At 35.3% G+C, this 461,373-nt stretch carries 402 protein-coding genes and 2 pseudogenes (2 of these 404 running past the window's edge); 196 read left to right on the forward strand and 208 right to left on the reverse strand.

The annotated features are described in order from the left end of the window. The 9 genes and pseudogenes from AR685_RS04220 to acs all read left to right on the forward strand — a co-directional run. Positions 1–603 carry the end of an MFS transporter gene (locus AR685_RS04220; protein ID WP_059123828.1) on the forward strand. It extends 978 nt beyond the left edge of the window, so 603 of the gene's 1,581 nt are visible here — the last part of the coding sequence; its start codon lies off the left edge, out of view; the stop codon is at positions 601–603. Positions 604–647: 44 nt separating this feature from the next. Continuing rightward, a complete protein-coding gene (locus AR685_RS04225; protein ID WP_047442935.1) occupies positions 648–872 on the forward strand; it encodes a DUF6814 family protein in 225 nt (74 codons plus the stop codon). 174 nt (positions 873–1,046) lie between these two features. Then, complete coding sequence (locus AR685_RS04230) at positions 1,047–1,241, forward strand: hypothetical protein (protein ID WP_047442934.1); 195 nt, start codon at positions 1,047–1,049, stop codon at positions 1,239–1,241. Next, positions 1,234–3,954, forward strand: coding sequence for an ATP-binding protein (locus AR685_RS04235; protein ID WP_059123829.1), 2,721 nt, complete (start codon positions 1,234–1,236; stop codon positions 3,952–3,954). Before AR685_RS04230 ends, AR685_RS04235 begins: the two co-directional genes overlap by 8 nt. 288 nt (positions 3,955–4,242) lie before the next feature. After that, positions 4,243–4,685: pseudogene (tnpA, locus tag AR685_RS04245) on the forward strand (IS200/IS605 family transposase). Positions 4,686–4,822: 137 nt separating this feature from the next. Next, the gene (locus AR685_RS04250; protein ID WP_047442932.1) at positions 4,823–5,188 is read left to right on the forward strand and encodes a response regulator transcription factor; all 366 of its coding nucleotides are present in this window, start codon (positions 4,823–4,825) and stop codon (positions 5,186–5,188) included. 87 nt (positions 5,189–5,275) lie between these two features. After that, complete coding sequence (locus AR685_RS04255) at positions 5,276–7,165, forward strand: AMP-binding protein (RefSeq protein ID WP_059123831.1); 1,890 nt, start codon at positions 5,276–5,278, stop codon at positions 7,163–7,165. 11 nt (positions 7,166–7,176) lie between these two features. Further along, a complete protein-coding gene (locus AR685_RS04260; RefSeq protein ID WP_059123832.1) occupies positions 7,177–7,632 on the forward strand; it encodes a GNAT family N-acetyltransferase in 456 nt (151 codons plus the stop codon). Positions 7,633–7,801: 169 nt separating this feature from the next. Next, the gene (gene acs / locus AR685_RS04265; protein ID WP_059123833.1) at positions 7,802–9,709 is read left to right on the forward strand and encodes an acetate--CoA ligase; all 1,908 of its coding nucleotides are present in this window, start codon (positions 7,802–7,804) and stop codon (positions 9,707–9,709) included. A gap of 379 nt (positions 9,710–10,088) precedes the next feature. Here the strand turns inward: acs and AR685_RS04275 are convergent, their stop codons facing one another. Then, the gene (locus AR685_RS04275) at positions 10,089–10,439 is read right to left on the reverse strand and encodes a GLPGLI family protein (protein ID WP_082671885.1); all 351 of its coding nucleotides are present in this window, start codon (positions 10,437–10,439) and stop codon (positions 10,089–10,091) included. Between the two features lie 692 nt (positions 10,440–11,131). Between AR685_RS04275 and AR685_RS04280 the strand changes: the two genes are divergently transcribed. The 3 genes from AR685_RS04280 to nhaA all read left to right on the forward strand — a co-directional run bounded on the left by AR685_RS04280 (position 11,132) and on the right by nhaA (position 15,007). Next, positions 11,132–11,497: a hypothetical protein gene (locus tag AR685_RS04280; protein WP_047442928.1), complete on the forward strand. Its 366-nt coding sequence runs from the start codon at positions 11,132–11,134 to the stop codon at positions 11,495–11,497. A gap of 124 nt (positions 11,498–11,621) precedes the next feature. Then, on the forward strand, positions 11,622–13,826 hold the full coding sequence (locus AR685_RS04285) for a RelA/SpoT family protein (protein WP_059123836.1): 2,205 nt from the start codon (positions 11,622–11,624) through the stop codon (positions 13,824–13,826). 2 nt (positions 13,827–13,828) lie between these two features. Further along, a complete protein-coding gene (gene nhaA / locus AR685_RS04290; protein WP_059123837.1) occupies positions 13,829–15,007 on the forward strand; it encodes a Na+/H+ antiporter NhaA in 1,179 nt (392 codons plus the stop codon). On the opposite strand, the gene AR685_RS18320 is transcribed toward nhaA, so the two are convergent. From AR685_RS18320 to AR685_RS04305, 4 genes are read right to left on the reverse strand one after another with little or no spacing between them, the layout of a single operon-like run. Then, positions 15,004–15,129, reverse strand: a complete 126-nt coding sequence (locus AR685_RS18320; protein WP_262483872.1) for a hypothetical protein — start codon at positions 15,127–15,129, stop codon at positions 15,004–15,006. The genes nhaA and AR685_RS18320 overlap by 4 nt on opposite strands. 43 nt (positions 15,130–15,172) lie before the next feature. After that, on the reverse strand, positions 15,173–15,382 hold the full coding sequence (locus AR685_RS04295; RefSeq protein ID WP_059123838.1) for a hypothetical protein: 210 nt from the start codon (positions 15,380–15,382) through the stop codon (positions 15,173–15,175). Next, positions 15,379–16,398, reverse strand: coding sequence for a YihY/virulence factor BrkB family protein (locus AR685_RS04300; RefSeq protein WP_059123839.1), 1,020 nt, complete (start codon positions 16,396–16,398; stop codon positions 15,379–15,381). The genes AR685_RS04295 and AR685_RS04300 overlap by 4 nt, the downstream gene beginning before the upstream one ends. A 3-nt stretch (positions 16,399–16,401) precedes the next feature. Next, positions 16,402–17,436, reverse strand: coding sequence for a DUF4421 family protein (locus AR685_RS04305; RefSeq protein ID WP_059123840.1), 1,035 nt, complete (start codon positions 17,434–17,436; stop codon positions 16,402–16,404). 97 nt (positions 17,437–17,533) lie between these two features. Here AR685_RS04305 and AR685_RS04310 point away from each other — a divergent pair, with 97 nt between their 5' ends. Beyond that, entirely contained in the window at positions 17,534–18,007 is a 474-nt protein-coding gene (locus AR685_RS04310; protein WP_047442922.1) for a 23S rRNA (pseudouridine(1915)-N(3))-methyltransferase RlmH, read from the forward strand. 11 nt (positions 18,008–18,018) lie between these two features. Here the strand turns inward: AR685_RS04310 and AR685_RS04315 are convergent, their stop codons facing one another. From AR685_RS04315 to AR685_RS04340, 6 genes are all read right to left on the reverse strand, one after another. Further along, entirely contained in the window at positions 18,019–18,474 is a 456-nt protein-coding gene (locus AR685_RS04315) for a tRNA (cytidine(34)-2'-O)-methyltransferase (RefSeq protein ID WP_047442921.1), read from the reverse strand. 39 nt (positions 18,475–18,513) lie between these two features. Next, positions 18,514–19,329, reverse strand: a complete 816-nt coding sequence (locus AR685_RS04320) for a tetratricopeptide repeat protein (protein WP_059123841.1) — start codon at positions 19,327–19,329, stop codon at positions 18,514–18,516. Between the two features lies 1 nt (position 19,330). After that, a complete protein-coding gene (locus AR685_RS04325) occupies positions 19,331–19,891 on the reverse strand; it encodes a phosphatase PAP2 family protein (RefSeq protein WP_059123842.1) in 561 nt (186 codons plus the stop codon). Between the two features lie 2 nt (positions 19,892–19,893). After that, positions 19,894–20,226 carry a twin-arginine translocase TatA/TatE family subunit gene (locus AR685_RS04330; RefSeq protein ID WP_047442918.1) on the reverse strand — a complete coding sequence of 111 codons (333 nt, stop codon included), beginning with the start codon at positions 20,224–20,226 and terminating at the stop codon, positions 19,894–19,896. Positions 20,227–20,287: 61 nt separating this feature from the next. Then, positions 20,288–21,505 (reverse strand): TCR/Tet family MFS transporter, encoded by a 1,218-nt coding sequence (locus AR685_RS04335; protein WP_047442917.1) that lies wholly within the window; start codon positions 21,503–21,505, stop codon positions 20,288–20,290. A 301-nt stretch (positions 21,506–21,806) separates the two neighbouring features. Further along, entirely contained in the window at positions 21,807–24,716 is a 2,910-nt protein-coding gene (locus AR685_RS04340) for a protein translocase subunit SecDF (protein ID WP_059123843.1), read from the reverse strand. A gap of 214 nt (positions 24,717–24,930) precedes the next feature. Between AR685_RS04340 and AR685_RS04345 the strand changes: the two genes are divergently transcribed. Continuing rightward, on the forward strand, positions 24,931–26,298 hold the full coding sequence (locus tag AR685_RS04345; RefSeq protein WP_059123844.1) for a PQQ-dependent sugar dehydrogenase: 1,368 nt from the start codon (positions 24,931–24,933) through the stop codon (positions 26,296–26,298). A 50-nt stretch (positions 26,299–26,348) separates the two neighbouring features. On the opposite strand, the gene hemN is transcribed toward AR685_RS04345, so the two are convergent. From hemN to AR685_RS04360, 3 genes are all read right to left on the reverse strand, one after another. Further along, positions 26,349–27,707 carry an oxygen-independent coproporphyrinogen III oxidase gene (gene hemN / locus AR685_RS04350; protein WP_059123845.1) on the reverse strand — a complete coding sequence of 453 codons (1,359 nt, stop codon included), beginning with the start codon at positions 27,705–27,707 and terminating at the stop codon, positions 26,349–26,351. Positions 27,708–27,877: 170 nt separating this feature from the next. Continuing rightward, positions 27,878–28,891 carry a WD40/YVTN/BNR-like repeat-containing protein gene (locus AR685_RS04355; RefSeq protein WP_059123846.1) on the reverse strand — a complete coding sequence of 338 codons (1,014 nt, stop codon included), beginning with the start codon at positions 28,889–28,891 and terminating at the stop codon, positions 27,878–27,880. 49 nt (positions 28,892–28,940) lie between these two features. Continuing rightward, complete coding sequence (locus AR685_RS04360) at positions 28,941–30,584, reverse strand: APC family permease (RefSeq protein WP_052187700.1); 1,644 nt, start codon at positions 30,582–30,584, stop codon at positions 28,941–28,943. A gap of 165 nt (positions 30,585–30,749) precedes the next feature. Between AR685_RS04360 and pnuC the strand changes: the two genes are divergently transcribed. From pnuC to AR685_RS04385, 5 genes are all read left to right on the forward strand, one after another. Then, positions 30,750–31,421 (forward strand): nicotinamide riboside transporter PnuC, encoded by a 672-nt coding sequence (gene pnuC / locus AR685_RS04365; protein ID WP_059123847.1) that lies wholly within the window; start codon positions 30,750–30,752, stop codon positions 31,419–31,421. Between the two features lie 2 nt (positions 31,422–31,423). Next, entirely contained in the window at positions 31,424–31,993 is a 570-nt protein-coding gene (locus tag AR685_RS04370) for a hypothetical protein (protein WP_059123848.1), read from the forward strand. A 93-nt stretch (positions 31,994–32,086) separates the two neighbouring features. After that, the gene (gene dapF / locus AR685_RS04375) at positions 32,087–32,857 is read left to right on the forward strand and encodes a diaminopimelate epimerase (RefSeq protein ID WP_059123849.1); all 771 of its coding nucleotides are present in this window, start codon (positions 32,087–32,089) and stop codon (positions 32,855–32,857) included. A gap of 33 nt (positions 32,858–32,890) precedes the next feature. Continuing rightward, entirely contained in the window at positions 32,891–33,916 is a 1,026-nt protein-coding gene (gene mltG, locus AR685_RS04380; protein WP_059123850.1) for an endolytic transglycosylase MltG, read from the forward strand. A gap of 165 nt (positions 33,917–34,081) precedes the next feature. After that, positions 34,082–36,589: a TonB-dependent receptor domain-containing protein gene (locus tag AR685_RS04385; protein ID WP_059123851.1), complete on the forward strand. Its 2,508-nt coding sequence runs from the start codon at positions 34,082–34,084 to the stop codon at positions 36,587–36,589. Positions 36,590–36,653: 64 nt separating this feature from the next. On the opposite strand, the gene AR685_RS04390 is transcribed toward AR685_RS04385, so the two are convergent. The 4 genes from AR685_RS04390 to AR685_RS04405 are packed head-to-tail and all read right to left on the reverse strand — an operon-like array spanning position 36,654 to position 39,736. Then, complete coding sequence (locus AR685_RS04390) at positions 36,654–37,088, reverse strand: adenylyltransferase/cytidyltransferase family protein (RefSeq protein ID WP_047442908.1); 435 nt, start codon at positions 37,086–37,088, stop codon at positions 36,654–36,656. A 29-nt stretch (positions 37,089–37,117) separates the two neighbouring features. Beyond that, positions 37,118–38,140 carry a UDP-glucose 4-epimerase GalE gene (galE, locus tag AR685_RS04395; RefSeq protein ID WP_059123852.1) on the reverse strand — a complete coding sequence of 341 codons (1,023 nt, stop codon included), beginning with the start codon at positions 38,138–38,140 and terminating at the stop codon, positions 37,118–37,120. 39 nt (positions 38,141–38,179) lie between these two features. Further along, entirely contained in the window at positions 38,180–38,608 is a 429-nt protein-coding gene (locus tag AR685_RS04400) for a hypothetical protein (RefSeq protein WP_059123853.1), read from the reverse strand. Beyond that, entirely contained in the window at positions 38,609–39,736 is a 1,128-nt protein-coding gene (locus AR685_RS04405) for a DegT/DnrJ/EryC1/StrS family aminotransferase (protein WP_059123854.1), read from the reverse strand. Between the two features lie 167 nt (positions 39,737–39,903). Between AR685_RS04405 and AR685_RS04410 the strand changes: the two genes are divergently transcribed. Beyond that, positions 39,904–41,508, forward strand: coding sequence for a S8/S53 family peptidase (locus AR685_RS04410; protein WP_059123855.1), 1,605 nt, complete (start codon positions 39,904–39,906; stop codon positions 41,506–41,508). A 57-nt stretch (positions 41,509–41,565) separates the two neighbouring features. Here the strand turns inward: AR685_RS04410 and AR685_RS04415 are convergent, their stop codons facing one another. Next, positions 41,566–44,100 (reverse strand): phosphoenolpyruvate carboxylase, encoded by a 2,535-nt coding sequence (locus AR685_RS04415; protein WP_059123856.1) that lies wholly within the window; start codon positions 44,098–44,100, stop codon positions 41,566–41,568. Positions 44,101–44,256: 156 nt separating this feature from the next. Between AR685_RS04415 and AR685_RS04420 the strand changes: the two genes are divergently transcribed. From AR685_RS04420 to AR685_RS04455, 8 genes are all read left to right on the forward strand, one after another. Next, positions 44,257–44,514 (forward strand): hypothetical protein, encoded by a 258-nt coding sequence (locus AR685_RS04420; RefSeq protein ID WP_059123857.1) that lies wholly within the window; start codon positions 44,257–44,259, stop codon positions 44,512–44,514. A gap of 88 nt (positions 44,515–44,602) precedes the next feature. Further along, positions 44,603–45,016: a hypothetical protein gene (locus AR685_RS04425; RefSeq protein ID WP_059123858.1), complete on the forward strand. Its 414-nt coding sequence runs from the start codon at positions 44,603–44,605 to the stop codon at positions 45,014–45,016. Between the two features lie 10 nt (positions 45,017–45,026). Beyond that, on the forward strand, positions 45,027–45,284 hold the full coding sequence (locus AR685_RS04430; RefSeq protein ID WP_047442900.1) for a hypothetical protein: 258 nt from the start codon (positions 45,027–45,029) through the stop codon (positions 45,282–45,284). A 210-nt stretch (positions 45,285–45,494) separates the two neighbouring features. Next, positions 45,495–45,776, forward strand: a complete 282-nt coding sequence (locus AR685_RS04435; RefSeq protein WP_047442899.1) for a hypothetical protein — start codon at positions 45,495–45,497, stop codon at positions 45,774–45,776. 518 nt (positions 45,777–46,294) lie between these two features. After that, positions 46,295–47,458, forward strand: a complete 1,164-nt coding sequence (locus AR685_RS04440; RefSeq protein WP_059123859.1) for an iron-containing alcohol dehydrogenase — start codon at positions 46,295–46,297, stop codon at positions 47,456–47,458. Positions 47,459–47,625: 167 nt separating this feature from the next. Beyond that, the gene (locus AR685_RS04445) at positions 47,626–48,084 is read left to right on the forward strand and encodes a lipocalin family protein (RefSeq protein WP_047442897.1); all 459 of its coding nucleotides are present in this window, start codon (positions 47,626–47,628) and stop codon (positions 48,082–48,084) included. A 69-nt stretch (positions 48,085–48,153) separates the two neighbouring features. Continuing rightward, a complete protein-coding gene (locus AR685_RS04450) occupies positions 48,154–48,810 on the forward strand; it encodes a GDSL-type esterase/lipase family protein (RefSeq protein ID WP_059123860.1) in 657 nt (218 codons plus the stop codon). A 129-nt stretch (positions 48,811–48,939) separates the two neighbouring features. Then, a complete protein-coding gene (locus AR685_RS04455) occupies positions 48,940–49,527 on the forward strand; it encodes a tetratricopeptide repeat protein (RefSeq protein WP_165592798.1) in 588 nt (195 codons plus the stop codon). 173 nt (positions 49,528–49,700) lie between these two features. Here the strand turns inward: AR685_RS04455 and AR685_RS04460 are convergent, their stop codons facing one another. Beyond that, complete coding sequence (locus tag AR685_RS04460; protein WP_228376390.1) at positions 49,701–50,546, reverse strand: transposase; 846 nt, start codon at positions 50,544–50,546, stop codon at positions 49,701–49,703. Positions 50,547–50,829: 283 nt separating this feature from the next. On the opposite strand from AR685_RS04460, the gene AR685_RS04465 reads away from it, so the two are divergent. Then, positions 50,830–51,072, forward strand: a complete 243-nt coding sequence (locus tag AR685_RS04465; protein ID WP_059123863.1) for a hypothetical protein — start codon at positions 50,830–50,832, stop codon at positions 51,070–51,072. Positions 51,073–51,103: 31 nt separating this feature from the next. Here AR685_RS04465 and AR685_RS04470 read toward each other — a convergent pair whose 3' ends face one another. From AR685_RS04470 to AR685_RS04570, 21 genes are all read right to left on the reverse strand, one after another. Further along, entirely contained in the window at positions 51,104–52,456 is a 1,353-nt protein-coding gene (locus tag AR685_RS04470; protein WP_059123864.1) for a DEAD/DEAH box helicase, read from the reverse strand. 135 nt (positions 52,457–52,591) lie between these two features. Beyond that, positions 52,592–53,098, reverse strand: coding sequence for a hypothetical protein (locus AR685_RS04475; protein WP_059123865.1), 507 nt, complete (start codon positions 53,096–53,098; stop codon positions 52,592–52,594). A gap of 19 nt (positions 53,099–53,117) precedes the next feature. After that, the gene (locus tag AR685_RS04480; RefSeq protein WP_059123866.1) at positions 53,118–54,761 is read right to left on the reverse strand and encodes an ABC1 kinase family protein; all 1,644 of its coding nucleotides are present in this window, start codon (positions 54,759–54,761) and stop codon (positions 53,118–53,120) included. A gap of 83 nt (positions 54,762–54,844) precedes the next feature. After that, on the reverse strand, positions 54,845–55,681 hold the full coding sequence (gene pheA, locus AR685_RS04485; RefSeq protein WP_059123867.1) for a prephenate dehydratase: 837 nt from the start codon (positions 55,679–55,681) through the stop codon (positions 54,845–54,847). Positions 55,682–55,815: 134 nt separating this feature from the next. Beyond that, complete coding sequence (locus tag AR685_RS04490) at positions 55,816–56,643, reverse strand: GLPGLI family protein (RefSeq protein WP_059123868.1); 828 nt, start codon at positions 56,641–56,643, stop codon at positions 55,816–55,818. An 83-nt stretch (positions 56,644–56,726) separates the two neighbouring features. Continuing rightward, positions 56,727–58,256, reverse strand: a complete 1,530-nt coding sequence (guaA, locus tag AR685_RS04495) for a glutamine-hydrolyzing GMP synthase (RefSeq protein WP_059123869.1) — start codon at positions 58,254–58,256, stop codon at positions 56,727–56,729. A 253-nt stretch (positions 58,257–58,509) separates the two neighbouring features. Further along, the gene (gene purD, locus AR685_RS04500) at positions 58,510–59,748 is read right to left on the reverse strand and encodes a phosphoribosylamine--glycine ligase (RefSeq protein ID WP_059123870.1); all 1,239 of its coding nucleotides are present in this window, start codon (positions 59,746–59,748) and stop codon (positions 58,510–58,512) included. An 84-nt stretch (positions 59,749–59,832) separates the two neighbouring features. Then, the gene (gene purH / locus AR685_RS04505) at positions 59,833–61,347 is read right to left on the reverse strand and encodes a bifunctional phosphoribosylaminoimidazolecarboxamide formyltransferase/IMP cyclohydrolase (RefSeq protein WP_059124137.1); all 1,515 of its coding nucleotides are present in this window, start codon (positions 61,345–61,347) and stop codon (positions 59,833–59,835) included. 298 nt (positions 61,348–61,645) lie between these two features. Beyond that, the gene (gene purN, locus AR685_RS04510; protein ID WP_047442887.1) at positions 61,646–62,209 is read right to left on the reverse strand and encodes a phosphoribosylglycinamide formyltransferase; all 564 of its coding nucleotides are present in this window, start codon (positions 62,207–62,209) and stop codon (positions 61,646–61,648) included. A 77-nt stretch (positions 62,210–62,286) separates the two neighbouring features. After that, complete coding sequence (gene purM / locus AR685_RS04515) at positions 62,287–63,279, reverse strand: phosphoribosylformylglycinamidine cyclo-ligase (protein ID WP_047442886.1); 993 nt, start codon at positions 63,277–63,279, stop codon at positions 62,287–62,289. Between the two features lie 251 nt (positions 63,280–63,530). Then, positions 63,531–64,082, reverse strand: coding sequence for an NADPH-dependent FMN reductase (locus tag AR685_RS04520; RefSeq protein WP_059123871.1), 552 nt, complete (start codon positions 64,080–64,082; stop codon positions 63,531–63,533). Positions 64,083–64,228: 146 nt separating this feature from the next. After that, positions 64,229–64,957: a pirin family protein gene (locus AR685_RS04525; protein ID WP_047442884.1), complete on the reverse strand. Its 729-nt coding sequence runs from the start codon at positions 64,955–64,957 to the stop codon at positions 64,229–64,231. A gap of 342 nt (positions 64,958–65,299) precedes the next feature. Further along, positions 65,300–66,718 (reverse strand): MFS transporter, encoded by a 1,419-nt coding sequence (locus AR685_RS04530; RefSeq protein WP_052187698.1) that lies wholly within the window; start codon positions 66,716–66,718, stop codon positions 65,300–65,302. Further along, positions 66,718–67,230, reverse strand: a complete 513-nt coding sequence (locus AR685_RS04535) for a nuclear transport factor 2 family protein (protein ID WP_059123872.1) — start codon at positions 67,228–67,230, stop codon at positions 66,718–66,720. Before AR685_RS04535 ends, AR685_RS04530 begins: the two co-directional genes overlap by 1 nt. A gap of 100 nt (positions 67,231–67,330) precedes the next feature. Then, complete coding sequence (locus AR685_RS04540) at positions 67,331–69,187, reverse strand: glycoside hydrolase family 13 protein (protein ID WP_047442882.1); 1,857 nt, start codon at positions 69,185–69,187, stop codon at positions 67,331–67,333. Positions 69,188–69,196: 9 nt separating this feature from the next. After that, on the reverse strand, positions 69,197–70,249 hold the full coding sequence (locus AR685_RS04545) for a succinylglutamate desuccinylase/aspartoacylase family protein (protein WP_052187697.1): 1,053 nt from the start codon (positions 70,247–70,249) through the stop codon (positions 69,197–69,199). Positions 70,250–70,274: 25 nt separating this feature from the next. Then, positions 70,275–71,261, reverse strand: coding sequence for a bile acid:sodium symporter (locus AR685_RS04550; protein ID WP_059124138.1), 987 nt, complete (start codon positions 71,259–71,261; stop codon positions 70,275–70,277). Between the two features lie 256 nt (positions 71,262–71,517). Continuing rightward, positions 71,518–73,677, reverse strand: a complete 2,160-nt coding sequence (locus tag AR685_RS04555) for a glycoside hydrolase family 97 protein (RefSeq protein ID WP_059123873.1) — start codon at positions 73,675–73,677, stop codon at positions 71,518–71,520. 76 nt (positions 73,678–73,753) lie between these two features. Continuing rightward, on the reverse strand, positions 73,754–74,866 hold the full coding sequence (locus AR685_RS04560) for a SusE domain-containing protein (protein WP_059123874.1): 1,113 nt from the start codon (positions 74,864–74,866) through the stop codon (positions 73,754–73,756). 18 nt (positions 74,867–74,884) lie between these two features. After that, complete coding sequence (locus tag AR685_RS04565) at positions 74,885–76,453, reverse strand: RagB/SusD family nutrient uptake outer membrane protein (RefSeq protein ID WP_047442878.1); 1,569 nt, start codon at positions 76,451–76,453, stop codon at positions 74,885–74,887. A 9-nt stretch (positions 76,454–76,462) separates the two neighbouring features. Further along, positions 76,463–79,336 carry a SusC/RagA family TonB-linked outer membrane protein gene (locus tag AR685_RS04570; RefSeq protein ID WP_059123875.1) on the reverse strand — a complete coding sequence of 958 codons (2,874 nt, stop codon included), beginning with the start codon at positions 79,334–79,336 and terminating at the stop codon, positions 76,463–76,465. Positions 79,337–79,671: 335 nt separating this feature from the next. Between AR685_RS04570 and metG the strand changes: the two genes are divergently transcribed. Both metG and AR685_RS04580 read left to right on the forward strand, forming a co-directional pair. Further along, complete coding sequence (gene metG, locus AR685_RS04575; RefSeq protein WP_059123876.1) at positions 79,672–81,705, forward strand: methionine--tRNA ligase; 2,034 nt, start codon at positions 79,672–79,674, stop codon at positions 81,703–81,705. A gap of 56 nt (positions 81,706–81,761) precedes the next feature. Further along, positions 81,762–82,418, forward strand: a complete 657-nt coding sequence (locus tag AR685_RS04580; protein WP_059123877.1) for a hypothetical protein — start codon at positions 81,762–81,764, stop codon at positions 82,416–82,418. Between the two features lie 128 nt (positions 82,419–82,546). Here AR685_RS04580 and AR685_RS04585 read toward each other — a convergent pair whose 3' ends face one another. Next, a complete protein-coding gene (locus tag AR685_RS04585; protein WP_059123878.1) occupies positions 82,547–83,251 on the reverse strand; it encodes a class I SAM-dependent methyltransferase in 705 nt (234 codons plus the stop codon). 137 nt (positions 83,252–83,388) lie between these two features. On the opposite strand from AR685_RS04585, the gene AR685_RS04590 reads away from it, so the two are divergent. The 3 genes from AR685_RS04590 (at position 83,389) to AR685_RS04600 (ending at position 87,180) form a co-directional block, all read left to right on the forward strand. Continuing rightward, positions 83,389–83,997 carry an outer membrane beta-barrel protein gene (locus AR685_RS04590; protein ID WP_059123879.1) on the forward strand — a complete coding sequence of 203 codons (609 nt, stop codon included), beginning with the start codon at positions 83,389–83,391 and terminating at the stop codon, positions 83,995–83,997. 220 nt (positions 83,998–84,217) lie between these two features. Then, a complete protein-coding gene (locus AR685_RS04595) occupies positions 84,218–85,360 on the forward strand; it encodes a vWA domain-containing protein (RefSeq protein WP_059123880.1) in 1,143 nt (380 codons plus the stop codon). Positions 85,361–85,725: 365 nt separating this feature from the next. Further along, positions 85,726–87,180 (forward strand): sigma 54-interacting transcriptional regulator, encoded by a 1,455-nt coding sequence (locus tag AR685_RS04600; protein WP_047442870.1) that lies wholly within the window; start codon positions 85,726–85,728, stop codon positions 87,178–87,180. A gap of 94 nt (positions 87,181–87,274) precedes the next feature. Here AR685_RS04600 and AR685_RS04605 read toward each other — a convergent pair whose 3' ends face one another. The 5 genes from AR685_RS04605 to AR685_RS04625 form a co-directional block, all read right to left on the reverse strand. Then, the gene (locus AR685_RS04605) at positions 87,275–90,421 is read right to left on the reverse strand and encodes a DUF3427 domain-containing protein (RefSeq protein ID WP_059123881.1); all 3,147 of its coding nucleotides are present in this window, start codon (positions 90,419–90,421) and stop codon (positions 87,275–87,277) included. Positions 90,422–91,083: 662 nt separating this feature from the next. Then, positions 91,084–92,673: a hypothetical protein gene (locus AR685_RS04610; RefSeq protein ID WP_047442869.1), complete on the reverse strand. Its 1,590-nt coding sequence runs from the start codon at positions 92,671–92,673 to the stop codon at positions 91,084–91,086. Between the two features lie 96 nt (positions 92,674–92,769). Beyond that, a complete protein-coding gene (locus AR685_RS04615; protein ID WP_047442868.1) occupies positions 92,770–93,903 on the reverse strand; it encodes an HlyD family secretion protein in 1,134 nt (377 codons plus the stop codon). 269 nt (positions 93,904–94,172) lie between these two features. Then, positions 94,173–95,483 carry a TolC family protein gene (locus AR685_RS04620; protein ID WP_047442867.1) on the reverse strand — a complete coding sequence of 437 codons (1,311 nt, stop codon included), beginning with the start codon at positions 95,481–95,483 and terminating at the stop codon, positions 94,173–94,175. An 88-nt stretch (positions 95,484–95,571) separates the two neighbouring features. After that, positions 95,572–96,417: a helix-turn-helix domain-containing protein gene (locus AR685_RS04625; protein ID WP_047442866.1), complete on the reverse strand. Its 846-nt coding sequence runs from the start codon at positions 96,415–96,417 to the stop codon at positions 95,572–95,574. A 70-nt stretch (positions 96,418–96,487) separates the two neighbouring features. Here AR685_RS04625 and AR685_RS04630 point away from each other — a divergent pair, with 70 nt between their 5' ends. After that, positions 96,488–96,961: a DUF962 domain-containing protein gene (locus tag AR685_RS04630; RefSeq protein ID WP_047442865.1), complete on the forward strand. Its 474-nt coding sequence runs from the start codon at positions 96,488–96,490 to the stop codon at positions 96,959–96,961. A gap of 300 nt (positions 96,962–97,261) precedes the next feature. Here AR685_RS04630 and AR685_RS04635 read toward each other — a convergent pair whose 3' ends face one another. Further along, positions 97,262–98,329 (reverse strand): DUF2891 domain-containing protein, encoded by a 1,068-nt coding sequence (locus AR685_RS04635; protein ID WP_047442864.1) that lies wholly within the window; start codon positions 98,327–98,329, stop codon positions 97,262–97,264. A 144-nt stretch (positions 98,330–98,473) separates the two neighbouring features. Here AR685_RS04635 and AR685_RS04640 point away from each other — a divergent pair, with 144 nt between their 5' ends. Next, the gene (locus tag AR685_RS04640) at positions 98,474–99,373 is read left to right on the forward strand and encodes a DUF4349 domain-containing protein (RefSeq protein ID WP_047442863.1); all 900 of its coding nucleotides are present in this window, start codon (positions 98,474–98,476) and stop codon (positions 99,371–99,373) included. A 64-nt stretch (positions 99,374–99,437) separates the two neighbouring features. Here AR685_RS04640 and AR685_RS04645 read toward each other — a convergent pair whose 3' ends face one another. The 4 genes from AR685_RS04645 to dnaA form a co-directional block, all read right to left on the reverse strand. Next, positions 99,438–99,815: a hypothetical protein gene (locus AR685_RS04645; protein ID WP_047442862.1), complete on the reverse strand. Its 378-nt coding sequence runs from the start codon at positions 99,813–99,815 to the stop codon at positions 99,438–99,440. 118 nt (positions 99,816–99,933) lie between these two features. Beyond that, positions 99,934–100,632: an SAM-dependent methyltransferase gene (locus tag AR685_RS04650; protein ID WP_047442861.1), complete on the reverse strand. Its 699-nt coding sequence runs from the start codon at positions 100,630–100,632 to the stop codon at positions 99,934–99,936. 42 nt (positions 100,633–100,674) lie between these two features. Beyond that, positions 100,675–101,145 carry a low molecular weight protein-tyrosine-phosphatase gene (locus AR685_RS04655; protein WP_047442860.1) on the reverse strand — a complete coding sequence of 157 codons (471 nt, stop codon included), beginning with the start codon at positions 101,143–101,145 and terminating at the stop codon, positions 100,675–100,677. A 99-nt stretch (positions 101,146–101,244) separates the two neighbouring features. After that, the gene (gene dnaA / locus AR685_RS04660; RefSeq protein ID WP_047442859.1) at positions 101,245–102,699 is read right to left on the reverse strand and encodes a chromosomal replication initiator protein DnaA; all 1,455 of its coding nucleotides are present in this window, start codon (positions 102,697–102,699) and stop codon (positions 101,245–101,247) included. Between the two features lie 137 nt (positions 102,700–102,836). Here dnaA and AR685_RS04665 point away from each other — a divergent pair, with 137 nt between their 5' ends. The 3 genes from AR685_RS04665 (at position 102,837) to AR685_RS04675 (ending at position 106,086) form a co-directional block, all read left to right on the forward strand. Beyond that, on the forward strand, positions 102,837–103,259 hold the full coding sequence (locus AR685_RS04665) for an acyl-CoA thioesterase (RefSeq protein WP_047442858.1): 423 nt from the start codon (positions 102,837–102,839) through the stop codon (positions 103,257–103,259). A gap of 67 nt (positions 103,260–103,326) precedes the next feature. Next, the gene (locus tag AR685_RS04670) at positions 103,327–105,534 is read left to right on the forward strand and encodes a DUF2339 domain-containing protein (RefSeq protein ID WP_059123882.1); all 2,208 of its coding nucleotides are present in this window, start codon (positions 103,327–103,329) and stop codon (positions 105,532–105,534) included. A 114-nt stretch (positions 105,535–105,648) separates the two neighbouring features. Then, positions 105,649–106,086: a hypothetical protein gene (locus AR685_RS04675; RefSeq protein ID WP_047442856.1), complete on the forward strand. Its 438-nt coding sequence runs from the start codon at positions 105,649–105,651 to the stop codon at positions 106,084–106,086. A 58-nt stretch (positions 106,087–106,144) separates the two neighbouring features. Here the strand turns inward: AR685_RS04675 and AR685_RS04680 are convergent, their stop codons facing one another. Beyond that, positions 106,145–107,422 carry a replication-associated recombination protein A gene (locus tag AR685_RS04680; protein WP_047442855.1) on the reverse strand — a complete coding sequence of 426 codons (1,278 nt, stop codon included), beginning with the start codon at positions 107,420–107,422 and terminating at the stop codon, positions 106,145–106,147. A gap of 195 nt (positions 107,423–107,617) precedes the next feature. Between AR685_RS04680 and yidD the strand changes: the two genes are divergently transcribed. Both yidD and lgt read left to right on the forward strand, forming a co-directional pair. Then, positions 107,618–107,860: a membrane protein insertion efficiency factor YidD gene (gene yidD / locus AR685_RS04685; protein ID WP_047442854.1), complete on the forward strand. Its 243-nt coding sequence runs from the start codon at positions 107,618–107,620 to the stop codon at positions 107,858–107,860. Between the two features lie 430 nt (positions 107,861–108,290). Next, positions 108,291–109,160, forward strand: a complete 870-nt coding sequence (lgt, locus tag AR685_RS04690) for a prolipoprotein diacylglyceryl transferase (protein WP_228376403.1) — start codon at positions 108,291–108,293, stop codon at positions 109,158–109,160. 25 nt (positions 109,161–109,185) lie between these two features. On the opposite strand, the gene AR685_RS04695 is transcribed toward lgt, so the two are convergent. Then, entirely contained in the window at positions 109,186–110,703 is a 1,518-nt protein-coding gene (locus AR685_RS04695; RefSeq protein WP_047442853.1) for a bifunctional ADP-dependent NAD(P)H-hydrate dehydratase/NAD(P)H-hydrate epimerase, read from the reverse strand. Between the two features lie 134 nt (positions 110,704–110,837). Between AR685_RS04695 and mscL the strand changes: the two genes are divergently transcribed. Then, complete coding sequence (gene mscL / locus AR685_RS04700; RefSeq protein ID WP_047442852.1) at positions 110,838–111,227, forward strand: large conductance mechanosensitive channel protein MscL; 390 nt, start codon at positions 110,838–110,840, stop codon at positions 111,225–111,227. 55 nt (positions 111,228–111,282) lie between these two features. On the opposite strand, the gene AR685_RS04705 is transcribed toward mscL, so the two are convergent. Continuing rightward, positions 111,283–112,242 carry a D-2-hydroxyacid dehydrogenase gene (locus AR685_RS04705; protein ID WP_082671886.1) on the reverse strand — a complete coding sequence of 320 codons (960 nt, stop codon included), beginning with the start codon at positions 112,240–112,242 and terminating at the stop codon, positions 111,283–111,285. 84 nt (positions 112,243–112,326) lie between these two features. Beyond that, positions 112,327–112,728: a phosphoheptose isomerase gene (locus tag AR685_RS04710; RefSeq protein WP_047442850.1), complete on the reverse strand. Its 402-nt coding sequence runs from the start codon at positions 112,726–112,728 to the stop codon at positions 112,327–112,329. A 238-nt stretch (positions 112,729–112,966) separates the two neighbouring features. On the opposite strand from AR685_RS04710, the gene idi reads away from it, so the two are divergent. The 3 genes from idi to gcvT are packed head-to-tail and all read left to right on the forward strand — an operon-like array spanning position 112,967 to position 115,087. Beyond that, positions 112,967–113,476 (forward strand): isopentenyl-diphosphate Delta-isomerase, encoded by a 510-nt coding sequence (gene idi / locus AR685_RS04715; RefSeq protein WP_047442849.1) that lies wholly within the window; start codon positions 112,967–112,969, stop codon positions 113,474–113,476. Positions 113,477–113,484: 8 nt separating this feature from the next. Then, positions 113,485–113,961 (forward strand): hypothetical protein, encoded by a 477-nt coding sequence (locus AR685_RS04720; RefSeq protein ID WP_047442848.1) that lies wholly within the window; start codon positions 113,485–113,487, stop codon positions 113,959–113,961. Positions 113,962–114,010: 49 nt separating this feature from the next. Next, entirely contained in the window at positions 114,011–115,087 is a 1,077-nt protein-coding gene (gcvT, locus tag AR685_RS04725) for a glycine cleavage system aminomethyltransferase GcvT (RefSeq protein WP_047442847.1), read from the forward strand. Between the two features lie 160 nt (positions 115,088–115,247). On the opposite strand, the gene AR685_RS04730 is transcribed toward gcvT, so the two are convergent. Beyond that, positions 115,248–115,604, reverse strand: a complete 357-nt coding sequence (locus AR685_RS04730; protein ID WP_047442846.1) for an arsenate reductase family protein — start codon at positions 115,602–115,604, stop codon at positions 115,248–115,250. 140 nt (positions 115,605–115,744) lie between these two features. Between AR685_RS04730 and AR685_RS04735 the strand changes: the two genes are divergently transcribed. Together AR685_RS04735 and AR685_RS04740 are read left to right on the forward strand one after the other, a co-directional pair. Beyond that, the gene (locus AR685_RS04735) at positions 115,745–116,212 is read left to right on the forward strand and encodes an acyl-CoA thioesterase (protein ID WP_047442845.1); all 468 of its coding nucleotides are present in this window, start codon (positions 115,745–115,747) and stop codon (positions 116,210–116,212) included. 7 nt (positions 116,213–116,219) lie between these two features. Further along, positions 116,220–117,092: a sugar phosphate isomerase/epimerase family protein gene (locus AR685_RS04740; RefSeq protein ID WP_047442844.1), complete on the forward strand. Its 873-nt coding sequence runs from the start codon at positions 116,220–116,222 to the stop codon at positions 117,090–117,092. Positions 117,093–117,328: 236 nt separating this feature from the next. On the opposite strand, the gene rny is transcribed toward AR685_RS04740, so the two are convergent. The 6 genes from rny to AR685_RS04770 form a co-directional block, all read right to left on the reverse strand. Further along, positions 117,329–118,900, reverse strand: a complete 1,572-nt coding sequence (gene rny, locus AR685_RS04745) for a ribonuclease Y (RefSeq protein ID WP_047442843.1) — start codon at positions 118,898–118,900, stop codon at positions 117,329–117,331. 220 nt (positions 118,901–119,120) lie between these two features. Next, positions 119,121–119,408 (reverse strand): cell division protein ZapA, encoded by a 288-nt coding sequence (locus tag AR685_RS04750; protein ID WP_047442842.1) that lies wholly within the window; start codon positions 119,406–119,408, stop codon positions 119,121–119,123. Then, on the reverse strand, positions 119,408–119,710 hold the full coding sequence (locus tag AR685_RS04755) for a hypothetical protein (protein WP_059123884.1): 303 nt from the start codon (positions 119,708–119,710) through the stop codon (positions 119,408–119,410). Before AR685_RS04755 ends, AR685_RS04750 begins: the two co-directional genes overlap by 1 nt. Positions 119,711–119,848: 138 nt before the next feature. Next, positions 119,849–120,631 carry a porin family protein gene (locus tag AR685_RS04760; RefSeq protein WP_047442840.1) on the reverse strand — a complete coding sequence of 261 codons (783 nt, stop codon included), beginning with the start codon at positions 120,629–120,631 and terminating at the stop codon, positions 119,849–119,851. 3 nt (positions 120,632–120,634) lie between these two features. Beyond that, positions 120,635–121,366, reverse strand: a complete 732-nt coding sequence (gene ubiE, locus AR685_RS04765; protein WP_047442839.1) for a bifunctional demethylmenaquinone methyltransferase/2-methoxy-6-polyprenyl-1,4-benzoquinol methylase UbiE — start codon at positions 121,364–121,366, stop codon at positions 120,635–120,637. Beyond that, complete coding sequence (locus AR685_RS04770; protein ID WP_059123885.1) at positions 121,363–121,932, reverse strand: hypothetical protein; 570 nt, start codon at positions 121,930–121,932, stop codon at positions 121,363–121,365. The genes ubiE and AR685_RS04770 overlap by 4 nt, the downstream gene beginning before the upstream one ends. Before the next feature lie 98 nt (positions 121,933–122,030). Between AR685_RS04770 and AR685_RS04775 the strand changes: the two genes are divergently transcribed. From AR685_RS04775 to AR685_RS18250, 3 genes are all read left to right on the forward strand, one after another. Beyond that, positions 122,031–123,098, forward strand: coding sequence for a 3-oxoacyl-ACP synthase III family protein (locus AR685_RS04775; protein WP_059123886.1), 1,068 nt, complete (start codon positions 122,031–122,033; stop codon positions 123,096–123,098). A 71-nt stretch (positions 123,099–123,169) separates the two neighbouring features. Next, positions 123,170–124,375: a metallophosphoesterase gene (locus tag AR685_RS04780; RefSeq protein WP_059123887.1), complete on the forward strand. Its 1,206-nt coding sequence runs from the start codon at positions 123,170–123,172 to the stop codon at positions 124,373–124,375. A gap of 22 nt (positions 124,376–124,397) precedes the next feature. Then, a complete protein-coding gene (locus AR685_RS18250) occupies positions 124,398–124,688 on the forward strand; it encodes a hypothetical protein (RefSeq protein ID WP_059123888.1) in 291 nt (96 codons plus the stop codon). 8 nt (positions 124,689–124,696) lie between these two features. Here the strand turns inward: AR685_RS18250 and AR685_RS04790 are convergent, their stop codons facing one another. Beyond that, on the reverse strand, positions 124,697–125,449 hold the full coding sequence (locus AR685_RS04790; RefSeq protein ID WP_059123889.1) for a hypothetical protein: 753 nt from the start codon (positions 125,447–125,449) through the stop codon (positions 124,697–124,699). A 79-nt stretch (positions 125,450–125,528) separates the two neighbouring features. Beyond that, positions 125,529–126,497 (reverse strand): NAD-dependent epimerase/dehydratase family protein, encoded by a 969-nt coding sequence (locus AR685_RS04795; protein ID WP_059123890.1) that lies wholly within the window; start codon positions 126,495–126,497, stop codon positions 125,529–125,531. A gap of 162 nt (positions 126,498–126,659) precedes the next feature. Between AR685_RS04795 and ggt the strand changes: the two genes are divergently transcribed. Further along, entirely contained in the window at positions 126,660–128,345 is a 1,686-nt protein-coding gene (ggt, locus tag AR685_RS04800; protein ID WP_059123891.1) for a gamma-glutamyltransferase, read from the forward strand. A 196-nt stretch (positions 128,346–128,541) separates the two neighbouring features. Continuing rightward, the gene (locus tag AR685_RS04805; RefSeq protein WP_047443065.1) at positions 128,542–129,822 is read left to right on the forward strand and encodes a dicarboxylate/amino acid:cation symporter; all 1,281 of its coding nucleotides are present in this window, start codon (positions 128,542–128,544) and stop codon (positions 129,820–129,822) included. A 74-nt stretch (positions 129,823–129,896) separates the two neighbouring features. On the opposite strand, the gene AR685_RS04810 is transcribed toward AR685_RS04805, so the two are convergent. The 6 genes from AR685_RS04810 to gyrB all read right to left on the reverse strand — a co-directional run bounded on the left by AR685_RS04810 (position 129,897) and on the right by gyrB (position 139,519). Next, complete coding sequence (locus tag AR685_RS04810; RefSeq protein WP_059124139.1) at positions 129,897–130,748, reverse strand: diacylglycerol/lipid kinase family protein; 852 nt, start codon at positions 130,746–130,748, stop codon at positions 129,897–129,899. Between the two features lie 44 nt (positions 130,749–130,792). Further along, complete coding sequence (locus AR685_RS04815; protein WP_047442833.1) at positions 130,793–131,620, reverse strand: DUF3298 and DUF4163 domain-containing protein; 828 nt, start codon at positions 131,618–131,620, stop codon at positions 130,793–130,795. A gap of 82 nt (positions 131,621–131,702) precedes the next feature. Further along, entirely contained in the window at positions 131,703–133,607 is a 1,905-nt protein-coding gene (locus AR685_RS04820; RefSeq protein ID WP_047442832.1) for a DUF3857 domain-containing protein, read from the reverse strand. Between the two features lie 3 nt (positions 133,608–133,610). Next, a complete protein-coding gene (locus AR685_RS04825; RefSeq protein WP_059123892.1) occupies positions 133,611–135,548 on the reverse strand; it encodes a transglutaminase domain-containing protein in 1,938 nt (645 codons plus the stop codon). Between the two features lies 1 nt (position 135,549). Next, on the reverse strand, positions 135,550–137,445 hold the full coding sequence (locus tag AR685_RS04830) for a DUF3857 domain-containing protein (protein WP_047442830.1): 1,896 nt from the start codon (positions 137,443–137,445) through the stop codon (positions 135,550–135,552). 139 nt (positions 137,446–137,584) lie between these two features. Beyond that, a complete protein-coding gene (gyrB, locus tag AR685_RS04835; protein ID WP_047442829.1) occupies positions 137,585–139,519 on the reverse strand; it encodes a DNA topoisomerase (ATP-hydrolyzing) subunit B in 1,935 nt (644 codons plus the stop codon). A 230-nt stretch (positions 139,520–139,749) separates the two neighbouring features. Here gyrB and AR685_RS04840 point away from each other — a divergent pair, with 230 nt between their 5' ends. Both AR685_RS04840 and AR685_RS04845 read left to right on the forward strand, forming a co-directional pair. Further along, positions 139,750–141,093, forward strand: a complete 1,344-nt coding sequence (locus tag AR685_RS04840; protein WP_059123893.1) for a cytochrome ubiquinol oxidase subunit I — start codon at positions 139,750–139,752, stop codon at positions 141,091–141,093. Beyond that, a complete protein-coding gene (locus tag AR685_RS04845) occupies positions 141,090–142,103 on the forward strand; it encodes a cytochrome d ubiquinol oxidase subunit II (RefSeq protein WP_059123894.1) in 1,014 nt (337 codons plus the stop codon). Before AR685_RS04840 ends, AR685_RS04845 begins: the two co-directional genes overlap by 4 nt. A gap of 1 nt (position 142,104) precedes the next feature. Here the strand turns inward: AR685_RS04845 and AR685_RS04850 are convergent, their stop codons facing one another. The 5 genes from AR685_RS04850 to AR685_RS04870 form a co-directional block, all read right to left on the reverse strand. Beyond that, positions 142,105–142,932 carry an OmpA family protein gene (locus AR685_RS04850; RefSeq protein ID WP_047442826.1) on the reverse strand — a complete coding sequence of 276 codons (828 nt, stop codon included), beginning with the start codon at positions 142,930–142,932 and terminating at the stop codon, positions 142,105–142,107. Positions 142,933–143,053: 121 nt separating this feature from the next. Continuing rightward, entirely contained in the window at positions 143,054–144,754 is a 1,701-nt protein-coding gene (lysS, locus tag AR685_RS04855; RefSeq protein ID WP_047442825.1) for a lysine--tRNA ligase, read from the reverse strand. 615 nt (positions 144,755–145,369) lie between these two features. Further along, positions 145,370–146,293: a 23S rRNA (adenine(1618)-N(6))-methyltransferase RlmF gene (gene rlmF, locus AR685_RS04860; protein ID WP_047442824.1), complete on the reverse strand. Its 924-nt coding sequence runs from the start codon at positions 146,291–146,293 to the stop codon at positions 145,370–145,372. A gap of 3 nt (positions 146,294–146,296) precedes the next feature. Further along, on the reverse strand, positions 146,297–146,659 hold the full coding sequence (locus AR685_RS04865; RefSeq protein WP_047442823.1) for a c-type cytochrome: 363 nt from the start codon (positions 146,657–146,659) through the stop codon (positions 146,297–146,299). Continuing rightward, entirely contained in the window at positions 146,659–146,874 is a 216-nt protein-coding gene (locus AR685_RS04870) for a hypothetical protein (protein WP_047442822.1), read from the reverse strand. Before AR685_RS04870 ends, AR685_RS04865 begins: the two co-directional genes overlap by 1 nt. A gap of 195 nt (positions 146,875–147,069) precedes the next feature. Here AR685_RS04870 and AR685_RS04875 point away from each other — a divergent pair, with 195 nt between their 5' ends. The 14 genes from AR685_RS04875 (at position 147,070) to AR685_RS04940 (ending at position 158,142) form a co-directional block, all read left to right on the forward strand. Continuing rightward, positions 147,070–147,717: a hypothetical protein gene (locus AR685_RS04875; protein WP_059123895.1), complete on the forward strand. Its 648-nt coding sequence runs from the start codon at positions 147,070–147,072 to the stop codon at positions 147,715–147,717. Positions 147,718–147,929: 212 nt separating this feature from the next. Then, complete coding sequence (locus AR685_RS04880) at positions 147,930–149,348, forward strand: anthranilate synthase component I family protein (RefSeq protein ID WP_059123896.1); 1,419 nt, start codon at positions 147,930–147,932, stop codon at positions 149,346–149,348. 135 nt (positions 149,349–149,483) lie between these two features. After that, positions 149,484–150,080 carry an anthranilate synthase component II gene (locus tag AR685_RS04885; protein WP_059123897.1) on the forward strand — a complete coding sequence of 199 codons (597 nt, stop codon included), beginning with the start codon at positions 149,484–149,486 and terminating at the stop codon, positions 150,078–150,080. 17 nt (positions 150,081–150,097) lie between these two features. Continuing rightward, positions 150,098–151,084, forward strand: coding sequence for an anthranilate phosphoribosyltransferase (trpD, locus tag AR685_RS04890; protein WP_059123898.1), 987 nt, complete (start codon positions 150,098–150,100; stop codon positions 151,082–151,084). Positions 151,085–151,257: 173 nt separating this feature from the next. Beyond that, on the forward strand, positions 151,258–152,037 hold the full coding sequence (gene trpC / locus AR685_RS04895) for an indole-3-glycerol phosphate synthase TrpC (RefSeq protein ID WP_059123899.1): 780 nt from the start codon (positions 151,258–151,260) through the stop codon (positions 152,035–152,037). An 18-nt stretch (positions 152,038–152,055) separates the two neighbouring features. Next, a complete protein-coding gene (locus tag AR685_RS04900) occupies positions 152,056–152,721 on the forward strand; it encodes a phosphoribosylanthranilate isomerase (protein ID WP_059123900.1) in 666 nt (221 codons plus the stop codon). Then, the gene (locus tag AR685_RS04905; protein WP_059123901.1) at positions 152,718–153,191 is read left to right on the forward strand and encodes an OsmC family protein; all 474 of its coding nucleotides are present in this window, start codon (positions 152,718–152,720) and stop codon (positions 153,189–153,191) included. The genes AR685_RS04900 and AR685_RS04905 overlap by 4 nt, the downstream gene beginning before the upstream one ends. Beyond that, a complete protein-coding gene (gene trpB, locus AR685_RS04910; protein ID WP_047442815.1) occupies positions 153,184–154,371 on the forward strand; it encodes a tryptophan synthase subunit beta in 1,188 nt (395 codons plus the stop codon). Before AR685_RS04905 ends, trpB begins: the two co-directional genes overlap by 8 nt. Beyond that, positions 154,368–154,913: a hypothetical protein gene (locus AR685_RS04915; protein WP_052187690.1), complete on the forward strand. Its 546-nt coding sequence runs from the start codon at positions 154,368–154,370 to the stop codon at positions 154,911–154,913. The genes trpB and AR685_RS04915 overlap by 4 nt, the downstream gene beginning before the upstream one ends. Continuing rightward, a complete protein-coding gene (gene trpA, locus AR685_RS04920; RefSeq protein ID WP_047442814.1) occupies positions 154,910–155,644 on the forward strand; it encodes a tryptophan synthase subunit alpha in 735 nt (244 codons plus the stop codon). Before AR685_RS04915 ends, trpA begins: the two co-directional genes overlap by 4 nt. Before the next feature lie 31 nt (positions 155,645–155,675). Next, on the forward strand, positions 155,676–156,410 hold the full coding sequence (gene lipB, locus AR685_RS04925) for a lipoyl(octanoyl) transferase LipB (RefSeq protein ID WP_047442813.1): 735 nt from the start codon (positions 155,676–155,678) through the stop codon (positions 156,408–156,410). 211 nt (positions 156,411–156,621) lie between these two features. Next, the gene (locus AR685_RS04930; protein ID WP_059123902.1) at positions 156,622–157,254 is read left to right on the forward strand and encodes an NAD(P)H-dependent oxidoreductase; all 633 of its coding nucleotides are present in this window, start codon (positions 156,622–156,624) and stop codon (positions 157,252–157,254) included. A gap of 30 nt (positions 157,255–157,284) precedes the next feature. Next, a complete protein-coding gene (locus tag AR685_RS04935; RefSeq protein ID WP_059123903.1) occupies positions 157,285–157,719 on the forward strand; it encodes a MarR family winged helix-turn-helix transcriptional regulator in 435 nt (144 codons plus the stop codon). Continuing rightward, positions 157,720–158,142: an organic hydroperoxide resistance protein gene (locus AR685_RS04940; protein ID WP_047442810.1), complete on the forward strand. Its 423-nt coding sequence runs from the start codon at positions 157,720–157,722 to the stop codon at positions 158,140–158,142. A gap of 508 nt (positions 158,143–158,650) precedes the next feature. Here the strand turns inward: AR685_RS04940 and def are convergent. The 9 genes from def to AR685_RS04990 form a co-directional block, all read right to left on the reverse strand. Continuing rightward, positions 158,651–159,283 (reverse strand): peptide deformylase, encoded by a 633-nt coding sequence (gene def, locus AR685_RS04950; protein ID WP_059123904.1) that lies wholly within the window; start codon positions 159,281–159,283, stop codon positions 158,651–158,653. Positions 159,284–159,511: 228 nt separating this feature from the next. After that, positions 159,512–160,384, reverse strand: a complete 873-nt coding sequence (locus AR685_RS04955) for a ChaN family lipoprotein (protein WP_059123905.1) — start codon at positions 160,382–160,384, stop codon at positions 159,512–159,514. Between the two features lie 192 nt (positions 160,385–160,576). Next, positions 160,577–161,605 carry a hemin-degrading factor gene (locus tag AR685_RS04960; RefSeq protein ID WP_047442806.1) on the reverse strand — a complete coding sequence of 343 codons (1,029 nt, stop codon included), beginning with the start codon at positions 161,603–161,605 and terminating at the stop codon, positions 160,577–160,579. A gap of 4 nt (positions 161,606–161,609) precedes the next feature. Next, positions 161,610–162,260 (reverse strand): class I SAM-dependent methyltransferase, encoded by a 651-nt coding sequence (locus AR685_RS04965; RefSeq protein ID WP_047442805.1) that lies wholly within the window; start codon positions 162,258–162,260, stop codon positions 161,610–161,612. Between the two features lie 2 nt (positions 162,261–162,262). Then, positions 162,263–163,036 carry a heme ABC transporter ATP-binding protein gene (locus tag AR685_RS04970; RefSeq protein ID WP_047442804.1) on the reverse strand — a complete coding sequence of 258 codons (774 nt, stop codon included), beginning with the start codon at positions 163,034–163,036 and terminating at the stop codon, positions 162,263–162,265. Beyond that, entirely contained in the window at positions 163,036–164,076 is a 1,041-nt protein-coding gene (locus AR685_RS04975; RefSeq protein ID WP_059123906.1) for a FecCD family ABC transporter permease, read from the reverse strand. The genes AR685_RS04970 and AR685_RS04975 overlap by 1 nt, the downstream gene beginning before the upstream one ends. Then, positions 164,060–164,938, reverse strand: coding sequence for a hemin ABC transporter substrate-binding protein (locus AR685_RS04980; protein ID WP_047442802.1), 879 nt, complete (start codon positions 164,936–164,938; stop codon positions 164,060–164,062). The genes AR685_RS04975 and AR685_RS04980 overlap by 17 nt, the downstream gene beginning before the upstream one ends. Before the next feature lie 25 nt (positions 164,939–164,963). After that, positions 164,964–166,064, reverse strand: coding sequence for an HmuY family protein (locus AR685_RS04985; protein WP_047442801.1), 1,101 nt, complete (start codon positions 166,062–166,064; stop codon positions 164,964–164,966). Between the two features lie 11 nt (positions 166,065–166,075). Further along, a complete protein-coding gene (locus AR685_RS04990) occupies positions 166,076–168,211 on the reverse strand; it encodes a TonB-dependent receptor plug domain-containing protein (RefSeq protein WP_047442800.1) in 2,136 nt (711 codons plus the stop codon). A gap of 92 nt (positions 168,212–168,303) precedes the next feature. On the opposite strand from AR685_RS04990, the gene AR685_RS04995 reads away from it, so the two are divergent. Further along, positions 168,304–169,137: a T9SS type A sorting domain-containing protein gene (locus tag AR685_RS04995; protein ID WP_059123907.1), complete on the forward strand. Its 834-nt coding sequence runs from the start codon at positions 168,304–168,306 to the stop codon at positions 169,135–169,137. 310 nt (positions 169,138–169,447) lie between these two features. Here AR685_RS04995 and AR685_RS05000 read toward each other — a convergent pair whose 3' ends face one another. The 6 genes from AR685_RS05000 to AR685_RS05025 all read right to left on the reverse strand — a co-directional run bounded on the left by AR685_RS05000 (position 169,448) and on the right by AR685_RS05025 (position 174,225). Continuing rightward, positions 169,448–169,738, reverse strand: a complete 291-nt coding sequence (locus tag AR685_RS05000) for a putative quinol monooxygenase (RefSeq protein WP_047442798.1) — start codon at positions 169,736–169,738, stop codon at positions 169,448–169,450. A gap of 90 nt (positions 169,739–169,828) precedes the next feature. After that, entirely contained in the window at positions 169,829–170,713 is an 885-nt protein-coding gene (locus tag AR685_RS05005) for a sulfite exporter TauE/SafE family protein (RefSeq protein WP_047442797.1), read from the reverse strand. A gap of 1 nt (position 170,714) precedes the next feature. Next, on the reverse strand, positions 170,715–171,956 hold the full coding sequence (locus AR685_RS05010) for a sulfate adenylyltransferase subunit 1 (RefSeq protein WP_047442796.1): 1,242 nt from the start codon (positions 171,954–171,956) through the stop codon (positions 170,715–170,717). Positions 171,957–172,105: 149 nt separating this feature from the next. Beyond that, positions 172,106–173,014: a sulfate adenylyltransferase subunit CysD gene (gene cysD / locus AR685_RS05015; protein ID WP_047442795.1), complete on the reverse strand. Its 909-nt coding sequence runs from the start codon at positions 173,012–173,014 to the stop codon at positions 172,106–172,108. A gap of 21 nt (positions 173,015–173,035) precedes the next feature. Further along, positions 173,036–173,728 (reverse strand): phosphoadenylyl-sulfate reductase, encoded by a 693-nt coding sequence (locus AR685_RS05020; protein WP_059123908.1) that lies wholly within the window; start codon positions 173,726–173,728, stop codon positions 173,036–173,038. Positions 173,729–173,817: 89 nt separating this feature from the next. Next, entirely contained in the window at positions 173,818–174,225 is a 408-nt protein-coding gene (locus AR685_RS05025) for an RrF2 family transcriptional regulator (RefSeq protein WP_047442793.1), read from the reverse strand. A gap of 181 nt (positions 174,226–174,406) precedes the next feature. Here AR685_RS05025 and AR685_RS05030 point away from each other — a divergent pair, with 181 nt between their 5' ends. The 7 genes from AR685_RS05030 (at position 174,407) to AR685_RS05060 (ending at position 179,904) form a co-directional block, all read left to right on the forward strand. Beyond that, entirely contained in the window at positions 174,407–174,835 is a 429-nt protein-coding gene (locus AR685_RS05030; protein ID WP_047442792.1) for a DUF4268 domain-containing protein, read from the forward strand. A 2-nt stretch (positions 174,836–174,837) separates the two neighbouring features. Continuing rightward, positions 174,838–175,143, forward strand: a complete 306-nt coding sequence (locus AR685_RS05035) for a hypothetical protein (protein ID WP_059123909.1) — start codon at positions 174,838–174,840, stop codon at positions 175,141–175,143. A gap of 78 nt (positions 175,144–175,221) precedes the next feature. Beyond that, positions 175,222–176,031 (forward strand): DUF2314 domain-containing protein, encoded by an 810-nt coding sequence (locus tag AR685_RS05040; protein ID WP_047442790.1) that lies wholly within the window; start codon positions 175,222–175,224, stop codon positions 176,029–176,031. A 276-nt stretch (positions 176,032–176,307) separates the two neighbouring features. After that, positions 176,308–176,880 carry a Crp/Fnr family transcriptional regulator gene (locus AR685_RS05045; protein WP_059123910.1) on the forward strand — a complete coding sequence of 191 codons (573 nt, stop codon included), beginning with the start codon at positions 176,308–176,310 and terminating at the stop codon, positions 176,878–176,880. Positions 176,881–177,061: 181 nt separating this feature from the next. Continuing rightward, entirely contained in the window at positions 177,062–177,799 is a 738-nt protein-coding gene (locus AR685_RS05050) for an SDR family oxidoreductase (RefSeq protein ID WP_059123911.1), read from the forward strand. A 157-nt stretch (positions 177,800–177,956) separates the two neighbouring features. Continuing rightward, positions 177,957–178,715 carry a helix-turn-helix domain-containing protein gene (locus AR685_RS05055; protein ID WP_047442787.1) on the forward strand — a complete coding sequence of 253 codons (759 nt, stop codon included), beginning with the start codon at positions 177,957–177,959 and terminating at the stop codon, positions 178,713–178,715. 28 nt (positions 178,716–178,743) lie between these two features. After that, positions 178,744–179,904 carry an FAD-dependent oxidoreductase gene (locus tag AR685_RS05060; RefSeq protein WP_047442786.1) on the forward strand — a complete coding sequence of 387 codons (1,161 nt, stop codon included), beginning with the start codon at positions 178,744–178,746 and terminating at the stop codon, positions 179,902–179,904. Positions 179,905–180,099: 195 nt separating this feature from the next. Here AR685_RS05060 and AR685_RS05065 read toward each other — a convergent pair whose 3' ends face one another. Continuing rightward, positions 180,100–180,777: a YceI family protein gene (locus AR685_RS05065; RefSeq protein WP_047442785.1), complete on the reverse strand. Its 678-nt coding sequence runs from the start codon at positions 180,775–180,777 to the stop codon at positions 180,100–180,102. Between the two features lie 331 nt (positions 180,778–181,108). On the opposite strand from AR685_RS05065, the gene AR685_RS05070 reads away from it, so the two are divergent. Both AR685_RS05070 and AR685_RS05075 read left to right on the forward strand, forming a co-directional pair. Next, on the forward strand, positions 181,109–182,203 hold the full coding sequence (locus AR685_RS05070; RefSeq protein ID WP_047442784.1) for a TlpA disulfide reductase family protein: 1,095 nt from the start codon (positions 181,109–181,111) through the stop codon (positions 182,201–182,203). 51 nt (positions 182,204–182,254) lie between these two features. After that, positions 182,255–184,573, forward strand: coding sequence for an outer membrane beta-barrel family protein (locus AR685_RS05075; RefSeq protein WP_059123912.1), 2,319 nt, complete (start codon positions 182,255–182,257; stop codon positions 184,571–184,573). A 593-nt stretch (positions 184,574–185,166) separates the two neighbouring features. On the opposite strand, the gene gldG is transcribed toward AR685_RS05075, so the two are convergent. The 16 genes from gldG to AR685_RS05155 all read right to left on the reverse strand — a co-directional run bounded on the left by gldG (position 185,167) and on the right by AR685_RS05155 (position 206,116). Next, on the reverse strand, positions 185,167–186,834 hold the full coding sequence (gene gldG / locus AR685_RS05080; protein ID WP_047442781.1) for a gliding motility-associated ABC transporter substrate-binding protein GldG: 1,668 nt from the start codon (positions 186,832–186,834) through the stop codon (positions 185,167–185,169). A gap of 4 nt (positions 186,835–186,838) precedes the next feature. Continuing rightward, entirely contained in the window at positions 186,839–187,567 is a 729-nt protein-coding gene (locus tag AR685_RS05085; RefSeq protein ID WP_047442780.1) for an ABC transporter permease subunit, read from the reverse strand. A gap of 78 nt (positions 187,568–187,645) precedes the next feature. Continuing rightward, positions 187,646–188,197 carry a CopD family protein gene (locus AR685_RS05090; protein WP_047442779.1) on the reverse strand — a complete coding sequence of 184 codons (552 nt, stop codon included), beginning with the start codon at positions 188,195–188,197 and terminating at the stop codon, positions 187,646–187,648. Between the two features lies 1 nt (position 188,198). Continuing rightward, positions 188,199–188,663: a hypothetical protein gene (locus AR685_RS05095; protein WP_047442778.1), complete on the reverse strand. Its 465-nt coding sequence runs from the start codon at positions 188,661–188,663 to the stop codon at positions 188,199–188,201. Between the two features lie 385 nt (positions 188,664–189,048). Next, on the reverse strand, positions 189,049–189,342 hold the full coding sequence (locus AR685_RS05100; RefSeq protein WP_047442777.1) for a hypothetical protein: 294 nt from the start codon (positions 189,340–189,342) through the stop codon (positions 189,049–189,051). Positions 189,343–189,494: 152 nt separating this feature from the next. Further along, positions 189,495–189,938, reverse strand: a complete 444-nt coding sequence (locus AR685_RS05105) for a hypothetical protein (protein WP_052187688.1) — start codon at positions 189,936–189,938, stop codon at positions 189,495–189,497. Positions 189,939–190,116: 178 nt separating this feature from the next. Next, positions 190,117–190,764 carry a hypothetical protein gene (locus AR685_RS05110; protein ID WP_047442776.1) on the reverse strand — a complete coding sequence of 216 codons (648 nt, stop codon included), beginning with the start codon at positions 190,762–190,764 and terminating at the stop codon, positions 190,117–190,119. Positions 190,765–190,776: 12 nt separating this feature from the next. Beyond that, entirely contained in the window at positions 190,777–191,973 is a 1,197-nt protein-coding gene (gene kbl, locus AR685_RS05115) for a glycine C-acetyltransferase (RefSeq protein ID WP_047442775.1), read from the reverse strand. Positions 191,974–192,178: 205 nt separating this feature from the next. Continuing rightward, positions 192,179–194,095, reverse strand: a complete 1,917-nt coding sequence (locus tag AR685_RS05120) for a M1 family aminopeptidase (RefSeq protein ID WP_059124140.1) — start codon at positions 194,093–194,095, stop codon at positions 192,179–192,181. A 142-nt stretch (positions 194,096–194,237) separates the two neighbouring features. Then, entirely contained in the window at positions 194,238–195,707 is a 1,470-nt protein-coding gene (gene dacB / locus AR685_RS05125) for a D-alanyl-D-alanine carboxypeptidase/D-alanyl-D-alanine-endopeptidase (protein ID WP_052187686.1), read from the reverse strand. Between the two features lie 160 nt (positions 195,708–195,867). Next, positions 195,868–198,315, reverse strand: coding sequence for a primosomal protein N' (priA, locus tag AR685_RS05130; protein ID WP_059123913.1), 2,448 nt, complete (start codon positions 198,313–198,315; stop codon positions 195,868–195,870). 207 nt (positions 198,316–198,522) lie between these two features. After that, positions 198,523–199,431, reverse strand: a complete 909-nt coding sequence (locus tag AR685_RS05135) for an AEC family transporter (RefSeq protein WP_059123914.1) — start codon at positions 199,429–199,431, stop codon at positions 198,523–198,525. Between the two features lie 60 nt (positions 199,432–199,491). Further along, a complete protein-coding gene (locus AR685_RS05140; protein WP_059123915.1) occupies positions 199,492–201,975 on the reverse strand; it encodes a beta-mannosidase in 2,484 nt (827 codons plus the stop codon). A 9-nt stretch (positions 201,976–201,984) separates the two neighbouring features. Beyond that, positions 201,985–202,647, reverse strand: a complete 663-nt coding sequence (locus tag AR685_RS05145) for a copper homeostasis protein CutC (protein WP_059123916.1) — start codon at positions 202,645–202,647, stop codon at positions 201,985–201,987. A 163-nt stretch (positions 202,648–202,810) separates the two neighbouring features. Then, positions 202,811–203,806 carry an isoaspartyl peptidase/L-asparaginase family protein gene (locus AR685_RS05150; protein ID WP_059123917.1) on the reverse strand — a complete coding sequence of 332 codons (996 nt, stop codon included), beginning with the start codon at positions 203,804–203,806 and terminating at the stop codon, positions 202,811–202,813. A gap of 63 nt (positions 203,807–203,869) precedes the next feature. Continuing rightward, positions 203,870–206,116 (reverse strand): family 20 glycosylhydrolase, encoded by a 2,247-nt coding sequence (locus AR685_RS05155; protein WP_059123918.1) that lies wholly within the window; start codon positions 206,114–206,116, stop codon positions 203,870–203,872. Between the two features lie 107 nt (positions 206,117–206,223). Here AR685_RS05155 and AR685_RS05160 point away from each other — a divergent pair, with 107 nt between their 5' ends. Then, on the forward strand, positions 206,224–207,030 hold the full coding sequence (locus AR685_RS05160) for a DUF4197 domain-containing protein (RefSeq protein ID WP_059124141.1): 807 nt from the start codon (positions 206,224–206,226) through the stop codon (positions 207,028–207,030). A gap of 265 nt (positions 207,031–207,295) precedes the next feature. Here AR685_RS05160 and AR685_RS05165 read toward each other — a convergent pair whose 3' ends face one another. Beyond that, positions 207,296–207,949 carry a CoA transferase subunit B gene (locus AR685_RS05165; RefSeq protein ID WP_047442767.1) on the reverse strand — a complete coding sequence of 218 codons (654 nt, stop codon included), beginning with the start codon at positions 207,947–207,949 and terminating at the stop codon, positions 207,296–207,298. Between the two features lie 197 nt (positions 207,950–208,146). Between AR685_RS05165 and AR685_RS05170 the strand changes: the two genes are divergently transcribed. Continuing rightward, entirely contained in the window at positions 208,147–208,821 is a 675-nt protein-coding gene (locus AR685_RS05170; protein WP_059123919.1) for a DUF3575 domain-containing protein, read from the forward strand. Between the two features lie 122 nt (positions 208,822–208,943). Here AR685_RS05170 and AR685_RS05175 read toward each other — a convergent pair whose 3' ends face one another. Further along, positions 208,944–209,645 carry a CoA transferase subunit A gene (locus AR685_RS05175; protein ID WP_059123920.1) on the reverse strand — a complete coding sequence of 234 codons (702 nt, stop codon included), beginning with the start codon at positions 209,643–209,645 and terminating at the stop codon, positions 208,944–208,946. 418 nt (positions 209,646–210,063) lie between these two features. Between AR685_RS05175 and rplS the strand changes: the two genes are divergently transcribed. Continuing rightward, positions 210,064–210,420, forward strand: coding sequence for a 50S ribosomal protein L19 (rplS, locus tag AR685_RS05180; RefSeq protein WP_007846341.1), 357 nt, complete (start codon positions 210,064–210,066; stop codon positions 210,418–210,420). A gap of 257 nt (positions 210,421–210,677) precedes the next feature. Here rplS and AR685_RS05185 read toward each other — a convergent pair whose 3' ends face one another. From AR685_RS05185 to AR685_RS05225, 9 genes are all read right to left on the reverse strand, one after another. Next, positions 210,678–211,673: an alpha/beta fold hydrolase gene (locus tag AR685_RS05185; RefSeq protein ID WP_082671888.1), complete on the reverse strand. Its 996-nt coding sequence runs from the start codon at positions 211,671–211,673 to the stop codon at positions 210,678–210,680. 137 nt (positions 211,674–211,810) lie between these two features. Continuing rightward, positions 211,811–212,791, reverse strand: a complete 981-nt coding sequence (locus AR685_RS05190; RefSeq protein WP_059123921.1) for an EamA family transporter — start codon at positions 212,789–212,791, stop codon at positions 211,811–211,813. A 114-nt stretch (positions 212,792–212,905) separates the two neighbouring features. Continuing rightward, the gene (locus AR685_RS05195) at positions 212,906–215,503 is read right to left on the reverse strand and encodes a T9SS-dependent M36 family metallopeptidase (protein WP_228376391.1); all 2,598 of its coding nucleotides are present in this window, start codon (positions 215,501–215,503) and stop codon (positions 212,906–212,908) included. Between the two features lie 246 nt (positions 215,504–215,749). Then, positions 215,750–217,558: a 30S ribosomal protein S1 gene (gene rpsA / locus AR685_RS05200; protein WP_059123923.1), complete on the reverse strand. Its 1,809-nt coding sequence runs from the start codon at positions 217,556–217,558 to the stop codon at positions 215,750–215,752. 308 nt (positions 217,559–217,866) lie between these two features. Then, entirely contained in the window at positions 217,867–218,589 is a 723-nt protein-coding gene (gene rluF / locus AR685_RS05205; RefSeq protein WP_059123924.1) for a 23S rRNA pseudouridine(2604) synthase RluF, read from the reverse strand. 63 nt (positions 218,590–218,652) lie between these two features. Then, positions 218,653–219,351: a tRNA pseudouridine(55) synthase TruB gene (truB, locus tag AR685_RS05210; protein WP_059123925.1), complete on the reverse strand. Its 699-nt coding sequence runs from the start codon at positions 219,349–219,351 to the stop codon at positions 218,653–218,655. A 198-nt stretch (positions 219,352–219,549) separates the two neighbouring features. After that, positions 219,550–220,368 carry an undecaprenyl-diphosphate phosphatase gene (locus AR685_RS05215; protein ID WP_047442759.1) on the reverse strand — a complete coding sequence of 273 codons (819 nt, stop codon included), beginning with the start codon at positions 220,366–220,368 and terminating at the stop codon, positions 219,550–219,552. 140 nt (positions 220,369–220,508) lie between these two features. Then, the gene (locus AR685_RS05220) at positions 220,509–220,808 is read right to left on the reverse strand and encodes a DUF3098 domain-containing protein (protein ID WP_047443056.1); all 300 of its coding nucleotides are present in this window, start codon (positions 220,806–220,808) and stop codon (positions 220,509–220,511) included. A 4-nt stretch (positions 220,809–220,812) separates the two neighbouring features. Then, positions 220,813–221,709, reverse strand: a complete 897-nt coding sequence (locus tag AR685_RS05225; protein WP_047442758.1) for a cell division protein FtsX — start codon at positions 221,707–221,709, stop codon at positions 220,813–220,815. 92 nt (positions 221,710–221,801) lie between these two features. Here AR685_RS05225 and rsmA point away from each other — a divergent pair, with 92 nt between their 5' ends. After that, complete coding sequence (rsmA, locus tag AR685_RS05230; protein WP_047442757.1) at positions 221,802–222,572, forward strand: 16S rRNA (adenine(1518)-N(6)/adenine(1519)-N(6))-dimethyltransferase RsmA; 771 nt, start codon at positions 221,802–221,804, stop codon at positions 222,570–222,572. Positions 222,573–222,645: 73 nt separating this feature from the next. On the opposite strand, the gene AR685_RS05235 is transcribed toward rsmA, so the two are convergent. The 8 genes from AR685_RS05235 to AR685_RS05275 form a co-directional block, all read right to left on the reverse strand. Continuing rightward, a complete protein-coding gene (locus AR685_RS05235) occupies positions 222,646–225,006 on the reverse strand; it encodes a choice-of-anchor L domain-containing protein (RefSeq protein ID WP_059123926.1) in 2,361 nt (786 codons plus the stop codon). 225 nt (positions 225,007–225,231) lie between these two features. After that, positions 225,232–228,837, reverse strand: a complete 3,606-nt coding sequence (locus AR685_RS05240; protein ID WP_059123927.1) for a choice-of-anchor L domain-containing protein — start codon at positions 228,835–228,837, stop codon at positions 225,232–225,234. Positions 228,838–229,010: 173 nt separating this feature from the next. Beyond that, complete coding sequence (locus AR685_RS05245; protein WP_059123928.1) at positions 229,011–231,374, reverse strand: choice-of-anchor L domain-containing protein; 2,364 nt, start codon at positions 231,372–231,374, stop codon at positions 229,011–229,013. Between the two features lie 129 nt (positions 231,375–231,503). Then, positions 231,504–232,034, reverse strand: coding sequence for a DUF1003 domain-containing protein (locus AR685_RS05250; protein WP_047442753.1), 531 nt, complete (start codon positions 232,032–232,034; stop codon positions 231,504–231,506). Between the two features lie 10 nt (positions 232,035–232,044). Further along, the gene (locus AR685_RS05255; protein WP_059123929.1) at positions 232,045–232,815 is read right to left on the reverse strand and encodes a TIGR02757 family protein; all 771 of its coding nucleotides are present in this window, start codon (positions 232,813–232,815) and stop codon (positions 232,045–232,047) included. 6 nt (positions 232,816–232,821) lie between these two features. Beyond that, positions 232,822–233,736 (reverse strand): ribonuclease Z, encoded by a 915-nt coding sequence (locus AR685_RS05260; RefSeq protein ID WP_059123930.1) that lies wholly within the window; start codon positions 233,734–233,736, stop codon positions 232,822–232,824. A gap of 124 nt (positions 233,737–233,860) precedes the next feature. Beyond that, positions 233,861–234,436 (reverse strand): RdgB/HAM1 family non-canonical purine NTP pyrophosphatase, encoded by a 576-nt coding sequence (gene rdgB / locus AR685_RS05265; protein ID WP_059123931.1) that lies wholly within the window; start codon positions 234,434–234,436, stop codon positions 233,861–233,863. Positions 234,437–234,964: 528 nt separating this feature from the next. Continuing rightward, positions 234,965–235,795, reverse strand: coding sequence for a CPBP family intramembrane glutamic endopeptidase (locus AR685_RS05275; protein WP_047443055.1), 831 nt, complete (start codon positions 235,793–235,795; stop codon positions 234,965–234,967). Between the two features lie 170 nt (positions 235,796–235,965). Here AR685_RS05275 and AR685_RS05280 point away from each other — a divergent pair, with 170 nt between their 5' ends. After that, positions 235,966–237,156 carry an MFS transporter gene (locus AR685_RS05280; RefSeq protein WP_059123933.1) on the forward strand — a complete coding sequence of 397 codons (1,191 nt, stop codon included), beginning with the start codon at positions 235,966–235,968 and terminating at the stop codon, positions 237,154–237,156. Positions 237,157–237,212: 56 nt separating this feature from the next. After that, entirely contained in the window at positions 237,213–238,808 is a 1,596-nt protein-coding gene (locus tag AR685_RS05285) for a peptide chain release factor 3 (protein WP_059123934.1), read from the forward strand. A gap of 66 nt (positions 238,809–238,874) precedes the next feature. Here AR685_RS05285 and AR685_RS05290 read toward each other — a convergent pair whose 3' ends face one another. Continuing rightward, a complete protein-coding gene (locus AR685_RS05290; protein WP_082671889.1) occupies positions 238,875–241,235 on the reverse strand; it encodes a zinc-dependent metalloprotease in 2,361 nt (786 codons plus the stop codon). 476 nt (positions 241,236–241,711) lie between these two features. Between AR685_RS05290 and AR685_RS05295 the strand changes: the two genes are divergently transcribed. Beyond that, complete coding sequence (locus AR685_RS05295) at positions 241,712–242,647, forward strand: DUF4349 domain-containing protein (RefSeq protein WP_059123935.1); 936 nt, start codon at positions 241,712–241,714, stop codon at positions 242,645–242,647. A 218-nt stretch (positions 242,648–242,865) separates the two neighbouring features. Here AR685_RS05295 and AR685_RS05300 read toward each other — a convergent pair whose 3' ends face one another. Together AR685_RS05300 and AR685_RS05305 are read right to left on the reverse strand one after the other, a co-directional pair. Next, a complete protein-coding gene (locus tag AR685_RS05300; protein ID WP_047442745.1) occupies positions 242,866–243,231 on the reverse strand; it encodes a hypothetical protein in 366 nt (121 codons plus the stop codon). Between the two features lie 33 nt (positions 243,232–243,264). Further along, complete coding sequence (locus tag AR685_RS05305; protein WP_059123936.1) at positions 243,265–244,404, reverse strand: acyl-CoA dehydrogenase; 1,140 nt, start codon at positions 244,402–244,404, stop codon at positions 243,265–243,267. A 240-nt stretch (positions 244,405–244,644) separates the two neighbouring features. Here AR685_RS05305 and AR685_RS05310 point away from each other — a divergent pair, with 240 nt between their 5' ends. Further along, complete coding sequence (locus tag AR685_RS05310; RefSeq protein WP_047442743.1) at positions 244,645–246,423, forward strand: AMP-dependent synthetase/ligase; 1,779 nt, start codon at positions 244,645–244,647, stop codon at positions 246,421–246,423. A 243-nt stretch (positions 246,424–246,666) separates the two neighbouring features. On the opposite strand, the gene AR685_RS05315 is transcribed toward AR685_RS05310, so the two are convergent. Continuing rightward, positions 246,667–247,443 (reverse strand): zinc ribbon domain-containing protein, encoded by a 777-nt coding sequence (locus AR685_RS05315; RefSeq protein ID WP_047442742.1) that lies wholly within the window; start codon positions 247,441–247,443, stop codon positions 246,667–246,669. 2 nt (positions 247,444–247,445) lie between these two features. Beyond that, entirely contained in the window at positions 247,446–248,543 is a 1,098-nt protein-coding gene (locus AR685_RS05320) for a Nif3-like dinuclear metal center hexameric protein (protein ID WP_059123937.1), read from the reverse strand. A 64-nt stretch (positions 248,544–248,607) separates the two neighbouring features. Between AR685_RS05320 and AR685_RS05325 the strand changes: the two genes are divergently transcribed. After that, entirely contained in the window at positions 248,608–249,435 is an 828-nt protein-coding gene (locus tag AR685_RS05325) for an ion transporter (protein ID WP_047442740.1), read from the forward strand. Positions 249,436–249,479: 44 nt separating this feature from the next. Then, entirely contained in the window at positions 249,480–249,641 is a 162-nt protein-coding gene (locus AR685_RS18075; RefSeq protein ID WP_156122476.1) for a hypothetical protein, read from the forward strand. A 514-nt stretch (positions 249,642–250,155) separates the two neighbouring features. Here AR685_RS18075 and AR685_RS05330 read toward each other — a convergent pair. Together AR685_RS05330 and dnaE are read right to left on the reverse strand one after the other, a co-directional pair. Continuing rightward, the gene (locus AR685_RS05330) at positions 250,156–252,777 is read right to left on the reverse strand and encodes a GEVED domain-containing protein (RefSeq protein WP_059123938.1); all 2,622 of its coding nucleotides are present in this window, start codon (positions 252,775–252,777) and stop codon (positions 250,156–250,158) included. 368 nt (positions 252,778–253,145) lie between these two features. After that, a complete protein-coding gene (gene dnaE / locus AR685_RS05335; RefSeq protein ID WP_059123939.1) occupies positions 253,146–257,816 on the reverse strand; it encodes a DNA polymerase III subunit alpha in 4,671 nt (1,556 codons plus the stop codon). Between the two features lie 260 nt (positions 257,817–258,076). Between dnaE and AR685_RS05340 the strand changes: the two genes are divergently transcribed. After that, entirely contained in the window at positions 258,077–260,149 is a 2,073-nt protein-coding gene (locus tag AR685_RS05340) for a thiamine pyrophosphate-dependent enzyme (RefSeq protein ID WP_059123940.1), read from the forward strand. A gap of 78 nt (positions 260,150–260,227) precedes the next feature. Further along, on the forward strand, positions 260,228–261,253 hold the full coding sequence (locus tag AR685_RS05345) for a bestrophin family protein (RefSeq protein ID WP_059123941.1): 1,026 nt from the start codon (positions 260,228–260,230) through the stop codon (positions 261,251–261,253). A 5-nt stretch (positions 261,254–261,258) separates the two neighbouring features. On the opposite strand, the gene AR685_RS05350 is transcribed toward AR685_RS05345, so the two are convergent. Further along, entirely contained in the window at positions 261,259–261,717 is a 459-nt protein-coding gene (locus AR685_RS05350) for an Lrp/AsnC family transcriptional regulator (RefSeq protein ID WP_059124143.1), read from the reverse strand. Positions 261,718–261,861: 144 nt separating this feature from the next. Between AR685_RS05350 and AR685_RS05355 the strand changes: the two genes are divergently transcribed. Continuing rightward, positions 261,862–263,088 (forward strand): aminotransferase class I/II-fold pyridoxal phosphate-dependent enzyme, encoded by a 1,227-nt coding sequence (locus AR685_RS05355; RefSeq protein ID WP_059123942.1) that lies wholly within the window; start codon positions 261,862–261,864, stop codon positions 263,086–263,088. Positions 263,089–263,146: 58 nt separating this feature from the next. Here the strand turns inward: AR685_RS05355 and AR685_RS05360 are convergent, their stop codons facing one another. Genes AR685_RS05360 through AR685_RS05370 form a run of 3 tightly spaced genes read right to left on the reverse strand, consistent with a single transcriptional unit; the run spans position 263,147 to position 265,738 of the window. After that, positions 263,147–264,151, reverse strand: a complete 1,005-nt coding sequence (locus tag AR685_RS05360; protein ID WP_059123943.1) for a glycosyltransferase — start codon at positions 264,149–264,151, stop codon at positions 263,147–263,149. A gap of 12 nt (positions 264,152–264,163) precedes the next feature. Then, on the reverse strand, positions 264,164–264,565 hold the full coding sequence (locus tag AR685_RS05365) for a hypothetical protein (RefSeq protein WP_059123944.1): 402 nt from the start codon (positions 264,563–264,565) through the stop codon (positions 264,164–264,166). Positions 264,566–264,571: 6 nt separating this feature from the next. After that, entirely contained in the window at positions 264,572–265,738 is a 1,167-nt protein-coding gene (locus tag AR685_RS05370; RefSeq protein WP_059123945.1) for a class I SAM-dependent RNA methyltransferase, read from the reverse strand. A gap of 136 nt (positions 265,739–265,874) precedes the next feature. Here AR685_RS05370 and AR685_RS05375 point away from each other — a divergent pair, with 136 nt between their 5' ends. Further along, positions 265,875–266,600 carry a class I SAM-dependent DNA methyltransferase gene (locus AR685_RS05375; RefSeq protein WP_059123946.1) on the forward strand — a complete coding sequence of 242 codons (726 nt, stop codon included), beginning with the start codon at positions 265,875–265,877 and terminating at the stop codon, positions 266,598–266,600. A gap of 260 nt (positions 266,601–266,860) precedes the next feature. Next, positions 266,861–267,580: a ZIP family metal transporter gene (locus AR685_RS05385; protein WP_047442728.1), complete on the forward strand. Its 720-nt coding sequence runs from the start codon at positions 266,861–266,863 to the stop codon at positions 267,578–267,580. Positions 267,581–267,744: 164 nt separating this feature from the next. On the opposite strand, the gene AR685_RS05390 is transcribed toward AR685_RS05385, so the two are convergent. After that, the gene (locus AR685_RS05390; RefSeq protein WP_228376392.1) at positions 267,745–269,151 is read right to left on the reverse strand and encodes an OmpP1/FadL family transporter; all 1,407 of its coding nucleotides are present in this window, start codon (positions 269,149–269,151) and stop codon (positions 267,745–267,747) included. A 56-nt stretch (positions 269,152–269,207) separates the two neighbouring features. Beyond that, the gene (locus AR685_RS05395) at positions 269,208–270,254 is read right to left on the reverse strand and encodes a hypothetical protein (RefSeq protein WP_059123949.1); all 1,047 of its coding nucleotides are present in this window, start codon (positions 270,252–270,254) and stop codon (positions 269,208–269,210) included. Between the two features lie 147 nt (positions 270,255–270,401). Between AR685_RS05395 and proS the strand changes: the two genes are divergently transcribed. From proS to AR685_RS05435, 8 genes are all read left to right on the forward strand, one after another. Further along, positions 270,402–271,877: a proline--tRNA ligase gene (gene proS, locus AR685_RS05400; protein ID WP_047442725.1), complete on the forward strand. Its 1,476-nt coding sequence runs from the start codon at positions 270,402–270,404 to the stop codon at positions 271,875–271,877. A 126-nt stretch (positions 271,878–272,003) separates the two neighbouring features. After that, positions 272,004–273,332 carry an OmpA family protein gene (locus AR685_RS05405; RefSeq protein WP_047442724.1) on the forward strand — a complete coding sequence of 443 codons (1,329 nt, stop codon included), beginning with the start codon at positions 272,004–272,006 and terminating at the stop codon, positions 273,330–273,332. Between the two features lie 122 nt (positions 273,333–273,454). Continuing rightward, positions 273,455–274,777, forward strand: a complete 1,323-nt coding sequence (locus AR685_RS05410; RefSeq protein ID WP_047442723.1) for an Nramp family divalent metal transporter — start codon at positions 273,455–273,457, stop codon at positions 274,775–274,777. Between the two features lie 105 nt (positions 274,778–274,882). Continuing rightward, positions 274,883–275,356 carry a hypothetical protein gene (locus AR685_RS05415; protein WP_059123950.1) on the forward strand — a complete coding sequence of 158 codons (474 nt, stop codon included), beginning with the start codon at positions 274,883–274,885 and terminating at the stop codon, positions 275,354–275,356. A 357-nt stretch (positions 275,357–275,713) separates the two neighbouring features. Then, entirely contained in the window at positions 275,714–276,250 is a 537-nt protein-coding gene (locus AR685_RS05420) for a nucleotide exchange factor GrpE (RefSeq protein ID WP_047442721.1), read from the forward strand. A 62-nt stretch (positions 276,251–276,312) separates the two neighbouring features. Continuing rightward, positions 276,313–277,434, forward strand: a complete 1,122-nt coding sequence (gene dnaJ / locus AR685_RS05425; RefSeq protein WP_047442720.1) for a molecular chaperone DnaJ — start codon at positions 276,313–276,315, stop codon at positions 277,432–277,434. 91 nt (positions 277,435–277,525) lie between these two features. Beyond that, positions 277,526–277,876: a hypothetical protein gene (locus AR685_RS05430; protein WP_047442719.1), complete on the forward strand. Its 351-nt coding sequence runs from the start codon at positions 277,526–277,528 to the stop codon at positions 277,874–277,876. Positions 277,877–277,919: 43 nt separating this feature from the next. Beyond that, on the forward strand, positions 277,920–278,933 hold the full coding sequence (locus AR685_RS05435) for a glycoside hydrolase family 43 protein (protein WP_052187679.1): 1,014 nt from the start codon (positions 277,920–277,922) through the stop codon (positions 278,931–278,933). Between the two features lie 2 nt (positions 278,934–278,935). Here AR685_RS05435 and AR685_RS05440 read toward each other — a convergent pair whose 3' ends face one another. Both AR685_RS05440 and AR685_RS05445 read right to left on the reverse strand, forming a co-directional pair. Next, positions 278,936–279,856: an acyltransferase family protein gene (locus AR685_RS05440; RefSeq protein WP_059123951.1), complete on the reverse strand. Its 921-nt coding sequence runs from the start codon at positions 279,854–279,856 to the stop codon at positions 278,936–278,938. Positions 279,857–279,956: 100 nt separating this feature from the next. After that, on the reverse strand, positions 279,957–280,862 hold the full coding sequence (locus AR685_RS05445) for a DUF808 family protein (protein ID WP_059123952.1): 906 nt from the start codon (positions 280,860–280,862) through the stop codon (positions 279,957–279,959). A gap of 164 nt (positions 280,863–281,026) precedes the next feature. Between AR685_RS05445 and AR685_RS18005 the strand changes: the two genes are divergently transcribed. From AR685_RS18005 to AR685_RS05455, 3 genes are read left to right on the forward strand one after another with little or no spacing between them, the layout of a single operon-like run. Then, entirely contained in the window at positions 281,027–281,215 is a 189-nt protein-coding gene (locus AR685_RS18005) for a hypothetical protein (protein ID WP_131777595.1), read from the forward strand. After that, positions 281,193–281,558, forward strand: a complete 366-nt coding sequence (locus tag AR685_RS05450; protein ID WP_059123953.1) for a hypothetical protein — start codon at positions 281,193–281,195, stop codon at positions 281,556–281,558. Before AR685_RS18005 ends, AR685_RS05450 begins: the two co-directional genes overlap by 23 nt. Before the next feature lie 34 nt (positions 281,559–281,592). Next, entirely contained in the window at positions 281,593–282,453 is an 861-nt protein-coding gene (locus AR685_RS05455) for an alpha/beta hydrolase (RefSeq protein ID WP_059123954.1), read from the forward strand. Between the two features lie 41 nt (positions 282,454–282,494). Here the strand turns inward: AR685_RS05455 and AR685_RS05460 are convergent, their stop codons facing one another. The 4 genes from AR685_RS05460 to AR685_RS05475 all read right to left on the reverse strand — a co-directional run bounded on the left by AR685_RS05460 (position 282,495) and on the right by AR685_RS05475 (position 286,436). After that, positions 282,495–283,211 carry a DedA family protein gene (locus AR685_RS05460; protein WP_047442714.1) on the reverse strand — a complete coding sequence of 239 codons (717 nt, stop codon included), beginning with the start codon at positions 283,209–283,211 and terminating at the stop codon, positions 282,495–282,497. A gap of 87 nt (positions 283,212–283,298) precedes the next feature. Further along, positions 283,299–284,411, reverse strand: coding sequence for a peptide chain release factor 2 (gene prfB / locus AR685_RS05465; protein ID WP_059124144.1), 1,113 nt, complete (start codon positions 284,409–284,411; stop codon positions 283,299–283,301). A gap of 87 nt (positions 284,412–284,498) precedes the next feature. Next, positions 284,499–285,029 (reverse strand): hypothetical protein, encoded by a 531-nt coding sequence (locus AR685_RS05470; RefSeq protein WP_059123955.1) that lies wholly within the window; start codon positions 285,027–285,029, stop codon positions 284,499–284,501. Positions 285,030–285,086: 57 nt separating this feature from the next. Next, on the reverse strand, positions 285,087–286,436 hold the full coding sequence (locus AR685_RS05475; protein ID WP_059123956.1) for an AAA family ATPase: 1,350 nt from the start codon (positions 286,434–286,436) through the stop codon (positions 285,087–285,089). A 231-nt stretch (positions 286,437–286,667) separates the two neighbouring features. On the opposite strand from AR685_RS05475, the gene AR685_RS05480 reads away from it, so the two are divergent. From AR685_RS05480 to AR685_RS18080, 3 genes are all read left to right on the forward strand, one after another. Then, positions 286,668–287,570 carry an ABC transporter ATP-binding protein gene (locus tag AR685_RS05480; protein ID WP_059123957.1) on the forward strand — a complete coding sequence of 301 codons (903 nt, stop codon included), beginning with the start codon at positions 286,668–286,670 and terminating at the stop codon, positions 287,568–287,570. 2 nt (positions 287,571–287,572) lie between these two features. Further along, complete coding sequence (locus AR685_RS05485) at positions 287,573–288,418, forward strand: ABC transporter permease subunit (RefSeq protein WP_059123958.1); 846 nt, start codon at positions 287,573–287,575, stop codon at positions 288,416–288,418. 81 nt (positions 288,419–288,499) lie between these two features. Next, the gene (locus tag AR685_RS18080) at positions 288,500–289,138 is read left to right on the forward strand and encodes a hypothetical protein (RefSeq protein WP_059123959.1); all 639 of its coding nucleotides are present in this window, start codon (positions 288,500–288,502) and stop codon (positions 289,136–289,138) included. A gap of 30 nt (positions 289,139–289,168) precedes the next feature. Here AR685_RS18080 and msrA read toward each other — a convergent pair whose 3' ends face one another. Continuing rightward, positions 289,169–289,819: a peptide-methionine (S)-S-oxide reductase MsrA gene (gene msrA / locus AR685_RS05495; RefSeq protein WP_082671902.1), complete on the reverse strand. Its 651-nt coding sequence runs from the start codon at positions 289,817–289,819 to the stop codon at positions 289,169–289,171. A gap of 399 nt (positions 289,820–290,218) precedes the next feature. On the opposite strand from msrA, the gene alaS reads away from it, so the two are divergent. The 7 genes from alaS to AR685_RS05530 all read left to right on the forward strand — a co-directional run bounded on the left by alaS (position 290,219) and on the right by AR685_RS05530 (position 302,950). Beyond that, positions 290,219–292,822 carry an alanine--tRNA ligase gene (alaS, locus tag AR685_RS05500; RefSeq protein ID WP_059123960.1) on the forward strand — a complete coding sequence of 868 codons (2,604 nt, stop codon included), beginning with the start codon at positions 290,219–290,221 and terminating at the stop codon, positions 292,820–292,822. A 327-nt stretch (positions 292,823–293,149) separates the two neighbouring features. Beyond that, the gene (locus AR685_RS05505; protein ID WP_131777596.1) at positions 293,150–293,896 is read left to right on the forward strand and encodes a hypothetical protein; all 747 of its coding nucleotides are present in this window, start codon (positions 293,150–293,152) and stop codon (positions 293,894–293,896) included. A 194-nt stretch (positions 293,897–294,090) separates the two neighbouring features. After that, positions 294,091–295,566 (forward strand): hypothetical protein, encoded by a 1,476-nt coding sequence (locus AR685_RS05510; RefSeq protein WP_047442705.1) that lies wholly within the window; start codon positions 294,091–294,093, stop codon positions 295,564–295,566. A 66-nt stretch (positions 295,567–295,632) separates the two neighbouring features. Continuing rightward, the gene (locus tag AR685_RS05515) at positions 295,633–297,444 is read left to right on the forward strand and encodes a cytochrome-c peroxidase (protein ID WP_059123961.1); all 1,812 of its coding nucleotides are present in this window, start codon (positions 295,633–295,635) and stop codon (positions 297,442–297,444) included. Between the two features lie 223 nt (positions 297,445–297,667). Next, complete coding sequence (locus AR685_RS05520; protein ID WP_059123962.1) at positions 297,668–300,082, forward strand: hypothetical protein; 2,415 nt, start codon at positions 297,668–297,670, stop codon at positions 300,080–300,082. A 35-nt stretch (positions 300,083–300,117) separates the two neighbouring features. Then, positions 300,118–300,354 carry a hypothetical protein gene (locus AR685_RS05525; RefSeq protein ID WP_059123963.1) on the forward strand — a complete coding sequence of 79 codons (237 nt, stop codon included), beginning with the start codon at positions 300,118–300,120 and terminating at the stop codon, positions 300,352–300,354. A gap of 142 nt (positions 300,355–300,496) precedes the next feature. After that, positions 300,497–302,950, forward strand: coding sequence for a DUF5686 family protein (locus tag AR685_RS05530; protein WP_059123964.1), 2,454 nt, complete (start codon positions 300,497–300,499; stop codon positions 302,948–302,950). A 91-nt stretch (positions 302,951–303,041) separates the two neighbouring features. On the opposite strand, the gene folP is transcribed toward AR685_RS05530, so the two are convergent. Continuing rightward, positions 303,042–303,911: a dihydropteroate synthase gene (gene folP, locus AR685_RS05535; RefSeq protein ID WP_052187674.1), complete on the reverse strand. Its 870-nt coding sequence runs from the start codon at positions 303,909–303,911 to the stop codon at positions 303,042–303,044. A gap of 188 nt (positions 303,912–304,099) precedes the next feature. Here folP and AR685_RS05540 point away from each other — a divergent pair, with 188 nt between their 5' ends. From AR685_RS05540 to tpiA, 4 genes are all read left to right on the forward strand, one after another. Next, positions 304,100–304,666: a DUF1599 domain-containing protein gene (locus AR685_RS05540; protein WP_047442700.1), complete on the forward strand. Its 567-nt coding sequence runs from the start codon at positions 304,100–304,102 to the stop codon at positions 304,664–304,666. Position 304,667: 1 nt separating this feature from the next. After that, entirely contained in the window at positions 304,668–305,777 is a 1,110-nt protein-coding gene (locus AR685_RS05545; RefSeq protein WP_059123965.1) for a BT_3928 family protein, read from the forward strand. 97 nt (positions 305,778–305,874) lie between these two features. After that, positions 305,875–306,222 (forward strand): TerB family tellurite resistance protein, encoded by a 348-nt coding sequence (locus AR685_RS05550; protein ID WP_047442698.1) that lies wholly within the window; start codon positions 305,875–305,877, stop codon positions 306,220–306,222. Positions 306,223–306,300: 78 nt separating this feature from the next. Next, a complete protein-coding gene (gene tpiA / locus AR685_RS05555; protein WP_047442697.1) occupies positions 306,301–307,059 on the forward strand; it encodes a triose-phosphate isomerase in 759 nt (252 codons plus the stop codon). Positions 307,060–307,179: 120 nt separating this feature from the next. Here tpiA and clpP read toward each other — a convergent pair whose 3' ends face one another. Both clpP and dnaG read right to left on the reverse strand, forming a co-directional pair. Continuing rightward, a complete protein-coding gene (clpP, locus tag AR685_RS05560) occupies positions 307,180–307,869 on the reverse strand; it encodes an ATP-dependent Clp endopeptidase proteolytic subunit ClpP (RefSeq protein WP_047442696.1) in 690 nt (229 codons plus the stop codon). Positions 307,870–308,155: 286 nt separating this feature from the next. Continuing rightward, positions 308,156–310,126: a DNA primase gene (gene dnaG / locus AR685_RS05565; protein WP_059123966.1), complete on the reverse strand. Its 1,971-nt coding sequence runs from the start codon at positions 310,124–310,126 to the stop codon at positions 308,156–308,158. A gap of 260 nt (positions 310,127–310,386) precedes the next feature. On the opposite strand from dnaG, the gene AR685_RS05570 reads away from it, so the two are divergent. From AR685_RS05570 to AR685_RS05630, 13 genes are all read left to right on the forward strand, one after another. Continuing rightward, complete coding sequence (locus AR685_RS05570; RefSeq protein ID WP_059123967.1) at positions 310,387–310,992, forward strand: transglycosylase domain-containing protein; 606 nt, start codon at positions 310,387–310,389, stop codon at positions 310,990–310,992. Continuing rightward, on the forward strand, positions 310,989–311,396 hold the full coding sequence (tsaE, locus tag AR685_RS05575) for a tRNA (adenosine(37)-N6)-threonylcarbamoyltransferase complex ATPase subunit type 1 TsaE (protein ID WP_059123968.1): 408 nt from the start codon (positions 310,989–310,991) through the stop codon (positions 311,394–311,396). Before AR685_RS05570 ends, tsaE begins: the two co-directional genes overlap by 4 nt. Before the next feature lie 70 nt (positions 311,397–311,466). Next, positions 311,467–312,660 (forward strand): alanine dehydrogenase, encoded by a 1,194-nt coding sequence (locus AR685_RS05580; protein WP_059123969.1) that lies wholly within the window; start codon positions 311,467–311,469, stop codon positions 312,658–312,660. Then, positions 312,660–313,031 carry a hypothetical protein gene (locus tag AR685_RS05585; protein WP_047442691.1) on the forward strand — a complete coding sequence of 124 codons (372 nt, stop codon included), beginning with the start codon at positions 312,660–312,662 and terminating at the stop codon, positions 313,029–313,031. Before AR685_RS05580 ends, AR685_RS05585 begins: the two co-directional genes overlap by 1 nt. A gap of 9 nt (positions 313,032–313,040) precedes the next feature. Next, positions 313,041–313,811 (forward strand): histidine kinase, encoded by a 771-nt coding sequence (locus AR685_RS05590; protein WP_082002073.1) that lies wholly within the window; start codon positions 313,041–313,043, stop codon positions 313,809–313,811. Beyond that, positions 313,789–314,499: a LytR/AlgR family response regulator transcription factor gene (locus tag AR685_RS05595; protein ID WP_047442690.1), complete on the forward strand. Its 711-nt coding sequence runs from the start codon at positions 313,789–313,791 to the stop codon at positions 314,497–314,499. Before AR685_RS05590 ends, AR685_RS05595 begins: the two co-directional genes overlap by 23 nt. Positions 314,500–314,608: 109 nt before the next feature. Beyond that, positions 314,609–314,998, forward strand: a complete 390-nt coding sequence (locus AR685_RS05600; RefSeq protein ID WP_059123970.1) for a hypothetical protein — start codon at positions 314,609–314,611, stop codon at positions 314,996–314,998. Positions 314,999–315,101: 103 nt separating this feature from the next. Continuing rightward, the gene (locus tag AR685_RS05605; RefSeq protein WP_059123971.1) at positions 315,102–317,384 is read left to right on the forward strand and encodes a cation:proton antiporter; all 2,283 of its coding nucleotides are present in this window, start codon (positions 315,102–315,104) and stop codon (positions 317,382–317,384) included. 243 nt (positions 317,385–317,627) lie between these two features. After that, positions 317,628–318,473: a prephenate dehydrogenase gene (locus AR685_RS05610; RefSeq protein ID WP_059123972.1), complete on the forward strand. Its 846-nt coding sequence runs from the start codon at positions 317,628–317,630 to the stop codon at positions 318,471–318,473. Between the two features lie 131 nt (positions 318,474–318,604). Then, a complete protein-coding gene (locus AR685_RS05615; RefSeq protein ID WP_047442687.1) occupies positions 318,605–318,877 on the forward strand; it encodes a DUF2089 family protein in 273 nt (90 codons plus the stop codon). A 6-nt stretch (positions 318,878–318,883) separates the two neighbouring features. Continuing rightward, positions 318,884–319,288: a PH domain-containing protein gene (locus AR685_RS05620; RefSeq protein ID WP_047442686.1), complete on the forward strand. Its 405-nt coding sequence runs from the start codon at positions 318,884–318,886 to the stop codon at positions 319,286–319,288. Positions 319,289–319,290: 2 nt separating this feature from the next. Then, on the forward strand, positions 319,291–319,860 hold the full coding sequence (locus AR685_RS05625; RefSeq protein WP_059123973.1) for a YIP1 family protein: 570 nt from the start codon (positions 319,291–319,293) through the stop codon (positions 319,858–319,860). An 8-nt stretch (positions 319,861–319,868) separates the two neighbouring features. Then, the gene (locus AR685_RS05630; protein ID WP_059123974.1) at positions 319,869–321,257 is read left to right on the forward strand and encodes a serine hydrolase domain-containing protein; all 1,389 of its coding nucleotides are present in this window, start codon (positions 319,869–319,871) and stop codon (positions 321,255–321,257) included. A 93-nt stretch (positions 321,258–321,350) separates the two neighbouring features. On the opposite strand, the gene AR685_RS05635 is transcribed toward AR685_RS05630, so the two are convergent. The 7 genes from AR685_RS05635 to AR685_RS05665 form a co-directional block, all read right to left on the reverse strand. Continuing rightward, positions 321,351–322,769, reverse strand: a complete 1,419-nt coding sequence (locus AR685_RS05635) for an L-serine ammonia-lyase (RefSeq protein WP_059123975.1) — start codon at positions 322,767–322,769, stop codon at positions 321,351–321,353. Positions 322,770–323,014: 245 nt separating this feature from the next. Continuing rightward, entirely contained in the window at positions 323,015–324,361 is a 1,347-nt protein-coding gene (locus tag AR685_RS05640) for an ammonium transporter (RefSeq protein WP_047443048.1), read from the reverse strand. A gap of 142 nt (positions 324,362–324,503) precedes the next feature. Further along, entirely contained in the window at positions 324,504–325,145 is a 642-nt protein-coding gene (locus tag AR685_RS05645) for an alpha/beta hydrolase (RefSeq protein WP_059123976.1), read from the reverse strand. Positions 325,146–325,431: 286 nt separating this feature from the next. Beyond that, positions 325,432–326,043, reverse strand: coding sequence for a YceI family protein (locus tag AR685_RS05650; protein ID WP_047442681.1), 612 nt, complete (start codon positions 326,041–326,043; stop codon positions 325,432–325,434). Between the two features lie 78 nt (positions 326,044–326,121). After that, complete coding sequence (locus AR685_RS05655; RefSeq protein ID WP_047442680.1) at positions 326,122–326,688, reverse strand: YceI family protein; 567 nt, start codon at positions 326,686–326,688, stop codon at positions 326,122–326,124. Positions 326,689–326,831: 143 nt separating this feature from the next. Then, positions 326,832–327,887, reverse strand: coding sequence for a glucokinase (locus tag AR685_RS05660; RefSeq protein WP_047442679.1), 1,056 nt, complete (start codon positions 327,885–327,887; stop codon positions 326,832–326,834). A gap of 113 nt (positions 327,888–328,000) precedes the next feature. Further along, a complete protein-coding gene (locus AR685_RS05665; RefSeq protein ID WP_047442678.1) occupies positions 328,001–328,564 on the reverse strand; it encodes a membrane protein in 564 nt (187 codons plus the stop codon). 240 nt (positions 328,565–328,804) lie between these two features. Here AR685_RS05665 and AR685_RS05670 point away from each other — a divergent pair, with 240 nt between their 5' ends. Further along, entirely contained in the window at positions 328,805–330,178 is a 1,374-nt protein-coding gene (locus tag AR685_RS05670) for a DUF1800 family protein (RefSeq protein WP_059123977.1), read from the forward strand. Between the two features lie 34 nt (positions 330,179–330,212). Continuing rightward, positions 330,213–331,403, forward strand: coding sequence for a DUF1501 domain-containing protein (locus AR685_RS05675; protein WP_059123978.1), 1,191 nt, complete (start codon positions 330,213–330,215; stop codon positions 331,401–331,403). Between the two features lie 50 nt (positions 331,404–331,453). Here the strand turns inward: AR685_RS05675 and AR685_RS18325 are convergent, their stop codons facing one another. From AR685_RS18325 to AR685_RS05690, 4 genes are all read right to left on the reverse strand, one after another. Continuing rightward, the gene (locus AR685_RS18325; RefSeq protein ID WP_262483873.1) at positions 331,454–331,585 is read right to left on the reverse strand and encodes a hypothetical protein; all 132 of its coding nucleotides are present in this window, start codon (positions 331,583–331,585) and stop codon (positions 331,454–331,456) included. Positions 331,586–331,643: 58 nt separating this feature from the next. After that, the gene (locus AR685_RS05680; protein ID WP_059123979.1) at positions 331,644–332,666 is read right to left on the reverse strand and encodes a helix-turn-helix transcriptional regulator; all 1,023 of its coding nucleotides are present in this window, start codon (positions 332,664–332,666) and stop codon (positions 331,644–331,646) included. Positions 332,667–332,836: 170 nt separating this feature from the next. Beyond that, positions 332,837–333,097, reverse strand: a complete 261-nt coding sequence (locus AR685_RS05685; protein WP_228376393.1) for a hypothetical protein — start codon at positions 333,095–333,097, stop codon at positions 332,837–332,839. Between the two features lie 117 nt (positions 333,098–333,214). Further along, the gene (locus AR685_RS05690; protein ID WP_047442673.1) at positions 333,215–333,547 is read right to left on the reverse strand and encodes a HopJ type III effector protein; all 333 of its coding nucleotides are present in this window, start codon (positions 333,545–333,547) and stop codon (positions 333,215–333,217) included. Positions 333,548–333,816: 269 nt separating this feature from the next. Between AR685_RS05690 and AR685_RS05695 the strand changes: the two genes are divergently transcribed. Together AR685_RS05695 and AR685_RS18220 are read left to right on the forward strand one after the other, a co-directional pair. Then, positions 333,817–335,211 (forward strand): RtcB family protein, encoded by a 1,395-nt coding sequence (locus AR685_RS05695; protein ID WP_047442672.1) that lies wholly within the window; start codon positions 333,817–333,819, stop codon positions 335,209–335,211. Positions 335,212–335,546: 335 nt separating this feature from the next. Beyond that, positions 335,547–335,684, forward strand: a pseudogene (locus tag AR685_RS18220) (DNA polymerase beta superfamily protein); the annotation flags it as partial. Between the two features lie 391 nt (positions 335,685–336,075). Here the strand turns inward: AR685_RS18220 and AR685_RS05705 are convergent. Beyond that, positions 336,076–336,510, reverse strand: a complete 435-nt coding sequence (locus tag AR685_RS05705) for a cold-shock protein (protein ID WP_047442671.1) — start codon at positions 336,508–336,510, stop codon at positions 336,076–336,078. A 591-nt stretch (positions 336,511–337,101) separates the two neighbouring features. On the opposite strand from AR685_RS05705, the gene AR685_RS05710 reads away from it, so the two are divergent. The 4 genes from AR685_RS05710 (at position 337,102) to AR685_RS05725 (ending at position 341,970) form a co-directional block, all read left to right on the forward strand. Further along, positions 337,102–337,542 (forward strand): MarR family winged helix-turn-helix transcriptional regulator, encoded by a 441-nt coding sequence (locus AR685_RS05710; RefSeq protein WP_052187670.1) that lies wholly within the window; start codon positions 337,102–337,104, stop codon positions 337,540–337,542. A 5-nt stretch (positions 337,543–337,547) separates the two neighbouring features. Next, complete coding sequence (locus AR685_RS05715; protein ID WP_082671890.1) at positions 337,548–339,971, forward strand: TonB-dependent receptor; 2,424 nt, start codon at positions 337,548–337,550, stop codon at positions 339,969–339,971. Positions 339,972–340,372: 401 nt separating this feature from the next. Next, positions 340,373–340,783, forward strand: a complete 411-nt coding sequence (locus tag AR685_RS05720) for a 5-fold beta-flower protein (RefSeq protein WP_047442669.1) — start codon at positions 340,373–340,375, stop codon at positions 340,781–340,783. Between the two features lie 155 nt (positions 340,784–340,938). Beyond that, on the forward strand, positions 340,939–341,970 hold the full coding sequence (locus tag AR685_RS05725; protein ID WP_059123981.1) for an alpha/beta fold hydrolase: 1,032 nt from the start codon (positions 340,939–340,941) through the stop codon (positions 341,968–341,970). 40 nt (positions 341,971–342,010) lie between these two features. Here AR685_RS05725 and AR685_RS05730 read toward each other — a convergent pair whose 3' ends face one another. The 4 genes from AR685_RS05730 to rpsO all read right to left on the reverse strand — a co-directional run bounded on the left by AR685_RS05730 (position 342,011) and on the right by rpsO (position 346,983). Continuing rightward, positions 342,011–342,694, reverse strand: coding sequence for a hypothetical protein (locus AR685_RS05730; RefSeq protein WP_047442667.1), 684 nt, complete (start codon positions 342,692–342,694; stop codon positions 342,011–342,013). Positions 342,695–343,023: 329 nt separating this feature from the next. Next, positions 343,024–345,231 (reverse strand): polyribonucleotide nucleotidyltransferase, encoded by a 2,208-nt coding sequence (locus tag AR685_RS05735; protein WP_047442666.1) that lies wholly within the window; start codon positions 345,229–345,231, stop codon positions 343,024–343,026. Between the two features lie 145 nt (positions 345,232–345,376). Next, positions 345,377–346,564 (reverse strand): acyloxyacyl hydrolase, encoded by a 1,188-nt coding sequence (locus AR685_RS05740; protein WP_131777597.1) that lies wholly within the window; start codon positions 346,562–346,564, stop codon positions 345,377–345,379. A gap of 149 nt (positions 346,565–346,713) precedes the next feature. Then, positions 346,714–346,983 (reverse strand): 30S ribosomal protein S15, encoded by a 270-nt coding sequence (gene rpsO, locus AR685_RS05745; RefSeq protein ID WP_047442664.1) that lies wholly within the window; start codon positions 346,981–346,983, stop codon positions 346,714–346,716. Between the two features lie 172 nt (positions 346,984–347,155). On the opposite strand from rpsO, the gene AR685_RS05750 reads away from it, so the two are divergent. The 4 genes from AR685_RS05750 to AR685_RS05765 all read left to right on the forward strand — a co-directional run bounded on the left by AR685_RS05750 (position 347,156) and on the right by AR685_RS05765 (position 350,922). Next, a complete protein-coding gene (locus AR685_RS05750) occupies positions 347,156–347,713 on the forward strand; it encodes a hypothetical protein (RefSeq protein ID WP_059123983.1) in 558 nt (185 codons plus the stop codon). Positions 347,714–347,798: 85 nt separating this feature from the next. Then, on the forward strand, positions 347,799–349,121 hold the full coding sequence (gene mgtE / locus AR685_RS05755; RefSeq protein ID WP_047443045.1) for a magnesium transporter: 1,323 nt from the start codon (positions 347,799–347,801) through the stop codon (positions 349,119–349,121). 23 nt (positions 349,122–349,144) lie between these two features. After that, positions 349,145–349,891, forward strand: a complete 747-nt coding sequence (locus AR685_RS05760; RefSeq protein ID WP_059123984.1) for an ABC transporter substrate-binding protein — start codon at positions 349,145–349,147, stop codon at positions 349,889–349,891. 332 nt (positions 349,892–350,223) lie between these two features. Next, a complete protein-coding gene (locus AR685_RS05765; protein WP_059123985.1) occupies positions 350,224–350,922 on the forward strand; it encodes a hypothetical protein in 699 nt (232 codons plus the stop codon). A 117-nt stretch (positions 350,923–351,039) separates the two neighbouring features. Here the strand turns inward: AR685_RS05765 and AR685_RS05770 are convergent, their stop codons facing one another. Together AR685_RS05770 and AR685_RS05775 are read right to left on the reverse strand one after the other, a co-directional pair. Beyond that, entirely contained in the window at positions 351,040–352,497 is a 1,458-nt protein-coding gene (locus AR685_RS05770) for a serine hydrolase domain-containing protein (RefSeq protein WP_059123986.1), read from the reverse strand. A 139-nt stretch (positions 352,498–352,636) separates the two neighbouring features. Further along, positions 352,637–353,767, reverse strand: coding sequence for a helix-turn-helix domain-containing protein (locus tag AR685_RS05775; RefSeq protein ID WP_047442660.1), 1,131 nt, complete (start codon positions 353,765–353,767; stop codon positions 352,637–352,639). A gap of 468 nt (positions 353,768–354,235) precedes the next feature. Between AR685_RS05775 and AR685_RS05780 the strand changes: the two genes are divergently transcribed. From AR685_RS05780 to AR685_RS05800, 5 genes are all read left to right on the forward strand, one after another. After that, on the forward strand, positions 354,236–354,724 hold the full coding sequence (locus tag AR685_RS05780; protein WP_052187667.1) for an RNA polymerase sigma factor: 489 nt from the start codon (positions 354,236–354,238) through the stop codon (positions 354,722–354,724). Positions 354,725–354,807: 83 nt separating this feature from the next. Continuing rightward, positions 354,808–355,638: a FecR family protein gene (locus AR685_RS05785; protein WP_059123987.1), complete on the forward strand. Its 831-nt coding sequence runs from the start codon at positions 354,808–354,810 to the stop codon at positions 355,636–355,638. A gap of 87 nt (positions 355,639–355,725) precedes the next feature. Continuing rightward, entirely contained in the window at positions 355,726–358,851 is a 3,126-nt protein-coding gene (locus tag AR685_RS05790; protein ID WP_059123988.1) for a SusC/RagA family TonB-linked outer membrane protein, read from the forward strand. A gap of 10 nt (positions 358,852–358,861) precedes the next feature. Further along, on the forward strand, positions 358,862–360,595 hold the full coding sequence (locus AR685_RS05795; protein ID WP_059124145.1) for a RagB/SusD family nutrient uptake outer membrane protein: 1,734 nt from the start codon (positions 358,862–358,864) through the stop codon (positions 360,593–360,595). An 11-nt stretch (positions 360,596–360,606) separates the two neighbouring features. Further along, entirely contained in the window at positions 360,607–361,710 is a 1,104-nt protein-coding gene (locus tag AR685_RS05800; RefSeq protein WP_059123989.1) for a metallophosphoesterase, read from the forward strand. 351 nt (positions 361,711–362,061) lie between these two features. Here the strand turns inward: AR685_RS05800 and AR685_RS05805 are convergent, their stop codons facing one another. Further along, a complete protein-coding gene (locus tag AR685_RS05805; protein WP_059123990.1) occupies positions 362,062–362,412 on the reverse strand; it encodes an RNA polymerase sigma factor in 351 nt (116 codons plus the stop codon). A gap of 579 nt (positions 362,413–362,991) precedes the next feature. Between AR685_RS05805 and AR685_RS05810 the strand changes: the two genes are divergently transcribed. Further along, the gene (locus AR685_RS05810) at positions 362,992–363,363 is read left to right on the forward strand and encodes a response regulator transcription factor (protein ID WP_047442657.1); all 372 of its coding nucleotides are present in this window, start codon (positions 362,992–362,994) and stop codon (positions 363,361–363,363) included. A gap of 95 nt (positions 363,364–363,458) precedes the next feature. Continuing rightward, complete coding sequence (locus AR685_RS05815) at positions 363,459–364,067, forward strand: hypothetical protein (protein ID WP_047442656.1); 609 nt, start codon at positions 363,459–363,461, stop codon at positions 364,065–364,067. A 271-nt stretch (positions 364,068–364,338) separates the two neighbouring features. Here the strand turns inward: AR685_RS05815 and AR685_RS05820 are convergent, their stop codons facing one another. The 11 genes from AR685_RS05820 to AR685_RS05870 all read right to left on the reverse strand — a co-directional run bounded on the left by AR685_RS05820 (position 364,339) and on the right by AR685_RS05870 (position 382,417). Further along, on the reverse strand, positions 364,339–366,192 hold the full coding sequence (locus AR685_RS05820; RefSeq protein ID WP_059123991.1) for an alkaline phosphatase family protein: 1,854 nt from the start codon (positions 366,190–366,192) through the stop codon (positions 364,339–364,341). Positions 366,193–366,335: 143 nt separating this feature from the next. Beyond that, entirely contained in the window at positions 366,336–367,007 is a 672-nt protein-coding gene (locus tag AR685_RS05825; protein WP_059123992.1) for a phosphonatase-like hydrolase, read from the reverse strand. A 3-nt stretch (positions 367,008–367,010) separates the two neighbouring features. Beyond that, positions 367,011–368,165, reverse strand: a complete 1,155-nt coding sequence (locus AR685_RS05830) for a TIGR03364 family FAD-dependent oxidoreductase (protein WP_059123993.1) — start codon at positions 368,163–368,165, stop codon at positions 367,011–367,013. 10 nt (positions 368,166–368,175) lie between these two features. Then, the gene (locus AR685_RS05835; protein ID WP_228376394.1) at positions 368,176–369,492 is read right to left on the reverse strand and encodes a DUF5690 family protein; all 1,317 of its coding nucleotides are present in this window, start codon (positions 369,490–369,492) and stop codon (positions 368,176–368,178) included. Positions 369,493–369,496: 4 nt separating this feature from the next. Next, positions 369,497–372,322, reverse strand: coding sequence for a TonB-dependent receptor (locus AR685_RS05840; RefSeq protein ID WP_059123995.1), 2,826 nt, complete (start codon positions 372,320–372,322; stop codon positions 369,497–369,499). Between the two features lie 338 nt (positions 372,323–372,660). Beyond that, positions 372,661–373,236, reverse strand: coding sequence for a helix-turn-helix domain-containing protein (locus AR685_RS05845; RefSeq protein WP_047442651.1), 576 nt, complete (start codon positions 373,234–373,236; stop codon positions 372,661–372,663). Positions 373,237–373,777: 541 nt separating this feature from the next. Further along, on the reverse strand, positions 373,778–374,296 hold the full coding sequence (locus tag AR685_RS05850; RefSeq protein WP_047443038.1) for a DUF2911 domain-containing protein: 519 nt from the start codon (positions 374,294–374,296) through the stop codon (positions 373,778–373,780). Positions 374,297–374,324: 28 nt separating this feature from the next. Then, on the reverse strand, positions 374,325–376,016 hold the full coding sequence (locus AR685_RS05855) for a sodium:solute symporter (RefSeq protein ID WP_047442650.1): 1,692 nt from the start codon (positions 376,014–376,016) through the stop codon (positions 374,325–374,327). A gap of 100 nt (positions 376,017–376,116) precedes the next feature. Next, the gene (locus tag AR685_RS05860) at positions 376,117–378,621 is read right to left on the reverse strand and encodes a PIG-L family deacetylase (RefSeq protein ID WP_059123996.1); all 2,505 of its coding nucleotides are present in this window, start codon (positions 378,619–378,621) and stop codon (positions 376,117–376,119) included. Positions 378,622–379,072: 451 nt separating this feature from the next. Beyond that, positions 379,073–380,458, reverse strand: coding sequence for a tRNA uridine-5-carboxymethylaminomethyl(34) synthesis GTPase MnmE (gene mnmE, locus AR685_RS05865; RefSeq protein ID WP_059123997.1), 1,386 nt, complete (start codon positions 380,456–380,458; stop codon positions 379,073–379,075). A gap of 189 nt (positions 380,459–380,647) precedes the next feature. After that, positions 380,648–382,417: an aminopeptidase P family protein gene (locus AR685_RS05870; RefSeq protein ID WP_059123998.1), complete on the reverse strand. Its 1,770-nt coding sequence runs from the start codon at positions 382,415–382,417 to the stop codon at positions 380,648–380,650. A gap of 312 nt (positions 382,418–382,729) precedes the next feature. On the opposite strand from AR685_RS05870, the gene AR685_RS05875 reads away from it, so the two are divergent. The 7 genes from AR685_RS05875 to AR685_RS05900 all read left to right on the forward strand — a co-directional run bounded on the left by AR685_RS05875 (position 382,730) and on the right by AR685_RS05900 (position 388,784). Then, positions 382,730–383,167: a DUF6526 family protein gene (locus tag AR685_RS05875; protein WP_059123999.1), complete on the forward strand. Its 438-nt coding sequence runs from the start codon at positions 382,730–382,732 to the stop codon at positions 383,165–383,167. Between the two features lie 27 nt (positions 383,168–383,194). Further along, positions 383,195–383,362, forward strand: coding sequence for a phosphatidate cytidylyltransferase (locus AR685_RS17845; RefSeq protein WP_082002070.1), 168 nt, complete (start codon positions 383,195–383,197; stop codon positions 383,360–383,362). A gap of 10 nt (positions 383,363–383,372) precedes the next feature. Continuing rightward, positions 383,373–384,476 carry a DNA topoisomerase IB gene (locus tag AR685_RS05880; protein WP_047442645.1) on the forward strand — a complete coding sequence of 368 codons (1,104 nt, stop codon included), beginning with the start codon at positions 383,373–383,375 and terminating at the stop codon, positions 384,474–384,476. A gap of 626 nt (positions 384,477–385,102) precedes the next feature. After that, positions 385,103–386,728: an L-glutamate gamma-semialdehyde dehydrogenase gene (gene pruA / locus AR685_RS05885; RefSeq protein WP_059124000.1), complete on the forward strand. Its 1,626-nt coding sequence runs from the start codon at positions 385,103–385,105 to the stop codon at positions 386,726–386,728. Positions 386,729–386,913: 185 nt separating this feature from the next. Further along, positions 386,914–387,117 (forward strand): hypothetical protein, encoded by a 204-nt coding sequence (locus AR685_RS05890; RefSeq protein WP_059124001.1) that lies wholly within the window; start codon positions 386,914–386,916, stop codon positions 387,115–387,117. A gap of 87 nt (positions 387,118–387,204) precedes the next feature. Continuing rightward, complete coding sequence (locus AR685_RS05895) at positions 387,205–387,462, forward strand: hypothetical protein (protein ID WP_117584623.1); 258 nt, start codon at positions 387,205–387,207, stop codon at positions 387,460–387,462. A gap of 161 nt (positions 387,463–387,623) precedes the next feature. Further along, positions 387,624–388,784: a thioredoxin family protein gene (locus tag AR685_RS05900; RefSeq protein ID WP_059124002.1), complete on the forward strand. Its 1,161-nt coding sequence runs from the start codon at positions 387,624–387,626 to the stop codon at positions 388,782–388,784. Between the two features lie 195 nt (positions 388,785–388,979). On the opposite strand, the gene AR685_RS05905 is transcribed toward AR685_RS05900, so the two are convergent. Continuing rightward, positions 388,980–390,002: a 3-oxoacyl-ACP synthase III family protein gene (locus AR685_RS05905; protein ID WP_059124003.1), complete on the reverse strand. Its 1,023-nt coding sequence runs from the start codon at positions 390,000–390,002 to the stop codon at positions 388,980–388,982. 78 nt (positions 390,003–390,080) lie between these two features. Here AR685_RS05905 and AR685_RS05910 point away from each other — a divergent pair, with 78 nt between their 5' ends. The 5 genes from AR685_RS05910 to AR685_RS05930 all read left to right on the forward strand — a co-directional run bounded on the left by AR685_RS05910 (position 390,081) and on the right by AR685_RS05930 (position 394,922). After that, complete coding sequence (locus AR685_RS05910) at positions 390,081–390,980, forward strand: CorA family divalent cation transporter (protein WP_047442640.1); 900 nt, start codon at positions 390,081–390,083, stop codon at positions 390,978–390,980. 147 nt (positions 390,981–391,127) lie between these two features. Further along, positions 391,128–392,714: a patatin-like phospholipase family protein gene (locus AR685_RS05915; RefSeq protein WP_059124146.1), complete on the forward strand. Its 1,587-nt coding sequence runs from the start codon at positions 391,128–391,130 to the stop codon at positions 392,712–392,714. Positions 392,715–392,754: 40 nt separating this feature from the next. Further along, complete coding sequence (locus tag AR685_RS05920) at positions 392,755–394,224, forward strand: FAD-dependent oxidoreductase (RefSeq protein ID WP_059124004.1); 1,470 nt, start codon at positions 392,755–392,757, stop codon at positions 394,222–394,224. A gap of 75 nt (positions 394,225–394,299) precedes the next feature. Continuing rightward, positions 394,300–394,665: a hypothetical protein gene (locus tag AR685_RS05925; protein WP_059124005.1), complete on the forward strand. Its 366-nt coding sequence runs from the start codon at positions 394,300–394,302 to the stop codon at positions 394,663–394,665. A 17-nt stretch (positions 394,666–394,682) separates the two neighbouring features. Beyond that, positions 394,683–394,922 (forward strand): hypothetical protein, encoded by a 240-nt coding sequence (locus AR685_RS05930; protein ID WP_059124006.1) that lies wholly within the window; start codon positions 394,683–394,685, stop codon positions 394,920–394,922. Between the two features lie 28 nt (positions 394,923–394,950). On the opposite strand, the gene AR685_RS05935 is transcribed toward AR685_RS05930, so the two are convergent. Further along, positions 394,951–395,505: a DNA-3-methyladenine glycosylase I gene (locus tag AR685_RS05935; protein ID WP_059124007.1), complete on the reverse strand. Its 555-nt coding sequence runs from the start codon at positions 395,503–395,505 to the stop codon at positions 394,951–394,953. Further along, positions 395,502–395,822 (reverse strand): hypothetical protein, encoded by a 321-nt coding sequence (locus tag AR685_RS05940; protein ID WP_059124008.1) that lies wholly within the window; start codon positions 395,820–395,822, stop codon positions 395,502–395,504. Before AR685_RS05940 ends, AR685_RS05935 begins: the two co-directional genes overlap by 4 nt. Positions 395,823–396,119: 297 nt before the next feature. Here AR685_RS05940 and AR685_RS05945 point away from each other — a divergent pair, with 297 nt between their 5' ends. Together AR685_RS05945 and AR685_RS18390 are read left to right on the forward strand one after the other, a co-directional pair. Beyond that, complete coding sequence (locus tag AR685_RS05945; RefSeq protein ID WP_059124009.1) at positions 396,120–397,346, forward strand: hypothetical protein; 1,227 nt, start codon at positions 396,120–396,122, stop codon at positions 397,344–397,346. After that, positions 397,343–397,498 carry a T9SS type A sorting domain-containing protein gene (locus AR685_RS18390; RefSeq protein ID WP_410492910.1) on the forward strand — a complete coding sequence of 52 codons (156 nt, stop codon included), beginning with the start codon at positions 397,343–397,345 and terminating at the stop codon, positions 397,496–397,498. The genes AR685_RS05945 and AR685_RS18390 overlap by 4 nt, the downstream gene beginning before the upstream one ends. Positions 397,499–397,561: 63 nt before the next feature. On the opposite strand, the gene AR685_RS05950 is transcribed toward AR685_RS18390, so the two are convergent. Then, positions 397,562–398,461, reverse strand: a complete 900-nt coding sequence (locus AR685_RS05950) for an EamA family transporter (protein WP_047442632.1) — start codon at positions 398,459–398,461, stop codon at positions 397,562–397,564. A gap of 138 nt (positions 398,462–398,599) precedes the next feature. Here AR685_RS05950 and AR685_RS05955 point away from each other — a divergent pair, with 138 nt between their 5' ends. Then, positions 398,600–398,977, forward strand: coding sequence for a hypothetical protein (locus tag AR685_RS05955; RefSeq protein ID WP_047442631.1), 378 nt, complete (start codon positions 398,600–398,602; stop codon positions 398,975–398,977). Between the two features lie 47 nt (positions 398,978–399,024). Beyond that, positions 399,025–400,038 (forward strand): TQO small subunit DoxD, encoded by a 1,014-nt coding sequence (locus tag AR685_RS05960; RefSeq protein WP_117584624.1) that lies wholly within the window; start codon positions 399,025–399,027, stop codon positions 400,036–400,038. A gap of 70 nt (positions 400,039–400,108) precedes the next feature. Here the strand turns inward: AR685_RS05960 and AR685_RS05965 are convergent, their stop codons facing one another. Further along, the gene (locus AR685_RS05965) at positions 400,109–400,639 is read right to left on the reverse strand and encodes an NAD(P)H-dependent oxidoreductase (protein WP_047442629.1); all 531 of its coding nucleotides are present in this window, start codon (positions 400,637–400,639) and stop codon (positions 400,109–400,111) included. Between the two features lie 90 nt (positions 400,640–400,729). Between AR685_RS05965 and AR685_RS05970 the strand changes: the two genes are divergently transcribed. Together AR685_RS05970 and AR685_RS18085 are read left to right on the forward strand one after the other, a co-directional pair. After that, on the forward strand, positions 400,730–401,092 hold the full coding sequence (locus AR685_RS05970; RefSeq protein ID WP_059124011.1) for a winged helix-turn-helix transcriptional regulator: 363 nt from the start codon (positions 400,730–400,732) through the stop codon (positions 401,090–401,092). Positions 401,093–401,104: 12 nt separating this feature from the next. After that, positions 401,105–401,245, forward strand: coding sequence for a hypothetical protein (locus AR685_RS18085; protein WP_165592800.1), 141 nt, complete (start codon positions 401,105–401,107; stop codon positions 401,243–401,245). A 94-nt stretch (positions 401,246–401,339) separates the two neighbouring features. Here AR685_RS18085 and AR685_RS05975 read toward each other — a convergent pair whose 3' ends face one another. The 5 genes from AR685_RS05975 to AR685_RS05995 all read right to left on the reverse strand — a co-directional run bounded on the left by AR685_RS05975 (position 401,340) and on the right by AR685_RS05995 (position 407,637). Continuing rightward, complete coding sequence (locus tag AR685_RS05975; RefSeq protein ID WP_047442626.1) at positions 401,340–402,914, reverse strand: DHA2 family efflux MFS transporter permease subunit; 1,575 nt, start codon at positions 402,912–402,914, stop codon at positions 401,340–401,342. Positions 402,915–403,193: 279 nt separating this feature from the next. Continuing rightward, on the reverse strand, positions 403,194–404,297 hold the full coding sequence (locus tag AR685_RS05980) for an HlyD family secretion protein (RefSeq protein ID WP_047442624.1): 1,104 nt from the start codon (positions 404,295–404,297) through the stop codon (positions 403,194–403,196). A gap of 19 nt (positions 404,298–404,316) precedes the next feature. After that, positions 404,317–405,630, reverse strand: coding sequence for a TolC family protein (locus AR685_RS05985; protein ID WP_047442622.1), 1,314 nt, complete (start codon positions 405,628–405,630; stop codon positions 404,317–404,319). Further along, positions 405,614–406,240, reverse strand: coding sequence for a TetR/AcrR family transcriptional regulator (locus tag AR685_RS05990; RefSeq protein WP_059124012.1), 627 nt, complete (start codon positions 406,238–406,240; stop codon positions 405,614–405,616). Before AR685_RS05990 ends, AR685_RS05985 begins: the two co-directional genes overlap by 17 nt. A 278-nt stretch (positions 406,241–406,518) precedes the next feature. After that, positions 406,519–407,637: an ATP-binding protein gene (locus AR685_RS05995; protein WP_059124013.1), complete on the reverse strand. Its 1,119-nt coding sequence runs from the start codon at positions 407,635–407,637 to the stop codon at positions 406,519–406,521. A gap of 221 nt (positions 407,638–407,858) precedes the next feature. On the opposite strand from AR685_RS05995, the gene AR685_RS06000 reads away from it, so the two are divergent. The 3 genes from AR685_RS06000 to AR685_RS06010 are packed head-to-tail and all read left to right on the forward strand — an operon-like array spanning position 407,859 to position 410,789. After that, positions 407,859–409,136, forward strand: coding sequence for a membrane protein (locus tag AR685_RS06000; protein WP_047442618.1), 1,278 nt, complete (start codon positions 407,859–407,861; stop codon positions 409,134–409,136). A gap of 1 nt (position 409,137) precedes the next feature. Continuing rightward, entirely contained in the window at positions 409,138–409,731 is a 594-nt protein-coding gene (lptC, locus tag AR685_RS06005; protein ID WP_059124014.1) for an LPS export ABC transporter periplasmic protein LptC, read from the forward strand. 11 nt (positions 409,732–409,742) lie between these two features. Then, positions 409,743–410,789, forward strand: a complete 1,047-nt coding sequence (locus tag AR685_RS06010; RefSeq protein ID WP_059124015.1) for an anhydro-N-acetylmuramic acid kinase — start codon at positions 409,743–409,745, stop codon at positions 410,787–410,789. 29 nt (positions 410,790–410,818) lie between these two features. Here AR685_RS06010 and AR685_RS06015 read toward each other — a convergent pair whose 3' ends face one another. Beyond that, positions 410,819–411,208 (reverse strand): hypothetical protein, encoded by a 390-nt coding sequence (locus AR685_RS06015; RefSeq protein ID WP_047442614.1) that lies wholly within the window; start codon positions 411,206–411,208, stop codon positions 410,819–410,821. A gap of 31 nt (positions 411,209–411,239) precedes the next feature. Here AR685_RS06015 and AR685_RS06020 point away from each other — a divergent pair, with 31 nt between their 5' ends. Further along, positions 411,240–411,851, forward strand: a complete 612-nt coding sequence (locus AR685_RS06020; protein ID WP_047442613.1) for an NUDIX hydrolase — start codon at positions 411,240–411,242, stop codon at positions 411,849–411,851. Here AR685_RS06020 and AR685_RS06025 read toward each other — a convergent pair. Both AR685_RS06025 and gldJ read right to left on the reverse strand, forming a co-directional pair. Next, positions 411,844–413,115 (reverse strand): UDP-N-acetylmuramoyl-tripeptide--D-alanyl-D-alanine ligase, encoded by a 1,272-nt coding sequence (locus tag AR685_RS06025; protein ID WP_059124016.1) that lies wholly within the window; start codon positions 413,113–413,115, stop codon positions 411,844–411,846. The two genes, AR685_RS06020 and AR685_RS06025, sit on opposite strands and share 8 nt — an antisense overlap. A gap of 61 nt (positions 413,116–413,176) precedes the next feature. After that, positions 413,177–414,778 carry a gliding motility lipoprotein GldJ gene (gene gldJ, locus AR685_RS06030; RefSeq protein WP_047442610.1) on the reverse strand — a complete coding sequence of 534 codons (1,602 nt, stop codon included), beginning with the start codon at positions 414,776–414,778 and terminating at the stop codon, positions 413,177–413,179. 164 nt (positions 414,779–414,942) lie between these two features. Between gldJ and porU the strand changes: the two genes are divergently transcribed. The 3 genes from porU to AR685_RS06045 all read left to right on the forward strand — a co-directional run bounded on the left by porU (position 414,943) and on the right by AR685_RS06045 (position 422,479). Continuing rightward, a complete protein-coding gene (gene porU / locus AR685_RS06035) occupies positions 414,943–418,827 on the forward strand; it encodes a type IX secretion system sortase PorU (RefSeq protein ID WP_059124017.1) in 3,885 nt (1,294 codons plus the stop codon). A 57-nt stretch (positions 418,828–418,884) separates the two neighbouring features. Continuing rightward, positions 418,885–420,048, forward strand: coding sequence for a type IX secretion system outer membrane channel protein PorV (porV, locus tag AR685_RS06040; protein WP_059124018.1), 1,164 nt, complete (start codon positions 418,885–418,887; stop codon positions 420,046–420,048). A 169-nt stretch (positions 420,049–420,217) separates the two neighbouring features. Continuing rightward, positions 420,218–422,479 carry an FUSC family protein gene (locus tag AR685_RS06045; RefSeq protein ID WP_047442607.1) on the forward strand — a complete coding sequence of 754 codons (2,262 nt, stop codon included), beginning with the start codon at positions 420,218–420,220 and terminating at the stop codon, positions 422,477–422,479. On the opposite strand, the gene AR685_RS06050 is transcribed toward AR685_RS06045, so the two are convergent. The 4 genes from AR685_RS06050 to AR685_RS06065 form a co-directional block, all read right to left on the reverse strand. Then, positions 422,460–423,074, reverse strand: coding sequence for a 4'-phosphopantetheinyl transferase family protein (locus tag AR685_RS06050; RefSeq protein WP_047442605.1), 615 nt, complete (start codon positions 423,072–423,074; stop codon positions 422,460–422,462). The genes AR685_RS06045 and AR685_RS06050 overlap by 20 nt on opposite strands. A 187-nt stretch (positions 423,075–423,261) precedes the next feature. Continuing rightward, the gene (locus tag AR685_RS06055) at positions 423,262–424,314 is read right to left on the reverse strand and encodes an agmatine/peptidylarginine deiminase (protein ID WP_047442603.1); all 1,053 of its coding nucleotides are present in this window, start codon (positions 424,312–424,314) and stop codon (positions 423,262–423,264) included. After that, entirely contained in the window at positions 424,314–425,189 is an 876-nt protein-coding gene (locus AR685_RS06060; RefSeq protein ID WP_047442601.1) for a carbon-nitrogen hydrolase, read from the reverse strand. The genes AR685_RS06055 and AR685_RS06060 overlap by 1 nt, the downstream gene beginning before the upstream one ends. A gap of 241 nt (positions 425,190–425,430) precedes the next feature. Continuing rightward, positions 425,431–425,961, reverse strand: coding sequence for a HugZ family protein (locus AR685_RS06065; RefSeq protein ID WP_047442600.1), 531 nt, complete (start codon positions 425,959–425,961; stop codon positions 425,431–425,433). Positions 425,962–426,203: 242 nt separating this feature from the next. Between AR685_RS06065 and AR685_RS06070 the strand changes: the two genes are divergently transcribed. The 9 genes from AR685_RS06070 to AR685_RS06110 all read left to right on the forward strand — a co-directional run bounded on the left by AR685_RS06070 (position 426,204) and on the right by AR685_RS06110 (position 438,059). Then, the gene (locus AR685_RS06070) at positions 426,204–427,007 is read left to right on the forward strand and encodes a hypothetical protein (protein WP_047442599.1); all 804 of its coding nucleotides are present in this window, start codon (positions 426,204–426,206) and stop codon (positions 427,005–427,007) included. Positions 427,008–427,173: 166 nt separating this feature from the next. Further along, positions 427,174–428,490: an adenosylhomocysteinase gene (ahcY, locus tag AR685_RS06075; protein ID WP_047442598.1), complete on the forward strand. Its 1,317-nt coding sequence runs from the start codon at positions 427,174–427,176 to the stop codon at positions 428,488–428,490. 114 nt (positions 428,491–428,604) lie between these two features. Continuing rightward, positions 428,605–429,228 carry a hypothetical protein gene (locus AR685_RS06080; RefSeq protein ID WP_059124019.1) on the forward strand — a complete coding sequence of 208 codons (624 nt, stop codon included), beginning with the start codon at positions 428,605–428,607 and terminating at the stop codon, positions 429,226–429,228. Between the two features lie 345 nt (positions 429,229–429,573). Then, on the forward strand, positions 429,574–429,966 hold the full coding sequence (gene yiaA / locus AR685_RS06085) for an inner membrane protein YiaA (RefSeq protein WP_047442595.1): 393 nt from the start codon (positions 429,574–429,576) through the stop codon (positions 429,964–429,966). Positions 429,967–430,187: 221 nt separating this feature from the next. Continuing rightward, a complete protein-coding gene (locus tag AR685_RS06090; RefSeq protein ID WP_052187659.1) occupies positions 430,188–431,738 on the forward strand; it encodes a BspA family leucine-rich repeat surface protein in 1,551 nt (516 codons plus the stop codon). A 36-nt stretch (positions 431,739–431,774) separates the two neighbouring features. Beyond that, positions 431,775–433,100 (forward strand): BspA family leucine-rich repeat surface protein, encoded by a 1,326-nt coding sequence (locus tag AR685_RS06095; protein ID WP_082002069.1) that lies wholly within the window; start codon positions 431,775–431,777, stop codon positions 433,098–433,100. 39 nt (positions 433,101–433,139) lie between these two features. Next, positions 433,140–434,813, forward strand: coding sequence for a BspA family leucine-rich repeat surface protein (locus tag AR685_RS06100; RefSeq protein ID WP_165592801.1), 1,674 nt, complete (start codon positions 433,140–433,142; stop codon positions 434,811–434,813). Positions 434,814–434,865: 52 nt separating this feature from the next. Further along, the gene (locus AR685_RS06105; protein WP_082671893.1) at positions 434,866–436,410 is read left to right on the forward strand and encodes a BspA family leucine-rich repeat surface protein; all 1,545 of its coding nucleotides are present in this window, start codon (positions 434,866–434,868) and stop codon (positions 436,408–436,410) included. A gap of 47 nt (positions 436,411–436,457) precedes the next feature. Further along, complete coding sequence (locus AR685_RS06110) at positions 436,458–438,059, forward strand: BspA family leucine-rich repeat surface protein (protein ID WP_059124021.1); 1,602 nt, start codon at positions 436,458–436,460, stop codon at positions 438,057–438,059. A gap of 51 nt (positions 438,060–438,110) precedes the next feature. On the opposite strand, the gene purE is transcribed toward AR685_RS06110, so the two are convergent. Further along, positions 438,111–438,614 carry a 5-(carboxyamino)imidazole ribonucleotide mutase gene (gene purE / locus AR685_RS06115; RefSeq protein WP_047443030.1) on the reverse strand — a complete coding sequence of 168 codons (504 nt, stop codon included), beginning with the start codon at positions 438,612–438,614 and terminating at the stop codon, positions 438,111–438,113. Between the two features lie 363 nt (positions 438,615–438,977). Here purE and AR685_RS06120 point away from each other — a divergent pair, with 363 nt between their 5' ends. The 7 genes from AR685_RS06120 to AR685_RS06150 all read left to right on the forward strand — a co-directional run bounded on the left by AR685_RS06120 (position 438,978) and on the right by AR685_RS06150 (position 445,265). Further along, complete coding sequence (locus AR685_RS06120) at positions 438,978–439,886, forward strand: DMT family transporter (RefSeq protein ID WP_059124022.1); 909 nt, start codon at positions 438,978–438,980, stop codon at positions 439,884–439,886. Between the two features lie 152 nt (positions 439,887–440,038). Beyond that, the gene (locus tag AR685_RS06125) at positions 440,039–440,566 is read left to right on the forward strand and encodes a hypothetical protein (protein WP_228376395.1); all 528 of its coding nucleotides are present in this window, start codon (positions 440,039–440,041) and stop codon (positions 440,564–440,566) included. A 6-nt stretch (positions 440,567–440,572) separates the two neighbouring features. Further along, positions 440,573–442,693: a cation:proton antiporter gene (locus tag AR685_RS06130; RefSeq protein WP_059124024.1), complete on the forward strand. Its 2,121-nt coding sequence runs from the start codon at positions 440,573–440,575 to the stop codon at positions 442,691–442,693. A gap of 56 nt (positions 442,694–442,749) precedes the next feature. Further along, positions 442,750–443,568 (forward strand): hypothetical protein, encoded by an 819-nt coding sequence (locus tag AR685_RS06135; RefSeq protein WP_131777598.1) that lies wholly within the window; start codon positions 442,750–442,752, stop codon positions 443,566–443,568. A 6-nt stretch (positions 443,569–443,574) separates the two neighbouring features. Continuing rightward, complete coding sequence (locus AR685_RS06140; protein WP_059124026.1) at positions 443,575–444,261, forward strand: hypothetical protein; 687 nt, start codon at positions 443,575–443,577, stop codon at positions 444,259–444,261. Positions 444,262–444,306: 45 nt separating this feature from the next. Beyond that, on the forward strand, positions 444,307–444,894 hold the full coding sequence (locus tag AR685_RS06145) for a hypothetical protein (protein ID WP_059124027.1): 588 nt from the start codon (positions 444,307–444,309) through the stop codon (positions 444,892–444,894). An 11-nt stretch (positions 444,895–444,905) separates the two neighbouring features. Then, the gene (locus tag AR685_RS06150; protein ID WP_059124028.1) at positions 444,906–445,265 is read left to right on the forward strand and encodes a hypothetical protein; all 360 of its coding nucleotides are present in this window, start codon (positions 444,906–444,908) and stop codon (positions 445,263–445,265) included. 45 nt (positions 445,266–445,310) lie between these two features. Here AR685_RS06150 and AR685_RS06155 read toward each other — a convergent pair whose 3' ends face one another. Both AR685_RS06155 and AR685_RS06160 read right to left on the reverse strand, forming a co-directional pair. Beyond that, positions 445,311–446,420 (reverse strand): 5-(carboxyamino)imidazole ribonucleotide synthase, encoded by a 1,110-nt coding sequence (locus AR685_RS06155; RefSeq protein ID WP_059124029.1) that lies wholly within the window; start codon positions 446,418–446,420, stop codon positions 445,311–445,313. Positions 446,421–446,542: 122 nt separating this feature from the next. Next, positions 446,543–447,091 carry a DUF1543 domain-containing protein gene (locus AR685_RS06160; RefSeq protein WP_059124030.1) on the reverse strand — a complete coding sequence of 183 codons (549 nt, stop codon included), beginning with the start codon at positions 447,089–447,091 and terminating at the stop codon, positions 446,543–446,545. A 226-nt stretch (positions 447,092–447,317) separates the two neighbouring features. On the opposite strand from AR685_RS06160, the gene AR685_RS06165 reads away from it, so the two are divergent. From AR685_RS06165 to AR685_RS06180, 4 genes are all read left to right on the forward strand, one after another. Beyond that, a complete protein-coding gene (locus AR685_RS06165) occupies positions 447,318–448,088 on the forward strand; it encodes a hypothetical protein (RefSeq protein WP_131777599.1) in 771 nt (256 codons plus the stop codon). A 104-nt stretch (positions 448,089–448,192) separates the two neighbouring features. Continuing rightward, complete coding sequence (locus AR685_RS06170; protein ID WP_047442584.1) at positions 448,193–449,023, forward strand: sulfite exporter TauE/SafE family protein; 831 nt, start codon at positions 448,193–448,195, stop codon at positions 449,021–449,023. Then, complete coding sequence (locus AR685_RS06175) at positions 449,020–449,403, forward strand: DUF1634 domain-containing protein (RefSeq protein ID WP_047442583.1); 384 nt, start codon at positions 449,020–449,022, stop codon at positions 449,401–449,403. Before AR685_RS06170 ends, AR685_RS06175 begins: the two co-directional genes overlap by 4 nt. Before the next feature lie 73 nt (positions 449,404–449,476). Next, entirely contained in the window at positions 449,477–449,863 is a 387-nt protein-coding gene (locus tag AR685_RS06180; protein WP_131777600.1) for a hypothetical protein, read from the forward strand. Between the two features lie 3 nt (positions 449,864–449,866). Here the strand turns inward: AR685_RS06180 and AR685_RS06185 are convergent, their stop codons facing one another. Together AR685_RS06185 and AR685_RS06190 are read right to left on the reverse strand one after the other, a co-directional pair. Next, on the reverse strand, positions 449,867–450,244 hold the full coding sequence (locus AR685_RS06185; RefSeq protein WP_059124033.1) for a VOC family protein: 378 nt from the start codon (positions 450,242–450,244) through the stop codon (positions 449,867–449,869). 6 nt (positions 450,245–450,250) lie between these two features. Continuing rightward, positions 450,251–450,688 (reverse strand): nuclear transport factor 2 family protein, encoded by a 438-nt coding sequence (locus AR685_RS06190; protein WP_047442580.1) that lies wholly within the window; start codon positions 450,686–450,688, stop codon positions 450,251–450,253. Between the two features lie 127 nt (positions 450,689–450,815). Here AR685_RS06190 and AR685_RS06195 point away from each other — a divergent pair, with 127 nt between their 5' ends. Next, the gene (locus AR685_RS06195; RefSeq protein ID WP_059124034.1) at positions 450,816–451,898 is read left to right on the forward strand and encodes an endonuclease/exonuclease/phosphatase family protein; all 1,083 of its coding nucleotides are present in this window, start codon (positions 450,816–450,818) and stop codon (positions 451,896–451,898) included. Positions 451,899–452,041: 143 nt separating this feature from the next. On the opposite strand, the gene AR685_RS06200 is transcribed toward AR685_RS06195, so the two are convergent. The 6 genes from AR685_RS06200 to AR685_RS06225 form a co-directional block, all read right to left on the reverse strand. After that, positions 452,042–453,100: a diphosphomevalonate/mevalonate 3,5-bisphosphate decarboxylase family protein gene (locus AR685_RS06200; protein WP_059124035.1), complete on the reverse strand. Its 1,059-nt coding sequence runs from the start codon at positions 453,098–453,100 to the stop codon at positions 452,042–452,044. 123 nt (positions 453,101–453,223) lie between these two features. Further along, positions 453,224–454,984, reverse strand: a complete 1,761-nt coding sequence (locus AR685_RS06205) for an AMP-dependent synthetase/ligase (protein WP_059124036.1) — start codon at positions 454,982–454,984, stop codon at positions 453,224–453,226. Beyond that, positions 454,984–456,000 carry an NAD-dependent epimerase/dehydratase family protein gene (locus tag AR685_RS06210; protein WP_059124037.1) on the reverse strand — a complete coding sequence of 339 codons (1,017 nt, stop codon included), beginning with the start codon at positions 455,998–456,000 and terminating at the stop codon, positions 454,984–454,986. The genes AR685_RS06205 and AR685_RS06210 overlap by 1 nt, the downstream gene beginning before the upstream one ends. A 70-nt stretch (positions 456,001–456,070) precedes the next feature. Next, positions 456,071–457,105: a phytase gene (locus tag AR685_RS06215; protein WP_059124038.1), complete on the reverse strand. Its 1,035-nt coding sequence runs from the start codon at positions 457,103–457,105 to the stop codon at positions 456,071–456,073. 2 nt (positions 457,106–457,107) lie between these two features. After that, on the reverse strand, positions 457,108–459,933 hold the full coding sequence (locus AR685_RS06220; RefSeq protein ID WP_059124039.1) for a TonB-dependent receptor: 2,826 nt from the start codon (positions 459,931–459,933) through the stop codon (positions 457,108–457,110). Between the two features lie 286 nt (positions 459,934–460,219). Further along, positions 460,220–461,373: the 3' portion of a peptidase domain-containing ABC transporter gene (locus AR685_RS06225; RefSeq protein ID WP_059124040.1), read on the reverse strand. The gene runs 1,003 nt beyond the window's last position; only the last 1,154 of its 2,157 coding nucleotides appear in the window; the start codon falls outside the window, past its right edge; its stop codon occupies positions 460,220–460,222.

The following is a 461,373-nucleotide window of genomic DNA, read 5'->3' on the forward strand; positions in this document are numbered from 1 at the left end:
GCAATCTTAGCCTATCGACCAATTTATGACGCAATGTACAAAAGCGTGAATATAGAAGCGAAAACTGTGGCAAGTGAGGGTATTAAAGAAACACGAGTTGCAGCCATTCACAAAACGATTGCAACAGACAGTTTAGTGACATTCCACAAAGAAACGACTTACACAGACGGAACTTTAATTAAAAAAGACAGTATCGTTCACTGGTCAGCAGCCGGTCCGGTAATGAAAGACGGAAAAGCTGAAGAGCCAAAAGTTTCAACGTCGATTACGTTAAACGACGACACGAGATGGTATTTGGTCTTCCTTGTATTTATTCAGGTGATTTTTGTGACGATGGTTTACGGTCCGATTGCCGCATTTTTAGTTGAAATGTTCCCGGTGAGAATCCGTTACACTTCGATGTCGTTGCCGTATCATATTGGTAATGGGGTTTTTGGAGGATTGCTTCCCGCAGTAGCGACCTATCTCGTAACTTCCGGAAAAGATGCAGGACATGCGACGTGGTATCTTGAAGGACTTTGGTATCCGATCGGAGTTGCCGCAGTCTGTTTAGTCATCGGATTAATTTATCTGAAAAATAAGAACAACAATATCCACGATTAATAGGGATAATCACTCAAAAATTTATTAATTTTAAATCTACTAAAATGAACGGATTAAAAAAAATATTAGGCATTGTATGGATTTTAGCCGCCCTAATTGTCGCCTATTTTGGAATAACGGTGATGGGCATCCCTAAAATCACATCAGAAAAGCAGGAAGACCTTGTGTTCGGCATTATTATACTTTTTGTATTGGTTCCGATCGTCACAGGCGGATTGGCCATCTTTGGATATTATTCATTGACTGGAGAATATTCTGACGAGAAATAAATTATAAATGATAGATGATAATTGATGAATGATTTCGGTCTGTTCATCAATTATCGTTTTTAATAGAAGTTTTCATCCTCTTACGGCTGGGAAAAGAAAACTTCTATTTAAATCTCATTCGAAATCAATAATATTAAAAGATTCAAATCATTCACAAATCATCAATAATAACTTATGAAAAAGCGTCACGAGCAAAAACTGATTATACTGAGCGTAGGTCTTTTGATTGCGTTCAGCATTCCGATTTCATTGCTTTTCAACAGTGAAAGGGAGGTTTTTGGGTACCCGATGATTCTTGTTTATTTCTTCGCAGTCTGGATGATTTCCATCATTATTTCTTTTGTAATCGTAAAAAAATATGATGAGTAGTTTCGCATTATTTATCGTTGTCCTTATTTACCTCGCACTTTTGTTCTTAGTTGCCCATTTGGCAGAGAAGAAAAAGAGTAAGATCTGGATTAATAACCCTTACATCTATGCGCTATCGCTTGCTGTGTACTGCACCGCCTGGACGTATTATGGAAGTATCGGCGTGGCAGCGACCAGCGGACTCAATTATTTACCGATTTACATTGGCCCGATCATGGTAATTCCGGCCTGGATTTACATTAATACCCGGATTGTCCGCATTTCGAGAGTCAACAAAATCAGCAGTTTGGCCGATTTCATTTCATTAAGATATGGGAACAGCCGAAGTTTCAGCGCAATCATCACTCTGGTTTGTCTGTTTGCAATTATTCCGTACATCGGATTGCAGATCAAAGCGATTTCCGAGACTTTTCATCTGGTTACAGAAACTAAATTTTCTCAAAATATTTTAACAGACAGCGGAACTTTTGTTGTTATACTAATCGCAGTTTTCTCATCGTATTACGGAACAAAATACGTTGACGCTTCTGAAAAGCGTTTGGGAATTATCTCAGCCATTGCTTTGGAAAGTTTTCTGAAATTATTCTTTATTATTATTTTAGGTTTATTCGTAATATATTATGCATTTGACGGATTTTCAGACCTGTATCAGAAGGCGAGTAAATTTCCTGATTTTAAAGCTAAAAATACATTTAACGGAATCGAAGGCGCGATGAATTGGATGGTTCTCTGTATGATTTCCGGAACAGCAATCTGTATTTTACCGAGACAGTTTCACACCGCAATCGTTGAAAACAGACAGGAAAAACATATTAAAACGGCAATTTGGTTTTTCCCTCTTTATCTTTTGATATTTACCATTTTCATCTTCCCGATTGCCTGGGGCGGAAGATTGATTTTCAACGGACAAAACGTGAATCCTGAGTTCTACTCTATTTTGATTCCGCAACATTTTGACAATACTTTGATTACGGTTTTGGTGTTTCTGGGAGGTTTGAGTTCGTGTATTTCAATGATTATTATTTCGGCGATTACTTTATCGATTATGCTATCAAACAATTTAATTATTCCCTACGGTTTATTGGGGAAATTTAAAGCTGAAAATGAAGTTCAAAATACTAGAAACATTACGAACATCCGTAAATTCTCAATTTTCGGGTTGATTATCGTAGCTTTTGCTTTTTATAAATATTTTATTTTAAAAACCTCTTTAGATTCTGTCGGACTGATTTCATTTGTCATTATTGCTCAGTTGGCACCTGCATTTTTTGGAGCAATATTCTGGCGAAGGGGCAGTTACCAGGGTGCAGTGACTGGACTTTTAGCTGGATTAATTATCTGCTATTTCGGATTGATTATTCCGCAGTATTATTTTTCCTACAATTCTGAATTGAAGGGAGTTTTAAGAGATTTGTATAATGCTTTTCAGTTTTTTGACATTTCGTTTTTAACCCGAATTCCTGAAATTTTCTTTTGGTCGATTTTGGTTAACACTGCCCTATTTACGATACTTTCCGTAAGCATGAAAGGAAATTACCGTGAGAGAAATTTCGCGGAACTATATGTTGACATTGATAAATACATTCAAAATCATGAAAACGCATTTATTTGGCGTGGAACAGCCTATGTTTCTGATATTCAAAATATTCTCGAGCGTTTTTTAGGCAAAAAGAAAACAGAACAGGCAATGCGGATTTTCAATATTAAGTACAATATTGATTCACAAACCGAAACAGCTGATTCCAGATTTATTAAGTTTTCTGAGAACCTTTTGGCTGGAAGAATCGGGACGGCTTCTGCAAAAATCCTGATTGAAGGCGTAACCAAGGAAGATAAAATTTCGTTGAAGGAAGTTTTAAATATTTTGGAAGAATCAAAAGAAAATATCACGCTAAATAAAAAACTGACCGAGAAATCTGAAGAACTGAAACAGCTTTCCAACGACCTCAGTGCCGCAAACGAAAATCTTATCGTCAAAGACCGTCAGAAGGATGATTTTCTGGATTCTGTTGCGCATGAATTGAGGACGCCGATTACAGCAATACGTTCGGCAGGAGAAATTTTAGCGGATGATGACGATATTCCGTTAGATATTAAAAAAGAATTTTTAAGTAATATCATCACAGAGTCTGACCGTTTGAGCGAAATCATTAATGACATTTTGTATCTGGATAAACTTCAGCACGGAGAAATTGCTTTACACATTCAGGAAAATAATATTATTGAAACCTATAAAAAAGCCTTAAATCCTATTCTGCATTTGATCCATCAGAAATTCATTCATGTAAGCGAAGTTGATTTGCTTAATAATTATATTTTTGAGTATGATGAACCCAGATTTATTCAGCTGTTCCAGAATATTTTAGGAAATGCGCTTAAATTTACCGAAGATCAAGGTACAATTCAAACTAAATTTTCAGCAAAAGATAATTTTTTAATCATCAAAATATTCAATACCGGAAAGCATATTCCCGAAGAAGATTTGGACATGATTTTTGATAAATTTTATCAGGCTAAAAATCAAAACATAAGAAAACCTACGGGAAGCGGCCTTGGATTGGCCATTTCAAAAAGAATCATAGAAGCCCACAGCGGAACCATAAAAGCAGAAAACAGTGGATTGGGTGTGACGTTTACCATCATGTTACCCGTCATAAAAATGACAGATAATGACGCAGAACCCGAAGGGTTCAACAAAAGTAGCCCTGGATGAAATCAAGGCACGAGATTCGGCTAAGCCAAACCCGATATTGGAAGCAGCGGATAAGAATCCGAAGGGTTCAATATCAATAGCCGTGGGCGAAACCCATGGAAATGGAAAAACGCAAAATACCGAACCCGAAAGGGTTCAACAACAATAGCAGTGGGTGGAAATCCATGGAAATTGAAAAACACAAATTACGAACCCGACAGAGTTCAACAACCATAGACCTGGGTGGAAACCCATGCATATGGAAAAACACAAATAATGAACCCGACAGGGTTCAACAACAGAGCACAAATGGGAACATACAAACAAGTATTCTATCATATTGTTTTCGGAACAAAACATAGAAGACAAACGATTAATGAAGAAAATGAAACCGAACTGTACAAATATATTTGGGGTATTTTAAACAATAAAAATGTAAATTATACAGAATTAATGGTATGCCTGACCATATTCATCTTTTATGTGACTTACATACAAATTTAAATCTCAGCAGTTTGGTAAAGGATATTAAAGTAGCATCAAACTTGTGGATGAAAGAATCTGGATTATTTGATGAGTTCGAAGGATGGCAGGAAGGCTATGGAGCATTTACAATATCGGTGAGAGAAAAGGAAACTCTTATAAATTATATTAAAAATCAAAAAGAACATCACAAGAAAGAGACGTTTATGAATGAATTTAAAAGATTATTGAAAGAGAATGGGATCAAATTTGAAGGTGAAATTATTTAAAATTCAACCCTATCGGGTTGTCTTGATGCGAATGATGATTCATATTCCATAGGTTTCACCTACGGCTATTAAAATTGAACCCTTCGGGTTCCCCAACATAAAAAAACAATGAAGTTGAATCATAAAGAAAATACACAATGAAAAAGATCTTAATCGCCGACGACGAACACAAGATATTAATGTCTCTGGAATACAGTTTCCGGAAAATCGGTTACGAAGTTTTTATCGCCAGAGACGGAACCGAGGTTTTGGAGTTTTTAAAAACCATCGTTCCAGACGTGATTTTACTCGACATTATGATGCCGAATCTTGACGGCTACAGCACTTTGGAAGAAATTAAAAAGAATGAAAATTTAAACAATACAAAAGTTCTGTTCCTCAGCGCTAAAAACAATCCGAAAGATATTGAGAAGGGCCTAGAAATGGGAGCTGACGCGTATGTAACGAAACCATATTCAATAAAAAAACTGATTTCTCAGATTGAGGAACTGTTTGATATGTAAATACGATTGCACAAATAACATAAATAAATTCGTGTTACTCGTGAAAAAAATTCGTTCAAAAGACGTTCAAAACCAAACACAAAAAATATGAATGCAGACGATTTATTTAAACAAAGCATAGAAAACAGAGAGCAGTTCTGGAAAGAGCAGGCTCAGGAGATTTCGTGGTTTGAATTTCCAGAAACAATTATTTCAAAGGACGGAAATGATTACACCCAATGGTTTGCGGACGGAAAACTCAACATGTCTTATCTCTGCATCGACAAACATATTGAAGACGGTTTTGGAGAAGAAACAGCGATTATCTACGATTCTCCTGTTACCAATCAGAAAATAAAATACACCTTTAATCAGGCTAAAAAAGAAATTTCAAAATTAGCTGGTGGACTGGTTTCTTTAGGTTTAAAAAAGGGCGATACTGCAGTCATTTATATGCCGATGATTTCGCAGACGCTTTTTGCGATGTTGGCCTGTGCAAGAATCGGCGTGATTCACAATGTAGTTTTTGGAGGTTTTGCACCGCACGAATTAGTGGTCAGAATCGATGACTGCAAGCCAAAAGCACTAATTACAGCCACTGCGGGAATTGAAATTGCCAAGAGAATTCCTTATCTGCCATTGGTTGAAAAAGCAATCGAACTTGCGCAGGATAAAGTCGAAAACATCATTGTTTTTAACAGAAAATTGGTCGACAATCAGCATGAAATTTTTGAAGGAATCATCGATTATGAAGAATTGGTTGAAAAGTCTGAGCCTGCAGATTGTATTTCTGTGGAATCAAATCATCCGCTTTATCTTTTATACACTTCCGGAACTACCGGAAAACCGAAAGGAATCACGAGAGATACCGGCGGTTATGCAACTGCCTTAAAATTTTCCATGAAATATATCTATGGAATTGAACAGGGTGAAACGTTTTGGGCGGCTTCCGATTTTGGCTGGGCAGTGGGTCACAGCTACAGCGTTTATGGACCTTTAATCAACAGAAGCACAACGATCATTTTCGAAGGAAAACCAATTATGACTCCCGATGCAGGAACTTTTTGGAGAATTATTTCTGAGTACAAAGTTTCCGCAATGTTCACGGCTCCTACAGCAATCAGAGCAATTAAAAAAGAAGATCCGAATGGAGAACTGGTTAAAAAATACGATTTAAGCCATTTCAAAAAGCAGTTTTTGGCAGGCGAAAGATGCGATGTTGCAACTTTGGATTGGTTTGAAAAGCACATCGGTGTTCCCGCCATCGACCATTGGTGGCAGACAGAATCAGGTTCGCCGATGTTAGGCTTACTAACTTTTGATGATAATTATAAAATTAAAAGAGCTTCAGCAGGTAAGCCGATTCCAGGATATGATATCAAAATTTTTGATGAAAATGGATATGAAGTGGATGAGCATAAAGAAGGATATTTAGTTATCAAACTTCCGCTTCCGCCCGGTGCAATGCTGGGAATCTGGAATGATTACGAACGTTTCGAGAAAAGTTATTTATCTCAGTATAAAGGTTATTATTTTTCCGGAGACGGTGCCATTAAAGATGAAGATGGCTACATTTTTATCACAGGAAGAGTGGATGATGTCATTAACGTAGCCGGTCACCGACTTTCAACTTCTGAAATGGAAGAAATCGTTTCCTCTCATCCCGATGTTGCCGAATGTGCTGTGGTCGGAATTGATGATGACTTGCGTGGGCAGATTCCTTTTGCGACAGTCGTTTTAAAAAATGGGTCAGAAATTTCTGAAGAAGTGGTTGAAAAAGAAATTATTCTGAAAGTCAGAGAAAAAATCGGTGCAGTGGCTTTTCTAAAATCTGTGATGGTCGTAAAAAGGCTTCCAAAAACCCGTTCAGGAAAGATTTTAAGAAAATTAATCAGAACGATTATTGATGGTAAAGAATTTCAGATTCCGTCGACGATTGATGATGAAATGATTATTGACGAATTAAAGGAGAAGCTTCTGCAGTACAGAAATTCATAAACTTAAGTGTGATGACAGAAATTATAAAAGCAAATGCCGACGACGCCAAGATTTTAACCGAGATCACAAAAAGATCAAAGGCTTACTGGGGATATTCCGATGAACAAATGAAGGAATGGTCAGATTTGCTAACCATTACTTCAGAATACATCCAAAACAATGAAGTTTATAAATTAATTGTCAACCAATCGACTGTTGCTTATTATTCTTATTTCGACATTGAAAATAACAGCGTGAGGCTGGACAACCTGTTCGTTTCACCAGAAAATATCAGTAAAGGTTATGGTAAATTATTAATGAATGATTTCATTTTAAAAATAAAACAGAGTCAAAGATCAAGAATAATTCTTGATGCCGACCCGAACGCTCAAAAATTTTATGAAAGCTTCGGGTTTAAAAAAATTGGACAAATTGAAACATCCATAAAAGACAGATTTTTACCAATTATGGAACTCAAATTGGATTAAATTTTTGAAAATTCATTTGAATAGACACTACTATACTTATGTAAGTGAAACGGCTTTGTGAAACTTATAGTAGTGTACGTAAAAATGCTTTGTGAACTCTGTGTTCAAATGTAAAGCATGAGAAATTAATTTAAACATTAAAAAATAAATAATTCTAAAAAGAAAAAGTATGAGAAATTACGTGATAGAAGATTTACCGCACTACTTTGAAGAGTACAAAAAATCAATCAGGAACCCGAAAAAATTCTGGGATAAAGTAGCAGACCAAAATTTTGTATGGTACCAAAGATGGAGCAAAGTGGTAAAGTATGATATGAATGAAGCGAAAATCACATGGTTTAAAGATGCTAAATTAAATATCACTAAAAACTGCCTCGACAGACACTTGTCAGTAAGAGGGGAGAAAACAGCGATCATTTGGGAGCCCAACGACCCGAAAGAAGAAGCACACCACATTTCCTACAACGAACTGTACGAAAGGGTCAACAAAACAGCCAATGTATTGAAAGATATGGGCATTGAAAAAGGCGACAGAGTCTGCATCTATCTTCCGATGATTCCTGAATTAGCTGTCACTATGTTGGCTTGTGCAAAAATAGGAGCAGTTCATTCTGTGATTTTCGCCGGATTTTCAGCTTCTGCTGTAGTTTCCAGAGTGAATGACTGCGGAGCAAAAATGGTGATTACTTCAGACGGAAGTTATAGAGGAAGTAAGGTTTTAGATTTAAAATCAATTATTGATGAAGCTTTGGAAAAATGCCCGACTGTCGAGAAAACTTTGGTGGTCAAAAGAACCAACAACGAGATAAAAATGAAGGAAGGCAGAGATTTCTGGATGGCCGATTTATACGAAAAAGCATCTGCCGATTTCGTAACGATCATTATGGATGCAGAAGATCCTTTGTTTATTCTGTACACTTCTGGTTCAACCGGCAAACCAAAAGGAATGCTTCACACTTCTGCAGGCTACATGGTTTACTCGGCATATACATTTAAAAATGTTTTTAATTATCAGGAAAACGATATCTATTGGTGTACTGCAGATATCGGCTGGATCACGGGACATTCCTACATTCTTTATGGCCCCCTTTTAAATGGTGCAACAACTGTTATTTTCGAAGGAGTACCAACCTATCCTGAACCGGACAGATTTTGGGAAGTGATTGAAAAACATAAAGTTACTCAATTTTACACCGCACCAACTGCCATCCGCTCTTTGGCTAAAGAAAGTGCTGACTGGGTAGACAAACATGATTTAAGTTCATTGAGAGTCATCGGTTCTGTAGGAGAACCTATTAACGATGAAGCATGGCATTGGTTTAATGATCATGTGGGGAGAAAAAAATGTCCTATTGTCGATACTTGGTGGCAGACAGAAACTGGTGGAATTATGATCTCCCCAATCCCATTTGTTACACCAACAAAACCGACCTATGCAACGCTTCCATTACCGGGAATTCAACCTGTTTTAATGGATGACAAACGCAACGAAATTACAGGAAATCAGGTAACTGGAAATCTCTGCATCCGCTTTCCGTGGCCGGGAATTGCGAGAACCATTTGGGGCGACCATCAAAGATATAAGGAAACTTATTTCTCAGCGTTTCCGGGGAAATATTTCACGGGTGACGGCGCTTTGAGAGACGAAGTAGGTTATTACAGAATTACAGGTCGTGTGGATGATGTTGTAATTGTTTCCGGACATAATTTGGGAACTGCTCCTATTGAAGACAGCATCAACGAACATCCGGCGGTGGCAGAATCTGCGATTGTAGGCTTTCCGCATGATATCAAAGGAAGTGCTCTGTATGGTTTTGTCATTTTAAAAGACAGTGGAGCCGGCCGTCAGAAAGAAAACCTGAAAAAAGAAATCAATCAGCTGATCTCAGATCAGATCGGCCCGATTGCAAAGCTTGATAAAATTCAGTTTGTTTCCGGGCTGCCGAAAACCCGTTCCGGCAAGATTATGCGTAGAATTTTAAGAAAAATTGCAGAGGGTGACTTCTCTAATTTTGGAGATACTTCTACTCTATTGAATCCTGAAATCGTGGAGGAGATTAAAAATGAGAGAATTTAAAAAATTTCTTAAATAATCTATTTGTTCATTTTCTAAACAAAAACCTTCTTTTTAATAAAGAAGGTTTTTTGTTTTCTTATAGCTCAACTTCTAAATGATTATTATTATTTTTCAAATCATTTTTTATTTGCCTTATCCTTTCCTCAGTTACACTTTCTGAAAAAGAACCATTTTTTATACGACTGATAATTCCTTCTCTGTAATTTTTTTTAGCTTTGAAAAATTTCTCTCTGGATGTAGAAACTAATTTTCTTGTTCTAAACGATGGGATTTTTAAAGATACATTATTATTGGTTTTTAAATGTTTTACAAAAGAAAACACAAAATACTTCCTATCGTCAGAAACTTCAATAATAAGCCCTGGTAATCCTCGGAATTTTTATGATCCATCGTTTATAGGTATTTCACGAGTAAACCAAGCAGTAAAATCTCTGCCAAATGCGTTGACTATTGCTTTTTGACAAGAAAATTCAGCTATTTTTTTAGTCTCATTGGATATATTCCATTGTAAATCTGTATTATCAGAGTATTCATAATTACCCGTTCCAATTTTATCAATTACTCTTGTAGGTTCGTTTGGTTTTGACAATTCTCTTATTATATAATACTTAAATTTTGATTTAGGAATTCCACCAAAATCAATACTTGAGCTTTTTGTTCTTGAATAATTTTCCCAAACTTTCACTTCTAAAGAATCAGCTTTAATGTTAATCAAACTCGTAAAGACTATACTATCATTTTTTTTTTAGAGAACAAAAGGATGATTATTTCTTGAATGAACCTCTAGTGAATCTGATTGAAATGTTAGATTATAATAAAATTCTGAGCAGGAGATACACTCCTGTCCAAATGATGAAATCGAGATAATTATACTAATTAATAATATTACTCTTTTAATCATCATATCCATAAAATATCTCATTCAAATTTTGTCTCATATCAACAGTTACCTAATGATGCAGCCCCCCATAAGAGTTCGCTTCTCCACACACTAAACCAGCTTCTCCGCAGTCAGAATGAACGAACACGCATTTGTATCTTTATGAAGTTCAGAACTATTATCTTTTGCACTTACTAAACCGGCCGATCCTAGAGCAGCTACAAATAATATTTTTTTCATAATGGTAAATATTCTGTTATTTAACAGGGCTAATAGATATGTAATTATGGAATCACAAAGCTTCTGACATACAAATATCCCTATGTAAAGAAATAAAAAACATTTAATTATTATTAACTAAAACGTTATACTACTTTTTTCTTAAAAATAAATTAGACACTATTACATTCATTGGAAAAATAGACAATATCTTAAATTTTCACAAATAATTATAGATAAAATAAAATATTTAAATTTTTATTAAATTTTTATCAATTATTTAAAAAATAGTTCTATCTTTAAGTACCAAAAACAAGATTACTATGTCACACATTTTAGCAGGACTATTTGAACGCCACAGTGATTATAAACGATTGGAAAATGAACTGGAAACTTCTGGATTTGAAAACTCCGATTACATAGTTTATCTCACCGAAGATCATCACCATTCTCAGTATATGGCGAGTGTTGAAGTAAAAGATAAAGAACAAACACAAAAAGCGCATGATATATTTCATCAGAATTCTGTTCTGAAAACATATTTATTTGAAAACATGAGCATTGGTGACGCTTCTTACAATAATGTAAAGAAGTATATTGACGCCCGAAGTAAGGCAGAAATCCACACCAGCCCTGACGTGAGAAAAAAAGCACAGCATAATGGAATGGACTCTGAAGTGAAATTCTAAAAATTAAAACTAAAAACTCATAACCAGAATCCGTAGAATTTTTTTTCTACGGATTTTTTAGTTTCAGGAATTGACCAATCCCTTAATTTTTCGTATTTTCGTTTAAACAAAGCCTTTTACACGAATGAGTTACGATTTAGAGCAAGAAAATAAAGAAATCTTAGCAAGGTATAAAGACCTGATTTCTAACACATACAGAACTTTGGATGAAGAGAACAATAAACTCATCCGAAAGGCTTTTGATATCGCATTAGATGCCCACAAAGACCAGCGAAGAAAGACTGGCGAACCTTACATTTACCATCCTATTGCTGTAGCCAAAATTGTTGCCACAGAAATTGGTTTGGGAGCAACGTCTATCGCATGCGCCCTACTGCACGATGTGATTGAAGATTCAGATTACAGTTATGAAGATCTTAAGAAAATTTTTGGAGAAAGAATCGCTGGTATTGTCAATGGGCTGACCAAGATCTCAATCATGAATCATCAGAATATTTCTGTACAGTCTGAAAACTACAGAAAACTCCTGTTAACTCTTTCTGAAGATTTCCGTGTGATTTTGATCAAAATTGCAGACCGTCTCCATAACATGAGAACATTACAGAGCATGGCGCCCGACAAGCAGAAGAAAATTGCTTCTGAAACAGTATATATTTATGCTCCAATGGCTCACCGTTTAGGTTTATATAATATAAAATCTGAACTAGAAGATCTTTCTTTAAAATACAACAACCCAGACATTTATACAGAAATTACTCAAAAACTCGAACTTGCGAAAGAAAGCAGAGAGCGATATATTGAGGAATTTAAAAAAGAAGTCTCTGAAAGATTGAAAGAAGAAGGTCTTAATGTCACCATTAAAGGCCGTGCAAAAGCAATCTCGTCTATTTACCGGAAAATGTTGAAGCAGGGCGTTTCCTTCGAAGAAGTATTCGACAACTACGCCATAAGAATTATTTATAAATCTGATGCTAAAAACGAAAAATTTCTAGCTTGGAAAATATACTCCATTGTAACGGATGTTTATCACAGTAATCCTTCGAGAATGCGTGATTGGATTACCCAGCCGCGTTCTACCGGATATGAAAGTTTACATTTAACAGTTCTCGGTCCTGATAAAAAATGGATTGAAGTACAGATCCGTTCAGAGAGAATGGATGATATCGCTGAAAAAGGGGTTGCAGCCCACTACAAATACAAAGAAGGATACAAACAGACCAACGACGACAGAAATTTCGAAAACTGGGTAACTGAAATAAGGGAGGTTCTGGAGCAGCAACAGAATCTATCAACTTCTGAACTTTTAGATAATATTAAACTCAATTTATATTCTAAAGAAGTTTTCGTCTTTACGCCAAAAGGAGAAATAAAAATATTGCCGACCAACGCAACTGCTCTGGATTTTGCATTTTCGGTACATTCAGATTTAGGAATGAAATGCTTAGGTGCAAAAATCAATGGTAAATTGGTTCCTATTTCTTACGTTTTGCAAAACGGGGATCAGGTGGATATTCTTTCGTCTCAAAATCAAAAACCGAAGTTTGACTGGTTAGATTTTGTGGTGACTTCCAAAGCAAAATCAAAAATCAAAGGCTATCTTAATTCTGAGAAAAACTCTCTGGTAGAAGAAGGAAAAGAAATCTTACAGAGAAAACTGAGACATGCTAAAATTAATTTTAATGATGAAGAAATCAATAAGCTTCAGAAATTTTTTAATCTTAAAACATCCCAGGAATTATTTTTAAAATTCCAGACCAATGAACTGGATGCAAGCAGTTTAAGAAGATATATCGAAAGTAAAAACGTCTTTAACAACCTACTTTCCAGATTCAGAAAATCGCCTACTAAAAACCAGCATTATATCGAGCCTAAAGAGATCAATTTAGATATGATTGTTTTCGGGAAAGATGAGGAAAAACTGAATTACAGTTATGCAAAATGCTGTACCGTGATTCCGGGAGACAAAATTTTTGGATTTATCACGATTTCAGAAGGAATAAAAGTTCACAGCGACAACTGTCCGAATGCCATTAATCTTAGGGCTCAATATGATTACCGTGTCATTCCTGCAAAATGGGTAAATGAAGAAAGCTTTAAAAACCGTATCAAAATTACGATTGAAGGTCTTGACAGAATGGGAATGATCAATGATATTACAACTGTTATCAGTGGTGCAATGGGTATGGATATGAAAAGTATGTCGATAGAATCTAATGATGGTGTTTTTACAGGTAATATAAACCTTGAAGTAAAAAACAGAAGCCAACTTGATGAAACATTTAAAAAGCTAAAAGATATCGACGGTGTTTCTAAGGTGGCAAGAATTTAAGCATGAAACTAAGCATTTACTTTAAGAAATTTGTTAAAAGCAGTCAGTCATCAGGAATTTTATTGATTTTTTGTGTCGCAATTGCATTGGGAATTGCAAATTCTTCATTGGCTGAAAATTTCCAGCGTTTTTTAGACAAAGAAATTGGAATCAATCTTTTCCATCTTAAATATCCTGTAAGCATTTGGATTAATGATGGTTTGATGGCAATTTTTTTTCTTTTAGTAGGTCTTGAAATAAAAAGAGAGGTTGTAGAAGGCGAACTTTCGTCTTTTAAAAATGCTTCTCTTCCAATATTTGCTGCTGTTGGTGGAATGCTTGTTCCTGCTATTATTTATACCCTTTTCAACTCCGGAACAGAATACAGAAACGGTTGGGGAATTCCCATGGCAACAGATATCGCTTTTTCATTAGCAATTATTTCTATGCTTGGAAATAAAGTTCCTAATTCAATTAAAATATTTTTGGCTGCTCTGGCAATTGTAGATGATTTGGGAGCAATTTTGGTAATTGCGATTTTTTATACAGAACAGATTCACTGGATGTATATTTTCCTTTCTTTGGGAGCCTCAGTTTTACTTTTTTTACTGAATTATTTTAAAGTTAAAACAATTATTGTATATCTGATTCCAGGAATTTTTCTTTGGTACTTTCTACATCATTCAGGTATTCATGCGACAATAGCTGGTGTTGTTTTGGCTTTTTCGATTCCAACGAACATTTCACGCACAGAAATTTCACCTTTAGAAAAGCTCGAACATCAGCTTCATCTTCCGGTAAGCTTTTTCATAATGCCAATTTTCGCTTTGACTAACACCAATATTACTTTTACAAACGGGATGGTAGATGGTTTATTCAGTGGTTTAGGATTGGGAATTATTTGCGGTTTGGTTTTAGGAAAAGTTATAGGGATTAATTTATTCTCATTACTTGCAATAAAATTCAAGATCAGCTCGCTTCCTCAAAACGCTTCATGGATACAGATGTTGGGAGTTGGGCTTTTAGCAGGAATTGGTTTTACCATGTCAATTTTCATTGCACTACTTTCCTTTAAAGATGAAATTCAGATTCAGGATGAAGCCAAATTTGCCATTCTGATCGCTTCATTTATTGCCGCAGTAACCGGATATGTTATTTTAAACTTACGTACTGTTAAGACTGTAGAAATGAAGGAAGCTTAGTTTTTGGTCAAACTCCAGGTTCCTTTAAGATTACCCATTTCCCATGTTCCTTTTTTAGTTTGCATATTACCATATAGGATAAAACCTTCTGGTGACTTTGTCGTTGTGTTGAAAGATGACATAATCAAATGTGTATAATAGGAATCTGGATTCCCTGTTGTTCCTCTAATTACTTCTACACTTGCATCTTTTCACATTAACCGTCAGGGAGCCGCTCATCCCACCGGTATAATTTCCAGAATAGTAGCCCATAAATTCTGAAGTAAAGTTTTCCTGTGCCCGCTGTTCTTCTGCCTGATCAAGAATATGCTGACAAGACTGCATGCTTAATAAGATGCAGAAAAGAAAAATCTTCAATGCATATTTTTTTATCATTTTTTTCCGTTTTTGTCAATTATTAAACTGCGAGTATGTTCTTCATCACTTTCCAGATTAGGCTCTTCAGTCTTTGAGTGATAATCTAAAGCTTCTTTTTTGAGCTCATCTGCCAAAAGTTTTTCAACCCTTAGTTTCCTTAAGGCCATATTAAGCTCATTACCGAAAAGCAGAAGATAAACATTCACATTTACCCAAATCATCAGTAAAATCATACTTCCGATCGACCCGTACAATACGTTGTATCTTGCTACATTTTTTACGTAAAGGGTAAAGAGATAAGTCGTTAAAATAAATAAAACCGTCGTAAGAATCGCTCCCGGAATTGCCTGCCTGAACCTGATAATTTTAACGGTTCCCAACCAGTAAAACATAGTCAGCAACAAGAAAAAGAACAGAGGAAATGAGACGAAACCAATGATTTTGGAAAGGTTGTTAACCAGCCACGAAATATTGTACTTTGGTGTAAAAAGCTTAAGAACCACCTCAGAATAGTAAACTCCGAAAAGTGCTAAAAATACTATGGTAACAAAGCCAATTGTAATAAAAAAAGATAAAATAAATTCTTTTACGTCAGGAAGTTTCTCTTTAGAATTTTCATTAAAACCGTTGATAATAGAAAACGTTCCGTTGGTGGCAAATACAAGAGCAATAAGGATCGTTAAATTACTGATTCCCTTCATATTAGGAATAATACTGCTTTCAATATAGCTTCTTACATCGCCTTCAATATTCGAGGGAAAGATATTGTGCATCAATACCTCAAAAATATAAAACTGCAGTTTGTCATACAAAGGCATGTGTGGCAAAACAGAAAGCAAAAACAGAATAAAAGGAAAAAGGCTTAACGTAAAACTCCATGAAATTGCTGCAGCCTTCTTCCCTATCTTATCTTTGAAAACCCCCGCAAAATAGATTTGAAACAACTGCCAGAGCGATATTCCCAAAAGCGGAATATGGATATCATCTAGAAAATCTTGAACTTTCAAAAGAAAACCCGGAACTTTTATTGCCATTTCTTATTTTAAAATTTGATCAATCTTGTCAAACTGTTGATTGACAAATTTAGGGGAATTTATTCTAAAACCCAATCCGAAACGAAATAACCAGTTCGTTGTTGAGTAAAAATTCTCGTTCGTACTGTTAATCCAGTTGAGTTGAGCGCCGCCACCAAAAAACCATTTTCCATTATCAAAACCAATTCTGGAGTAAGAATTTACCCCAAAATTAAATTCGTTATAATTCTCATCAATCAGATATCCGTAGTGAATCTGCGGATGTAGTTCCACAATTGCATACCAGTTTTTACCTATTAAACGTTGAATTCCACCGCCGGTTTTCAGCGTTACTCTGACATCTTTTGTTACAGAATTATCTTCAGAAAGATCCGATATTTCCATGCCTTGATACTTTACACGATCAGTATCTTTCATTACATTGTACTGATAAACCAAACCTGTCAGCAATACAAAATCATCTTTCAAAGGTCTGTGCGTCATATTGGTATATGTTCTGTAATTATCTTTTTTTCCAAGCCAGAGATAACTTGTTTCACCTGTGAATGATTGAAATTTTGCATCCGGAAACTGCATGAGATCATTGCTTAAATCTGCGGTAAATTCATTACCCAAAACAGTTTCCAAAAATCGCTTGGTATCTTCCAAATACAGACCTTTCACCTGGTTAAAGTTGACAGACTGTCGCACTTTCGGACCGAGGAAAAAAGCAAACCCAAGATTGAAGTATTTGGTTCTTCCTTTTACATCATCGTCATTATTGATTCTTACAAACTTTGGGGCAAAAGATAGACTTGCGTCAAGCCATCGGTAACGGAGAAAAAACTCTGTGTAGAAAGAATCGTTGGGCTTCAGAAGAAAAGTCTGACCTTCATAGAACAGTCCGAAAGAATTATTTACATAGCTCACACCACCTACAAGCGATATTTTTTTCCGGTCTTCCTCAAGATATTTTTTTTCATCAGTATCGATAACCTCCTGACCGAAAGTTATTCCTGATAAGCATAAAAAAATAAATTTAAAGAGAGAAGATTTCATCTTAGCTGTGATGGTGTGGTAAAAATACAGATTTTAAAATAATTCGTCAATTTTTTAATTATAAGTATCTTTGAACTTTCTTTTTTAAAGCTAAAAAATGCGCATCAATCTATTATGTATTGGGAAAACTGACGATAAAGAAATTACTTCTTTAATCAGCTATTACCTCACCCGACTTCCCAAGCACTGGAATTTCGAAATTATTGAAATCCCTGATATTAAAAATGCTAAAAATCTTTCGCCTGACTTGCTAAAAAAAGAAGAAGCAAAATTATTTCAAAACCATATCGACAAAAGCGATTGGGTTGCTATTTTAGATGAAAAAGGGAAGCAGTTTACAAGCCGAGAATTTGCCCAGAAAATAGACAACTGGATGAATTCTTCTGTTAAAAAAATTCATATTTTGATTGGAGGCGCTTATGGTTTTTCAGATGAAATTTACAACAGAGCCAACGAAAAAATGTCACTTTCTAAAATGACATTTACACACCAGATGATCCGGTTATTTATCGTTGAACAGGTTTATCGTGCTGATCAGATTTTACAGGGAAAACCCTATCATAATGATTAATAAAATGTAAACTAAACTTTTAGATTGATCTGTCTTTTCGCCTCACCCACTACGAATGCAACCGAATTTGCGATGTTAAAACTCCTGATCAGTTTAGACATTGGAATGGTTAAGTGATTATCAAATAAGCTTAAGACATCTTTGCTTAAACCTACACTCTCCTTTCCGAAAACCAGCCAGTCACCATCCTGAAAATCAATTTCCAGATAAGATTTCTCAGCATGAGAACTCATCATGAAAACTCTGGAAGTATCTGGTATGACTTTCATCCATTCGTCTACATTTGCATATTCTGTTACATCAAGATGCACCCAGTAATCTAAACCTGAACGCTTGAGGTTTTTATCATCAATTAAAAATCCTAAAGGATGAATGAGATGCAGTCTACTTTCGGTTCCTACGCAAAGCCTTCCGATATTACCTGTGTTGTTGGGAATTTCGGGTTCGACAAGAACAATGTTTAACATGTATGAATTTAAATTTATTTAAAAAGAAAAATTATATATCTATTTTTTTGCACATTTAGCATACTGATCTATCAAAGCTCCTTTTTCATATCCTGTGGCAACCGCTTTTTCTAGGGCGGCACAAGCTTCTTTATCTTTTGCGGTATCAAATAAAATCGATGCTTTGGTAACATAAGACTGAGCAAACTTTGGGTCGATAGAAATTGCTTTATTTACATCAGTAAGTGCTTCTTTATACTTTTTAAGCTTTAGATAAACATCCGCTCTACCATTATAAAGCAGAGATTCAGGTTTTTCTGAAAGCAGCTGATTATAATCTTTTAATGAACCTTCGAGGTCACCGTTTCTCTTTTTCAGATTGGCTAAACCGGTTCGTGCAAAAATATTATCAGGAGCAAAACTTAGAATCTGATTGAAGTCCTTTTCGGCTAATTCTTTTTTACCTAAATTCTCATACACTTTAGCTCGAGTTAGATACATCTCGGCATTCTGATCATCAATCTTTAAACCACTGTTCAGATAATCAAGTGCTTTTGTTTTACTCCCTTTTTGATTGTGTAACGAACCCAGATTTGAATAAACAGAAGCTGACATCGGATTTGATTTTAATGCAGATTCGTAAGATCTAAACGCTGCGGGAATTTTCCCAAGACGACGTTGAGCTGTTCCTAAATTATTGTAATAATCAGACTGAAATTTCTGAATCTGTTCTTTTTCTGCCAGTTTTGCGTACTGCTCCTCCGCGCATTTAAAATCGGCTTTTTTCATACATTCTTCGGCGATTTTTTTGTCTTGAGCTGACAAAACCTGCAGCGAAGAATATGCGAGAGTTAGTAGTAATAGATGTTTTTTCATTTTATATAGTTTGTTTGTTGATGACTTTTTTTGCGAGCATAGAAAATATAACTCCCAATAAAATTCCAACAAACGCCCCCACCAAAATATCTATCGGGAAATGCACTCCTAAATAAATGCGGCTGTACGATACTACTACCGCCCAGGTAACTATAATATAAGGAAACCATCTGAGCTTATCTTTTAGCAGAAAACTTAGATAACTGGCTAAAAAGAAAGTGTTCGACGCATGAGCAGAATAAAAACCAAACTGTCCGCCACATTTTACAATTCTCATATAAGACTGCACACTTGGGTCATGGCAAGGTCTTAACCTGGCCACTCCGTATTTGAAAACACCGGCCAGCTGATCTGAAACCGTTACCCCGATTGCAACGAAAAGAAGGATGTACAGTAAAGATTTAAGCTTAAAATTTTTATAAAGAAAATAACAGAAAATAATGTAAAGCGGAACCCAGATCCACGTTCCGGAAACCATCAGCCAAAACTGGTCAAATGGCGCATCTCCCAAATTATTAAGGTACAGAAATACCTTTTTGTCTTCAAGAATAATCTCCTCCATGATTATCTGCTTACGGGGCCTTCATACATATCGTCATCTGAAGGTTTTAATTTTGGAGTTTCGTTAGCCATAGGCTCACCAATAATATCTTTCTGAATATTTTTTGTAGGATCAAAATCTTTGGCAGCATCTTTTACTTTTTCAATCTCACGCTTGATTTCAGAAACAGGATTATCCGTTTCTTTCATGATTTCAGTCTTGATATCTTCTACTGCGCCACGCATTTTTCTTACTCCGGATCCTAGATCACGGGCAATTTGAGGCAGCTTATCCGGACCGAATAAAACTACAATCGCAATGGCGATTAATGCCATTTCTCCAATGCTTAATTCCATGATGCTAAATTACAAAAGATTATAGATAAATGATGTTTTGTGGTCTAATTTTAAACAAATTTTAAGATTTCTTTTTCTGAAAAGCATAATAGGTCACCATTACACTTACCGTCATCAAAATAAATGCTAAGAAGAAGGGCGCTCCTGAAAATTTAAAAGGAGCATCTTTATGGGTAAAGTAGAAAAATAACTGCGTCATCATCGGCGGACCTATAATTGAAGTTGCACTCATTAAACTTGTTAGCGCTCCCTGAAGCTCTCCCTGTTCGTTTGAAGGAACACTTTTGGTAATCACCGACTGCAATGCGGGTCCACAAATTCCACCCAAACAATAGGGAATGAGAAAGACAAACATCATCCAGCCTTCTGATGCGAAAGAGAATAATAGCATTCCTAATGCGTATAAAGCCAAGCCATAATAAATACTTTTCTGCTCGCCAAATTTTGGAGTCGTCCATCGAATCAAAATCCCTTGAACTAAGCCTACTAAAAGCCCTACGACCCCTAAAGAAATCCCAACCATTCTTTCTGTCCAGTCAAATTCATACATGGTGAAGAAACTCCAGTTGCTTTGAACGGCATGACCCGCAATGTAGATTAAAATTAATGCGACAATCAAACCTGAAATTTCAGGATGCTTGCCTAAAAACTTAAATGAACCAACCGGATTTGCACGCTTCCAACTGAATTCTCTTCTTTTGTCTTTATCTAGACTTTCAGGAAGAATAAAATATCCGTACAAGAAATTTAATAAACATAAAACTGCCGCCGCATAAAATGGAACCCGCGCACCGTAATGGCCTAAAACACCACCAATCACAGGGCCAATAATAAATCCTAATCCAAAAGCAGCACCAATCAAACCAAAGTTTTTAGCTCGGTCTTCATCTGTAGAAATATCAGCAATATAAGCACTTGCCGTAGTCACACTTGCTCCGGTAATTCCGGCAATAATTCTACCCGCAAAAAGCCAGATAATGGTGGGCGACAATGCCAAAAGAATATAATCAACAGCAAAGCCAAAAAGAGAAATCAGAATAATGGGTCTTCTTCCGAACTTATCACTCAGGTTTCCAACAATAGGCGAAAAAATAAATTGGGTAAATGCATACGCAAACCCTAGCCAGCCACCATATTTGGCAGCTTCACTGATGTCAGCATGAATCAATTCTTTGATCAGCGCCGGAACTACCGGAATGATTATTCCCCACCCTGTAATATCGATTAGCAGTGTGATGAAAATAAAGCTCATGGCTGCTTTCTTTTTCGACTTTTCCATAATGGTGCAAAAGTAAGGAAATATTGGTAAAAGGTATATCTTGGTTGTAAATGTTAATATTCCCAGTAAGCTTTAGTTTTTAAATTTAATCCATTGTCGATTAGTAAACTCCGAATATCATTTAAGATAGTGTACTGTGAAAGCAGTGTAAGAAATTTATTCCTTTAGATCAAGCATATCTGTGCAGATTTTTCCAAGAAAAACAAAAAACTCATTGAAAATGAAAACCACTCTCTTTTTTCCTATTACAAAAAAGAGCCTTTCGTGTGAAAGGCTCTTTTATATTTAATGTAGTTTAAATTTATTTTGAAGCAAGAACTTCTTTGGTTGTAGAAGTTTTACCGTGTACTTCTTCTTCTTTTCCTGTTTTCAGGAAGTCGTAAGCAATCGCCGACGCAATGAAGATGGATGAGTACGTACCGAAGGCAATACCTATTAACATCGCAAACATAAATCCTCTAAGGTTATCCCCACCAAAGATGAAAATGGCCAAGATTACAAGGATGGTAGTGAATGAAGTGTTAAACGTTCTACCCAATGTACTTGAGATTGAATCATCAAATAAACCAGATAATGTTAATGCTTTCTTCTCTCTCAAATATTCTCTAATTCTATCGAAGATAATTACTGTATCGTTAATTGAATAACCCAATACCGTAAGAATTGCCGCAATAAAATCCTGATTGATCTCCATGTTGAATGGCATCACCGTGTGGAATAATGAGAAGGCTCCCAAGATAATGATTGCATCATGCAATAACGCTGCAACCGCACCTAAAGAGAACTGCCATTTTCTAAATCTTACCAAAATATAGATGAAGATACCTGCCAATGCAGCAACTACCGCCAAAGTACCATGCAACTGAATATCATCAGCTACTGTAGGTCCTACTTTTTCAGAAGATACAATACCTGCATGATCTTTATCTGCAGATTTGAAATCCTCAAGAGTGATACCTGAAGGTAAGTTTTGTTTTAGACCGTCAAATAATTTCTGCTCGATAGTCTGGTCAGCTTTTAAAGATTCGTCATCAATAAGATAATCTGTTGAAATCTTCAATTGTCTGTCGTTACCGAAAGTTTTAGCTTCAACAGAAGAGTTTTTACCGTCTGCAGTACTGAAAACTTTGATTAGGCTATGCTCAATATCCTCAGCATTTACGTCTTTATCAAATCTTACGACATAGTTTCTACCACCTGTAAAGTCGATTCCGTATTTGAATCCGTTGATAAACATTGATCCTACACAGATGATGGTAAGAATCGTAGAGAAGATGTAAGAATATTTTCTTTTTCCGATAAAATCGATCCAAGTATTTCTAAATAGATTTTTTGTAGGAGGCGTCCAAACTGAAAGACCTTTACCTTTATTCAATCTATGGAAAATCATTACTCTTGAAAGTAAGATTGAAGTAAACAACGTCATTACTGCACCAATCAATAGCGTTAATGCAAATCCTTTAATAGGACCTGTTCCGAAGAAGAACAACACCACTGCCGTTAAAATCATCGTCAAGTGACCATCGATAATTGCATTTAAAGCGTGTTTGAAACCATCTTTGTACGCTTCAAGAATACCTTTTCCTGCAAACAATTCTTCTTTTGTCCTTTCGTAAATAATTACGTTGGTATCCACCGCCATCGCCATTGAAAGTACAATACCTGCAATCCCCGGAAGCGTAAGTGTAAAGTCTCCGGAATCCATAATCCCGAAAATATAGAATAAGTTGATAATCATTGCGATTACAGCGTAAACTCCTGCCCCACCGTAATAGAAAATGATGTATGCAATAATAATTAAGAATGCTATCGAGAATGAAATAACTCCCGCGTCGATAGATTCCTGACCTAATGAAGGCCCTACTTGTGTAGCCTGAACTACTTTTGCACCTGCAGGTAATTTACCAGCTCCTAAAACGTCAACCAATTCTTTAGCTTCTTCCTGAGAGAAGTTACCTGAGATTTGAGTTCTACCGTTTGGAATAGCACCTACAACATTTGGTGCTGTATATACTCTGTTATCTAAAGTTACAGCAACTGGTCTTCCAACATTTCTCTCTGTTAGAGTTTTCCATTCTTTAGCACCTTTAGAATCCATTTGCATATCAACAACCACTCTGCTCAAATCATCATATCCGATACTTGCAGTTTCTACTGCACCATCTACCGGAGCCTTTTGATTGATATTTCCTTTGATTGCGTATAAAACCAAGCTGTTAGTATCCGTAGATTCTGGCTTGTATCCCCACATGAATTGGGTATATTTAATATTTGCAGGACGTAATGATTTAGCAATCTTGCTGTTTATAATTTTGTTAACCTTCGCAGTATCAGATAATTTTACATTGGCAACGCCATTTGATTGCAATTTATCTAACTGAAGAAGACTTAGGAAATTGATGTTTTTTGCAATTCCGATAGAATCTCCTTTGGTTGAAACGGCAGTGGTAAGAGTCTGGAAATACGAAGCCACCTCAGGAACTTGCTGTACTTCCCAAAACTGAAGTTTCGCAGAAGTCTGAAGCATTTTTTTCACCTTGTCAATGTCTTTCATTCCCGGCATTTCAACAGAAATTCTTGCTGTACCCGGAACTCTCTGAACATTTGGCTGCACAGCACCCATTTTATCGATTCTGGTTCTGATTACTTCAAAAGCAGTACCTACCGAAAGGTCAATTCTCCTTTTGATGATACTTTCAACCTGCTCATCTGTCGTGTTAAATTTAATCTCAGAAAGATTCGTGTTACCGAAAATTTCAGGATCTGCAAGTTTCAGGTTTGCACCTTTTGCTTTGTTTACAGCATCAAACTCAACAAAGAAATTGTCGATATAAGATTTTGTTGAATTTTTCTGAACTTCGTCAGTCTTGTTCAAAGCTTCGATCAGAATAGGGTTTGTAGAATAATTGGTTAAATCATTCACAAGATCTCTCTGATTGATCTCCAAAAGAACGTTGATTCCACCTTTAAGATCCAGACCAAGCTTCATTTCTTTGTCTTTTGCTTTGGTGTAATAAAGCTCTGTAAAACCTAGATTCAGTGTATCCTTAGAAAGTCTCGCGATTTCTTTTTGATACTTTTCCGGATTGTCTCCTGCAATAGCAGTTGCCTGCTTTTCAATCTTGCTGGCGTACCATGTTGGTAATAGCTCATTTAAGCAAATTAACCCTAGTACAATAGCAACAATTGTAATAAGTCCTTTTCCTTGCATTTTGTTATAACTACGTTAAATTAAGTCGGCAAATATAATGATTTTCTTGATATTTTATGAATTTTTAAGGACAGAAATGGTTTATTTTCAGATATATCGGCATTAGCCTTCAATTAAAGATTGATCAATTCATCTTATATTTTTTAGTTAAATTTTCAACACCCTTTTGGTATGAAATTTTCATTTAACATAATACACTAAATATCAAAATATTATGAAAAAATTATTACTTTCAGCAGCCCTCTTATCTGCCATGTATTTCAATGCTCAAAGTTTTGCACTGCAGGAATTTGCAACGGGATTCACAAGCCCTGTTGAGATTGCACATGCCAACGACAGCCGCTTGTTTGTAGTTCAGCAAAACGGAATTATTAAAATAGTTCTGCCAACCGGAACTGTTAACGCAGCTGATTTTATTAATCTTAGCTCTAAAATAACCTATGGTGGAGAGCGTGGACTTCTAGGGCTCGCTTTTCATCCACAATATGCAACCAACGGTTACTTTTTTGTGTATTACAATAACACTGCAGGAAATATAGTCGTTGCACGGTACACAAGAAATGCCACCAATCCCAATATCGCAGATATTGGCACTGAAAAAATTATTTTAAACATCCCAAAACCTTTTGATAATCATAACGGCGGAAGCATTCATTTCGCGCCGGATGGTAATTTGTGGATTGTTACCGGTGACGGAGGAAGCGGCGGCGACCCAAATAATAATGGACAAAATAAAAATGCTCTATTGGGTAAAATGCTGAGAATTGATATTAACTCTACCGGAGCTTACAATATTCCATCCGGAAATCCATTTATCGGAGCAGGAGTAGACGGCGCAGATGAAGTGTGGTCTTATGGGCTGAGAAACGCTTGGAAGTTTTCATTTGATCTTACGACAGGAAATGCAGTAATTGCAGATGTAGGTCAGGGAGCAATCGAAGAAATCAATAAAATGCCGATCTCAACTGCAGGACTTAATTATGGATGGCGATGTTATGAGGGAAACAATACCTACAATAATGCAGGGTGCGCCGCTTCTACAACGATGACATTTCCAGTTGCTGTGTATGATCATTCGGGAGGAAAATGCTCTATAACCGGCGGATACGTTTACAGAGGTACAGCTTCACCTGGTCTGCAGGGCAAATATTTTTTTGCAGATTACTGTTCACAGCAGATCGGAACTTTAGACACGAACAATACTATTACATGGACTACCCCATTTGCGGGAAACAATTTCTCAACATTTGGAGAAGATTATTTGAAAGAACTATATGTTGCTGCCGTCAATAACGGAAAGATTTACAAGATCACAACAGCGACTTTAGGCATTCAGGAAGAGAATATATTGACGGTAAGAATTCATCCGAATCCGGCGCACGAAAGAGTATTTGTAGAGGGAATAAAGTCTGACAATGTAAGGATCGGATTAATCAGCGAGGAAGGAAAAAAAGTTCTGGAAAACATTAAACTCGATAGCGAAAAAAGTTTTGACATTACAGGAATTACTCCGGGAGTTTATTATCTCAATATAAAATCCGGAGATTTAAAAGAGTACAGTCAAAAATTAATAATAAAATAGCTCATGACTTATGCAGAAAAAAAAGCGATTCAAAATTGAATCGCTTTTTTTTATATTGTCATTGAGAATATTCTGGTTTCCGGTTTGTTTCTCATCATTCTAAGATCAAATACCATCGCAACATTTCGTGTGAATGCTCTACCCTTTTCAGTAATTTTTATTTGACTACCATGAATTTCAACCAGTTCATCACTTTCCATTTCTTTCAACATTCCAAAGGCATTTTCAAGCTCAGGGAAAGAGTTTTGAATATCGAAAGTCGTCTCAAGCTGACACATAAGATTTAAAATATGCCTTCTTACAGTAAGATCTTCATTGCTTAGAATATGACCTTTCACAACAGGAATTACCCCTTCTTCCACAATTTTCTGATATTCTTCCACAGTTTTTACATTCTGTGCAAATGCATACCATGAATCTGAAATCGCAGACATTCCCAAACCAACCATCAATTGGGTTTTGCTTGATGTATATCCCATGAAATTCCGATGAAGCTTCTTCTGAATCAAAGACTGGTACAAATCATCATGTTCTAAAGAAAAATGATCCATTCCCACTTCAATATACCCCAGTTCCTCCAGCAACTGTTTTCCTTCTTCGTAGAGACGGCGTTTTTCTTCACCACTTGGAAGATCATTTTCATCGAAACCACGCTGGCCAACTCCTTTTACCCACGGCACGTGAGCATACGAATAAAACGCCAAACGGTCTGGTTTCAGTTCCATCGTTTTGCGAATGGTATGTTCCATTGCTTCCCAGGTTTGGTGTGGAAGTCCGAAAACCAAATCATGACTGATTCCTGTATAACCGATTTCCCTTGCTATTTCGGTAACCTCTTTTACCTTCTCGAAAGGTTGAATTCTGTTGATTGCTTTCTGTACTTTCAAATCGTAATCCTGAACGCCAAAACTTGCTCTTCGGAATCCTAAATCATACAAAGTCTGCAGATGTTCGCGCGTCGTGTTGTTCGGATGTCCTTCAAAAGAAAACTCAGGATGTTCAGCAATTTCAACGGTTGAAAAAATACCTTCCAATAAAGTTTTTAAATTCTGTGGAGAAAAAAAAGTGGGAGTTCCACCACCTAAGTGAAGTTCCTTTAATTTTGGTTTTTCACTGAAGAGTTCAAGATATAATTTCCACTCTTTTAAAACACTTTCAAGATATGGAATTTCAACACTGTGCTGCTTGGTAATACGTTTGTGACATGCACAGAACGTACATAAAGCCTCGCAGAATGGAAGGTGAATATAAATAGAAATTCCTTCTTTAGCATTGGTTTCATTAAATGACCTGATGACCGTTTCTTTCCATTTTTCTGGTGAAAAAGTGCTTTCGTCCCAATAAGGAACGGTGGGATAAGACGTGTAACGAGGTCCTGGAATATTATATTTATCGATTAAAGAGTTCATTCTGAAATTTTAAATAAGATTAAATCCTTCAAGGATTTTCACATTGCAAAATTAACCATTACAGATGACTTTTTGGCTATGAATTATATTAGGTCTTATTTTATAATCAATCTAAATACTTTGTCGTCAAAGTGTTTTCCGAGATCAATATATCCTTCATTCTCACAATACTAATCCATTTTCATTTTAACAATTCTGTCTTTTCCTGCAAACACCACTGTATTTTTATCAACCCATTCACAAACAAAAAACCCTTTCTCATCGGAAATTTTCTTCCATGTTTTCCCGAAATCTGAGGAATAACTGATGTGCTGATCACCAACCGTGATGATTTCTTTGCCTTTTGATCCTGGTTTTATTTTAACACAAGTCATGTAACCCGCATTTTGTCCCGAAGCCTGAATCTGCCAAGTTACTCCACCGTCATGAGTTGTCGCAATATTGTTGATATTAGCGTCTTGTTTGGTATAATCACCACCGACTGCGATCCCGAATTGATCATCTAAGAAGTCTATGGAATAAATACCCTGTGATGAAATCCCCTGAACGAAAGGTGTATCGTAGGCTTCTAATTTATCATTTTTAAGATTTAATCTCAAAATTCTTGAAGAATTCCCTCCGGTGCCAGTCCAAAGATAATTTTGTCCTACGGCAATATTGGTATTACTTGCTGCGAACGCTGCCTCACCAGCATTCAATTTTAAATGCGAATAGTTTTTAATTTCGAATTTTTCTTTATTTAAACTGAATTGCAACAGTTTTAGCTTTAAATCTGTTGAAGGATCTGAGAAAGCATAAAATTTATTCTTATCAAAATATAAAGCATCATAAAAGGCAGTTTTCACAGTATCGGTAAATACAATTTTATGCGTGAGATTTTTCTTATCAATTTTAAAAAAGTAAGCAGGACTTTCAATACTAATAGCATAAAACGATTTTTTATCCTGCGCCAGAGTTCTGAACTGTAATTTCTTTTCAGACAATCTGATTTGTTTTTGATTTTTAGGATTTTTTAAATCTACATATCCGAATTTTGAATCAGTGCCGCTGTACCAGACTTTTCCGTCCCAGATCTCTAATGCTCTGATGCTGATTTTGTCATTCAATAACGTTTCAAAACTTACATTTTGAGCAAAGATAAAAGTTCCAAAGAATAGAAATAATGTGGGGAATAATTTTTTCATAACACTCAAATTTAGTCAAAAAAAATTCCGCATAAAGCGGAATTTAAATTTATTCTTTATTGTCAATATTGATGTTGACATCTTCTAAAGGTTTTTGTTCTGCCTTAAAGGTTTCTCCATAACCGCCATTCTGCAGTTTTGAATTTCTCTTACTGTAAAGGAAATAAATAATAAATCCGATAATTAACCAACCGAAAGAGTACATCTGTGCTTCTTTACTAAGGTTGAAAATCAGGTATACATTGATTGCAATTCCTAAACAAGCAATTACCGGCAATGCAGGAACTCTGAAGCTTCTTACCAAATTCGGTTCTTTCACTCTTAGAACCCATACAGCAACACAAACCATTGTAAAGGCAAATAAAGTTCCGAAACTTGTCATGTGTGCCAACTCGTTAATTGGTGTCAGTGATGCCACTATCGCAATAACTGTCCCCAAAATCATTAAGTTCTTCCTAGGAACTCCTGATGTCGGATTTACTTTTGAAAATGTAGCAGGAATCAATCCATCCTTAGACATTCCTAAGAAAATTCTGGATTGACCCATAATCATTACCATCAATACAGAAATCAAACCTACGGTTGCTGCAATCGTAATGATGTAACCAGCCCAAGCCTGACCTGCAATATCAAACGCATAAGCTACAGGAGCTTTAATCGCATCAGGATATTTACCTAAAGGATTAAAATCTGTATAATGCATCATCCCCGTAAGAACCAATGATACCAAAATATATAAAATTGTACAAATTACTAACGAAGTAATGATAGCAAATGGAACATCTTTTTTAGGATTAATTGCTTCACCAGCCTGTGTAGAAACCGCATCAAAACCTACATAAGCAAAGAAGATCGCAGAAGCACCGGCAATAATTCCGCCATAGCCATATGCCTTATGAGAGATTCCGTTTTCTGTAATGGTTGTTGCTTCAGGGATAAAAGGTGTCCAGTTAGCAGTATCGATGAAAAATAAACCTGCAATAATTACAAATATAATCGCAGAAACTTTTAAAATTACAATAAAGTTGTTGGCTTTAGCAGCACCTTTTGTACCTCTCAATAAAATCCAGATTACAAATAAAACGATCAGTAAAGCAGGAAGATTCAGAAAAAGTTTAAAATCTAATAATTCAGGAGCAGCATTGAAATTATTAATAGTTTCCTGAAAACCTAATAATTTATCAGCAGGAAGTTTTCCGTCTGCGATCTGTTTTGTAGCTTCTCCGAACGCTTTATGAGCAGTTCCGGGATCTGTGGTCATCCAATAGGGTAAATGCAGACCAAACATTTTGAGAAGTTTACCAAAATAACCCGACCACGAAACGGCAACCGTCATCGATCCCATGGCATATTCTAATATCAAACCCCAACCGATAATCCATGCAAAAATTTCACCTACCGTTCCGTATGCATAAGCATAAGCAGAACCCTCTACGGGAAGTATTGATGCAAACTCAGCATAACACAGAGCTGCAAACACACAGGCAATACCCGCTACCACAAAAGACAGTGCTAATGCAGGACCTGCGTTGTAATAGGCACCAGTACCTGTAAGTACAAAAATTCCTCCTCCGATAATAGCTCCAATTCCGATAGCAGTAAGGCTCCATTTTCCTAAAACACGTTTTAGTTCGCTTTTCTGTATATCGGCTTCGTAAGCACTCATTGGCTTTTTAGCCCAAATTTTCGACATATTTTTTTTATTTATTAAAGATTTACGAAAATATAAAAAATTTAACGATATTAACATTTATTAATAAAATTTCATGATTTAATTTACATTAAAAAATATAAAAAACTGATTTACACTTGTTTTAGACATTTTAAACTAGATGTTTTTTTGTTTATTTTTGATCTCATGAATGTATATGATCTCTTTGTAAAACCGTATGAAACCTATACAGAATTGCAAATTTTGCTGGAAGGTACCGGAACTTTGTTCGGAATTTTAAGCGTCTACTTTTCCATTAAAAAAAATATATGGGTCTATCCTACCGGGATTATTTCTACAGTTATTTATGTTTACCTCCTTTTTATTGCAGGTCTTTTGGGGGACTGTATGATCAACGTTTATTATACAGTAATGAGTCTGTACGGCTGGGTTCTCTGGCATCAGAATTCCGAAGACAACATTCACGTTGAAGTTTCTTGGGCTACAAAGAAAGAATGGATTATTTCGGCAGTGCTTTTTTTGCTGAGTGTTTTCTTGGTGATGGTGATTTATTATTACAAACCTTTGCTTGATAACAATTTTGTTTCAGAAAATCTGCAGTATGGTTTTCATCATCTGGATTGGGCAAATTGGATGGATATTTTTACAACATCCGTATTTTTAGTCGGAATGTGGCTGATGGCAAAAAGACGTATCGATAATTGGATTTTCTGGATTTTGGGAGACCTTATTTCTATCCCAATGTATATTTATAAAGGATACGGAATTACTTCGGTACAGTATTTGGTTTTTACTGTTATGGCTACCATTGGCTACATTCAGTGGAGGAAAAATTTTAAACAAAACAACCCATATTAGAGATGAAAAATTTAATAAAAATAGCATTCGCAGCAGTCATTGCATGTAGTTTATCTTCATGTATGTCTTACAACAGCGGATACGCGGATACATACGGTGATCCTTATTATAACAATGGATATTATTACGCACCGCAAGCTTATTACAATACAGGTGGATATTATGCCAACGATGGCTATTATTACAGAGATGATATGAGATATTACTATGATAATGGGGTTCCTTATTATTATGGTAATAACAGAACCAAAGTGTATGTTGAAAAACGATCATCAACAAACCGACCTGCTCCAAGTTTCAGAGATACACCCAACAATAATAACGGAACCTATACCAATCCGAGAAACAGCAACGGTAACGTGGGTACCCCAAGAAGAAACAGCGGATTCAGAAACTCCGGAAATAACAACGGACAAAGACCGCAGCAGCAAAGTACACCGAGATCCAACAGAAACAGTGGTTTCAGAAATAATACAAACAGTACAAGAAGCACACAAAATGCCACACCTGCTGCAACTCAAAATAACAGCCAGGAGAAATCAAATAGATCAGGAGGCGGATTCAGAAAATAATCATTCTAAATAAGAAAACGGACAGCAGCAGCTGTTCGTTTTTTCGTTTTAATTATAGTAATTTTGTACGTTGGTTTTTAGACAAAATAAAGTATGGAATTTTATAAATATCAGGGAACAGGAAATGACTTTGTCATGCTAGACAACCGTTCAGGAAAATGGGACAATCTAAATATTGAAAGTATCCAGAAACTTTGTGACCGCCGTTTCGGAATAGGTGCAGATGGTTTAATCAAAATAAATAATGCTGAGGATGTCGACTTCGAAGTTGACTACTACAATTCTGACGGTTCAAAAAGTTTTTGTGGGAATGGTGCCCGCTGTTCGGTCGCTTTTGCAAATTTCCTTTCTATTTTTAAAAACAACAAGACAGTATTTACAGCAATTGACGGACTTCATGAAGCTGAAATCGATGGTGATATTGTAAAACTAAAAATGGGGGATGTTGATGCAATCAATAATGACGGAGATGATTCAGTTTTAGATACCGGTTCTCCCCATTATGTAAAATACGTACGAGACATTTCAAATTTCAACGTTTTTGCAGAAGGAAACAGCATCAGAAACTCTGAAAATTATCAGGAAAAAGGCATCAATGTAAATTTTGTTGAAAATATTTCTGACGATGAAATTTTCGTAAGAACCTATGAACGAGGCGTTGAGGACGAAACTTATAGTTGCGGAACCGGAGTTACAGCTTCTGCTTTAACTTTTCTTCAAAAAAGCAATCTAACTTCCATAAAAGTTAAAACGCTGGGTGGCGACCTTAAAGTTTATGCTGAAAAAAACGGAGATTCTTTCCGCGAAATTTGGCTTGAAGGTCCGGCAAAGCAGGTTTTCTCAGGTAAGGTAGATCTTATTTAAATAAAGCAAAAACTTTTAATCAATTCATCCATAATGAAAAAAGCTATTCTCATTATCGTACTCCTTATTCTTGCTGTTGCAGGATTTTTTGGTTTTAAATTTTATAAAAAATATTACGGAAACAATGTGCAGAAAGACGGGTACGTTTTGATTCCTCATGGGGCAGACTATAAGCAAATTTTAGATTCTGTTGCTCCATATATTGATAATAAAGAATCTTTTAATGATGTAGCGAAAGACAAGAAAATGGATCAACATTTCAAACCGGGGCGTTACCATTTCAATAAAGGAGCAAGTAACACAAGTCTTGTGAACATGATTAAAGCGGGAAATCAAACCGAAAACTCCTTCAGAATCGGTGATTTCGGAGATATTTATCAGATGGTTGGGAAAGTTTCAAAAAAAACTGAACTTGATTCTTTGACATTTGTGAATGATTTAAATAAAATTGCGACAGAAAAAGGATACAGCAGCGCTGAAGATTTAAAAAAATATTTTTTCATTGATACGTACAATTTCTTCTGGACGGTAACTCCAAAAGAATTCTTCAAAAAATTTGAAGATCAGTACAATGAATTCTGGACCGCTGAAAAAAAAGAGAAAGAAGAAAAATCTGGACTATCCAGAGAACAGATTTATTCGTTGGCATCTATTGTTTATAAAGAATCAGGAGGAAAACCTGACGAGATGAAAACTATTGCAGGATTATATTTAAACCGTTTTCGAAAAGGCATGAAACTCCAATCTGATCCTACGGTAATCTACGCGATCAATAAACAAACTAATTTTAAGAATCCTATAAAAAGGGTATTTTATAAGCATTTAACCACACCTTCTCCTTACAATACTTATGCGAATGCAGGAATTCCTCCGGGTCCGATTTGTGTGGTTGATAAAAATGCTGTGAATGCTGTTTTGGATGCCGAAAACAACTCATATATTTTTATGTGCGCAGACCCTGCAAGGCTTGGTTACCACAAATTTACAGCCAATGCAGAGGAGCATGTAAAAAATGCAAAAGCTTATCAGGATTGGCTTAATTCTAAAAATATCAAATAGAAAATATATTTAACTAAAATTTAACAATTTAGCAATTAACAAATCGCCTTCAAATGCGACCAATCTATTAAAAATAATAAACGAAACTTGAAAATCTGAACATTCGGCGTTTAATAATTTGATAATATTAAATGTATTTTTCATGATTTCATTTAAAGAATACTTATGAATCAGACGGAAATAATCAGCATGATTACAAAGAAAACCTTAGGGCTTACTTTTGTATTATCGGCAGCGGCTTTTGCCTTTGGACAGGAAAAAGTAGGTGTTACAGGAACTATTGTAGACAAGAGCAACCAGCCTGTACCTTATGCTTCTGTTACCTTTAGTCACAAAGAAAATAAACTCTTCAGTGATGCTACTTTAACAGACGAAAAAGGTCAGTACAACTTAGAATTAACACCTGGAAATTATGATATCTCAATAGAGGCAATCGATTTCAAAAAAAGTGTCGTCAATAAGCAGATTGCCGCAGCGGGAAATATTGGTGCTTTATCAATTGAAGCTGAAGGTTCTGCTACCAATTTAAAAACTCAGGATATTCAGGGCGTAACGATTACAGTTGCTCAAAAACCTTATAAAGTAGAATTAGATAAAAGAACATACGACCCATCTCAGGATATCGTAAGTAAAGGAGGAAACCTTCAGGATGTACTTTCAAATGTACCATCAGTTTCTGTGGATACAGACGGTACAGTATCAATGAGAGGAAGCTCAAATGTGAGATTCTTAATCAACGGAAAACCTTCTGCCCTTCTTGGAATTGACGATGGTGCCAACGCTTTACAAAGTATTCCGGCTGATCAGATCGAAAGAATTGAGGTCATCACCAACCCTTCTTCAAAATTCGAAGCAAGCGGAACGGCTGGTATTTTAAATATTATTTTAAAGAAATCTAAGAAAACAGGTTTCAACGGAAGTGTAATCGGAACTTTAGGGTATTTACCTCAAACGAATTTAAACACCAACTTGAGCTGGAGAAAAGGAAATTTAACTTGGTTCTTGAATGGCGGCGGCGGATATCGTGAATCTAAGAATACGAATAGAAATAATGCAACATTTTTTAATGCTGCCTTAGACAGTGATCGAACTTTCACAGGTCAGGAATCAATTACAAACAGCAGCAACAATAATTACAATGCATCATCAGGTATCGTTTATGATATTTCTGATAAAACATCTGTTAATGCTTCTGCTACAGTAAGAACTTTTGAAAGCGAAAATGTTGGTAATGTGAATTATGAATACCGCTTCTTTAAAGATCCTGGCATGTTTGTAAATAGAATGAATACGGGTTCTAACAATAATCTTGCGTTTCAGGCAGATTTAGGTTTAGATCACAAATTTGATGACAAGGGACAAAACTTATCATTATCTGCAAGCTTACAGAGCAACAGATCATACAATGATACTGACGTAAACCAAACCCAGAACAACGTCTTTGAACTGCAGAACGTAATTAATCAGACAACTAAAAATAAAACATTGGTAGGTAAAGCTGATTATGAACTGCCTATTGGTGAAAATTCAAAAATTGAGGCCGGCTACAGGTTAGATATTAATCAAAACGTATATGACAACGATGTTTTGGAAAGAACTGTCAACAATCCTGATTTTCATTTTCTGAATAATTTCACCTACAATGCGTATTACAGAGAAATTTTCAATGCCGGTTATGTACAGTTCAGAAGTAAAATTGGTAAGTTGGGTTATCAGTTGGGACTTAGGAATGAGTATTCTCAGGTTGATATCAAGTATTCAAATTTAGATTTCTATACTGATAATATTAACAGTAAGAAGACTTATAATAACTTATTCCCTTCGGTATTCTTAAGCTACGAAATTGCAAAAGACAATCAGTTTTTGGTCAACTACTCAAGAAGGATTGACAGACCGAGATCTTTCTTTTTGATTCCAAATCCTAGTTATACTGATAATCAGAATATTTTTGACGGAAATATTGATTTAAATCCCTCTTATGTAGATTCGTATGAATTTGGATACAGTATTTCTAAAGGTAAATTCACGATCAACCCCACACTTTATTACAGGCATTCAACAGATGATGTAAAAATGTTGGTGTACTCTGATTTATCAGGAGCCTTCCACACGAAACCTATCAACTTAGGAAGTGACGACCGTTATGGTTTAGACTTAAACTTCAACTGGGACGCTACAAAATGGTTGAAATTCTTAGGAAACGTGGATTTATTTGGCTATAAAACAACAGGAATTTCTAATGCTCCAGAGTTATTAGGCAAACCGCTATCTTTTGAAGGGTCAGGTTTTTCTACAAGAGCCAGATTGACCTCAACTTTTAAGATTGATAAAACATTCAGCTTCCAGCTGCAAGGTTTCTACAGAGGAGCTCAGAAAACAGAAAACCAAACTAGAAATGATATGTATGCTTTAAATTTAGGGGCATCGAAAACCATTTGGGATGGTAACGGAACAGTGAGTTTCAACATTCAGGATATATTCAATACTCGTGCAATGAGAAGTACTACCAATACGGCAGAATTTAGCAGAGATTCTTATATGCAATGGCAGCCAAGACAGTTTGCAGTATCATTGACTTACAGATTCAAGCAAGGTGAAAAAATCGAGCAGCCAAAAAGAAAGAAAGATGTGAATTCTAATGCTACAGGAGACGAACAACAAGGTCCGATGTAATAATGGAATTTAGAAAAGTCCTATAAATAAAAAAATTCCCGAAAAATAATTTTCGGGAATTTTTTTATTTCAATTTTGCCATTTCGGCTTCGTAGATTCTTTTCCTAAGATCGCTTGATGAAAAACGGTGATCTCTTTTATTATAAAAAATTTCTATACCCTTTTCCTCGCAGTAATTTTTTCCCGTGAAGTCTCTATCCATATAATCATCTCCGATAATCCTTACATCGATTACAAAAGATTTCAAAATATCTTCCAAATCCTCTTCGGTATAATACGGGATAATTTCGTCCACTGCACTTACAGCTTTGAGCTGTATGTATCTTTCTACGATAGTCTGAGTTGGTTTATTCTTCGTTGGTCTGTCATGTGATGGATCAATCTGCAATCCCACAATCAGGTAATCACATACTGTTTTAGCTTCTTCCAGCATTTTGATATGCCCTGCGTGAAGTAAATCAAATGATGAAAATGTAATTCCTATTCTTTCGGTTTTCATATAAATTCTTGGTGTAATATGAGTTAAAATTAATTTTCTCTAGATTCTAAATACTTCTGCCAATCCCATACCGTTTTTAATGTTTCTTCCAAAGTAGTTTCAGATTTCCAATTCAGTTCCATTTCTGCTTTATCTGCGTTGGCGTAAGCAATTGTGATATCCCCTTCTCTCCTATCGCAAATCTGATATGGAACAACAACATTATTAGCCTTTTCGAAAGCCTGCACAACCTCTAGAACCGAAGAACCTTTTCCAGTGCCCAAATTGTAAATATCGATCACCGTTTCATCAGAATTTTTATTGATTAAGTTTTTCAGAGCAGCAACGTGAGCTTTTGCCAAATCTACAACATAAATATAATCACGGATTGCTGTACCGTCTTCAGTCTGATAATCATTTCCCCAAACGCTTAGTTTCTCACGAATTCCCGCAGCAGTCTGCATCACATAAGATACAAGATTGTAAGGAACTCCGATTGGTAATTCTCCCAATAATGCTGATGGATGAGCTCCGATTGGATTAAAGTATCTCAACAATGAGATTTTACTTTTATAAACTTTAGCAAAATCTTTTAAGATTTCTTCGCCCATCTGTTTTGTTTTTCCGTAAACGCTTTCCGGCATTTTCAACGGAGTATTTTCGTCGATTGGCATTTCGTCAGCTTGTCCGTAAACGGTACAAGATGAACTGAAAATAAAGTTTGAAATATTTCTTTCTTTAAACTCCTGAAGAACATTGATTACTGAAAACAAATTATTTTCATAATAATCAACCGGTTTTTTCTGGCTCTCACCCACTGCTTTGAAAGCAGCAAAATTGATACAGCCTTCAATATTATGTGCATCAAAAACCTGATGCAAGAGTTCTTTTCTTTTTAAATCGAAAGGATAAAAAATAGGTCGCTTACCTGTAATCTCCTCAATATTATTTAAAATAAATTTCTCCGAATTGGATAAGTCATCCACAATAACAACCTCAAAGTTATTATTGATCAGTTCTACCACGGTGTGAGAACCGATGTATCCAAGTCCGCCTGTTACAAGTATTGCCATTTTTTTATAAGTAATATTTAATTGGTAGTGTGTAATTTTTCATTCTTCCTTTTGTCCTATCTGATTTATTTCTAATTGAAAATAGTCAACTTTAGATTTGTACTTTATAATTAAAAAAAGTAAACCCAATAATACAAAATAAACAATTGGAGGCATAATATAATCAATTGAGTCACCTCCAAAACTTCCCTCAAGAATTGATTTAATAATACTGAATGTGATTGTTGAAGAAATTAAAATCAATAATATTGAAAAAGTTAAAATTGATAATTTATTTTTCTTAATTAATAATATGAAAGATAGAGCTGAAAGCACTGTAATTATAAATATTATTAGTGAGTATAGATCAAAAACGGAATTAAGAACTACTCTATTATAAATCCCATATCCGAATGATATAAAAAAAATCACATTGACTAAAAGAGCAAGCCAATAAACAAATTTATATCTGAAAACCTTTTTTTTCATCTATTTTCCCATAAACTCCAACACAGCATCCGTAATATACTTCAACTGTTCTTCATCTAATTCTGTATGCATCGGAAGCGAAATCACCTGATCCAAAAGCTTGTCTGTGTTCACAAAATCTGCATCATTGCTTTCCTGATAATAGGCTTTCTGTTTTCTTAAAGCTACCGGATAATAAATCATTGCAGGAACTTCTTTTTCTGTTAAGAATTTCTGCAATTCGTTACGTTTTCCGTTTAAAATCCTTAAAGTATATTGATGAAAGACGTGCGTGGAATTTTCAGCTCTTTTTGGAGTCAGAATATTCTCGTTTCCTGCAAAAGCTTCGTCATAATAATCAGCTGCTTTTCTTCTTGCGTCGTTGTAAGAATCTAAATTTGGAAGTTTTTTTCTTAAAATGGCTGCTTGAATACTGTCTAATCTTGAGTTCACGCCTACTTCGTCGTGATAATATCTTTCGTACATTCCGTGGTTGACGATTCCTCTTAAACGGTGAGCCAATTCGTCATTGTTGGTGAAGATTGCTCCACCATCACCATAACAACCTAAATTTTTAGATGGAAAAAAAGAAGTAGTCCCTACGGTTGACATTGTTCCTGCATGTCGTACAGTTCCGTCTGAAAATGTAAACTGAGAACCAATAGCCTGTGCATTGTCTTCAATTACGAATAGATTATGTTCTTCAGCAATTTTTAAAATCTCCTCCATATTCGCACATTGTCCGAAAATATGAACCGGAATGATTGCCTTAGTTTTTGGAGTGATCGCTTTTCTAATCTGCTCAGTCGAGATTGTAAATGTATCGTAATCTACATCTACCAATACAGATTTTAATTTAAGCAAATGAATCACTTCTACTGTCGCTGCAAAGGTAAAATCAGCAGTAATCACCTCATCGCCTTCCTGTAAATCTAACCCCATCAAAGCTATTTGCAAAGCATCTGTACCGTTTGCACAAGGAATAACGTGCTTTACATCAAGATAAGTTTCCATTTCGTTCTGGAATGATTTTACTTCAGGGCCGTTGATGAAAGCCGCAGAATCCAACACATTAAGTACCGCATTATCTACATCATTTTTTATTTTGTAATACTGACTTTGCAAGTCAACCATCTGTATTTTTTTCATACTTCAATTTATTTTTCTAAGTTAAATGAAATCACTTTACTATTATTATTCTTTAACACAAATGTTGCGCAGCGATTTCACTAACAAATATTTTCGTAAAAATAAGGATTTTAAAATCCTTTCAAAAATTTTATTGAATTTGTTTTATCTTTATCCAAAATAAATAGATGAAAAAAATTTTATTATTTTGTTTTTTAGCAGGTTACAGTTTATCACAGGCTCAGAGCGAATTGGTTTTTGTATATTTTAATGACAAGCCCAACAAAGCAACATTTTATGCAAATCCATTATCAGAATTAACTCAAAAATCACTTAACAGGCGAACATCTTTAGGAATTCCTCTCAATGACCAGGATGCTCCTATCGAGCCATCTTTTATTCAAAATTTACAGAACTTAGGATTTACCATCATTGACTCTTCAAAATGGTTGAATGGTGTCGCTCTTACGGCCAATCAGGCTCAGGTCAATTTAATAAAAGCTCAATCTTTCGTGCAGTCAGTAGAAAGTTTTGCAAAAAACTCTTCGTTAGTTTTAAAAACTGAAACGGTCAATAAGTGGAAAAGTTTTGAACACGCTCAAAAAAATTTAACAGTCTTTAATTACGGTTCAGGATTAGACCAGATTGATCAGATTAACCTGAAGCCACTTCACCTAGCCGGATTTACTGGAACAGGCGTTACAATCGCCGTCATCGATACAGGTTTCCCTACCGTCAATACAGGTTCTGCCTTTTCAAGATTATGGACAAATAACAGCATTAAAGGAGGCTACGATTTCGTCACCAAAACGACCAATATTTATGATACGACTTTAAACGCACACGGAACTGTGGTTTTAGGTGCAATCGGTGGATATATACAAAACACCTTTGTAGGTTCTGCCCCTGATTCCGACTTTTACTTATATCGAAGTGAAAACGCTGCAGCAGAAGTTCCTGAAGAAGAATTATATTGGATTGAGGCTGCTGAGGAAGCCGACAGAAAAGGTGTTGATTTGATTACAACCTCTTTAGGTTACTCCACATTTGATGATCCGAAATATAGCTATACCTACGCCAACATGAACGGTACGACCTCTTTCATCGCACGAGGAAGCCAGATTGCAGTGAGTAAAGGAATCTTTGTTTTAGTAGCTGCAGGAAATTCGGGAGCGCAAACCTGGCATTACATTACTACTCCAGCAGATAACGCGCAGGTTTTTACCATCGGTTCTGTGGATTCTGCAGGAATCTCTTCGACCTTTTCTTCATTTGGACCTAATTCATCTGGAGCCGTAAAACCAGATGCGAGTGCAAGAGGAACTGCGTCTACAACAGTTAATAACAATATTACCACAACTGTTTCGGGAACATCAATTGCCACACCAATTGCAGCAGGCGGAGTTGCATGTTTGATACAAGCTTTTCCGAGCATGAATAGAAATACGATGCGAACACAACTAAGACAGACAGCATCACTCTTCCCAAACCATACCGATCAAATGGGCTATGGAATTTTAAATTTTGGAAGTTTATATAATTCGGTTTTGAATACTTCAGAATTGGTGAAAAGAGAAAAGATTTCAATTTTTCCCAATCCTGTACAATCTATTTTGAATATTGCCACTGAAGGAGAAGTTTTGTCTCTTGAAGTCTATGATAATCTCGGAAGATTGGTTTTAAAATCAAAAAATCAAAAATCTATTAATGTTCAGGATTTTTCTCATGGAACCTATTATCTGAAAATTCAGGTTAAGGATAGGGTTTATTATGAGAAATTTCTGAAAGATTAAATAAAAAAAGCCTTCCGATTTGGAGGGCTTTTTTATTTCAAGTTTTAAGTAAATAATTTACGCAGAATTTCTACTTGCATTAATATTACCAAACAGCGATCTTGTCACCAGCTTTTCATACGCAGCTTTATTACCTTCGCCTTTCTGAATTTTCATCAAAGCATACTGTTGAATACTCAATAGCGGAAGCACTATTTTCTCACGGATTTTTACAGACTTTCTTGATAACGGATCTTCTTCCTGCAGCATTTTAAAACCTGTAAGTTCAAGCATGATATCTTTTGAAAGATTGTATTCGCTGAAAAGTACATTCCAGAATTCACCGAATTTAGGGTTGTCTTTAATATAATAAGTCAAAGGGAAATATGACTTGTTCATGCTCATCATCGAGTTCAAAACTAAAGTTTTAAAGAAATCTGAACCTTTATATAATTCTCTTACTTCATCAAACCTACCGTCTTCTTTCAACTGCTGCATCGCAAAACCAAATCCGAAGAAACCAGGAACATTCTGTTTCAACTGCGACCATGATCCCACAAACGGAATGGCTCTCAAATCTTCAAATTTCAATTCGTTTCCGCCACCACGTTTCGAAGGTCGACTTCCGATATTGGTTTTCCCGTAATATTCGAGCGTACTCATCTCCTGAAGATAAGGTACAAACATAGGATGCGCCTTTAAATCTGAATATTTTTTATAACTGATATTCGCCAATTCAAGAATTAGCGCTCTTTCTTTTTCCGTTAAATCTTTTTTAGAATTTTTAAAGACGTCATTCTCAACTCCGGCAGTCAACAACTGTTCAAAATTATATTTTGCCTGCTCCTTGTTTCCGAAAATACTGGTAATCGTCTGCCCCTGAATCGTCAATTCAATTTTATTATTGGCAATTGTCTTTCCTTGCGATGCATAGAAATCATGTGTTTTTCCTCCACCTCTAGCCGGCGGACCACCTCTACCGTCAAAAAAGACTACTTTAATACCATTTTCTTCTGACAATTTGGTAAGAACTTCTTTCGCTTTGTAAATTTCCCAGTTAGCCTTCAGATAGCCACCATCCTTTGTTCCGTCAGAGAAACCAAGCATGATTGTCTGTTGATTTCCTCTTCGCTCCAAGTGCTGTTGATAAACAGGATTTTCATACAAATCTCTCATTACACTTTCAGCGTTATCAAGACCTTCCATCGTTTCAAAAAGCGGAACGATATCCATATTTATTTCTTCATCTTTATAACCTGTAATTTTGAAAAATGCATACACATTCATTACATCTTTTACAGCGTCAGAATTTGAAATAATATATCGGTTCATCCCACGATCTCCATTCACAAATTGTATCTCTTTCACCTGATTGACATTGATTAAGGTATCCTTTACAATATCTTCAAAATCGTCAACATTTATTTTTTCTGATAAATGAATAAGCTGATTAAATTTTTCATCATTGCTAACTTCAGCTTCACCAAATTTAGCTTTGTAGACATCATCAATTACCTGCTGATGGATTCTGCTGTCTTGTCTGATATCTAAAGTCGCAAAGTGAGTTCCAAATATTTTCACACGATCTTTGAAGTTTTCAAGTAGATCTAAGAACAAAGAATTATGCTCCTCAACCAATATCTTTTCTGCTTCATCTAATCTTTTCAGAATATCTTGGGCGGTGATTCTTTCGTTTCTAAAGATTGCAGTATATAATTCAGCGCTCAGCTGTCCCAAAACTTCTGAAACACCTCTAAAGCTCAATCTTCTTCTTACATCTTTTAAATTACCATAATACGATTTTAAAATAGCAGAGCGCAGTTCTTCAGAAACTCTTTTCGTAACATCTGCCGTCACAAAAGGATTTCCATCTCTATCTCCTCCCGGCCAGAAACCAAGCTGAATCAAATCTTCATGCAAATGAAAATGTCCGTTACCGAAAGTTTTTTTGATTTTGGTAAAAAGTTCTCCAATCGTATCATAATATACATATCTTAAATAGTGAATAATACTTAAAGCTTCATCAATCGGAGTGGGTTTTTCTTTATTAACAAAAGGTGTTTTGCCCAGCTGCTGCAAAAGCATATCAATACTGGTAATCGAATCGTCAGTGATTGATTTTCTCAAATCATGGAGAATTCGCTGAACCGAACTCGGATAAAACTGAGTCGGGTGAGCTGTAAAAACTACCTTAACTGTAAAATCTCTTAACTTCTCACGTACTTTTTCAAGCTTATGATCCTGCTGAGAACGCTCGAAAAGATTGGTCACCGTTCCGCTGTCACTTTCAGAATGTAAATTGGGAAAAGCCGCATCTTCGATACTGTCAAACAATACCACCTGTCTTTCTATGTATTGAATGATTTTAAAAAGTAATTCAAGTTTCTGATCTTCAGTCTGTAAATCTGTATGATTGGCAAAGAATTCTTCTACAATCTGTTCAGGATTCTTCCCTGCCTGATAACCTTCTTTGCTTTCTTCATAAAGAAAAGGAAGAAGCATTCCGATATTGGTCATTTTATCATAAGGCAGGCTCATAAATAATGAATTGTAGATCTGGAATTTATTTTCTACAATCTGCCTGAATTTTTCTGCGCGCTGGTCGTGTCTCATACAACAAATGTAGTAGATTTTAAATTTAATTGCGAGAGATTAAGTTTAAAAAAGTATGAAATTTTGATTTATTTAACAAAACAATTTTGTTATAAATACGTTCTTTCAAATAATTAAGCTTATTTTTATCTAATTAATGGCATACAATCACGTATTATGAATGAGAAACCCTTAAAAGAGCAAAGCATTGATGAGTTGTATCGTAATGAAGAAAAAACCAGTAGGGATTTTATAAGAAATTCAATTTTAATGATTTGTATTGTCGGAATTTCCATATTCATCACTTCAGAAAAAGGTGTAGGCTTTTTCACTTTCTTTCCTGTATTTTTCAGTTACTCTATTTTGTCGTGTTATTTTAGATTAAAAGAAATCAGAAAAGAAATCAGATCAAGAATATTACATTTAAAAGGCTAACCCAACTATTTTTTTTCAACATCTAGGGAATTCCGCTTCGGTCTTAAACATATTTTCTGTATTTTTGCTCAGCCAAAACAAGATATTTATGTTTAAGAAAATACTGACCCTATTTTCAATTATCAGTCTTCTCATTTCCTGCAAAGAAGAATGCTACACCAACCCGGAACCTGTTGTTTTTGAATTTATAAATTCTCAGGGTGAAAACCTGATACAAAATGGTTCTCTACCCACATTTGCCATTCAGGAAGAGCCAGTAAATGGAATATCAACAGGAGTTGAGCTTACAAAAACCGCAGATTTCAAAATCAAATTAGAAGGCGTGGGATCCTTCAGTGGTACCAAAAAATATCGATTCTTTTCAACGATAAAATTATTTAATTTTTCCATACGTTCATCTGCAGTAACAACAGAATGCGAAGGTTTCAAAATCGACCAGATAGAGTTTGATAGCATCAGCTCCACTAAAGAAATTAACTATTATAAAATTATTTTAGATTAAAAATACGATCATGAAAAAAAATAGTTTGTCTGATCTCGGCTCAGAACAATTGGTAACAAAAAAGAAATCCATTACAAACGCAATCTTTGGGTTCGGCACAGTGTTGCTGCTTTCGTTTTTGATATTGCTCTATTTTGCCATCGCAAATAAAAACTTTAAGCTAATTCCCATTGGTGTTGGATGTCTTCTAACACTAATTCCTCTATTCATAGCACGAAATCAGGTAAATACAGAAATAAAATCAAGAGAATCTGAATATGTTAAGTAATAAGAGGACAATGATACTATCCAATATTCTGAAAGAATCTTTAAAACTCTTTTTTATTTGAATTTATTAGCCAGTAACCAGCTCAATATAAACAATTCATTAACAGTCCGTTACACAACAAACAAATTATTTTAATCATCCAGAAGGGAATTTTACTTGACTGATAATGCTATTTTTATTTAATTTTGTCCTTTAAACCAAATTTACAATATGCAAAAGAAAATACTTTCAGATCAAAGTCTTGAAGAATTGAAACGTACTGAAAAAAAGTATAAATCAATTATCAAATTCCATATTATTTCTTTTATCATACTTATTGGGATTGCTGTTTACATGACTCTTGAGAATGATATTAGTATGTATACTGCTTTACCACTTTTATTTACTCCTATCTACATTTATTCGCTTTTAAACTTGAAAAAAGTAAAGGATGAAATCAGAGTAAGAACTGCTCACATTTTTCTTCAAAAAAGAATGCAGGAAGGTAAATAAATATTAAGAATAAATCGTGTGAATAAAAATTTTGGCTTACTGTTTCATTTTTTATTTGCCGTGGTTAATTTTGCAATCGGTATCTACTTTCTAAAAACTGTTGTTTTTTTTTCTTTTATTTTTTTCATTGCTACAGTAATTCATATCTGGTTTCTGTACAAAGAATATGATTTACGAAATCATCTGCTAGTTAACGAAAATTCACCGAGATTAGAAGAAGAACTAGAAGTTAAAAATTCTAAGTCTATCTCCTCTGTTATTATATTAACGTACTTTCTATTTTAAAGGTGAAAGAATTGAAACCGCAATTGATGATCTTGACATTACTGATGTTGAATTAAGTCAATACCTGAAATTATATCGTGAATATTTCATTAACGAGATTCAGAATCATATTGACATATTAGACAAAACAAACCCATAGTTTTAATTAAACTCAATCATATACATTTTAAGATTTCATTAATCGATATTTCGTCTGTCATTTTGTAAATTTGGTCTACAGTAAATTTATAACAATGCTTAATTTCGAGTTAAAAAATCCAACAAAAATACTTTTCGGAAAAGGAGAGATCGCTAAAATTTCAAAAGAAGTTCCTCAAGATGCCAAAGTCTTGATGATTTATGGCGGTGGAAGTATCAAAAGCAACGGCGTTTACGATCAGGTAAAAGATGCTTTAAAAAATCATGATGTTCAGGAATTCGGTGGTGTTCCTGCAAATCCGGAATACGAGGTTCTGGTGAAGGCTTTACAGTTCATTAAAGAAAACAATATTACGTATCTGCTTGCGGTGGGTGGTGGTTCTGTAATTGACGGTGTGAAATTTCTTTCTGCAGCAGCCAATTACGATGGTGAGCCATGGGAAATATTGAAACAATCTGTCAGAACTTTTGAAGGTGAAGGAATGCCTTTCGGAACTATTTTGACTTTACCGGCAACCGGCTCAGAAATGAATTCTGGCTACGTCATATCGAGAAGAGAAACTAACGAAAAACTGTCTTCAGGAGGTCCTGGATTGTTTCCTCAATTTTCGGTTTTAGACCCAGAGGTCATCAAATCTATTCCCAAAAAGCAAATTGCCAACGGAATTGCTGACGCGTATACACATGTACTAGAACAATACATGACATCACCCTCTTCAGCTGATCTTCAGGAAAGAATTGCAGAAAGTATCTTGATCAGCTTACAGGAAACCGCTCCAAAGGTAATGGCTGAAAATTTTGATTATGATGCTGCAGGAAATTTTATGTGGTGTTGTACAATGGCTTTAAACGGACTTATTCAAAAAGGAGTCATCACAGATTGGGCAGTGCATGCAATGGGACACGAGCTGACTGCTTATTATGGAATTGATCATGCAAGAACACTTGCCGTAATCGCTCCGTCGCACTACCGTTATAATTTTGAATCTAAAAAAGAAAAACTAGCTCAGTACGCAGAAAGAGTCTGGAAAATTACAGAAGGAAGTTTAGAGCAAAAAGCGGAAGCAGCCATCAAAAAATTAGAAGAGTTTTTTCACAGTCTTGAAATTAAGACTAAACTTTCAGATTATACTGAAGACTATCAAAATACTGCAGAACGTATTGAGAAGGCCTTTACAGAACGAAATTGGCTTGGCTTAGGTGAATACAAAAAGCTTACGCCACATGATGCATACAAGATCGTGGAGATGAGTTATTAGAAGCTCTAAAGTAATCATTTAAAAATTTTTTGGCAGATTAACCTTGAAATAGTAAACCTTCAGCTTTCAAAATTATATTTTTTACAAACATTAGTTTAAAAAAGCTTAAATTCATTACAAATATTACAAATTTATTTATATTTTAGCACATTGTTAAATTTGTGAAAATGAAAAAATACTTACTTTTATTTGCCTTTTCGGCCTTAGCTCTTAGTTCATGTGAAGATGATGATATTCAAAACTTTGAATTGGATATGTTAAAAGGTGAATGGAAAGAAACTAAAGAAGAAATAATCTCCGGAAAGGATAATAAAACTGTTATTAGTTCGATCGTTCCTACAGGTTGTAGCGCAAAGAGCACCACAGAATTCAGAATTGATTACTATGCAGCATATACTGCAGTGACAGGGATCGGTGCTACATGTACAAGCAGCAAAACGGAAGGTACTTATACTTACGATACAGAAACGAAAGTATTGGTTATAAAATATAATAATGATAACGAAAGACCATATAAAGTGGAAATCTTAAGTAGCAGCGAATTACGATTGATGGAAATGTTCGACAGTATCGATTACAACGGAGATCAGGTCATCGATTACGTTTATAGAAGTTATAAAAGATAAAACAACTTAACTCCCGAAAATTTCGGGAGTTTTTTATTATATTTATTTCCAATAAAAATTCAGACAACAATGAAGAAGATTTTTGCAGCATTTCTATTGCTGACCTTTACACTTATTTTTTCACAGGAAAAAAAACCAATGTTCTGGGAAGACATTCAGAATTTTAAAACATTAGATCAGCAGTCTGCTCCTCCCAGTAACGCAATTCTTTTAGTAGGAAGCTCATCTTTCACAAAATGGCAAAATGTTTCAGACTATTTCCCAGGAAAAATAATCATCAATAGAGGTTTTGGCGGCTCTAGATTGACAGATTTAAATTCCTATTCTGAAGATTTGCTTAATCCTTATCAACCAAAACAAATTATTATTTATTGTGGCGAAAATGATTTTGCTGATGATGCTCAATTGAAAGCTGATGTTGTCGTTGACAGATTGAAAGTATTTTACAAAAAAATACGTGAAAAGTTTCCGAATATTCAGGTTGATTTTATTTCTATTAAATATTCACCAAGCAGAGAAAAGCTTTGGCCCCAAATGAAAGAAGCCAATAAAAAAATTGCAAAATTCATGAAGAAAGAAAAAAATGCAGAATTCATCGACATCACAAAAATTATGAATGACGCAAACGGCAATGTAAGAAAAGATCTTTTTGTGGAAGATATGCTGCACATGACTCCGGAAGGTTATCAACTTTGGACAAAGGTCATGAATCCTTTTATGAAATAATTTTTAACCATGATAAAAAAACGACTAACCATTTTAATCATTTGTCTAATTTCTTTTTTAGGATTTGCACAAAAAAACGAAGACAAAAAAAAATTAACTCAGGAACTATCTGAGAACGCCTGTAAATGCGTGGACTCAATAGAAATATTTAACCGAAATAAATCGGATGTCATAAAAGATATTCACGGTTGTATTGACAAATATACAGGAGCGTTACAATTAGGATCACTTCTTTCAACCGTTGATGAATTATCAAAAACAGCACCTGAAGTTAATGGTAAAAAACAAGTAAATCTTAATTTTAATACTGATAAAGATTCTAAGCAGTATACAGAAAGCTATAATGAGATGGAACGGTACATGATGAAAAATTGCCCCAGCCTAAAAAAAGCAGTAAACGTCGCAGAAAGTAAAATAGAAAAGGTCACTAAAAATGAAGAAGCTTTAGACTTTTATCACAAAGCAATTGAAGCATCAAAAAAAGAAGATTGGATAGAAGCAATAAAAAATTACGAAAAAGCAGTTAAAAAAGATCCATCCTACACCTATGCATGGGACAATTTGGGAATTTGTTATAGAAGAGTAGGAGAATTTGACAAAGCTATTGATGCTTACAAGAAATCACTAAAGATAGATCCTAAAGGAAAAATGCCTTTACAGAACATCCCTATTGCATATATTTACAAAAAAGGTAATGTGGTCAAAAATAGTTGGTGATTTTGACAAAAATAATTCGTAATATTTGGCCGTTGATTAGAAGAGGAAGTAAGCAATGCTGAGGAGCAACTTACCAGCAATACAATCAGCGCTGTAAACAATAGTTTAGAGGATGGTTTTTGCCATCCTTTTTTGTAAATTATTGGAACAGCTCTATGGCTAAGAAAAACCTTTTACGCCTCTAGATTTTTATAAAAAAGATACCACTGAATAAACTTTTTTCTCCGACTTATGGTAAGTCCCCGATGAATATTAAGATTACCTTTCAGATGGCCGAAAAAAGATTCTATTCCGTTTGTTGTTTTCGGGATTTTATGATTTTGCAGGAAGATAAACATATTAGGCAAAGCCTTTCTGATAACCGAAAAACACCTTCTCACCAGTTTGTGGGTGTACCAATATCTTCCGGTTTCCTGACTGTATGATTTTTCATTCAAAAATTCCTTATGCTTTTCAGACCAGTCCAAAAATTCTTTGATCCAATATTGTTTTTTGACTTCATTATCAATAAAATGAAGTTTGCAGACAATTTCACGCAACTCAAAACCAGCTACAGACTTTGGATAGGCGGAAAGCCATATTTTGCACATCCTCTGAATATGAACAAGACATCTTTGAACAGGAACTTTCGGGCAAACTTTACGGATGGCTTTCAGTAAAGATTTGTCACCATCACAGGTTATGCCGCCAATTTTCATTCCCAAATTAAGAATGTTTTCCAAATCCTCTTTCAGTTCTTCATAATGCTCTCCGTCTATAATTCTGTAAAGTTGGGTTTGTTTAAAAACATTGTCTCTGTAAACCACCAGGCAGATTTCATTGGAGAAATAAGTGCCGTCGATGAGCAGATAAACCTCCTTGTTCTGGCTGTAACTGAGCTTTGGAGCTTTCCTAAGCATAACATTAAAATACCGCTGAAGAGTACTGACCGAATATCCGGATTCTGCTGAAATTTGCTCATAAGTTTGTTTTCCGATAATCCATTTTTTAAACCAAATTTCTTTGTTTTTCAAGCTCACAGATTTATTCTCTGCAGTAAAATAAATGCCACAATTTTTACATTTAAAACGACGCTTACCGTTTTGTTTTCCCCAGGAAATTACATCCAGGCTTTTGCAACTCCAACAACGATTTTTTTTGAATTTTCAGCCATAAAAAAAGTTTATTGAAACAAAGTTCAATAAACTTTCTGTATCATCAGTAACAATCGGTATTACAATGAATTTCACCAACTATTTTTGACTATTAAACCACAAAAAAGAATACACCAAAGCTATCGACGCCTATTTAGATTTAGATAAAGTGTATCCTAATGATGCTGAAGTTTATTACGGAATTGGTCAGGTATACTATGATCATCTTAAAGACAATGAAAAAGCATTGGATTATATTGCCAAAGCCTATACGATTTATACAACTCAAAAATCACCTTACAGATCAGATGCCGAAGCAATTATCGGATATGTTTATAAAAAAATGAAAGATGAAGGCAAAACGGATAAATTTAAAGAGATTCTGAAAAAGAACAACATACAGTTCGATTAAAAAACAAAAAACTCCCAAATCGGGAGTTTTTTTATTTCTTTCTCTTTGATTTCGAGATTGATTTCTGTTGCGCTCTGTTGGCTCCGAATTTTTTAGGAGCTTTTCTTTTGGAAGGACCACCCCAGTTTTCTTTTTTGTTTTTGTCTTTCTTCTCATGAAAGGCTCCACCACCATCAAACAGTTTTGTCTGAGCCGGATTTTTCATCAGAATAACATCCTCTTCCGAAACAATTTTCTTAGGATTGATCTTCACTTCTTCAGGGAAACCGATATACTTCAGTTCTTTATCCATCAGTAATTCGATATCTAAAACTAAAGTTTCTTCTTTTTTGGCTACAAAAGTAATGGCTTTACCATCTTTATCTGCTCGACCAGTTCTACCAATTCTGTGAATATACTGTTCAGGAACTTCAGGAGTTTCAAAATTGATAACATGCGTAATATTGGAGATATCAAGCCCTCTCGCCATAACGTCTGTTGTGATCAAACCTCTTATTTCTTCCTTCTCAAAGCTTTTCATAGCCTTCAATCTGTAGTTCTGAGATTTGTTGGAGTGAATCACATCAAATTCTTCAGGAAAAAGTTCATTGATTTTTGTAAATAATAAGTCTGAATGTTTTTTATTATTGGCAAAAATCAAAACCTTAGACATATCTTCATTGTTTTTCAACAAATGCTCCAGCAAATTGATTTTCGTATTAAAGTTTTCAACTTTATAAGCCGTCTGCTCAATTTTCTCAAGTGGAGTTCCTGATTTTGCCAATGAAATTTCAATCGGACCTGCAAAATACTGGTCCAACATTTCGTCCACAGCTTCTGTCATCGTTGCAGAGAAAAGAATATTCTGTCTTTTTTCTCTCATCATTTCGAAAATGTGAGTTAACTGCGGTCTGAAACCTAAATTAAGCATCTCATCAAACTCATCAATAATCAGCTTTTGAACCTCTCTTAATGAAATGGCATTATCAATGGCTAAATCCATGATTCTACCCGGAGTTCCAACCAAAATATCACAACCGTCATTAAATAAAAGCTTTTGCGTATTGATGTTCTTCCCACCATATATTCCGATTACTCTTGCAGTAATATTTTCTGTCAGTTTTTCGACAATTTCAGTTACCTGAACCACCAATTCTCTAGTAGGAACCAAAACAACAACCGTTGGATTTCCTGTCTTATTATATTTCCAGGTCTTCAAAACCGGAAGAAGATACGCTAAAGTTTTTCCTGTACCCGTCTGTGCAATTCCCATTACGTCTCTTCCTGAAAGGATCGGACCGATACTCTTCTCCTGAATTGGAGTAGGCTCAAATAAGTTTAAATCTGCTAAAACATCAAGAACTTTTACCGGAAGGTCAAAGTCTGCAAAAGTGAGTTTTTCCATTTTGCAAAGATAGTCAATTATTTCCATTGTTAATTTGGCTCAAAAACAACAATATAATTATCAAAAATTAAATCTAGTTTTTTAAATTAAATGAGTGAAATTTATCAAATATCAATGTTCTTATTCTCAAGGAAATTATTGAATCTTTATGCTTCTACTGACTATTTTAATATCATCGTCCACAAACTCACTTGTTGTAACAATTACAAATCCTTTCTTCTTTGCATCTTTTTTAATTGGAAACTGATCACTCTCCCATTGCGAACAGTGAGTCGAAATAGGTTCTACCAAAGGAGTCCAATCTGTCTTATTTAAGGTGTAAACATAAAAAGGATGCCAACAACTTGTACACCAATCGGGATAAAACCCTATATCATCTTTTCCGTCGTTGTTTAAATCTTGAAGGTTATGGAGTGTTCCACCTTTTGCAGGAGAAATAGTAAATGATTTTAATTTTTTATCACTAAAATAAATTAGAGATTCACATATTCCATCACATTCCTCACCGCAATCATTAATTTTGATGTATGCATATTCTTTGATTCCATTTCCGTCAAAATCTCCTAAAATACCTTCGTCAGGTTCTTTTTGAGCATGTAAACATAAACTTAAAAAGGTACATAACAAAACTAATTTTTTCATCAAAATTAAATCAAATTTGCTATTTTCTTGTAATCCTCAACAAAAGAATCACAACCAATAAACTAGAAAAAACAAACCCTAAACACCCTACCAAAGACATCTCCCCAATTCTTGGTCCTGATTCTGATACAAAAACAATTGCCGTTGCAATAATATTTGCACCTAGAATCATAGCTAAAATTAAATTGATAATACTTGATTTTATCAGCTGGTTCGTTTTCTCTATATTTTTAATCTCACTTGATATCGTAAACTTATTATCATCCAGTTTCTGTAAAACAGAACGCAGCTCTTTAGGAATTTCGTCCACATTATCCGTGAAATTCATCATTTTATCCATTCCGGATTTGAAGAGTTTTTTCGGACTGATCTTTCTGGTCAATATTTTTTTGGTGTAAGGATGTAAACTTTTTACAATATCCAAATCGGGATTGATGGTTCTGCCTACACCTTCTATTAAGCCAATTCCTTTGAATAAAAGGTAAAAATAGTCCGGCATGTAGAGCTGATTGTCTTTCAACACATCTTTCATCTTGTTGATGATGATATGCGGATCGATATCTTTGAGTGAAGTACTGTGAACGAAATTCAAAACTTCCTCCACATCATTTTCAAATCTTCTTTCATCAGGAATTTCATAGCTAACCGCCATCTTTTTGAGATACCTAACAATTTTACCGGAATTTTTAGCGACAAAAGCGACAATCAGACTTTCAAGAATTTCTTTGTCATTAGGTTGAATTTTTCCGACGGCTCCAAAATCGATGAAGACAACTTTCCCATCTCTTTTTACCAAGATATTTCCGGCATGAGGATCGGCATGGAAAAATCCGTAATCTAAAATCTGAGAAACAAAAAGTCTTAAACCAACTTCAGAAACGACAACAGGATCAATTTGATTTTTTAAAAGTTCTGTTTTATCGGTTACTTTTATTCCGTCAATGAATTCCATGCAAAGGACATTATTGTTCGAAAATTCGTCATATATAATCGGAACGTAAGTTTCTTTATTGTTTTTAAAATTTAAAGCAAACTGTTTGATATTATTTCTTTCATTAACTAGTGAAACTTCTTCCAATAAAGACTTTTCGAAAGTTGCGATGGCTTGTTTTAAATTAAGTTTTGAGCCAATTTCAGAATAAGTCGAAATCAACTTCACCAAATCTTTAATGAGCAGCAAATCATCTTCAATGACGCTGAGAACGTCAGGTTTCTTGATTTTTAAAATGACTTCTTCTCCCGAAATTAAAGTAGCTCTGTACACCTGAGCGATAGAAGCTGTAGCCAAAGGTTTTGCAATAATTTCCGAGAAATGCTCATTGACAACTATATTGAATTCATTTTCCAGAATTTCGTCGACATTCATTTCGACCACTTCTACCCGATCCTGAAGTTTTTGCAACTCCTGAATCAATTCTGGTGGAAGCAGATCTTCACGGTTGCTGAATGTCTGTCCCAGTTTTACAAAGGTAGGACCGAGTTCTTCTAAAACAAGACGGATTCTTTCGTAAACGGTTCCTTTAGAAATAATTTCATCAGACGGCGCAGAACTTTCTTCCGGTTTTTTGCCCATTCTGGCAATCATATCTTTGAAGCCGTATTTGCTTAAAACGGAGATTAAACGAGCGGATCTTTTCAGCTTTCGCTGTTGTTTGTCAAACATAATTTTGAGGATGAATTGAATTGCAAAGTAAGTTCAAAAATTATTCCTATTGGATTGTAATTTAAAAATGAAATTTCATTAAACTATTCAACAAAAACATATTCATCATAATGTCCTAGAAATTTCACATTACAGCCTAAAGCAATTATTTCATCAATTGCATTTTGAGACAGAACATTATGCCACTCACTGGCGACATTGATAAAGAAAAAGTAATTTCCCAAGCCCGTTTTCAGTGTTCGGCTTTCGATTTTGGAAAGATTCATTTTTCGCCATGCAAAAACGGAAAGCACCTGATGAAGACCTCCGGCATGATCTTCGGGAAGCGTAATAAGCAGAGACGTTTTTTCTGAAGTTTTTGGTAAATCGATCTGTAAATTTTCCTTATTTTTTGAAATTACAATAAATTTGGTGTGATTCTGCTCAAAATCCTGAATGTTTTCATGGACGATTTTTAAACCATACAATTTTGCTGAATATCGATTGGCCACTGCTGCCCATTTTTCGTTTGGATTTTCAGAAACCAATTTTGCGGCTGCAGCTGTTGAACTGTAATCCTGTGAATGAATATTTTTATAATGATCATGTCTGAAATGAAAAGTCTGCGCCAAGGCCTGAGGATGCGAAATGATTTTATCAAAAGTCTCGTTATCAGGATGAATCATCAGATGATGCGCAATTGGCATCACCAATTCAGTTTCAATAAAAACTTCAAAATCATAGAGATAATCGAGTGTCATAGAAACGGTGCCTTCAATAGAATTTTCTAAAGGAACGACGGCTTTATCGACTTCATTATTTTTCACGGCATTGAAGCAATCTAAAATACTCGATTGTGGAATTAATTCTTCTTCAGCGAAAATCTGTGAGGCTGCCAGCTGCGTGAAACTGGCGTGTGGGCCAAGGAATGCTATCTTCATGAGACAAATGTAGAAAATATTGAGGAAGCTGCTCTAAATATTACAATAATTATAATACATGTTCATTCATCTTTAAAACTAACAATAAATCCCACCAAATGGCAGGATTTAAATTGACTCGATATTCTTTTTTTTTACTTTTCCTTCAATTCTATGGGATTATTAGTTCTCTTAACCGATTTTTCAAGTTCTTTCTCAACATTTTTAGTATTTCTGTTGAGTTGAATAACATTTCCATCTTTCATCACGAATCCAATTGAATTGCTTTGAACAAACATTTGTCCGATATTTGAATTTATATTTTTAGCACGGTCGTCAAATAATTGATTCAGTTGTTTTTGGGAAATTTCTTTTTCATTTTTATAATCATCATCTAATTTTGGATTAGTAATATTTTTAATTTGGGTAAGCTCAAAAGAATGATTTTTCTCTGTATCTTCAATTTGTATGATTAAACCGGGAAGATTATTAAACTTATAGGGTCCATCTTGAATGGTAATTTCAGGACTAAACCAGGCAATCCACTTTCTACCATATAAATCCGTAGTTGCTTTTTGACATTTCAAATTATTGATGGTTCTCGTTTCCTTAGAAATATTCCATTTGATTGGTTTAGCTTCAGTTAATTTAAATTTAATCCCGCTGTCTTTGATATGATAGACTACTGAATTTTTAGAATAGTTTTTTGTAACGGTGTAGATGAGATTTGGATTGTAATAAGGATAGCTTACCTTAATTGATTTATTACTTAATAATTCTTGTCGTAAAGAGTCTGAAACATTTTTAAATGAACTATAAAACACTGAATTTTTCATATCTGAATCTAAATTCATATAATCTGTAAGCACCGAATCTTTTTTTGTAACATCCGGAACAAATTTATATTCGTAAACAAATCTTTTCTGTGAATAGGTTGTAACGAAGGTTAGGCAAATCAGCAGTGCAAGAATTTTATTTTTCATAGAATTGTGATAAAAAATATTTCTGAAATATACAAAAAAATCCCGCCAACAGGCAGGATTATATTTAAAATTCAAGTCAAGATTTACTCCCACTCAATCGTTGCTGGTGGTTTGCTTGAAATATCGTAAGCTACTCTGTTGATTCCTCTTACTTCGTTGATAATTCTGCTTGACACCGTATCTAAAAACTCGTAAGGAAGTCTGCTCCACGTTGCCGTCATAAAGTCGATGGTGTTGGCAGAACGAACTACTGCTGTGTATTCATACGTTCTTTCGTCACCCATTACTCCTACAGATTTTACCGGAAGGAGAACTACAAATGCCTGAGAAACTTTCTCATACAAATCATTTTTGTATAATTCTTCGATGAAAATATCATCAGCTTCTTGCAAGATTTTCACTTTTTCAGCATCTACAGCACCTAAAATTCTGATTCCTAAACCAGGACCAGGGAAAGGATGTCGGTGTACCAAATGATGAGGAATTCCTAATTCTTCACCGACTTTTCTTACTTCGTCTTTGAACAGTTCTCTTAAAGGTTCCAGCAATTCAAATTCCATTTCTTCTGGAAGTCCGCCCACATTGTGGTGAGACTTGATCACTGCTGAAGGACCGTTCACCGACTGACTTTCGATCACGTCTGGATAAATGGTTCCTTGCGCTAAGAATTTTGCCCCTTCGATTTTATGAGATTCTTCGTCGAAAACATGGATAAATTCATTTCCGATGATCTTTCTCTTGGTTTCCGGATCATCTACTCCTGCTAATTTTGATAAGAATCTTTCTGAAGCGTCTACCAATTTGATGTTCATATTAAAATGCTCACCATAATTTTCCATTACCTTAACGTCTTCGTCCTTTCTTAAAAGTCCGGTATCTACGAATATGCACTGCAATTGATCACCGATTGCTTTGTGAATCAAAACTGCAGCAACAGAAGAATCCACACCTCCTGAAAGTCCAAGGATCACTTTGTTGTCTCCTACTCTTTCTTTGATTTCTTCAACTGTTTTGTCGATATAATTCGTCAGTTTCCAGTTTTTCTCTGAGTCACAGATTGCAAATACGAAGTTCTCCAACATTTTTTCACCTTCTTCTGTGTGAGAAACTTCTGGGTGGAACTGCACGCAGTAGATTTTCTTTTCTTCATTAGAAATAGAAGCAATTACACCAGATTTTGCGTTCAAATCAAAACCTGCAGGCAACATTCCCACTTCGTCGAAGTGACTCATCCATACGACAGAATTATCTGTCACTCCTTTCAAGAGAGAAGATTCTTTTACAATTTCTAGATGTGCTTTTCCGTACTCACCTTTTACACCTTTATGTACTTTTCCGCCCAAAAGGTGTGCGGTAAGCTGCATTCCGTAGCATATTCCCAATACAGGAATTCCCTGTTCATACAATTCTTTTTCAACCAAATGAGCGTTTTCTGCATTTACAGAGCTCGGACCACCTGAAAGTATGATTCCTTTTGGCTGTTTTTCTAAGATTGTTGCTAATGGTGTATTGAATGGTAAAATTTCGGAGTACACGCCCATCTCACGGATTCTTCTTCCGATAAGCTGGTTGTACTGAGATCCGAAATCTAATATGATAATACCGTTGTTCATTTTCTATAATGTTGGATGTTGGATGATAGATGTTTGATGCCATTCAAACTTATCACATAACTTTAAACTTAATTCTTTTTACTTTTAACTTGTTTCTTCCTAGCCCTGATGGTAGCGGCATCCTTTTTTGTTATTGTGATTGCGAAATAGTTTAATAAATTACTTCAAGTCCCTTGCAATGACAAAAAAGATACAGTGGACAGCAGGTTCCCGGCTTCTAATAAAAAAAGCCCCGAAAAATCAGGGCATTATATTAAAATTTACCGATGTCTTCTCTGTAGAAACTATAATCAAAGTGAACATGAAGTGCGTCTTCATATACTTTCTTTCTGGCTTCGTCGTACGTAGCTCCGGTAGCAACTACGTTCATTACTCTACCTCCGTTAGAAACAATTTTGTCCCCTTTCTTGATAGCTCCTGCACACAACACCTGGCTGTGTTTTGCTTTTTCTATTCCTGTGATTTCAAAGCCAGTTTCGATGTTTCCAGGGTAACCACCAGAACACATTACCAGACAAACTGCTTTTTCGTCTTTGAATTTAAGATCCAGATCTTTTCCGTTCATACAGTCGTTGATTACGTCTAACAGATTGTTTTCCATCAACGCCATCAAAACCTGAGTTTCAGGATCTCCGAATCTCATGTTGTATTCTAACAGATAAGTTCCGTTTTTAGTCACCATCAATCCGAAGAAAATGATTCCTTTGAAACTGAAACCTTCAGCTTTAAGACCTTTCAATGTTGGCTCTAAAATATTTTTTTCAAAATCTGCAGTATGCTCTGCTGTAAATTCAGGACTTGGCGCCACAGAACCCATACCTCCTGTGTTTGGACCTTTATCACCGTTTCCTGCTTTCTTATAATCTTTAGCAGCAATACAAGGGAATATTTTTTCACCGTTTGAGAATGCAATAATTGATGCCTCAAAACCTTGTAAAAATTCTTCAATCACCAAACGGATACCAGCATCTCCATAGATTCTTCTGATCATGAAATCATGGATGGTAGCTTCAGCTTCTTCAACTGTATCACATATTACAACTCCTTTTCCACCAGCTAAACCACTAGCCTTAATTACCAAAGGATATTCCTGAGTCTGTACATATGCTTTCGCCTCATTGTATGAATCAAACACTACCGCTTTTGCTGTTTTGATATCATAGGTCTGCATAAATTTCTTAGAGAAAGCTTTACTTCCTTCAAGACTTGCCACTTTCTGGTTAGGACCGAAAACTTTAAGATCATGTTTCTTAAATTCATCCTTCAAACCAGCGACCAAAGGAGCTTCAGGACCTACAATCGTAAGATCTACTTTTTCTTTTATCGCAAAATCTCTCAATTCTTTGATTTCTGACATATGAACATTTTGCCCGATTGCATCTGTAGACGCGTTTCCGTTGGCAAAAAACATTTTAGTAACTCTATTGTCCTTTTGAAGTTTTGCTGCCAGTGCAGATTCTCTTCCACCTTCACCTATGATTAATATTCTCATACTTTATTTATTTCTAGTCTAGTTTACAAATATATAATTTTGAATGCTATAAATACAATCTCCAATTACTATTTTAATTCAATTTTAATGAAAGAAATGTCTTACACCCGTGAACATCATTGGGATTTTGTGTTCGTTGGCAGCATCAATACTTTCCTGATCTTTTACACTTCCACCAGGTTGAATAATTGCTGTAATACCTTCCTGAGCGCAGAAATCTACCACATCACGGAAAGGGAAAAATGCATCAGAAGCTAAAACCAATTCTCCTGTGAATTTTTCTTTTGCTCTTTCGATGGCCTGCTGCGTTGCCCAGATTCTGTTCACCTGTCCGCCTCCGATTCCGAAAGCCTGGATTCCGTTTGATACAACTATTGCGTTTGATTTTACATATTTAACCACTCTCTGAGAGAACAACAAGGCTTTTTTCTGCTCTTCTGTTGGTTGAGTTTCAGTAACCACTTTAATATCATCAGAGAAAATACTGTCGTTATCCTGAACCAAGATTCCACCGTCAACTTTTACCCAAGTCTGCTTGTCTGAAACCGGATTAACGATTTTTATAATTCTTAAATTTTTCTTTTTTCTTAAAACTTCCAACGCGTCCTCGTCAAAATCAGGAGCCATTACGATTTCAAGGAATGTTTTGTTTAATTCTTCAGCCGTTGCAGCATCAATTTTGAAGTTGGCAGCAACAATTCCACCAAAAATAGAAACCGGATCACATTCGAAAGTCTTCTTGTATGTTTCTAAAGCTGAAGTTCCGATTGCTACTCCACAAGGTGTAGAATGCTTCACTGCACAACAAGCCATTTCGTCTTTAAATTCAGTGACCACTTTCCAGCAAAGATCCATATCACGAAGGTTATTGAATGATAATTCTTTACCTCCCAACTGTTCGAAATCTTTCATCGCACCGTTTTCAAAAGTAGAAACGTAGTATGCTGCAGTCTGGTGTGGGTTTTCTCCGTATCTTAAGTCTGAAACTTTCTTGTATGAAGCGCTTAAATAAGTCGGGTAATCTTCGTCTAAAAGCATTCTTGAGATGGCCGCGTCATAAGCTGAAGTCAGATTAAATACTTTTCCGGCTAATTTTTTACGGGTTTCAATGAAGGTGTCACCGTTTTGCTCCATTTCGATTTTTACTTTTCCATAATCTTCAACGTCAGTAATAACGGTTACAGAATCGAAATTTTTAGCAGCCGAACGAAGCATTGAAGGACCTCCAATGTCAATGAATTCTACTTTTTCGTGTAATGAAATGTTTTTGTTTACATTTTCAAAAAACGGATACAAATTCACAATCACCATGTCGATCAAACCGATATTGTGCTCCTGAACAGTTTTCATGTGCTCTTCGTTTGAACGAACAGCCAATAAACCACCGTGAACTTTCGGGTGTAAAGTTTTCACTCTTCCGTCTAACATTTCAGGAAAATCGGTTACCTCATCAATCTGAATCGGATTTAAACCAGCGTCTTTTAAATGTTTGAATGTACCTCCTGTAGAGATCAACTCATAATTTTGAGATTCTAAAAACTGTGCGAATTCTGTTAATCCACTTTTGTCAGAAACACTGATCAAAACTCTCTTGCTCATAGATTTTTCATTTTTTGAAGCGAAAATCGCAGGATTGCGATTTTCACTCATTTTTACTTTTGCCCTTTTCAGGACTCTTTCAACTTTTACTTTTTACAGTTATTTCAAACTGTAGACCGGTTCTTTCACCTCCGATCTTACTTTTACTTAGATTTTTAACTTTTTCGAAATATTCTTTTTTATCTAAGTGTGTCTTTTATTTTATTAAGAGATGCTTCGACAAGCTCAGCATGACATCTCTAATACTAACTGTATTTTTTCGCCTTTATCAGGTTGAGCATATCGAAGCCTTTTACTACTAATTTCCCAGTACTTTATTAATCGCTAAAGGAAAGATTTCATATTCAATTTTATGAACTTTTTCTGCCAAGGTTTCGGGAGTGTCGTTTTCTGTGACTTCGAATGATTTTTGAAGAATTGCTTCTCCTTCATCGATTCCAACGGTTACAAAATGAACGGTTGCTCCGCTTTCTTTTTCTTTAGCTTCGATTACAGCGTTATGAACGTGATGTCCCCACATTCCCTTTCCACCGTACTTCGGAAGTAAGGCCGGGTGAATGTTTATAATTTTTCCTGCCCAATTTTCCACAAACTCTGGTTTGAGAATGGATAAAAATCCTGCCAAAATGATTAGGTCTGTATTTTCAGGAATAATTTCACCCAAATCACTGCTGAAGTTTTTCCCTCTCGGAATCAACACCGTTTCAATGTTATGTTTTTTTGCTCTTTCAAGTCCGTAACATTCTCTGTCGGCAACAACTAAAGATACTTGTGCATTCTGGATTTCTCCGCTGTCAATGGTATCAACAATTCTCTGAAGATTGGTTCCTGAACCCGAAACGAGTATAACTAAGTTTTTCATTAATTTAGATAATAGATTTCAGATACCAGATTTCAGATTAAAAGCCTGTCGTCTGATATCTAACTTCTGATGTCTTTTTAGAATTTCAAATCTATCTTTTCAGCTCCTTCTGTGATTTCTCCGATTTCGTAAGCGTCGTCTAAAAGGTGAAGCACTTTTTCAGCATGCTCAGGATCAACGACTACAATCATTCCGACACCCATATTGAAGGTTCCGAACATTTCTTCACGAGCAATATTTCCTCTTTTTTCAAGCTCTAACATTACGCTAGGAATCTGGATTTTTGAGGCATCGATTGAAGCACATAATCCTTCACCGATAATTCTTGGGATATTTTCATACAAACCGCCACCTGTAATGTGAGCAATTCCTGAAACTTCCACTTCTTCGATTACGCTGTGAATATCTTTGAAATATAATCTTGTAGGAACCAAAAGTGTTTCATATAAAGGTTTTCCTTCAAATTCTTCTTCAAAATCAGGGAAGATTTTTCTTACCAAAGAAAATCCGTTTGAGTGGAATCCTGAACTTGGCAATGCTATAATTTTATCTCCAGTTTTGATTTTAGAACCATCAATAATCTGGTCTTTTTCTACAATTCCTACGCAAAATCCTGCAACATCATAATCTCCTGGCTGATACATTCCCGGCATTTCGGCAGTTTCACCACCAATCAATGCACAGTTATTGTCTTTACAAGCTTTAACCATTCCTAAAACGATTTCTGCAGCGATTTCAGAATCTAATTTTCCACAAGCTAAATAATCAAGGAAAAATAAGGGTTTTGCACCGTGACAAAGGATGTCGTTGGCACACATTGCAAAACAGTCTACACCAATAGAATCGTATCTTTTTGAATCTAAAGCGACTTTAAGTTTCGTTCCTACTCCATCAGTTCCAGAAACTAAAACAGGGTTTTTGTATCCTCCAATTTCGTAAAAAGCACCGAAGCTTCCCAAATGATTCAATACATTGGAATTGTGAGTTTCACCCACCGCTTTTTTGATTTTATCAACGGTTTTGTAACCTTCTTCTTTGTCTACACCTGCAGATTTGTACGTATTGCTCATTATTATTTCGATTTTTAGATGCTAGATTTCAGATTACAGACTGACATCTTTTATCTTTTTATATTAACTTTTAATTTGATTTAAAGAAAATAAAAAGCCGACAATCTTGGTAGATTATCGGCTGATGTTTTATCTGAGAGTTTCAGAGTCCACAGTTTTTCCATTAAGGGAAAAACATTCTTTGAAAGTGGACTGAATCTTCATCTTTTTTCTTTTTGCAAAGATATTAATTTTAAGTTAATATTCAAATGCTATTTTTCTAAGATTATTTCAACTGCCGAAATCTTCTTTACAATATCACGTAACTCGCTGTTTTTTTCGTCATTAGAGATCTTCTGAGCTACCTTATCGAATTGATCATTAAAGAAAGGAAGTGTGAAAGTACCAATGATATTTCCACCATGTAAAGGAAAACGCTTTTCAGCAGCTTCTAAAACACCTAAACCACCTCTTCCACCCGGAGCTGTTGCCATTAGCAACATAGGCTTTTCGTTCCAGACTGCTCTCTGTTTAATTCTAGACGTCCAGTCGAAAACGTTTTTAAAGGCCGTTGAATAAGTTCCGTTATGCTCGGCTAAAGAAACCAAAAGTACATCAGCACCGTCGATTTTTGAAGCAAAATCAACTGCCTCCTGCGGAACTCCGCTTTCTACTTCTCTTTGATGTTTGTAGATAGGCATTTCAAAATCGTTCATGTCGACGATTTCTATTTCTGCGTTTTCAAATAAAGTGGTAGCGTATGTTACAAGCTGTCTGTTGATTGATGTGTCGGAATTGCTTCCTGCGATGGCTAGGATTTTCATTGTTAATTATATTGGTTTAAAATTTATTTTAAAAGAAATAACCACCTCGTCAAAAATTCATTCTTAATTTTCGCCACCCCACCAAAGGAGGGGAATTGAGTTGATAATTTTTATACTAAAAAATTGGTTTGCGAAAATATGATTATTTATTTTAGATACGCCGGTAAATCCATAGGAACTTCCATTAAAAGAATTTCGGTATCTTCTACTGCTTCGATGTTGAAACTTTGGGTGTCCCAGATTCCTAATCCGTCTTTTTCTTTTAAGATTCTGTCGCCTACTTTTGCGCTTCCTTTTAATACAAATGCATACACTCCGTTTCCTTTTTTATTAATCGTGTAGTTTTTACCGTTTCCTTGTGTGAAATTGGCTAAATTAAACCAGGCATCCTGATGAATCCAAACACCATCATCGTTTTTATTTGGAGATAATATTTGTTGAAAACCATTAATTTTCTCTCCGTCTTTGATACTTTTCTGATCGTATCTTGGCTCTACATTTTCTTCTCTCGGGAAAACCCAGATCTGTAAGAATTTTACTGCTTCATCTTTATTTTGATTGTATTCGCTGTGCATTACACCAGTTCCGGCACTCATCACCTGAATTTCTCCTTTTTTGATAACAGCTGTGGTTCCCATAGAATCTTTATGCTCTAAGTTTCCTTCCAACGGAATTGAAATGATTTCCATGTTTTTGTGAGGATGCGTTCCGAAGCCCATTCCCTGAGAAACCGTGTCATCATTTAAAACTCTCAACACTCCGAAGTTTGATCTTTCTTTGTTCTGATAGCCTGCAAAACTGAAAGTATGGTAAGAATTTAACCAACCGTGATCTGCGTGACCTCTTGAATCTGCTTTGTGATATACTGTTTTCATATTGTAGATATTTTTTTGATTATTTATAGTACAAATGTACAGTTAGTGTATTCGGAAAATATTGATGTAAGGTAAGAAGTGATTTTATGTGAATTGTGAATGGTCAATTTTCTTCGAAGTGAATTTTAGAGCCTGGATTATTTTTTGTGAATAGTAAGTTTTAGCTAAAGCCCATCCCAGCTATGTAATGAAAAAGCGGACTAAAGTCCGCTCCTGTTGATATTTTTATGTAAATTTTTTATTTAAATCAAATTCTTAATTCTAATTTTCAATATTGAATCTTAATATTGAATTTCAAATTCTGAATTGCAAATTTCAAATCTCAAATTCCAAATCTCAAATTTAAAAATGTACCTGCTGAATTTCCTCTTCGATTTCCTGAGGATTTGCGTCATCCGATTTAATAAAAATCATTGTTAAGACTGCGCCGAGAAGCATACAGATTCCACCAACGACAACATAGCCTATTGCGTAATTTCCAAAGGCACCTTTTACAATCGGGCCACCAAAGACACCGTTGATGATTTGTGGAATAACGATGAAGAAATTGAAAATTCCCATAAAAACGCCCATTTTTCTTTGCGGAATTGCGTCTATCAGCATTGCGTATGGCATTGCCAAAATACTTGCCCACGCAAAACCAAGTCCGATCATCGAAATCCAGAGCAGTGAAGTATCTTTAATGAAATACATTGAAATCAGTCCTAAACCTCCACAAAATAACGCTAATGCATGCGTTTGTTTTTTACCGATCCATTTCGCAATCGGAGTTAATAGAAATGCAAACGGGATTGCCCAGAGATTGTACATTCCAAATAATTTACCTGTAAGATCACCGGCTTTGTTGAATTCAACAGAATGCGTATCCTCAGGAGACAATCCGAAATGATGCGTGGCTAAAGCACTTGTCGTGAAAACCCACATGGTAAACAGTGCAAACCAAGAGAAAAACTGAACTATTCCTAACTTTTTCATTAAGGTTGGAATTTTCGCAAAGTCACTGAAAATATCTGATAGTTTTGACGGCTGTTCTACTATTTCACTTTGTCCTTCAAATTCAGCAAATTCTTTCGGAGAGTATTCTTTTGTAGTAACAATTGTATAAATAATGGTTAATAAAAGTATTCCTGCACCGCAGTAAAAGGCATAGATCACATTATCGGCAACGAAACCCTCTTTAGCGACATTCGAGATGCCTAATTTGGTCAGCCAATCCGGCAGATAAGATCCGATCACGGCACCAATCCCAATCAAAATGGTCTGCACTGAAAACCCTAAAGTTCCCTGATGTTTTGGAAGCATATCTCCTACCAGCGCACGGAACGGCTCCATCGCAATATTAATGGAAGCGTCCATCATTGCTAAGAAAATAACAGCCAAAAGTAAAACGTTGGCCGCCATCATCTGTGTTGCTGAAGCTGCGTTGGGAAGTAAAACCAAACCGATGGCACAGAGAATCGCTCCGATCAGAAAATAGGGCTTCCTTCTCCCCAAAGGACTCCAAGTATTGTCGCCCATATGACCAATAATCGGCTGAACAATCAAACCTGTGATGGGCGCAACCAACCAAAACCAAGAAAGCTCATGTACATCAGCACCGAAATTTCCAAGAATACGGCTTGCATTTCCGTTCTGAAGGCCAAAAGCCATCTGAATTCCTAAAAATCCCATGCTGATATTGATGATCTGGGCCATTGAAAGATTCGGTTTTTTTACTCTTCCAAATTTACCCGCATCATGTTTTCCTACCATCTCTGCCATTATTGCTTCAGTTTTTGGATTAATACATCTTCGATTGCTGTTTTTTCGACCACAACTTTATCCGACACATCATTTGGAATTGTCATTGAAAGTACATATTGTTTCACTTTCCATTGTCCGTTGATTTTTTCTACTACTCCCGAACCACGGCAGATTTTCATCTGAGTATTCAATAATTCATCAAACCAAGCCAGTTTTCCGTCTTTGCTGAAGTAGACATTTCTTTTTAATGAACTAAAATTCCAGGTTCTCTTTTTATAGAAATATGGTTTTGCCCAAACCATAAATTCCTTTTTACTCCAAACCTCTGTTGCATCGGTACCGATGAAAGTAGATTCTTCAGCGAAAAAATCAAAATACGTTTTGTAATCTGCTTTTGCAGCAGCAATATTGAAAGCATCGAGCATTGTAGCAATGTCCTTTTTGTCTTTCTCAAATTTCGCTTGTGCTGAAATTGTTGTAAAGCTCCCGACTAATAGGAAAACTGTTATGAATAATATTATTTTTTTCATTTTAATTTATTTTCTTTTTCTACTCACTAAATAGCGCTAATTTTTTTCACGAATGAAACTCATGATTTTGAAATTTTGGAACTATTTATATAATTCGTACTTATTTCAATTCAATGACCATCGAAGTTCTGGCAGGAACAGTAAGATTATTCTGGAGTGACAATTCTTTTTCTGAGATTATATCCTTTCCTTTAGATGAAGATTTTATAGCTTCTGAAAATCTTTTTAAATCCACAACTTCTTCTTTTTCATTAGCATTCACTACCACCATTACCGTTTCTTTTTCGTTGTATCTAAAGTAAACAAAAACATTATTCTGAGGAACGAAATTTTTAGTTTTCCCAGTGTGGATGACATCTTTTCCTTTTCTCCAGTTTAATAGTTTCTGTGTAAAACTATGAAATTCCTTCTGTTCTTCGGTTTGAGAAGCCGTATTGAAAGCATTTTGCCTGTCTGATTTCCAGCCTCCAGGAAAATCTCTTCGGATGTCTGCGTCGCCACCTTTATTTTTATCGCCACGCATTCCGATTTCGGTTCCGTAGTAGATTTGAGGAATTCCGCGAACGGTCGATATGATCGTCATTGCCATTTTGTAAGCCTTTGGATCATTATTAAACATTTCATTCCACCTTTCGGTATCGTGATTTTCAAAAAAAACGAGAAGATTGTTGATGTCCGGATACAGGAAATCATTCGTGAAACTATTATAAAGTCTATTCATTCCGTTGTTCCAGCCTTCTTTTTCCTTAATGGCTTTCGGAAGTTCATCATACAGAGGAAAATCCATTACCGATGGTAAATTTGAATTGTAATTGACGGCTTCTCCTGTTTTAGAGTCCTTCTGCCAAGCAGAAATTTGTCCGGCAGAGCTCAACCATGTTTCTCCTACAATATTGAATTTCGGATATTCATTGGTGATAGCTTTTGCCCATTTCGCCATTGCTTCCTTGTCGTTGTACGGATAGGTATCGACACGAAAACCTCCTAGTTCAGCATATTCAATCCACCAGATCGCATTTTGAGTCAAGTATTTTAAAACCAAAGGATTGCTTTGATTAATATCGGGCATCGAAGTATCAAACCAACCATCCAGCGCTACTTTTTTGTCTGCTTCGGAAGCATTCGGATCAAACTGAGACGTGATTTTGTAATTGGAACGTTTGAAACCTTTATCTCCATCATCAAACCAGTGAATCCAGTCTTTTGTTGGTAAATCCTTAATGAGCCAGTGCGAAATTCCCCAGTGATTGGTCACATAATCCATCACCAGCATCATATTTCTTTTGTTGAGCTTTTGAGAAAGTTCTCTGTACTCTTCGTTGGTTCCGTATCTTCCGTCGATTTTGTAAAGGTCAGTTTGTGCATAACCGTGATAAGAATATCCTTTTTCGTTGTCTTCGTTTACCGGTGTCAGCCAGATTGCAGTCGCTCCTAAGTTTTGAAGATAGTCAATATTATTGATGATCCCACGCAGATCTCCACCATGGCGGCCGCTGGGAAGACTTCGGTCTGCTTTTTCAGTAAGGTTGGGCTGAGAGTCATTTTTTTCGTCGCCATTCGCAAAACGGTCGGGCATGATGAGATACATCAGATCTTTTGAGGTGTAAGAATTTCTGTTGGCAGAATTTGGATTCCTATCTTTTAATTCATAGGTATATGAACCGACGTTTTTCTTTCCGTTTTTAACGTTGATTTTAAACTTTGAAACATTGATTTCATTCGTATTTAAAGTTACAAAAACGTAATTTGGGTTTTCGACTTTCTGAATGTCTTTTGCTTTGATCTCATCTGAAATTTCAATCTCGTTTTTAGCAATGTCTTTTCCGTAAATAAGGAGCTGAACTTCAGGATTCTTCATTCCTTTCCACCAGAATGCAGGTTCCACTTTTTCTAAAGGCTTTTGAGAAAAGGCTAAGACTGCTGCAGAAATAGCAATTACTGAATATATTTTTTTCATTTAATTATTTTATTTTTTAGATGAATACCCGATACAAAATAATGTCTCTCCCTTATTCACGGGTGGTGTTCCTACTTTATATAAAATTACTCCGTCTGTTTTTGAAAGAATCTCCTGTTTCTTTTTACCAAATACATCGGTGATGTAGCCTAACACCTGACTCACATGAACAGATTCTCCACTTTTCAGATGGCTGTAAAAAATTCCGTCCTCAGGAACACGGATATAATCCTGCCGATTGAGAACTTTTGCTTTTTTTTCTGTCGTTTTAAATCCCACTCTATGATAATTTCCGGAATATTCAAGCATATTATAGACAGCATTTTTGATCATGTCAATGTTTTCTTTCTGAACGGTTCCTAATTTTCCGGCTTCAATACTCAAGGCAGTAATTCCCTGTTGAGTTGCCTGTTTAAACGCATACTTTGCGTGGTCAGTCTGTGTTAAATTATAAGGATAAGAAACAATTGGACTCATTTGAGACCTAGAAGCTAAATTTTGGGCCAACTTTGTGTTGTCCGGAGTATCTTTTCTGTCATAATAACATACAAAAGGCAACAGATCCTCATTCGCATCACCACCATGAATATCTAAAAATATTTCAGAATTAGAGATAATTTCTTTGGTAATAATGTCGGCAATCTGATCAGTTGCCGTTCCGTTTGATGAGCCCGGAAAAGCGTTATTTAAATTTTTTTGATCCAAAGGATTAATGAAAGGAGTACGCTTTTGAAAAGCCTCAACATTCGCAACAGGCACGATGATTATAGTTCCTCTAAGGTTTTCAGGTTTGATATCATTTAGTAATTCCTGAACAGCAATAATCGGTGGGTACTCGTAACCGTGAATTCCTGCTACAATACTGAAAACCGGACCATTCTGAGCACCTTTGATAACCGTAACAGGAACAAACGTTTCCTGTTGTGAAGCTGTTTTAACTGAGAATCTCAAATCTTTTCTAAATGAGCCTTTCTCATTCAAAACAGTGGCTACACTTTGTGCACTGACTGCCGCTACAAAGAACAGTACCGACGTGAAAATAGCTTTCGAAATAAAATTCATAGATTTAAAGATAATCAAATATATTTTACACTCTGGCATCGATGTTTTTTTTTGCAATTTTATTGGCGAGCCAGCTTACATAAAACAGCTGAAAGCTGTGATAAATCATCACAGGAAGAAGAAAAAGCACTTTATGATTGTCCGGAATTCCCAAAACCAACAAGAAAAGACTTCCATGCACAAGAGATTTTTTTGAGCCACAAAATGTTGTCGTAATAATATCTTTTGGTTTAAATTTTAATTTTGTAGAAATGAATTGCAAAATATGATAGACCGAAAAAAATAAAAATACGACACTGAAGGCCAAAACAAGAAAAACAATAGACGGAACAGATACAAAAATATTTTCTACAAACGCTGTAGAGAAACTTTCGTACACAATCAAAAGTATAATGAGTCTGTCGAATTCTGCGATAACATTTGAATATTTGGTGACCCATTTTTTAAAGAAGGGATTTAGTACAACTCCCAAAATAATCGGCAGTAAAACTTTGATTAATAACTGCTGAATAATCTCACCTTGATTTCCTGCTTCTGCATTTGGTTTCAGGAAAAAGCTCATGAAAAGAGGTGTTATGATAATTCCAATTAATCCCGAAATGGAAGCGTTGAAAATTGCTGAAGTTACATTGCCTTTTGCAATAGAAACCATGACCACCGAAGATGAAACCGTTGATGGCAGACTCGCCAAAAAAAATACTGAGAGCCAAATGCTGTAGTACTCCGAATCTTTGACCAAAGGGTAAAAAATGAAAACCAGTAGAGGAAAAATAAGAAACGTTCCTGATTGAATCAGAAGATGTAATTTCCAGTTTGAAACGTCTTTAACAACTTCTTTTAAATTTAATTTCAGTCCATACAGGAGGAAAATACCTGCAATTCCCCAATCAATAAAACCGGAGAGATTAACGTACTGATTATAAGATTCGTGAAAGGGAAATAATTTTGCTATCAAAACCATTACAATCAACAGAAGCAGAAAAATATTCTGTTTGTTGAATATGGTTGTCATCAACTTCATTGCTAAGAATTTTGAACATTCAATTTACAAAAAAAAACCTTGTCAGAGCTTTTAGCCCCTGACAAAGTTTTTATAAAAGTAGACTTTCCTAGCCCTGATCGCAGCGGCATCCTTTTTTGGTATTGCGATTGCGAAAAAGTTCAACAGATTGCTTCACTTTATTCGCAGTAACAAAAAAGATATAGTGAAGAGCAGGAAACAGCTTCTTAAAAAAGAACTACCTGAACCTGTTATGCTGCGTTCACTTTTATTTCACAGGTTTAATCGAGATTGCAAAACCTCCACTTCTCACCATTTTGAAAGGAATTTTCGACTTGCTCGTAATCTGCTTTTTGTAAATATTGTAGCTTTGAGGATTGTCGATATAATCTGCGTCTTTTCCATCTTCATAGATTGTCGCTTCGTATTTTTTGCCTTTATCAAGGAAAGAAAAATCAACTGTATATTCACGCTTGTTTTCGTCGGTAATTCCTCCTACGAACCAATTTTCTGTACCTTTTGCTTTCCTTGCCGTAATTACATAATCTCCAGGCTCCGCCGATAAAATTTTGGTATCATCCCAGTCTGCAGCCACGTCTTTGATAAACTGGAAGGCATCCATGTGCTTTTTGTAGTTTTCAGGTAAGTCTGCAGCCATCTGAAGTGGCATATACATCGTTACATACAATGCTAACTGTTTTGCCAATGTTGTTTTTACAAAACGCTTGTCTCCAGGGAAATAGTAATCTAACTTGGTCTGGAAGATTCCAGGTGTATAATCCATAGAACCTCCCATCCATCTTGTGAAAGGAAGAATCGTCTGGTGATCAGGATTATTTCCTCCAAATGCTTCGTATTCTGTTCCACGAGCTGCTTCAGCAGAAATATAGTTTGGATACGTACGGCTTTCACCTGTCGGACGAACTGATTCGTGAGAATTTACCATCACTTTGTACTCATTCGCCTTTTCAGCGATTCTGTAATAATGGTTGATCATCCATTGTGAATAATGATGTTCTCCTCTAGGAATAACATCGCCTACATAACCTGTTTTCACCGCATCATACCCATATTTGTTCATCAATTGGAATGCTTTATCAGCCCATCTTTCGTAGTTCGTTGCAGAACCTGAAGTCTCGTGGTGCATAATCAGCTTAATTCCTTTTGAATGAGCATACTCATTTAACATTTTGATATCAAAATCCGGATAAGGCGTAATAAAATCAAAAACATATTCTTTTGAACGGCCGAACCAGTCTTCCCAACCGACATTCCAGCCTTCAATCAGAAGTCCCTGAAAACCGTTTTCTGCAGCGAAATCGATATAATCTTTTACCTTTGTATTGTTGGCACCATGATTTCCATTCGGTGTCAGTTTGGAAAAATCAGTTTCGCCTAAACGTACATTTGATTCAGGCTGTCCATATGCCCACTGAGATTTTCCGATGATCATTTCCCACCAAACGCCCATGTATTTTGTAGGGTGAATGTAAGAAGTGTCAGTATATTTTGTCGGTTCGTTTAGATTAAAAATCATTTTAGAAGCCATTACATCCTCCGCTTTCGGAGCTACAATAATAGTTCTCCAAGGTGTCACCATCGGAGTCTGCATGTATCCTTTAGCACCCTGTCTGTCGGCTGTAAGATGAGTTTTGAATTTAAAATTCTGTGCATCTACTTCAAGATGAGAAGCCGGATAGTCTAAAACAGCTGCCTCTGCGACGTTGATATATAAAGGAGTTTTTCCTTCTACTTTCAACATCAATGGAGACTGCACTGCATTTTTGATTAGCGTCTGAGAAGCGTTGGCATCCGCAGCTTTTGCCCATCTACCCGGGATTTCAGAAACTTTTGTTTCCTGATATTGATATTCCTGAGAGTCATAATCTGCAACCATCCACCATGCTTTCATGTCTGATGGAAAATCGATTTCAGAATCTTCTTCACGGATCACGAAATAATTTAAATTTTTCTGCTGAGGAAATTCATATCTGAATCCTAATCCGTCATTGAACAATCTGAATTTTACGATAATGCTTCTGTCAGTACTTGTTTGATTAAGTGTAACCGCCAATTCGTTGTAGTGGTTGATATAATTTTTCTTCTCTCCTAATACCGGTTGCCAGGTTTCGTTTTTTGAATCAGTTTTTTCTGCTGTTTTTGTAAATCCACTATTCAAATCAAATTTAGCATCTTCAGGTTTTGCAATTTCTGAAGCAAACTTAATAGAAGATTCTTTAAAGATTCTCAGTCCTAATTTTGAATCTTCAACTACGGTTTTACCTTCAAATTTAAGATTGTAATACGGCACGCCATTCTTCAACTGGAAATCCATTTCAAATTTTCCGTCCGGCGATTTTATAGACTGTGCATTCGCAATTCCAAACATCATTGAGAGCAAAACTGCCCCGATTGTCATTTTCTTCATATTGATTATTATAAACTTTAAAAATAGAAAAAGTGCTGCCTTACAGCAACACTTTGCTATGAAAATTAGATATATTTTACAATTTTGTAACAGTGATCTTATAAAAAGCTGAATTATGTAAATCTAATTCGATTTTATAATTTCCTGATGTTGCTACTTTATAACTAGGGTCACCTGTCACAGTATCTTCTGCACTTAAGTACGTTTGAACTCCTGTTCCGGATGCCAACGTCTGGTCAGTACTTGAAGGCTGTATTTTCACTGCCCATGCATCATTGGCACGTAATTTAAATACACCTGTATTGGTTAATGCAATCGAATTGATAACATAGGTTTTTGTTGTAGGATTGTACACGAAATCTGTATCTGAGGCATAACCTGTCGGAGTTGCATCACCAATCACACCAAAATTAAGAAGTGTCGTCGAATAGGTATTTGCCGTCCAGTCAACTTTAAGATAATATGTTCCTGCTATCAAAGCTTTTATATTTTGCTCACCGGTTTCAACTAGTTTTCCTGTCAAGGTACCGTCATCACCCTTATCTCCTGCCCAATCTTGATTGATAGTAAATTTATACTCACTATTTGGCGTACTAACATAAATAAACCCTCTATACTGACTGTTTTTGCCAGGAGAAAATAAATTCGGAGTATTGGACGGAGTCCAATCTGCATATCCAGCTGCTCCCGCATATCCGCCAGGAACATTAATTTTAGGAAAAATTAAATCTGGGTTTGGAATATAGCCAGTAATATTTATTGTTAATACATTCGAATAAAATGAAGTAACATTATTTACACTTGACTTTAATCTAACCTCTATTGCCTTTGCAGAATTCGGTGCTACATTTAATGTTGCTAAAACATTGTTTAATTCAAGATGGGTTACGGAAAGTGTATTTTTATCCATAGAAACTTCCTTAGTAGCACTTGGATTAAAATTGGTTCCTGCAACAGCAAATTCTAAAGCGTTTGTAAACTGTACAGCTGGACTGAAAGTCGGATTTTTATATGTAAAATCAAGCGCCGCCTGCTCTGCAATAGTTTCATCTAAAACGATAGATGTTTTAGTGACAGATAAATTACTTGAAGAAGTATTATTAAGCGTTACTTTATCTTCATCACCTTCACAAGAAATAAACAAAGAAGATACTATTCCTAAAAGAAATATTTTAAATATGTTTTTCATTCTAAATAATTTTAGTAATTAATATCCTGTATTTTGTGTCAAATTGGGGTTGGATTGAAGCGCTGTTGCCGGAATAGGAAAAACCTTATAGTTATCAGAAATTGATGCGCCATCTTTAGCACCTCCTTTCCATGGCCACAAATATGAACCTCCTGTAAATTTACCAAATCTTATTAAATCCTGTCTTCTCATACCTTCTAAATTAAGCTCTCTTCCTCTTTCATCTAATATATTTTGAAGTGACAACGTTAAATTTCCAGCATTTGCTCTGTTTCTTACCTGATTAAAATACGTTTGAGCTAATCCCATATCTGCTCCAGCAGCACCTCTCATTGCACATTCTGCATACATTAAATAAGCATCACTTAATCTGAACAGAGGAAAATCTGTAGATACAAAGACTGAAGGAGTTCCTGTTCCTGAACTATTTACATTTTGGAATTTTATAGAAGGATATCCGTCTTTCCATACTTTGTAATCAGTCATTTCGTAGCTATGCCCTGTAGTATAAAAAAGTTTTGCCCTCTGATCTGTACTTGCATCAAGAGCTGCCGCAGAGTTTCCAAACAAACCGTACCAACCTTTACTAGCTCTGTGCCCAGCCCACGCTCCTGCGTCCGGTCCTACTGACCCATAGGTTTGTGGTGTCATTGTTTCTATACTAAGACTGCCTTGTATAATGTAAGTTGTATTTCCAAAACTCTGACTTGAAATTGCATCTGCTATTAAAGGAAATATAATTTCATTTGAAGTATTATTATCTGTTCTAAAGTTTTTGGAAAAATTACTTTCAAGACTATAACCCGCTGCGATAACTTTGTTTAGATAAGGTACCGCACTACTATATCTGTTTGCACCTGTATATACTTCTGCATTAAGGTATAATTTAGCTAATAGAAACTGTACAGTAGCTTTATTTGCTCTTCCATAAGAATTAGTAACTGGCAATGCTGTTTCGGCTTCAATTAGCTGGCTTTCAACATAGTTGAATAATTCTGTTCTGGAAGATTGTGGAAGAGGAGCTGTTGTTCCAAAATTAGTATCTGTAACCAATGCCCCTTTACCGAATAAATCAATGATATAATAATAAGATAAAGCTCTTAGGAATTTTAATTCTCCGATTGCCTCTGTTTTCTTTGCATAGTTTACATCATCTTTATTAAGAATCAGAATAAGATTAGTGGCTTGAGGTATGATATAATATAATCTATCATAAACATATCTGAAGAACTTATTGCTATCTGTCCAGTTTGAGGTCGTCGTTAACTGGTCTAGACCATTATCTCCCCATCTGTTTTTCATTCCGTCTGCTGTAAAGTCTTCAAGATTTATCAGTCCTCTGATAAAAGGTGACTCACCAGGGTCTGCACCAGCAACATCAGATTCACCCGATCCCCTAACACTTGATAATGCGTAGCTAGCATATAGTCTTGAAAGCAATCCTTCTACTGCATTTGGATCTTGCGCAATAAGTTGCTCTAAGGTATAATCATATTTTGGTTCTGTATCCAAATCCCCAATACAAGAACTCGTCGCTAACAAAAATACTGTACCTAAAGCAAGCAATTTAAATTTTATATTTTTCATTATTTGTAATTAAAAGTTAAGATTAAAACCTATAGTATACACTCGCGGTCTTGGGTAAAAATTATTGTCGACACCATTAAAGTTTTCTGGATCCATGCCTTTGTACTTAGTAATTACAAATGCATTATTCACAGAAGCATAAACTCTGATATTGGTATTTTTAAAGGCATTTTCAACTAAATATCCAATCGTTGCATTATCCATTCTTAAAAAAGAAGCATCTTCTAAAAAGAAATCCGAATAAATTACTGCATCCGTAATATTATCAAAAGGTGATGTAGCAGCATAGGAATTAGCATTATTAACTGATAAACCATTTTGTGGCACAGAACTTTGTCTGTAGCCTTGCGACAATTTTCTTGCATTGAAGACCTTTCCTCCTATTTGACCTCTCAAACTTGTACTGAAATCAAATTTTTTATAATTGAAAGATGTACTGAAGCCGTACGTCCAGTTTGGTCTTATCGCTGTAAAATACTTATCTTCTGTATTAATAATTCCATCATTATTTCTGTCTACCACAACACCCGCTAAAGGATTGCCGTTAGCATCATAAACTTGCTCGTAAACATTTGCTGAAAAAGGCTGATAACCTACTGCATTATATGCTAAGATATTACCTGTACCCACCGGTAAACCACCGTCTTGCCCCTGAATCAATTCTAACTGATCAAGATTTTTAACTTTACCTTTATTATAACCCATATTCCCGGAAATACTCCAGATAACATGATCTGTTTTTATTGCATTTAAAGTTAAGTTTAGTTCTACCCCACTGTTTTCGGTACTTCCAATATTTCTCACAAATTCATTTGTTAAAAACTGCCCTGCCGGATACGGTACTTTAGCTAACAGATCACTTGTTTCCGTATGATATACATCTAAGCTTCCAGTGATAAGATTATTCTTAAATAAAGAGAAATCTAATCCGGCATTCATGGTAGTAGCTTTTTCCCAAGTAAGTTCATCATTGAAAGGTATTGCGCTGTAAGTTCCGATTCCCGGAAAATATTGTGATCCTGCATTTCCTTCTTGAAATAAAGCTCTTGATGGATAATAACCTGCAATTTGCGTGATATCCTGCTGACCAGTTTGTCCCCATCCTAATCTTAGTTTCAACTCTTTTACACTTTTAGAATCTTTCAGGAAATTTTCTTCAGTAATCTTCCATGCAAAAGCAACTGATGGAAAGTATCCCCATCTGATGTCTTTTCTAAATAATGAGGAAGCATCTGCTCTCAACGTAGCAGTAAACAAGTACTTATTCACCAAATCAATATTTGTTCTTCCAATGAAAGACTGAAGATTAGTTAAATTATAATAGTTGTTGTTCGGATTTAATAACGGAAACTGTACAAAACTCTCTCTTAAACCACTCTCATTATTGTATCTGAACTGATCTTTATGTCCTTCATTTCTAAAGCTTTGATAAGAGTATCCTCCTTGAATCAAAAAATGAGAAATAAAACCTGAAAAATTCTTTTCGTAAACTAAATATGAATCCAAGGTTTTGTTTAATATATTTTGTCTTTCTCTATAGTCTACCCCAGGATTAAAAACATAGTCATTTGGTGTCACTGCTTTATTAATAAGCCTGTAGGTTTGGATAGCATTATCACCATACACTGTTTCAAGATTAGATTCTGACGTTTCAATTCCTAAATTTACAACCGCTCTTAATTCCGGTAAAAAATGCATTTTGTAATCAAGTTCTACATTCCCAAGTAATTTTTTTATTTTCTGAGGAGAGTTTCGTTGAAGTAGAACAGCCAAAGGATTTGACTGTCCAATGGTTGTATACTGATTACTTACTAAAGCAGTATTCTGATAAAAACCTCCAAATCTATTGTAAGGATTTCCGTTTAAACCCGTTTCAGAAACATAAATTGGTTTGGTAGGATCCATCGATATTGCTCCACCTATCGCCGCATCCTGATCAACAGCATTTAAATCTGAAATAATACCTTTGGCATTAACATCAATTTTTAAATGCTTATCAAATAACGTTGGTGTTACTCGTAATGCTCCAGAAAACCTTTCATAATCACTCGTTTTAACAACACCTTCTGTCCTGTTATAACCTAATGATAATCTTACCGGTAACTTTTTATCAAATAGTGCTCCAGACAAACTTACATTATTATCGGTAGATACGGATGTTCTGTAAATAGCATCTTGCCAATTGGTATCGTAAATTGTACCTGTTGTAGTGGGTGAACTTGCTAATCCTGCCACACCAAGTTTCCACCTGCTTTGTGGGAAGTATTTACTTACATAATCAACAAACTCAGAAGAATTCATTACATCGGCAAATTTTGTAACCTCACCAACAGACATGTTGGTACTGAAATTAACCTTCAATTTACCTCCTCCTTTTTTCGTAGTTATTATGATTACACCATTTGATGCTCTAGACCCATATATAGCTGTTGCTGAAGCATCTTTTAATATGGAAAAAGACTCAATATCATTTGGGTTAACTAAATTTAGAGGATTTGCAGAACCTGCAGCAGTCACAAAATCTAATGGTACTCCATCAATTACAATTAAAGGATTATTTTGTGCAGAAATAGAAGAACCTCCTCTTATTCTAATATTTGGAGCAGAATCTGGTGAGCCACCACTATTTGTGATCCTGACTCCAGGTGCCTTTCCATTAATTAATTGATCTGCAGAAACAATCGCTCCCTTATTAAATTCTTTTTCAGTAACTGAAGTAATTGCCCCAGTCAAATCAGATTTTTTCTGCTTTCCATACCCAATCAATACAACCTCCTCAATTGCTTTCTCCTTAGTTGTAGAGTCTTGTGTCTGCGCGTGCATCATGGAACTTGCCAATAAAAATGCAGGTGCAATTTTTAATACCGTTGTAAAATTTTTCACAAATATTATTTTTATATAGTTTCTTTTTGTCTGAAAATAACTGCCACAGCAGTCTTGCAATTTAGAAAAAAATTATAATTATCTTAATTTTATATTAATTTTCGTTAATATGTTGTAAATTAAACCATCTATTTTACTTAAAACACTCAAATACAAATACTTAAATACAATTATTCATCGCATAACATCATCCTAGAAGCTTTAAAAAATTAAACAAATGTTTAACTATTTAATCTATCATTTTGAGATGATACCAGAATTTGGCACATAAACCATTTATAAAACAGGTATTCCCAAATTATCTTTATCTTTGCAGACTTAAAACTATACTATAAATGTCAAACAGAAAGATGATTACGGCGGCTTTGCCATATGCAAACGGACCGGTTCATATTGGGCATTTGGCGGGAGTTTACATTCCTGCAGATGTTTATGCAAGATTTCAAAGAAGATCGGGAAAAGATGTTGCTTTTATCTGTGGATCAGATGAGCACGGAATTCCTATCACCATAAGAGCTAAGAAAGAAGGAGTTACTCCACAGGACATTGTCGATAAATACCACGAAATCATCAAAAAATCTTTTGCAGATTTAGGGATTTCATTTGACGAATATTCGAGAACGACATCGACTAATCACCGTGAAACAAGTCAGGATTTCTTCAAAGTACTTTACGAAAAAGGGAAATTTACAGAAGAAATGTCTGAGCAGTATTTTGATGAGCAAGCCAATGAATTTTTAGCAGACCGCTACATTGTAGGAACTTGTCCGAACTGTGGTAACGAAAATGCTTACGGAGATCAGTGTGAGAGATGTGGCTCTACCCTTTCGCCATCAGAATTGATCAATCCAAAATCAATGCTGAGCGGAAATGTTCCTATTTTAAAAGAAACTAAAAACTGGTATTTACCATTAAACGATTACGAAGATTTCTTAAACGAATGGATCATTGAAGGTCACAAAGACGACTGGAAACCCAACGTTTACGGACAGGTAAAATCATGGTTAACCGATGGCTTGAAACCTCGTGCGATGACCAGAGATTTGAACTGGGGCGTTCCTGTTCCTCTTCCTAATGCAGACGGAAAAGTGTTGTATGTTTGGTTTGACGCACCGATCGGATATATTTCTTTCACCAAAGAATGGGCAGCGAAAAACGGAAAAGACTGGAAAGATTACTGGCAAAGTGAAGAATCTGATTTAGTTCACTTTATCGGAAAAGATAATATTGTGTTCCATTGTATTATTTTCCCTGCAATGATGAAAGCTCATGGAGATTTTATTATGCCTAAAAATGTTCCTGCTTTTGAATTTTTGAATCTTGAAAACGATAAGATTTCAACTTCAAGAAACTGGGCGGTTTGGGCACACGAATATGTGGAAGAATTCCCGGGACAGCAGGATGTTTTGCGTTACGCATTGCTTTCTTCAGCTCCTGAAACAAAGGATAACAACTTTACATGGAAAGATTTCCAGGCAAAAAATAATTTTGAGCTAGTAAATAAATTCGGAAACTTCATTAATAGAGTAATTTCTTTCACTAACAAAAATTTCGAAGGAAAGGTTCCGTATGGTACTTTAGATGATGAAAGCAAAAATGCTATCAAAATTGGAATAGATGAAGTAAGTAATCATTTAGAAAAGTATGAGTTTAGAAATGCTTTAAGTGCATTTATGAGACTTGTTGATTATGGTAATTTGTATCTTCAAAATGCTGAACCATGGAAAACTATTAATAATAATCCAAACGCAGCTGGGCAAACCATGTTTGTTGGTGCACAAATTGCAGCAGTTGTTGCACAATTATGTGAACCATTTATGCCTTTCAGTGCAGAAAAATTATTTGGATATTTTAATATTGAAAAGAAGAATTGGGAGGACTTAAAAAATTCTGAAATTCAAATTGAAGTTGGGCATAAAATTGAGGAGGCTCCTTTATTATTCACCAAGATTGAAGACAAAGTTATCGAAGCTCAAATCCAGAAATTAGAAAATACAAAACAAAGCAATAAAAAAACAAACCCTAACGCCAATCCAATGAAAGACGAAATACAGTTTGATGATTTCACAAAAATCGACTTGAGAACAGCAACCATTCTTGAAGCTGAAAAAGTAGAAAAAGCAGATAAATTATTAAAACTGACTGTTGACACAGGTGTTGATGTAAGAACAGTTGTTTCAGGAATTGCAGAAAGCTTTACCGCTGAAGAAGTAATCGGAAAACAGGTGATGATTTTATTAAATCTTGCTCCAAGAAAAATCAGAGGAATTGAATCTCAGGGAATGTTGTTATTGACAACAAAAGCTGACGGAAAATTATCTTTTGTGAGACCTGATGAAACAGTGGAAAACGGAATCGAGATCGGATAATTTCTAAATATTAAATATATCAATGGGCATTTTCTGATGCCCATTTTTTCTGAATAATGGTCAAAAAAAATGTTTTAAGTAAACTCTCCAATAAGGAACTGGAAAATTATTTAAACCCCGAAAACCGCTTCGTTCCTGAAGCTGTTCAGATAGCGTTTGAAATTCTTGAAGAAAGGGGACGGATTTTCAATGAATCAGAAAAAATCAACATTCAAAATATTATTCAGCAAAAAATAGAAACTGAAGCAGCAAAAAAGCACGAAGAAACAGAAAACTGGAAAGATCATATCACAACTGATCTATCCGCTGTCAAACTATATTCAAGAACATTGATTTTAGTTTCAAGCTTTTTTTTGGGAACATTTTTTGGAGCAGTTTTATTAAGTTTAAATTTCTTAAAATTAAAAAAATACATTCCTGCAGTTTTCACATTTCTGTTTGGAACGATCTATCTGACTTTACAACATTACGCTTACAATTTTTTGGTCGAAAACCATTTAGTAACCACATCAAAATACAGCTTAAGAACTTTACCAATTATTGTAGGTCCGATAATTTTAATTCTAATTTGGGTAACTGCGATGCCTAAGAAAATCGTGTACAGATCCCAATCTTACTTACTTCCTATTCTGTTTGCAGTCATCATGTTGTTTCTGATTGTCAACAATTATTACGGGTTATTTTCAAGCTACTTTTTAATGAGATTTTCTTAATAAAATTTATTTACAATTTAATCCAACTTAAAATGCAGTTAAACTTAACTTTTCTTAAATCCTTAATAGACCTTATTGGTTAAAAAAAGCATTGAAATTGCTTTGCTATTCTCGCAATGACAAGGGTTTTATTTTTTAGTCAATTTAGCCAAATAAGAATCTTCATCCTGCAAAATCATTTCAATTTTAAAACCATTATTTACTGCTGCATTTTGTAAAGTATTAAAATCAAGATATAGCCATTTGATCGGGTCTTCAGACTCGTTTTTATAGTGAACCACATAATCTAGTTCTCCATAATATCCGTTTGCCGGAATCAAAAAACCACCATCTTCATCGGTGTCAAACATATACAAAATATCGGTGCTGTCGATCAAGATTTGTCCGTTTTTATTTAATAAAGAATGAAGTTTTTTGAGGTAAATATCAATCACGTTCAGACTTTGAAAAATTCCAGTTCCATTCATTAGCAAAAGAATAGTATCGAAAGTTCCACCAGAAAATTCGAGCATATTCTGAGCAACGGCTTTCTGAATTCCTCTCAATTGGCAAACTTCAATCGACTTTGGCGAAATATCCAATGCAGTAACATCTAAATTTCTTTCATTCTGAAGATACAACGAATGCGAACCCGCTCCTGCTCCGATGTCAAGAATTTTCCCCTGAGCTAATTTCAAAGCTTTTTGTTCGATTTTGTTCATCTCTTCAAAATCTCTGAAAAGATAGTCTACCGGAAGCTCATCAAGTTCGGAAATTGAAGTTTCAGTCTGCATATCTTCAGGATTTTCGTTTTTGAAATAATCCCAGATTGCACGTCCCATTAAGTCTTTCATAACAACATTTAAAGCTGTAAAGATAGAAGTTTAAGCAGAAAAAATTTAGATGAGACTTAAAATTTAAAATTATACACTTTCATGAGAATTAAGTTTATTTATATTTGCCAACAAAATTATGTCTAAATTTAAACTATATGATGAAAATTAAATTAGCTGTTTTACTCTTAACAGTCAATGCATTATCTTATTCTCAATCTTTAGAATTCGGATTTAACGTCGGAACAGGAGCAACTTATCTGGTGGAAAATTCTGATGAAAATGTGAATATTAATTACAAAACTCCTGCAACAATTTCGACCGATCTAAAATTCACACCGGAAAATTCAAATTTCGGAGTTGTTGTAAGATATCAATTCACGGGTACTTCTGTTGACGGAAATAAATGGTTTGATCTTTCAGAATCATATTTTAAAGCGCGTGTGAATGACAACACATTTCTTCTTTTGCTGGAATATCTAAAAAGAAATGAGAAAAAATTAAACTTTGGAGCAAATTTCGGAATGGGATACACAAAACAGATCATTAATTTTGAAAATGAAGATTTGCCGACTAATAATAGTTTTCCGAGTATACAAATTGGCGGTTTAATAAATTATAAACTCAACAATAAGCTTTCTCTGAAACTACAGCCAAGCTTCCAATTCTTTGACCCGATAAATGGTTTAAGCAATAATAAATTAAATTTAGCAAAAGAAGATATTCATTTTCTGATGCAATTAGGTATTTCTTATCAATTAAAGTAGATTTAAATTGTTTCTTTAACGTCTAATTTTAAATAAATTTTTGTCATTCTTTGGAAATCTAAATAAAAACCTTTCAAGTGATTGGTTAAGATTTCAGAATGACAATTTATTTGGGCAAGATCCTTATTCCTATCACTGTCATAAGTATTTTCTATTTCCAGTATATAGTATTGGTACAAAATTTCCCTAACTTGTCTTTTCTAAAAACGAGATTCATCTCATGACAGATAAACAATTTAATTTTCAACAGGGTTTTACATTCAGCAAACACGTTCCGGAAGAAATATCACATTTTGACCGGGTTTTTGATGTGTTCAAAGATTTGTTGACACACACTTCCGGCGATATTGAAGAAGCTTTTGAGTGGCTCGATATGCTCGATAAAGAATACGATATTTTCACCAATGAATATACGCTTGAAGATTTTGAAGAAGACCTTAGAAAGCGAGGCTACATCAAAAAAGAAGATGATTCCGAAGATGGAAATACCGGACCAGGGAAAGGTAAAAATATTCTGACCGCCAAACTGGAAGCAGCTTTGCGCGAATATGCTTTAGACCAAATTTTCGGTAAGCTTAAAAAAAGCGGTATCGGAAATCACAGAACCAACAAAGCCGGAGTCGGCGACGAACGTGATGGTGAAAACAGAAACTTCCAATACGGCGACGATTTATCGACAGTCAATATGACCGAAAGTCTGAAAAACGCCCAAATCAACAACGGAATTTCTGACCTTCGAATGACCGAAGACGACCTCATCGTAGAAGAAACCAAGCACAAAGCGCAGATGAGCACGGTTTTGATGATCGACATCAGTCACTCGATGATTTTGTACGGCGAAGACAGAATCACACCAGCCAAAAAAGTGGCGATGGCTTTGGTGGAATTGATCAAGCGAAAATATCCGAAAGATTCCATCGACATTATTGTTTTCGGAAATGAAGCTTGGCCTATTAAAATCAAAGACCTTCCCTATTTGCAGGTCGGTCCGTATCACACAAATACCGTTGCAGGATTGGAATTGGCAATGGATATTCTCCGCAGAAAAAGAAATACCAACAAGCAGATTTTCATGATTACCGACGGAAAACCGAGCTGTCTGAAACTTCCGAATGGAGAATATTACATGAACAGTGTCGGACTCGACCAGAGAATCGTGACCGAATGTCTCAATAAAGCGGCTCAGGCAAGGAAACTGAAAATTCCAATCACCACCTTTATGATTGCCCAGGATTCTTATCTCAGACAGTTTGTGAATGCTTTTACCGCACAAAATAAAGGAAAAGCTTTCCTCACAGGACTTTCAGGTTTGGGACAGATGATTTTTGAGGATTATGAGAAGAATAGAATAAAAAGGATTTGATTATGCTCTTTTGTCTTGAAACAAAAGAACCAAAAGTTCAAGACTGGAAACTCCGGCTAAAATTTTAAATAATTTCCTAAAATTTCCAAAACTCGCGCGATAGAAAATTAGTTTTATGATTTAAAATTTTTGCGCGCTCAAACAGTGGAAATTTTTTAACGGAAATTCTTTAAAATTTCTTAACGCCTCCGCTTCCTAGGTCATTTTTAATTAGTCAAAAAAAACATTCCTTTAAATAATTAAAATTTCCTTTGCTAAGTGAAACGCCTTTGCGAACGAAAAATAAAACAGTTAGTAGTAAAAAAATCTTTGCGCACTTTGCGTTAAAATATTTTACTTTCAATTAAAAATTACATCATTAAAAAATGAAAAACGATACAACATTTAAAGATTTAAAACAATCAGGATATACCGATAAAACCATTAATGAGGAAATTCAGGCGAACTTAATTGCTAAGATCAAAGGAAAAGAACCTGTATTTGAAGGACTTTGGGGTTATGAAGACTCTGTAGTTCCGCAATTGAAAAAGGCAATTTTGGCGGGACATCACATCAATTTATTAGGTTTGCGCGGACAGGCAAAAACGAGAATCGCAAGAAGCATGGTCAATCTTTTGGATGAATATATGCCTATTGTAAAAGGTTCGGAAATCAATGACAGTCCGTTTCAGCCGATTTCTAAATTTGCAAGAGATCTGATTGCTGAACTGGGGGAGGAAACTCCGATTTCTTGGGTTCATCGTTCAAACCGTTTCTTTGAAAAACTGGCAACTCCGGATGTAAATGTTGCGGATTTGATTGGAGACATCGACCCGATTAAAGCAGCCACTTTAAAACTTCCCTACTCTGACGAAAGGGTTTTGCATTACGGAATGATTCCGAGAGCGAACCGTTCGATTTTTGTATTGAATGAATTACCCGATTTGCAGGCAAGAATTCAGGTTTCTCTGTTTAATATTTTACAGGAAGGAGACATTCAGATTCGTGGATTTCAGCTGAGAATGCCTTTGGATATTCAGTTTGTGTTTACCGCAAACCCTGAAGATTATACCAATCGTGGCAGCATCGTAACACCTTTGAAAGACAGAATCGGGTCACAGATTTTCACGCATTATCCGAAAACAATCGAATTGGCAAAACATATTACCGAACAGGAGGCACAAGTTTCCGCGGAAGATAAAGCCCAAATTCAAATTCCTGATTTGGCAAAAAACCTATTGGAAGAAGTAGCTTTTGCAGCCCGTGACAGCGAATATGTAGATGCAAAAAGTGGCGTCAGTGCGAGATTGACGATCAGTGCGATGGAAAACCTAGTTGCTGCAGCGAAATTACGTTTAATAGAAACAGATGCATCAAAAACCACTGTTCGTTTGCTAGATTTTATGTCGATCATTCCATCGATTACCGGGAAAATTGAATTGGTGTATGAAGGCGAACAGGAAGGTGCAGATTATGTTGCGAAAATATTAATCGATAAAGCCGTAATGGTACAGTTTGAAAGTATTTTCCCAAGAATTTCTAAACTGGAAAAAGAAGGAATAAAAACGCCTTACACCGATTTAATAAAGTGGTTCAACAAAAATCATTTGGAGCTGAATTACACCGATACCGACGAAGAATTCTACAACAAACTTAACAGCATTACTCCTTTGGCAACGGTCATTGAAGAAAATGCTTCTGAACTAAGTGAAGAAGACAAAAACTTCTGCAAAGAATTGGTGTTATGGGCATTGACGATCAGCAAGAAATTAGATAAGTCTGAAAATTCTAATGCGTATACTTTTGATTCTGCGGATATTGGACAGTATTTGAGAAATTAGAAAAATTGAATTAAAATAATCAATCCCCGGAATGAATTCTGGGGATTTTAGTTTTAACCTTACTGCTCTAAATAAAATACTTCATTTTACATATTTAATCGATTGACATTTTTGCAGATTCCTTCCATAAGTAATTAGGTATCGGTTCATTAAGTTCCCATTTTATGTTCATTGGTTTTGAGCCATCACTATCAATAAAACTACCTTCTCCAACGAAAACATAACCATTTGTATTTTTGAATTCGTTTGTTGATTTTTCTCTTATAAATAAAAGTATTATTTTACCTAACTTTTCATGATTGATATATGTAAGTCCTTTACCAATATCATTTCTTGTTTGATTTTGTGATTGCCAATGAAATAATGTTTCACTGATAGCATAATCATCATATAAAGTTGTTGGTGAGTAATCTTCTTCGGATTTTATTAGATCAATAAATAATAACTCTGTATTAAGATCTTTATTTTCAGCAACACCTACACCAATTGCATTAGACGATTTTTTTTCAAATGTTGACATTTTAAATGCAACTAAAATTTGATCTCTGGTATATCGCGAATGTAACTTTAAAGGTTGGTGATAAGGCAAATCAACATCGAGTTCCTTGAAACCAATCTTATCAATTAAAATTTCCAGCACTTCTATAATTTCATTTATCAAAGTCTGATTTTTTCCTATTTCTCTTATACTTTCTTCTAAACTTCCGAAACCTCCTGCTTTTTGCCAAATGTCGTAATGAAGCATTAAAAGCATTGTTTTTTCATTCTCAGTAAAATCCTCAATTCGTATATCGAAGGACCGTTTGGCAATTTCTAAAATAAAATTAAAGTAACTCACAGAATTGGTTGATAACCATTTCTTGCTAATTGCTGAGTAGATTTGTCTCTCATCGTTATCCTCAAAATCTTCGATGACAACAGCTCTTTGGCAGAGTCTATACCAACTTCCTTTTTTATAAATAACTTCAAGCGGAATATGATACAGTTCTGTAAAGTTCCTAAGTGTCAATGGCAAAGTAGTCTGATACTGAAAATTTATTATTTTGGCAATTATTTGATTAACATTGAGAGAAGTGGCTTTCCTGATATTTGTAAGAATCACTTCTTTCGTTTTTTTCTCTAAAACTATTGAGCAACCTAAGGGCAAATGTGGGAAATCGTCTTCAATTTCCTTTTGTACAGAAGTTGTGGTCTTCCCTATCAAAGCCCGGAATTTACTTTCAAAATCATATTCAGGTCTTGCATTTCCAACAAAATCTAATACTGTTAAACAATCTTTTCCTTCTGCTAAGCGAAGACCACGACCTAACTGCTGAAGAAAAACAGTTAAGCTTTCAGTAGGTCTCAAAAACAAAACGGTATCAATTTCCGGAATATCAACACCTTCATTGAATATATCAACGACAAACAAGTAGTTGAACTCTTTTTTTCTAAATCTTTCTCTAAGTACATCTCTGTCGCTAGCATTCTTAGAGGTTAGAAATTCAGCTTTAAGATCAGCTTGATTGAATTTTTGAGACATATACTCAGCATGATTAATATTTACACAAAAACCTATTGCCTGAACATCCTTCAAATCTGTTGTATACTTCTGAAGATTATTAATGATTTCACCTACTCGCGCTTCATTTTTTATATACAAGCCAGCGAGCTCATTTACTGCATATTTTCCTTTTTCCCATTTCACATTTGTTAAATCAATACTGTCTGTAATACCAAAATATTGAAAAGGAGTTAACAATTTTTTATTCAGAGCTTCGGGAAGTCTAATTTCCGCTGCCACACGGTTACAAAAATCTTCAAGAATATTTTCATTATCCATTCTCTCTGGTGTAGCTGTCAATCCAAGCAAGACTTTGGGCTGGAAGTAATTTAAAAATGGCCTGTAACTGGAAGCCGGTCCATGATGTGCTTCATCTAATATGATAAAATCAAAATAATCCTTTGAAAGATTTAGATCTTTTAACCTATTATTCAAAGTCTGTACAGAAACAAATAAATACTCATGCGATCTTGGCTCGAGTCCGTCAACCCACAAATCGCCAAAATTATTATCCCTCAACACTCCTTGAAAAGTTGCTCTCGCCTGTTGCAAGATTTCTTTTCGATGTGCAACAAAAAGCAATTTTGCCGATGTATTATTGTTTCTGAAGTTTTTGTAATCAAATGCCGAAATAACAGTTTTTCCAGTACCTGTTGCAGCAACTAACAAATTTCTGTCTCTGTTATGTACAGTACGTTCAACCTCCAGCTTTTCAAGTATTTCACTTTGATAATGAAAAGGTTTAATATTGAAATATGAAGTTGCAAAATTATATTCTTTTGAAAATTTTCCGTGCTTCAATGCATCAACTAATTTTATAAAATGAGTTTCTTGTTGATAAGACTCAAACTCTGAATTCTGCCAATATGCTTCAAAAGTCTTTCTAAATTTATCGATGATATGGCTAACTTCTCTGGTTGTAATTTTTAAGTTCCACTCCAAGCCATCAGTTAATGCTGAGCGCGAAAAATTAGATGAGCCGATGTAGCCTGTATGAAAACCTGTATTGCGTTGAAACAAATAAGCTTTCGCGTGCAATCTTTCATTTCCCGTATTGTAAGAAACTTTGACTTCTGTATTTTTTAACGATGAAAGGAATTCTACTGCCTTTGCATCTGTTGCTCCTATATAAGTTGTAGTAATGACTCTCAAGATTCCACCTCTGTCAGTAAACTCTCTCAACTCACGCTCAAGAATTCTTATACCTTTCCATTTTATGAATGAAACTAAAAGATCAATTTTATTCGACGATAGTATTTCTTTTCGTAGCTCACTTTCCAAAGTTGTGCCTGAGTTTCCGCCAGTAAAAAGTTCGCTGTGAATTAATCTGGTATACGGAGTAATTGTTTTTAAATGAAGATCTAAGTCTGTAAAATGAGCATCAACGTTTGTAAAGACTGCTTTCAGTATCTTACCTTCAGTTTCAATTAAATCATCTTCAAACTCTTCTTTTTTCAGTTCTTCTTTTAAAAATAGAATGATTTTGTTTGCAATCTCAATTTGAATTTCTAGAATGTCTTCGCCTTTTATCAAATTAAAGGCCTGTTTAATTGTTTTACCAATATGCTGAGATAATAAGTGAGCTGCCTCTGCTTTGTCAATCGAAATTTTCTTCACCTGAAAATGATCTTTCTCAAGCGCATTTAATTTTTTGCTGATGAGTTGCGTCACTAACTCCTCATAAAGTCCTTGATTCATAGTTTTTATTTACATTTAAATCTCCCATTCATAAATAGATAAAAGGATCTAATAGAATGCAATATAGAAAACTTTCAGGCATTTTGCCAATTTATTAATCTAATGAATGCTATACGGGTCTACAATCAAAATTTTTGATTTAACTTTAAAGTAATGCAAACCAAAACGATTTTAAAAAGTGTAATTGTATACTATTTTTCCAGAAAGTTTATAACTAGGATACGACAGACTTTCCTGAGTGGCTTTTCAAATTTTCTGCTATTAGTTATCTTTTGATAATATCAACCCTTCATCTCTGTTAAAATCTCTATTATAATAACCAAATATTTCAGGCTTAATAGAACAGAACAATATCGATTTCACGAAGTCTGAATAGACCATTTTCGCAATGACAAAAGATCGTCATTTTATTTAGATTTTGAAAAAGTAATATCGAGAAATTTTTGATTCAGGGACTATCTATTGTTCATAAGTTCTCGATACATTTTTCTTCGCTTTGCGTCGAAAAGCACTCGAACTGACGAATGACGGACAGTACAACAAAAATCATCTAGATCTTCAAATCCCACGCGACATCTTGGATCAAATGTCTAGAATACATATAAAGTAAAGCCCCGCTTTGAAAAACAAAACGAGACTTTACGGGTAAAAACAAGGTTTCTTTATAAGGCCGGACCGGTGGCGCCTTTGAGGTCTTCTTCTAATTTTTTTCTTTCACGGGCTCTGCGTCTGGCGATAACCGATTTTCCGTTGAGGATTCTGATGACTTTTAAATATTCTGTACGTTTTCCGAAATGATGGGTAATTACATAGAGCATTACGCCGAAACCGGCAACGATAATGTATCCGAATATCTTTTTGTTGGCAGAGATGATGGCGTTGAGCTGAATGGTTTTCATATTGGTGGCAACCGTTTGTGGCGTGATGGTCATTCCGTCCATATAGACTGCCAAATCTCCCAAACTGACGATTTGAAACTGATACTGAAACCACGAAAACAGGGCTGAGAAAAATCCTACTGCAAGGAAGGTTCGCCATACCAAAACCAGTCCGATGGCGGCAAGCATTTCGTTGAGTTCCAATTTGTCTAAGGTGTAATACCAGACCGAGATGAAGAGCGAGCACATTCCATAGCCTTTCAGGAACATCGGTAAGTACCAGTTTTCGTAATTGAATTCCAGCACCATTGAAAAGTACATAATGATGGAGTAAGCCGTCATTGAAGCGAAGCCTGAAAAGATGAACATTTTGAGCGGTCGCTCTTTTTTAAACCAAAATACGGCGATCGCTCCGGCTAAGAATATTCCGGGTGTCATCATCACATTCAGTTTGGCATTGGTTAATTGGTCGTAGCCCAAAACTCCGACGGAATAGATGTTTTGAATTGACGTTGTTCCCAAAAACATTCCCAGCCACAGGAGCATAAACAGTCCGTTCAGCACGTTGCTTTTGGTGAAAATATGAAATGAAATATAAGGTCTTTTCAAAGTCAGCTGACGGATGGCCAACAAAGCAAAACTCACAAATGCGGCGATGCTGGCGTTAATAATGTTTTTGGAATTGAGCCAATCCAGCTGTTTCCCAAACGAAAAGACATACGCCGAAAACATAAACGTTGACACAAAAAGAATGATGCTCAGCCAATCGATGTAATGCAACGGAACTTTTAAAGCAAAGTATTTGTCGTGCATCAAAACCCAACACAACAATGCCAGGACAAAGCATAACACCGCTGCCAAAATAAAGAACTGCTGAAAGTTGTACAGTATCGAAACATCCACTGCATAATACGCAGAGACCTGATTTAATATCAAAACAAATGTGTAGAAGACGCCGTAAAAAATTCCACGTCCGCCCAGCATTGCCATTAACGGAAGGAATAATTCGATGGTAATCATCATTTTTAAAAATCCGATAACCAAAGAGGTCATTACAATAACCATCGGTTCAAAAGTGGTGGCGTTGATATAACTTAATGCACCGAGAAGCACCAATAACATCACCAATTTATCACGGACCTTGAACCGCATTTTCATTCTTAAAACCACAGGCATACACGCTCCCATCCCAATGGTGGTGGCGTAGTTTGCCCACAGAAAATATTCCTGCATCACGCCGGTTCCGCCCACCATAAAACTGATGTTTCCGGTGTAAACTCCTCCTAACGGCATCACCACGATAAGCAGTAAAACCATCATCAGAAGCTGTATGGGTTTCGGAACCCAATCGCTGAAAAGACCTTTGTTGTACATAATTTTTTTTAAAGACTAAGAGATAATAGACCGATAGATAATAGATAAGATTCTTAAAAACTTTGTTTTTAAGAATCTTATCTATTCGTCTATTCTCTATCTGTCTGCATTTAAAGAAACATTCATATTCATTCCCGCACTCAGTTTCGCCACATCTTCTTTTTTATTGGCATCTGTAAACTCGATTCTTACGGGAATTCTCTGTTGTACTTTGATGAAGTTGCCGGTTGAGTTGTCGGTTGGAATACTTGAATATCTTGAACCGGTTGCGGCTGAAACTGCGGTGACTTTTCCTTCAAACTGTTTTCCGCCTAAAGCATCGGCAGTCATCATCAGTTTTTCACCTATTTTAATATTCGGCATCTGGCTCTCAAGGAAATTGGCGGTCACCCATTTTTGATTGTTCAGAACGATGGTGGCAACTTGCTGCCCCGGCTGAATTAACTGTCCTTCAGAAATCGTTCTTCTTCCCATCACGCCGTCGTAAGGCGCAGTAATTACGGTATATGAAAGATTGATTTTCGCCATATCCAATGCGGCTTTTGTTCTTTTGATTTCAGCATCGTTGATGCCTAACTTACTTTTAACTTCTGTTGTAGAAAGGTTGGCCGACTGTTTCTGATTGACCAAGGTTTCGTAGGCTGCTTTTTGCGCATCGTATTCTGTTTTGGCCTGGTCAAATTGTTGTCTTGTCACCGCTTCTGCTGCCAAAAGGTTTTTGTATCGTCCTAAATTTTGTTCGGCATTCCACAATCTTGCTTTTGCACCAGCAATATTGGATTCCATCACGCTGACGTTGTTGGAAACTGTATTGATTGAAGAACCTGTAGCTGACCGTTGCGCCAAAGCATTTTGATATGCCGCTTCCGCCTGTCCGAGTTGTGTGATAATTTCACGGTCATCCAAAATGGCCAACGTATCGCCTTTTTTCACCTGCTGATGTTCGATAAATTTTATTTCTTTAATGTAAGCCGAAACCCTTGTGTTGATTGGATTGATAAATTCCTCCACCTGAGCCGCTTCCGTATAGGTTTTGTCGCCGATGTGAAAGTACTGACGAATCAGCCAAAACAATCCGAAACCAATCACCGCAAAAACGATAACGTTTGAAACGATGGCTCTGATTTTATTTTTTCTGTTTTGTTTTTTTTTGGCTTCAGCACTTGAAACCACAGGTTTTACCGGTGCTTGTGGTTGTGTATCTTGAGTATTTTGCTCCTTGTTTTCCATTTTTTTTGTTTTATATCTTTTTCGAACACGAAGTTCTCGGAGTTTTTTTTAATTAATGCTTCTATAGTTTCACAAAGCCGTTTGACTTCGTCGAATTTTTACTTTCACTTATAAAAGACATTTTGAACTAACTACTTTAAGTCATTTAAAAATTGTTCAAAATTATTTCCCCAGCCCTAAAGGGTGTAATTTTGAATAATTTTCAAGAGAATTTTTCCTCCCTTTAGGGTTGTGGCAAAGAAAAATGCTCTTGAAATTCACACGCGAAATCAAAGCGTCCCAGTAGATTTCAATAAGTTGTAGTATTGATACAGCACATTGATTTCTGCATTCGCATAGTCCAGTTCAGATTGTAGTTTCTGGTTTTGCGCATCAATCATTTCTGCCTGCACCGCCAACTGATTAAGGTATTTTGCTTCTGTGATTTTATAGTTTTCTTCCGCCAGCCTTTTCGCATCATTTAAAATATCGGCCTGCTGAATTGCTTCCTGATATTTGACGTAAGAAGCATTCACGTTCATATCAATATTCTGCTGTGTCAAAGTTAAAGCGTCATTAGCCTGCGTTTTCTGCAGTTCGCCCAACTTTACTTTTTCCTTGGTTTTATACAGATTATCGATATTATAGCTTAAAGAAATTCCCGTTTGCCATCCGTTACCATACATATCAACCACTGGATTTCTGTTGGTTATCGGTCTTTGAACCGTATAACCTCCAAAACCTGAAAGCGTCGGCATTCTGTCAGTTTTGATGATTTCAATATTTTTGTCAGCAACACCGATGTTGGTTTGCGCAGATTTTAATTGTGGATTGCTGTCGTGAGCGAGATTTAAATAATAATCCATCCCAATTCCTGATTCTTTATTGTCTAAATTTTCAACCGGAATAATTTCTGTATTGGCAGGCAATCCTAAACCAATATTTAAATTATAATTGAGGATTTTTCTGTTGTTGGCTAAAGTCAGAATGCTTTGGTCAAGATTCTTAATCGCAAGTTCTCCACGGATAACTTCATTTCTCGTTACCATTCCCTGTTTGTAGAAATCATTGATATTCTTCAGTCGTTGTTGAGCTAATTTTTTGTTGTTTTCAAAAACCGATTGTTGGTTGATAATTTTATAAACATCCAGATAATTTGAAATCACTAAAAATTTCACATCCTGCTGATTCTTCTCTAAATCCAATTCAGAAAGCTGTTCACGAAGACCTGCCAATTCAATCGATTTATTGACCAATCCGCCTTTGAAAATCAGTTGAGTAGCCTGCACACCGTACGTACTTCCGTAATGAGGCATCTGAATGGTTGTAGAATTGGAGAAATCTTTGTCGATTGCTACTACGTTTCCCAAATAAAATTGAGTTGTTGAAGCTGTGATTGAAGGAAGTTTCTGAAGTTTTGTAATATCCGTCTGCTGTTTGGCAATATTGATATTCTGTGCCGAAACTTTTAATTGGTAGTGGTTTTGAAGCGCCAGTTCGGCGACTTCATTCGCTGTCATCTGTTTTATTTCTTGTGAAAAAAACAGCGCAGGAAAAATAGCTATCACGAGTGATAGTGCTGTTTTTATGTTCTTTGTCATTTTACCTTGTTTTACGAAGCAAAGTTACGACTGATGTAATCTCAAACAAATGTTTGAGATTTGGAAAAAGATGTTCAAATGTAGGATTCTAACCTTCGAACTGATTTCGGTATTGAGAAGGACTTACTTCCAAATGTTTCTTAAAAAAGTGAGAAAACGAATACTGGTCGCTGAAACCAAGAATTGTAGAAATCTCTGAAACTGGCTTTTTAGAAGAGTTTAATAAAACTTTTGCTTCATTGATTACAATTAAAGCAATAATCTGACTCGCCGACTTTCCGGTAATGGCCTTAACGACTGACGAAAGATGTCTGGTTGTAATCGACTGGCGTTCGGCGTAGAACTCTACCGTTCTGTTATTATGATGATGAGAAGCCAAATCATTGAGAAAAACGAAAACAATTTCCTCCTGTCTCGACATCTGATTCATCGAATTGCTGTCTTCGTTGGATATAATCCCAGCCATTTGGTAACAGAAAACCGAGAAAAGGTGCTCCACCATTTCCTTTTTATACTTCATCTCTGTCTGAGAATCGAGAATATATTTTAAAAAATTGACACTTTTCCAAACTACATCCATATCATCCTGATGAAAAGGAACGCCCACATTCATCTGCTGACGGAAATATCGGTATGTTATTAAACGATTGAATTTCAATGACAAAGCTGAAATAAATTCTCTCTTATAAGAAACCATTCTCGATTGGAAATCGTCACTTACGGAAATGAGTTCGTAAACAGTCTGCGGGTCGGTCACCATAAACATATTGGCAGACAGCTCGAGGTCGCTGAAATGCTGTCGAAGTTTGATTGAACCGCTTCTGATAAAGATAAAAGCAGGATTATCGGGACGGAAAGGTTTGTCGGCAGAGATTCTTTCAAAGATATTGTGTTGCGTAAAAATCTCCACCCCGAATTTTTCTAAAGCAGACATAAGGCAAATGTAAACATTCTCTTTTCCGATTGCAAAAATTTATTATTTTAGTACACCCAATTTCAAAGCTATGAGAAAGATTGATTTACTTTTCGCTGAATATGCCGAAAGTCACAGAAACTCCACCAACAAGTTGATTCACTGGATCTGCGTTCCGCTGATATTCTGGACGATTTTAGGATTTATCTCTTTGATTCCTTCCCCGCATTTTTGTGCACCATACTTTGGGTGTATCAGTTTGGTGAGTTTAATTGCTGTGATTCTAGTAACTTTATTTTATCTCAGACTCTCTGTTTTGATTGGATTCATCATGATTTTTGCGATGCTTTTAATGGAACATTTGGCGTATGCAATTAATATTCATTTTGGAAATAAATCCTGGATAGTTTTTCTTGCAGTGTTTATTATCACATGGATTATGCAGTTCGTGGGTCATAAGATTGAAGGTAAGAAACCGTCATTTTTGAAAGACTTACAGTTTCTTTTAATTGGACCTATTTGGTTGTTGAGTTTTGTTTTGAAGAAACTGGGGATTAGATATTAATTTCTATCATTGTTTGATATTTAAATCCTTTACTTTATTTTTTTACCACAAGGATGACAAAGGTTTTTCACAAGGTTTATCAAGCGTTGTGTTCTCTGAAATTCTTAGTGAATGTCAGGATATAAATCTTATCAGGAAAAAAACACCAATTAAGCGATATTTAAGTTTGTTCTAAACGCAAGGTCAGACAATATTTCTTTAAAACTTTGCGCTTATTTTAAGGTAAACAGAGGCGTTTCACTTAGTGAAGAAATACCAAGATTAAAAATAATTACACGTATTAAAATTTAATAAGAAAAATCAATCTTCCAAAGCATACACTGCAAAGCTCGCCAACCAATGATCACCACCATAATTTCCTTGAAACAATAACGGAAGTCCATTGTTTAAAAAGATGGTTGCCGTTTTCTGAAATTCTTTTTTCAACGGATGATTTTCAGGAAGGGATTTTGCAATTCCTTTCATGCACCAGGCTTTTGTAAATGACAAACCAACCAAATGAACTGTTTGGTAATCACTCAAATCACTTACAACAGGAATCTTTTCGATATTTTCTAAACTTCTTTTTTCATAAAAGTTATCCAGCCATTTTATAAATTCTTTCTGTGGCAGAATTCTACGCATTAAATCTGCAATTTCAAGACTTGGCGAAAAGAAATCGGAACCGTCCGGTTCGAGATATGCAGGCGTTTTTGTATTGTTTAAATAAAAATATTTTGCTTTTTCAGTCAGTTGATTTTCAAAATCTTTATCTTTTGCAGCTCGTGCCCAATCAAGTGCAAAAACCATTGCGAATGCAGTGTTGGGATGAACTCCGGTTCTGTTGGGATAAGTTTGTTTAGGAAGATAAGTTTTCCATGAAGCAAGAATTTTATCGGTGAGAGGTTTTAAATTCTCATGCCAGATTTTTGCTTTAGGATGATTCCAAGTCATCAATTCTTCGTCTAACTTGAGGAGCCAAGCCCAACCGTAGGTACGCTCGAAAGTTGTTGTCAGCTGATATTTAGTGAAATAATCTGCCTCAACCTGCAAATTTTCTTTTTTAAATGAATTGTCTAAGATATTTTCAATGTCTTTGGCAACCGACAGATTAGGTTTTGTCTTTAACAAACGAACCAACATCCAATGTCCGTGAACAGAGGAATGCCAATCGAAACAGCCGTAAAAACTTGGGTGTAAATCTTTCGGACTCAATGGAACCTCATTCGCAGCATTGATGATGTGTGCTGTTTTATTCGGATATTCCTGATTGATGCAGTGAAGTGGTTTTTCTGAGAGCTTTACGGCCATTTCATCTGTCAGTTTTGGAGATTCCTGAGCAAAAAATAGAAATGGAGAAAAGACAATTGCTAAAAGACTTTTTTTCATTTCATAAAAATATTAATTTTTAATTTAATAAAACTCATTTGCATATATTTAAGCAATCACTCTAATACTTGAAATATATTTGAGATATTTACAAAATAATAAACTTTAAGCACGTTTCTTGATGCCTCATTGAAAAATTCATTTATGAAAAAGATAATTTTGCCTTTATTTTGTCTGATCCTTTTTAATTGTAACAAAGCTGAAAATCAACATGAAGTAAATGCGGATTTAGTGGAGATCATCGAAGACGACAAAGCAACAAGTGCGTCAATGGCTATGATGGCTCCGCCTCCGCCACCAAAAGAAGAAGTTCAAAGAAATTCCGTTTCGGAAAAAGCCGTAAATTCAGCACCAAATATTTCAGCACCACAAAATAATAGTATAGCCAAGAAAATCATTAAAAATGGTGAAATTGAAATTCACGTTGGAGATTTAAAAAAAGCTCATCAACAGGTAAATGAAATTATAAAAAACAATAACTCATACATCCAAGCTGAACGTTTTAACAATACTGATATTGATGAAAAACAATTTTTCACAATCCGTGTTCCGCATAAAAATTTTGATGCATTAATCAATTCTTTTTCTAATGGCGTTGGTTCTGTTGTATCTAAAAATATTTCTTCTGATGACGTGACCGAAGAATATACAGACGTTTCCATCAAGTTAGATAACAAGAAGATTTATCTTGAAAAATATCGCAACATGTTGCGAAGTGCAAAAACCACAAAAGATATGTTGGAAATTCAGGAAAACATTCGGGAATTGGAAGATGAAATTGATGTTTCGGAAGGAAGACTTCGTTTTATTGACGACAGAGTCAACTACAGTACTTTGGAATTAATGCTGTATAAAGAAAAAGCAAGAAGTTCGGCAACCTCACAAATTGGTTTCGGAAGTCGCTTTGGAGATTCTATTACAGAAGGCTGGAATAGTTTCATAGCTTTCTTCTTAGGTATTATTTCTTTCTGGCCTTTCTTGCTATTCATTCCAATAGTCATTTTTGTTTGGAAAAAGTGGAGGAAAACCAGAGTTAAAAAATGAAACCATAAAAAAAACATCCGAATACTTTTGGTACTCGGATGTTTTATTGCAATAAACAATTTATTTAAGCATTAAAATGCGTTTTTACAGTTTCTAAAACCTGTTCATCAGACATTTGTTGCGAAGTTTCTAAAGTGATTTTTAAATCTTTAAACTGAGCGGTGTCATGCAGATACTTTTTTAACTCCTCTTGGATTGTTCCTGGACCAGTAATCAAAACTTCTTCAGAATTTGTCAGAAGATGCTCCACCTCTTTGAAAAATTTCACTTTATTGGTTTGTTCAGCGTTATTTCCTGCATTCTCACTTGAGTTCCCGTGCTGGATAATTGCTTTTACAGGACTACAAAGAAAGAATTTGAATGCATTCTGAGCATCATGATTTTTTACAACTACGGCTTTCTGCGTATCGATCCAAAGACCTGCTAATTTTTTGTCTGACATATAATATTTTTTAATGTTATATATGTATTGACAAGAATGATGCTAAAGGTCTGTTAATGGCTGTTAAATTATATTTTAAGTAATTTTCTCAATACTACTCTAAGAAAAAACATTCAATTTATTTTCCCAAAACGAATACTGCAGGAACTTTATGCAATTCAGGTTTTTGCTTCTGCCAATCTTTGATGCTTAAAGTTTTAATGAATTCATGTTCTGCATCATTAATATTTGCGGCAATACATAGCTTCGTGTTAGGAGAAAGAAATTTACACAAATCTTCAAAAAGTGCATTGTTTCGGTATGGCGTTTCCATGAAAATCTGGGTGTAACCGGTTTTCTGAAGTTCAGTTTCCAAATGTTGTATTCTCTTTTTCTTTTCACCTTTTTCTATCGGAAGATAACCGTTAAAAGTAAACTCCTGTCCATTAAATCCACTTGAAATCAAAGCTAAAATAATTGAAGAAGGGCCAGAAATAGGAATCACTCTTATTTTTTTCTCATGACACCATTTTACAATGAGATTTCCTGGGTCTGCAATGCATGGAAGTCCGGCTTCTGATAATAATCCGAAATCCTGGCCGTTCAGCATTCTATCCTGAGCCTCCTTGATGTCAGCATTTTCTGTGTATTTATCTAAAAGAAATAACTTTAAATCTGCCTGCTTTTTCTCAGGAGCGAAAAACTTAATCACTTTTCTAGCCGTTTTTTCGTTTTCAACAAAGAAAAAGTCTGTCTGCATGATATAATCTTTGATCACGGGAGAAAAATGAGTGATTGGGGTATTTTCTGAAAGATAAGCCGGAATTAAAAAAAGCATTGTTGTAAATTATATGTTGAAATTTAATGAAAAATATAGATTCTAATTTTTATTGGTCAGAACATGTTGTTGCAATTGATGTGAAATTTTATTACAAGCGTCATCAAGTAACTGAAATACATTTTCAAAATCATTCATGTCACCCCAATATGGATCTGGAACCTCAGAATTCTGATGATTTCCTGCTTCTTTCAAAAACAGATGAACTTTTTGGCGCTGTTCTTCATTTTTAGTCATCGAAATTACATCTTCCAGATTCTTCAAATCCATACAGTAGATTTTATCAAACGTGTCTAAATCTGAAATCAAAAGAGGTCTGGATCTTTGTTTTGAAATATCAATACCATGGCGAGCTGCAGTTTTCACGGCTCTTTTATCAGGTGTTTCACCTTCATGCATGGAAATTGTTCCTACAGAATCAATCAGAAAACTGTCAGGAAGTTTAGATCGTAAAATTCCTTGAGCAAGCGGACTTCTGCAGATATTCCCAAGACAAACCATCAGTATTTTCATTGAAATGTAATTTAAAATTAAATATTTTCAGCTGACAAAATTAAATAAAAAATGGAGAACAAAATTTATTCTCCATTTTCCTTATGATTTGATGACAGATTAATGCTTGATTTTCTCTGTCAGTTCTTTTACGTATTTTTTAACTTCTTTGTCGATTTTAGAAACATCTTTAATTGTGTCACAAGCATACATTACTGTAGAGTGATCTTTACCTCCCATTTCTTCACCAATTTTTGTAAAAGTTGCATTGGTAAATTCTTTTGCAAAATACATCGCCAACTGTCTTGGTAAAGCGATTTCTCTTTTTCTGGTCTTAGATAAAAGCTGCTCTCTTTTGATTCCGAAATATTCACAAACAACTTCCTGAATGTAAGGGATATTGATGATTTTTTTCTGATTCGCAGCAATCTTATTGATGGTTTCTTTTAGTAATTCAAGACTTAGATCTGATTTATAAATCGTAGAGTAAGCAATCACTGAATTGATGACACCAATTAATTCTCTAACGTTGGTTTTTGCCTCAGCTGCCAAGAAATCCAACATATCATCCGTAAGAACAATTCCGTCTCTACTGAGCTTATCAACGATAATTTTTCTTCTGGTATCCAAATCCGGAGATTTGATCTCTGCAGAAAGTCCCCATTTAAAACGAGAAACAATTCTATCCTGAATATCCATGATATCAACAGGAGCCTTATCTGAAGTTAAGATAATCTGCTTTCCGTTTTGATGCAAATAATCAAAAATATGGAAGAAACTATCCTGTGTTGCCGACTTACCTGACAGGAACTGAATATCATCGATAATCAGAACGTCTACCATTTGGTAAAAATTGGCAAATTCTGTTTGTTTATGTGCTTTAGCAGCAGAAATAAACTGCTGGATAAATTTTTCTGACGATAGATAAAGAACCACTTTATCAGGAAACTGGCTTTTCACCTCCAGACCAACAGCCTGACCAAGGTGAGTTTTGCCTACTCCATAACCTCCATATAAAAACAATGGGTTAAAAGCTGTTGCACCAGGTCTTTTAGCGATAGATCTCGCTACTGTAGATGCAAATTTATTACTCTCTCCTTCCACATAATTATCAAAAGAAAAATCAGCTTTCAGATTAGAGTCAATATTTACTTTTTTGATTCCCGGAACAACAAAAGGATTAACAATATTGGATGAAAAACCTTGAGGCATTGTTTCCTGCATTTTAGGTGTAGGAACGGTTTTACCCTTCATATTCATTGTAACGGGTTTTTCTAAGCCGCTCGGCTTATTTTCCATTACCGAATACCAAAGTTTCACGCCTTTACCGATGTTTTTCTTCAGGGCAGCAGAAAGCAACGACAAATAATTATCTTCAATATATTCTTTGTAAAAATCACTGGGAACCATCAATGTAAGATTGTTGTCAACCAATGAAATTGGCTGCACTTTATCAAACAGTAAGTCGAAAGATTTTTCAAGCTTTTTAAGATCAGAATTGTCTTCAGCTGCGTTTAAATTATCTCGCATAAACTGAAGGCACTTCTGCCATATCATCATTAAATTTTCATCCATTTTTTATGCCCTGATTAATTCTTTGGTTATTTTGTTTTTATTGGGAAGACAAAGGTCACATATTTTAACTTTAAAAAAAAATATTGCAAGTATTGATTATTAAAAAATATATTTGTATGTATAATTTGAATCCTAAGATGATACACACAACTCACACAATACGAGTACGTTACGCAGAAACAGACCCTATGAAATATGTATATTACGGCAACTATGCCACATATTTTGAACTGGGGAGAGTAGAACTTTTCAGAAGCATTGGAATATCATATGATGAGATCGAAAAGCTTGGAATCTGGCTACCGGTTTCTGATTACAATATTAAGTATTTAAAACCAGCTTTATACGATCAAAAATTAGAAATTCACACTTACGTTAAAAAAATTCCGGGAGTAAGAATTGAATTTGAATACGAAATCTACAACGAAGAAAAAATAAAAATTACAGAGGCCCGCACTACTCTTTTTTTTCTTGATGCTGCAAGCAATAAAATCATCAAATGCCCCGATTTTTTAATGGAATTGATTAAAGAAAATTGGAAAGAAGACTTACTCTCATAATTAAAACATTGGGATAAATTTTTAAGACCTAATTTCCAAATCCTTATATTTGACACAAATATAATCTATGAGTTCTGTTTTTGCTATAGTTGTCATATTGATTGTGATTCTGATATTGGTTTATCATAAATTGAGTAAGCGAATTGATATGCTGGAAAAGCAGATCTCTGATTTGTCCCAAAAAGCAATTTCTCATGCTGACCACGCAACAGACAAAGAAAGTATTACGATACCTATTATTTCACACAGTGCGAAAATTCAGGTTCAGAATTCCAATTTAACGACAAACGAACTACAGGAAACTGAACCTAAAAAAGACTGGCTCGCTCCGGTTTTTGATTTTCTGAAACAAAATGCTCTCACTATCATCGGGATTTTCACTCTGGTTTTGGGAATTGGATATTTTGTAAAATATGCCATCGACAAAAACTGGATTGGAGAAACGTCAAGAGCCGCAATCGGATTCATCGTTGGTATCGCCATTATAGCAGTAGGACATTTCCTGAGAAAAAACTACACGGTTTTTTCATCAATCATTACTGGCGGCGGTGTTGCTGTACTGTATTTTACGACCACAATTGCTTTTCGTGAGTATCATATCTTTTCGCAAAGTACCGGCTTTTTGATGACCTGTTTAATCACCATCTCATCTATTGCTCTCTCCTATTATTATAAAAGTGAAATTTTAATCCTTTTTTCTCTATTTGGCGGATTTTTAGCACCATTAATGATCAGTACCGGACAAAGCAATTATCTTTTCCTGTTCAGTTATTTATCTGTTTTAAATGCAGGAATGCTCATCATAGCTTATCTCAAGCAGTGGAAAAGTATTGGCTGGATTTCATTTATTTTCACTGCAATATATCTGTTCTTCTGGACTATGGAGAAAGCAGAAATCACTGCCGTTCTCTTTTATATCATTACCTATCTTATTTTCTATGCATTTGCACTGCAGCATTATTTCAAAAAAAATACTGTAGAACAGCTTGATATCTTAATGCTTATTTTAATTAATTTTTCAAGCGTGGCTGGTTTAGTTTTTATCGTCAACGAATTACAACTGCTGCCTGTATCGGTTTTCCCAGTTATTTTCGCGCTCATCAATGCAGTTGCTTGGTATAAAGAATATCAGAAGAAAAATTTCGGAATCAACTATTCAGTTTTTGCAAGTATCACAATCAGTCTCATCACTCTTGCTTTTGCACTTGAATTAAAAACCCATCTCATCACCAGTATTTGGGCTATAGAGGCGAGCCTTCTTCTTTATATCTGGAAAAAAACCAATCATAAGATTTTTAAAATTTTCTTTTATATTTTGTTTCCGATGGTCATATTATCTCAGATGATGACCTGGGCAAGGTATTTTGATGCAGTAACACTGCATATTGTCTTTAATCCGGTTTTCATCACAAGTTTAGTTGTGATTGGCAGCTGTTTTATGAATCTACATTTTCTGAAAAAAGATTCTGAAGAAGAAAAATACAACCTTGAATTTTATGAAAATATATTTAAAATACTATGTATTTCAGTAATCTATTTTTCTTTCTTATTTGAAATCATTTATCATATTTCTGATCAGAGTTGGGTTTTTATGTTGACCATTGGTTTCTTGTTTACCCAATTCTATTTATTTGTATTAATTCTTTTCAACAAAGAAATCAGCATCAGCAAAGATTTTCAAACGTGGATGATTTATCTATTTCTGCTGTTGCTTTTTATTCATATCTTAACTTCACAAGTAGCCACTGAAACTATCAGCACAAAAATCAATTCGGCTTTTTTCTTTGTTCACCTGCTGTATGTTCCTCTTTTCATTTATTTAATTATAAAAATATTTCCTAAATCGGAGTTTATTAAAGTGCACATCTCATATTGGGCGATTTCTCTGATTATTATCTTGGCTGTTAGTTTTGAATTCTATCGATCGTACTTATTATTATATGCTGACAATCGGGATCAGATTTATCAGCTTCAAAAACATTTTAACATGTTATATCTACCCATAATTTGGGCAATTTTGTCTTGCATTTTTATTTATTTTGGTTTAAAAAAACAACTTCCGGAATTCAATAAAATTGGTTTTACTCTGCTCGGAATTATGATTTTTAAATTGTATGCTTTCGATGTCTGGCAAATGGATAACGTATCTAGAATCATTGCTTTTATCATTTTAGGAATTATCTTGCTCTTGAGTTCATTTATGTTCCAAAGATTGAAAAATTTAATTAAAAATCTGGTCGATAAAAGGGAAGAATTTTCAGACAAAAATTTTTAGAAGCACCATTAAATTCTATTATTTGCAATTATTTTTAAATTATATTGATTTTTTATTGATTATTTGTAAAAAATAAGTATATTTATCACGTTTTTAATACTTATATTTTTGACTATGAAAAAAATTCTCTACTCTCTATTAATCTTCGCATCGGCAACATTATTTGCTCAAAAAAATCCAAACGTGAAATTTGCAATCTGTAATGACGCTGTGGGTACTGTAGCAATGTTTGATGCGAGAAAAGAATTTGTTCAAAGCGTAAATGTTTTTAAAGCTAAAGCAAATCTTCCACAAAATCTGAAAAAATTTGATTACTTAGCTGATAACGGATTGGCTGAAGTAAAATTCAAAAAAGATTTCGGAACATTAGACTTTATGACTCTGGGAGAGTTCAACATTCAAAATGGACTTCCACAAAACGCTTCTGTTTTCATCGAAGGATATGAGTTTAAAAATCCTGAGACTAAAATTTTCGCTGATATGATTACTGACACTAAAGTTGAAACTGTAGACGGTAAAAAAGCTTTGGTGATCAAAACCATGAAAAAATAATCATATACCTTTACAATATCAAAACGGATACTCAACATTGAATATCCGTTTTTTATTTTTAATATTTACTATCCCATTTTTTCTTCAGTTCATCACGAATTTTCTTTTCTGTGGCATTATTTCCAGGCTCATAAAATTTCACATCTGTTATTTCTTCCGGTAAAAAATCCTGGTCTACGAAATTCCCCTCATAAGAATGCGCATATTTATATTCTTTACCATAATCCAAATCTTTCATTAATTTGGTAGGAGCGTTTCTTAAATGTAAAGGTACAGGCAGATTCCCGGTCTTTTTCACAAAAGCTAGAGCATCATTAATTGCCATATATGCAGAATTACTTTTAGGAGAAACTGCAAGATAAATTGCCGTCTCACTTAATAAAATTCTGGCCTCAGGATTTCCGATTACATTAATTGCCTGAAAGCAGCTGTTTGCAATCACTAAAGCATTTGGATTTGCCAAACCAATATCTTCTGACGCCAAAATAAGCATTCTTCTAGCGATAAATTTAATATCTTCTCCGCCTGCAATCATTCTTGCAAGCCAATAAACCGCTCCATTAGGATCACTTCCCCGCATTGATTTTATAAAGGCTGAGATGATATCATAGTGCTGCTCTCCATTTTTATCATATAACGCCATGGTTTCCTGAAGAACTTCCATCACGTTATCATTTGAAATTTCTTTTGTGTTTGAGTTGATAAACTGGCTCAGAACCAGCTCAACAGAATTAATCAGTTTTCTACCGTCACCTCCTGAATACTGGATAAATGCATGTTTTTCTTTAATCGTGAAATCAGTTTTTTCATCTTTATTAAATCTTTCACGCGCAATATCAATCAGTTCTTCCAGTTTTTCATGGGTCAACGCTTTCAAAACATAAACCTGGCTTCTCGAAAGTAAAGCCGAAACAACTTCAAAACTCGGATTTTCCGTCGTTGCACCGATTAAAACAATCCAGCCTTTTTCAACAGCGTGAAGTAATGAATCCTGTTGTGACTTATTAAATCTGTGGATTTCATCAATAAAAAGAATCGGAGATTTCCCTGAAAAAAGATTCTGTTTTTTTGCTTCTTCAATTACATCACGTACATCTTTCACACCTGATGAAACGGCAGAAAGTTTAAAAAACTTACGTCCTGATTTTTCTGAAATGATTTCTGCTAATGTAGTTTTTCCTGTTCCGGGCGGCCCCCAAAGTATGAGAGAATTCAGAGTATCATTCTCCAGCATTTTCCGTATCGTTCCCTTTTCTCCGGTAAGATGTTCCTGCCCCAAAACTTCATCCAGATTTTTAGGTCGCATTCTTTCGGCTAAAGGTGTATTTTGACTCAAAATTGTATGATTTGATTTAAATTTAGTTTTCTTCTGATAAACAACAGAGCAGGTGTATTATTAGTTCTTGTACTAAATGAAATAATTAAAATCATTTACCACTTCGAATAATACAGTGAAGTACCACTTTAAGACTCTGAAACTTCTAACAAATTTAAACTAATTTTCAATTTTTTACCCTATTTTTGCATTGTTTTGAAACTTACATTCAATAAAATCATAACATCACCTTTGGTAATTTTAATTAGATTTTACCAGTGGTTTATCTCGCCTTTACTTCCAAAAAACTGTCGATTTGAGCCTACCTGTTCACATTATATGGTAGAATCTCTCCAGGTTCACGGTATTTTCAAAGGATTTTGGTTTGGTATAAAAAGAATTGCAAAGTGTCATCCATGGGGAGGAAGCGGTTACGATCCTGTACCACCAAAAAAATAAATTACATTCACACGAACTATAAAAAATAGAAATGAGCAATATTTTTTTCAGAATTTACCTTTTCATTTTCGCAATAACTACACAATGTTTTTTTGCACAAAACGTACAGGACAGTTTATCAAATGCAACTTTAAAAATAAATTCGACAGAAATTCCTGTAAAAATATATACCAACTCTGAAGTGGGAAACCTGAGTAATTTTGCTGATCTCAAGACCAACACTAATACTTTGGTGATCCTAAATAAATCTAACTTAGAAACTTCGCATTTCGAATACAGCTTAATTGTATTAAGTAAACTAAAAAATGGAAGCTATCAGTTTTTTGATAAGGATTTTAAATTACTTACAAACTTCAATATTACCAGAGAAAATATTGAAACTGTAAAATACGCTGTAAAAGCTACAAGCCCGATAAGAACTACCGATAAAGTGGAACTAGAAACTCCTTTTAAAATCTGGGATCCTTCAACAGGAATTCATTTGGGACCGGTTACTTTACATTATTACAGTTTAATGTTCATTTTCGCTTTTGGAATCGGATATTTTCTGATGATAAAAATGTACTCTATCGATGGTGTTGATACAAAATATGTGGAACCATTTTTCACATGGACATTGATAGGAACTATTTTAGGAGCCAGATTAGGGCATGTTATTTTTTACCAGCCTGAATTATTCAAAGAAGATTTTTGGAGTGTATTTTTACCGATCAGCACCAAAAACGGAATAAAATTCACAGGATTCGCAGGATTGGCAAGTCACGGAGCGACACTGGCAGTCATTGCGACAACACTTTATTATTCTTATAAAATCGTAAAAAAGAATCCACTTTGGGTTTTTGACCGATTGGGAATTGTGGTGGCTATTGGTGGAGCATTTGTAAGAATGGGTAACTTTTTCAATTCTGAAATTATCGGCAAACCGGTTGATCCAACTTCCCCTTTTGCATTACTTTTCCCTCAACAAAGTAGCGAATACGGTGTTACAGTACCTCGTTACCCTACTCAATTGTTTGAAGCTGCAGGTTATGTAACATTATTTGTAATTCTATGGGTTTTATATAGAAAAACGGACAAAAAATATCAGCAGGGATGGCTATTCGGATTGTTCTTCTTCCTTCTTTGGGCAATCAGATTCTTTGTAGAATTCCTTAAAATGCCTCAAGGTAAAGAAGTTATCTCTTTTGCAGGATTGAATACGGGACAAATTTTATCAATACCTTTTATGATCGCTGGATTGGTCATTATGTTCTATTCTAAAAATAACAGAATCTCTCCCGAAGCAGAAAAAACTGTTTAAGAAAGATGTATATATCTTTAAAAAGTCACAACTCTGTTGTGACTTTTTTGTTGAGATAAAGAAAAACATTTCCCAGCTCGCCGATTACATGAGTAGGAAGCATTGCTTCTTTTGAGAATTTTTCAGCAGCCAAATCAGCAGCTTTTCCGTGCAACCAGACTCCCAAAATGCAGGAGTTTTCCGGAGAATATTTTTGTGCTAAAAGTGAGGTAATGATTCCAGTAAGGATATCACCACTTCCTCCTTTTGCAAGACCAGAGTTGCCTGTGATGTTATAAAAAACCTTTCCATCGGGATTAATAATCTGTGTATGATGATCTTTCAAAACAATAAAGATTTGCAATTCGTTTGCTTTAGTTCTCGCCAACTCTAATCTCTGGAAAGAATCTTGTGTTGCACCGAAAAGTCTTTCAAACTCCTTTGGATGTGGTGTGATAACAGAGTTTTTGGGAATTAAATTGAGATTCTCCTGATTTTTAGAAATAATATTCAATGCATCTGCATCTAAAAGCACAGGATTTTCAGCGCGTTTCAAAAACTCTAAAATAGCTATCTCTGTTAAAGAGTCTGTACCCAAACCCGGCCCTATTCCATACACCGTCTCTTTCTGAATTTCAATTTTTTCAATGAATTTTTCTCCCCCTGAAATAAACATGGCTTCAGGACAGCTGGTTTGGAGGATTTCATATCCACATTTTGGTGCAATCGTAAAGGTGAGCCCCACTCCGGTTTTTAAGGCTGATTTTGTTGCTAAAACTGCTGCACCTACTTTACCATAAGTTCCTGCAACGATAATGGCTTTACCATAAGTTCCTTTATGCGCAAAATCATTTCTTGGTTTGAAAATTTCCTTTATAAACTCATCATCAATTACAAAATAATCAGTCTCAGTTTCGTTAATATATTGTTTGCTTAAGTTTATATCTAAAATGACAATCTTTCCTGCAAATTTTCCGGTTTCAGGATGAAGAAAGCTTCGTTTCCAAAATTGAAAACTTAATGTATAATCTGTTTGAAAAACAGTTTGCATTTCTTCCGAAATCTTATCTGAAAAAAGTCCGGAAGGAACATCAACAGAGATTTTAATCTGACTTAATTGATTAAGCTTGTCAATTAATTTCGCATAAACTCCATCTAATTTTCGTGATAATCCTGTTCCGAAAAGTGCATCTACTATAATCGTTTGATGATCAAATCGAACAGAATCAATAGCTTTAAAATCATGAATCAAAATTCCGGAAATTTCTTTTAATCTTTTATAATTAATTTGAGCGTCATTAGAAAATTTCTCGTTTGACAAATCAATGAAAACATCCACATCAAAACCTTTGAGATACAGCATTCTTGCAATAGCAAATCCGTCTCCGCCATTATTTCCGTTCCCACAAAAGATTGCAAATTTAGAATGGTTTTTACAATGCAGAAAAATCCATTCTGCACATTGAGAAGCCGCTCTTTCCATTAATAAAATTGAAGAGATTGGCTCATTTGCAATAGTAAATTTGTCCGCTGTTCTTATTTCTTCTGCTGCAAAAATTTTCATTGAACATTGTTTTACATAAATTTAATCATTAAAATTTAAAAATATTGGGTTTGTCAACTTAAAAATCTGATAAATTTAACAAGATTACTATTTTAAAATTATAATTTTGGTTAAACATTAAAAAAATATAAATTATGGGATTTATTAAAGATTTTAAAGATTTTGCTTTTAAAGGCAATGTTGTTGATCTTGCAGTCGGTGTAATTATTGGTGCTGCATTCAGTGCAATTGTAAAATCATTTGTGGATGATATTATCACTCCTTTATTACTGAACCCTGCATTGGAAAAGGCAAACGTAAAAAACATTGCAGAACTTTCCTGGAGTGGAGTAAAATATGGAAATTTCTTATCATCAGTCATTAGTTTCTTAATTGTCGCGTTTGTCTTATTTTTATTAATTAAAGGAATTGCAAGCTTAAGCAAAAAAGAAGATACGGTTGTAGAGGCTCCGGCAGGACCTACTGAAGATCAAAAACTATTAATGGAAATCAGAGACTTGTTGAAAAGTAAAAACAACATTTAAAAATAAACTCGCCGCAAATTGATTTACGGCGAGTTTATTTTATAAAGAATTATTCTTAATGAATCTGTAGAATACTTGAAATTTGTTCAGCTAAAGAAAGACCGATTCTGTCCTGAGCTTCTAACGTTGATGCACCAGTGTGAGGTGTCAAAGAAATTTTAGAATGATTTAAAATCTGTTTTGACGGTGTCGGTTCGTTGATGAAAACATCAAGACCAGCAAATTTTACTTTTCCAGCATCTAGGGCATCAATCAGAGCAGCTTCGTCAATCACACCACCTCTTGAGCAGTTTACGATGGCTACTCCGTCTTTCATGATTTCAAACTCATTTTTGCCAATCATAAAACCTTCTTTCTGAGCTGGAACGTGAAGCGTGATAAAATCCGAATGTTTCAACACCTCCTGCAATGGTTCAGTTTCAATATCAACATTAATGAACTGATTATTATAGAATGTTACTTTAATGCTCGCTTTACCAATCATATTATCAGCAGCAATCACACGCATACCAAGACCTAGAGCAATTTTCGCTACTTCCTGGCCAATTCTTCCCATCCCAACGATTCCGATGGTTTTCCCTTTCAATTCAATTCCAGCAGCATACGCTTTTTTAAGTGAAGCAAATTCTGTATCCCCTACAAGAGGCATTTTTCTATTTGAATCCTGCAAAAATCTTGCGCCTGAGAACAAATGGGCAAAAACCAATTCAGCAACAGATTCTGAAGAAGCTGATGGTGTATTGATTACATGAATACCTTTTCCTCTTGCATACTCTACGTCAATATTATCCATTCCTACTCCACCTCTACCAATGATTTCGATCGATGGGCAACTGTCAATCAATTCTTTTCTCACCTGCGTTGCACTTCTCACCAAAATCGTACGGATTTTATGTTCATTAATATAATCAATCAAAAACTCCTGTGGAACTTTCGTAGTGATTACTTCAAAACCTTTCTCCGTCAATGCATCAATCCCAGACTGATCTAGGCCATCGTTTGCTAAAACTTTCATAATACTATTTATATATTAAAAATGAAAGATTTAAAAATTAAAATACAATCCTGTAAATTCAATTTTTAAATCTTCTATTAGATGTTAATCTTTAAAAACTTCAATGGTCACTTGTTTCTCTATCAAATCAGTGAATTTCCCTTTGTATCTTGTAGCTCGCACTAAGTGATTGTCGATCCAGTGGTAATTTCCTCCTCTTGGTTTTCCGCATAAAACACTGTGATATTTAAAACCGTGTTTGTCTAACCAATCAATGGTAATCTGTTTAAGGTTTTCTGTTCTAGAAGTAAAAAAACAGATTTGGTGACCTTCATCGTACCATTTGTTTACCGTAGCCAAAGCATCCGGATAAGGCAGACAAGTTACCATTCTCTCAGGCTCTTCATTGGGAACGTCATCCGTGACAGTTCCGTCAATATCAATTAAATAATTTTTAACTCCGTCTTTCAGAATCGGACTAATATGCTCAATATAATCTAGCTCCATCGTTGAAATTTTTAAAGCGCAAAGTTAATCATTAATGATTAAACACTGGTGTTAATATTCGTTTATGTTAAAATTTTAACACAATAAATATGTTTAACTTATTAAAACCATCATTCCATTGCTTTTTTAATAAAATTAAGATGTTATTTTTATTTAAAAAAAAGCCAATATTTCATAAATATTAAAAATCTTGCACAATTATTTTACGAAATCATGATTAAAACTTAAATTTGTAGGAATGGAAGAATATGTTGTTTTAGTAAATTCTGAAGATAAAGTTTTAGGTTTGATGGAAAAGCAGCAGGCACATATCAATGGTCTGCTTCATCGTGCGTTTTCAGTTTTTTTATTTAATAACCAAGGTGAAATGCTTCTGCAGAAGCGTGCATCAGAGAAATATCATTCTCCTAATCAATGGACCAATGCGGTATGTTCTCATCCTCGTGATGGTGAAACTTATTTAGAGGGAGCCAAAAGGCGAGTAAATGAGGAGCTGGGAATTGAAACTGAACTTTCAGAAAAATTTAATTTCATTTACAAAGCGGACGTTGGAGGCGGACTTTGGGAACATGAACTCGATCACGTTTTTACAGGAACCTACGATGACAAATTTAGTTTGAATCAAAATGAGGTTGAAGAAGTTCGCTATATTTCTATGGCCGATCTTGACCGTGAAATTTCAGAACATCCTGAATATTTTACAGAATGGTTTAAAATCATTCTTGAAGAATATAAACACCATTTTTAAATTTAAAGATGAAAAAAATAATATTTCTTTTCGTTTTCTTATTTCACTTTTGCGGTTTTGCTCAAAAAACTGACACTCAAGTGTATGAAAGCGAAAATTATTCAATCACAATGCCCAATACATGGAAAGCGACCAATGATGAGGGAATCGTAAACATTTTCCCGACCAATCAAATTGGTGCAGTTACCATTTCAGAGTATCATGATCTTGCACTTCCGAAAACAGAAATAAAGAAATTTATTCTGGCACTTCACGATTCGTCAGATGATGAGGATAAAATTAAAAGCAGCGGAGGAAAAAAAGGTTTTAACCAGTATGTATATGAATATTTTGATGAGAAAGAGAATCTATTCTGGCTTACAAAAGTATTTCAAAAAGATAAAGAATTATATATCGTCAGCATCAATTGCCAACAGAAATACTGGAACGGAAATTATATGAAAGTATTCAACGAAACATTTGACAGTTTTAAAATTAAAAAATAAAAATCTGATTGTAAGATTTTCACATTTCAAACTATAAATAATAATAAAAATGAAGAAAACAGCCTTGTACGATAAACACGTTTCTTTGGGAGCGAAAATAGTACCTTTTGCAGGATTTGATATGCCTGTACAATATTCCGGAGTGACGGAAGAGCACTTTGCAGTAAGAGAAAAAGCAGGATTATTTGACGTATCTCACATGGGACAGTTCTTCATTGAAGGTGCAGGCTCAAAAGATCTTTTGCAATTTGTTACGACCAACAATGTAGACGCCCTTGAAAATGGGAAAGCTCAATACTCTTGCCTTCCGAACGAATATGGAGGAATCGTGGATGACCTTATCGTTTACAAAATGGAGGATAATAAATATTTTGTGGTTGTTAACGCTTCAAACATTGAAAAAGACTGGAATCACATTTCAAAATACAATAGTTTTGGAGCAAAGATGACGAATGCTTCAGACGAAATGTCTTTATTGGCAGTTCAAGGTCCGAAAGCTACAGAAATTCTTCAGAAAATAACTGAAACCAATCTATCTGACATTCCTTACTATCATTTTACAGTGGGTGCTGTAGCTGGAGTAAGCGATGTGATTATTTCAAACACAGGCTATACAGGAAGTGGAGGTTTTGAAATTTATTTTAAAAATGAAAATGCAGAACAGCTTTGGGATGCCATCATTGAAGCTGGAACAGACGAAGGAATTATCCCTTGCGGATTGGCTGCCAGAGACACTTTAAGATTAGAAAAAGGTTTCTGTTTGTACGGAATGGACATCGATGACACAACCTCTCCTATTGAAGCAGGTTTAGGCTGGATCACAAAGTTTGATAAAGATTTTGTCTCTAAAGAAATTTTTGCAAAACAGAAAGAAGAAGGCGTTACAAGAAAATTAGTTGGTTTTGAACTTACTGACAAAGGAGTTCCAAGACACGATTATCCTGTTGTAGATGCAGAAGGAAACCTGATTGGAAAAGTAACTTCAGGAACTCAGTCGCCAATGAAAAAAATCGGTTTGGGTATCGCTTATGTTGACAAACCTCATTTCAAATTGGGTACAGAAATTTTCATTCAGGTAAGAAATAAAAACATTCCCGCGAAAGTGGTAAAAATGCCTTTCGTGTAATAATTGTTTTAAAAAAATTCAATTAAAATCAATGCTAAAAGGTTATCATCTTAATTAAATTGTATAGCAATTTCTTCTTTTAAGATCGGTATCAAGATTACTTTTAGATAAAAAAACCACAGATTGCTCTGTGGTTTTTTTACTTTTTTGACAGATTTTTTTAATTATTTCCGTTAAAATGAGCTCTTAAATTCTCAATGTTTTTCTTGTCATTCCCTATGAAAATCTCAGTGTCAGTAAGGAAAACCGGACGCTTTAAGAACGTATAATGATCTAATAGCAATTCTTTAAAATCATCTTCACCCATTGTTTTCAAATCGAGTTCTCTCAATTTGATCTGAGTAGATTTTTTACTGAACAAATCCTCGTAAGAATTGGTGATTTTATACATTGCTTCCACTTCTTCCTGTGTGATAGGCTCTTTTTTTATTTCGCGCATCTCCCAGTCTCTCAGATCAAATTTTGCTAAAATTTTTCTGCATGTGTCGCAACTATTAAGATAAAATACTTTCTTCATCTATATATTAATTAATTATTTTTTAAAAATTTCACTCCAAATTGGATATTATTACAAGATACCACTTTAATATGGAAAAAGACCTATTTAATTTCACTTTGTGATATTTAATGAATATCTTTATTAAAATTTAAATTAAGATGGATAATAAACCTGTTACTTTTCAGTTTATTTCTGAGCCTTCGGATGTCAATTATGGGGGAAATGTGCATGGTGGAAGCGTTATGAAATGGATTGACCAGGCAGGTTACGCCTGCGCTACTACCTGGAGCGGAAATTATTCGGTAACAGTGTACGTAGGCGGAATTCGCTTTTATGAGCCGATAAAAATTGGGGAAATCGTGAAAGTTGAGGCTCAAGTGATTTATACGGGCTCATCAAGTATGCACATTTCGATTAATGTCTTCTCTAGAAACCTAAAACAGCCTATTTTCGACAAAAAAACACACTGCATCATTGTGTTCGTAGCTGTGGATGAAAATGGTAAAAAATTACCTGTTCCAAAATGGATTCCGGAAACTAATGAAGAGAAACAACAGGAGATGTACGCCAAAAGACTGATGGAACTAAGAACACAGATTGAAGACGAAATGAAACCTTTTCTATAAATGAGTCATGAGAAGGATTGATTTTTTAAAGTTATCATCTTTAGGTTTTGTTGGGTTATATTCTTGCGGAATCTCAAATTCTTTTAAACAAAATAAAAGCTTGGCAATACAGCTCTATACTATTAGAGGAGCTATTTCTGAGAATGTAGAAAAAGCTTTAGAAAGAATTGCGGCTTTGGGTTTTAAAGATTTGGAAATCTATGGTTATAACGGAACTTTTTTTGGAAAGAACAGAAGTGAATTTCAATCTATTTTAAAAAATACAGGTTTAAAAGTTATTAGCTCTCATCACCGTACAGGAATCACCGATAAAGAAAACGGAACACTGCTGAAAAACTGGGAAACAACTTTAGAGGATTTGAATTACATCGGTGCAAAATACGCGGTCTGTTCTTATCTTCCCGAAGCCGAAAGAAGTCTTGAAAATTATCTAAAACTTCCGGAAGTTTTAGATAATGCCGGTAACACTTCAAAGCAGAATAATATTCAACTAGCATATCACAATCACGATTTTGAATTTATAAAAATGGATGATAAGAAGAATTTCTATGACTTTATTTTAGAAAATACGTCTCCTGATTTGGTAAAGATGGAACTCGATTTATATTGGATCACAAAAGCAGGAATTGACCCACTCACCTATTTTGAAAACCACCCAGGAAGATTCCCGCTGTGGCATGTGAAAGACATGGAGAAAGGCACCAAAAATTTCGCAGAAATTGGCAGCGGAACCATTGATTTCAAAAGTATTTTTGAAGCAAGAAAAAAAGCTGGATTAAAGCATTGGTTTGTGGAGCAGGATTCTAGTAACAAAGATATTTTTGAAAGTATTTCGATGAGTAAAAAATACATCGATAATCATGCTTTTTTCTTTAAATAAACCATGTAAATATTTCATGTACCTGATCTCTTCACAAAAGCATTTTTTTAAAATTAAAGATAAAATAATCTTACGTACTTTCCCATGTCCTAGCTCTTTAAAGAGATGACAGTTCTGCAATTCTCTTCGGAATTTCTTTGATCATGTAAACATAGTAAAAAATGCTATCTAGACCATTTCTCAAAAAAAATCCTTTCAAATTTCTCTGAAAGGATTTAGTATGTATAAGCTTCAACTTATCTCGCAATGTTTACAGCTCTTGTTTCTCTGATTACGGTCACTCTTACCTGTCCCGGATACGTTAATTCATTCTGAATTTTTTCTGAGATGTCATAAGAGAGTTGAGAAGCGATTTCGTCATTTACTTTTCCGCTTTCCACCATTACTCTCAATTCTCTACCTGCCTGAATTGCGTAAGCACTAGAAACTCCTTCAAAGCTTAAAGCAGCAGCTTCAAGATCTTTCAGTCTCTGGATGTAAGATTCTAAAACCTGACGTCTTGCTCCCGGTCTTGCTCCCGAAATAGCATCTGCAACCTGAATAATCGGAGATAATAATGATGTCATTTCCACTTCGTCATGGTGAGCACCAATAGCATTGATTACCTCAGGATTTTCGCCATATTTCTCAGCCCACTGCATCCCTAATAACGCGTGAGGAAGTTCAGATTCCTGCTCAGGAACTTTTCCTATATCGTGTAAAAGACCTGCTCTTTTGGCCATTTTTACATTCAATCCTAATTCAGCAGCCATTGTTGCAGCGATATTTGCTACTTCTCTCGAGTGCTGTAATAGGTTTTGTCCGTAAGATGAACGATATTTCATTCTACCTACTATTTTTACCAATTCTGGGTGCAAACCGTGGATTCCAAGATCAATGATGGTTCTCTTACCAACTTCAATGATCTCTTCTTCTATCATTTTTTTTGTTTTCTCAACCACTTCTTCAATTCTTGCCGGGTGAATTCTACCGTCTGTTACCAATCTGTGAAGTGACAATCTTGCGATCTCTCTTCTTACAGGATCGAAACATGAAAGAAGAATCGCTTCCGGAGTATCATCTACGATAATTTCAACACCTGTCATCGCTTCTAAAGCACGAATATTTCTACCCTCTCTACCGATAATTCTACCTTTTACCTCGTCAGACTCAATGTTAAAAACAGACACTGAATTTTCAATAGCCTGCTCAGTACCAATTCTCTGAATGGTTTGAATAACGATTTTTCTCGCCTCGCTTTTTGCATTCAGCTGAGCTTCTTCCATAATACTCTGAACATGCGCCTGAGCTCTTGTTTTAGCTTCAGCTTTCATCGTTTCTACCAATTCAGATTTTGCTTCCTCAGCAGTATAGTTTGAAATTTTCTCCAGCATTTCAACTTTTTTCGAAGTCGCTGAGTCTAATTCCTGTTGCTTTCTTTCTAAAACTTCTGTTTTCTTAGCGTAGTCAGCAATTTGTCTGTCAAGATCTTTTTCAAGTTTCCCAGCTTTACTAAGCTCGTCGTTAAGTTTGTTTTCTTTGTCCTTAATTCTTTTTTCACCCTCCTGCATTTTTCTTTCTCGTTGCTGAATATCTGCATCATGTTGAGATTTCAGCTCAAGAAACTTTTCCTTTGCCTGAAGATTTTTTTCTTTTTTTATCGATTCAGCCTGTACGTTAGCTTTTTCTATAAGGTTTTCTGCATTTTTGGTCGCATCGTCTATAATAAATTTACCTTTAGCATTAAGGGAACTTTTAGAAAATATCATTCCTAAAACAGCACCTATCACTAAGCAAATAACGCCTATAATAATAGCGGTTGTTGTCATATATATATTGAGTTTTAATTGTCTAAATTTAAAATAAAAAAACCTACAATAATCCAGTGATTTAGAGTAAACTCCTGATCTCCACGATTTGATCTGATTTCTTCTCTCTGTAATCTGCGTAATGCAGCACGCCATTGAAAAGACTTTCGAACATTAATTGTTTAGTGTTGAGTTTACCTTAATGTGTTAGAATTACTGTAGGCAGTTTTTGTGGAAAAATTTATTTTCCAACTTCATTCAGCGTCTGATTAATTTTAGCTAATCTTTCGTTGGTTGAATGTATATTTTTTTCGTAGTTCATAGATACCACTTCTGCATTAGTTCCCAATTTAAGGGCACACATTGCCAAAGCATCTTGTTTATCTCTCACATCGAAATTTTGTTCAAAATCCTTAATCATATTTTCAATCTGCTTCCCCACTTTGCGTAGAGTTTCTTCCTCTGCTGCGGGTACATTCAGCGGATATACTCTTCCTGCAATGTTGATGGTTATTCTCCTTACCTCCATTATAGTCCACTGTTTTGAAGCTGTGCAATACAAAAGTCTACTTCTTTTACCAATCTGTTGATGTGGTTTTTCATGAGTCTGTTGTGTTCAGGATTGCCTGATATTGCTGAATACAATTTTATATTTTTCTGTTCTTCTGCTAATACCTGATTTTTCTTTCTCTCTTCATCATATTTCTTCTTCAAGTCTTCATGCTCTTTATTCAATTCTGATAACTTTTCAGAAAGATTTTGATGACTTTTATGAAGATTCAAAATCTTTTTTTCCAGTTCTGAAAAATTGTTTTCTAATTCTTGAAGCATTTCAGGTTTCTAAATATTCTAACTAATAGCAAAAATATGAAAATAAAAAGACTAACAAAAATAAAAGTCTCTATATTTTGACTAAAAACAAAAAGGAGATGCCAAAGCACCTCCTTTCTATATTAATTTTTTGTTTTATTACTCAAACTTCAGAACAAACATTACAGCTCTCGTCTGTAAAGTAGAAACTGCAGCAGACCAGTAAGGCGGTGTAGTTGCATTATCTGCTACCATTTCGTTATTCATAAAGAATGTACCTCTGATTGCAGGAGTAAGTTTAAATTTATTAAAATAGAACTGCACTCCCATCTCTGCAGACCAAGCAAAGTTGTGCGTTGTTGATCTAAAAACCTGCTGCTGGTTATCATCTTGAGAATCGGAGTTAGACTGTAAATTAACGATGTAATTTACCCCTGCTGCGATATAAGGTCTTGAGTTATACCATCTTTCACCATGCAGTTCCAGTAGCACAGGAACATCTACCAAAGTAGACTTAATTTCTCTTACTCTATCTTTCTCTCCCAGTGTAATAGGCGTAAATGCAGGGTTTTGAGGGTTACCATTTTGGTAAATATCATTAGATTGTGTATTGAAGATCAATTGTCTTTGTGCAAACTGCAAACCCGGCTCTACTCTTACATCTAAATAATCATTTAATCTGAACTTTGTGATAAGACCAGCACCAAAACTGATACTTTCTTTTGAAGTAACAAGATTCTGGTTTTCGTTCATCCCGTATCTCGGATGAAGAACGATGCGATAGTCTAGTCTATTTCCGTTTAAAAAGAAACCCCAACTGAATTTCTGCTGGTCAAAGTCTTCCAGCTTATCCATCCTGTTACGAGTTCTAAATTGAGCATCTGCAAAAGTTGCAATACTAACTGAGGCTAAAACCAGAGCTTTTAATAGAAATTTATTCATAGGTTATTTTGTTGCTTTATAAATTGTGGCTATACCTAAACTTAATTTTTTATATTCTACTTTTTTGAATCCTGTATCTAAAAGTATTTGTCTCATTTTTTCTCCAAATGGAAAAGCATTCACAGAATCCGGAAGATATGTATACGCCCTATTGTCTTTAGAAACCAATCTACCGATTGCCGGTAATATATTTTTGAAATAAAACATATAAAACGGTCCCAAAAAACCCTCTACTTTTGAAAACTCAAGAATATATACACTCTTGTTTTCTTTCACTACTCTTCTCAGCTCTGCCAAACCTTTTGTGAGATTTTCAAAGTTTCTCACTCCAAATGCAACGGAAACAGCATCAAATCTATTGTCCTCGAAAGGTAAATTTTCTGCATCTCCTTTCTGCATAGAAATTTTGCCGTCTAATTTAAGTTTTTTTATTTTAATAACGCCAACATTTAACATTTGTTGCGATAAATCCAAACCAACAACTTTCGCATTGGTTCCTTTTTCTACTGCAATTGCCAAATCACCGGTTCCAGTCGCTACATCAAGAACTTCCTGAGGTGCATCTTCTTTCATCATGCGAACCAGTTTATTTCTCCACAGGACATCTATCTTCATAGATAATGCATGATTCAATAAATCATACTTTGGCGCTATATTGTCGAACATATCCTCTACCTGGCTTTTTTTTGTAGCCTCAGAGTTGTAGGGAGTTACTTTGTTGATATCGTTTGTCAAAACTTGTAATATTCTTTATAATAATTAAGGTAATCTTGCTTTCTGAAGATCTTTGATCGGGATTCTACTTTATCAATATTCTTTATCAGCTTATCATAATCTTCATCCACATTATAATAAAAGTCCTCTGTATACAGCTTATTGAAGTGTTTAGCACCACCAAAGTAAGGTTTTCCGTCTATGATCGTTTTATCCAACGCCAAAAGTAATGAATCTTTTTTAAGATTGTATCCATAATATTGACGATTAACATAATAATCCTCATGCGCAATGTTGATAAGACCTCTTATCTTACTTACTTCAAAGGCTGAATCGTACAATAATTTCTTATTCTGATCAAAAACTTTTATAGAATTTTTACCATCTTTCAAATCAACTTTCACATACTGGCCAGCCGAAATAATTCCTTCAGAACCATTATTAATCTTATAAAAATACGTATTGGGAGTAGGATTATCTACGAGGTAATAATTTTTTTTTGCTAAAAAGAAGAAGTAAATACCAAATGCAAATATAAACACTACCGATGCAATCAGTAAACCTTTTAAAGACGGATTGTTTTTCATAGATTGTTAAGAACAATTTTTGCAAATTTAATAATATTTTTAATTCTTTCTTATTAATATTAATTATTAACTTTGCATCTTTAAAATTATTTGAACGAATGCCGAATACGATCATTATTGGTTCTGGATCTTACATTCCTAACAGAGTTATTGGTAGAGATTATTTTCTAAATTCTGAATTCTATACCGATGAGGGCGAAAAAATTGACAAGCCAACAGAAGAAATCATCTCAAAATTTGTAGAAATTACAGAAATTGAAAACAGAAGATACATTGAAGACGACACTTCAAATTCAAAAATAGGGTACGAAGCTTCAAAAGTTGCGCTTGAGAATGCAAATATTAATGGTGAAGATCTCGATTACATCATTTACGCCAGTAATTTCGGAGAAGTAGGAACCAATGGTGCCGCAAGCTTTATGCCGAATATGGCAGGAAGAGTGAAAAACCATTTAGGCATCAAAAACAGAAAATGTATCACCTATGATATGATTTTTGGCTGTCCGGGTTGGGTCGAAGCGATGATTTTGGCAGACAACCTTATCAAAGCAGGCGTTGCTAAAACTATTTTGGTAGTCGGTGCAGAAACTTTAAGTCGGGTAACAGATCCTTACGACAGAAATAAAATGATTTTTGCTGACGGTGCTGGAGCTGTTGTTGTACAGGCAACCGATGAAGAGAATGTAGGAATCATCTCTCACAATACAATTTGTGACAACGGTCCTGAACTAGAATATTTGAGAAACGGGGCTTCTATCAATAAAGAATTTGACGATCAGAAACTGTACATCAGAATGATGGGCAGAAAAATCTATGAATACGCACTCAAAAACGTACCTACTGCCATCAAAGAAACCATCGATGATGCCGGACTTTCTATAGAAGACATCGACAAAATTTTAATTCACCAAGCTAATGCAAAGATGGATTACGCAATGATTGAGAGACTTCACAAGCTATATGATATAAAAGATTATGACCACTCCATCTCTCCAATGACGATTCAGGAGTTTGGAAATTCTTCCGTTGCCACCATTCCTACCATGTTTGATTTAATAATTAAAGGAAAAATGAATGGTCATACGTTTAAAGAAAAAGGGAACATTGTGATGACTTCGGTAGGTGCCGGAATGAACATCAATGCGATCGTTTATAAATTTCCTTAATACTAAATTAATTTAAAAAAATAGTAAAAGCACAGAGGAGATTTCTTTTGTGCTTTTTTTAAAACTCAGTTATGCAAAGAAATTTTTTAATAATAGCTGCCATATTCTTATTCCTAGAGATTTATATTTACCAGGCTATAAGAACTTTAACTGATAATTTTTGGGTGAAACTGGGATACGTGGTTATGTCTTTGTCTGTATACGGATTCTTTGCGTATGAAGTTTCTCATTTTCAAAGATCAGACAGAAGTACGATGAGAGCTCAAATTATGATTTCATTGTTTTTAGTTTTTATTCTACCTAAAATCTTCATCGTTTTATTTTTATTGATCGACGATATTTTCAGAACGGGAGGTTACTTAATAGGCTTAACAAGACCAACAGAAAACTTCTTCCCAGAAAGACGGAAGTTTCTGAGCATTATGGGACTCGGCCTGGGCGGCGTGCTTTCGGCATTGTTTATAGACGGGATTACCTTTGGTAAATACAGACATAAAGTCAGAAAGGTTAAAGTGAAAATAAAAAATCTTCCGAACACTTTTAAAGGATATAAAATCATTCAGATTTCGGACGTTCACAGTGGAAGTTTCTCTGACCCAAGCAAACTACAACATGCTATTGATTTAATAAATGAACAAAACGCAGACTTGGTTTTATTTACCGGAGATATGGTGAATAATGTTTCTGAAGAGTTCAAACCATTTATTCCTCTTTTTTCTAAAATTAAAGCGAAAGACGGCAAGTTTGCAGTGTTGGGAAATCACGATTATGGCGATTACGTAACTTGGGATTCTCCTAATGCAAAAAAAGTAAATCTCGAAGCCCTGATTGAATACGAAAGACAGGCAGGTTTCGAAATGTTGATGAATGAAAACCGCGCCATCGACAGAAATGGAGAAAAACTTTATATTTTAGGAGTAGAAAACTGGGGACTGAAGCCATTTCCACAATTTGGAAAAATTGATAAAGCATTAGAAAACGTACCGCAAAATGCTGCAAAAATATTGATGAGTCACGACCCTACCCATTTTGATTATGTAGTTAAAAAACACCCTGCAGACATTAGTTTAACGCTTTCAGGTCATACACACGGAATGCAGTTTGGCCTGGATCTGAAAAATATCAAATGGTCACCTGTACAATACCGTTACCCAAAATGGGCTGATTTGTACGAAAGCGAAGGTAAATTACTATATGTGAACCGCGGTTTCGGAGTTTTAGGCTATCCCGGAAGAGTTGGGGTTTTACCGGAGATTACTTTATTGGAGCTTTTTTAGAAATTAATTATCTAAAAGAACTATGAAAATAATTGATTTTGAATCTAAATCCTGGTTCTTTCTAAATCACGAAAACGACTACTACATTGACGTCAGCTGCAATTTTTCATTCGTTGGCTTTAATATGCTAATTCAATTAAACAAATCTGAACTTCATGAATATCAAAATAACGGGAAAGACTACCTGATTTTTCTCGTAAAAGACATTCAGCAGTATGCTCTTTCCACTTACAAAGACAGAAATATAAAAGGAGATATAGAAAGGATAGCGAACGATTCTATCATCAACTTCTTAGAGAAAAGTAACAATTAATATTTTACTTAAAATATATAATCCTTCATCCTCGAAGTTGCCAGTTCTTTCTCATTAATCCAAACTAGAAAAGCTTCCAGTTTATCTTCCATTTTTTTTCCAGAGTTGTAATTTCTATAAAACGGAACTTTAAACTTGTATTTTTTCACATCGGTGAATTGCCATGAATCAAGATAAACTAAAACAAAATCATCGTTTTTTAAGGTCTCAAAAACCATATTCTGATAATATTTCATCGGTAAAACTTGGAATATAAAATCATTATAGGGCAGCTGGCTGTATGGAGAAATACTTTCCGGCACAATACTGATACCGTTTTCTTCAGTAATCTCAGAATCCCTCTTCAAACGTTTAAAAGGAAACAAAATATCTGCGTTATCAATATTCGAGATATAATTGAATCCCATTAATTTCAAATCATTTTCGCTTATTTTAAATTCCTTTTGACGGATTCCTTTAATCTGTTTTTCAAGAAAATCTTCTGCCCATTTTTTAGTTTCTTCGATTTGTGAGCCCGAAGAATTTTTATTGTAAAAAGCAATTTCATGCCCTTGAGCAGAAATTGCTTTCATTAGATTTTTGAGTTTTTCCACAATCGAAATCTCAATAAAGAAACTTGCTTTAATCTCATGAATATGTAAAATTCTTAGAACAGATTGTGCATTCGATTCTGTGATTTGCAACCTATCATTATAAGAGATATGAAACCCATTTTTAGTTTCAGATTCGATATTTACAATATTAAAGGTCAATAATATCACTTAAATTAAAATTAAGATAGAGAATGTAACAAATTAGCAGTCAATAGTTAAAATTACTTTTACTTAAAGCATAACTTAACTACTGATTCTTATTTAATTTTACTTTTAGATTTTTAATCATATCCTTAGACATTTCAGAAATTCCGAAATCATACGAAAGATTCCAATCTTTTTTAGCAATAGAATCATCAATAGATGATGGCCATGAATCTGCAATTGCTTGTCTGAAATCTGGCTTGTAATCAATCTCAAATTCTGGAATTTCCTTTTTAATTTCAGCAGCCAATTCTTTTGGAGTGAAAGACATTCCACCTAAATTATAAGATGAACGTACCGTCAAACTTTCCTTAGGAGCTTCCATTAATTTCAAAGTTGCGTTGATGGCATCATCCATGTACAACATAGGCATTGCGGTGTCTTCAGAAATAAAACTTGTATATTTAGCCTCCTCCACAGCTTCATAAAAAATCTCCACTGCATAATCTGTAGTTCCACCACCTGCTGGAGTTTTCCATGAAATCAAACCCGGATATCTGATACTTCTTACATCAACACCATATTTATCAAAATAATATTCGCACCATTTTTCACCTGCCATTTTAGAAATTCCGTAAACCGTTGTAGGATTTAAAACAACATCCTGTGCAACGTCATTTTTAGGAATCCCTTTACCAAATACAGCAATCGAGCTAGGCCAAAAAATCTTTTTTAACAAACCTTCTTTTGCCAGCTCGCAAAAATGAAGAAGAGGCTCAAGATTCAGTTTCCACGCAAAAATAGGCTGCTTTTCAGAAGTTCCCGATAGAAGTGAAGCTAGATGATAAACTGTTGTGATATCGTAATCTTTAATGACCTGTCTTACCAATTGGGTATTGGTAACATCCATTCTTTCATAATATCCTGCAGAAGTAATGCCTTTTTGCCATCTGTCCAGTCCAGAAGCGACTACATTTTCGGCTCCGTGAATTTCTACAAGCCTATTGGTAAGCTCTGTGCCAATTTGACCTAAAGCACCAGTGATAAGAATTTTTTCCGTGAAAGATTCCATTGTTATTTTTTTATTAGATGAGTAAAAGCAAAAATAGAGATTTTGAATACTATAAGAAAACAAAATTGTAAATTCGGATATAATATTTATCATGCAAAAGTTGACATCAGCGTCACAACTAATTAAACACAGGATTAAATACCCCAAAAACCACAAATAAGAATGAAAAAAATATTGTTCACCATACTACTGTCATCATCTTTTATTAATGCTCAATTCACTGATATCAATATTGTAAAAGAAGTCAAGGTAAAGAAAAAAGGTGTGGTGGTTTCTGCTCACCCTCTTGCCAGCGAAGCTGGTGCGAAGGTTCTAAAAATAGGCGGAAATGCTTACGATGCAATTGTAGCAACACAATATGCTTTGGCTGTCGTATATCCTCAAGCCGGAAATATTGGTGGTGGCGGATTTTTGGTTGGAGTTAAAAAAAATGGAGAAAAATTCACTATAGACTATCGCGAAACAGCTCCTCAAAAAGCTTCAAAAGAAATGTATCTCGATCAAAAAGGTAACGCAAATACAGATTTATCGCAAAACGGAAGATTAGCGGTAGGAATTCCCGGAAGTGTTGCCGGATTTTTCGCAACCTTAAAACATTGCCAACTTCCTATGAATCAAATCATTCAACCAGCAATTGATTTAGCCGAGAAAGGATTTGCCATTACTGAACAGGAAGCAGGTTTACTAAATTCCAGCAAGAAATATTTCGAGAAATACAACAAGACCTCAAACGCTTTTGTTAAAAATGAGAATTGGAAATCAGGAGATATTTTGATTCAGAAAGAATTGGCAGAAACTTTGAAATTAATCCAAAAATTTGGTTTAAAAGGTTTTTATGAAGGAAAAACTGCAGAACTTATGATTGATGAGTTGAAAAAAGACAAAGGAATCATCACTTTGGAAGACCTTAAAAATTATAAAGTGGTCGAAAGAAAAGTTTTGGAATTTGATTATAAAGGGACACAGATCATATCTATGCCATTGCCATCAAGCGGCGGAATTCTATTGGCTCAGATGCTTAAAATGTCAGGTTTTGAAAATTTAGAAAAATATCAACAAAATTCTACTCACGCAGTTCAGGTTATGGTGGAAGCTGAAAGACGAGCTTTTGCAGACAGAGCTGAATACATGGGTGATCCAGATTTTATTCAGGATAAAACTTCTTACTTGATTTCTGATGAATATTTAAAAAACAGATGGAAAAGTTTCAATTTTAAAAAAGCAACCGCAAGTTCGGAAGTCGGAAAAATCATCAATCAACCCAAAGAATCTACAGAAACCACTCATATTTCAGTAATCGATAAAGAAGGAAACGCAGCAGCAGTTACAACCACCCTAAACGGTCTTTACGGAAGCAAAGTTATAGTTTCCGGAGCAGGTTTTTTTCTTAATAATGAAATGGACGATTTTTCTATAAAGCCCGGCGTTCCGAATATGTTTGGAGCAGTAGGCGGAGAAGCCAATGCCATTCAACCAAATAAAAGAATGCTTTCTTCAATGACTCCGACGATTGTTTTAAAAAACGGTAAACCATATATGATTGTCGGAACTCCCGGTGGCACTACGATTCCGACGTCTGTTTATCAGTCTATTGTGAATGTTGTTGATTTTAAACTAAATGCTAATATTTGTGTTAACAGTCCAAAGTTTCATCATCAGTGGTTGCCTGAAAGTGTTGCTTTTGAGAAAAACTTTCCTGAGACTACCATTAAGGACTTGGAAAACTTAGGCTACAAAGCCGAAAGATGGGGACAACTAGGTAGGACGGAAATGATTCTTATTGATGATAACGGAAATATTCATGCCGTTGCAGATGGTCGTGGTGACGATTCCGTTTCGGTGGAATGATTAAGATTTCTTTTCATTTTGAATGAAACGAAAGTAATGAAGAATCTATTTCTGTTGCTGAGATCTTCCTTTCAGAATGATAAGCGAATTAAAAATTAGTTTCGGCGGGGCTTTCAGCCCCGCCGAAACTTCTCATCTCATCCCTCCTCTTTTCCCAAGTAATTTCCTTACTTTTCCACCTTTAAATACATACGCTTTGAAAGCAAAAAAAATCTACCAGCAACTTTACTTTCAGGTAATTGTTGCAATCATAGCCGGAATTCTTTTAGGTAAATTTTATCCTGAACTAGGAGAAAAAATGAAACCTTTGGGAGATGGATTCATCAAATTGGTGAAAATGATTATTGCTCCGGTAATTTTCATTACGCTTACTTTAGGAATTGCCCACATGACTGACCTGAAAAAAGTTGGAAGAATTGCTTTAAAAGCAATGATCTACTTTTTTACATTTTCTACGCTGGCTTTAATCATCGGATTAATTGTAGGGAATCTATTACATCCTGGATCAGGTTTAAACATTGATCCGGCAAGTCTTTCCGGAGATGTTTCACAATACCAACAAAAAGCTCATGACACAACACTTACAGGTTTTATCATGAACATTATTCCTGAAACTTTATTCAGTCCATTAGTAGGTGATAATATTCTTCAGGTACTTCTGGTGGCAATCCTGATGGGTATTGCTTTGGTTTTGACAAAAGAAAAAAGTCAAAAGGTTACTGATTTTTTACAGGATTTGGCGACACCGGTTTTCAAAATTGTCCATATGCTGATGAAACTGGCTCCGATTGGAGCATTTGGAGCGATGGCATTCACAATCGGAAAATACGGACTTTCGTCGGTTTTGAATTTAATTTTCCTTGTAGGAACATTCTACATCACCTCGGCTCTCTTTGTTGTGCTTATTTTAGGATCAGTTGCCTGGTACAATGGCTTCAATATATTCAAATTAATGTATTATCTGAAAGAAGAATTGCTACTCGTTTTAGGAACCAGTTCATCAGAATCTGCACTTCCGGGAATTATGGATAAATTGGAGAAAGCAGGATGCTCAAAAGCAATTGTAGGACTGGTTGTTCCGACAGGATATTCTTTTAATCTCGACGGAACCAATATTTATATGACTTTAGCCTCATTATTTATTGCTCAGGCTTTAAATGTTGATCTTTCAATTGAAAAACAATTGATTCTTCTTCTTGTAGCAATGTTAAGTTCTAAAGGTGCCGCAGGAGTTACCGGGGCAGGATTTGTAACTTTAGCTGCAACATTAGCCGTAGTTCCTGAAATTCCTATTGCCGGAATGACTTTGATTTTAGGAATTGATAAATTTATGAGCGAATGCAGAGCTTTGACGAATGTGATTGGAAATTCTGTAGCGACTGTAGTCGTAGCGAATTGGGAAAAACAGTTGGATAAAGATCAGTTACAATATTGTCTGGATCATCCGAATGAGGTAGAGAAGAAGTTGGAAGTTTAACTCTTACTTCGATAAAGCACATTAAATTGTCAGATATGATTCGATGTAATTAAAGAAAAAGCTCCTGAAAAAAATTAAATCAAAATCGTAAGACTTGCAGGCTGAACTTTTATATGAATAGGAGATTTAATCTTGTTGAACTCGCCGTCGAGATGCCAGTTTTTGGTATTGACTTTAAATTCCACTTCTGAAACTGGTAGATACGTGATGTAATCATCTTCTTTGAGTTTTTTGGTAAACATTCTGAAAGCAAACAGAGGCGAATAAGTCAGTGGAAATTTTTTAACCAAAACCATATCAACCAAACCGTCACTTTTGCTCGCCATTGGAGCAATATAAGCGTTATTCCCAAACTGGCGTGTGTTTGCAATGTTCACCATCAGATATTTTCCGTTGTGCTGCTGATATCTTTCATCGAAAAACTTGAGCTTGATAGGTTTGTAATTGAAAAAAGTTTTGAGCGAAACTTTGATATAATTTTTAAATCCACGGTCAGTTTTTTCAAATTCCTTCACCACTTTTCCATCAAAACCTGTTCCCGAGACGTTGATTGATAGTCTACCATTAACAGTGAAAGTATCTATTTTTCTAGATTTTCTATCTTTTAATTTTTCTAAAAGGCCATCTAAATTTTTACTGAATTGCGTTTCATTCGAAAAACCATTTCCTGAACCCGCCGGAAAGATAGCGAGAATTTTATTGGTATTAATCAGATTTTTCGCTACCGTAGAAATCGTACCGTCTCCTCCAATCGCAACAAAAATATCGGTATCCGGAAAATGTTTCTGAATAAATTCTTCTGTTCCCTGAATAGACTCTGAGATATAATATAACGGATTTTTGACTTTCTTCGTCAGCTCATCGAGAAATGGCTGATAATTCTTTTTTGCCGAAAAAGGATTGATAATAAAAGCTACTTTTTCCATTGACACAAAAATAAAAAATGCTTCGCGATTTGGAAGCATTAATATTAGTTTATTTTAATTCTTTCTTTAAATTGTGGAGTAAGCGTACTTTTAAGTTCTTCCCAAGATACAGGAATTACGATATCTCCAGCAGCATAGGCAGCAATTTCATAAGGACTGTAATGAAAATACAGATTTTTGTCATCAAAATAAAAATTTTCATTTGCTGGAATGGCTTCAATCAGAAGCATATCTGAATTTTTTACGGCTCCCTGAGAATCTGTAGTTCCGCTTGGAATTTTGTTGATATTTTTCGTCAAAAGAGCTTCTAATCTAGCTTTAGGCATGGTAGTAATATCTTTCAATTCTACTTTCTTGTTGGTTTTCAGGTCAAAAACTCTTTCTGCAAAACCATAATTTCCGTGAGCTCCTCCTTCATAGGATGAATAAAAATATTCAATCTGTAAAAAATTATTGGTATTTGATTTCAATTTCATAAAAGATCCTGTTTCCCAAGTCTGAGCACGTGCTACATCATTGATCCAGCTGTTGTCTTTTCCTTTTACAGAGTTAAAATATTCATTTTTATCTTTATCTAAGAAAGTCTGTAAACCCTGTTTTGAAAAATCAACAATTCCTTTTTTGTCATAATAAATACTGTCTAAAAGAGACTTATCTTTAATCGAAGGAAAGACCAGCATTTTAGCTTCATATTTCAAAGAAAGCAGATTGTTAATCTTTGTAGAATCACTGAAGTTGACAGAATCGATAACAAATTTTTCTGGTGCCTTAACTTCTTCTGCATTAATCTGTGCATTCTGAGAATCTGTTTTCTTACAAGAAGTAACCGCAAGTACTGCGGATATTGTGAAAATGGCAATGGAATTTTTCATAAATTTATTATTTTGTTTCTCAATGCAAAAACCATTCAAAAGATGAATGGTTTTTTTATTTTTTACTTAAAATTTGTACATTTTATTTTTTAATAAGGCTCATTACTTGATTCTCACTATCTGAAATTACTTTCCAGATTTTTTTGAATATAGGATAATACTCTTTCACGTATGTTGGGCTGGCTACCTCAACTTTTGAGATTACCGTTATCTTATCATTTACTATATTGACGGTATAATTGTAAATAATTTCTTTATCATCTGTACTGATTTTCTTCGGTTTTGGAACTTCAGAAATTTCGTAACCTTCAGGGATGGTAATCTCTACTTTTTTCTCTCTTGTAAAGGCAGAAATAAAATCAATCTGATTTTTTCTTTCCTCAATTTGATCAAATATTTCATTTTCAGAATTTAGAAATAATAATGGATTTATAATAATTTTTTTGCCTACCATGTCAAGTGCAGCAGTACTTGAGAATCTCATTTTCGATTCAAAATCACCGTTACTAAGAATTTTTGAGTCGACATCCTTCATATCTGAATTAAATTCTGTTTTGAATGATTGATTGTATTTATCTTTATTTATATCGTAAGAATCATAAGATTCAATAGCATACAAACCAGTCTCTTTTTTTGCGAAACTCCCTTCTACAGATGAATTTACCACATCAATGACCGCTTCAATTTCAAAATTCTTCTTGCTTACGTTTGTATTAGAGAGTGACACATCTGTAGCTTTTTTACCTTCAAACAGAATCCCGAAGTCATTCCAATCTCTTTCAGGAAGCATATTCACTTTAGAATTAAACGATGTTGCATCATATAAATAAAGGATGTTGTCTATTTTTACACAGGCAATAACAAAATTCAAAGAATTAACATTCGGTGAAAAAATGTTTAGAATCCCATTATCAACCGTCGAAATTAAAAAAGGATTCGCATTAAGTCCTGCATTTCTAAAAAGTGATACTAATAATAAATTAATGTCTGCTGCATTTCCCGATCGGCTCTTAATGAGTTGTTTTACACTTTGGCTGGCAATAAACCCTGGATACTTATTCCATTTGTATTCAAATTTTACAAAATCAAAAATTTTATTCGCTCTTTCAAGGGGATTGTAGAATGTTCTGATGTTCTCCGGAACAACATCTTTGACGTTTCCCTTCAAAAAACCTCCGAATTTTTCATTATCATTAAATCTTTCAGCGACTTTATTCCAATTTTCAGCCATCTCAATGTTCAGAAACTTTTTCAATTCAGGCTTTACTTTGGATCTGTATCGATCAATATTTTTTACGTACTTTTCATTTTGAGTGGATTTCATATTATCAAATCCAAACCTGTAAATTTTATAATTTACCCGTAACCTATCCTCATTTGTTGAAATGTAATATTTGGGATTTAAAATACTTCCCGTACTGTCAAACAAATACGTTAAAGCCTCTGGAGCTTCAAGGCTATATTCCTGATAAATAACAGGAATACTGTATTGCAAATAGTAAGTCAGATTGGTAATTCCTGTTGTTAATTTATAAGAATATTCTATTACAGAACCATCAACAATATTTGGAATCGCCAACTTGTAAAATTTCAAACCTTTTATAAAATTTTCTTTAAGCTGCTCTTTTTGCTTTATGGATATCTTGTCAACTTGACCGTTAATGTAATTATAAACATTAACTTCAAAATCATCAAGTTTCTCCCCTTCCAAAACGGGAATTTGAATATTGAGCCATTCCTCTGATCTCTTCTTATCAAAAATTTTAATTTTGGAAAAAAAAGTTTTCTCAGCAGAAAGCCCCTTAATGTTGTAACGTACGCTGTTATAAATTATTTCTGCGGGAGCGTTTTTTTCAATGGCAGAATATTCTTTTTTTAAATCTTTTTCATCAAAAGATGGCCGAATCAAAAACTTATTATTCTGGGATATAAGAAGATTTTGAGCAAAAATACAAAGTACTAATGTTGCGATAGTTTTTACTGTCATTTCCTATTTTTTAATTAAACTCATCACTTGGTTTTCGCTATCTGAAATTACTTTCCAAATTTGCTTGAATGCTGGATAATATTCTTTCGGATAATCTGCACTAGCGATTTTGTATTCTGAAACGGTAATAATCTTATTGCCCTTCTTCTCAACAATGTATGAGTAAGTAATTTCTTTATCTTCAGTAACTATTTTTTTATTTTTTGGTAAATCTGCCACGTCAAATCCTTCAGGTATTTCAATTTCAACAATCTTTTTTTTGCTGATGGGAGAAATAAAGTCAATCATATACTTTCTCACTTCTTCCTGGTCGAAATCGTTGGTATTTTGATGCAAAAATAGTAGTGGGTTTATGATTTTTCGTTTCCCAAGATTATCAATCATATTATTGGAGGTGAATTTCATCGTTGACTGAAAATTACCATCATCCAACACTTTTGAATTGATATCTGAAAAATCGACTGAAAAATTCTCTTTATACTGTTTTGTATATTTATCGGGATTTTCGTCAAAACTTTCTTTCGCATTTAAAGCCAGTAATCCTTCATCCTGATCCTGATAAATGCCAAATACCGTACCATCAGGGTTTATTTTCGCTTTTGTTGTATGACTGTTATGGCTGCTTTTAATATTATTTATCGAAATAACTTCAGCCTTATCATCTTTTAGTAAAAGCCCGTTGTTATTCCATACTCTTGCAGGCAGAATTCCTTCTCTCGATTGCTTAGATGTGGCATCAAAAAGATGCATGTTTTTGTTGATTTCAACCGCGGCAATCACATAATTGAAGTTTCCAATGTTTGGAAAAGTAAGATTTACAGAGCCATTTCTGACTGTCGATATTAAAATAGGATACGTTTTCAAACCTGCATTCCTCATCAAATTGATCAGCATTAAGTTCAGATCACCCGCGTTTCCAGTCTTTGTTTTGATAAGCTCTTTAAGCCCAACTTCCGTATAGAAGCTATTGGTTTCGTTCCAGGTGTAGGTATTTTTAACAAAATCTAAAACTGCATTGGCCTTTTTCATCTCATCTGTTTCATCGGAAACAGTTTTAGGAAGTAGATCTTTAACCAATCTGTCTTTTCTGTATTGATTCCCGAAATCTTCATGATCCCAAAGCATCTTTCGGATATCTTCCCACGTTGATGTGTATGTTTTTAATCCGTTATTAAAGTAAGTTGAGTGAAGTTCTGCCCGCAGCTTTGTTCGGTAGTTATCATTGTTTTTTACAAACTTTTCCATCTTAAAACTTTTTACATTTTCATAGGCAAATCTATATGTCTTAGAATCTGTTCCATACAAAAACTCTTCTCCTACTTTCTGATACTTTGGCTTTAAGCCTCCAGTAAGATCTATATGATAAGACATATTTGTCGGCGAATCTAAAACATACTCGGTATATAATGAAGGCGTATCCAATTCAATATATATCAATGGAATTTCATACATAAATGGTGAAGCAACCTCATACTGATACTCTATAACAGAGCCATTCTTGATATTTGGAAAAGCAAATTTATTTACCGTAACATATTTGTTTTCCTTTGACTTAAATTTCGAACTTTTATCAACTTTTGTTTCTGCAATTTTATCATCTTCAAGGTTGTAAACATATGCTTTTACAGAATTTAAAGTTTCACGGCTTCCTGCGTTATTTTCCTGCAAAGAGATATCGAGATTTAACCAATCTTCAGATTTGTCTTTGTCGTAAATTTTCACTCTGTACGCATATTTTTTTATCAATGTTCCACTATATGGGTCAACCCTGTAGTGTATAGACCGGTAGAGTATTTCCGCCGGAGCCTTTTCATCAATATCGGATTTTGTTTTCTTTAAATCTTCAATGGTGAATTTTGGCATTTTTAGAAACTGATGCTTTTGTGCCACAAGCGTCAAATTCATAGCACTTACACAGAAGATTAAAACAAGTTTTTTCATCTTATGATTTTTTGGAAATTAGGATTTTTGAGTTGTCGGCATTCATTATCTTTTTTCTGAAACCGACATAATCGTTGTATTTTTCTTTAGAATAAATTCCTTTTTTAATATTCACATTTCTTTTTACAATAATTTTATCATCTTTTTTCTCAAAAGAAATAAGATAAGTACCGAAATCTGAAGTAAGAAGACCGTTTTCCGGCATCTCTTCTACCACATAATTTGCAGGAATCTGATAAACGATTTCATACTCATCTTCATAAGAAAATCTGTTTTCAAATGGCAATTGACGGTTCTCATCAGTATGATAAAATCCCGTAGAATAAATAGGTACAGCTCTGAAAATAAAACTATCACCCATCATTTTAGAATAATTGGTTGCTTTAAAATTGACATCAAAATCTATCGAAGCTAAATCTCTGTTGTTGACAAAATTATTCATCTCCACATTTTCGAAGTTAAGACTTGAAAACTTTGATTTTAATGCTTCATTTTTATCTTTCTGAGAGAGTGAGACATAAGATAAATTAAAGTCATATTGATTTCCTGTATAAGAAAACTTGCCCTTCCCCGAAATGGTTTTATCCGGATTGATCTGAATATTCAAAATCTGCTTCTCCTTACTTTGCTGAGCCGTATAGGAAGGAGTTTCCATAATATCTATTCCAGTAGATTTTACTGCTAAAACATTACGATCAGTTGTACTGTAACTCAAATGGTTGTAGGCAATATCCTGCGAAGTATTCTCGAGCCAAATGTTCCCTTTTTCAGTCGGAATAACCAGAATCACATGATTACCAGCCATTTTAGGAAAATCAACATCAAAACTCACAGGTGAAGAATTTGAATTGATAATGGCATAGTAAGAATTAATTCCAGCCTCATCTAAAAGTATTTTCATGTAATTGGTAAGTCCTTTACAATCTCCATAACCCTTTTTCTGAACTTCTTCAGGCATCATCGGCTGCCAACCTCCTATTCCCAATGCCACAGAAATATATCTTGTTTTACTCTGCATGTACTGAAATATTTTTTTCACTTTATCTTCTGTACTTCCTGATAAATTGAGCGTAGCAATTTCAGCTTTGATTTGTGGTGTGGAAACAGATACAGGAGTCAAAAGATTATTGTGATACCAAAGTCCGAAGTCTTTCCATGAAGTGATATTTCCTTTTTTACCCACTAAATTGAATTGATCGAGAGAAAAGCTCACTTTCGGCAAAATTTTCTGCGGGTTGGGAATCAATTCGACATTATCAATTGCCGGAACGTTCTGATAGGTATAGATTTTCTCGGTTCCGTTGTCCTGAAGGGCTACAGAAGTATATTTGAATGGTGAATCGTAAATTTTGGAGCGGAGATTAATTCCTGATTTATTAATGATCTTAAAGCTACTTTTATCCAAAGAAATATTAAAAGAATTAAATGGCGTAAAATCCGGAATAAAAATAGTATTCTGATCTTTCTGATCGTAACTAAATTCTACTGTGTATGGAAATGTAGAAGGCGTGTAAGGAAGAATCATCGCTCTGCTGTCTGAATAAAATGTTCCTTGAGAGTTGGCCGCCATATCTGTAAAGTCACTCTTTGAAAAACTTTTTAGCTTTACTCCCTTTTCATCATAGACGTTAACTTTCACATTTGAAATTACATCTCCTTTTTCGTAATAAATTTTAGGGACAGAAAAACTAATGGCATCTTTGTTTAAAATTGTGATTACTGATAGATTTCTATAAATAATTTCATCAATTTTATTGATTTCAACTACAGTATTTTCATTTCGTATGACAGCACTTGCATTTTTCTTTAAATTATCAGTGATTTCTGAAACGGGATAACCTTGTGCATAGTAAACAGATGCCAATGAAACGACACCTAGACAAAGAAATTTCATCATGGTTATTAATTTTTCCAAAAATATAAAAAATCTTAATAAAATGTTAAAAAAATCTCATAAATACGAGAATTATCATCTTTTTAAGAAAAAAAAAGACTCCATAAAATGGAGTCTTTGAAAATAATATTTTAAAAGATGTTTAAACATCAATCTTCGCATATTTTGCATTCTTTTCGATGAATTCTCTTCTTGGTGGTACTTCATCCCCCATCAACATAGAGAAAACAGAGTCTGCTTCTACAGCATTATCAATAGTTACCTGCTTCAGAATTCTGTGATCTGGATTCAATGTTGTTTCCCAAAGCTGCTCAGGGTTCATTTCCCCAAGACCTTTATAACGCTGAACTTCAACACCTTTTCCATCCGGAGCCATTTCTAAAGTCAACTCTTCACGCTCTTTTTCGTTGTAGGCATATATTTTTTTGTTCCCTTTCTTTAATAAATATAAAGGAGGTTGTGCAATATAAATATACCCGTTCTCGATCATTTCTTTCATGAATCTAAAGAAGAACGTAAGAATCAAAGTAGAAATGTGAGAACCATCGATGTCAGCATCGGTCATGATCACCACTTTATGATATCTTAACTTAGCCATATTTAAGGCTTTGCTATCTTCTTCAGTTCCTACAGAGACTCCAAGCGCTGTATAAATATTCTTAATTTCTTCATTATCGTAAACTTTATGAAGCATTGATTTCTCAACATTCAGAATCTTACCTCTTAACGGAAGAATAGCCTGGAAATGTCTGTCTCTACCCTGCTTTGCTGTTCCACCTGCCGAGTCTCCCTCAACTAAAAATAATTCAGATTCTGCAGGATCTTTTGATGAACAGTCAGATAATTTCCCAGGTAAACCTGAACCTCCCATCGGAGATTTTCTCTGAACCATTTCACGAGCTTTTTTCGCCGCCTGTCTTGCTTTCGCCGCCAAAACAACTTTCTGAACGATGATTTTAGCCTCGTTAGGATTTTCTTCCAAGAAGTTCGTCAACATTTCCCCTACGATTTTATCCACCGCACCAGAAACTTCAGAATTTCCTAATTTAGTCTTAGTCTGTCCCTCAAACTGAGGTTCCATTACTTTTACCGAAATTACAGCAGTCAAACCTTCACGGAAATCATCTCCGGTAATTTCTACTTTTTCTTTAGCAGGAATCCCCAAATCATCTGCATATTTCTTCAATGTTCTCGTCAAAGCACGTCTGAAACCTGCTAAGTGAGTTCCACCTTCATGGGTGTTGATATTATTAACATAAGAGTGAAGATTTTCGCTGAAAGAAGTATTGTAACGCATTGCAACTTCCACAGGAATATCATCTCTTTCACCTTCCATGAAAATTACGTTTTCCATGATTGCTTCACGGTTTCCGTCAATAAATTCTACAAATTCTCTCAAACCACCTTCAGAATGGAAAACTTCAAAAGCAAAAGATCCGTCTTCATTTGGTTCTCTCTCGTCAACCAAAGTAATAGTAATTCCTCTGTTCAGAAAAGAAAGCTCACGCATTCTCGCTGCTAGAGTGTCATAATTATAAACCAATTCCTGAAATATAGTACCATCTGGCTGAAAGAATACTTCAGTTCCTCTTTCGTCTGTTGTACCAATCTCAGCCACATCAGCTAATGCTTTTCCTTCAGAATATTTTTGCTGATATAATTTACCATCACGGCTTACTGTAGCAATCAATAATGTAGAGAGTGCATTCACACAAGAAACTCCGACACCGTGAAGACCTCCTGAAACTTTGTAAGAATCTTTATCAAATTTTCCACCCGCTCCAATTTTGGTCATTACAACCTCCAATGCAGATTTTTGTTCTTTTTCGTGGAAATCTACAGGAATCCCTCTACCATTATCTTTTACAGAAATACTTTCTCCTTTATGTATTGTAACTAAAATCGTATCACAATGCCCCGCAAGAGCTTCGTCAATCGAGTTATCTACTACCTCATAAACCAAATGATGAAGACCTCTCACTCCTACATCTCCAATGTACATAGATGGTCTTAGACGAACGTGCTCCATGCCTTCTAATGCCTGGATACTACTAGCTGTATATTGTTTTTGACTCATATTAAAATTGAAATATTTGCTTAATGCAAAGACCTACAAATATCGTGATTTTTTTCGACTTATGAAAGTAATTTACCTCTTAAAATATCAGAATTTATGCTAAAGTTTAACTGCCTAATCTGAGGAAAAAACCAATAAAGTTACGATGCAGATTTGAATTGATTGCAATGTTTTAAATCATATTAATTTGCGCGATTTTATCCGTAACTTTAAACTGAAAAATTGACATTATGGATGATTTCATTGCTGCAAGAGCACAGATGGCACTCTCATTAGGCTTTCATATTATATTTGCCTGCGTAGGGATGGTAATGCCTTTTCTGATGGCGTTCGCCCACTGGAAATATCTAAAAACCGGAAATGAAATCTACAAAGGTCTTACCAAAGCCTGGAGCAAAGGAGTTGCCATTTTATTTGCTACAGGTGCCGTTTCAGGAACAATGCTTTCGTTCGAACTGGGATTGCTCTGGCCAGGTTTTATGAAACATGCCGGACCGATTTTCGGAATGCCATTTTCTCTCGAAGGAACAGCATTTTTTATTGAGGCTATCGCTATAGGATTTTTTCTTTACGGTTGGGATAAATTCAACAAATGGTTTCATTGGTTTTGCGGATTTTTGGTTGGTTTAAGCGGATTAGCATCAGGAATCTTGGTAGTTGCTGCCAATGCGTGGATGAATTCACCTACCGGATTTGATTATATTAATGGAGAATACGTTAATATTGACCCTATAAAAGCAATGTTTAATGAAGCCTGGTTTCCGCAGGCTTTACACATGACAGTTGCTGCTTTTTGTGCAACCGGATTTGCTGTTGCGGGAGTCCATGCTTTTTTAATCATGAGAAAAAAGAATGTTGAATTTCACACCAAAGCATTTCGAATCGCTGCTGCTTTTGCGATGATCGGGGCCTTCGGCGCTCCTCTGAGTGGTGATATTGCTGCAAAATCTGTTGCAGAAAGACAACCAATAAAATTAGCTGCGATGGAAGCGCATTTTGAAACTGAAAAAGGGGCAGCTTTCGTGATTGGCGGAATTCCTGATGAAGAAAAAGGTGAAATTAATTATGCTTTAAAAATTCCAAAAGTTTTAAGCTTTTTAGCCACTAATGATTTTAATTCAGAAATAAAAGGTTTAAATGATTTTCCAAAAGACGAATGGCCACCTGTCGCCGTTGTACATTATGCTTTTCAGATGATGATTTTCTTTGGCGTGGTGATGATTTCCATTGGAAGTCTGTATCTCTACGCTTTCTTTTTCAAAAAAGATTGGCTTAATAAAAACTGGCTGCTGAAAACCTTTCTTTTCGCAACACCTTTCGGATATATTGCTTTGGAAGCAGGCTGGACAGTCACTGAGGTCGGAAGACAACCCTGGATTATTTACGGAATCATGAGAACTGCAGACGCAGTAACCCCAATGCCGGGGATTCAATATTCATTTTACTTCTTTACGGCTATTTTTATTTCATTATCATTAATTATCATTTTTCTTTTGAGAAGACAAATACAGATGGTTCCTAAACTATATGACCCAACTGACGCGCAGTTTAACTCTAAAAACAAACAATCATGATCTACGTTGTAATTGGTTTTCTATGGCTTTCCGTATGTCTGTATGTGATTTTAGGCGGTGCTGATTTCGGAGCAGGAATTGTAGAACTCATGACCAAAAAGAAAAACAGAAAATATACCGAAAAAATAATGTATGAGTCAATCGCTCCAGTCTGGGAAGCCAATCACATGTGGCTGATTATTGCGATTGTCATTCTTTTTGTCGGGTTCCCTGAAATCTATACGACGATGTCGACTTATCTTCACATTCCTTTGGTGATGATGTTGGTAGGAATTATTGCCAGAGGAACAGCATTTACTTTCAGACATTACGACGCAGTGGAAGACCGTTGGCAGATTATTTATACGCAGATCTTCTATTATGCAAGTCTTTTAACGCCATTTTTTTTAGGCTTAATTGCTGCTGCGACTGTTTCCCAATCGATCAACCCTGATGCCAATAACTTTTTAGGTCTGTATGTTTTCAGCTGGCTCAATTGGTTTGGTGTTGCGGTAGGTTTGTTTACCGTTTCTCTCTGTGCATATTTAGCTTCCATTTTTTCTTTACGGGAAACTAGTGACCAGTTAGAATTAGGCTTAATGATTAAAAAAGCACATCAAACCATGATTTTTGTGGTGATCACAGGACTATTGGTTTTTCTTGCGGCTTATCTTTCCGGAATTCCTTTAACTAAATGGATTTTTTCCAAACCTTTGGGTGTGATGTCAATTTCATTTGCAACGGTTTCTTTAGGATTAATTTTAAGAGCGATGCATAATAGAAAACTGCTTCCGGTAAGGGCTTTAGCAGGATTTCAGATCATTATGATTTTGATAGCAGCAACGTATCAGCACAATCCAGATATTATCTTGTTAGATAACGGCGAACATCTTTCTTTATTGAAGCATATTGCAGCTCCGAAGACCATTTCCGCTTTAGGATGGGCTTTAGTTTTAGGATCACTATTTATTTTACCGTTCTTATTTTATTTGATGTTTTCTTTTACTAAGGCTAAAAATAACAGATTATAAATTATTTTTTTAACAAAACCAACTCTACTCTTCTGTTCTTAACCCTGTCTGCTTCGGTGATTTCCGGATATACAACCGGATTAAGGTGTCCCAATCCAATAACCTTTATTCTTGCGGATGCTATGCCTTGTTTTAAAAGATATTCTTTGATAGCATTTGCTCTCGTCCAAGAAAGATTGAACGTTCCTAAATCTGCATCTTCACCATCAAAATTTTCATAGTCACAACAAATGTGGCCTTGAAGTTCAACCTCTAAGTCAGGATTTTCTTTCAGAATTTTATATAATCGAAATAAATTTGTATTCGCATTTGGAAGCCAGACATGTCGTCCTCCAAAAAAATTTACATTAGGCAGTGAAAAAGTATCTTTCACTTTCATTGTTGTGGTTTTTGAATCAAGAAAACTTGGAGGTGCTTTCCTTGAAATCTTCTCTCCTTTATTAAATAATCGCTCAATAAAAATATCTACTCTCCTGTTTTTTGCACGCAGATCTTCTGTACTGTTATCGTTGATCTGCTTTGTAATTCCTAATCCAACTGAGGTCGAAAGCTTTATATTTTTGCCGACTCGCATTTGCAAATAGTCGCTGACTGCGTTCGCCCGTTGTTCAGAAAGTTTCTTATTTAAATCTTCATTTCCAAGCGGATTGGAATTGCCGAAAATTCTAAAAGTAAAATTCGATTTTAACTGAGAGAGACTGTCTAATTTCTGTTTTGATTCTGAATCTAAATCGAAAGAATTATTTTTAAAATAAATTGATGTAAGCGTCTGTGCATCGATTTTAAAACAAAAAAGAAGAATAAAAAGTGTCACAAAGTATTTCATCATTATTTGATTTTATAATAAACGGAAAAATACTGATTTATTGTTTACGACAGAAAAATTCACTTAAAAATGAAAAGAGCAGACTTTTCAGTCCGCTCTTAATTAATTTATATTTTACTTGTTTTTATGCCAATTTCATCAAAACATTCTCATCAATCTTCTCGACCTTCACCAAACCTCCTTTAGTCAAAGTTTTAGAAGCCTTATCCCATTTTTTTCCTGATAACTGACTTCTTTCTTTTACTTCAGCTAAAGAAAACACCTCTTCACGAGAATTTAAAATCTCCAGAATCACTTTCTCATCTTCTCCCAATTCAACTTGAGGAACGGTTTTCTCAGGCTTCATTTGTGGGAAGAACAATACTTCCTGAATGGATGCATTATTCGTTAAAAACATAATTAATCTGTCCATTCCAATTCCCATTCCTGAAGTTGGCGGCATTCCGTATTCCAAAGCTCTCAGGAAATCTTCGTCAATAAATTGTCCTGCTTCATCATCTCCTTTTTCAGCTAATTTTAACTGATCTTCAAAACGCTCTCTCTGATCGATTGGGTCATTTAATTCTGAATATGCATTGGCAATTTCTTTACCGCAAACCATCAATTCAAAACGCTCGGTAAGACCTTCCTGACTTCTGTGTTTCTTGGTTAAAGGTGACATTTCTACAGGATAATCAGTAATAAACGTCGGCTGAATGAAGTTACCTTCACATTTTTCACCAAAAATTTCGTCAATTAATTTTCCTTTACCCATCGTTTCATTCACCTCAATTCCGATAGATTTGGCAAAATCAAACAATTCCTGCTCAGATTTTCCGGTAATGTCGAAACCAGTATATTTTTGAATCGCTTCCGTCATTGAAACTCTTGCATATGGTGCCTTGAAATCAATTTCCTGATCTCCAAACTTTGCTTTTGTAGTTCCGTTTACCGCGATGGCGCAATGTTCTATCATTCTCTCAGTGAAATCCATCATCCAGTAGTAATCTTTGTAGGCAACGTAGATTTCCATTACTGTAAACTCTGGGTTGTGCGTTCTGTCCATCCCTTCATTTCTGAAGTTTTTAGAGAATTCATACACTCCGTCAAAACCACCAACGATCAATCTTTTCAGATATAATTCATTAGCAATTCTCATATATAAAGGAATATCCAAAGCATTGTGATGCGTGATAAACGGTCTAGCAGCCGCTCCTCCTGGAATCGCCTGCAAAACCGGAGTTTCAACCTCGATATACCCTGCATCATTGAAAAACTGACGCATTGCGGTGTACATTTTTGTTCTCTTCACGAAAGTTTCCTTAACCTGAGGATTTACAATTAAATCTACATAACGCTGTCTGTATCTTAATTCAGGATCGTTGAAAGCATCGTGCACTACTCCGTTCTCATCAGTTTTTGCCTGAGGAAGTGGTCTTAAAGTTTTCGTTAAAAGTGTAAAGTTTTTCACTAAAACCGTCATTTCTCCAACCTGAGTCGTGAACAGTTCTCCTTCGATTCCGATGATATCACCGATGTCTAAAAGATGTTTGTAAACATCGTTGTATAAAGTTTTATCTTCTCCCGTACAGATTTCGTCTCTGTTGAAGTACACCTGAATTTTCCCTGTAGAATCCTGCAATTCAGCAAAAGAAGCTTTACCCTGAATACGGCGAGACATCAATCTGCCCGCAATCTTCACCTGTTTACTTTCAGAAAAATCCTGTTTTATAGATTCTGTAGTATCTGTAACCGTGTATTCTTCTGCAGGGAATGCGTTGATTCCCATGTCAACAAGCTTATTCAGCTTTTCTCTTCTAATGATTTCTTGTTCTGATAATTGCATTATAATTCAATTTTTTCGAATTGCAAAAATAAGGAAATTTAAGCGTTTATGAAACTGGAATTTTACTTAAACCACAAAAGTCACAAAAGTTTCGTATTAGATTGAAGATGTGATGATTTTCGGTATAATGTTCAAAAATTTTGGTTTTTAATTATTAAACCGAATCAACTTTAACAATACTGATTATCAATCTATTGAAAAACAATCAATAGCGTCGGGCTTTAGCTCGATGTATATTTACAGAATCAAAGGGCTTTAGCCAAAACTTCACAGTAGGTTTAGGCTAAAGCCAGTTTCAAAATATTCATTAGAAAACCGGTTAAAACCCGTTCCTATTGATAATTGAAAAATAATTTACTAACATAACTCAGGTTCTTAAATCAAAATACTTCAACAAAAAATGTTTCAAGATTTCGATTTCGATTTTGAACGGAAGTGTTTCCATTAGATTTTGCAAAAGTAGTATGCTGAGTCTCTGATAAAATTTAGTTGATTGCTACAAAATCGCAGCCCGACTTGAGTGGAGCTCTTTTTGTGAGAAGGAACGACGAGCAAAAAAGAGGGAACCCCTTCGACAAGCTCAGGATAAACTACTGGCGAAAAAGAAAATTACACTCAAAAACTATTTCTCCTGTTTTTAGGAATAAAAGTCCAGGCTAAAATTCTGCTGACCTTCTGGCCCTGAGCCATATCAATCGTTTTTACTTCGAGAGCGCCTATTTTCTTTAAAAGTGAATTTAATTTAAATAAATTCTCCTTTTTTGAAACCAAGCAGGTAAACCAAAGAATTTGAGAAGAGTACAAAACGCTTTCCTCAATCATTTTTGAGACGAAAGCCAGTTCGCCACCTTCGCACCAAAGTTCAGCCTGTTGCCCGCTGAAATTGAGACTTGGTTTTTGAACTTTTGAATTTTTAAGATTTTTTGTTTTTCTCAGGTTACCTTTTAACGCAGATTCCTCAGAATCATGAAATGGCGGATTGCACATGGAGAAAGTAAACTTATCTTTAGAAGTAAGAATATTTTTAAAGATAAAATTTGAATCCGGCTGAAATTTCAATTGAATATTTTCAGAAAAGTCCGGATTTTCATCCAAAATATTTTGGGCATTGTCTAAAGATTTTTGATTGATATCTGTTCCTAACATTTCCCAGCCATAAGACTGATGTGCAAGCAGCGGATAAACCAAATTGGCTCCTGTTCCGATGTCCAGACCTTTTACAGATAAACCTTTCGGGACTTCTTTAGAATTTCCTGCCAGTAAATCAGCGATATAATGAATGTAATCTGCACGTCCCGGAATGGGCGGACAAAGATTTTCGTCTGGAATATTCCAGTTTTTAATCTGATAAAAATGCTGTAACAAAGCTTTGTTAAGCAATTTTACTGCTTTGGGAATACTGAAATTGATAGTTAAATTCCCGTAAGCACTGGCAAAAACATAATGTTTCAGTTCCGGCACACAGGAAATCAACTGTTCAAAATCGTAAGGATTTCGGTGGAGATTTCTTGTGTGCAGTACTGATTTTTCGGTGGCCATGAATTATTTTTTCTGTGAAAGAATATATTCCACCATTTTTTTAGCATCTTCTTTTGACACTTGAGGATGAGGCTGCATCGGAACACTTCCCCAAACTCCGCTTCCACCTTCAATAATTTTTGAAGCCAGCAATTCAATATCCTTTTGAGAATATTTTGCTGCGATTTCTTTGTATGAAGGTCCTATCAGTCTTTCTTCAGCATTATGACAAGCCATACAGTCAGATGTCTCTATTAAACTCTGTCCCGAAATATTGGTCGCGATAGGTGTAGAAGCATCTGATGATGGTTGTATCTCTGAATTTTCTTTTTTAGAACAAGAAATAATAAGCAAACTTACTACTCCTGTTAAAAATAGTTTTTTCATTATTTAGCTGATGCCGTAGAATCTGTAGACGGTGATGGAGCAGGAATTGCAGTTGCCGGAGCAGTTTCTGTTTTGGCAGTTGAATCAGTTACTACGGTAGCAGCTTCCGGTTCTGGTAACATGGTATTGCTGTCCTGTAATGATTTATCAGTTTTCTTTGAACAGCTTACTGCGAACAAACTTCCGATAAATGCGATTGCTAATACTTTTTTCATAGGTATATTTTAATTATTATTTTTTGCAATTAAAAATCGAATGATTCATTCACCGATTTATGATTTTATTTGAAGGCAAAAGTATAAAAATAAAGTTTGAAATAAGAGAACTGCGGGCTTTTTTAAATCATATTTGTACAATATTATATTAATTAATAATGATTACATTTAAGTATCATTATTTAAATAGAGTTTATGATTATTTTGTCCAAAATTTTATACTTTTTAAGTCACCATGGTTTCTCTTCTGTGCTGATTTTTATTTTGTTTTTTGGACTTTTATCCATTGTCACCAAAAAATTCTGGCTGCTGATTTTTATTATACCACTATCTATCGCAAACGGGTTAGCCAGCCAGTTTCTTAACGCATGGTTCCTCAACACATATGGTGTGCAAAGCACCGCAATTGTGACTTCAGATATTGAAACCAATTCAACGTTGAATAATAAGTATATCCACGAGTATGAAGCTATTGTTAAGAAGCAAAATGGTCAATATGTTGAAACCAATTTTTCGACGATGTCTGCCGCTATTTATCCCATTGAAAATGCGATTAAAATACCCGATGCAGATCAAGAATTTCCTGTAAAATTTATTCCCGGATATGAAAAAAACATCGTCATTCTGTATCAGCAATCTGATGAAGGAAAAAAACTTCAACAGTACAAACTACAGGAACCGATTAATTCCGCAAAAATAAAATACGAAGCCGATCCTACTAATAAAGAATTCATTGAAGAATACATCTCTGCATTGGAAGATTATTTGAAATTACATGACAATGTGGAGTATAGAACTAAAATTAATCACTTAAAAAAAGAAGCACAAGCCTTAAAAAAATAAATTCTTTTTTTTGTTTGTGATATTAAAAAATTATCTACATTTGCCATATGTTTAATACAACTAACAATTTTTGGTGGTGGCACTCAAACTCTTCGTCGGGTCTGATGCTATTATCTTGTTGTTAATTTACGACTAGAATATTATAGAAAAATATATAGACTTTGACGATTTCGTTGAAGTCTTTTTTTTTGTCAAAATTTAAAATTATCAAAATGTTTAGCAACAAAATTCATATAAAAACAACATCTCGAAAGTCATTAGGTGATCTTCAGACACCGATGAATATCTATCTTCAGATTCGCGACAAGTTCAGAGATACAATCTTGCTTGAAAGTTCGGATATTAAAAGTACAGACAATAACTTTTCATTTATTGCCATCAATGCAATTGCAGGAATTGAAATTAAAAATCTTCATGAGTTTGAAATCAAATTTCCGAATGAAAGTCCTGAAAAAAAACCTTTAGAAAACATCAAAGTGACTGATTTGCTTAATGATTTTTCCAAAGTTTTTGTATGTGAAAAAACCAATGAAAAAATAGAAGAAATCGCTCAGAGCCTTTTTGGGTACACAAGTTTTGATGCTGTTCCGCTTTTTGAGAAAATTGATTTTAAACCCCAAACAAAAGAAGTTGAAATTCCAATCCTTCGTTACAGATTGTATCAGTATGTGATTGCTATCAATCATTACAATGACGAGATGCATTTAATAGAAAACGAAATCAGTGGCGTAAAATCTGAGGTGTACACTTTGGAAAATTTAATCAAAAATAAAAACTCTGTTGTTTTTCCTTTTGAAAAAACAGATGAAGAAACATCAAATCTTACAGATGAAGAATATCTTGAATTGGTCAAGCTTGCCCAAAAACACTGCATGAGAGGCGATGTTTTTCAATTGGTTTTAAGCAGAAGATTTGAGCAGAAATTTAAAGGAGATGAATTTAATGTCTATCGTGCTTTGAGAAATATCAATCCTTCACCTTATCTTTTCTTTTTTGATTACGGAAATTACAAATTATTCGGATCAAGTCCTGAAAGTCAGTTGATTATTAAAGATAACAAAGCCATTATTCATCCAATTGCAGGAACTTTTAAAAGAACAAATGATTTTGAAACCGATTTAAAATCTGCTGAGGCCTTAAAAAAAGACTCGAAAGAAAATGCAGAACATACAATGTTAGTTGATTTAGCACGAAATGATCTGGGAAAACTTGGGAAAAATGTAACTGTAACCAAACTGAAAGAAATCCAGCTTTTTTCTCACGTGATTCATATGGTCAGCGAAGTGACTGCTGATTTAGAAGAAAATACCAATCCGTTTGAAGTGGTTTCTGCCACATTTCCGCAGGGAACTTTAAGCGGAGCGCCAAAATATAAAGCCCTTGAACTTATCAATGAATATGAAAAAGATTCTCGAGGCTATTACGGAGGCTGCATTGGGATGATTGGTTTAAATGGCGATTGTAATCAGGCCATTATGATCAGAACCTTTTTAAGCAAAAACAACACTTTGTTTTATCAGGCCGGAGCAGGATTAGTAGCGAAATCAGTTCCCAAAAATGAACTGGAAGAAGTTAACAATAAGCTGAATGCATTGAAACGAGCTGTTGAAAAAGCTGAAAAATTGGTTTAGAACTTTCATGGCGACAATTTCCGTCTTCCGCTCCCACTCTTTTGCTTCGCAAAAGGAGTTCCGCTCAAGCCAGGTCGCATATTTGACCTCAGTTCAGCATCTGATAACAATTAAAAATTTAGTAAAAAAATAACGATGACAACAGAAATAAATAAACCATCAACAAAAATATTGGTCTTCGACAATTACGACAGCTTTACTTATAATCTCGTCCAGATGATCGAAAAAATCACAAATGATAAAGTTGATGTCTACCGGAATGATGAAATTTCATTGGACGACATCGAAAAATATGACAAAATCATTCTATCGCCAGGTCCCGGAATCCCTGAAGAAGCGGGAATTTTATTGGATTTAATTAAAAAATATGCTCCAACAAAAAGTATTTTAGGTGTTTGTCTCGGTCAGCAGGCAATCGCCGAAGCGTTTGGTGGAAACCTGATTAATCTTTCAGAGATTTTTCACGGTGTGGCAACAACTTCTAAAACAATTAAAGAGAATACTAAACTTTTCAAAAACTTATCTGAAGAAATCGAGGTTGGGAGATACCACAGCTGGGCTGTAAATAATAAAAATTTCCCTGACGAACTAGAAATAACGGCAATCGATAATGACGGAATGATCATGGCGTTACAACATAAAACCTATGATGTTCACGGAGTTCAGTTTCATCCTGAAAGCATTTTAACACCTGAAGGAGAAGCAATTATGAAAAATTTTCTTTTAAATTAATCTCCAATCTCACCATTATGAAAGAAATCCTAGAATATCTATTCAACCATCACACTTTGTCCAAATCTGAGGCAAAAGCGATTATGATTGAGATTGCTCAAAATAAATTCAATACTGCAGAAGTAACTGCATTCATCACCGTTTTTTTGATGCGAAATATCACCTTAAATGAGTTGGAAGGTTTCAGACAGGCGTTGCTACAAATGGCCGTTTCCGTTGACATTGACTCAAGCGACGCTCTGGATATTGTAGGAACAGGCGGTGACGGAAAAAATACGATCAACATTTCTACATTAGCAAGTTTTGTGATTGCAGGAGCCGGACAGAAAGTGACCAAACATGGCAACTATGGCGCTTCAGCAATTACTGGTTCATCGAATGTATTGGAAGCGTTAGGCTATCAGTTCAAGAAAACTTCAGAAGAACTCAATTACGATCTGGAAAATGCCAACATCTGTTTTCTGCATGCTCCGTATTTTCATCCGGCATTGCAGTCGGTGGTAGCTTTGCGGAAATCTCTAGGTTTACGCACGTTTTTCAATTTACTCGGACCTTTGGTTAATCCTGTAAAACCACAGTTTTCGGTGATTGGTGTTTACAATCTTGAGATTGCAAGAATATATCAATATTTACTGCAAAAAGACGATCGTGAATTCATCATAGTGCATGGATTAGATGGTTATGACGAAATAAGTTTAACCAGTGACAGCAAAATGATCACAAAAAACAGCGAAGAAATTTATTCAACGAAAGATTTAGGTTTTAACACCTTACTGCCCGAAAGCATACAGGCTGGTGAAACAGCATATGAATCAGCAAAAATTTTCAGAAATATTCTGGAAGGAAACGGAACTTTTGAGCAGAATGCAGTTGTACTTGCGAATGCAGCGGTTGCCCTTCATCATACCGACAAATTCGGAACCTATGAAGACTGCCTTCTTCTTGCACAGGAAAGTTTAGAAAGCGGAAAAGCCCTGAGAAGCTTGAATAATTTGATACGATGAATTTTTTATGGCGACAATTTCCGTCTACCACTCCCACTCTTTTGCTTCGCAAAAGGAGTTCCGCTCAAGACGGATCGCAATTTCTCCATGACAAGAAATCTTCGTTAAAAAACAAAGAGAGCTAACGAAGGATAGGATAAAATTTTCAAATAATTCCACGCAAAAAAGGAAAAATGAACATCTTAGATAAAATTATAGAAAGAAAGAAACAGGAAATTGAAGATTTAAAATCTACAATTTCTCTGCAGCAACTGAAAGATTCAGAATTTTTCGGCAGAAAAACTTTATCCTTAAAAGAGACTTTGAAATCAAAATCAGGAATAATCGCCGAATTTAAAAGACAATCTCCATCTAAAGGAACAATTAATAATCAGGCTTTGCCGATAGAAGTTGTTTCAGCCTATGAAAACTTCGGAGCTAGTGCGGTTTCTATTTTGACTGATCAAATTTTTTTCGGAGGTTTATTTGAAGATATTTTAAATGTTAGAAATCACATCAGCATTCCGATTCTAAGAAAAGATTTCATGATTGATGAATATCAATTTTATGAAGCAAAGTCTTTGGGAGCAGACATTATTTTATTGATTGCAGCTTGTCTTTCACCCTCCCAGGTTTTGGAATTTACTGAGCTTGCTCAGGAATTGGATCTGGAAGTTTTATTGGAGATTCACTCAGAAGATGAGTTAAAACACATCAATAAAAATATAGATTTTGTAGGTATCAACAACAGAAATTTAAAAGATTTCAAAGTGAATTTGCAACATTCTGTCAATTTAAAAAATCAGCTTCCAGAAGAAGTTTTATCCATCGCAGAAAGTGGAATTTACAGTGAACAGGATTTCAAATTTTTAAAAGGAAAAGGCTTCGACGGATTTTTAATGGGAGAATATTTTATGAAAAATGAAAATCCGGGGAAGAAATTCTGTGAATTTATTTCTAATGTAACAACGTAACAGTTTATCAATTTACCAATGACAGAGAGCCAAAAGCAAGACACCAAAAGCCAATCGCAACTTAAAGTTTGTGGACTGACACAACTCGGCCAAATTCGTGAATTAGTGGAAATAAAAATCAATTTTTTAGGTTTTATTTTTTATGAGAAATCACCAAGATATGTTTTGAATCATTTGAGTTTAGATGAAATTTCAAAAATAAATCACGGAAGAAAAGTCGGTGTTTTTGTGAATGATACGGTAAATAAAATAATAGAAATTTCAGAGAAAGCAGGTTTAAATTTAATACAGCTTCACGGCGACGAAAATGAAGATTATATTTCATGTTTAAGATTACAACTGAATCCCAAAATTGAAATTATACAAGTGATCAGAGTTGGAAATCAGAATGCAGAACAATTACAAGAAATGATCAATCATCAGCCGACAACCGTCAACTACCTACTTTTCGACACCAATTCAAAAGCTTTCGGCGGAACTGGTAAAACCTTTGATTGGAATATACTAAACGAAATAAAAATTCCGTGTTCTTACTTTTTAAGCGGCGGAATTTCAGAGATAAACATCGAAAATATTGACAAATTAAATCAAAAACCTTTTGCCCTCGACATCAATTCAAAATTTGAAACTGAACCCGGAGTTAAAGATCTGGAAAAAATAAAAAATCTCATACACAATCAATGAAAAACCACAACTACAAATTAAAAACAGAATGGACAGGTAATGTTGGAGAATCAACCAAAAGCTACCGTTCATACGAAAGAAGCTATACCATTTCGGTTGATGGCAAAGCAGAAATAAATGGTTCTTCTGATCCTGCATTTTTAGGAAATTCTAAACTTCACAATCCCGAAGATTTATTGTTAGCTTCAGTTTCATCTTGTCATTTGTTATGGTATCTGCACTTCTGTGCTGTTCATAAAATTCTTGTTTTAGAATATACAGATTGTGCAGAAGGAACAATGATAGAAAGTGAAAATGGAAGCGGAAAATTTATTGAGATAATTCTGAAACCCAAAATTGTAGTTGCAGAAAAAGAAATGATTGAAAAAGCAATACAGCTCCATCACAAAGCAAATGAATACTGTTTCATCGCGAATTCATTAAATTTTGAAGTGAAACATCATCCTGAAATAACGTATAAAAATGATTAAGTCAAATTATAAAAATCCAGACGGGAACGGATATTACGGAGAATTCGGCGGCGCATTCATCCCCGAAATGTTGTATCCCAATGTTGAAGAACTACAAAAGAATTATCTTAAAATTATTAATTCCGAAGAGTTTCAAAATGAATATCAGGATTTATTAAAAAATTATGTGGGTCGCGCTACTCCACTTTATTTTTCTAAAAATTTAAGCGAAAAATACAATACCAAGATTTATCTTAAAAGAGAAGATCTCAATCACACCGGAGCTCACAAAATCAACAATGCTCTTGGTCAGGTTTTATTAGCAAAACGTTTGGGTAAACACCGAATTATCGCAGAAACAGGAGCCGGACAACACGGTGTGGCAACCGCTACAGCTTGCGCCATGCTTGGTTTGGAATGTATCGTGTACATGGGCGAGGTTGACATTGCAAGACAGGCTCCGAATGTTGGAAGAATGAAAATGTTGGGAGCAACTGTAATTCCTGCAACTTCTGGCTCGAAAACTTTGAAAGATGCCGTCAATGAAGCATTAAGAGATTGGATTAATAACTCAACCACAACACATTACGTAATCGGAAGCGTTGTTGGTCCGCATCCGTTTCCGGATTTGGTGGCGAGATTTCAGAGTGTGATTTCAAAAGAAATTAAAGAACAGCTTCACGAGCAAATCGGAAGAGAAAATCCTGATTATGTGATTGCCTGTGTTGGTGGTGGAAGTAATGCTGCAGGAACTTTTTATCATTTTGTAGATGAAGAAAATGTAAAAATCATTGCGGCAGAAGCGGGAGGTTTCGGCGTCGAATCAGGAAAATCTGCGGCGACTACTTTTTTAGGAACTTTAGGCGTTTTGCATGGAAGTAAAAGTTTGGTAATGCAAACCAATGATGGACAGGTAATTGAGCCACACTCTATTTCTGCAGGGTTGGATTATCCGGGAATCGGGCCTTTTCATGCGCATTTATTTACGGAAAACCGTGCAGAATTTTTCAGTATTAATGATGATGAATCGTTACAATCTGCATTTGAACTGACAAAACTGGAAGGAATTATTCCCGCTCTGGAAAGTGCTCACGCTTTGGCCGTTTTAAATAAAAAGAAATTTAATGAAAATGATATTGTTGTCATCTGTTTAAGCGGTCGTGGTGATAAGGATATGGAAACGTATTTGAAAAATCTATGATTAAGATATCAAAACTTGAAATTTTCAATATTTTCGAGTGGCTTGCTGTCGGAATTGTATCCATACAAATGATTATTTATGGGCTTGCAAAACCAGTACAATTTGATGAAATTTCATCGTATACAGAACCTATCAATGCCATGAAACCTATGACTTTGATGTGGGCTTTTTACTCATTTTCAAAAACTTATGCGATAATCATTGGGATTTTTGAAACTATGGGAGCGATTTTATTTTTGATTCCTAGAACAAGATTATTTGGTGGAGTTATACTCAGCTGCATTCTCATCAACATTATTTTGCAGGATTATTTCTTCGAAGTAAATGTGGGAGCTTTAGGCAATGCTGTTTTATTCCAGCTTTTGATTTTGATTGTTTTCTTTAAACATCGTGATAAAATTATCAATTCATTCCGTGCACTTCAGTGTCAGTTTAATTATAAAATAAGATTAATATATATTCCAGTTGCTGTTTTGATTATTGTCGGTATTGAAATATTGCTATTAATTATCAACAACTTATTAAAATACTTACATCTATGAAAAAATTAAATATCTATTTTACAGCGGGAATTCCACAACTTGAAGACACTCCCGATATCATACAACTCATTCAAAATTCCGGAGCAGACATGCTGGAAATTGGAATGCCCTATTCTGATCCTGTTGCCGATGGACCCATAATTCAAAAAGCACACGAACTGGCTTTAAAAAACGGAATGACGATTGAAAAACTCTTTTCTCAATTAAAATCAATTAAAAATGAAATTAAAATTCCGATTATTTTGATGGGTTATATCAATCCGGTTTTAAGTTTTGGGTTTGAAAATTTCTGCAGAGAATGTTCTGAAAGTGGCGTTGCCGGGCTAATCATTCCCGATTTACCACCCATCGAATTCGAAAAGAATTATCAGAAAACTTTAGAAAAATACAATCTGAACTTTACATTTCTGATAACTCCTGAAACTTCAGATGCAAGAATTTTGTACTTGGATTCTTTAAGTTCTGGATTTTTGTATGCGGTAAGTTCTTCCTCCACGACAGGAAACGAAAATGCCGTTTTAAAAAATGTATACTACCTTTCCAGGGTAGCTTCTCTTCCATTAAAAAATCCGGTAATGATCGGTTTTGGAATTAAATCTAAAGATGATTTTGAAAATGTCACAGAAAAAGCAGATGGCGGAATCATCGGAACAGCATTCGTCAATATTTTGCTGAACGATAAAGATTGGAAGATAAATGCCATAGATTTTATTCATTCCATAAAAAATTAAAATTCACTAAATTTGTCTGTTAATAAAAGGCATGAACACACATCAAAATAAAGTCGTAGCATTTGAAGATTTGGGCGTAAAAGATTATCAGTCTTCCTGGGATTATCAGGAAAGTCTAATGAAAGAAATCATTGATACCAAAATCAAAAATCGTGACTTACCAACCGAAGAACGTCTTACTACCTCCAACCATTTACTCTTGGTGGAACATCCGCATGTGTACACATTGGGGAAAAGCGGCCATGAAGAAAATATGCTAGCAGGAATTGATAAATTAAAAGAAATCGAGGCCACTTTTGTAAAGGTAAATCGGGGTGGAGACATTACTTATCACGGTTTCGGACAGATTGTGGGTTACCCGATTTTAGATCTTGAAAATTTCTTCACCGATATTCATTTATACATGCGAAATCTTGAAGAGGTGATTATCAGAACGATGGCTGAATTTGGCTTAAAAGGTGAACGTTCACCGGGAGAAACCGGAGTTTGGCTGGATGTCGGAAAACCTTACGCCAGAAAAATCTGTGCAATGGGGGTCAAAGCTTCCCGTTGGGTGACTTTGCATGGTTTTGCGTTTAATGTCAACACAGATATGCGTTATTTTGAATACATTATCCCTTGTGGAATTAAAGATAAACAGGTAACTTCTTTGAAAAGAGAACTGGAAAGAGAACTGACTGCGGAAGAAGTTGAAGATATTAAAATCAAGATTAGAAAGCATTTTACAGATGTTTTTGAAGCGGAATTGGTTAATAACAAAAATTAAACGGCATTATTCTTTATCAGATTAAATTAGTTCATCGTCTGTTTTCAATGGATTATCTTTAGCTTAAAATTAGAAATACAAACATCATAGATTTCATCTAAAATTCATTTTACAAAATTAAATTGCACACAATTTAATTGTTCCGTATATTTGTATTGTTATTTGATTCAGACAATTTTCAGAATCAAATTTTTAATTAAAATATTAAACAATGTCATTAATAGAAGACTTAAAATGGAGACATGCTGTAAAAGCATATGACTCAACAAAAAAAGTATCGGAAGAAGATTTAAATACAATTTTAGAAGCTGCGAGATTGGCTCCTACTTCATCAGGATTACAACCTTTCCGTGTGATTGTTGTAGAAAATCAGGAATTAAAAGAGAAAATGGTAAAAGGTGCATTAAATCCTGAAGTAATGAGAGATTCTTCTCACGTGTTGGTTTTTGCAGCATGGGACAGCTATTCTAATGAAAAAATTGATAAAGTGTACGATCACCATACCGATGTGAGAGATTTACCAAGAGGTAGATTCAGCAGCTACACCGATAAAATTAAAGAACTGTATGGAGCTCAGACTCCTGAAGAACATTTTGCACACACTGCAAGACAGACTTACATCGCATTAGGTTTGGCAATGGCACAGGCTGCCGAATTAAAAATAGATTCTACTCCTGCCGAAGGCTTCAGCAACGAAGTGGTTGATGAAATTCTTGGACTAAAAGAATTAGGTCTGAAGAGTGTAAGCCTATTATATCTAGGTTATAAAGATATCGAGAATGACTACCTTTCTCATATGAAAAAAGTAAGAATTCCGATGGAGGAATTTATCATCAGAAAATAATATTTTCAACTTATTTTTCGTCGATACATTATGGAAAAGTACAACCCACCCCAATTAGGAAGCCAACTATGTTTCCCGCTATACGTCATGGCAAAAGAAATCACCGGTTTATACCGTCCGTTTCTGGATGAGCTTGATATTACCTATCCGCAATATCTTGTGATGATGGTGCTTTGGGAGAAGGATGGATTGACCGTTAATCAGATTGGCGAAAAACTGTATCTCGACAGCGGAACTTTAACTCCACTTCTGAAAAGGTTGGAAGCCAAAGGTTTCGTCATCAGAAAAAGAAAAAAGGAAGATGAACGAGTGGTTGAAGTTTTTTTAGATCAGGCAGGTAAAGACTTGCAGCAGAAAGCCTGCGAGATTCCGGCAAAAATGCAGGAGAAACTCAATCTGACAACAGAAGATTTATTCGAGCTGAAGGAAACCATTCAGAAAATTTTAAGTAAAATTCAAAAATAAATGAAAACATTATATACAACAAACGTTACCGCAAAAGGCGGAAGAAACGGACAGGTAAAAAGCGATAACGGAGTTTTGGATCTTGAAGTGAGAATGCCCAAAGGATTAGGCGGAGCCAATGACGATTACACCAACCCTGAAATGCTTTTCGCAGCAGGATATGCAGCGTGTTTTGACAGCGCATTGAATTTGATCATCAGCAAATCTAAAATTCAAACCGGAGAAACTTCTGTAGCCGCAAAAGTAAGCATCGGACAGAATGAAGATGGTGGTTTTGGCCTGGCTGCGGAATTAGATGTGAATATTCCAGGAGTTTCTTTGGAAGAAGCTCAAGAATTGACTGAAAAAGCACATCAGATTTGCCCATATTCTAATGCGACAAGAAATAATATGGAAGTGAAACTTTCGGTGACGAATAACTAAGATTTTCCTCTTTAAATTATATGAATCTGCTTCCTTGGGAGCAGATTTTTTATTCTATCTGAACTTATTGATTTATCTACTTTTGTAAAAGGTTTCGATCAAAAAGCTTATTCATGATAAGAAAAATAAAATTTTGCATTTTAATAATAGTAATATCATACACTATCGTATATTTTGACTATAAAATCGCTGAAGGTGATCCAAACTTTCATTATGGGAAAGATGGAGGAATAATACTTATAATTGAATCAATTTTAATTTTGGGCTCGCTATTTTTTCTAGTGATGGCTAAAACTAAAAGATTTCTTTTTTTTATTTTAGGTTTTTTCACAAGTCTGATTGGCAGTATATTAATTTATCTAATACTTGGATTTTGCAATATATTTGAAAATTCACCCTTTCATATCATTTCCTGTATATCATTCATTATTATTTTCTTCTGTTTTGAAAAACTAATTAATAAGAATACAATTGTCGAAAAATAGGAAAGTATATCTTTAAATTCAAATTATCCCCTTCCCACAGAATCACTTCTCTTATAAGCATCCACTTTTATATACTCATCATTCAGTTCTTTTTCTTTTTTATCTGAAATTAAAACTCCAAAAAGGTGGTCGATTTCGTGTTGGAAAATCACTGCCGTAAATCCTTCAACAATTTCTGTAAATTTTTGTCCTTTTAAATCTACATATTGAAGCTGAATCACTTTGCTTCTGTAAAACTGTCCACGGAATTCTGGAATCGACAGATCACCTTCCGGACCAAGATTTTGAAGTTCAGATTTCCATGTAATGACCGGATTGATAAAATATTCTAATGGTTCTCCCTGCTTGTCAAAACGCTGAACCCAGATTACTTTTCTGTTGATGCCGACTTGTGGTGCGGCAATTCCTACTCCACCGTCGGTTGACAAAAGAGATTCTTTCATTCTTGAAACCAAAGTTGCAGTGTTCGGATCGCTAGGATCGATTTCTTTTGACTGATCTAATAAAGTCGTGTGCTGATGAGAATCGGTTATTTGAAAAATAGGCAAAGCGGTTTTGATGTCGCCTTGATTGATTAAAGAAATTTCGGTTGAGGTCAGTTTTTGTGCATTAATGAAACTGATGAAAAATATGAGGAGTAAAGAGATTTTTTTCATTTTTGTTGGAATCTTAAACAAATATAAAGATGTTTTTATGTTTTGGCTAAAGCCGATTGAATTCATTTCCATTAAATAATAGGCTAAAGCCTGTTCCTATTGAACTTTCCATCGTAGATTTTTTCAGCATTATCATTTGTGAAAAACAATGAAATCTTTAAGACATTTTACCACAAAAATATTTAACACATTAGTCACATCAGAGCTTTATCATTTCCATTTACTCTTCTAATAAGTCTTGGTCATATCTGCGGGAATAATCAGATTAAAATCTGTCGGAATATATTCTTTTTCAGGAATTTTTAATTCAGGATCTTCGGATTCGAAAACGGAGATGACGGCCATTTTAAGGTTCGGATTTTTCTGTTTGATATACCAGTAAATTCCACCAAATTCTTTGCTGTGGAAGTTTCCGTTGTAGTGAATGAATGTTTTTCCGGTTTCAAAATTTTTCAGAATAGATTCTGCCATTGTCGCATCTTTTATTGCCTGCGCAGAAATAAAATTCATCACTTTGGTACCTTCAGCATGTTCACCCATCATGGTTTTCATTTCGGGATAACCGGGAGTGTCTAAGGTAACTTTGATGGGAAGCTGAGTCATATAGCTTTTTTCTGTCTCACTCAATTTATTTAATGATTCCAGACCTTCTTTTGCGGTTTGAGACGCGTACTTTCTCGGAATGTTAGTGGCTATGAACTTGAGTTTTTTATCTTTCGCAAAATCAACCAAAGGTTTGTAATCTGTGGTGAAATTATTCCAAAGGCGGGCTGAATCTTTAAATGTTTTAGCATCAAATTTTCCGCTTAAATAATTATCCAGCTGGGATTGATTATCTCTTTCAAACATTTCTGCTCCCAAAATGATCTGTTCATTTTTCTTTACAAATAAAGCTTCTGTGATTTTCAGTTGAAGCCAATGATTGATTGAATTGTTATGATTTTCTCCAAAGAAAACAACGTCATACTCAGCCAATTCTTTGACTAGTTTATCTGTCTTTATTTCCTTTCCTTTTTGATTGTAAAACTGAAAAGCTTTAAGGTTTTGTGCATTTACATAACAAAAACTAATCAAAAATATGGTGATTAAACTATTTTTCATTTCTAAAATTTTATTTTCTAAACACGAATGTCACGAATATTTTTCACAAATATCACAAATAAATATTACATCTAAATATTTAAATTTATACTGTTCATGAAAAAATATTTGCACGATTTTTATTTTCATCAAAACAAAAAAGACCGCTTTGAATTACAAAAACAAAACGGTCTTCAACAAATCAATTATCAATTATTTTTCTAAATCTGCTACAAGATCTTTCCACTCCTGCAATTCAGGGATTCCCGGTTTTCTTTTACCGAAAAACTGAACGATAAAATCACCTTCTTTGTTGAATACTTCAATAGCAGTTACTTCTCCGTCTTCTGTTGGTTTTTTCACGATCCATGCTTCTGCGATTTTAGTTACATCTAGATGCAGGTTAAAATCAGGATCCATTACGTTGAACCACTGTTGGTGCCACATTGTTTTCTTCACCTCGCCTGTATGAATCTGGATAATTCCTCTGTTACCAACGAAAATCATGATGGGTAAATTCTTTTCAGATGCATCTTCCAGAACATTTACCACTTTTGAAGTTTCGATTTTTTTAGCATACCCTTCAGGAGCCAATCTCAAAGCCTGAGTTCTTGAAACTCCGAATTTTCTGGTCATCATAAAGAAATCGTGGGTATCTTTCAATTCAGTCCATGCTTTTTTGAAACCTTCAGCATCAATTTCTGCATCTTCTTTTTCAGTAGCTTTTAGCACCACTGCTTCGAATTCAAAAATTTCAGTTTGATTTTCAGCAGTAAATTGAGTAACAATTGTATCAAAAGCTTCGGCGTTGCTGTCTTTTGTTACATAAATTTTATGAAGTGCCAAACCGTCTTTTCCAAAGAACTGAAGACTCTTTCTATCACCTTCTACAACGGCAAATGCAAATTTCCAATGATTCTGAAAGATTCTCAAATCGATATCTTCACCTACAAAAAGCTGTGCATGAGGACTAGTGAAATCACCGTTTAAATACGTCCCCTTTCTCTCATGTACGCACTCGTCGTTTCTTGTTAAAGCCATTACTTTACCTAATTTTTCAACCTCTGTTAAGATGTTGGCAAATTCAGGTCTAAGAACGGTAACACCTTCACCTACGTTTGTCAGTAATAATTCTGCTTCGCTTACATCCAGCTGTTCTGCGGCATTTCTTATTCTCAAATGTGGGTTTTCTGCTTTCAGAGCTTCCCATCTTTCTTTCAGCTCGTTAACTAATGTGCTCATTATTTTATTTTTTTATGGTTAAAACTGTGTAAATTCTTTTAATTAATTCGTCTCCCGTTTTGCTTTTTATTGCTTCTTCTTTTTCCGATATTTTCATTCTTTTAAAATGACTTTTAGAAACCAATTCCTCCATCTCATCATTGCTGTACAGTTTAAAATTGTATTCTGTGAAAGGTAAAGTTTGCATAAATTCTCTCTGACCGAAAGTAAGAACAAAGGTTCCGTTATCATCTAGAACCCTGTAAATTTCATTTAAATAAGCTACAGGCTCTTTCCAGAAATAAACCGTGTTGACGGTGAATATTTTATCGAAAACTTCATCTTCAAAAGGAAGTTTTTCGCCTTCATACAATACAAAATCAGCCTGATCTTTAAATTCAATATTTAAATTTCCAGCCTCGTTGTGCATGGTTTCAGAGATGTCAATTCCTGTGTATTTCAAATCTTTGGCAATTTTTAAAAGACTTTTCAGATGGCCTGCATTTCCGTGACCTATTTCGAGAATATGATTACTGTCTTCGATGATTAAAGCATGAATACTTTCCATCGTCATTCCGATGTTTGTGGCATGCATCATCTCGCCGATTTCAATCCCTTTTGCTCCCTGAGGGTTTGCTAAATTTTCTGCTAATATTTTTAGTTGATCTTTTTCCATATTTATCCAAAAATAATCATTGGGTTTGCGTTGACAGGATGCGGACAGATCGTGCAAGGAAAATTGTAGGCATGAGTTATATTTTCCGAAGTAAAAACCTCTTCCGGAGTGCCGTATGCTGAAACTTTCCCTGATTTCATTAACAAAATCTTGTCTGCAAACTGCGCAGCCAAATTCAGATCATGCAAAACAACAATGGCTGAATTTTGCTTCTGTGTAAATTTTTTAATGATTTCCAAAGCTTTATACTGGTGCTTCACGTCCAAATTATTCAGAGGTTCGTCAAAGAAAATCAGTTTTTTTTCAATCTCATTTTCAACCTGAGTCATTACTCGGGAAAGATGTACCCTCTGTTTTTCTCCACCGGACAATGTATTATAGTCTCTGTCTTTCAAATGGTAAACGTCGCTTTCGTAAAGATGCTTATTCATGGCTTCAAAATCTTCTTTCCCGGGCTGTGAATTGAAGTAAGGATAACGCCCCATCATCACCACATCTTTTACCTGAAGCGGAATCTCGTTGGAATTATGCTGAGAAAACTTTGCTTTATGCATTGACAGTTCGCGAACTTCCCAATCAGAAATTTCTTTCTTTTTAAATAGTACACTCTGCATTCCCTGCTTCACTTCATTGGCTAAAACACTCAGCAAACTCGATTTCCCTGCTCCGTTGGGACCCACAATTGCCAAAAATTCTCCGTAGCCTAAAGAGACATCAACCTCATCAAGAATAAAAAATTCTTTGTGCTTATAATTGATCTGATTCGCCTTTAACATTAGAGTGATTTTTTAAATTTAATTAAGATAGCGATGAAAATCGGACCGCCAATTAATGATGTTAAAATTCCGATCGGTAGTTCTGACGGTGCAACTATACTTCTGCTGATGGTGTCTGCAATTAAAAGTAAAATACTTCCCAACACCGCCGACAGAGGTAAGATGAATGTATAATTTGATTTAAATAAAAGTCTCAAAATATACGGTACAATAAGACCTACAAAACCAATCGTTCCTGAAAATGCCACGCAGGTTCCCACCATTAATGAAGTGATAATCACAATCTGCTTTTTTAATCCTTCCACGTTAATACCTAAATGCCGTGCATCTCTTTCCCCTAACATCATAGCATTCAATGCTTTTCCTTTCGGTAGTAAAACGGTGTAGGATATTGCAATAACTATTGCAAGAACGATGTTTTTTGTCCATGTTGCAGCGGCAAGACTCCCCATATTCCAAAAGGTAAGATCTCTCAATTGCTCATCTTTAGATATATAAATCAGAAATCCTGTAATTGAAAAACCGATTGAGGTAATGGCTACACCGCTCAACAACATCATGACGACGTTTGTTTTCCCTGCACTTGTAGAGATTCTGTACACCAGCATCATGGCCAATAAAGCTCCGATAAAAGCTGAAATACCTGTCAGTGAAAACTGAACCATCTCAGGAAGATACTGTTTGAAATGTCCTCCTAAAACAATTGCAATTGCTGCAAGTAAAGTCGCTCCTGAAGTGAGACCGATTGCTTCACCGGTTGCCAAAGGATTTTTAAATAAACCCTGCAGACTCGTTCCCGATACAGCAAGCATACTTCCTATCAGAACTGACATGATAATTCGGGCCGCACGAACATCCCAAATGACATATTTGTCATTTAATGCCAAATTAGGATCGCCTGTAATAAACTGTATTAAAACTCTAAATGGTGAAACGCCATTGAAGTCATAGACTCCGATGAAAAGTGCCCCAATTGCCAGAATAACCAGCAAAAGGGCACTTGTAATAAGATAAAAATATAGTTTATTTTGTGTTTTCAACTAATAACTTATTTAATGCAACTGCTGCCTCACCTAATCTCGGACCGAACCCTGAAACCAAACCTCCGTCCATTGCAATAATCTTCTTATTTTTTCCGGCATTGGTCTGAGAAACACCCGGCATTTTAAGAGCTCCTTCGTTTCCTCCTGAACCCTCTAATCCGCTTGTAAAGAAGAATAAAACATCAGGATTTGCTTTTACTACCGCTTCCGGAGTTAAAGGTTTGAAATCTTCAAAATCATTGATTGCATTTTCACCACCTGCAAGACCAATTAAGGCAGCCATTGGAGTATTTTTCCCGGAAACCATCATCATATTTCCTCTCGCATAGATGAAAAGTACTTTTGGTTTTTTAGCAATCGGCTGTATGTTCTTTAAATCCGCATCAATTTTATCATTTAACTTCTGATAATTTTTGTTTCCAATAGCTTTTGCAACATCAGAAATTAATTTTTTGGTTCCTTCAACAGAAAATTCCTGTTTGAACAATTCAGTTTTAATCCCTGAAGTCTTGATTTTTCCTAATAAATCCGGATTGATATCTTTGTCTGAAGCTAAAATTAAAGTTGGACTTACTGCCATAATCGGCTCGATCGTCATAGATCTTACGTGACCTAAATCTTTAGCGGTAGCTTTTAAAGTTTCAGGATAAGTACTGGTAACGTCTGTTGCTACAATTTCTCTCTCATGTCCTAAAGCCGCTACAATTTCTGTAATACCACCACTGATGGAAACTATTTTATTATTGGTTTTCGGGGTTTCAGAAGAAACTTCCGTTGTATTTTCAGTTGGTTTTGAAGTTTCTTTTTTGCAAGAATACACTGCTGCAAGAACAGAAACTGCAAGGATGAATTTTTTCATATTTTACTAATTATTTTAGATTATTCTATAATGGTTTGTATTCGAAAGACGGGAAGCCTCGTTCGCCGGCCTGACCTTCACTGTCTGTAGTGGCTTTTGTAAGTCTGGTGAATCTCAGTTTAAAATAATATCCGTCTGAATCTTTAATTACATAGAAACGGTCACCATACACTTCAGCACCACTGGCTGTACCTCTCCAGTTGGAACCGATAATTCTGTGATCGTCTATAACAAATTGAGACTGATCTATGTCTGACGCTTTAAACTTGTTGTAAGCATCTACTCCCGTTGTAGGAGCTGTCACTTTTACTTCATAAGCAGCTACACCACCTACATTATTATTGTTAACGAAATCAGCATATGCATAGCTCCCTGCACCCGGAATTGTGTTTGTAAATACAGAAAAACATAGGTCCCATTTTTTCCTTTCTGGCTGAATGAAAACCTCTTTGTTATTTTTCAGACTGACAAAATTATAATTGTAGCTGGCATTTTTAGTAACCGTAATTTCTTTGTGAGCCGTTGCATCGATCTCGGCATATTTCACTTTGTACCCATCAGAAGTTCTTGTAATCTGTACTTTCATCCATCCTCTGGAATCACCACTATAAGTAACTGCACCTATCGCTACAGTACCCTGATAGACATCTTTACCCATGTTGACAAGATAGATTCCGTTGTCTGCCTCCACGGCTTTTACTTCTCCAATTGCCGTATACCCTGAAGGAAAATTTCCTTTTACATCATCAATATAAATTTCATTAGCCGGATTAAAATTGGCTACCTGAACCTGAGCCTGAAGAGCTACAACACTTGCAGAAGTCACTGCATCAATATTGGTAGCATTAGGAATTTTTGTAGCTCCCATCATGATTGATGAATTTAAAACCACTTTAAAAGCAGTTCCTGAATAAAATGCGAGATCCCAGTCTGTTCTTTTGGTCAACACTCTTTTATTTTCACTTAGGTCAAACCATACCTGATTGGGCTGAGTTGCTCCTCCTACACTTACATTGACCGAGGCACCGTCAACAGGAGCAACAGCTACTAAATCTTCATTATCACTGATACATGACTGAGAAACCAAAGAAGTTCCTATTAATAAGCTCACTAATATTTTTTTCATTATCGAATACTTTAAAAGTTATAATTTAGTCTTGCAAAATAGCTTCTGCCATAGAAAAGGTTCTGATCTCCTGCAGCAGCAGTGTGTGCGTCGCCCTGCAATACGGTATTTCTGATCGTACCTACATCAAAAATATTTTTAACACCTGCGCTGATTTCAAAATGATTGTTGAAGAATGGCTGAGAAACAGTGAAGTTAAACATATTAAAGCTTCCCACTTCTCCAAGAATGTAAACGGGTTCAGCAGAAACATTCCCGTTTTCTTCCAAAGTAAACTGCTTTCTGGTACCAGTGTATTTGTAATAAAGAGCAAATAAAGTTTTTGTCGCAGGAACCGTATAGTTCGCAGCTAAATTTGCCTCCGTGTAAAAATTATAATCATCTGGAGAAGTGACGTTACCGGAAATAAGCTCCTGAGAAATTCCCAGTACAGAAACACCTGCATTTAGTGAAAAATTGTTGTGCTTTGCTGTAAATCCACCTCCAAACAATAATGAATTGTATTGATTGACATTGAGATAAGTATATCTTAAAGGGCTATTGCTGATCACCACATTTTCTATTCTGTCTTTTACATCCAGATACATTCCTGAAAGATTGACATCAAACTTCCACGCATTATTATCTTGTGATTTAAAATCATAAAAAACTCCTACAGAATATCCGGTTTCGGGCGTCAGATTTTCATTTCCTCTGATATCGTGGTTAGCATCTACTACATATGTATAAAGCTCTTCATACGTTGGAAATCTGTTGGATGAACCAAAGACAGCACGAAGATCAGATTTTTGAGAAAGACTGTATCTTGCCGTTAGAGAGTAATTTTGCTGAGAATCAAACCTGTCACTCAATGCAAGGCGATAACCCGGTCTTAGTGAGAAGTCATCAGAAAATTTCCATTCAGCTGAAATAAAATTGGCATAGCTGAAGATTGCCCGATTGATATTATCAATATTTGCAGTATTATTGGTAACAGTAGCTGCTGTTGCATAACCACTGGTTCTATCTAATTCATACCCCAGCTGAAAGTTGAATTTTTCACTGTCTAAAAAATTACTGAACATTCCACGCGAATACAAAACTTTAGAATCATAGTAAGCATCCTTTGCTCCTCTTGAAATCTCTGTTCTATTGGGAACATCATATTCATAGTTCTGGCTTTCTCTTTTTTGTGTCTGATAAGAGAAATCACCCATATAATTTATTCTACCAAGCTTTGTCTGAATATTAAACTGATGAATCCAGCGGTTGGTAAAATAATCTGTATCGTCTGCTACATATGTTCTGTTTCCGCCAGTCAAAGGAAGTTCTTGCACAACCTGGTTTCGGAAATTGATATCTTCTTTAAGATAATTTATTTTATAAAATAATGTGGTATTATTCTTTGCATATCGCACGGTGGCGTTCGTAGACAAAAGATCTTTCGGAAGCCATTCATACCCTCTCAAACCGTCGTTGGCCTGAGAAAAATATTTGTAACCGTTGTACCTTCCCTGGTAGCCCTGAAAATCGTTATGATTAATATCAGCAGCTACCGTCCAATTGTCATTGATTTTATATCCTAAATTTAATGACTGAATGTGTCTTCCGTTTCCTTTTTTGAACCAATCGTAGTCTTTACCCACCGTTTCTTCCTGAAGAGAAAGATTGATATTGACCTTTTTACTGTAGTTTTTCTTAGTGATAATATTGATTACACCGGTCACGGCATTGTTTCCGTACTCGACTCCCATGGCACCCTTTACAACCTCAATGCGCTCAATATTATTGACATTGATTTTGCTGAGATCCATTTGGTTACCGCTTCCCCTGTCTGTCACTACTGGGATATTATCAATCAGTATCTTGGTGTAAGCTCCACCGAGACCCATAATGTTCGCCTGCGAACTTCCGTCTCCGGCATCCGGTACAATAAGGATATTTAGATTTTGATTAAGAACTTCTGCAACCGTGGTTACCGCCATATTTTTTATCTGCTCTGCATCTATTACCTCAACCTTATAGATTGACTTGTTAATCGATTGCTGCATATATTGCCCAGTGATGACCACCTCTTCTATTTTCTTCTGATTGAGAGAATCTCTATCCTGCGCATGCATCCAAAAACCAGCAGATAACGTTATCACAGAAAGCACTTTCTTCTTCATAAACTCAAAATTTTTGACAAATATATGCTTTATTTAGAATAGTTAAAAATAATTTATTACTTTTGTAGAATAATTCTAAATAAAAAAATGCTATGAAAGTAAAAATACTTTTCGGGACTTTAATGCTATCAGTCATCACGACAAACGCTCAAGTTGCCACTCTGGATGAAAATTTCGAAAGCGCAATCGTATCAACACCAGCTAATTACAATAATCTGGTTAACGGATGGACTAAAAAGACCACAGCATCTGCACCGCACAGCGTATATATCGACCAGGCAAGCGGAAACAAATATGCTCAGTTTTATGCAGCAGGATCTACGAGCACTGACGTTTTTCTGGTATCTCCTCAAATTGCAGCACCCGATGGATCTAAACAAATAACATTTACAGCCACACCAACCGGAGGAGCTACTTTAGAAGTTGCTTTAATAGATAATCCCGCAAGTCTTATTGCAAATAACGGCGTACCTGCATCTTATCAGGTTATTCAGACTTACGTGTTTTCTGCAACAAACACTCCAACAATCACACCTGTAACCGTACCTGCTTCTACTAAACAGTTTATCGTATTTAGATTTCATAGTCCACAACTTATGGGCCCTCCAGGAAGCACGGTATCTCATTCAGCTTTATCGATTGACAATGTGAAGTATAATACTGCAACAGTATTATCAACTGGAGATATCAAAAAAGCAAACGACCAGATCAGATTTGCAGTTAACACAGAAAACACGGCGCTTCAGTTTACAGGAAAATCACAGCCTAAAACCATAGACATTTACTCTCCTGCGGGACAAAAAGTTGCTTCTGGTAAAGTAAAAGATTCAAGATTCGAAATCAACACATTACAATCCGGAATTTATTATATTCTGCTTGAAACTACAGAAGGAAAAGCTGTAAAATCAAAGTTTATTAAAAGATAACCACATCTCAATTAAAATATAAAATGCTGACTACAAATAGTAATCAGCATTTTTTTATTGCCCTATCGAAATACAGTGCATTAAAATAAAAAAAGCAAATAAATATAAATTTATTTAGACTTATTAAAAATAAATAACTAATTTTATAGAATAATTCTAAATAGCAATTTCATCTAGTGAAAAAACATTTTGAAGTTTTATTATCTTAAAAAATTTGTCGCAATTTTCAATACTTTCTATTTTTTCTATAAAAAGGCAGTTTCAAAATGATGAAACTGCCTTTTGCATTTTTTTTAAGATTTACTTGTAATTAATAAACTTTAAATCCTTTATAAACCTGAGTGCTGCTTGTCATGATTTTTGATGCATCTCTTCTGAAATTCAGCAAATGATCGCTACCATTATGATGATTGTGATGTTCTGCACTTTCCCATAGTTCCATCAGAAAAAAAGTTCCTTTCTGCTCGTTATCCTCAATGAGATCATACTGAAGACAACCTTCTTCTTTTCTTGTTTCTCTCACCAATGTCTGGAAAAGTTCAACCGCCTCCATCAGATAGCTTTCGTTAAACTTGAAAAGTGCAACAATGTGTAAATTCATGCTTTATTTTTAGAATGTAAATGTAAAATAATTTCGCTTTTTATTTTAAGTTTAAATCCTAAAGTTTTTTTTTATAAGATCAAGTTTTAATTAAAACACAGATTTATAAATCGTTACAGAACTCATGATGATCACCAAAATTCCTATGACAATAAACATCCCTTTTACATGTAATTTTGAAGTTAACATCGCCGAAAACGGAGCGGTTACGATACCTCCAGCCAAAAGTCCCAAAATGATATTCCAGTGCTGAATTCCCAATGTGAAAATAAAAGTGATTGCAGCAGTAAGGGTTAGAATAAATTTAGCTACGGTGGAACTGCCAACCGCAAATCTTGGTGTAAAAGAATTTTTTATTAAAGTTCCCGTTACCAAGGGTCCCCATCCTCCACCGGCAAACGAATCTATAAAACCACCTATCAACCCTAGTCTTGTGAGATTTGTTGTCTTCTTTAATGACTTTTTCCGTTTCGGTTTAAAAGCATTCGACAAGATCTGAAAACCCAGATACAAGGTGTAAAAAGCAATAATTGTTTTGGTGATTTTAGAGTAATACTCTCCGACATAGGTAAGACATAACGCACCAATGATTGCACCGATGATTGCCGGAACCGCCAATTTTTTGACCAAACTTTTACTTACATTTTTCAGTTTAATATGGCTTATACTCCCTGCGGCTGTTGTAAAGCTTTCTGCCGAATGAATACTCGCACTGACAATATGGGGTGGAATATTCAGGAATAGCAGTGTGGTTGTGCAAATAACGCCATATCCCATTCCCATTGATCCTGCAACGATTTCCGCTAAAAAACCTACCAGCATCATCCAATAAAAAATATAATTGTCTTTTGCTAACACATTTAAAAGCTCATCCAGATACCCCAAATTATAAAGTGAAAAAACCACGATACAAACTATGGCCACTGTGATTAACAAAACATTTAATCTGAGCTGAACTTTTCGTGTGATTACCATATTATAAAATCATTACAGCTCCCACTGTAGAATTACTGGTTTCATCAATAAGAATGGCATTTCCGGTAGACTTACTGTCTTCAAAACTGTCAAAAACCAACGGTGAAGCGGTTTTAAATCGAACTTTCACCACTTCATTCAGTTTAATACTGTTGCTGAGCGATATTTTCTCTAGAGTATTGACATCAATTTTATATTCAATTTCTTTGACGATTGCTTTTAAAGTTTTGCTTTTATGTTGAATAAAATATTTATTTCCTTCATTCAGTTCTTTTTTATCAAGCCAGCAAACCACTGCTTCAAACTCATTGTCTACTTTGGGCTGTCTATCTGTTTTGACGATAAAATCGCCACGACTGATATCAATATCATCCTCAATATGTAAAACGGCAGGTTGATTGGTAAAAACAAAATCGACTTCTTTCCCGCCGGTTTCTATTTTTGATATTTTTGTTTGAATATTCTGTGGAAGAATAGTCACATCATCTCCTTTTTTATAAATTCCAGAAATAACTTCTCCTGCATAACCTCTGTAATCATGAAACTCGTCAGTTTGCGGACGGATCACATATTGCACCTGAAATCTAGGATTTTCAACATGTGTATTTTCATCAATCTCTACCGTTTCAAGGAAATCTAAAAGTGTAGAACCTTTATACCAATCTGTTCTCGATGATTGATCAACAATATTATCACCATAAAAAGCAGAAATCGGAAAGTAGTTGACATTTTCTAATCCTAATTTCTGTGCAACCAAATCATACTGAGCTTTAATATCATTGTAAACTTCCTCAGAATAATCAACTAAATCCATTTTATTGATTGCTACCACAACATTTTTCATTTTCAGTAATGAAGCGATGATTGAATGTCTTCTGGTCTGCTCAATCACACCCTGTCTCGCATCAATTAAAATCACAATCACTTGCGAATTGGAAGCACCTGTAATCATATTTCTGGTATACTGAATATGTCCCGGAGCATCTGCAATGATAAATTTTCTTTTAGGTGTAGAAAAATAGCGGTATGCAACGTCAATGGTAATCCCCTGCTCTCTTTCGGCTCTCAACCCATCAGTAAGAATCGCCAGATCAACACCATTTTCGTTTTTATTTTTTGATTGTTTTTCTAAAGCTTCAAGCTGATCAATCAATATGTTTTTACTGTCATATAGGAGTCTTCCGATCAGGGTACTTTTCCCGTCGTCTACACTTCCAGCAGTGATAAATCTTAATATGTCCACGTTTGTTATATTAGTAATGAATAAATGACAATGAGTAATCTTATAAAATTGCTCATTTCTTTATATTTTGTGATTTTTATTCAATTTAAGCTATGAGTAAATAAGCAGTAACTTTCAAATTACTTATAATCAATTACTCATCACCCATATTAAAAGTAACCTCCTTTTTTTCTGTCTTCCATTGCCGCCTCTGTTACTTTATCATCAATTCGGGTTTCTCCTCTTTCGGAAATTTTTGAAGCGGTGATTTCTGTAATAACTTCATCCAAAGTTTCGGCTGCACTTTCCACTGCTGCAGTACAAGTCATATCGCCAACAGTTCTGTAACGAACTTTCTTATTCAAAATCTCATCATTTTCATCAATCTGAATAAAATCTGAAACTGCAATCAGCTGTTCATCATACTTTATTACATCTCGGTTATGAGCAAAGTAAATGGATGGTAACTGAATGTTTTCTTTTTTAATATAATTCCAGACGTCAAGTTCAGTCCAGTTTGAAATCGGAAAAACTCTAATGTTTTCACCTTTGTTGATTCTTCCGTTGTAGATATTCCACAATTCCGGTCGCTGTAATTTTGGATCCCACTGACCAAACTCATCACGAACAGAGAAAAAACGTTCTTTTGCTCTTGCTTTTTCTTCGTCTCGTCTCGCACCACCAATACAGGCATCAAACTGAAATTCTTCAATGGTCTCTAGTAAGGTATGCGTCTGCAGCCAGTTTCTTGAGGCAAATTTCCCTTTTGGTTCTGTTAAATTTTTAGTTTTAATAGTATCCTCAACCTTTCTGACAATCAGTTCTGCACTGATGCTTTCAGCATAATAATCTCTGAACTGTAATGCTTCAGGGAAATTGTGTCCCGTATCGATATGGACCAAGGGAAAAGGAATTTTCATCGGAGCAAAAGCTTTTTTAGCCAAATGTACCAATGTAATCGAATCTTTTCCACCACTGAAAAGCAAAGCCGGTTTTTCAAACTGCGCCGCAATTTCACGCATGATGTAAATGCTCTCGGCTTCCAGCTGTTCCAGATAGTCTAATTTATGTGTAATCATTTTTATTTCTGAAAATTTGAATTAATGTGTATGCAGACCGCATTCTTTTTGTGAATTCTCCCACCACCAACGGCCGGCACGCGGATTTTCACCTTCTTCAATCGCTCTTGTGCATGGTTGACAACCTACGCTGATGAATCCTTTTCTATGCAAAGAGAGTTCCTGAACATTATGCTGTTCAAGATAATTAAGAACGTCCTGATAAGACCAGCCGATTAAAGGGTTATACTTAAATAATTTTCGGTCATCATCCCATTCAATGATCGGCATATTTTCACGATTTTCGGATTGCTCGGAGCGAAGTCCGGTAATCCATACTTGTGCACCTTCCAAAGCGCGGTTGAGAGGTTTTACTTTTCTGATGAAACAACATTCTTTTCTGTTTTCTACGGAATGATAAAAAGCGTTGATGCCTTTTTCATTCACATATTTTTCTACATCAGAAGCTTCCGGAAAATAAACTTCGGTTTTGGTTTTGTATCTCGAATTGTTTTTTGAAAGTAAATCGTAATGCTCATAAAAAAGTCTGCCCGTATCTAATGTAAAAACTTTTACAGGAAGCCCTTGCTTGAAAATCATGTCTGTAACTATCTGATCTTCCTGACCTAGCGATGTGGAAAAGACAACTCCTTCTGAGAATTTTTCTGAAATTAATTTCAATCCGTCTTCTGCGGAAAGTTGTTTTAGTATATCTGCATCTTCTTTAGAAATCATCGTTTATGCATTTGAAGTAATGCAAATATCAGATAAAATTATTATCCTACCAAATAGGTGGACTAATAATTTTAAAAAAGTGAAGAAGATCAGTCGATCAGATCAAGCAATGTTTTTTCATCTAAAATTTTCAGGGATGCATCACGTACTTCTATTAAAACATCGTGCAGACCACAGTGATCTTCATTACAGTCATCACATTTTTCATAGAAATTCAAACTTACGCAAGGCAGCATTGCAATCGGTCCATTGACGATACGGATAATTTTCGCCAGTGTTACCTTTTCGGGAAGATCTCTTAAGAAATACCCGCCTCCTTTTCCTTTTTTGCTGTCGAGAATATCAGATTTTTTTAATTGAAGTAAAATATTTTCAAGAAACTTCAAAGGAATCTTTTTGTGCTCAGCAATTTCTGAAATAAGAACAGGTCCTTCATTTCTCTTTTCTACGAGATATGAAAGTGCCTTAAACGCATATTGAGATTTTTTTGACAGCATTGTAAAACAAAAGTAAGAAAAAACTTAGAATATTATGGTTGCAAGTTTGAAGCACAATGATCGAAGTAAATATTTTTTAAAGAAGGAAGCTTTCAGTTTAATAATAATTTTTTGTGATGAGAAACATTTGACTTCCATCTTCTACCATTCCGTTTCCCGCTAAAAATTTTATCTTTGTCAAATGTTCAGTAAACAGGAAGCACAACAACTCAAAAAAGAATTTTGGACGGCTTTCGGAAAGTCGTTTCCGAGAAAATGGATTTTGTATGATACCAAAGTCAAAGATTTTTCATTTAAATTTAATGCTGACAACAAAAAAGCAGAAGTTTCTTTAGACATCGAAATGAAAGATGAAGTCTACCGAGATGCGTATTATAATAAAATCTGGTCGTTGGAAGATATTCTGAAAGATTACATTGGTGATTTTCACAAGGAAGAATTCTACACTTTGGAAAACGGAAAAGTCATCAGCAGAATTTGGATAGAGAAAGACGGAGTTTCTGTTTTGAATAAAAATTCATGGCAGCAGATTTTCGAGTTTTTTGTGGAAAAAATGGATGGTTTTGAGAGGTTTTATTATGAGTATGAGGATTTTATAAAGGATGTTTAGATATGAAAATCAGGTATTGCTGGAGATGCAGAATGGACATCCCAATGCTTGATTCCGAAGAAGGAAAAATTGCATCAAAATTATTATCCGAAGGATTTCAAGAAGCTAGAAAATTAAGAAAGGCTCCGAACTTCAGTAAACTACTTGATTATTATAAAGAGGTAACGGGTTTTGAAGAAACAAATCCAAATGCAATAATGCATCACTTCATTGATATGTATGGACCTGATTGTAAAAACTGTGGAAAACCTTACAGAACAGAAACTGCAACCTTATGTGTAAAATGTGGTAACAAAAGAGTGATATAATTTCATGTAAATTTTAAACCATTGTTTAATGTTTTTTGTATTTTAGTTTTAAATTAAATCACAAAATTCTTAAATACAATGGAAGACAATTCATTTATCTTCACAGACGGAACCGACCCCAAAATGATTGAAGCTTATAAAAAAGCGCAGGAAACTTTTAAATATTTCTGGAGAGAGCAATCTTGGGAATATCGTAGAATCATTCCGGGACTGAATCTGGCTTGCGTAAAAGTGGCTTTCTCACAAGAAGATCCCGAAACCGGTGAAAATATAGTCGAACACATGTGGATTAATGACATAGATTTTGACGGAGATTCTGTAAAAGGCTACCTCATCAATGAGCCGAACGAGCTGACCAATATACAACCCGGCGATTATTTTGAAATTCCATTAAACGAAATCAGCGACTGGCTTTTTGCAATGACTCAGCCAGAGAAAAAATCGAAACTTTCTAAATTATTCTCTTCATCTTCTACTCCACTTCCAAAAGCTTATGGTGGATTTACCATTCAGAAAATGCGTGCAGATATGTCACCATCCGAAAGAAAAGATCATGACGATGCTTGGCAGCTTGATTTCGGAGATTTTAATGAAATAGAAGTTGTGTACGAACAAAAAGAAAAGCCTGAAAATCTTATTGAACACCCGATGAGCAGAAATATGAAAGAAGATTTTGTAAAATTTCTGAATGACTATCCTGCAGAGCTCACCAATGTTGATGATAACGGATTTACACTTTTACACCGCGAAACCATCGCTGGAAACCTAAGTTCCGTTGAAGTGATTTTGCAATCCGGAGGTGATAAAAACATCAAAACCAATCACGGAAAAACGGCTTTGGATTATGCTAAGCAATTGAATTGGGAGCATCTGATTCCGGTTTTGTAAAAGAATTAAATTGCTCATATACAAGGCTTAATGATTTAAAAGCGATAATAACAAAACATACGATCATTGCTAGAGAAAGACAAAAGTTTTAAAAGGTCTTTAAAAAGCCCAAGAAAAAATGCTAGATCTCAAAAGAAAAAGTAGTGAATGCTTCTAGATCAGAGCAAGAAAATTATTAAGAGTAAATTCAGAAAATGAGAGAGACTTTCGAGTTTCTCTTATTATTTTTTTACCAAATGACAAATCCCACAAAAATTGCTTTGCCTAAATTGCACCATGAAAGAATTGTTTGATTTTATTTTGAGATTCGGGATCCTCAACCAGCAGCAGATTGATTTTATCACCAGCAAGGCAAAAGAAATTACCATTGTAAAGGATGAGTATTTCTCTGAAGCCGGAAAAATCGCCAGACAGGTTGGCTTCATTCATGAAGGAATTCTTCGGGTGTGTTACTACGACAACAAAGGAGAAGAAATCACGAAATATTTTATCGAAGAAAATAATCTGGTAGTAGATCTTGAAAGTTTTGACAACGAACTTCCATCAGTTGCCTATGTACAGGCTATTACCGACTGTAAACTTATTGTTTTTCAGAGAAAAGACTGGCTCGAGCTTCTACAGACGATTGTGGGTTTTGATGCAATTGTTCGTAAAATAATTTCCAGAGCATTGATGCAGAAAGTGGAAAGAAGAAGTCCGCTGGTTTCTGAAGATGCAAAAACACGATATCTAAAGTTTCTGGAAATCTATCCGAATGTTGTCAATCGCATTCCGCTTTCTTATATTGCTTCATACTTAGGGATTACTCAGTCTTCTTTAAGCAGAATCAGGAAGAGTATTAGTTTATAGGGAAGTGAAGTTGGGTGATGGATGCTGGAAGTTTATGGATTCGCTGTTTAATTTTATTTTTAAATTCTAAATAACTTCAAAAACCGTAATTTTTTAATCATAAAATCGCTTTTTGCCAAATGGCAAATGATATCATCCTTAAACTTGGCAAATTTGTACTGTTCAATTAAAAAAAAGAAAAATGACAACAGTATTGATAACAGGAGCCAACAGAAGTATTGGTTTAGAAACTACCAAGCAGCTTTCAAAGAAGGGCCTATTCGTTTATTTGGGAAGCCGTGATCTTGCAAAAGGTGAAGCTATTGTAAAAGAACTTTCTCAGCAGGGATTTGAAAACATTAAAGCGATTGAAATAGATGTGACGAATATTGAATCAATTTTTGCAGCGAAAAACATTGTAGAAAAAGAACAGGGAAAACTGGATATCCTTATCAACAATGCAGGAATTCTGGGTATAAATCCTCAAACAGCCACCGAAACCGCTGTGGATGATATTAAGGAAGTGTTTGAAACCAATTTCTTTGGAGTCATCAGTGTAACACAGGCATTTTTAGACTTGTTAAAAAAATCTGACAGCCCGAGAATTAGCAATATTACTTCAGGATTAGGTTCATTAACCTTAAACAGCGATCCAAATTGGAAATATTATCAGGTAAAAGCGGCAGCTTATGGTCCTTCAAAAACTGCTTTGAACGCTTACACCATCGTGTTGGCTTACGAACTGAAAGATTTACCTTTCAAAGTAAATGTTATCGATCCGGGTTATACTGCGACAGATTTCAATCATCACAGCGGTCCGGGCTCTGTAGAAAGTGCAGCCAATTTTATCATCAAACATACACTGACAGATGAAGATGCACCAACCGGACAGTTTTTCAGCAATGACATTGAGGATGAAACCGGAATCAGTCCGTGGTAGATTTTTTTTGTAAATGTATAAAAGTATAATGTATGTTTATATTGTTAAAGAGAGACTTTCGGGTTTCTCTTTTTTATTTTCTGCAATATTGTTAGATTTGATCCTTATTCAGAATTAAAAATCACATTTCATATCTGAAGATTTACTTCAACTAACAATGACCAACGGCATCTATTATAAAAAAATCAAACCAGATGAGTCACTTTCAGACTTTGTGGAAAGTTTTTGGGTGCTGCACAATGATTCAGAAAACGATAAGGAAACGGTAGGATTACCTGATGGAAGGATAGATTTATTTCTTATACAATCAGATGACCAACCCTTCAGAATTGTACTTCTCGGTTTAGGTACGCAATATCATGATGAAGGTTTAATACCTGCGAAAAGTCTGAGATTTGCAGTGAGTTTCAAACCGCTTGCCGTAGAATATGTCTTTCATGAAACCATTTCAGATATTGTTGATAAAGGAAAAATATTATCTGATGATTTTTGGGATTTTAATCTTCAAGATCTCAACAATTTTGAAAGCTTTTGCGAAAAGGCATCACAAAAAATAAGATCTCTCATCCCAAAAGAAATTGACCTTCGCAAAAAGAAATTATTTGATCTCATCTACAACACGCACGGTTCTATTACCGTAAAAGATCTTTCCGAAAAAGTTGGCTGGAGCAGTCGACAGATAAACCGGTATTTTAATCAGCAATTTGGTATTTCTTTAAAATCATTTTGCAACATACTCCGTTTTCGGGCTTCACTCGAACATATTGCGAAGGGAAAACTTTTCCCGGAGCTTAATTTTACAGATCAAACCCATTTTATCAAAGAAATAAAAAAGTTTTCCGGGGTAGTTCCCAAAGAACTTTTTAAAAATAAAAACGACCGATTTATACTATTATCTTCCTTCAAGACAGAATAATTTTGCATCATTCAAAACGAGAAAGAATATGCAAATCAGTAATAAAAAAATCGCAATTATCGGCGGTGGTCCCGGTGGACTGACTTTAGCCAGACTTTTACAGCTTAAAGGAGCCGATGTGAAAGTGTACGAAAGAGATGTCAATAAGGATGCACGTGTACAAGGCTCACCACTCGATATGCATGAAGAATCGGGAATGGCAGCTTTAATCAAGGCTGATCTTTTAACCGAGTTTAAAAATAATTTCATGCCGGGTGCAGACAAAACATTGATCTTAAACGATCAGGCGAAAATCCTTTTCACTGATCATGAAAACAATATCGAAGAAGATTTCGGCAACGAACATTTTCGTCCTGAAATTGACCGCGGTGTCTTAAGAAAGATATTATTAGAGTCTTTGGAGCCCGAAACTATTGTCTGGAACAGTCATTTTATTTCTATGGAACCGCAAAACGAAGGCTGGATGATGCATTTTAAAGACGGTCTGTCGATTTATGCAGATCTCGTCATTGGTTCTGATGGTGCAAATTCTAAAATCCGACCTTACATCACAGATATTAAACCTTTTTATTCTGGAGTGACCATGCTGGAAGGCAATGTTTATGATTCAGAAAAAGCGGTTCCGCAAATGCATTCATTAATTAACGGTGGGAAAATCATGGCTTTCGGAAACAAAAAAAATATTCTGATGGGACAAAAAGGCGGTGGTGATCTTGGATTCTATGTAAGTTTTAAAACCAATGAAAACTGGGCAATAGAAAGCGGAATTGATTTCTCAGCTCGAACTGAGATTCTGAATTGGTTTAAAAAAGAATATTCTGACTGGAGCAATATCTGGTATGAATTAATTGAGAAAGCTGCAACTCCGTTTATTCCACGTCCGATTTACTGTGCGCCTTTAGACCAAACCTGGAAAACTCTTCCGAATCTGACCATTATTGGTGATGCTGCTCACGTAATGCCGCCATTTGCAGGAGAAGGTGCAAATATGGCGATGCTTGATGCTCTTGAACTTAGTGAATGTCTGACTTCTGATGAGTACAGTTCTCTGCAGGAAGCTATTTTAGGTTATGAAACAAAAATGCGCAAGAGAGCAGCAAATGCAGCGCAGGACTCGCTTGAGAATGGTGAGAAAATGCACTCGGAAAATGCATTAAATACAATGCTGGAGTTTTTTAATCCCCATTAATATTGTTGTTTTTAATATCTAAAATTCATTTACACGCAAAGTCAGTAAAGTTTTTTGACCACTGACCGCTTTTAAGTTAGACCAAGGCGTTCTACTTAATAAGAACCCAAAGTTTTAAATTATTAAATTTTAATTGTATAAAAAAAAGACATCCGCAAAATGCGGATGTCTTTTCAAATATTTTTGAGAAAAAAATTATTTTTTTGCAGCTTTCACATCGATAGCAATTTCGATGTCTTTGCTGATCATCCATTCTGCAGGATCTGCTTCAGAAGTTCCGAATTTGATTCCCCAGTCTGCACGGTTTACTGTAAATTTAGCAGCAACATTCGCTGACTTATCTACAACGTCAACCTTCGCAGGGAAAGTAACATTCATTGTTTTACCCATTAAAGTTAGGTTTCCACTTACTGTTTTGTTAGCTCCGGCTACAGCGTCTGCTCCAGGAGTTGCCAAATCTTCAACTTTAGTGATTTTAAAATCAGCAGTCGGGAATTTTTCAACATTGAAGAAATCTTCATTCTTCAAGTGACCTTCAAGATCAGTATATTTTTTGTCTTTTTCTGTAACAGAAGCCGGATCTACTTTGATTGATTTCATATCAATTACAAATTCTCCAGAAGCCAATTGGTTATCAGCAACAGATAATTCACCTGACGTGATCGCAAGAGTTCCCCAACGTGGTGCCATTCCTCCTTTGTGGAAAGCTTTCCAGTTTACTTTAGATGCTGCCACATCAACTGCTAAAACATCACCTTTCTTTTCAGCAACAGTTTGCTCTTGACCTGCAGTTGCAGTCTCTGTTTTTTTGTCTCCACAAGAAGCCAATAAAAGACCCATTCCTGCTAAAGCGATTACACTGATTTTTTTCATTTTTTTAAAATTTAATATTGTTATTGATTAAGTATTGCTTTACTAAACAGCAAAAATACCGTTTTATTATTTTTAACTGTGCAAACCTCGGAAAAATTTATGATTTGTGTCATTAACATAGGATAAGAAAATGAAAAAATTTTCATTTTGGCATTTTTGATTAATGAAAGAAAAATTCCTGCATAACAAATTATCAAAATTTGATTTCTTTATTACAGGTTCATTTCCTTTGTGTGTGATTTTTTATTAGATTACTCTATATTTGAGTTTTACAGTTTGTACTAATGCACAAAAACTGGCTGAAAATACAATATCATAAATTATAAATCATATGAAAACAAAATTTCTTATTTATTCTGCTATTATCTTCACGTTTATTTCTTGTGAAAAAAACTCAACAAAAATTTCAGGAGATATCCCGAATCTACCTGATGGAAAATTGGTATTATTCGAAGAGGTATGGTCTAATAAACTTGATAGTGTAGAAGTGAAAGATGGAAAATTTGATATTGAGCTTATATTCGATGATAAAATCCCTCACTACATCGGTATGGATCTTTTTGCGAAAAATGGTGATAAAATTTGTTTCCAATTTCCTACAGATTCTTATTTTAATAAACAAAAAGATAAATGGAGCTCTTCGCTATTTCTTTCAGACAAAAAGATTTATCTAAAAGATTCTATAGAATATATTGATTTCGGTAAAAACTCATTCTTTCCTGATAATATTAAACCTGTCAATGTCATTATTTTAGAAGCCGGGGAACAAACTTATGCATTACAAAAAACCAATTATGATTTATTCAGTAGAAAAAGCAATACCCAAAATTCTGAAATTCAAAATTTAATTAAAAGATACCCTAAGTCCTTTCATCTATTAGCTGAAATGGTGAAAAATAAATACACATTTTCTTCAGTAGATGTTGGCGATTTTTTAAAGCTATTTGACAAGTCTGTGCAAGCATATCCACATTTCAAAGAGCTTCAAAAGTATGTCGTCGATTCGAAAAAAAACATAAATACCAAGCTATTGAAATTGAAAAATTCAGATAATCAAGTGAATGAAATTTTAGACAAAAGATACAATAAACATTTAATTATCCTTTGGGCAAGTTGGTGTATGCCCTGTAGACAAGAGATTCCTATTCTGAAAAAAATTGTATCTGAGAATAAGCTTAGCGATACCGAAATAATATCTATCTCAATAGATGAAAAGGAATCTGACTGGCAAAAAGCGCTTGCTGCAGAAAAAATGAACTGGAAACAGTTTATTCTATCAGAAAAGGAAAGTGAAAAATTTAAGATAATTCTAAAGTATGGCGGAGCTATTCCTTACTCAGTTCTAGTTAATAGTGACTTAAAAATTTTGTCAAGTTCAACCGGTCTGTATGACGAATCAGAAATGTTGAAAATGTTAAAGAAATAGATCTTAGATGTAATATCCAACCTCCTCCAATTGTTCTATCTAAAAACCAACATGAAATTTAACTTCTTTTTTCTCTTATTCTTTCCTTTCATCTACTCTTTTGCTCAACAAAATTTAAGTATCAACGGAACAATTATCAATCATAATCAGCAAAAAATGACCTCACCCATTGTGGTTTATTTATTTGATCATGAAAATCATTTGATAAAATCTACGATTACTCACGATGCAAAATTCGAGTTTCATCAGTTACAGTCAAACAATTATTATCTTCAAATTTCTTCGGATGAAACTGTTCAGAAAGAAAAACCATTTTATTTAGAGAAAAATTTAGATTTAAAAATTATTTACAACCCAAAAGTTCAACAGATTGAGGAAGTTAATCTCGTCGGAAAGAAAAATAATTTCAAAGTTGAAAATGGAAATATCACTTTGGAGGTCGCCAACTCTCAGCTCAATAAACTACCAACCTCTACCGAATTATTATCAAAATTACCTTTTGTAATGATGGATGCCAACGGTGAGGGACTTTCGTTTGTTGGAAAAGGCGTTCCGTTATTGTATATTGATAACCAAAGAGTAGATTTCGCGACCTTATCAGGCATTGCCGTAGATGACATTAAATCTGTAGAAATTATCCGAAATCCCTCCGTAAAATATGAGTCTGAAGGGAAAGCTGTCATTAAAATCAATCTCAAAAAAAGTAGAAAAGACGGTGCTCAGCTAAGTATTTCAGAAACGGCGACGTTTCAGAAACGTTTTAGAAATCATTTAACCGCCAATTATCAGCAGAAAAAGAATAAAACCGAATGGAAACTCAATGCTGCATACAATCAGATTAATCATTGGGAAAGCAATGGGTTTGAATATTTGGTTCCCAGCAAAAACATTTATTCTGATTATGTGATCACCTCGATTACCAAACGTCCGCAAACGATTTTTGGAGGAAGTTTATATCATGAATTAAACGATGGCGATTATATTACTTTAACGGTCAACAGTAATTTGAGACCGGATAAAGGTGATAATAATACCAACACATTGTACTCTGAAAATGAAAATTCTTCTTACATCAGAACATTGAATCAGCAGGACAGTAAACGATCAACTATTAATTCCATCTTTAATTACAATAAAAAATTAACGAATTGGAATGCCAACATTTTTACCGGATTGCAATACACTAGAGAAAGTAATTATGTCGACTATATTTTTTACAACGATATTAATAATTCAGGATATGAATTCAGTCAATTTCGTCGTCGACTGTACTCCGGAAACGTGTATTCCGGGAGAATTGATTTTGAAAAGAAATTTAATGAAAAACATATTTTAGAATTGGGAGGAAGCTACACAAGTGCCGAAACCAATACAGACAATACCACCGATTACCGGAATAATCAGGCAATTGAATACTATAAATATCAATTTAAAGAAAGTAATTTAGCATCTTATGCCAACTTTGGTTTGGATATCAATAAATGGAACCTCAAAGGTGGAATAAGAATGGAAACCACTTCTACAAAAGGTTTTGAACCGATTATTAATGAAACCAAAATCGAAAGAGATTATCTGGACTGGTTTCCCAATGCTGAAGTAAATTTTAAGCAAAATGAAAATTACACGTATACTTTAAATTTCAGAAAAAGCATTTCAAGACCCAACTATGGAAATCTTGCTGCCGGCGGATTATACGGAAGTCCGTATGTAGAATATGTAGGAAATCCTGATTTGGTTCCTACTTATACAAATACAGTTTCTTTTACAACGAATCTTAAAAAATGGTCTTTAAATGCATCTTTTTACACCAATAAAAATCCGATTGGTTACACTTTGGTTTATGATGAAAGCAGAAATATTTCAAAGTTCACGATGGTTAATTTCGATAAAGAACTCGGCGCCAACATTGGCTTAGATTTCCCAATTGAATGGAAAAAATGGACTTCACAAAACAGTTTGTCTTTAAATTATGATAAGACCGAAGATTCTTTAGCCGTCATCAAAAAATCGACACCTTACCTTTACTTCTCCACCAACAATACGTTTACTTTGTTGAAGCATTTATCTTTTCTGCTTGACGGCTCTTACATCACACAACGCACAGCAGGATTGTATGAGGTGAATGATATGTGTCTGGTGAACCTCGGTCTCACTTCTTCCGTTTCCAATTTTGATTTTACGCTTCGCTACAATGATATTTTTAATCAAATGAACTACGTCCAGAAAATGAGTTACAATCAAATGACTTCCAAAGGAACTTTTTTTGGGAACACACCTACTCTATCATTTGCAGTAAAATATAATTTCGGAAAGTTGCTCCAATCAAATTACAAGCAGAATACGGTGAATGAAACTGCTGACAGACTATAGTTTTTAAATTTAAAATGCTGATGATTTACAAAGAACTTTTCTTTTGCTTGTGATATTTTATAAACATTTTATAAATTTGGATTGACATGAGCATTTGAACAAAAACGAATAACAAAATGAATTTGGCTCCTTTAAGATATGTTCTGAACGAAAATACTTCTTACAGAAAAATATGGATTGCCAACCCAGCTGCGAAGAGCCGTTTGTAAGGCTGAGCCTGTTTATGATTTAGATAAGTAAGGAGCTTGTTATATAAAATTAATAGAATATGAAAAATAAAAATCCATTAACTTTTCCATTTAGCATTATAGCAATCATATTAGGAGTGATATTGTTTAAGCAATTCGATTTTAAAACGCTAACATTCGAGAAACCTATTCTGGCAGGAGTTTACTTTATTATTTTTCTATTCTCAATCTTTTTTCTCATAAAAAATGCAAACAAACGAGTTGAAAAATAAATACTATGACGATGGAAATCTTTAATCTTCCAATAACGGAAAACAAAAGCCTGTAGATTGTTATCTGATATCAGGACAAAAAATTGACTAAAAATTATAAGAAAAGAGAAACCTAAGTTTCTCTTTTCTATTTCTATCCAAATTTCTTTTTTCTTAACCAGAAGAATAACCCTCCTAAAAGTCCTATAATTGCTAAAGGAAGTAGTAAATTAAACCACTGCCAATTAGTTTTTTCTTCGCTGATTCTGTGGCGGTCCAGAAGACGTTCTTCAATGTTTCTGTTTCTTAGTTCCATCAGATTGCTGTCATCGAGAAGGTAATCTAATGCATTTCTTAGGAACTGCTCATTACCAAACTGCTCGTCAGTTAAACGGTCTACACCCAGCGGTAAAGGCTCACCCTTATGGGTTTTATTTCTGCCGACATCACCGTCTGCAATAACGATCATTTTATTTTCCGGACTTGTCGCTTTAAAGCCAGGATAATTTTGTCTTTCAATTCTTGATGCATAAGCTGATGAGAATTTTCCTTCCAGAGCAACGGCGAAAATTTTCGGTGTGCTTGGTTTTTCCATTTGTCCGAGGCTGTCGACACTCGCAATCTCTTCCAACTGTACATAATTCGGAACCTGCTTTAATAAAGTTCTCTCACTCGATTCAAAAAGAACATTGGTTTTAAATTTCTTTCCGCCCAACGTATCGATTGATGTTGGAAATTCAAACTTTACCGGATTAATATTTTTAGTGATCGGATTATTGTTTTCAGCAATTCCCAATGGGAAGTAAGGCCAAGGAAGACTCGTATACTGAGGATTCCCTCCTACATCACCGGTTACCAATTTCAGCAGAGCAAATTTCTTTACATCTTTTACCAAAGCAGGATTGATTCTCAAACCATAATTAAAAAAGAAATCGGTCATATTGATGTCAACCGGAAACGGCATTACTTTTTTAGATCTTGTCAGCGTATCCATTTCAGCATTCACGGCATCGATCATCCAAAGAGTTTTTCCACCATTCATGATGTACTGATCCAAAATTACTTTTTCACCGTCTGTAAATGCTTTCCTAGGTTTTGCGATGACCAAAGCACTCATTTGCTTTAACAGAGGTAAATCTGCCAAAGTCAGCTCCACATTATTTTTCGGAATCACCGGACCTGCATCATAACTTTCTAAAGCCAAATTCATAAAACCTTGAAACTCTTCAGGTCTTAGCTCATCCTGATTCACCAAAACTCCCACCTTTTTTCTTTGATTGGTAGATACTGCTTTGATATTGGAGACTAAATTATATTCCAAATTCTCAATCGATTTTCTCAGCTGTTCATCTGCATTGATATTAGCCTGCTGTACAACCAATGGAATAGAAGCTCCATTCTGCCCATGTTTTACGACCGCATACGGAAATAAGTAAATCTGTGTAATCTTTCCATCTTTATTATCCGGAAGCACAGAAGGCTGCATTCCCATTGCCATCAATGTGTCCTGAGACATTTTTGTCTTGATGGGATCGATGAATTTAAAGTCAATTTTAGGATTGATCTTTCTAAATTCTTCAAGCATAAATCTGGTTTCGCTCTGTAACTGTTTAAAGCTTGCTGGGAAATCTCCTTCAAGATAAACATCTACAGTAACCGGTTTTTTAATCGATTCTAAAATCTTTACAGTGCTTTCAGAAAGCGTGTATCTTTTTTCTTTAGTTAAATCCAACCGAATTCCTGAGAACATCAAAATGATGCTTAATGGCAAAATGACAAACAGTAAAATTCCGAATGGAGATTTAAGGGATATCTTCTTCATGTTTTTACTTCTTTTTATTGATAAAATGATTGGACAATGCTAACGTAAGACCGATGATGAATACAAAATAAGCAACATCTTTAAAATCAATCAAACCTCTGGTGAAACCCAAGAAATGCTGATAAAACCCAACATTCTGAAGGATAAAATCTGCTCCACCTAATAATTTGTAACTCGCCAACTGCTCGATCCCAAAATACATGATGAAACACATGAAGACACCCAACAAATAAGCCATGATTTGATTTTGTGAAAGCGAAGATGCTAAAATCCCCACGCCGGCAAATGCTGCAATCAGGATCATTAATCCGAAATAACTTCCGAAGGTCATTCCCAAATCAATATTTCCTTCCGGAACTCCCAAAACATATACGGTGTATAAATAAATCAACGACGGAATGAGACACAAAATACCAACTACCCACACCGACAGAAACTTCCCAAAAACCAATTCTGAAACTTTCAGAGGTTGAGAAAACAGCCAGTTTAAGGTGCCGGTTTGCTGTTCTTCCGCAAAAGTTTTCATAGATAATGCTGGAATGATAAACATTAAAAGCCAAGGTACCAAAACAAAGTAGCTTTGTAAAGAAGCCAAACCGATGTCAAAAATGTTAGACTCGTTCTCGAAAAAAAACAAAAACAAGGTCGTTATCAGACTGAATGCCGCGATAATCACCCACGCGCTCCAGTTTCCGAAATAACTCCAAAGTTCTTTTTTAAAAATTGCAATCATGTTTTTTAGTTATGAGTTATAGGTTATTAGTTATGAGCAATTACTGAATTTACAATTCATCACACTTAACGGATAACTTTATTTATTTTTTTTACTCTTATTCACCATCTTCACCGTCATCATGATTAAAAATACCAAAACGAAAAATCCGGTAATTAATTGCCACCAGTATTCGATTACGGAAGATTTTAAAATTACTGTAAATACGACCAGAAATAAAATGAAAGTAGCAATTTCGTTAGCTTGTCTTAGTTTTATATTGGCTATACTTAAAGTCTTTCCGTTAAGATTTTTTAATTGATTTACCTTTTTCCAGCACCAGTAATGATAAATTGCCAACCCGATGAGGAAAGTAAGCTTTAAATGGAACCATGGGCTTTTCATCAGTCCTGTATTCAGAAAAATCAGAATTAAACCGCATACTGCCATAATAATTCCTGCCGGAACTGTAATAATATTCCATAGCCTGCGAGCCATAAAGGTATATTGTTCTCTTAGGATTCTCTTTTTATCTTCCTCAAAAGCATCGGTATCTTTATAATACACAAAAATTCTAACGAGATAAAAAATTCCTGCGAAATAACTAACCATAAAAATAATATGCAACGCCTTGATGATAGTATATAGCATTTTAAATCGATTTAGTTTTTGGAACTATTTCACAATGAGCATCTATCATTTTCAAATACTTAAAAAATTCTTGCTTACCATTTCTAGAGCTCCTGTAATTAGAAAATATAGAAAATGAAATAGAAGCAAAACATGCAATATAGATGGAAAATTCAGCTTTTTGATTATTTAAATTAACAAATAACAAGACTGCTAAAGAAAATAATAAAATCAATAGATTAAAAAGTTTTAGCCCTATTGACAGTTCAACATATTCTTTATTGAATTTGTTTCCAGTAAAACGCCCTTTAAAGCTTGGAAAATCTTTGCCCATTAATTCTAGAGTGAAACCATTTTCAAAAACTTTTCCTTTAAAATATTTCCCACTATAATTCGGAAAAGTATCAAATATACTTTTTTCAATCCTTTGTAAAACCTCTTCTTTAGGCAACGAAAATTCTAAACTGTATTTTGAATTAACAAACATGTGCTTTGAAAATAAGCGCAAATATAATGATTTTGTACTTGAATTCTGCTATATTAAAAGCGATAAACAAGCTTCAAATCTGCACGTACACTTACATCGTAAATACTGCCTTTCTGTAAAAGCAGAATTAGTAGGATCTAGAAAAAAACCTTCATTATCGTCAGTGTAATTCCTTATTTGCACATTGGTTGGGTTTGAATATTGTACGTTTCTTCTTAAAACCGCTAATCCTGTTTTAAACATAAGACCAAATCTTTTGTCTATTGGAAAAAATGCGTTGAAATTAATATTCGAACCGTACTTTCTTCTTCTATAATCTGCTCTTTCAGCAATATAAACCTCGAAATAATCTGATTCTGATTTTACAGGAGTAACTCTATATTATCTAAGTTCTGTTGGTGATAAACCTAAAAAAACTCCCCCCGCTCACGAACATTAGAATCTTTTTACTATCTGGATTGAGCTGAAAATATAATTCTGGAGCAATCTCAATGCGCTGATAATCTCTTACTTCACCACCATGATTCATTTCTTTCAAAAGTGGGAAAATATTGAGATTGCTAAAACCGATCCCTAATTCGGCACCAATTAAAAATCTTTTATTTAATCTGTAATTGTAGCCACCTTGCCATCGCGGCGCAATCGAAACTACTTGTTTAAAAGGGCTGAAAGTCACCATATAATTGAACTTCTGAGCGCTTAAATTTTGGATTCTTAAAAAAAGATAAGAAGAAGTAAAAGTTTTTCATAAAATATTTCAACAGGTGAATCTGATAAAAATAGTACAATTTTGTAGACCTAAGGAAAAATTATATAAAACTATAAAAGCAATCAATTTTGAAAAGAAATACTATCGATTTTCTTGCCGTTAGCATATTTCTTAATGTATTTTAATTTTCCTTTTTCATCATAATATTTCCAGTCACCGAAGTAATACCAATGCCTCTGTACGTCGGAAACATCTAGTTTAGACTGACCTTTTTCCATTATTTTACCATTAAGATGATAAAGTTTTGTCTTGGTTACACTCTTTCTAATTTTATCTTTTTGATACAAGTTACCACCAAAAGTGGTTTTCCACACTCCTACTTTCTCACCCATCTTGTATTTTCCAACCGCCGTTAAAGTTCCCTGATCAGATGAATATTCTTCTCTCCATTTTCCGTGGCGTTTTTGCCACTTGTTTTCAACTTTTACATATTGATTGATTTCCTTTATTTTACAGGAAGTAGAGACAAAAAATATAAGACTTGCAAGTAAGAGATTTTTAATCATAAAAAAACAGAATTTCAGTAAATATAGAAATTCTGTTTTTACTCTACAATTGTAGAACTCTTTATTTTTTTTAAGAAAGAATATCTGCTTTCTTCAATTTATGAATATTTATAGTACGTAACTTTACGTAATCTCACAAAATCTTTCTCAAGAAATTGGTTCAATTTAATAATGCTATTTAAAATCTATAGACAATTTTAAAATCAAGATTAAAATCTCCCACAACACCGTTTCTTTCTGTCGATCCAAAATAACCGAAAGAAAACCAATCGTCACTTCTATCCGATGTTTCCTGCCTGTTAATTACATTGCTATATTGAACATTTGAATTCGATAATCCAACTCCAATTTTTGGCATGAAATAAAATGATGTAGACTTTCCAAAAGGAATCATTGGAGCATAACTTACAGTAAACCCTTTTTTATTTCTCATGTAATCAGCTCTGTCGAAGGTAAAATCTCCATCATCCGACGTATATTCATCATACGTCTTCACTTGAGTTTTTTCAATGTAAAAAAGAGAAAATGAAATAAAATGCTTAATTCTTTCACTTGCTTTCGTATCATAATAAAACTCCGGACGAATTTCAAAACCTCTGTACCCATTTTTTGTACGTTCGTCTAGTCTGGTTCCATCAGAACCATAGCCAGCTTCAATACCCAACCAGGACCTTTCTGTAAGCTGATGAACGTAGCCAATTGCAACTCTAGGTGCAAAAGAAAGAAAAGGCTTGGTTACACTAAAAGTAGCAAAAGACTTTTTCTCTTCCTGAGCGTAAAAATACTGACCTAGCAAAATCAGAAAAACGATTATCGGTTTTTTCATCGGTATGTAAAATTAAGAAATCACCCCTAGTTCTTTTCCTACTTTTTCAAAAGCAACGATAGCTTTATCTAAATGTTCTCTTGTGTGAGCTGCAGAAAGCTGCACTCTGATTCTCGCTTTTTCTTTCGGCACTACCGGATAAAAGAACCCAATTACATAAATTCCCTCATCCATCAACTTTTCAGCCATCTTCTGAGCCAGTTTTGCATCGTACAACATCACAGGCACAATCGCAGCATCGCCTTCCGGAATATCAAAACCTTTCGCTTTCATTTCTGTTCTAAAATATTCTGCATTTTCCATCACCTGATCACGAAGTGAAGTGTCATCAGAAATCATCTCCAAAACTTTCAATGCAGCACCTACAATTCCGGGAGCTAATGAGTTTGAAAATAAATAGGGACGAGAACGCTGTCTCAACATATCGATGATTTCTTTTTTACCAGAAGTAAATCCACCCAAAGCACCACCTAAAGCCTTTCCAAGAGTCGAAGTAATAATATCTACTCTACCCATCACTTCGTTAGCTTCGTGAGTTCCACGACCCGTTTTACCAATAAAACCGGTTGCGTGAGAATCATCAACCATTACCAAAGCATTGTATTTGTCTGCTAAATCACAAACTCCCTTTAGGTCAGCTACAATTCCGTCCATTGAGAAAACACCGTCAGTAACGATGATTTTAAATCGATGATTTTTCTCTGAAGCTGCAATCAGCTGTGCTTCAAGATCTGCCATATTGTTGTTTTTATAACGGTACCTTGCCGCTTTACAAAGACGAACCCCGTCAATAATCGACGCGTGATTGAGTTCATCTGAAATAATTGCATCTTCTTCGGTAAATAATGGTTCGAAAACACCTCCATTCGCATCAAAACACGCTGCGTATAAAATCGTGTCTTCAAGACCTAAAAACTGAGCGATTTTCTCTTCCAACTGCTTGTGAATATCCTGAGTTCCACAGATAAAACGTACCGAAGACATTCCGTAACCATGAGATTCAATCATATCCTGAGAAGCTTTCATTACTTCCGGATTGTTTGATAGTCCCAGATAATTGTTAGCGCAGAAATTCAGCAGTTTCATTCCGTTGGCTTCAATTTCAGCACTTTGTTGTGACGTGATGATTCTTTCTTTTTTAAAAAGACCATCGTTTTCGATATTTTTAAGTTCGTTCTGTAGATTTTCAAGATACTTTTCAGAGATCATTATAATAATTTTTTAGGTTCGCTAATTTAATAAAAAGCCTTTAAAGTATCTGCTTTTTCATTTATAATTCTAAATTTTGATTGCGATGTTTAATTTGAGTGAAATATTTTACAATAGAATCCATTGATAAAACTAAAACATAAAAGAAAGCCTCCAAAACTGAAGGCTTTCTGTATTTAAAAGTTTATTTAATTAATCTGAAAGTTTATTCTTTTACAAATTTAAATTTAGCCTGCTCAATATCAATAAAATAAACTCCTGAAGACAAAGTAGAAACATCAATCTTTTTCTCTGTTTTCCCTTTTTTCACCAACCTTCCATCTGATGTGTATATGGAGTATTCAGTCTGTCTTTTTAAACCTGATACAAATAACTCATCTTTTGCAGGATTGGGATAAATAGCAAACTGATCCAATTTGATATCATATGTACTTAGGGTATTATCCTGTGTCACCGTAGAGTTTTTCTCCAAAATCTGATATTCATAATTAAACTCTACACTTGCTATTGGAAACGCAACTGTCTCTGTAAAATATTGATTGTTCAATGTATTATTTAGAGCAAAATAAGCAACCTGCCCTCCTGTTCCGTTGACTTTGATTGGTAAAGGCATCTCAAAAAAACTTACCGATGCATGACTTTGAGTTTGAGCAGCTTTGAAAGTTAATGTATTTCCGGTTTGCTTCCATCGGATATCGTAGGTAGGATATCCCTGACCGTAAATCCAATCAGCAAAAAAAACCGTAAAATCTTTCCCTGTAGATTGCAGTAATGATGAGGTCAAATCTGAAGTTTTCACATAATTGTATGCTAAATTTGGTCTTGCATGATAATCTTTCAGAGCCTGATAAAATACGGTTTCACCTAAAATCCACTTGATCATTCTTACTACATAACCACCTTTAGAATAAGACAGTCTTCCATTAAAAATCATTCCAACACTGCCTAAATTGGCATCAGTAACATAAACACTTCCACCTGGCTGACTTGTTATAAAATTCTTCTGATCAAGCAAATAGCTCAAAAACTGCGGATTGGTTAGTAATAACTTCTCATTGGCAACATGCTCCCCGAAGGTCGCAAATCCTTCATTCAGCCAGATGTCATTCCATGCTCCGCAGGTTACTTTATCACCAAACCACTGATGAGCGAGTTCATGTGCAATTAATTGTCTGCTCCATGCGCCCATCGAAGACATGGTCTGATGCTCCATACCGCCGCCAGCAGTGAATTCCATATGACCGTACTTTTCGTTTCTGAAAGGATAAGGTCCGAAGAAAGTCTCAAAAGTATTCATCACCGTTTTTGTCCATTCTATATTGGCCATACTTGTCGTATTGGTAGACGTTCCCGGATAAATATAATTAACAAAAGGAAAAGGCGGCGTTCCCATTGTATCACTCAGTTTGACAAAATTTGTTATTGATAGCGCTATCAAATAGGCAGCCGTAGGATATTGAGTTCTCCAGAAGGTTAATTTCTGTCCGCTTCCAAGAATTGTTTCACTCATCAACTTTCCATTAGAAGCAACGCTGTACTGTGGCGGAGTGGTAACCTTTATATCGAACCGATCAATTTTATCATTTAAACTTTGTTTTGTAGGAAACCAATCTTGCGCTCCGTACGGTTCATTTAAAGTAGAGAGCACAGGATTTCCTCCTCCCTGAGTATTGGTAAAAAAAGCATTGTTATTAGTAGGAGGAGCTCCGTTGTATTCAATGGTCAATGAATCTAAAACGTTTGCAGGAAGAGCGGATGTAAAATCGATTTTGACTTCTTTTGTAGCCAACTGCTGAAAAACTAAGGGTTGCCCGTGAAAAGTAACCTGTGAGACAGTCAACTGATTAGTTAAATCAAAATAAATACTGCTCATTGCCTGATTTGGTTTGAAATGAGAAGTCACAGAGCCAGAAATCTGATAAACAGAAGGATTGATAGACACATCCATTCTTTGGTACTGTAGGTCGTAATTAAGAGTATTAGGATTGGTATTTCCTGTGCTCATTTTGGCAGCATAAGATTTCATCTCCTTTGCCATCAATCCTTTCATTTCAATATTTTCCTGAGCGAAGACTGTTTGAGATACTAAAACACTTAAAAAAAGAAGGTAAAATTTTTTCATATCCATTAAATATACGATTGTCTAAATGAAATAGCTTTTGATTGAAATAGAATCAAATTCATTATCAACAAATAAAAGTTTAAAGATAAAAAAAACCTTTCAATCTGAGACTAAAAGGTTTATCATATGATTTAATATTTTTCTAAAGGTCTAAAGCAGGCTGAAGAATTTTTTCAATTCTGTTTTTCACCATATCTACAGATCCTGAATAATTGTTAACTAAGATAGAAAAAACCAGCGTTCTTCCTGTATTTGTTTTCATGTAACCGGTCAATGCTTTTACTTTATTTAAAGTTCCGGTTTTAGCGAAAATCTGTCCGTTTCCTTGACCGATGAACATTCTTTTTAAAGTTCCCGTCTGTCCTGCAATCGGTAGAGAATCAAAATACGTTTTGTAGTACTTCTGATTCATCAATGATGTCAAAAACTTCACCTGAGAAATCGGAGTTACATGATTGCTTCTTGATAAGCCGCTTCCGTCCATATAATTTAAACCTTCTACATCAAAAGCGACATCTTTTAAGTGTTCGTTTACTACAATTCTTCCCGATTCTGTTGTCTGGTCGCCCATTTTCTGGAAACCAACTGTTTTTAACAAAGCTTCTGCCAATCCGTTATCACTACGCTGATTGGTATAGTACACAATATCGGAAAGTGTTGGAGATTTGTACGCAGAAATCATTTTTCTAACTTCAGGAGTTCCATCAGTCGTTTTCGGACTTACTTTTCCGGTTACACCAACTCCACTTTTCACCAAAGTAGCCCTGAAGCTATTGGCTAAAAATGCGGGTGCATCAGGAAGTTTAGTTGTTAAAATTCCATCACCATCATACTTTTCAGCATATACCATTTGATTGGCATAAGGTGAAACATAGAAATATTTTTTGTCCGAAGCTAGATTATTCCCTTTCTTAACGATCAGTTTTTCGTTCGCAGGATTGATCTCACGTGTTGTACCAACCGGCAGATAGTAATTATTGTTTTCTAGCCACACAACATTTTCCGGAAGTCTCGAAATGTTACCTTTGAAAAGCGCTGTCTGAATAATAATATCACCATTTACCTTTTTGATTCCCTCACGAGATATTCCACTCAAGAAGTCTGAAACGATTTCTTTGTAAGACCAGGCTCCCGCTTTGTTGGTCCCCAAAGATGGATCACCACTTCCTACAATGTAAAGATTTCCGTTTAAAACTCCATTCTCATCGATTTCTCCTGAATATTCTAGCTGTGTCATCCAACGGTAATTTTCTCCCAACAGATGTAAAGCAGTTTCTGTGGTCAACAATTTTGTGGTAGAAGCAGGAACAAGCGGAGTAGTTTCGTTGTACGAAGAGATTACTTTCTTCGTTTTCGGATCAAAGATTACAAATCCCCAAGTTGCATTTTTCAGCACAGGATCCGTCATCATTGTGTTTAGGTTTACGTCTACAAGTTCTTTGGGAGACAAAAAAGCTTTTTCAATCGCTGTTGCGGGAGAAGGTAAGTTTAATCCGCTTTTTTGACTGTCGAAATTAGGAGAATAAAGAACCGTAGATACAGTAGATTGAGCAAGGAAAAAACCAGTGGCCAAAACCGTAATACCTGAAATATACTTTCTGTAATTTATCATCAATTTTTTCTTTTGTTCTATTTTGGATGAGATAAAAAACGATTAGTTAAATCACTTCTTAGAGTCCAAAAACACATAATAAACGTTCAAATGTAGATATTATTGTGACAAACCAACCTATGAAAGTATGATAAAAGCATATAAAGTTTGTTAAAGAGTGTTAAAAATCCACAAAAACCTCTTTTTTAATGCTTTGATACGCAGTGATTTCGTCAAATTCTTTCAAACTTAATAATACAAGACTTTTAAATTTTTCATAGTTCTTACCTCGCGGTAGCTTCAACAAGATCTGAAACTGATACAGATTATTCAATCGAGCAATCTGCGCTCTTTCCGGACCAAGAATACAGTCTTCAGGCAAATATTTCCTTAAAATTGAACCTAAAAACTGGGAAGCACGGTTGACTTTATCATCTTTGATGTGCTTCAGCTCAATCATTATTAATTTGGTGAAAGGCGGATAATGAAATTTTTGTCTCTCGGTGAGAAAATATTTATAAATTTTCATCACATTATTCATTTTAATCAACTGAAAAACAGAATGATCCGGATTGTAGGTCTGAATTAAAACTTTCCCGTTGCCAGAAACTCTCCCCGCGCGACCTGAAACCTGGGTAATCAATTGATAGGCACGTTCCTCTGCCCTGAAATCCTGAACATATAACATAGAATCAGCCTTTGGAATGGCGACCAGTTCAATATGATCAAAATCCAGGCCCTTGGAAATCATCTGTGTTCCAACGATAATATCAGTTTCTCGATCTTCTATCTTCTCATATAATTTTTCGTAGGCAAATTTTTTCCGCATCGAATCAACATCCATCCTGTCGACTTCATTTTCAGGGAAAACCTTTGAAATCTCTTCATGAATTTGCTCTACACCCACACCTCTTTCATTCAAATTTTCGGAATGACATTTTGGGCATGCTCTCGGTTTTGAAGCTCGCTGTCCACAATAATGGCATTTCATTTCATTGGCCGCTTTGTGATAGGTTAAAACAACATCACAGTTTGAACAGTAATTAACATAACCGCAAGTCTCACATTCTATCACACTTGCATAACCACGTCTGTTATGAAGAATGATCGTTTGATTTTTTTCGTCTAATGTTTTCTTAATTTCATCAATCAGCTGCAAAGAAAAGTTACCTGAAACTTTTTTCGAATCCTGGGCTTCTTTAAAATTAATGAGTTCAAATTCAGGCAACTTCACATTCCCGAATCTTTCGTTTAAGAAAATATAGTGTAATTTTTCTTTTCTGGCCAAATAATAACTTTCCACGGAAGGTGTAGCCGAACCTAAAATCACTCTCGCATCGTAAAATCCTGCTAGAACCAAAGCTGCATCTTTCGCATTAAAAAATGGAGAAACTTCTCTCGGTCTGTACGCTGAATCATGTTCTTCATCCACGATGACCAAACCTAAATTCTGATAAGGCAGAAACAAAGCATTTCTTGTGGCAATAAGAATTTTGATATCGTTATTTTTGATTCTTCTCCAAACCTCCACTTTTTCAAAATCTGTCAATTTCTGATGATAAAAACCAAGTTGGCGTCCATATTTTTTTTCTAAACGTTGGGTGATTTGTTTGGTTAAAGAAATCTCGGGAAGTAAAAACAAAACATTTTTGCCTTCGTTTACCGATTCTTCAATTTTCTCTAAATACAAATGCGTTTTTCCAGAAGATGTAACACCGTGAATCAGAACATTTTTCTTTTCATTAAAAGCTTCATCAATTTCTGTTTTTGCTTCTTTCTGCGCCTCAGACAATTCTTCAATTTCCTCTATCTCTCCTTCATAGCTTTCGATTCTGTCTTTTTGAAGGTAGTATTCTTCCACCAGATTTTTATCTGCCAATGCTTTGAAATGCGAACTGCCAAAGTATCCGTCCTCAAATAATTCCGATTTTTTGATGTGCGCGTCAGGATTTTCAGTTTGTTTTTCAGTGATATTCAGGAAAAGTTCTTTCTGCTTTTTAGCTCTGTTGAGTTGCAAAAGAATTTCGGTCAGATTATGATTTTCCAAAACCTCATCTTTCACTTTTACATAGGCAACTTCTTTGGCTTTATATTTTTCAGCAACTTTTTCATCAATCTCAATATATTGCAAATCAATTAATGAGTTAATCGTTTTGATGATTTCCTTTTTGGGAATAAACGCTTCAATATCGGTCAGATTAATCAACTGACGAACTTCCAAGGCCTGAATGAGATACATCTCGTTGACATCCAGATTTTCAAATTCAATGACTGCGTGGGGCTTCAGCTTTAAATAGGTTTCACTTTCCAGTTTCAGAGAAGACGGAAAAGCAAAGCGGTAAATTTCGCCCAAATTGCAGAGATAATAACCAGAAAGCCAGTTCCAAAATTTGATTTGCTCCGTAGTAACAATTGGATACTCATCTAAAATGCTGATAACTTCTTTGGCAACAAAATTTTCCGGTGTCTGATCGTGAAGTTCAAAAACAATTCCTGTATAAATTTTTTTTCCACCAAACGGTACAAGGACACGCATTCCGTTTTCAATTTTGAAAGCGAGTTCTTCGGGAACTTTGTAGGTAAAAGTTCCTTTTAAATTAAGCGGCAAAATGATCTGGGCGTACTGCAAGGGAAAAATTAAAATGTAAAATTAAATGTTTCTGAAGACAACTGCAATTTTTTTGTTCGTGATATGATTTTGATTTGCTACCGAATCATTAATAGCCCTGATCGCAACGGCATCCTTTTTTGTGGCTGAAAAATCCTTGAAATACCGAAAGGAAGTGGTTACAAAAAAGATATAGTGGAGAGCAGGAAAAGCTCCTAAAAAAGTCTTTTAAAAAATAAATTCGAGAATCTGGTACCAAACCGCTGTAGTAAAAAAGCCCAGAATTATACTGAACCCAATGGTGAGATTGGTCAGTTTGGTATTGAGTCTGAATTGTTCGGCAATAATGCTGGAAGTTACAACGGTCGGCATTGCGGATTCAAAAATGGTAATTTTGGCAACGTTGCCCGTGATTCCAAATAGAAAAACCAATCCCAGACTGATTATCGGAGCCAAAATCAATTTATAAAACATAGACGCAGACATCTGTGGAATCAACTTTTTCCAGCCGTTGAATTTCAACTGCAAGCCGACGGAAAATAATGCAAGCGGACTTAAAGTTGCGGCCAGTTTGTCAAAAAGCGGTTCTGCAAAAGTAAAATCAATAAATGGAGACAAAACCAATGCAGCAATACAACCTAGGAGCGGTGGAAAGGTGATCAATCTTTTAAAAATAAACTTCGCACTCACTGCGCCTGATTTTCCGCCACCTCGAATCGCTGTGATAATTCCCAAAGTGGAAAGCGAAAAAAACATCGTCTGGTCGCAAATGATGGCGATGCTTAAAAGACTTTCCCCGTAAAATGCGCTGATTAAAGGAAAACCTATGAAAGAAGTATTGCTGTAACCGCTGACTAATTCTAAAGTACTTCGTGATCTTTCGGAATATCCTTTCGCTTTACAGTACATTTTCATAAAAACGAAGGCAAAAACTGCAGTCAGAAACGTTGCGAAAATCGGGAAAAGCATCTCCAGAGACCACTGAACTTTGGGCAAATATTTGAATGAAACAGCGGGCAATGCGAGATAAAGAATCCAAGTATTGATGCCTTTGTGAGCGTCGGGATGGATGGATTTTGTTTCTTTGAGGATCATTCCCGCAAGAATGCAGACGCCGATTAAAACAAAATTTACCATAATTCTAAAAAGTATTCTGCAAATTTAGTGATATTGCTCAAAAAAGCTTCAAGGTTAAAATTAATTCATCGTGTCCCACAAAGTCATTACCTCAACATTTTTTACAGGTTTTGACAACTTAATTCTCCTTGACGTTTTCGGCAGCAGATCAAAAAAGTTGTCAGAGAAATGGGTGTCGCCCATTAAATAAACATCTTTTGCCAGAACATCGGTGGAGATTTCGATTACTGTAGGAGATATTTTTTTGATTTTGATGTTGGATTTTGTGAGTTTTAAGTCTTTTGGTTTTGCGAAGAAATGAAGATTTTCTGCAATGATTTTTTTATTGACATCTTTTAAAATCAATTTTAAAAAAACTTCATTTTTATTGGAATATTTAATTAAATTTTTAATTTCTACATGATCGATCTTCGCGATTCCCTCCAATGTTTTTCCATTCTGAACCGTCGTTAAATCATTTAAAATTTTACCATTAAAATCAATAACCTGAATTTCTACTTTTATATCTTCAAACTTTTTTAATTCATCATTAACGGCGTAAAAGTTCAAAAAACCGTCGATTTCTTCCGTTAAAATCACCTGATTTTCAAAACTTCTTTTGACCTGATAATGCAAAGCTTTCCAATTTCCTAAATAATCAATCGACGACCACGAAATTACAGGCCAGCAATCATTCAACTGCCAATACAGCGTTCCCATATTGTAAGGTTTTGCGCGGCGGTGAGCTTCTATGGCAATCTGCATTCCACGAGCCTGAAGCAGCTGGGAAACGTAATTGTATTTCACAAAATCTTTCGGAACCACATAATCCCGCTTCATATATTCGTTGATGATATAAAAACCACGTGCATTTTTTTCGTGCGCTTTGATCGTTGAATTTTCTAAACTTAAATCTGGTTCTCCAGAAAACATGGATTTAACAGCCTCTAAACTCGGCATTCCCTGAAAACCGTATTCAGAAGCAAAGCGAGGCACTTTTTCGTTATAAATTTCAAACGGAAATTCGCCCCACCAAACACCCCAGTAATGAGAATCGCCTTCGGTTAAACTTTCTTTGTGTCCCCAACCGATTGACGGTGATGTCGGCCAGTAGATATTTTTTTCTGAGGTTAAATTTTCCTTCAAAGCATATGGTATTATCTCATGGAAAACCTTTTTATAATCTTTCCAGACCTGAAGAGAATCTTCTTTTGAATATTTGAACTGTTTCTGATAACCCCAGTTGACAATCGCTTCGTCAATTTCATTATTTCCGCACCACAAAGCGATGGACGGATGATTTTGAAGCCGGTTGACCTGATCTCTGACTTCCTCTTTTACGTTATTTAAAAAATCTTCATCTGACGGATAAAAACTTCCGGCAAACATAAAATCCTGCCACACGAGAATTCCGTTTTCATCGCAGGCCTTGTAGAATTCATCATCTTCATAAATTCCGCCACCCCAGACACGAATCATATTCATGTTGGCATCTTTGCAGTCTTTGATGAGTTTTCGATATTTTTCTTTGGTAATTCTCGGCGTAAAGCTGTCAGATGGAATCCAGTTGGTTCCTTTTGCATACATTGGTTTTCCGTTCACTTTAAAATAGAATGATTTTCCTTTTCCGTCTTTTTCCTGATTTAATTCGATGGTTCTCAATCCAATCGTCTTATCTTTTTGGTCAATAATTTGAGCATCCTTTTTCAGAGCAAATTTTAAAACATAAGTCATTGCTTTTCCCCATCCATTCGGTTGCCAGAAATGTGGATTTTCAATTTTAAATGGAACTGAAATTTTGTTTAAACCTTTTTTTAGAACAATATCATGATTTGCTTTATCCGTTGTAAAAATATATTTGCCTTCATTCTCCGCAAAAATTTCGGCATGAATTATTAAATCTGCCTTTTGCTTGGTTAAAGATTTCTGTTCGATTTTTACATTTTCAAGTTTTGCATGATTCCAGAAATTCAATTTGACATCTTTCCAGATTCCGGCAGTGACTAATCTTGGTCCCCAATCCCAACCAAACTGATATTGCGCTTTTCTTACAAAACTTCGCGGCGTTTCCGGCATGGTGAACGGAACTTCTTTGGCTAATTCTTTTCCGACATTGACTGAAGATTTAAATTTAATCTGCAACGTATTATTTCCAACTTTCAATTCATTTTTCACCGGAATTTTCCATGTTCTGAACATGTTGTTTGTTTTCTTCAGCAGTTTTCCATTCAAATAAATTTCAGAAAAAGTATCTAGTCCATGAAAAATCAAATTGGCATTTTGGTTTTTTAATTCTTCAGATGAAATTTTAAAAACCGTCTGATAATCCCAGTTTTCATTTTCTACCCACTGTACTTTTTTCTCGTTTTCATCTTTATACGGATCGGGAATTACTTTATTGTCCATCAAATCCAAATGAACGGTTCCCGGGACCGTGGCGGTAAGCCAAGAATTTTCTTTTGCATTTTTAAACTGCCACTTTTCTGGCGAAAGATTTCGCTCTGAAGATTGTGAAAATGAAACTACATAAAGTACAGTTAAAATGAATGAAATCAGATTTTTCAAAGTGAAAATTTAAATATTAGACTTTAGCTTTTTAATCTCCTCAGCATTGGCAAAAGATTCATACGGCAGCACCGCCGAAGAATGAAAATATCTCCCGTCCGTCACATTTTCCAACTCTGATATATTATTCGAACGTACTCCGCCACCGATTAAGATTTTAATATCATCACCACAATTCTCAATAAGTTTTTTTAAAATTTCTTTTCCTTCCATCGCAGAATTTTCGCCGCCGGAAGTGAGAATTTCTTTGAAACCTAATTCAATCAGTTTTTCCGTAGATTCAAAAATATTTTTAGTTCGGTCGATTGCGCGGTGAAAAACGCAGGGTTTACCGTTGGCCAGATCAACCAAGAGTCTGTTTTTTTCATAATCGATTTCCTGATTTTCATCTAGAATGCCGAAAACAAAACCATCAGCCTTCGCCTTTGAAAATTCAATAATATCTCTCTGCATCCGCATAAATTCTGAATCACTGTACATAAAACCGCCACCTACAGGGCGGATCATCACATGAATCGGTTTTGAATATTTATCTTTTAAGTATCTTAATTCTTCAAGGTCTGGAGTGATTCCTCCTGAATTGATGTCGGCACAGAATTCAATTCTGTCTGCAACGGAATTTAAGGCTATTTCAGCGGAAGTGATATCAAAAGTGGCTATTTCTAAAAACATAGTTTTGTTGGATGTTTGATGATGGGGGATGGATGTCTTTTCGAAGAGAAACGAAGAAGCAATCTTTTCGACTTGTGGAAATATGCTCAACAGATCGCTTCGTTCGGAGTGACTTTTCACTTGGCTCTTCTCACATTTTACTTTTTACCTGGCTCTTTTAAAACTATTTCAAAGCAAAATCAGGTTTTTCAAGGCGGTTTCCTTTCTGGTCGTAAACAGCAAAATTAAATCCGTCCTGAATACAGTATGAACCATATTCCCCTTTTTTATTAATGGCAATAAAGCCCACCTGAATATCTTTTAAATTTTTATTTCTTCGTTGAGTAATTTTCACAATCCTTTCAACTGCTTCTTTACAAGCCTGTTGCGGATTTCTTCCCTGTCGCATCAGTTCGACAACAAGATGAGTTCCGACTGTCCTGATGACTTCTTCACCATGACCGGTTGCCGTTGCAGCACCAACTTCATTATCGACGAACAAACCTGCACCGATAATCGGCGAATCACCTACTCTGCCATGCATTTTAAAAGCCATTCCGCTCGTTGTACACGCTCCTGAGAGATTTCCCTGAGCATCCAAAGCGATCATTCCAATCGTGTCGTGATTTTCGATGTTAACAATTGGCTTGTATTTGCTGTCTTTCAGCCACTCTTTCCATTCTTTTTCGGATTCTGCTGTGAGAATATTTTCTTTTTTAAAACCTTGTGAAATGGCAAACTGAAAAGCTCCGTCGCCTACCAACATCACGTGAGGTGTCTTTTCCATAACCATTCTCGCTACAGAAATCGGATTTTTAATATTTTCCAAGCACGCTACCGAACCGATGTTGTAATTTTCATCCATAATGCAGGCATCCAGCGTCACTCTTCCGTCTCTGTCGGGGCGTCCGCCGTAGCCAACACTTCTTTCGTTCGGGTCATTTTCAACCAAACGCACGCCTTTTTCAACCGCATCCAAAGCTCTTCCACCTTTTCCTAAAATCTTCCACGCTTCTTTGTTGGCTTTTAAACCAAAATCCCAGGTTGAAAGAACGATGGGTTTACTGACCAACGTATTTTCATTTTCAGGAAGTTCTTTAGCTATTAAATCTAATGGATTCAGCAACAATGCGGATGATAATAGACCTGTTGTCTTTAAAAATTTTCTTCTTGAATTCATATTTTTAGGTTGAGGCTTTTAAGGTTAATCTTGAATAGTAAATTTTAAATCTTGAATCTTGAATCATTTTGCTCCGATTTCATCGACAAAAAGCCATGCTTTTGAATCTGCTCCGGGATTTCCTGCGGGAATAATTCCTGCGTTTTCTATTTTTACTTTTATAAATTTTGCTTGTTGACTTCCGAATTTAAGACTGATTTTTCCTTTTGCTGAAAGAATATCCGCTTTCCCTATCTCTTTGATGGCTTTGAAAGTTTTGCCGTCATCCGATATGGAAACAGCCGCTGATTTTGCCAGATGAATCCAGCTTCCTTTATTGTCTAATGTATTGAAATAAACTTCCGAGAAATTTGTTTTCTCGCCTAAATCAATCGTTGCCACAACATCATTTCCCTGAAAACCAAGCCATGTTTTTCCTAATTGTTTTACATTTCCGATAATTCCGTCAACCAACGTAAAAGCACCGCCGAAAGAATAATTTTCACTCGGCTGATTCTCCAAAGCGATTTTTTTTCCTGTCGTTTTTGAGGTAGAAAAATTCTGAGAAGAAACCGCAGATTTTAATTCATCATTTTCAAAATAAGCAGATTTAATGGTCATCGCTTTTGAAACCGGAATCGGATTCTGATAGCTTGAAGAACTTGATGTTGGCTCACTTCCATCTGTCGTAAATTTAATTCCGCTTGGATTTTGTGAAGTTGAAAGTTCGTAAGAAACACCTTTGCTATCAGGAATTACCTTTCCTGAAATGTTGTAAATACTTTTTGCATAGTTGATGTTCATTTTATCTAAAATCTTAAAATGCTCCACCACTCTGTTTTCAAATTCCTTGTAATTTTCCAACTTAGAAGTTCCCCAACCAACTTCGGAAAGTGCAAATAATCTTGGGAAAATCATGTATTGAACCTGCTTGAAATCTAAAATATATTCCGTCCATAAATTTGCCTGAACTCCCAAAATGTATTTCGACTGCTCCGCATTCAACTCAACAGGAATCGGATTGTAAGAATACACTTTATCTAAAGGCGTAAAACCTCCGAACGCATTCGGTTCGGTCTGAGGATCGCCCTGATAATGATCAAAATAACAATATGCTCCCGGTGTCATCACTGCAAAATGATTGGTTTTTGCGGCTTCAATTCCTCCCTTAATGCCTGTCCAGCTCATCACCGCAGCATTTGGTGCCAGTCCACCTTCCAGAATCTCGTCCCAGCCGATGATTTTTCGACCCTTTGAGTTGACATATTTTTCAATTCTCTGGATGAAATAACTTTGTAAGCCGTGCTCATCTTTAAGATTGTGTTTTTTAATTAAAGCCTGACAGTGTGCACATTCCTTCCATCTTGTTTTCGGACATTCGTCACCACCGATGTGAATATATTGCGAAGGAAAAAGCTGAATCACTTCATCCAAAACATTTTCCAAAAAAGTAAACGTTTCATCTTTCGGACAGAAAACATCATCAAAAACGCCCCATTTTGTCGCTGATTCGAAAGGTCCTTTGGTACAAGCCAGTTCAGGATACGCAGAAAGAGCGGCAAGAGCGTGACCAGGCATTTCAATTTCAGGAACGACCGTAATGTGTCGGTCCTGAGCGTATTTTACGACATCTTTAATTTGCTCCTGAGTATAAAAATAGGGACCGTAAGGTTTTCCGTCAAAAGTATCATCAACGTAAGCTCCAATCATCGATTCTTTACGTTTTGAACCGACTTGAGTAAGTTTCGGATATTTTTTAATTTCAATTCTCCAGCCCTGATCGTCGGTTAAGTGCCAGTGAAATGTATTCAATTTATACATGGCCAGATAATCGATGTATTGCTTTACTTCTTCTACAGTAAAGAAATGTCGGCAAACATCAAGGTGCATTCCGCGCCAGGCGAATTTGGGTTGATCTTCGATTTTTAGTGCAGGAATTTTGCTGTTTTGAGAAGTTTGAATAAGTTGAAGTAAAGTTTGAATACCCTGAAATAATCCTGATCTATCTTTTCCTGTGACAGAAATAAAATCTGCTACTATTTGAATTTCGTATTCATTATTTAATTCTTTTTTAAGATTTAAAAAAATGACATTAGTTCCACTTTTTTGATTGTTTTTTGATAAATCAAAACCTTTAATTTTATTTAGAGATTTTAAAAAAAATTGGTATTCAAAAGATTTTTCATCACCTTTTACAGCCGTGTCAAAATTTAATGAAAATTCTCCTTTGTGATACTCCACTTTTTGAGGATAAGGAATTAAATTCAGTTTGTTCTGAGAAAAAAATAAACTTGAAAATAAAAAAGGTAAGATCAGTAAAAAACGATGCATTTTTTGGTGGAATTAGATTTTAGCGAATATAATTCTTTTCTGAAAAATTCAGTCTATCATTTAACTATTTCAGCTTCGAAACATCTAATTTTGTATAAAATTAAATGATGAAAAAAACTTTTCTTTTGGCTGCCGGATTATTATTTTCGGTTTCTGCGCAGGCACAGATTTTAGATATAATTAAATCTACAGTTAAAAATCAAACAGGCGTTGATCTGAATAATCCTAAAACGACGACAAGTACGCCTACAACAACTCAGCAAACACCAACAAAAAACAATTCTTCAGTCAATTTGGGAAGTCTGACTTCAACCCAAATCTCATCAGGTTTAAAAGAAGCTCTAAATTTAGGAGTTACTGAAGGTGTGAAAAAACTGGGCGTTACTGATGGTTTCCTAAAAAATGAAGCTGTGAAAATTTTAATGCCCGAAAAATTAAGAGTTATCGATACCAAACTCCGCGCTATCGGACTAGGAAGTTTAGCTGATCAGGGCGTGAAATTATTGAACAGAGCTGCCGAAGATGCAGTTACACAATCTGCTCCGATTTTCACAAAAGCCATTACCTCAATGACAATTACCGATGCTAAAAATATTTTGTTGGGAGGTGATAATTCTGCGACAAACTATTTACAGAGTAAAACTCAATCTCAATTATTTACTGCTTTCCAGCCTAAAGTAAAGGCTTCTTTAGGGAAAGTCGGCGCAGATAAAGTCTGGACTCAATTAATTTCAAAATATAATACCTTAACTGGAAATGCTGTTTCCACTGATCTTAATGAATACGTTACCAACGAAACCATTAACGGTGTTTTTAAAATGGTAGCGGAGAAGGAAAGTGGCATCAGAAATAATTCGGTAATGAGAACGACGAGTATTTTGCAGAAAGTTTTTGGAGCGCAGGATGGTAAGTAGTTCTTTTGTCTTGAAACAAAAGAACCAAAAATTCAAGACTTGGAAACTTCAACTAAAAATCTTCAGTAATTCCTAAAAAATCTAAACTTGCGCAGATTCAAAATTGATTTTATTAAGATTAAGACCACCTGCGCTTCGAACAATAGATTTTTCTTAACGGAATTTCTAAAGATTTTTTTAACGCCTCAGTTTCCTATGTCGATTTAATTGAAATAAATATTTACAATAAAAAAACCTTGTCAGTGTGACAAGGTTTTTGCTTTATTTAGAATTGCATTTCCGGAATTTCTCCTTCGATGATTAAATCTGCTTCTGTAGATTTTATAATATGTTCTACCGAAACTCCGGGAGCCCTTTCAACAAGCTTGAATCCGGCTGGAGTTACATCTAAAACAGCTAACTCTGTTACCACTTTCTTAACGCAGTTGATTCCGGTTAAAGGAAGTGTACATTTTTTCAGGATTTTACTTTCTCCGGCTTTGTTGACGTGCATCATCGCTACAATAATATTCTCTGCGGAAGCGACCAAATCCATTGCTCCGCCCATTCCTTTAACCATTTTTCCGGGAATTTTCCAATTTGCAATGTCACCTTTTTCTGAAACTTCCATTGCACCAAGAATCGTCAAATCTACTTTTTGACTTCTTATCATCCCGAAACTAAATGCAGAATCGAAAAAAGAACCACCTTCTAAAATAGTAATCGTCTGCTTTCCGGCATTGATAACATCGGCGTCTTCTTCGCCCTCAAAGGGAAAAGGTCCCATTCCTAAAACTCCATTTTCGCTTTGAAACTCTACCGAAAGATTGTCGGGAACATAATTGGCCACCAATGTTGGGATCCCGATTCCTAAGTTTACATAATATCCGTCTTTTACTTCTTTTGAAATTCTCTTTGCAATTTGTTCTTTCGTTAGCATAACATAATCTTATCCCGCCAAATTAGCCATTTTTTCAGAATTATGAAATTTTTTCTTTTTTAAGTTTATCATAAATTTTATCGGTCGATTTTTTAATCTGTGGGTTTAATCCCTTAGAAATGAAATTTTTATTACATTAGGCTTTTATTTAAACCTAGTAAAAAAACAATAATACCTATTAAAACTACTTATAGAAGATGAAAGGAATACTATCTGTTATCATTTTGATGTTCTCAACTATCATTTTTGCACAGGAATTAAAAGATAGTAAATGGATATTAAAGTTAAATGCTGCGCAATTAGTTGATGTAGTCTCCTATCCCACTTTACAAATTTCAGCTGAGAGAAAAATAAATCCCTACTTCAGTGTCAATGCCGAATTTGGATACCAACTGTATGATTTTAATAAAGCAGATACAATCTTGTTAAAATCTAAAGGTTTTAAAGTAAATCTTGAAGGTCGTCTGTACTTATTTAAGTTACTTAAATCCAGAACTCAATCTAAAACAAGCGAATTATATGTCGGACTACAACTTTTCCATCGGAAAAACCAAGATACCTATAATTTAAAATTTATATCAAGTGACAACAACACTTTATACAGTGATGATTTTGGAGCAAAGAAGACAGCACATGGTTTTAATATTATTATAGGTAATCAAATTTCAGTATCAAAAAAACTTGTTTTGGAACCTTTTATCGGTATTGGTTCGCTTTATATCAAAACCCGAAATAGTGATTTGGAATATGATGAGGCAAAGCATGTGATTGACATCGATGGATTAAGTAGTATAAACTCGAGATTAGAAAGTAATACGGGTAACTTCACTAATTTCTGTTGGGGTTTCAGAATTGGTTACAGATTGCAGTGAGACTTGATGATAAAAGTTTTCGTGATTGCGGATAAAGATTCTTCTGTATGCTTTGAACTGAAGAAAAAAATACCCCGAAAGTTGATTTCGGGGCATTATTTTTTAAGAAACTGATTAGAAAATTACTCTTTTATTCTAACCGTTCGTTGCTCAATTCTTTTTTCAAATTTTTCGCCCTGGAAAATTCTCTGGATCATAATTCCGGGAATGTGAATCTGGTTGGGATCTAATTCGCCAGGTGCTACCAGCTCCTCTACTTCGGCGATGGTAATTTTTCCCGCTCCAGCCATAGGATGGTTGAAATTACGGGCTGAACCTTTGAAAATTAAATTTCCTGCATGGTCACCTTTCCATGCTTTTACGATGGAATAATCTGCGTCGTAGGCATGCTCTAAAATATGAGGTTTGCCGTTAAAATCTTTTACTTCCTTCCCTTCTGCAACCTCAGTTCCAAAACCTGCGGGTGTGTAGAATGCGGGAATTCCTGCCTGGGCGGCTCTGCATTTTTCTGCTAAAGTTCCCTGTGGAGTCAATTCAACTTCGAGCTCGCCCGATAACATCTGTCTTTCAAATTCTGCGTTTTCGCCCACGTAAGATGAAATCATTTTTTTGATCTGTCTTTTGTGAAGCAATAATCCCAATCCGAAATCGTCTACTCCGGCGTTGTTTGAAATGCAGGTTAAATCTTTTACGTCGCTTTCCACCAATGCATTAATTGAATTTTCAGGAATTCCACACAATCCAAAACCGCCCAACATTAAAGTCATTCCGTCTTTGACTCCTTCTATCGCTTCATTAGCATTTTTTACTCTCTTATCTATCATTGTACTGCTTAAAATTTGTGGTCTTAAATTACAATTTTTTTGTGAATTTTCTCAATTTTGTAATCTTTTGATTTGAAAGGCTGTATTTTGCGTGAGGGATGGAAGCGACATCCTTTTTGGGAGTTGCGGCGGCAAAGCCGCCGCAACTCCCAAAAAGATACAGCGGACAGCCCGACCTGAGTGAGGAAATGGAGCGCAGCGGAATGACAGAGTGAAGGACACGCCATGACTGGTTGGAGAGTTGAGGGTTGGAGGGGTTTTCTTTAATAAAGATAGGTTATATGATTGAAATAAATTAAAAATTGTTTTATAAAGTGTTGGCTAACAGAAAAATTTATTTTATTTTTGCAGTCTGTTATTCAACCTCTGACGAAGTCCGTGTAAGTTGCTTAGCGTAACACATTTTATTTTATTAATAATGGATTTATTAAAGTACGTACAAGACAAGTACATTACAAAAAAAGAATTCCCTGAATTCAAAGCTGGTGATACAATCACTGTGTATTACGAGATTAAGGAAGGTCAAAAAACTAGAACTCAGTTCTTCAAAGGAACTGTAATCCAATTGAGAGGAACAGGTTCTACAAAGACTTTTACAATCAGAAAAATGAGTGGTGATGTAGGTGTTGAGAGAGTTTTCCCTATCAACATGCCAGCTCTTCAAAAAATCGAAGTTGACAGAAGAGGTAAAGTTAGAAGATCTAGAATTTACTACTTCAGAGACCTTAGAGGTAAAAAAGCGAGAATTAAAGACGCTGCTTACAAGAAGAAATAATTCAGACAACAACACATACGAAAAGAGACTGCTAATTTTAGCGGTCTCTTTTTATTTTGAAGAATATTTTTTTCAAGAAGCTATTTCCCGCTTTCCGTTGCAATCTTTTTTTTGCAAAAAAGGATTTCCACTGCAATCGGGGCTAAGAAAAGAAAACATTCAAAACCAACCCCGGCAAAAATTCTTTGAATCTTTGCCACCCTTAATTTTTAAAGTTTATTCTCAATTTTGTAACCTTCCCGCATCCACCTTCTATCCTACTTAATAAAGTCGTATAGAGCATTCCAGAATTTGTCGTAAACTTCAATATGAGGAAGATGTCCTACGTTTTCTAATTCGACAAGTTTTGAGCCTGCAATTTGTCGCTGTGTTTTCTTTCCCAGCTCCTGATACTGCCCCATGGTTGGCTGAATTTCCTTTGGAGCACGATCCTTACCAATAGCAGTTCGGTCTCTTGTTCCGATAATCAGTAACGTTGGTGTTTTGATGTTCTTGAATTCATAAACAACAGGCTGGTTGAAAATAATATCACTGGTCAAAGCTGCATTCCAAGCGACTTGCGGGTAGTCTTTGTGTAAAGTCCAGCCTGCTATTAAATCTAGCCATGGTTGATATTCTGATTTCCATTTGTTGTCATAATAGAATTTAAGCTGATAATTTTTATAAGATTCTGCTGTGTTTTTTAATTCTGATTGATAAGCTTCGTCAACTGTTTGATACTTTGCCAACGCTTTATAATCTTCCAAACCGATTGGGTTTTCGAGAACTAATTTTTCAACGGTTTCGGGATACATTAAAGTGAATCTTGTAGCGACCATCCCTCCCATGGAATGTCCGAGAACAATGATTTTATCTATTTTTAAATCATCTAAAACTGCTTTGGTATTACTTGCTAACTGCGCAAATGAAAACTGATAACTTTGAGGTTTCGAAGATTTCCCAAAGCCAATCTGATCAGGAATGATTACCCTGAAACCTTTAGCTGATAAATCTTTTGCCGTTTGTTCCCAGTACGCACCATTAAAGTTTTTCCCATGAAGAAGCATAACGGTTTTCCCGTTCAATTTTTGGGGTTTCACATCCATATACGCCATTTTCAGATTCTGTTTTTGAGAATTCAAATCTTTAAAATAAACTTCAAAAGGATATTGGTAATTTGAAAGCGTCGCGTCTAAAGGTTTTATTTGAGAAAACCCAGAAACTGATGCTAATGAAAACAACATGACAACGGCAACATTTTTAAAATATTTCATGAAAAATCGATTTTAGATCTAATTTAAAAAAAACGCTTCAAAAGAAACGGTTTTTGGTATTATTTATCATTTAATTATGAATATCTGCCCCTATTATATACTTACTGATATCGTAAACATAGCAGTAGATTATAATTTTAAAAGAGTTGTTCTGCAGGTTTTTCTTTTTTTGCAGGTAAATTCATCAAAACAATTGCAAAAAGAATTAAAATGATTCCAATCCATTGAATGAGGATTACTTTTTCGCTTAGTAAAACGAATGCCATTGTTACAGAAACCGGAAGTTCCAATGATGAAATAATACTTCCTAATCCCAAGCCAGTATTTGGAAAGCCTAGATTAAATAAAATTGGTGGAATAATCGTTCCGAAAAGTGCCAAAATGAATCCATATTTCCAAAAAATAGAGTAATCAAATGGTCGAATATGCTGTGTGTTTTCTGTGAAATTTAGATAAAATGATTTTAAACCCTCAAAATGAAGAGGCCCGATTTGTGCAAAAAATAAAAATAGAAGGATAACAACCGCACCGCCAGAAAGCATGATTATGCTTTTTCTAAGAACTGGCAAACCTGTTACTAATGTATTTGAGGTGAACATCGTCATCGTAAATGAAGCTGCTGCCAACAACCCCCAAAAGATACCGTGCCAGTCAATTTTCACATCAAGATTGATCAGATTGGTTGCGAGGACTGTTCCTAATAAAACAATACCAACAGAAATAACTTTTCTGAGCGTTGGTAATTTTTTAGTTACAAAACTTTCTACTACAACGCTAAACCAAACAGACTGCATCAAAAGTACAATCGCAATAGAAACATTAATATATTGAACTGACAAATAGTAAAATAAACTCGTACATCCCAAAGATGTACCTGCCAACATCAGTATTCTAAAGTCTTTTGCACTCGGTGATGCTAATTTTTTTTTCGACGTAATGGTTTGAATGAAATTTAAAATTAGTAACCCAATAAATCCCATCACAAATTGCGCGCTTGTCACCTCAGAAGTTGTAAAACCTTCATTATATGACATCTTCACAAAAGTTGCCAACATCCCATAAATACTAGCACCAATCCCAACAAACAACACTCCCTTTAAAATATTCTTCTTCTCCATATCACTTTTACAGCCGGCAAAGATACAATATAAAGCGTAGTTATATAAAACTCTATTTAAAATAAAATCACCCCAGAAAATTCTGGGGTGATAGATTATAGAAAATTCTTAGTTCTATTTTTTGATCAAAAGTTTTGATGTCGCATCAATACCAAGACCATTCACTTTTACTAAATAAGTTCCGTTCACAAGATTACTTGTAGAAATTGCTTTTTTAGAATCAGGAGAAACTTTATTTTCTGTAGAAACTAATTTCCCTGACATATCATAAATTTCAACATTTACTTTTCCTAAAGTATTTTTTGGGAAGTTGATGAAGAATTCATTTTTAGCAGGATTTGGATAAATTGAAATAGCATTATCTTTTACTGAGGTAGTTTCGTTAGTAGATAGTACACAATCGGCAGGAACTGCGAAACTTTCAACTTGATCATTGATATCTGTTTTAACTCCAGCAGAAGCGCCTGACCCTAAGCCTCTTTTTGCAAAAGCTCTCCAGATCATACATCTGTCTGCCCCTGCTGTTGTCGCCAATTCTGCAGCCAAAATAGCATCTCTACCGTTAACAAATGTTGGGTTGCATACTTGAAGTTTAAGAGCGTTTGTTACTAATTGCAAAACACGTGCACTACCACTAGTAGTATTCGCAGTAACATCAGATGCATAACCATATTTAGTTACATAATCCCAATGAAGATCCCAAAGCATTGTTGCCCATACAAAACCGATTGAATGAACATCTGGAACGAAAAATAGTCCTTGTCCATCCGGATCGTACTCCATACCGTTAGTATCACCATACGTAAAATCATTTACCGCGAAATCTGGAGTATATTTAGCCGGTCTAATTCCACCTCCCGTTACTAATTGACCGGCCGGATAAGTCCCTATACCTCTTGCAACAGTTGCATTATCCCCAGGTTTATTTGTAAGCATCAAAGCAAAGAAATCGGACCAACCTTCTCCCATTTGTTCGTAACTACTATCTGTAGATAAACAAGTAAAGCCATTCCCAGTATTTCTATTTGATATTCCATGTCCATATTCATGAGTTACAATACCGTTGTCAAAACTTCCGTCGTATCTAACATCTCTTTTCAAAGTAACATTAACTGCTGTATTGGCAGCTAATTTAGCTTTGATAAAATCTCCTTCAGCAGTATCTACAATAACAGAAGGTATTGTAATTGTAGCATCAACACCAGTCATTCCTCCTACTGCAGCAGCTCCAGCATTATTATATATAATAACAGCCTTAGCACCTGCCGTTTGTGCATTTTTCACCTTTATTGTAAAAGCACAAGTCCCTCTTTCGATAAGTGTAATCATATTAGTCATCGATCCTGCAGGTAAAGCAGTACAAGCATCAAGAACTAACGAAAGTTTTACATCACCCGTTACTCCTACATCATCTAATTGAGCACCGAAATCAGCTGTTCCAGCTACAGGAGTTCTAGGAACTGCATCGGTAGGTGCATTATAGAAAAAACGTCTATTAGAAGCTTGCCACAGATACATCTGCATTCTTGGTTTAGATCCATCGCTAGGTGTAGAGAAATTCGCATTATTATAGGAACCTCTATCCTGTGATTCCGCATTTACAGCATCATTACCAAGACCTGGGTTTCCAAAATTACTTTGCTGAAAATTTCTAGCAGCTTCATTAAATCCAAATTTGTAAAATATATCGTGTATTTTATTGCTTATGTAAAACAAATTAGTGGTAGATGCATTAAGACTATTAAATGGAGTTTGTGTCGCATCATAAGGAAAATTAAAATTTCTTGTAGCTCCACCATCAGGAGACGCACCAGCAATATTATTAAAATCTCTATCTTCGTAAGCGTATACATTATTTCCCCTTGTAATAGTAAAGTGAGTTGTTCCGTCATAATGCCATCCTTCTGGCGACGATGCAAGAATCCATGGATTGTTTACGATACTTCTAGATCCAAAAGTAGGAGCTTCAATAGGTAATGCAAAAATATTATATGAAGCGTTGTCTGGAACTAACAAAGAAAAATTATTATTTTGAGCTTCAAATTGAGGACCAACGAATAGAGTCTCTTTGTAATTAGTGTGATCATGCGAATAAGCACCGTCAGCAAAAGTACATGATAAGTTCAAATTTACTTTACTGATTATAGCACCTGTATGAGCATCAATGAGGTAGTTCCAAAAGTGTGGAGATTTTGGTTCTTGAACATTATATTCATATGCTAATTTTAAAGTAGATTTATCATTAGCATACACTAATCTTTGTTTTGCTGCTTTACCATCATTAGGTTCAACATCTGAAAAATCCAGAATAAGGTAAGAATTTATTTCATCTATTCCTAAATCTGAAGCAATCTTAGAAAGTGCTCCCGCTTTATTAATAGAAGGAGTATTGTTATTAGCTGAGCTATAGTCTTTTACCAAACCATCACTATAATATGTAATCTTCCTGTCTTTAATAAGAACAGTACCTACAGCATTATAAATAGGAAATCCATTGTAAGTTTGCTGAAATTTCACAACGTCCCCATTCAAAGACTTTGATGGATCAACGTTATCAATTGTAAAATTCATCAAATCAGACTTTTTATAATCTCTGAGATGATTTGTTTGAATATAATTATTAATTAAACTTTGATTATCTTGAGCTGCAAGCTTTGAAGATGGAAAAATTGCAAATACTGCAAATAAAAGAGGTAGAGTTATCTTTTTCATATTGATTATTAAAGCTCCAAATTTACAAATATTATTCAATCAAAAAATATATTTCTTGAATTTTTAGCAAATAAATTTAAATCAACTAAAAATTTGAGTATCAGTTCACTAGTAAGTGTTTTCTTTTTAGTAAATCATATAAAATTTCACCCTTTTTTTTCACCAAAAGAGGTTGCTAAAAAGTGTTTTCTAAGCAAAAAAAAAGCCACTCATAAGAGTGGCTTCATATTATAAAATAGTTTGAGATTATTTACCTCCTTCCATTTTCTTTTTCAATTCAGCTAATACATCAATATCACCTAGAGTTGATCTTTCTTCGTTGTTTGAAGAAGAAGAAGTGTTACTGTTGTTATTAGATCTGTTGCTAGATGCTTCTCTTGCATTCTTTTTCTCTTCGTCTCTGAAGATTCCTGTATGAGAAACTACTACTCTTTTGAATTCTTTGTTGAATTCGATAACTTTGAATTGAGCATCTTCACCTTTTTTGATTTTAGATCCATCTTCTTTCTCTAATAATCTTGAAGGGCAGAAAGCTTCTACTTCAGCATCTTCGAATTGTACAGAAGCACCTTTATCGTGTACTTCTACAGCTTTACCAGCGTGTACAGTTCCTTCAGCATATTTAGTTTCAAATTTATCCCATGGGTTTTCTGTCAATTGCTTGTGACCTAAAGATAATCTTCTAGCTTGGATGTCAAGTTCAAGAACGATAACATTCAATTTATCACCTACTGCACAGAATTCTGATGGATGCTTGATTTTCTTAGTCCAAGAAAGGTCTGAAATATAGATCAATCCGTCGATACCTTCTTCCAATTCTACGAAAACACCGAAGTTTGTAAAGTTTCTTACAGTTCCAACGTGCTCTGAACCTACCGGATATTTAGCTTCGATATTTTCCCAAGGATCTTTAGACAATTGTTTCATACCTAGAGAGATTTTTCTATCTTCTCTATCTAAAGTAAGTACTTCAGCTTCCACTTCGTCACCTACTTTTACGAAATCTCCTGCGCTTCTCAAATGAGTAGACCAAGACATTTCAGAAACGTGAATTAATCCTTCTACACCTGGAGCGATCTCAACGAATGCACCATAGTCAGCAAGAACTACTACTTTTCCTTTTACTTTATCACCAACTTTCATGTCAGCAGAAAGAGCATCCCAAGGATGAGCTTCTAATTGCTTCATACCCAACTGGATTCTTGTTTTCTCGTCATCAAAGTCAAGGATAACCACTTTCACAGTTTGTCCGTCTTCTAAGATTTCAGATGGATGGTTCACTCTAGACCAAGAAAGGTCTGTAATGTGGATCAATCCGTCTACACCACCAAGATCTACGAATACACCGTAAGAAGTAATATTCTTAACAGTACCTTCAAGAACCTGACCTTTTTCAAGCTGTGCGATGATTTCTTTTTTCTGACCTTCAATATCTGCTTCGATCAATGCTTTGTGTGATACTACTACGTTTTTGAACTCAGGGTTGATTTTCACAACTTTGAACTCCATAGTTTTACCTACGAACTGATCGTAATCTTTAATTGGCTTAACATCGATTTGAGAACCTGGTAAGAATGCTTCTATACCGTGTACGTCAACGATCATACCTCCTTTAGTTCTAGACTTAACAAAACCGTTAACGATCTCTCCAGTTTCGTGAAGTTCGTTTACTCTATCCCAAGCTTTAAGTGTTCTAGCTTTTCTGTGAGATAATTGTAATTGGCCAGTTTTGTCTTCTCTTCTATCTACCATTACTTCAACATCATCACCTACTTTTAGGCCTGGGTTGTAACGGAATTCATTAAGAGAAATAACACCTTCAGATTTGAAATCGATGTCTACGATAGCTTCTTTGTCAGTCAATCTTACAACTTTACCTACGATTACATCGTTGTCGTTTAAGCTGCTAAGAGATCCGTTATAGATTTCTTCAAGATCGCTTTTTTCTTTTCTCGCATCTGCATCAAGACCTGATTCGAAAGAATCCCAATCAAATTGTTCTGGTGCTACGTTTTGGTTAAGAATAACCTCTGCTGAATTTGTCTCTTTTGACATTTTCTTTTAAAATTTGTATTCCTATTCTTACAGACTTTGGCTTTGCTGTGAATCCTGAAAAATATGGAAGTTGTTAATTGCTAATGTTTTACTTCGCCAAAAGTACGTTCACAAAAGTGACTGCAAAAGTACAACTTTTTTTAATTACAACAATACATTTTATATCAAAATTAAAAATACCTACCTCACTGTTTTACAAATTGTTGCCCGCAAGTATTTTAATAAAATCAAAATACTTCTACATCAAGAATTAACGTTTTAACTGTAATCAATAGACTTTGAATTAACACAAAATAAAAACCTTTGATTTATTCAAAGGTTTTTGATGAGCCATCAAGCTGAGCATTCAGTTCAGAAAGTTCGTTGGGCGTAAGATCTCTCCATTTTCCCAAGGGAAGGTCGAGTTTGATATTCATGATTCTTATACGCTTTAATTTTTTAACCTCATACCCCAGAAACTCACACATTCTTCTGATCTGTCTATTTAGTCCCTGAGTCAATACAATACGGAAAGTCATATCATCAATTCTCTCAACTTCACACTTTTTGGTAACAGTATCCAAAATCGGAACACCATTTCTCATTTTTTCCAAAAACTTCGTGTTCAGAGGTTTATCAACTCTTACCAAATATTCTTTTTCGTGGTTATTTTTTCCTCTTAGGATTTTATTTACAATATCGCCGTCATTAGTCAGTAAAATCAAACCTTCACTTGGCTTATCTAATCTTCCGATCGGGAAAATTCTCTTAGGATGGTTAATGTATTCGATGATATTATCAATCTCACGTTTGGTATCTGTAGTACACACAATTCCTACCGGCTTGTTGAAGGCAATATAAATTGGCTGATCCTCAGATTCACGAATGGGTTTCCCGTCAACTTCTACTATATCTTCATCTGAAACTTTAGTTCCCAATTCTGGAATTTTACCATTGATTTTTATTCTTCCCTCTTCCAAAAGCTTATCAGCAGCTCTTCTTGAACAAAAACCAACTTCCGAAAGGTATTTATTGATACGTGTTTTTTCCATTAGTTTATTCTTTCTATGATGTAATTTTCATTACAGAAAACAACATTTCCGTAAATAAATTTATTAAAAATTTTCAAATCTGTAATCGTTGTCTAAAAAGTTTGCAGTAGCGTTTTCAACAGTATAATCTCCAATTTTCGTTCGTCTCAGTTGTGTAAGATATGCACCAACTCTTAATTCCTGACCGATATCGTGCGCCAAACTGCGAATATATGTCCCTTTCGAACAACCAACCGTAAAACTAACTAATGGAAAATTGATTTCTACATCTTTAATATAATTGATAGTAGTTTTTCTTGATTTCATCTCAACCTCCTGTCCTGCTCTCGCCATATCATAAGCTCTTTTTCCATCAATTTTAATGGCAGAGAAAATAGGTGGAGTCTGTTCGATTTCACCTAAAAATTTTTCTAAAACTTCTTTTACATTCTCTTCACTGATATGCGAAATATCCTGTTGAAGAATTTCAGGTTTTTCTGTGTCGTAAGATTCTGTCTGCACTCCTATCTTTATCTCTGTCCAGTATTCTTTTGGGGCATCCTGTATTTCGGGAATTTTCTTTGTAAATTTTCCTGTGCAAACAATGAGCAAACCTGTCGCTTTGGGATCTAAAGTTCCCGCATGACCTATTTTAAATTTTTTCGGAAGGCCAAACTCACTTTTGAGTTTGTATTTCATTTTATTAACCGCCTGAAAAGAAGTCCAGTCCAGAGGTTTGTCCAAAAGAAAGACGTAGCCTTCTAGAAGTTTTTCTGCTGTCATAAATCTGATAACTAATAAGTAATTGGTAAGGAGTAATATTTTATCTATGCTGAGTCTTCTGCAGCTCGACCTGATGACATTTATCTATTTTAAATTTTGAATAGTCAAACGATTTCGTCAGGTTTGAACAGAGTTCTTGTTGTTGTGGTAAAGCTCAAGCAAAATAGCGGGAACGTTAGGCCAATAGCTGTCCCGAAATTATTTAAACCAATAAAAATAAATCAACAGTGCAATTCCTACGATAATCCTGTACCAGCCCCAAGGTTTAAATCCGTATTTATTCAGAACACCAATGAATGCTTTGATTGCAATAAGTGCCGTAATGAATGCTACAACATTCCCAACAATAAATATCGTGATATGATCCTGAGATTCAAGAATCATCTCATATCCTTTCATCGGATTTCCAGTTGCTTTGCCCCAAGTTTTAACAAAAACCGAATAAACGGTAACTGCTAACATCGTGGGAACTGCAAGAAAGAATGAGAATTCTGCGGCAGCTTTTCTTGTCAACCCCTGAGTCATCCCACCGATAATTGAAGCTGCACTTCTACTTGTTCCGGGCATCATTGCTAAGCATTGCCAAAATCCTATAATTACGGCTTTCTTTATTGATAGTTCTTTTTCGTCATGAATAACAGGATTTTTGAACCACTTGTCTGCAAACAAAAGAACGATACCTCCAAGAACTAAAACTGATGAAATAGCAATCTGATTTCCTAAAACTGCTTCAATTTTATCGTCAAAAATATATCCTAAAGCCAAGGCAGGAATGACCGCAAAACCCATTTTGAAATAAAACTGAAGATTTTTTAAATCAAAAAACTTTTTCCAATAGGCAACGACAACCGATAAAATTGCTCCAAACTGAATGGAAACCTGAAACATTTTAAGAAACTCAGTATCATCTAAACCCATCAGATTGGCTGCAAAGCCCATATGAGCCGTTGATGAAATAGGTAAATATTCTGTAAGTCCTTCTACAATCGCTATGATGATTGCTTTGATTAAATCCATAATTTGCAGTGGCTTCCGGCGAATAGCTTTCAGCCTAATTTTTAAATTTTAAATAAAAAGTCAATTGTTGAACAACCGACTTTTCTTTTTATAAGAACCTTTTATGGCTCTTGTTATTTTTTACCTTTGGAGTGTATCTTCTACTTTTTCCTTTTAAGGATTGCATATATTTCAATCACAAATCCAATAACAATCAATAAAGGTGCAATTCTGATTCTTCTAATTGAGAAAATGTCATCATTCCAAGAATTCGGATCTAATTTACCATCAACAGTGTTGGCATCAGGACCCATCATTAAAAGAAATCCGACAACGATACAAGCTAAACCAATCAGCATCCATTTGTAATTTTCCTTTCCGAAGTAGAATGTCTGCTCTTTTGAAACTTCTGTTTCCGTGCCAAAGTCTGATGCGGAAAATTTATGTGTTTTTTTGCCCATTTTTTTAAGAATAATATAAATCGTCAACATTTGATCTTAAGAATCTCCATGTTGCAACGATAGTACTTAATACTGTGATGAAAATACCTACTCCGAAAACCAGAAGTACTAGCCAGAAATACTGGTTGGTCTCTTGTACGAAAGGGGTTTTGATCGTGGTGGTAAAATAATACCAAAGTCCTGATAATGCTAACAGAGCTAATACGGCTCCTAACACACCAAGAATTAAAGCTTCTTTGATAAACGGTGTCAAGATAAATCTTCTCTTTGCTCCCACCAACTGCATTGTTTTGATGATGAATCTTTTTGAGAAAACTTTTAGCCTTATCGAATTATTAATTAAAACAATTGCCAAAACTAAAAACAGAACACAAAATGCCAAAATCCACTTTAGGATCTTATTTAATTTGTCGTAAATCTTTTGCGAATCTGAATCGTTTTTTACGTCAACAATTCCAGGAACTGATTTGATCTGAGTTAAAACAGCACCGATTTTAGTAGAATCGGTATATTCAGGTTTTAGGGCAATTTCTACAGAAGCTGGGAAAATATCGTCTTCAAAAAGTGCTTCACTGTTGACACCCAAACTTTTTTTAGCTTCTGCTGAAGCCATTTTTTTTGAGATATACGTTGTACGTTTTACAGATTCCAGTTTTTGAATTTGCTCGACTGCCTCCGCCTCCTGCTTCACGATTTTCACAGAATCTTTAACGTCATAATTTTCATCAAAGTATGCATTTACAACCAGTTGCTCTTTAAGATAATCAGAATATTTCTGTGCATTGATCAAAATTAAGCCCATTAACCCCAACAAAAATAACACAAGGGCAATACTTATTACAACAGTAATATTGCTAGACCGAAGCCTTTTCTTATTAAACTCTTCTACAGATTTCGCCATTAATATTAAAATTTTTGGCTAAAATAGAAAAATTCTACCGAAATTTGGAACGAATAAGAGAAAATCATTGTTAACGAAATCATAAATAAACTTTGAGTGTAAGAGCAAAAAAACATCTGGGTCAACACTTTTTGACCGATGAAAACATCGCAAAAAATATTGTAGAAGGCTTAAGCTACGAAAACTACAACAACGTCATGGAAGTAGGTCCCGGAATGGGTGTACTCACAAAATACCTTCTTGAAAAGGATCAAACTATTTATCTGGCTGAAATTGATACCGAATCTATTGATTATCTTAAAAAAAACTATCCTAAAACTAGCGAAGAAACCTTTGTTGGTGATTTTCTGAAACAGGATTTTAATTTCATCAATACTGAGCAAATTGCCATCATTGGTAATTTCCCGTACAATATTTCGTCGCAGATTTTATTTAAAATTATTGATTACTATCAGATTATTCCGGAAATGGTAGGAATGTTTCAGAAAGAAGTTGCTGAAAGAACTGCAGCGGTTCCGAGAACAAAAGATTACGGAATTCTTTCAGTTTTGGTACAGGCCTATTACGATGTGACATATCTTTTCACGGTGCATGAAAATGTATTTAATCCGCCACCAAAAGTAAAATCAGGAGTCATCAGACTGTCGAGAAATCCTAAAGCGGGTCTTGCCGGAAATGAAGTTCTTTTTAAACAAATCGTGAAAGCCGGATTTGGTCAGAGAAGAAAAAAACTATCCAATTCCTGGAAAGTTCTCAATATTCCTGAAGCATTAAAAACTCACGAATTTTTAGATAAAAGAGCTGAAGAATTAAGTGTTGAAGATTTTATTCATTTTACCCAACTGTGGAAAGAGAATATGTAACAATCTAATGAATCAAAAAAAAATAGCCTTTCAAAATTGAAAGGCTATTTATATTTATATATATACTGTAAGATTATTCTCTGTTCTTCAACATAATCCATCCAGCTCTACTCATTTGTATTTTAGTCTTCTTGTAGTCGAAGCCGAATTTATACCAATAAGTTGCCGTTGGCAATCTTTTTCCTGATACTGTTCCGTCCCAGATTGGTTTCTCTTTTGAGAATCTGAAAATTTCAACTCCATATCTGTCGTAGATTGATCCATGGAAATTATTAAAGTCTTTTAGATTAGTAAGATCCAACACATCATTCACACCATCCTGATTTGGAGTAATAACATTGTTAATTTCTAGTGTAAAGAATTCAACTGCACCTACACAGCTTGTGCCTTTTATTCTTACCTGAACATTGTATGTCATGTTATCTGTAAGATTGGTAAAGACATTTGAATCTTGCCAGTTATTTCCGTCTACAGAATACTCTAAGGTCCCATAAATATTATTAATCGAAGGATTAGTCGCAATAGCTGTTAGTGTATTGTTTTCATAACTAATATTTGTAAAGAACGGCGATGATGCACCATGTACTTTAACAGTAAATAATTTTTGACAAATACCATTACTAATGGTTACAGTGTATACTCCTAATTGGTCTGCAACAATGGTTTGCGTTTCTGCACCCGTATTCCAAACATAAGAATAATTAGTTCCTGCTCCTGCATCTAAAACGATTTTATCACCAATACACATCTCAACATCCATTAAAGGAGAAGTGATCGAAGGAACTACTTCTACTACTACTTTCGCAGGTAATAGAGATTTACATCCTTGTGCCCCGATTGCATAAACAGTGAATGTTGTGGTCTGAAAAACAGGAATCGTTTGAGTATTACCATTTCCTGTAAAATTATCCCATAAATACGTTACACCTCCGGTTGCAGTAAGTGTTACCGATTCACCAGGACAAACTCTAATTCTGGTTGATGACACTTGAGCGATAGGTGTTACTTCTCTAGCCAAAGTCAATTTGATCATTTTACTACAGAAATTTCCGTCTGAAACTACTACATATAAGATCTGTCCATTTGCTCCGTTATAATTGGCAACATTCTGAATGAAACTCCCATTTTGTGCTGTCGCATCTGCCTGATTTTCATAAAATCTAAATACCGCATTAGGTGTAGGACTTATGAGTGGTTTAGCATTATTTAAATCAAAAGTTGTAATATCTGGCGTACTACATAGTAGGAAATTAGCATCTTGTGCTAATGGTGTTGTTCCACCATTGATCTTAATTGACGCTTTTCCAGGACAAGGATTCCCTGGAACACTTACTTCAATCATATAATTACCTGGTTGTACAGCAGTAACGACATTAGTAGTCGCTCCCGGAATAACTGATCCATTAAAATACCACTGATATGATAAATTAGGATCACTTACAGATGCTGTAATTAATTGAGGTTCATTATCACAAACATTAATTTCTTCGGGTAATTGTGCTCCAGAAGGATCTAACAGTTCTACACCAATATTAAAAGAACCCCCTTCTAAGAAAACTGCAGAATCATAACTTCTATCTGTTGCATCTGCAATTGCCATTTTAAAATGATAAGCTTGCCCAGGTACTACTGTTGCTGTTGCTGTAAGCGGTATTGTACGGCCTCCAAAGTTCGTTTCAATAGCTGCAGGATTATATCCTGCAAAAAATGCGGCATTCGCTGCACCACAAGTAAGAGGATTTCCGTTATCCTGATTAGCAGGGTGAATGTTGGTAACACTCACTGGTCCTGCACCAGCTGGTAGAACTGCCATATTTACATAAGGAGCAGTACTTCCTACAGGTCTTAGTAATAAAGCAAATGCGTCAGAAAAACTACATGGGAAACCTCCAGTATATTCTTCAGATGCAAATAGATAATTAAATTTAATCTGACTTGTAGTAGGTACAAAATCAAACTCTAAAAGAACAGCATCATTCAATGTACCCTGTGGGTTTGTTGCCGCAACCAAATCAGGATCACTACCCGATGTTAACGCATCACTTAAATTACCATTAGCGGTATTTCCTGCCTTATTTACAAATCCTGTAGACAAAACAATACCATCCTTAAATGGAAAGTTTGTAGTACCTCTATGAAAATAACCCCATGATCTGTTTGTATTTGTAATTGGTAGATTAGGACTTACTGTAACATTTGAAACTTGAGGAACCAAACACGTATTTGTTCCTGATGATATTAAAACATCTTTCACTAATTGTAAAGGTGTAAAAGATGATGCTGGATAAGCTGCAGCATTAACGTCAATAAACACACCTGCCTTTTTAGACTGAGCAGAAATTACTTCCTTCTGAGGAACTCTAGGCTTTACATTTTGTGAATAAATGTTTAAAGAGGCTGAAAATAACGAAAACAATAGTAGATATCTCTTCATAATAATTTTGTTTCAACAAATTTAGTATTTTTTTAAATAAACAGCACAATTATCTCAAAATTTTAAGATCAATAATATCAATATTTTAAAGGTTTTAAAAAAAATATAAAACAAATTAATGGAGATTTTCTTGTTTCATCTATGTTTTTAGTTGAGACCTGCTAAGCTTTGTAAAAAAAATAATCTTTCTAAAAAAATAAGGTCTCCCAGTAGGAGACCTTATTTTTAATTTCTGTTTTTAAGTAAAATCCAACCTGATTTCAGCTCTAGTTTTTTACTTGCTGGGTTTTCCCACTGAACTCTATACCAATAAGTTGCTGTAGGCAGATTAATACCCTTTAAAGAACCATTCCACATGACATTTGATTTATCTGCTTTAAACAACTCTGCTCCATATCGGTCAAAAATTGATGCAGCAAAATTTTTGTAATTGCTGATTCCCGTAAAGTCAATATAATCATTCACACCATCACTATTTGGTGTAATGGCATTACTTATAACAAACGTGAAGTACTGCAAAGAATTGCCACATTTAGCATCTTTAACTTTCACCAATATATTGTAATTAGTATTATTTAAAACATTATAAAATATATTCGACGACTGCCAAGTAACGCCGCCATCAATTGAATATTCCAAAGCGCCGTTGGTAGGATTTGTTGCAGTTACCGTTAATACATTATTTTCGTACACCACATTTGTAAACTGAGGAAGATCAGGATTAATCAATTGGGCGGTAAATAATTTTGAACAAGTTCCATTGCTGATTGTTACAGAATATGATCCCGGAATATTTGTTGAAATCGTTTGAGTAGTAGCACCTGTGCTCCACAAATATGTGTAGTTTGGTCCTGCTCCGGCATCTAAGATTCCTTGATCTCCTGCACAAGCATATACATCTTGTAATGTAGAGACAATGGCCGGAACCACTTCAATAGTAATTGTTGCTGGGGTATTAGACACACATCCGTTTCCGCCTAATGCAAATACAGAATAAGTTGTGGTAACAGAAGGTGTAACAACTTGAGAATTTCCGTTTCCAGAAAGACCTACCCAATTGTATGTAAATCCTCCACTCGCGGTGAGAGTAACAGATTCGCCTGCGCAAATTTTACTTTTTGAAGCAGCAATTACTGCTGTAGGTGGTCCCACAACAATTGAGATAGTTGCTGGATTAGCAGAAATACATCCATTGGCTCCCACTGCAAAAACCGTGTATGTTGTATTGTTTGCTGGAGAGACTACTTGTGTAGCGCCATTTCCTGGAAGACCATTCCCCCAATTGTATGTAGCACCCCCCGAAGCTGTTAAAGTAACAGATTCTCCCGGACAAATTTGTTGGAATGTAGAAGTTAAATTGGCCACTGGTAAAACTTTGTCCTCAACAACTGTTACCGTTGAAGTAAAAGAGCAAGTTAAGTTTCCTGGCTGCGTTATATTAGTTATGGTTAAGGTATAGGTTCCCGCAGCATTAACTACAGGATTTAATGTGTTTGCTCCTGATACGATGTTTCCGCCAGTAGTTGTCCAAAGTATTGTAGAACCTGCCGGTACTACAGATGATGAAGCATTCAAAGTTACTTGAGCTGTTGTACAAGTTATCGTTTGAGGTGCGGCTATCGTTAACGTTGTTGCTGCAGTAGTCAGTAACTGAAGATTTACAACATATTTACATCCACCATTGCTTACCAGAACATAAATAGTCTGATTTCCGGGACTTTGAAATGTTGTTGGTGCAGTAATATTATTGGTATTTCCTGCATTCGCATCGGCCTGATTAACGTAATAAGTAAAAGTTATTCCTGTACTTGAAGTCGTAATCTGACTTTGAGCAGACGTAAGATCGTACGTAATATTTCCTTGCTGATAACATTTTAAAAGGCTTGCATTTTGAGCGGTAAAAGGTTGAGAAACCTGAACCGTCACCGTTGCTGGAGTCGTTGAAACACATCCGTTTGCGCCGACAGCGGTTACTGTATATGTTGTATTGGTGGTAGGCGTGACGGTTTGTGTTGGCCCATTCCCAGTAAGTCCTACCCAATTGTATGTGGTACCACCAGTTGCAGTTAAAGTTACTGTTTCACCTAGACAAATGATTAATTTACTTGCAGTCAATCCTGTAGCAGGCGGAGCGCTATCTCCAACTACTGTAACAGTAGCTGTTCCTGTACAGGTTACATTCCCTGCAAAAGTATTAGAAATAGTCAGCACATAAGTTCCAGCAGCATTTACCACTGGATTTAAAGTTGTTGCTCCCGAAACAATATTGCCTCCAGTAGTTGTCCATGCAAATGTAGCCCCTGTAGGATAAACTGAAGCTGAAGCATTCAATGTAATCTGTGCATTCGTACAGGTTAAAGCTGCGGGTACTGCTATAGTTGCAGTAATTTCGGCAGCTTTCACCAATTGCAGCTGGGCCACTTTAGAGCAGAAACCACTTTTAACCAATACATAAACGGTCTGATTTCCTGCACTTGAAAATGCGGTAGGTGCAGCTATTGTATTAGTATTACCAGCATTGGCATCTGCCTGATTTAAATAAAAGGAAAAAGTAGCTCCCGGAGTGGTACTGATTGACCCCTGAGCTGATGTTAAATTAAATATCGCATTACCTGAAGTGTAACAACTTGTTAAGGTAGCATTTTGAACCGTTGGTGAAGTTCCGCCAACAATGGTGATCGTAGCCTTACCGGGACAAGAATTGCCTGGAATTGTAACCTCGACAGAATAAACGCCTGGTTGCGTTGCAGTATATGATGGTGTAGTTGCACCAGGTATTGCTGTTGTACCTAAAAACCACTGATAGGTTGCATTAGGAATCTGTGCTGATGCAGTGAAGGTTTGCGGAGCATTATCACAAACATTAATTGAAGCTGGAAGCTGAACACCATTTGGACCTAAAATCTGAACACCAATATCAAAAGATCCAGCTTCTAAAAAAACACCGGAATCGAAAGCTGCATCCTGAAAATCTGCCAAAACCATTTTAAAATGATAAGTTTGGCCAGGAATTACAGTTGCTTTTGCTGTCAGAGGTACTGTACGTCCACTAAAATTAGTTTCAATTGCAGCATTATTATAGCCTCCAAAATAAGATGCATTAATTGCACCACAAGTAAGTGGTGAACCATCAAATTCTGTGGATGGACGAATGTTAGTTACACTCACTGGACCCGCACCACCAGGCAACACAGCTAAATTGGTATATGTAGGATCCCCCACTTTTTTCAGCAACAGGGCAAAGCCATCACCAATATTACAAGGGAAATTACCCTCATATTCTTCTGACGCAAACAAATATCTGAAAGTGACCTCAGTTGCGGTAGGAATAAAATCAAATTCTATATAAGTTGCATCTTTCAAATTACCTGGAACAACATTCAAAGCTGTAGCCAAATCTGCGTCTCCCTGTGTAGGAACACCATCACTTAATTCTGTCGCTTGAAATACATTCCCTGCCTTTCTTGCATGTCCTGTTGTTAAAATAATACCTTTTGCAAAAGGGAAATTCGTTGTTCCTTTATTGAAAAAGCCCCATGTTCTCGTCTGATTGCTCACTGCTAAATCAGGTGAAACCACTACGTTACTTACATTGGCTGTAGAACAGGCGGATCCACCTGCAATTAGAACATTTTGCACTAACTGAGTTATGCTGTAAGAAGATTCTACGTAGTTAGCAGTATTGACATCTATAAAAGCCCCTGCTTTCATTGTTTGAGAAGAAGCCTTCTTCGTACTTTTACCTCTTTCTCTAGTCTGAGAAAATGTAAAATTTCCAATTAGAACTAAAAATAAAGCCAAAAATAAACTTCCTGCACTTTTATTTAACATTTTGTATTATTTTTAACAAAAATACTATTTTTTTTGATTTAAATTTAATTCAAAAATATTTATATTATTATTAACACAAAAATCGCAGACAATTCCCTATTATCTTATTTTAAACTATCATTTATAAAAAAAGACCGATTTAAAAATCGGTCTTTTTCAGTTATATAGAAATTTTATTCAAAATTCTTAAGTAAAATCCATCCTGTTTTTACAGTTAATTTTTTAGTGGCAGGATCTTCAAATGTTACCTGATACCAATAAGATGAAGTTGGTAATTTTTTACCTTGGAAGAAACCATCCCAGAAAGGTCTTATTTTCTCAGCTTTAAATACGGCTTTACCATATCTATCTGAAATCACTGCCTGGAAATCTTTAAGATCACTGATACCTCTGAAATCAATCATATCATTTACATTATCACCGTTCGGAGTAATTACGTTCTTCATAACAAATGTGAAATATTCTAAGAATCCTACACAACTTGTATTTTTGACCTTAACTCTGATAGAGACTAATGTATTATTGGGAACATTAGTAAATACATTTGATGATTGCCATGTAACACCGTTATCGTTAGAATATTCTAATTGTCCGTTACTAGGATTACTTACGGTGACAACCATTGTCCCACTTTCATTATAATCAACTTTTATGATCTGAGGGATAATTGCCTGGAAAACCTGAGTAGAAAAAACCTTAGAGCATACACCGTTACTGATCGTAACAGAATATATTCCCGGTAATTCTGCAGCAACTGTTTGTGCCGTTTCACCGTTATTCCATTGGTAAGTATAATTAGGCCCTGCGCCTGCATCCAAAGTTATTCTATCACCTACACAAATATAACCTCCTGTAAGATTTGAAGTAATTGCTGGAACCACTTCTACAATAACTGAAACCGGCTGTAAAGATTTACATCCCTGAGCACCGATCGCATAAACAGTATAAGTGGTATCTTGTGTAGGAGAAACCGTACGTACCGCACCTGTTCCTGAAAAACCTTCCCATTGGTAAGTAACACCACCTGAAGCGGTTAAAGTCACTGATTCACCAGAACAAATTTTCAATTTCGTTGCCGTAAGAACAGCTATCGGTGTAGCCTCCTTTCTTAATGTTAAAGTAACCAACTTACTACAGAAACCACCATTAGAAACCACAACGTATAAAACCTGCCCGTCGTTTCCGTTAAAAAGTGCAGGTGTGGAAATGAAATTCCCATTTTGAGCTGCTGCATCTGCTTGGTTTATATAAAATTTAAACACAGCTCCTGGAGTAGTGCTTATAGAAGGTTTTGCTGAATTAAGATCAAAAGTAGAAACACTTGGTGTAGTACAGAGCTTTAAAATCGCATTTTGTGCAACCGGGCTAGTACCTCCTACTATTGTAATTGTTGCAGATGCGGGACAAGTTCCACCTGGTACCGCAACCTGTACCATATAGACACCTGGTGAAGTAGCCGTATAATTAATATTAGTAGCTCCAGGAATAGCCACGTTGTCTTTAAACCATTGAAATGTCATACCTGGCATTGCTGCTATCTGAGCATGTAAAACCTGCGGTATATTATCACAAATATTAAGAGTTTCCGGTAAGGGATTTCCTGCACCGTCAACAATACTTATTCCTATATCAAAAGATCCGGCTTCTAAGAAAACAGCTGAATCATGAGATCCGTCATTATCATCAGCCATTACCATTTTTATGTGGTAAGATTGTCCTGGGATAACAGTTGCAGAAGCTGTTAACGGAACAGTTCTCCCAAAAAGGTTTGTCTGATTATTGGGTGACGCTGCCTCATAATACTGTGCGTTAATCGGCCCGCAAGAAAAACTTGCAGGTACAATATTCGTGGCGGTTACAAGACCTGCACCTCCAGGTAATACAGCCAGATTGGTATAAGTACTTCCCGGCGTATTAGGTTTTAGAAGCAGAGCAAAAGCATCCTCATATCCTGAGCAAGGAAATCCCCCCTCATACTCCTCCGAAGCAAAAATATAATTAAATGTCATTTGTGAACTCGATGGCACAAAATCAAACTCCAAAACAACAGCATCTTCCAAATCAAGTGTACTACCTGCTAAAGCGGTTTCCAAATCGGCATCAGTACCTGTGGTAAGATCAACTCCAAGCTGCGGTTCAGGATCATTTCCTGCAAGACGTGCTGTACCTGTAGTCAATACTATACCTTCATTAAAAGGAAAATTAGAAGTGGCTTTGTGAAAATATCCCCAAAATCTCTCCGTATCAGTTACTGGTTGACTAGGTGAAATTGTAACATTAGAAATATTTGGTGCTCCACAGCCAGCTGAATTTCCAACCAATACATTGGTAACCAGTTGCGTAGGAGTGAAATTAGATGCCGGATAAGGAGTGACATTGACATCTATCAAATCACCAGCCTTGGCTGTTGACGGAATTAAATTTTTTGTTGATGCTACCCTTCTTAGTTTCTTTGTCTGTGCGTACGAGAAGGTACCGATGAGAAATAACAAAAAGAAACTTAATTTAAAGTAGTTTTTCAATCTATAATTTAGCATTTTATAATTGTTTCGTCAAAAATAACAAAAAATTCTCAAAATCCTCAGCAGTTTATAAAATCATTGCAATATTGATAAAAAATTTATTATTGAATACTAAATCATAACTATTACACGAAAAAAAATGCATCAACTTTTCTTAAGATCATCAATCATATTCTGAAGTTCCTGGATTTTATCTTTCAAAACTTTAATCTCATTTTTGTTTGAGTTGACATTACTCTTTAAAATTGCTTTTTTAGCTCTTTCAATATGATCATCATCATCTTCATCTTCGTTAATCTCCTCAATGTCTTCCTGGATATCTTCAATATCTTCGGTAATTTCTTCAATATCTTCGCTAATCTCCTCTAGATCTTCCTGAATATCTTCAATATCCTCGCTGATTTCTTCAATATCTTCCTGAATATCTTCAATTTTCTCATGACTTTTATTCACCGACATTTGAATAAGAATTGATAGATAAATAGCTTCCAAAGAAAGTACTGTCGTCAATACCAGCAACATTTTATCGAAATCAACAACACCAAAAAACGGTAATAAAAACGATGTGATAAAAAGTATTGTATGAATAATGAGAGACGGTACAGAGCCAATCCAAGATGTGATACCATCTGCCAGTTTCTCAAGAGACTCTCTTCTTTCGTGTGATGTTTTCATTATTTTTTATTTAAAATAATTCTTTTGTTACTCCAAGACCAAATAGTGCGAAATCATATTTTGCAGGATCTTCAGAATCAAATTTTCTAATTATATAATCTAATTCCAAAACAGTTTTCCAATCATTTTGAGTTCTGGAAATCAAACCTAATTTTCTCGAAATATTTCCTGTATGAACGTCTAACGGTATCGATAAATGTCTTGATTCAATATGATCCCATATTCCAAAATCTACTCCACGATGATCATTCCTAACCATCCAACGTAGAAACATGATAATCCTTTTGGATGATGAATTTTTGTAAGGTGAGCTGACATGTTTGTGACTTCTGTGCTTGTCAGTTTGAAGAAAATCTTTTCTAAATCTTTCAATGGCGTGATAGAAATTAATTTCAGAATCCCTGATAATGAATAAATTTTCCAGACTCTCATGTTCACTGTATATCCTCTTGAACTGCTTGATAAAGTAAGTAAAATCTTCACCGTTAAAGGTTCTGTGAATACTTTTTTGTTCAATGGATTTCAAATCGTTCTCCGAATGATTTATCACAAAATCATAAGGTGAATTACCCATGACATCAAGCATTTTTTCCGCAGACTTAATGATCGATTTTCTGTTTCCCCAAGAAATAGTTGCAGCCAAAAAGCCCGCAATCTCTACATCCTGCTTCAAAGAAAAGCGATGTGGAATCTGTATAGGATCGTCTTGAATAAATTCAGAATTGTTGTATACATCCGCCTTTTCATTCAGGAAATCTCTTAATTCTTCAAAATTCAACATAGAAATTTAGATTTTTACAACTTCTAAAGCTTTGGGCAAAAATGCATTTGGAAAAACAGTTCTTGCTTCATCTGTAAACACTGTAAGATCACCATACCTGTTTGAAAAATGACCTAAAATGAGTTTACCCACATCCGCTTGTCTTGCAATTCTAGCTGCCTCAAGCGCTGTAGTATGCCCAGTGTAATCTGCCATTTCTTTTAAATCATGCAAAAAAGTAGACTCGTGATACAAAACTGTCACATTTTTAATAATCGGAATGACCGACTCTAAATACCTGGTATCACTGCAGAATGCGTAGGAAACCGGGGGTGTTGGCTCTGTGGTTAAAATTTCATTTTTAAGGATGTATCCATCACTTAATTCAAAATCTTTTCCTGCTTTCAGGTTGTGATAGTCACACGTTTCAATTTCACTATACTTTGAAATTTCCTGCATATTCAGATGCCTCTCTTTCATCTTTTCTTTAAAAAGATAGCCATTACAATAAATCCTGTGATCCAGAGGAATAGTGTAGACTTCCACCCTATTGTCTTCATAGATTTTTTCGGAGTAATCTTTTTCCAGCTCGTGATAAATAATTTCAAAACCTCGGTGGGTTTCCGTAATGGTAAAAATTGTTTCCAACATCTTTTTAATCCCTTTCGGACCGTAAACATGCAGTGGAATATCTCGTCCCAACAAACGAAAAGACGCAATCAGTCCTGGCAATCCAAAACAATGATCGCCATGAAGATGCGAAATAAATATATGATTGATTTTTGAAAATCTTGCTTTTGCTTTTCTCAGCTGCACCTGCGTTCCTTCGCCACAATCGATTAAGAAACATCTCTCCTCCATTTCAAGAAGTTGAGACGTCGGCGATGTGTTGACAGTTGGAATTGCTGAATTAAAGCCTAAAATGGTTAAATAAGTACTCAAATCAATAGTTTATTGGGGTAAATGTACGATAAAAGTTTGAGGTTAAGATTGAGATTAAGGTCAGGTTTACGCTAAAAACCAATGCTATTTAACAGCATCATGTTAACCTGAGCTCATCACCTGACTATCGTTTGACTTTCAAAAAATGTAAAAATAAATCTAATGCCTGTTTTCTGTGGCTGATCTGGTTTTTATCTTCCGGATTCATCTCTGCAAAAGTCATTTCATATCCTTCCGGAACGAAAATCGGGTCATAGCCAAAACCTTTGTGACCTTTATTTTCATTGAGCAAATTTCCGTGAGCTCTGCCGTCAAAATACTGAGCACCGTTTTCATCATAGTAACATAAAACTGTAATGAAATAAGCTTTTCTATTATCAACACCTTCCATTTCGCTTAACACTTTTGCAATATTTTTGGCAAAATCGTGATCTCCAGCGTAACGAGCTGAGAAAATTCCCGGTCTTCCGTCTAAAGATTCTACAACCAAACCGCTGTCGTCGCCCAAACTTGGAATTCCTGTTTTTTCGAAACAGTATCTAGCTTTAATCAAAGCATTGGCGTTGAAAGAATCACCGTCTTCAATTATTTCTTCGTGAATATGGTAATCTGTAAGACTTTTAACGGTAAATTGATCTCCTAAGATCTGCTGAATTTCTTCTTTTTTATGTACGTTGTGGGTAGCAACTAATAATTCCATGATATTTTTAAAATTTTATTTCTTTAGAAAGAAACTTATTATTAATGTAATAAACGATAAGAATAAACAGATTATTGAAATGATATAGAATAATATAATCCTTGAATTCACATGTTCATCTTTTAATATGGTCACTTCTTTTATATGATTATTTTTTGAGTATGATTTAAGAAAATATTTTCCTTCGTGACTAATATTAAATTCTGAATAAGATGTGTATTTTTTATCCTTAATTCTAATAATATCTGTCGTGGATATCCATTTTGGATTCAGTGAGTCGGGAAATTTTCTGACTATTCTATTTTGCACATCTTTCAATTCAAAAAAATAATTTTGATAGTTAGACTCTTTATAATTGTCATTCATAAGATAAACAGTATATGCGCCCTTATCAAGATTAATTTCAGATTTTCCAGGAATTTTTACTTCAATAAAATTAAATTTAAAAAAAGTAAAAGTTAGCAAGAAAACAAGTATTGACGTGAGAAAAAAAATGCATGCAATTATTCTGAATTTCTTTTTCATAAATTAAATTTCCGAATAATGCACTTTATATTTCTTTATAAACAAATAATAAAAGAGAGAAAAAAGTACTGTTCCAACTCCTAATATGATCCATTCTGAAACTTTGAAAGCTTCAGCAAAGCTTTCATTTTTGGTATAAAGTATTAAAATTGATGAGCAAAGATTATTAAAACCATGCAAAAGCATTGGTAAAAGGAGAGATTTCGTTTTATAATAAACCAAACCTAAAACACAACCCAACAAAACCGCACCTACAAACTGCCAAGGATTTCCGTGTACTAACCCGAAAATAACTGAAGCAAGGACAATCGCTTTCCAGGGATGCATACCATTATTAATCATTCCTTTCTGAATGATTCCTCTGAAAATAATTTCTTCAAAAATCGGCGCCATAATCACTGCTGTCAAAATCATTATCACAGGATTATCAGTCAATTGGCTCATTAAATCTGTAAAAAAATCATAGTACTTTCCAAAAAACGGTCCTGTAATCGGAATTTGTGATGTTACAAACTCACCGATAAACATCATTCCCAGCATCATAGGGAAAATGAGCAGATAAGTATAGAAATTGGTCGGAGAAAAGTTGAAATTTAACTTTTGTTTTGTTTGCAATCTCACGACAAAAAAATCAAAAAACGCAATCGAGGTTAAAAATACCAATGCATTTGAGGCCATCAAAAACCAATCTTTGTACTGCAGATTTTCTTTAAAAATCATCATCCAGAAAACGTTGAAAAATCCGACAGCTAAAGATCCTACCACAAAACCTGCGAATAATATCAAACCTCCAAGCCAGGTAAATTTAAATTTCGGGTATCTGCTGTTTTCCATTTTTTTAATTTGAAAAACAAAGATAATTGATTTTATGAAAACACAGGAGATAAAGCTGCTATAAGCACCTCTCATTTATTTAAAAAACGATTTATCTTATCTATTTAAAATTTATAACCCGTTTTAAATTATTTTTCTGAAGTATCTTTGCGCCTTAAATTTTTATGAATATGGATCATGCTGTCGCTCAACAAAAAAATGTAAATTTACCTTTATTAACATACGTTGGCTTTACATTTTTAGGATACTTTATTATAGGTTTATCACTTTCTGTTCTGCCAATTTTCATCACTAAAAACCTGGGTTTCAGCCTGGTTATTGCCGGGCTCGTTATCAGTCTGCAATATGTCGCCACATTTTTCCTGAGAGCTTACTCCGGAAAAATCATTGACGGGAAAGGTCCGAAACCAGCTGTTTTATCAAGCATGTTAGGATTTTCTCTCACAGGAATTTTCCTTATTGTGGCTTACTATTTTAAATTTTCACCACTACTAAGTTTAAGCTTTCTTATTATTACTCGTTTGCTTACCGGCTGCGGTGAAGGGATGATTGGTGCAAGTCCGATTAATTGGGCGATTATGGCTCTTGGTGAGAAACATACTGCGAAAATCATTTCTTACAACGGTGTTGCATGCTACGGAGCATTGGCGATCGGAGCCTCACTGGGAGTACTAATCGAACATCAATTTGGTCTTTATGGCATTGGAGTTCTTTCTATTTTAATTGGAATGATCGGTTTTCTTTTTGCTAAAACTAAGAGAAACTACACCAATTCTCATACTCAGGAATCTCAATCTTTCTGGAAGGTTTTAGGAAAAGTCTCTCCTTTCGGAATCTGTCTCGCTTTGGGAGGAATTGGTTTTGCAAGTATTTCTACTTTTATTACACTTTACTATAATTTTTTCCATTGGAATAATGGTGCGCTTTGCCTTACCGTTTTTGGAGGATTGTTTGTTGCAGGACGGTTAGTTTTCAGCAACGTCATCAATAATTATGGTGGAATCAGAGTTGCAATCGCTTGTCTTTTAGTAGAAACAATCGGACTTTTAATCATATCATTGGCTACGAATTCTGAGATGGCACTTTTTGGAGCGGGAGTTACAGGATTAGGATTTTCATTAATTTTTCCTGCACTTGGTGTTGTTGCTATAAAAAGTGTTTCTCCGTCAAGTCAGGGCTCTGCATTGGCAGGTTACGGACTTTTCATTGATCTTTCTCTCGGTGTTGCAGGTCCCCTAATAGGTGGTGTTGCTGATATTTGGGGAATGAAATACATCTTTCCTTTCAGTGCTTTGATGGTTTTCATCGGTTTAGGAGTTGCTTATTTTCTTAAAACAAAATTGGGTTTCAAAAAGTCTTAAAATACGATTTTCAGAATCCGATAAAAATCACGATTTTTGCAAATTCAAAATACACTATGTCAGACTTAATCAAAGAAATAGAGAAAAGAAAAACATTCGGAATTATTTCTCACCCCGATGCCGGAAAAACCACGCTTACAGAAAAGTTACTTCTATTCGGAGGCGCAATTCAGGAAGCGGGAGCCGTAAAATCGAACAAAATTAAAAAAGGAGCAACCTCCGACTTTATGGAAATCGAAAGACAGAGAGGAATCTCAGTTGCGACTTCCGTATTGGCGTTTGAATATAAAGGCTATAAAATCAATATTTTAGATACACCAGGTCACAAAGATTTTGCTGAAGATACGTACAGAACGCTGACTGCAGTAGACTCTGTAATCGTCGTGATTGACGTTGCAAAAGGGGTTGAGGAACAGACCGAAAAATTAGTGAAGGTTTGTAGAATGAGAAACATCCCGATGCTGGTTTTCATTAATAAATTAGACCGTGAAGGTAAAGATGCTTTCGATTTATTGGATGAAGTTGAGCAAAAATTAGGTTTACGAGTTGTTCCGCTTTCTCTTCCGATTGGGATGGGCGCAGATTTCCAGGGAATTTATAATATCTGGGAAAACAACATTCAGTTATTTTTAGAAGAAAAGAAACAGAAAGTTGGTGAAGCTATCAAATTTGACGATATCAACGATTCTTCTATAGACGAGGTTATCGGAACAAAAGCTGCCAAGAATCTGAGAGATGAATTAGAATTAATTCAATCCGTTTATCCTGAATTCAGCCGTGAAGATTATATGAATGGTGATTTGCAGCCAGTTTTCTTCGGTTCAGCTTTAAATAATTTTGGTGTTCGTGAATTATTGGATGCTTTCATCGAAATTGCTCCAATGCCGCAACCTAAAGAAAGCGAAACCCGCATGGTAAAACCTGAGGAATCAGCATTTACGGGCTTTGTTTTTAAAATTCACGCCAACATGGATCCTAAGCACAGAGACCGTTTGGCCTTCGTAAAAATCGTTTCAGGAACCTTTAAAAGAAACGAAAACTATCTATTGGTAAGAGAAGGTAAAAAGATGAAATTCTCCTCTCCCAATGCATTCTTTGCAGATAAAAAAGAGGTAGTGGACGAAAGTTTCCCTGGAGATATCGTAGGACTTCATGATACTGGAAGTTTCAGAATTGGTGATACTTTGACGGGAGGTGAAAAAATCAGCTTTAAAGGAATTCCTAGTTTCTCGCCTGAACATTTCAGATATATTAATAATAATGATCCTTTAAAGGCCAAACAATTGGCAAAAGGTATCGATCAGTTAATGGATGAAGGTGTTGCACAGTTGTTTACTTTAGAGATGAACAACAGGAAAATCATTGGAACAGTGGGCGCACTTCAGTACGAAGTTATCCAATACCGTTTGGAGCATGAATATGGTGCAAAATGTACATATGAACCACTTTCTATGCACAAAGCATGCTGGGTAGAAGCTGATGAAAAATCGGAAGAATTCAGAGAATTTGCTAGATTAAAGCAACGATTTTTGGCAAGAGACAAATACAATCAACTGGTATTTTTAGCCGACTCGTCATTTACGATTCATATGACGCAGGAGAAATTTCCGAATGTGAAACTGCATTTTATCAGTGAATTCAGACAGAATTAAATTTCATTTTTTAAACATAAAAAAACCGTTCAAATGAACGGTTTTTTTTATCATATTATTGATGAATTACTTATGTAACATCAATAGTTTTTTAACGATTTTTTCGTCATCTACTGTTACATGAATCATGTATGCTTCCGTAGGAAGATCTCTTAAATCAATTTTCTCATCTGCTCTGTTATCAACAGTTCTTGAGAAAATGTGACGGGTCTTTTTAGGTACAATTAACTTTCCGTCCATTGAGTAAATTTCATAAGTTACTTTATATGGAGTCGGAAGTCTGTTGGCATCGTATTTTGGAGGAAAATCAGTTTTGATATACACATATCCGTCATTAGAAGGAACTGGATAAATCATCATTCCCTGGAATATTGGTGACTGAGCTCCTGCACCTCCAGAACCAGGATTACCTCCTCCTGGGTTACCTCCACCTCCTGGAGGAATGATTACCGCTGAAGAATTGATAGTAAAGTTCTGTGAATTTACATTTAAAAACACATTATTAACCCCTTTAACCATAATTCTTGCATTATTGGTAATGGTTCCAAGACCACCTGGAACAGTATAACTATATGTACCTGTATTAGGTGTACTGGCAACTAACACTGTAGGGAAAGTAAGACCGCCATCTTTTGATAATAGGATGGTTACATTTGGTGTGCTTACAGGAGCAGCTGTTGTTCCTGCGACATTCCAAGTGATTGTCTGTGCCTGACCTTCATTCCATACTACTCCTGCTGTATTCTGAGAAGTAACAATAAAAGGTCCTGCAGTAGCATTCACTGTTACTACCATGTCATCAGAATTATTTCCAGAACCTCCCGCTCTGTTGTCACGAGTTGTAAACCTGAAATTATAAGTTCTTGCTACATTAGATAAAGCTTCAACATTAATTTCTGTACCAGCGGTAGTGGTAGCTCCTGCAACAATTCTGTCTAATTTTGGAAAATATCTAAAAGCAACTGTTTCCGGCTTCCAAGATCTGAAAGTTGGCCCCGAAGCTTTTGTTGCGGTAGCTGCAGAATTCATCCCAGTCTGACCAGTAACAGCATTATCCATTTGCTCCCAAATATAAGTTAGTGCATCTCCGTTTGCATCGGTACCTGTTCCTGTAAGTACAAATGGAGTTCCTTTTGGAATGATATAATCTAAACCTGCATCCGCTGTTGGAATAGCATTTCCTGTGTTTGTCGTTACAGGGCAAGTTTTTGTTTTTATATTATTAGTAATCTGCTGAATGCTTACTGCATGAAAAAATGCATCCGAATGTGGCTGTACGTCCTGAGCGGTAATACCTGCATACCCCATAATTGTAGATCCTGATCCTGGCTCCATATTTACTCCCGTCCCTTCAAGGTTCATTGAGAAAGTATGGTTTCCTCCAAACTGATGACCCAATTCGTGTGCTACATAATCAATATCGAAATTATCACCAGACGGAATACCATCTGCAGGAGATGTATATCCTCTTCCTTTCGTTCCATTAGTACAAACGCAACCAATACAGCCAGCGTTTCCACCACCGCCAGTTGCACCGAATAAGTGACCTACATCATAGTTTGTTTCGCCAATCACTGTAGTTAAGTTGGATTGTAATTCTGCATTCCAGTTGTTCATCTGAGCAGAAGGAGAATAAGGATCGGTAGTTGCATTGGTATAAATAATTGTATTGTTATTTGCAATAAGTATCATTCTTGCGGCAAAATCCTTCTCAAAAACACCGTTCACACGAGTCATTGTGTTATTCATTGCTGCTAATGCATTCGCTACAGTTCCACCAAAGTATGTAGTGTATTCTCCTGTACAAGATAGTGCGAGTCTGAAAGTTCTTAGTTTTCCATCATCGGCATTTGGTCTTGCAGTAAGGTCTGTATGATCAATTCCTTTTTGAGCTACATCAATCACAGTACACTCAAATTTATCTAAATTATCTTTTTTGTCTGATTTTTTATAGACAACATAAGTTGAAAGATCTTTTGTGTACGGTTCAATAAAAACAGCTGATTTATCTCCGTAAATCTCCATTGAAGATAAACCCAGCGATGAAATGCCAAAATAAACGGTAGAGCTTGAATCTTCAAGACCCTCACCTACATAAGATTTTATATCCGGATATTTTGCTGCCAATTCCGGAGCAAAGTTAGAATTTTCTCTGACCTTAAAATTTTCAATCTGACCATCAGCATTTGGAAACGATATGATAATATCTGATTTACCACTCCCTGAGAATCTTTTGGGAGCTTTTGCAAGAGCAGTCTTCAAACCTTCAAAATCAAGATTATAAATTTTTGGGTGAAGAATACTGGCTTTATTTTCAAATATTTCCGATGTATTTTTTTGAGAAACTTGCTTCCAAAGTCGGCTTGTTTGTGCTGAAAAAATATGGGAAATAAAAAATACTCCCATCACTAGTAGTTGTTTTTTCATGTAAATTCTATTTTGATTACGAAATGTCAAAATTAATGAAATTTATGACATTAAAAACAAAATTATTTAAGAAACTTTTAGAGATATTAAGAAATATTTCATAAAAATTAAAGATTTTACTTTTTTATACTTTATAGATAGGTACTAAGACAGTCATAAAAGTATGCTTGTATTGAGTACCACAGCAGAATATGGGCAACAGGACCAAGTTGCTGCATAACTTAAATTAAAAATATTTCGTTGCTTATTATTGCTCTGTAAGAATAATACTTAATCTTTCACATCAAATTGTGGATATAATTGTAATTAAAATAGCTTCCCATTCTTTCTCAGACGAATAAAAACTTTGTAAAACGGGTTAAATAAATTTACAAAACACTGATATTCAAAATAATAAAACTTTACTAAACTCATACATTTCATTTACAAACTGCAGTGTCAATTACCTGCTAATTTTACTTCAACAAAAAAATTTTATGAAAAAGTATATTTTATTATTAGCCGTAGCAAACTGTTTAACCATGTGTAAGAAAGGTGAAGCTATACAATCTGAATTGGAAAACACCATTGATTCAGCAAGCAGTAAAGCAACAAACGTAAAAAATGAAATTGAAAAAGTAAGCAATAATGCTGAAGCTATCTATGACTCAGCAAACATTAAAATTAAAGATTTTGAAAAAGCGAAAAGTGACGTTACTGAGAAAATAGAATCAACTTCAAAAAGCATTGATTCTCTCTCCGACATAATATCTGATATGAAACTGGTGTCTAAACTAGAGAAAAAAGACTCTGCCAAAAAAACATCAGAAAAAATAATAGTTAATGTTCCTGCACCAAAAATCATTAAAGAAACTAAAATCATCTATAAAGACAAGCCTAAAAGCAATAGTGAAACCTTAGCAGTTTCTAAAAACAAAATACTCAAATCAGGAATCCTTGAACTGAATGTAAATGACGCAGAAACGGCAAAAGAGATCGTAAAAGAACAAGTAAAAAAATATGATGGATTTATAAGAAGCGAGAACATTTCTTTAAATAACGACGATAGAAAAATCGCATATCTGAAGGTGAAGGTGCCTATTCAAAAATTTGACTATCTGATGGAAGATCTGAGCTATAATATTGGTGAAATTGAAAATAAGGGAATTGATGTTTCCGGACAGGATTTTGTAAACAATACTTTATGTGATATAGAAATTACTTTATACGGAACAGGAAATAATGAATTAATCCAAGCATCTAAACCCGAAACTTTCGGAGCAAAATCTCTTGCTGCAGTTTCGTCAGGCTGGAATGTTATCACTTCAATATTCCTGTTTATCCTTCCGCTTTGGCCTATATTTTTACTTGCCGGAATCGGATATTATTTTTACAAAAAGAAAAATTCTTCGGAAAATAATTCAAACTCTTAAAAAGAAATTTCAATCTAATTTTAAGTACAATTTTCAATCAGAACAGAAAACCCTTATAGATTTGTAGTACAGAAAACTATTAATTTTGCACTAAAGAACAGAAGTCAATTTAACCTCAAGGTATATTTTGAATCAAAAAGTAAACAATTAGAATTTTCATATTAATGTTTGTGATTTGGTGTAAAGTAAAAGGCTCTCAATTTGAGAGCCTTTTATGATTATTTCATATTCACTATTTTATCTACAACAAACTTTGTATTTCCCCTCCAAGGCAGAGTTCCGTTGTATTCTTTGTAATGAAGATCAAAGGTTTTACCACTGTTGAGTTCCAGTTGTTTGAAGATTTCAGGATCTTTTACAGAAAATTCAAACTCATAACTAGTTACCGTTCCTGTTTTTCCTCTTCCAAAACCTTCCTGGATCAGTTTACCCTCGTAAGTTTTAAAAATATAGCCTTTATTGATGGCATAATTCAGATATCCGGATTTCACACCTTCTCCAAAAACGAAGAAAAACTTATACCAGATAAAAACTCCTACAAGAAGTAAAACAACTCCCAAAGTGAGCAACCAAGATTTTTTCATACAGAATATTTAGTGTTTTTACATTTACTTTGATTATTTTGAAATACTTCTCGAAATCACAATTTTCTGAATTTCAGAAGTCCCTTCATAAATCTGAGTAATTTTCGCATCTCTCATCAATCTTTCTACGTGGTATTCTTTTACGTAACCATAGCCTCCGTGAATTTGTACTGCTTCGATGGTAGTATCCATTGCAACCTGAGAAGAATACAATTTAGCCATTGCTCCAATTTCAGAAATATCTTTTCCAGCATCTTTCTCTACAGCAGCTTTAAAGCAAAGCATTCTCGCAGCAGTAATCTGAGTTGCCATATCTGCCAATTTAAAAGCAATTGCCTGATGATTGATGATTTCAGTTTTAAATGCTTTTCTTGTTTTGGCATATTTCAGAGCCATTTCGTAAGCTCCTGAAGCGATTCCTAAAGCCTGTGAAGCAATCCCGATTCTACCACCATTTAAAACAGCCATTGCAAAATTGAAACCGAAACCGTCTTCCCCGATTCTGTTTTCTTTAGGTACTTTTACGTTATTGAAAAGTAAAGAATGGGTATCACTTCCTCTGATTCCCAATTTATCTTCTTTTGGTCCTATCTCAAAACCTTCCCATCCTTTTTCTACGATGAAAGCGTTGATCCCTTTATGCTTTTTCTCAGGATCAGTCTGTGCAATAACAATATAATAAGAAGCTGTTCCTCCGTTGGTGATCCAGTTTTTCACACCGTTTAAAAGATAATAATCTCCTTTGTCTTCTGCAGTTGTTTTCTGAGAAGTTGCATCAGAACCAGCTTCTGGCTCAGACAAAGCAAATGCTCCGATTACCTGACCACTTGCCAATGGCGTAAGATATTTTACTTTCTGCTCTTCAGAAGCATATTTTTCAAGACCTGCACAAACCAATGAGTTATTTACAGACATCACAACTGCTGCAGAAGCATCAATTTTTGCAATTTCTTCCATGGCCAAAACGTAAGAAACGCTATCCATCCCGGCCCCGCCATATTTAGGATCAACCATCATCCCCAAAAGTCCCATTTCTCCCATTTTCTTCACCTGCTCAGTAGGAAATTTCTGGTCACGGTCTCTTTCTATTACTCCCGGTAAGAGCTCGTTTTGTGCAAAATCTCTTGCTGCCTGCTGAATCATCAGCTGTTCTTCTGATAAATTAAAGTCCATAAAATTATAATTAGATGGTCGTAAATTTACACTTTTTAACCAAATCTGAAAACACTAACGGGATTAAGTGGTATGAACTTGCAATTTTCCTTTATTCATAAGGTTTTACGAAGGAAACAAATACTAAAAACATCGTTACAGTTGTGCTCTTTTTGTACTTAATTATTTATTTGAAAATTCTCAATTTATAATTAAAAAAAATGCTTATATTTAAATTCTTTACTAAATATATAATAAATTATGTCAATTAAAAGATTATTCGATATACCACACCTTGCTCTGGAAAAATTTCCTAATGATGTCATGTTTGCCACAAAACATCAGGGAGAATGGCAAAAAACATCTACACAGGAATTTATCAATCAGGGAAATAAGATTTCCAGAGGTCTTTTGAAGCTCGGTATAAAACCAGGTGATAAAATAGCATTAATTACGACCAATTCGCGTACAGAATGGGCAGTTATGGATCTTGGCCTTTCGCAGATTGGTGTTGTATCTGTTCCCGTCTACCCTAGTATTTCGCCGGAAGACTATGAATTCATCTTTAATAATGCAGAAATAAAATACTGTTTCGTTTCAGATAAGGAGCTTCTTGCCAAAGTGATGAAAATTAAACATAATGTAGCATCACTACAAGGTGTTTTTACATTTGACAACGTTACAGGTGCAGCAAACTGGAAAGAAATTTTAGATTTGGGAGACGATGATTCTACACAAATTGAAGTTGAAGATCTTTCAAAAGCTATAAATACTCAAGATTTAGCCACTTTAATATATACTTCCGGAACCACAGGAAAACCGAAAGGGGTGATGTTGACTCATGAAAATATTGTATCGAATGTTTTAGGCTCAATCCCCCGAATCCCAAAAAGAAAAAGTTTAGATTATAAGGATACAAGAGTCCTCAGCTTTTTGCCGATCTGCCATATTTTTGAAAGAATGCTTTTCTATCTTTTCCAATACAATGGTTTTTCAATCTATTTCGCTGAAAGCATCGAAAAAATGGGCGAAAATGTAAAAGAAGTAAAACCTCATTACATGAGTGTAGTTCCACGATTGGTAGAGAAAGTTTATGACAAAATTTACAATACCGGTTCATCGGCCGGTGGTCTAAAACAGAAAATATTCTTTTGGGCCTTAAACTTAATTCAGAAAAAGAAAGAGGTAACAAAGCCTTCGGGTCTCTCTGAAATTATTGCTGACAAACTGGTCTTCAAAAAATGGAGAGAAGGTCTAGGAGGTGAAATTATCACTTTAGTTTCAGGTTCTGCTGCCTTGTCAACAAGATTAAATTTAATGTTCCAAAACGCAGGAATTCCAATTCTTGAGGGGTATGGTTTAACGGAAACTTCACCTGTAATCTCAGTAAACTCATTCGGCAGAATGAAAGTGGGAACTGTAGGACATCCGTTGGACAATTTAACTGTAAAAATTCAGGAAGATGGTGAAATTACGGTAAAAGGACCATCTGTATTTAAAAGTTATTTTAAAAACGAAGAACAAACCAAAGAAACTTTCACAGAAGACGGATTTTTCAAAACAGGAGACATCGGGCACATCGACAGCGAAGGATTTTTACAGATTACCGACCGTAAAAAGGAAATGTTTAAAACTTCGGGCGGAAAATACATTGCTCCTCAAACCATTGAAAATTTAGCCAAAGCTTCTAAGTTTATTGAGCAGGTAATGGTGGTTGGTGACGGTGAAAAAATGCCTTGTGCATTTGTACAGCCGGATTTTGAATTTGCTAAAAACTGGGCAATGAGAAATAACCTCAGCATCGGTTCTACTCCACAGGAAATTGCTAAGAGTCCAGAACTAAAAGAAAGAATTGAAAAAGAAATTGACAACATCAACGAGCATTTAGGAAACTGGGAACAGATCAAAAAAATCGAGCTCACTCCTGAAGTCTGGAGCATTGAAGCCGGACTTCTGACTCCTACTCTTAAACTGAAAAGAAAGGCGGTGAAAGAGAAGTTCAAAGACCTTTATGATAAAATGTATGGTCACCACGACTAAAATAAAAAACCGTTTCAGTTTCGAAGCGGTTTTTTTTATCAACATTAATTGCAAAAATAGTTTTGTCAGAAATAAAAATCAACTCTAATAAGATTAATAATAATAAAGATTAGTCAATATATAAAATAAAATCGTCTCTCAAAAATATGGAGTGATAATAATATCGTCAGCCATAAAGTTTAAAACAATAAAAAACGGCTTCAAAAATTTGAAGCCGTTTTTTATGTTTATAAGAAGTCTGTATTAGAATTTAATCACAGCATTCATTTTTTCAGTTTCTTCGTTTACCAACTCATCGTCCACAAGAATTTTTCCAGAATGCTCATCGATGATGATTTTCTTTCTCTGAGCAATTTCCATCTGCTTTTGTGGTGGAATAGTGAAGAAAGATCCTTTTGGAGCACCTCTCTCAAGACCTACAACTGCAAGACCTGTAGAAGAGTTTGTTCTGATTCTGTGGTAAGAAGCCAATAATCTTTCGTCAATTTTAGAAGCAAATTCTTCAGATTTTGTAATCAGATAATCTTCCTCTTTCTGCGTTTCAGAGATTAAACCTTCCAATTCTTCTTTTTTGAATTTAAGGTGATTTTTTAAATCTTCAATTTTAGAGTTCAGTTCATTCAAAGTTTCCTCTTTATGACCGATTTTAGCTCCGAATTCTTTGATTCTTTTGTCAGAAAGCTGAATCTCAAGTTCCTGATATTCGATTTCCTTTCCTAAAGCTTCAAATTCTTTATTGTTCCTTACGTTGTCCTGTTGAGATTTGTATTTATCGATCAAAGTTTTAGCATGATTGATCACTTCATTTTTGGTGCTGATCTGATCATTTTGTTCTTTAATCTCTGCGTGAAATTTTTCCGCTCTTTTTTCTAGGCCTTCAATCTCAATTTCAAGATCTTCAACCTCGATTGGCAATTCTCCTCTTGTATTTCGGATCTCATCCAATCTTGAATCGATGATTTGCAAATCGTATAAAGCTCTTAATTTTTCTTCAACTGAAATTTCGGTGATTTTTGCCATATCTATAGGAAATAATTTACTGGGTTTGTTTTTTCACTAGATTTTAAGACTGCAAATGTACTAAATTTTTGTGACAAAATTTCAAATAATTGTTGACTTACCAATTGCTCAGATTCGTAATGTCCTATATCACAAATCAGCATTTTAGATTCTGCCAGAAAATAATCATGGTATTTAAGATCTCCGGTGAGATAGGCGTCGCATTTTTTTGAAACCGCAGCTTTTATTCCGCTTGCGCCCGAACCTCCCAAAACGCCGACCTTTTTAATTTTTTTATTATTTAGATCTGAATGTTTAATGATATTTAAACTAAATTGATCTTTTACAAAACTCAGAAAATCTTTTTCATCCATTTCAGTTTCAAATTCACCATACATTCCTAAACCAGAATAATGATTTTCATTTTCCAGCTGATAAATCTGATGTGCCACCTCTTCGTAAGGATGAGCTGCTTTCATTGCTGCAACAATCTGGTTTTGTTTAAAAGATTCAAAAATAACAGAAATCATATCCTCATCTGCATTTTCACGAATATTTTGCTGCCCTGAAAAAGGATTCGAACCTACAGTAGGTCTGAAAGTTCCCTTACCTTCAATTTTAAAACTGCATTCATCATAAAAACCAATGTTTCCAGCTCCTGCAGAGAAAAGCGCCTCTTTTACATTTTCAGAATATTCTCTGGGAACAAAAACGGTCAGCTGTTTCAAATTATTTTTTTTAGGCTGAAGAATTTTTAGATTTTTCAAACCTAAAAGATTGCAGATTCCTGCATTTACTCCACGAAAATCATTATCAAAAGCGGTATGAATGGCATAAATTGCCACTTTATTCTCAATAGCCTTCAAAACTGCTCGTTCTACATAATTTTTACCTGTAAGAGATTTTAAACCAGAAAAAATGATCGGATGAAAACAAACAATCAAATTACAATTTCTTTGAACAGCTTCATCAACCACACTTTCCAAAGCATCGTGACATACTAAAATTCCGGAAACATTACGTTCAGAGAGACCACATAGAAGTCCTACATTATCAAAGTCTTCTGCTTGTGGCATTGCGATATGCTTTTCAATCTCTGCAATTACTTTTTGTATTGTCATTTTATTCTGTAAGTTTGTTTACGAAAATAGGGATAATTTGCTAAATTTAAAAAAAACTCTGATCATGGAGAAAGAACATAATCTTGTACCGGGAGATAAACTCTGGAAAAGATTCCTGTACCGTGTAATTTACCGGTCAGACACTAAGTTGGGCAAATTGTTTGACGTTGCACTCCTCTCTCTGATTCTGGTAAGTACTTCGATCATCATGATGGAGAGCATACCGAAACTCGACAAAAAATTCCACGTTTATTTCATCATCTGTGAATGGATTATTTCTGTAATTTTCACGGCAGAATACTGGATGAGAATAGCAGTCGTTAAAAATAAAAAACATTACATCTTTAGTTTTTTTGGAATCATAGATTTTCTTTCTCTTGTTCCGTTTTATCTGAGTTTCTTTTTTCCTGTCACCAAATATTTTCTGATTTTCAGAATGCTGAGAATGTTGAGAGTTTTTAGGATTTTTAATTTGCTGGATTTTATGAACGATGGTTTTGTCATTGTGAGAGCTTTGAAAAACAGTTCACGGAAAATTTACATTTTCCTTTTATTTTTAATCATATTCTCGGTTATCGTTGGTTCTCTAATGTTTATGGTAGAAGGTGGAAGACCGGGATTTGAGACGATTCCGCAATCGATTTACTGGGCAGTGGTTACAGTGACAACAGTAGGATACGGCGATGTCTCTCCTATTACCCCGATGGGTAAATTCTTTGCTGTGATTTTGATGTTGGCAGGGTATTCTATCATCGCAGTCCCTACCGGAATTGTAACTGCCGAAATGAGAAACAAAAGACAAAACCTTGAATTGATCTGCGAACGATGTGGAAATGAAGATATTGACGATGATGCGAGATATTGCAAGCAGTGTGGCAAGAAATTAGCATAGTATTTTTTATCAAATTAATCTATTAATCTAATACCTCAAAAATCATGGAACCACAAAAGAAAAACAGACCCAACAGTTTAGTGATTATCTTATTCGCTTTAATCATATTGATGATCATCATCTATTTTATACTCGTGATGTTTTTCCCGACTGTTTTTGACCTGATGAATACTGGAGATATACAACCAGTTCCACAAACTGAATAAACACTCTTTTTTATTTAAGAACGCTTTTAAATCTTTGCAAATAATCCTGCAACCGGAAAGAATGTAATTTATAAGGAAAACTGCGCCGCCATTATTGACCGATGGCGGCGCAGTTTTTCTGTACAGATATTAAAACTCTTATCAATTCCTGCTTAAGCATAACAATAAATACTAAAAGCACATGTGATCATTATTGAATGTCATAACCAACACAATCTGATTGAAGGAAATTCCACAAGGAATTACAGTCGTTACAAACTTAGAGAGATATCAACATTTAGATTTTCATTGTAAAATACCGCAGGTAATTATGAAATTGTTGTTCCTTACATATTACCAAGATTAAAGAATTTATAAAATGTACATTTGGATTTATCTAAAATTTCAACTTTGTCATATTCCCTAGTACAGAAGGAATTGATTTTGTTTTTCCTGATAATTTACCGAATATCTATAACAACAGTAATGACGACTAAAAAGTCGCCATTACTAAATTTGATATGTAATTAAATAATTATTTTTTAATCGCCTTCAAAGTTTGCTTGGAACCGTCATTCATCGTAAGAACCACTAAATACATTCCTGCATTTAATTCGCGCAGCTGAAGATCAGAGCTTGGTTTCTCGAATGTTTTAACAACTCTACCTGCGATATCTACTACTGAAATTGATCTAACATTTTTCACATCTGAGATGTTTAAAACATCAGTAAATGGATTAGGATATGCCTTTATGTTATTTTTAGTTAAAGTATTCTCTACTGTAGATAAAGCAGACTGCGTAACTAAGAAATTATCAACAAAGAAATCAATATCCGCTGAATCATCTATTGTGCCTTCGGTAGCGAAAATCGCAAATTTCATTTGGTTAGTTCCGCCCGATACAGTATATGTAAACTGAGTAGAGGTATTCGAGATAACTGTAGATGAATTCCATGTCTGAATAACCGTCCAGGTTGCTCCATTGTTATTTGACATTAAAACTTGTATCACATCGTCTGATCCCAAAGTTGACGCATTGGTTGTATTCCACTCTGTCATTCCATAATCAAATTTCAAGTCATAAGATGCTCCTGACAAATTGAAAGTCGGTGATAATAACCAACCAGTTTTACTATCAGAATACAAATTAATTTTAGCTGCTCCGGTTGAACCATTATTAAGAAATCCGTCTTCAACCCAGTACTCAGTATTACCTGTTGATCCGCCAGTTGCAGAACCTCCTGATGCCTGCCCCCAACAAGAAGCGGCAATGCTTGTGAAGTCATTTGTATAATTTGGAGTAATCGCTGCACATGCGGTTGTAAAGCTTCTTACAGAACAAGAATTTGAGATAACACCTGCGCCATAAGCATTAATAGTATAAAAATACTCAGTACTATTAGCTAACGGAACAGTAAAAGTATATGAAGTCACATTTCCTACATCAATGTTATTAAGAACATTCGAACCTCCTGATGTAGTTCCTACTGTAATTCTATACCCTGTAGCTCCAGCCATAGTTGTCCAATTGATCGTAGGAGTTACAGGCATATTGATAAGGCCATCTGCAGGGCTCGTGACAACCGGACAGAAAGATTCAGTTGTGAAAGTAGCAACTGAAGACCAGGCACTTTTATCTGTAGAAGTACATACTGATCGTACCCATACATAGTATGTAGTAGACGCCAATAGTGATGCGAGATTTACAGTGGCACTGCTAGCAGATCCTGTAGCAACCGTTGTTGCAGATGGAACCGTATTGCTTGTTGATCGATAATATTCATATCCAATAGATGGTACCGGAGTTGGAGCAGCCCATGATACTGTAGCAGTAAATGCAGTAACTGCTGTCACTGATAATGCATTTGGCTCAGCACAAGAAGGATTAACTTCAACAAGAATATCATCAACATATAAGTTATACATATTAGCATCTGAATACACATTAAATCCAAAATAATACACACCACTGGTAGCTGGAGTCAATGCATAAAAATCAGTTACTGGAGTTTGTACATCAATAATATTGGTATAATCATGTAAAACTGTAGTCTGTGCAGCCGGAGTTGCGTCAGTACCGTAGGTAACTTTCATTTTTTCAGAGTAGCTAGCACTATTGTTACCATATTTATATTTGATTCTATAAGTAGTTCCACCAACTAAATTGATCCCTTGCGTGAAAAACCATGCGTTGGCCGGGTTTTGAGAATCGTAATAATAGGTTAATGTTTTGTTGGTAAAACCATTTCCTGGATCGTCACTGATTACCCAATTATTAGCAGATCCACCATTTGTAGCAAGCGTACATATTGGCATTGCAGGAGCTGTCGCATTTTCAAAATCTAAGAAATAAGGAATAGTTGCCGTAGCACAAGCAGTGACAAAACAAGTATTTACCCAAACACTTGCATCAGTAGTAGTACATTTTGCTCTCACCCAAACACAGTAGTTGCTACCTGGTGCCAATTGGTTTATTGTAGCACTAGTTGTAGTAGAATTAAGATTTGGTACTGTTGTAGCTGTAGGAACAACTCCTGTATTACTGTAAAAGATATCGTATCCTAAGCTTGGCAAGGTAGCAGGTGCAGTCCATGCAAGATTAATAGTGCTTGTTGTAATATTGGAAACTACCAAAGCCGATGGAGCAATACATGTTGGAGGTGCAGTCACAATAAGTTTATAGTCGTGTGCTTCACCGTAACCACCTACATCACATGGTATAGGATCAATATTCCATCGGTCGGCAACTCTAACCCTGTAAGTTCCTGGTGTAGCCGAAGCAGGTAATGTTACAGTCCCATTGGTTGTCGTTGTACTACCGCTAGAGCCGGAACCAAGTAATTCAGTAGTTTCATCAAAGGTACCATCATTATTAAAATCTGCCCAAATTTTCACATACTGACTGGAATAATTATGAGTTACAGAAAATGAATAGGTAATTGTGGGCGACAATGTAATCGTGTGTGTTGCATAGTAATCTCCATAGGTTCCAACGGAGCATCCCGTATCTAGATGACTAAATCCCGCAGTGGAGATTGTGAAATCATCTATTTGATCACCACCGTCACATCCACTTGGATAATTCGGAGTACAATAAGTTTGCGCACTTAACCTGATCATTGTCAGGAAAAGTACCAAAAAATAAGCTTTTTTCATTTAATATCTATTTTAACTATTATTAAATAAAAGTAAATATTTTTTTTACGATTGACAACACTAAAAACGTTTTATTACGCAAAACATAAACTATTTTAAGATATTAACACATTTCTTATAACAATTAATTCACTCAACGTTCACAGACACTATCTATTCCAGAAAATGTTTATTGTTTTTTTTAATTGTAACCTATAAACACCGTAAGTAATCATTAAATGAAACAAAAAAATCATCAATTTGTGATTAGGTGAAAGAAAAAAGACAGTCAAACTGACTGTCTCTCATAAATTTTATATAGAAATAGTGTTTCCTATCTTTCTTGTCAAAAGTAAAACACTCAAAAATATGGGGTATAAAAATGAAACTTAGTTTAAATAAAACTCATATTTATTCAACAGTTGAATCTCTTTAATTAAATCACCATTTAAATCAACAGAATATCTCATAGACTGCAGTTCCATATCAGAATTTTCATCAGAATTTTTAATTAAAACTTTAAATTTTTGATTTCCTTTATTCTGATCGAGAACATTTCTAAAAAATTCCAGATCTTCTCTTCTAAAATCCATCACATCCATCACCAATGAAATACTTTTTGCATACTTTTCAAATGCTTCCTGTAGCTCAATAACATCAACTACATTCACGAAGACACGTCCATCTTTCACTTGAGCAAATTTTATCTTTAATATAACAAAACGCTGAACTTCTAACTTTTCTTTCAATCTCATATAATCTCGGTCTCCTAATCTGAAAGAATAGGAACCGGAGTAATCTTCCACAGTTAAGAATGCTACTTTTTCACCACTTTTAAAACCGTCCTTTACTACATATTCCGTTATCAATCCCGCAACGGTATATTCTTTTCCACCACCACCGTTTTCTCTTTCCTTCTGCAGCGTTTTCCAATCTTTCTTTTTTTCTTCAAACAATTCTGCAGGCTTGTTTGCAAAAGCCTGTTCCTTATATGCATCAACTTCATCAAGATTCAAAAATCCAAAATTGCCTTTTGGTTCAGCTTTTTTGACGGTTTCTTCGATAATTTCTTCTTCACCTGCAGCGATATCATCAGAAATAATTTCTGCAATATCTACTGCTTCATCTTTATCATCAGCTTCTAAAATCGGAACCACATCATCGATTACCGCTTTTACCTCATCTTCTTTTTCTAAAACGGCTTTTTTCGAAAGTTTACCCTGCATAAACTGGTAATGATATTTAAATTCATCCAACGGATGTGCAGAAAGATAAAATCCTATGATTTCTTTTTCTTTATTTAATTTATGCATGTTTGGCCATTCCGGACAGGGTAGTAATTTGGGTTGCTCAATCTGAACTTCCTCTGCAAAATCTGCAAAAAGAGAATTCTCCATCTCATTTTTACTTTCCTGAAAACTCTGTCCGTACCTGATCAGTCGTTCCAAATTTGTTTTGCCTGTCATATCAATATCAAAATACTGACCTCTGTGATAAGCAGTAAATCCATCAAAAGCACCGGCTAAAACCAAACTTTCCGCTACCCTCTTATTCATTTGTGATGGCAGAATCCTTTCAAAGAAATCATAAATATTTTTAAATCTTCCGTTGGCTCTCTCTTTGGTAATTCCTTCACTTGGCCCTTCCCCAATTCCTTTAATTGCTCCCAAACCAAAGCGAATTTGACCTTTTTCATTTACAGAAAACTTATATTGAGATTCATTGACGTCAGGTCCTAAAACATCTACACCAATACTTTTGCAGTCTTCCATAAACATAGTAATAGAATCTGTATTGTTGATGTTGTTACTCATCACGCTCGCCATATATTCTGCTGGATAATTAGCTTTTAAATATGCCGTTTGGTAGGCAATTAGTGCATAGCAGGTGGAGTGAGATTTGTTGAAAGCATACTCTGCAAAGGCTTTCCAGTCATTCCATATTTTTTCTAAAGGGCCTTCATCCAAATTATTTTTTCTTCCGCCTTCAATAAACTTCGGATACATTTTGTTCAGGACTTCAATTTGCTTTTTACCCATCGCCTTTCTCAAAGTATCTGCCTCACCTTTTGTAAAATTGGCTAATTTTTGAGACAAAAGCATTACCTGCTCCTGATAAACAGTGATCCCATAGGTTTCTTTTAAATACTCCTCAGTTTCAGGTAAATCATAAATAATTTCTTCAATTCCGTGCTTTCTGTTGATAAAGTTTGGAATATATTTAATCGGTCCCGGACGATACAAAGCGTTCATGGCAATCAAATCAGCAAAAACGGTTGGTTTCAGCTCACGCATATACTTCTGCATTCCCGGACTTTCATACTGGAAAATCCCGACCGTACGACCTTCTTTAAATAACTGATAGGTTTTACTGTCGTCCAGAGGAATCATATCGGGATCAATATCTACATTATGTCTCTGTTTTACTAATTTTAAAGCATCTTTAATAATCGTTAACGTCCGCAGACCCAGGAAGTCCATTTTCAGAAGCCCTGCGCTTTCTGCAACCGAGTTGTCAAACTGAGAAACCAAGATATCCGCATCTTTTGCCGCAATCGTTACCGGAACCAAATTACTTACATCTTCGGGTGTAATAATGACTCCACACGCGTGAATTCCTGTATTTCTGATACAGCCTTCCATCTTTTTGGCACTTGCAAGAACACCGTGGCGCGCATCATCTGGTGTATTGAGAACGTACTTCATCTCGTCAACAAGCTGCTGCTCTTCAGGTTTCAGCTTATCATATTTAGCTAACGCTTTGGCAATATTCATTCCCGGACTTGGCGGAATCAACTTTGCAATATTATTCGTATCGGGAATTGGCAAGTCTAAAACCCTTCCGGCATCTTTAATCGCCGATTTTCCTCCCAAAACTGAGTAAGTAATAATCTGCGCTACCTGATTCTTACCATACTTCTCAACTACCCACTTGATAATCTTATCACGACCTTCATCATCAAAATCAATATCAATATCGGGCATTGAAATCCTTTCAGGATTTAGGAATCTCTCAAAAAGCAAATCGTATTTAATGGGGTCAACGTTGGTAATCCCTGTACAGTAGGCAACTACAGAACCTGCAGCAGAACCACGACCGGGACCAACCCAAACTCCCATGTTCCTTGCTTCGTTACAAAAATCCTGCACAATCAAAAAGTACCCTGGGTAACCTGTATTGGCTACGACCTCCAGCTCAAAATCAAGACGCTCTTTAATTTCATCGGTGATTCCTGTTTCCACATAGCGCTTTCTTGCTCCTTCGTAAGTTAAATGCGTCAAGTACGCCATCTCACCACGTTTTCCTCCATCAACTTCATCTTCTGCATGAAGAAACTCTTCAGGAATATCAAATTTAGGCAAGAGAACATCTCTCTTTAAAGTATAAGGACTGAATTTTGCCGTAAACTCCTCGTAAGCATCAAATGCATCAGGGTAATTCAGAAAAGTCTCTTTGATTTCATGGGCATTTTTGATGTAATATTCTCCGCCCGCTAAACCCCTTCTCTTTCCGAAGCCTTTTCCAACAGGTGTTGTAAGCTTTTCGCCATCTTTGATACAGCTTACAATATCCTGAATATTGGAATCGTCTTTTTCTGTATAGTACGTTTGATTCTGCGCTAAAAGTTTAACACCATATTTATCTGCAAAGTGTAATAAAACATCATTCAAATGCTCTTCCTCTGGCAGTTTATGATTTTGAATCTGTACATAAAAATCATCTTCAAAAGTTTCTTTCCACCACTTAAAAAGCTCCTCCCCTTTTTGTTCACCCGTATTTAAGATCGCATCAGGTACATCTCCATTAATACCCGATGTCAAAGCAATTAATCCTTCTTTATATTCAGCAATCAATTCACGGCTAATCCTTGGAACTCCAAAATAGAATCCTTTCAAGAAACCTATACTTGACAGTTTTGCTAAATTTTTATATCCGTTGAAATCTTTCGCCAATAAAACAACCTGCGTCCTTCTATCAGGATCATCTTTAGTAAATTGTTTCTGTTCGTAACGGTCTGAAATGTAAAATTCACAACCAACGACAGGAATTAAAGGCTCAGAAATAGGTTCAGTTTCATTGAACTCAGTTTTATTTTCTTCAGCTTCCTGCTTTTTGGCTAAATATTCTTTATGTTTTTTTGAACGGTCCGAGTTGGCAGACTCTACAGCAGAAACGAATTTAAAAGCACCCATCATATTTCCCAAATCGACCATTCCTACGGCAGGAAAATTCTCTTCGGTGGCCTTTTTTATTAAATCGTTTATGCTCGATGTCGCAGTCAATGTTGAAAAAACACTTTTATTATCGAAATTGAAATATCTACCTAAATCAATATCATCAATACTCCCTACATCAGATTGTTTTTTCTTATTATTAAAATCTGCAACCTGTCTTCTGATAACAATATCGAAAGGTTTTATAGGATTCGGATGAAGCGTTTTAAAATATGCCAACTGATCTTCTGAAGTTTTCAAAACCTCAGAAGGAATAATTCCGATACGCATCATTTCGAAGAAAACCTGAGCCGTTGCATTTACGTCAGCTGCAGCATTATGTGCTTCGTCAAACTTGTGACCGTATAATTTTTCATACAACTCTTCAAGTTTCGGAGATTTGTATCTTCCGCCTCTCCCCCCGCCAAGCTGACAGTAATCTGTTCCCAGAATCATGGTATCAGCTTTTGGCTTTTCCTGAAGGTTATCCTGAATATTTTTTCTGAAAAATTCTGCTCCGACAATATTGTAATCGAACTCCACATTGTGTCCAGAAACAACTCTTACTCTTTCTAAAACTTGGGCAAATTCATTTAAAATCTCCTCCAGATCACGACCTTCTTCATTGGCAATTTTTGTTGTAATACCGTGAATTCTTGCGGCATTAAATGGTATGTCGTAACCTTCCGGTTTAATTATATAATCCTGGTTTTCAATTAACTGCCCGTTATCATCATGCAACTGCCATGCAATCTGAACCATTCTCGGCCAGTTGTCTGAATCTGAAAGCGGTGCATTGAAATTTTTTGGTAAACCTGTCGTTTCTGTGTCAAAAACTAAATACATAAATTCTGTCTGACTTTTAATTAAAAAAAGAATGTAAAGTTAGTTTAAATTTTGCTCTTTATCATAATTTCAGGCTTGGGAATCTGTTGAGATATTCTAAAAAAAAATACAAAATTTAATATGTTAGCACACATACGTTTTGAGCTATTTACTTTATTCACATTGGTTTCATTTAAAGTTTTTACGCAAAAAACAATTTTACCTATCAATTGTTAGGTAATTATTTTCAAAAATCCAAAATATGTTTATCTTTGCTTTCTATGGAAAATACACTTCACGAAAAAGTTTCACAGGATATTTTACTTAAAGCTTACAACCACATGATGCTTGCCAAAGCAATGGCAGATATCTATGAGGAGAACAGAAATGTTTGCAAATATGTACACAGTACTTCGAGAGGCCATGAAGCAATTCAGTTGGCAACAGCTTATCAGTTGAAAAAAGAAGACTGGGTTTCTCCTTATTACAGAGATGAAAGTATTTTGTTGGGAATTGGTTTCGAGCCTTATCAGCTGATGCTTCAGTTGTTAGCAAAAGCTGACGATCCTTTTTCGGGTGGAAGATCATATTATTCTCACCCTTCGAGCAGAAACGAAAATATGCCGAAGATGATCCACCAGAGTTCAGCAACAGGAATGCAGACGATTCCTACGACAGGAGTTGCTCAGGGAATCAAATATATTGAAGATTTTGAATTAGAAAAATTTGAAAACAATCCTGTTGTCATCTGTAGTTTGGGAGACAATTCTGTAACGGAAGGTGAAGTGAGTGAGGCGTTTCAGTTTGCGGCTTTGCACCAACTTCCCATCATTTTCTTAGTTCAGGATAATGAATGGGGAATTTCTGTGACCAAAGAAGAAGCGAGAACTGTAGATGCTTATGATTTTGTGGCTGGTTTTGAAGGTTTGGGAAGAATGAGAGTAGACGGAACTAATTTCGCGGAAAGTTTTGAGGTAATGAAAAAAGCGGTTGATTTTGTAAGAACCGAAAGAAAACCATTGGTTGTCTGTGCAAAAACAGTTTTGATTGGTCACCACACTTCGGGAGTAAGAAGAGAATTTTATAGAGACGAAGAAGATTTAACAAAACACAGAGCAAAAGATCCGGGAGAAATCCTGCGAAATCAATTGCTGGAGTCTGGTACCGATGAAGAATTATTAAAGCAAATCACCAAAAAGGCAAGACTGGAAGCTGAAGAAGCATTTGAAAGAGCTCAAAAAGCCGAAGACCCGAAGCCTGAAACCGTGATGCAACATATTTTTGCACCGACTCCGATTACAGAAGAAGTGGGAACCCGCGAACCAGAAGGAGGCGAAAAAATAGTGATGGTTGATGCAGCTATTCATGCCATTCAGGAATTGATGTGGAAACATCCTGAAGCCTTACTCTACGGGCAGGATGTTGGTGAAAGAATCGGAGGAGTTTTTCGTGAGACGGTAACGTTAGGGAAGAAATTCGGCAGCAAAAGAGTTTTCAATACAGCCATTCAAGAAGCTTATATCATTGGTTCTACGACTGGAATGAGTGCAGTTGGTTTAAAACCGATTGTTGAAGTTCAGTTTGCCGATTATATTTATCCGGGAATTAACCAGTTGATTACCGAAATTTCAAAATCAAATTATTTAAGCAACGGGAAATTTCCTGTAAGCAATATCATCAGAGTTCCGATTGGAGCTTACGGCGGCGGCGGACCTTACCACAGTGGAAGTGTTGAAAGTATTTTAGCGAATATTAAAGGAATTAAAATTGCTTATCCAAGCAATGCAGCCGATTTTAAAGGTTTATTGAAAGCAGCTTATTATGACCCGAATCCTGTAGTGATGCTGGAGCATAAAGGTTTGTACTGGAGTAAAGTTCCGGGAACTGAAGATGCAAAAACCATCGAACCTGCAGAAGATTACATTTTACCTTTCGGAAAAGGAAAAGTAGTGATTGAGGCTGATGAAAATGAAATTAAAAAAGGAAATACCGTTGTCGTAATCACTTACGGAATGGGAGTTTACTGGGCAAAAGAAGCCGTGAAAAACTTCGGTGGAAAAGTGGAAGTAATCGATTTAAGAACCATCATTCCTCTGGATGAAGAACTGGTTTTTGAAAGAGTAAAAGCCCACGGAAAATGTATTGTTTTAACAGAAGAACAACTGAATAATTCATTTGCCGAAGCTTTTGCACACAGGATTTCTAAAAACTGTTTTAAATATCTTGATGCTCCTGTAGAAACGATGGGTTCATTAGACACCCCGGCAGTTCCTATTAATTTAATTTTAGAAAAAGAAATGCTTCCAAATGCTGAAAAGCTCTCGAAGAAAATCGACGAAATGTTGAAATATTAAAAATTAAAACCTCTAAATTATTTTTAGAGGTTTTTTTGTACGGTTTTTGTTAACTTGGAGTAATAATCTATTTTTAAAATGATCACAACAAAATATTTCAACTATAAACAAATTGCCAATCTTGCAGGGATCCATCTTATCTGGCTAACTGCATGGAGCACTTTTGTAGCAGCTATCTATTACTTTTTCGAATGGCAGTGGATGACGATTCCGTTAGTTCCATTGACGTTGGTGGGTACAGCAGTTGCATTCTTCGTAGGTTTTAAAAGCAATCAGGCTTACGACCGACTTTGGGAAGCCAGAAAAATTTGGGGAGCCATCGTCAATTCTAGCCGATCATTTACATCGATGCTTTGTGCATTTGACACAGAAAAAGGCGAAATGCATTACATTAAAGACTTTAAGAAACAGCTCGTTTACCGTCATATTGCATGGCTTTACACATTGAGGGAGCAGCTTTTGATTCCTACAGAATGGGAACATATGAGTCTTGACAGACATTTCGGAGAGATCAATACAAAAAGAAACCGATTGATTAAAGCCGGATTTCCGGATTATGTAAGAACACACCTTTTCCAACAAAAATATCTTTCGGAAGACGAATTTGAACTGCAGGAAGACTATAAAAATTTCGCTACATACCTCAATTCAAAACAGGCAAAAGATTTAAACTATTTAAAGAATAAAAAAGTCATTACTGATTTTGATCAGATGCAACTTCAGAATTGCCTGAATGATTTTTATGATTATCAGGGACAGGCAGAAAGAATTAAAAAATTCCCCTCACCACGACAGTTTGCCAACTCTGGATTTATTTTCATCGTCATCTTCATTATTCTTTTACCATTAGGTTTGGTGAGCGAATTCAGCAAATTAGGCGATTGGGGAATCTGGACCTGTATTCCTTTCTGTGTGATTGTAGGCTGGATTTATATCATCATGGAACTGGTGGGTGATTATTCTGAAAATCCTTTTGGCGGATTAATGTTTGACATTCCCATGCTATCTATCTGCCGAACAATTGAGATCGACCTTCTTCAAATGATTGGAGAGCATGATGATCTTCCGGAACCTATCGCTTCTAAGAATGGGGTTTTGGTTTAAATAAATTACAAAATTAATTCGGTCGTATTTTTCACTTCAGAAATGGTGAATGAACTTTGTGTACTCGCAATATGTTGAATTGTGGTAAGCTTGCTCAACATAAAATTTCGGTAATCTTCCATGTCTTTTACACAGATTTTCAGAATATAATCATAGTCACCACTTACATGGAAGCATTCTGTCACCTCATCTAAAGTCATCACTTCTTTTTCAAACCGAAGCACATATTCTTTTTTATGCTGAGTCAATTTTACATGACAGAGAATAATAAAATTTTTATCAATCTTAGTTTTGTCCAAAATGGACACGTACTTTGAAATTACGCCATTATTTTCAAGCTTTCTTACTCGTTCATAGACTGCAGTAATTGACAAACCGAGTTTATAAGACAACTCTTTGGTGGTTTGCTTACAGTCTTGTTGTAGAAAAAGCAGCAGTTTTTTATCGATTTCGTCAAATTGCATAGAAAATTTTTTGGCTAAATTTATTAAATTTAAATTAAATAGACTTTTTATCATTAAAATTTAAATTTAATAGATTTAAAATCTAAATATTGAATATTCTGTTGTAATAAAACATAAAATGATTCACTTTTAAAACAAAAAAATATGGATCATTTTAATGCAGCAAACGAAATTCAGGATTTGCAATATTTTGGCGAATTTGGCGGAGTAAACCCATCGATTTCAGACAGTTCAACCTATACTTTTCTGTCTGCAAAAACTATGTTTGATACTTTTGAAGGAAATGCAGATGGCTGTTATTTATATTCAAGGCATTCTTCCCCGATGAATTTGTATCTTTCTCAGGCATTGGCCAAAATGGAAAATACAGAAACAGCTAACGTGACTGCTTCCGGAATGGGAGCGATTACTTCGGTTTTGATGCAGATTTGCAAAAGTGGTGATCATATTATTTCCAGCAGAACCATCTATGGTGGGACGTATGCCTTTTTAAAGAACTTCCTTCCACCATTGAATATTGATACTACTTTCTTAGATATCATTGATTTTGAGTCAATTGAAAATGCGATTCAGCCCAACACAAAAATAATCTATTGCGAAAGTGTGAGCAATCCTCTGTTGGAGGTTGCTGACCTTAGAAAACTTTCCTCAATTTGCAAGAAACATAAATTAAAACTTATAGTAGACAATACTTTTTCTCCGCTTTCCATTTCACCAAGTCTTTTAGGTGCTGATATTGTCATTCACAGTTTAACTAAATTTATTAATGGTAGCAGTGATACGGTAGGCGGAGTTTATTGCGGTACTCAGGAATTTGTTAATGACACAAAAAATGTAAATAACGGAGCCTGTATGCTTCTTGGTCCTACGATGGACAGCTTCAGGTCTGCAAGTATTCTTAAAAATCTGAGAACGCTTCACATCCGAATGAAACAGCACAGCCACAATGCAATGTATCTCGCTGAAAGATTTGAAAATGATGGATTGAAAGTTTCTTATCCAGGTTTACCATCTCACAAAAATCATGAGCTGATGAAGAGCATGATGCAGAAAGAATATGGTTTTGGTGGCCTTCTCACCGTAGACGCCGGAACGACTGAAAAGGCAAACGAACTGATGGAAATGATGCAGCACGAAAATCTTGGATATCTTGCCGTGAGTTTAGGATTTTACAAAACATTATTCTCGTGCTCAGGAAGCTCAACTTCATCTGAAATACCTGAAGACGAAAGAGAAGAAATGGGAATTTCAGACGGACTTATACGATTCTCTATAGGCCTAGACCACGATATTGAGCGTACTTATAAAAAAATGAAAGAATGCATGTTCAAAACTGGCGTTCTACACCATGAAACTATTTATACATCTTGATTAAAAAATGCTGTTGAACTTTCAACAGCATTTTTTTATTTTAATAAGTTAGCTTACATTAATTTTTATGAAAATGTTTCGGGAAAGCTTCTTCAGGTTTCATTCTGAAAACATTCAGCAAAATCCACGATTTTAAAAAACCGTAGCCATAAGAGAACATTTGAATGTAAGTCGAAATAACAGCCATTCCGGCGATTGCAATGTTCTTTGTCACAATCATAGCGTGAATTAAAACCATGAAAGTATAAAGACCGTAAAACGCCAAAATAATTCCTCGTCCAAGAATAAAATATTCAATAAAACCTAAAACATATCCCAGTAGAAACAAAGTTGGAAATGCAAAAGAGATCTTTACATATTTCGGATGTCTCTGATTTAAAATTGGCCTTGCACACCCAAACTGATATACCTGTTTTGAAAACTTACCAAAATCTACACGACGTTTGTGATAAACAGCGATATTATCGAAAAAAGCAGTGGTAAAACCGTTTTCCCAAAGCGTCATCGACAAATCTGGATCTTCACCGATTCTCATTTCAGAAAAACCTCCTACTTTCTCAAACACTTCTTTCTTCACTCCCATATTGAAACTTCTAGGTTGAAATTTTGAAACTGCCTTTTTATTCCCTCTTATTCCACCCGTTGTAAAAACGGAAGTCATAGAGTAAGAAATCGCTTTCTGCATCAGATTAAAACCTTTATGCGCCTTATCTGCACCACCAAAAGCATCACAAGGAATCATGAGAGTATCTTTTTTAATATTTTGAATATAATCTTTCTCCACAATCACATCGCTGTCTACAAAAACAAGCCATTCATTTGCAGCTCTTTTTGAACCATAATTTCTCGACAAACCAGGACCTGAATTGTCTTTTCTGAAATATTTAATATCTAAAATTCCATCAAAATTACCAATGGTAGGTTTCAGATCAATCAAAGAACCATCATCAACAATAATGATTTCAAAAGCTTTATCTGTTTGAAAGGTTAATGAATTGAGAAGTTCGAAAAGCTCGTCTTTTCGGTTAAAAATAGCAACAACGATGGAAATGGTTGGTTTCAAAGTGATAAAAATTTAATTAAAAAACAAACTTGATTTAAAATAGATACACAAAACAATCGAAATTGAAAATGCAATGACCGAACCACTCAGAAACAGTAATTTAGAAAGACTTTTAAAATAGTAGAGCCCTAAATGATACAGCACAAAAAACACAACAAAGGAAACTACCAGTCCAATTATTGGACAAACAATAAAAGTCTGTACAAAATTTTCCATCGGTAGCGGATCTTTAAAAACGATAAAATAGAAAATGGAAGATACAATTAGCAGGCTTCCACTCCACAATTCTACTCTATATTTTGATCTTTTCTTTGGATTTTTATTTTCATCAAAGGATTTTGAATCTGAAAAACTCCCGAAGAAACTCAACAAATCACCAATAAATCCTAAACCGTCAAAAAAATCAAAAGGCATCTCCTATTAGTCTTTATTCTCCAGTTTATGCAACTTCTTCGTTCCCTCATACATTTCATACTGCAAAAATCTGGTTTCCAGTTTTCCGTTGAACAATTTAATTTTTCTTGAAGGTCGCAATCCTATTTTCTTTGGTGCATCAAGATCAGAAGAAATCAGCCACGCCAAAGTGTTAGGGTAACTTGTTTTAAATGTATCTCCAATCTTCTTGTAGAAATCGTCATCATTAATTGAAATTCTCTCGTCATAAGGCGGGTTGAAAACCATCAACAATGGGAACATATCTTTTTTGGTATCAAAGAAATTTTCTCTTCTTACTTCGATAACGTCTTCCATTTCTGCAGACTCTACATTGGTTCTTGCAGCATCCAGCATTCTTCCGTCGATATCGTAACCCACTATTTTTCCGTGGAATTCTCTGATTCTGTCAACACGGTGTTGCTTGATGGTTGCAAACAAATCATCATCATAATTTTTCCAGTTTTGGAAGGCAAATCTTCTTCTGTAAAGCTGTGCTGGCAAATCCATCGCAATCATCGCAGCCTCAATCAAAAGCGTTCCGGAACCGCACATCGGGTCAAGGAAATTTCCTTTTCCGTCCCAACCTGCCAATTGCAACATACCGCTTGCTAACACTTCGTTGATTGGTGCTTCACCCTGCTCTCTTCTGTAACCTCTTTTAAATAAAGCATCACCCGAAGAATCCAAAGAAATTGTTACCAATTCTCTGTCGATATGAAGGTGGAATTTAATATCCGGAGACTTCGTTTCAATACTCGGCCTTCTTCCGTATTTATTCTGGAAATAATCTACAATCGCATCTTTCATTTTGAAAGTCATGAACTGAGAATGACTGAATCTTTCAGAATTCACTGTAGAATCTATGGCAAAAGTCTGGTTGACATCCATAAACTCATCCCATTCAAATTTGAAAAGTCTGTCGTAGTATTTTGTTTCGTTGTATGCTTTAAATTCATCAATCGGCACAAGAATTTTCAAAGCCGTTCTTGCCGAGTAATTGATTTTATAAAGAAAACCTAAATCTCCCTCACAATTGACTGCACGATTTTTAAGTTCAACGTTTCTTCCACCCAGTTTTTTGATTTCTTCACCCAAAACTGTTTCTAATCCGAAGAATGTTTTTATCTGAATTTTAATATTTTCTGTATCCATAAGTTATAATTAAAAGATTTAACCATTTAAAAATCAAAGAATTATCATCTAAATTTATTACTAAATTGAATTTTTCAATACCTTAATGTTTAAAATACTTTTCTTTTAACACCGCAAATTTAGTTATTTTTGCATTATGGAATGGTTTGAATCTTGGTTTGATACGCCTTATTATCATTTGCTTTACAGTAACAGAGACTACACGGAAGCAGAAAACTTTATCACAAAACTCACTCAGGAGCTTCAGCTGCCTCAATCTTCAAAAATAATTGACCTCGCGTGCGGAAAAGGAAGACACTCGGTTTTTCTTAATAAATTAGGCTATGATGTGCTTGGTTTAGACCTTTCTCAACAAAGTATTGAATTTGACAAGCAGTTTGAGAACGAAAGTCTGGCTTTCAAAGTTCATGATATGAGAAATCCTATTGACTCTGAACCTGTACGTGCAGTTTTCAATCTTTTTACCAGTTTTGGATATTTTGATAATGAGACGGATGACAGAAATGTTTTCCAATCGGTTTACAATGTCCTAAAACCGGAAGGTTTTTTTGTTTTAGATTATCTGAATGAAGAATTTGTAACAAGAACTTTAGTACCAGAAACAACGATTCACAGAGAAGGAATTGATTTTCATATCTCTAAAAAAATTGAGGGCCGACATATCATTAAAGACATTCGTTTTGAGATTAATGGAGAAGCTAAACATTTTTTTGAAAAAGTAAAACTTCATACCTTAGAAACGATTGAAAACTACGCTTCAGAATGTGGATTTGAAAGAGTGAAAATTTGGGGAGATTATCAGCTTAATGATTTTGAAAAGGAAATTTCACCACGTTGCATTAATTTATTTAAGAAAAAATAAATCAAACTTTGCAGTGAAGATAAATATAGTTTTCATCATTCTGACTTTAAGCTCTTTATTTTTTGGATTAAAATTTGGTTTTACTGGTAGTCATACACCTCCTTTGCCATTTGTTGTTTCGGGCCTGTTATTAATTGTTGGAACTATTTTAATTTTTCTAAAGAACATTTTTAAAGATAAATATAGCTATCAAGTCCATATAGCTTTTACAGGTTTAAATCTATTGATTGTTCTCTATTGTTTACTATTACCATTTTGAAATGATTATAATATTATTAATTTTAAGCGTTATTGCCGGTGTTTTCCTAGGAAAACTCTTTGGTAAAAAAGAACAGTTTGCAAAAAATCTATTGATTTTAAGTGCCGGTTTTCTGATTACCATTTGCCTGAATGAAGTTTTCCCACAAGTTTACACTTCTGATGTCAGTGAAAATCTGGGAATTTTTGTGATTGGCGGCGTTTTGCTTCAAATGATTCTAGAGGCATTAACGAAAGGTTTTGAGCACGGGCATTTTCATCATCATAATGAAAGCAGCAATATTTTACCTGTCGCATTGATGGTCGGATTGTTTATTCATGCATTTATCGAAGGAATTCCTTTGGCTAATGAAACCAATCCACTATCACCCTATCTTTTAGGAATTTTGTTTCACAACCTACCGATTTCGTTTATTTTGGGAGCATTTTTATTTAACAGATCCGGTTCAAAAGCGTCATATCCATCTTTATTGATTGTTGCTTTATTCGCTTTAGCATCACCTATGGGAATGTTGCTTGGAAATTACTTCAATCCTGAATGGCAACCTTATTTCTTGGCAATTGTAGGCGGTATTTTTCTTCACATTTCATCGGTTATTATTTTCGAAAGCAATAAAAATCATAACATCAACTGGTCGAAGATTGGTTTGGTTATTTTAGGTGTTTCTTTGGCTTTGTTGATGCACTTATTTCATACACATCCGCATGGTCATCATCATTAAAGAGTTTTTTGTTTCACTTAAAAAATAATAATTAAAGACATTCAGTTATTTATAATCTGTGAGAAAAATCTTTAAAGTAAATCAAAATAATTTTAGTTTAAATAAACAAGAAAGGCTCCGAAATCAATCGAAGCCTTTCTTGTTTATTTAAAGAAAATGTCTGATTAGAATTTCCAACCTACAGTAAGGAAGAAATTATTTCTCACATTTTTCACATCAGATACTACTGAGTTTGGTGATGTAACATCAAAATCTCCTGAGTAATATCCTGTATTGTAATTATCAAATTCATATCCTGCCAAAAACGGATTTTTATATTCTGAAGTAATATTCTGATAAGCAGCATCGATATAGAATTTACCAAAATCATATCCGATACCGGCACCAATTGTATTTCTGTCTCCTAAAATAAAGTTGCTGTAATTATTGTTTCCTACACTCCCTGCATTAGAAAAAGCACTTACAGTCATCGTATCAAACGGACTAGATGCATAAGAATAACCTCCTCTCAATCGTAAAGCTTTGATTCTGTATTCTGCACCTACTTTTATCTCAGATAAGTTTTTGTAGTTGTCGCTGAAAAAAGAGTTTAGTTCAGTTTCCGCATCACCTTGCACTTTATATCTTGGTTTCGTAAGACCTAAAGTATAATCAACATTGATTGCGAAATTTTTATTAGGTACAAAGGCACCACTCAAAGTTGCTTTCATTGGTGATCTGAATGTTCTGTCTTCAACAAAATTATCATAGTAAATTCCGTCTCCGCCATCATAATAATCTCTGTAGGCTCTGTCAATCGACCACCATGTAGGAGTTTCTATAGAAGCACCTAATCTTAACTGGTTGCTTACTTTACCAATAACTCCTAAAGTCCCGGATACTCCACTTGATTTTTCAGAATACGGCGTATATTGCTTATCAAAAGTAGTTACAGAATTATCCAAATCTAAACCGAAAACAGCACTGTCATACTGTTCCATGTCAACCCCGTGCATATTCAAACTTGCTCCGAAATACAAGGCATTGTTGTAATTGGCCCCGACACCCACATTAAATTTAGTCTGAGTCCCATATCGGTTGTATGCGTGCCCCAGATAAGACATATTTCCTACAACATTGTTTCCATCTTGATCTACAAGATTTTTAGCGATAGAAACATCTGAGTTTCCAGGTGATTCTATGTAATCTTCAATAGAAGTGGTTGAAATATTGGCTGCCACATTAATAAACTTCCACGGAGTCTCTGTCATTAGCTGGAAAGTTGCCACACCATTCACATTACCTATATTAACCTTATTAATATTATAGTTAACAGAAGAGCCGGCCAATGATGCAGTATTCTTATTATTAGTTATTGATAATGTTCCTGAAATATCTCCAGCTATCGCAACACCGATACCTGCCGGGTTGGTCATCAAAGAAGTACCGTCTCCACCTAGGGCTCCATTTGAACCCACCATTGCATTAAATTTCGAAGAACCTACCATTGGCGTATTTGAATATACATCAATCGAGTTTCTAATCACTGAAATATCCTGAGCCTGCAGAAAAAATGCTGCAGAAACACTCATTATGATTAAAGATTTTTTTAACATTATTTTATTAATAGTTATTGAGTTTTAAAATATTATCTACCGCCGGATCTGAAACCGCCGCCTCCGCCGCCGGATCTCATCCCACCGCCTCCAGAAGAACCACCGGATCTAAATCCACCGCCACCGCTGCTTCCAGAGTTAAAACCTCCGGATCTGAAGCCGCCGTTGTCGCTTGGTCTAGTGCCACTATCATTTCTATATCGAGGTTGAGACTGTTGTTGATTGTAATTTGGTCTTGTCTGATAGTTCGGTCTTGTTTGATAAGGATTTCTTGTACCAGATTGATTTCTGAAACCTCCATTAGATGTTCCTTGTCTGAAACCTCCTGTATTATTTCTAAAACCACCTTGCCCCTGGCCGTTTCTCATTCCGGACCCGTTGTTTCCATTTCTGAAACCAGAACCGTTACCGTTATATTTATTAATACCTACCGTATTATTGGTAAATCCTCTGCCATTTGCTGCGCTTCGTCTGTATGTAGGTCTGTAATAGTTTCCTCCCCAATATCCTGCACCATACCAGCCGCTATATCCGCCATAACCCCAGTAAGGATTATACATTCCCCACATACCCCAATAAGGGTTATAACCACCCCAGCCCCAAGAATTGCCCCAGCCGAATGACATTCCCATGCCCCAGCCAGATCCCCAGTAAGGGCTGTAGCCTCCGTACCATCCCCAAGGTGAACCAAATCCCATTCCCCAACCCCATGAGTTGTCGTAAATATTGGTTTCATTCCCTGCAAAATTACCCCAGTCAGAATCTGTAGCATTACCATTGTTAGTATTACTCCAAGTATCAAATCTGTTGTCGTATTCAGAGGCATTGATTTGAGAATTTTCTACAATACTAGATTCAGAATAGTAATCGTAATAATCTCCTACTCTGTTTCCCTGATCACCGTTGATGATTACTCCCTCAGGAAGTGTATCTTTATTGGGATCATAATATACTCCGTCTGTTTCACTATAACCTCCTACCTGAGCTCCGCAAGACATTAATAGCAAACCACTCGAAATGGCTAAAACCCCTTTAGATTTTAGTATCCCAAGTAAATTTTTATGTATATTTCTTTTCATGATAATGGAAAAATTTTTAATTTAAATTATATTTGCAATCTGTACCAAAAATATACCAAATCTTTGGTAACAAATATCTATCAAAAATAGATTTTTATTTTTAGATTACAATAATAGAGAATAGTTAAAAATATTAAAATAAAATTAATGGCAAAATTAACCTCAAGAAGCGAAGATTACAGCAAATGGTATAATGAGTTGGTTGTAAAGGCAGATTTAGCTGAAAACTCCGGCGTGCGAGGATCGATGGTTATTAAACCTTACGGGTATGCGATCTGGGAGAAAATGCGCGACGAAATGGATAAAAGATTCAAAGAAACAGGTCACGTCAATGCATACTTTCCTCTTTTCGTTCCCAAAAGTTTATTTGAAGCTGAGGAAAAAAACGCTGAAGGTTTTGCCAAAGAATGTGCAATTGTAACCCATTACCGTTTAAAAAATGATCCGGATAATCCAGGAAAACTAATTGTTGATCCTGAAGCAAAATTGGAGGAGGAGCTGATTGTTCGCCCGACTTCTGAAGCTATCATCTGGAATACCTATAAAGGTTGGATTCAATCTTACAGAGATTTACCAATCTTGATCAATCAGTGGGCTAATGTTGTCCGTTGGGAAATGAGAACCCGTTTGTTTCTAAGAACTTCAGAATTTCTTTGGCAGGAAGGCCACACCGCTCATGCAACAAAAGTTGAAGCTTTGGAAGAAGCAGAAAAGATGAATAATGTCTATGCAGATTTTGCAGAAAAATTCATGGCAATGCCTGTTGTAATGGGTGTGAAAACTCCTTCAGAAAGATTTGCAGGAGCTGATGACACCTATTGTATCGAAGCATTGATGCAGGATGGAAAAGCACTGCAGGCGGGAACTTCTCACTTCTTAGGACAGAATTTCGCCAAAGCATTTGATGTGAAATTCACCAACAAGGAAGGGAAAATAGAGCACGCATGGGCAACATCTTGGGGAACTTCTACCCGTTTGATGGGTGCCTTGATTATGACGCATTCTGATGATTTCGGTTTGGTTTTACCTCCAACATTGGCGCCGATCCAAGTGGTAATTGTTCCTATTTTCAAAGGAGAAGAGCAATTAAATCAGATCAGCGAAGTCGCTTTGGAAATTCAGAATAAATTAAAATTAAAAGGGATTTCTGTGAAATTTGATGACGACACACAGAACAAACCGGGCTGGAAATTTGCTGAATACGAATTGAAAGGCGTGCCTTTGAGAATTGCAATGGGCCAAAGAGATTTAGAAAACAAATCAGTAGAAATTGCAAGAAGAGACACACTTACAAAAGAAACACGACCGTTGGAAGGTTTAGATTCTTATATTGAAGATCTTTTGAAAACTATTCAGGAAGACATGTATACTAAAGCTTTAAACTTCAGAAAAGATAACATCACGAAAGTGGACACCTACGAAGAGTTTAAAAAAGTTTTAGAAGAGAAAGCTGGTTTCATCTATGCACACTGGGACGGAACGGATGAAGAGGAAGCGCAGATCAAAGAGGAAACCAAAGCTACCATCAGATGTATACCTTTGGACGACGATATTGAGGAAGGTGTTTCTCTTATCTCAGGAAAACCTTCTGCAAGAAGAGTTTTATTTGCGAAAGCATATTAAATTTAAATATTATATAATTAGGAAATCTTTAAAAATCGTTGAGATTTTTAAAGATTTTTTTTTCAAATCACCATTTGGATAGATTTTTGATTAATTTTATAATACATTAATCTCAAATAATTTATTATGTCATTAAACATTATCGATTTAATTAAAGGTCAGCTTGGTTCCGCATTGGTAACGCAGGCTGCATCGCAGTTGGGCGAAAGCGAATCCGGTATTTCAAAAGCTATCGGAGGATTATTACCCGCAGTGGTGGGAGGTCTGGCAAACAATTCAGACAACCCCTCGGTTCTAGATGCAATCAAAACAGCTCCTTCTCAAGGGGTTTTGGGCAATTTGTTAGGACTTGCTTCAGACAATACATGGGTACAAGGTTTATTAACATCAATTTTTGGTGATAAACTGAGTGGCTTGGTTAATTCCATTGCAACTTATGCAGGAATAAGCAATAACTCATCGGCTTCGTTACTTAATCTGGTAACCGGAGCAACCGTTGGTTCTGTGGGAAAATATGCAGCCGATAACAATCTTGATGAGTCGGGGATTTCTAGTTTACTGAATGACCAGAAAGGAATTGTTTCCTCACTATTGCCTGCAGGTCTCTCTTTAGCATCTTTAAATGTTGGAGACTGGGCAAAAGGATACAAATTCGACAATGACAACGATACCATACATACTCCACCCACAACTCCTATTTCTACTCCAACTTCACACGACGAACCAAAGATAGAAGTGACGAAAAGTGTTGCAGATGGCGGAACTTTCCCAGACAGACCTACAACAACTTCAGACGGAGGATCTATCTGGAAATGGTTGCTACCATTACTACTACTTGTTGCGGCAGCATATTTTATATGGAAGCAATGTGAGAAAAAAGAAACCACAGCTACAACAACGGTAGTTGGTGATTCGTTAAGTACAACAACTGATACTGCATCAATGCAGAATGACACAGCATCTGCAATAACAACTGCTAAAGTTGACGAAAACATCGATTTAAACGGTACAGTATTGAAAGGCTACAGAGGTGGAATGGAAGACAATATGATTACCTTCCTAAAAAGCGGATCGTATGCTAGTGCAGCTGATGATGCAGCTTTAAAAGATCAGTGGTACGATTTTGACCATGTCAATTTCAAAATGGGAAGTGCAACCGAATTGGAAGCAGGTTCTCAAGGTCAATTAGAAAATTTAGTTGCTATCTTGAAGGCATATCCTGAAGCTAAAATCAAAATTGGCGGATACACCGATAAAGTGGGTAACGAAGCTGCTAATGTAAAACTTTCCGGTGAAAGAGCTACTTACATTAAAGATTGGTTGGCTAAACAAGGTGTGGGAGCTCAGGTCTTAGGAGCAGAAGGTTACGGTGGAAAATTTGCTACTGTTGACGCAAGTGCTTCTGACGCAGAAAGAGCTGTAGACAGAAAAATGTCTGTACGATTTGCAAAATAATCATCTTAAAATAATAAAAAAATCCTGAAAGTATATTTTCAGGATTTTTTTATGTGAACCTCACTTTCATTTCATTTATTTAATTAAATTTGTTAGTCATTTCTAACAAATGAAACTTCAGTATGAAAAACGCCTGGCGAAAAGATAAAACATCAGACTCATTACCAGAGGTATTTTCCTCTATTTCTATACCTAAAGGCTCAGGTTTTTGGAGGAAGTATTTGGCATTTGCCGGTCCCGGATTAATGGTAGCAGTAGGTTATATGGATCCCGGAAACTGGGCAACCGATATTGCAGGAGGTTCCCAATTTGGTTATACTCTACTTTCTGTAATTCTTATTTCTAATATTTTCGCAATGGTTCTGCAACATTTATCGGTAAAACTGGGTGTAGTTGCAGAAAGAGATTTAGCTCAGGCCTGTAGAGATCATTTCAAACCAACTACTAATTTTATTCTTTGGATATTTTGTGAAATTGCCATTGCCGCCTGCGACCTGGCAGAAGTCATCGGTTCTGCAATTGCCTTAAATTTACTTTTTGGAATTCCACTGACATGGGGGATTGTAATTACAACGATTGATGTTTTGATTATTTTATTGCTTCAGGCAAAAGGTTTCCGTTGGATCGAAAGTATCGTTGCAGGATTAATGTTTATTATTCTTGTTTGTTTTGGATATGAAATTATCATTTCTAAGCCTGAAATTAACGCTATCTTGGGTGGATTGATTCCTCAAAAGGAAATCATTACTAACCCAGCAATGCTCTATATTGGTATTGGAATTCTGGGAGCTACCGTGATGCCACACAACCTATATCTTCACAGCAGCATCGTCCAGACGAGAGATTACACAAGAGACACTAAAGGAAAAAAAGAAGCCATAAAATTCGCAACTTTAGACAGTACAGTCTCCTTATTATTAGCGTTTTTCATTAATGCAGCCATTTTAATTTTAGCAGCAGCAACTTTTCACACAACAGGAAATGAACACATCGCTGATATTCACGATGCTTATAAAATGTTGACTCCGATTTTGGGAGCATCGATGGCGAGCATAGCTTTTGCGATTGCCCTTTTAGCCTCTGGACAAAACTCTACACTGACAGGAACTCTTGCCGGACAAATTGTGATGGAAGGTTTTCTTAATATCAGATTAAAACCCTGGTTGCGAAGACTCATTACAAGGCTCATCGCCGTAATACCTGCATTGATTGTGACGATTATTTACGGAGAAAAAGGAACGACCGATCTTTTGGTTCTAAGTCAGGTAATTTTATCGATGCAATTGAGTTTTGCAGTTGTTCCTTTGGTTATATTCACCAACGATAAAGCAAAAATGGGTGATTTTGTGAATAAACCCTTTCTAAAAATCTGTGTCTGGATTATTACTGCCGTAATAGTCATTTTAAACTTATACCTTCTGTATCAAACTTTTTTTGGAGTTTAGGAAAAGAGGTATAGATAGAAGGTGAATTTTTACACTGAACTCTTGCTGTTTCAAAAAACTAGATAGAGAACCTATTATAGGTACTGTCAACATTCAATTAAAAAGATGAAGAACAAATCATTACTCAATTTGAATCTTATTCTATTCTTTTTCATCAGTTGTGATTCTGTTTTTTTGAAGCCACTTCAATTTGAAAATGAGTTTAAAAAGCATACTTTAAATAGTGATTCAATTTTGTGCGATGATGATTTTTTACATCCCAGCTATGCTTTTTTGAAAAATGGGAAAATTATAGGTGTTGAATTTAATGGGAATCCAGAGTGTGGAAAATACACCCGAAGATATTTTTTAGATGGAAACGAAAAACTCACCAAAATAGTAGTTGAAAAAGATTATTTCAGTGATCATTGCGGAAAACCATTTGATTCAGTTTATGTCATTCAATTACCTTCAAAGCAGGTAAAGATTTATACCCAATCAACAGATGGAAAAATAACTCGGGATCGAAAAATTATTGAAAACGTAAACATTAACATCGACGAATATAAAGATAAGATTAAAGAATGGCGTCGCCAATAAAATTAATCTTACAATAGGGTTTGTCATAACATGAGTATTTTATCAGATATTTACTTAGAAAATAACAATACCTAAAAATCTATTATTTATTGATTACATCATTATTGAAATGTACACATATCCTTTCTAGCCCGGATAGAAGCGGTTACCCCACAGCAGATGATGACTTTGCGGCCGCGCGAGGAGTATGAGCGGAAGCCGGATCAGCTCCTGAAAATAATGGTAAATTTTATATTAAAAATAGTGTTCACAACATTGACACCTTTATTCGTGATTCAATACATATCTGCCTAAATGTCCAGATTTTTTCTTTGGCAAAATCTTTGACAAACATGGAGTATAAAAAGTTATTGAAACATGGAAAATCAGGATATCAACGAAGAAAATATCAATAATCAGGAAGAAATTACTCCTCAAACGGAAACAACAACAGAAGAAAATGTGACAGAAACGCCTACTGCGGAAGAACTTTTGGCAGAAGAAAAAGATCGTTACATCAGATTGTATGCAGAGTTTGAAAACTATAAAAAAAGAACTTCAAAAGAAAAGATGGAATTCTTTACCTACGCTAACCAGGAAATGATGGTTTCTATGCTGGGTGTTTTGGATGATTTTGAAAGAGCTTTGAAAGAAATTGCTAAAAACGGTAATGAAGCCGATCTACAGGGAGTAGAATTGATTTACAACAAGTTTAAAAACAAACTGACAGAAAAAGGTTTAAAGATTATGGAGGTAAGAGCAGGAGACAACTTCAATGTTGACTATCATGAAGCGATTACACAAATCCCTTCTCCTTCTGAAGATTTGAAAGGTAAAATTGTAGATGTGATTGAAACCGGATATACTTTGGGTGACAAAGTGATTCGTTTTGCAAAAGTAGTAACAGGAAATTAATTATCAGCAGTGGGTAATAAGTAATCAATAATTGCTTATCACTGCTCATTACTTATAAATATATGTCAAAGAGAGATTATTACGAGGTTCTTGAAGTCAGCAAATCTGCGAGTGCCGACGAAATAAAGAAAGCATACCGAAAGATGGCGATCAAATATCACCCAGATAAAAATCCGGGAGATAAAGATGCTGAAGAAAAATTTAAAGAAGCTGCAGAAGCTTACGAAGTACTGAGCGACGACAATAAAAAAGCCCGCTATGACCAATATGGTCATGCAGGAGTTGGTGGCGCAGGAGGCTTCGGTGGTGGAGGCTTTGGTGGAGGTATGAACATGGAAGATATCTTCAGCCAGTTTGGTGATATTTTCGGTGGCGGAGGTTTCGGCGGATTTGGCGGTGGCGGCGGAGGTCGTCAGCAGGTGAAAGGTTCGAATTTACGAATCAGAATCAAACTGAATCTTGAAGAGATGGTAAACGGAACCCAAAAAACTCTTAAAGTAAAAAAGATGAAGATGGCAGAAGGTGCCACTTCAAAAACATGTCCTACATGTAACGGAGCCGGAGTTCAGATGAAGGTGATGAACACTATGTTCGGACAAATGCAGACACAAACTACTTGCGGAACCTGTCAGGGAATTGGTAAAGTTGCTGATAAAATTCCAGCCGGAGCCAATGCACAAGGTTTGATAAAAGATGAAGAAGAAATTGCCATCAACATTCCTGCAGGAGCAAGAGACGGCATCCAGCTGAATGTACGAGGAAAAGGTAATGACGCACCATTTGGTGGAGTACCTGGAGATCTTTTGGTAATTGTAGAAGAGGAAGTAGATAAAACGATCAAAAGAGAAGGGGACAATCTTCATCAGGAACTGTATGTTTCTTTTGCAGAAGCAGCTTTAGGAACTAAAAAAGAAATTCCTACTGTTGGTGGAAAAGTAAAGATCACTGTTGATGCAGGAACTCAATCCGGAAAAATTCTGAGATTAGCCGGGAAAGGTTTGCCTAGTATTGACAGCTACGGAAAAGGAGATATGTTTATCCACATCAATGTATGGACGCCTCAGACGCTGAACAAGGAACAAAAAGATTTCTTTGAGAAGCAAATGTCCAGTGGTGACATGGTTGCAGAGCCTTCAGGAAAGGAAAAAACATTTTTTGACAAAGTGAAAGATTTATTCAACTAAATATGAAGAGAGACTTTTTAGGAAGTCTCTTTTTTCACTTCCATTCAACCCTATATTTAATTACTTACCTGTTTAACGGTAGAAACTCAATATGAATTACAAACTTCAACTTCGTACGCCAGATTCCAACGGTAATCTTGTTTTTAATACCATCATTTTCGATGCATTCAAAGTAAATATTGTAGAAAGATACTATGGCCTTGTCCCGAAATCATGCGATGTTCTATTCAAGGTAAGAACTTTAGATGACCAACTGATCAAAAGAAAAGACGGACATGTGAAAATAAGAATTAAAGATCAGGATTATGAAACCTACAAAAACTTGATAAAAGTTTTCAGCACTTACGAATATAAAAACAAGCTTATCAGCAGAAATGATGCGCAACAAGACTTTGTGCACTTTATTTTGAGGCTGGTAATTATGAATTATAATTTAAACTAAAAATTTTCTCTATTTTCGTAAAGCAATACGGAAAATAAATTCTATGAGAAAAATTCTAATTCTACTTTTTACTAGTGCAATCGGTTACGCACAGGAAAGTCCAAGATATTTATTTGATGATTTATACTTTGCAGATCCTTCCGTTCATGTATTCAAAGACAAAATTTACATCTACCCTTCACACGATATTCAGACCGATGTAAAAGATGCGGCCAACGGAGCACATTTCAACATGAAAGATTATCATGTTCTTACTTTAGACAACATTAATGGGAAAGCTGAAGATCAAGGAATTGCACTGAAACTCGAAGATGTTTCCTGGGCAAAACAACAGCTTTGGGCACCTGATGTTGCTGCAAAAGGAAATAAATACTATCTCTACTTTCCGGCAAAAGATAAAAATGATTTATTTAAAATTGGTGTAGCTTCAGGCAAAAGCCCGATAGGACCATTTAAAGCAGAGAAAAATCCTATTTCCGGCACTTACAGCATTGATCCGACAGTCCTTAATGTTGATGGAAAATATTATATTTATTTTGGTGGTTTAAAAGGCGGACAACTTCAGGAGTATAGAAACAATAAGCATTCTAAAAATTACCCAGAACTCCAAAAAGAGGAAAATGCTTTATTACCCAAGATTGCACTGCTGAAAGACAACATGAAAGAACTGGCTGAAGAGCCCAAAGATGTTTTAATTTTAGATGAAAATGGGAACCAGCTGAAATCAGCTGACCAGCACAGACGTTTTTTTGAAGGAGTCTGGATTCATCAGTACAATAACAAATACTATCTTTCCTACTCTACCGGAGAAACCCACAAACTCGTTTATGCCATCGGTGATAATCCTTACGGACCATTTACCTTTAAAGGTGAAATTCTGACACCTGTTGTGGGCTGGACAACTCATCACAGTATCCTGGAAATTGATAAAAAGTGGTACCTATTTTATCATGACAGCAAAAATTCCGGAGGAAAAAGCTATTTAAGAAGCTTAAAGGTTCGTGAACTGAAATATGACGTTAACGGGCTGATAGAAACGATGAACGGTCAGGATTAAATTTAAAGCAGATATTTCAATTTTTTGTTGACATAGACCAAAGCAAAACTTACCGGAATTAAAATCGCTAAAAAAATCAGAATTTTGTATGGTGATTGAATTTCTGTATAAAAGGTCGATTTCATAATCAGAGGATGTACAACGTATATAGCCGTAGAAAGATTAGCTAGTATTTTAGAATTGGTTTTAATGTACAGATTTTTAAAAAACAAAAACACAAGCGGACAAGTAAAAATTAGTGAAAATAAAATATCTGTACTTTCTGAGCTTATCCAAAAATAATTGACAAAACCTTCTGAAATGACACAGCATACCGCCAGAATCAGTAAAATAGACGTCTGACCGTATTCTGACAAAGCAGTATGATGCTTACTGATCAAAAAACCAATCGTAAGAAACGGAAAACAAACGAAAAGAAAATTTCTGTATAGCAGATACATATTCAAAACTGAATCCTGCTCTTTTTCAAAATAATGAAGATTTCCCAGAATCTGCACTGCATAACCAACTGCAAATAAAAATATTGAAAGAAAAATCAGTAATAATGAACTCTGTTTGCGCAAAAGAAAGAGAATCACTCCTGAAAAAGATGTCCCGATGAGATACCATAAATGATGATATCCGAAAACAACAGTCAATATAATCTGCTCATCGTCTTTCCAATATGAAATGTAGATTGACATCCAGATTGCATACAGAAGAAAGGTTCTGAACAGCCACTTTTTCAGTTTCTTCAAATGATCAATGTGTAAAAAATAAAAGCCTGTAATTACTAAAAAAACAGGAACTGCAATTCTAAACAAGCCGTTGACCAATACATAACTTATCGTAGGGTATGAATCTTTTAAAAAATTCATGTGCAGAAACACGACAAAAAAAGCCAATACAATTTTTAATATATCAATCGTTAGATTTCTGCCCATAGCATCCTGTTTGCCAAACTGTTATAATAGTAAAAATTTCCCTGATAACAAAAATCCTGCTTCAGAAAACTGATGCAGGATTTTTGTTAAGCTACATAATTTATTTCTTTGTAACCACTGTGTAAATTTTCTTTCCACCAGAAATTAAAAACAGTGCCATCAATCCCCCAACAATACCAAAAACAACTTGTTTCAGTGTCTCATGCCATGAAGGTAATGAATGATGAAGATAATCGATATTATGGTCAAAGATTCCACCAGCAACCAAAATTAGTGCGAGAGTACCAACCACGCCCAAAATTTTTATAACCCAAGGAAGAGCTTTCACAAGAAGGTGTCCTAATTTTCCAAAAAAACCTTTATCGTTGCTTTTTTTAATTAATTTGAAACCCGCATCATCCATTCTCACAATAAGCGCAACAATTCCGTAAACGCCGACAGTTGCGATAATCGACACAATAGAAACAGTAACAATTTCTACAAGCAGAGGGTTAAACTGCGACTTTAAAGCTATATAGCCATCCTTTGCTGCTGCCAATGCGATAATGACGATTTCTAGAGATAAAATAAAATCGGTGGTCACCGCAGATTTCACTTTCGCAGCCTCAGCAACTTCACCTTCTTCAATGACTTCATCAGATTCTTCAATAACTTCGTGCCCCTTCTTCTCTCTGTGAAACAAAAATTCAACTATTTTTTCTACGCCTTCATAAGCCAGATAAAATCCACCAATAATTAATATAATTTTGATTGCCGGAGAATACAGCCATTCGAGAAGAAAAACAAAGGGTACAATAATCAATTTATTGATAAAAGAACCTTTCATAATTTTCAGTAAGACAGGAATTTCCCTTGAAGAAAGAAAACCTGTGGCTTTTTCTGCGTTTACCGCCAAATCGTCGCCCAAGATACCTGCTGTTTTTTGGGTTGCAATTTTACTTGTTACAGCAACATCATCCATCAAAGCAGCGATATCATCTAAAATCGCAAAAAAACCAGACGCCATAGTATTTTAATATTTTTTTAATAAGTGTTAAGTCTTACAAAAATATAGATTTTAATTGGGATTATTACCGCTTTTAATAAAGATTAATCAATAGGATTATTAATTGAAATACTTCTGATTTTAAATTCATATATTTAAAATACAATATAATTTTTAACTCTCAGATGAAAACTAAAATGACTTTAGAGAACTTAAGTGAATTTTCAATTCCACTTTCGGATCACCCTCTAAAATGGAAATTTGAAAGCGAAGATATTGATGAATTATTTAATGAATTTGAAGATCAAATTATTGCTTTAAATTCTGAAGCATCAAAATTTTTATGGAACTTTGGATTTAGAAAAATACTTTAATCAATACAGTGAACTATCTTTCAAAGAAAATGAAAATAAGAAAGTTAAAAAATGGCTCTACCACAAAGATATTCGATTTAATCAGAAAGTATTTTGGTCACATCAACCTGACACTGCATTCATTTTAACTTGGAAAATGGTCATTAAATTTTCTGAAAATTTATTTTTTTCAAGTGATGAAATAATTTGGGACAAGACATTAAATTGGGTATTAATTTGTGATCATAATGATATTATTTATTTCGCACAAAACAGAATTTTTAATGCCGACAAGCATAGTGAAGAAAAAATACAAATAAAAAATGCGATTGATGAAATTAATAAGAAGAATGCTAATCATTAAGTTTATTAAAAAATTATTTTATTAATTTTACTCTATGAAAAAGCTTATTCTCAATTACCATTACTTTGTTTTAGGATTGATAGGCTTTGTATTAAATTCTTGTAATTCTAAATTTCGGGTTTGGGTGGGAAAAGACAGTCAGAAAATTTATAACTTGAATTACGGTGACCACAAACGCCAGAAAATGGATGTTTTTCTTCCCGCACAATATCCCCGGGATGCACCAGTTGTCCTTATTATACATGGTGGTGCATGGAAATACGGCAGAAAAGAACATATGATTAAAATTCAGAAAATGCTTTTTGAAAATAATATCCCAAGCATTAATATGAATTACCGTTTGGTTTCTAAGCACCTGACTTACAAAGAGCAGCTTGCTGACATTCATGCTGTAATTGAAAAATTCAATGAATTAGCAGAAAAGTCTGAATTACAGCCCAACAATTACATTCTTTTGGGTGAAAGTGCAGGCGGACATTTAGCACTGCTTTATGGCTATCAGAATTCAGATAAAATTAAAAAAATTATTTCATTAAGTGGTCCCACAGATTTTTATTCAAAGGAATATTTAAATTCGTTTTATTCTAAATATACTTCGGGAACAGTTCAGAAAATGGTTGGAAGCAAATTTGACCGAAAAAATCTATCTGAAGACTTTCAAAGTGCAAGTCCGATTGCCAACATCACCAATGTTCCGACACTTCTGTTTCAGGGAAACCAAGATTTTCTAGTTAACCAAAGACAAGGTTTGGCTTTAGATTCCGCATTGACAGCAATGAATGTTCCCCATAAATTGATTTTTATGAAAAATACCGGTCATGCTCCCAGATTTTTCAGTAAAAAGAAAAGAGACAGCATTATATACCCCAATATTTTGGAATGGATAAAAAAATAACCCGCTCAGCAAGCAGGTTATTTTTTTATGTTTTAAATTGATTATTTTTCTTTGTCAATCAGATCGTCCAAAGTTTCATCTTCCAATTTCGGATTTTCTTTGGGTGCTCCCAGCATAAATTTGAGAATTACCGGAAGTGTTGTAATCAATACAATGACGATGATAATATATTCTAATTTTTGCTTCAGATCAATGCCGAATTGCACAGCAAATAATTCATTCAGATAATGTCCTGCAAAAATCAAAAGAAAAGACCATAAAATACCTCCTATAATATTGTCTCTCAAGAAATCTTTTTTATCCATTTTTACTATCCCTGCAATAATTGGTGTAAAAGTTCTTACAACAGGTAAAAATCTTGCCATGATAATCGCTAATGCACCATTTTTTTCAAAAAAATCATGTGCTTGGAACAAGTATTTCTTTTTAAACAAAAAAGTATCTTTTTTCTTATATAAAGCAGGTCCTGTTTTGTTTCCAAACCAATATCCCACCTGATTACCGATAATTGCAGCGAAAGCTACGGCAGTTGCAAGTATTGTTGTATCTAAAAGCTCACTACCTGTTGACCCGAAGGTCTCTTTGATAATTTCTACGGCATAAATTCCGGAAACAAACAACAGCGAATCCCCCGGAAGGAAAAACCCCACAAACAACCCTGTCTCGGCAAAAATAATAAACAAAATAAGCCAAAACCCACCCATTTTAATATAAAATTCAGGGTTTAATAAATCTCTCCAGCTATTGAAATCTTCCATAAGTAATGATGATGAACAAAAATAAGCTTAATAAAATTATGCTGAAAATATATTAGCATATTTTAACAGAAATGTAAACATGATATTTTATAGGTCTAGATCATCGTCTGAAACAGCAGTTCCATCTGCCATCAGAAATGCTTTGAGGAAAGGCGTAAGGTTTCCGTTCATGACTCCCTCAACATCTGACGTTTCGTGACCCGAACGTACATCTTTTATCAGTTTGTAAGGATGCATAACGTAATTCCTAATCTGGCTTCCCCACTCGATTTTCATTTTACCGGCTTCGATTTCGTTACGTGCCTTAAGACGTTCTTCCAATTCCATTTCGTACAACCTCGATTTCAAAAGCTGCATGGCTTTTTCCTTATTCTGAAGCTGAGAACGTGACTCGGAATTCTCGATAATAATTCCCGTTGGTGCGTGACGAAGACGAACAGCTGTTTCTACTTTGTTCACGTTTTGTCCACCCGCTCCCGAGCTTCGCATAGTTTCAAATGAAATATCTGCCGGATTAATATTGATTTCAATTGTATCGTCCACCAATGGATAAACATACACAGAAACGAAACTCGTGTGACGTTTTGCATTAGAATCAAAAGGAGAAATTCTTACCAGTCTGTGAACACCATTTTCCCCCTTCAGATAACCGAAAGCGTATTCGCCATCAATTTCCAGTGTTACGGTTTTTACGCCAGCAACTTCACCTTCCTGATAGTTAAGTTCTTTGATTTTATAAGTCTGCTTTTCTGCCCACATGGTGTACATCCTCATCAGCATGGCAGCCCAATCACAACTTTCGGTTCCACCTGCTCCTGCTGTGATCTGAATAACTGCGGAAAGCTCATCACCTTCGTTGGAAAGCATATTTTTGAACTCGATATTTTCAATTTTCTCCATCAAAAGCGGAAAGCTTTCGTCAAGTTCTTTTTCAGAATCGGGATCTTCTTTGGCAAATTCCATTAAAACCTGCAGATCTTCAAACTGAGTATTTATTTCTTCATAATCTTCTACCCACTTTTTCTTTGAACGAAGTTGTTTTAGGAAAACCTCAGCAGTTTTAGGATTATCCCAAAATTCGGGAGCTGCGGTTTTTTCATCATCATTGGAGATTTCTATCTTCTTTTTGTCGATTTGAAGATATTTATGAAGGTCTTCAATTCTTGATTGAATTTCTTTTATCTGGTCGTTGTTGATCACGAATATTTCTTTTTTGCAAAAATAAGATTTAAAGTTGAGAGTTTGTAATTTCTGAAATTTTGGTTTAAAGAAATTCATTATGCATTTTTAATCAAAATTCGAGATTTTTTTCTGAACTGATGTTATAGAATCTTTTTTGAAAATAATTAAAAAATGCTCACCAGTTGTCATTAAATATTCTGTTAATGGATTTCCTAAAATATCTGCTCGTAAAGAATCATTTTTAATTTCCGAAAAATAAATATATTTCAAAGGCCCGTGAAAACATCTAACCTCTTCAGGTTTGAGAACTCTGAAATCTTGGTCTCTTCTCCATTTTGAGTTTGTATATTTTTTTGAAAGCTTCAAGATTTCATTTGATTGATAAGAGTTTTTAACTTTAAAATATTCATTACCATAAATTGAATACTTTTTTAATTTAAAAACCCATGGAATAATTTTCACACTTGAAGCGTCGGAGTTGTATTCTTCTAAGAAAGGCTGTAATTTATTTTCTTCTTTTGCTAACGCATTATAAGCAAGCTCATACTTTAAAAAATTTGAGTTCGATTTTTTCTCAAATTTTGTATTGGAAAAACAAGAAACACCCAAAACAAGTACCACTAAAAGATTCTTCATTCATTTACATTAAAAACTGAACTAATTAATCACCAAACTCGCACCTCTAACAACAACTTAGACCTCAGCCTCTCCATTATGTTGAAAGCCAATCTCTCTTCTTGGTATTTCAACAGCTTTGTAAGATTCTAATTCGGATTTTAGAGAATGAATTCTCATCTGGAAATCATCTAAATTATTGACGATAACATCACTCAAAAACTGAGCAATCTGATTGAGATATTCTTCAGTTAACTTTGCACTGGCATCACGCAGCGCACCGTTCAGCAAAGTTTCGTCTATAAGCAGTTTTTCATTTTTTGTTTTCTGATAACGGTTTTTAATACGTTTTTTTAGACTTTGGGTAAAATCAATCAGCATTGTATTGCTGAACACTTTCATTCTAGAAGCAACCGTGCTCCAAAAAGGAATTTTATCAGCCTTATTATTTTTAAGAATTTTAAAAAGCAGTGAATCTTTATCTAAATTTTTGGTCATTGAGTACAAAATGATCTCTGATCTTTCTGCAGCATTAGGAGGAAAAACAGGAATGACCACATCAAATCTTCCGGGAGCAAGAATCTCTTCATCAATGTCTGCCACCGTAGTGGCCGAGCCTACCATCAAAACACCTTCGTTTTCAAATTTCGAGATATGATGCAGAATCACTTCCTGAGATTCAAGATCGCAGGATGCAACGTTGTTCTCTGCACTTCTGGCCATCATAATTTCGTCAAAATCTTCGAGAAAAAGCAAAACTTTATCTTCTTTCATCATATTCAGAAGAAAATCATTGAAGTTGGTTTGATTTCCATCGACAAATGAAGTCCCTAGATAGTGTTTTTTGACTTCTTTAAATTTATAATTAATAATTTCAGCAATCTTGTTTGCCCAAAAAATCTTTCCGCTGCCCGGTGGCCCGTACAGAATAATGCCGACAGGTTTATTGATGCCCCAGTCTTTGATTTGCTGCGGATTTAAAAAAGGTTCTAAAACTTCTGAAATATAAAAAAATAAATCTCTGTAGCCTATAAAATCTCTCTGTTGAAGTTTGGTTTTGTTTCCGAAATAATTGTAGACAAATTGATAATTTCCACCTAATTTATTGTCTATTCCATAGCTTGAAACTGAAGAACGGAAAAATCCGTTGTCATAAATATTGGTTTGATCATCCTGAATGGCTTTTTCAATCTTTTCTTTCGGCTGATTGATGGTTTCAGCGATTTGCTCAACCGTTTTATGTTCATCTAAATCTATCTCATACTGCTTTAAAAAATCTACATTTTCACGGGCAAATTTTTCAAAATCCTCTTTCACTTCAAATTGGGTCGAAATACAGTCGATTAAATCAAGATCAAAATCCTGAATAAACTGTTTAATAGCCTCTGCAGAAACATTAAGTTCCCTTGCAAGTTCGATTAACTTCATAAAATCATCTTTAAATCAAATTTAATGAAAATTTTGCGAAGATGCATGTTTGTTGGATGTTGGATACAGGATGTTAATTGCTAAATAATAGAAGCTGATTACTGGAAGTTGAAAGTTTATGAAGAAGTACTTTATACTTTCCCTTGGCTCTTACCGCTTTTTACCTATATTTCGAATCATTTGTAACATTTCACGAAAAAGAGAAACCTATTACACATACAATCAAATTACATGGAAAAAGTTTTATCGGTCAAAAACCTGACTAAAAAATTCAAAAGAGTCGTTGTCAACAACATTTCCTTTGATGTGGAAAGAGGCAATGTTTACGGACTTCTTGGTCCAAACGGAAGCGGAAAATCAACGACCTTCGGGATGCTTCTATCAACAATTAATCCCACAAGCGGCGACTGGTTCTGGTTTGGCAAAAAAGGAACAGATTCTGAAACCCTTAAGAAAATCGGGGCAATCATCGAACAGCCGAATTTTTATCCCTATTTAAGTGCAGAAACCAATCTTAAAATTGTTGCCGAGATCAAAGGAACACCATACTCAAGAATTAATGAAGTTCTAACTACAGTTGGTCTTTTAGAAAGAAAAAAAGATACTTTTAAAACATTTTCTTTGGGAATGAAACAGCGTTTAGCGATTGCTTCATCTTTGCTTAATAATCCCGAAGTCTTAATTCTGGACGAACCAACGAATGGTTTAGATCCTGAAGGAATCATTCAGATCAGAGAAATCATCGGGACGATTGCAAAACAAGGCATCACGATCATCATTGCAAGCCACCTTTTGGATGAGATTGAAAAAATATGCAGCCATGTGATTGTTTTGAAAGAAGGAAACGCCATCTACTCAGGAAGCGTAGACGGAATGACCACCAATACCGGATTTTTTGAATTGAAAGCTGACAATAATACTTTACTTCTGAGCGCTTTAGAAGAACTTCAGTGGTTTACATCGGTGAAAATTGATGGTGAAATCATTAAAGCACAGATTCGTGATGATGCTTCGATTTCTGCATCCGGATTAAACCAAAAATTGGCTGAGAAAGGTATTTTCTTATCCCATTTAGCTAAGAAAAAACAATCGCTTGAAACTCAATTCCTTGAACTTGTAAAAAACACTCATTAATCATGCTGAAATTATTAAAACTCGAATATTACAAAAACCTGAATTACAGACCATTTAAGGTTTTCACTATACTTTATTTTGCCATTTTGATTGCTCTTCTTTTTATTGGTTTAGCAGAATTTACAATATTTGGTAGTACCATTAATTTTAAAGAACAAGGTATGTATGATTTTCCTGCAATCTGGAATTTCACAACATGGACAGTTGCTTTACTAAAGATATTCTTAGGACTGATCATTGTATTTTCAATCTCACAGGAATTTAGCAACAGAATGTTTAAACAAAATACGATTGACGGTTTGAGCAGAGAAGAATTTATTGGTTCAAAATTAATTACCATTACTATTTTCACGGTGATTTCAACCATAGTTGTTTCGGCAATTACTATGTATTTAGGATTTCAATATTCAAAAACTACAGAATCTGCGCAAGTGTATGCAGAAATATTTTTTATTGGAAATTATTTTTTAAAACTTTTCACTTTTTTCTGTTTCTTTATGTTTCTTTCAATTTTGCTAAGAAAATCAATCTTTGTATTCCTTGCTTTCTTTGCACTTTGGGTCGTCGAGTTAATTGTTGGAGGTATAGAAACCTTTGCAAAAGTAAGCGGAATGCAAGGACCTCAGAGAAACGAGATTCTTCAAAATGATTTTTTCTTCAGTAGATTATTACCATTAGAAAGCATGTCAAGCTTAATTCCTAGTCCAGTAATAAGATTAAATATGGCAAAAGCGATGGGTTTAAAATATGAATTCACCTATCCTACAGAAAGCCTTATCGCTTGTCTGGTTTGGTGCGCCATTTTCATCGTTGGTTCTTACTGGATTTTAAAGAAAAGAGATTGGTAATTTTTTAGTTATCAGATATAAATTATTCAAATACGAAAGTGATTCATGATTGAGTCACTTTTTTTATTTAAATTTAAACCAATGATTTCAGGAAAGAAAATATACTATGTTCCGGGATTGATAAGTGCATTATTGATTCCTGTTTTATTTTGGTATTTTGGGAATCAGAAACTAAATGAGCCTATTAACAATATCATGGATTTTGGGTTGCCTGCAAAATACAATCCTGATATTCCTTTAAAAGAACACGACAAGACTTTCGAGCAAGTAAGAAATTGGAAGTATCAGAAAATAACCGTTCAGCCAAATTCCGCAAAAAACAATTCTCAATTTTATGTTTCAAAAATTAAGGAACTTCAAAAGAGAAATGAAAAAGAAACCGGTATCGAATTTATTTTAGATGACAACAATACTTATGGCGATTTCGCTTCTTTGCTTAATGATATGGCCATTTCTAAACAGGAAACTTACGGCTTAGATTTAGATAAAACAGGACATCTTTTTGCTACCGTTAATTATCAGGACCCAAATGCAAAAGAAATTGAATATGATGGTTTACTTTATAATGACACGATCTATAATGAATATAAGCCCACCTTTTTCGATAATACTCAATTTTTTATAAAGCAACTTCCAAAAGAAACCTTTTATTTATTTTTCGGCTTCTTAATTTTCCTAAATATCTCCATGTTCAGCATCAAAGAAAGATTTTCAAACTAAAAAAAGTTGCCTTCCGACAACTTTTTTGTTTTATTTTTTCGCCTTTGGCGGGTTTGCATTCTTAGCTTCTTCAAATAATCCCGGTTCAATATGACAGTACCCTCCCGGATTTGCGTTCAGATAATCCTGATGAAAATCTTCTGCTCTATAGAAATTCTTTAAAGTTTCGACTTCTACAACAACCGGCTTAGAATAATTTTTAGCTAATTTTTCCACTTCAGCTTTTACGATTGCTTCCGTATTTTTATCCGTGAAATAAATTCCGCTTCGGTAATTATCTCCCACATCATTTCCCTGTCTGTTCAAAGTGGTCGGATCAATTGATTTAAAATAAAGTTCAATCAGAAGTTTCAAATCTACCTCATCAGCATCGTATTTAACTTTCACCGCTTCCGTAAAACCTGTAGTGTGACTCACTACTTCTTCATACGTTGGGTTTTTAGTTTTCCCGTTGGCATAGCCGACTTCAGTTCCTACTACACCTCTCACCTGCTGAAATAAATGTTCGGTTCCCCAAAAACATCCGCCTGCAAAATAAACTTCTTTTACATTTCCTGCTTCCATATTTTTTTTATTTTCTTCTTTAGTTTCTGTTGGTTTTGCTTTTTTGGAATCTCCGCAGCTTGCTGCAAAAACAGCGATTCCAAGAAACATTCCGAGTACTATGAATATATTTTTCATTTTTTGTTGGTTATACTTAATCATTTTGTTGATATCATTTTAGAACACTTTAGTTAGATGCAAATTTCACGCTAAAATTAAATTTGATTGAATTTTAATTTTCAACAATCATTCTTTGATCGTATATACGAAAAAACGAATCAGAACGGTTTTAATTTAAAAGTTAATTGAAAAATTTCACTCTTTTTTTCAAAGTTTGTCGTTTCGGAGGAATCTAAACATTTGAATCTCAGTGGCGATATTCCTGTGGAATGGCAAAGATACCGCTGAACAACTAACTTAACTTTAGTAAAAACAATTCAGAACATCTATAAATTCCCAATAACAATATCTTACAATCACTTAAAAATATTAAATTTGCATTCTTATCAATTTTTTTGATATTTAAAGCTATAAAAAATGACTTCACAGGAAATAAGACAACAGTTTTTAGACTTTTTTCAATCTAAGCAACACCTCATCGTTCCATCTGCACCTATTGTGTTGAAAGATGACCCTACCTTGATGTTTTCCAACTCGGGAATGACGCAGTTCAAAGATTTTTTCTTAGGATACAAAACACCTACCGCGCCACGAATTGCCGATACTCAAAAGTGTCTGAGAGTTTCAGGGAAGCACAATGATTTGGATGATGTGGGTCGTGATACGTATCACCATACTATGTTTGAAATGTTGGGGAACTGGTCATTTGGCGACTATTTCAAAAAAGAAGCTATTACCTGGGCTTGGGAATTGCTGACAGAAGTCTACGGAATTCCGAAAGAAAACCTTTACGTAACCATTTTTGAAGGCGACGCTAAAGAAAATCTGGAAAGAGATACTGAAGCTTATGATCTGTGGAAACAATTCGTTTCTGAAGACCGTATCATCAACGGAAATAAGAAAGATAATTTCTGGGAAATGGGAGCAAGCGGACCTTGCGGACCGTGTTCAGAGATTCATGTAGATTTAAGAACTCCCGAAGAAAAAGCTAAAGTTTCAGGTTTGGAGTTGGTGAACAACGATCATCCTCAGGTTGTGGAAATCTGGAATCTCGTTTTCATGCAGTTCAACAGAAAAGCGGACGGTTCTCTTGAAAACCTTCCTGCAAGACACATCGATACCGGAATGGGATTCGAACGTCTTTGTATGGCTTTACAGCAAAAAGAATCCAATTATGATACTGATGTTTTCACACCGCTGATTGCGAAGGTGGAAGAACTTTCAGGTAAAAAATATACAGGAATTTTAACGGACGAAAAAGACATCGCCATCCGCGTTGTGGTTGACCACATCAGAGCGGTTTCGTTTGCCATTGCAGACGGACAGTTGCCATCTAACGGAGGTGCAGGTTATGTGATCAGAAGAATTTTAAGAAGAGGAATTTCTTACGCTTATCGATTTTTAGACAGAAAAGAACCATTCCTTTTTGAATTGGTGGCCGTTCTTCAAAATCAGATGGGAAAATTCTTCCCTGAACTGGAAAAACAAGGCAAACTGGTTACTGAAGTGATCAAAAGTGAGGAAGAATCTTTTCTAAAAACCATTGAAAGTGGTTTGGTTCGTGTTGAAAAATTAATTCAACAAACAATTGCTGAAGGTTCTAAAGTTTTACCGAGTATAGAAGTTTTTGAACTGTATGATACGTACGGTTTCCCGGATGATTTAACGAGAATTATCGCAGAGGAAAAAGGTTTGACGATTGATGAAGCCGGTTTCGAAGCTGAAATGGCAAAGCAAAAACAGCGTTCTAAAAAAGACTCAGCCTCTAAAGTGTACGACTGGGTTGTTTTGGAAGAAAAGCCTGAAACTTTTGTGGGTTACGACCAAATTGAAGCGGAAACGTACATTACAAGATACAGAAAAGTAGAAAATAAAGACGGCGAATTTTATCAGGTGGTGTTGAGTAACTCACCATTCTATCCAGAAGGTGGTGGACAAATCGGTGATAAAGGTGTCTTAGAAAATGCGGTTGAAAGTCTGGAAGTTTTAGAAACTAAAAAGGAAAACGGACTGATCATTTCGTTGATCAATGGACTTCCGAAGGATGCCGGAGCTGTTTTCTATGCTAAAGTCAACGCTACCGAAAGAAAAAATTCTCAGGCGAATCACTCAGTAACGCATTTGTTGCACGAGGCTTTGAGAGAAGTTTTGGGAACTCATGTTGAACAGAAAGGTTCATTTGTGGGTCCTGATTATCTGCGTTTTGACTTCTCGCATTTCAGTAAAATGACTGAGGAAGAATTGGCTTTGATTGAAGAAAAAGTCAATGCTAAGATTAAAGAAAATATTGCACTGCAGGAGTTTAGAAATATTCCGATTCAGGAGGCGATTGACAAAGGGGCTATGGCATTATTTGGCGAAAAATACGGCGACAGCGTGAGAATGATCCAGTTTGGAAGTTCAAAAGAACTGTGTGGTGGAACTCACGTAAAAAATACCAGCGAAATCGGTCATTTTAAAATCAATTCTGAAAGTTCTGTTGCGGCAGGAATCAGAAGGATTGAAGCGATTTCAGGAGATAAATCTGAAGAATATTTCAGGAGCTTAGAAAAACAGGTGGTTGAGTTGTCTCAATTGCTGAAATCTAAAGACCTTGTCAAATCGATTGAGAAATTGATCGAAGAAAATTCAACTTTAAAATCTGAAGTTGAATCACTTAAAAAAGAAAAAGCAAAAGGCGAAATCGGCGACTGGAAAACTTCTTACGAACACAAAGGCGACAAACAGCTTTTGGTAAAGAAAACTTCTCTGGATGCAGGTTCGGTAAAAGATATCGTATTCCAACTGAAGAAAGAAATCCCCACTTCTGTGACGATCGTGTTATCAGATTACGATGGAAAACCAATGATTACTGTTGGAATTTCTGATGACTTGGCGTCAAGCTATCAGGCAGGAACCATTGTAAAAGATTTAGCAAAAGAAATCCAGGGCGGTGGCGGCGGAAATCCAGGCTTCGCAACAGCAGGAGGAAAAAATCTTGATGGTCTGGAGAATGCATACCAGAAGGCTTTGAATATTTAATGAATTCTAATTCCGTGTAGCGGTTTTTTATAACAAACAATCCCTTTCAGTTTTGAAAGGGATTGTTTGTTTTTAATGACATCTCACTTATCCCGTCCTGACACCGTCACTACAAGTGGATTTTGAAGAAACCGTATCGAGAAGTTTTTTGATTCATCCGCTGTCTGTGGTTGACAGGTTCTCGTCGATACATTTTTCTAAACTGACGGGGCGACTGATGTGTCATTCTCTCTAATTTGCGGGAAAATGAAGTCTAGAAGTATAATTTAACCAATCAGAAACTTAGAGTTTCTGTTTTTTTCATTATCTTTTCCTAAAATATTATTTATGAAAAAACTACTTTTTATTTTAATGGCTTCGATGCTGTTCATGTCTTGTAAGAGCGAAAAAGACAAGACTCAGGAATTTGTGGATATGTATAACCGTTCTTCGGGGATGATTGCCAACAACAAAATTAAATCAACCAAAGCCACCACACCAAATCCGGATCAGATTGATATTTCCGTAGAAACCGATTATGAAGGCAATGGTATCGAAAGCGACTTGGTAACAGCTGCACTCCCCGATCTTATAGGCCAGGCAATAAGAAGCGAAAAATTGGGACAGGAACTTTTCGACAGAGGAGTGAAGTTTAATCTTAAAGTATATGGGTTAAATTCTAAAGTGATTTTAGATAAAACCATCGACAACAAAACCTTAGCGAAAGATGTCGATTTTAAATCAATCGCTGCAGGAGACAAACCCAACAATGCGCAACTGAACAGTATTCTTGAATCATTCAACAAAAATCTACCTATTGAAGACCCTTCAACAGGGACAAAAATTACAAGTATCAAAGCAGATGCAGAAAACAATCTGGTATATACCTGTGAAGTTCCTGACAGTTTCAAAAAAGCACTGGCAATAGCAGGAACAGAAAAAGCAATGAAAGATGCCATGCTGCAATCCGGACAGATCAAGCAGGTTTTTACTCAGACTTCTGTGTTGGGAATTAAACACATCAAATATCTGTACACGGACAAAACAGGAAAGGTGTTGAAAGAAATCACCATCACTAAAGAAGAAGCGATGTAAGACCGCTTTTTGTATAAAAACATAAGAATCCCGAAGTTTCGGGATTTTTTTATTTTGACTGATTCTAATTATTGAAGTTCCCGTAACAATGTAAACTAAATCCTACATGAAAGTTAATTTTTTTGTGTTCTCACCGTAAACTTAAGTTCATACTAGACTCATAGTTTTGTCCTAACTAAACTATAGAAAGTATTATGAAAATTTCTCAATCTATTGCAGCATTATTTTTATCAACTGCGTTATTCACGAGTTGTAATGATGACAAAGACAACACAGAAAATCCGGTAAACGAAAACATTAAATTTGAAAATCTTTCAAAAGAACCTGCTTTTGCATTCGGAATGCCCGGTTTTGAAGATATGAAAATCACTACATTGATCTCAAGTTCTGATGTTTTGGCGGGAAGTCCAAACTTTGTATTTGCAGGTCAGCCAGACGGAATGGGAATTATGAAAGATCCTGCATCAGACGGATATTTGATGTTGACAAACCATGAAATCACACAGTCGGTTTCAAGAGTATATTTAGACAAGACATTCAAGCCTGTAAAAGGAGAATATATTTTAAACGGTATCGGTGGAATGACAAGATTGTGCTCTGCAACTTTGGCAACCCCTGAAGAACACGGTTTCAGTGCCTTCTTAACGGCAGGAGAATCTGGTGAGGAAAGTATGGTTCACGCCATCAATCCAATGGCAGCAGCTTCACAGGCCTCCGACCAAACAAGGGTGAAACCTGCATTGGGAAAAGCTTCTATGGAAAACGCAGTTCCACTTCCCAGAGATATCTCTAACGGAAAATCTTATATCTTAATTGGTGAAGATCAATCCTACTCTACAGCTCACCAATCTGCAGGTCAGTTGATCATGTATGTTGCCAATACTCAAGGTGATCTTGAAAACGGGAAACTGTATTCTTTAAAAAGAACCAACAACAACACCACTGAAACCAATATGACGAAAGGTTCTCAGTATGATGTAGAATTTGTGGAAATTCCAAATGCGAAAAGTCTCACTGGAGCTCAGATCAATCAGAAAAATTTAGATCTTAATGCGATCCGTTTTTCCAGAGTTGAAGATGTAGATTACAGAAAGGGTGCAGGAAAGGGAAGAGAAATTTACTTTACAGCAACCGGCGAATCTTCAGACGGTGTAAACCCAAAACCGGGATTAACAATGTGGGGAAGAGTGTACAAGTTGGTTTTAAATGAAAACAATATGCTGACTGGAAAACTGGAAGTGGTGGCTGAAGGAGATTCTAACCCTGGAAATAACCTGATCAATCCAGACAACCTTTGTGTAACTGAAAATTTCGTGTACATTCAGGAAGACGGTGATTCTTATTACCCTGCTGCTGCGCACGATTCTTACATCTGGCAGCTGAATATCAGCACAAAGCAGTACAAACCGTGGTTAAATATGAAGCATAATAGAAATGATGCGGCATGGCAGACTGCGTACAACCAATCCGGAACTTTAAACAAATTCGGTTCTTGGGAATACGGAGCAATGATCGATGTTTCTGATATTATCGGGGTTCCAAATACTTTTGCAGTGAATATTCACTCTCACACATGGCAGAAAGACGGTTTCAAAAATGCTGACGGCGCAGGAGTAAATACCAACAAAGAAGGCGGACAGATCATTCTGATCAGAAACGTTCAAAAATAATTTTTATAACCCTTAATTAAGCAAAGTATCAGTAGAGTTTTCTCTATTGATGCTTTTTTATAAGCAATGAAATTGATTCTAAAATATCCTCTCGCCCTTTTTTTGATCATCACATTTATCTTTTTTGGAATTTTACAGTGTCAGACCGATCAAAAACCAATCGTTAATGACCTGACTGCCGTGAAAAAGGAAATCTTTAAAAATAATGTTGAATTTCTCAGGCAGACCAATGAACTGATGGATTTGGTTTCAAAAGATTCTGAAAGCAAAATTCTTCAGGAAAAATTTCAACTGTTGAGAAAAACCTACAAAAAAATGGAATGGGCGGTAGAATATTTTCTTCCCAACACGGCCAGATTTATGAACGGTCCGGCTCTTCCTGAAATTGAAATGGAAGAACACACCGAAATTGAACCAGAAGGTCTTCAGGTAATTGAGGAAATGATTTATCCTTATGAAAAGCAGAACAAAGACGAACTGATTAGAATTTTAAAAAAGCTTACCAATAAAAGCAATACCATCAAAGCGAACTTTCTGGTGATTACCATTAGCAAAGATCAGGTTTTTGACGCTTTGAGACAGCAGGTTTTCAGGATTTCAAGTTTGGGAATTGCCGGTTTTGACACTCCGATTTCAGGAACATTTTTAGAAGAAATACCCTTTGCTTTGGAAGGTGTACAATGGACTTTAGAACAAATTTCGACAGAACAATCTCAACAGAAATCCTTAAAACAAATCGTCAGTGAAATCGTTACTGCCAATGGCATTTTAAAGAAAAACTCAGATAAAAACACATTCGACTATATCAATTTTATTCCTAACCAATTAAATAAAATATCAACTTTGCTTCTTCAGTTTAAAAAAGAAGAAAATATCCCGGACGTTGAAGTGACTTCAGCTTTAAATAAAAATGCATCGACTTTCTTTTCTAAGGAAGCCTTCAATCCCAACGCATTTGTTCCCGGAAAGGATTATGAAATGTCACCTAAAAAAGTAAGTCTTGGCCAACAGCTTTTCAGTGATAAAATTCTTTCCAACAGCAATTCCAGGAGCTGTGCGACCTGCCATATCGCTGAGAAAGCATTCACCGACGGTATGGAAAAATCGATGTCACTGGAGAATGTGGCTCTGCAGAGAAATACACCATCGTTGAACTACTCCGCTTTTCAGCACGGTCAGTTTTGGGATATGAGAAAAGATGATCTTGAAGGACAAAGTTCTGACGTGATCACGAATAAAGAGGAAATGCACGGCGATATGAATGCAATTATTGCCAAGATAAATCTGGATAAAAAATACCAAAAAGGTTTCAAGAAGATTTACAAAACAAAAAAGACCGAAGTTTGGCAGCTGCAGAATGTTTTGGCAAGCTATATTCGTTCATTGGCAACATTCAATTCAGATTTTGATGATTACATGCGCGGAAACCCATCTGCGATGACCGAAAAACAGAAAAAAGGTTTCAATCTTTTTGTAGGAAAAGCACAGTGTGCGATCTGTCATTTTGTTCCTTTGTTCAATGGTACCGTTCCTCCTAATTTTAATAAAACCGAGCAGGAAGTTTTGGGGGTTGCTGAAAATGCCTCAAACAGCAAGATGGACCGAGATCTAGGCAGGGGGAAATTTCATGAAACAGTAGCTTTTCTTCATAATTCATTTAAAACTCCGACACTTAGAAACATCAGTAAAACCGCTCCATACATGCACAACGGCGGATATAAAACGTTGAAAGAAGTCATGAATTTTTATAACAAAGGCGGCGGAAATGGTTTAGGATTAAAAGTGGAAAATCAAACCCTATCAGATACAAAACTGAATTTAACCGAAAAAGAAATTGATGAAATTATTGATTTCATGAGTGCTTTAGATGATAAATAAAACTTTTTTGAACATAAAAGATTCAAAGAAATTTCAGAGAGATATGAAAGAGAGAATTACAAAAGCTAGCTTTTGAACAGCTAATTTACTCTTAAAATTTTTTGTTGCTTTTGCAGTTGAAAAATAATTACACATCGATTTTTGCACTGAATTGAATTAAAAAACTTCATTTTAAAAACTTTCTTACCCAAATAAATCAGTAATTTTGCGGTAGATTTTTTTCATGAAAAAAGGCCTTATTTTTTTGTTAATGTGGATGTTTGTTTTTGGTTTTTCACAATCAAAACTCACCGTAATTAATGAAGCAAAAGGAACCCCAATAGCTAATGCCATTATTTCATGCAACGACAAAATCATTGGAAAAACAAACGACAACGGATTTGTAGAATTCAGTTCAAAATGCAAAAGCATTCAGATTACGGCAACCAATTACTATAAGGAAAGCGCACTGGTAGAAGATGAAATGACCGTTACGCTGATTAACACATCTGCCAAAACACAATCGATAGAGACCGTCATTCTTGAAGATAGAAGTGATCCTCAGGCCTTGGAAATTTTACGCAGAACAGACCAGCTTTTTAAAAGCAATTCACCACAAAGTTTGGATTCTTACGCCTATAAATCCTATGAAAAAGTTTCTTTAGACATTGATCAGGACAGTATATCTGCCTACAATGAAATTTTTAATGACAATTTTAATCTTTTTAAAAAGCAGAAGACCAAAGATTCTATTAATGATGTTTCGGCTCGGAAAATATTTTCGAAAAGTAAATTATTTCTCTGGGAAAGGGCTCAGGAATACCTTTACTCAAAAAAATTCGGGGAGAAAGTCAATATTTTAGACAACCGTATTTCAGGACTGAAACAGCCGATCTACGAAATGATTGCCCTTCAGGGAAACCGAGATAAAATTCCTGACCAGATCAAACCTGAAAACCGTGGTCTATACAGATTTTACCTCACCGATACTATTGAAGTGGATGGAAGAAAAAACTTTGTCATCCGCTTTCGTGAAGTGAGTTATAAGAAGTCTGCCAAAAGGAGAAAATTCAGCGGATATTTATACATTGATACCGATACCTACGGCATCAAAAAAATAGAAAGCATCAGCAAAGATAAAAATGACGGTAACATCTCCAGTACCTGGACATTCTTTAACCACAAATGGTTTTTATCTGAAGAAAGTGTAAAACTGAGAATGAGCAGAATGATGATGACCAATACAGAATCACCTGAAAATTCTGAACATCATCCAAAAAATCATAAAAAAAGTTTCGGAACGTATGCATATCTGAGCTCAAAATATTTTGATTACGAATCCCCAATTGAAGAAAATCCCGAAGATTTTAAAGGGTACACTTTCACCGTCAAAAACGCCGACGGAAAAACACTTCAGAAATACCGAACACAACCTTTATCAGATCGTGAAAAAAACACCTACTTCGTCATCGACAGTTTGGGTAAAAAATATAATGTAGACCGCAAAGCAAGGATCTTAACCGGTTTAATCAACGGACAGGTGCGTGTAGGAAGTTTCGATTTCGACATCGGTGAAATTATTAATTACAACTTGTATGAAGGATTCAGATTGGGTTTAAAAGGAAAGCTAAATGAAAATTTCAATCCGTACTTCTCTCCGGATTATTATTTTGCGTACGGATTGGGAGATGATAAATTGAAATACGGAATTGGTCTCGACATCAAAACAAGACTCAACAAAAATTCATTTTTCAGAATTGAGTACTATGATGATGTGAATTCTTCTGGAGAATTTTACCGCAGACTGTGGACGTTCAGAATGCGTATGATGAACTACGGAAATAACATCAACAACGACAAATACTACCGTTACGAAGGTGCTTCTATATCTTATTTAAATGACATCACCAATGGTTTGACAATGGCATTTGCCGCAAGAAGAAATACCGAGGAAGCAAAATTCGATTATAATTTCAGAAACGGCGGTGCAACATTTGAAAATTTCAATACGTTAGTAACATTGAAATACTCTCCGAATTCTACCAATATCATGACGCCTCAAGGAAAATCTCTGATTGAACAGAAATATCCAGAGCTTTATTTTAATTTTGAGCAAAGTTTTAAAACCTTGGGCGGAGATTTCAATTATACCCGTTTTGATGCTTTGTTTGTCCAAAATTTTAAAACGCGCTTGGGAACAACAGGCGTAAGGTTGTATGGCGGATTGGTCTTAGGTGAAGCCCCTATCTGGAAGCATTTTACCATGAATGGACTGGCGTCGCCAAGCCGTGATATCAATTTCAACCTTACTTCTTACTTGGGATTTGCCACACTGGAAGGCGGAAAATTTTATAATGACAGGTTTGTCGCCTACTATTTAACGCATCAACTTCCTTGGTATTTCAAAAGTATCGGGCAGAATGTTTCGAGTTTTGATTTTGTGTTAAGAGGAACAATCGGTGATATGAAACATCCCGAATATCACAATTTCAGGTTCAGGAAATTAGATCATCTGTATCAGGAAGTTGGAGTGGAGTGGAATAATTTCCTTTCTTCATATTTTAATCTCGGGATTTTTTACAGAGTCGGATATTATACAACGTACAGTTTTAAACAGAATTTTGCCCTTCAGTTTAAATTAAAACTACTGGAGTTTTAATTGGGTAACGATTAATAAATAATGAAAACAAATCAATGAAAAAAATAGAAATAAAAGCAGAACAGTTTTTCGAATTATTGAGACTAAAAGACACATCAATGTGGGCGATTTTTTCACAAATGATCGATGGTGAAGAAAAAGAAATGATTTTCTTAGATAATGAAGATAAAATTTTATTCAATTATATCTTGCCCAATAATCAGGAACAACTGGAAGAAGACAGAATAAAATTCTCTAAAGAATTTGCAGAAAAACAGGCCAATCTGAATTGATTAAAAAAAACATTAAGAATTTTTAACATCTGCGGCACTTTATTTGCCATAGCTGCTATGATTTTACATGATTTTCAATTTGAAACAAATGGAAAAGTAAATTCATACTCAGCCAATCAAATCTAATTGTTAGAAATTCTTTATGAAAAAATTGTATATCCTGCTGCTATCATTCGGCTACATCAGCATTTTCTCACAGTCGAAAATTATCGTTAAAAGTTCGTCAGATCAATCGCCGATCTCTAATGTCTCGGTAGTTTGCAACGATAAATTGATAGGGAAAACCGATGCTTCCGGAACTCTTAACTTTAGAACAAAATGTAAAAAAGTAGAGGTTTCTGCAAAAGGTTTTTTTGAAGACGATGTGGTGGTTGATAAGGTAATGGAAGTTTTCTTATCAAAAGCTGATCCTAAAACTCAGAATATCCAAATTGTCATTCTTGAAGACAAAAGTGATCCTCGGGCCCTAGAAATTCTGAGAAAAATTAATGATAATTACAAGCAGAATTCTCCGCTGAGTCTAGATTCGTATTCATTTAAATCCTACGAAAAAATTTCTTTAGACTTTGATGAAGACAGCATTATTGCATACAACGCATATATTGCCAACAGAATTGATTCGCTGAAAAATCTTCCACAGCAGCCAATGAAAGCTCAGGAAAGAAAAGATTCTTTAGAATCTGTTAACCTCATGAAATTGGTTGGGAAAAGCAAGATGTTTCTTTGGGAAAGAGCCTCACAAAGTTTATACTCAAAAAAATACGGTGAAAAAACCAATATTTTAGATAATAAAATTGCAGGTTTGAAAGAGCCTATCTATGAGTTGATGGCTTTCCGTTCAAACAGAAATGTGATTCCTAAAGAAATCCGTGAAGAAAACCGAAATCTGTACCGATTTTTTCTGACTGATTCTATTGAAATTGATGGAAGACAAAATTACGTGATCAGATTCCGACAGGTCGGCTATAAAACAACAGCCGATAGCAGAAAATTTAACGGATATATCTACGTAGACAAAGAAAGCTACGCTCTGAAAAAAATTGAAAGCAACAGTAAAATCAGAAGCGAGGGCAGTATTACCAGCATTTGGAAGCCCATTGAAAACAAATGGTTCTTAGTAAAGGAAAACTACAAACTCAAAATGGGATCTACCACTTTCGAGAGTGATGACAAATCTGATAAAAAGAAAACCAAGGAAGAAAAAGAAGCAGAAAAAAGTGCCAAAAAGAAATTCGGCAGTTATGCATTTGCAACTGCAGATTACTTCGATTTTAAAACTTCAATTGAAGAAAAACCACAGGATTTTAAAGGTTATACGATCGACGTAAAAAATTCGGATGGAAATCTGATCGATCAATATCGTACTGAAAATCTGACTGACCGTGAAGTTGCTACTTATTCTAAAATAGACAGTCTGAGCAGCAAATATAAATTAGATCAAAAAGCAAAAGCATTGACAGGTCTACTGAAAGGGAAAATCCGTGTAGGAATTGTTGATTTTGATTTAGCGAGATTGATTGGCTATAATAAATATGAGCATTTCCGTTTTGGAGCAGGAGCCAAACTGAATGAGAAATTCAATAAATACATTTCGCCTGAAGCTTATTTTGCCTACGGAATCTATGATAAAGACTTTAAGTATGGAGCGGGAGTTGATATCCGCACTACTTTAAATAAAAATTCATTTTTCCGCGTGGAATATTTTAATGATGTTATGGCGGCAGGTCGTTTCTCAGAAAATCTATGGAATTTCAGAATGAAAATCATGAATTCCGGAGTTGCCCTAAACAATGGAGTTTTCTACGGTTATGAAGGCTTTAAACTAAGCTATGAAAATGACATCACTAACGGATTATCGCTGAATGTTTCAGCAAAAAAAACGCAGGAAGAATCTAAATTTGCTTATAACTTCAAAGGTTTAGGGAGTCAGTTTGACATCGCTTCATCAACAATCACGTTAAAATATTCTCCGAAGTCTAAAAATATTATGACGCCAACCGGAAAATATACGTATGAACAAAACCTTCCGGAAGTCTACTTAAACTACGAACAAGGATTTAAAACACTGGACGGAGATTTTAATTTCAGCAGATTCGATGCACTTTTCGTTCACAATTTTAAAACAAAACTAGGAGTTACCGGAATCAGAGCGTACGGTGGCGTAATCATCGGCGACGCACCCATATGGAAAAACTTCACCATGAACGGTTTAGGGAACGGTCATGGTGGTCTGAATTTCAACCTGACCTCTTACCTCGGTTTCGCAACGATGGAAGGTGGTAAATATTTCAATGATAAATTTGTTGGAGCCTATCTGACACACAGACTGCCTTGGTATTTTAAAAGTTTCGGGAAGAACGTTTCAAGCTTTGATTTTATCTACAGAGGAACCATAGGCGATATGAAAAATCCGGAATTCCATCAGTTCGAATTTAAGAAACTTGATCATCTGTATAATGAATTAGGTTTGGAATGGAATAATTTCCTTTCATCTCAATTCAATTTAGGATTCTTCTACAGAGTGGGACATTACAATACACCGAAATTTAAAGATAACTTTGCCATCCAGTTTAAATTAAAATTATTAGGATTTTAATTCTGGTAATAAGTAATCAAAAGTCATTTTAAATAAATTATCATAGAAAACCTCTCAAGTTTAATCTTGGGAGGTTTTCTATGATAAAATTTTAATTATTTAAAAACTCGTCAACCGTTTTTTTTGCTTCAGCCACATCATGCACACGAAGAATTTTCGCTCCTTGCCGTAAAACCTTCATATGCAGCTTTTGCGTTTCTTCATTAATATCCAAAGCAGATTTACCTAAAGGTTTGTAAATAAATGATTTTCTTGAAATTCCGATCAGCAAAGGGAAATTTCCAAAGCCGAAAAATTCAACTTCATTAATCATTTTCATCTGATCTTCGACCGTTTTCCCAAAGCCAAAACCTGGGTCAAGAATAATGTCATTAATTCCTTTTTTTAATAACTCATCGGTTTTCTTCGAAAAATATTGGTTGACCGTTAAAGTAATATCAGCAAACGAAGTTTTTTCATGCATGGTTTGATATGATGGATTCACGTGCATCAAGATGTACGGAAGTTTTGTTTCAGCAACCGCATTAAGCATTTCGACATCAAACTGGCCGCCTGAAATATCATTAACCATATCGATTCCTTCATTAAAACCAAACTTTACCGTTTCAGCATAAAAAGTATCTAATGAAATTAAAGCTTCTGGGAATTCTTTTTTAATCAGAGAAATTACGTTTCCAATTCTTCTGATTTCTTCTCCACTATTCAAAAATTCAGCATTCGGGCGTGTAGATTGCGGACCGATATCAATCATCGAAGCACCATCTTTTAAGAACTTTTCAGCCTGTTGCAATGCTGATTTTTCATTATTAAATTTTCCTCCATCCGAAAAAGAATCAGGGGTAAGATTAAGAATTCCCATCAATTGTGGTGAACTTAAATCTACCAATCTACCGTTACAGTGTATCGAGTGGAAGTTTTGAGAACTATTGAAGGGCGAAAGATTTACAGTGTTTGTAGACATCCGGATGCATCAGATTTATTCCTACAAAAATAAACTAAAACTTTAAAAAAATTTTAGAAATTAGATTTTATAAATAATAAACTAAAATACTACAACCACATTAACCTAGTTTCCACACCTCAAAAACACTCTGCGATATTCCTGCTACCTAAAACCTAATTCGTATATTTGGGCTATTAAGAGAATGTATGTTAAAAACTTCAATACAATTCGAGAAAATCATCAGCGAGTGTCGTGATCTTTTCAGCAAAAAATTACAGGATTACGGTGCTGCTTGGCGGGTTTTAAGACCAAGTTCAATCACCGATCAGATTTATATTAAAGTCAATAGAATCCGCACATTACAGATGACGGATGTGAAAATGATTGACGAAAGCGAAGAAGGCGAATTCATAGCTGTGGTCAACTATTCGATCATTGGTTTGATTCAGCTGGAAAAGGGTTTCTCTAATGATTTTAACGAAAATAAAGAGGAAATTTTAAGTCTTTATGACAAATATGCTCAGGAAGCCAAAGCCTTGATGGAAAGAAAAAACCACGATTACGGTGAAGCATGGAGAGATATGAGAATTTCGTCAATTACCGATCTGATTTACCAAAAGGTATTAAGAACAAAGCAAATAGAAGATAACCAAGGTGTTACCATCGTATCTGAAGGTTTAGATGCCAATTATTTTGACATGCTGAATTACGCAGTGTTTTGCCTGATCAAATTCTCAGAAAAAGAAAACAATTTAGAACATCAAATTATTTAATATGATTAAAGGTTTATTACGTTGCATCGTTGCTGTCATTTTCATTCTTTCAGGATTTGTAAAAGCAGTAGATTTAGTCGGATTTTCGTTTAAAATGGAAGAATATTTTGAACCTTCAGTTTTCAATATGCCGTTTTTTGCAAAATTCGCTTTGCTTTTTTCAGTGATTGTAGTGGTTTTAGAATTATGGTTAGGCTTTATGCTTTTGCTTAAATTTAAACTGAAATTCACGCTTTCTGCACTGATTGCCTTGTGTATTTTCTTTGGATTTCTTACGTTTTATTCAGCCTATTTCAATGTAGTGACAGATTGCGGATGTTTTGGAGATGCGATTAAATTCACACCTTGGCAAAGCTTTGTAAAAGATATTGTTCTTCTTATTGGGCTTCTGATTCTGTTTGTACTGTACAGAAAAGAATGGAGCCGTAAAGATGATTACTCAAGTTCAACTCAATCGAAAAACAATAAATTTTCCTCAATTGCGTTCGGACTTTTCTCAGGAATTATGATTTTCATTATGGGTCAGGGATTAATCAATGAACCGATTATCGATTTCCGTGATTATAAAATCGGAACAGATCTGAAAGCTGAAAAAGTAAAAATTAATAAAAACCCTTCAGAATACAAAACATTTTACTCGCTTAAAAACTCCAAAACCGGAGAAGTTTTAAAAGTAAATCAGGACGATTATATCAACCAGACAAAATATTGGGAAGAAGGTACACCGTGGAAGATTGAAGAAGGTAAAAATGAGTCTAAACTTATCAAGGAAGGATACAAATCTGAAATCGTAAAATTCAAAATCGAAGATCCTACTGGTGTTGATTTAACGGATGAAATCATCAATGCTCCTAAAGCCATTTTGGTTTTTTCTTATCACCCGCAAGATGTTCGGGCAGATTTACTTAAAAAAGTGGAAGCGAAAGTAAACACCGAAAAAACGGCAGTCGTTTACGGCGTTTCAATCATCCCGACAACCTTTAAAACAATTAAAAATGCAATGATGGATGCTACTGCCATCAAAACAATTGCAAGAAGCAATCCTTTTGTACTAACTCTGCAAAACGGTAAAATCATTGACAAACAACCTGCTAAAAACTATGTGGATTAGTTAAGGTACTATGAGCAGCAATTTTTTTCCCCCAACCCTAAAGGGCGGAAAATTCTTTAAACATTAAATTAAGAATTTTAAACTTTAATATCATTCAATGCAAAAATCAAATAAATCAATCGCCGGTTATCACTTGTTGATGATCCTTTCATCTGTAGACGGCGAATTTGCTCCGGAAGAAGGTATGCTTGTTCAGCAATATCTGGCTGATGAATTTCCTTTTAAAATGAATTTAGATAACGAATTGGAAACAATTGCACTTCTTAAACCGGAAGAATGGAAAGATCATTTTGAATTTCACGGACGCTGTTTTCTTGAAGATTCTACGGAAGAGGAGCGTTTAAGTTTCATTCAGTTCGCTAAAACACTGATCAAAGCTGATGATGTCGTTACTGATGAGGAGCATACTTTTTATGTACTTTTGAAAAATCTTTGGAATATTTAATAATAAACTAATAGTGGAGCTAGGTTTACATTTTATAAAATTTAAAACTAACTCTAAATTCTTTAAAAAAATCGGACTATGAGAAGAAAAATAGTTGCAGGAAACTGGAAAATGAACAAAAATGTAATTGAAGCACAGCAGTTAATGATTCAATTATTAGGTTATAAAAATGAAAATAATACCAACTGTGAAGTGTGGATTGCTCCTCCGTCTTTATATTTAATGATGGCAAAAGACATCTTTGAAAAAGACGAAATCGGAGTTTTTTCTCAGGACATGAGCGAGTTTGAAAGCGGTGCTTACACAGGTGAACTTTCTGCAGATATGCTTGAATCAATCGATGCAACAGGTTCTTTAATCGGTCACTCTGAGAGAAGACAATATCACGGTGAGAACGACGAAAGCTGCAATAAAAAAGTAAAATTAGCTTTAGACAAGGGTTTAATTCCTGTTTACTGTAATGGTGAAACGCTTGAACAGAGAAAAGCTGGGCAACATTTAGATATTGTAAAAACTCAGACAGAAACAGCGCTTTTCACTCTTTCGGCTGAAGAAATCAAAAAGGTAGTGATTGCATACGAGCCGGTTTGGGCAATCGGAACCGGTGAAACGGCTAGTCCGGCACAGGCTCAGGAAATTCATGCGCACATCAGAGGAATTATTGCTGAAAAATATGGGCAGGAAGTTGCTGACGAAGTATCAATTCTCTACGGTGGTTCTGTAAAACCAGATAATGCCAAAGAAATTTTCTCTCAACCAGATATTGATGGAGGTTTGATTGGTGGAGCTGCATTGAAGCTGGAAGATTTTTCTAAAATTATTGAGGGTTTTAATTAATTTGAAAATTTGTCAATAAGCTAATTTGAAAATAAAAAAGGGACGTAAAATAAAATTACATCCCTTTTTTATCTTTTGGCTAATTTTCAAATTAACAAATCTTCAAACTAGCAAGTTATACTACAATTTTTCTTTCTTAGCTCTCTGTAAAACTTCATCTACCATTCCGTACTCTTTTGCTTCGGTAGAAGTCATCCAGTAATCTCTGTCAGACGCTTTTTCTACCCACTCATAAGTTTGTCCAGAATGTTCAGAGATGATGTCATACAATTCTTTTTTCAGTTTCAACATTTCTCTCAAGTTGATTTCCATATCAGATGCTACACCTTGTGCGCCACCTGAAGGTTGGTGAATCATCACTCGAGAATGTTTCAATGCAGAACGTTTTCCTTTTTCACCTGCTACCAATAAAACAGCTCCCATAGAAGCGGCAATACCTGTACAGATAGTTGCAACATCAGGTTTGATAATTTGCATTGTGTCATAAATTCCCAGACCTGCGTAAACGCTACCACCCGGAGAGTTGATGTAAATTTGAATATCTTTTGAAGGATCAGCACTTTCCAAGAATAAAAGTTGAGCTGTTACGATGTTAGCAACCTGATCATCAATTCCTGTCCCCAAGAAAATAATCCTGTCCATCATCAGACGAGAAAAAACATCCATTTGAGCAACGTTCATTCTTCTTTCTTCCATGATGTAAGGTGTAAGGTTTGAAGGCCCATACATTCCCATATACTGATCGGTAACAAGACCGCTATTTCCTAAGTGTTTTACAGAAAAATCTCTGAATTCTTTTTTAATGTCCATATTTCTATTGGTATTTTTTAAAATTTAATTAAGATGTAATTTACAATTTTTATTCCTAAAATTTAATAGGACTTTTTGGCAGAAATCAACTCAGGATTTTCGCTTCAAAAGCATCAAAGGAGGTAAACGAATATTCACATTTTCAAAGCTTTCACCATTGGAAGTCAAAGACGTCTTCTATTTTGCCAACTTTTCATCATTTTTTCTTTTGTTAGCATTGTGGTAAATTCAGTTTATCGTGTAAGTGCAAGATACTATTGCAACTGAGTATGATGGCAAAAGCCTGCTACCTTTTTACATAAATTCCTTTGATAGGAGAATATCCCAAAATCTCTGAAAGCTTCATCGAAGCCTGCTTCAGCAAAGTTATTTTTCTGATAGAATCATAATACTGCGATTCGTTATTGATCTGATTCGGAAGATCTTCACCGATCGTTTTTATTAAATAATCGATGTATCGAAATTTGTGAATAAGAATATCACCTTCTACCTGAGTATTGATTTTGTCACCATAGTTTGGCGGGAAAATATTTCTCGAAGCCCAGTTTTCGAGATCGTTTAACGGCATAATGGCATCAACAACTTTTGAGGTAATATTTTCATCCATAAAACTGACAAAAAAATCTCCTTTTCGCAGTTCATCATTCTGAATACCTTCTTTAATACTGTCGATTAAAATTTTATTCAATTCAACCTGAAATTCATAATTTTCTTCTTCAAAATGATGAAGAATTTCTTCAATGACAGTGATTTCATATTTTTCATTCGCTTCATTTTCTCTGTGAAGCACGACATCGCCGAAATTAAGCATCAGATTGACCAAATTATTTTCCTGATTGAGAAGATCAAATATAATCGGATCTACCTGTTCAACATTATCAGAAACTATTTCCAGTTTTGGCTGAATATTTTCCTTGGGCTGGCTTTTGGGCGCTTGATTTTGAGTAATCTGCTTCTGAATATCCAATTCATTAAACAAACTCTGTTCAGAAAGTCCGAATTTGGTAGAAACTTCTTTCAGGTAAACTTCTCTTTTTAAGCCATTTTGAACGAAACCGACAGATTTCACGATATTTCTAATCGCTTCCGCCTTTTTTATTGGATCGTTTCCGGCTTCTTTTAAAAGAATTTCAGCTTTAAAATCGATGAAGTCCATCGCTTCATTTTCTATGAACTTTTCAACATATTCCTGAGGATGTTTTCTGGCAAACGAATCGGGATCATCGCCTTCCGGGAAAAGCAGAACACGAATGTTCATACCTTCTGTCAGCAACATATCAATGCTTCGGAAACTGGCTTTAATGCCGGCATTATCACCATCAAAAAGAATGGTAACATTCTCGGTAAGCCTTTTAATTAACTTGATTTGCTCGGTCGTAAGTGAAGTTCCTGAACTCGCTACAACATTTTCAATTCCTGAAAGATGAAGTGAAATAACATCCATGTATCCTTCTACCAAAAGACAGATATTTTTTCTCGAAATCGCCTGCTTGCTTTGGTTTAAACCATATAAAACATTTGATTTATGGTAAATTTCCGTTTCGGGAGAATTAAGATACTTGGCAGTTTTAATATTGCTCCGAAGAATTCTAGCTCCAAAACCTAAAACTCTTCCCGAAAAACTGTGAATCGGGAACATCACTCTTTCACGGAAACGGTCGATTCCAGCCGGAGAATTTTCAGGAAAAATTGACAGTCCGGATTTTTCTAAAATTTCTTTGGAATATCCTTTATTTAAAGCAAATTCTGTAAATGCATTTTTCTTTTCAGGAGAATATCCCAGCTGAAATTTTTTGATGATATCATCTTTCAGCTCACGTTCCCGAAAATAAGACAAACCAATTGATCTGCCTTCTTCATTTTCCCATAAAATATTTTGGAAATATTCGTTGGCAATTTCATGAATCTTATAAAGAATATCTCTTTCAGACTGTGCATTTTTGGCCTCTTCCGAAAACTCGCGCTGATCTTCTTCAATTTCAATTGCGTATTTTTTAGCAGCATGGCGAAGTGCTTCAGGATAGGTGAAATTTTCAATTTCCATCAAAAAAGAAATCGCAGTTCCTCCTTTTCCTGTCGAAAAATCTTTCCAGATCTGCTTGCTTGGAGAAACTACAAAACTTGGCGACTTTTCATCATGAAATGGACTAAGACCTTTAAAGTTGGATCCCGCTCTCTTCAACTGCACATATTCGCCAACAATCTCTTCAACTCGGATTGTGGAAAATATCTTGTCTATTGTCTGCTTGGAAATCATCTTGCAAAAATACAAATTTCAATATTGGTTCGGAGTAATTTTATAATGCTCTAAAATTTTATTTTTCGAAATATCATTAATCTTTACTGCCAAACCTTTGTAATTAAATCTCCAGAACAGCAATCCTTAATCCGCATACAAAGTATCCTTTTCGCTTCGACATGTGAACTGGAAATTGCCAATTACGGCAAGACACAGCAATCAAAATAACAAAGTAAAAGATTTAACTTTTTTCATAATTTTGAATTATATTTTTGATTATGAAATATTTGAAACGGACGTTAATATTCGCATTTCTTCTATTGATCATTTTTTTAACTTATGTAGAATTTGGAGGCAGATATATCTTAAGCCATGATGACAGAAGAGTAATTACTGTTACAATTAGAAGTACTCCCGAATTACCTCAAAACTTTACCAGTTTTTACAGTATAATCTACAAAAATTCTTTAACTAAAAACTCCTGGAATTACAATCTAAAAGTTTTATTAGGACAAAATAATATTTCTGAATGTCCCTGCAGAGAAATGGCATTCAGAATATTTCCTTCTATGGATATTAAAAATAAAAATTCTTTAGATTATTTCTTAGTAACAAGATATCTTGAGCAGAATTACAATCAGACAGATTGTTTAAATTTTAATTTCAGTAATTTTGACTTTTTAGAAAATAGAAAAGGGATTGAAAAAGTTTCAAAATCACTTTTTGATAAGGATATAAAAGATTTGACTTCTTTAGAAATTGCAGAAGTAATAGCTTTGTACGAAAATCCTGTTAAGAATAATCGAATCAGATATCCTGACAGAGCCTTGGCAAGAACAAAATATTTTCATGAATTATATTTGAAAAATTTAAATAAAAAATGAATTTCAATATCACCAAATTAGAAGATTGGCAAGACGTTGTTGAAGAAATCCTTCCCAAAATTCAACACCCCATTTTATTATTAAAAGGAAATTTAGGAGCCGGGAAAACTACATTTACTCAGTTTTTGCTTAAAAATTTAGGCAGTGAAGACGAGGTAAATTCACCCACCTACTCTATTGTAAACGAATACAATACATCTAACGGAAAAGTCTATCATTTTGATTTGTATCGATTAAAAAATATTGAAGAAGTTTTTGATATCGGTATCGAAGAATATCTAGACAACGCCTATTTGTGCATCATTGAATGGCCTGAAGTTTATGAAGAAGAACTCTACGGACTAAACTACCACACGATGAGAATCCACAATAACGGTAAAAGCAGAGAAATCAGTTTCGACTAAATATTATGTATCTTTGTTCTAAGAAATCGATTGAATTATTAATTTTCTGTAAGTCATAATTGAATTTAAAATGAGTACAACAAATATTTTTACTCCTTTTTCCGAGGAAGAACTGATGCCAAAGGAGGAAAAGTTGGAAGTTATTAAAAAAGGCAAGCAATTCAGCATAGGAATTCCTAAAGAAACCTGTCTCAACGAAAGACGAACTTGTATAACACCCGACGCCGTGCAGGTTTTGGTACAGCATGGTCACGAGATTATTGTGGAATCTGGTGCAGGACAAGGATCTTTTTTTACCGACCTTCAGTACTCAGAATCCGGAGCAATTATCACAAAAGATCCTAAAGAAGCATTCAGCCAGGATTTGATTTTAAAAGTCAATCCACCCACAGAAGAAGAAATCGAGTATTTTAAACCAAATACCTATTTGGTTTCTGCCTTACAAATCAATTTACGAGATAAAGATTATTTCCTAAAGTTAGCAGAAAAAAAAGTCAATGCGATTGCCTTTGAATTTATTGCTGATGAGTATAAACAATTGACCTTAGTAAGATTAATAGGCGAAATTGCAGGTACAGTTTCTATTTTATATGCTTCAGAATTATTGGCGCTATCAAATGGATTAATGCTTGGAGGAATTACAGGTGTAAGACCGACCGAAGTGGTGGTTTTAGGAGCAGGAATCGTTGGCGAATTTGCTACGAAAGCAGCCATTGGTTTGGGTGCAAGTGTAAAAGTTTTTGACAATTCACTTTCAAAGCTTAGAAGACTTCACACATTGGTGGACAGCAGAGTTCCCACTTCAATTATAGACCCGAAAGAACTAAGCAAAAGTCTGAGACGTGCAGATGTTGTCATAGGAGCCCTCCCAAGATTAAACATGCAGCCAATTGTAACCGAAGAAATGGTTTGCAAAATGAAGAAAGGCAGCGTCATCATCGATATTGTTATTGATAACGGTAAAGTTATTGAAACTTCAGAATTGACCACGATGGACGATCCGTATATCATTAAACACGGTGTTATACATTGCGGACTACCGAATCTGACCTCAAAAATGCCAAGAACAACAACAAAAGCAATATCAAACTTTTTCCTTTCTTATATCTTGAATTATGATACAGAAGGTGGTTTTGAAAATATGCTGCTTCGCAAAAACGAAATGAAACAGAGCCTGTACATGTACAAAGGCAGACATACAAAAAAAGTAATCTGCGACCGTTTCGGACTTACTTATCATGACATCAATCTTTTAATTTTCTAATGAAAAAAATAAAATTCTTTTTAATCGGTCTCGTTCCTGGATTGGTTATTGTATTTTTTGTTCTTAATAAAAAAGGTGTAAGCTGCAGCGGATATTTACCCAACAGCCGTGTGATCGCCGAAACTTTGTCTAAAGATTTTAAATATTCTGAAAACTTTAAAGCTGAAATGATCGCTTTAAAAGTTGATGATAAATTTTTAAAAGACAGCATCATCACCGAAGGAAAAGTAGATTTCGAAAGAAGCCATGCTCAGAAAAAACCTTGTCCGGATTACTTAATCTCTTATCCGAAAGACAATCCTCGCTATGAAGTTACATTTGAGAAATGTGCAGAAGCTGCTCAGTTGTTAAGTTTAAAAAAAATAAAATAATTTACTGAGATGGATGGCAATTACTACATGATTCACGATTATCTGATTTTCGTTGGAGTTTTTGCTATTTTCTTTTTTCTCACAGTAAGTATTTATCTATTCAGCCAAAATCAAATCTTCAGAAAGAAAAACACCAAACTTTCAGAAAGCAATAAACTGATTGAGCAACGACTAAATGAAGTTCAGCTTGAGCACATCGGTACGAAACTGAATCCTCACCTGTTTAAAAATATTCTGAATTCGGTACAGTCGCATGCATATCAAACGTATATGTCTTTGGATAAACTGGCAAATGTTCTGGATTATATTTTATACGAAAGCAACAACAAATTTGTAAGTCCAAAAGAAGAGTTCAGTTTTGCTTTGAGTTTGATTGAAATTAATAAAATTAAAATCAATCCGCTTTTTGATTTCAGAATTAAGTCTAAAATTGACAAGTCTGATGAAGTTTATGAAGAAAAAGTTTTCGCACCTCTTATTTCTGTAGACTTGATTGAAAATGCTTTTAAGCATACTGATTTTCTGGCTCAGGATTCTTTTATCGCGATTCACCTTGAGTTGGAAAATAGAATTTTCAGAATGAAGGTCAGCAACAAAGCTTCCTTAAAAAATGTTTTGGAAAAAGAGCACAGCGGTTTTGGAAGCCAGTCTTTGGATCAGCGTTTAAAGATGATTTACCATAATTTTTATTCTCTTCAAAAAAGCTCAAAAAACGGTATCTTCACTGCCGAATTAACAATCAACTTAGGCGAATTCCATGATAAAATGCGTTATTCTTGATGATGAGCTGCTTGCAATCAGTTATTTAAAACTTTTGTGCGAACAGATTGATAATGTAGAAGTTGTAAAAGCTTTTAACGATCCTAAAATCTTCCTGAGCGAAATCAATTCTATCGATTGCAACCTCTGTATCCTGGATATTGAGATGCCGGGAATGACCGGACTTCAAGTAGCTGAATTAATCTCCGATTCAAAGAAAATCATCTTCACCACAGCTTACAAGGAATATGCTGCCGAAGCATTTGATTTGAATGTAGTTGATTACGTAAGAAAACCGATAAAAAAGGAAAGACTGATTCAGGCATTCGAAAAAGCCGCAGATCTCTTCAGCCATCTTCCACAAAAAGAATCTATCGAGTGGAACAGCAATATCGGAAAGTCAACAATATTTACAGAGCAGATTGCGTACATCAAAACCTCAGAAATTGATAGTCGCGACAAAGATATAATCCTGAAAGACGGAACAACGATTGTTCTGAAAAATCTTAATTTCAAGTCTCTTTTAGAGATGTTACCTTTTAAAGATTTTGCGCAGGTCAACAAAAAAGAAATTATCGCTCTATCGTCTGTAAAAGTATTGTCGACGAGTGAAATTATTACAACAATCCTTACTGAAAATGATCACTTTTTAAAATTACAGATTGGGGAAACCTATAAAAATTCACTAATGGAAAGATTCGGGAAATAAGATTTTTCAGACTTTCCAACTTTCATTGCAGAATTCCGCTGTTTCATTACATTGAGTTTTAACAAGTGTTTAATCAAACTATTTTTGCATCCTGATTAAATAATTTACAATGAAAAAATGTCTTTTCGGTTTTGGAATTCTCATTTCTAACTGGTGCTTCTCTCAGGAAAACGATTCAAAAGTAAAAGTTTCTCTTTTTGATGGAATTGCAGTCGCTGGATATGTAGACCATGGTGCATTCATCAATTTCACTGGACCGAATGTTAATTTCAAACATAAGAGCACAAAAATGATGATTGGAATGTTGCCTTCAGTCAGAATAAAAGAAGATCATTCTAACGGAACCAAAAACTCACCGATAATGCCAACCTTAGGCGTTGGTTTCGCACTGGTATACAGAAAATTAGCTTTACAGATCCCGTTTTATTATAATACAAAGACAGCCACAGAAAATGGCGCGTGGAAAATGGGACTCGGCTTGGGTTACAGCTTCAAATAGTTTTCATTACATTATTCTACGCATTTGTTACATTTCAAAAAAAACAACTTTTAACATCCGTTTATTCTTTAGAAATTAGCGCTCTAATAAATGATTAATGATTATGGGGAAATATAAAAATATCATCTTTTACATCAGTACAATCGCATTCTTTTCATGCCTTATGTATTGGTTTTTTATTGAAGGAAAAACATTAGAAATAGGAGAAAATATTGCGCCAAGTAAAGCTACTGGTTCTACCATGTGGGAGAATTTTACAGATTCTTTCATGACAAATCTTCATCATCCTCTAGCGCTTTTACTGGCACAGATTGTAACGATCATCCTTGTAGCAAAACTCTTTGGCTGGATTTGCGTTAAACTGAAGCAACCTTCTGTAATTGGTGAAATGATTGCCGGTATAGTGTTGGGTCCCTCACTTTTCGGACTTTATTTCCCAGAACTTTCAGCATTTATTTTTCCTAAAGAATCTCTAGGAAATTTACAGTTCCTCAGTCAGATTGGTTTAATACTTTTCATGTACATCGTTGGGATGGAATTGGATTTGAGTGTGTTGAGAAAAAAAGCACACGACGCTGTAGTCATAAGCCATGCAAGTATTATTTTCCCTTTTGCTTTAGGAGTTGGTCTTTCTTATTTTATCTATAAAGAATTTGCTCCGGAAGGTATTCAGTTCAGTTCATTTGCTTTATTCATCGCCATTGCGATGAGTATTACTGCATTTCCCGTTTTGGCGAGAATCGTTCAGGAAAGAAATCTTCATAAGACAAAAATCGGTACCGTTGTAATCACCTGCGCTGCTGCCGACGATATTACAGCGTGGTGTATTTTGGCAGCCGTAATTGCCGTTGTAAAAGCAGGATCATTTTCAGGTTCTGTATTCGTTATTTTAATGGCGATTTTATATGTTTTCATTATGATCAAAGCGGTACGGCCATTTCTGGCACGAATCGCTGAATCCCAAAAAGGCAAAGGTTTTATCAGCAAACCACTGGTTGCGGTATTTTTTCTGATCTTAATTATTTCATCCTATGCAACAGAAGTTATCGGAATTCATGCACTTTTCGGAGCATTTATGGCGGGTGCCATTATGCCGGAAAATGTAAAATTCAGAAATCTTTTCATTGAAAAAATTGAAGATGTGGCATTGGTTTTATTGCTTCCATTATTCTTTGTATTCACAGGATTACGTACTCAGATTGGTTTACTAAACGATCCACACCTTTGGAAAATCGGGGGATTCATTATTTTAACCGCTGTCACCGGAAAATTTGTCGGAAGCGCACTGACTTCGAAGTTCCTCAAAATGAGCTGGAAAGACAGTCTCACTATTGGCGCACTGATGAATACAAGAGGGTTAACAGAATTAATTGTATTGAACATTGGTTATGATTTAGGAGTTTTAGGTCCCGAACTATTTGCCATGCTTGTTATTATGGCGTTATTCACCACTTTCATGACCGGTCCTTGTCTTGATCTCATCAATTATCTTTTTAAAGGAAAGAAGACGGCAATGGATGATGAAGAACAGGAAAATGATGACGCAAAATATAAGGTTTTACTTTCTTTTGAAACGGCAGAATCCGGAAGTACATTATTGAAACTGGCAGACAATTTTACGCACAAAATGAACGGAAATAAAAGCGTAACTGCTATGAATATCGCTCCTATTGACGAATTGCATGCTTTTGATATTGAAAATTTCGAACAGGAACAGTTTAAAAAAGTTATACAAACCTCTGATGATCTTCAACTACAGGTTACCACGCTTTTTAAAGCTTCAACCGATATTGAAAGTGATTTGACCAGCATTTCAAACAAAGGAAATTACGATTTACTTTTAATCATGTTGGGTAAATCGATGTACGAAGGCAGTTTATTGGGAAGACTATTGGGCTTCACTACAAAAATTATCAATCCTGAAAAACTACTGAATACCGTAAAAGGTAAAAGTTATATTTTCAACAACTCACCTTTTGACGATTTTACATTGCAGATTTTAGATAAAACAAACATTCCGGTGGGGGTTTTAGTTGAAAAAGGATTTACCTCAGCCGAAAAAGTATTTATTCCGATTTTCAATTTAAGCGATTTTTATTTGCTTGAATATGCGAAAAGACTGATCAACAATAACAACTCGCAGATTATTATTCTTGATGTTGCTGGACAAATCAGAAGTAATATTGAGGTAAAAGAACTCATTAGAAGTATCGAACAGGTGGCACCCAATCATATCACTTTATATAACGAGAAAAAAATTGAGAAAGAATTTCTGAACGGTCAGGATCTGATGCTGATCAGTAAGAAAAGCTGGGGTGAATTGATTGATTCAAAAAGCCTTTGGCTTTCAGACATTCCTTCGACATTGATTATCTCTAATCCGTAATGTTTTTAACTAATCATCAATTAGTACTTATACATTAAACGATTAAATTTTTCAAAGATCAAACCTAAAAGTTTGGTCTTTTTTATTTCCGAGAAACAAAAAATTACTATCTTCGCTTTGTGATTAATAAAAACAGAACATATTATTATAGAATTTTCAGCTCAGATTTGGGGTAGAGATTCTTGTTATATAACATAAAACCTCGTCCTCGGACGGGGTTTTTTATTTTAAAATTGAAAGAAAATGAAAATAGGTATCATTGGTGTCGGATTGATTGGTGGCTCAATTGCATTAAAATTAAAAGAAAAAAAAGCTGTCGATTTCATTTACGGAATGGATCACAATATAGATAATCTTAAAGAAGCTTTGGCTTTAAACATTATCGACGAACAAGCTGATTTTGAATATGGAATTAAAAATTCAGATCTAATCATCATTGCAATTCCTGTAGATGCAGCTAGAAAAATCCTGCCAAAAGTTTTAGATATAATTGACTCCTCACAGACAGTAATGGATGTAGGTTCTACTAAAGCTGGAATTGTAAACGCTGTAAAAGATTATCCAAACAGATCCAGATTTGTTGCTTTTCACCCCATGTGGGGAACGGAAAATCATGGTCCGAAATCAGCCGTTGCGGAAAGTTTCGCAGGGAAAGCCGGAGTCATTTGTGATCGTGAAGATTCCTCAACAGACGCCTTGCAATTGGTTCAAAATATTGTTGAGAATTTAGACATGCATTTGATTTATATGAATGCTGAAGATCACGATCTGCATACCGCATACATTTCTCACATATCTCACATTACCTCATATGCACTGGCCAATACGGTTTTGGAAAAAGAAAAAGAAGAAGAAACTATTTTTCAGCTGGCAAGTTCGGGTTTTTCAAGTACGGTACGTCTGGCAAAATCTCATCCGGAAATGTGGGTTCCTATTTTTAAACAAAATAAAGAGAATGTATTGGATGTTTTAAATGAACATATTTCACAACTAAGAAAGTTCAAATCTGCCTTGGAAAAAGAGAATTTTGAGTATTTGGGCGAACTTATAGAAAATGCCAATAAAATACGGGGAATTTTAGATAAATAAATCTTATTTCAACTCAATTAAACTTCTTTCGGGAAGTTTTTTTTATGTCAAACCTTTCATGTAATTTAACTTTATTAAAATAAATTTTAACTTTATTAAAAATATTATTACTTTTACAAAAATAAAACTGAATGAAGTTACCTATAATTTGTCCAAGTTGCGATCACACTCTTCAGGTCAGCCAAATGAAATGTCCTGATTGTAAAACTGAAGTCAACGGCAATTACGAGCTTCCTGTGCTTCTGAAATTAGCGCGTGACGAGCAGGATTTCATTCTCAATTTTTTTCTTTCCAGCGGGAGCATCAAAGAAATGGCCAAACAAGCCGAGCTTTCCTACCCGACAATGAGAAATAAAATGGATGATCTGATTGAAAAAATAAAAAGATTAAACGACAAATCTTAACCAGTAATGAAAAATATACCTGCAAGAATTGGTTGGGAACTGATACTTCCTATTTTTCTGATTATTTTGTTACCGATGTCTTTAGAAGCTAAAAACGGAAGCTGGGAGATCATATTGGTACCATGTGCAATTTTTGCAGCGATAATCATGATGATGCTAACCATTCGATACAAGATTGATGCAGAGTTTTTGTATGTGAAGAATTCGATTTTCGGAACCACAAAAATTGAAGTAAATGACATCTACAAAATAGAAAAAACCGGTAATATAATGTCTGCGCCGGCTCCCAGCATTATTGGTCGAGTAGAAATTTATTTCACAAACGGTAGTATCATTATTTCACCCAAAAACTTCAATGACTTCGAAAATGAATTGCTTAAACTAAATCCCAATATTACTGTAAAAAAATAAATATGAACTGGAAAACTATTTTTAATCCCTTTTTAAGATTTGATGATAAGAGTTTGCTTTTTGCAGGTCTTGCTTCTGTAACAGTTGTTTTTCTGATAGCGTATTTTTTCGGCTACCAGACAGACAGTTTATTCCATTTTAGATTTATCAGTCCCGAAGACGCTTTATGGAAGATTATTTTAGAAACGTTAGCTATTTACGTTCTAAATATTGTGGTATTTTTTATTTTCGGGAAAATTATCAACAAAAGAACCAGACTCATTGATATTATAAATCCCATTTTCATATCACAAATCACCGTTATCTTTCTTCTGCTTCTATCCGAAATTCCGCTGATTAAAAATGCGCAGAAACAAATTCTTGATTCTGTGGGAAATCAAACGTATGAAATAGAACCAATCACACTTCTAATAATCACTGTAAATTCCTTCTTTTCACTAGCAATTTCTGCTTATGGATTAGCTATCCTTTATAATGGTTTCAAAACCGCTACAAATCTCAAAAACTGGCCCCACATCGTGATCTTTGTTATATTGCTGATCACCATGATGCTAACTCTGCAACTTTTATAACTGACAATATGAAAAACAAAGTTTTACTTTTCCTGAGCTTATTTATTTTTAACTCAGTTTTTTCGCAGCAAATCGTTGGCTCATGGATGGGAGAACTGGAAATTCAGGGCACCAAACTACCATTAATAATAAATGTTAAACATGAAAATAATGTTTACAGTTCAACTTTAGACAGTCCGTTACAGGGTGCTGCAGGAATTCCGATTGATAAAACAACGTTCGTGAATAATGAATTGAGTTTTGAAAATTCAGCAATGAACGCTAAATTTAAAGGAACACTGAAAGATTCTGAAATCATTGGTACCTTCAATCAAAATGGCATGGTTTTACCTTTGACTCTAAAGCCGTTTGACAAATCAAAAAATAAAGACAAAAATCTTGAGATATTGAAACTTTCAAATCTTGCAGAAAGTTTATTAAAGATTGAAGATTTTCTTTCTTACCTAGAAAAAAATAATGCAGAAGCTGGCGAAATATCAATATTTAAAGACGGAAAAGAGATTTACAAACGAAACTTCGGTGAAAAAAATCTTCCTGATTTCAAAAGTATCAAGAAGACATTTCAGATCGGGTCTATTACCAAAACGATGACGGCAATTATGATTTTTAATCTGATTGAGAATAAACAACTGAATATCGACGATAAACTTTCAAAATTCTTCCCGCAAATTCCTAATTCAGATCAAATTACAATTTCACAGATGCTCAACCACAGCTCGGGACTTAGCGACTATGTTCAGGGGAAAAACGAAGTGAGATGGCTCGAAAAAAAGACAACCGATCAACAGATTATCAAGAGAATTATTGAACAAGGTTCTCAATTTACGCCGGATACCAATCAGCAATATTCAAATTCCGGATATTATTTGTTAGCAAAAATTTTAGAAAAGATTACCAATAAATCGTACGAAGAAAATTTAGATCAATCCATCATAAAACCATTACAATTAAAGCAATTTTACACTGCATCTAAAAAACCCAGCAATGTTTATCAATCATTTTCTTATGACAAAAATTGGATCCCCATTACAGATTTTGAATTCAGCAATATTGTGGGTGTTGGTGATATCGCTACGACACCGTATAATTTAAATCTTATCATCAATGCTATTTTTAACCGTAAACTAGTTTCAGAAACATCATTACAATCCATGATGCCCGATGGTAAAAGATTTGGAAAAGGACTTGCAGTGGTTCCTTTTCACAGTAAAATTTTTGTAGGTCACAGCGGCGGAACTTACGGAACAAATTCTCTTATGATTTATAATGGTGAAGATGGCCTTTCAATATCGTATTCACTGAATGCTGATCGAATCGGTATTGCAGGAAACGAATTTGCGATTGCAATTCTCAGTTTTTTATATGGAGTCGACTATGAATTTGCGAAAATCAAGTAAGCAAAGATTACCGTTACTATCATCAACATTTCACTAAAAAATATGCGGACGTTTCAATGAAACGTCCGCATATTTTTTAATAAATTTTTTATTTTAACACTCTGGAACATTCACGGCAATAGCTAAACCACCTTCAGAAGTTTCCTTAAAACGGTCATTCATCGACAAGGCAGTTTCCCACATTGTCTGAATCACCTGATCGAGGCTCACCTTCGCTTTGGCAGGATCACTTTCCAGTGCAATATTCGCAGCAGTAATCGCTTTCATCGCACCCATTGTATTTCTTTCGATACAAGGAATCTGCACCAGCCCTCTGATCGGATCACAGGTTAAGCCTAAATGATGTTCCATGGCAATTTCTGCTGCCATCAAGACCTGACCTACGCTACCGCCAAGAATTTCTGTTAAGCCTGCTGCAGCCATTGCTGAAGAAACTCCAACCTCTGCCTGACAACCACCCATCGCTGCTGAAATTGTTGCATTTTTCTTAAATAAAGTTCCGATTTCTCCCGCAACCAATAAAAATCTCGTAATATCATCATCACTTGTATAGGGTGTGAAAGCCTGTGCATACATCAGAACCGCAGGAATCACTCCACTTGCGCCGTTGGTGGGCGCAGTAATGATTCGTCCGAAACTGGCATTCTCTTCATTCACAGCGAGTGCAAAACAGGCAATCCATTTGTTGATATTCGTGAAGTTTTCTTCGGCATCAACGACTTGCTGAAACCACTGATCTTTGTTTTTATAAATCTCAGTACCCAGAAGTTTTCTGTTGATTCCGGCAGCTCTTCTTGTCACATTGAGTCCTCCAGGCAATACCCCTTCTTTGTTAACACCTTTGTAGATACATTCTTTGATATTTTCCCATATATTGAGAGCTTCTTTTCTCGTTTCTTCCTTTGTCCTCCAGCTTTCTTCATTGATAAAAACTAAATCTGACATTTTATCAAGACCTAATTTATCGCAATATTTGACGATATCCGAACCGTGATGACAGGGGTACAAAGTACGGACGCAATGTTTCTCGATAGAATTTTTTTCCTGACTTGCGATGAAACCTCCACCTACAGAATAAAAATCCTGCATGAGTTCTGTTCCGTCTTCAAAGACGGCTTTAAAAATCATTCCGTTAGGATGAAAGTCTAAAGATTTGGACATATTGAGCACTAGATGATGCCCGTAAACGAAAGGGATTTGTTTTTCTCCACCTAAATTAAGAATCTGAGTGATCTTAATTTGATCTACTATTTCGTCAATCTTCGAGGTATTGATGGTTTTAAAATCTTCTCCATTTAAACCAAGCATCCCAGCAATGTCAGTACCATGACCAATTCCTGTTTTTGCCAGTGAACCGAAGAATTCCAGGAAAACTTCTTTTACCTCGGCGATTGATCTTTCTCTTTTTATAATTCTGATGAACGCTGATGCGGCATTCCAAGGTCCCATTGTATGCGAACTGGAAGGCCCAATTCCTACTTTAATAATTTCAAAAACCGATATAGATTCCATACGTGATTTTCATTTTCATGAAAAGCAAATATACACGATAAATTCTAAAGAAATGAAATGTTAAAAATGGTTTACAACTAAATCTAACACAAACAATTTTCAGTTTTCGTAAACCTCTCCTGAACTCTGGACAAATTTCGCAGCCCGACTTGAACGGAGCTCTTTTTGCTGCAGCGAAGCGGAAGCAAAAAAGCGGGAGTGGAAGGCGGTTAAAAGCTGCCCGAATGAAAATAAGTAAAACCCAATTACCATTTCAGGCTTTCCTCATGCTGAGACATATCCAATCCTATATTTTCAGATTCCTCAGAAACCCTCAGTGTGATGATTCTATTAGTGATTTTATATAATAAAAGCGAACCAAAAAAAGTAAAAACCGAAACCAGCAGCAGCGCAGTCATGTGATGGGCAAAAACACCAATTCCACCATGAAGAAGACTTGCATTCTCACCGTGCGCAAAAATCGCCGTAAGAATCATTCCCATAATCCCTCCTACTCCATGACAGGCAAAAACATCCAAAGTATCATCAATTTTCTTCAAAGCTTTCCAGTTCAGCATCAAATTAGATACAATTGCTGAAATAAAACCTATAAATAGACTCTCCTGAATCGAAACAAAGCCACAACCGGGAGTAATAGCAACCAGACCGACAACTGCTCCGATACAGGCACCTAGAGCAGACACCTTTCTACCGTTTATTCTGTCAAAAAAAATCCACGTCATCATCGCAGAAGCTGAGGCAATGGTTGTCGTACCGAACGCAATAGCTGCTGTTGCATTAGCACTTAAAGCCGAACCGGCATTAAAGCCAAACCAACCGAACCAAAGCATTCCGGTTCCGAGAATTACATAAGGAATATTAGAAGGTTCGTGATGCGGATTTTTTCTATTTCCCAAAACAATCGCGCCTGCTAACGCTGCAAAACCTGCACTCATGTGAACAACTGTTCCTCCTGCAAAATCTTTGACTCCGAAAAATTTATTTAAAAGACCCTCAGGATGCCAAACCATATGACAAAGAGGTGTATAGATAAAGAGGCTGAAAAGCACCATGAATAACAGGTAAGAAATAAAACGGACTCTTTCCGCAAAAGAACCCGTAATCAAAGCAGGAGTGATCACTGCAAATTTCATCTGAAACAAAGCAAATAAGATGAAAGGAATCGTAGAAGCCATGGTTTTATGAGGATAAACGCTCACGTGGTTGAAAAATGGGTAGGTAAAAGGATTTCCTATAATTCCATAATGCTCGCCGTCAATTTCAAATCCTAAAGAATCTCCAAAAGACAGAGAAAACCCAACTACAATCCACAAAATAGAAATTACTCCTAAAGCAATAAAGCTTTGCAGCATGGTAGAAATCATATTCTTTTTGCCTACCATTCCGCCGTAAAAAAATGAAAGTCCGGGAGTCATTAGGAGAACGAGTCCAGCTGCAGCCAAAATCCATGCTACATCAGAACCTACAATATTTTCCTGACCTAAAAAATCTCCGGTATTTGGAAAATCAACACTAGGCTTCCAAAATAGACCGCCAATGGCTACTAAAGCAATAATGATAAATGAGACTTTCCATTTTAAGCCAACTTTCATATTTTTATATTTAAGATTATAAGAGATATCAAAACTAAAATCAGTTAAATTTACAATAACCCCCACAAAATTAAATATAAATTTTCAAAATACATCAATTAAAATAAAACAACCCCATTAAATTGGTATTCAATTTGAAAAATCAAACGAAAATATCATTCAATAAGTTTGACACCTCTCTGTATTTTGTTGCTGGAAAAAGATGAGTTCCTCCTTTGATTACATAATTGGGTTTTGAGTTTTTTATGGGAAAAACAATATCTCGATCGCCCAAAATCTGAATAACATTAGGGTTTTCTTCAAATTTCCATTCTGAAATTCTTTCGACAGACCATTTTAGATAGTACGGATCACGTACTCTAAAATACTGTGTTATTCGTGGATTTTTAGGATCAAACATTTTTCTTACTACAGAATAGAAAGTTGTAGTGCGGTCACTGAAAAAGCTGACAGGCATTATTTTGGGAAGCCTTGTAATTTCTCCAGCCCGTATCAATCGGGATTTTTCTTTATCAGATTTTATACTTCCCATGATAACTACCTTTTCCGCTGGCTTCAGTTTATTTAATTCCTGTACGATAATTCCACCAAAAGAATAGCCCAACAAATAAAAAGGTTCTGCAGCATCTATTTTCTCAGCCATTCTGCCGACATAATCTGCAAAATTTTCATTCACGCTGGGAATCATCCAGTCAATGAAGACGATTTCATGCTGTTCAGGAAATTTTAATTTTTCTAAAACTTTAAAATCAGCTCCGAGACCACTTACTACATATATTTTCATCTGTACTTTTAAATTTTTTTATTGAAACCAAAATATTTTCTTTTAAGGTGAAATTCGCTAAAAATTTCTCATTCTTAGTCCTTCTAAGTTCGTCCGTGAAATTCGCCACACCTGTACATTAAATAAAAATAATTGGTAAAGGCGATTACGAACAAAGTCTACAAAGTTTTTAGAGCAGTTGTTATTTTTAACATCCTTTTTATTACAAATCGATTAAGTAGTACTAAAATAAAAAAATGCACAGCTTAAGGAAAGCTGTGCATGATGATTTATGAAAATTTTAACCTTATAAAGGTCTTGCATTATCAATTTTCTGAGTAGAAACCTTAAATTGGATATCCATCTCATCTTTGATAAAATAGTCTTTTAGAGAATTTTGATAGAAAATTCTGAAGTCTTTTCTGTTCAATGAGAATACCGAAGACTCAATTTCCACCGTAAACTGCGTAATATGAGCGTTTGCAGGGAACGAAATTGTTTTTCTGATCCCTTTGATTGTAATATCTCCTACAATCGTAGAATTGTACTCGCTGTTAGCCAAAGGAATAATCTTTTTCAAATGGAATTTTGCAGTAGGGAATTTTTTAACTTCAAAGAAATTGGTTCCTTTCAATTCATTGGTCAATTTTACCTGATCTGCACCAGAAAGATCTGCTACCACCAAACTTCTCATGTCGATTACAAATTCACCGTCAACAAGGACAGTTTTATCAAAATTAAATTTCCCACTTTTCAGTTTCAGACTTCCATAATGAGAAGAAGCTTTGGTTTTTACAACCTTGTGTCCCCACCATTTGATCTCAGAGGTGATTACTTTAGAAATTTTATCTCCTTTTTTTTGAGCAAATACAAACGATATGCTCGCACACATCATCACAAACAATAATAATCTTTTCATTCTTTTTTATTTACAATTCAACAAAAATAAAAAAAAGTGTAGAACTTCTACACTTTTAATAATATTTTTTTGATTAAATTATTTTGCGGTCACTTTTACCAGCATATCTATATCATCTTTCACAAAAACATCTTTCATTGAAGATTTGTAAGCAACATCAAATTTTTGTCTGTCGAAAGAGAATTTATTTGACTCTAAACTCACTACTCCATTTGCGACATTTACCTTCGCAGGGAAAGAAACAGCACTTGTTTTTCCTTTTACGGTAAGATTTCCTGTAACAAGTTTATTGTATACTTTATCACTGTTTTTCTTTACTGAAGTAATTTTGAAACTTGCCGTCGGGAATTTTTCAACTTCGAAGAAATCTCCGTTTTTAAGGTGGCCATTCAACTTACCTTGGTATTCTCCTGAAAGATCTGTAGCATTGATAGAATTCATATCTAAAACGAAATCACCACCTACAAGTTCTTTTCCTTTTACGATCATGTTACCAGATTTCACTTTAACCGTTCCATCGTGAGAACTAGATTCAGTTTTAGCAACTTTATACCCCCACCAGTGAACATCAGATGACACTACTTTTTTAGACTGCCCGAAAGCCAAACCACTAGCTAAAACTGCTAATAAAAATATTTTTTTCATGAATAAAAATTGTTTAATAATTTACTGCTGCAAATGTAATTATCTTAATTGGTAGTTTTCATTGATATACATCAATTCCTAAAAATATTTTCATGACTAAAATCATCCATAAAAAAACTCCGAATTTCTTCGGAGCTGTATTTTTAGTCTTTATAATAAGCGGTGTAAAGTGCAGCACCATCAATACTTGTGCTATCTGTATTAATAAGATAAATGGGAATGTTCTTTAACATATCTTCCATCTTATCACTGATTTTAAATTTCTCGTAGAATTTATCTTTATTGATATATTGTTTGATAACGTGCGGAATATCTCCTGTGATCAACAAACCTCCTGTCGCTTTTAACTTTAAGGTAAGATTGTTTGCCTCTCTTGCCAAAAACTCTACGAATGTATCTAAAGCAATTTTGCAGATCATTACATCTTCTTCAACAGCAGCTTTGAAAATCTCTTCAGTAAAGTTTCCGTTGGCATTTGTCAATCTATCTGATAACCATTCCGGTTCCGGATGTCTTTTTACATCTCTTAAGAATCTGTAGATATTAAACAAACCTGTTTTAGATAAAACATTTTCCCAACTTACAATTCCGTAGATATTATTTAAAAACTGATAAAACTCTACTTCCACATTTGTACGAGGAGAAAATTCTGAGTGACCACCTTCCGTTGCGAAAGGTCTCAGGTATTTTCCGTCAAAGAAATATCCTGCTTCACCCAAACCGTTTCCAGGTGCTAAAATAGCAACATTTCCTTTCTCCAAATGACCACTGCTGTAAATTGCATCAAGATCACTATCCTCAAGCAACGCAATACCATAGGCAGATGCTTCCTGATCGTTAAGCATCGTTACATCTTCAAATCCAAATGAATTTTTATATTCTTCAATATCTAAGCTCCATCCCAGTCTTGCAGGAGCACTTTTACCGTTCAAAACCGGTCCCGGTACAGATATACCTAAACGTTTTACATTTTCTAGCTGCTCTTCCTGAATAAACTGGGTAAGAATTTCAGAAAATGCAGAATATTCTTTAGTAGGATAATTTTTTTGAATTTTAGTTTCAATTCCACCATCACCCGAAATATAATAAGCGATCGTAGTAACATCTTCGCGTAGGTTGGCACCAATGATCGAAATATTATCGTTACTGCTGTTTTTTACTCCTGGCAAAAAAAGTGGAAATTTTGGATTTAAGTTCATAATCGCTAATTTTATCAAATATAATAATTGTTTTGGTAATTCTCGCTAGGTAAAAGAAAACCTTTTCAAAAACTCGAAAAGGTTTGGTTTACAATCAATTAAAATCCCTTTAATTATTTCCCTAAAGGAATGTTGTAAGAAAATCCGGCTCCGATGCTTCCCACATTATAGTCTTGATCGACTACATCTCCCGTACTTCCAGAGAATACCTTCTGATATTGCAGGAAAAAATTCCAATTTCTATTGTGGTATCCAATCTCAGGTTTTAGGTAGAAACCTCCGTCTGGTCGGTCTGCTGTAGAGTTTGAAGCAACTTTATCGTCACCCACTAAAAACCCATAACCAAGGTCAGCTCCGAAATAGAAACCAGTCTGTTTAGGATAAATTCTGAATAGCGCCGCTACAGGAACTACCCCAACATCATTATTATCATACCCGTTGTTGTCTTTTCCAAAATAGTGAGTATACCCAGTGGCGATACCTAAACCGAATCCTGGAGTAATTAAATTCTGATATGCTACATCTACACCTGCTGCTGCAGAAACGTTATCTGAAGGAACCGCAATACCTCCAGTTACTCCCACTTTAATCATATTGTTCATCTGAGCACTTTGTGCACTTACTAAACCTGCTGTCAATATTCCAGCACCTAATATGGCTTGTTTAAACATTTTCATAACTCTGATTTTTATAATTTTACTGAGGTGTGAGATGTAAAAATCATGCCAAGTAATTCATTTATATAAATATCAAGCCTTATGAATACTACAAAATCATGCAAATCAATCACTTAAATTCACTAAAAATTAAATTGATGTTTAACTTTACATAACGAGGGACAATAAATAATCGTTACAAATTGTTTATATGTTTTAACCTCTTCTGTCTTTACTCATCAAAAAAATAAAATCACGACTATGGCTGCTTCTTTCATCAATAACAAACATCTTTTATGGCGTGCCGGTTTTGGACCGAGAATCGATCAGGTAGATAGCCTTAAAGATGACAACGTTAAGACCATTTTGAAAGAAGTTTTCAGCGAAGAAAGCTTCTCACCTATTGCCTACGAAACCTCTGATATAGAACCTTTAGAATATACTGATCCAACAGCGACGGCCAAGCAAAAAAGGGAAATCCAAAAAGTGAATCAAAGGCAGAATAATGAGCTTAATTTGAATTTTCTGAAAAAAATGACCACCAGCAAAGAGCAGCTTAGAGAGAAAATGGCGTTTTTCTGGCACGGACATTTCGCAACGAGAATCAATAATCCCAAATTCAATCAGCAGCTTCTTAATGTTATTCGTGAAAAATCTTTAGGCAATTTCAAAGAGCTGCTTTTCGAAGTGAGCCGCTCTCCTGCAATGCTAAATTTCCTTAATAATCAACAGAATAAAAAAGATCATCCCAACGAAAATTTTGCCCGAGAAGTCATGGAGCTTTTCACAATGGGAAGAGGAAATTACACAGAATCTGATATTCGTGAAGCCGCAAGAGCATTTACAGGTTGGGGTTATGATAAAGAAGGAAATTTTAACGAAAGAAAGAAACTTCACGACACCGGCTCAAAAACTTTTCTCGGGAAAACCGGAAATTTCACCGGAGACGATATTTTGAATATCATTTTGGAGCAGAAAGCTACAGCAGAATTTATTACGACCAAGATTTATACTTTCTTCGTTAATGAAAAGCCTGATTTAAAAATCATCAAAAACCTTAGTGAAAACTTTTATGAAGCAGGATATGATATCAAAAAACTAATGACCGAGATCTTTTCAAGTTCATGGTTCTACGATAAAAAAAATATCGGAAACAGAATAAAATCACCTACCGAGCTTTTTGCAGGAATGATGAGAATGCTGCCGATGGACATTCAAAATCCCGAAAACATTATTGTTTATCAAAAGCTTTTGGGGCAAATGCTGCTTTATCCACCCAACGTATCAGGCTGGCCCAACGGAAAATCCTGGATTGACAGTTCGACCTTGATGCTGCGACTGCAGATTCCGCAAATTTGGTCGGGATTGAGACCGATGGAATATTCTGCAAAGGAAGACGATGATATGGATATGGGAATGAAATCCCGGGAAGCTTTAAATAAAAGTTTTAAAAATCCGAATACAACAATCGATTGGAGCAAAGTTGACAAAGCTCTATCTCAGAAAAAAGCGGAAGATTATCTGATCGTCAATTCAGAATCTTTAGATATGAATACCGTGAAACAATTTTCAGATCAGAGTATCAAAATGAATGTGATCAACCTGATGTCGACACCAGAGTATCAGTTGATGTGAGAATTTAGTTTTATTAAATCCAAGCAAAGAAATTATGATCATCAAAAGAAGAGACTTTTTAAAGATAAGTTCGTTGGCAACAGCTTCATTGTTTGTTCCCAATTTTCTGAAGTCAATGACTTTAGATAATGCATTAAATCCAAATCAGAGAATACTGATCGTCCTTCAGTTCACAGGTGGAAATGACGGTTTAAACACGATCATCCCAACAAAAAATGATATTTATTTTAAAGAAAGAAACAATATTGCGATCAATGATTCTTTAGCTTTAAATGACGAAACCGGCATCAATCCTGCGCTATCTTATTTTAAAGAATTATTTGACAGTGGTGAGCTTTCCGTGATGAATAATGTAGGCTATCCCAATCCAGACAAATCCCATTTCAGAAGCATGGACATCTGGCATTCGGCAAGCAAAAGTGACGAGTTTCTCGAAACAGGATGGCTCGGAAGATTTTTGGATGAAGAATGTTATCAATGTGAGCATCCGACTCAGGCTTTGGAAGTTGATGACATGTTGAGTTTGGCATTAAAAGGCGAAAACAATAAAGCTTTTGCCTTTAAAGATCCAAAAAAACTCTACCAGACAAGCCAGGAAAAATATTTCAAATCACTGTATGAAAGTGACCACCACCATGATGACGAAACGGTTTCTTACTTATACAAAACTTTAGGATCAACGATCAACAACGCCGATTACATTTTCGAAAAAAGTAAAGCAAAAAAATCAACTCAAGAATACCCCAATTCAAAACTTGGAAAAGATTTCAAAACCGTTGCCTCACTGATTAAGTCTGACATCAATACGCAGGTTTACTATCTTTCAATAGGAAGTTTTGACACGCACGTCAATCAAAATGAAAGGCAGCAAAAACTGTTCGGAGAAATCAACGAGGCAGTAAAATCTTTTGTGGCAGATATGAAAGCCAATGGACTGTTTAATGATATTTTATTAATGACATTCTCTGAATTCGGTCGTCGTGTGGCTCAAAATGCCAGCAAAGGAACCGATCACGGAACTGCCAATCAGATGTTTTTCATCAGCGGTGGTTTAAAAAAGAAAGGAATTCTTAATGCTCTACCTGACCTGCAAAATCTGAATGAAGGAGATTTAATTTACACCGAAGATTTCAGAAAAGTCTACGCAACTATTCTCAAAAACTGGCTCAATGCAGACTCATCAAAAGTTCTTAGCTGGAAAAATGGTGTGTATGATTTTGTATAAAAAAAGCCTTACAATTCGTCTGTAAGGCTCAAGGTTTAATCGGTTAATTATTAGTGTGGCGAAGGAATCTGTCTATTAGGATCCTTCACTTCTTCTTTCTTTTCTGTAAATTTCTTAATAACATATTCAATGACAATGGGAACAACCATTGCTAGTACTGCTTTTAATATTCTTGATTTCATAAAATTTTTATTTCAAAAACAATTACAAGTTTCAAGCCAATTTTCTAATGACCTCCAATTACGATCCTTCAGTCATTGAATTTTGATCCTGATAATTGGAGTAAGCAATTCTGATGCTTCTCGCAATTCTCTTTTTCAGTTTTCGTGGCGCAAGCACAGTCAGAAACTCCCCCATTCCCAGAATCGTTCTTTCCAGTTCAAAATTCAGCTGCACACAGATTTTAAAAGTCGTTCCATTTTGGTCTTCGCTTATAATCTCCTGAGAATGATGAAAAGGTTTGGTCTTTACATAAGGCGCATGCTCGGTAGTCACGATAAAAATCACATTCTGCGGTCGCTGAGTTTCAGAAACGGTCGCTCCGATCACTTCAGCAAAATAACGGTCCGCGTCAAAATCCTTGTCAATGTATTCTGTTTGGTCATCAATTTCTATTTCTTCCATTCGGTCTAAAGCCAAATTGTAAATCGCTTTTTTGTGCCAGCAGATCAAAAACCAGCGGTTATTATATTCCTTAAGCAATTGCGGATGAACGGTAATAATATTCGATTCCCTTGCCTTAAAACTTTTATAGCAAATCTTTAAAACCTTTTTATTTAAAATACTTTCATACAAAATATCAATATGCACCAGACCTTTCAGTTGCTCGTTTTTATCGAGATGAATAATCGATTTCTGACTGGTTGAATGAATAGAATCTTCCAGTTTCTGAATCACCCCATTCATCTCCTTAAACATCGAAAAATCTTTAAACTGCTTTAAAATCTGCACCGCATTATTCATCGCTTTGAGGTCATTTTCATTCACAGAAATTTGATGAATACTGTAATCAGGATCACTGTAGCGGTAATATTTTCTGTCATAAACTTCAATCGGCGCTTCATACCCAAACTTTTCACTCCGCATATTCTGCAGATCGAGTTGCACCGTCCTCTTGCTCACAAAAGCTTCTTTCCCTTCAAACTCAAACAAAGCTTCAGAACATTCGTCCATCAGATCTTCCAGCGTATATTTTTTATACTTATTCTTCAAACATTTATCTAAAGTTTTGTAACGGATCAAAGCGTTTTTATTCGATGACATACAGTAAAGTTTTCATTAAGGTAAAGGTTGAAGCTGAGATTAATGTTAAAATAATATCGCGTGAAAATTCCCCTCCTCTGGAGGGGTTGCAAAAAATCTGATATTTTTTTTAACGGGGTCGTTACACGAATCATTCAAGAAAATTGTACTGCTACAATCTCCTATCATCACTATTTCCACTCTTCCCCCGTAATCGTTTTGAAAAAAACATCCGTAGAGTACGTTTCATTTTCATACACAAAGCTTTTTAAAAATGGATGTATTTCAACTGCATAATATTTCGAGCCATCCGGATAAATTCTGAACTTTATCTTCAAAACTTCTCCGTCAACCTCTTCAATATCATCGAGATTAAAAGTCGTAATCACAGGAATAATTTCCTCACCTGTCAATGCGTTTTCCAGTCCGAAACCGTTAATCCATAATGACATTCTGAATTCATTTAAATCTGTAATAAGTTTAAAGTTCCTATTACAGAACAATTTTTCTTTTCTGTACTGCATGATTACTGTTTAGTTTTCATTCTGAAAAGCAGGCAAAATCTCAATCTACTTTCTCTTCAAAGCATTCCCTTCAAAAGAAACCCCATCCCAGCCATACTCGATAAAATTTCTGATATTCTGATGATCCGTCCCTTCTGGGCTTTTCAAAACATCTTCTCTGTAGAAAGCACCGAAAAGAGCAAGTGTATCTTCCTTCGGCAAATCATTCAGCTTCGCAAAACTGAACACTTTACATGAACCATTGTTCTGCCCCGCTTCATTGACAGTACTGCCATTGGTAAACTTTGTAGGAGTAAAATCATAATGCTCATCAATAAATGCAATAACATCATTAAACTGAATCTCCCCTGCCGATTTTTCTAATTGTTCGAATAACATAATTTTTTATTTTAATATTAAAATTGAAAAGACTTAAAAACCACATGAGATTCTTAAGTAAATGTTTGACTATAAAAAATTTAATCAAAATCATTTCCCCGACCCTAAAGGAAGTGATTTAGATTAAATTTTAAGCAATTTTTCCTCCCTTTAGGGTTGGGGTAAAGAAAAATTGTTTAAAAATTTCTCAAAAATAATGAAAATAATTTCATCTACGCAAAAACATTGCGCAATTACCCGATTACTTTGCATTATCAAATAACAAACACATGAATACATTCAGCACCATCAACGGAAACCACTTAATCGAATTAGGCTTCAGACCATCAAAATGGTTCAACGAGGCCATCCAACATATCAATGAAAATCAACTCAATGAAAACGAGATGAAAATCTACCTTGAAAAGTTCAGATCTCCGGATCCCATTCCTTTGCACGCTGAGCCGAAAGATTTTATCATCAACATCCGCCCGGAACATGCCAACGAAACCGACAACGTGGAAAAAGTCATCAACACTATGAAAGTGCTAATGAAAACGCCAACCTTAATCAGTGGAGCCATTATGCCCGATGCCTGTCCGACAGGTCCTGAAGGTCAGATTCCCGTTGGTGGAGTTGTTGTGGCGAAAAATGCGATTCATCCCGGATTTCACTCTGCAGATATCTGCTGTTCGGTAATGCTGACCGACTTTGGAAAGGCTGATCCTAAAGAGGTCCTAGACGCTGCCCACTCGATCACCCATTTCGGATACGGCGGAAGACCGAGAGGAGAACAGATGCCCATGTCTCAGGAATTGATGGATGCTTTCAGAGAAAATTCCTTCCTGAACGACGAAAAACTGATCAGCATTGCCCGTTCACACATGGGAACTCAGGGCGACGGAAACCATTTCCTTTTTGTAGGGACTTCCAAAAACACCGGAAACACAATGATGGTTACCCATCACGGTTCAAGAGCACCGGGAGCCGCTTTATACGATAAAGGAATGAAAGTAGCCAACCGTTTCAGAATGGAAATCTCACCAGAAACCCTGAAGGAAAACTCATGGATTCCCTACGAAACTGAAGAAGGACAATCCTACTGGGAAGCGTTGCAGCTGATCAGAGCATGGACAAAAGAAAACCACGAAGCCATTCATAATGCCGTGTTGGAGAAACTTAATACCGAAAAACAAAAAAGATACTGGAACGAACATAACTTCGTGTTCAAAGACGGAGATTTATTTTACCATGCAAAAGGAGCTACTCCGTTGGACGATAAATTCATGCCTGATATTACAGGACCAAGACTGATCCCGCTGAATATGGCAGAGCCTGTTTTAATTGTTCAGGGAAAAACCAATGAGAGAAACCTTGGTTTTGCACCCCACGGAGCAGGAAGAAATTTCAGCAGAACGCAGCATAAAAAATCACTGGCTCATAAGACCATTGAAGATGTTTTTGAAGAAGAAACTAAAGGATTAGATATCCGATTCTTCTCGAATGAAATTGATATTTCTGAACTTCCGACTGCTTATAAAAGCGCCAAAAACGTGAGAGCTCAGATCGAAGAATACGGATTGTGTGAAGTGCTGGACGAAGTGATGCCTTATGGATGTATTATGGCGGGTGATGTGCAGAAAAATGCGCCGTGGAAAAGGAAGAAGAAGTTTAGAAAAGCATAATTATTTCTTTTGTCTTAATACAAAAGAAACAAAAAATCAAGACTTGGAAACTTCCGCTAAAAATTAAAATTTAATCCTAAAATTCCCAAACTTGCGAATTCAAGATGAGTTCTTCGGTTCAAGATGTTGGTTGCTCTTCAAACAGTGGGAATTTTTTAACGGTTTAATTTTTAATTTTCTTAACGCTTCATTTTCCTATGTTATATTAATAAGTTAAGAAATCAAACTCACCAATTTACAGACAACTCATTTTATCGAGGATGAAATTTTTGCGACTTATAGTTTGAAGACTTTAAAAAATTGCGCATTGACGCTTAACCAAATAAAAAACGACAATGACACCAAAAATACTAGAAAAATTAAAAGAAATAGAAGCAAAAAGAAACATAGAAATACTTCTTGCCGTAGAATCTGGAAGCCGGCCTTGGGGTTTTGCATCTCCTGACAGCGATTATGACATACGTTTCATATATTGGAGATGGGTTTCGGAGCGAAACGAAGACCGGTACAACGTCAACCAAAACCACGGACAAAACTACGACAGCAAAAACATGATGCACACGATTCGATTGCTGCAGTCGTGCGAACAGATTTTTAAAACCAATTCTTTAAATATCCGTGTAGAAAACCGTGATGAATTATTAGATATCAAAGCAGGAAACTGGTCGTACGATAATGTAATGAAAAAAGCCGAAGGATTGATTCAGTCGATTGAATATTACCATTCAAAATCATCTCTTCCTGAATATCCCAATTTAGAAAAATCGACGGAAATTTTAGTAGAAATAAGAGAAAATCTTTATGCATAAAAAGAAAACCGCCTCATTACTGAAGCGGTTTTGTTTTATATATAGTTTAAAAAAACTATCTGATGATTTTGATATTGATTGCAGAGAAACCTTTTGGTGATCTTTCTTTTTCGAAAGATACTTTGTTCCCTTTCTTAATGATATCCACACAGTTGTTGCTGTGGAAGAATACATTTTCTTTAGAATTATCTTCTGTGATAAATCCGTATCCTTTGTCGCTGAAAAATGTAACGATACCAGATTTGATTGGATCTTCTTCCTGAATAGGAGCTGCACCCAACTGAATATTATCCAAATCGATTACACTTGCATTGCTGTTATCGGGAGGTGTACTTGTCAACTGACCGTTTGCATCTACATACATAATCATATCATCAAGACTTTTCCCTTTGTCATTGCTGTTTTTTCGGTCTTCGCGACGAATCGCTTTTTCCTTTTGCTTCTGTAATTTTTTCTTAAAGTTTTCTTTTTTTGAGAAAGAATCCGCCATATATTATTGTATATTAATTGTTATTCTTGAATTTAAATTTTGATGATTTATTATAATTTCATCAAAGGGTATTGTTTATCATCACTGAAGATTTCTGTTGAATTCTTCTAATGATTCCGCTGCATTAAGATAATAAATTTTTTAGAATTTACGATCGTTACCAGAAAGTTTTTTGATTTTGTAACCACTTCAGCTCTCTGAAAGAATTAAAAGGAGTCTGAATAAATTGTCAGTATTGGTGATTCATTTTGCCGGCACAGCTATTCATTTAGAAAAAATAAAAGTGAAAAGACGGCAGTCAGAATAAAGAAAACTGAGGGATAAAGAGTATTCTCAACTGTAAAAGTTGAAGAAAAGCAGAAACCTTCTTCTTAATTATAATGCAAATATACGACAATTCCACGGATTTTGAAGACTATTATTTAAATAATTGAATTTCAGTTTATTTCTATTGATAAAATGCATACTCAGGTTTTTACAGTTCATTATATTGAACTTATTTTTTTAAAAATCATCCGTAACAAAATAAAAACACTGACAACTAATTAATTGATATATCAATTATTGATTAATCATTTAACCAAAAATTTCATGGAAAAATTAAACTCAATCATTTTTTACAATATCGATAAAGCCATCAGATCATATAGAAGCTACGCTCAAAGACAGCTGAGAGCTCATGGCTTTAAGATCACAATAGATCAATGGCTTATTATCAAAGCATTGCTGGAAAATCCGGGGATTACACAAAACGAAATTGGAGATCTTGTTTTTAAAGACAATGCTTCTGTCACAAGAATTATAGATCTGCTGGTGAAATCAGAGTTTATCACGAGAGATACCCATCTTACAGACCGCAGAAAAACCAATCTTAAAGTGACCGGTTCCGGAAAGAAAATCATCACCGAAGTGCAGACTTTAGTAGAAAGCAACAGAAAAATAGCATTGGCAAATATTTCAGATAGTGAACTTGCAATCACGAATGCTGTATTGGCTAAAATCTCAGAAAACTGTAATAACCTCAAAAAATAAATCCCATGGCAAGAATTATTCTATTCATTTTTGTCCTGCTGATGTCCTTATTCGTTGACAATCTTTCAGCACAGACTACAACAGAGAAATTTTCACTTTCAGGTATCATTAAATCTGATCAAATGAATCAGCTTGAAATCAATCTTTTTAATGCTGACAACAAATTGGTAAAAACAGAGATTGCCGATGAAAACGGAGGCTACTCTTTTGGTGATCTAGTTTCAGGAAATTATTATGTCACAATCAATAAAAATGGAACTGAAACATATAAATCTGAACTACTTTCCCTAACAGGAAATAATGCCCTGCCAATTATTCAACTCAACGAAAAAGCCATAGAAGGCGTTGTCATCACCAAAACCAAACCGTATATCGAGCGACAGGAAGGCAAAATGATTCTGAATGTAGAAAATAGTATTGCTGCAACAGGAAATTCGGCTTTTGAGGTTCTTGAAAAAGCACCGGGAGTGAATATTGATGCAAGTGATAATATCAGCCTGCGAGGAAAAGGAAATTTACTGGTTCAGATTGACGGGAAAAATACCCCGATGACCGGAACTGATCTTGCCAATTACCTACGCGGAATTCCTGCTTCAAGTGTAGAAAAGGTGGAATTCATTACCAATCCTTCATCTAAATATGATGCAGCAGGAACATCAATCATTAATATCAAATTAAAAAAAGATCAGAGAAAAGGCACTAACGGAAGCGCTTCCGTAGCTTTGGGTACAGGTAAATTCATTAAAAACAATAATAATTTCAGCATCAATCACAGAAACAAGAAAGTCAATCTTTTTGCAAACTATGGTTATGCATACAGAGAATTTTACAATCATCTTGTGTTAGACAGAAAGTTTTATGATGAAAGCCAAAATCTTGAAAAGACTTACTTACAGGATAATTTTTTAAAATTTAATTTCAGAAATCACATCGCAAAAGCCGGGATGGATTATTATCTGAATGACAAGAACGTTATTGGATTTTCTGTAGGTTTTGTAAGCAATAAATTTGATCCTAAAGGTGATAATGCCACCACAATTCTAGGAAGTAACAGTCTGCCTGAAAATACATTCACCTCTCAAAACCGTTCGCATGACCACTGGAAAAACGCTTCATTTAATGTAAATCATAAATACACGATAGATTCTCTGGGTTCCGAAATAATGACAGATTTTGATTATATTAATTATGCTAACACGTCACTTCAGAATTTTGACACGAGAACTTATAACCTAGACGGAAGTTTAAAAAATTCAGATATTTTAAAAGGCGACATCAGTGGAAAATTGAATATATTTTCGCTAAAATCTGATCTTACAAAAGTCTTTTCTAATAAATGGAAGTTGGAAAGCGGTGTAAAGACAAGTTTTGTAAAAGCCGACAATGATATGCAGTTTTTTAATGCAAATTCGGGAACAAACATTTTAGATCCCAATAAAACCAATCATTTTATTTATGAAGAAAACATCAATGCCGTTTATGGAAATGTTTCGAAAAAATGGAACAAATTCAGCACTACTTTCGGTTTGAGAGTGGAAAACACCAATGTAACGGGAACACAGTTGACCACCAATGAAATTAACAAAAAAAATTACACTCAATTGTTCCCGAGCGCGGTATTTTCTTATGATTTGAACGAAAAAAATAATGTTGAATTAAATTTCAGCAGAAGAATTACGAGACCCAGCTACAATCAGCTGAATCCTTTTAAATTCTATCTAGATCCTACAACTTACAAAGCGGGAAACCCTGAGCTTAATCCGCAGACAACGATGAATTATGAATTCACGTACAGTCTCAATAATAAATATTTTGCAACGATAAGCTATAGTAAAACGTCTGACAACATCACAGATGTTCTTAAACCTACCGTTGAAAATGGAAACATCGTTGTAGTACAAACCAATGACAACCTGAGTTCTGCATCTTACTTCGGACTTTATTTGATTGTGCCCGTAAAAGTTACAAAATGGTGGGATATGAACAACAGCGCAAATTTCTACTATGGAAGTTACACAGGAAATATCGCTGACACCTCTATTAAAAATCAGGGTAATTTCACCTTTAATGTAAACAGCATCAATTCATTCAAACTTGGAAATGGCTTTACGGGAGAGATTACAGGAAATTACAGAGCCAGAGAAGTTTATGCGTACATGAATCTGAAACCGAACTGGTATCTGAACATTGGCGCACAAAAGAAATTTAAAAATAACAGTACACTCAAACTGGCCATCAACGATATCTTCTTTACAAGCAATCCCGAAGCCAGTAATATCTACTCAAATTATGTAGAAAACTTTGTTGTACGAAGAGAAACACGAGTGGCGACGATTTCTTACACCTATAATTTTGGCTCATCTAAAAACGGACAACCAAGAAAAACAGGCGGTGCCGATGATTTAAAACAGAGAATCGGAAACGGATAGCCTTATTTCTTCTTTTACAAATCAATGCCACTGCAATTCCGGTGGCATTTTATTTTTACTAAAAAACAAAGAGTTAGCATCAGAAAAATGCTACGTGGAAACACTATTTTCAGATTAAGTAAAACTACTTATGTCGTTTTTCGTCTCTCAAAAGTAAAAATACAGCTTTTACATTTTGGTATTTTTCACTCTGCCAACTCCTGATTTTCAGGCGTTTCTTTGCCCTGTTCATTAAGAGAAGCTTCCAAATTGTCCCTCTTTTTTATAAGATCAACCATATTGAAATTTAAGTGGGGCTGTTTGTTTTTAAAAACAGACATTAGTTTTTTTAATACTTTTGTCTTCTCTACCTTTTTACAGTTAAGAATTATATTTGTAGTTAGCGTTATAGTTAAAAAACCATGAAAAAATATATCCTGATTTCTTCTCTTCTCATCAACCTCTCCCTTTTAACCGCACAAACCATTGAATCAGGAAGTCGCAGTACTATAGGCTACATCAGTAGCGATGGAACAATAGAAAACAGCAGTCATTCTACAGTAGGTTATATTAAAAACGACGGAACGATTGAGAACAAAAGCCGCAGCACGATTGGATATATTAAAAGCGATGGCACTATCGAAAATCAAAGTCGTTCTACTGTTGGTTACATTAAAGAAGACGGAACGGTAGAAAACAGCAGTCGTTCAACAATCGGCTACATTAAAGATGATGGAACCGTGGAAAGCAGTAGTCACAGTACAATTGGATATGCAAAGGGTATTAAGAAAGAATGGGCTGCTGTCGTTTATTTCTTTTTTAAATTTGATTAGTGAGAAGTGTTGTAAAAATTATATAATCAATACTATAATGCTTAAAGTTGGAGGCTTTGCACAGCGGGAAAAGATTTGAAATTTTAGATGATTTTACTTGTTTTAGCTTAATCTTTCCGCGAATAAAATTTAGTTACTCTCCAAAAACGATTTATATGAAATTATTTTTAAAAATATTAAAGTTTATCGGTAAACTATTAGCAGGAATTTTAATATTATTATTGTTCTCAGGCTTGTGCTACCGACTATTTAGTACAAAACCAATTGCACCGGGCAAATTAGTAAATGTCAATGGCATCGATGTTCACGTAAGAGCAGAAGGTGAAAAGACATCTTTGCCAACCGTTATTATTGAAGCTGGCGCACACAGTAATACAGATATGTTACATTGGTTAGCAGAAGGCTTGAAAGATAAAACGAGAGTGATACGCTATGATAGAGATGGAAAATGGTTTAGCGCATCAAGTAACAGCGATTCAATAAATCCTGAATTTTATGCACATCAGCTTCATGATTTGTTAGAAAAAACTGGCGAAAAACCACCTTACATTTTAGTAGGTCATTCTATGGGAGGACCTTACACTAGGATATTCAGGGATCTTTATCCAAATGAAGTGGAAGGAATGGTTTTCATTGATTCAAGTCATCCTGAACAGTGGAAGAGATTGGCTCAAAAAGAACTTGTTCCCAAAGCACAGGAAAGTATTTTAAAAATAGGATCTGCACTTGCAGATTTAGGTATTTTAGGTCTTTATAACAGTACAGTCAGCAAGCCAGTGCATCAAGGTGATGGTTTACCTAAAGAAGTACATGAGCGCTCAAGATTATTAAGTTCCAATTCTGGCGAAGTTTATCGTATGTTTTTAAGAGAGAATGAAGTAACTAATCAAGTTCTGATGAGGGCGGGTAAAGCAAAGAATTTAGAGTCATTACCTGTCTTGGTATTTACAGCTACAGAACAGTATCAAGAATCCCAAAAAGAGAAGTATAGAAAAAATGGAATTGACCCTGAAAAACAGGTTCTATTATGGTTTGTTATGCAAAAAGAACTAAAAGAGCTCTCTTCCAACGGAAAACAAATGATTATGGATGCAAGTCATGGTACCATTATAACAAAAAAAGAAAATGCTGATGTAATTAATCAGGAAATTCTTTCGCTGGCAGAAAAGATTAAAAATAATAAATAAGCCTTTAACTTCAATATTGGAGGAATTCTTTCGTTTTTGCTTAACGAGTTATTTCAAGCTTATTCACATACGCCAGTTTTATGTGACCCGCACTATAAAACTCCGAATGGTTGAGATCAATCTCATCTTCTGTTTTTAAATTTTCATAAAACTTTATAATTTTGCTTTTAGAATCGCTGTTTTTGATGTAGTTATTAAAAAATACTTCAGCGGTTTCTTTATTTGAACAGCACAATAAAAAATCAATCGGACCTAAAGAATCTTCAGCATACTGATTAAAATTCGTTCCCCTCTTCCTAAGAAATTCAATGGCATCTTCTTTAGAATTGAACAGTTCAAAAATAGGGAACACATATTTTTGTAGATTTTTTACAATTTCATTCACTGATTTTTCAAAATTCAGTCCTGCCAAATTCCATTTTTTCCAGGTTTGATGAGGGGTAATGTAGCCGAGGTGACTTCCATAAATCAATCCACTACAGAACTCATTTTTCAGATGTTCTTTTTGCCATTTTTTCAATACTTTAGAATAAACAGCAATATTCGGAGTCATCATAACATGAGATGAGGCATTCATATAACTGGTTTCAAAAGTGATTTCAAAGAAAATATCTTTTTCTAAGGAGTTTTTCTTGAGTCTTTGTCCTTTTTTATAAATTTCAAAACCGTTCAGTTGAGCCGCTATTTTATTACAGGCTTCTAAAAATATTGTCTTACTATCCATTAAATTTTATGAATGTTTCGGTGCTTAAACAAATATAAGTCAAAATTTACGGCTAAATAAAAATATACTTAAAAATCAACTCGTCCATTACACAAACTCTCTTGGATTTGGGCAGTAATTTTAAAATAAAAATTAACGAATCCGTTTTCATTATCATAATTAAATTCAACAATAAATCTCCTGACCGGATATTAAGTCAGAATATTTTATATTCCTGTTCCCGAAATTATATTTTTGCTCTTGCATTCAATAATCTGCAATTTTCAACTTTAAACTCCACAAAAAAACCACCGAAAATTCGGTGGTTTGATATATGATTTAAAAAAATCTTAAGCTTCATTCAAAGGTTTGTGCTCACCCGGTTGGTCTCTACCTTCAGGATTTACGTTACCTTCATTTCTAGGTTTTGGAGCCGGTCTTTCTGGTCTTGGCAACAAAACTTTTCTTGAAAGTTTCATTTTTTTACGGTCATCATAACCCATAAATTTCACCTCAACTTCGTCACCTTCTTTGTAAGGCACTTTATCCAGACGAGCCCATTCGATTTCAGAGATATGTAGAAGACCTTCAGTACCTTTAGCAATCGCTACGAATGCTCCGAAATCCATTACTTTTACTACTTTACCTTGGTAAACTTCTCCTACAGTAGGTACAAAAGTAATCTCATTGATTCTTGCAATCGCCTCGTTGATTTTCTCTCTGCTAACCCCAGAAATTTCGATTCTACCGATTTCGCCAACTTCTTCAATGGCAATAACGGTATCTGTATCTTTCTGCATTTGCTGAATGATTTTCCCACCAGGTCCGATTACTGCACCGATGAAATCTTTAGAGATTTCAAGCATAACCATTTTCGGAGCGTGAGGTTTCACGTCTTCTCTTGGAGCAGAAATTGTTTCATTCAATTTATCAAGAATATGTAATCTTCCGTCTCTAGCCTGAAGAAGAGCTTTCTCCATAATGTCCATAGAAAGACCCTGGATTTTGATATCCATCTGGCAAGCAGTGATTCCATCTGCAGTTCCTGTTACTTTAAAGTCCATATCTCCTAAGTGATCTTCATCTCCTAAGATATCAGAAAGTACAGTGAATTTTCCTGTTTTAATATCCGTTACCAATCCCATTGCAATACCTGAAACCGGCTTCTTGATTTGAACACCTGCATCCATCAATGCTAAAGTTCCTGCACAGACAGTTGCCATAGAAGATGAACCGTTTGATTCTAAAATATCAGAAACGATACGGATTGTGTAAGGATTTTCTTCCGGGATCATGTTTGCTAAAGCTCTCTGAGCTAAGTTACCGTGACCAACTTCTCTTCTTGAAGTTCCTCTCAAAGGACGTGCTTCACCAGTTGAGAACGGTGGGAAGTTATAATGTAAGAAGAATCTTTCGTCATAGTTGACCATTACGCTGTCTACCATGTTTGCATCTTTTACAGAACCTAAAGTTACAGCCGTTAAAGACTGAGTTTCACCTCTTGTAAAAATTGCAGAACCATGAGCTCCCGGTAAATAATCAATTTCAGACCAGATTGGACGAATCGTTTGAGGATCACGACCATCAAGACGAATTTTATCATTGATAATCATCTGACGCATCGCCTCTTTTTCCACATCGTGGAAATATACTTTAGCGAAAGGAGTTACTCTTTCCAATTCTTCAGCATGCTCTACATATTGAGCTAAGAATTCAGCCAATACAGCTTTGAATTTATCACCTCTTTCCTCTTTCCCTGAAGGAATTTTTGCTACTTCGTATACTTTATCGTATGTTTCTTTCCACACCTTCTCACGGATGGCTTCGTCGTGATTTTCGTGGCTGTATTCTCTTTTTGGGAATGATTTACCTACTTTTTCAGCTAATCTTTCCTGAGCTTCAACTTGTTTTTTGATCTCTTCGTGAGCAAAAGTAATCGCTTCAAGCATTTCTGCTTCTGTAATTTCTTTCATCTCACCTTCCACCATTACGATAGAATCTTTAGTTGCACCCACCATGATATCAAGGTCAGCCAGTTTAAGATCTTCATAATTAGGATTTACAGCTAATTTACCATCAATTCTCACTACTCTTACTTCAGACATTGGTCCGTTGAAAGGAATATCGGTAATCGCAATAGCTGCAGACGCAGCTAAACCTGCTAAATCGTCAGGAATTGACTGTCCGTCATAAGAAATTAGTGAAATCATCACCTGAACTTCCGCGTGGAAATCTTCAGGAAACAATGGTCTTAAAACTCTGTCTACCAAACGCATTGTCAGGATTTCCTGATCAGATGGTCTCGCTTCTCTTCTGAAAAAGTTTCCAGGAATTTTTCCACCTGCGTAGAATTTTTCTCTGTAATCTACTGTCAATGGTAAGAAATCTACACCATCTTTTGCTTCTTTGCTGGCTACAACAGTTGCTAAAAGCATTGTTCCGCCGATTTTTACGACTACAGAACCATCAGCCTGTTTTGCTAATTTTCCTGTTTCGATTGTGATCTCTCTGCCGTCTGCAAGAATGATCGTTTCTGTAATTGCTTGAGGTATACTCATAAATTGTTTTGTGTTGCACTCCGTATTGAGCGCTTTAATTATTGATATTTCGTCTAAATTTCGTTTGCAAATTTAGTGTTTTTGTTTTAAACAGAACGTTTAAAGTTATACTTGATAGCTTTTACATTTTATTTTTAAACAATTACTAATTTTTTCTACTGAAAATTCTGTATCCTAGCCTCCATTCGATATAATCAGCTTTATGAAAATCATAAGCCCTCAACCCTATTCCTATCAACAAGCGATCGGCAACGGTATATTGAAATCCTACTCTTTGGTAAAATATAGATTTATCGTAACGCCTTTCTATTGCTTTTTTAAATATATAGAATCCCGGCTGAATATGAATGGCAAATTTCGAAATCGAAAGACGATAAGAAGGAAAAATATTCAACAGAAGATTATCCTTATTAAATCTTTTTTCGAACTGAATATCACCGTTTTTATCCTGAAAAAATTTGGTATTATAATCTTCATCATACAAAACGCCAATTCCCAGTCCTAAAGACGATTTATAGGTTATCTGTCTGTGGTACACTGTTTCCAGACCCCAGTTTTGACTGTATGTACCTTTGTATTTCTGACCTAAATCGACATCTGAATATTCAAAACCTTCGTCCTTCCCTAAAAAAATCGAGTGCCGTACGCCTCCAAAAAAATTAACATCCAACGTAGAATATTTATCGAATGCAGATAAAGAATCTGTTGGGTGATATTGTCTTTCATTTAAATGATAAACCAAAGATAATTTAGGAGAAAAAGCATTCATGCCTTTGTTGGGAAGCCTTAATGCTCCATTTGAAAAATGATTAAAGTTCATTCCTAAACCCAAATCAAAATGTTTCCCAAGATAATATTTGTAATTGACTCCAAAATTAACGTAAATACTTACTGAAGAACCCAAAGTAGGATTCAAATATCCTTTCTCATAGTTGTACCGATTCCAGTTAAATGCAAAACCACCGCTTGTTTCGTAATTCCAAGAATGGGTTTTTGTTTCCGTTATTGCGCCACCAAATGTACCATAAACAGCAAATGGGTTTCCCATATCCTGATGGTTGGGAAAGCTCATAGCTAAAATTCCGCCTCCGTAATAAGGTCTGCCAAATCTTTTATGCCATTCTTTACTTCCATCTGTCTGCACTGTTATTTCAGCCGAGCCTGTAATAAAATTTCTCTTTGTAAGTGTTTTCAGATAATCATTTGTTCCTAAAAATTTCCCTAGCTGCAAACTGACAGTTGCCTGCAGATTTGTTTTGGAAATGGTATCTGAATCCTGACAAAAAAACAATGTGGATATCAATGAGAATAAGTAACAGTAGATAGTTTTCAAATCTTTCAATTAAATTTAAAAAATGCAAATGTAAATATTCTGGTGCAAAAACAGGTCAAATTTAGTAAGCTATTGAAAATTAATGGTTATCAGTACATAAAAAAAGCAACCTCTTTCGAAGTTGCTTTTATTTTTGGAAATCGGATCGATTATTTTCTTAGACCAAGTTCAGCAATAATTGCTCTGTATCTTGCAATATCTTTTTTCTTAAGATAATCTAATAAGCTTTTTCTTTTACCTACCAATTTCACCAAAGATCTCTCAGTGTTGAAATCATGACGATTAGCCTTTAAGTGCTGAGATAAGTGGTTGATTCTGTAAGTGAATAATGCTACCTGTCCTTCAGCGCTTCCTGTGTCTTGTGCAGATTTTCCATGTTTTGCGAAAATTTCTGACTTTTTTTCTGTTGTTAAGTACATTCCAATATTGTTTAATGATTATTATGTAACGGGTGCAAAACTACAACTATTTTTTCTTCTGCCAAAACATTATCGATACTATATATTAAATTGAATAGAAAAATATGTTAAAAATATCTTAAAAAAATTATGCCATCCCATTAAAAGACAGTAATTTTGCATACGTCAAAAGATGAAAAAAAAATTATTTTATACGATCATTTCCGCTGTTTTTGTCATCAGTACTTCGTCTGTAAAAGCACAGAAGACCAGTACGCGTGATAAGATAAAAAAAATACTGTACTTCAATCCTGAAGTAGAGCCCGATCTGGAAGAAATTACAGAACCTACCAATCATGCTTTTTTTAGTGCCATCTCCGATAAAGTAAGTGGATTCAGAAAAAATAAAATGCTGAGATCAGATGTGAGAGTATCTTATGACAGTATCGACTCTAAAACCATATTGGAATACAGCAAAAACAATGATGCTGATTTCGTTATTGTTCCTAAAGTAAAATATTTCAAAGTAGGTTTGGGGAAATATGTATTTTCTAACCAGGTTGTTGTAAGTATGAAACTTTTTGACGCAGAGGGAAACTTTATAGCTTCTTCTCACTATGATACCTACCGAAAAAATATGCGTCTTTTGGGTTCTGCAGAAAACTCAATAAAAATAGGAACCAATGGCGCAATGAAGAGTATTCTAAAAGAATTGAAAAAACAGAAACCTTCCTCTGAAGCCGGTTTTTAAGCTTTAATAAATCCTTAATTTTACATTATCGTTCTTCGTTTGTTGAAAATTTGAATTATTTTTGCATATCCAAAAAAATTCAGGTTTGAATTACACAGACGAACTTATCTTCAATCCAGCCGATATTGCCGAAAGACTTAGCGAACTTCCCGCTGATGAACGACTACTCGCATTTCTGAAAGTTCCGAAAGAATACAAAGCTGATGTTTTTTCGCATTTGGATCCTGATTTTCAGGAAGAAACCATCAGAAGTATTGGCAGCGATGAAGTTTCAGAGATTCTGAATGCGATGACTCCCGATGACAGAACTTCGCTTTTTGAAGATTTTCCGGATGAGCTTATTAAATATTCAATCAACCACCTCAACCCTCAGGAAAGAAGAATTGCACTAAAACTTTTGGGTTATGATTCTGACTCTATCGCCCGTCTTATGACGCCATACTACATCCAGATCAGAAAAGAATGGACGATCAAGAGATGTCTTCAGCAGATTAAAAAAGTCGGAAAACGGGTGGAAACCATGAATCATCTTTATGTAGTTGATGAGAGAAACCGCCTGATTGACGATATTGCCTTGGGAAGTTTACTTTTAAACGAAGAAGAAACTTTAATTTCAGAAATTACAGACAATCAATTTGTTGCAATCACCACCACAACGACCAAAGAAGATGCGGTAACGTATTTCGAAAAATACGACCGAACAGCACTTCCCATCATAACCGAAGCTGGCGTTTTGGTCGGAATTGTAACGATTGATGATATTTTAGATCAAATTGAATCACAAAACACCGAAGACATCCAAAAATTTGGGGGTGTAGAAGCTTTGGATGATCCTTATATCCAGACTCATTGGTTCGAAATGATTAAAAAAAGAGGTCTTTGGCTTATTGTTTTATTCTTTCTTCAGCTGATCACAGCTTCTGTAATGGGTTATTATGAAAACGAAATTGAAAAAGCTGTTGTATTGGCACTTTTCATACCTTTAATTATATCAAGTGGCGGAAATTCAGGATCACAAGCTGCAACGCTGATTATCCGCGCCATGGCACTTCAGGAAATCACCATCAAAGACTGGTGGATCGTGATGAAAAAAGAACTTCTTACAGGGATCATTTTAGGAACATTCCTTGGTGTGATTGGGTTTTTCAGAATTATGATCTGGCACAAAATGGGCTGGTTTGATTATGGTGATTATTGGTTTTTCATTGCACTCAGCGCAGGAATGTCACTCTCGATGATTGTACTTTGGGGAACTTTATCAGGATCTATGGTACCTTTTATCCTTAAAAAATTCAATCTCGACCCTGCTACTTCTTCTGCCCCATTTGTAGCAACATTGGTAGACGTTACCGGACTCATTATTTATTTTACTATTGCCGGACTTTTCTTAACCGGAAAACTTTTGTAATTTTAGGCAAAGTCTAAATTTTTATGAAAATCGTTTCTTTAGTACCTTCTATTACTGAAGCTTTATTTGATTTGGGATTAACAGAAAACGAAGTCATCGGAAGAACAAAATTCTGTATTCATCCTTCAGAAAAAGTAAAAAACATCGAAATTATCGGCGGAACAAAAAATCTGAATATTGAAAAAATCAGAAGTCTTCAGCCAGATTTAATTTTAGCGAACATAGAGGAAAATATCAAGGAACAGGTTGAAATTTTAATGGAAGATTTCAAAGTGATTGTCTACAATACTGAAACGGTTGAAGACAATTATTATTTAGTTAAAAATTTAGGCTTGCTCTTTAATAAAGAAGAGAGAGCACAGATTTTCAATATGAAAATTTACGAAGTCCTTACTGAGGCAAAAATTAATTCAAAAGTAAAAGCTGCATATCTGATTTGGAAAAAACCTTACATGACGGTAGGTTCTGATACTTTTATTCACAATATTTTATCTGAGATTGGTTTTGAAAATCTTTTTAAGAATCAAACACGTTATCCCGAAATTAAGGTGGAAGATTTGGCTGAAGCAAACGTCATCATGCTTTCTTCTGAACCATTTCCTTTCAAAGAAAAACATATTACAGAACTGAAAGATTTTTATCCTGATAAAAAAATTATGATTGTTGATGGGGAAGCTTTTTCTTGGTACGGAACGCATATTGCGAAGTGTGAGGACTATTTTAAAGCATTAATTGATGAAATTAATCATGACTTTTCAGACACCCATTAATTTCACCAGTTTGAAGTTGTTTTGAAAAACAATCCAGTTTAGTTCAATTGTATAACTGAGCAGTAAGAGTCTTTATAAATTTCGTCAAAAGCAATTCCGTATACACTTTCCTTCAACTAGCTCAGGATAACACGAGTGTAGTTTCTCTGAAATTTTAGATAATTCCCCTATTTTAGATTGGGAAAAAAATTGTGAAAATTTGATTGTCAATCATTTTTATAAAAGCTTAAACATCATCAATTCAATATATCTTATCATTTTTTTCATCTTTATCTTCCATTAGTTGACTATTTTTGCATGGATTAAGCATCGATAAAAACTTTAGAACGTACATGAAGAATCCAATTTCTGACAATAACCAAATTCAGATCGTCAATACTTTTTCTGAACTTGTACATATCAATTTTCAGGGAGTTACCAATGCAATTTGCTGGAAGAGAAATCTGACAGGAGATTTTAAAGAAATTGTGTCTAAACTTCGATTAAAAGAAAATATAACGGAAATATACGCTGAAGATCTTTTGACGCTGAAACTATCAGAAAACGGTATTATTGCAAGGGAAATTATTTTAAATGATTTACAGTTATTAACTGATTTCGGAGCATCTCCATCGCTTAACTTACTAAGAAATTACGAGCGCGATGAGGAATTTGAAATCATATCAACAGATGTGTATTCTTACCATGTCGACCGGTCACCTATCGGTACCCATACTTTTCTATGTACTTATCACGGTGCAGCAAGTGACATTTTGCCCAATGAGCAGGCTATACAAAAAATCTTAATTCCTGAAGTCCGTGAGAAGCTTAAAGAATTACATAACGGCTCTGAAGAAGAATTTGAGGCCTTTTTGAAAGAAAACTATTTTGATCTGCACTATCACCCATTATCCAATTCCCAACCCATTAATTTAGGGTCAGGAAATCTTTGGAAATTAGCAGTAGATCATCCTGAGCAGCAGGTTCTACCCTGCATCCATCGTGCTCCATTGGAAAATGACGGTGAACATAGGCTGCTTCTTATCTGCTAAAATTGTTCATATATCAAGGCAACCTCAGATCGCTAGCTTTTATCAAGTCATATTCTTATCTATAAGAATCGCATCAATCGGACGAGTGACATAGAAATAATATTTGTTTAAGAATATCTATTTCGGTATTATTGATGTTTGAACTGTATTTTCAAGATCATCCCTCCTGATTATTACAGTATTAACTTCGCCATCAATGAATTCAAATTTTAAAAGATTCGGATAATCGATAACTCTAAACATTCCATTTTTCAAATACACCAATTCATTGTCTTTTTTGCTTCTAAAATGGTCCAAAAGCATAGATTCCACGTAAAGACGGTTGCCCCTTTCCACAATTTTTGTTTCGACTTCTTGTCCGTAAAGGAAATCGTTGTACGTTCCGATGAGTTTTTCTTTTAGATTTAAAGGAATTTCTTGCGATTCATCACTTTGGAAATTTCCTTTCCAATTCATCAATCTTAGAATTGTTCTCTGCGTGTTTCCCATTACCGGAAAACGATTCGGTTTTTCACCATTAGCAAGATAAGCGTACCCATTCCCATCTTTCATGGTTCCCATCAAATTTCCGCCAACTCCGGTGTTGGAACCGTTGCAGGCAAACCAATCGTAATTATTGTAAGCAAAAGATTTTTGCCAACCATTGCTCCATCCGCCCACTGCATTTTTGAGAACTGAAACTTCGGTCATTTTTATTGCAACATCGTGAGAAATCACATTATTGTTTTTGTTGCGCAGCGCATTTTGAATCTCAATTGCGATGATTGCCAATTCTGTTGGAGTAGACCACAATCCGGAAGGACCAACCTGTGGCGTGATTGGCAAACCGGTTTTGATGACTTTTCCGTCTTTGTCGTGAACTAAAGCAACATTCATAAGAAATCCTTTTTCATTCGGTTGAATCATTGTTGTGTTTTTTAATCCAAGCGGAGCGAAAATATGCTCTTTTGCCAATTCAGCAATCGAGGTTTTGAATCGATCTTCCAAAGCCATTTGAATGATTGTGTAACCGCCACCGCTGTATTGCCATCTTGTTCCCGGTTCAAAGAAAAATTCAATTTCTTTATCATATCTCGGGATTTTACCTTGCAGGCTTTCCACTAAAGTTGGGATTTTTTCACCTTCATAATGATCTTCAAAACCTTCCTGAGTAGTTCCTGCAGTGTGATTCAGGAATTGTTTCCAAGTCGGGCTTTTGTTTTCTGTGAATTTGCTTTTTGGCAAATGCCATCTTTTCAACGATTGGTCAATCGGGTCATCAAGATTCAGCAAACCTTTTTCTTCCAAGATATAACAAAGAAGTGCGGTAATGGGTTTTGCAATTGAGGCTGTCGAAAAAGCCGTGTTTTCATTAATCTTTTCAGGCGAATTCATTGACTTAACTCCAAATTGTTTCGAATAGACAATCTTGTAATTTTCAAAAACAACCACGCTGAATCCGGGAAGTTTGTACTTTTTTAATTGTTCTTCAATTTTCAGACTGTCTGTCAGAAAGCGGTAATTTTTTTTCTGTCCAAAGATTGTGGCACTTGTCATTAATAATAAAAAAAAGCTGGCGTAAAAAATAGTTTTCATTGTATCGTAATTTATAGGTTGATTATTATTTCGATACAAAGATGTGGTAGCGTGAAATCTTATGCGACCGAGTAAAAGCATTCGGCCTTATTTTGTGAAAAGAATTGGTAGGAATAATTAAACTGAGAGGTACGAGTAATTACAAAGTATTCATTTGTAGTGATTTGCGATATTCGGTCGGCGTAGTTCCCGTATGCTTTTTAAAAGCAGTATTGAAAGAAGATTTAGAATTAAAACCAACTTCATAAAGAATTTCAAGAATCGTCACCTTGGATTTTGAGGGATCTCTCAGGATTTGCATTGCTGTTTCGATGCGATAAGTATTCACAAAATCATAAAAATGCTGTCCTAAATCGTGGTTGATCAAAACGGATAATTCACGAAACGGAACATTAATTTCCTTTGAAATATCCTGAATGGTCAATGCTGGATTCAAAAATGGCTTTTCGTCAAACATATATTTTTTAAGTTTCAACAAGTCTTCATTCAAAGTTTCAGGCTCGATTTTGTTCTCCTCTAAAATCAAATCGGAAACAAGTTTCAACCTCGAGTCGATATTCCTAAAAAGTCCTGGATTATTCAGCGCTTTGTACAGATACCAGCAAATGATGAAAAGTTGCGACACCAAAATCCCAATTTTAATCCAATCGGAAACATACGCATAATCGGAAAATTTGAAAATATTTTTGAGAATGACAATGAGGTAAAAAACAGTCAGTACACTCGTAAACTGAAACAGCCAATGATAAGAATTAAGACTTTCTCCCGAATTATTTTCCAGATAAAGTTTCTTCGCCTTTCTCAGCAGTAGAAAAACCGCAGTAAAATAAAATATAATTTGAAAATGAAACAGCCAATGTGTAAACTGCAACTCCATCATATCCTTACGATTGACAATAAAATTAAGCTTCGATGCCAAATCGACAGTATAAAAACGAGGCATCAAAATAACATTCACAACAAAAAACGGAGTTAGATGTAGAAAATATTTAGGCTTCCATTTAAAATCCGAATAACAAACCGATAATACATAAAGATAAAAAACAGGAATCTGCAGAAAAGACATCGTATTTCGTAACATCCCAAGATTCGAAGGACCATCAGAAATTAGACTGATCAGAGGCTCACTTATATCAATCGCTGTAATGATGAGGAAAAAAGCAAATAGTTGATTACTGGTCTTATATGCAGTTTTGACGGTCAACAGAAAAAACGCAAGGAAAAACGAAACAAAAAGTGAGACGACCGTTACAATACCTAACAAATCCATTTTATATAATCATATTAATTGTTTCGCATTCTGCGCCACTTATTTTTCGTAAAGATAAATAATTATCAAGACTACTTTATTTCAGTTATTGAAAAACAAAATTAAAATGCACTGCTCAACAAAAGAGAATTATTAAGAAATACTGCGTACACCTGTGGGATTATCACTTCATACAATTTTTTCTTTTGCGGAAATACTGCGATGAAGAGTGCTGAAATGAGAAAGATATAAGTTTTACGTCCGTAGATCAGGAAGAACAAGGGTAGAGTCTGGTTGATTTCATACTAAATGTGATATACAGCAACTCTCTAATTTTTTTGATATGAAAACCTCACAAAAAACAATAATGATGAATAATTATTTGGTTATAGAGTGAATAACTCAGTATTAAATTTAATATATACTTGATATTGGGGCAACCCGAATTGACTACTTTTGCCAATCATTGAAACAGTCTGATTCTTTATAATGGAGTATTTTGAAAAAATATATTTAGATTACAAACATCAGGTATACTTTTTTGTCAAAAAGTTTATTTCAAATATGGAAGATGTAGAAGATGTTGTACAAGAGGTTTTTGTACATCTCTGGAAACATTCATCAGCTCTTAAAAACCCTCAGACTTTAGAAGCTATTATTTTCAAGACTGCACATCAGGAAATCTCAAATTTTTACAGAAAAAATAAAATGCTCTTTTCTTTTTCAGATGAAAGTCTGATAAAAGACGAAGCCGATCCTGAAAAAATAGACACCGAATTTAAAGAAGATCAATTGCAAAAAATACATAATCTTCTTGAAAAAGTACCCGAAAGAAGCAAATCCTTTTTCTACAAAAACAAATTGGAGAAAATAAGCTATTCCCAAATCGCAAAAGAAAATAACATCTCAAAAACAGCGGTAGAAAAACAAGTCAGTAAAGTCATCCGACACATCAAGTCGAACCTCAATCTGTTTTAACGAAGTATTAACCAGTTTAAACAAATTATTAAATCCATCTCTTCGGGGTGGATATTTTTATTTTGCTGCGTAATTATAATGGTATGAAAGATTCTCAAAAACATTTTAAAAAAATTTGGACAAAGGTTTCCGAAGAAAAACAGGAAATGGATTCTGCAACAGACTCCAGAATCTGGAAAGGAATCAACGGGAGAATTAAGCAAAACAGTAAACATAAATATTATTTGACTGCCGTCGCAGCAGTTTTAGTGCCTTTATTCGGGATTTTCTTTTTTTATAAAGATATTAAGTCAAAAGAAACGAAAAACAGTTTGTCGGCAATCATACTGCAAACCAACGAAGTTCCTAAAACATTCAGATTATCTGATCAAAGTGTGATCACTCTGGAACCTTATAGTCAATTGTCCTTCACTAATGATTTTGGAAAGAAATACAGAAATGTGAAATTTCAAGGGAAAGGCTTTTTCTCGATTGCAAAAGATCGATCTAAACCTTTTATTGTAGATGCAGGCGGTTTCAGTGTTGAAGTTTTGGGAACAAAATTTTCGGTTGATCAGAAATCAGAAGAAAAAAAAGTGAAATTATTTGAGGGAAAAGTGAAAGTCAATCACAACGGCAAACTGACCTATCTCCTGCCGAATGAAAATTGGAGCACTTCTCCTGCTAAAAAAGATTATCATTATTGTGCGGTAAGTGCTGTAAAAACTTTCACGTTTGAAAAGACAACGTTTGAGAATGCTATCACTGAAATAGATAATACATACGGAACTAAAATAACCTATCCTAAAAACATTGCTAAAAACCTGGTATCGGGTTCATTCTCAGGAAATCTGAAAGAAATCCTTTCCATCATCAATTATCCATTTAATCTGAAAACTACCGTTAAAAATGAAAATGAAATAACTCTATATTAAATAAAACAGCACCAATAATGTGGCGTTATCAGTGCTTGTAATTAATTCGAAACTCGCTTAAGAATAATAAATTAACTCATCAAATTTATGAAAAAAACTGCAATTTCTATTGCTTTACTCGTCGCTATGGGATTACCTGTGCAAAATTATGCACAAACCCAGACTAAAATAGCTGTCACCAGTATTCAGTGGCAGGCTTCATTAATCAAAATACTCAAAAAATTAGAGAAATCTACCAAGACCAAATTCTTTTATTCTGCCTCCGATTTTAAAAATATTTGGTTGGATGAAAGCAAAATCAATTACTCATCATTACAGCAGAGTTTAAACTATCTGAAAAAAAGTGTTCCATTAGATTATCTGATCCAGAATAACACTGTAAGTCTTAGAAAATTAGCTTCTACAAATCCTTCTTTTGCTGAAAATGAATTAGAACCTAAAAAAGATACTTTAAACAATCAGGAAAAACAAATAGAAGAAGTTGTAGTGGTCGGTTACGGTACACAAAAGAAGTCTATTATCACAGGTTCCGTTTCCGTTGTGAAAGGTTCAACAGCTGAAGGACAACCCGTACTTTCAGCCGGTAATTCGTTACAAGGTCTTGCATCAGGTGTTACAGTGACTACACAAACAGGTGCACCGGGAGGTGATGCAGGAAATATCAGAATCAGAGGGATCAACAGTTTTGGAGGTTCAGACAGCAATCCACTTGTGATTATTGATGGTGTTGCAGGAAACATCAATGATGTTGATATGAACATGATCGAATCTATTTCTGTACTGAAAGATGCTGCTTCTGCTGCAATATACGGTTCCAGAGCAGCGGGTGGAGTTATTCTTGTTACTACAAAACGTGCTAAAGGAAACAAGCTGACTGCTCAGTACAGAATGTATACTGGATGGCAACGAGCTACTGCTATACCAAAAGTCACTGATGGTCTTACTTACATGAAAGTATTCAACGATGCAAGCATGAATGACAATGGCACAAAGATCTACAGTGACGAAGCCATCAATGATTTTAAAAATGATTACAATAAAAACCCAAGCAATTACGACTGGCAGAAAGCAATTCTTCAGGGAAGCGGTTTTTTGCAGGATCATTATCTTTCTTTATCCGCAAAATCCGGAATTATAAGTGTATCGCCTTCCTTTGGGTATTCAAAACAGGAAGGGATTATTAAAAATACCGATTTTACGAGATTTGTTTTCCGTAATAATATGGATATCAACCCAAATGATCAGTGGAATATCAGACTAGATATGTCATTCTTAAACAAAGACAGAACACAGATTGCCGATGAAGGAACGGTCTGGAATTATCTTGGCAGAATGCCCACCAATATTCCCATTTATTATGGCCAAAACTATTCTGATGGATGGGTAAAAATCAATCCGGTCGGTTATATCGAAAATGGTGGAAACCGTAAGCAGAATAATCTTGAGTTTATAGGAAATATGAATATTTCTTACAAACCTACCGATTGGTTAACATTAAAAGGTATGATAGCTCCACGTTATCTTACGACCAACATTCATCTTTTCAGAAAAAGTGTGCCTACCTATTTTGAAGACGGAACTGAAGCAGGTTCTGCAAACACTTTTACTGAACTTACAGAATCTGCAAGACGTCAGTTTTACGGAACCTATCAGTTTCAGGCAGATGCAAAAAAAGAATTTGACAAGCACAGTTTTGAGCTTCTTGCCGGAGCTTCGAGAGAAACATATAACGAAAAAATATTATCCGGATACAGACGAGATTTTCTGTATGATAATTACGAAGTGATTGACGCCGGTGCAGATAATGAGACCAAAGATAACGGAGGTGCAGAATATGAGTGGCTGTTAGTTTCTGCTTTTGGAAGATTCAATTATAATTACAATCAAAAATATCTGTTTGAAGCTAATGTGAGATATGACGGTACATCAAGGTTCATCGGTAAAAACCGTTGGGCAGTTTTTCCATCATTTTCTGCTGGTTGGGTCGTTTCGAGAGAAAACTTTTTCGAAGGTTTGAGAGGAACGATCAGCCAATTGAAATTCAGAGGATCTTGGGGTAAATTAGGAAATCAGAATATCAGTTCTTCATATTATCCATTTTCAGAACCTTTAGCGTTGGGAAGTACTTCTATGAACGGAGTTGTATATCAAACAATCCAGCAGTTAATCATGTCTAATCCTGATCTGAAATGGGAAGAAACTACAATGTCAGGTCTTGGTGTCGATTTATCTCTGTGGAGAAAATTAGACCTTACTTTTGATATTTATAATAAAAAAACTGACGGAATTCTTTTACGATTAAATACTTCTCAACTTACAGGTTTAGAAGCACCCGTTCAAAATGCGGCAACGGTAAGCAACAAAGGTTGGGAGATCGGTGCACAGTACAATGAAAGATGGGGAGATTTTAAAATAAATATTGGCTTTAATCTTTCTGATGTTAAAAACGAAATTGTTGACATGAAGGGTCAGTCTTCAGGAACACTTCTCCGTCAGCAGGTTGGTTCTTCGGTGAATTCTATTTATGGTTTTATCGCTGACGGACTTTATCAAAGTCAGGTAGAAATTGATGCAGGTCCTACACAATTCGGAACTTTAAAGCCTGGGGATATCAGATATAAAGATATTGCCGGAGCCTTCGATTCAAACGGTAATCCCATTGGTGACGGAAAAATTACTGATGCTGACAGAACCATTATCGGAAGCACTGTTCCAAGATATACTTACGGGTTTAATATGGGTTTATTTTATAAAGGATTCAAATTATCTGCATTGATACAAGGTGTTGGAAAAGTTGACGGTTATCTGGATTCGCATTATGTCATTCCTGCTGTCAACTCAAGTGCAGTGAAACCTTGGCAACTCGATTATTGGACCCCTGAAAATACCGATGCTGAATTCCCTCGTGTTTCCCTTACCTCTACAAATAATACACAGAACTCAACCAAGTGGATGAGAAGTGCAGCGTACATGCGCCTTAAAAATGTACAGGTCGGCTATGAACTACCTAAATCATTTACGGATAACACATTTCTGCAAAGCATCTACCTCTATCTCAATGGACAGAACCTTCTGACGGTCACTGATTTTTATGAAGGCTATGACCCAGAGATCAATTACAATCTAGGAAGTTCCGATGGTGTTGCGCTGGGAGGAGGAAATTATTATCCACAGGTAAAAACAATCTCTTTCGGTATTGATGTTAAATTTTAATGATAAAAAAATGAAAAACTTTTTGAAAATATCTCTTCTCGCTATAATCACTTCGTGCTCAAGTGCCGATATGGATTTAGAACCACTTAACGGACCAACCTCCGGAACTTTCCCAGCCTCCTATGATGAAGGAAAAATGGGACTTTTTGCAGCATATAGAAATTTAAGTACTATTGATGCTGCGAGTACTCCGATTTGGCATGTGATGGATAATATTACCGACATAGGGTATGCAAGACCGGGAACCAATTACACTTCACCGATCACAAGTTCTATTACTACTACCAATGCATTAACCATAAAACCTTGGGAAATTCATTACAAAACCATTGCAAGATGTCACGCAGTTCTTGATAAATTGGAGGGAATTCCGGGACTAACCACTGCACAAAAAGCAGAGCTTGGATCGGAACTGAGATTTATCCGTGCTTACGCCTATTCTCAACTGATCGAACTCTACGGTGATGTCCCATTAATAAAATCAGCAGTTACCCTAAACAATGCTAATGTGGCAAGAACTCCTGTTGCAGAAATTCAGCAGTTTATCATTGCAGAACTTGGAGCTGTAGCACCTCAACTTCCGATATCACAATCACAGTTTGGAAATGTACGCGCTTCCAGAATCGCAGCTTTAATGCTAAAAGCCAGAGTTGAACTTTATTCTCAGCAATACGCAGCGGCGACGGTTACTTCAAAACAGGCTTTAGACGCCTCAGCAGGTGTTTACAGTTTGACACCCTTCAATGCTTCAGTAAATTATGTTGGTAAAGATCATACCGTTGGTGAGCCTGATCCAAGTAATATTTTTGGTCATAATGGTTTTTCATCCAGTAAAGAATGGATTTGGGTAGCTGAATTCAACATGAATGTTCCAGGATATCTTCACAATCAGCAATACTATGCAGCCTCTCGTTTGGGTAAAGGAGTTTGCTATTGGGGACCCACCCAAAATCTTATCGATTCTTATGAAATGACAGATGGTCTTTCTATTCTAGATTCCCCTCTTTATGATAATGCAAATCCATTTAAAAACAGGGATCCACGCTTGGATATGTATGCAGTTCGTCCTCATTCCAGATATTTAGGATACCAATTTGAGCCGAATTCATCTTTCGCAAAAGTAAATAACTATTGGTCAGCCGGAGCACCAACTCAGGTTACAAATGCCGATGCAATCAATGCTTATCGTTCTTTCAGTGGTTATCTTTGGAGAAAAGTGGTGGATATTGCTGATTTTAATTCTACGTCAGTAAGTGGAAATTCAGATTTAAATGTCGGAATTTTCAGATTATCTGAATTAATGCTGATTCATGCGGAAGCAAAAATTGAGTCAAATCAGTTGGATAATTCTGTTTATGACATGATTAACCAGATCAGAACTCGCGCAAAAATGCCTGCTCTACAAACAGGAATGTCACAAGCAGAATTGAGAAAAGCACTTCGCTACGAAAGAAAAGTGGAATTGGCCAATGACGGACTAAGATGGTATGACATCCGACGTTGGGGAATTGCAAGTAAAGTGATGAACGGATATTTATATCTGAACCGTAACGCAAACAACTGGAACAAATCTGTGCTTACAGGCTTTGATGAAAGTGCAAACCCAATCTATAATCATTCACAGGCTTCAGCAGCTTTTTCAACTCAACAGGTGGTTTACACCATCAATAAAGATGAATTTTGGCCGATACCGCAGTCTGAAATGGATGCAAACCCTCTGTTGAAACAAAATCCCGGATATTAATTTTAAAAATTATGAAGAAGAATATATCGATACTGGTATTACTGCTTTCTGCAGTAGTTTTCGGACAGGAAAAATCTCAGGCTCCAAAATTAGACGATAAAAAATCGTGGAGTATTATCCTCATTCCGGATACCCAAAACTATGTAAAATGGAACAGAAATCAACCGGTTTTGGATCTGATGGTACGGTGGATTGAAGATAATATTTCTCCCTTAAATATTAAAATGGTTTGCCAAGTTGGCGATCTGGTGGAACACAACAATATTCTGAATCAGGGATATGACGGAGACCAAAGTGCCGATGACCAATGGAAATCGGTACAGTCGATCCTGGGAAGACTTAATGGAAAAGTTCCTTATGTAGCCGCAACAGGAAATCATGATTTCAGTATTAATGAGGACGGAAGGAGATTTTCTCGTTATAATGAGTTTTTTCCTTCTAATTTTAATTATTTAAATCAGAAACATTTAGCTCAGAACTTTTATAATGATGCGGGAGCTCCAAGCATGGAAAACTCAGTTTTGGAATTGAAAGGATTAAATGGCCAGGACTATTTATTTCTAAGTCTTGAATTTGCCCCGAGAAACAAAGTGCTGGAATGGGCTAAAAAAGTATTGGATATGACTCAATACAAAAACCATAAATCGATTTTAATTACGCATGCCTTTTTAAATGATAAAGACAAGAGAACAGATAAAGCTAATTCATGGTTCATGTACGAGCCTTTCCTGATAAACAATGTTCCGCAAAAGTCTAAAACTATCGTGCTTCCGGAATCAAATAACGGAGAACAGATCTGGAAAAAACTCATAGAGCCTTCCCAAAATCTCCAGTTGGTATTAAGCGGCCATATCTCTGGTGAGGGTTTCCGCGTTGACTCTAATAGTTATGGTAAAAACGTAAATCAGATGCTTTTTGATATGCAGAGTGAAGGAGGCGGCCATCGTGATGGGAATGGTGGTGACGGTTGGCTCAGAATTATCGAGTTTTACCCAGATAATAAAACGGTAAAAGTGAAAACATACTCTCCTCTTTTTGGAATCTCACCAACTACTCAAAAAAACGCATATAAAAAAGATTCTAGAAATGAATTTATTTTCAAACTTTCAGAATAAAATTAAACAAAACAAAACGGGAATCATATCAAAACAATAAATTCAGTTTTCACGAAAATCCCCGAAACTTCTGTTGGGGGATTTTTATCTTTTACCTTAAAAATTATATTTTAAGCTGCAAGCATTTAATCATAATTAAGGAATAGGATTTTTCCAAAAATACTGATGTAAAATATGAATATAGTCACTAGGATAAAACAGGAAGTGTTTTAATGATTTTTAAACCCGTAATATTTGGAATTTAATGAAAGGCAGAGAAAAGATTTCTAAGGATATGATACAGAAGAATATAGAAATTCTGATTATTTTTGAAGAGTGAAAAACTATTTGAGAATATTTTAACTCTTAGTTTTATTTTTCATTTATGATTTTCTTAAGCTTAGGAAAACCATCCTTATCTGTAAAATAGTCAATCATTTTTATATCTAAAAAATCCGTTATGACATCGATATGTAGCTGAACCATCCAAACAAGAGAAGAACAATTCTGCGAATGAAACTCTTCAATGCCATTCCAAACTTTTAAGAAGGTCAGCTGAACAATCTCCTCAGCATATTCAACGCACTCAACAGATTTTAACGCTATGCCATAAAGTATACCGCAATACTGATTATAAAGATTGTTATAAGCATCTCTATCTTTTTTCGCAACTATTGAAAATAAATTTTCATGTGATATTTGGTGTTGATTTTTTTTTGCCATCACTCAAGTCTTTTTTAAATAATATATGGTCTTTATTAAAAAAAACACTGACAATAAAAATCTGTAATAAAAATCTTTCCCATATGAATTAAATATTTTGATCTCTACTATTTTTGAGAAAATTATGAACATTTTCCAATAAACAAATAGTATGCTATAAATAACAAATATCGTTCTCGAAGTTTAAAATAATCACACGAACATTTGATTGATATTGAATTTCGTTTCATAAAACAATGTAAAAATGATAACTTTGTTTGGTTTGGGCCAACAATAATTAATCTCTTTTTGAATCATTTAACAACTATCTCTAAACTTTAGGTACTGTAGCAATTCTAGGAATACTTAGCCAATCAGTGAGTTGATATTTTTTTGATGAGACACTCCATTTACCTGTTGAAAATGTATGGGATAAGGGCCAAATTTATATAACTCAAAGCAGTTATGTTATTTTGGAAAATGATGATTCAGGCAATAATTTGTAAAGCAATAATTTACAAAAGAACTTAGAAGTACTATTTATTTCAGATAAGTTTAAAAAATAAATTCTTTGGTTCTAAAGTTGCATCATAAAAAAGTATGAGAACAATATTTATGGTCGAAGATGATCAGGCAATCAGAGAAATATTGGAAATTTTTCTAATTTCAGAAAATTATATTGTAAAGTCTTTCGGCACAGTACGAGAATTTTTATCAAGAGACCTTTCGATAAATCCTGATTTGTATTTGTTGGACGTGATGCTTCCTGACGGTTCTGGGATTGAACTCTGCGAACAAATTAAGAATGATGATCTTCAAGTACACATTCCTGTAATGATTATGAGCGCTCACGCTCAGCTTTACCAAATGAGCAATTGCTGTGCTCCAGATGATTTTGTCACTAAGCCGTTTGATATCGACAACTTACTTCTAAGGATAAAAAAGGTGATAGGAGAAGACTCACTAATTTAATGAGTATATCAAAACTGCTGACTAAACGTGTTCATCGTATATGAAACGTAATTTGTAATTTTGGTTGTTATCTAAAAACATCACGAAATTGACTTATGACAGACGAAATTAAAATATTAGTCGAATTTGCAGAAGGAGTGTTATCCGGTAAAGACTTCGAGCAGGAAATTTACAGCAACAAAAAATTAGAAATTTTACTTTCAAATGAAAAAATCGATTGGTCGGGAACTTATCTTGATCAATCCAGTCTTTTTCTTTTTTTAGCAGAACAAAATTATAGTAACGCGGAAGGACTTCTAAATGCACAAGGAGCATTAAAATTGTTTTTACAAAAAATGAATATTGAGGTCAGTTCGACAGATAGATATTCCGAAGACTATGCTCTATTAATTTCTGGAACTCCAAAATACCTTGACATCGACCCAGAATTTTTTGAAAAATTTATTTTACCTACTGATCAATCTTTATCCAAAACAGACAAAAAACAAATCATCAAGAAAACTGTTGAGCAACTTTTCAAATATCAGACAAAACCGCCAAAATGGATACAGAATCCGGAATGGTTAATCAAAAATAACAAACCATTGTATTTTTTAGGACAGATTGATATTAAAAACAGTAATTTTTTCCATGACGATGGAGGTGTTTATCTGTTTATTGATACTGAAACAGGAAATATAGAAACCGTGAAACAATTTTATTAAATCGCCTATCATCAACCTAGGTCAGATGGATAAAATCCAAATCCGTGTCTTAATAATCTAAACAAAACATGAAATTACCAAACAGTTATACACTCAAAAAAGTTGTAATCTATATTAGAAGCAACTTTTGCGACAGCAATCCGTCTCAATAGTTTTGAATTCCTAAAAGCATTGAGGGCAGATCAACCATTAAAGCAAAACAACGCCAATAGATTTTTGTGGCGTTGTTTGTTATCATTAGATGATAGTATTTTAAAAACTCAAACTCTATTTATCTTTTAATAAAAGATTTTGACAAAGATGTTTTGCCACCTTTTATCTTAACGAAATAAACTCCGGAAGGTAATGTTTCAGTATTGATTTTCTGAGTGCGTTGAGAATTTGAAGATCCTAATTCCTGAGTTACAAGAGAACTTCCTTTTACATCAATGATACTTACAGTCAGTTTTTGGTCGGGAGAATTAAATTCTAAATTGATTTCATCATTCACAGGGTTTGGGTAAATAATCAATTCATTCTGTTTTTTCTCAATGTCTTTTACTGAAAGAACCGCTGTATCACATGCAGGAATTCTGTTTATACCATCAATTCCCCAAGAAGATTGCACAGGTATACACAACCAGCTGAATACCGTTGGTAAATGATCGGTTTCTCTTGTGGTTGATAGATAATCATAAATAGTGAAAGTGGTATTGGTATCTAAATTTCTTGTAGGAGTTCCTGTGATTGTTGCATGGTTGTTATTGCTGCTGAAATCTGTCAAAGTGTTCCCTGACGCTTCATTCATTTTATAATTGGCCAGTAACTGAGAGTAGAAAGGATGAGATGCTGTGATATCTTGGTTTGCCCAATTGACAATCACGTTGGCAGGCAATGCAGAATTCCATATTCTGATGTCTTTGTAGGAAGCTGCAAGATTAAGTCCGTAGGTATTTGTTCCGTCTTGATTGATTGTTAAAGGAAGTCCGGAATTGATATTTCCGATGTTCTGCATTTTGGCAAAGGTGACCACAACACCATCTTCGTACAAAGTAACCAATCCGTCTCTGTCAAAAGTCACAGCAATATGTTTCCAATGGTTGGTCGTCAGTTTTCCACCATTTAAATCGATTCTGTTCGTTCCGTCACCAATGTTAACTCTGTAGGTCTGTCCTGAATATCCTGAGATGTTGAAGCCTTTATTGTAGCCGTTGTTCCAATTTTTGTTGCTGATCATTACAGGATCGCTTGTGTAACTTACATTTGGCTTCACCCAAAATTCAACAGTAAAATCCTGCGCAGCTCCGAAGTTAAAAAGAGCTTGGCTATTAGGTTTTGCAAATGTTCCGGCAGATAAATTTAACTGATTAAATGTTTTAGGTGTTTGATTTACAGTTTTGCTGATTTGTGTGGGTGTGAAATCAGGATTAGAAAATATCGTGAAAATATTTCTTTCTGAAAGATTTGGGCCACCGTGAGATGTATTTGTGGCTCCGTGATCCGTTGTGACAACAACTAACCAGTCTTCATTATTGTACGTCGGTCTGTTCTTCATTGCATTCAAAATTTCACCAATATATTGATCTGTTGTTTGAATTGCAGCAACATACTGAGGTACGGAAGACGAAAAACCATACGAATGTCCTTCATGATCAACATCATCAAAATCTACGAATAAAATATCTGGATTATCGCTCTGAAGTGCTGTCAGCGCAGCATTTTTTACAGCAAGATCAGTTGAGAAGTTTGTTTTTACATCTGCATTGCTGATGATGGTATTGTTGATCGGTGACCAGTGAGCCAATGAGATTGTTTTAAGATTAGGATTATAAGTTTCCGCTCTTGTCAGGAAATCCGGATAGGAAGTGAAGTTGGGCGCCGTAAAATTATTGTCCTGCACATTATGTTTGGTATGCCAAACTCCAGTAAGCATCGTGCTCCAGCCGTTTCCGCTCCAAGTAGTTGAGGCGCAAAGGCCATCCAGCGAATAAATAGATTGGGAAATTAAACTCTGGATATTGGGTGTGTTGGATGACATCATGACATCGGCTCTGCATCCGTCGATTCCAATAAAAAGAACTTTCTTTGTTTGGGCATTGAAAAGACTTACCGTTAACAATGTTATCGCAAATAGTTTTGTTTTCATAAAATGATTAAGTTTACAAATAGTAATTAATTTAATTCTAAAACAAAAATAGTTTACTATTTGTAAACTAAAGTAAATTTAAAGTTAATTAAAAAAGAAAAAACTGCTCAGAGAAATTCCCTAAACAGTTCTTATTGAAAGTATTAAAAAAGTATATTTTCAGCATCCGAAATACGTTCAAATATGTAATCGGGTTTTGCTTTTTCCAATTCGCTTCTGTTTTGGGCTCCGCTAAGTACTCCAATAATCATTCCGCAGCCTGCATTTTTACCTTCCTCTATATCGATTGCAGAATCGCCTGCTTTTAAGACTTTTTTAGCATCACTAATCCCAAATTGTTTCATTGCAAGAAAAATCATATCCGGGTTTGGTCGGCTTACTGTAACATCGTCAGCAGTAATCATAGCATCAAAATGCACATTTACTTTCCAATCTAATTTTTTAATGAGTTGCTGAGCTATTTCAGATGAATAGCCTGTATTTAAAACCACTTTTTTACCTGAAGTTCTTACTTTAAGTAAAAAATCTTCGACCCCTTTTATAGGTTTTACTTCTAAATTTTGATAAGCCAATCTTAGTTCCTCTGAAAAATTTTTAAAGATCGCTTCTGCATCTTCTTTTTTTCCATTAAGTTCTTCCAGCAAGGTTTCTATAGCGTCAAATTTTTCTTTTCCTGCACAGCTTGCTAATACTTCATCTAAACTCACCTTATATCCTTGATTATTAACAGCCTGCATTAAAGTTTTATACACCACATTGTCTTCATCTATTGTTGTTCCTGCCATATCAAGAACCAGTAATTCTATCATATTCATTTTTTAAGAATAAATTGTATCAATATTAAATTTTGTGAATCCGCCACTTCCGGTCATTCCTTTTCCACCGATGCCTGTTATTATATGAATGTTGGGCGAAACGTTGTATTCGAAAATATCTTTGGTTTTGCATTGCGAATAAATTCCGAACCATCTTCGCTGAATTTCATAGGTAGGAAGATCGATGATCTTTTTGGCTTCATTAATCATAAATTCATCAATGTCCATATTTAAATCATAACTAAGATCATCTGCATTTTTTGCATCCGCATATTCGTGAGAATCACCAATAATTACAGAACCATCCAAAGCCTGTTTGAATAAAATATGAATTCCGAATTTCTTTTCGAATGAGCTTTTATCTTCACTTTCTTTAATTTTTTGAAAAGATGCGCATTCGGTAAATGACTCATATCTTCTGATGGAAAGTCCGGTGAGAATATTTCCCGGCAGTGAATAAATACCCTGCGGTTTGGTCTGAAGCATCTGCAGTTTGCTTACTTCGATATCACTTTCATTAAAAACTTCTGGATACAGTGTTTTAAACTCATGTCCGCCACAGATAATGATTTTTGATGAACTGATTTTCTTTCCGTCAGCAGTTACGGCAGTACACTGCAAATTATTTTCATTAGCCTCTACCACCGTTGTGTTGTAGAAAATATCAAGACCTTCCTGACTTTTCAGGTATTTATGAAGCTTAACAATCATCTCACTCGAATCTACTGAGATTTCCTGTGGGAAAAACAGTCCGCCTTTGCAGTAATCAGATCTCAGGCCGTCAAACTTCTGAATACATTCACTTTTAGACAGAATGACAGACTCGTAATCATTGTTTTTGTTAATCTGAGCCAGTTCTTCGATTAGCTGCAGTTCTTCATCGTTGGAGGCGATATAGACTGAGCCGTTCTGTCTTACGGTAAGATCAGTCTCAGACTGCAGATTTTTATAAATCTTTAAACTTTCCTTTCCGAAATTCTGCCATTTAATGTCCATTCCTGATGGAACGACCTGTCCGAAATTTCTTACAGTTGCGCCCTGGGGAACAGAGTTTCTTTCCAGAATGGCTACTTTGAGGTTTTTCTGTAATGCGTGGTAAGCATGGAATGTTCCTAGAATTCCACCACCCACAACGATTAGATCATATTGAGTATTCATATGTATTATTTTAAATTTTAAAAGCATCGAAACGAATCGGCTGTGATGTTTCTCTGTTGTCTGCACCGGATTTTGATCCTGATTTCTTTTGAAATGCCATAAATGCAATCACCGAAAATATGAGAACAACCGCAACGATGATATAATTAAGATGAATGTAAAACTGAAGCCAAGAGCGGTCCTGTGAACCTAAGTTTTTGAGAAAGAGTACTGAAACACTTCCTAAATATCCGAAGGCATCGACGAAATAGATGAAGAATCCTACATTTCCTTTAATTTTAAAAGCAGCAATCATCCGGTCGAAATAAATTCCGTTAAATGGAATATAACAGAGATACATCCCGAAACCCGATACCGTCATCCATAAAAACGGTGAAATAATGTTGACCTGAAATAAAACGGTAGATAATGCAACCAGACTAATTCCGCCAAAAAGAATGTAATGATAGTATGCAAATGCTTTTCTGTTATTTTTAACTTTCACCATCAATCCGAGGATCAGTAAAACCATTATGGAAATAGGAATTTCAGTGAGTGTGAAAACCGAACTGTCTGCGGCACCACTCATTTCGTCCCAGATCTCCCGGCTGAAATTATCACGGAAATCCCTTAAAACTGTCAGACAGATGTACAGAATAGTAATGCTTACCAACGGAAGGAAAAACTTCTTTACCAATGAACTTCTTTCTTCTTCGCTCAAAGGTTTTCTTTCTTTTTTTAAGATTATATCTTCTTCATCCGGTGCCGGAATTTTATTCAATAAAACCGCAAAAATAATCAGAGGAATTATAAACAGTAAGCCTGTAGCAAACGGCATCCAGAATTCTGTAATCCCAAAACTGTCCATTAAAAATTTTCCGGCAGATTTTACGACTCCTGAAGAAACTACAAAGCTCGAACAGAGAAACAAACCGATAATTTCTGTGGTTTTCCTTCCTTCAATGTAGGAGAAAACGATTCCCCAGATCATTCCCAAAGGAATTCCATTGATGAACATGAACAGAATATTGTATGGCGCGGGTCCGACTGCAAATCCAAGCAATGCAAGCTCTGCGATTCCAATGAAAGCAAGTAGGAAAAGGATTCTTTTTTGTGGTTTCAGTTCAGAGATAAATTTAATCCCGATAAATTTTGAAATAAAATATCCGACGGCCTGCGCAATGATGATTAAAATTTTATAATCAAAACCAAAGAATTCCAGGTTACTGAAAGAGGCCACCGCAAAAGGTTTTCTGAAAGCATACATGCAGAAGTAAACCCCGAAAGCAGCGATGGCCGCTTTTAGAGTTACACTCAGTGTGTTGTTTTTTGACTGATAGGTCATCATGGTCTTAGAAATTAAGTTTAACTCCGATATTTCCTCTTACTCCGTAATATTCTACCTGCTCCGGTCTTTGCTCATCTTTGCCGAAATGGTAGATCAAAGGTTTGTTCAGAATATTGTTAACATCAGCAAAAACCGTGATGTGATTATTGATTTGGTATGAGGTTCCAAAGTCAAGATTGCTGTATTTTCCGTAGTAGGAATCGTAAAGATCTTCTTCAGCATACTCCACTGCAAACTTCCCTTTGTGGTTGTATGCCAGTCTTGCATTGAACCCTTTTTTCTCGAAGAACAGTTGAATATTGTACAGTTCTTTCGCCTGATAAGGAAGTTTTACCATTCTGCCACTTGGTTTTTCCATTTCAGAAGTCATGAAGGTTGCATTCAGCTGCGTTCCGAAATACTGCAGAAAGCCTGGAAGAAAGTCGAATCTTCTGTTGATTCCCAGTTCGATTCCGCCGAGCCATGCTGCTTTTCCGTTGTTGGGAGCACTGAACTGTACGCCATTGATTCCATTATAATTTCCAATAAAAGAATCCTGAAAAATTGGGTCTGTGATCGATTTATAGAAAACACCACCACTCAAAATCCCTACATTGGAAAAATAATATTCACCCATTAAATCAAGGTTGACAGAATATGTCGGGTTCAGGTTTGGATTTCCGCCTTTAAACTCATTGTCCGCTTCAATGTAAGTTCCGCCAGGAGTTAAATCACCAAAATTTGGTCTTGAGAACGTACGTGTTGCAGCAAATCGCAGATTGGTTTTGTCGCTGATCATGTATTTCAAATGCAGCATCGGTAACACCGCAAGATAGTTTTTGGTATTTTCCACGGGAGTCAGAACATCTTCAATAACATTATAACCTTTTACTTTGGTGTGCGTGTTGGAAAATCTCAAACCGCCCAAAATGGTTATTCTGTCATTGATTTTGTAGGTTCCCATTCCGTAGGCATCCGCATGTTTTTCAAAAACGTCGAAATTTCTTCCCAATGCTTTATTGTATTCCAGTGCTTCAGAATCGGTTTTATTGATGGTTAAATTTCCCTGATTCTGGAACCAGAACTGATCCATTCCTCCAGTGGAAAGTACGGGACCGAAAGTGTTTCCGATATTTGTATTCATCTCGCTCAGATAATTCGCACCTCCAGGTTGAGTGGTGATATGCTGACCAAAATCTGATAACAATGGAGCCGTTCCGTTTGACCAATTGTAGAAAATATCAGAAAAGCGTGCGTTACGTTCTTTATCGCGGTATTTTAATCCGTATTTTAAAGTTAATTTATCTGAGGCTGTGATTTCATGATTGAAACCTGCAACGATTTTATCTTTTTCCTGAACGTAGACTTTGTAGAATTCCAAATCGGTGAATCTCATTTGTCCGGCATCCATTTTAAAGTTCGGATCACTGTAAAAACCAAATAATGCATCAGGATCCTTTAAATCTAATTTTCCGCCATCTGCCTTCCAATAGGCTCTTGGGCCATTTCCTTGATCTGCAATATAATTCGGATTAATACCTACACCGTTTTGAGTATATTTAATGACATAATAAGAATTATTCTGCTTGTCGGGAACATTTCCATATTTGAAAAGGTTGTTGTAATACGAAAGATCCCAGTCGACTTTACTTTTACTGAACTGATGAACTCCGCCTAAAGAAACTGAAGTGAGTTCTGTAATCAACAAATTATGAATATTCTGAAGTTCAACTCTCGCCGTGTTGTTTGCAGCACTGAATTTATCGAATCGCACTCTGTGTTTATAATGCGTTTCATCGTCAGAAAGAGTTCCGTACATTCCTTTCAGATATAATGTGCTTTTCGGAGACAACACATATTCCAAAGCAGCGTTGGCTCCTGTGGTTTTTCTTACCCCGTTGTAATCGCGGAGTTCCATTCTGAAAACCCCTTCATCACCACTTCTTCGTGCTTCAAAATTATCCGTTGACCAGTTTCTGATAAAGTGCGAAAAGTTAACAAGATATCCGAATTTTTTATCCTTTGTTCTTCCTCCGTAAAGCAATCCCAAATTGTAAACTCCTTTATCCGACTTCGCATTGTATCCGGTTCCTAAAGTTCCTCTGAACTCAGTTTTCATCGGTGGTGTTTTTGTAATGAAATTAACACCACCGCCAATTCCATCTGCTTCCATATCAGGAGTGAAAGATTTGTTGACATGTACGTAAGAAATCAGTTCAGTCGGGAAAAAGTCGAATGCGGTAGCTCTTGAAGTGGTTTCTTCTTCAGCGGTCGGAAGTCTGTTTCCATTAATGGTTGTGGAAGCCCAAAATGGCGGAAGTCCTCTCAAAGAAACAAATCTTCCCTCTCCCTGATCACGTTCGATGGAAACACCCTGAACTCTCTGTACAGTTTCCGCAGCATTTCTGTCTGGTAGTTTTCCGATACCGTCTGAAGCGATAACGTTTGAAATATTGATCGCATTTTTCTGCATATTCAAAGCTCGGGCTTCACTGTTTTTCAAAGAACCTGTAACAATTACCTCATCAATATTCTTTTGTTTCTGAAACATTGAGATGATTCCCAAATCAAGGGACTGATCTGAGCTCAAATCAATCATCATATTTTGAGGCTCATAACCGATGTATGAAAATTGCAGATCGTAGTGACCAGGCTTAAGGTCATTGACTGAGAATTTTCCATCAACATCTGTAATGACGATTTTTGAGCTGCCCTTAATCTTAACCGTTGCACCCGGCAGTGGCTGACTGCTATCTGAAACTGTTCCGGTGACAATCTGCTTTTGTGCTGAGACAAATATCGTACAGCAGGCAAAGAGAGGAAATAAAGATTTTTTTATAATCGCTTCCATTGTTTACATATATTAAATTTCTATTGCAAAACAACTCAATAATTTTAATATATGTAAATTTATAATATTAATTTATATTTAATAAATGTTGGATGATTGTTAACTTAATCTTACAGAATTATAATTATATTTCTTTCACAAATACCAACTTGAGAGAATGTAAAACACTGATGAACAAAGCATTAATTGCTTAAATGCAAAATGAACTGCCAAGGGACAGTTCATTTTATATGATATTACAGAATGGAATTTAGATTAACAGATTTAAATATTCAAACTGTATAATTTTACTATTTGTAAACTTATGCCAACTTGAGAATAAGATTTCGATGATTTTTTTAATTCTTATCAGAATAAAAGTACAGCACCAACATCACACAGTCTTCGTCGGAAATACTGACCGGAACGTGTGGTAATTTACCGTTGAAATAAAGCGAGTCACCCTCCTGAAGTTCAATTTCCTCATTGTCAATGATGTACTTTACTTTTCCTTTTAAAATGTATTTAAATTCCCAGGCGTCGGTAATTACTTTATCTCTTTTTGAATTAGGTTTCAAGGTTAATAAAACTGCTTCAAATCCTAATGAGTGTAGGCTTTTGCTGAAAATATGCATGTACTTAAAACCTTCAGCTTCCACTTCTTTTTCAATGACCTGTTGATTTTCCTTCGGAACAAAAATGAATTTAGCATTAGATTTTTTCTCAACGCCTTCAAAAAAATAACTGGCATCAATATCCAAAGACTGTATCAATTCCAGCAAAACCGGCAATGAGGGAATTGTCCTTCCATTCTCTATCCTAGAAACCAAACCGTTGCTGACATGGGCTTTCGTAGCAAGATCGTTGATGGTAAGATTATTTTTCTTTCTTATGTCTTTTAATCTTTTTCCGATTCCTATTAAAAAATCACTCATTATTTAATGTTTCAAACTTTGTATTTATTGTGACTGTAAAAATAGCAAATAAATAAAGTGCTCTAGTAAATAAATGTTACAAATAGTAAATATTTTAATTACTATACTTATTCCTTATAAATTAATTACTTCGAACTAGGTATACAGAATTTTTAACACTTTTAGACGATAAGAATAATGCTGCGAGTCGCTTCATTGATATGATGATAAAGCATAAGTCAGTTCGTCCTTCGTTCATGTTGGATGACTTCATGCATTGTTGAATATTAAAATAGGTATCCTGCAGTCAAAAAATCATTTGAACATTGCTATTACAAAGGGACATGGAAATTATTCTACAGCTTAAACTACTGTAATTTTTCTGATCTTTTCATACACTTAAAGTTAACTACCAAACAAAGTTAATAACTCCAATAGAACTGTTGTATTAACACTTGTCAATATAACTGGAATTTCAGGCGGGAAATTCTGAAAATATATCAAAGTTTAAAGCGAAAAAAAATCCCGTAATAAACGGGATTTGAACTTCTTAAATTAAGAATTATTTTATTTCAACCGGAACCGATATTTTATCCCAATCCATTGTGAATCCATTGCTGTTTACTTTATAAACCAAAGATTCCTGTTTTGCCTGTAAAGGTTTTGTTTTAACATCAACACGCAAAGCATCTTTAGATTCTTCGTATTTATAAGCGCCCCACTGTTTTGACTCTTTATTAAAAACTGCAGTCCACGTTCCTGATTCTTTAGGTACTAAGAAAAAGCTGTATTTACCTGCAGGCAGTTTTTTACCTTGAACGGTAATATCTTTATCGGTTTCGAAAGTAGTTGCTTCATTGGCACCAGCACGCCATACTTTGTTGTAAGCTACTAAATCACCCCAGATTTTACGGTCTTTAACAGATGGACTCGCATAAGCGATCGTAATGTTAGCATCTTTAATTTTTCCGGTTGCAGTAGCCGCAGGGCTTGCAGGTTTTTTAGCTTCCTGTGCAAAAGCATTCACTGAAACCGTCATTGTTGCCAAAACAACTGCAACAGTTTTAATCATTGTTTTCATATTATTTTTGAATTGATTGTTCATTTATTTACGAAGTTACATCTTTCGGCTTATAAAACAGTAATCCAACTGCCGAAAATATAATCACTGCAGCTGCCCCAATGACGTTAAGCCAAAGGAAAGAAACGATATCGAACTGATAAACGGCTATCACCGCTATTTCTGCTAAAATTGCTGAAACAAACACATTCGCCCCGTTGATTTTTTTAAAGTAAAAGGCAACCAGAAAAATCCCCAATATCGGTCCGTAGAAAAGAGATCCCAAAACATTCACCGCTTCAATCAGTGAACCCATCTGAGTGGCAAACATGGCGACGCCGATCGAGAATATTCCCCATGCTAAAGTGTGCAGGCGGCTGTACTTCAATTCGGTTGCATCATCAGGAATTTCTTTTTTGAAGATTAAATGGACATCTTTCAATGAGCAGGCAGCCAAAGAATTCAGCGCTGCAGAGATCGAGCCCCAACTTGCCAGAAATATAACGGCAAACAGTAAACCGATCATTCCTACGGGCAAAGTGTTTTTGACGAAATACAGGAAAATGTAATTGGTATCCGTTTTCTCCGCATTGTAATTTGAATGATTAATTGCTTCCTCTACTCTGCCGTGAAGTTCCTTTACTTCGGTTTGCGTATTTTTAAAATGCTGAATAGTTTTGTTAAGTTGTGGAGATTGAGTTTCTTTCAACCTCAGAATTTCTTTTGATTCTGCATTAAATTTTGTCTGCAAATCCTGATGCTCCTTTTCAAATACCGCAGCCTGTTCAGGTTTTGTATCCTTTAAAAACTGATAAGACCTTTCATTAAAATAAACCGGAGCGGGTTTCAGGGAAAAGAAAGCAAAAAGTAAAGCTCCGATCAAAAGAATAGCAAACTGCATCGGAATTTTAACCAAACCGTTCAACAGCAAACCCATTTTTGCATTCGTATTGTCTTTCGCAGTAATATATCTTCCGACCTGACTCTGGTCGGTTCCGAAGTAAGAAAGTGCCAGAAAAAAACCGCCAATCAATCCGCTCCAGATATTGTATTTATCTTTCCAGTCAAATTCTGTGGTGATCACATTCAGCTTTCCGGATTTCCCTGCCAGATAAAGGGCATCGCTGAAACCAATTCCATTCGGCATATTTTGGATGAGCAGATAACCTGCGAAAGCCATGGTTCCCAAAATAATCAGAAATTGTAATTTTTGGGTATGAGCGATCGCTTTGGCACCACCAACATAGGTATAAATCAAAAGAATTCCACCGGTTAAAACATTCGTCAAATAAATATTCCAATTTAAGACACTTGACAGAATGATACTTGGAGCGTAGATACTGATTCCTGTCGATAAACCTCTGGAAAAGAGAAAAAGCATCGAAGTGAGCACCCTTGTTTTTTTATCAAAACGGTTTTCCAGATATTCGTAAGCGGTATAAACATTTAAGCGCTGAAAAATCGGAATGAAAGTAATGCAGATCACAATCATCGCCAAAGGAAGACCAAAATAATACTGAACGAAACGCATCCCGTCTGTATACGCCTGACCCGGTGCTGAAAGGAAAGTAATGGCACTTGCCTGTGTAGCCATAATACCGATGAGCACAATATACCATGGCATTTTATTATCTGCTTTCAGGTAAGATTCGTTGCTTTTTTGGCCACGGCCGATAAACACACCGTAAACTACCACCGCAACCAGTGTGAAAATAAGAACGGACCAGTCTATATTGCTCATGCCCAGAATTTAGTAAAGAGATAATAAAATACGATTTGAACTACAAGTGCGGCAGCCAGTAATATGTACCAGGTGTTCCAGTTTTTAAGTTGATTGTTCATCAGTTTTTCTGTGCAGATAAAAAATTTAAAAATAAACGTGCGGCTCCTACATTTCCGGCAGGCAGCTGTCTGAAAAATGCCAACGGTGTATAAATAAAATTCCCCTTTCCGTACTTGGTATATAAAGTTGAACCCTGCAAAGGGTCTTCACCGCTGTCGTGCATTTCAAAAAGCGGTTCATACCCCGCATCCCATTGATCTGGGAAATAGGCGCCACGCTCCTGTACCCAGCCGTTAAAATCATCCGCAGTAATTTTGTTCGGGTAGTTCAGTAATTTATGATTTGGATTTAAAAATTTAACCGCAGCATTCTCTTCCGTCACCCGCTTATTGGCAATGCTGAAATTATACATTCCCAGTTGATTAACCGTTGTATCCTGATTGGTATTGTACTGCATTACGAGATTACCACCGGCTTTTACATAAGACCATAAAAATGGCATCCAGCGACCCAGTTTTTTCTCTTTGTTATTGGCGCGAACGCCCAATACAATCGCATCGTATTGCGAAAGTTTGTTGAGACTTGAGTTTCCTCCAGATCCATCAGGATTGCCATAAAAATCTTCGTCTTTCAAGACATCTACCCTAATATCCGCAATGCGCAGAAACTCAGGAATAAAATCGCCAGCACCTTCTACGTAAGCTACTTTTCTAATCCTGGACTGAATATCTCCTTTCATCACGGCAACCGTTGCAGTTTCAAAATATTGTAACGATGGTAAATGTGGATATTGAATTAATACCTGCTTTTTATTGTAAGTTATTCCATCTGCAACAAAATTGGCATCCAATTGCAAACGATTAGAACTGATTGAGGCAAGCTTGGTTTTTGGAATAACATAATCAACTGTAAATTCTTTACCATTGATAGATTTTAAATCCCCGCCACCTAATCGTTCTCCGTTAAACATTAGATTGACTTTTCCATTACTGAACTGTTTATTTGAATTAACCTTAAAATTTAAGCTTAAATTCAAATCTTTATTTTCTTTAATTAAATATAATGGCTGAGCAAATTTCAGTTCTAAGGCAGGAATAATACGCAAGGCTTCCACCACATCACCCCGCACCGGATCTAATTTTTTGAATGACAGAGGAAGTTTGACCTGAAACTTTTCTGCACCGATTTTTAAGTCAATCAATACATTCAGTGGTGATTCTGTTTCCGGCAAACCGATTGATGTTTCATTCGGAACAGAGAAAGTGGCTGCGTCCGTGGCAGGTTTTGCCAACCAATACGGTTCTGTAAGTGCTGCATCAACAGGAATCTGAATTTTATGTTCGATGGTGATTAAAGAATCTTTTGACAGTTTTCTGGTAAAGCTTTCAGACTGATTCAACCATTTTACATTTTCCAAAACGACAGAATTTTCAGCTCTTGAAATCAAATTTAATCTGAAATTGTACTGATCTCCGGCAACCGCTTCAGCCTGATTGGTCACTACCTCACCCATAAATCCCACGCAACTTAAAATGATTTGATCAAGAGATTTATTTTTATCCTTTTTTAGGTCTGAGTCTTGCAGCGCCATGACCTTTTTTCGTAAGGCAAGCAAAGCAGGCAAACTCAAATCAGGTTGATTGAAATTAAAGGCAGAAATAATTTTATCCAAAGACTGGTCAATATCAGCGTTTCCTTTGGCCGTCCAGTTTTTTATTACGCCATCAAAAAGTGTAGATTTTGCGGGCTCACCGGCAACGTGACTGAAATATTCAGTTTTGATTCCGGCTACAGATTGCGTTCCTGCTCCCTGACTTTTATGCAGACTTCTGCTTAGTCCTGCCAGTTCACCATAGCCCATTCCCAGTTGCGCATCATATTGCCCAACGGTAATTTTCAGTTGATTTTCAGCAGTTGTATTGACTGCTCCAAATCGGAAAGTATTCCACAATACCCGTTTTGGTTGCCATACATTGACGTATTTCAGTTGATTAGGGAAAGCATTTTTATCGCCTGCCAGTTTAAAAGCTTTTTCAGCAACCACAGCCGAAGCCGCATGTTGTCCGTGGCCTGCCGCAGCGGTAGGCGGAAAACGACAGATGATCACATCGGGACGGAATTTACGGATGACCCAAACTACATCAGCGATAATCATGTCCTCATTCCACTGTTTAAAAGTATCGGTCGTATTTTTAGAAAACCCGAAATCAATCGCGCGGGTAAAAAACTGCTGAGCGCCGTCTAACTTTCTTGCCTCCAAAAGCTCATGCGTTCTGATCAAACCCAAAGCAGCACCCTGCTCTGTTCCCAGTAAATTCTGACCGCCATCACCTCTGGTTAACGATAGGTAGCCTGTTTCCACATTTTGCTCGTTGATTAACCAAGAGAGCAATCCAGTATTTTCATCATCGGGATGAGCCGCCAGATATAAAACTTTAGGAATATTTTTGAGCGTTTTGAGTTCGCGGTAAATTTCAGATGATTTTGAAGGACGAACCTGCTGACCCAAACAAAAAACCGAATAAAAGCCAAGAATAAATACAGTGATTACTTTTCTGAACATTTGAATTTGCTTTGCAAGGCAAATATAAGTAAATCGTTTTTCTTTCGACCTTAAAAGAAAAAGTACCTAGCAAATCTAAACATTCTGTTATTTTCTTAGTAAAATCTTCATTTTAGTATAAAACTAAAGTCTAACTATGTCAACTTCGACTGTCTTAAATGAGTAAAATTAGATTACAAAAAAATTTAGCCGGTAAGAAAACTACAGGATGAAAATGAGCTTTGCAGCAGTTACTTAATTTGGTTGAGACTATTTATGGATGATTAAGGTACATAAAGTTAGGTAATATCTGCCTTGTTAATAAAAATTAATTATTATTAACTTGAGTGACAAATTGGGACAAATTTTACAAAAACTAATTGAAATATGACAAATCAAAACAATATCAATTCCGAATAATCATTTAATAATCAGTCATTTAAATTATTTGAGTTTGATTGAATTTGTGCGTCTACTTTCCGATACAAAACTTAGAAAAAATATTCCCTAGCACCTCATCATTTGTAACTTCTCCCGAAATTTCTCCCAGATGTTCCAGAGCATTTCTTAGTTCATAAGCCAATAGTTCGGTGGAAATTTGAGTGGTGATAGCATCCTTTACTTTATCTACCGCCTCTAATGATTTTCCTAAGGCCTCATAGTGACGTTGGTTCGTGATCACCACATTGCCTTCTTCAGACTGTAATTGCTCAACGTAAGACGATAATTCGTCTTTCAAATCCTGAATGTTTTGATTCTCTACGGCTGAGATGGTTATGAAATCAAATTCCTGAGAAATTTCAGACCTGAAAATGTTTTCAACAAGTTCATATTGATGTGGCAGGACTTCATCAATTTTTGTAGCGCAGATAATGAGTTTCAAATCTTCTCTCTGTAACGACTTTATCATTTCAATGTCTTCCGAAAAGTCTTCTGTGGCTGCATCGGTCAGATATACCAGAATATTTGCATTTTCTACTTTTTCCTTCGCTTTTTTTACACCAATCGCTTCAATTTCATCCATTGTTTCACGTAATCCTGCCGTATCTATCAGACGGAAAGCATGCCCCTTAATATGAAGAATTTCTTCAATTGTATCTCTGGTTGTTCCTGCAATATTGCTGACAATGGCTCGCTCTTCCTTTAGTAAAGCGTTTAACAGCGTAGATTTTCCAGCGTTAGGTTTCCCGATAATAGCAACTGCGGTTCCGTTTTTGATTGCATTTCCGTATTGGAAACTTTCAATAAGAGAAGTTAATTTAGATTCAATTTTATCGAGCAATTGATTCAAAGCGCTTCTGTCAGCAAATTCTACATCTTCCTCCGCAAAATCCAACTCCAGTTCAATCAGAGAAACAAAATTTAACAAATCTGTTCTTAAAAATGAAATTTCATTGGTAATGCCACCTTTTAACTGATTCAATGCTACTTTTCTTGACGCTTCATTTTCTGAAGCAATCAAATCTGCAATTGATTCTGCCTGACTCAGATCTATTCTTCCATTCATGAAAGCACGCATTGTAAACTCACCGGCTTTTGCCATTCTCGCTCCGTTTTTAATCAGAACTTCAAGAATTTTCTTAGCAATATGCGGTGAACCGTGAAACGAAATTTCCACAGAATCTTCCGCAGTAAATGTTTTTGGAGCTTTAAAAACAGAAATCATCACCTCATCAATGACCTCTTCAGCATCCTTTATAAAACCATAATGAACCGTATGTGAATCTGCTTTTTCCAGATTTTTACCCTGAAAAACTCTGTTAACAATTTCAAAAGACTGATCGCCGGAAATTCTGATAATTCCGATGGCTCCGATTCCGTTTGCAGTAGCAAGTGCGCAGATTGTGTCGTGGTTCATGCTGCAAAATTACGCAAATTTAGCAGGTTAAAAAATTCAAAACAATCAAAGTTCAATGTATTTTTTGAGGAGCAGGAAACCTGTTCTCCGCCATATCTTAACATCCTAATACTGTCACAGCAAACCGCCGTCACCTGAAAAAAAAGCCCTGCGTCATCTGATGCAGGGCTTTCTTATTATATTTTTATCTTACAGAGGTTTTACCATATCTAAGAACCAGTTTTTCACTTCACCTTCCAAATGAGGAGCCAGTTTTTCTTGACAGGTTCTGTGATAATCGTTCAACCAGTTGATTTCTTCAACAGATAAAATTTCTTTTGCAATCGTATCTTTAAAGAACGGACAGAACGTCAATGTTTCAAATTCATAAAAAGTACCGGAACTTGTAGTTTCAGATTCTCTTACGGCAATCAGATTCTCATGACGGATTCCGTATTCACCTTCTACGTAGTATCCAGGTTCATTTGAGCATACCATTCCTACTAGTAATTCCTGAGGATTCAGATCTTTTCTGATGTTTTGCGGACCTTCATGTACATTCATAAAACTTCCCACACCGTGACCCGTTCCGTGATTAAAATCTTTAGCATTCATCCATAAAGGCAACCTTGCAATGGCATCCAGCTGTACACCTCTTGTACCTTTTGGAAATCTCACCATCGAAAGACGGATTAATCCCTGTAGAACCAAAGTAGAATTTGTTTTAAACTCTTCAGAAGCCTTTCCTAGGGCAAAAGTTCTCGTAATATCAGTAGTTCCTTCCAAATACTGACCTCCTGAATCCACTAAAATTGTTGATTCATTCGTTACTTCTTTACTACCTTCTTTCTTCGCAGAATAGTGCATGATGGCACCATTATCTTTATAACCGACAATGCTTCCAAAACTTTCCCCTACGAAATTTTCTCCCTCAGCACGGAAACCTTTCAGTTTTTGCCCGATTGAATACTCATTCATCGCTTCTTTTCCTGCTGTATGTGTTAACCAGTAAAGAAATTTCACCATTGCAACACCATCTCTCACCATTACTTTTCTGAAACCTTCCAATTCAGTATCATTTTTCTGAGCTTTCATCAGATTTCCAGGAACTGCAGCTTTTATAAACTTATTACCTACCTTTAGAGCTTCAAAAATAGACTGATTACTGTTTGGTGAGATTAAGACTTTTTCGTTTTTGATGGTTCTTAGGTGATTATAGAATTCTTCATAAGGCATCATCTTCACCCACGCTTCATCCATTTGCTTTCTCGCATCAACCTCCATTTTTTCAAGACCTGTGAACAATATTGCATCATTTTTAGTAATTATAATGTATCCTAAAAATACAGGATTGCTTTCCACGTCACTTCCTCTCAAATTCAGGGTCCAAGCAACATCATCAAGACTGGAAATCACATGAACCGTCACTTCCTGACTTTCCATTTTTTGACGGATAGCCGCAATTTTATCAGTCACAGATTTCCCTGCTCTTTCAACAGGATGGGTATAGATAGGATTTTTTGAAGCTTCCCCTCTTTCTTTCCAAACATATTTCAACAATGGATTGTCTACCAGTGTAATGTTTTTCGCATTCAGTTTTCCAAAAAGCAGTTCCCAATTAGCGTGAGAGGTTGCTAAAGCATTCACAGCCACCTTGCCGTTCGCAGGAATTTCAGAAATAATCCAGTCGATATAATTTGGAGTTCCTTCCATTCCGTCTTTGAAAAGGTCAATTCCTGAACCAGCCAGTTCGATAGGAGCCTGTGTAAAATACCTCCCATCTGTCCAAAGTCCGGCCTTATCTTTTGTAATCACTACAAAACCTGCAGAGCCTAAAAACCCTGACAGCCAAGCTCTTTCCTGCCATTCTTCAGGTAGATATTCGCTCATGTGTGGGTCTGCAGAATATATGATAAATGCATCAACATTATTTTTTTGCATCTCCTCACGGAGCGCAGCTACTTTTTCGCTTGAAGTCATTTTTATAAATTTTAAAGACCGAAAGTTACAAAAAAATCAAGTGCGCTAATTAGATTTAGGGATGTTTTCAGTAAGGAACTCTTCTTTTTTCAGGAGCTTCATCCGGCTATCCGCTCATACTCCTCACGCCATCGCCTTTTCGTCTGTAACGAAAGCCCGCCGCTCGCTCCGCGGTAACCGCTGCTATCCGGGCTAGGTTGAAGTCACTGAATAACTGTATGTTATCTGTATTGCAATTTTTTTCAGGTACCATACCTCCGAATCATTATTAATTTCATAATATTTTGGAAAGGTTCTTGCTATTCATTAAAAATGAAAACACAGAATTACCAAAATCACAGGAAATTTTATCCACCTAATCACTTCATTTTACTTCCATTGCTGATAATTTTAGAAGCTTATGGAATCTATAAAATTTGGGACGACGAAGCAAATCAACTGGTATGGATTTTATTTTCCACAGTTATATTTCTGATTTTCTATCTGGCGTTTATGACCAGACAGCATTATGCGATCGGACTTCAAAACCGAATCGTAAGATTAGAGTTCAGACAGAGGTATTTTGAGATTTTCAATACAAGGTCGGATGATGTTTCTGAAAAACTGAGTTTCGGACAAATTGCAGCTCTGAGATTCGCCTATGATGAAGAGTTTAAAGAGCTTTTATACCAAGCTTTAAACGAAAATATTTCAGGAGACGAAATCAAAAAATCTATCAAAAACTGGCGTCCCGATAACGAAAGAATTTAATTATATAATCACTAAAAATAAATTATTATGAAAAAGTTATCTTTATACAGTATGAGTCTTTTTGCCATTCTGTTATTGACAAGTTGTGAAGCAGTAGAAACAATCTTCAAAGCCGGAATGTGGTGGGGAATAATTGTAGTTGTTGGCATCGTCGCCTTATTATTATGGCTGTTTTCTAGGGGTAAAAACTCTTAACCAAATTTTTATGAATCAATCAGACCAAGAGATCATTTCTCACTTAAAGCCGTCAAAGATTGTTAAGATTATGAAGGATCCGGTAGCTTCTGCAAAGGCAGTGAATCTTATTTACACTTCCGATGCAGAGACGGCCGGTATAATCCGTAGAAAGAGAGGTAAAAAATACCTGTATTTCAAAGACGGTGAGAAAATCAAAGACAAAGAAGAGATTAAACGAATCAACGGTTTGGTTATTCCTCCGGCATGGGAAAATGTCTGGATATGCGCCATCGATAATGGCCATCTTCAGGCAACGGGTCTTGATGCGAGAAAAAGAAAACAATACCGATATCACTCGCTCTGGAGCGCATTGAGAAATCATACAAAATTCTACAGAATGCTTCAGTTCGGATACGCTTTGCCTGAGATTCGTCTGCAACTGGAAAAAGACTTAGCCTTAAGAAATTTCGAGAAAAGAAAAATTCTTGCATTAATTGTGAGTTTAATGCAGCGTACCAATATCAGAATTGGTAACAGCATTTACGAAAAACTTTACGGGTCTTTTGGACTCACTACTTTGAAAGGAAAGCATGTAAAAGTGGAAGGACAGAAAATCAACTTTGCTTTTAAAGGGAAAAAAGGAGTGATGCATGATGTGAATCTGAAAAGCAAGAGGCTGGCAAAAATGATCACCAAATGCAAAGAGATTCCGGGAAAAGAACTTTTCCAGTATTATGACAGTGAAGGAAACCGCCACAATATTGATTCCGGAATGGTGAATGATTACATTAAAGAATTAAGCGGGGAAGATTTTACGGCAAAAGATTTCAGAACCTGGTCAGGAACGGTGAATGCGCTGATTGCATTCAAAGAAATCGGGTATGCCGAAAACAATACTCAATACAAAAAGAAAGTAAAAGCCGCATTGGATATCGTTGCTGAACATTTAGGAAATACCAGCACGGTATGTAGAAAATACTACGTTCATCCCCTTGTTATTAATTTATACGAAAACAATTCCATCAGAAAATATTTGGATGCTCTAGAGGTAATTGAAGAAAATGATGGTAAAGCAGGACTAACACAAGAAGAAAAATTAGTTTTAAAGATTTTGGAGACCGAAAAAATGTGAGGTCTACAATGATACAGTAGATTTTTTTTCTAAAAAGTGTCATTACTATTTCTTTGAAAATAAAAAGCATTGAGTATTTTAGCATAAATTAAATAATTTATAATTTGTCAAATATAAATATTGGTAAGCCTAAATTACTTTCTGTAACATTATTTTTGCTCAGCATTTCTACATTTACGACTTTTACTTACATACCTTCTGAGTTTAAAACTGGAGGCGGTTCATGCTATCAAGGAATTTCTGTTCTCATGACAAACGCGGTCATGATATTTTGTCTAGGTCTATTCTCGCTATCATTTGTTTTAACATTTCTGAGGAAACATGAAATTTCTGTCTTAATTTCTGTTATTTCAGTTATTTTTTGACTGTTGTGGGCTATTGCCAACTCAGTGAATCAACTTATTGATGGATTGCTATATTTTTCCTTTTTTGCTGTTGCAGGATTTTTTAATGTATACTATCATATACAAGTAAGGAAAATCAGAATTTTCAGCAATCTCTAAGAATTTTATAACATCTAATTACGGTAATAAAATTCACATTTCACTTGGGAAGCAAATTCACGCTTGACATTAAATAAAAGTTGTAAATTTGTAAAAAGCAAAAATTAAACAATACAACGTAATATGTCAAAAGCAATTTCGCAAGTACCATTTGCAGTAAACGAACCGGTAAATTCTTACGAACCGGGTTCTCCGGAAGTAAAATCTCTGATTGCTCAGTACAAAAAGATGTGGGCGCAAAAGATCGAGATTCCAATGATTATCAATGGTAAAGAAGTAAAAACTGACGATAAAGTTCAGCTTCAGTCTCCTCAGGATCACGCTCACGATTTCGGGTTCTATCACAGAGGGACTATGCAGCATGTAGATGATGCCATCAATTCTGCTTTAGCTGCAAAGAAAAAATGGAACGAATTGGGTTGGGAACACCGCGCTGCGATTTTCTTAAAAGCTGCTGATCTTTTGGCAGGACCTTACAGAGATGTGATCAATGCTGCAACGATGATCGGACAATCTAAAAATGTTCATCAGGCAGAAATTGACGCAGCTTGTGAGTTCATTGATTTCTTGAGATTCAATGTAGAATTTATGACAGAAATGTATTCTGAGCAGCCGGTTTCCGATGCAGGAATCTGGAATCGTTTAGAATACAGACCGTTAGAAGGATTCGTCTTTGCGGTAACTCCGTTCAACTTTACAGCAATTTCAGGAAACTTGCCGGCTTGTATGGCAATGCTTGGAAACGTTGTGGTTTGGAAACCTTCAGACAAACAAATCTATTCTGCAAAAGTAATCATGGATGTTTTAACAGAAGCAGGTTTACCAGCAGGTGTAATCAATATGATTTTCACAGACGGAAAAGAAACTGCTGAGAAAGTTTTGGCACACAGAGATTTTGCAGGACTTCACTTTACAGGATCTACAAAAGTTTTCCAGGGAATGTGGAAGATGATTGGCGACAATATTCACAACTACAGAACCTACCCAAGAATCGTTGGAGAAACTGGTGGAAAAGATTTCGTAATCGCTCACCCTTCTGCAAATGTAGAAGCTGTAGCTACAGGTTTAGTAAGAGGTTCTTTTGAATACCAAGGACAAAAATGTTCTGCGGCTTCAAGAGCATATATCCCAAGATCAATTTGGGCAGATGTGAAGAAAGTAATGGAAACTCAGATCGGTTCAATTAAAATTGGTTCGCCTGAAGATCCTTCGAACTTCGTGAATGCAGTAATCGACAAAAACTCATTCGAAAAATGCAAAGGGTATATTGACAGAGCTGAAGCGTCAAGCAATGCCAATGTGATCATCGGTGGTAAATGTGATGATTCTAAAGGATGGTTCGTGAGTCCTACAGTAATCGAGACTACAGATCCTCAGTATGAAAGTATGGTAGAAGAAATCTTCGGACCGATCTTATCAGTGTACGTTTATGAAGACAAAGATTGGTCAGAAACACTTAAAATTGTTGATTCTTCTTCTCCTTATTCGTTAACAGGTTCTGTATTTTCACAAGACAGATATGCTACTGACGAAGCTTTCAAAGCGTTGGAAAATGCTTCTGGAAACTTCTACATCAATGATAAACCAACTGGTGCAGTTGTAGGTCAACAACCTTTCGGTGGAGGTAGAGCTTCAGGAACAAACGATAAAGCAGGTTCTAAAATGAATCTTTTGAGATGGACATCTGTACGAAGCATTAAAGAAACTTTCGTTTCTCCGAAAGATTATAAATATCCTTATTTAGGATAAGTAATCATTAATGTTTATAAATACTTGTTTATCAATTAATAATAAAGCTCCGGAATTTTCATTTCGGAGCTTTTATTTAGAATTAACAATAATTTAATATTTTTTATTATTTAATTAGCAATAAACAGACTTTTACGGAATAGTTATTGAATACAAGACAGTACACCATAAAAGATATAATTATTATGAAAAATTTAGTTTTATTAACCTTAGGGATCGGATTTTTAGCAGCGAGCTGTGGAACAAAAGAAAAGCAAATGTCATCAAGTAACACAGATTCTACATCTGTCGAAGCAGCGCAAGCCGCACCGATAGTAGCAGATACTGTGACAACAGTTCCAATGGATTCTACGAAAGTAGATTCAGCTACTACTCCTGCAACCAGATAAAAATCCTAAAGTAAAAATGGAAAATCCGCAGACGAAAATTCTGCGGATTTTTTTTATATTTGAATAACAAACATTAAAAAATTTACTATGAAAAAATTATGGATAACAGCGGTCTTAGGAATATTAGTTTTCGCAAGCTGTGCTGATAAAAAAGAAAACAGAGAAGAGTTCAAAGCAGATCACAATAAAGATTCTACTCGAAATGATCTCGGAGACTCTGCGGTTGCCAATTCAGAACAAAACGTTGCTGATACTACAAATCTGGCGAATGATACGGTGAAGAAGCCAACAGATTACAAGAGCAAAGAATCACGACCAAACACCGAAGTGGGAGGATCTAGATAATAAAAGTAAATCCACGGAAGTCTCTGTGGATTTTTTATTTTAAAACATTTTCGTACCTATTATCTCTAAATATTTTAACTAAATTTTATGAATTGAATTATTGATAATTATAAAGCCTTATATTAACATAATTATTACATTTGTATCCAATAAAATATTTCATGAAAAAAACAGCAATATTATCACTTCTTTTTTTTGCAGTGATCGCTTTCGGACAAGGAATCAAATTTGAAGAAGGCAATTTTAAAAGTCTTTTAGCAAAAGCTAAAAAAGAAAACAAACTTATTTTTATAGACGCTTACGCAGTTTGGTGCGGACCGTGTAAACTGATGGTTAAAAACATTTTCCCTCTGAAACCCGTTGGTGATTACTACAATGCCAATTTCATCAATGCTAAAATTGATATGGAAAAAGGTGAAGGTATTGATTTGGCAAAAAAATACAATGTAAAAGCTTTCCCTACTTATTTATTCATCAATGGTGATGGCGAAGAAGTTCACAGAACTTTAGGGTATGTTGAGGAAAAAGATTTCATTCAGTTTGCGATGGATGCAGGAGATCCGAACAAAAGACTGACTTCATTGAAACAAAAATTTGAAAAGGGAGAAAAAGATCCTGAATTTTTGAAAAACCTTGCCGGTCTTACCATTTATAATGATGCAGATTTTGCTGGAAAAGTTCTAAACCGTTATTTCAGTGCAAAAACTACTTTAGATAAAGATGATGTTCAGATGCTTCTTTCAGGAACTCAAAGTACAGAAAGTCCTCTGTATAAAATTTTCCAGGACAAAAAACAAGAAATCATCAAGGTAATGCTTGCTGACCGTTACGAAATGTTTGAAAAAAACATCAAGCTGAATACGATCATGAAAAAGACATACAGTGCTGATACAAAAAAATGGAATGACGCTTATTTCTATACTGAGACTCAGAAATTCATGACAAAAGAAGAATCTGAAAAACTTTTAAAAAGGGCAAAATCAAACAGAGCTTTAAAAGAAAAAGATTTTGCAACCTATGAGAAAATGACTTTAGATCTTTACAAAGATTACTCTGCTGCAAATTCAGAAGAATTGAATTCAATCGCATGGAATTTCTTTGAAAATGTAAGTACAAAATCATCTCTTGAAACTGCAGTACAATGGGCTCAGGAATCTGTAAAGAAAAATGAAAATTATGCTAATACAGATACACTTGCCAATCTTTACAACAAAGTGGGTGACAAGAAAAATGCTAAACTTTGGGCTGAAAAGTCTATTGCATTAGGAAAAGCAGCAGGTGAAGATACTGCAGATACCGAAAAAATATTGAAGAGCTTATAAACTTTAATTTAACTAATAGAAAATCCGCTGAAATTTATTTCAGCGGATTTTCTATTAGTTATAGGTCATCGTCAGTTCGAGTAGCGAAGCGTATCGAGAACTTTTTGTTATACTTAATGAAAATTTCCCGATACGGTTTTCTTCAAAAACCTAGTCGAAATGACGTAGCTCTTAAAATATTCAGCAAAATATTTATTAATATTGAAACAACACACTTCCCCAAGTAAATCCGCTACCAAAAGCTGAAAGAAGAACTAGATCTCCTCTTTTGATTTTACCCAATTCTATAGCTTCGCTCAAAGCAATTGGAATAGAAGCCGCGGTTGTATTTCCGTATTTTTGGATGTTATTATGGATCTTTTCATCAGGTAAACCAAATTTCTGCTGCACAAACTGAGCAATTCTCAGATTCGCCTGATGTGGAATAAACATATCCAAATCTTCAACCGTCTTTCCTGCTTTATCTAAAGCTTCCTGCATGGTTTCAGGGAATCTTGTAACAGCATGCTTGAAAACAAAGTTTCCGTTCATGATTGGGTACACTTCCTTGTCGGTTACATTTTCAGGCTCTTTTCTCATTCTGTCGCTCCAGCCATATTTTGAACCAGGAAACTGCGTACACAATTCGTCTGCATATTTTCCTTCAGAATGCATATTCATGGCTAAAATATCTCCAGCATTTTCATCTTCAGTTGCTGAAAGCACAATCGCCCCTGCTCCATCTCCGAAAATAACAGAAACACCTCTTCCTTCATCTGAAAAATCAAGCCCGAAAGAATGAACTTCCGCGCCTACAACCAAAATATTTTTATACGTTCCGGATTTAATAAAAGCATTGGCGACACTCATCGCATATACAAACCCTGAACACTGATTCCTCACATCCAAAGCACCGATGGTATCGCAACCCAACATCTCCTGAAGCAGAACACCACAACCAGGGAAATAATAATCAGGTGAAAGCGTTGCAAAAACAATGTAATCAATATCTTTTGCTGTTAAGCCAGCATGCTGAAGAGCTTTTTCAGAAGCTTTAAAACCAAGGAATGCAGTTGTTTCCTGTGCATCATTTCTGTTGATTCTGTGTCTTCGCTCCTTAATGCCAGTTCGCTCGGTAATCCACTCATCATTGGTGGTCATTAATTTTGCTAAATCATCATTGGTGACAACATGATCCGGAACGTGAAATCCAATCCCTTTTATTGTACTTTTAATCATATAGTTTGTTTAATTTTGGTAAAGATAAAACTTTATTTTACACATAGATTTTTTTAAAATTTATAGTATTTTTACTTTATGCCTATCAATACAATTTACAGAGATTCAGGATGCGAATGGATAGACGTAGAAGCACCTACGGACGAAGATATGAAGTATCTGCACGAGAGATATGAGATTAATAATCTCCTTTTGGAAGACACTTTAGACCCTAATCATTTGCCCAAATATGAAGAAGATGGAAATGTGAAATTTTTTCTTCTCCGTGAAAGCACAGAGCTCGAACGCAAAAACCTCAACACCATCAGCGATATAAGCACCAAGATTGGAATTTTTCTTTTAGAAAAGACCATTATTACGGTGCACAGAATGAAGGCAAAAAGCATTACCGATACCAAGAAAGAAGTGATGGAAAGTCAAGATCCGGTACACACTCATAAAATAGCACTAATGATTTCTTTGGTGATTATGAAAAGTTTTGATGACGAAGCGATCAGCCTTTTTGAAACCATGGATAATATTGAAAATGAAATTTTTCTTAAAAATACAAATCACACCAATCAAATAAGACGTCTGTATAAACTGAAAAGAAAATCCGGACTAAACTCAAGAGTTTTAACAATTTCAAACGATGCGATTGATAAGTTTAAATTGCTGAAGTTAGAAGATTCTGAAGTCGTCGATTTAAAGGATAAGCAAAAGGATGTTGTTGCCGATTTTGATCACTTGAATATTCAGATTACCAACTTAATTTCAATGTTTCTAGCGTTGTCTGATCAGAAAGCTAATCAGGTAATGAAAGTCTTGGCAATTTATTCAGTCTACTTTTTGCCGATTACATTTATTGCCGGTTTATATGGAATGAACTTTGACAATATGCCAGAACTTCACACAAAGCATGGATATTTTTATACATTGGGATTAATGGCAGTGATTGTGATTTGTACGTTTATCTATGCGAGGAGAAAACAGTGGTAATTCAATTAAAAACAAAAAAAATCACCAATACTTTTTTCATTCCGCAGGAATCTAAACTTAATTATCTACCGCTGATTTAGCAGAATAACAAAGAAAAAAATGCTAAATCACTTAAATCAGCAAGAGAAAAAACACCAAACCAAAATCATGAAAACCGAAATCCTTCAAAAAATTCTTGAGGACGACGTACTTTCTCAGGAATCAAAAGAAAAGCTCAGCGCTTTACATGAAAACATTTCCACTAAAGAATTTTCAGACATTCTCGATGCAGAAGGCAATCAGTATATCGAGTTTGTACAGGAAGGAGGTGGCGTTTGGGGAAGTGCATTGGTCGGATATCTTTATGCTTTAGAAATCTTCGGAATCCGTTTTCTGAAAGTTGCAGGAACCAGTGCAGGAGCTATCAACACGATGCTTATCGCCGCCTGTAAAACCAAAGAAGAAGCAAAAAGTGACGTCATTAAAGACATCCTTTTCAACTGGGATTTTGCAGATTTTATGGATGGCAAACCGTATGTGAGAACCACCATTCATGCGATGCTCAACAATAAAAATTTCATTAAAATCAATTTGATTATCATTTCTGTAGTCATGTTGATTCTTATTGCGTTGCCATTTATTATTTCATCTGAAACAATTCTTAATGCTAAACTTTTATTTTTAGTTCCATTAATACCCATTATCATTGGGTTTATCTGTTTTAAAAAATTTTACAATGATTTCAGGAAAAGCAACAGCGGACTGAATCCTGGAAATGTTTTTCTAAAACAAATGACCGATGTGATGAACGGATTTGAGATCAAAACCGTTGCCGAACTGAATAAAAAATTCATTCAGAAAGAAGATCAAATGAATCTCAATTACCGGTACGGAAACGGAATGGAGTTTTACACCAACGCTCTGAACGGAATTGAAGATATTAAAATGAATAATCTCGAACACATCGATGAGACGCGTTACCGAATATTCTTCGAAAGTGCTGAAAACAATGATTACTACAAAAAGAATCCGTTTTATCAGCTTCAAACCGAATATATCGTCATCACCACAGATATTAATGCAAAGATAAAAGTCGAATTACCGACAATGGCGAATCTTTATTGGTCTGAGGAAGAACTGAAACACATCAGTCCGGCTGAGTTTGTGCGGGCTTCCATGTCTGTGCCTTTCTTTTTTGAACCTATGCAAAAGCTCATCAATAAAGACGACGATTCAGTGAAATACGCTTGGAAATTCTGGATGAATACTCAAAAAGAAGACATCTATCCTGTCGGAATTTTCATTGACGGCGGTACTCTTTCCAATTTCCCGATTGATCTTTTTCACATGAATGATATTTTTTATCCGAGACTTCCCTTGTTTGGAGTACAACTCACCAGCGACTCTGAAATCTTGGGGGAAAAAGGAAAAACAAGCGAACAAATCATGAAAACTCCCCTCTCCTACGCCGGAAATATTATCGGAACTTTAAAAGGCTTCAACGATAAAACATTTCTGACCAAATACTCTTTCTATAATCTGTACAGCATCAAAACCGTGAATTGTGGTACGAGCAGCTGGCTTAATTTCTTTATGAAAAGAGATGAAAAAGAACAGCTCTTCAACGCCGGATTTCTCGCAGCCTTAGATTTTCTGAATCAATTTGACTGGGCACAGTATAAGTGCGAAAGAATGATGGTCGCAATGAAAGAGAAAAAGATTTTGAAGGAGGAGGATACGAAGACGGTGGGGTAAGAAATTTTAAGTATTTTCGTATGATATTACTCTACAAAAGATGAAAAGAAAGTATTTTGTGATCATTGGAATTCTAATAATCATTGCATTGATAGCTTTTCCCGTAATCCATATCTTAAAAACAAAATGGAATGAATCTGATGAGAAAATTATCAATCCAAATGGTTACGCCAATGATGCGAGTCAATTGAATTTAACGAAAATCGATACATTAATAAAAGTTCCGAATAGTAAAACTAAAATCGTAAATCAACTGAAACAGGTATTGAAATATGCCAATGAAAAAAATCTGAAAATTTCGATTGCAGGAGCTCAACATAGTATGGGTGGACATTCTATTTATCCCAATGGAATCCTCCTGAATATGCTTCCTTATAAACATATAGAGCTCGATCAAGAAAATAATATTTTGACAATTGGCTCCGGTGCGTTGTGGCAAGACGCAATCAATTATTTAGACAAATATGGCAAATCTGTTGCGGTAATGCAGGCTTTCAGTTCGTTTTCCGTGGGCGGTTCGATGAGTGTGAATGGGCATGGATGGCAAAAAAATCTGCCTCCCGTTTCTTCGAGTGTTATGTCATTTACTTTAATGAACTACAATGGCGAAATTATTAATTGCAGCCGAGAAGAAAATCCCGAATTATTTAGATTGGTGATTGGTGGGTATGGACTTTTCGGGATTATTCTTGATGTGAAATTGAAAGTTGTAGATAATTTGGCTTTAAAATACAAGTCGGTCAGTATGAATTCTGACGAATATCTTTCTTATTACAAAAAATTCATCACAGATAATCAAAACGTAAATCTTGTCTTTGGTAGATTGCGAATTTCAGATAAAAAATTCTTAGATGAAGCCACCATTATTTATTTTGAAAAATCTAACGAAAAGCCACTCTCACTTGAAAATCAACGCACAAAAAATAAAGAGATAAGGCGTATCGTTTTCAGAAGTACGGTTGACAGCGAATACGGAAAAAGACTTCGTTGGGATTTAGAAAAAGGCATGAATAAAGTATTAAATAACACCGTTTTTACCCGCAACGAACTACTCAACGGCAATGTTTCTCTTATTGAAAATAAAGATCCTAATTCTACCGATTTGCTTCATGAATATTTTATTCCTGAAAGAAATTTTAACCAATTTATAAAAGATATTAAGCCCATTCTCAAAGATTCTGAAATTGATCTTCTCAACATAACGCTTCGTGCAGTCAATAAAGATGAAGACAGTTTTATGAATTATGCCAGACAAAATGTTTTCGGTTTTGTATTATTGTTTAACCAAAAGAAAACCGAAAAGCAGGAAAGTGAAATGAAAATTCTCACCAATAAACTCGTTGATGTAACGGTTAAAAACGAGGGAACTTTTTATCTTCCCTATCGTCTTCATATAGATAAAATGAAAATGAGAAAAGTGTACCCACAAGCCGATTCTTTTTTTGTATTTAAAAGAAAATACGATCCTCAGGAAATTTTTGAAAATAAATTTTATATGCATTATAAATAATAATAAAATTGAATATATATACTTGATACTCGTTCTTAAATCAAGTTACGAACAACAATTTATCCAACAAATTCCATGACCACAAAAATAAACCTCAGAGAATCTTTCAATCTTCCCAATTCTGAAACAACCACACCTGCCGAAATTTTTCAAAACCAAACCCTGCGCCCAATTCTGAAATTGCAGAACGATTTGTACATTTCACTGTTTACCAATTATGCCATCCGTCAGAATTCAGATTTTAATGCGCTGTCTTCCGCGAAAAAAGCAGTGATGATCGAGCAAAGCCTACAAAAGGATAATGTTTTGAAAAATACTTTCATCGGAATAACCATTGGAATGCTTACCGATGAAGAAATGGAAGTTTACATTTCGGATAGCAAAGAATTTAACAAAAGAATCATCACGATGTTGATTAAAAGATTAAACAGCCAAATCTGATAACAAATCTATATACTATGAAAGCAAAATTACTTAACAGATATTTTTTCTTTGCAGGATTGTCATTGATGATTTTATCTTTTTTGATGCTTACCTTCACCGTAAAAATGTTTTCAGCAACTGGTGATTTTCCAAAATTTATTATAAAATTAGGAGAATTTTGTCTTGTCTTTTGGTTGCCTTTTTTAATATTGGGGATTATTTTCTTGCTCGTAGGAATCATCGTAACGGTTTACAAAGCCAAAAAAACATCTTAATATGATTTATATTAAAGTCTGAAATAATTTACTTACCCTTCATCCACATCGGAGCATACTTCAAAATCTTCTCATTCACCACACAATCTTCTGCATGCGCACCTTTCAGAAAACCTATACTCATCAGAAACTCATTTACAATTTCTCCGCCTGTGAATTTGAACGTTTTTTTGAAGAGTTTCATCCATTCCTGTAAATCTTTTGGATGATGATGTTCCAGCCACTTTTCAAACGAACCGAATTCTTCTTGCAGTTTGATAATAGTTTTTGCATTTTCGATAGCAGCATTGACTTTCAGTTTATTTCTGATAATTCCGGGATCAGCGAGTAATCTTTCACGGTCTTCATCAGTGTAGGCAGCAACTTTTTTAATACTGAAATTGTCATACGCTTTTCTGAAACTTTCTTCTTTTTTCAGAATGGTTTCCCAGCTCAGACCAGCCTGGTTGATTTCCATAACCAATCTTCCAAACAATTCGTTATCATCATGAATCGGGAAACCATAATGATTGTCGTGGTACTTTTTGTGCAGTTCTTTTCTGCTTTCGGGCTGCATTCTTTCAATGGCTGAACAGTAACTCATGAGAATATATTTTCTGTTTTGGTTAAAAATTGATCTAAAGCTTCTTTGATGTCGATTCCGGTGCGGTCGGCGAGCACAATCAGCCACCAGATATTTTCGCCTAATTTATGTTCTAATTCTTCAGCAGCATTCTTTTTTGACCATGTTTTTTCGTTTGACATCACATTTCTGCCAACTAATCCGGCATCAGTAAGATAAGCCAAAGCATCCTGTTCCGCCCTCCATTCACTTCCATTCTGCTGAATTTCTAATTGATGATATTTTTCTCTGATCGCCAGGGAGCGTTCTATGATTTTGTCGAAATTATTTTGATCCATTTCTATATTTTAAACAAAGATAATGAACCGTCATGACAACTGTTTGTCAGTATTAATTGGAATATAAGAGAAATTAAGAATCTACAGATCATTTTATTCATTTGAATTATAAAATATTTATCACTCAAAAATGATTCATATATTTATAAAATAATTACCTTCTTCAAAAATAAAGTAAAGAAACAACTGAATACTGTTGAAAAATCAAACTATTTTGTAATTACAATGTAGTAAATTGACTTCAGTAATGCAGCTTCCTTTGTAAAGATTATTACCCACCAAATAAAATTATAAAAAATGAAAAAAAAATTACTTTTTAAAACAATAATTCTTCTTCTAACTTTTTCATTTTCATCTACGCTTTACAGCCAGTCTACGACTTGGCAATCTGTAGGACCAGACGGTGTTTCCCAGCCTTCATTCGGAACTTCAGATGTAACTAGCTTAGCAATGGCACCAGATGGAACTCTATATTATGCTTATAGAGATTACAACGACAGCCACAAAGCCACAGTAAAGAAATTTAATGGAACCAACTGGATAACAGTAGGATTACCCGCATTTTCAGCCGGAATATTATCCTACACGAGCCTTAGTATTGCACCAGATGGCACACCCTATCTCTCTTATATGGATTATACAGCTGCTGGCAAACTAACCGTGATGAAGTTCAATGGTAGTAGCTGGGTGAATGTTGGGCCACCAGGTTTTACACCCGCAAGTGCAAGTGATAATAGTTTAGTGATTGCATCAGATGGCACTCCTTACATATCTTATCGGGACAATTTTTATTCTGGTAAAGTCACAGTAAAAAAATTTAATGGCACCAATTGGGTAACTGTGGGTACAGAAGCCTTTTCACCTGATGAAGTATATTACACCAATCTCGCTTTTGCTCCGGACGGTACTTTATACATCGTGTATAGAGATTATGGAGCAAACGGCAAAGCAACTGTAAAAAAATTTAACGGTACCAGCTGGGTTACCGTCGGTATACCTGGTTTTTCTGTAGATTATTCATCATTTTTTACCAGTATTGCCATTGCTCCAGATGGAACTCCTTACGTTGCATACTCCGAATTTATGACAGTTGCCAAAGCGACTGTTATGAAATTTAATGGTACTAATTGGGTCACTGTAGGTGCACCCTTATTTTCAGCAGGATTGGCGGCCTACACAAAAATAGCCATTGGTTTCGACGGAGTGCCCTATATTGCGTATTATGATGGCGCTTACAACGGTAAAACAACAGTGAAAAGATTTAACGGCAGCATTTGGGAAACGCTGGGAACTGAGGGCTTTTCTGCAGCAGGTGTTAACTACAATGTTGATCTATTGATATCTCCCAATAACAGTAAAATCTATATAGGTTACAGCCTCAATACGACACTTGGTATTTTTGTAAAATCATACAACCTATCCCACATAGAGCTAAGTACATCGGAAACAGTAACGAATAATGATACTCATATTACCCAAATCCTACGCAAGGAAAACTCACTGTATCTACAACTAAAAAAATAAAAGCATATTCTGTATCAGATATGTCTGGGAAATTGGTTTTAAAATCTGATTCTAAGGCAGTTGATATTTCAGATTTCCCTAGTGCTACCTATATCATAACCGTGGAGCATGAAGACGGAAGTTTTTTTTCTAAAAAGGTAATAAAAAAATAGGGTTCTGCTCAGTCTATTGATGCTGGTTTCATTTTTTCAAAGTAAAAAACTCGCCATATTTCTCTAAACCGCTTCTGCAGATTTCAACCTGAAAATTTCTTTCGCGTTAAAAATAATTACTGCTAAAAAAATAATAGAATAAGACACCATCTGCAAACCTCCCAGTGCTTCATTGTAAACTGCACCGGCAAGAATAAAGGCGATAATGGGATTGATATTCAAGATCATTCCCACTTTGGAAGACGCAATTCCTGACAGGGCATATAAGTTTAAAAGCAACGGCACGATGGTGTACATCACCGCAATGATTTCAATATAGAAATAAAACTTAAAATCCGTCGGCACCGGTCCTGAGTATGAAGGGAAAAACGGAAGCAGGATCAGAGCTGATAAAATCATGTGGAAATTAAGCACCAGAAATTTATCAAATTTAGAATTTACAGACTGGATAATAAGGTAACAGGCATATGTTGAACCAATCAGTGTGCTGTAAACCATGTCCAGAAGATTAGAATATGACAAAAGAAGGCAGCCAATACCACTCAGAAAAACAGAAATCCATTGCAGTTTTGTGAGCTTTTCTCTTAGGATAAAAAACGCAAGAATCGTCGTAATAATGGGACACACCAAATACGCAACTGAAGTCGCTCTTACACTGATGTGATTCATGACATAGATAAAAGAAAACCAGTTTCCGGTAAGTAAAATACTGCTCAAAATATTTAAACCAACAATCTTTTTCTTGCTATTTTGGGAAAGATTTTTAAAATATTTTAAATTATCTTTCAGCTTCAGTCTTCTGAAAAGCACCGTCACCACAGTCATAATAATAGCACAGCTAAAAACTCTGTAAAACAAAATATCAAGTGAAGCATACGAATGCAACGGTTTTAAAACCAGACTGAAAGTTCCCCACAGTGTGAAGGCAATGATAGCGGCTAAATAATATTTAAGATGGTTCAAGTGCGGCAGAATTTTTATGTTTTAAACTGACGCAAAGATAATAAATATGTGAGCTGAGTTAATCCGCTTGTAGGTCAGATTTCGCATTAAATTTCTAGACTTCCCTCCGTTAAATTAGAAAACCGTAGTTTTGTCCAGATGTCAAATCTAAAACTCCACTTACCCATTTACAAAGCAATCGTACTGATGCTCGTTGTGGCGTTTTCACTATCTCCCTGCTCATTGAAGAGAGATGTGTTAGGAATTTTTGATATTCAGCATATTTCTACAGTCAACAAAGTTAAAACAACGACGCCAACCTTTTCAAGCTGTCAAAGTTTTAGCTCCAATTCGAAAGTTTCAGTTTTTAAGGCTGATTCTAAATTTAAAGACGATTTCTTTTCTGCTCTTTTAAATTCATGTAATTACAGTTCTGAAAAGAAAACTCACCGTCTTAAAAACTACTCCGGAAACACTTCCGGAAACAGTCCACCAAAATATATTTTATTTAAAAGATTAAAGATAGATATGGTTTAGAATTATTTCTAAATCAATTGTACAAACAATCTTTTAAATATATTTCTATGACAAACAAAATAACAAATCAGACCTCTGATGGAGCTGGTCTATATACCTTATCAATCCGTCTCGTAATTGGCTGGACTTACTTTTCAGCATTCTGGCGCAGGCTAATTCTCGAAAACAAATTGACTCCCGATGAAGCAGGATATATCGGAGAAAAATTCAATCATTTTTTACCCAATGCTTTAGGAATAAAACCGATTATCGAATATTTGGTTACCCATCCTAATGCACTGCAAACCTCTATGATTACTTTTACCATTATTGAAGGACTCGTAGGATTGTTTATTATTTTCGGGCTGTTCACCCGATTAATGGCTTTAGGAGTTTTCAGTTTAGCCATGGGAATACTTTTGGGATCAGGATGGATAGGAACAACCTGCTTAGACGAGTGGCAGATAGGCGTTTTGGGAATTGCTTGCGGATTTACCCTGTTTCTCACGGGAAGCAGTACTTATTCACTAGATCAACATCTAAGAAACAAGTATCATTTTACTGAGAAAAAATGGTTTAAATGGACAGCCTCTGGTGTTTTTCCTTTATTAAATCGTAAGAGTTTTAATTTAACAGGATCATTGCTGATTCTTTCACTTACGCTATTTACCAATCAGTATTTTCATGGTGGTGTTTTTGGAACCTTACACAATAAATCGGTGAAACCTAAAGTTGAAATATCAAATATTAAAACAAATCAGTCACAGATACAGTTTGAAATTTACAGAACAGAAGGTGTGGATGTTTACGGATCATTTCTTATCGGAATTGATTTAATTAACGAAAAAGGAGAAACCATTCACTCCTTAAATAGTGCCGAACTTTCGAAATTCCCAAAGAACAACATTCAAAATCATTATGTATCAAAGATAAAACCTGGAAAACACAGTTTAATTATTCCGCTGGGTGCAAAGGCTGATTTAACAATCGATTTAAAAGAAGTTCCTCTACAAAGCAAAAATATTTCTGTGATCAAACTGACCGATATCAGCGGTACAGAATGGATTGCGAAAACAGAATAAGTTTAAACTAGTAAAGAATATATATATTCTGACAGCAAAAAACCTCTGAAAAATTCAGAGGTTTTTTCATTTATAAGCGGTCAATAAAATCCAGATAAAGCGGAACACTTCTTTCAATCCATTCTTTAGAAACATTATGCTCTAAACCATAGTAAACAAAAGGTTTTTGATAATCTGCTTTAATGTACTCGAAACTGAGCTCGAAAGGTCTTGTGAATTCAATGACAGTATGTCTGTATTTTCCATCAGCTCTGAAATCTTCATCATCAACACCTGCAGATATGGCCAGCGCAACCTTTTTTCCACCAACTTTATATCCGCTTTTGCTTCCGTATGCCCAACCGTGCAACAACACTCCATCAAACCATTTTTTCAAGAGAGACGGACTGCTGAACCAATAAAATGGAAACTGAAAAATAATCTTGTCGTACGCTTCCACCAGTTCCTGTTCTTTTTTTATATCTAATATTTCATCCGGATAAGATTTGTACAGTTCGTGAACCACATACTTTTCGGGAAATTTATTCAGTTCTTCCACCCATCTTTTGTTGATTAAAGATTCGTCCATAGTAGGATGAGTTACTATTACTAATGTTTTCATATTTTAAAATTTCTTCTACAAAAATAATAAGTGTAACTTACAATTCGGATAGTAGCCACCAATTGTACGGTACTATAAAAAATGTAAGTAATGACTAAAATAAAGGAAACCTCGACCAATTTCGCCAACAAAAAAGCTCTTGTAGAAGAGTGTCCGGAGCTCTACGCTTCGAAACTGATTGGCGGACAATGGTCACTGGCGATCTGCAGCTATTTAATTAATGGAAAACTGAGATTCGGGGAACTGAGAAAAAGCCTTGGAAATATTACCGAACGCATGCTTACGCTTCAACTTAGAAAACTGGAGGAGGATAAAATTGTGACAAGAACCGTGTTTGCCGAAGTTCCGCCAAGAGTTGAATATGAACTGACTGAAATTGGCTATCAGCTAAAACCTGTTATCGTAGAACTGGATAAATGGGGAACAATGCATAAGTCAAGCATTGAGAATTAAGCATATTATAAAATGTCACATCGGTCAAAATCTGTTTCGGGGGAAGCTTTCCCAAATTGGGACGGTAAGAAACTGTTTCAGGGGAGACAAAACACGCGTCATATTTCGTTGCCCTGGTTTGGAGGGAGACTTTCCCAAGTTGGGAAAGTTTAAACCATTATCGGTTAGGCAAAGATACATCCGTGACAGCCTGTCCCTTTATGAATTCAACAAAAAAAACCTCTGAAATGATCAGAGGTTTTTTTTTTTAGTGTACGCCACTTAAATCTATCTTTTCTTTGCTTTTCCGTTCTCTGATAAACAGGATAAACGGGATACAAACCAGGAAGGCTATTCCCAAATATAGAAACACATCCATATAAGACAGCACGGTTGCCTGTTTGGTGACGGTCATATCCAAGACTTTGTAAGCGGCATTCATAGCAGCATCGGGAGTCATTCCTTTAGCAATAAAATTGGCTTTTAAACCTGCCAGTCGCTGCTGAACATCGAGACTGTCGCCATCGAGATGGGATATTAAATTCACCCTGTACTTTTGGCTGGCGTTGGCAATAAATGTTGTGATCGCAGCGATTCCGAAAGAACCACCCAACTGTCGCATCATTCCTGTAAAGGCTGCCCCCTGCCCGATTTCCTGACCTTTCAATGTACTTAATGAAAGCGAAGTAATCGGAATAAACAGTAAACCAAGTCCCATTCCTCTTACAATCAGCATCCAGAAAAATGCTTCTTTACTGGTGTCAGGCGTTAATATTTTGTAACCCCAGAAACTGTATACGAAGAAAATGAATAATCCCAATGAAACCAAAATCTGCTGTTTTGCGCCTTTAGAAAGTAACCTTCCGATAATCGGCATCATAAATGCTGTCGTTAAAGCTGCGGGAATCATTAGGGCTCCGGACTGAAGTGCCGTCCAGCCTAAAATACTCTGCGTATATAAAGGAACAATAAACGTTGAACCATACAGACCAAATCCTAACACGAAAGACATCACGGTTCCGATTCTTAAATTTCCATTCTTTAAAACCCGGAGTTCCACAATCGGATATTTAAAGGTCAGTTCTCGCCACAAGAATAAGATAAATCCTAAAACAGCTGTCGTGGTAAAGGTTACAATCATTCCGCTTTCAAACCAGTCTTCTTCATGACCTCTTTCCAGAATAAACTGTAAAGAACCTACCGTTAATGCCAAAAGCATAATCCCTAACCAGTCAACATCTGAAGCTTTACGTTTTTCAGAGAATTTTGGACTTTTTACAAACTGTAATGTCATCAAAGTCGCTGCAATCCCGATTGGAATATTAATATAAAAAATATACGGCCAGCTGTAATTATCAACAATATATCCTCCCAATGGCGGACCCAATGTTGGACCGATAATTACTCCCAAACCGTAGATAGCCTGAGCCATGCTTCGTTTTTCAACGGGATAGGATTCTGTGATGATTGTTTGTGAGGTCACGAGCAAAGCTCCACCTCCAATTCCCTGGCAAAGTCTGAAAAATACGAGTTCCCAGATATTATCGGCATTTCCGCATAAGAATGAGAAAATAGTAAAGATAATAATGGAAGCGGCAAAATAATTTCTTCTTCCAAACTGTTGTGAAAGCCAGCTCGTCATCGGTACCACAATCACGTTACCAATTGCATAAGCTGTAATCACCCAGCCCACTTCAGAAAGCGTGGCTCCCATGTTCCCCTTCATCTCGTTCAGGGCAACGTTCACAATCGTGGAATCCACAATTTCAAGCAAAGCACAAAGAATCGCTGTGATCGTGATGATCACTCTTCGGGCTCCATATTCTACTAATGAATCTTGCATAGTTTTTTTTACGATGTAAAAAAGTGAATTGTCAATAGTCAATCAACTCCGTGGTCAATTTTCCTTCTTCATTTCCAAATAGCATCAATCCTACTGCATTCTCAATTCATAATTGACTTGCCTCTGCAAAATTGACAATTCACTGATATACTTTTATAGATGTGAATGGTAAATTTGTTTCGTCAATCGATAGCGAATTTTAAAGCAGTCAGTTTAAATTGACAGCGAAGCAAATTCACTATTGACAACAAAGTTTATTGACCTTTCACTATTTCAATATTATTTCAAAGAAACTTCTGCTTTCACATTCATTCCTGTTCTCAGTCTTTTGGCAATGTTCGGATCCAATTTTACAAAATCGATTTTAATTGGAAGTCTCTGAACCACTTTCACAAAGTTTCCACTTGCGTTATCCGGAGGCAAAATGGAGAATGTAGAACCTGTTGCAGGAGAGAATGAACTCACCACACCTTCAAAATCGGTATCTGGAAAAGCATCGATCTCGATTTTCACTTTCTGTCCTTCCACCATTTTAGCAACCTGAGTTTCTTTAAAATTGGCAATTACCCATTTCTGATCATTTTTAACCAAACTGAATAACTGAGAACCCGCCTGCAAAAACTGTCCTGCCTGAATAGGAACTTTTCCTACAAAACCATCTTCAGGAGCTGTAATTACGGTGTAAGAAAGATTTAATCTCGCACTTTCCACATCCACTTCTCTCTGTTTCGCTACCGAACCGGCCACTGAAATCTGCTGAGAACTAGCCTCAGTTTGAGAAGAAGCAATTCCGGTTTGCTGTGCAATCTGATTTCTTGTATCAACCAAAACCTGCAACTGCTTATCTGCAGACTGTTTTGCAGCCAAAGCCTGCTCATATTGCTGTTCTGTAATTGAATGGTCTTTTACCAAAACTGAATATCTTTTTAAATCCTGAGAAGTTTTCCAGACGTTTACTTTTGCAGCTTCAATCTGTGCATTCGCTGTTGCTACTGCGGCTTGCGAACTGCTGATATTCTTTGAAGTAGCGTTGGTAGAAGACTGAGCAGAAGAAATATTGCTTTTCGCTGTCGATAAAGCTGCCTGAGCCTGTTCCAAAGCCATTCTCTGGTCTTTATTATCTAAAATAACCAAAGTATCACCCTTTTTTACAAACTGATTGTCTTTCACTTTTACTTCTGCCACGTAACCCGAAATTTTAGAAATTACAGGATTCATGTTAGATGCAATCTGAGCGTCATCTGTTTCTTCATGAACCTGACCGTAAGAATAAGTTCTGTAACCGTAAATTCCACCTACAACGATGATGACGGCTAAAATGATGGGGAAAACTAAACTTTTTTTCTTTTTAGGTTCAGCTGCTTGAGTATTGTTATTTTCCATTTTGGATATCGTTCTGTTTTTATTTGATTGTTAAAGTTCCTGTAGTCTGTAATAGTTTTCTGTACGCCAGGGCCGCATCCGCTTTTGCATTGATCACTCCGACGTTGGCAGCAATTTGCGCTGCATCAGCATCCAAGAGTTCTGTCATTGTTGCTAAACCGTTATCGTATTTATTTTTTGTAATTCTGTAATTTTCATTGGCCTGAACCGCAGCTTTTTCAAAAACAGCAATTCTCTTTTTAGAATAATCTGAATTCTGATATTCTCTGTTGACTTCTAACTTAATATTGTCATTCATCATTTCATTGGTTGCCGACAACTGCATTTCTCTCGCTTTAGACTGCTTCAAAGCAGAGTTTTCTTTCCAGAGATTTGATAAATTGTAAGAAACGCCTACTCCAACATTCACTGCATTGTAAATCGTTAAGAATTTAGGAATATCTGCTGCAACATAACCACTTGTAAACGCTATCGAAGGCAGATTCTCTGCTTTCGCTGATTTCGTTCCTAACTCTGCTGCTTTTCGCTGCTGATCTAAAGCCTGCAGATCTTTACGGTTTTCTCTGGCTTCATTTAAATAAAAATCAACCGTCTTCACATCATCTGCTTCAGTAATATATTGTTGATCAACTTCAATTTCGGTATTCTCAGGAAGTCCTAACAAGAGATCCATATTGATATTGGCAATGTTGTAATTGTTTTGTGCTTCTAATAACTGTAATTCAATGTTCGAAGTCTGAAGATTTGCCTTTAAACGGTCATTTCTTGCAATTACTCCGTTGTTCTCAAGCTTAAGAAAAGTTTCATCTCTTTTTTGAGAAGCACTTAAATTTTCTTCTAATACTTTAATCGACTGATTAGCTTTGAATAAATTATTGTAAGCCTGAGCCACATTGTAAGCAATCGCAACTTTGTCATTTTCCGTGCTTAATTTTGATGCTTCCACCAGATATTTTGCAGATTGAATACCGTATTTGATTCTTCCACCGCTATAAATCGGAATACTTAAGTTTGCTGATCCATAAGCAACTTGATGAACTTCCGGTCCCCCTGCACCTGATACACCGGGAAGTCTGATGTCAACATTAGGTTTCAATGGTAAGTAAAGATAACTTGCAGAGACTTTTAGTTCGGGAAGCTGTCTGTTTTTTGCTTCCAAAAGATCAGCGGTTGCTTCTTCTATTTTGGCAGCATCTATTTTTAAACTTTTACTGTTCTGGATTCCCAACTGTACGGCTTCATCAAGGCTGAGCTGTTTTTTCTCCTGAGCGTGTGTGTACATCATTCCTGCAAGAAGGGACAGTACAAGAACTGAGTTATTTATTCTCTTCATAACCTAAAAGGTCTTTTAAAATATGTTTTATATGTTGTGTAAGCTCGTTGAAATACGTTTCTTCAAAAACCATTTCGTCTTCCTCATTTTTAAGAAAATCTTTGTACATCTGCTTGGCATTCGAAGCATAAAATAATGTTCCGCTCACGGTAGAATGCAGTAAATAGATCGGTGGATTTTTAGTGAAAATTCCTTTTTCTAAACCACTTTCCAGAATCTTAGAGTACATGGCGATGAAACTGAGTTTGGTCTCTTTCAGAAATTTAACAATCTGCGGATTGTCGCTGTACAGCTGCTCTCTCTGCATAATCCTGAAGAACATTTTATGGTTGCGCACTCTTCCTGCAAACTGATCAACGATTCTCTCTATCTTTTCCCACTCGTTGATATCTGTACGTTCTAAAATTTCATTTGAAAAATACTGGCCTTCTTTCATTCTGTACTCAACTAATTTCTCGTACAATTTTTCTTTTGAACCGAAATAATAGGAGATCATCGAAATATTAACGTTCGCTGCTTTAGAAATTTCCCTAGTCGAAGTTCCAGGAAAACCCTTTTCTGCAAAGAGATTCTCGGCCGCAAACAATATATTTTCTTCTTTTGAAATCATTATATGTTATTTTTTCGGATGCAAATGTACATCGAATTTTAACAAAAATCAAACGTTTGATTGATTTTTAATTTAGATTTTGAGTATCGGATAAATAGATTTTGGTTATCGAAATGGTCATTGAAGATTGTAGAATACCTAACCTAGCCTCTTAGATCAGTCTAAATGAAGCCGATTGATAAACATCAAATGTGTCTGATGAGTAAAATTTTCGAGCATAACTGCATGCTAGAAATTTTTATTTTAAAAAGAAAAAATTCAGACCGAAGTCTGAATTTCTATGAGTTTTTATGAATGTACCTTGATAACTTTATTCCTAAATCTGTCCATACAATTTTAGGGTTTCCGTTTCGGGTTAAATGTAGATCTGCTGCATTGATTTCATCTAAAATACTGATAATATTTGCACCACTGATAAATTTAGAAAACCCAGCCCAATTGAATCCGTTGGCATCAATTTTTTTGTAAACCAACTCTTCTGACTGATAATTTTGCAGTAAAGCCAATCTGAAAATTTCGGAAGCATAATTCAGGAAATTTTTCTGTTTCTCTCTGTTCCACCCGGCTATTTCTCGAGCCCAAAGAATGATATTCTTAAGAAACTCAGGCTTCTTCTTCACCATAAATGCATCACGAACCCATTGCACGAAAAGTTTTTCAAACTCAGGATTCTTGATTTCTGAATGTAGCAGTTTTACAGCTTCATTTAAATCCCCCTGGGCTTCGTAAGTAATGGCTTTAGCCTGATCATCTGAAGAAGAAAGTTTATTTTTCAGATAAATATTTAAATCAGCATCTGCAATTCTCGGAACTTCTACTATCTGTGTACGAGAAAGTATCGTTGGTAAAATATCGTCAGCGCTTTCTGCTGTCAAAAGAATAATGGTTTTGGCTGGCGGCTCTTCCAAAAACTTTAAAAATTTATTGGAGGCGGCAACATTCATTTTATCTGCTCGCCACACAATGAGAATTTTGGTTCCGCCTTCAAAACTTTTGAGAGCAAATTTTTGATTCTGATCATCAATTTCATCTGCTGAAATAAACAACTGTTTGTTTTCTGATTCCAAAAAAGCCGTCCAGTCATCATAACTGGCGTAAGGCGATTCGAGAATCATCTCTCTGAACTGATCAAATTTATTTTTACTTAAAGAGTTTTTGTTATCGGTAAAAACAGGAAAACAGAAATGAAGATCTAAGTGATTCAGATGTTCAACCTTTGACGCAGCGTGTTCGTTTTCACCTTTTAAAATTTCTTTAGCGTAGGCTAAAACAAGTGGCATCGTTCCGTAACCTTCTTTTCCAATGAAAAGCTGAGCATGGCTTACTCTGTTTTCGGTAATGCTGTCCTGAAGAAGTTTCTTAAGATTTTCCTGTCCGGCGATGTTTTCCCAATTCATGTTTCAAAGATAAAAGATTTTTATGGAAAAGGAAATTGGTGAAATGTGAATTTTGCTGCACCAATGAATTGTGAATTTATTATGATTGATAAAAAACTATTAGCAAATCCAATTCATGATTGATAACTCACCATAAAAACCCCTTAACAAACTTTAACCTCAGTAAATTTTTACAATTCATTAATATTTAAGATATTTGCGCATTATTTTAAAAATCTAGAATGAAAAAAATTTTTGTACTATCATTCATTTCGGTTGGGTATTTCCTTAACGCGCAGAGTCTGAGCAATTCACCCTATGCAACTTATGGAATTGGTGATGTAAAATATGATAATACGATTGAAACTACCTCAATGGGAGGTATTTCGACTGCCTTTATAAGTGATTTCACAAGTAACTTCAATTTCGGAAACCCTGCTAACAACAGCAATTTTGATTTAACAAGTATTAAACTTGAAGCTACTAACGAAAATAATTACTTCAAAACCGACTATAATAATACAAAGTCTACAAAACATTCTACGTATTTATCTAATATCTCGTTGGCATTTCCTATTTCTTCAAAAATAAAAATGGGACTTTTGTATCAGCCATACAGTTCTAAGAGCTATGATATTATTAACTCTGAAACATTGGCAGACGGAACGGTTTACGGAAACCGTTTTACAGGGAGTGGTACTTTGAATACTGCACAGTTAGCACTTTCTTATAAAATAAATTCAGAATTTGCTGTTGGAGCCCGTGCTAATTTGTATTTTGGTAGTTTATACGACACCAATGAATTTACTACTTCTACCGCTGAGCTTATTAATGGGTACGAAACCAAGAATAAAATCAAAAATTTAAATTTCACTTTAGGTACAAGCTACCAAAAACTGAATACAAGTACAGATCGTAAGTTTACTTTGGGGGCTACAGCTACCTTTGGGAACACCAGCGATATGTCTACAGAATATCTAAACAGTACTTATTACTATAGCAACGGTGAAGTAAAAGAAGGACAGACAACGATCGAATCTAAAACGACAAGTTCTAAAAACCTTTTACCTCTTCAAGCATCTTTTGGAGCGGGTTATGGAAGCGAAAACCAATGGTTTGTATCTGCACAGTTAGATTACAAAAAAGGTGAAACAATCAGTTACTTCGGAAACACTTTTGATTTCAAAGATTCTTACAGAGTTTCTGCGGGTGGTTGGTATCTTCCGAACTATAATAACTTTAGAAGTTATTTTTCAAGAATCGTGTACCGCTATGGGGCATTCTATGAAAAAGGAAATTTGGAAATTGCCGGAAATAATATCAATAAATTTGGAGTTTCTGCAGGGGTGATGCTTCCATTCAAAACCAGCAGTATTACACGAATGAGCGGTCTTGAGATTGGCGTTGAACTGGGTAAAAGAGGAACTGTAAAAGACAATCTGATCAATCAGAATTTTATCAACCTAAGAGTAGGATTCAATTTTGCAGACAGATGGTTTAGAAAATCTCTTTATAACTAAAATGAAATTGAATTTCAATAAATATAAAAATATAGCATACCTTTTTAGTTGTGCTATATTTTTTATATTCACATCCTGCGAAGAAGATTTGACCAAACAGAACGGAAATCAGAATAAAAATTTCCCATCGCAGATCATCAACAATGCTAAAATCGTTCAGAGAGATTCAGGATTTGTTTCACTACGAGCAACGGCTCCCATCATTGAAAAATATGAATTGATCGACAGCCCGTACACAATTGCCAGAAAAGGAATGAAAATAGAATTCTTTGATAAAAAGAAACCTAAAAACCCTGGAAATATTACTGCAAAATATGCCAAAATCTACGATTACAAAAAGTTTTTTGAAGCCAGAGGAAATGTGAAAATTTTAACGAGCGACGGACAACGGTTTGCAACACAGAGTGTTTTTTGGGATCAGAAAAATAAAAGAATTTATACGAGAGACACCGTATATGCAACCATGGAAGACGGCTCTACGCTGGTTCATGCCAATGGAATGACCGCCAAAGACGACTTCTCAGAATATACTTTCTACAACAATTCTGGTGATCTTGATATCAGCAAGACTAAAATCGCGGAATCTAAAAAATAAATTTTAACATCATGGTTTTTCAGGCAATTGGATTGATGTCGGGAACAAGCTTAGACGGCTTGGATATTTGTTTTGCAAAGTTTGAAAAACAAAATTCTGGTTGGAAATTTCAAATCTTGAAGGCCGAAACAATTTCTTACGATAAAGATTTAGAAAATCAACTTAGAAATTCAATTCATTTATCAGCCGAAAAACTTCTTGAACTTCATTCTGAGTACGGATTCTACTTAGGAAAAGCTGTAAAAAATTTCATTGAAAAATACAAGGTGGAGAATATTGATGTCATTTCCTCGCACGGCCATACTGTTTTTCATCAGCCTCAAAAAAAATTCACTTTACAGATCGGCGACGGTCGTACCATCAAAATAACAACAGGTTTACCTGTGGTGTACGATTTTCGCTCCCAGGATGTCTTAATGGGTGGAAACGGAGCTCCACTCGTTCCTATTGGGGATGAACTGCTCTTTTCAGAATATGACGCCTGTCTGAACCTTGGAGGATTTTCTAATATTTCATTGCAGTTCAACGATAAAAGAATTGCTTTTGATATTGCTCCGGTAAATATTGTTTTGAATAAGTTAGCCCAAAACTTTAATCAGAATTTCGACAAAGACGGAGGTTTAGCAAGAGAAGGGAAAATAAATGCGGAATTATTCAATAGATTAAATTCATTATTGTTTTACAGCCAATCTCATCCGAAATCATTGGGAATTGAATGGTGTAACGAAAATATTTTTCCTCTTTTTACAAATTTAGATTCAAATGATATTTTGGCAACATTTACCGAACATGCTGCCGAACAGATTTCAAGAGTATTTAATCAATATCAATTAAAAAAAATACTTTTCACAGGTGGAGGAACTTACAATTCTTATTTGATTGAAAAAATAAAAGAAAAAACCCAGTCTGAAATTATTATTCCTGCAAAAGAAATTATAGACTTTAAAGAAGCTTTGATTTTTGCTTTTATGGGAGTCTTAAGAATTAACAGCGAAATCAATGTACTTTCTTCTGCAACAGGCAGCAGTCACGATCACAGTTCAGGAATTATTGCATAAAAAAAACCTCCATTTCTGAAGGTTTCATTTTATTTATAAGCTTCAATCTTATCAGTTAAAGTATTTATGAAGTTCTGCAGTGGTTTCTCTACCATCATTTTAATAAAAGGATTAAATTTTCCTTCAAAAAGCATCTGAACTTCAGTCTGATTTTCACTGAGAGGCTTTAGAGTTGCGGTAAGAGCAAAGTCTAAACTTGAACTTGCAGACTTTAAAACTGCCTTTTCTTCGGTCACTTCATCGATTTTTAAAGCAATTTCGGGCATGCCCTGAAGTCCGAATTTGAACCCATCTTCTCTGCTTTCAAACTTCTGAAGACCGTCTGGCATAAAATCTTTGTAATTTTCCGGCGTTTTTAATAACTCAGATAACTCTTTAGATGATTTATTGACAACAATTTTTCGTCCTTCTAAATTCATTTTTTTTATTTTTGTATTTAAATTCCTACAAATGTATAAAGTTTTTGTGAACGAAAAAAAATTATTACTCTCTAAGCAGCCTGAAGCCTTAGAAAAAACTCTGAAATATGATGGTTTCACAACTTTAGAGATTGCGCTTGATCTTCTTCAGAATACTTCGGTAAAAGAACTGAACGTATATGGAGAGCAGATTGACGAAATTTGGGGAGAATTTAAAAAGCTTTTCAGAATCATTGAAGCAGCAGGTGGCATCGTCAAGAGAACAAACGGAGATATTCTTTTCATCAAAAGATTAGGGAAATGGGATCTGCCAAAAGGAAAAATGGAAAAAGGCGAATCCAGAGAAGAATCTGCGGTGCGTGAAATTGAGGAAGAAACCAATTTACAAAATGTTGAACTTCTAGATTTCATCAATACTACTTACCATATCTATATCGAGAGAAACGGCGACAGAGTTCTAAAGTACACGCATTGGTTTGAAATGAATTTCGATGGTGAAGATACCTCAAAACCTCAATTGGAAGAAGGTATCACAGAAGTTGCCTGGAAAAACACTCCACAGATTGAAGCGGAAGTCTTTCCAAGCACATTCAAAAATATTAAATTGATTATTACAGAATTTTGGGAAACGAAAACTAAATAAAGTCAATCGCTTTTTCTAAAGAAATTCCACGTGATGCCTTTAACAAAACATTTTCTGATTGAATTTTGTTTAAACTAAGGTATTCTATTAACTCAGCTGTATTTTCAAAAGATTTAGATGAATTATTGACTGCTTTAAAATGTTTTCCCACGGTGATAATTTCGTTAAATCCTAAATCATGGGCCGTTTTGAGAATATTGATATGCTCTACAACACTTTCTTCACCCAACTCTAGCATATCACCTATAACAATCGTTTTTGTCCCTTCAAAAGTGATGAAATTATGAAGGGAAGCAGTCATAGAACTCGGGTTGGCATTGTAAGTATCTAAAACTAAAGTTTTATCATTCTTTTTCACCACCTGAGAACGCATATTGGTTGGTATATAGCTCTCAATGGCTTTTTTGATCTCATCTATTGAAACTCCAAAATGAAGTCCGAAACTCGCTGCTGCACAAAGATTGGTGAAATTATAATCTCCTGTTAGCTGGGACAGTGCTTTTGTTTCCTGATAATCCAATCCAACAAAATGTTCATTAGAAAATATTTCGAAAAAATAATCTGAACTTCTTTTGCCAAAAGTTATTTTCGTCTTGTAATCGGTAGTTTTTTCTACCTGAATTTGATCATTTTCGTTAACTAAAATAGTTTGTTGATTATGTTTAAGGTAATCATAGAGTTCAGATTTCCCTTTTATAACACCCTCATAACCGCCAAAACCTTCTAAATGAGCTTTCCCAAAATTGGTAATGTATCCGAAGTTTGGTTGGGCTAAGGCACATAATAATTCAATCTCCTTCTGATGATTGGCTCCCATTTCAATAACCGCCATTTCATGTTCAGGTTTGATCGATAAAATTGTAAGCGGAACACCGATATGGTTATTTAAATTTCCAAAAGTATATTGAACATTATGTTTTCGAGATAGCACTGCATGAATAAGTTCCTTTGTAGTCGTTTTACCATTACTTCCCGTAAGCCCGATAATAGGAATCTGCAATTGATTTCTGTGATGTACAGCCAAGTTCTGAAGAAATTCTAAAGTTGATGGTACAAAGAATATATTCTTTTCTGCATTTTCAAAACTCTTATCTTCAACAATTGCTGCTAAAGCTCCATCATTCATTGCTTTTTCAGCTAAAATTGCCGCATTGAAATTATCTCCTGAGAAGGCGAAGAAAATGTCATTCGTGTTGATTTTTCGGCTGTCAATCGTTACTTTTTCAGCTTTTAGAAATAACGGATAAAACTGTTCTACATTCATACATCAAAAATAAAAAAACCTCTCGAAAATTCGGGAGGTTTTTTATAAGTATTTTGAAATATTATCTTCTTGTTCTAGCTTTGTCGCTAACTCTTGCATCCTGAGCTACACGGAAACCAATCCAACCATAACCAGAAGCCTGATTTTTGTATCTTCTTTGTCCCGGGTCTAGCCAGTAAGCTGAATCTTGCCAAGAACCACCTTTGATAACTCTGATGTCATTTGTCATCGCTGATGTTCTCTCTTTAGTATCTTTCTGCATGATTACTTTTCCACTTCCATCAACTACAAATCTTGTTGTAGGAGCATTGTACATATTGTAAGAAGCTGAAGAATCACTTGCATTTCTATAATCTAATGAAGACATTCTGTCACCATCTCTATAGTTTCTGTAATCACCGATAGTTTCTCTTTCAAACTGACCAGGTAAATTTTTGTATACCAATCTTCCGTCAGCTAAAGTGTCATATTTAATACTACCTTCATCAACCATCTTGTAAGTTCCGTCACCGTTTCTTACGATAGCCTGAGGCATATTTCCTCTATAATAATTAAAGTCTGTAAAGTCTTCGTCAATGATAGGTCTGTAAACATCACCAGTCCATTCTGCAACGTTACCGAACATACCATAGATACCGATATCGTTTGAAGGAAACTGTCTAACATCTGAAGTCTGAGCAGCACCGTCATTTTTCCAACCTGCAGGACCTGAATAATCTCCTCTACCTTGCTTAAAGTTAGCTAAAATCATTCCTCTGTCTTTACCCTTAGTACCTCTAAGTTTATCGATTTGTGGTTTCTTTTCAGTATAGCTGTTATATTCTCTGCTTTTCTCCATACCAAGAGCTGCATACTCCCATTCTACTTCTGAAGGAAGTCTGAATTTGGTAACCATCGCTGAGCTAGGAGATCTGTTAGCAGCTAATAATCTCTGGTTAGTCGTTTTCATACCAGATTTTTGTGCCAATCTTTGCTCGTTGATGTAACCTTGCATTTCAGGATCATTCGATTTGAATTTATCCATGTTGAATGCTGTTCCACCTTGGTTATTAGATTCGTTGATGTACAAATCTTTTGCAATAATACCTGCTTGCATTAAAGCTTTTTCGTTCGCTCTGTCTGTCAACCATTCGCAGTATCTGTTGGCTTGTGTCCAAGAAACTCCTACTACCGGATAGTAATCATAGTTCTGATCTCTGAAATACGTTTCATTAAGATCATTTCTAGATAATTTGTTATCCCATAACAAAGTGTCAGGCAACGCACCGTTGTAGATTTCCTTGAAACTTGGGTCACTTGGAGGGAATACATACTTCAACCACGTAAGGTATTCGCGGTATTCGTAGTTAGTAATTTCTGTTTCACCGATAAAGAATGAGCTTACCTGCATTCTGCGAGGCGAGTTATTCCAATCGTGCATAACATCATCTTTCACTAATCCCATGGTAAAAGTTCCACCTTCAACATATACCATTCCTGGCCAACCCTTCTGCTTTTGTTGCTTTCCTGCAAAAAACCAACCTTGTTTTTCGTTTGGTTTCCAACCTGTCTTGCTGACAAATTTTTTAGTACCGCCTCCTTTGCTAGTACCGGACCCTCCACAGCTGGTTAATGCAAGTGTAGAACTTAATGCTATTAATGAAAACAACTTTAGTTTTTTCATAGTCGATATAAATATTATTCAAAGTACAAAGAAAAAATAAATTATTCAATAAATCAAGTAAAGATTTGATTTTTTTTGAAACGTTAACAAATTAATTTTATTGTATCACGGTTTAATTCTAAAATTTTCATTTATTTTGTAATTTAGAAATTTCAATAACTAACATGAGACTAAAAACCACTCTATTCTTTCTATTTGCTTTCATATCAGCAACTTGGGCTCAACGAATCTCCATAGAATGGAATGGATCAAAAATTGAAGACTTCGGTGATGTTAAGAAGAATCTTCCCAGCTTTACAAATGAAGGCTTTTCTTTCAACCAAAATAATATTTTCATTCTTCATAAGCAAAAGGTAGGTGAAAGTCAGGTGAAAGTTTCTAACCTAGTCTGGGAGACGATTTCTAACAAAGATCTTTTTGATATAAGCAAAAGCCTGCTGCCTGATTATGACATTGCGGATATCAATTATTTCTATCTAAATGGTGAGAGGTTTGCGAATGCCAACGTAGGATTATTCAAAAATGTAAAAGGAAGAATTCAACGACTTGCTTCTTTTGAAATTTCACCCTCAAATTCACCGGTAAATTTTAATGCACAAAAAATAGGTTCAACCATTAATCCTCTCTCTTCAGGAACTTTTTTTAAGATTAAAGTTGATAAATCGGGGATTTTCAAAATTACCACCCAGTTTCTAAAAGACAACGGAATCAATACGGCAAATATTAATCCTAAAAATTTCAGAATTTACGGAAATGGGGGAATTATGCTTCCCGAATTTAATCAGGATATAAAATACAGTGCTCTTCAGGAAAACTCTATTCAGGTTGTTGGTGAGGACGATAATGTCTGGAATGATGCAGATTACGCCCTGTTCTATGCACAGGGACCTAATGGCTATAACCTCTATAATACATCAAACGGAAACGGTATCAAAAGACGCGAGACAAGAAATGACCGTCCTGAAAATCTAAAAAATATTTACGAAGATTTTTCTTATTACTATATCAATTTTGACAAAGGAGCTGGAAAAAGGGTGCAGAATATTGACCTTAACTTACCCACCACTCCACTGATTAGCAGGTATGACGATTATCAGGTCATTAACACCGATCAGAAAAATCTCTTAAAAGTTGGAAGAATTTGGGTTGAAGACCAATCAATTATCACTGAAAAAACGTTGACTTTCAATTTAAACTCTCCTATTCAGGGTTCAGATTTGATAAGATACAAAACTCAGGTTATAGGACACAGGTCGCAGGGCAATAGTATGGGATTCTCCATTAATAATCAGAATCCTCTTACAGATACTTCTTCATCAACCGATTCAGATTTCCATCCTTTCCGTTATAGTGGAACAATCAGTAATTTAAGTGGTAACCAGATCACCATTAAATACAATCCCAATATTTCAATTAATCCTAACGGATCTTTTCATTTAGATTATGTAGAAGTACAGTATAAGGAAGACTTAAAATTTAATGGAAGCCAGATGAATTTTAGAGACTATTCTCTGCAAACTGGCACAAACACCAACTACGGCTTCACAATTTCGCCAACTGCAAACATGGAGCAGGTTTGGGATGTTTCTGATATAACAAATGCCAACAGAAGAGTAAACAAAGCAGGCGGGACGGGAGCTTTCAGTTTTGCTTATACCACGTCAAATCCTGATTTCAATAATGAATTTGTTGCTTTCCGTGCAGATGCTGCATTTACACCTCAGTTTGTGGAGAGAATAAATAATCAAAATCTTTCTGCACTTCAAAATGTAGATTATCTGATTATTGCACCACCTGAAATGATGTCACAGGCACAGAGATTGGCCAATTACCATCAGACAAAAAACAATTATAATGTTCAAATCGTAGATCCAGCAAAAATCTATAATGAATTCGGGAGCGGAAGCAGGGATCTTACAGCAATCCGTGATTTTGTTACAAAACTAAACACTCCACTTGGCAGTTTAAAATATGTATTTGTTTTAGGGGACGCTTCTTTTGATTATAAAAACAGAATTGCTAATAATTCGAATATAGTTTCGAGCTATCAGAGCGAAGAATCTAGTGATTTTATTGCATCATTCGTCACTGATGATTACATTGTAATGACGAAGCCTCAAACAGATCCTTTTTTATCAAATAATTTACCCGATCTTCCTGTAGGAAGAATTCCGGCTGCAAATCCTACGGAGGCTACAAATATGATGGATAAGACGTTGGCTTATTACAATTCTTTGTCAGGACAGTCGACTCCTTTTGGAGAATGGAGAATGAAGCTGGATTTTGTTGTAGATGATGACAACGATGGAGGAACACCCTTCCATACAGTAATGAATAATACTTTGACATCTACATTTGAAATTCCTGCAAGTACTACCCTTAAAGAATATAATGTAAGAAAATTATATATGGATGCCTTTCAGTCCCAAAGCACGGCTGGTGGACAGAGATATCCGCAGGTAAATCAAGCGATTTCAAACGATTTGGGTAACAGTTTATATCTTTTTTACTTAGGACATGGTGGAATTAATGGTTGGGCTCAGGAAAGAGTATTCACGTTAAATGAAATCCAAAATGCAAATAATTTCTCTAATGTATACAGCAGATTTCCATTCGTATCCACCATTACCTGCGAATTCACACTTTGGGACGAACCGGGAACTTCCTCTGCCGGAGAACAGCTTATGAAATTAAAGCAGGGAGGTGCCGCCGCAATGATTACGTCAAGCCGCGCCGTGGGTGTAGGCTATGGTCTTGATTTTACCAATCTATATACTAAAGATATTTTTGAGCTGGTAAATGATGATTTTATCCCAGTGGGAGATGCCCATCTAAACGCTAAAAAACTAAGACCCGGAGATTCAAACCACCTGAAAGTAAATTTATTGGGTGATCCTGCGATGAAACTGAGCAGACCACAGAGACTGCTGGTTATCGATGGTATCGAGACTCCGGTTCCGGGATTAATCAGAGGATTAGATTTTGTAAAAGTAAAAGGCCACATCAATAATTCAAATGGTTCTACAAACACTACATTTAACGGAAGAGTGGTTATCAATATTTTTGATAAAAGATTAAATAAAACAACATTAAACAATGACGGAGGTTTAACGCCTGTTTTACAATATACCGAAGAAGGAAGTGCTATTGTAAAAGCTTCCGGAACTGCTGTAAACGGAGTTTTCACCGTAGAATTTTATGTCCCGAAAGATATCAATTATGCAGTAGGTGAAGGAAGGTTGCTTGGATACGCCGATAATAAATCTATTGATGTATTCAATAATCAGGCAGTGCAGGTCGGTGATATCAACCCAAATGGCATTAATGATAATGAACCGCCAAAAGTAAAGCTGTATATGAACAACACCAATTTTGCAAATGGTGGAATCACAGATCAAAACCCTATGCTCCTTGCTTGTGTAACAGATGATACAGGAATAAATTCTACAGGTTCTGGTATTGGTCACGATATTACTGTATATTTGGACGGACAAATTATTAACACCGTAGTTTTGAATGATTTCTATGCTTCAGGTGAAGGAAATGGATGTCTGAGCCCAGGTTTGGCAGATTACCAAAAAGGAAATGTAACCTATCCTTTCAGGAATTTATCTGTAGGGCAACATCAGCTGACGTTTAAAGTTTGGGATATAAACAATAATTCAACAACTGAAACGTTAAACTTTGAAGTTAAAGATGAGGCAGACCAGCATTTGGTAATCAACAGACCACTTAACTGGCCAAACCCTTTTACCAACAAAACATATATACATTTTGAGCATAATTGTGATGATATATTGGATGTGAATGTTCAAATTTATACCATTACAGGAAAATTGGTAAGAACTTTAAGCCAGCCAGTTGTTGCAGAACCCTTCCTACAGGGCTTTAGAACACCACGTCAGGCAATAGAATGGGATGGAAAAGACGATTTTGGTGACACAGTTGCAAAAGGTACGTATATTTTTAAGATATTTGCAAAAAGTCAAAATCAAGAAAAATGCAAAGGGAGTGCTACAGCTGTAGAAAAAATGGTACTTTTGAAGTAAAATAAATAAGTAATTAAGAATATCAATAAAAAACTGATAATATATAAAAGACAACATATGAATTTAACTACTAAACTGCTTTTGGGGATTGGTTTGAGTGCTGGGTTTTTAGGCTATGCACAGGATTTAAGTCAGGTAAGACCTGTATTAACCGGAGCTCCATTCCTGAGAATTGCACCAGATGCAAGATCAGGGGGTATGGGAGATCAGGGGGTCGTTACTTCCCCGGATGCTTTTTCTCAATTTTGGAATGCGGTAAAATATCCTTTTAGCAGAACGAGTTCTTCTGTGGGTATTAACTACACACCTTACATGGGGAAACTTACAAATGATGTATTTTTACTATATGGAGCATTCCATAAATTTTTAGGTCAGGAAGAAAGATCAACAATTTCTGCAAGTATTTATTACTTTAATATGGGTGAGGTAGATCTTACTTCTCTTGTAGGAAATGAAGTAACTTCTAACGGTACTTCTAAGCCGAACGAATTCTCGGTTGATATTGCTTACGGCCTGAAACTTTCTGATTCATACTCAATGGCTGTTACAGGTAGATTCATACGTTCAGATTTGGCCGGAGGATTCAACACAGATACTACATTGAAGCCAGCTAATAGTTTCGCAGTAGATATCTCAGGATACTATACTTCTCAAAGATTTTCAAGTTTTGGAGGCTATGATGGTAAATTAAATGCTGGTTTTGCAGTGACCAATTTAGGTCCGAAATTAGACTATACAGGAAACGAAGAATCTAGATCTTATCTTCCTACAATGGCTAGATTAGGGGTTGGTTACGATATGTACCTGGATGATGTCAACAGAGTTGGTTTAAGTGTTGAAGGTTCTAAAATCTTAGTACCGGGATCAGAATTCATAGGAAATGACCCTAATACAAGACAGCCTATGTATGCAGTACCAAATGTAGGAGTAATGTCAGGAATTGGAAAATCTTTCAAAAATCCTGAATCAATCATGTACAGTGGTGCTTTAGAATATTCTTATGATAACGCATTTGCTGTAAGAGGAGGTTACTTCCACGAAAGTGACGTGCAGGGAGCAAGACAATTTGCAACTGCTGGTATTGGTTTAAAATACCGCTCTTTCGGATTAGACATTTCTTATCTAATCAATATGTCTAAGATCAACACTGCTTTGGATAACACACTACGTTTCGGTCTTACCTGGAACATCGGTGACGAAACTTCTAATGTAGATAACTAAGTATAACTGAATATACCATACAAAGCTCCAATTTTTATTGGAGCTTTTTTGTTGATTTAAATTCACAGCTTATGCCGAAGAAAATGCGGAAATCAAATATGAATAAAATATGTTTACAAAAGTCGGGTAATTATGGGGCTTTTTGTTTTTCAATAATTATTTTTGTACCATGAACTATTCTGCGGAGCTAAAAAAGATCGTAACAAGCCAATATGTATATTCTTCCATAAGAATTACGTTGGCAACGGTTATTCCATGTTTGGTTCTCTCCTACTTTGGTCTGCTTAAAGAATATTTTCTTTTTCCCTTAGGAACTAGCTTTGTTGCACTCACCGATCAGCCTGGACCGTTTATCCGAAGAAGAAATTCACTGACGTTCGCTATTTTCTGTTTCGTGATTGTTTCAGCCATTGCAAGTCTGGTGAAAGGCATTATTCCTTTGGTCATTTTAGAAATCATTGCTTTCGGAATGTTCTTTTCGTTAATCGGCGTTTATGGGCAAAGACTTGCCGCCGTAGGATCATTAGCATTGGTTGTTCTCGCCATCTTTATTGACGGACACTTAACCGGCGCGAATATTTTAAAAAGCCTCCTGATTTTTGCCGCCGGCTGTATTTGGTTTTTATTGATTTTTTTAATTGTTACGACAATTCAACCTTATAAACTCGCCAGTCAGATGATTGGTGAAAACTATCTTCAGCTGGCAGAATTTCTTAAAATAAAAGCTAATTTTTATCAGAAAAACCCAGATTTCGACAGATTAAACTCACAAATCATCGCCAAGCAGATTGAGATTAAAAATCTGCAGGAAGAAACTCGAGAAACAGTTTTTAAAACAAGAACGATCGTCAACGAATCGACAACTATCAGCAGATTACTGATGCTTACGTTTTTGAATTCAATGGACTTGCACGAGAAATTGATGACTTCAGAAAGTGATTACAAAAAGTTACAGCAAAGTTTCGAAGACTCGACCATTCTTGTAAAAATTCATGATTACCTCAATATACTTTCTGAAGAAATTGCCAACATCGGAATTTCACTTCAGAGCAGTACAAGAGCAAAACCTGTTTTCAACCTTGAGACACGTTCGCAGGATCTTAATGTTCATTATTTTGAATTGAGAAATAGAGAAATGAATCCTGATACGCTTGAAAACTTTATGATTTTGAGACAGATCATGATGCGTATCAATGAAATAACAAAAGAAATAAACGAAATATATAAAGTATTTGCTCAAAACGTAAAATTGGCAAAAAGTCTATCTACCGGTTTAGATTTGAAAAAATTTATGCCTAATGAGGAAAAAATTAATTTTAAAGTTTTAAGAAGCAATATTTCTTTAACCTCATCGCATTTTCGCCATGCGATCAGAATTACCATTGCCTTATTATTAGGATATCTGGTTTCTCAACTTCCGTTTATAGAAATCGGTCATACCTACTGGATTTTAATTACGATTGTTGCCATTTTAAAACCCGCGTATTCGATAACCAAACAACGAAATTTTCTGAGGTTCTGCGGGACTGTGGTAGGTGCGGTGATTGCTTATGCTATTTTGTACTACGTTCACATTAATGCCATTCTGTTTGCGATTCTTTTATTAAGTATGATTCTCTGCTTCAGTTTATTGAAAGGACGTTATTTTTGGGCGGTTCTCTTTATGACGATGTATGTTTTTATGAGTTTTAATTTTTTAAATCCCGGAAACATCAATGTCATTTTTAAAGATAGAATTGTTGACACCATTATTGCAGGGATTATTGCTTTTCTTGTTTCCTATATTGTGCTTCCGGTGTGGGAACATACTCAGAATTTAGAGTTGATGAAAAAATCAGCAGAATCTAATCTCACATATTTCCACAGTGTGATGGCAAAATTTCTGAATGAAGATTTTGATATTGAAGATTATAAGGTTAAACGAAAAAATGCCATTATTTCTCTCGCTAATCTTTCGGATAATTTCCAACGAATGATTTCTGACCCTAAAAATCAGCAGAAAAAACTGGAAGTCGTGCATCAGTTTGTAGCCACTTCACATCTTATTACAGCATATACTGCTTCACTTTCACAATATTCTAAAAATAATAAAAAGTATCCGGAAATAGATTCTGAAAGCTGGACAAAAAAAATTGAAGCCGAAATGAATCAGGTCTCAGCCTTGCTGAAAGGAGAAAAAATTACGGAGACCCTGAGAATGGACAGCCGCTTGGAACCGGAAGATTCATCGATAGAAAATTTATTGATTCAAAGAAAATCTGAGTTGTTGGAAAATGAAATTTTCGACCGCAGAGATCCGAATAAAATTTCGCATTTAACAGAACTCAAAAATATTCATGATGTCCTGGAACTGATCTATGATGTTGCCAAAGAACAGCGAAAGGTAATTCAGACCTATCAGACTGAAACCACTACTCTTCCACAATCGTGAAGCAGTAATCATCAAAGAATTTCACTCTCGCTTTAAATTCATCCGAAAGCTGATCATCATGCACTCTGCAGCTGATATCGAATAAATATTTAAGTTCAAAAGGTTTCACCTCATAATGCTTTTTGAGCGACCAGTGTTTTGAATGGTGAATTTTGTACATACTTTCCTTTACGCTCCAGATAATTGTGTAAAAAGTAACTTCATTATCGAAAGGTATAAATCCTCGTTCATTTTCATATGTAAACTTATCAATTACCCGCATAATTTTGGGATTGAATTTCTCAATATCAATTCCTATCTTATTTTTAGAAATCGCAATTGCAGCAAAAGGAAAAGAATGAGTAATAGAAATTTCAGCATCTTTAGGCGATAGAAAAGGTTCTCTCTCTTTATATAAAATTTTGGAGTTGGGCTTTAAACTCTTTAAAAGTTTTCTCACCATCAAAACTTCCAAGAGTTTTTTTGGATGGTAATCTCTGACTTTTTCTGCATTTTCCGGCTCCAGGAGTTCATCATGATTCAAGTCTTCACCTTCCTCATATTTCCATACAAGAATAGTGGCGTTGTCATCAGAAAAATCGCGGTAAAGTGGCATTGCTTAATTTATTGAGTAAAAGTAATAAAAAATACAGGAAGTTTTTCTGGTTAGAATGTATACAAAACCTTGAGCAATAAAAAATCCATTATGACAGAAAAACGATTTCTGTTATAATGGAATGTATTATTGAATTTTACTTAAAAACTGCCAGTTATCTTATCTTTTAGCAATTCTAAAGATATATTTAGACTAGAGGTTCTTGTTGGCTTAAACAGTGAAAGCTTCCCAATCCCCAAATAATATCTGTAGAATCTATCCCTACAACTTTTCTGTCAGGAAAACATTTTTGAATAATATCCAAAGCAACCTGATCTTTTTCACACCTGTAAGTCGGAACAATGACCGATTTGTTTGCAATATAAAAATTGGCATAAGACGCCGGCAATCGCTGATCTTCCCAAATTACAGGATCCGGCATTGGAAGTTCTATAATATTTAACGGACTTCCGTCGAGCAAACGCATTTCCTTTAGCTGTCTAAGATTGGTCTGAAGAATTTCGTAATTTTCATCTTCCTTATTATCTTCTACAACCGTAAGAACTGTGTTTTCATTTACAAATCTGATGGTATCATCCACGTGACCATCTGTATCATCACCAATGATTCCGTCTTCAACCCAAAGAATTTGATCTACACCATAGAAGTCTTTCAAATACTGCTCTACTTCCTCCTGTGATAAATGCGGGTTTCTATTTTTATTCAGCAAGCAAGATTTTGAAGTTAGAATCGTTCCTTTTCCGTTAAATTCCACAGATCCGCCTTCCATGATAATCCCCGGATAAATAACAGGAAGATCAAACTCTGCCCCTATTTTCGTAGGAATCACATCATCCAGTTCGAATGGAGGATATTTTCCGCCCCAAGCATTGAAACCCCAATCTAAAATGATTTTTTGTTCTTCTGCATCTTTATTAATCAAAAATGCGGGCCCGTGATCTCTGCACCATGCATCATTCGTTTCGTGAAAATAAAATTCGATATTTTCTAATTTGGCTCCGGCCTGCATAATGCAATCCATCGCAAATTTCCTCATCTCTTCATCTTTCACATTAATTCTCACAAATTCATCCTGAGAAATAACTTTTATAAATTCCGCATATTGAGGATATATTTCCTGTAATTTATCTGGCCACGATTCTTCTTTGTGAGGCCAAGACAACCAGGTTGCTTCGTGTTCTTCCCATTCTGCCGGAAAACGGTAACCCAACTGTTTGGGTGTTTTATTCTGATCTTTCATTAGTCTTCGTCAATAAAACGTTTGGTAATCGGCGAATAGGTTTCAATTCTTCTGTCACGAAGGAAAGGCCAGTGTTTTCTCATATAATCGGTCTGTGCCAAATCTACTTCCGTTACTGCTACCTCTTCGTGATCGTGAGAACCAAGATACAATAGTTTACCCTGTGCGTTGGTCACAAAACTTCCGCCCCAGAATTTCATGGCTCCGTCCTGTTCAAATCCAACTCTGTTTACAGAAACTACAGGAAGACCGTTAGCAACAGAATGAGAACGCTGGATAGTCTGCCAGGCATTATATTGATCCTGATTCGTCTCTTCATCCTGAGTGGTGTCCCAACCTATTGCGGTAGGATAAAACATGATATCAGCACCCATTAATGCAGTAATTCTTGAAGCTTCAGGATACCACTGATCCCAACAGATCAAGACACCCACTTTCCCGAATTTTGTAGGGAAAATCTTGTATCCTAAATCTCCTGGTGTGAAATAAAATTTTTCGTAGAATGCAGGATCATCCGGAATATGCATCTTACGGTATTTCCCCAAATAAGTTCCATCTGCATCAATAACAGCTGTAGTATTGTGATACAAACCCTGCGCACGTTTTTCAAAAAGTGACGCAATAATCACCACACCCAATTCTTTTGCAACTGGTGAAAGTGCATCTGTAGAAGGTCCCGGAATAGCTTCTGCCAGATCAAAATTATCATAATCTTCAACATCGCAAAAATAAAGCGATGTGAATAATTCCTGTAAACAAACAATCTGTGCACCTTTCGCTGCAGCTTCTCTTATTTTTTCAATGGCTTTGTTCAGATTTTCCTGCTTGTCTGCTACACAAGACATCTGGACTGTACCTATTTTTACTTTTGACATTTTCTAAATTTTATGATACAAAAATAATATTTTTAAAATACATACTGTGCTACTTTATTAAATGAATAGGTGCCTTCTATCAGCATTACAACAAAAGTTATCATTAAGATAATTAAAAGTAAATATACAAACGCCTCATAGATTCCTGAAACTATGAGGCGTTGTACATGATTTACCATAATAACTGTAAATCTTCAAAGGCTAAAAGCTTACTTACTAACTAAAAATAAGCTTCGATACATTATTTAGACTGATGATTGGTTTCATTTCTGTGTTGCACAACTTGCAGATTCTCGTCTACGGAATAAGCACTTCCAAATCCGTTCACATAAGTACCTTTCACAGGAGTTAAAGCAATCAAAATAAAATCTTTCATTTCAGAAATTACCTCTACCACTTTTCCGTGAGTTTCTTTTAATTGACCTATAACAAGATTCCACCTGTCAGAATCTCTATCGATTTGACTTACTCCAGCTTCAATCGTTAATCTTTCACGAGCATAGATTTGTTTTGTCGAAGACTCATCTTCAATAAACATGATTGAGGTTTTTCTGCCTTCAGATAAGTTTTTTGTATGCTTCGCCATAAAAGACACTATTATATAAAAAGTGTTTTCAACTTGTACAAATGGTGCATAGCTTGAGTTTGGAGTTCCTTCTGCATCTACTGTTGCAAGGATAATACTTTGAGTTCTTGCAATAAGTTCTTTTATTTTTGGACTAAGAGGTTTTGCGTGTCTTTGGGCTTCTTCCTGCGTGTGACTATGATTCATAATATAGATTTATGTCTGTAAAAATACATAATTTAGAATAAATAAAAATAAAACTCACTGACCACTTCAACAAAAAATGATCTTTACAGTATTGAAAAAAGGAGAAATTCCATATAGAAGAAATTTTTGACTGCAAATCTAAAAAGTTGTAAAACAGTCTATTTCGTCAAAAAATAGCCCAAAAGGGTTATTGCATAAGTTTAGTTTAAACTATAATTTTACTTAAAACAAAACTTACGACCATGAACCGAAAAACTTTTTTACAATACGCTTCTGCTGGTGTTGCAGCAGCATCTTTTCTACCATTACTGTCTTTCACAAAAAACTTAAAATCGAGTGATTATTTTATGGGAGACAAATTTCTTGTTATTAAAGGACAAGAATGGTTATTCTCGTTTACAATTGATTCCGATCTGCTTTCTAAATTTAAAGAAACCAGTGATCAAACTAAGGAAATCAAACTTTCTGGAAACACAGAAACAGACTTGGTATACAAAGCCGATTCTATAATCGAGAAAACCATAGATTCTAAAAATCTCCATTTCATTACATTTTCAATTATAAAAGATAAACTGACATCCGAGAACTTCAAATTTGCAAAAGATGCATTCGGGAAAGAATTTATAATGGAGGTACATGATAAATGCCATGCCGTAATTAGAAATGAAAAACTAAAAGTGGATCTCCCATTTAGGTACATCAAAAATATGAGCAGTGATCCTGATGCAAATTGCTTTTTAACGTCTGCCTGTGTTTTTCACAAAGGTTTACCGGATGATTGTGCAGAGCTGATGATTTTAAGAAATCTAAGGGAAACAGTAATGAAACCAAATCCCATTTTTAATCAGCTGATTGCAGAATACAATGTGATTGCTCCAAAAATGCTCAGCAATATTGGCGATTCAGAAAATAAGGGCGAAATACTTGAAACCATTTACAGTAATTTGGTACTACCAGCAGTTAATTTGGTAGAAGAAGGCAAAAACGAAGAAGCAATTGCATATTATCGCGATTTTGTACAGGAAATGAAATATCTTTATTTATAACGCAATAAGTGTAATTTTCTTCAAAAAAAGCTATTTCTATTATGTTACAAATAAGTTAATTACTGTAATAATTCATATGTATGAAGTTGATGGTCAGTTTTTATATCTTAATTATATGTTGTAATTTTGCACTTTAATTATTTGAATTTAAACTTATTCATAAGATATGAGTACTACAACACAATACATTCCTTATAAAGTTAAGGATATCACCCTTGCAGAATGGGGAAGAAAAGAAATTACTCTAGCAGAAGCAGAAATGCCAGGTTTGATGTCAATCCGTGAAGAATTCGGACCATCTCAGCCATTAAAAGGTGCAAGAATCGCAGGGTGTCTTCACATGACGATTCAGACTGCAGTTTTGATTGAAACTTTGGTTGCTCTAGGAGCTGAAGTAACTTGGTCTTCATGTAATATTTTCTCTACTCAGGATCATGCTGCTGCTGCGATTGCTGCTGCAGGAATCCCAGTGTACGCTTGGAAGGGTCTTAATGAAGAGGAATTTGACTGGTGTATCGAGCAAACTTTATTCTTCGGTGAAGACAGAAAACCATTGAATATGATCTTAGACGACGGTGGAGATTTGACGAACATGGTTTTCGACAGATACCCTGAATTCACAAAAGACATCAAAGGACTTTCTGAAGAAACCACTACTGGTGTTCACAGATTGTACGAAAGAATGAAAAACGGAACTTTAGTAATGCCTGCAATCAACGTAAATGATTCAGTGACTAAATCTAAGTTTGACAACAAGTACGGATGTAAAGAATCTGCAGTAGATGCTGTAAGAAGAGCTACCGACATTATGTTGGCTGGTAAAAGAGTTGTAGTTTGCGGATACGGAGACGTAGGTAAAGGTACTGCTGCTTCTTTCAGAGGTGCTGGTTCTATCGTTACGGTGACAGAAATCGACCCAATCTGTGCTTTACAGGCTGCAATGGATGGTTTTGAAGTAAAAAGATTAGATACTGTTGTAGATAACGCAGATATCGTAATCACTACAACCGGTAACTTCAACATCGTAAGAAAAGAGCATTTCTTAAAATTAAAAGATAAAGCGATCGTTTGTAACATTGGTCACTTCGATAACGAAATCGATATGGCTTGGTTGAACGAAAACTATGGTCACACAAAATCTGAGGTGAAACCACAAGTTGACATCTATACTTTGGAAGAAGGTAAAGAAGTGATCATCCTTGCTGAAGGTAGATTGGTAAACCTTGGTTGTGCAACGGGTCACCCAAGTTTTGTAATGTCTAACTCTTTCTCTAACCAGACTTTGGCTCAGATTGAACTTTGGACAAACTCTGAAGCTTACGGAAATGAGGTGTATATGCTTCCTAAGCATTTAGATGAAAAAGTTGCAGCTCTTCACCTAAAGAAATTAAGTGTTGAGTTGGAAGTTCTTTCTACTGAACAGGCTGAATACATCGGTGTAGATGTGAAAGGACCTTTCAAACCTGAATACTACAGATACTAAGATTCTCTATCTTTAAAATACACAATCCCATTATTCAACATAATGGGATTTTTCATGTAAAACACTTTAAAACTCTCTTAGGAATTCCTACTTTTGAACAATTAAAATTTAAAAATGAAAAAGTACTATTTCCTGAGTATAATGGGTTCCTTACTATTATTTAGCAGCTGCGAAAGTGAAGATGAAATCGAATTTGTAACCGATCCTGTGGAACAAAGAATATTATTGAGCAAAGTAACTACCGTTTATTACGATAATCCTGCAAATCCCGAAACTACTGTATCAACATTAGATTATAATAATCAGGGACAACTAATTAAAACTACCTCTGCAGGTCGATCTTCAACTTTTGAATATAATGCAGCAGGAAAACCCGTGAAGACAAATCATTATAAAGCTGACGGAACTTTGGATTACTATTCATCTTATACATATAATGGTGAAGAACTTCAAAATATAAAAGCAATCTATAATAATCCTGACCTAAATCGTACAATAAATTACACCTATACGAATGGTCACGTGACAAGCTCTACGCTTTGTCAATCAGCAAACTGTAGCAATCCTAGTACATCGACCTACACATACAACGGAGAAAATATTACCGTACAAACTTCGGTTATCGGTGGTACTGTTTCTTCATCCACCAAGCATGAATATTTGTACGACAATCAACTTAATCCTTATTCTTTCACGAACAAATATTTAAAAATTATGATGGCGGAGCGTATGTTTTAAGTAAAAATAATTATACAAGCGAGAGAATCAGTTTTAAAGATAGTGCCGGTAACTGGATTCAGAATCAGCAAATTATTTATGAAGTTCAATACAACAGTGTTCAGTTACCGACTCAGGTAATCGGGCGGTCAGCAAACGGGAATAATTATGTAAAATACAATTATGAATATATCGCCCAATAAAAATTATACAAACCGATGTATTTTTTTAGTTCTTTGAGACGAAGGATCACAAAAAAAGAATCTTTCAAAATCATCAAAGAATAGTGAAAAAAACATAAATAAATAATACGATTTCACTAAAATATAATACATTTGGACGAACTAAACATTAAAAAACATAATAATGAAAAAACAGGGAGTTTCTAATGCGTTTGTTGCAGCTTCATGGGTCGCTCTGGGCGCAGGAATGATTGGCTATATTGTCGGTCTGGTAAGAGCAGAAATGCTATTAAACGAAAAAGGATATTATTTCACTATTCTATTGTATGGTTTGTTTGCCGTAGTGTCTTTGCAGAAAGCCGTACGAGACAGAATGGAAAATATAAAGGTAACAGACATTTACTATGGCATCTGCTGGTTTGCCACTTTATCGTCTATCGTTTTATTAACCATTGGGTTATTTAATGCTACCATCTTACCTAGTGAGAAAGGATTTTACGCCTTTGCATTTCTTTTGGCTCTGTTTGGCGCTATCGCCGTCCAGAAGAACACTCGGGACAATATGATGGAGGATTAAATAAAAATAAAAGAGCTTACTAGATTTAGTGAGCTTTTTTATTTTTTAAATCTCTATTTCACAAAATAATGATATGTTTAAAAATTTATTATCTTTGTGATTCAATACCTTATCAAAATAGCAAAACTATCTTATTATCTTTAGGAATATTAAAAATCATTTTTCAATAAAACTTAAGAGGGAATGGTCCTGCTAATTATTAATACACCGATCAAAATATTATGATAAAATTTTTACTGTTTGCGACATGTATTTTCTTCATTCAATTCACCAAAGCTCAGAATGAGTTTATTACGATTTGGAAACCCGGGTTGGTTTCAAATCCTGTTCTGTTGGTAGAAGCTCCTTTTCAAGCGAACTCAAATCAAATCTGGTTTCCCGGTAGTGGTGACAACTACACCATAGAATGGGAAGAGGTGGGTTATCCTCTCCACAACGGAATTATGACTAACGTAAACTCTACGAATCAGGTTTTAGTAGATTTCGGCACATCTGCGGGTGATGCCTCCAGTGCAACCTACAGAGTAAAAGTATCTAATGGCAACGGGATTTTCAGACAGATAAAATTTGGAAGCGCTCAGCTATTTCCCGCGGCAGAACAACTTTTTCCAATTTGGCAGATGTTGGGAAGCGCAGATAAAATTATAGAAATAGAACAGTGGGGAAATATTTCCTGGGTTTCGATGAACTCTGCCTTTACCAATTGTAAATTGGTGCAGCTTACAGCGACAGACAGCCCAGACCTTAATAATGTGACTGATTTATCATTCATGTTTTATGGAACTCCACAGTTTATAGGAGCTAGCTCAATGCAGAACTGGAATACTTCTCAAATTCAGAATTTCCGTTTTATGTTTTCTTGTCTTTTAGAGACTTCCAATATTCCTCATCAGTTTAATTCACCTTATATAGGCAATTGGAATACTTCTTCTGCTACAGATATGAGCTATATGCTGGCAGGGAGAACTGTATTTAATCAAAGTGTAAATAACTGGGATGTTTCTAATGTTACAGACATGAGCTGGATGTTTGGCCAGTGCATGAGTTTTAATCAGAGACTTGACAGTTGGGATACTTCAAGCCTTCAAGACATGCATTTTATGTTCCACATGATTCCTGTCTTTAATCAGCCATTAAATACGTGGAATACTTCTAATGTAACTGATATGGCGCATGTATTTCATGGATGTGTGGCTTTTAATCAAAATCTGAATGCCTGGAACGTAAGTAATGTCACCAGGCTAAATACATTTTTAACAAATGCCTCAAGTTTTAATCAATCATTTGAGGATTGGAATTTAGCTTCCCTTACAGATGCTTCCGGGATGGTTCTATTAACTTCTATTGACTGTAATAACTATAGCAAAACGCTTGCAGGCTGGGCAAATAATCCCAATACACCGAATAATATTAATTTAGCAAACGTTTCACCTGCTCAGTACGCTTCTAACGTGGTCAATAAGAGAAATATTCTGGTCAATAATAAAAACTGGATGATCTCGGGAGACTCAGTCGGAAATTGCTTATTGGCAGTTTCCGAAATTAAATCAACTCAAAAAGGTTCCATTTATCCAAACCCTGCATCAGACACCATTCATTTTGACCATTTGCATGCTGAGAAATACAGAATCGTTGATGCAAGTGGAAGGTTAATAAAAGAAGGAAATATTGTCACAGAAATGATCAATGTAAGTACTTTACCCAAAGGAAATTATATTCTTCAAACTGTATCAAAAGATAAGGTAGAGTCTTTCAAGTTTATTAAAAATTAAAAGAAAACATATCTTTCCAATACACCAAATACTATAATGAATAAAATTATCCTCATTTTCATCTGCATTCTGTTTTTTCAAATGACAAAAGCTCAAAATGAGTTTATTACAGTTTGGAAACCGGGAGCTTCTCAACAAATTCATTTTCCTGGAAGAGGCAACAATTTTACAGTAACATGGGAAGAAGTTGGCTATCCGCAACATAACGGAAGTTTAAATAATGTAAATTCTACTATGGAATTTATAGTAAATTTTGGCAATTCACTAAATCCCACTCCTGCAAATGCAACCTATAAAATAAAAATAAGTAACGGCAGCGGTAATTTTAGTCAAGTAAGGTTCTTCGATAGCACAGGAGTTCCGGCCTACTTAAATTCAGATCATGAAAAATTACTTGAAATTGCGCAATGGGGAAATATACAGTGGCAAACCTTCGACAATGCATTTACATGGTGCAGTAATATGAATGTTACTGCGACAGACGCTCCTGTTTTAACGGATGTAACTCAGATGAATGAGATGTTTTATTTCTGCTTCTCACTTGTGGGAAATGCCAGTTTCAATACCTGGGATACTTCCACAGTAACCAATATGTTTTATATGTTTGGTGATGACACTTTTTTTAATGCCCCTATCAATGATTGGAACGTGAGCAATGTGACCAATATGTCTTACATGTTTGATGCAGCATCTAATTTTAATCAGCCACTTGGCAAATGGAATACTGTAAATGTAACAACGATGCAACATATGTTTCATGAAGCCAATTCTTTTAACCAAGATTTGAGAAGTTGGAACACTGTAAATGTGACCAACATGAACGAGATGTTTCATGATGCCACAGCTTTTAATCAAAACATTGGATTATGGAATCTAAGCTCTCTAGTAAATGGTGTAGATATGCTTAAATTATCTGGACTCAACTGTCAAAATTACGACAATGCGTTGTTTGGGTGGAACAGTAACCCTCAGACTCCCGATAATATCAATCTCGGAGATGCAGCGCCACTACATTATAAACATACCGCTGCAGTAAATGCGAGAAACAACCTTCTAAATAATAAAAATTGGTCTGTAACGGGAGATACTTACAGTGCATCGTGTACATCTTTCTTACAAGTTTCTGAACAAAATATAAAGATAGATCTGATTGTTTACCCAAATCCTGCATCAAATTTTATTTATATTAAAAACTTAAAAAATTCTGCAAATTATAAAATTTCAGATGCAAGCGGGAGATTGCTGACAGGTGGGAAAATAGTTTCTGAAAAGGTGGATATAAGCAATTTATCAAAAGGAAATTACATACTACAGATCGTAACAAAAGATAAAGTTGATTCCTTTAAATTTATTAAAAACTAACTTTAAAAAATGACAAATTCAACAAATCAAATCATAATCATGAAAAAACTAATAACCGTATTTCTGTGCTTCTTTTTTTCCCAAATCGTGAGTGCTCAGAATGAATTCATCACTACATGGAAGCCCGGAAATTCGCAAAATCCTCTTCCAAACAGTCCGCCTTTTGCATCATCGGATACACAGGCTTGGGCTCCTTTTCAAGGAACCAATTTTACGATTTACTGGGAAGAGATTGGTTATCCTTCACACAATATGACTTTGCAAAACGTCACTTCATCAAATTACATTCTGTTGGATTTTGGACCTTCACTAAATCCTGTTCCTGCCAGTGCAACTTACAAAGTAAAAGTAAGTAACGGTAATGGTAATTTTCACCGTATTTCATTCAGAGATGATGTTCCTTCAGGAAATGTCAATAATATGATGGGAGACTACGGAAAAATTGTGGAAATTAATCAATGGGGTTCTATTGCCTGGTCTTCTATGGCTTATGCATTTGAAAGATGTGAGAATCTAAACATGACGGCTACAGATATTCCAGATCTCACTGCTGTAACATCGCTGGATTACATGTTTAGCGGTTGTAGCACACTGATAGGAAATAACTCTATAAACAACTGGAATATTTCTTCTGTAAATTCCTTAGTAGGAACCTTTAACGGATGTTTTGTTTTTAACCAACCCATTGGAAACTGGAATACCAGTAACGTACAAAATATGGGGGTTCTTTTTTTAATGTGCCAAAATTTTAATCAACCCATCGGAAACTGGAATACTTCTCAAGTAGTATCGATGGATGGGATGTTTAACAACGCCAGAAGCTTCAATCAACCCATAGGAAACTGGGATGTTTCTAATGTTATTGAAATGGAATTTATGTTTGCCTACGCTTGGGGTTTTAATCAGCCTTTGGAAAATTGGAACGTTTCTGGCGTGATAGAGATGGATTATATGTTTTTGAGTGCAAAACTCTTCAACCAACCCATTGGAAGCTGGAATACCTCAAGTGTTACAACGATGAACGGAATGTTTTTGAACGCTACAGCTTTCAATCAGCCTATCGGGAATTGGAACACAGCTAGCGTGCTAACCATGAACGCCATGTTTCAAAATGCATCTGCATTCAATCAAAATATCGGCAACTGGAATACATCACAGGTGACGACCATACAAAGTATGTTTATGAATGCTTCAAGCTTTAACAAAGACCTTGGAAAGTGGAATCTCACGTCGATTGTGAATGCAAACAATATGTTTTTAAATTCCGGATTAAATTGTCAAAATTATGACAGTACACTTTACGGATGGAGCTTAAACCCTTCTACACCAAACAATATCATCCTTAGCAGCGTTTCACCAATGACTTATGCTCATCCTGCAGCGGTGACTGCGCGAAATTACCTCATCAACAACAAAGGATGGTCGATTGTTGGAGACACTTACGATGCTGAATGTAGTTCTGTACTTTCCACCACCGAAAACATTGCACATGCAAATCTCAGCATTTACCCAAACCCTGCATCAGATTTTATCTTTATTAAAAATTTGAAGAATCCTGCAAATTATAAAATTTCAGACACAAGCGGAAGATTGTTGAAAGAAGGAAAAATAGTTTCAGAAAAGGTAGATGTAAACGTTTTACCAAAAGGAAATTACATTCTGCAGATTGTGACAAAAGATAATATCCAATCTTATAAATTTATTAAAAAGTAAATAATCTTTTAAAATATCGTTCCACCACGCACCCAATCCCTAAAAATACGAAATGAAAAAACGAATAATTTTTATCATGGTAATGCTGTTCATTCAGATTATAAAGGCTCAAAATGAATTTATAACCATCTGGAAACCTTCAGGCATCAATCCCAATTTCACCACAATCGTAACAGGCCAGATCCCGTCTACATCCAGTCAGATATGGTTTCCAGGCACAGGCTTAAACTATACCATTCAATGGGAAGAAGTAAATTACCCTCAGCATAACGAAACACTTACCAATGTCACATCCATAGGTCAGACATTAATTAGTTTTGGCACACCACACAACCCGAATCCCGCACAAGCTACGTACAGAGTAAAAGTAAGCAATGGAAATGGAGTTTTTTCGCAGATAAAATTTGCAACCGTCATCACTCCACCATCCGGAGGACTTTCATGGACTCATCATGGTAATTCTGACAAATTACTTGAGATCTCGCAATGGGGCAACATCCAGTGGCAGTCTATGTATAACGCATTTTCATATTGCAGATATGTACAGATTACCGCAGCAGATTCACCCAATCTTTCCGCAGTGGAGGATGCATCGTATATGTTTTATAATGCCAGCTCATTAACAGGAAATTCATCTATGGCAAACTGGAATACTTCAAACATCAAAGATTTTCGGAATATGTTTTCTCATGTGAGTACGCTACAAATCCCCGATACTTTTGATGCACCCATCGGTTCTTGGAACACTTCCAGTGCTACCGACTTCAAATATATGTTTGAAAACAGAGTTGTATTTAACCAAAACTTAAATAGCTGGAATACCTCCAACGCTACAGATATGAGTTTTATGTTTTCCGGAACACAGGCTTTTAATCAGCCATTAAACAGCTGGAATACATCAAATGTGACCAATATGATGTGGATGTTTCATTTTAATCCAAATTTTAATCAACCTTTAAATAATTGGAATATTTCCAAAGTAACCAACATCTCCCATATGTTTCATGGGTGTACTTCATTCAATCAGCCTTTAGATAGTTGGAATACAAGCGTTGTGACAGATTTTAATACTATATTTTCTTCTGCTACAAATTTTAATCAAAACCTTCAAAGCTGGAATCTTCCCGCGCTTACGATAGGAACTCTCGCACTTTTCGCTTCTGGTTTAGATTGTGATAATTACAGCAATACGCTTTTTGGATGGGGTACTAATCCGAATACAGCCAATAACATCAACCTAGGATTGGTCCCAAATTTCACCTATGCCATCGATGTTGTTCCGCAAAGAAATATGCTTCTCAGCAAAGGCTGGACGATTACGCTGGATACTGTAGGAGAGTGTAGAAAATTATCAACTCATGAAAGTACTTTAATAACAAATGGATCGATATATCCAAATCCTGTTGAGAATTTTATTTATTTTAAAAATATTAAAGATGCAAAAAGCTATACCATTACAGAAATGAGCGGAAGATTGGTAGCAGACGGTTCGCTGACAAAAGATTTCATCAGCATTCAACATCTTACATCAGGAAATTACATTTTACAAGTGATTACAAAACAGGGTATACAGACTTTTAAATTCATTAAAAAATAATATTTTTCATATATTTTCAAAGTTATTTCACCACCTAAACATTGTTTATGAAAAAAGGTATCGTTATCTTTTTCTTTCTTCAATTTTTCCAAATAGTATATGGTCAAAACGAATTTGTCACCATTTGGAAACCTTCAATTCCTGCGCACAATTATCAGTATGCCGGTATTACAGTATCTTCTTTGGGAAATGAAATTTGGCTGCCTGTAAAAGGTAATAATTATACAATTTATTGGGAAGAAGTAGGTTATCCTTCACATAATGCTACATTGATTAATATTACGTCTGCATATCATACCCTCATTAACTTTGGGACAGCATTAAATCCGAATGCCCAGAATGCAACCTATAGAGTTAAAGTAAGTGAAGGAAACGGTGATTTTGTCGGTATCTATTTCAGAGATTTTAACCTTTTCCCAAACAGTAACGGAATTGTGGGAGATGTTACCAAAATAATCAATATTGAACAATGGGGAAATAACAGCTGGGTTTCTATGCATGAAGCTTTCGGCGGATGCGTAAATATGAATGTTTCTGCAACGGATAACCCCGATTTCACGAATACCACAGATCTCTCTTTTATGTTTCAGGGTTGTTCAAGTTTTAGCGGAAATGCTACAATAAACAATTGGGACGTTTCTAATATCACAAATCTTATAGCGATATTTAGCAGTTGTACTTTATTCAATCAGCCTTTAAATAATTGGGACACTTCAAATGTTATTGCAATGGGAGCAGCATTTACCTTGGCTCAAAATTTCAACCAACCTTTGGATAACTGGGATACTTCAAACGTGGTTACTATGACGGCTATGTTTAATCATGCTAAGAAATTCAATCAACCCATTGGAAATTGGGATCTTTCAAACAACTTAGACTGCGAATTTATGTTTTCAAACGCCTGGGATTTTAACCAGCCCATTGGCAATTGGAATACCTCAAACGTTATTGAGATGAATAATATGTTTACAGGTGCATCATCTTTTAATCAACCCATTGGTAACTGGAATACTGGCAACGTCACAAATATGAGCGGAATGTTTCTCTATGCGACTCTTTTTAATCAAGATATCAGCAGCTGGAATACCAGCAACGTAATCTATTTTGCAAATATGTTCAATACCGCTACAGCATTTAACCAAAATCTTGGAAACTGGAATTTAAGTGATGCAACATCCGCTCAAAATATGTTTTTAAATTCAGGTTTGAGTTGTCAAAATTACGACAGCACCCTTTACGGATGGAGCAACAATCCTGCAACACCTCAAAACATTGCATTATCAAATGTTTCACCTCTAAAATATTCACATCCTGCTGCAGTAAATGCCAGAAACAATTTAATCAATTCCAAAGGCTGGTCAATAAGTGGTGACATTTATGACAGCGAATGCCAATCTTTTTTATCCACTGTAGATAATTTAATTTCTGAAGAAATTTCTATATATCCAAATCCTGTTGCTGAAAGTGTTTTTATCAAGAATTTAAAGAATGTAAACAGATTCACCATTACCGATGCTTCTGGAAGAATACTTATGAAAGATGTTATAAACAAAAATTTTATTGGTGTTGAACATCTCATGCCCGGAAATTACATCTTACAACTTATCACAAAAAGCGGTGCTCATACTTTTAAATTCATTAAAAAATAAACAAAAATGCCTCGTTATTTTACGAGGCATTTATTTTATGAGATTAAATCTCTACAAATCATACAGATTCGGATGCTTTGCTTTGATATCATCTACCGTTCCCAAAACTTTATCTTTCAAAGTATCCTGATAGATTTGAAGTTTTTCTGCAACAGTTTCCTCACCGGTTCCCAGAATTTTTGCGGCTAAAATTCCGGCATTTAAAGCGCCATTCAGAGCAACAGTTGCTACAGGAATTCCACCCGGCATTTGAAGGATTGACAAAACAGAATCCCAACCGTCAATAGAATTACTTGATAAGATAGGAACTCCAATTACAGGTAACGTTGTGCAGCTTGCAACCATGCCCGGAAGATGGGCTGCTCCACCGGCTCCTGCAATGATCACTTTCAAACCTCTTTTTTTAGCATGTTTAGCATAATCAAACATTCTCTCTGGTGTTCTGTGCGCCGAAACTACAGTAAGTTCGTAAGGAATGTCTAAACCTTTCAAAAAATTCGCCGCCAGTTCCATGATCGGTAAGTCACTTTGACTTCCCATGATAATTCCTACCATTTTTTCAATTTTATTAGATGCTTCAAAGATAAGGATTTTAAAAAAGGGTGAAAGTAAAAAGTCAATTTTGCTTTGCAAGTGAATGAGTGAATGGTCAATTAGCTTGGCTGTCAATTTAATTATTGCAAAATACATTACATCCGCTGAATTTTTTTCACTTTTTTATTTTGCCTTAATACAAACGAACCAAAAAATCAAGATTGAAAACTCAGCTAAACTTTTTTTTATATGATTCAAACGCAAATAAAAATTTCCAAACATAATTTAATTTCTCAGGCTTTAAATTAACAATTCTTGCAAAGCAAAATCGACAGCTTTTCGTTTTAAAATAAATATCTTTGCCATTCGATTTCCACCACCCCATTGAAAAATTACAAACTTACTTTTGCGGTTCTTACAGTTGCCATCGTTTGGGGAACTACTTTTTTGGGCATTCGTGTAGCTGTAGAAACTATTCCGGCTTGGTTTGTAGCCGGGATACGTCAATTTGTGGCAGCAATAATTATGCTGTTCATCCTACTCTACCGTAAAGAATTCAAATGGATTGGCTGGAACAACTTAAAATATCAATTGATCTTCTCTACCTTAATGCTCATTATAGCCAACGGAATGACAACCGTTGCAGAAGAGACCGTGACGAGTAGTCTAGCATCATTGATGAGCGCCTGTTCGCCCATCGTTGTATTTTTAGGAAGTGTCGCAATTGGTTTACAGAAATTCAGTTTCCGGGCTTTAATAGGAATTATTCTTTGTTTCAGCGGAATTCTCTTTATATTTTGGGATGGTTTGAACGATTTGGCAAATCCTGATTATTTGATGGGAGTTATTTTCCTTTTTCTGGCTATTTTGGGCTGGGCCTCAGGAACTATTTTCACTAAAAAACTGAATCTTCAAAGCAAAAATATTACGCTGAATCTCTTTTATCAATTTATGTTTGCCGGAATTATACAGCTTATTTTCGCCTTTCTCTTTTCAGAGAATTACAATTTTGAAAACTGGAGTGCGGTAAGCATTTCTGCTACGCTGTATCTGGCAGTATTCGGGTCTGTGGCGGCATTTTTCGCTTTCCATTATGCCCTGACTAAAATTTCTCCGGTTCAGGTTTCCATTTTGGCCTACATCAATACAATTATTTCGATTTTCCTTAGTTGGCTGATTTTAGACGAAACAATTTCAGTAAAATTTATCACGGCAGCTTTCCTGATTATTCTGGGCGTTTTTATCATTAATTATAATCCGGAACTCTTTAAAAGAAAGAGAGTTGAAGAATAATTTATTTTTTTAAAAATCTTATTAAAAAACAGGATCCTTCTTTTAAAATCCAACTGTTCATTTTTCTTTGTCACTATTTTTGCCTATATTTTTAGAATAATACGTGCATTATGACAAAAAGATCTCCTCTTATATTGCTAATTCTATTGCTAATGTTCCCAAGCTGTGATAACAAAAAGAAAAGTCTGCAGCTCACTGAACGTGAAAATGCTCTTTTAGAAAAAGAAAAAAATTTCGCCAAAAAAGAATCAGAATACCAATCGCTTATCAAAATGAGAGACAGTATTTTTAGTGAAAAAGATTCTGTAGAAACCGTAAAAGTATGGCCGCCACAAGTTTTTGGCTCTTGGATTGGCAAAGTGATATGCACCGAATCATCATGCAGCGATTATGTCATTGGTGACCAACGTATTGATACTTGGGAATTTGACAGTGATTCCACGCAATTGTTTTCTAAAATTGTGAACAATCATAAATTGGTTAGATTATATTCCGGAAAATTTGAAAATAATGAAGTTAAGCTTCATTACAAAACAGACTCTACGGCAGATAAAAGTGTGGAAATGAATATTCTTTTAAACAAAATTTCGGCCAATAAAATTAGGGGAACCCGCACCGTAAGCGTTGATAATAAATGTACGGCGAAGTTTTCTGTGGAATTGACACGTCTTTCAAAATAAGCACTTATGATTTTAAGCATACACAACCTCAGCCTTCCCTTTGAAGACCCTGTTCTGAAATTTTTGCTGGTTCTGATTATCATTTTGGCAGCACCACTTCTTTTAAATAAAATAAAAGTTCCGCATCTTCTGGGATTGATTATTGCAGGAGCCGTAATTGGACCTAACGGATTCAATGTTCTAGCAAGAGACAGCAGTATTGTGGTGACCGGAACAACCGGACTTCTCTACATTATGTTTCTTGCAGGACTGGAGATAGACATGGGAGATTTTAAGAAAAACAAATGGAAAAGTCTCACATTCGGGCTTTATACTTTTATTGTACCTTTTGTTTTAGGCTTTGTCGGAGGATATTATATTTTAAATTTCTCAGTCTTAACTTCTATCCTTTTTGCAAGTTTATTTTCGTCGCATACGCTGATCGCGTATCCTTTAGTGAGTAAACTAGGAATTGCGAAAAATCTGTCCGTCAACATCACAGTCGGCGGAACAATGATTACCGATGTTCTTGCCCTATTGGTATTAGCCATTATTGTCGGAATGTCACAGGGTGAAGTGGGAACCACTTTTTGGGTTAGACTATCGGTTTCATTTATTGTATTTGCACTGATCGTTTTGCTGGTTTTCCCGATGATCGGACGATGGTTTTTTAAGAAAGTAGATGATAAAATTTCGCAGTACATTTTTGTATTGGTGATGATTTATCTGGCTGCATTACTGGCTGAATTGGCAGGTGTGGAAGCGATTATCGGAGCATTCTTTGCCGGCTTGGCATTAAACAGACTGATTCCGCATACCTCCTCACTGATGAACCGCGTGGAATTTGTCGGAAACGCAATTTTCATCCCTTTTTTCCTGATCAGCGTAGGAATGCTGATTGATTTTAAAGTATTTTTTAAAAGTTGGGAAACTTTAGAAGTTGCAGCCGTGATGTTGGTGGCATCAATTATTGGAAAATATGTGGCGGCGGTAGCTACCCAAAAAACTTTTAAACTCACAAAACATGAAGGAAAACTGATTTTTGGTTTAAGTTCGGCCTCTGCAGCAGCAACTTTAGCAGCGGTAATGGTCGGTTACAATATTATTCTTTCTGAAAGCGAAACCGGCGAACCCGTAAGATTACTGAACGAACACGTTCTGAACGGAAGTATTTTATTGATTTTAATCTCATGCACCGTTTCTTCTTTCGTCTCCATGTCGAGCGCTCAGAAAATTGCTGAAAGTGACAATGAAGATACTGTTTCAGGAAATAATCACGAGGAAGAAAATATTTTGTTAGCTTTAAATTACGACAACACTGTTGAGAGAATGGTGAATTTGGGGATTTTAATTAAAGCTCATTCCAATACCGAAGATTTTTTTGCTTTAAATGTCATCAATGAAGATAAAAATGAATCTTCTGTCAAAAATGCCGAAAAACTTCTGCATCAGGCAACCGACACTGCAGCTTCGGCGGACGTAAAACTGCAGGCTTTAAAAAGATATGACAACGACGTCATCAATGGCGTCAACAACGTGATCAAAGAACAGAAAATTACTGATCTGATTATCGGGTTGGAGGATGAAAAAGGTTTCTCAACTTCGTTTGCGCATAATCTGTACAACGGATACCTGCAGAATGATGATGTGAATGTTTTCGTGTATCACGCTGCACAGCCGCTTTCTACTATTAAAAAATATGCGGTGATGATTCCTGAAAATGCACACAAGGAAGCAGGATTTTTCCATGCTCTAGTCCGTGTTTGGAATATCGCGAGAAATTCGGGCGCCACGATTGTATTTTACGCTCCTGAAAACATTCTGGATATTTTACAGAAAATTATTAAAAAAGCCAATATCGAAGCTGAATTTATCATAATGAACACATGGAAAGACGGCGAAGAAACAGCAGCCCAAATCAAAGAAGATGAAGGGTTGATTATTTTTATGGCGAAAAGAGGAATGCAGTCTTATATTCCGAGGATGAGAATGATCCCCGAGCTTTTGAACGGAAGACTTCATGATAACAATTATCTCTTGATTTTCCCGTATTCAGAATTTAAACAAGAGAATATTGAAAGACGTTCTGTAGGAAATCATGATGATTTTATGGAAATTGGGAATGTAATTAAGAAGATTTTTAAGTAGATAAATTCGATTATTTTTTTTAGATTTAATCTACAAAAAAATTACATCACCTCGATATGAAAAAATTATTTCTATTACCTTTTTTTCTTTGTTCCATTTTTATGTTCGCTCAGGACAAAACGTTTTCTGATTTGGAAATCAAACAGAAATTAGATTCCGTAAAAACTGAAGGAAACCTGCTGTTTACATTAGAAAACGCTGCGTGGCATTCTTCAGATCTTTTGAGAGAAAATAATAAAGTTCAAAATATTGCTGGTCAATATTTAACGTATAAAACAAATGATTCTGTAAAAGCGGTATTTTTAAACAAAGCCCAAAATAAAATTGTGGCAGAATATGTTTTTAAAAATGATAATAAAAAGCCTATAAAAACAAACTTAAATGAGAGAAACCTCAATGGTTTGGAGATCGATTTAAAAAATGTTCGTTCAAAAATAATAGAACAGCTCGCAGATCCGAAATATGAAGTTGGAAGTTATGATGGTTTTAATTTGAATGTCATCATCATTCCTGCTGACCAGGTAAAATTCAAAACTTATCTGATCAGCGGTACTTCATCTAATGGAGTAATCCCGTTTGGGAATGATTACCTGTTTATCTCTGACAAAAACGGTGTCATTCTTGAACACCACAAATTTCATTCGCGACTGATTCCTACTCAGAATCCTCCCGGCGGCGGAACAATTACGATGGCTACTCATAGCCACTTGAGAACAAATCCTTTTATTTCTGCGACAGACATTTGTACCTTTCGACTGTATGCTCCATTCTTTCCAGGTTTGAAAGAATTTTCGGTCTACTCTCCTGCTTTAAGTAAGTATATGATTTATAATCTTGAGAAAAACGCCATTACTACAGAAAAAAACATTAATTGATTTGTAATGAAACAATTTCCATCGTCAAAGCCCAAACGAAGTATTTTAAAAATTGTAGGACTATCCCTTTTATTGATCATCGTTTTTTTAGCAGTCAGCAATTTTATTGAGGTTAAAAAAAATGAAACGTTGCTGTATAAAATTCAGCAATATCTAACCTACAGCAAAGAAGACTGGGAAAATTATAAACAGAATCAAAAACTCCTAGATGAAAACCCTGCAATCGCTTCCTCAACAGACACAGTAGATGTTGCAAGCAGTGCAGATTTTTATTCTTACGATACTACAAGAATGACTGAAGCGGTGAAAAGAGAAGAGCTTAAACTCATTAAAAATGCAAATTTTGATCAGCTTAAAAAAGCAGAAAATCCCCCAAAAGATAACGATGCACAGGCTGCATTAATCAGGTTTACGCAGGGAAGATTAACTGATGTCATCATCAATCAGAAGCTCGACATCAAAATTGGAAAATGCTATGAAAACAAGAACACAGAAGGTAATTTCCGTTGTGTGAGCTGTATGATTATGTTGTACAATCGTGACACAAAAACCTGGCAGGAAGCACCCAACGGGGAAAATTTCATGCAAAATGCCTACGATTTTTATCAGGCTTCAGAAAATGATATTTGGGATACCAAAGATCTGTCGATGAGAATTCCGTATGATTATGAGTTTTTTAGGAAGTATGAGTGATCGAATGATTTTTTTAAATTTGAAACATTGACTTAAAAAACTTCCATGAACAAAATTTTTGCTTTAATCTTAACTTTATTGGTTGCATGCACTGACAAAAAACAAAGTAATAATGTGAATGACACTGAAACCAATCAAAAAACAAACATAAATAATGAAATTCCCAAAATAAAATACGGTAATAAGTTTTTCCAATATGATGCAATAGATTATTATCATCTTGAAAAAGAAAATAAGTCTGTAAAATCTCTATTTGAAAACAAAAAAAAATCGAAAATTGACAGATTAAAGTTCGAAGTAATTGTGAATGAAACTCCTGATAATCTTCAAGATCAAGACTTTCTAATTTACATGGATGAGATTGGTTACTCAAAAAAGAAAATTGACTCAGCAAAATTTGAAGCGCTTAATAAAATTTTTATTGAAAAACCATACGAAGATGGTACCGCTAGAGCCTGTATTCCCGTTTATCGAGATATTCTAATTTTTAAAAATAATGATGAAATAACTGGTATGATGAAAATTTGTTTTAATTGTCATCAATATCGTATTTTAGGAACAAAAGCAAATACTGATAACTTTGGATCCGATGGTGATTATTTACAACTTTGGAATATTTTAAGTAAAGATTAAATTTAAAACTCATGAAAAAAGCACTCATCATCTCCATCTCAATTATCATTCTCATTATTTTATCGATAATAGTTTATTGGAATCTCCCAATAGAAGTTACCAGAAAATCTGATATCAAATTTGGAAATGAATTGATTGAAAAAATTGAAAATTACAAGAAAAGCAATGGAAAACTTCCTGAAACAAATGATTGGCAGACTTTAGAAAAATTAGGATTTAAAAAAGATGAATCTGCAAATCCTACATACACATCTGAACCAAACGGAAATTATGAATTAGTGTATATCGATGGTTTCGATGGACCTTATTTACTTTGGAATTCACAAGAAAAGAAATGGACCATTGATTTTCCTAAAATAGTATTAAAATAAGAAAAGACTGCTTTAGGGCAGTCTTTCTCAATATATTTTAAAATCTTAAGCAATTACTCTCACCATCGCTTTTACTTTCACCAATTTTTCCATCAGCTCTTCTCTTGAATCCGCCAAAACATTGATGTGTCCCATTTTTCTACCGGGTTTAGTTTCCGTCTTTCCGTAAAGATGAACGTAGGTTTCAGGAAGTTTTAAGACTTCTTCCATCCCTTCGTAAATTACTCTTCCGGAATAGCCTTCTGCACCCACCAAATTCAACATTCCGCTATAAATAATGGCGTCGGTATCAGCTAAAGGTAAATTTTTCACCACGCGATACATTTGTTCAAACTGCGAATTGGCATTTCCTTCCTGACTTTGGTGTCCTGAATTGTGAAGTCTAGGAGCTGTTTCGTTTACCCAAACTTTTCCTTCTTTATCTAAAAACAGTTCAATCGCAAACAATCCCGGAGAATTGACAGCATTCAAAAATTTCTCGGTGATAGAATTAATCTGATTTTCAATTTCCTCACTTAAGAAAACCGGACAGATATTAAAATCAAGCAAATTCAATTTCGGGTCAGCAACCATTTCCGTTACGGGGAAAGTCTGTGTTTCTCCGTTTTCGTTTCTGGCTACAATGACAGAAAGTTCTTTATCAATATCAACAAGTTTTTCCAGAACAGAATCCTGAGTCCAGAGATTTTTCATGTCTTCGTTGGTACGGATGACCTGTACACCTTTTCCGTCGTAACCGCCCGTATTCAGTTTTTGTACGAAAGGCAATGCGATTTTAATTTCATCTTCCGTTCCATCCATAATTTCAAATTCGGGACTTGGAATATTATGTTCTTTATAGAATTGCTTCTGAAGAATTTTCTGTTGAATCGTTTTAATAATAGAAGAATTTGGAACTACTTTTATTCCTTGATTTTCAAGTTCAGCCAAAGCATCTGCATTCACGTGTTCGATTTCAATCGTCAACACATCTTTATCTTTTCCAAAATCCAGAACGGTATCATAATCATTGAAACTTCCTTGTGTAAAATGCGAAATATTGTGACAAGGTGCATCTGAAGCAGGGTCTAAGGTATAAAATTCATCATCATATTTTAAAGCTTCCTGAATCAACATTCTTCCTAGCTGTCCGCCACCTAAAATTCCTATTTTCATTTTTTATTTTTATTTACTATTATATTATTTTTTTAAAAAATTTTCGAATTGTCATTCCTCTCTAAAATTAGTATTGAGATTCTTCATTCTGCTGCACTACATTAAGAACGACAACACAACATTTAAATTTTATCAATTTTCAAATACCCCAATCCTATTGGATTTTCCTGATTTTCCTCTTCAGATTTAGTTAAAATAATTGAATACTTTTCCTTCATTTTTTTAGGAAGGATATCATTCACATTAAAAATATCATCAATATCAACTCCGTGCTTATCATCGATATGACTTACTGCACCTTCAAAACCCATTGTCTTATAAAACTCAGTTTGTTTGGCTTTTTTTACAATCTCTGCCATTGAAGTTCCGACCATCAAATGCTGCTCATGAAATTCTTCGAAATAACCTTTTTTATATCCGCCTAAATTGATAAAATATAATTGATTTTCTGAAATACATTCTTCTTTCTCGACGATTTTCACATCAAAACCATCAGCAAATTTCACTTCCTGATAGCAGTCAAGATGAATTTTCCCTTCGGCTTCTTTCCAGAAATCTTTCATATCAGGAACCAAATCCTTGAGATTTTCTGCGATTCCAAAAAACACATCATGCTGCTCAATGTTTCTTCCCTTCGGAGTGGCACCAAGAATGACATAAAACAATTTCATTATGACTTTTATTTTTGCAAAAATACGGCAAAAAATAATCTTGAGTTAATGTTTACCCGAAAAGCGCAGTAGTTTTATATTTAAGATTATTCAGAATCATCATTATTTTATTCATAACTGAATTTTAATCATTCTCATTCTGAAAATTGGTTTAAAGGAAAAAATAATAAAAATTTCAAAAATTTTACTCCCGTTTTTGCGTTAGATGGAAAACTTGTTTATTACCATGAAATTATCTTTTAAAACTGCTATTATTACTTTCTTTTTTTTAGCGGGAAGTTATTATGCTCAATCTGATTATTCTTTAGGAGTTACTGTGGGATCCGGTATGAACTTTTATAGAAACGATATCCCGACAGACAAGGGTCGCTTCAACCCAAACAAACCGATATCATTTTATTTTGGAGCCAAACTGGTGAAAAATTTAGACGAACGAAATAAATTATTCGCAGATCTGTTAGTTACAAGAAAAAAAATAGAATACGAATACAATCTCAATGAACCTGAAATTCCATTTAGCAATAAAGAAATCTTTGGGCAGAAATATGACTGTATTTCGCTCTTTGTAGGATACAGAAGGCTATTTCCGTGGAGAGAACATTTCATTTACGTTGAGGGTAGTGTAGGCGCAGACTATAATAATACTGTCATGAGCTACAACAAGGGAAATGGAGAATCACAGGATGGACTAACTGAAACAATTTATTATGAAAGTTATTATAAAACCAATCTGGGTGAAAAAAGCTACACCATCAGTTCAAATATAGGATTTGGTTTAAATTTCGGATGGAGAAATCAGTTTGACTTAGGAATATCCATGAATATACCTTTTCAAAAAATTCAGACAACTGAATCAAATTATCAAAATACATGGAATTATAAAAATAAATACTACACACATCAATTGAAATATATTGGGAATATTTTTTACCCACGCTTAAAGCTTACATACTATGTTTTTAAGGAGTTTTACAGGATTAATTTAAATAAAAACTGATAAAATAAACAGTGCAATACGAGATTATAATCTCATGAAATTAAGCAAAAAATAATCTTTCACTAAAGTTTGCCCAAAAACCCCAATAGTTTTATATTTGTAACATGTCAGAAATCATTATTCTCTTTCTTGGCGCTATCTCAGCAGGTCTTTTAGGTTCACTTACAGGTTTGGGCGGAGGAGTTATCATCATCCCTTTACTTACGCTGGGTTTTGGCGTTCCGATGCATTATGCAATTGGTGCTTCACTGATTTCGGTTATCGGAACTTCTTCTGGAGCAGCTGTCGCTTTTGTGAAAGAAGGCTTTACAAATATGCGAATCGGAATGTTTTTGGAGATTGCAACAACGGCCGGTGCAATAGTCGGAGCCTTAGTTTCAGGAATGCTTAATCCCAACACAATCGGAATTATTTTCGCAAGTATTTTACTCCTTACTGTTGTATTAAATCTTAAAGGAAAACCCGACCACCAGGAATCACTTATTAAAGGCAGCTTGGAGGATAAACTTAAATTATACGGAACTTTTCCAGATAAAGGTATTATGAAAAGCTACGCTGCTAGAAATACAATTCCTGGATTTTTTATGATGATGTTTGCAGGTGCCATGTCTGGTCTTTTAGGCATCGGGTCTGGTGCTTTGAAGGTTTTAGCCATGGATAATATGATGAGACTGCCTTTCAAAGTTTCTACAACGACAAGCAACTTTATGATTGGCGTAACGGCGGTTGCGAGTTCATTAATTTATTTTCAGAGAGGTGAAATTATCCCCGTGATTGTGGCTCCCGTTTTGGTGGGCGTTGTGGTGGGAAGTTTCATCGGATCAAAAACTTTAATGGTTTCTAAAACGAAAAAGCTGAAGACATTTTTCGCTATCGTTATTACGATTCTCTCCATTTATATGATGTATAACGGAATTAGAAGCAATTTTTCATGAGAAAGAATTTCACTGATGTAGACTTGAACCGTTCCGTAGGAAATCTCCTTCGTTTAGGCGTTATTTTAGCGGTGATCACCTCGCTGATAGGTTTTGTTAAACTTTTCATGGAAGGCTTTAAAATGCCCCGGAAATACAAGCTTCTTGATATGGGAACATCTTCAGAAAAAGTCTGGAGTCATTTCTGGGAAACGCTTTGCAAAGGTGAAGGGATGGCCATCATTCAATTAGGAATTCTGATGCTTATTTTCACACCTTTAATGAGAATTATCTTTGCATTAATCGGTTATCTGAAAGAAAAAGATTACACGTATGTGATTATTTCTTCTATTGTTTTGGCGATTATGGCGGTGAGTTTCTTTACCGGGTATGCGCATTAAATTACTATATAAATCGGTTTCCTTCATATTTCTTTTTACAGCAAGTATAATATCTGCTCAAACTAAAAAAGAAATGGAGAAAATATTTAAGAATAGCATTAGTCAACCTAAAAAATCAAAAATTATTGTAGGTCAAAATTCTTGGAAGATCTGTGTAGATACTAGTAGTAATACAATCAATCTCTTTGAAACAAAGTTTGAGAAATATTCAGATTGTTGTAGATATGATGAATGGACTTTTTACAAGAAGAATAAGTTTATAAAAACCGAAGCTTATAGCTGTAAAGAACCACCTTACTCAAAAGTTACAACACAAGACGATTGGTATGAAATTGAATATGTGGAAACCGAAAATTTAGTTCTTGTGATTAAAAGTGAAAAAAGAACTGACAAGTTTATAGTCAAAGAACTTCAAAAACGAAAAGATAACTTACATATTATTAAATTAGTTAAGATATAGTTTTCATTCTTCATAAAACTCCAGCGGCAAACCATCAGGATCCCGTGTAAAGAAAAATTCTTTTCCGGTAAATTCATCAATGCGGATTTCTTCACAGTTGACACCTTTACGAATTAATTCTTTCCTTTTTTCAGTTACATTTTCAACAGAAAAAGCCAAATGTCTTAAGCCACAAGATTCGGGTCTTGAGGGTCTTTCCGGTGGATTAGGAAATGAAAATAATTCAATCACGTAATGTTCTCCGATGGCTAAATCCAATTTGTAGGACTGTCTTTCTTTACGGTACACTTCACGGATCATGTTTAAGCCTAAAATTTCAATGTAAAACTTTTTTGAGACTTCGTAATCAGAACAGATAATGGCGATATGATGTATTTTCACTTTTAATTATTTATTACAATTTGTTCTTCTTGTATCGATTAAATATTGAATTTTCCAAATATTATTCTGTTTGACCAATTGGAAACTATTGGCTCCGCAATGCGAAAACTTTCCTTTAAAGTAAAACTCATAAGGTGTGAAAACACTTGCTAAACTTCCATCAATGTGAACGGCTTCAAACTTAATCCTTTCGTCTGCATCATTCTTGGATAACTTTGAAATTGAATCTACAAAGTCTTGAACTTTATCTGTTTTCACAGTATTGTTTTTTGTGATCGTTTGCAAAATTGCTGCGTCAGCAAAAACAGATTTAATTATTGTAGTATCTGCACTCTTCATTCCTACAAAAAGCCTTTCTACAGTTTCTTTCACAGCATTTTGATCTGTATTCTGAGCGAAGCAAAACGAACTTAAAAACATCAAAACGGCAAATAATTTTCTCATGACTTTAGTTTTAAACCCTAAAATTAAAAAATATATGATTCAACGCAGAATAATTAACAAAATTTAAATAAATCTGGCACGAAATTACCTTAAAATAACTTACTTTTATTCGTTTATTTTAAGAAATATGTGGGAAACCTACCTTGTTCTAAGTACTTTATTATTGATTTTAACTGTATTACCAAAAATTCCAAGTCCGCATTGGATTTTTCGCTTTCCTGATTTTGGTAAAATTCAAATTACCTATTTTCTTATTGTAACGTTTGTTCTAGGATTTATCATCGAAAAAACCGAATATTTCTGGTACATCCAAAGTTTATTATTGGCCATGATTATTTTTCATGGAATCACTTTAATCAAGTATACTCCGCTTTATAAAGTCAAGAAACATGCACAAACTGAAAATTCATCACAGAAATATCATTTCATCTCTGCAAATGTATATCAGTTCAATACAGATTTTGACAAATTTATCCAGCTGATCAAAAGAAACAAGCCCGAAATCTTTCTTACGATGGAAAGCAATAGTGATTGGGAGCAAGCGTTGAAGGTTTTGGAGAAAGAGTATCCATTTCAACATAAAGTCACACTTGAAAATACGTACGGAATGCATTTTTATTCAAAAATGAAAATTGAAAAATCTAAAACGCATTTTTTTGTAGCGGATGATATTCCTAGCATTGAGGCACATTTGAAAACTGAAGATGGATTTGAATTCGTTTTTTTTGGCGTTCACCCACCACCACCAAGTCCAACCGAAGAAGAAACGTCAAAAGAAAGAGATGGTGATTTGCTAAGCGTTGCAAAACATGTAAAAGATATTACAAAACCAGTGATTGTGGTTGGGGATTTTAATAATGTCGCATGGTCAAAATCATCTATTCTATTCAGAAAAACAAGTCATCTAATAGATCCTAGAGTGGGTCATGCTTTCGTATCAACGTTTCATGCAAAATCTCGTCTGCTGAGATTTCCTATTGATCTGATGTTTCACAGTGAGGATATTTTTATAAAAGATTTAAAAACACTAGAAAATTTCGGTTCAGATCACCTTCCTGTATACTGCGAATTTTTTATCGACCATCACAACGACGATCAGGAAGAACGTGTAGAACAGGCAGACTCTGAAGAAATCGCCCAAGCTGAAGAAATTATTGAAGAAGGGAAAAAAGAAGATGGACAGCGTGATGCGGTAGTAACCGAGGATTGATTTTTTCACTCCTTTTAAAGTTACCTCCTTTTGGGGACAAGAATTTTTGACGGGATGGTTATGATAACTTTCGGCTGAACTCATGCATGTTCATTTCACAAAAAAAAGTGGACCTAAGTCCGCTTTAGTTGATATTCATATTATTAAAAAGTCATTATATCCTTCACCACCCCATTCTTCTGAGTGTGCTGCAGTAATTCACTTTCAATAAAAGTTTTTATTTTTTCTTCTGATCCATCATTCGGAAATAACAGGTGAACATTCGCTCCTGCATCCAAAGTGAAGAATAAAGGTAATTCTGTTTCTCTTCTAAAATCCCAGATTTTATTGATGACTTCTAAGGTTCCGGTTTTCATTAAAATAAAAGCAGGATCACTCATCATCATCATTGCGTGAAGCGTTAAGGCCTCATGTTCCACCAACTTGATAAAGCCTTTGAGATCACCATCCTTTAGGATTTCTTTCATTGGAACGAAATTTTCTCTCGCTTCCTGAAATCTTCTTTCTGCATAAGGATTGGTGTTCATCAAACCGTGGCCGACTGTTGAGGAAACACTTTTTACACCTTCATGAATCAGTAAAACCCAATCATTAAAATCTTTAAATATGGGATGAATTTCATCATCAGAATATTTTACCGCAAACAAATCTGAACTCCCTTCAACCACATCAGATTCACCCCATACAACGAGTCCATTGTACAAACTTCTGCATGCGCTTCCACTTCCTAATCTTGCTAAAAAAGACGCCTTTTGTAATGATTCTTCGTCAGAATTTTTTCCTGAAAATGTTTCATCTAATTTTATCAAACATTTGGCAATGGCTCCGAAACCTGAAGCTGAACTTGCAATTCCAGAACTATGGGGAAAGGTATTCTCCGTTTTAATGATATATTTCCCTTTTAATATCCAAGGGAGATACTGTTCGATATTTTTAAAATATTTTTCTATTTTCTCTGCAAATTTCACTTCTTCATTACCCGATAAAAATGTCTTTACAGAAAATACTTCATTAGCAGAAAATTCAATCGTTGTATTCGTCTTACAATGATTTAAAGTATAACTGATGCTTGGATTTGCAGGAATCTGATCTTTGTATTTTCCCCAGTATTTAATTAAGGCAATATTGGAGGGACAGCTTTCTGAAACTGCTGTCGATTGTATGTTAAAATTTTCTTTTCCTAAAAAATCCTGTGTTGTCATAACTTATAAATTATCTTTCAAATAATTTCACCCTTTCAGGGCTTATTCTATAAAATCTAGTCTAAATATTCATGGGTTTCACCCAGTTCTTATGAAGGTCGCAGTTCAGGCCTCGCCCAAAACCTAATACATTTTTTCAACTAAATCCGCATATTTTTTCAGCACCACATTTCTTTTTACTTTCAATGTCGGTGTGATTTCTCCGCTGCTGATTTCAAATTCTGAAGGCATTAAAGTGAACTTTTTCACCTTTTCATAATCCGAAAGTTCATGCTGCAATTCTTTAATTTTATCTTTATAAAAATCGACAATTTCTTTCTTTTGAACAATTTCTTCCCAATTGGTAAACGGAATATTATTTTTGCTTATATAATCCTTTAAAAACTCAAAATTTGGAACGATCAACGCTGATACAAACTGTCGTCCTTCAGCAATCAAAACAATCTGCTGAATAAAATTATTGTTGGTCAGAATATTCTCAATCTGTTGCGGAGCAATGTATTTTCCATTTGAAGTTTTCATCAGATCTTTGATTCGGTCTGTGATAAACAGATTTCCGTTGTCATCAATTTTTCCGGCATCTCCCGTTTTAAACCAACCATCTTGGGTAAAAACTTTTTCAGTTTCTTCCGGTTTTTGGTAATACCCTTTCATAATTCCGTTTCCTTTTGCCAGAATTTCTTCATTTTCTCCGATACGAAGTTCAACTCCAGGTAAAGGTTTTCCACAAGACCCATGTTCAAAATGAGTAAAAGGGAAAGCGGTTAAAGTTGCTGTAGTCTCTGTCAAACCATAACCAACCGTGATGTGCAGTCCCATTGCTTCAAACAATTGCGTCACATCGGGCGAAACAGAAGCACCACCGCATGGCATAAACCAAAGTCTTCCGCCCATTTTTTGTTTCACTTTGCTGAACACTAAAGTATTTGCAAGAGAATGTTTCAGCATCAATCCAAAAGGAACTGATTGTTCTACTCTTTTTAATTCTGCGGTCTGTTTTCCTACTTCCAGGGCCCAATCGAAGATTTTCTTCTTGAATGACGGACCATCTTTTGCTTTTTCTAACACTCCTGCATATACTTTCTGGAAAAATCTAGGAACAGCACACATCATTGTAGGCTTCACTTCTTCCAAAGTTACCGCAATATCCTTAGGATCTTCCAGAAAATAGACTCTTGCACCACCGTAAAGGCAGAGTAAGCTCCAACATCTTTCGAAAACGTGAGTCAGTGGCAAAAAGGCTAATGATAGTTCTTCTTCGAAATTTTTAAACTTAAAAAACTCAAAATGAGCATCAAAAGATTTAATAAAATTGCCGTGCGTGAGCATCACTCCTTTTGGAGTTCCTGTAGTTCCTGAGGTATAAATAATCGTCGCTAAATCATCAAATTCTTTCTTTACAATCTCCAGTTTTGGGGAAGATTTAGCAATAAAATCTTCTAAATAAAAAGTATTTTCTTTTTTTACCCAAACTGCTTTTTTAGAAACGATGATGGTCTGAAGGCTGTTTTCTTTTTGAACAATTTCAAATGACGCATCGTACTGCACTTGGTTCCCAACCAGAATAATTTTTGCCTGAGAATCGCTGATGATATATTCTGCCTGTTCGGCATTATTGGTAGAATAAATCGGAACTGTAATCGCTCCGATTGACATCGCTGCCAAATCAAAAATCAGCCATTCAGCAGAATTGTCTGCGTAGATGGCGACTTTATCGTTTTCTTCTACTCCGTTATTTTTTAACGCGTTTGCGGTTTTGTAGATAATTTCGCTGAATTTTTTCCAACTCAATTCTTTCCATCCTTCTTTATTTTTAAAACCAACAGCTGATTTATATGGATGTTTTTCAGCATTTTTACTGATAATTGCCTCTGCAAGATTCATTATTTATTAGTCAGCTTTTTTTCGTTAATATAATTGTTGAGATGGAAATCTACACTTTCCTGAACGGGAATAAATTCAAAATTCAAAACTTTTTTTACTTTTTCATTTGAAATGATACTTGAAGAAGTCACCGCTTCGATATTGGTTTTGGTTGCCATTTTCAGTTGTGGAATCAGCCATCCAAAAAAGAAATTGAGCCATCTTCCGGTGTTGAGAATTCCTTTTGAAAGAATGCTCGAGTCTTTTAAACCCAGTTTTCTTCTGATTTGGTTCCCGATCTCTGTATATTTTTTGTTTTCAGAAATTAAAATATACCGTTCTCCAAATTTGTCTTTCTCCATTAAATCAGTGGCAGCTTTTGCAACATCCCGAACGTCTACATAATTTGATCCGCCCGAAAATGTAAAAGCATTTTTCTCAAAAGTCGGGAATATATCGCCACTGCTTTTTCCCCAATTTCCGGTTCCGACAATCATTCCCGGATTGATGATGATGGTATTTAAGCCTTCTGCTGAAGCTCTCCACACTTCCATTTCAGAAAGATGTTTTGAAATTGCGTAGGCAGAATGTTCAATCTTGGGATTAAAATCTGAATTCTCATCCAGTTCTCCCTGATCATTAAAACTATCTAAGACAGCAATTGAACTTACATGAAGAAATTTCCGGACACCTGAATCTTCGCATACAAACAAGAGATTCTCTGTACCTTTGATATTGGTGTGATACATTTCCTTTTCATCTTTTGGATGAAAACTGACTTTTGCAGCACAGTGATATACTTCCGTAACGTCTTTCAAAGCATTTTGTAAAGAATGAATATCATCAAAATCGACATCGATCCATTCAATTTGGTTGAAAAAAGTATCGGAATTTTCTGTGTAAAACTGATAAGAATGTTTTACTTCGCTGATGTTGCTGGACGGTCTTTTTGCAGCACGCACTTTTTCACCTTTTTTCAAAAGTTCCAAAACGATTACTCTGCCTAAAATTCCTGTAGCACCTGTTACGAAAATCATGCGACAAATATAATGAAAAATCCTGCTTCATTTCTGAAACAGGACGTAAGATCAAAATTGTATAAAAAAATTATTGCGCCTTTTTTATTTGCTCTTCAATTTTGCGCCAATCATAATAATGAAAAACCTTCCCGTTACTCATGGCTACAAAAACGCCTTTTGGAAAACGATCTCCCAACGGTATTGCGGTAACCTCTGAACCGTCGCTTTCACTTGTTGAAAATGGAATTTCTGCAATTTTTCCTTTTGCCGGATTTTCTCTCAGATACACATTGAAAGTATCTGCCTGCTGATTAGAAATTAAAATATATCCTTTCCCTGGTTCTGTCGGATAAATAGAAATTCCTTCTATATCACTTTTAAATTCATCTTGCCCAAATAATAAAATTTCTTCATCCCCTTTTAAAGGATCTGCATAATAAACATGAACGCCAAACTGCTCATCAGAGTAATAGATGAATCCTAATTCAGCATCTACAGCAATACTTTCAATCTCCTTTAATCCGCTGAACTTTCCGAATTTTCTCACAACCTCAGCTTTGATTTTACCCTGGTCATCAGAAAGTTTATACTGCCACAGGTATTGACCACTAGGGCCGGTTTTTCTTCCAACAATCACATAAATCTCATTTGATTCAGGATTTTTGTATAAAGAAATTCCCATTGGTGAACGGAGCTCCTCTCCATCAAAAACTGAAAATTCACCAATTTCTTTTAAATCCGGCACCGAATAAATTTTCACTTTTTCGGTATCTCTTTCTGTGACTACAGCAAAATCGAATGATTTTCCATTTAGAGAAAGTCCGTATCCAATATCCACATTATTGGGGCGACCCAATCCTGCTACTTTATTAATAATTTTTCCTTCCAGATCGAAAGCGTATAAACCACCACCCGTCTGTTTATCTGTTCCAACAATAATGCTTTTCGATGCATCAACAGGATTGATCCAAATTGCGGGATCATCTGTATCGAACATTACTTTTTCTGTAACGACATCAGGCTTTAAAGCATTTCTATTCTTTTGAACTACTGAACAGGAAGTCAACAAAGCCAGCATGCCAAGCACCGCAAAACTATTTCTTATCGATATTCTTTTATTCATTTTTAAAAATCAAATTTTAATCCCAAAGTAAATCTCGGCATGTAATATTCCATCTGCATGGTTCTGTTTTTCTCACCCTGATAATAACGCAACGGCTGATTGGTCAAATTATTAGCCTCTGCAAAAATTCTCATAAAGCTAGTCACTGCGAAAGATACATTAGCATCGAGAAAAGTCTGTTTATCATAATAACGGTCTTCGAAATCTGTAGAACCAAACTCATCCAGATATGCTGCTGCATGATTGAGAGACAATCGCGCTGTAATTTTTTTATTCTCCCAAGAAAGAGATGAATTAAACATATGAGGTGCAGTTCCAGGTAGCATCACATTTGTTCTCAAATCACCATCTGCATTGTAAACGCCTTTTGCTTTAGATTTGGTATAGGTGTAATTTAAATAAACTCCAAAGTGTGAGAGAAAGCCAGGAAGAAAATCAAGCTGTCTCTGAACTGCTGCTTCAAAACCGTACACCTGAACCGATTCACCGTTTTGAGGAAGTACTAAAGTATAGTTTTGTCCGTTTTCCAATGTATTTTCTACACCTGGAAACATTTGTGCAAATTTGTCTCTGTTGAAGCTCTGATCTCTGTAATCGTAAATAAAATTGTTGATCTTTTTATAGAAACCTCCTAAAGATAAAATCCCGACTGATTTGAAATAATATTCTCCCATCACATCATAATTGTGTGCATATGAAGCCTTCAAATCAGGATTTCCGGCAGAAACCTCTCTGTCATTTGGTAGAATATTGACGTACGGGGAAATTTTAAAATAACCCGGCCTTGCCAAAGCCGTAGAATATGCAGCTCTTACAACCAAATCTTTAGCAGGAGTATATTTAAAAGCAATACTTGGCAACCAGTTGGTGTACTGACTTTCAATACTTCTGCTTCCGGTAAGATTTTCTTCATCCTCCACCACATTTCCGGTGTAGTCAATCTGAGTATTTTCAACTCTTACTCCCACAATCATTGACAGTTGATCTGTGAAATTTTGATCCCATCGTAAATATCCTGCGTAAATTTTTTCGTTTGCCGAATAATTTTCTGAAAGAAATTCTGAAGGCTCACTTGAACCTTCGAAAGAAGAAGAATTTAAATTTTGATTTCCTAAATAGGTGTTGCTGGCAAAAAATCCAGGCGCATATGAAGAATTGGGATTAAATCGTCCATTCCAATTAACAAGATCAGCCTGTCCTAAATGATCCATGAAGTTTCCGGTAGGCTCGTACGAAAAGAAATCATTTTCACGTTTCTTGAATTTTAATCTGGCTTTCCCGCCAAATCTCAAACGGCCTTTCTGATTTTCAATAATAGAAAAAGGGACTCTGAAATTCAATCTTCCCGTGATTTCTTCTTCATAAGTTAAACCATTCTGCTGGCTTAATCCGTCAAAAGCATATTGATCAAGCCCTACTTGATTTTGTAGGGTAAACATTGGTTTTTTTGTAGAAAAGTTACTTCCTAACCTAATGTTTTCACCATTATCAGCGGTTTCAGCTTCGTATGAAATATATCTTTCCTCAGGTCTCTGCTCCTCTGCTTTTGAGTAAGACGCGCCCCAATCCATCTCCAGTTTGCTTCCGATGACATGATTTCCGAGTATAGAATAATTTTGCATAATCTGTCTTTCGAGACGTCTTGCATCATTTAATTTATTATTGATTCCACCTTTGGTTTCACGGTTCAGCACCGCATTAAACCCTGAGATATTGGTTTCGGAAGCATCAGAATAAATAGGCTCAATATCTTTAAATCTAAGACGGTATCTGTTTTCCCAATCGTCTCTCCAATTGTACAGGGCTGAAATTCTGATGTTATTTTTATCGTTAAATTTAAAATCAAGATCAGTTCCTATACTTTTTCTTTCGCGTTTCACATCATACTTTCGGATATCCATTTCTTCCATGTAAATGTTTCCTGCGTCATCTTTCGCCCAAACCCCTTCCACATTATCAGAACCATAATCGTTGTTATTGTAAGAACCGTTAAGAACCAATCCTAATTTCCCTTCTGCAAACCTGTTGCTGTAGACAAAACTGTCTGCAAATAGTGCTTTTGAACGAATAGGATTATATCCTGAAGCCGTAGAAATTGAAATTCTCTCTTTTGTAGCTGCAGTTCTGGTAATTAAATCTACTGATCCTCCAATAGCGTCAGCGTCCATATCAGAAGTCAGTGTTTTATTCACCTCAACAATCTGAATCATATCTGAAGGAATAAGATCCATCTGCACATTTCTGTTGTCTCCTTCCGCAGACGGAATCCTGTTTCCGTTTAATGTTACGGAATTCAATTCCGGAGCCAGACCTCTGATGATGATATTTCTTGCTTCACCCTGATCATTCTGCATAGTAATTCCAGGAACTCTTTTTAAAGCATCACCAATATTGGCATCCGGGAATTTCCCCATTTGATCAGCCGAAATTACATTGGTAATATTGGCATTGCTTTTTTGCTTATTCAGAGCACGAGCTTGGTTTTGAAGCGCAATCCCTTTTATCTTAACTTCTGAAATAAGCTGTTCTTTTCTGGTGAAAACAATATTCTGCTTTGTATTTTTATCTGAATCTACTAAAATCTGAATCTCTTTTTGACCATATCCCAAATAATCTACATTCAAGGTATAATTTCCGGAAGGAACGTTCAGAAAAACAAAATTACCGTGCTCATCCGAAACTGTAAAAATATTTCCTGGACTTAAGGTAATCTTTGCTCCGGGAAGTGCTATCTGAGAATTATCATTGATGTTTCCTGAGACTGTACCTTTCTGTGCAAAAACAATCATTGAAGCACACAGCAACACGGTGCATAAAACTTTCTTCATATCTAAAATTTTGATAGCACAAAACTATAAGATTAGAGATCGTCCGCGTTTAATACAACCTTACCAATAAATGAATAAATCTTTACGAAAAGTCGATTAATAAAGCCTTTTGTAAACGCTATGTTATTCTTTGATTAAAAATAACTTAATCATTTTTTGCGAAAAAATGGCAAACTCAACACAATATACTATTAGTGAAAGAGTTAAAGTTCAGAAGTGAGAGAAAGTAAAATATATCACTAATGTGACGATATTAATAAAGCTTCATTTCCCACAAAGCAGATTATCAAATCCCAAGTTGATTGCTGACCAGATTATAATAATAATTTTTCTTTTCTAGTAATTCTTCATGACTTCCTCTTTCAACAAAAACTCCATCATGAAGTACCAAAATCTGATCTGCATTTTTTACTGTGCTGAGTCTATGCGCAATAACCAGAACCGTTTTTCCTTTAAAAAAATCAAAAAGATTCTCCATAATTTCTTTTTCATTCTGAGTATCGAGCGCACTTGTTGCCTCATCTAAAAGAAAAATTGATGAATTTTTGTAGATCGCTCTTGCAATCAGAATTCTCTGTTTCTGTCCCGTACTCAGTGCCACTCCGTCATTTCCGATCATCGTATCTAAACCTAAAGGAAACTGGCTGATGACTTTCTTTAGATTAGCAACTTTTACCGCATAATTTAGCAGATCGTCATTCATCTGATCTTGCCTCAGTGTAATATTGTTCCGTATACTTTCAGAGAAAACAAAACCTTCCTGTAGAACTGTTCCGGTGATTTTTCTCCAGCTGTTAAGAGAAAAATCTGACAACGGCGTTTTCCCAAAATATATTTTCCCTGAATCGGGCTCGTAAAAACGAAGAAGAAGCTTAAAAAGAGTTGTTTTTCCACTTCCGCTCTCACCCACAATGGCTGTTACCTTTCCTTTAGGAATAACCGCATTCAGATTTTTAAGAATTGCAAAATCGCCAAAACCAAAATTTACATTTTCAAGAACAATATCATCATCACTGCTCATTTCGACGGGTTCTTTTTCGATATTTTCAACCGGTCTTGTATGAACTTCAGAAATTCTCTCTAAACTGAGTTTTGCGTCCTGCGTAATCTGAATAAAATATAAAAGCTGATCAAACGGTGAATTCATCTGCCCAACAATGAAGCTTATCGCCAGCATCATTCCAAGTGTTAAATCGCCGTCGATGACTGCATACGCAGAAAATCCTGTGATAAGTATATTCTTCAACTGAGAAATAAACCCTGATCCGATCATCTGATATTGCGAAAGTTTCAGCGCTTTTTTATTTCTTATAAATAATTCCTGCTGAATATTTTCCCATTTAGATTGCTGAAAATTTTCTGATTGATTGATTTTAATTTCAGACATTCCCAAAACCATTTCATTTAACACATTCTGATTCTGGCTGTTGAGAATAAATT

The sequence above is a fragment of the Chryseobacterium sp. JAH genome (assembly GCF_001507335.1).
GTDB lineage: Bacteria > Bacteroidota > Bacteroidia > Flavobacteriales > Weeksellaceae > Chryseobacterium.

Coding starts and splice junctions, on each gene's coding strand:
- AR685_RS04225 (WP_047442935.1), top strand. CDS start 648: ATGAACGGATTAAAAAAAATATTAGGCATTGTATGGATTTTAGCCGCC.
- AR685_RS04230 (WP_047442934.1), top strand. CDS start 1,047: ATGAAAAAGCGTCACGAGCAAAAACTGATTATACTGAGCGTAGGTCTT.
- AR685_RS04235 (WP_059123829.1), top strand. CDS start 1,234: ATGAGTAGTTTCGCATTATTTATCGTTGTCCTTATTTACCTCGCACTT.
- AR685_RS04250 (WP_047442932.1), top strand. CDS start 4,823: ATGAAAAAGATCTTAATCGCCGACGACGAACACAAGATATTAATGTCT.
- AR685_RS04255 (WP_059123831.1), top strand. CDS start 5,276: ATGAATGCAGACGATTTATTTAAACAAAGCATAGAAAACAGAGAGCAG.
- AR685_RS04260 (WP_059123832.1), top strand. CDS start 7,177: ATGACAGAAATTATAAAAGCAAATGCCGACGACGCCAAGATTTTAACC.
- acs (WP_059123833.1), top strand. CDS start 7,802: ATGAGAAATTACGTGATAGAAGATTTACCGCACTACTTTGAAGAGTAC.
- AR685_RS04280 (WP_047442928.1), top strand. CDS start 11,132: ATGTCACACATTTTAGCAGGACTATTTGAACGCCACAGTGATTATAAA.
- AR685_RS04285 (WP_059123836.1), top strand. CDS start 11,622: ATGAGTTACGATTTAGAGCAAGAAAATAAAGAAATCTTAGCAAGGTAT.
- nhaA (WP_059123837.1), top strand. CDS start 13,829: ATGAAACTAAGCATTTACTTTAAGAAATTTGTTAAAAGCAGTCAGTCA.
- AR685_RS18320 (WP_262483872.1), bottom strand. CDS start 15,129: ATGTCATCTTTCAACACAACGACAAAGTCACCAGAAGGTTTTATCCTA.
- AR685_RS04295 (WP_059123838.1), bottom strand. CDS start 15,382: ATGATAAAAAAATATGCATTGAAGATTTTTCTTTTCTGCATCTTATTA.
- AR685_RS04300 (WP_059123839.1), bottom strand. CDS start 16,398: ATGGCAATAAAAGTTCCGGGTTTTCTTTTGAAAGTTCAAGATTTTCTA.
- AR685_RS04305 (WP_059123840.1), bottom strand. CDS start 17,436: ATGAAATCTTCTCTCTTTAAATTTATTTTTTTATGCTTATCAGGAATA.
- AR685_RS04310 (WP_047442922.1), top strand. CDS start 17,534: ATGCGCATCAATCTATTATGTATTGGGAAAACTGACGATAAAGAAATT.
- AR685_RS04315 (WP_047442921.1), bottom strand. CDS start 18,474: ATGTTAAACATTGTTCTTGTCGAACCCGAAATTCCCAACAACACAGGT.
- AR685_RS04320 (WP_059123841.1), bottom strand. CDS start 19,329: ATGAAAAAACATCTATTACTACTAACTCTCGCATATTCTTCGCTGCAG.
- AR685_RS04325 (WP_059123842.1), bottom strand. CDS start 19,891: ATGGAGGAGATTATTCTTGAAGACAAAAAGGTATTTCTGTACCTTAAT.
- AR685_RS04330 (WP_047442918.1), bottom strand. CDS start 20,226: ATGGAATTAAGCATTGGAGAAATGGCATTAATCGCCATTGCGATTGTA.
- AR685_RS04335 (WP_047442917.1), bottom strand. CDS start 21,505: ATGGAAAAGTCGAAAAAGAAAGCAGCCATGAGCTTTATTTTCATCACA.
- AR685_RS04340 (WP_059123843.1), bottom strand. CDS start 24,716: ATGCAAGGAAAAGGACTTATTACAATTGTTGCTATTGTACTAGGGTTA.
- AR685_RS04345 (WP_059123844.1), top strand. CDS start 24,931: ATGAAAAAATTATTACTTTCAGCAGCCCTCTTATCTGCCATGTATTTC.
- hemN (WP_059123845.1), bottom strand. CDS start 27,707: ATGAACTCTTTAATCGATAAATATAATATTCCAGGACCTCGTTACACG.
- AR685_RS04355 (WP_059123846.1), bottom strand. CDS start 28,891: ATGAAAAAATTATTCCCCACATTATTTCTATTCTTTGGAACTTTTATC.
- AR685_RS04360 (WP_052187700.1), bottom strand. CDS start 30,584: ATGTCGAAAATTTGGGCTAAAAAGCCAATGAGTGCTTACGAAGCCGAT.
- pnuC (WP_059123847.1), top strand. CDS start 30,750: ATGAATGTATATGATCTCTTTGTAAAACCGTATGAAACCTATACAGAA.
- AR685_RS04370 (WP_059123848.1), top strand. CDS start 31,424: ATGAAAAATTTAATAAAAATAGCATTCGCAGCAGTCATTGCATGTAGT.
- dapF (WP_059123849.1), top strand. CDS start 32,087: ATGGAATTTTATAAATATCAGGGAACAGGAAATGACTTTGTCATGCTA.
- mltG (WP_059123850.1), top strand. CDS start 32,891: ATGAAAAAAGCTATTCTCATTATCGTACTCCTTATTCTTGCTGTTGCA.
- AR685_RS04385 (WP_059123851.1), top strand. CDS start 34,082: ATGAATCAGACGGAAATAATCAGCATGATTACAAAGAAAACCTTAGGG.
- AR685_RS04390 (WP_047442908.1), bottom strand. CDS start 37,088: ATGAAAACCGAAAGAATAGGAATTACATTTTCATCATTTGATTTACTT.
- galE (WP_059123852.1), bottom strand. CDS start 38,140: ATGGCAATACTTGTAACAGGCGGACTTGGATACATCGGTTCTCACACC.
- AR685_RS04400 (WP_059123853.1), bottom strand. CDS start 38,608: ATGAAAAAAAAGGTTTTCAGATATAAATTTGTTTATTGGCTTGCTCTT.
- AR685_RS04405 (WP_059123854.1), bottom strand. CDS start 39,736: ATGAAAAAAATACAGATGGTTGACTTGCAAAGTCAGTATTACAAAATA.
- AR685_RS04410 (WP_059123855.1), top strand. CDS start 39,904: ATGAAAAAAATTTTATTATTTTGTTTTTTAGCAGGTTACAGTTTATCA.
- AR685_RS04415 (WP_059123856.1), bottom strand. CDS start 44,100: ATGAGACACGACCAGCGCGCAGAAAAATTCAGGCAGATTGTAGAAAAT.
- AR685_RS04420 (WP_059123857.1), top strand. CDS start 44,257: ATGAATGAGAAACCCTTAAAAGAGCAAAGCATTGATGAGTTGTATCGT.
- AR685_RS04425 (WP_059123858.1), top strand. CDS start 44,603: ATGTTTAAGAAAATACTGACCCTATTTTCAATTATCAGTCTTCTCATT.
- AR685_RS04430 (WP_047442900.1), top strand. CDS start 45,027: ATGAAAAAAAATAGTTTGTCTGATCTCGGCTCAGAACAATTGGTAACA.
- AR685_RS04435 (WP_047442899.1), top strand. CDS start 45,495: ATGCAAAAGAAAATACTTTCAGATCAAAGTCTTGAAGAATTGAAACGT.
- AR685_RS04440 (WP_059123859.1), top strand. CDS start 46,295: ATGCTTAATTTCGAGTTAAAAAATCCAACAAAAATACTTTTCGGAAAA.
- AR685_RS04445 (WP_047442897.1), top strand. CDS start 47,626: ATGAAAAAATACTTACTTTTATTTGCCTTTTCGGCCTTAGCTCTTAGT.
- AR685_RS04450 (WP_059123860.1), top strand. CDS start 48,154: ATGAAGAAGATTTTTGCAGCATTTCTATTGCTGACCTTTACACTTATT.
- AR685_RS04470 (WP_059123864.1), bottom strand. CDS start 52,456: ATGGAAAAACTCACTTTTGCAGACTTTGACCTTCCGGTAAAAGTTCTT.
- AR685_RS04475 (WP_059123865.1), bottom strand. CDS start 53,098: ATGAAAAAATTAGTTTTGTTATGTACCTTTTTAAGTTTATGTTTACAT.
- AR685_RS04480 (WP_059123866.1), bottom strand. CDS start 54,761: ATGTTTGACAAACAACAGCGAAAGCTGAAAAGATCCGCTCGTTTAATC.
- pheA (WP_059123867.1), bottom strand. CDS start 55,681: ATGAAGATAGCATTCCTTGGCCCACACGCCAGTTTCACGCAGCTGGCA.
- AR685_RS04490 (WP_059123868.1), bottom strand. CDS start 56,643: ATGAAAAATAAAATTCTTGCACTGCTGATTTGCCTAACCTTCGTTACA.
- guaA (WP_059123869.1), bottom strand. CDS start 58,256: ATGAACAACGGTATTATCATATTAGATTTCGGATCTCAGTACAACCAG.
- purD (WP_059123870.1), bottom strand. CDS start 59,748: ATGAGAATATTAATCATAGGTGAAGGTGGAAGAGAATCTGCACTGGCA.
- purH (WP_059124137.1), bottom strand. CDS start 61,347: ATGAGCAAGAGAGTTTTGATCAGTGTTTCTGACAAAAGTGGATTAACA.
- purN (WP_047442887.1), bottom strand. CDS start 62,209: ATGAAAAACTTAGTTATACTCGTTTCGGGTTCAGGAACCAATCTTCAG.
- purM (WP_047442886.1), bottom strand. CDS start 63,279: ATGAGCAATACGTACAAATCTGCAGGTGTAGACAAAGAAGAAGGTTAC.
- AR685_RS04520 (WP_059123871.1), bottom strand. CDS start 64,082: ATGAAAATCCTAGCCATCGCAGGAAGCAATTCCGACACATCAATCAAC.
- AR685_RS04525 (WP_047442884.1), bottom strand. CDS start 64,957: ATGAAAACAGTATATCACAAAGCAGATTCAAGAGGTCACGCAGATCAC.
- AR685_RS04530 (WP_052187698.1), bottom strand. CDS start 66,718: ATGGCAGAGATGGTAGGAAAACATGATGCGGGTAAATTTGGAAGAGTA.
- AR685_RS04535 (WP_059123872.1), bottom strand. CDS start 67,230: ATGAAAAAAATAATATTATTCATAACAGTTTTCCTATTAGTCGGGAGC.
- AR685_RS04540 (WP_047442882.1), bottom strand. CDS start 69,187: ATGAAAAAAATATATTCAGTAATTGCTATTTCTGCAGCAGTCTTAGCC.
- AR685_RS04545 (WP_052187697.1), bottom strand. CDS start 70,249: ATGAATTTTATTTCGAAAGCTATTTTCACGTCGGTACTGTTCTTTGTA.
- AR685_RS04550 (WP_059124138.1), bottom strand. CDS start 71,261: ATGACAACCATATTCAACAAACAGAATATTTTTCTGCTTCTGTTGATT.
- AR685_RS04555 (WP_059123873.1), bottom strand. CDS start 73,677: ATGAAGAAAATGACAATCGGGGCAGTTTTGCTCTCAATGATGTTTGGA.
- AR685_RS04560 (WP_059123874.1), bottom strand. CDS start 74,866: ATGAAAAACATATTTAAAATATTTCTTTTAGGAATAGTATCTTCTTTG.
- AR685_RS04565 (WP_047442878.1), bottom strand. CDS start 76,453: ATGAAAAATATAAAATTTAAATTGCTTGCTTTAGGTACAGTATTTTTG.
- metG (WP_059123876.1), top strand. CDS start 79,672: ATGTCAAACAGAAAGATGATTACGGCGGCTTTGCCATATGCAAACGGA.
- AR685_RS04580 (WP_059123877.1), top strand. CDS start 81,762: ATGGTCAAAAAAAATGTTTTAAGTAAACTCTCCAATAAGGAACTGGAA.
- AR685_RS04585 (WP_059123878.1), bottom strand. CDS start 83,251: ATGAAAGACTTAATGGGACGTGCAATCTGGGATTATTTCAAAAACGAA.
- AR685_RS04590 (WP_059123879.1), top strand. CDS start 83,389: ATGATGAAAATTAAATTAGCTGTTTTACTCTTAACAGTCAATGCATTA.
- AR685_RS04595 (WP_059123880.1), top strand. CDS start 84,218: ATGACAGATAAACAATTTAATTTTCAACAGGGTTTTACATTCAGCAAA.
- AR685_RS04600 (WP_047442870.1), top strand. CDS start 85,726: ATGAAAAACGATACAACATTTAAAGATTTAAAACAATCAGGATATACC.
- AR685_RS04605 (WP_059123881.1), bottom strand. CDS start 90,421: ATGAATCAAGGACTTTATGAGGAGTTAGTGACGCAACTCATCAGCAAA.
- AR685_RS04610 (WP_047442869.1), bottom strand. CDS start 92,673: ATGTACAACAAAGGTCTTTTCAGCGATTGGGTTCCGAAACCCATACAG.
- AR685_RS04615 (WP_047442868.1), bottom strand. CDS start 93,903: ATGGAAAACAAGGAGCAAAATACTCAAGATACACAACCACAAGCACCG.
- AR685_RS04620 (WP_047442867.1), bottom strand. CDS start 95,483: ATGACAAAGAACATAAAAACAGCACTATCACTCGTGATAGCTATTTTT.
- AR685_RS04625 (WP_047442866.1), bottom strand. CDS start 96,417: ATGTCTGCTTTAGAAAAATTCGGGGTGGAGATTTTTACGCAACACAAT.
- AR685_RS04630 (WP_047442865.1), top strand. CDS start 96,488: ATGAGAAAGATTGATTTACTTTTCGCTGAATATGCCGAAAGTCACAGA.
- AR685_RS04635 (WP_047442864.1), bottom strand. CDS start 98,329: ATGAAAAAAAGTCTTTTAGCAATTGTCTTTTCTCCATTTCTATTTTTT.
- AR685_RS04640 (WP_047442863.1), top strand. CDS start 98,474: ATGAAAAAGATAATTTTGCCTTTATTTTGTCTGATCCTTTTTAATTGT.
- AR685_RS04645 (WP_047442862.1), bottom strand. CDS start 99,815: ATGTCAGACAAAAAATTAGCAGGTCTTTGGATCGATACGCAGAAAGCC.
- AR685_RS04650 (WP_047442861.1), bottom strand. CDS start 100,632: ATGCTTTTTTTAATTCCGGCTTATCTTTCAGAAAATACCCCAATCACT.
- AR685_RS04655 (WP_047442860.1), bottom strand. CDS start 101,145: ATGAAAATACTGATGGTTTGTCTTGGGAATATCTGCAGAAGTCCGCTT.
- dnaA (WP_047442859.1), bottom strand. CDS start 102,699: ATGGATGAAAATTTAATGATGATATGGCAGAAGTGCCTTCAGTTTATG.
- AR685_RS04665 (WP_047442858.1), top strand. CDS start 102,837: ATGATACACACAACTCACACAATACGAGTACGTTACGCAGAAACAGAC.
- AR685_RS04670 (WP_059123882.1), top strand. CDS start 103,327: ATGAGTTCTGTTTTTGCTATAGTTGTCATATTGATTGTGATTCTGATA.
- AR685_RS04675 (WP_047442856.1), top strand. CDS start 105,649: ATGAAAAAAATTCTCTACTCTCTATTAATCTTCGCATCGGCAACATTA.
- AR685_RS04695 (WP_047442853.1), bottom strand. CDS start 110,703: ATGAAAATTTTTGCAGCAGAAGAAATAAGAACAGCGGACAAATTTACT.
- mscL (WP_047442852.1), top strand. CDS start 110,838: ATGGGATTTATTAAAGATTTTAAAGATTTTGCTTTTAAAGGCAATGTT.
- AR685_RS04705 (WP_082671886.1), bottom strand. CDS start 112,242: ATGAAAGTTTTAGCAAACGATGGCCTAGATCAGTCTGGGATTGATGCA.
- AR685_RS04710 (WP_047442850.1), bottom strand. CDS start 112,728: ATGGAGCTAGATTATATTGAGCATATTAGTCCGATTCTGAAAGACGGA.
- idi (WP_047442849.1), top strand. CDS start 112,967: ATGGAAGAATATGTTGTTTTAGTAAATTCTGAAGATAAAGTTTTAGGT.
- AR685_RS04720 (WP_047442848.1), top strand. CDS start 113,485: ATGAAAAAAATAATATTTCTTTTCGTTTTCTTATTTCACTTTTGCGGT.
- gcvT (WP_047442847.1), top strand. CDS start 114,011: ATGAAGAAAACAGCCTTGTACGATAAACACGTTTCTTTGGGAGCGAAA.
- AR685_RS04730 (WP_047442846.1), bottom strand. CDS start 115,604: ATGAAGAAAGTATTTTATCTTAATAGTTGCGACACATGCAGAAAAATT.
- AR685_RS04735 (WP_047442845.1), top strand. CDS start 115,745: ATGGATAATAAACCTGTTACTTTTCAGTTTATTTCTGAGCCTTCGGAT.
- AR685_RS04740 (WP_047442844.1), top strand. CDS start 116,220: ATGAGAAGGATTGATTTTTTAAAGTTATCATCTTTAGGTTTTGTTGGG.
- rny (WP_047442843.1), bottom strand. CDS start 118,900: ATGACAACAACCGCTATTATTATAGGCGTTATTTGCTTAGTGATAGGT.
- AR685_RS04750 (WP_047442842.1), bottom strand. CDS start 119,408: ATGGAGGTAAGGAGAATAACCATCAACATTGCAGGAAGAGTATATCCG.
- AR685_RS04755 (WP_059123884.1), bottom strand. CDS start 119,710: ATGCTTCAAGAATTAGAAAACAATTTTTCAGAACTGGAAAAAAAGATT.
- AR685_RS04760 (WP_047442840.1), bottom strand. CDS start 120,631: ATGAATAAATTTCTATTAAAAGCTCTGGTTTTAGCCTCAGTTAGTATT.
- AR685_RS04770 (WP_059123885.1), bottom strand. CDS start 121,932: ATGAAAAACAATCCGTCTTTAAAAGGTTTACTGATTGCATCGGTAGTG.
- AR685_RS04775 (WP_059123886.1), top strand. CDS start 122,031: ATGCCGAATACGATCATTATTGGTTCTGGATCTTACATTCCTAACAGA.
- AR685_RS04780 (WP_059123887.1), top strand. CDS start 123,170: ATGCAAAGAAATTTTTTAATAATAGCTGCCATATTCTTATTCCTAGAG.
- AR685_RS18250 (WP_059123888.1), top strand. CDS start 124,398: ATGAAAATAATTGATTTTGAATCTAAATCCTGGTTCTTTCTAAATCAC.
- AR685_RS04795 (WP_059123890.1), bottom strand. CDS start 126,497: ATGGAATCTTTCACGGAAAAAATTCTTATCACTGGTGCTTTAGGTCAA.
- ggt (WP_059123891.1), top strand. CDS start 126,660: ATGAAAAAAATATTGTTCACCATACTACTGTCATCATCTTTTATTAAT.
- AR685_RS04810 (WP_059124139.1), bottom strand. CDS start 130,748: ATGGAAAAAGTAGCTTTTATTATCAATCCTTTTTCGGCAAAAAAGAAT.
- AR685_RS04815 (WP_047442833.1), bottom strand. CDS start 131,620: ATGAAAAATTCCATTGCCATTTTCACAATATCCGCAGTACTTGCGGTT.
- AR685_RS04820 (WP_047442832.1), bottom strand. CDS start 133,607: ATGACAGTAAAAACTATCGCAACATTAGTACTTTGTATTTTTGCTCAA.
- AR685_RS04825 (WP_059123892.1), bottom strand. CDS start 135,548: ATGAAAAAACTTGTTTTAATCTTCTGTGTAAGTGCTATGAATTTGACG.
- AR685_RS04830 (WP_047442830.1), bottom strand. CDS start 137,445: ATGATGAAATTTCTTTGTCTAGGTGTCGTTTCATTGGCATCTGTTTAC.
- gyrB (WP_047442829.1), bottom strand. CDS start 139,519: ATGAGTCAAAAACAATATACAGCTAGTAGTATCCAGGCATTAGAAGGC.
- AR685_RS04840 (WP_059123893.1), top strand. CDS start 139,750: ATGGATGATTTCATTGCTGCAAGAGCACAGATGGCACTCTCATTAGGC.
- AR685_RS04845 (WP_059123894.1), top strand. CDS start 141,090: ATGATCTACGTTGTAATTGGTTTTCTATGGCTTTCCGTATGTCTGTAT.
- AR685_RS04850 (WP_047442826.1), bottom strand. CDS start 142,932: ATGATGAAATACTTTGTGACACTTTTTATTCTTCTTTTTTGTTTTAAA.
- lysS (WP_047442825.1), bottom strand. CDS start 144,754: ATGCAATTATCAGAACAAGAAATCATTAGAAGAGAAAAGCTGAATAAG.
- rlmF (WP_047442824.1), bottom strand. CDS start 146,293: ATGGCCACCGAAAAATCAGTACTGCACACAAGAAATCTCCACCGAAAT.
- AR685_RS04865 (WP_047442823.1), bottom strand. CDS start 146,659: ATGAAAAAACTATTTTTAACAGGAGTAGTAAGTTTGCTTATTATTTCT.
- AR685_RS04870 (WP_047442822.1), bottom strand. CDS start 146,874: ATGAAAAAAGTATTAGCAATCGCATTTATCGGAAGTTTGTTCGCAGTA.
- AR685_RS04875 (WP_059123895.1), top strand. CDS start 147,070: ATGATTATTTTGTCCAAAATTTTATACTTTTTAAGTCACCATGGTTTC.
- AR685_RS04880 (WP_059123896.1), top strand. CDS start 147,930: ATGTTTAGCAACAAAATTCATATAAAAACAACATCTCGAAAGTCATTA.
- AR685_RS04885 (WP_059123897.1), top strand. CDS start 149,484: ATGACAACAGAAATAAATAAACCATCAACAAAAATATTGGTCTTCGAC.
- trpD (WP_059123898.1), top strand. CDS start 150,098: ATGAAAGAAATCCTAGAATATCTATTCAACCATCACACTTTGTCCAAA.
- trpC (WP_059123899.1), top strand. CDS start 151,258: ATGAACATCTTAGATAAAATTATAGAAAGAAAGAAACAGGAAATTGAA.
- AR685_RS04900 (WP_059123900.1), top strand. CDS start 152,056: ATGACAGAGAGCCAAAAGCAAGACACCAAAAGCCAATCGCAACTTAAA.
- AR685_RS04905 (WP_059123901.1), top strand. CDS start 152,718: ATGAAAAACCACAACTACAAATTAAAAACAGAATGGACAGGTAATGTT.
- trpB (WP_047442815.1), top strand. CDS start 153,184: ATGATTAAGTCAAATTATAAAAATCCAGACGGGAACGGATATTACGGA.
- AR685_RS04915 (WP_052187690.1), top strand. CDS start 154,368: ATGATTAAGATATCAAAACTTGAAATTTTCAATATTTTCGAGTGGCTT.
- trpA (WP_047442814.1), top strand. CDS start 154,910: ATGAAAAAATTAAATATCTATTTTACAGCGGGAATTCCACAACTTGAA.
- lipB (WP_047442813.1), top strand. CDS start 155,676: ATGAACACACATCAAAATAAAGTCGTAGCATTTGAAGATTTGGGCGTA.
- AR685_RS04930 (WP_059123902.1), top strand. CDS start 156,622: ATGTCATTAATAGAAGACTTAAAATGGAGACATGCTGTAAAAGCATAT.
- AR685_RS04935 (WP_059123903.1), top strand. CDS start 157,285: ATGGAAAAGTACAACCCACCCCAATTAGGAAGCCAACTATGTTTCCCG.
- AR685_RS04940 (WP_047442810.1), top strand. CDS start 157,720: ATGAAAACATTATATACAACAAACGTTACCGCAAAAGGCGGAAGAAAC.
- def (WP_059123904.1), bottom strand. CDS start 159,283: ATGAAAAAAATCTCTTTACTCCTCATATTTTTCATCAGTTTCATTAAT.
- AR685_RS04955 (WP_059123905.1), bottom strand. CDS start 160,384: ATGAAAAATAGTTTAATCACCATATTTTTGATTAGTTTTTGTTATGTA.
- AR685_RS04960 (WP_047442806.1), bottom strand. CDS start 161,605: ATGAGCACATTAGTTAACGAGCTGAAAGAAAGATGGGAAGCTCTGAAA.
- AR685_RS04965 (WP_047442805.1), bottom strand. CDS start 162,260: ATGGAAAAAGATCAACTAAAAATATTAGCAGAAAATTTAGCAAACCCT.
- AR685_RS04970 (WP_047442804.1), bottom strand. CDS start 163,036: ATGTTAAAGGCGAATCAGATCAATTATAAGCACAAAGAATTTTTTATT.
- AR685_RS04980 (WP_047442802.1), bottom strand. CDS start 164,938: ATGAAAAAATTCATCCTTGCAGTTTCTGTTCTTGCAGCAGTGTATTCT.
- AR685_RS04985 (WP_047442801.1), bottom strand. CDS start 166,064: ATGAAAAAAATATTAGTGAGCTTATTAATAGGAACTTCTTTGGTTTCT.
- AR685_RS04990 (WP_047442800.1), bottom strand. CDS start 168,211: ATGAAGAAGAAAGTGCTTTCTGTGATAACGTTATCTGCTGGTTTTTGG.
- AR685_RS04995 (WP_059123907.1), top strand. CDS start 168,304: ATGAAAGTAAAAATACTTTTCGGGACTTTAATGCTATCAGTCATCACG.
- AR685_RS05000 (WP_047442798.1), bottom strand. CDS start 169,738: ATGAATTTACACATTGTTGCACTTTTCAAGTTTAACGAAAGCTATCTG.
- AR685_RS05005 (WP_047442797.1), bottom strand. CDS start 170,713: ATGGTAATCACACGAAAAGTTCAGCTCAGATTAAATGTTTTGTTAATC.
- cysD (WP_047442795.1), bottom strand. CDS start 173,014: ATGATTACACATAAATTAGACTATCTGGAACAGCTGGAAGCCGAGAGC.
- AR685_RS05020 (WP_059123908.1), bottom strand. CDS start 173,728: ATGATTTCTAAAGAAGATGCAGATATACTAAAACAACTTTCCGCAGAA.
- AR685_RS05025 (WP_047442793.1), bottom strand. CDS start 174,225: ATGCTGTCAAAAAAATCTCAATATGCGTTTAAGGCACTTTCATATCTC.
- AR685_RS05030 (WP_047442792.1), top strand. CDS start 174,407: ATGTTCAGTAAACAGGAAGCACAACAACTCAAAAAAGAATTTTGGACG.
- AR685_RS05035 (WP_059123909.1), top strand. CDS start 174,838: ATGAAAATCAGGTATTGCTGGAGATGCAGAATGGACATCCCAATGCTT.
- AR685_RS05040 (WP_047442790.1), top strand. CDS start 175,222: ATGGAAGACAATTCATTTATCTTCACAGACGGAACCGACCCCAAAATG.
- AR685_RS05045 (WP_059123910.1), top strand. CDS start 176,308: ATGAAAGAATTGTTTGATTTTATTTTGAGATTCGGGATCCTCAACCAG.
- AR685_RS05050 (WP_059123911.1), top strand. CDS start 177,062: ATGACAACAGTATTGATAACAGGAGCCAACAGAAGTATTGGTTTAGAA.
- AR685_RS05055 (WP_047442787.1), top strand. CDS start 177,957: ATGACCAACGGCATCTATTATAAAAAAATCAAACCAGATGAGTCACTT.
- AR685_RS05060 (WP_047442786.1), top strand. CDS start 178,744: ATGCAAATCAGTAATAAAAAAATCGCAATTATCGGCGGTGGTCCCGGT.
- AR685_RS05065 (WP_047442785.1), bottom strand. CDS start 180,777: ATGAAAAAAATCAGTGTAATCGCTTTAGCAGGAATGGGTCTTTTATTG.
- AR685_RS05070 (WP_047442784.1), top strand. CDS start 181,109: ATGAAAACAAAATTTCTTATTTATTCTGCTATTATCTTCACGTTTATT.
- AR685_RS05075 (WP_059123912.1), top strand. CDS start 182,255: ATGAAATTTAACTTCTTTTTTCTCTTATTCTTTCCTTTCATCTACTCT.
- gldG (WP_047442781.1), bottom strand. CDS start 186,834: ATGAAGAAGATATCCCTTAAATCTCCATTCGGAATTTTACTGTTTGTC.
- AR685_RS05085 (WP_047442780.1), bottom strand. CDS start 187,567: ATGATTGCAATTTTTAAAAAAGAACTTTGGAGTTATTTCGGAAACTGG.
- AR685_RS05090 (WP_047442779.1), bottom strand. CDS start 188,197: ATGCTATATACTATCATCAAGGCGTTGCATATTATTTTTATGGTTAGT.
- AR685_RS05095 (WP_047442778.1), bottom strand. CDS start 188,663: ATGTTTGTTAATTCAAAATACAGTTTAGAATTTTCGTTGCCTAAAGAA.
- AR685_RS05100 (WP_047442777.1), bottom strand. CDS start 189,342: ATGGTGACTTTCAGCCCTTTTAAACAAGTAGTTTCGATTGCGCCGCGA.
- AR685_RS05105 (WP_052187688.1), bottom strand. CDS start 189,938: ATGATTAAAAATCTCTTACTTGCAAGTCTTATATTTTTTGTCTCTACT.
- AR685_RS05110 (WP_047442776.1), bottom strand. CDS start 190,764: ATGAAAAAACCGATAATCGTTTTTCTGATTTTGCTAGGTCAGTATTTT.
- kbl (WP_047442775.1), bottom strand. CDS start 191,973: ATGATCTCTGAAAAGTATCTTGAAAATCTACAGAACGAACTTAAAAAT.
- AR685_RS05120 (WP_059124140.1), bottom strand. CDS start 194,095: ATGAAAAAATTTTACCTTCTTTTTTTAAGTGTTTTAGTATCTCAAACA.
- dacB (WP_052187686.1), bottom strand. CDS start 195,707: ATGATAAATTACAGAAAGTATATTTCAGGTATTACGGTTTTGGCCACT.
- AR685_RS05135 (WP_059123914.1), bottom strand. CDS start 199,431: ATGGTAAATTTTGTTTTAATCGGCGTCTGCATTCTTGCGGGAATGATC.
- AR685_RS05145 (WP_059123916.1), bottom strand. CDS start 202,647: ATGTTTTTAGAAATAGCCACTTTTGATATCACTTCCGCTGAAATAGCC.
- AR685_RS05150 (WP_059123917.1), bottom strand. CDS start 203,806: ATGAATTCAAGAAGAAAATTTTTAAAGACAACAGGTCTATTATCATCC.
- AR685_RS05155 (WP_059123918.1), bottom strand. CDS start 206,116: ATGCATCGTTTTTTACTGATCTTACCTTTTTTATTTTCAAGTTTATTT.
- AR685_RS05160 (WP_059124141.1), top strand. CDS start 206,224: ATGAAAAAAACTTTTCTTTTGGCTGCCGGATTATTATTTTCGGTTTCT.
- AR685_RS05165 (WP_047442767.1), bottom strand. CDS start 207,949: ATGCTAACGAAAGAACAAATTGCAAAGAGAATTTCAAAAGAAGTAAAA.
- AR685_RS05170 (WP_059123919.1), top strand. CDS start 208,147: ATGAAAGGAATACTATCTGTTATCATTTTGATGTTCTCAACTATCATT.
- AR685_RS05175 (WP_059123920.1), bottom strand. CDS start 209,645: ATGATAGATAAGAGAGTAAAAAATGCTAATGAAGCGATAGAAGGAGTC.
- rplS (WP_007846341.1), top strand. CDS start 210,064: ATGGATTTATTAAAGTACGTACAAGACAAGTACATTACAAAAAAAGAA.
- AR685_RS05185 (WP_082671888.1), bottom strand. CDS start 211,673: ATGAAATATTTTAAAAATGTTGCCGTTGTCATGTTGTTTTCATTAGCA.
- AR685_RS05190 (WP_059123921.1), bottom strand. CDS start 212,791: ATGGAGAAGAAGAATATTTTAAAGGGAGTGTTGTTTGTTGGGATTGGT.
- AR685_RS05195 (WP_228376391.1), bottom strand. CDS start 215,503: ATGAAAAAGATAACTCTACCTCTTTTATTTGCAGTATTTGCAATTTTT.
- rpsA (WP_059123923.1), bottom strand. CDS start 217,558: ATGTCAAAAGAGACAAATTCAGCAGAGGTTATTCTTAACCAAAACGTA.
- rluF (WP_059123924.1), bottom strand. CDS start 218,589: ATGGAAAAAACACGTATCAATAAATACCTTTCGGAAGTTGGTTTTTGT.
- truB (WP_059123925.1), bottom strand. CDS start 219,351: ATGACAGCAGAAAAACTTCTAGAAGGCTACGTCTTTCTTTTGGACAAA.
- AR685_RS05215 (WP_047442759.1), bottom strand. CDS start 220,368: ATGGATTTAATCAAAGCAATCATCATAGCGATTGTAGAAGGACTTACA.
- AR685_RS05220 (WP_047443056.1), bottom strand. CDS start 220,808: ATGGGCAAAAAAACACATAAATTTTCCGCATCAGACTTTGGCACGGAA.
- AR685_RS05225 (WP_047442758.1), bottom strand. CDS start 221,709: ATGGCGAAATCTGTAGAAGAGTTTAATAAGAAAAGGCTTCGGTCTAGC.
- AR685_RS05235 (WP_059123926.1), bottom strand. CDS start 225,006: ATGAAGAGATATCTACTATTGTTTTCGTTATTTTCAGCCTCTTTAAAC.
- AR685_RS05240 (WP_059123927.1), bottom strand. CDS start 228,837: ATGTTAAATAAAAGTGCAGGAAGTTTATTTTTGGCTTTATTTTTAGTT.
- AR685_RS05245 (WP_059123928.1), bottom strand. CDS start 231,374: ATGCTAAATTATAGATTGAAAAACTACTTTAAATTAAGTTTCTTTTTG.
- AR685_RS05250 (WP_047442753.1), bottom strand. CDS start 232,034: ATGAAAACATCACACGAAAGAAGAGAGTCTCTTGAGAAACTGGCAGAT.
- AR685_RS05255 (WP_059123929.1), bottom strand. CDS start 232,815: ATGTTGAATTTTGAAGAATTAAGAGATTTCCTGAATGAAAAGGCGGAT.
- rdgB (WP_059123931.1), bottom strand. CDS start 234,436: ATGGAATTATTAGTTGCTACCCACAACGTACATAAAAAAGAAGAAATT.
- AR685_RS05275 (WP_047443055.1), bottom strand. CDS start 235,795: ATGGAAAACAGCAGATACCCGAAATTTAAATTTACCTGGCTTGGAGGT.
- AR685_RS05280 (WP_059123933.1), top strand. CDS start 235,966: ATGGATCATGCTGTCGCTCAACAAAAAAATGTAAATTTACCTTTATTA.
- AR685_RS05285 (WP_059123934.1), top strand. CDS start 237,213: ATGTCAGACTTAATCAAAGAAATAGAGAAAAGAAAAACATTCGGAATT.
- AR685_RS05290 (WP_082671889.1), bottom strand. CDS start 241,235: ATGAAAAAACAACTACTAGTGATGGGAGTATTTTTTATTTCCCATATT.
- AR685_RS05295 (WP_059123935.1), top strand. CDS start 241,712: ATGAAAAAGTATATTTTATTATTAGCCGTAGCAAACTGTTTAACCATG.
- AR685_RS05300 (WP_047442745.1), bottom strand. CDS start 243,231: ATGAAAAAATCTTGGTTGCTCACTTTGGGAGTTGTTTTACTTCTTGTA.
- AR685_RS05305 (WP_059123936.1), bottom strand. CDS start 244,404: ATGGACTTTAATTTATCAGAAGAACAGCTGATGATTCAGCAGGCAGCA.
- AR685_RS05310 (WP_047442743.1), top strand. CDS start 244,645: ATGTCAATTAAAAGATTATTCGATATACCACACCTTGCTCTGGAAAAA.
- AR685_RS05315 (WP_047442742.1), bottom strand. CDS start 247,443: ATGGCAAAAATCACCGAAATTTCAGTTGAAGAAAAATTAAGAGCTTTA.
- AR685_RS05320 (WP_059123937.1), bottom strand. CDS start 248,543: ATGACAATACAAAAAGTAATTGCAGAGATTGAAAAGCATATCGCAATG.
- AR685_RS05325 (WP_047442740.1), top strand. CDS start 248,608: ATGGAGAAAGAACATAATCTTGTACCGGGAGATAAACTCTGGAAAAGA.
- AR685_RS18075 (WP_156122476.1), top strand. CDS start 249,480: ATGGAACCACAAAAGAAAAACAGACCCAACAGTTTAGTGATTATCTTA.
- AR685_RS05330 (WP_059123938.1), bottom strand. CDS start 252,777: ATGAAAAAAGCTTATTTTTTGGTACTTTTCCTGACAATGATCAGGTTA.
- dnaE (WP_059123939.1), bottom strand. CDS start 257,816: ATGTATTTAGTTTTTGACACAGAAACGACAGGTTTACCAAAAAATTTC.
- AR685_RS05340 (WP_059123940.1), top strand. CDS start 258,077: ATGGAAAATACACTTCACGAAAAAGTTTCACAGGATATTTTACTTAAA.
- AR685_RS05345 (WP_059123941.1), top strand. CDS start 260,228: ATGATCACAACAAAATATTTCAACTATAAACAAATTGCCAATCTTGCA.
- AR685_RS05350 (WP_059124143.1), bottom strand. CDS start 261,717: ATGCAATTTGACGAAATCGATAAAAAACTGCTGCTTTTTCTACAACAA.
- AR685_RS05355 (WP_059123942.1), top strand. CDS start 261,862: ATGGATCATTTTAATGCAGCAAACGAAATTCAGGATTTGCAATATTTT.
- AR685_RS05365 (WP_059123944.1), bottom strand. CDS start 264,565: ATGCCTTTTGATTTTTTTGACGGTTTAGGATTTATTGGTGATTTGTTG.
- AR685_RS05370 (WP_059123945.1), bottom strand. CDS start 265,738: ATGGATACAGAAAATATTAAAATTCAGATAAAAACATTCTTCGGATTA.
- AR685_RS05375 (WP_059123946.1), top strand. CDS start 265,875: ATGGAATGGTTTGAATCTTGGTTTGATACGCCTTATTATCATTTGCTT.
- AR685_RS05385 (WP_047442728.1), top strand. CDS start 266,861: ATGATTATAATATTATTAATTTTAAGCGTTATTGCCGGTGTTTTCCTA.
- AR685_RS05390 (WP_228376392.1), bottom strand. CDS start 269,151: ATGAGTGTTTCTGCAGCATTTTTTCTGCAGGCTCAGGATATTTCAGTG.
- AR685_RS05395 (WP_059123949.1), bottom strand. CDS start 270,254: ATGAAAAGAAATATACATAAAAATTTACTTGGGATACTAAAATCTAAA.
- proS (WP_047442725.1), top strand. CDS start 270,402: ATGGCAAAATTAACCTCAAGAAGCGAAGATTACAGCAAATGGTATAAT.
- AR685_RS05405 (WP_047442724.1), top strand. CDS start 272,004: ATGTCATTAAACATTATCGATTTAATTAAAGGTCAGCTTGGTTCCGCA.
- AR685_RS05410 (WP_047442723.1), top strand. CDS start 273,455: ATGAAAAACGCCTGGCGAAAAGATAAAACATCAGACTCATTACCAGAG.
- AR685_RS05415 (WP_059123950.1), top strand. CDS start 274,883: ATGAAGAACAAATCATTACTCAATTTGAATCTTATTCTATTCTTTTTC.
- AR685_RS05420 (WP_047442721.1), top strand. CDS start 275,714: ATGGAAAATCAGGATATCAACGAAGAAAATATCAATAATCAGGAAGAA.
- dnaJ (WP_047442720.1), top strand. CDS start 276,313: ATGTCAAAGAGAGATTATTACGAGGTTCTTGAAGTCAGCAAATCTGCG.
- AR685_RS05430 (WP_047442719.1), top strand. CDS start 277,526: ATGAATTACAAACTTCAACTTCGTACGCCAGATTCCAACGGTAATCTT.
- AR685_RS05435 (WP_052187679.1), top strand. CDS start 277,920: ATGAGAAAAATTCTAATTCTACTTTTTACTAGTGCAATCGGTTACGCA.
- AR685_RS05440 (WP_059123951.1), bottom strand. CDS start 279,856: ATGGGCAGAAATCTAACGATTGATATATTAAAAATTGTATTGGCTTTT.
- AR685_RS05445 (WP_059123952.1), bottom strand. CDS start 280,862: ATGGCGTCTGGTTTTTTTGCGATTTTAGATGATATCGCTGCTTTGATG.
- AR685_RS18005 (WP_131777595.1), top strand. CDS start 281,027: ATGAAAACTAAAATGACTTTAGAGAACTTAAGTGAATTTTCAATTCCA.
- AR685_RS05455 (WP_059123954.1), top strand. CDS start 281,593: ATGAAAAAGCTTATTCTCAATTACCATTACTTTGTTTTAGGATTGATA.
- AR685_RS05460 (WP_047442714.1), bottom strand. CDS start 283,211: ATGGAAGATTTCAATAGCTGGAGAGATTTATTAAACCCTGAATTTTAT.
- AR685_RS05470 (WP_059123955.1), bottom strand. CDS start 285,029: ATGAAGAATCTTTTAGTGGTACTTGTTTTGGGTGTTTCTTGTTTTTCC.
- AR685_RS05475 (WP_059123956.1), bottom strand. CDS start 286,436: ATGAAGTTAATCGAACTTGCAAGGGAACTTAATGTTTCTGCAGAGGCT.
- AR685_RS05480 (WP_059123957.1), top strand. CDS start 286,668: ATGGAAAAAGTTTTATCGGTCAAAAACCTGACTAAAAAATTCAAAAGA.
- AR685_RS05485 (WP_059123958.1), top strand. CDS start 287,573: ATGCTGAAATTATTAAAACTCGAATATTACAAAAACCTGAATTACAGA.
- AR685_RS18080 (WP_059123959.1), top strand. CDS start 288,500: ATGATTTCAGGAAAGAAAATATACTATGTTCCGGGATTGATAAGTGCA.
- msrA (WP_082671902.1), bottom strand. CDS start 289,819: ATGAAAAATATATTCATAGTACTCGGAATGTTTCTTGGAATCGCTGTT.
- alaS (WP_059123960.1), top strand. CDS start 290,219: ATGACTTCACAGGAAATAAGACAACAGTTTTTAGACTTTTTTCAATCT.
- AR685_RS05505 (WP_131777596.1), top strand. CDS start 293,150: ATGAAAAAACTACTTTTTATTTTAATGGCTTCGATGCTGTTCATGTCT.
- AR685_RS05510 (WP_047442705.1), top strand. CDS start 294,091: ATGAAAATTTCTCAATCTATTGCAGCATTATTTTTATCAACTGCGTTA.
- AR685_RS05515 (WP_059123961.1), top strand. CDS start 295,633: ATGAAATTGATTCTAAAATATCCTCTCGCCCTTTTTTTGATCATCACA.
- AR685_RS05520 (WP_059123962.1), top strand. CDS start 297,668: ATGAAAAAAGGCCTTATTTTTTTGTTAATGTGGATGTTTGTTTTTGGT.
- AR685_RS05525 (WP_059123963.1), top strand. CDS start 300,118: ATGAAAAAAATAGAAATAAAAGCAGAACAGTTTTTCGAATTATTGAGA.
- AR685_RS05530 (WP_059123964.1), top strand. CDS start 300,497: ATGAAAAAATTGTATATCCTGCTGCTATCATTCGGCTACATCAGCATT.
- folP (WP_052187674.1), bottom strand. CDS start 303,911: ATGTCTACAAACACTGTAAATCTTTCGCCCTTCAATAGTTCTCAAAAC.
- AR685_RS05540 (WP_047442700.1), top strand. CDS start 304,100: ATGTTAAAAACTTCAATACAATTCGAGAAAATCATCAGCGAGTGTCGT.
- AR685_RS05545 (WP_059123965.1), top strand. CDS start 304,668: ATGATTAAAGGTTTATTACGTTGCATCGTTGCTGTCATTTTCATTCTT.
- AR685_RS05550 (WP_047442698.1), top strand. CDS start 305,875: ATGCAAAAATCAAATAAATCAATCGCCGGTTATCACTTGTTGATGATC.
- tpiA (WP_047442697.1), top strand. CDS start 306,301: ATGAGAAGAAAAATAGTTGCAGGAAACTGGAAAATGAACAAAAATGTA.
- clpP (WP_047442696.1), bottom strand. CDS start 307,869: ATGGACATTAAAAAAGAATTCAGAGATTTTTCTGTAAAACACTTAGGA.
- dnaG (WP_059123966.1), bottom strand. CDS start 310,126: ATGATTTCCAAGCAGACAATAGACAAGATATTTTCCACAATCCGAGTT.
- AR685_RS05570 (WP_059123967.1), top strand. CDS start 310,387: ATGAAATATTTGAAACGGACGTTAATATTCGCATTTCTTCTATTGATC.
- tsaE (WP_059123968.1), top strand. CDS start 310,989: ATGAATTTCAATATCACCAAATTAGAAGATTGGCAAGACGTTGTTGAA.
- AR685_RS05580 (WP_059123969.1), top strand. CDS start 311,467: ATGAGTACAACAAATATTTTTACTCCTTTTTCCGAGGAAGAACTGATG.
- AR685_RS05585 (WP_047442691.1), top strand. CDS start 312,660: ATGAAAAAAATAAAATTCTTTTTAATCGGTCTCGTTCCTGGATTGGTT.
- AR685_RS05590 (WP_082002073.1), top strand. CDS start 313,041: ATGGATGGCAATTACTACATGATTCACGATTATCTGATTTTCGTTGGA.
- AR685_RS05595 (WP_047442690.1), top strand. CDS start 313,789: ATGATAAAATGCGTTATTCTTGATGATGAGCTGCTTGCAATCAGTTAT.
- AR685_RS05600 (WP_059123970.1), top strand. CDS start 314,609: ATGAAAAAATGTCTTTTCGGTTTTGGAATTCTCATTTCTAACTGGTGC.
- AR685_RS05605 (WP_059123971.1), top strand. CDS start 315,102: ATGGGGAAATATAAAAATATCATCTTTTACATCAGTACAATCGCATTC.
- AR685_RS05610 (WP_059123972.1), top strand. CDS start 317,628: ATGAAAATAGGTATCATTGGTGTCGGATTGATTGGTGGCTCAATTGCA.
- AR685_RS05615 (WP_047442687.1), top strand. CDS start 318,605: ATGAAGTTACCTATAATTTGTCCAAGTTGCGATCACACTCTTCAGGTC.
- AR685_RS05620 (WP_047442686.1), top strand. CDS start 318,884: ATGAAAAATATACCTGCAAGAATTGGTTGGGAACTGATACTTCCTATT.
- AR685_RS05625 (WP_059123973.1), top strand. CDS start 319,291: ATGAACTGGAAAACTATTTTTAATCCCTTTTTAAGATTTGATGATAAG.
- AR685_RS05630 (WP_059123974.1), top strand. CDS start 319,869: ATGAAAAACAAAGTTTTACTTTTCCTGAGCTTATTTATTTTTAACTCA.
- AR685_RS05635 (WP_059123975.1), bottom strand. CDS start 322,769: ATGGAATCTATATCGGTTTTTGAAATTATTAAAGTAGGAATTGGGCCT.
- AR685_RS05640 (WP_047443048.1), bottom strand. CDS start 324,361: ATGAAAGTTGGCTTAAAATGGAAAGTCTCATTTATCATTATTGCTTTA.
- AR685_RS05645 (WP_059123976.1), bottom strand. CDS start 325,145: ATGAAAATATATGTAGTAAGTGGTCTCGGAGCTGATTTTAAAGTTTTA.
- AR685_RS05650 (WP_047442681.1), bottom strand. CDS start 326,043: ATGAAAAGATTATTATTGTTTGTGATGATGTGTGCGAGCATATCGTTT.
- AR685_RS05655 (WP_047442680.1), bottom strand. CDS start 326,688: ATGAAAAAAATATTTTTATTAGCAGTTTTAGCTAGTGGTTTGGCTTTC.
- AR685_RS05660 (WP_047442679.1), bottom strand. CDS start 327,887: ATGAACTTAAATCCAAAATTTCCACTTTTTTTGCCAGGAGTAAAAAAC.
- AR685_RS05665 (WP_047442678.1), bottom strand. CDS start 328,564: ATGAAAATGTTTAAACAAGCCATATTAGGTGCTGGAATATTGACAGCA.
- AR685_RS05670 (WP_059123977.1), top strand. CDS start 328,805: ATGGCTGCTTCTTTCATCAATAACAAACATCTTTTATGGCGTGCCGGT.
- AR685_RS05675 (WP_059123978.1), top strand. CDS start 330,213: ATGATCATCAAAAGAAGAGACTTTTTAAAGATAAGTTCGTTGGCAACA.
- AR685_RS18325 (WP_262483873.1), bottom strand. CDS start 331,585: ATGAAATCAAGAATATTAAAAGCAGTACTAGCAATGGTTGTTCCCATT.
- AR685_RS05680 (WP_059123979.1), bottom strand. CDS start 332,666: ATGTCATCGAATAAAAACGCTTTGATCCGTTACAAAACTTTAGATAAA.
- AR685_RS05685 (WP_228376393.1), bottom strand. CDS start 333,097: ATGTCATTATGGATTAACGGTTTCGGACTGGAAAACGCATTGACAGGT.
- AR685_RS05690 (WP_047442673.1), bottom strand. CDS start 333,547: ATGTTATTCGAACAATTAGAAAAATCGGCAGGGGAGATTCAGTTTAAT.
- AR685_RS05695 (WP_047442672.1), top strand. CDS start 333,817: ATGAATACATTCAGCACCATCAACGGAAACCACTTAATCGAATTAGGC.
- AR685_RS05705 (WP_047442671.1), bottom strand. CDS start 336,510: ATGGCGGATTCTTTCTCAAAAAAAGAAAACTTTAAGAAAAAATTACAG.
- AR685_RS05710 (WP_052187670.1), top strand. CDS start 337,102: ATGGAAAAATTAAACTCAATCATTTTTTACAATATCGATAAAGCCATC.
- AR685_RS05715 (WP_082671890.1), top strand. CDS start 337,548: ATGGCAAGAATTATTCTATTCATTTTTGTCCTGCTGATGTCCTTATTC.
- AR685_RS05720 (WP_047442669.1), top strand. CDS start 340,373: ATGAAAAAATATATCCTGATTTCTTCTCTTCTCATCAACCTCTCCCTT.
- AR685_RS05725 (WP_059123981.1), top strand. CDS start 340,939: ATGAAATTATTTTTAAAAATATTAAAGTTTATCGGTAAACTATTAGCA.
- AR685_RS05730 (WP_047442667.1), bottom strand. CDS start 342,694: ATGGATAGTAAGACAATATTTTTAGAAGCCTGTAATAAAATAGCGGCT.
- AR685_RS05735 (WP_047442666.1), bottom strand. CDS start 345,231: ATGAGTATACCTCAAGCAATTACAGAAACGATCATTCTTGCAGACGGC.
- rpsO (WP_047442664.1), bottom strand. CDS start 346,983: ATGTACTTAACAACAGAAAAAAAGTCAGAAATTTTCGCAAAACATGGA.
- AR685_RS05750 (WP_059123983.1), top strand. CDS start 347,156: ATGAAAAAAAAATTATTTTATACGATCATTTCCGCTGTTTTTGTCATC.
- AR685_RS05760 (WP_059123984.1), top strand. CDS start 349,145: ATGAAAATCGTTTCTTTAGTACCTTCTATTACTGAAGCTTTATTTGAT.
- AR685_RS05765 (WP_059123985.1), top strand. CDS start 350,224: ATGAAGAATCCAATTTCTGACAATAACCAAATTCAGATCGTCAATACT.
- AR685_RS05770 (WP_059123986.1), bottom strand. CDS start 352,497: ATGAAAACTATTTTTTACGCCAGCTTTTTTTTATTATTAATGACAAGT.
- AR685_RS05775 (WP_047442660.1), bottom strand. CDS start 353,767: ATGGATTTGTTAGGTATTGTAACGGTCGTCTCACTTTTTGTTTCGTTT.
- AR685_RS05780 (WP_052187667.1), top strand. CDS start 354,236: ATGGAGTATTTTGAAAAAATATATTTAGATTACAAACATCAGGTATAC.
- AR685_RS05785 (WP_059123987.1), top strand. CDS start 354,808: ATGAAAGATTCTCAAAAACATTTTAAAAAAATTTGGACAAAGGTTTCC.
- AR685_RS05790 (WP_059123988.1), top strand. CDS start 355,726: ATGAAAAAAACTGCAATTTCTATTGCTTTACTCGTCGCTATGGGATTA.
- AR685_RS05795 (WP_059124145.1), top strand. CDS start 358,862: ATGAAAAACTTTTTGAAAATATCTCTTCTCGCTATAATCACTTCGTGC.
- AR685_RS05800 (WP_059123989.1), top strand. CDS start 360,607: ATGAAGAAGAATATATCGATACTGGTATTACTGCTTTCTGCAGTAGTT.
- AR685_RS05805 (WP_059123990.1), bottom strand. CDS start 362,412: ATGGCAAAAAAAAATCAACACCAAATATCACATGAAAATTTATTTTCA.
- AR685_RS05810 (WP_047442657.1), top strand. CDS start 362,992: ATGAGAACAATATTTATGGTCGAAGATGATCAGGCAATCAGAGAAATA.
- AR685_RS05815 (WP_047442656.1), top strand. CDS start 363,459: ATGACAGACGAAATTAAAATATTAGTCGAATTTGCAGAAGGAGTGTTA.
- AR685_RS05820 (WP_059123991.1), bottom strand. CDS start 366,192: ATGAAAACAAAACTATTTGCGATAACATTGTTAACGGTAAGTCTTTTC.
- AR685_RS05825 (WP_059123992.1), bottom strand. CDS start 367,007: ATGAATATGATAGAATTACTGGTTCTTGATATGGCAGGAACAACAATA.
- AR685_RS05830 (WP_059123993.1), bottom strand. CDS start 368,165: ATGAATACTCAATATGATCTAATCGTTGTGGGTGGTGGAATTCTAGGA.
- AR685_RS05835 (WP_228376394.1), bottom strand. CDS start 369,492: ATGATGACCTATCAGTCAAAAAACAACACACTGAGTGTAACTCTAAAA.
- AR685_RS05840 (WP_059123995.1), bottom strand. CDS start 372,322: ATGGAAGCGATTATAAAAAAATCTTTATTTCCTCTCTTTGCCTGCTGT.
- AR685_RS05845 (WP_047442651.1), bottom strand. CDS start 373,236: ATGAGTGATTTTTTAATAGGAATCGGAAAAAGATTAAAAGACATAAGA.
- AR685_RS05850 (WP_047443038.1), bottom strand. CDS start 374,296: ATGAAAACAATGATTAAAACTGTTGCAGTTGTTTTGGCAACAATGACG.
- AR685_RS05855 (WP_047442650.1), bottom strand. CDS start 376,016: ATGAGCAATATAGACTGGTCCGTTCTTATTTTCACACTGGTTGCGGTG.
- AR685_RS05860 (WP_059123996.1), bottom strand. CDS start 378,621: ATGTTCAGAAAAGTAATCACTGTATTTATTCTTGGCTTTTATTCGGTT.
- mnmE (WP_059123997.1), bottom strand. CDS start 380,458: ATGAACCACGACACAATCTGCGCACTTGCTACTGCAAACGGAATCGGA.
- AR685_RS05870 (WP_059123998.1), bottom strand. CDS start 382,417: ATGACTTCAAGCGAAAAAGTAGCTGCGCTCCGTGAGGAGATGCAAAAA.
- AR685_RS05875 (WP_059123999.1), top strand. CDS start 382,730: ATGAAAACACAGAATTACCAAAATCACAGGAAATTTTATCCACCTAAT.
- AR685_RS17845 (WP_082002070.1), top strand. CDS start 383,195: ATGAAAAAGTTATCTTTATACAGTATGAGTCTTTTTGCCATTCTGTTA.
- AR685_RS05880 (WP_047442645.1), top strand. CDS start 383,373: ATGAATCAATCAGACCAAGAGATCATTTCTCACTTAAAGCCGTCAAAG.
- pruA (WP_059124000.1), top strand. CDS start 385,103: ATGTCAAAAGCAATTTCGCAAGTACCATTTGCAGTAAACGAACCGGTA.
- AR685_RS05890 (WP_059124001.1), top strand. CDS start 386,914: ATGAAAAATTTAGTTTTATTAACCTTAGGGATCGGATTTTTAGCAGCG.
- AR685_RS05895 (WP_117584623.1), top strand. CDS start 387,205: ATGAAAAAATTATGGATAACAGCGGTCTTAGGAATATTAGTTTTCGCA.
- AR685_RS05900 (WP_059124002.1), top strand. CDS start 387,624: ATGAAAAAAACAGCAATATTATCACTTCTTTTTTTTGCAGTGATCGCT.
- AR685_RS05905 (WP_059124003.1), bottom strand. CDS start 390,002: ATGATTAAAAGTACAATAAAAGGGATTGGATTTCACGTTCCGGATCAT.
- AR685_RS05910 (WP_047442640.1), top strand. CDS start 390,081: ATGCCTATCAATACAATTTACAGAGATTCAGGATGCGAATGGATAGAC.
- AR685_RS05915 (WP_059124146.1), top strand. CDS start 391,128: ATGAAAACCGAAATCCTTCAAAAAATTCTTGAGGACGACGTACTTTCT.
- AR685_RS05920 (WP_059124004.1), top strand. CDS start 392,755: ATGAAAAGAAAGTATTTTGTGATCATTGGAATTCTAATAATCATTGCA.
- AR685_RS05925 (WP_059124005.1), top strand. CDS start 394,300: ATGACCACAAAAATAAACCTCAGAGAATCTTTCAATCTTCCCAATTCT.
- AR685_RS05930 (WP_059124006.1), top strand. CDS start 394,683: ATGAAAGCAAAATTACTTAACAGATATTTTTTCTTTGCAGGATTGTCA.
- AR685_RS05935 (WP_059124007.1), bottom strand. CDS start 395,505: ATGAGTTACTGTTCAGCCATTGAAAGAATGCAGCCCGAAAGCAGAAAA.
- AR685_RS05940 (WP_059124008.1), bottom strand. CDS start 395,822: ATGGATCAAAATAATTTCGACAAAATCATAGAACGCTCCCTGGCGATC.
- AR685_RS05945 (WP_059124009.1), top strand. CDS start 396,120: ATGAAAAAAAAATTACTTTTTAAAACAATAATTCTTCTTCTAACTTTT.
- AR685_RS05955 (WP_047442631.1), top strand. CDS start 398,600: ATGTCAAATCTAAAACTCCACTTACCCATTTACAAAGCAATCGTACTG.
- AR685_RS05960 (WP_117584624.1), top strand. CDS start 399,025: ATGACAAACAAAATAACAAATCAGACCTCTGATGGAGCTGGTCTATAT.
- AR685_RS05965 (WP_047442629.1), bottom strand. CDS start 400,639: ATGAAAACATTAGTAATAGTAACTCATCCTACTATGGACGAATCTTTA.
- AR685_RS05970 (WP_059124011.1), top strand. CDS start 400,730: ATGACTAAAATAAAGGAAACCTCGACCAATTTCGCCAACAAAAAAGCT.
- AR685_RS18085 (WP_165592800.1), top strand. CDS start 401,105: ATGTCACATCGGTCAAAATCTGTTTCGGGGGAAGCTTTCCCAAATTGG.
- AR685_RS05975 (WP_047442626.1), bottom strand. CDS start 402,914: ATGCAAGATTCATTAGTAGAATATGGAGCCCGAAGAGTGATCATCACG.
- AR685_RS05980 (WP_047442624.1), bottom strand. CDS start 404,297: ATGGAAAATAACAATACTCAAGCAGCTGAACCTAAAAAGAAAAAAAGT.
- AR685_RS05985 (WP_047442622.1), bottom strand. CDS start 405,630: ATGAAGAGAATAAATAACTCAGTTCTTGTACTGTCCCTTCTTGCAGGA.
- AR685_RS05990 (WP_059124012.1), bottom strand. CDS start 406,240: ATGATTTCAAAAGAAGAAAATATATTGTTTGCGGCCGAGAATCTCTTT.
- AR685_RS05995 (WP_059124013.1), bottom strand. CDS start 407,637: ATGAATTGGGAAAACATCGCCGGACAGGAAAATCTTAAGAAACTTCTT.
- AR685_RS06000 (WP_047442618.1), top strand. CDS start 407,859: ATGAAAAAAATTTTTGTACTATCATTCATTTCGGTTGGGTATTTCCTT.
- lptC (WP_059124014.1), top strand. CDS start 409,138: ATGAAATTGAATTTCAATAAATATAAAAATATAGCATACCTTTTTAGT.
- AR685_RS06010 (WP_059124015.1), top strand. CDS start 409,743: ATGGTTTTTCAGGCAATTGGATTGATGTCGGGAACAAGCTTAGACGGC.
- AR685_RS06015 (WP_047442614.1), bottom strand. CDS start 411,208: ATGAATTTAGAAGGACGAAAAATTGTTGTCAATAAATCATCTAAAGAG.
- AR685_RS06020 (WP_047442613.1), top strand. CDS start 411,240: ATGTATAAAGTTTTTGTGAACGAAAAAAAATTATTACTCTCTAAGCAG.
- AR685_RS06025 (WP_059124016.1), bottom strand. CDS start 413,115: ATGAATGTAGAACAGTTTTATCCGTTATTTCTAAAAGCTGAAAAAGTA.
- gldJ (WP_047442610.1), bottom strand. CDS start 414,778: ATGAAAAAACTAAAGTTGTTTTCATTAATAGCATTAAGTTCTACACTT.
- porU (WP_059124017.1), top strand. CDS start 414,943: ATGAGACTAAAAACCACTCTATTCTTTCTATTTGCTTTCATATCAGCA.
- porV (WP_059124018.1), top strand. CDS start 418,885: ATGAATTTAACTACTAAACTGCTTTTGGGGATTGGTTTGAGTGCTGGG.
- AR685_RS06045 (WP_047442607.1), top strand. CDS start 420,218: ATGAACTATTCTGCGGAGCTAAAAAAGATCGTAACAAGCCAATATGTA.
- AR685_RS06050 (WP_047442605.1), bottom strand. CDS start 423,074: ATGCCACTTTACCGCGATTTTTCTGATGACAACGCCACTATTCTTGTA.
- AR685_RS06055 (WP_047442603.1), bottom strand. CDS start 424,314: ATGAAAGATCAGAATAAAACACCCAAACAGTTGGGTTACCGTTTTCCG.
- AR685_RS06060 (WP_047442601.1), bottom strand. CDS start 425,189: ATGTCAAAAGTAAAAATAGGTACAGTCCAGATGTCTTGTGTAGCAGAC.
- AR685_RS06065 (WP_047442600.1), bottom strand. CDS start 425,961: ATGAATCATAGTCACACGCAGGAAGAAGCCCAAAGACACGCAAAACCT.
- AR685_RS06070 (WP_047442599.1), top strand. CDS start 426,204: ATGAACCGAAAAACTTTTTTACAATACGCTTCTGCTGGTGTTGCAGCA.
- ahcY (WP_047442598.1), top strand. CDS start 427,174: ATGAGTACTACAACACAATACATTCCTTATAAAGTTAAGGATATCACC.
- AR685_RS06080 (WP_059124019.1), top strand. CDS start 428,605: ATGAAAAAGTACTATTTCCTGAGTATAATGGGTTCCTTACTATTATTT.
- yiaA (WP_047442595.1), top strand. CDS start 429,574: ATGAAAAAACAGGGAGTTTCTAATGCGTTTGTTGCAGCTTCATGGGTC.
- AR685_RS06090 (WP_052187659.1), top strand. CDS start 430,188: ATGATAAAATTTTTACTGTTTGCGACATGTATTTTCTTCATTCAATTC.
- AR685_RS06095 (WP_082002069.1), top strand. CDS start 431,775: ATGAATAAAATTATCCTCATTTTCATCTGCATTCTGTTTTTTCAAATG.
- AR685_RS06100 (WP_165592801.1), top strand. CDS start 433,140: ATGAAAAAACTAATAACCGTATTTCTGTGCTTCTTTTTTTCCCAAATC.
- AR685_RS06105 (WP_082671893.1), top strand. CDS start 434,866: ATGAAAAAACGAATAATTTTTATCATGGTAATGCTGTTCATTCAGATT.
- AR685_RS06110 (WP_059124021.1), top strand. CDS start 436,458: ATGAAAAAAGGTATCGTTATCTTTTTCTTTCTTCAATTTTTCCAAATA.
- purE (WP_047443030.1), bottom strand. CDS start 438,614: ATGGTAGGAATTATCATGGGAAGTCAAAGTGACTTACCGATCATGGAA.
- AR685_RS06125 (WP_228376395.1), top strand. CDS start 440,039: ATGTTCCCAAGCTGTGATAACAAAAAGAAAAGTCTGCAGCTCACTGAA.
- AR685_RS06130 (WP_059124024.1), top strand. CDS start 440,573: ATGATTTTAAGCATACACAACCTCAGCCTTCCCTTTGAAGACCCTGTT.
- AR685_RS06135 (WP_131777598.1), top strand. CDS start 442,750: ATGAAAAAATTATTTCTATTACCTTTTTTTCTTTGTTCCATTTTTATG.
- AR685_RS06140 (WP_059124026.1), top strand. CDS start 443,575: ATGAAACAATTTCCATCGTCAAAGCCCAAACGAAGTATTTTAAAAATT.
- AR685_RS06145 (WP_059124027.1), top strand. CDS start 444,307: ATGAACAAAATTTTTGCTTTAATCTTAACTTTATTGGTTGCATGCACT.
- AR685_RS06150 (WP_059124028.1), top strand. CDS start 444,906: ATGAAAAAAGCACTCATCATCTCCATCTCAATTATCATTCTCATTATT.
- AR685_RS06155 (WP_059124029.1), bottom strand. CDS start 446,420: ATGAAAATAGGAATTTTAGGTGGCGGACAGCTAGGAAGAATGTTGATT.
- AR685_RS06160 (WP_059124030.1), bottom strand. CDS start 447,091: ATGAAATTGTTTTATGTCATTCTTGGTGCCACTCCGAAGGGAAGAAAC.
- AR685_RS06165 (WP_131777599.1), top strand. CDS start 447,318: ATGAAATTATCTTTTAAAACTGCTATTATTACTTTCTTTTTTTTAGCG.
- AR685_RS06170 (WP_047442584.1), top strand. CDS start 448,193: ATGTCAGAAATCATTATTCTCTTTCTTGGCGCTATCTCAGCAGGTCTT.
- AR685_RS06175 (WP_047442583.1), top strand. CDS start 449,020: ATGAGAAAGAATTTCACTGATGTAGACTTGAACCGTTCCGTAGGAAAT.
- AR685_RS06180 (WP_131777600.1), top strand. CDS start 449,477: ATGGAGAAAATATTTAAGAATAGCATTAGTCAACCTAAAAAATCAAAA.
- AR685_RS06190 (WP_047442580.1), bottom strand. CDS start 450,688: ATGAGAAAATTATTTGCCGTTTTGATGTTTTTAAGTTCGTTTTGCTTC.
- AR685_RS06195 (WP_059124034.1), top strand. CDS start 450,816: ATGTGGGAAACCTACCTTGTTCTAAGTACTTTATTATTGATTTTAACT.
- AR685_RS06200 (WP_059124035.1), bottom strand. CDS start 453,100: ATGACAACACAGGATTTTTTAGGAAAAGAAAATTTTAACATACAATCG.
- AR685_RS06205 (WP_059124036.1), bottom strand. CDS start 454,984: ATGAATCTTGCAGAGGCAATTATCAGTAAAAATGCTGAAAAACATCCA.
- AR685_RS06210 (WP_059124037.1), bottom strand. CDS start 456,000: ATGATTTTCGTAACAGGTGCTACAGGAATTTTAGGCAGAGTAATCGTT.
- AR685_RS06215 (WP_059124038.1), bottom strand. CDS start 457,105: ATGAATAAAAGAATATCGATAAGAAATAGTTTTGCGGTGCTTGGCATG.
- AR685_RS06220 (WP_059124039.1), bottom strand. CDS start 459,933: ATGAAGAAAGTTTTATGCACCGTGTTGCTGTGTGCTTCAATGATTGTT.